Below are 461,373 nucleotides of genomic sequence, written 5' to 3'. Positions count from 1 at the left end.
ATAAACACCGCCAGCGTTTCAGCTTGTAATGAATTGAATACAGATTTAAGAAATGACAATTCACCGCAACCCGGCAGACACACGATGCGGATTACCCCGGATGCAGGGAAGCCTCCAGACAATGCTGAATCAAAATGAGTGAATCCCGTCGCAAGCAGACGGCTTTGTTTCATCTGAGCCTGACTGCCACGCCAGACTCCGGGGTGCATTTCAACCAGAGAAAGCGAATTTGCCATAATAATTTACCTGTATATCTATACAGTATTATAGGCAGAAATAAACAGTGATCAAGACACCTGCTTATCTTTCAACAGAGTGATTGTTTTCTAAAGCAATGTTATTCAGACGCGGAAGAAGAGGCGCGGGGAGCCAGTAACCCTGATGTCATAAGATCACAGGCTTTAATAAAACCATCGGCGGTATTTTTAACCCAACTGATACGCACATCATTAGGTTGTTCCTGCATAAAGCTTTTGATGTCTTCCATAGAAAGTTCGGTATCACGCAAAGCGATATTGAGCCCTTCTTCAATTGAATGTCCCTTCTCACAATTATCAAAAATAATCTTTGCAGATGAGGACACAATCAAGATTAAAACATCATACTTTTTACCACTGATAAGGCCTTTGCTACTAGCGGATTCAACCCGTTCGATAAAGATTTGCTGCAGAGATTTGGCCGTAGTACTCAAAGTGACAAAAGCACTATTGGCTTTACTGGCATTTTGCTTTGCCAGATGCTTATTTGAATTGACTAATTTCTGTAAGCTTTGCACTTTAAGCACAAAAAATATCAGGATTAAAACTAATACTGCAATAATGCTAAAAGCCAGCAAAGCAACAACTCCGGTCAGTTAAGGAAATTCAGTCTTTCTTCGGCGTGTAAATCGGGCTTGGGAACGCGGTTACTTTTTCAGAAAGTTGCGTGATTTTTGCCGTGCCCTGTTTTTTGACTGCATCAATGCGTAACACATTGTGCATAGGTACATACGTCCTTTCGACATCTGAAAACTCTGTTTTCAGTTTCTCATGGCTGGTATCAACCACAAGACTGGTATGAGTATCCCAGACAAAATCACCAATTTCTACAAAGCCGAACATACTGTCCTGACTTAATTCCCTCACATATAACTCATAGCGTTCACCGTTACTGACAAACTGGATGCGGTACAAAGGGTTGTTACTACTCATGAAATTGAAAACCTGAAATGCACATTCGGGAGCATGATTTTACGGTTTTCTGTTAAACCTGCAACGGGGTTAGCAGCGCTTCTGTGGCAATGACCATCTCTTCACGGTTTTCAGCAAGGATGCCGTTTACGGCAAAACCCTGAACATAACTGGTAAGCTGAAGGGCTGCAGACTCAATATTGATGTCTGGTTTTATTTCCCCTGACAATTTGGCTTTTTCCAGACAACCGATGAAATCGAGTTGCAGACGGTCCAGGTAGTGTCTTCCCATTTCTCTGATTGTGGGATCCTGTTTCCCCAATTCGCAGACACAGTTAATCAGCAGACAGCCTCTGCCGTAGACCAGGGGAATATATCGCAAAAAGAAAGTATTGATGGCGGTGATGCCGTGGTGATTTTCCAGTTCACTGACTACGGGCATCAGCTGAGTTTTCTGATAATGCTCTAAAACTTTGTACAGGAACTGTTGTTTAGAACCAAATTCCAGATAAAAACCGCGCCGGTTAAAAGAGGTGCGGGCGATAATTTCATCCATGATGGCGCCGTGGAAACTATATTCAAGGAATATGTCCACAGCTTGTCCGAGTATCTCGTCTATATCGTATTGTGCGCTTCTTGGCATAGCGGTCGCATTAGTGTGTACTTCTATTGAGCGTAGCGTAAACCATGGAAGTATCAAGGGATAGGGTTAATCGCCTTGCTTAAATCATCTTCCGGGTTAACATGCCCGTGGTTTATGCAATTTTGAAGATGATTATGATAAGAAAATTAATCCTGAGCGGGCTGTTCGCTGCGTCTGCTATTACGGGTGTGGCGGCGCAGGATGATGCCGTTAGCAGCCATTTCAATCCTGACACGAACAGAATCAAATCTCACCTGTTCTTCCTTGCTGATGATTTGCTGGAAGGCCGTGATACCGGTTCCCGCGGGCACGATATTGCTGCGTTATATATTGCCATCGAATTTGCCAAATATGGTCTCAAACCGGCTGGTACGGATGGCTTTATGCAACCAGTACCTTTCCGCAAGGCCAGTCTGGTGCAGGAATCTCCCGAATTTACTTATCAGACGGAAGGCGGGACGTTGTCTTTTGCTTACCCTAAAGATTATTTGACCGGTCCAGATTTAATGGCCACCGACTCTGCTCTGAGCGGTGAGATGGTCTTCGCCGGTTATGGCATCATTGCTGATGAACTGAATCACGATGACTACGCCGGTCTGGATGTGGAAGGCAAAATAGTAGTGGTACTCTCCGGTAAGCCAGCCTCTTTCCCCAGTGAAGAAGGGGCGCACTTCGCGTCGGGTTATCAGAAGCAGTCTTATGCTGCACAGCATGGTGCCATTGGTATGATAACGGTTTCTACGCCAGTGGCTGAAAAAGTACGCCCGTATCAGAATATGCTCAGCTACATTCATACTCCCCGTATGGCATGGGTGGATGAAAACGGCGTACCGGCGAACACGTTCGCACAGTTGAAAGGCAGTGCTTATCTTAGCGAACCGGCCGCACAGCAACTATTTGCTAATGCTCCTGTTTCTTTGAATGATATTTACGCGGAACTGGAAGAAGACAAATCGCCGGCAGGTTTTGTGATTCCGGGTACTATTTCTCTGAGTAAGAAGAGTCTGCATTCTCAAATTACCAGCCCGAATGTGGTGGGTATGATTGAAGGCAGCGATCCAACCCTTAAAAATGAATATGTGGTTTTTTCTGCTCACTCCGACCATATCGGCTTTGCCAAAACCGTTAAGAAAGACAACATCAATAACGGTGCCATGGACAATGCTTCAGGTACTGCCGTGATGCTCGAAACCGCAAGGCTGTTCAGTGAATTGCCCGATAAGCCATCCCGGTCAATTTTGTTTGTTTCCGTAACCGGCGAAGAAAAAGGGCTGCTGGGCGCTGATTATTTCGCCCGTAATCCAACGGTGCCGGTAACATCCATGGTGGCTGACGTAAATCTGGATATGCCAATCCTGACGTATCCCTTTGCTGATGTTATTGCATTTGGTGCCAGTCACAGCGACATGAAAGCGTCAGTAGAAGAGGCAGCAGGCAATGCCGGCATTACTCTGAGTCCGGACCCCTGGCCAGAGCAGGCATTGTTTACCCGCTCTGATCACTATGCTTTTGTAAAGCAGGGTGTGCCTTCGGTGTTTATGGTACCCGGTCTGACATCTAAAGATCCTGATATAGATGGCAGTAAAAAATTCGGTGAGTTTCTGGCAACCCATTATCACAAGCCCAGTGACGATATTAACCAGCCATTTAACTGGGAAGCTGCAAAAACTTTCACTCGTGTGAACGCTGAAATCGGACTGACACTGGCTACTCAGGCTAACCGTCCTGAGTGGAATGACGGAGACTTCTTCGGCAATACATTCAGTAAGCAGTAGTTTCAGAGTTTTTAAGCTTAACGAAAAAGAGCGCGGTATCGCGCTCTTTGTATTTCCGGTACAGACAAATCAGATAAAGACCTGTCTGAACATCTGCCATTGTTCGTTGAACTGCTCAGTAGGCTTGCGGGTGAAACCACTGCGAATGAACTGGTTTATCCGGCCGTCGACATAACAAATCATCATATTAGCTACTACACCTTCGTCTGCAGCCAGCGTTTTACCTTCCCGTAACTTGCGTTCACGCAAAATTTGCTTCAGTTGGGTTTCCAGCCTTTCGAATAACTTGGCAATCCGTGCACGCAACCGGTCCTGTTCACCCATCAGGGCATCGCCATTCAGGATGCGGGTTATGCCGGGATTCTTCTCTGCAAAGCCCAGTAACAAGTGCAAAATGAGCTGGCACCGTGCTGCTGAATCCTTTTCCTCGTTCAGAATTTTATTGATACGGGAGAATAACGTTTCTTCAATAAATTCGATGAGCCCTTCGAACATCCGGGCTTTGCTCGGGAAGTGACGATAAAGTGCCGCTTCTGATACACCCACCTTTTCAGCGAGTTTCGCGGTTGTGATGCGCTGGCCCTGGTGCGTTTCCAGCATGCCGGCCAGTGCTTGAAGTATCTGGGCCCGGCGGTTTGTTTTCTTTACAGCAGGCATAAGGCGAGTGTTTCCTCTGCTTCAGGATCAGTTCTCAATCCCGGTTCCATTTTAAAGTGGTCTGTGTTTTTGATTATCTTATGTCGGTTTATCGACCGGCAGACCATTAATTTGATTGTTTATCATTATATTGTTTTGCAACCAGCGCGATTAGCGATTTGGCTAACTCTGTTTTATTCGCCGGAGGCAACTTTAAGTCATCCTCTTTCCAGATGACATGCAGCGCATTTTCGTCACTGTTAAAGCCAAGCCCTTCCAGGGTGATGTCATTCGCAGCAATCATGTCGAGGTTTTTATTTTCTAATTTGCCCCGTGCATAAGCTTCCACATTCTGGCTTTCAGCAGCAAAACCTACCGTAAATGGTGGAGAGGGTAATGCTGCTACAGTCTTAAGAATATCAGGGTTTTTAACAAAAGTAAGTGTTAACTTATCATCAGATTTTTTAATCTTATTTTCTGCCTGATGATTAATACGATAATCGGCAACGGCTGCCGCTGCAATGAAGATTTGCGCTGAGTTGATCTCACTCATGACTGCTTCGAGCATATCATCAGCAGTTTGCACACTGATGCGTTTTACCCCGGGTGGTACTGTCAGGGAAACCGGGCCGGACACCAGCACAACCTCTGCGCCCTGCTCAGCCGCAGCCTGTGCTACGGCGTATCCCATTTTGCCACTGCTGTGATTTGATAAGTATCTGACCGGGTCAATGGGCTCTCTGGTTGGTCCCGCAGTAATGACAACTTTTTTACCTTCCAGCTTATTACCGGTCAGGGCACTGGCTAATGCAGATACGATAAGTTCCGGTTCTTCCATTCTGCCCGGTCCCACATCGCCACATGCCTGTTCGCCTGCTGCCGGCCCTATGAAACGGATGGCACGAAGTTGCAATTTTTGCAGGTTATCCTGCGTTGCCCGTGCCTGCCACATTTGCTGATTCATGGCAGGAGCAATGAAAACCTGAGCTGTGGTTGCGAGGTATAATGTTGAAAGCAGGTCATCCGCCAGGCCATGCGCCAGTTTAGCCATGCAGTGCGCCGTGGCCGGTGCAATCAATAAAACATCGGCCCATTTCGCCAGTTCGATATGACCCATTCCGGCTTCAGCCTGCTCGTCCAGCAACTCGCTGTGAACCTGATGGCCGGAAACCGCCTGTAACGATAATGAACTGACAAATTCTGTTGCACCACGTGTCAGTACCACTCTTACGTCAGCGCCCTGCGCTTTCAGTTTTCTTACCAGATCCGGTGTTTTATAGGCAGCAATACCGCCGGTAACACCCAGAAGAATTTTTTTATTGAATAAGTGCATAGTGCATTTTTCAGACAATAAGATTGCGGTAAGCCTACCAGATGTTTTCTGTTACCGGTAGACAGAGCGATCTGGCATTGCAGCCAGTAGTGAGCTTGTTTGTTAAAGCGTAGGCTGTTGTTCCGTATGATAAAGGAACAGATATGACCGGGTTAAAAACATGGCCGCTGGCTGAAAGACCGAGGGAAAAGTTGTTTGAAAAGGGCGTGGCAGCACTTTCTGATGCTGAAGTGCTGGCAGTGTTATTTGGCAGCGGTATGGGTGGTGCAGGGGCGTTGTGTATCGCGCGGAATCTACTGGACGAGTTCGGTTCTCTGCGGGAAGTAGTGTGTGCAAAAAAAGCCCGTTTATGTGATATCAAAGGGGTAGGCGATATGCGTTATGCACAAATTGCCGCAGTATCGGAAATATCCCGCAGAGTGCTGGAAACCCCGTTGAAATCGAGATCGGTTTTTAATCATGTCAGTGATGTTGAAGCCTTCCTGCTGGCATCCTTGCGTCATGAATACAAAGAGCACTTTGCAATTATGTGCCTTAACAGTCAGCACCATCTTATTGCCTTCAGAACACTTTTCACAGGCACATTGAATGCGGCAGCCGTTTATCCCCGTGAGATCGTGAAGCAGGTCATTGATGACAACGCCGCTGCGGTCATTCTGGTCCATAACCATCCTTCCGGCGTATCAGATCCCAGCGATGCCGATATTCGTCTCACCCGGGATGTAAAACATGCGCTCAATCTTATTGATGTCAGTGTGTTAGATCATTTTATCGTGGGAGATAATTCTGTGTTTTCTTTAGCACAGAAAGGATTGATGTAATTTTGAACCTTGCTATACTGAAGTCTACGATCCTGACAGATCGTCGGCGATCCATGCGACGAGCATGTGAAACGTATATTTTTTACGACCAAATTATGCCTGGAGAGTAGTCACTTAGTGACAAATGCTTTAGGATAGTGCGTCGGTGGATTTTTAATAAAGGACAATTATGAAACAGTCATTAATTTCATTGGTCATCGGTGCAACCATGGCTTTTGGTGCTGTTGCACAAGACAATTCTGGGGAAGGTTCCACTGGAGCTACTGGTAGCTTGACTGCCGGTTCTATCGCTACTGGTGTTATCGGCCTGGGCGTATTAGGCGCAATCGTGAGCAACAACCGTGGTTCAGCTGACCTGGACGATGGCGTTGTAGATCCAGATCCAACTTGTAACGATGGTGACGAGCTGGTTGACGGTGTATGTGTTGGCTCAACAACTACAGTAACTGACACTGTTACTGTATCTGGTACGCAAACTATTACAGTTACTACTCCTATCACAGTAACTTATACTTACGCACCTCAGTAAGTTCTGAATGTATTTTGAAAGCCGCCCCTTAACCGGAGCGGCTTTTTTATTTCTGGTGTACCCCGCCGTTTTTTCATCGCTTTACTAATAAGATGTTTAGGAATATGTTCCGCAGGATTCTTTCTTCTCTGTTCGCCCTAGCACTGGTCAGCGGTTGTTCCAGCACGAATAAAGCTTATTACGACACGCTCAAACTGGCCTTCACGCAATCTGACAACACCGTTTCCTCTGAAACTCTGAGACAAAGCAAAGCGGATTTAATGGCCGTTAAACATGGTGATCGTGTGCAGATCATCATGGCGCTGGCCTATATCGAAGGTGAAACACAAACCTGGGTATCCGCTGATCATGCCTTACTTTCTATGCAGAAGGGCGTGATTACCGAAACCCACGGGCTCGCAAACGATTTAATTTATCACTCAGATCTTTTGGCTAATCCACTGTTTGATCCAACTGGGGCAGCGTTGTCATGGGATTATCTGGTGGACGTTGAAAATTATGGCTACGGACTGGATGTACAAACTGTCTGGCAGCGCAGTGAGGCAAGCCAGTTAACGATTATGGATTATGAATTTTCTGTGTATCTGGTTGAACAAACAGTCAATTTTAACGGTGCCAGCCCTTTTTATGAAACGGGGACACAGTGGGTAAACCGTTACTGGTTTGATGATAAAAGTGGTGAAATGCTGAAATCTGAACAACTGTTATCGCCGGCCGGAGAGTTAATTACCATGACGTATCTGAGCCGTGCCCAGCGACTGATTGATGGTCAGGAGGTGAAGCCATGAAAGGATTGTTGGCGCTAATCATTATCTCATTATTCAGTGCATCCACGCTGGCATCGGTGAATGTAAAAGTAAACGGTCAGCAGTACCGTTATCTGAATCCGGTCAGGCTGTCTCTTATTTTGCAGACAACCGCAAAAAATGGTGACTGGTACTGGCCCGCCTGTGCTATTTACAGCGAGAACACTGCAGACGTTGAAGCCATGCGCAAAGACGTGTTGCAGTCCATTGATGCGGTAGCTGTAGATTTAAGTGTGAACGACGATAAAGCGATTGCACTGAACGCCCTTAAAAGACAGGTAGAAAACTGGACGCTGGCAAAACGCCTGCCTGTAAAGTTGAACCGGAACGCGGCCCGGCTTGACGTGAAGCAAAATCCTATGCTTCAGGAAGGGAATTACGCCATTTACCTTACCGGCAGACCGGATACCGTGTGGCTCAGTGGCATGGTGAAAACGCCGGGGTCATATGAATACCGCAATCAGAGTACGCCGGCAGATTACGCTGAAGGGGTGAACCTGAGAGGCTATGCCGACCCTGATTATGTGTATGTTATTTCCCCCCGCGGAGAAATCACTAAACAGAATATCGCGTACTGGGGGAAATCTTATTCTCAAGTCATGCCCGGCAGTCAAATTTACGTGCCGTTGTTTACCTGGTTGTTATCGCCTGACGTTGATGATTTAAATGAAAAAGTGGCCAGTCTTGCTGTTCACAGGGTGCTGCCATGATGAAATTTAAAGAAACGCACACACGTTGTGCGGTAGCTGTTGCTGCAGCCTGTTTTAGTAGTGCTGCGATGAGTAATGACAGCGTAACACTGCAGGTTCAGCCTTCACAGATGGTGCAGGGCGGAACCGGACTGATTCAGACACCGACTTCGCGAATGGGTGAGGAAGGTGACTTATTTATTAATTACACCGACAATCAGGAATACCGGTTCTGGTCGGTGAATTTACAGTTGTACGACTGGATGCAGGCCACTGCCCGCTATACCGACGTACGTACCCGGCTTTACAGCGATGTACCAAGTTTCAGTGGTGATCAAACGCTGAAAGACAAAGGTCTGGATGTAAAATTCAGATTATTGAAAGAAGGGTTTTATTTCCCTGAAGTGTCGCTGGGTTTCCGTGACTTTGGTGGCACCGGTTTTTTCGAAAGCGAATATGTCACAGCATCAAAAGCCTGGGGGCCGTTCGACTTTCACCTTGGCCTTGGCTGGGGTTATATGGGCACCGCTGACGATATTACTAATCCTTTCTGTAAGCTGAAAGACAGTTACTGCGACAGACCAGCCGGATTCTCCGGCCGGGGCGGTAAAGTTGACTATCAGCAATTCTTCAAAGGCCCTATGGCTGTATTTGGTGGTATTGAGTATCAGACTCCCTGGGAGCCTCTGCGCCTAAAGCTGGAATACGAAGGAAACAATTATACCAATGACCGCGCGGGTGCACTGGAGCAGGATACCCGCTTTAACATCGGTGCCGTGTACCGTTGGAAAGGATTCGACTTCTCTGCAAACTATCAGCGCGGAAATACATTCGGATTTGGTGTGACTTATCACTTCAATATGAATACCGCTAAACAGGTGAAAATAGATAAGCCGCCAAGAGATATCGTGCAGTCAAAACCTGCTGCAGGTGTGGATTCCGTTAATAAGCGCCGTTTATACCGTGACCTGGCATTTGATGGCGGCTTTATTCTTTCTGATGCTTCTATTGAAGAAGACAAAGCCATTTTCTACGGTAATCAGATTGCATACCGTGATAAAAATGAAGCGGCTGAGCGTATTGGGCGTATTGCTGCGTCTGAGTTGCCTGAATCGGTGAAGTCTTACCATATCGTCGAAAATGCCGGTCGTTTACCGCTGGTGGATACTGTCATTGATGCGGATGCATTTAAAGTGGCTGCTAAATACGAAGATATCGAAGCAGATATTAAGCAGACATACACACGACAGGCGCCGGAAGACAATGTACTCGATAAGTACGACCCGGAAAAAACCAGCGGATTGTTCCATTCTGTCGACTTCTTCTATACCCAGACATTCGGTAACCCGGAAGATTTTTATCTTTATCAGGGCGGCCTGATCCTGAGTGGCGGCTATGCGATAAACCAGAACTGGACCGCAATTTCCAGTATCCGCGCCACACTCTTCGATAATTTCGACAAGTTCAGCTTTACCGTTGACCAGGATACATCAACCCTTCCCCGTGTACGAACCTACGTGCGTGAATATGTGGAAAATGACTTGTGGGTTGATACCGCCTTCATGCAGTGGAATGACAGCCTTGGCAACGATTTCTTCGCCCAGGCTTACGGTGGTTACCTGGAGACCATGTACGGCGGTGCTGGTGGTGAAGTTCTCTGGCGTCCTGTAGACAGTTCTCTGGCGTTTGGTGTGGACGTAAATTACGTTAAGCAGCGTGATTATGATGATCAGTTCAGTTTCCTGGACTATACAGCCTTCACCGGCCACATCAGTGCTTACTGGGAACCTGAGTTTCTGGATGACACCATGCTGACGGTGAGCGCCGGACAGTTCCTTGCTAAAGACAAAGGGGTGAATATCGATTTCGCCAAGCGCTTCGACAGCGGTATTGTGGTGGGAGCGTATGCTGCATTTACCGATGTATCGTCAGAAGAGTACGGAGAAGGAAGCTTTACCAAAGGTTTCTATATTTCCGTGCCGCTGGATTTATTTACGCTGAAGCCGGCGAAAGGGCGTGGTACGTTCCCCTGGATCCCGATTTCACGTGATGGCGGACAAATGTTAAGACGGCCGGCGAGACTGATTGATTTCACGAATGCGCGATCGTCATTCCTGGATTGATCTGATCATTGAGTAAAAGATCTGCGATCAGATCGTTACAGGATCGATTTTAGGTGGTATTATGCGCCCCCGATTGTGCGTGACGGATGAATTTTCATGGTCTGCGCGCGGCTAAAAAATGAGTTAGCGTAAAAAATGTCGCGAAGAAAAGAAGGTTTTTAGCCTTTTTTATTGAAATCTGCGTCTGTTTGCTGTATAAAATGCGCCCTCTAATTTATCGTAATATCGTCAACTGACCCGGAATACTTATTAGGTGGGATCGATTGGCGCGACAGTTTTGTAGTTCTGGAGACAAATACAATGTCAAGAGTATGCCAAGTTACTGGTAAGCGTCCAGCGGTTGGTAATAACCGTTCGCACGCGCGCAATGCGACTCGTCGTCGCTTTTTGCCAAATCTTCAAACTCACCGTTTTTGGGTTGAGAGCGAAAACCGTTTTGTTAAACTGCGTCTGTCTGCTAAAGGCATGCGTATCATCGATAAAAAGGGTATCGATTCAGTTCTGACTGATCTTCGTGCCCGTGGTGAGAAAATCTAAGGAAGCCGACAATGCGTGATAAAATTAAATTAGTTTCTTCAGCAGGTACAGGTTTCTTCTACACCACTGACAAAAACAAGCGTAACATGCCTGGCAAAATGGAGATCAAAAAATACGATCCCGTTGTGCGTAAGCACGTTATGTTCAAAGAGGCAAAAATCAAGTAATAAAACTTGCTTTTGTCTCCACGAAAACCCGGCTTTTGCCGGGTTTTTTGCGTTTAGCCTCCAGTGCGTTAATCTTACCGGAAAAGGCGCAACACCGGAGTGAGCGCCCGTTCAGAAACCGTCTGCCGCAGGGATGCGGCAGCCGAGGCCCCATGGATGGGTTTACGCCGTGTTTCTGAACGGGCGCTGACAGCAGGTGTAGGAGCCTTTCCGGTTTCTTTAGTGAGTAACTTTATGGCTTTTCTTTCACAGCGCGGTATGAACAACGTAGTGATATTTTCTATGTTGCTGATGATTGCCTTGTTCAATCTGGATACATTTTTGCCATCGGCAAAAGCGCCCGCCGTGGTGCCGTTGATCCCGCAAGACGCTTATGTGTTAAAAATAGAGCAGGGGCAGAGCCAGCTGGTCAGAAACGGACAGGGGTGGCGGCAGGTGTCTCCGGACCCGGAGATTGTCACTACTCCCGCGCAGCAAATCAGCGCCTGGCGTTCAGCAACGTTGCAGCCTGTAGAAATGTCGGCGGAGCCGCAAACTGAGCCTCTGGTAGCAGTGGTGTGGCTGGCCGGCCAGTCTGACGGCCTGGTGTTTGCCTTTTATCCCCAACAAGATAAAACGCTGGTGAAAACAGAGAATGCCTGGTACCGCCTGAGTGATGCTACACTCACCGGTTTACTACCCTGGGATCAATAGGAAGTAATGTTCTATGCCTGAATTACCTGAAGTTGAGGTAAGCCGCCTCGGCATTTCGCCCTGGCTGATGAATCAGACAATCAGTAAAATCATTGTGCGTGACAAGCGGCTTCGCTGGCCTGTTCCGGATGATATTTTTAAAGCTGAGGGATGTGAGATCCGCAACATCCGCAGGCGGGCGAAATACTTATTGATAGATACCGGCAACGGAGAGATTGTGCTGCATCTGGGCATGTCCGGAAAATTACGTGTGATTGACGCCACGCATCCGCCGGTTAAGCACGACCATATCGACATTGTGCTCAAAAGCGGTAAATGCTTGCGTTTTAACGATCCCAGACGCTTCGGAGCCTGTTTATGGCAGCCGACAGGTGAGATGCATAAACTGCTTCTGAAACTGGGGCCTGAGCCGCTTACAGACGATTTTGATGCGCAACGGCTGGTGGAACTGGCCAAAGGGAAAAAGAGCCCGGTGAAAACCTTCATCATGGATAATGACGTGGTAGTGGGAGTCGGGAATATCTATGCCAATGAAGCGCTGTTTATGTCGGGTATCGACCCGCGCCGTGCAGCCGGACGGGTAAGCGCAAAACGTTATGTCCTGCTGACAGACGCCATTAAAGAAGTGCTGGCAAAAGCCATTGAACAGGGCGGTACTACACTGAAAGATTTTGCTCAGAGCGACGGCAATCCGGGCTATTTCGCCCAGCATTTAAGAGTCTATGGCCGTGCCGGAAAGGAGTGCGAAGTGTGTGGCAGTGAAATCAAAAGCGTGGTGATTGGACAGCGCAATACCTTTTACTGTCCTGACTGCCAGAAATAGCTTTCATTGAGAAATACGGCGTAAATCCATCCAGCGGGTTCTGACTGCCGCATCTCTGCGGCAGACGGTTCATCACATTCTGCAAACTATCACTTACCGTGAAAGCGCTGCTTCAGCGCTTCTTCCACGACAGGATGACAAAAGTCAGTCACTTTACCCTTATGCAAAGCAACTTCTTTGACCAGCGTGGATGAGATAAACGAGTTTTCTTCTGCCGGGGTCAGGAACACACTTTCCAGCTTCGGATTCAGGCGGCGGTTCATATTCGCCAGTTGAAATTCGTACTCGAAGTCCGACACCGCACGCAAACCACGGATAAGTATCGTAGCGTTAATCTCATCCGCGAACGCGGCGAGCAGTCCGGTAAAGCCACGAACTTCTACGTTAGGTAAGTCTTTGGTGACTTCACGAATCATCTCCACTCGTTCTTCCAGCGAGAAAAGTGGCTTTTTGCTGGGGTTTGACGCAATAGCCACAATGACATGTGAAAACATTTGGGAAGCACGCTCGATTAAATCTGCATGCCCGTTTGTTATCGGGTCAAAAGTGCCCGGGTAAATGGCTCGTGTGTGCATAGTGTGTCTTCTTTTCTGTAGAGATAACGAAATTACCTGTCTGCGGGCTGACTTTCAATCACACAGATTGCAAGCCCTCAAGAAAGGCATTCCAGTCGCTTTGCTGCCAGTGAAATCCGGCATGCTTATTTTTTTCTTTAACCAGTGAGCGTAAAAAACGCGCCACGTTTCGGGTTTTCCATTTATCGCCGGCGCGGAAGTCACAGCGATCAAAATCAATGATCCAGATTTCTTCCCGACTATCTACCATCACGTTTCTCACATTCAAATCGTGATGGTACACACCGGCACGGTGCATTCTGGCTACGGCAACACCTGTAGCAAACCATTTATCTTCCGGTAACGGTTGGCGGCATAGCACAGCATGCAGATCCTGACTTTCAGGAATCATTGCGGTAATTAAATCCCCCCAGTATACCAGACCACTACGCTGTACATGTGCTGCCACCGGGCGGGGTACGTTCAAACCCTGGTCCCGCATGGCTGACAGCAAACGAAGTTCTTTAAAGGGACGTGTTGCCTCAAGTCCGCCAAACACATACTGGTCGTCAAGCAATTTGCCCGGTAATCCGCCGCGACGATAATGGCGCAGCACAAGCGCATCTCCATCTACGTCCAGAAATAACGTGGTCCCCCGGCCTTTCGCCTGACCGGTAACAGCACCTTTTTCCTGCCACCATTGCGGGTCAAACCACTGCGGTGTAATTTGCGGATATTCATCTGCGCAGATCAGGATATGGTGACTGCCTGCTGACACTTGTTTTATCGCCATGCTACATCGTTAATGTGGTAAATTGGTCATTGTAATGAAAATTTCACAGTTTTCAGCTTTAGAGGTGGGTCCTTGAAGAAAAAGATTTGTTTGATGAGGTTGTCTGCTATTGGCGATGTCTGCCATGCGGCGGCGTTAGTCCATCGGATAAAACAACACTGGCCGGATGCAGAGTTAACCTGGGTCATCGGAAAAATTGAATATGAGCTGATGAAAATGTTGCCGGACGTCCGTTTTATCGTGTTCGATAAAAAGCAGGGCAAACAGGCCGTCAATGCCCTGGGCGAAGCCGTCAGCGGAGAATATTTCGATGCATTGCTGATGATGCAGGTGGCATTAAGAGCGAATCTGGCATCAAGGGTTATCAAAGCCCGTGAGAGGATCGGTTTCGACTGGGCCAGAAGCAAAGAGCTTCACTGGCTGTTTGCTAATAAAAGGGTCAAAGCGAGGCAGCATGCGCATGTTCTGGATGGCTTCATGGATTTCGGCGACGCACTTGGTCTGCCTCCTGCCGGAAAGCCTGAGTGGGATTTACCCCTGCCTGAAAGTGCTTTTGAATTTGCCGCAGAACTGGCAGAAGAATATGGCCGTTTTGCGGTAATCAGCCCTGCAGCAAGCAAAGCTGAACGAAACTGGTTACCTGAGCGCTATGCGGCGGTTGCTGACCACCTGCATGAAAAAGGCATTCCTGTGATACTGTGCGGTGGCCCCGGGCCGGTTGACCGGCAACTTGCCGATGCCATTTTACGTTGCACCAGTCATATCGCCCGTGATCTTGTAGGTAAAACATCATTGCACGATATGCTGGCTGTGCTTGAGCGGGCATCACTGGTGATCGCACCGGATACCGGCCCTGCGCATATGGCAACAATGGCCGGCACTCCGGTTATCGGTTTATACGCCCACTCTAATCCCCGCCGGACCGGTCCGTACAATGATTTACAGCACGTCGTGTCGGTTTACGATGAGTGTATTAAAGAGCAAACTGGTAAATCATGGGAATCACTGCCCTGGGGAACAAGAGCAAAAGGACCGGACTTGATGTCCCGTATCTCAACGGCCAGTGTTATTCAAATGGTTGACCAGTTGCTGTAGATTTATTGGTCATTTTGTATGAATGTGATTTTCCTCAAAAAAAATCACGCAAAATGGCCAGAACCCTCTACACTGTATATACGCAAAATTCTATCAGACACGTTTCTTTAAGGATGAGGTGTCATTTGCTCATTTTCTTCCGCCAGGACGTTGCGACCAGACAGGGTCTCCCGCTGCTACGGATGCTTGTAGCCTGCATTATTCTGTGTATCACTTTTTCAGCCCATGCTTCTGAAGCGGCAGTGATTCTGAATAAAAATGTTCAGCAACATCAACTTACCCGCAGTGAAGTGCGCGATATTTTTTCAGCCCGCAAACAGTACTGGCCCGATGGCACAAAAATTACGGTGTATGTGCTGGAATCAAATTCAGATGCTCACCGGGACTTTTGCCGGCAAGTGCTGAAAATGTTTCCCTATCAGCTGGAAAGGCTGTGGAATCAAATCATTTATTCCGGTCAGGGAGAGCGGCCTCAGACTCTCGCTACTCAAACTGAAGTGCTGGAAGCCGTAGCCAGCACGCCGGGCGCCGTCGGTTATGCGTATCAGGGAACCTGGTCGCAGGACGTCAGGGAGGTTATCGTACCATGAAGTCTTTTCCTGCCATTTTTGTATTTTTCTTCTCCGCACTGGTCGCCGGGGACTGCCTGGCTGAAGATGCGTTCAGCTGGCACGGGTTTCTCTCTCAGGGAATAAGCCAGTCAATCGACAGCGACTTTATCCATGAAGATGATGAAATCAGCTTTGACCTCACTGAGTTGGGAATAAACATGCGCTACGATATGAACGCCTCCCTTGCTGTGGTCGGGCAGGCTGTTTATCTGGATGGCGGCAATCGCTATGAGCGCGGTGCCAGAATTGACTATTTGTTTGTCGACTGGCGTTTGCCGGATATGGAAAACTGGACCGCAAATATCAACCTGGGCCGTTTTAAAAGTCCGCACTGGTTATATTCTGCCACCCGGGATGTGCCGCAAACCCGTTCTACTATCATTCTGCCGCAATCCATTTATTTCGATAATTTCCGTGATGTAGCGCTGGGCAGTGATGGAGTGTTACTGCAATTGTACCGCTCCTCTGACGAGGGAAATCTGAAGATAAACTGGAGTTACGGCAGTTCCCCCATGAGCAGCTATCAGACAAAAGCGTTGCTGGGCGAATTTGCACAGGGAGAATTGAAGCAGGACTATGCCCATCAGTTCAGTGTGTTCTGGCAGCCGCCGTCACTGGACTGGCAACTGGGCGCCAGCTGGCTGGATTCCGACTTTACCTACCACCCTTCAGCCACGGAAAACTTGTTCGGGGGCGGAAGGACTGTCAGGTTATATACGTTGTCTGCGGTTTACTATGCGGAAAACTGGGAGTTTAATGCAGAGCTGCAGCGTAATCACAGTCGTGATTTCGGCGGCTATTCACCAGCCTACTTTGATGAAAATAAAGGGGAAGGGGGATACGCGCAGATCCGTTACATGCTCAATTCTCAGTTTACCCTGACGCTGGGATACGACATGTATGTCTCCGACCGCAATGACCGTGATGGTGAAAAGCTTGAAGCGGCAACCGGTGGTGTCATTCCTGCTTATTTTGGTTATGAGAAGACCGCTACGGTAGGTGTTCAGTGGGATCCAAGGCCCAACTGGCGCATTCAGGCCGAACATCACTGGGTAAACGGAGCCGGCCGTCTGACAAGCATTCCCAGCCCTCAGAATACACCAGACACAGCCGAGTACTGGCGAATGTGGGCAGTACAGGTTATGTACTGGTTCTGATATGAAAGTTAAAGTATCGGTTACCACCAAATTACTGAGCATTGTTGTAGCAATGATGCTTACTGTAACAGTCGCTATCGCGGTAATGCTGATTGCGCAGTCGCAAAGCAATATCGAGCAGCAGCACAAAGACTTCCAGCTCAAAAATCAGCGTCAGATGGCATGGATGGACGAGTTGTTTACCGTACGGCTGTTGGTCTGGGTGGAAACTTTCTCCCGCTGGGGCCATACCGAAACCTTGTCAGAGCAGGAACTGCTAAATGCTTTGAAAGAGTCCGAGGATGCGCTGAATGTCAGCCTGCAAATCAGTGAAATGTGGTTGTTCAATGCAGACGGTAAGCTGATAACCGGCAACCGTGACAAAATGCCCGCGTTCATTCCGGAAATGGAGCAACATACCCGGGAACAAATTCGCCCGCAGAACCGGTTTGATTGTCGTGAGATGTGTTACCGCTACGTGACCGCGCCCATCATGACAGAAGATCAACAAATCGCGGTGCTGGTGCTCAGTTCCAGCTTCGGTGAACTTCTGGCAGCACTTTCCCAGTTCTCCAGCGCTTATAAAATTGCCATTGTGCGCTACGAAGGATACAGCGCTGACAATATTGATTTAAAAATTGTCAGTCAGTTGTCGAATCAGAATCAACAAATCGTCAATACTGTACTGGCAGCGACACCTTCTGATGCCACCACTGAAGGGATGGTTGAACGGGGCGTGCTGGTCAAACAGGATAAGAAACGCTTACTGGTAAGCTTGCTGCCTATGTCTGAACAGGATTACTACATTCTGTTTATCCGCGATATTACAGCGGTTGTTGAGTCGGTGAACGCCTACCAGAACATGGTCATTGGTACCGCCATCACACTTTTCTTTCTCTTTACTATTTTGCTGCTGTTACTGATACACCAATATAAAACCAAGTTGCTTCAGCTGGTGGAGCGGCTACCGTTACTGGCAGAACACAGGTATCAGGAGTTTTCCCACGGCAGTAGTTTTCGCCGTCAATGGAAAGACAAGCTGTTCCCGGATGAACTCGATTTGCTGGAAGAAACGGCGCACAACCTTGCTGAACGGCTGGAAGAACAGGATTCAAAGATTGCAGCTTCGAACGCCCAGCTTGAAAACATGGCCATGTTCGATGGCCTGACAGGCCTGCCAAACCGCACAATGATGACCTTTCAGATTGAAAAACACATTGTGAACGCCACCCGTGATCAGGGGCTGGCTGCGGTGTTATTTCTCGACCTGGATGATTTTAAAAAGGTCAATGACAGTCACGGCCATGATGTCGGCGACAAATTAATTCATGCCGCCGCTGAGCGTATAGCCAATGCTGTGGGAGAACACGACCTGGTCGGGCGCTTTGGCGGAGATGAGTTTGTTATTTTACTCAGTAAAGTCCGTGATAAAAGCGAAGTGGAAGCGGTGGCGAAATCAGTGATTAACGTGTTTTCGCGGCCTATTCAGGTAGATTCCCTGCCGTTTTACGTGTCTACCAGTATTGGTGTTGCCATCACTAATCAGCCCGAAACAACGGCAATGGAGCTGTTGCGGCATGCTGACATTGCCATGTATGAAGCCAAAGCACTGAAAGGTGCTTCTTTCAAACTTTACGATGCATCGATGAATATTAAGGTGATGCGCAAAGTTGAGCTCGAACGGGAAGCAAGGGTTGCGCTTAGAGAGAATCAGTTTAGCCTGGCATTGCAGCCTCAAATCAGTATTGATACTTTCCGGCTGGAGGGCTTTGAAGCACTTATCCGCTGGTATCATCCGGTAAAAGGATATATATCCCCGGGAGAATTCATTCCCATGCTGGAAAATACGCCGTTTATGCTGGAACTGGACTACTGGGTACTCACCCGTTCTTTGCGTATTCTCAATGAGCTGAATATAAGCGGTTACAGTGAACTGAAAATGGCAATTAATATCTCTGCTGCACAGTTTTCAGACATCACACTGCCCAATTTTCTGGCCCAGCAACTGGCGCTCTATGAACTGGCTCCGGATAAAGTGGAGCTGGAGCTGACAGAAACCGCGCTGGTGTCTGATATGGATTCCGCCATTGATGTGTGCAAAGCCTTGCAGGATATGGGGTGTCTGGTGGCCATCGATGATTTCGGCACCGGTTATTCGTCGTTGAGTTACCTGAAATCCCTGCCCGTGGATTACGTAAAGATCGATCAGTCGTTTATCAGCGGCATGCTGGATAATCCGGAAGATGCCAATATCGTGGAATCTACCATAGCCCTCGTCAGAAGTCTGGGAAGAACCGTGATAGCTGAAGGGGTGGAAACGCCGGAACAACTGGGCAAACTGGGAGAGTTTTACTGTCATCAGGCCCAGGGTTATTTAATCAGCCCGCCCATTCCTGAAGCGCAACTCTGGGAGCGACTTGAGAAAAATGTCAAAGACGGCTGCTGGCAAAATGTGGATAAACGCAACGCCGGCAGTTCTCAGCATCAGTTTGAGTTTTGAGCTCAGAAATAATCCGCATATGCCGGGCAAAGGTGTGCGAAAAAATTTACACTCCCCGTCTACAGGTTTGAACCCTTGATACAGCAAGGCTGTACCCATCAATATCCAACCATTAGAATACGCGTTTTCGACGACGGAGAGCAACATGTCACAGTCATTTATCACGCATTTACGTGAGCAGATAGAAGAAGTAAAACAAGAAGGTCTGTACAAAAATGAGCGGGTTATTACTTCACAGCAGCAAGCTGACATTGCCGTCGACGATGGCAGTGAAGTCATTAACTTTTGCGCGAACAATTATTTAGGTCTGGCTAATCATCCGGATCTGGTATCGGCAGCCAAAGAAGGCCTGGACAGTCATGGCTTTGGCATGGCGTCGGTGCGCTTTATCTGCGGTACGCAGGATATTCACAAACAACTGGAAGGGAAAATCAGCGATTTTCTGGGTACCGAAGACACCATTTTGTACCCGTCCTGTTTTGATGCCAATGGCGGCTTATTCGAAACCTTACTCGGGCCGGAAGATGCGATCATTTCTGATGCACTGAATCACGCCAGCATCATCGACGGTGTCCGCTTATCCAAAGCTAAACGTTACCGCTATGCGAATAACGATATGGACGCACTCGAAGCGCAATTGAAACAGGCCGTTGCTGATGGCGCACGGTTTAAAATTATCGCCACCGACGGTGTGTTTTCCATGGACGGTGTTATCGCGAACCTGAAAGGCGTGTGCGATCTTGCAGACAAATACGATGCGATGGTGATGGTTGATGACTGTCACGCTACCGGTTTTCTTGGCGAAAATGGTCGTGGCAGCCACGAATATTGTGACGTAATTGGCCGCGTTGACATCATTACCGGCACACTGGGTAAAGCCCTTGGCGGAGCATCGGGCGGTTACACCTCCGGCAAGAAAGAAATTGTTGAATGGTTACGTCAGCGCTCACGTCCTTACCTGTTTTCTAATTCCGTCGCGCCTCCCATCGTATCTGCCTCACTGAAAGTGTTCGATATGATGGCTGACGGTCATGCATTGCGCGAGCAACTGTGGAAGAACGCCGTGCATTTCCGTACACGCATGGAAGAAGCGGGCTTTACTCTGGCGGGTAAAGATCACGCCATCATTCCGGTTATGTTAGGTGATGCCCGTCTGGCCAGTGAAATGGCTGAAAAAATGCTGACGAAAGGTATTTATGTTGTGGGCTTCTCTTATCCCGTCGTACCGAAAGGTCAGGCCCGCATCCGCACACAAATGTCAGCCGGTCACACCATTGAGCATGTAGATAAAGCTGTCGATGCGTTTATCGAAGTGGGTAAAGAGTTAGGAGTTATCTGATGAAGTCACTGGTAAAAGCGCACCGCGAACCCGGGATCTGGATGCAGGATACGGCAGAGCCGGAAGTGGGTCACAATGATCTGCTGATTAAAATCCGTAAAACCGCTATCTGCGGCACCGACATGCATATTTATAACTGGGACGAGTGGTCTCAGAAAACGATTCCTGTACCCATGGTCGTTGGTCATGAATATGTGGGTGAAGTTGTGGGCATGGGTCAGGAAGTGGCCGGTTTCAAAATTGGTGACAGAGTGTCCGGTGAAGGCCATATCACCTGCGGGCATTGCCGTAACTGCCGTGCCGGGCGTCGTCATCTGTGCCGGAATACCGAAGGGGTTGGTGTTAACCGGGCCGGTGCTTTTGCAGAATATCTGGTGATTCCGGCGTTCAACGCATTCCGCATTCCTGACAATATCAGCGATGATATGGCGTCAATCTTCGACCCGTTCGGTAACGCTGTACATACCGCATTGTCCTTTGATCTGGTCGGTGAAGATGTGCTGATTACCGGTGCCGGTCCTATCGGTATTATGGCTGCGGCAGTCGCGAAGCATGTTGGTGCACGTCATGTGGTGATCACTGACTTAAATCCGTACCGTCTTGAACTGGCCGAAAAAATGGGGGCAACCCGTGCGGTCAACGTGGGTACCACCTCATTAAAAGATGTCATGAACGAACTGGGCATGACCGAAGGCTTCGATGTGGGCCTTGAGATGTCCGGTGTCCCTGCTGCTTTCCGTGACATGTTAGATAAGATGAATAATGGCGGAAAGGTTGCTATGCTGGGGATCCCGCCAACTGATGTGGCGGTAGACTGGAATCAGGTGATTTTCAAAGGCTTAACCATTAAAGGTATTTACGGCCGTGAAATGTTTGAAACCTGGTACAAAATGGCCAGTCTGTTACAAAGTGGTCTGGATATTTCTCCTGTTATTACCCATCAGTACAGTATCGACGATTTTCAGAAAGGGTTCGATACCATGGGGTCAGGGCAGTCCGGAAAAGTTATTCTTAACTGGTAGTTATCAACAATGTCAGAATTTCAGCATATCAGCGTACAGGATGCAGCAGCCAGACTCGGCGAGTTTGCGGTTGTCGATATTCGTGATCCGCAATCTTTTGCAACAGGGCACATGCCTGATGCTCTTCATCTCAGTAATGACAATTTCGCTGAATTTCTGACAAACACTGCCAAAGACAAACCCGTGCTGGTGGTGTGCTATCACGGCGTCAGCAGCCAGCAGGCGGCTAACGTAATCGCGCAGCAGGGCTACGATTCCGTCTACAGTATGGACGGCGGTTTTGAAGCGTGGAAGCTCTCTCAGGATGTGGTGACAGCATAAACGTGAGTACACCGTTAATTGCTATTACCAATGAAAGTTACGCTCATCTGCTGGCGAATTATCTGACCAGCCAGCAGTTACCTTCTCAGGTTGCAGATTCTGAAAAAGAGGGTGAGTACATTATTGTACTCGCTGACGGCGGAGACATTAGCCGTGCGACTGAAATTTGCGAAGAGTTCATCCGTCAGCCAGGCCATCCTAAATATCAGCAGGCTGCCTGGGAAAACGGTGAGCATGTGGCATTACATCCTTCGAAATCCGGTAATCTCAGCATCGGCAATTTGTTGTCGTGGGCGAAAACTGCGCCGTTCGCAGCCTCCGTTCTGTTCATCTGTACACTGGTTTATGCCCTATCCTGGCTCGGCTTCTTCGGTACTGTCAGTCAGTACCTGAAAATGCAGCCTGTGGGACAGTTGCTGCAAACCCATGAGTACTGGCGCCTGATTACGCCTGCATTCATACATTTCTCTGCCCTGCATTTTATCTTTAATCTGCTGTGGTGGAGCATGCTGGGCGCGCAGATTGAACGCACCTTTGGTTTCTCCATGTTGCTGCTGGTGTTTGTGGTCTCCGCGATAGCATCAAACCTCGCGCAGGCTGTGGTCAGTGGTCCTGCCTTCGGCGGTTTGTCCGGTGTGGTTTATGCCGTACTCGGATTCGTATGGTGGATTGGCTGGCTGAGACCGTCCTGGGGATTATCCATTCCCAAAGCCATTGTCGGTTTCATGCTGGTGTGGCTGGTGCTGGGCTATGCTGATGTGCTGTGGGTGAACATGGCCAACACGGCTCATACTGTCGGCCTCATCAGTGGTTGTTTGATGGCGGCGTTACTGGCACTGGGCTCAGGCCGCCGCAAACCGGCTCAGCTGTGATACAGATACTTGGTAAAGATGACGTCTTTTACAATGCTGGCGCCGGTCTCTTTACGCATGTGATCCTGCAGCGCCTTTAAAATTGCCAGCCGGATGTCTTCCCGTCCGGTGAGCGATTTCACTTTATCTTCCGGTTGCTGACCAAATATCTCGATGGCTGTCGCACGCAATAATGGCAGGTGATGCTCTGCAATATCGAGTACATCCACACTGTCTATCATCAATTCTACCGTGACCCGCACATAGCCAAGTTTTTTCGCGGAAGGACCAATGTAATTAGTAATGATGTCCGGCTCCAGGCTTAAATACCCGTAGTTCGGAGCATCCTGGGCATGGCTTGAAAAGCTCAGCAGGCTACAAAGTAATGACAACGCAGCGAATGCACGAAGAGATAACATTTTCATAGGCTATACAGAATTTCAGTCAGTTAACGCGTTACAAGTATGAGTGTAGTTTAGCAAACGCCGCAAAATAAACACCGCAATATAGGGTATCTTTGCACAGGACTTTGGGCTCAGAGCTATACCAATGCTAAGATAGGGCCGTTATCTTCAATGGTGTATTAGTCTTTGGAATTAGATTTAACCTTTCCCGCCAGTCTTGATGTTGCCTGGGAAGCTGCCAGTGCTGCTCAGGCTTTGCCGGTCTGTGCCCGTTCCTGGTTGCTGGACACCGGTTCACTGACCGACCGGATAGAATCTCTTACTGACAAATTTTCTCTGGCACTGGTGGGGGAAGGTAATGCGCCGCTCCATGATGCTGAATTATCTTGCCTCAGTGCTGTGGCGGCACCAGATGGTGACGGCAAATACATTGTTCGGGAAGTCCTCTTAATGAACGGCGGCACGCCCTGGGTATTCGCCCGCTCGGTAATTCCGCTGGCGCTGATGGAAACTGAATTTAATCAGCTTGGCAGTCAGCCTTTGGGTAAGCGTTTATTTAATGATGACCGCTTCGTGCGCGGTGCCTTTGAGCTATGTAAAGTGGATAATTCATCGTTCGCCGGCGATACCGGAATCACGCTTCTGGGCCGGCGTTCCTGCTTTCATTACCGGCAGCATGCCCTGCTGGTTGCTGAACTGTTCTTACCTGCATCACCTGTTTATCAAACGGAACGTTAAACATGTCACTTGAATTGTCTTTTAGTAACTGGCGGGCGTACATGCAACTGACCCGCATGGACAAACCTATCGGTATTTATTTACTGTTATGGCCGACTATCTGGGCGCTGGTTATCGCTGCCGGTGGCCTGCCGGATTTAGGGATCTCGCTGATATTCATCGCCGGCGTGGTACTGATGCGTTCTGCCGGCTGTATCATCAACGACTACGCAGATAGGAAAGTAGATGGCAGTGTAAAGCGCACCAATCAACGTCCGCTGGTGGCGGGCACAGTAAGTGAAAAAGAAGCCTTGCAGCTGTTTGCTTTGCTGGTCGGGATCTCGTTTTTACTGGTTTTACTGCTTAACTGGCAAACCATTGCATTGTCCGTGGTGGCCCTGTTACTTGCTGCCAGTTATCCGTTTATGAAGCGCTACACCCATATGCCACAAGCTGTGCTGGGCGCGGCATTCGGCTGGGGGATCCCCATGGTCTTTGCCGCCACACTGGGATATGTACCCATTGAGGGCTGGCTGCTGTTTATTGCTAATCTGGCATGGACCATCGCTTACGATACTTACTATGCCATGGTCGACCGTGACGATGATTTGATTGTCGGCATTAAATCGTCTGCCATTTTATTTGGTAAAAACGACCGTCTGATCATTGGCTTACTGCAACTGTTCACGTTGGGGGTTCTGGGAAGTATTGCGGTTTCACTGAATTACGGCTGGCCAGTGTACGTGGCGCTGGTAGCCTGTGCCGTTTTATTTGCTATTCAGTCTTACGAAACACGGGACCGCGGGCGGATGGCCTGTTTTAAAGCGTTTCTGGACAATCACTATGTCGGACTAGTGTTTGCTGTGGGGTTAATGGTGGACAGAATAGGCCTTAACGCATTGTAGCGTTAAGGCATGTGTTGCAACGCCGGAGCACTTAAGCGTCCGGCGTGTTGTCTTCTTCAAGCTTAGCCAGACGGGCTTCCAGGGCTTCCAGTTTTTCACGGGTACGGATCAGTACCTGGCTTTGAATATCAAATTCTTCCCGCGTAACAAGGTCCAGTTTGCTTAACTGGGCCTGCAATACCTGCTTCACCCGCGCCTCGGCTCCTTCGGCCATGTTACGTACCCCGGGCGGTACAGCGTCTGAAATTTGTTTGGCGATTTCTTCGAGTTTTTTCGGATCAAGCATACTATTTCCTTTATAATGCGCGTCATCGCGACTATGTGTTTCGTATTCTAATTAGATGCCACGCACATGCAATTAAAAAACCGTCATTCTCTCAAACCGTTAGCTCGCTCCTTTTCATTATGAAGTTAAATGATGCACAACAATCTGCTGTGACGTACGTCTCCGGGCCTTGTCTGGTACTGGCTGGTGCCGGAAGCGGAAAGACGCGCGTAATCACCAATAAAATAGCTCACCTGGTGAGGGAATGCGATTTGCCGGCGCGGCAAATTGCCGCTGTGACCTTTACCAATAAGGCTGCGCGGGAAATGAAAGAGCGGGTAGGGCAGACTCTTGGCAAGCAGGAGGCCAGAGGCCTGAAAGTGTGTACGTTCCACACCCTGGGCCTGACCATCATCAAGGCCCATGTTAAAGAACTTGGACTCAAACCCGGCTTTTCATTATTTGACGATAAAGATTCCACAGCGCTACTGAATGACTTAACCGAAGACACTATCGACGGCGACAAAGATCAACTTCAGTTGCTGCAAAGCTGTATTTCAAACTGGAAGAATGACCTGTTATTACCCGATGCGCTGGCGAAAAAAGCCACCAGTGCCGGTGAGCGGGAATTTGCAGAAGCTTACCGCCATTATCAAAATCACCTGCGGGCCTATAACGCGCTGGATTTTGATGATCTTATCCTGCTGCCTACCTTATTGCTTAAAACCAATGAGCAGGTCAGGTTAAAGTGGCAAAGTAAAATCCGCTACTTGCTGGTGGACGAATATCAGGATACCAACACCAGTCAGTATGAACTGGTTAAACTGCTGGTGGGAGAGCGGGCAAGGTTTACTGTGGTGGGTGACGACGATCAGTCAATTTATTCCTGGCGTGGTGCGCGTCCGCAGAATCTGCATTTGCTGCAAGAGGATTTCCCGAAACTGAATGTGATAAAGCTGCAACAGAATTACCGGTCTTCAGGCCGGATCCTGCATTGCGCCAACATTCTTATTCAGAATAACCCGCACCTGTTTGATAAAACCCTTTTCTCTGAGATGGGCTACGGCGAACCCTTGCGTGTTCTTTCGGCCAAGAACGAAGAACATGAAGCGGAAAGAGTCGTCGCCGAACTGATTGCGCATAAGTTTATGAACCGCACCCAGTACAAAGACTACGCGATTTTGTACCGTGGTAATCACCAGAGCCGTCTGTTCGAAAAGCTGCTGATGAGTAACCGTATTCCGTACCGTATTAACGGTGGCATGTCGTTCTTCGGCAGAACTGAAGTGAAAGACATCATGGCCTATCTGCGCTTGCTGGTGAATCAGGATGACGATAACGCCTTTTTGCGTGTTGTTAATACACCGAATCGGGGAATTGGCAGGGCAACCCTTGAGAAGCTGGGAAATTTCGCTAATCAGGTCGGTATTTCGCTGTTTGCTGCTACCACGCACTCAGGCCTTTCCGGCGTATTAGGTGAATCGGCTTACCAGCGTGTTGCTGGGTTTGGACGGTGGGTGGTGGAAACCTCAGACAACGTTGTGCGAGGCGACAGCAAAGCGGTATTAAGGGATATGATCCGCTCCATGCAGTACGAAGAGTTTCTGTATGAGCACAGCCCCAGTCCCAAAGCGGCTGAAATGGCCATGGCGAACGTCAGTACCCTGTTTGGCTGGGTGACTGATATGCTGGAAGGGTCTGATTTAGAGTCACCGATGACCATGCAGGAAGTGGTAAACCGCCTTATTTTGCGCGACATGATGGAGCGGGGCGAGGAAGACGGCGAAGCCGACCAGGTGCAGCTGATGACACTGCATGCCTCAAAAGGTCTGGAGTTTCCGGTGGTGTTCCTGGTGGGAATGGAAGAAGGCTTACTGCCTCACCAGAGCAGTATTGATGAAGATAACGTGGAAGAAGAACGGCGTCTGGCTTATGTCGGGATCACCCGTGCCCAGCGCGAACTTATCTTCAGTCTGGCGAAAGAGCGCAGACAGTTCGGTGAAGTTATCAACCCCGAACCCAGCCGCTTCCTCTACGAACTGCCTGTAGATGACGTTGTGTGGGAAGAAAAGAAAGTGAAACCCTCAGCGGAGCAGCGCAAAAAGACCAACGAAGCCGGACTCGCCAGCTTAAAAGCTATGTTAGGGAAGAATTAAAGCGCGTTGTTACGCGCGTTTCTGCCTTGCCACCGGTTCCGGGGTTGAAAGTATCTTGCCCTGGGCATAGTGACAATCAATTTCATTCAGGGCTTTAAGCTGAGCTCTGGCGTCGACGCCTTCGGCGATAACATCGAATTTCAGATGTTCTGAAATCAGCATAACCGACTGGATCAGCTTCAGGTTCCGTTGTGAGCGGGGAAGTGATTTCACGAATCTGTGGTCAATTTTGATGTAGTCGAAAGGGTAGGCAAACAGGTAGCTCAGTGATGCCAGACCACTACCAAAGTTATCCAGCACCAGGGTGATGCCGGCCCGTTTCAGTTTCTTAATCGCAGGCAGGATAAACTGGGAACGCCGGTTTAAATCGTTTTCATCAAACTCAAACACAAGCCGGTCAGGTGATACCTTATATTCTTCTACTAACTGCAGAATTTTTGTGACCAGTGATGCCTGCAGCAGGTGATTAATCGACACATTCACTGCAATCTTTTCGATGCCGGCAGGTTCTTCCTTTTCATCGTTCAGCAATTCACAGGCTTTACGGAGCTGGAATAAATCAAGGTCGAGTGTCAGGCCGCTTTGCTCTGCCACTTCCCGGAAATGCTTACGGTTAACTTTACCGTGTCTTGAATGCTCCCAGCGCACGTAGAGTTCATGATAAAACGCGCTGTCGTTCCGCAAATCCATTACCGGTTGCAGATAACAGTCGAACTCCTCCTGGCGCAGAGCAAGACGGAACTCGTTTTCCAGCTCAAGTTCCTCAATCAGGCGGTCGCGCATGGATTTATCGAACATCACAAAACGGCCGCGTCCCAGCGTTTTGGCCTGGTACATAGCTGCATCTGCATCCCGCAGCACTTCATCAGCGGCGCGGTAGTATGACTCAAGATGAGCTATTCCCACGCTTGCGCCGGAATACATCTCCTTGCCATCAAGAAGGAAAGGTTTAGAAATCGCATCAATGATACGGGTTGCTACATCTTCAGCGGCGGCAGCATCTTCAAAGTTATCCAGCAATACCACAAATTCATCACCGCCAAGGCGGGCAAGCAGATCGTGTCCGCGGATACACAAAGCGATACGGCGGCTGACTTCGATAAGGAATTCGTCGCCGGCATGATGGCCGAGGGTATCGTTAATGGTTTTGAAGCGATCTAAATCGATAAACAGTACTGCAAACAGGTTTTCAGGGTAGCGCTGCTTGTTGGCAACGGCCAGCTCAAGCCGGCTGGTGAACATCGTGCGGTTGGGTAAATCGGTGAGACTGTCATGATGCGCGTCATGGATCAGTTTAAGTTCTATTTCTTTTCGTTCTTCAATTTGCTGCTTCAGGAACGAATTGATTTTATCAAGTTCCCGGGTGCGTTCTCTGACCTTTTCCTCAAGCAGTGCATTGTATTGCTGAATCGCATCGGTATTTCGCTTTCTGCCGATCGCTGCTGCAATGTGATGGGAGACAAAGCGCAGCAGTTCGAGATCTTTAGCCGTATATTTAGCCAGCTTACCGTAGGTCTGAATGCCTATAACGCCGGAAATTTTTCCGTCTACCACTAACGGGGAACCAAGCCAGGAGTTCGCACTTTTCAGCATTCGCTGGGCAGCTGCCACATCCAGTTCGCCTGCCTGAGTCAGTTCCAGCACCCGTGGCGGGTTGATAAGCTCCGTCTGGCCTGTACGTAAAACGAATTCCGATAAGCCCAGTCCCAGCGGCCGGCGTTCAATAGTCTCTTCGGTGGTGTCGCTGAAGTAGGGGAAGTCGAGGTATTCTCCGGTTTCATCCAGCGTGGCAATGTAACAGTTAGGAGCAGTGATCAGGCGGGCCAGTATTTTGTGTATGCTGGCGTAGAAGGCATCCATGTCGCCTTCCAGGTTCGCCGACAACTCTGAAATTTCATATAACGCCTGTTGCAGGGTTTCTATTTTCTGGCGTTCAAGAATTTCTTCCTGTAACTCGTCATTGATTTTACGAAGTTGCCGCGTTCTGTCCCGGATGGTGCGCTCAGTGAGTTCGCGGCTTTTTACCCGGTCTACCGCATTCACAATGTGCTGGGAGACAAACAACAACACTTCCAGATCTTCATCTGTATAAAACATTGTGTCGTCGTAAGTTTGCACCACCATTGCGCCGATAACCTGCGAGCCACGCTTTAGCGGTACACCGAGAAACTGATGGGGAACAGCGCCAACAATGCTCACCCCGGTTTCACGGGTGAAGGCTTCCTGATTCTCTTTTTCGAGAAATACATGACGACCGGTACGCAGAATGTGGCCGGTGATCCCGTCCATCAACGATTCTGCCGGGATTTGTCTGATAGTCTGTTCGTCGAATTCATCGACAAAATAAACGAAGTTAACGAGGTTGGCGTCTTTTTCGTAGAAGGCAACGAAGAAATTATCCGCATTCATGAAGTCACCAATGATTTCATGGATAGCCGGATAGAGGCGGTTTAGATTGCTGACGGAACTTGCCAGTTCGGCAATATCGAAAAGCGCTTTCTGTACTCGCTCAGACCGTTTGTACTTGTCCGTAAGTTGTTGCAGCTGCGGTATGAGTTCGCGAAGCTCTTCCTCTGACAACTCGTACTGCGTTGACTCTGAAGACATCCTGATTAGCCGGTTATTATTCTGTTTAGTGACCGCTAATAAATTAACCGATTTGTATGAAAAACGCTACTTATTGACGTCAATCTGGAGGAAATTGTCAGGAACTGGCGGGGAAGTGTATGAATATTAATACCCTGCAGCCAAAATGCTTATTATGAATGCAGGGTAAAGTATTTGTTAATTAAATGCCTTCGATCATGAACTCGATGGCTGCTTTAATCTCGTCATCACTACAATTGGCACAGGTACCTTTGGGTGGCATAGCGTTAATGCCATTCAAAGCATTTTGCCATACGCCGTCCAGCCCACGCTCATCCAGGCGGGGTTGCCAGTCTGCAGCATTGTGCAAACGCGGCGCGCCTAAAACACCTGAACCATGGCAGGCTACACACGCGCCATTGTAAACATCCTCACCGGAACGGGCGGCAGATGCGCCGGCGCCTGCAGCCGCTGCACCTGCGATGTTCAGTTCACCGTAAGGCTTTGTTCTTTCTTTTATTGCTTCGTCTGTCATTTCCTGTGCATGGGCGGTGGTGAGCCCCAAAGCAACAGTCATCGCTATCAATGCTTTTACTTTCACATCTGTCTCCGGCAACGGTCTTATTAGCAGTAATTGCCTGATTATAGCGGTTAAAAAGTCCCCGACAACATTTTGGTCACAAATACCTGGAAAAAGTGGGTGAAATATTCTTTAACCTGATTTCGGTCATGAAAACGCCAGATTCATGAAGACGTTAGCCGAAGCTTTAGGGTTTTGAGTATGTCGTGCGTGTCCGGATGAAATAATTCCGATCCTTTAAGCGAAGATATCGTAATGCATACGGTGGTGCGAATGCGTTACCGCCGAGTTAGTTGAATACCGCTTGAATACTGTTTATTCTGCGTGTTTTAAGCGCGAAATGTTGTATAACCCGGTACGGAAGTTATGAATTATTGGATGAATGGCACGGATGCTGAAAGTGGGCACACTTTACGGGGCAGGTGTTCGTCACAAGGTGTGAACCGATGAACGAACAGCAGGCCATACCCAAAGCGCCCTCCGCGCATAAATTAAAGCCGCTTAACGATGCGGCAACCTCACCGTTTGGTTTCTTTTTGTTGTGTTTATACACGGCGCTGGTTTTTATTCGTCCTCACGAATGGCCGTTCTGGGAAGTTGAATTCCCGATCCTGCGTACCATTCTGATCTCCACATTCGTTGCTTATCTGCTTTTCCTGAGACCGAAAATATGGGATATCCAGTGTACTTTGCTGGTGTTATTGCTGTTTTCCATGGTGCTGTCTGAGTTCCGCGCCGGGCGGTTCTTAAGTGATCTCACGCCGGTAATTGACTGGGTAAACTCGAACGTTATTCCATTCATTCTGTATCTTGGCTTTCTGGTGTCATTGAAGCGGCAACGCATTATCCTGCTGATATCGCTGGTGGCGTGTCTTGTCATGGTTCATCAGGCATGGAGCCAGCTTGCCGACCCTCTCGGACAGGGCTGGGCGGAAAGCGCCATTTACCGGTACGACAGTGCTAACGAAATTCAGCAGGTTCGTTATATCGGTATCTTTAACGATCCCAACGACATGGGGATGTTCCTGGTCATGAACATTCCTTTTGCTGCTTACTTTCTGGTGACAGCAAAAGGCAAACTGGCCAAGCTGGCATCCTTAAGTGTGTTTGCGCTGTTACTGCTCGGGGTTTACTGGACCGGAAGCCGGGGCTCCATGATTGGTGCGTTTGCTGTTTTCTTCGCTTTCTTCTATATCCGCTTCGGCAAGGTAAAAGCTATGCTGGTGGCCGCAATGGGCGTGCCTGCAGGATTTATTGCTTTGATGTCTTTCCGGTCAATTGACGATAAAGACGCCAGTGCCATGGACCGTCTGACTGCCTGGTATGAAGGGATCCAGATGGTTAAATACCGGCCTCTGTTTGGGTTTGGTAAAAACCGCTTTCTGGAGTATCACCCCAAGGTTGCTCATAACTCATTTGTAACCATTATGTCCGAGCTTGGCATCATCGGGTATACGCTGTGGATGGCATTTTTCATCTTCATCTTTTACATGCTGTTCCGTATCCGCAGAATGCCAGATATTCCGGGTGAAGCCGGAGACAGCCTGCGCCAGGAGAAAACGCTGAGCTTGTACATGGCGGTGTCAATTATCGGCTTTGCCGTAACGGCATTCTTCATCAGCCGCAGCTACGCCATGTTCTTCTACATTTTTGCGGCAATCGTGTCGGCGTCTTTCTACCGCTTGCGTAATAAGTATCCGAAGTTGCCGCTGGCATTTCAGGGTAAAGATATTGCGCGGGGTATCGGATACAGTGTTGTCAGTTTGATTCTGTTGTACCTGCTGCTGAAAAGCTTGCTGTCGTACTTCTACTAAAGCATTCAGGGAGAGGTAAATTGAGTACTTTGAAAGCCAGTGTCATTGTTGCCGTATACAACGGTGAGAAAACGTTAGGCTTAACCATAGACAGCCTGCTGGCACAAACGTATCCCAACCTGGAAATACTGCTTATTGATGACGGCTCTACCGACGGCTCAAAAGCACTGATCGAAACCTATCTGCACGATCCGCGGGTGAAATATCACGCTAAGCAAAACGGTGGAGTTGCCTCAGCACGTAATTACGGTATTAGTGTGGCAGAAGGGGATGTGATTGGTTTTTGCGATCAGGATGACCAATGGAAGCCTGAAAAGCTGGAGTACCAGCTGCCGGCCTTTGATAATCCGGAAACAGGTCTGGTTTACAGCTGGGTAGAAGTGCGAAAGCACGGCGAAGTGTCGGTCAGTGAGCCGGAATTCGAAGGGCAGTGTTTTGAAGCGTTACTGAAACGGAATTTCATTTCCTGCTGTACCGCCATGGCCCGTAAATCGCTGTTTCTTGAAATTGGTGGTTTCGATGAAAGCCGCGAATTGCATGGTGTGGATGACCGCCACGTGTGGCTGCGTATGGCCCGTATTTCTAACCTTGCCGTGATAAAGCGTCCGCTCGCCATTTATTTTATTCACGGAGAAAACTATTCCCTGAATGAAAAGAAAATGCTGATCGCTGACCTGGTTTGTGTGCGTAAAATTGCAGCCATGGACGGTGTCAGTGCGCAGGAAAAAGCACTGTGTAAACAAGCCGAGTACGGCATTTATCTGCACTATGCCAATAATTTGTTATATCAGAATCACCCGCAGGATGCCGGTCACTGTTACCTGAATGCCTGGAAAGTACAACCCGGACAGGTGAAATACCTCATTTCCGGGCTGTTGTTATCTGTTACGCCGCCGCCCTTGCTGCGCACCCTGAAATCATTCCGTAAGAGAGTTGTATAAATGGAACAGAAAGCCGTCATTGTGATCGGAATGCACCGCAGCGGTACTTCCGCTGTCTCCGGTATGCTTGCCGAACTGGGTGTTTTCATGGGCAGTGCTTTGTTTGCGCCGCAAAAAGGGGTAAACGAGAAAGGGTTTTACGAGAACTCGTATCTGGTCAACATGAACGAAAAGCTTCTTGATGAAGCCTTATGGTCCTGGGACGATCCTCTTGCACAGAACATGTACGCAGCGCCACCGGAAAACGGTAGTCATTTGCTTGATGAAGCGGTAAAGGTGCTTGAAAGCGATTACGGCAAACAATCCTGCTGGGGAATGAAAGATCCCCGTACCACGTTGCTGCTGCCTTTCTGGCAACAGGTGTTCGATAAAATGGCGTTGTCACCGTTTTATCTGCTGATGGTGCGCTCTCCCTTTGAAGTATACGGCTCGCTGAAAAAGCGTGACGGCTTCTCTGCCGATAAATCATTAATGTTATGGCTTAACTATACCCTCACCGGCTACTTCTGCAGCCAGGGAAAGCCTCGCTATATCTTGAGCTATCACACGTTACTGGAGCGCCCTGAGGAGATGGCAAAGGCCGTATCTGATGCTGCCGGACTCAACATCGATGTGGATGCGCTGAAACTGGGTTTTGTTGACAAGAAAATGCGTAATCAGAAAAGCGTTAACATACCTGAAGGTGAACTGTCTGATATTGCTGCGCAGGTGTATAACGCGCTTACTGCACGGGAAACAGATCATGATAAACTGGTCGCACTCAGTGCGCGGTATCAGGCGTATCTGGACAATTTGTCCCCCGTGCTGGTGGAACATTTGTTATCGCTGAAGAAAGAAGAAGTGTACTTCCGCCGTCATTTTCTTGAAGCCTACGAATCACTGTGGTGGAAAGTCAGCTGGCCGCTTAAAAAGCTGGAACAGTTCGTTAAAAGCAAAAAGTAAGATTTTAAAAGGTAAAGTAGTAAATGTTCACAGTGGGCGTGTACCGGCCGCAGACGCTGCCGGAAAGCTTTAATGTCTGTATCGACAATATCGTGCAGTATTTGCCGGAGCTCGGTGCGTCTTACTTTTGTTCCGGTGATCCTGCGCAGTTATCCACTGCTGACGTTATCTGGGATCCCCGCGCAGGAGGTGGTCACGCACCGCCGAAATGGCTGACGCTGCTGGAAAAGCCGCTAATCATTACTCTGCACGGTGTGGGCCCGCTGGTATTTCCGGAGCATTACAGCGAAGGTTTGCGTCACCGCTTTGAAATCTATAAAAGTAACCGTCGTAAGAAAAAAGCGTGGAAAGCGGCGTCCGGCCGCTACAGCCGCATTGTTACCGTGTCAGAATTTTCTAAAAAGGTAATAAACGACACCCTGAATATTCCGTCCGGTAAAATCGACGTTATTCTCAACGGCGTGGATTTATCGGTATTTACGCCTCCTGAGAACCCCGCTGAAAATACTGCGCCTTACTTTCTCCATGTGTCCAACGACGAGTCTCGCAAGAACGTTGACCGTATTATTAAAGCGTACGAAAAAATCAAAGCAGACAACAAGTGGCCGCTTATTTTAAAGCTGGCCGGTGACCGTACCTGCGATGTACCCGGGGTTAAAATCATCAATAAGCGGCTGTCGGCAGAGGAGCTGGTTGCGCTGTATGCCGGTGCCGGCGCATTTGTCTTCCCGTCCGTTTACGAAGGCTTCGGGATCCCGATTATTGAAGCGATGGCCATGCGCTGCCCGGTGATCACTTCATCAGGTACCGCCTGTGAAGAGGTTGCCGCCAGTTACGCAACGCTGGTCGAGCCGGCGTCTGTTTCTGCTCTGTCGTCAGCGATGGAATCACTGATGCTGAATCCTGTTTCAGAGCAGGCGATTGAAGCTGCTGTTAAACATGCCGGCTCTTTCAGTTGGAAAGAGACTGCTGAACAATATTACCGCGTTTTTCTTCAATCCGCCGGTGAAGGGAAAGCGTCTAAATAATGAAAAGCATTGTTCTGCATTCACTGAAGTGGGTGGCTATCGGTAAAATCCTCGGACAGAGTGTGCGCTGGCTTACCACCATCTTCACCCTGCGTTTCCTGTTTCCGGAAGATTACGCCGTTATCGCTTTATCGTCGTTCTTTACATCACTGCTGTGGGCGTTCAGTAAAAACGGTATTGCTGCTGCGCTTATCCGGGAAAAAGACGTCGATGATGACATTCTCGGACAGTTTTATACACTGACCATCATCGCCCATACCTCACTGTTTCTGTTACTTCAGCTACTGGCGCCGGTTCTTGCCGGTGTGTACGACGATCCCAGGCTGGAAGATGTCATCCGCGTGTCATCACTCACTTTCCTGATTTCCCTGATAGGCTTCATGTCGGGCACCATGCTGAACAAGGAAATGCGCTTCAAAAAGTTGTCTATGGTTGATGCAGCGTCAGAGTCTCTCGGCGCGCTTTCTACTGTATTTATGGCATGGTACGGGCTGGGTTACTGGTCAATCGTATTTGGTGTTCTGGCGATGGAAACGGTGCGGCAAACCGGTTATCTCATCCGTGCCGGTAAATGGGTTCGGCCCGGCAAGCTTACTTCTAAAATCAAAGGGATCCTCGATTTCTCATGGAAAGCGGCCCTACAGGCTACCGTGGGTTACAGCATCTTTAATCTCGATATTGCCATTGCCGGTTTATATTTAAGCACTACCGATCTTGGCTTTTATCAGTTCGCCGCCGTGCTGGCGATGATGCCGGCGGTAAAAGTGCTGCCGCTGCTCAGGCAGGTCGCGCTGCCGGTTTATTCCAAGATTCAGGACCAGGCTTCGCAGATTGAATATTATTTCCTGAAAAGTCAGCGCATGAGTGCCTTGCTATTCGTTCCCGTCTTTTGGGGCGTCGCGGCCACAGCCAATACCATGGTACCGGCATTCTTCGGCGAGAAGTGGGTACCGGCAGCAATGATCATCACACTGTATTGTTTATCTATGCCAATGCGGAGCCTGGAACAGCTGTTCGGGCCGGTGCTGAAATCACTGAATAAAATGAATGTGATCATCGTCAACACGATCATCTTTGCCGCTATTCTGATCCCGGGCTTTTATATCGGTGCACAGTTTGGTAGCGGAGGCATGGCATTGTCGTGGCTGTTCTCATTCTTTATCAGCTTTATGATTGCATCTTACCGTTCATGCCGCTGCCTGAATATCCGCTTCAAGCGTTTTATCGGCGCGGTGTACAAGCCCCATCTGATTGGCTTGTGTATGCTTACTGCTACCTGGTGGCTGGGGCAGTACCTGATGCAATCCATGACTCCCTGGCTGGTATTTATTATTCAGGTCTTTACCGGTGGTGTGATTTATACCGGTCTGTCTTTACTGTGTGCCCGAAAAGAGAGCATGGAGCTCATTAACCTGGTCAGAAACAGGAACAGCAAATGAAAAATGTGGTCATTGCCGTTATAACCTGTCGCCGCCCGGAATGGCTGGGGCGGTTACTGGACGGATTGCTTGCGCTTAAGTGCGATGAAGACATCAACCCCCGCATTCTGGTGGTGGATAACGATGCCAGTGAGAGCAGTAAGGACGTCGTTATCTCCCGTCAGCAGGACGGGGCTATTCCGGTGTCTTACGACGTGGAAAAACAGCAGGGTATTGTATTTGCCCGCAACCGCTGCGTGGAACTGTTCCATCAGATGAATGGTGATTACCTGGTGTTCATTGATGACGATGAATGGCCGCAACAACCCGACTGGCTTAACCGGCTGGTCAGTGCGGCGGGTGAATTCAATGTGGATGTGGTGACCAGCCATGTTATTTCTGTGGGCGAGCCTGGCACACCGGAGTGGGCTGTCGATTTAATTTACGGCAAAAATCCCTACACACACGGACAGTTCATTGACGTGTTTTACACCAATAATTTGTTGTTGAGCCGGCGCATGACCGAAGCCCTGACGCCGTGTTTCGATGCCCGTTTTGCCATGACCGGTGCCAGTGACTATCACTTTGCCCTGCGGGCAAAACAGGCGGGATATAAGTGCGTTTATATCGATGCACCGGTGGTGGAAGAATTTCCCGCTTCACGGGCATCCGTTAAGTGGTTCTGCCGGCGGGGATTCCGTTCCGGGATCGGCTATACCCGTTCTCACGTGTTTGAAGAATCATACAAAACTGCCTTACTCCGCTGCGTGGCATTAAGTGGCGTCAGAGTGCTTCGCGGACTGGCGAAACTCATTACCGGTGTTGTTACCAATAATAAAACAACCCGGGTGGACGGGCTGTTCCGCCTGTGCTCTGCCGCAGGCACCATTGCCGGTTTATTCGGTATACAGCACGAAGAATATAAAGTGATCCACGGCAAGTAATTCGCTGTGCCGTGAACGCTGATTGCATCAATAAGGAAATACTGTGAGTACAAGTAAGCCGCACGTTGTTATTCCGTTAGCATCCAATGCCCGACATTTGCAGCAGGTTTACACCGGTATGGAAGCGCTGGCTGCAAAAGGACACATCAGGCTGGATTATCAGTTCGACTGTCAGCGTCATCACAAAAGCGGGTTGTCATTTACTGTGGATAACCGCTCAGTGTTTGTCGATACAGCCGACTCGCCGGCAATCAGCCAGCAGGATTACGATAAGTGCGATGTCTACTTCAAGCGCACCCTGAAGCCTGAAGATGCGGCGGCAATGAACAAGCTGGAGCCATTCGGGCTGTATTTTGAAATCTATCCGTCAGTCCGTTCCGTGCTCACAACCCGCCGGTACATGGCCTATTCTGACAGCGGCGCATCCAATAAACTGAAAACGTTTATTAAGTCTGTGGATACGGCCAACAAAATGAGCTTTATGCCCCGTGCTGCCCAGTTTGAGAATCCGTATCCGGCCGGCAATACCGTGATGTTTTATGTACGGTTGTGGGACCCGGATTTTGATAAAGAATTTGAAATCAGTGAAGCGGAGGCCGAAGACCGGCGGTTAATTAATTCCCTGCGTATCGCCTGTGTACGCCAGCTGAAAGAACGCTTTGGCGACAGAGCGCTGGTGGGGGTGATGGATGATGCGTATGCCCGCAAGGTTGCACCCGATCTGGTTATCGCTGCAAACGACACTTCTAAACAAAACTATCTGGAAAGAGTAAAGCAGGCGGGCGTGTGCATAGCCTCTACCGGCTTACATGAATCCTTGGGCGCAAAATTTGCGGAATATGTTGCTCTGGGCAAACCTATTGTCAGCGAAGTGTTTAACTACAGCCTGCCCGGCGATATTCAGGATAAACAGAATTACCTGCAATACACCACTGCAGAAGAATGTACTGAGCAGGTAGCCAGCTTGCTGGAATCTCCTGAAGCTATGCAGAAAATGCGTGATGCGAACCTGAACTACTACCGCAATATGCTCACGCCGCAAGCCATAGCACAGCGTATTATCGATACTGCACAGCGCCGCTGAGGCGCTGCTGTATTTCACCATTCGTGTGCGTCAGAACGATTTAATTTCTATGTAGCCACCTTCCTGTGGCCGTAATTCTTCGATTTTTTCCATCGTCGTGACAATAGGGGGCAGCTCCCGGTTGCCGGTAATGGTCACCGCAGAACGGTCGTCGCCGTCACCGGTTTCATCCCGCTTCAGCAGACGGGTATCTTCCGTCACGTTATTGTTCTCAAGGGTGATCACCGGGTGGCCTTCCACCCAGTTTGCATCCGGAATTTCATCTGTCAGCAGTACCGGCTCATTCTCATCTTCAATAAAGGCAATCGAATTATTGCGCAGCGTTACTGAGTGCAGCCCCTGAAAGGTTCTGACAATGGTGCGGCCAAAATCTTCATCTATCAAAAACAGGTTGTTTTCGTACAGCGTATCGCCTCTTGACCCGCTGTTACCGTCACCGCCTGTACGGCTGCCCAGACCCGGCGGGCGCATCAGCATTGTGTTGCCCTTTACCTTAAATTGCTGGCCGGCAAAATCGTATTTCTGATCGTATCCGATAAGCTCTACCAGATATTTCGCCTGAGGATCTTCACCGGATTCAATCCAGTTATTTTCAATGAGTGTGTTTTCAAAACGGGATTTCACACTGTTGCCACGGTTGTCGTGCAGAAAGCTGTCTTTCAACAGAAACTGGCTGCCCGGAAAGCTGTGCTGATCGCTGGCTACGTACACTGCATGTCCCCAGGAGCGGCCCGGCTTCTTACCGCCGCTTTCCGTGACTTCCACATTGATCATCGATAAATTGCCGGAATTACGGTCAGTGGACAGAACACCGGTACTGCAACGGCGAATAAGCACATTCTTCAGTACGGTATTCGTGGCTTCATTCCGGAAACACAGCCCGCCGTCCTGCAGGACCACGTTTTCTATAGTCCAGTTATGAGAATGGCGCACTGCCAGTGTCCAGTTGAAACGCTCTGTCCCGCCCGCAAAGACCGGTCTGTCTCCGGCTTTTTTGGTGTTACCGATAAGCCGGATAGGCAGCGCTTCTGTGCCGGAGATGTTTTTTATCTCAACCGGCTCATATTCGGCATCCGGATCCAGATAAATTGTATCGCCTGCGGCAAGTTGCGGGAGAATGTCCTTCAGCTGACGGTACTGACGGGAAGGGCCCACGTACCAGGTTTCAGGTTTTCTGGGCGTATTGGCGGTTTGTGTTACCCATACAATGCGGTAAATCCCACGGCGGCGCTCACTGTCCGATTCTTTGAATTCCAGACGGTTTGTCCACATTGTATTGTATCTGTCCGGTGCCTGCAGGCTGACCCGCAGCGTGTCGCCGTCTTTTACTTCAACAGGTTGATCTTTCACAGCCGGTGCACCGTTTACTGAAATCGCAATGCCTCTGGCTGTCAGTGTAAGCGGGTATTTGCCTACACCTTTCATGGTAAAGCATTCTTCCACCATTGCGCCGGGTGCCAGTTCCAGTCGGGCCGGCAAATCGGCAGGATGACGTACACGCCACTGATAATCAGACACATCTTTCACCAGACATTCACCGTCAGCCGCGTTTGCCTGTGTAATGCCTGAAAACAATATGGAAAAAAGAAGTGCTGGTACTGCGTGTTGCCATCGGCGCATAGAAATCCCTGTAAAATGGTGTTGCAAGTAAAGCTATACGGGACATTACCCAAATTAGCTTAAACTCACAAGTTACCGGCAGATGACAAAGGCCGTATTTACTGCCTTTTACGGCATACTGCATAGCGTCGTGAATGCTTGAAATACAAAGGCTTCGTTGCTATGTTGCCTGTTCAGGGAATGCCGATGCCTGAAACAGGTGAACAGCTCTAAGCAGTCATCAGCGCTAACACTTACCGATGTGGTATCAGCTAAACAATGAACGTGTATTTCTATTTACCGGAAGATCAGAAACCTGCTCAGTTACCCGCGCAGACCGACTTCACATGGAAAGATTATTCGCTGGGCAAATATTGCTGGGGTCTGCAAACCTATAACCGTTTGCAACTGGCCGGCGTACCCTGTGAACTTACCCACACACTGCCGGAAGAAGGCGTGATTATTGCGCACCGGGCATTCCTGCCGGACTCCATAATTCCAACCCGTAAGCAGGTGCTGGTGTGTATACAGGCCGACTGGAGCCGTCATCCATTTGCCCAGTTGCATATTTGTCAGAATATGGCGCAAACCAAAATGTCCGGTATACCGCGGCCGGAACGGTTCGCCACCGGTGAAACCTATTTCGTGCACCACTGGCCACAACCGGGTATGACGCCCAGAGATTCTGCCCGTGGCAATACCTTTGAGAACATTTACTACTTTGGCCTGGCTGAGAACCTGGCGCCGGAGCTGAAATCAGACGACTGGCATCAGTTCATGGAAGAAAACGGCCTTAAATGGCACCTGGAATCGTCACCGGCAAACTGGCGGGACTACAGTCAGGTAGACGGTGTGTTATTCGCAAGAGACTTCACCGGCAAGAAACACATCAACAAACCCGCCAGCAAATTGTTTAATGCCTGGATCACCGGTGCCATTCCAATTTGTACACCGGAATCTGCTTACGTCGATGAAATTGAAAACGATACCCAGGCCGTCGTAATAAACAACTACGACGATTTAAAAGCCAAACTCGTTGCTCTTAAAAACGACCCCGACCGCATCCGCATTATGCAGCAGCAAGGGGCGGTTAAAGCGAAGCAGTATTACCCCGAAGCCATTGTGCAGGAATGGGAAGCCATTCTGGAGAAGTTAAAACAATACAGGATGAGTCGCGGTCAGTACGCAGCATTCATCACCAAACGCAGCTTCAGCTGGGTGCTGTGTAAGTGCGTGCGCTGGTTAAGATAACAGCAATAAATACAACAGCCGGCTTCTTAAACAACGAATATGCCCTATAACGGATAAATCAGTTGAAGCCGGTGCAATGCATCAGTATCATTAGCGCCCGATTGAGCAGACAACCACTGTCATTCAATCCCCCTTCTACGCACCCGTAGCTCAGCTGGATAGAGCGTTGCCCTCCGGAGGCAAAGGTCATAGGTTCGAATCCTATCGGGTGCGCCATTTTTTTCTGCCTAAACCGTGATCAAAAGTTGATTGTACTGAACTGTCAGTATTGTTGAAATGAGCTTACTACATACAACTCAAAACCTCATTTCATTGCCCTATCAGCTAGAATTGTCAGAGCGTTCAAGTATTACAGACTATTCTGTATTTCTTTAATGGCATAATAATTAGCATCAATGGTAATGAGAAGTTAACCAAGGTTGCCTTCTCGCTGTTTTTCTAATGTTATTGGACCGTCGGTAATGTATTTCGCTCCGGCATTATCCAGATCGTTGAGAATAGAGTTGAGAGTAATACGTCGTTGATTTCTGTCTTTAAACTGATTTATTTCCAAAACTAATAGGCGAATTTTAGTGTCACCGAATACTTCCGAAATGCGCTTAAGGAAGTTATTTTTAAATTCAATGTCCCCACCAAAGAAAGATGTCAGATCGCCTTCGTGAGTATATGTGCTGAATGAATTTAGGTTTTCTTTACTTATAAAATGTTCATAATTCTGAATCCCTGTACCTTTCCTGCGCTCCCTTTTCGTTCCCCATAAGTGTATTCCCTCGATATTTTGACGTATAGCTTGTATTAAATGCAGGACGCGAGCTAATTCTGTGACTTTTTTTCGTGTTAGTTCGTGAGCTCTTAATAGTTGAGGAATATCTAAAGTGAATCGCAGACCTAGTTGTCCCGAATCCATATATTCACTTAGTAATTCCATATCATCAGCTGTTTTGATTAAAAAATGTCTATTTTTTAGTGGCCGGCATCCATTCCGGTTTTCAAGGAGCAGTTGTGTGTTGCTCCATCTTGATTCAATTAGCTCAGTAAATAGGCTAACTCGCTTGATGAATTGTTTCATATCACAATAGTGACTAAACGGTGGATGAATTTCGATAAAGTCCGGCGCAGGTGCCTCATTAACAAAGTCAAAAAGAAAGTGCGCAAATTCTCTTGCCCATTGTTCACTAAACCAAAGAAGTGGTACCTCATTTTCCTGCGCATTCGTTAATTCTGGGTAATTCTCTAGTGCAGGATGTAGAAATCGGCGTTTTGTGGCACTATATTCTGTATGCAAACAGTAACGACTGTAACGATTAAGATCAGCTTGGAGGCTTTGCTTGTCAAAGTGTGCTGAAACTTCGACAATATCTGGTTTAATATCTTTTGGGAATGGTAAACCATGGTATTGAACAGGAACTAGATACATCTATTACTTCACCTCGCGACTTATATGAAATTTCACAAGCTAATAGCGGTTTATCTTAAGGCTACGTTTAAGTAATGCCGGTTAACTATGAGAAAGTGAATTGTTAGCGTAACCATTAGCTAAAAAGGTGCCTGGTTTTATTGAGCACTACACAGTGAAGCTGTAGAGCGAAACATACCGTTAACCTCAATAAACCTATATACTTGATAGTAGCGAGTTTTGAGGCAAGAAGTTCCGGCAACCCGAAAATTTTTTATATTTTCAATGATTGCCGTCCCCAATTTAGTATTTACAACTCTCAGGTCTGTTCTCTTCTCTCGCACCGGCAATATTCATTTCAACTATTTGGTCTGAGCATCCAGCTGCATCGCATAGACGTACTCCATAATCTTTTGTTTCTATATCTACATTATGAAGATAAGTCTCGCCATATACCGATGTGGTTACGACTTGCAGGCTTTTATCTTCCCAACTAGTGCCTGAATCAACACTTACAAGTTCGTAATAGCCATTATTATTATCTGCGCCACCTAAAAATGTTGCCTTGTACAGTTGGCAAATTGGAATGCTTGTACCGAAGTTGTCAATGAACCAGCTTTGTTCACAAGTGTCTGTATCGCTAAGAGCAAAACTAATAGTGTTCATCTCTCCTTTCATCACAGCATCTACAAAAGCGATAGCTGCCATTACATCAGGTACACCAGTGCCACATCTGCTTCCGTCACAAGAAGAGCCTAAAACCTCACCTCTGGCTGTTGCTTTTAGCGCCTGCTTAATAAGCTCTGGACTTGCCCCAGTCATTGACTTAATTGCGGTCGCAAGACCTGCTACGAGAGGTGAAGAGAATGAAGTTCCGTCCCAGAAACAGGCAAATTGAGAGTCGCCTTCTTCACATGGTGCTGCAATCCAGTCTCCTGCAGTAACAAGGTCTAGACCATCACCATAGTTAGAGAACCACTCAAGTTCGCCGTCTTTATCTATGGATCCAACAGAAATTACACCCTCACAGTTGGCTGGGGCAGAGTGTGCCGCAGGCATCGTTTCGTTTCCTGATGACGCTACTATTACCCAGCCTGCTGATATTGCCCGCGAGATGGGCTCCTGTACATATTCCGGGCAACCGTCTTCCGCCAAAGCTCCAATGCTCAAATTGATAACGCCTGGGTTACCTGAATAAGGTTCGATTCCAGCAAACTGTTTACCCAGCAGGTATTCTATGTTGTTTACGGCGTCTGACATGAATCCTATTCCGCAGGTCATAACACGTCCCGCATACAGATTCACATTGTTAGTAATCCCCGCTCCAGCCATATTATTGTTCATTTGCGCAGCGACTGTTCCCGCTACACCAACCCCATGACCATTGCAAATTCCCTGTTCAAGCGAAAGAGGGTTGGGTCGGAAATCCGCATGAGGCTCCTGACGGTCACCATCTTTTTCCAGCGCAGTCGTTGAAAAACTTGCACCCCCAGTGAAAATCACATCTTTGTTGTCAAAGAATGAAGAGTCCATAACCCAGACGTCTACCTTTTCGCCATCGTTAAAATAGTTAGTCTCCTCCCAGGCTTCGATAACATTCATGCCCAGCTTACTTTCATTGCTGCTACCGAGGTAGAATTCCTGCCCACTAAAATCGTTATCATTGACGACTAGTGTCCCGTTCTGATGAATCTCCAAATCGGGCTCGACCAACCCAAAACGCCCGTCTTCAGTCAATGCTTTAGCTACTTCTCTGGCATCGTAACCCAAGCCATCAAGAGTGATAATCTCCATCCTTGTAGATCGATGTACAGATTTGGCCGTTACTACATCGTTAGCGCCTGACTTCTTTGTATTGGAGTCAGTTGTATAGTTGCCTATGCACCAACTGCTTTTACCATCAGGTGTGGGAACACAGCCTGACATTGAAGGAGTCGCTTTCTGTGTCGCGACTTCTGACTTCACAGTGTTCGCTTTAGGCGTGATCACCAAACGAACTTCTTCACCAGCATCTACTGAGAAAGTCACTGCTGAGATTAAGCTCACAAATACCGAAGTTAAAACTGATTTCATTTTCATGTTGATTTCCTTACTCTGGTGCCTGGCATGATGCGCTGCTCTGAGTCAGTTGCGCCATAAATTGATATTCATTGTTGAAAGTCCAAACCCACTCCGCTGAGTAAGCCCCCATCTGCGCATTACCTATAAACTGTGAGAGAAGTAATCCACTTTCTTTATCCAAATTAACTACCCCTAATGGGAGTTCAGGCACCGTGCCTGATGCCAGTGATACCAACTCTTCTAATACTGAATTCACAGGAATAACGAAATCACCTGAAAGCGCCAGAATGTCATCTGTCTTAGCTCTTACCTCAGTTTCGGTGATAGTACTGTCGAGATAACTGTTAACTACCTCACTGCGAGCATTGCTGAAGTTGATCAAATCTGCGCGAGTGGTCAGATTCAAATTCACCGGAAATACCGGGATATCTGCAGTAGGCACTCCTTTCATCTTCAGAATCTTCCTAAGACGCTTGAATAATTCGCGTTCCGGCTCAAGGTTTATAAAGGTCCCTGCTCCCCAGGCAGCAATTTCATAATTAGCCAACGCCTTTTCACCAGAACTGTTGACCAAGCCTGTGCCAATTGTGTAAGAGTCGGTTTGCCCTGCGCTGTCGGTAAAAGTAACAACGATTTCATCGCTACCGTTGTTTTCCAACTCTGGTACAGCAATATTAATCATCGCGCCGTTCGCACTAATGTCGCTGATTGAAACGGATAAGGCGGATGGCAATAATTCTTCAACGGTGGCGGATACGTCACCATTAGCACCTGTAAATGAGACAGAAAGATCAGTAGACGTATTTTCAGCAAGTGAAATCGCCGTATTCTGCGTTGTTACTTTAAAGGCCGTCGGCTGCGGGGTGCCTACATTGGTTCCGCCATCGTCTGGGGTTTGTGGGACATTCGAGTTACTGCTACCGCCTCCGCCACATGCGGTAAGTAGCATTGCTGACATCAACGTGAATGAAGCAATCCTGAAAATTTTGGAAGGGGCGTATGATAAATTGTGAGAGTCTTTCATATTATCTCCGGTTGAGCGAGACGACAGGCACAATGCCGTACGTCAATACCGGAGTTATTTTCCAGATACATCCGCAGCCAGATTGCGGATACAGAGTTTTCATGAACTTTTTTTAAAATATTGCGTTTTTTGTGTATCCGTAACCTGACTGCGGATGACTCAGGTATAAAAGGGTGTCTTTCAGCAAGGATGCTTTGAGTCACTCATGGTCTCAGCAGCAGTGCATAAAAACCTAAGCCATCACTAATACCGAAGTTTATATCATTTTTATCCGAAGCCAGGTTGCGGATACTCAGTTTTCAGAAACTTGAAAAAAATACTGAGTTTTTTGTCTATCCGCAATCAGGGTGCGGATAGCTCAGTAATATAGGCCGGGTTAAATACAGCCAACATACCCGGAGACGCACATGGCCTTAGCTACAGCAAATAAAACCCAGATCCTCAACGCATACTTCGAAACATTCAGTACAGATATAAAGCAAAAGATGCTTGATGGTACAAATCAAAATGAAAAGCTTGCACTTTGCCTTGCGCATTATAAAGGCTGGCTGGATCTGAGTGATGATTTAACTGATATCGTAGATTGCAAGACGATAGAAGACTCAAAGGCACTATTTGGGCTCATTATGATAAACCTGTACATGCCGGTTACAAATACCGTTCTTGACGAAATCAGAACGGTTGGAGCGTCAATGGCGAAAGGTTATCAGGATGTGACTTTTGATAACTTTGTTTCTGATGCCAGAAGACTCTTTAAAAGAGCCAACCATCAAAATGGTTTTGCATTTGATAAGTTTGCAATGTTATGTGGCCCCGAAATATTGTTTGGCGAAGACTCTCCGTCTGACTTCAATGTTGTGTGTCCGTTTTCCGGCGAGATCACCGAATATCCTTTGCACACTCAAAAAGTAAATTCAGAGCGGGCTGTAAAGAGATTGGGCAAGGTAGAAGTTGAAGATCTTTTTAGTAGCGGTGATAAAGAAGTCAGGGAGTTGCTTGACAATATCTGTTGGATAGAGAAGGCATACTGCTTAGAACAAAAAGTACAAAGAATACCGGCAACGGAAGCGATTGGTGAACAACTCTTTGTCGCTGCGGTAGCTGGGAGTGTTGGCTTTATAAAGTATATAGCTTCAGCCATCAGTACACATGCATTTCAGCTAGTTTTCCCCACATCCTGTACTGAATTGCGTAAGCGTCTCTTAGAGCAGGTAGAAAGAAGAACCATTGAAACTTACGAAGGTTCTGTCAGGGGCCCAAGCATCGATTGGTTTACTCACGCAGAGAGAGGGTGCAGAAGTAAATTAAAGCTTGAGCAGTCAGTCTGGGAGTTTTTACGCTGCTTCCTTGCGCGTAGCGAAGATGGGCAGATCATATTTCACGTAGATGAAAATACCACTTTTGATTTGGCTTGCTGGGAGGAGCCTGTTTTATTCGAAGATATCGAGCCAAAGCGATACATTGAAGAAATGCTGAAGCTGAACAAGCTCGAAGTGAGGAAGCCTCCATTTTCATATGTGAAAGCGGTCAAAAAGCGGCTACATGCTAAAGTTAAAGGTCAACATGGAGCAATAGAAAGTGTAGCCTCTTCGCTATCTAATCTTATTGTTAACGGCGGCGATTGCCACCTGGGTACGTCAGTATTTCTCGGCATGAGCGGTACCGGGAAAACGTATCTGGCAGAAGGTATTGCGGAAGCATTTGTAGAAGAGCTTTCTCTCGATTATCAGGTTCAGATACTTAATATGGAGCAGTACAATGACGAACGTGATGTGATGAAATTGTTTGGGGCTGGTTCTCAATATAGCGATTCAGCACTGGGTGAATTGACATTATCGGTGATGAAAAATCCAAGAACCCTTTTTGTTTTTGATGAAATTGAGAAAGCACATCCCAGTGTTATACAAGCGCTACTAACACTGCTCGACAAAGGGCAAGCCAATGACCGAACAGCTATGCGGGCCATAGACTTTTCGCTTTGTCATTTCGTTATCACAACGAATCTTGGCAGTAAGTTAATTGAGCGTTCGTCTGAAAATAACTTAGATGTCAGAGAGTTGCTTACCAATAAGAAAATAAATGGTGGACGCTCGCTGTCTCCTGAAATGGTGAACAGACTGCAGGCCGGTACTATCGCAGTTTTCAAACCTATTAGTGCTGCAACAATGCTCTCAATAGCCAAACAAACGTGCATGGTAACAAGTAAAATGGGGTCTGTGGCATGGCCTGAAAATGTTGAAGAACTGGCAGTTGCTACGCTAGGGGGAAGTGTGTCACCACGTTCACTGGCAACCCAGCTTTCGAAGCTTGAAGGGGACATTACTAATGAACTTGTAGACAAGGTTCCCGAAGGAGAGTTGCGGCTACTTAATAAAATCCGCTTTTCGAATGAAAGTTTCATGGATTCCCAGGATGTAAACGTACGAATTCTTTCGCCGCGAAAGCAACTCGAAAAGTTATCCGACAAAAATATGGACATTCACCGTCAGTTTAATGAGCGTGAATTAGCGGTTGCACTGAAAGGTAATTTTGATGTGCTTTTGGTCGACACTGAAATTTTTTCCGGAGAGATAAGAGAAAGTATCGCTCTGCTGAAAAAGCATACCTCAAAGGTAATTGTGACCTTGGGCAACATCAATCAACAATCTGACGTTGATGCTCTCATTTCTGAAGGCTCGGTTTTTACTCACATCGCATTATCCCGAAATGCATCTTTGGATGATTACAGACAATGTCTGCAAAATATCAAGAGAATTGGTGCGCTGGCCAAATACACAGAACTTTCAATCGCGCGGAACATGAAACCAACCTACTCCTTCGGCTATCAATTTCTTGAAGATGGCATTGAAGTGAACATGAAATCATTCCGTTGCAAGCAGATGGTAAGTACAGAAGATGCTGAGCTTCCATTTATCAATTTTGCCGGAAAGCCGAAAGGTTCATTGGATGACGTTATTGGTCAGGACAGTGAGAAAAGCAAATTGAGAGTGATAGTAAATGCGATGAATAGTGCAGACGTCAATGGAGATGATCGCATTTCTGTTCCAAAGGGATATCTGTTTACAGGCTTACCCGGCACGGGAAAAACTCATATGGCGCGTTGTCTGGCAGCAGAAAGTGATATGTTCTTCTTTAATGTTAACTCAGCAGATCTACTGGTTGGATGCGCAGTTTCAAATGTACAAAAATTGTTTGATGTAGCCAATCGATATGCACCATCGATGATTTTCCTTGATGAAATTGATTCGATAGCGAAAAGCAGACAATCCGTCGGTCACTCTTCAGCTATTGTAGTTAATGCTCTGCTGACTGCTATGGATGGTTTCAAACAGAATTCCGGCAAGGTATTCGTAATGGCTGCCACAAATAATCCACATGAACTGGATACCGCATTAACCAGAGCGGGACGCTTTGAAAGAGCGATTCATTTTAATCTACCCACGAAGACCTCAATTTCAGCCTGTGTTAATGACTGGTTTAAAATGAGAGGCTGTGAACTGTCAGAAGAACTTGATGCAGAGTTAACCTGTCTACTGCAGGGCGCCACAATTGGGAGAATTCGTGAAATTTTCAACAACTCCGTACTCTCTGCAAAGGCCGAAGGGATTGAATGGAAGCCCACAATGCTCATTGAGGCTGTGCGTTCGGCAAAGCTGGGAGTGGTAACCCAGACCGTAAAACAATCAAAACAGCAACTGAAATATACAGCTTATCATGAAGTTGGACATCTAATTGCACATAAACTGCTTCTGCCAGACATCCCTGTTGACTTTGTGTCGATTCAACCTCGTGGGGCGGCTTTAGGCATGGTTGTACCCGGTGGTTCAGATGCTGAACCGCTGCTTTCCCGCAGTCGGGTTAAGGCGTATTTGCAGGTGTTTCTTGCGGGAATTGCTGCTGAGCATATGTTGGGATTAGTGGGGGACGAACAAACTGTTGGCGGAGCTGACGACAGAAGAAAAGCGACGGCTTTGGCCAAAAAGGCGATTGTTCAATGGGGAATGTCAGATTCGTTTGGATTCGCTATGCTTTCTGAGCTAGGCCAAAACGAGGCGGTGATTAACCGTGAGGTAACGCAATGGTTGCAGGAGGCCTACGTAAATGTGCGAATTTTACTTGAAGAAAACTTGGAGTTGCTAAACAGTACCACCGAATGTCTGATTGAAGAAGGGCAATTCAATAAACTGGATATTGAGCAGATTTTTTCTGCTCAGTCTACGGCTAATGGTAATTCTATAGCTGCCTAGGTATAAAGAGCCTGGAAAGAGACACGGATGTCATTTGATTGAATTGTTAGAATACTTGTAGGGGACCAACAAGTTCTTTGTTTAATAAATCGTTTATAACAAAACTTGTTTTTTCCTAAAACTAATCACTGAGAACTTATCGCTTTCCACATCGATGTCACCTATACAAATCAACTCAGCTCCTATTTCGCCTTTTTTAGAGTAATCATGAATTTGGTTGCTGACAAATGCGTTTAGAGATTCAAGATAAAGCCTATTTGTGTATTTGAAAGTATATTCTACTGTGATTTTTGAACGGGATATATTAACGTTGCCGACCCTAAAACTATGAAGAATCATATGGCTAAATGGACAGTAATTTTCGTCAACAAGGGAGATGTCGGACAACTGCTCTATTGCAAGAGAGTACACATATTCTTCAATTTCAGCACGTGAACTCCGAAGAAGGATTTGGACTAACTCAACCCCGTCAGATTGAAAGTTAACAAAATCAATAGCGGCTCTTCTATTTTCTGCAATATTGGCTACAAAAAGTTTGAACACCTTGATTGCCGAAGATTTTTTAATGAATCGAATTGACTCATGCCGAGTCAGGATTTTATTTAAAGTTGATGATGATACTCCGATGTTATCTGCCAGAGCCTCATTTGTAAGCTTCAGCTGATGTTTTAGCTGTTTAATGAGAAATACAAAATCCTCAGCTAAAAACATTTCTATATAGACTTTCCTTTCGCATCTTCTGCAAAATTGTAATTTCAAATCAAAATATTCTGACTTGAAATTACCATCAACAGATATACTTCTCATGTTTTTCCCGTTTGAGTCTTTAATGAAAGACTCTGAAAGATGGCGGGATTTATAGTGAGTTGAGGAAATGAAGGTGGAGCCACAAAACATACATGAGTCGGTACACTTAAAGTCGCACCAATCGTCATAAGGTAGAGGGTATGGCTCTTCGTTCTTTAAACTTAATCTAAATTGATGATTCAGTGTTGATACATGCTTCTCCTGATGAGATTCGTCAGTACTTAAAGGGTAACTATCATAATCTATCAATCTCTTATCTACTTTAGCACCGATAAGCCAATCCTTACCAAATTGCGCTACCAGTCTCTGTAATGTTGAGCTATTAGGTAGGCCTTTAGTATGTCCTCGCAAAAATCTAACTAAAGTCCGTCTCGAAACGTGAGCCTTCGCTGCCGCCTGTGTAATTGTGAGATTCTGTTCTTTGATTGTTCTCAATAGCTCTTCTGAGGACTTCATGAATTTGGACACTTTGGTGGCTAATAAGCTGCATATTGTGTCCATTTCGTGTTTGAAAGTAAAGTAAAGCCATCGAATACGGAATAGGCAGCACACATATGCAAAAAACTTCAGCAAAAAAGAACTTCAACTCGGAACAACTGAATATTGCAGTCCGTGCAATTACCAGAGAGCACAATGTTGGTGAACATTTAGTCAAAGACAGACTAGTCGCAGTGACGATATTTGGAGTCGATAAATCTTCATGTTCTTCACGGCAAATCATCGACATTTGGGATGATCATTGTGCCAACGATTTTGAATATGACTGCGAAGAAATCGGATTAGTAGCGTAAGTCGAAACTGGGCTTTATTAGTTTTTGAAAGGGGACGAAGAGTATGAATCAGTCAGAGCGCAGAAGAAGCATTGAGAACCATCATCTTTCAACGAAGGTTCCGGTTACAATTCCTGAACTGTCGCGTGTTTTCAATGTTTCAGAAAACACTATCAAAGCAGATATGATAGCGCTTGAAATGCTGAACGTTGCATATTGCCTAAACCCAAATGGAAAGCCACAAAAATGGTGTGCTGTGAAGCCAACCAATAAGATGACGATGTCAATCGAGCTGGCCTATGCGCTTAAGCAGGTAGCTGTAACGGCTAAGATTGCCTTGCCAGCTGCACTTTTTGAGCAAATAAAGGAAGTATTTGATGAGGCAAATGATTCGTATCTAAGCAAGCACAAGTCTAACCACCAAAGTAAGGTAGTGCGATTTGAGAGAGGGACATCGCAAATAGATTTTGCAAAACATCTTCATTTGGGAAATATAAATGCAGAAGTACTGGAGTCAGTGAAGTCAGCAATATTCTCAGAAGAAAGTATTTCCATTGTCAGTGGTAACATTGAACAGACTTTGACTGGCTTAGTGGTCAGGGAATTTGACAATAAACTGATTCTCGAGGGTAAAAGAGAGGGTTTTGGAGTGGGAGTCGTGAGAATCTCCTTGCGAGAAATTACCGCTGCTAGAGTGGTTCCACCTTTTACCGATTTTCATGAAAGAAGAGCAGCTTAAGTTCTATTTCATTTCACCAAAACAGAACTGACAACACTGACATCCGCTCTAAAAGTCAGGTTTGTCAGTTAAATACTGAACGTCGATTATTGTTTAAACCCAAATGATAAGCCACAAAAATAATATACTGTGAAGCCAACAAATAAGATGACGATGTCAGTCGAATTTGCTTTTACCGAAAGCTAATAAGCACTTCAGACTTAGTGCTGAAAGCAAGAAACGCTGGCATATTTGTTAATTCTTATTTGAACAGCTGAGAAGAATTTAGCTCAAATCTAATCTGACGCTGGCACCACAAAAACTGGGTAACTGTCAGATCAGGTCTGAGCTAGTACAACTTAAATTTTATATCATGCGCTAAGTTTTTTGTTATTTTGAATGCCTGTCGATATTTCAATGCTGTGTGAGAATCTGTAGTTTTTTTGATAAATTGATAGTAATTGAGTTCATCATGGTCTTTAATGTAATTTGATATGCTTTGAAACTAGCTTGTCGCCTCCACATAACTTGAATAATTCTATGGCGGATATAGGGGAAGGGTAAAAATTTTTAAATTCCATAAAGAATTTTTTATCATCTTCGTCTTCACAATATTTGTCCGAATTTCTAAGATTTTTCGAAATGTTACTGATCATTTCTCTTGTTAAATACTTATTATATTGACTGTCTTGTCTGGTTTCTATTTTTTTCATGCTTACAATAGAGTCAATTAGCACCTTTTCTAACAGTTTCTTCCCCAACGGAGGCGTATCACATGGAACTACGTTATTTTCAGTAATCCGGAAGCATGTTCTTGTACGTTTCAATTCTCTTCCGCTATTATATACTTTATAAATTAATAGATATTTTGCATTAAGCATTCTTGCGGCAAAAACAAGCTGGAAAAGAGGTTCATTATCTACGGTAAAACAAGCAATATCTCTTCCTGAAATGCCATTAATTAGCAAAGGCACATGAATTTTTTGATTAGTTTTATAGTCAATGTATGCTGATTTAAAGCTGATTTTTTCATTCCATGAGAAATTCGAGTCTTCGTAACCCTTTTTATATAAATGATCAAGTAGTGCTTGTAATGATAGAGATGGTTCTCTTTTTTTTACTTCAATATCAATTAAATTTTTACATAAACCTAAAGCAACCCTTTTGTTAATGTACTGCTCTTGAATATCATCCCGCTTTATCCTAGATATTAATCCTTGATTTGTACTTATGTTTGATATATTTGCGATTTCATTTTGGGTTTTTCCTTCATTTATTAATTTGTTAACCATTTCGCTGTAAGGTATTAATATGACTCCCGCAACAATTTCTATGCATGCGTCACAAAAAACTATTGTTGCCAGGTTTTTATCTGGTTTTCCTCTAATTATAGGGGCGGGAAATTTATCTCTGTGAGTGTTGATGAAGACTTTGTAATACTTGGTGCGAACGCTATCGAAAATGTCTGAATAAAACTTCCCACATGTTGCACAATTTCCTGAATAACTTTCATGTACACAGTTATCCTTTATATACATTATTAATGTATTCCTTGATGGCATCGTCCAGTTATTAGCTAAATTCTTTCGAAAGGTGTGATAGGTCTTATAACTTATTTTTAGATCTATATCTCTATTTTTTAAAATGTTGTAAGTAGTAGAGCGACTGAGATTGAAAGCCTCAATTGCATCGTCAGTGCTCCTAATCTTGCTGTTACCACTTTTCAAGAATTCAATTTTATCATCCAACCACTCTCCAACTGTTACAAACATGCTATTTCCTATCCAGAATATTACATATCAAATAATGCATGATGCTGGACTCTGCGTAAAGGTTTATTGTCTGCATATCAACCCACGCAGGAAAAATGAAATGCAGACTTCAATCACATCAGATATCAGTGGCTTTGTATTACTCACGAAAAAGCTCTCAAGAAAACTGGGAATCTCTATTGAGAGTGTCGAAGGACCTTTGGGTACTGCTTTGATGAACTACGGCTTGTTCGAAAGACGCCACACCATTTCGTATTCGAAATTGCTGGAAATCTGGGAGCGAGATTGCGAAGCGGAGATTTATTGTTTTCCCGACGCTGCTTAAGTGAATGAAATCAAATTTTGAACACCGTATTGATGGAGAGTGGTATATGAGCAGATCAGCAGAACGCAACTTGAAGTTACTTAACCGTATGTCGACGACCATTGGGTCCACCAGACCGCAACTCGCCGCTATTTTCTCCGTTTCAGAAAATACGATAAAGGCGGATTTGGAGGTTCTAGAAATATTAGGACTGGTTCATTGCCCGTTACCGGATAGAAAGCCACAAGTTTGGTATGCCACTCGGAGAGCGGATGACCAGAATATGTCACTCGAACTTGCTTTCGTTCTGAACCAGGTCAGGGATGTAGTAAAATCAATCGTACCTGCTCAGCTTTACAATGATGTTGAAAGCATTTTCGATAAAGCTGCTCTTGAATTTGAAAAGAAAAGCAATCATCACAACAGGTTGCAGGCATACAACAAAAGCCTCTCTGGTGTTGATATATCTAAGCTGGCATTTAAGTCTGCTGGTCTAGAGGTTTTGGAGCCGATTAAAGCTGCAATGTATTCAAGGAACTCACTTAGTATTCAGTGTGAGAAGGGGATTATGGTACTAAGTGAACTGTCTTTTGCTGAGTTCGATCATAAGCTTTATTTAGAGGGCAAGCCTGCTGGTTTCCAAGCGAAGCGAGTTAAGGTCAAGCTAAGTGATATCTCCGAAGCTTTCGAAGTCCAGGAGCTGAATTGGGGTAATTCTTTGAGAGTCGCTGCCTAACTAACTCTTGATAGATAACTGACAGCACTGACTGAGAAAAGCTGAGTCCAGCCGGTGCATTTGTTAAGCATACCTTCGATACAGCACATAACCACGCTAATCCTGTTATATTTGGTCCTGCTATCTAATCAATCAAGCCATGCCGACTGAAAAACAATCAATCATGGCTGTGGAAACAAAAAAGGAATATTGTTTGTCTGATTTTTCATCAAAGATTTCTCATGTTAGATTTCATGCTTCGAGAGTTGTTGAGAACGGAGCGTCGTTTCCTGCTGAACTGGAAGGGGAAGTCAGGCGAAAGTGCTGCAATGTAATTACCTATCAATGTGAAAGCGACCGGGGCCGGATTATTAATTCAGCAGCTGTTCGTCGCCTTCAGCAAAAGACACAAGTGTTTCCGCTTGAAAGAAATGCAGCTGTCAGAAGCAGGTTGACCCATAGTCTTGAAGTGATGCAGGTAGGACGTTTCATCGCTCGAAAGCTGATTTCTGAACTTAAGAAAAATGACGACCATAAGGTTCATATCGAGGGCCTTGAAGATGCGCTCGAGAGTATTGTTGAAATGTCGTGTCTTATGCACGATGTGGGTAATCCTCCTTTCGGGCATTTCGGAGAACGAGCAATACAGGACTGGCTAAAAAGCCATTTAAGCAACTGTATTTACCAGTCCTTTGAATGTAGGGATCTGCATGAGTTGAGTAGCTGTGTAGCTGAAAAGCTGATGACAGACTTAACTAACTTTGAAGGTAACGCTCAGGGGATCCGGTTAATCACAAGGTTACAGAAATTAAACCTCACAAAAACACAGATAGCTTCAGTCCTGAAATATACGCGCTGTGGCATCGATAATAGGCCTGATGATTCTGCCCATCCGCTGTACTATCTCCTTAAAAAGGTTGGTTACTACTACAGTGAAAAGCCAATTGTCGATGAGGTTACGCGATTTCACGGACTTCAGGAAGGTCACCGGCATCCTGTGGCCTATATAATGGAGGCTGCAGATGATATTTCTTATTGCATTGCTGACCTTGAAGATGCGGTAGATAAAAATATTCTGACTATGGAAGGCTTAAAGTCTCTGCTGTTAACAGAATATGGGAAACTTTTTCCGGAGTGCCTCGAGACGTGTCAATGCCCGGGCAATGTGCGAACTCCAGCATGCCAGCGTATGCAAGGGCTTTTAAGCAGTAATGAGGGCTGGAGTACTCATGATGCAGAAGATGTCTCTCAGTTTTTTATAGCACTCAGAAGCAATTTTATAGTGACTCTGGTGAATTATGCTTCGAAGATAATTTTCGAGAATCTTAATGTAATCCTGGATGGAAGTTATTCTGGTCATGTTCTGGAGGACAACTCTTATCAGGCACGGATGGCTAAAGCTATGAAAAATGTTGCTGTCAATCACGTTTTCAGTCATCGTGAAGTAGAGGCGAATGAGCTTAAAGGATATACAGTTATTACAGGATTGCTGGACAAGTACAAACCTTTACTGGAGGCTTCATATGATACGTTTACAAGAGCACTTGCTGGTGAAAGAAATGTTCCTGTCTTACTCTCCCGGCTGTGTAAAAAACTACCTCCGAAGCACCTTAAAGCATACAGGGAAGCGCTTGACCCCGAGTCAGGCGTGGCAGAACTCTTTTCGGGCACGCGCGAGAAAGAGTACTATTTTCGTTGCAGACTTATTCAGGACCTGATCAGCGGAATGACCGATCAGTATGCCCTCGACGAATATCGCGAATTGATGGCTTTGGAGGCTGTTTAATCAGATTGATTTTTGTAGAAGTTTGAGAAATGATGGAACACTGCCTGAACGAGCAGCGTTATATTAAATTAGTTCAGGTTAGTGTAAATAACCGTCCATAAAGTGCTTTTCGAGAGAAACCTGTTTAATTCAATACCCGAAGTTGTCCCTTCTTAGGCAAAGGTCAGAGGTTCGAATCCTCTCGGGTGCGCCATTTGAATCAGGCTCTGTCGCCAATTTCTAATCGTATCGCTCTGTGAGTCACCATTCATTCCCCTGAAGCTTCTCTGTCAGCTAAACCATGCGGAAAAGAGTATTCAAAACCAGAAAATCAGCCCCCGGAGTCAGTAAATCCGGTATACTCCGGTTCGGTACTTAAAGGTGGAGTTTTGTAATGCGTGTATGTGGTGTAGAACTGGCGGGAAATGATGCAAACATTGCCCTGTTGAATCTTGAGAACGATATGTTCCGGCTTCCTGATTGCCGCACTCGTAAATTGAGCCTGCAAAAAGCTGCGACTGCCCATGAGCTTAAGTACTTTCAGAAATCCTTCGCTCAGTTGGTACAGGATTACAAAATCGAAATAATCGTTATCCGCCAGCGTCCGATGAAGGGTAAGTTTGCCGGTGGTGCCATTGGTTTCAAATTAGAAGCCGCGCTGGAATTGTTAAACGACGTGAAGGTGATCATTCTGCCGCCAACGGAGATCAAAGCAGCGTTAAAAGATAGCCAGATGTACGTAGAGTTCAGCGAGACTGGTTTAAAAGGTTTCCAGAAGTCAGCATTTGAAACTGCTCTGGCCTACATGAGTCAACACCTGTAATTTTCCCGCAAGGCCAGTTTGCTGAGTATCTCACCCTTGTCCCAAACCCGCCTTGCTGATATACCTGTTTCATTCAATTGCATCTTGCAAATAGCTGGCGAAGGAAACGCTGCTTGTCTGACAACATCACCTATTATTCGAAGCATGCTGAGCGTTTGACTGCGCAGTACAACAGTGTGTCTTTCGAACAGGTGCATGAGGACTGGCTGGAAGAAATTCCGCAACAGGGTTTTGCGCTGGATATTGGTGCCGGTTCCGGTCGTGATGCACGCTATCTGGCGTCCAGAGGGTTAAGTGTTGTTGCAGTTGAGCCAGCCGGCGGCATACGCGAGCGGGCACAACACTATGCCGTAAATCAACCTGTTCACTGGCTTGATGACAGTCTGCCGGAACTCAAAAAAGTGTTTAACCTGTCTGCCCGGTTCGATCTTATCTTACTCAGCGCGGTCTGGATGCACATTGTGCCTTCTGAGCGGGAGCGCTGCCTGCGCAAAGTCAGTGGTCTGCTAAAAGCCAATGGCAAAATTGTTATCTCTCTTCGCCATGGTGGCGCAGTTGATGACGGGCGCACGATGTATCCGGTTTCCGCAGATGAACTGTCAGCGCTGGCAAAGCGGTTTGGATTAAGCTTCAGGCTGCTGAACAAAAAAGCAAAACCTGATGAACTTGGACGTAGCGACGTAACATGGGAAACCGTGGTACTCACGCTACCGGACGACGGCTCCGGTGCCTTTCCGTTACTTCGAAATATCATCGTAAACGACGGCAAGTCGTCGACATACAAAGTCGCCTTACTCAGAACCCTGCTCAGAATAGCTGAGGGTCATCCAGGAGCGGTTATCGACCGTACCGACGGGTATGTTGTATTACCGGCGGGACTGGTGGCGTTGTACTGGATCCGTTTATTTAAGCCTCTCCTCGATCATTTTAATCTCCCGCAGAACAGCGACCCGGCTAAAAAGCCCGGATTCCTGAAAGAAGATGGCTGGGAAAAACTGACTTCCTTTTCCGGCAATGATTTGTATGTCGGGGCGAACTTTTCAGACCCTCTCAGTGCCCGCGCCGTTCATCGCACCATAAAGGATGTGGCCACCGTTATCAGAGATATGCCGGTCAGATACATCACGCTTCCCGGCACAAAAGACGGTGTGTTTCATGTCACTCTTAGCCATCCCCGTGTTAAGGACAACCTGTCACTCGACGGGGCTTATTTTGCATCTGTGGGTAAATTCTATGTGCCTGAACGCATCTGGGATTCCCTTTCACGGTTCAGCGTTTGGATAGAACCGTCGCTGGTGAATGAATGGGTAGCGCTGATGGAAAGCTACTTGAGCAGACAAAACCGCATGGTCTCTAAAGGGGATTTACTCCGCGCATTGAGCTGGGAAGACCCTGTCAGAACAACAGCCAGAGTCAGGGGCCGCGTGGACAGCTTGCTGACGCAGGAAGAAGTGAAATGCTGCTGGTCCAGCAAGGCTATCAGGATAAACAGCTACGCTGTTGACCACGCCATGCCATTTGCACGTTGGCCCAACAACGATCTTTGGAATCTTTTACCGGCACAATCAAAGATAAATGCTGAAAAATCCGATAAGTTACCGACGAGTTTGCGGATGATGAATAGCCGGCATGTCATTACCGGATGGTGGGAGCAGGCTTGGCAGGATCAGGCTGATGAGTTTTTTATTCAGGCTAACCTGTCTCTTCCTAATTTAAGTGCCGCAAACCGTAGTTTTTCAGACGTATTCGAAGCCATGGTGATGCAGCGGGACAGAATTAAAGATTTCCAGCAACTAAAAGAATGGTAGTACGGCGCGGCTTTAACCCCTATAGTGAGCTTACTGAAGCCGCCCGAACCATTCGCCAACGAGGGAACAATGAACGCATTTAAACACCTGTTACTACTGACTACTCTGATGTTTACTACACTTGCTCAGGCTGCTGACAGCGGTAACTTTGAAAAGCTGCCGCCGCTGAAGAATTTTCAGGTAAATACTGAAAATATGGTGAGTTCCGGACTGCCATCAAAGCCTCATTTTGATGTGTTCAAAGCACAGGGCGTTACCACCGTGATTGACCTGATCCCCGGTGACAGAAGTGAGGAACGGGAAATTGTTCTGGATACTGGCCTGGCGTACGAGAATGTGCAGGTGGTGTGGGATAACCCGACGCTGGAAAATTTTCAGGAGTACGTGGGTTATATGCAGCAGGCACAGAACCGGGAAGGAACAACGCTGACCCATTGTAAACTGAACTGGCGTGGTGCTGTGTTTACCTATTTGTACCGTGTCACCCAACTGGGCGAGCCTGAAGCTGAGGCGAAGGCAGACCTGGATGCCATCTGGCAACCTAACGAAACCTGGCAGGCTTTCATCGACACCGTTAAAGCGCATTATCAGGTAAGCTGAATGCCCTGCGCATTTCATCAAATGCGCCTTCCACTTCGCCCCTTTTTATTTAAGGCACTCTGAAACCGCCCCTAATCTGCCCGTAAGCCCGGTTTTCTTATCGGGGCCGCGCTGTAGTCTGAGTCTTTTACCTTACCGGACTACCTGAATGACACATCCCGCCCGTGCTTTTTTGCTCATGATTGTCACTGTCTTCTCTGCTGCTGCGCTGGCAAATAAGCCTGTTGATGAAGAAAACATGCCTCTTCAACTTGCTTCACAGTACTCAGATTCGATTGATATTCAAAATTACCTGGTAAGTGAAAAGCTGGATGGCGTCCGGGCCCGGTGGACGGGTACAGAACTGAAAACGCGAAACGGCAATAAAATACATGCGCCTGAGTGGTTTATTGCGAACTGGCCGGCACAGGCGCTGGACGGAGAGTTATGGACGAAGCGTAATGATTTTCAGCGTATTGCATCGGTGGTATTGCGGGATACGCCGGATGAACGGTGGCAGGAAGTCAGCATGATGGTGTTCGACTTGCCGGGGTCCGCAAAGCCCTTTGCTGAGCGGGTAAAATTAATCAATAAGCTGGTGGCCAGCACAAACAGGACTGCGCTAAAAGCTGTGCCTCAGGAGCAGATTGCTACTGCAGCAACTTTGGAGCAAAGGCTGGATGAGGTCGTTAATGCGGGCGGTGAAGGGCTTATGCTGCATCACAGGCAGGCTCTGTATAAGGATGGTCGCAGTGAGCTGCTGCTGAAACTGAAACGTCATGAAGATGATGAAGCCGAAGTGATTGGCTATGTGCCGGGGAAAGGCAAATATGCAGGACTGACCGGCTCGCTCATCGTGCAAAGCCGCGATGGCCTGATTTTCAAAGTAGGCAGTGGCCTGAGCGATGCAGACCGCGCCAGTCCGCCACCGGTGGGCAGTTGGATCACGTACAAATTCTACGGCAGAACACAAAAAGGTCTGCCCAGATTTGCCAGTTTTATGCGGGTGAGGCCGGACAAGGATATGCCCTGAACTCACAGAGCAATATATCAGGCGGCACCGGTGATTAATGCGAATGAAGTCTTAATACTCATAATAATACCTTTCAGAAAAACCATTCTTTTGCATGCTTTGACACTACCTCATAACCATCCGGGAGCGATTGACATTTGTCATAGTGCACCTTTCTGAGTGGTTATAAGGTGATTGCACCACGGTTATCTGAATCTGAATAAGAAATGTAGTGGCTGCAAGCCGGCCGGAACATTCGAATCATTTTAATTATAAGAGTGAAAAGGCAAACGCCACGAGTGAAGGAACTGAACAACATGAAACATCCTCAATTTAAGCTTCGTCCGCTGGCAACGTTGTTTGCTTTAATGCCACTGACGTACTCTGCGCTGGCGCAGGAAACCGCAGAAGCTGACGATCTGGCAATCGAAAATATTACTGTTACTGCGCAACGCAAAGCGCAAAGTATTCAGAGTACGCCGGTTTCAATGACGGCACTTACCGCCAGCGATGTTGAGCGCATGCAGATAGATAACGCGAAAGACCTTACTCAGGTAGCGCCAAACGTAAACATTCGCGGAGTAACAGGCGGCAGTGCAGGTATTGCTCCCTATATTCGCGGTGGTGGTGTGACCGATGGTGCGAATATTACAGCGGAAGCGGAAGTCGGTATTTATATTGACGATGTGTATCAACCCCGCTCTGCCGCTTCGTTTATTGAAATGCTGGACCTGGAAAGGGTGGAAGTGCTTCGCGGGCCGCAGGGAACGCTTTACGGCCGAAACAGTTCGGCGGGTGCACTAAAGTTTATTTCAAGAGCGCCGGACGAATTATTCCGCTTTAAAAATGAAGCCGGAATTGGCCGCTGGAATGAAAAATACGACAAACTGATGGTGAGTGGCTCGCTGAACGACAGTGGTACGTTACGTGGCGGATTCAGCGGCATGTACCGTGACCGTGATGGCGGCCGGCAATACGCAGAAACACTTCAGAAGGATGTGGGCGCTGAAGAATTCAAAGGTTTTCAGGGCGACTTATATTATGTCGGCGACGATTTTTCTGCACGTTTGAAGGGGTTTTATACCGATTTCGACGCAGATGGCATGTATGCCTCCGCCGTGGATATGGAAAGCATGGACAAGCCATACGATGAGTGGGAATACTCGTCGGGCAGTATTGATACCGTGTTGTCGCCAAATGCTTCATTCACCAGAGATAAGCAAGTTGGTACGAGTTTACATTTAGAAAAAGAGCTTAGCAGTCACCTGACTGTCAGTTCCGTTACTTCCTGGAACAACCTGAAGGATGACTGGGGCGTCGGCTTTTCCGGTGGTGTTGAATACCCCTGGTTCGGTGAAGGCTACATCGAACTGTTTGGTCGGGAATCGACCAGTGATCAGGATGCGTTTTCTCAGGAAATACAATTCCAGGGTGACGCTATGGATGGCTTTATCAGCTTCGTGAGCGGATTGTACTATTTCAACGAAAGCGGGACACAGCATGTCGAGTCTGTGATTTATCTGGCAGAGTCGTATACCGATTTTGATGTCAGTACCGACAGCTACGCTGCATTTGGTCAGGTGAATCTCAACGTCAGTGATGATGTAAGTGTTATTGTTGGCGGTCGTTATACAAAGGAAAACAAATCCCTCGACGCGTCACTTTCCGGTGAGGCGGTTGTCTCCGATGATGACTTCAGCAAGTTTACGCCAAAGCTGGGCGTGGAATATCAGGTGAATAAAGATCTTTTCCTGTTTGCCAGTTACACAGTAGGGTTTAAAGCCGGTGGCTACAACAGTCTGGCATCAACCGCTGAGGCCCTTGGAACAGCGTTTCAGATGCAGGAAGTAAGTGCATACGAACTCGGCGTGAAGTCAGACTTGATGGACAACAGACTTCGTCTTAACGTATCTGCTTTTTTCAATGATTATACCAACCTTCAGCAACAGTCAGTAACGGCAGACGGTGCTTTCATTACCGAAAACTACGATGCTGAACATACAGGTATTGAAGCTGATATGCGGGTCCGGCTGACTTCAAACCTGAGCCTGTGGGCAAATGGCGTTTATCAGGACAGCGAATACACTGATACTGCCGCTACGGGCGGAGAATCTACCGGTGCTCTGCTTGGCAATCAGATGACGAACGTCTTTAAATTCCAGTATGCCACGGGTCTGGATTACACGGCTGATATTGGTCCGGGCACGTTTGCAATTGGCGCGAACGTAAACCGTAAAGCAGATTTCTTCTCAACCTCTGACAATGCTGAAATCGGCCATATTCCTGCGCTGACACTAGTCGATGCTTATGCATCTTATGCAGTGGATCGCTGGAAATTAACGCTGGCCGGCAAAAACCTCACCGATGAAAAATACTGGTACACAGGCTTTGGATTCGATGTCGTTCAGCCCCGGTTCATGGCTGACCCCATGATGTGGCGTTTGTCTCTGTCTTACGAGATGTAATCCGGCACATCTGCAGGTGAACTACTCTGGCGCGGCCGGTTGCACTGTTGAAGGGCAAACCGGCCTTTCTTGTCTCCGGCCGCGCTTCACTCATAAATATTAATGATATTACGATCTGCCATTCATCTATTTAAATCAGAGCGTTATCTGATAATTTGACTTTTCGCAAAAATATATTGTTAATATTTTGTAAAAGAGCACGTTTATTGCTACTTGCATTGTATCGTGAATAGTCGTTTGCCAATTATCTTTCCTGAACTGTGCGGAAGATGGGGAGCCATGTATTATGTTGCAATTATGTCATCCAACTGAATCGCCCGTGCGTCAGAATGACTGCCCGTTATTCAAATCGTTGTCGGCAGATGAGATGCTGGTACTGTCGCAAAATGCCAGGCTCAGATTAATGGACAGGCAACAATACCTCTGTTTGCAGCATTCCCCTTCAGACCGCGTATTCAATATGGCTTCAGGTTGCGCCATGGTTGAGCGGATTTCCAATGATGGCCGCCGCCAAGTCCTCGCTTTCGTGTTTGCCGGTGATTTCATCGGATTATCGAATTCAGAACATTACGAATATGGGATCAAGTGTCTTACTCCCAGTACTGCTTACGAATTTAAGCGTAAGAAGCTGTATGAGCTTTCAGAAGAAATTCCCACGCTAAAGCAAAACCTGAAAAGCCTGCGTTCAATGATTCTGCAACTGACGTTTGATCAGGTGTATTTGCTCGGTCAGCTCAATGCTTACGAACGGGTGGGCTATGCGATTTCCCATTTCCTGAAGCGTATTCCGGGTGCTACGCCTGAGCACATTGAGCTGCCTATGACGCGGGCTGATATCGGCGACTATCTTGGCCTGACGGTCGAGACGGTCAGCAGAACGCTGAGCCGGCTTAAAAAAGACGGGCTGATCACCACGCCTTCACCAACATCTATCCGCATCATGGATCCTGAAAGCCTCACCAGCCTTGTGAATATCGAGTGAGTAAAAAAACTCCGGAAGAATAGCTATTCTTTAACTATTATCAATTTCTCATTAACCGGAACGCTATAGCATTAGTGTTTTGGTTATCTGTATTTACTGCAAATTATCCCGCAACGCTGCTTCCGGTTGCTATGCCAGTTTAAGTAACCAAATTCTCTGTTTTTCAATTCGCAACATTTGTAATATAGTTATATCTATATTTTGTTCGGTGTTCATTCTGTCTGAGGAGATAATATGGAGCTTTCCAATAAAACAGCCCGGGAAATCTACGAAGAAGTCAGGGCTAATCCTGCACGTAAACGTTTCGGATTCGGCAAGAAAGCCATTCTGGTGAACATTGATTTGCAGAAAGCGTATACACGCACAGACTTATTCAAAACTGCTTACGAAACCGATCCTAACCAGCTGGAATATGTGAATACTCTGGCGCAAAAGTTCCGCAAACTGGGCTGGCCGGTTGTCTGGACTAACGTTGCTTACATGGAATCCGGTGAAGATGCCGGTATCTGGGGCACCCGCACAGATACGCCGGACAGCTTACAAAATATCAAGTTCGGCAGTGAGCGCTCGGAGCTGGACGACCGTTTGATCACCGACCCTGAAAAAGATGTGTTTTACTGCAAGAAAATGCCATCTCCGTTTTTTGAAACACAGTTGCAGAGTCTATGTGTGTGGCATCAGGTCGATACCGTAATCCTTACCGGCGGTTCTACGTCAGGTTGTATCCGTGCCGGTGCGGTAGACAGTCTTTCACGCGGATACCGTACCATCGTGCCGGAAGAGTGTGTGGCGGATAAGCACGAGAGTTTCCACTTTGCCAACCTTACCGATTTGTCACTGAAGTACGCCGATGTGCTGGCGGTTCAGGAAGTCTTTGACTGGCTGGATAATCAGGCGGAAGGCTAAGCTGATGAAGAACGATCCCGGATATTACGACTACTGGCCTTATCATGACCGGCCGAAAATTACCTGGCCCGACGGCGCTAAAGTGGCGTTCTGGGTTGCGCCGAATATCGAGTTCTATGAATTAGATCCGCCCGCGAACCCGTATCGCAAAGCCTGGCCCGGTCCGTATCCGTCTATCGGCGGGTATGGGATCCGTGACTATGGCAACCGGGTAGGTCACATGCGGCAAATGAAGCTGCTGGACAAATACGGGATCCGCGGCTCAATTTCTCTGTCGACTGCGCTGTGTGAACACCATCCGGAAATTATTGAATTATGTGCAGAGCGTGAGTGGGAGTTTTTCAGTCACGGTATTTACAACACCCGCTATACCTATGGCATGAGTGAAGAGCAGGAGCGTGAGATGATCACGGACTCTATCGAAACCATTTACCGGCACACTCAGCAAAAGTGTGCAGGGTATCTGGCACCGGCGCTTTCCCACAGTGAGCAGACGATTGATCTATTTGCAGAGGCCGGTTCGGCGCTGTTTGGTGACGACGCCGGTTTCTACACCTGCGATCTGTTCCATGACGATCAGCCAACGCCCATTAAAACCCGCTCAGGTAAACGTTTTGCGTCCATTCCATATTCATTGGAGATGAACGACACCATCGCTTATGTGGTGAACAAAGTGGAGCCCCGCCAGTACGGCAAGATGCTGAAAGCCAATTTTGACCGTTTGTATCAGGAAGGCGCGGAAAGCGGCACCATCATGTGTATACCCACTCACAATTATCAGGTCAGTTGTCCCCACCGCCTGAAAGCGTTTGAAGAAGCACTGGAATACATCACCGGGCACAGCGATGTATGGGTGACGACCGGGCGCGAAATTGCGTCGCACTTTTTGAACAACCACTATGACACCGTTTCAAACGATATCGCTGCGAAGCGGGGAGGCTTGCGATGAGTCTTGATGCTGAACACCTCAATTACCCTCTGCGTCGCCACGGCATGGACCACGATTTTTATGACTGGTCGATGCTGGAGAACCGTCCCCGTATCTTCTGGCCGGACGGTAAAAAACTGGCGGTATGGGTGAATGTTAACGTGCAGTTCTTCCCGCTTAATGAACAGAAAAACCCGGTGCCGGTACCCGGCGGTATGAAAATGCCTTATCCGGATCTGCGTCACTACAGTTTGCGGGATTACGGAAACCGTGTCGGCATTTTCCGTTTATTCAAAGCGTTGGATTCGGCAGGTGTTAAACCGACGGTGGCAATTAATGGTGCCATGGTTGAGCGTGCACCATACCTGATGGATTTCATTGCCGGGCGTGGTGATGAAGTGATTGCTCATGGCTGGAAAATGGATGATTTGCATCATGGCGGGCTATCAGAGAGCGCCGAAAATGCATTGATATCAGAAACACTCAGCGTACTGCGCAACCGCTTTGAAGAGCCGGTTACCGGCTGGCTAAGCCCCGGCCGTTTGCAGTCTGCAAGTACACCGTCTTTGCTGGCGAAAAATGGTATCAGCTACATGTGCGACTGGGTGAACGATGATATGCCTTATGCATTTCGCACCAATGCCGGCGGGATCACTGCCATGCCTTTGTCCAGCGAACTGGATGACTTTTTCATCATGGGCAGCAATCTGCACAGCGAAGACAGTTACGAAACACAGTTAAAAGATGCCTGCGACTTACTGCTGAATGAAGCTGAAGAGCAGGGCGGCCGTTTACTGGCTATTAATCTGCATCCGTGGATGACCGGACAACCACACCGTATTGGTTGTCTTGAGAATGCGCTGCAATACATTGCAGATAAGCAGGGCGTATGGTTCGCAACGGCATCAGAGATCCAACAGGCATGGCAGTCTCAACAACCGTAATTGGGCACAACCGGTAAATTTAACGCGGGAAAAATATGGCGAAAACGCTTTTCGAAAAAATCTGGGACGATCATCTGGTCGCCTCTCTCCCGGATGGTACATTTCTGATTTATATCGACCGGGTGTTTCTGCATGAAAGAACCGGCTCCATCGCATTGCAAAGTCTGGCCGAAACCGGCAGACCGGTGCGCCATCCTCAGCAAGTGTTCTGCACCATGGATCACATTGTCGATACTTTCCCCGGCCGTGGTGATGACACGCTGATGCCATCGGGTAAGGATTTTATACAGGCCACCAGAAAAGAAGCCGCAGATGCGGGCATTACCTTGTTTGATATCGGCGATGACCGGCAAGGGATTGCTCACGTGATCAGCCCCGAAATGGGTATTGTTCAGCCGGGCATGACGCTGGTATGTCCGGACAGCCATACCTGTACGCAAGGTGCGATGGGGGCAGCAGCGTGGGGGATTGGGTCTTCGGAAGCTGAGCATGCCATGGCCACCCAGACTTTGCGTATCAGCAAACCCAAACTGATGCGGGTGAACTTTGACGGGGCAACCGGGGAAGGCGTGACTGCCAAAGACATGATCCTGCATCTGATTGGTCAGTATGGTGCCAATGGCGGCGCCGGTTATGCCATCGAATTTGCCGGCAGTGCCGTTGAAGCGCTGTCTGTAGAAGGTCGTTTAACCTTGTGTAACATGGCGGTAGAGTTTGCCGCCTTTACCGGGCTGGTGGCAGCCGACGATAAAACATTTACTTATCTGAAAGGCAGACCTTACGCCCCGGAAGGAGAAATGTGGGATGCGGCTCTGGCTTACTGGCAAACGCTGGTGACTGATGACAATGCGGTATTCGACAAAGAAATCACTATTCAGGCACCGGAGATTGAGCCTACGGTGACCTGGGGTACCAGTCCCCAGCATGCCTGCGGTATCTCTGAATTGATACCCGAAATGGACTGCTTTAGCAGTGACGATGCTAAAACCGCCGCTGCGCGGGCACTGGACTATCAGGGCTTATCCAGCGGAATGGCCGTTAAGGGCCTGAAAATTGATAATGCCTTTATCGGCTCCTGCACGAATGCGCGCATAGAAGATTTACGCAGTGCGGCAAGTATCCTGAAAGGAAGAAAAGTCGCGCAGGGCGTGAAGGCGATTTGTGTTCCCGGTTCGCAAAAAGTGAAAGCGGCCGCTGAATCTGAAGGGCTGGATAAAATTTTCATTGAAGCCGGATTCCAGTGGCGGGAAAGCGGCTGCTCTATGTGTTTCTTTGCCGGCGGAGAGCACTTTGGCGCCGGAGAACGGGTCATCTCAACCAGTAACCGGAACTTTGAATCCCGTCAGGGTCCGAAAACCCGTACTCATCTTGCCAGTCCTGCAACGGTTGCTGCCAGCGCCATTACAGGTGCTATTTGCGATCCGCGCCAGTTAAGAGATTTTAGCTAATGGAACCATTTGTTACCCACACGGGCGTTGCCGCTCCGCTACTTCAAATCAATATTGATACCGATGCCATTATTCCCAGCCGCGAAATGCGCAGGGTATCTAAAAAGGGTTTAGGTGAAGGCTTGTTTGCGGCCTGGCGATATCAGATGCCGGACTCCCGAGAGCCGAATCCGGACTTTGTATTGAATAAGCCGGAGTACGGGAATACTTCGGTAATACTGGCCGGCAATAACTTCGGTTGCGGCTCGTCCAGAGAGCATGCCGTGTGGGCGCTTGCTGAATATGGCATCAGGGCAATTATTGCCCCCGGGTTCGGCGCTATCTTTTATCAGAATTGTATCCGCAATGGCATTCTTCCGGTTGTACTGAAACAGGAATGTGTTCAGGCACTGGCTGATGAAGTGAGTACTCACCCTCAGGATTCGAAGGTTTCGGTGGATCTTGAGAAGCAGGCTGTGATCAGCAGTGCGGGAAGACTTTATCATTTTGACATTGAACCCGGTCACAAAGAAATGTTACTTAAAGGCCTGGACAGCATTGGTGTTACCTTGCAGCACGTTTCAGACATCGCCGCCTATGAGTCAAAAGATAAACAGCGCAGAGCATGGCTGTATACGGCAAGCTAAGCAGATTAAGCAATGGCAAAAAAGCCACTGGTTATCTCCACAACCCGCGGTGTGACGTTTAGTCAGCAGGCCGGACAAACCCTGCTGGATGCCAGCATCGCCTCGCAGTTTCCGGTTCCTCACAGTTGTCACTCAGCGAAGTGCAGGCAATGCATTGTGACAGTGGCTGAGGGCACTACACACAAATTCAGGGATGAGAATCTCACACCCGGCGAGCTGGCAAGTGGTTGTATACTTGCCTGCGCCCGCACGGCTACGTCTGATTTACTGATAGAGGCCGGAGAGCTTGTCCATAAGAACATCCCGCCGGTCGTGAATATTCCTGCTATGGTGTCTGTAATCAAACGGCTTTCTTCTGAGCTTATTCTCGTCACTTTACAGCTGCCCATGTCGGCCCGTTTTCATTATCTGGCAGGACAACATGTTGCTGTTACAAATAGTGACGGCATACGGCGGAATTACTCTATGTGTGATGCGTCTCCGCGAAACGGGCATATCCGTATTCTGATCCGTAAGCATGAAACCGGACTCATGAGCCGCTACTGGTTTGAATACGCCGCGCAAGGTGATCTGCTAACCCTTGAAGGTCCATCCGGTACATTCGGCGAAAACATCGCCCGCTATAACAGGCCGCTATTCATTGCAGAAAAAGAAGGGGGGGGCCCGCTTATTGCGCTTATAGCGTCAGTCCGTACTAATCATTTACCGCTGTTCTGGTTTGGTGTCGATAAAGCCGACGGTCGCAGTATCGCAGGGGAACTTGGTGTATTAGCTAAAACTAACGTGGAATGTATTTCGGATTGTAGCGAAGTAGCTTTGCAAGGACTCGAAAAGTCGCTGTTAAAAGAGGCTGGCGATTCTGTCGTTGATGCTGTGTATGTATGTGGCAGCGCAGGCTTTTTAAAGCAATTAAAGCCGCTGCTTAAGCGGGAGCCCTTAACAGGAATCCCTTTGTATAAAGAGGTCTTCATACCGTCAGGCCCCGGATAGCTGCAGGTATGGCCTGCTTCTATCAGACTGGCTTCATTTACATTCTGGTATGAGGTTATAAAAATATCATTTGCCTATTGGCATGAATTAAATTTAACAGAGAATCCGAGCATGGCGGCATTTCCTAATAAGCGACTCCATTCACGAATAGGTACGTTCCGGCAACTTGAAATTCTAATTGCGGTGGAACGTTTTGGAGGTATCGCTGCGGCAGCGAAAAACCTGCATTTAACGCAACCGAATATTTCTATGCAGATGAAAAAACTGTCTGAAGGCATCGGCATACCTATGTACGAAACTGTGGGAAAACGCCTGAAATTTACCTTTGCTGGAAAGATGGTACTTGAGTACGCCAAAGAGATTTTTGCCTGTACAGACAGACTGGAAGTGGCTTTAAACGAACTTGAGAATATCAAAAGCGGAGAATTGAGCATCGGCGTGGTTACTTCAGCGGAGTACTTTATCCCGCATTTGCTGGGCCCGTTTTGTCGCCGGTATCCGAACATCACTGTTGCCATTGAAATCGGTAATCGGGGGCGCATTCTCGACCGCCTTAATCGCAATCTTGATGATCTCTATATTTTTGGACAGCCGCCGGCACTGGAGAACATTGACAGTGTTCAACTCGGGGTCAATCATCTGGTTGTTATTGCGCCATCTTCCCATCCCCTGGCGTCCCGTCCTAGCTTGATCTGGGATGACATTGCAGCAGAGCAATTTATTTTGCGTGAAGAAGAAGCGGGCATCCGACAAATTATTGATACACAGCTAAATGAGCGTGGGCTGACTATAAACCGTCGTATGACAATCGCCAGCAACGAAGGTATCAAACACGCTGTATTGGCCCGAATGGGGCTGGCGATTGTGCCCGCGTTAAGCCTTGACGAGGGGCAAAGTAAGCAGCTGGTAAGGCTGCCTGTTCAGGGATTCCCATTGGTGGATCACTGGCACGTCGTGCACCGGACCGGAAAGGTGTTATCGCAGGTGGCAGAGCTCTGCAAGCAATACATTCTGAATGAAGGACTGGGCATGTACCGGGAGGCAACCCGCTATTGGGAAGCCAATAATCAGCCGAAACTGCCCACCCGATAACAGGGTTACTGTGGCATAAATGCGGCTTTGTAGTCCGTTAGAAAGTCTGCGGCAGAGCGGGGTGGCCGGCCGAGCAACTGTTCAATTGTACCGGTAATATGAGTGACACAGTTATGTGCCAGTGCATCCAGTTCTTCACATACTGCGTTAACCCGCCATTCATCATCAATAACGTTACTTAATATTGCTCTGTAAGTCTCAAGTGGCATATCTTTGTATGTTATCTGCCTTTCCGTTGTGCAGGACAATAAGGCCGCGATAGTATTAAACGACAGCAGCTCCGGCCCTGTAAGATCATAACTTTTATTTTCGTGACCGCTTTCAGTCAGTACCTTGGCGGCGACTTCAGCCACATCTCTGGCATCAGTGACAGCCACAACGCCATTACGAAGAGGAAACGATAGTGTATCTGCCGTGGTGACGCCTCTGGCACAGGTCAACAGCATCTGAGCAAAGAAAGTTGGTCTTATCATCACCCAGTTCAAACCTGATGACTTGATGTATTTTTCAGACTCAACATGCAGTGCAGGAATTGGCTTGTCAGATGCTTCCAGTGATTCCATCGAAGATTGTTTCACCAGCAACTTGACGCCGCACTCGACAGCCATGTCGGTGATTCGCTTTTCCAATGACAATTGTGTTTCGCTGTTACCTAAGAGTAAATAGACTTTTGAAACCCCTTTAAAGGCTTTGGCTAGTGCAGCCTGATCCACGATCTCACCTTCGACGATTTCTACCTGCTCTCCAAAGAGGTCCCGGGCTTTATCAGCCTGTCGAACCATTACTTTTACCGTGGCCTGCTTTTCCAGCAATGCCTGTACCACGGCCTTGCCGGTACGGCCAGTTGCGCCAAAGACCAGAATCATAATGTCACTCCTATCAATCGTAATCGCCGATGCAGATGCAGCCGGTTGGATTCTTAAATATCATAAAGAGATAACATTATACTAAATTGCGCCGTTTACCAACTTCTTCTCAATCTGACATTTGTCATATCGGGATAAAAAACCGGCCAATAGAATGAAATTATGGGCAAACACCACACATCGCCGGGGCGACAATGACATTAAAAATTGGGGTTACATTCTTATTTGTCATTCTGATGATCACGTCGGTCTGGTATGGGGTTGTTGCGGCAGAAGAGTGGCCCGGCGATGCCCAGCGAGAACTGGTAAAGTCTCGTCAAAAATCCTTTCCTGTGAACAGCTATGTTTATGATACAAAATGGTTTTCGCCTTTGGAAATTGTTGTCGGAAATAATAGCTGGCCGCTTCCTCGTGCATTAAAAGACAACGCGCAGCACCACGAAGCTATCGCGCTAGCCAAACAACACGACAGTTATGCATTGCTTGTCTGGCAGCATGGTGTTGTTACGCTGGAGTATTACGGCAGCGGTTTTTCGCGAAATACGCTGTTTGATACGGCGTCTATGCACAAATCTGTGGTGGCTTTGTTATTTGGTACCTTACTGGATGACGGCCTGCTGGACTCACTTGATGATCCGGCAGAAAAGTATCTCCCTGAATTGCAGGGCACAAAAGTTGGACGCGCACCAATACGCTCCATGCTTGAAATGACCAGCGGCATCAAAACGCCTTTGTTTGATAATCCGGTGGATAATCCATACACCTATGCTTATTTCGGCAACGACTTGCATACTGCCTTCGCCCGTTGGCCGGTGCCGTCAGCGCCGTATGAGGAATTTCAATACGCCAATGCTAACACTCAGTATCTGGGGTGGATTATTGAGGCTGTCACTGGTAAGCGCTATGCACAGTATCTGTCTGAGAAAATATGGCAACCGGCAGGTGCGTCCACAGCAAAAGTCTGGTTGGACAAACCTGATGGCAGCGCACGTATGGCATGTTGTTTACAGGCAACCGCTGAAGACTGGTTACGCACCGGCATCATTCTGGCGCAGGGTGGCCGCATCAATGGCAAGCAACTGGTTTCTGCAAAGTGGACCACGCAAATGATGGCGCCGGGCACTATATTTCCTAATTATGGCTGGCAGGTGTGGCGTGGTAGTCCGCACAATCCTGCCCGTATTTATGGCAAAGACATACCTGCGGTAATACCGGCCGCAGCGCCATTTGCCGCAGACGACACTATTTTTTTTGACGGTTCAGGAGGACAGAGAGTTTACGTCAGTCCTTCACAATCCATGGTTATCGTGCGTATTGGTCGTCCGTCAAAAACCTGGGATGACAGCGCGTTACCCAACATTCTGATGACAGCAAACAAAAACAATAATGGCTGATCCATTTTTCTTTTAACTTTTGAGGCAACAAAACAAATGAAAATAAACAGACGGGATTTGATGAAAGGTGCGCTGGCAGCGTCAGCCCTTTCAGTCGCAGGAAAAATACAGGCAAAAGAGGCTGAGAAAACACAAGTCGTCGTTATCGGCGGCGGGTTGTCGGGTCTGAATACCGCACTCCTGCTTAAGGATGCCGGTATTGATGCCATTGTCCTTGAAGGTTCGGACAGAGTGGGTGGCCGGGTATATACCGCTGATGATGTGGAAACACGACCAGAGTATGGTGCCAGCCAGATTGGCCGCTCTTATGCCAGGCTAATTGCGTTGTGTTCGCGTTTTAACCTCAAGCTGGTGCCTGAACATCGCCATCTGATGCCGATGTCGAATTACATTGAAAAAACGTGGATCAAATCAACAGAGTGGGAAAACTCGCCACTGAATAAAACCGTGGGTAAAGAGCGCAAGATCATTCCGCCCCTTTTAGGCTCTAAATTGCTGATTGAAGCCAATCCGCTGGAAAATCTGAACGACTGGCTTGATCCGAAAAATGCCGGCTACGACATTTCAATTGGTGAATTACTCAGACAACGCGGCGTATCGGAAGAAGCCATTAAGCTGGCTTCTGCAACCACAGACATGCAGAACGCATCCGCGCTGGGCATGCTTCAGGAGAAAAACCGCACATTGTTTGATGCATCCTTTGGCGGCCAGAAACTTGAAGTTATCGACCGGCCTTATGGTTTTGAGAACAAGAAAGGCGAGCACGACGGTCTGGCTCAAATTAACAACATTGAAGGCGGCGCATCACGTTTGCCTGAAGCGATGGCAAAAGCACTGGGCGACAATGTACGCATGAATAAAATTGTGCGTCAGGTCGACATGAATGAAAAAGGCGCGGAAGTAAGTTGTATGGACGGCAGCCGTTTTCAGTGTGACTACGTGGTTTCTGCTATTCCGTTCTCAACACTCCAGTACGTCAATATTTACCCTGAAGTGGCAGGCCGCCAGGAAGAGGGGATTTATACACTGAATTACGTCGACACCTGCCGTGCATTCGGCATCATTGAAGAGCCTTACTGGGAAGAAGATGGCATTGAACCTTCTTTCTTCAGTGACGAAACCGTGCAGATGTTCTGGGCACTGGAAAAACGCCCTGACGAAGATAAATCACGCTTCATGGTGGTGTTTACCGACAACGCAGCATCGCGGATGGATCAGATGTCGAAAGCGGATGCGCTGGCTCTTATCGAATCAGAAATAAACCGCATGCGCCCTTCTACCAAAGGAAAACTCAAGTTCCTCGATATTTATGGCTGGAAGAACGACCCGCTTATTCAGGGTTGCCGTCACATGTACACTCCAGGGCAGGTGAACCGCTTTGCGAAGGAAATGATTGAGCCGCATCACCGCATGCACTTCGCCGGCGAACATACCCGTCGTGTGGATTTTGGTATGGAGTCAGCCCTTGAATCCGGTGAACGCGTGGCGTTTGAAATTCTGTCCCGCGTATAAAGAGAGGTAGCAATGAAGAAGGTATTGATCAGCACTTTACTTTTGCTGTTGTCCGGCTTACTGCAAGCCAATGTGGCATTCGCTGATGAGGCGCAGGTAAAGAAGGGCAAACAACTGTTTATGCTTTGTCAGGCATGTCATGCCTACACAGAAAATGCGGGTATGCGAATTGGTCCTAATCTGGCCGGCATTGCCGGTAGTCAGGTGGGACATGATAAAACATATGCCTATTCTGCTGCATTGAGCGGCGCAGATTTCAAATGGACAGACGACAAGCTGGATGCGTGGCTGCAAAGCCCGGTATCTGTTGTGCCGGGTACACAAATGGCCTTTGCAGGGTTACAAAACCCTGAGCAGCGCGCAGCGTTAATCGCATTTCTGAAAACGCTATAGCGCACAACATCCGGCGGCGTCTGTGTCGCCTGATAGTTAAATGAAAGGTTATGCAAAATATAAAAATAATAGATTTTTTCCTGATTCAGGGAGCTGTTAAATTTTAAAAAGGCATAAAGCTAATACAATAAGATTTGGAGGAGAGCTATGCGTCCACACGTAGAGATGATTGATGAGAAAGATCTCATCTGGCACCCGGCCGAGCTGGTTGGTGCAACCGGTACTGCACGTCAGCGTAACCTGTCTTACGATGAAGAAGACGGTTCAGTATCTGCCAAAATTCTGTTTGATACAGACTGGTCACGTCCGGCTGGTGTTCACGTAGCCCAGACCGAGTGGTACGTGTTAAGCGGTGAAGTGAAAATTGGTGACGAAGTGCTTATTGAAGGTGGTTACTGGTGTACCCCTCCGGGCGTAGTTTGTCCTGAACTTCACGTAAAACCCGGCACAGAAATTCTGTATTTCCGTGAATACGGTACATGGGAATTTGAAGCGACTACTGAGCAGAAAGATTTTGTCCGTGAAGATCAGGAACTGGTTATTAAGCACAGTAACCTGATGGAATGGGTACCTGTTGAAATTGGCAGCCCTATGGATTTCGAAGCAGGTGGCACTCCGGTGCCGGGTCTGTTTATTAAACTGCTGTTTATCGATAAGAAAACACAGTTTTATACCCGTCTTATCAAAGCAAAACCGGGTTGGGTAGAGCATCCTCTTGCGCATCACCCATGCTTTGAAGAAGCCTACACGCTGGAAGGCACATTTGAGTTTAACTTCGGTGAGCAGTGGCCGGGTGTCTATTTCTTCCGTCCTGCGCTGGTGCGTCACGGCGACTTTGCGGCAGGTCCGAACGGCACTACCTGGTTGCTGCGTTGCGATGGCCGTCTGGTTGACTGGTATACTGATAATGCGAAGATGGAAATGCATGGCGACCCTGTGAACTGGGGCCCTGACTTCCCGGGAACGCAAGATCCTGTTCCGCTGCAACCTGTTCGCTCGCGCTCTGTAGGACCGATGAAAGACCCGTACTACACCTGAGCTTCTGCTGTTGTTAATCACGCAAAAAACCACGCTTTGACCGCGTGGTTTTTTATTGCCTGTTGTTTGGTGTAATGCTCCGCCTGTTACCGGAAGTCAGTGAAATTTATCAGTAAATTTTCGGGGTATCCGGCTATACGGTATGTCTATAACAGATTAATAAATTGATTTAGAAAAGCTATTTAAAAGCCCATAAGATGATTTTGGTCAATAAAACAACACATCTACGGGAGACGCCATGAGCGTACACAATCATGATGAACTGGAAGTCATCGGCCTTGTAAATCATTTTCCTGCTGCGGTAGGTAAGGCCCCTTCAGGCATCGACTTCGATGCAGATTATATCCGCTCGTCAGCACATCTTCAGGAAGCAGCAGGCTACGACAGAGTTTTGATCGCAAACGCGGCCACCATGCCGGAGAGCTTTGCAATCAGTGCTTACCTGGCTTCTTCAACAACCTCGCTGAATTTCTTAATGGCACACCGCCCGGGCGTCGTGCCGCCAACCGTGGCAGCCAGACATATCGCCACCATCGACCGTCTGAGCAAAGGACGTTGTGCTGTACACATCATCGCCGGCGCTGATGACAGGGAAGTGCAGGCTGACGGCTTATTCAACACCAAAGATGAACGCTATCTGATTGCCGCTGAATACGTGGAAGTGATGCGCAAAATGTGGTCTTCAGAAAAGCCTTTTGACTTTGACGGCGAATATTACACATTTCGTGGTGCGTTTGCCCGCGTCCGTCCCGGCAATGGCGCAGTACCGGTTTACTGGGCCGGCACATCCGATCTGGCCCTCGATTTATGTGGTAAATGTGCTGACGTGTATGCCTTCGGTGGTGACACCTTTGACCGTGCAGCCATGCTCACCGGAAAAGCCAGAGCAGCGGCTGCCAGATATAAACGTGAAATCAGTGTCCTGATGACCATCGTGGTGATTGCCAGTGACAGCGAAGATGCTGCCTGGGAACGGGCTGCTTCATTGTATGAAAAAGTGGTGGCGCAGCGTGAAAATGGCGACATCGGTATTGTCGGCGATCATGAGAAAGCCGGTGATGAAGCAGCTTCCGGGGCATTCCGCAGAATGCTGGACCAGGCAAAAAGTGGTGACCGTCTTGACCGGTGTCTCTGGACCGGTCTGAACAAGGCGTACATGGGGCGCGGAAATAACAGCGTGCTCGTGGGTACCCCTGAGCAGGTTGTCGACAGCCTGATGGAGTATCGCCGCCTGGGTGTAGACCGCTTTCTGCTGCGTGGTCCTGATCAGGATAACGATGCCGGCTTCATTGGTGAAAAGGTGATTCCGCTTCTCAAACAAACCATTGCAGAAACAATGCAATCCGTTGCTGCAAACGAAAACTAATTCGGTTTGAGACCCGACATTTATCAATTTCTGACACTGCCATACCTAATAAGATAACAAATGAGGTTTGCCTATGGTGGTTCAGACAGCTCTTAACCACACAGTCAAAGCAGTATCTTGACCACCGCCGGTCCGCTCCATTACCAGCACACAAAGATGTGTTTTAACCGGTGGATTATAAAACTACAACAACAAGGTTAAATCATGGAAAACAAGGCAAACGCGAAACTCAATAGCATCACAAAAGGGATCCTCAGTCTGGCCACATTAGCCGTTAGCGGTCAGGTCTGGTCGGAAGAGGCTGCTTCTCAGTCTTCAGGCGTGGAACGTATCGTCGTTACCGCTAAAAACCGTGCCGAGCCGCTACAGGAAGTGCCGCTGGCGATCAATGCATTCTCAGAAGAAGAATTACGCAATAACCAGATTAACGAAGTCCGCGATCTGCAGGACATTACCCCGAACCTCTATCTGGCCGGCGGCAACCGGAATGATCCCACCGCAGTGGGTATGCGGGGTCTGACGCCAAACACCTCTGATGAGCGTTATCAGGGCGTATCGTTCTTTCTTGACGGCATTCCGTTAAGTGGTCAGCTGGCATCTTTCGGCTTTATCGGCATTGACCGTATCGAAGTCATAAAGGGGCCGCAAGCAGCCAGCTTTGGCCGCGCAACATACAGCGGCGCCATAAATTTTGTTACCGCAACGCCTGATGCTAATGAAACCGAAGGTGAGTTCCGTGCGTCTGCCGGAACTGTTTCCGGCGGTGCTGACAACAGTTATTCTGTGGCAGGCTCAATTGAAACCCCTTTAATTGAAGACAAGCTGTGGCTGAATGTGGGGGCGACCAAATTCCAGAACGGTGGTGTGGCAGAGGCTACCGACGACGGTACATCTATTGGTCGTGAGCGATCGGAAATTGTCACCGCGCAGTTATATTATGCACCGTCAGATACATTATCTGTGAAGTTCAGAACCATGTATTCCCATGACGAAGATACCGGTCAGCTGGCGGTTATTCAGCACCCCAGAGACTGGGTTGAAAATGGTGCTGACCTTATCACTCTGCCCCGGGCAAGCGGTTCCTTTTATCCGTCAGTGGTGCCAGACCCTGATACCGGCACAATCGCCAGCTTCGGCGCGGCGGGAACGGCCAGAGACCGTTATTTTTCTTCTCTGATTGTCACCAAAGATATTGCTGATTACCGTCTGGTTTACAGCGGGGGTTATTACAAAAGCGAAGACGACAGGGATGCCGCATTCTCAACCCGTGCGTATCTGCCGGGGCAGGATCCGGTATTCGGCGATGTGGTGGGCACCGACGAAGTCAGCCTGACGTTCTATGCAGGTTTTACTTACCCGTCACGGGAAATATTTAAGAATACCAGCCATCAGTTACTGTTACTTTCACCCGATGCACAGGATTTACGCTGGCGCGCCGGTCTTTATTACTTTTGGGAAGAAGACGAAACCCAGTTTACGTCTCTGGCGAGTGACGTGAACCCTTCTGGTACTGCGCGGGTGGATGAAATGCAGAACTATGCTGCGTTTGGTGGTCTCGATTACGATATCACTGAGCAACTGATGTTCAGTGCTGAAGGCAGGGTTGCCACAGAAAAAGTCATCTACAACGCCTGCCCGCAATGCACCACGCCGATGCCTGAAGAGGGCAGCAACAGTTCCACTAACTTTTCTCCGCGGCTGACACTGACTTACAAGCTGTCAGAAGACAACATGATTTACGGTTTGTATTCATCAGGCATAAAAAGTGCGAGGTTGAGCCGAGTTGTGATTGATGGCGTACCGCAGGCCATTGCGGCAAAACCGGAAGAGCTGGATAACTTCGAGCTTGGTTCTAAAAACCAGTTTCTGGACGGCAAAATGATGCTGAATCTGGCGGCCTTCTATCAGGATGTGTCTGATCAGCAACTTACCAGTTCTAATAACCTGGAAGTGGGCGATCAGATAGTGCCGCTGACTTACGTTGATAACGTGGGTAACTCTGAAGTTTACGGTTTTGAAGCAGAGAGCAAGATTGCTGTCACAGACAACTTGTCTTTATCTGCCTCAGTGGGCTATGCGCACCATGAATTTGTAGACAGCGATCCCTTCGTTATGTCTGCTACATCTGCATGGGGCTTTGAAGGAGAGAGCGGCGACCCGGTTTCTCTGAACGGTAAAACTCAGACTAACGTGCCGCGCTGGAACGGCAGACTGGCAGGTGAATACTTTGTACCGGATGTTTACAACAACATGAGTTTGTCAGTCCGTGTTGACGGTAATTATCGCGGTGAGTTTTACGCGGATTTATCAAACCTTGTCACGGTTGAAAGTGCATGGACCTTCAACAGCCGCATCACTCTGGCGGACGATATTCTCGATATCTCACTTTATGGCCGGAATATTTTCAACCAGGACCGTGCTATCGGAACAGGACTGGCGGGCGGTTCTGCGCCTTGCGTGTTCAATGAAAACAACACTGCTTTGTACGGCAATAACCAGTTGTGCCTGAGTATTGCTGCGCCACGTCCTGCAGAATTCGGTGTCGAGGTAGGCTACAAGTTCTGAGAAATCACAGGAGGGCTTGTATAAATGTTGTTGCCGGCCCTCCTCAAATATAGGCAAGAACAGAATAATAAAGGGGAACAACATGGCAAATGCGCAAGCAGAAAGTCCGGGAGCTGACGGTTCAGCTGTAAAACCCGATCGCATCCAATATAAAACGTTCTATTCAACCGGTGGACGGTTAACTATCGCCGCCCTGATCATTACCGCTGCACTCTGTACCATGGACAGAATGGTGTTATCAATGGTGGTTGATCCGTTACGGGCTGACTTAGGCCTCACAGAAACCCAAATCGGCGTATTACAGGGCTTTTCTTTTTCTTTGCTTTTCGCTGTTTGCGGCATCCCTCTGGGATTAATGGCAGATCGCCTTGCAAGGAACAAACTACTGGCCTTTGCAGTGTTAACCTGGAGTGTTGGCACACTGGCCTGTGGCCTGGCAAACAGTTTCGAGTCTCTATTTGTGTTCAGAATGCTGGTGGGAGCGGGCGAAGCAGCACTCTGGCCTGTGGCCATATCTTTGATTGGTGATTTGGCCCCGAAAGCCTATCGCGGCATGCTCATAGGCGGGTTGATTGTCGGGCAATTGTTCGGAGGCAGCTTTTCACTCATTGTTGGCGGGCAGGTGCTGGAGTCGGTTACCGCCGGCAGTCTCACACATTTACCTGTAATTGGTTCCTTTGAGGGCTGGCGCTTTCTGTTTATCTTGTATGGCAGCTTCGGTACCCTGGCTATTTTACTGCTGCTTACCGGTAAGGAACCACCAAGGGAAATAGTGTCTGAAGCAGCGTCAAAGAACCCTTTCAGTGGTCTTCGTGTTTTTTATGATTTCTTCAGGGCCAACTGGAAATCGGTGGGTTCTCTTTACTTACTGACAATGGTGGTTGCTGTTGTGCAGTATTCCGGATTCGCCTGGAATGTGCCGCTTATGCTTCGCCGGTTCGATATCGGGCCACAGCAAGTGGGTCTGATCATGGGCATCATGTCTTTTGCAGCCGGTGCGGCGGGCTCGCTTGCCGGCGGATTTGCGGCAAAGAAAACCGGCAAAAGCCCGGTGAACCGGTGCAACGTGATTATCTTCACGTATTGTATTTGCATCAGTTACGGATTGATTGCGTTTAACCCTGCGCTTTATACCACTGTGTTTCTCATTGCTATTCCATCGGTGCTGCTTGCCATGGCGGGGGTAATGTCTCTGGTTATTCTGCAGGATATTGTTCCTTCTAATATGCGCGGGGTAGCGACATCAGTGAACCATCTTTTTGCCAGCCTGATTGGCGCATCCATTGGTCCGGTACTGGTGGCCATGCTGACCCAGCATGTGTTTAAAACTGACGATATGGTCGGTGTTTCTCTTGGGCTTGTAGTGGGTCCTGCTATGGCGCTCGCGGCTTTCTTTGCATTCACCATCAAAAAAGAAATCGTGAAAAAGTATGACGGCATGGAAGCGTCTGTGGCTGATATGGCGAAGCCGGGAAAAGGATAAAAAATGCATTATTTACTGAAATGGTTTTTAGCCGTTCTGGCAGTGTTGTTTATTTCTGCAGCGGCCATCATTGGCTCTATGCGTGCCGGATGGTGGAATCCCTCCCTTGAAGAGGTAAAGGCAAAGCATGCCGGTGCACCGTCAGAATTTATTAAAACAGGTGATGTTACCCTGCATGTTCGTGATGAAGGGGAAGGGCCGGCTGTCATTATGCTTCACAGTTCAATGACTAACCTGCGTATTTACGATGGCTGGGCGGAGGCGCTGAAAACCGGTTACCGTGTCATCCGGATAGACTGGCCACCTTACGGATTATCTGATGATCCTGAACCTTCAAAGGGCATGCCCGGTGTGGTTACGCTGCTGGAACAGTTTGTTCAGCAGCAAAACATTTCTGAGTTTACTCTGGTGGGCAGTTCCAGCGGTTCAACGATTTCAGTGTTATATGCTGCGAAACATCCTGAACAGGTAAAAGCACTGGCACTCTCTACATTGCCATTGTCTGCACCGCCCACCTCTGAGCCTCCTTTTCTGGTGGATATCTTTCAGTATATTCATCAGAACTGGACGCCGGGTTACTTACCGGAAGCCTATTTTTCGGCATTCCTCGGCTGGTTGTATGGTGAGCCTTCCAGGCTGACACCGGAAACCGTACGCTGGTATTACGAAACCAATAATATCCCGGGTAAGTTCGCGCTGGTGAAGGCCTATTATGAAGCGAATCTGGCTGCGGTGTGGTCGAAAGGTGCGAAAGAGGAAGCTTCACAGGTTACCGCGCCGATCTTATTGCAATGGGGCGACAGGGACGCCGTACTGCCGGAATATCTGGTGGAAAAAGCCGTGGCTGACTTTCAGAGTACACAAGTCGATGTGATCCACTACGACGATGTGGGTCATTACCCCATGTTGGAACTGCCCGGTAAAACCGGTGAAGATCTGAAAAAATGGCTCGACGGGGTATATCAGAGAAAAGGTCAGGACTGACTGATTTTCTTCAGTGCCGCAATAAAGGTTTTTTCACTACGGGAGAGCAGTGCCTCAGCGCGCCAGAACAGGCCGACGGGGCGCATGTAAGCGGTCTCGCCGAAATCAATTTTGATGAGCTCTCCCGCATTGATTTCATCGGCATATTCTCTGTGATTGCCCATTGAAACCAGGTCGCAGTTCAGCAGGCAGCCTTTCATCAGCAGAAAGGACGAGGTGCGCAGGCCGATTTGCGGGCGGGGAAGGTTGTGCATATTAAAAAGTTGTTCCCAGCGTTTATACATCACAGGGTTATCCGGCACTATCCACCGTGCTCTGGTTAAACCTTTCAGGGAAGGCTTGCCGTTTTTCAACAGCGGATGATTAGCCCTGAGCAGAATGCTGGCGCCTTCTACAGACAACTCTTCAAAGGTGAGTCCGTTCATATCCAGGTCCGGTGCTTTAGAACCCAGCGCCATTTGCAATCGTCCTTCCCGTACCCGTTCCAGCAGTTCATGAAAACTACCTTCTTTGACAATCACCTGAACATTCGGATCGCTGATTGCCAGCATTGAAATAGCCACGGGCAGGCGGTTTACCGTGAACATGCTTTCTGTCCCGAGGGTGAGTTTTTCTTCGCGCCTGTTACGCAAAGAATTGATGGTTGCCAGTGCCCGGTCCCGCTCAGTCATGATGATCCTTGCATGGGGCAGCAGTTCTTCTCCCTGGGCAGTCAAATATATTCCTCTGGAACTTCTTTCAAACAGCTTTATATCCAGCGCATCTTCGAGCATCTGGATACTGCGTGACAAAGACGGTTGCGATATAGCCAGCGCTTCAGATGCCTTATTAAAACTCCCTAAGTCGGCCACGGTGACAAATCTGCGTAACTGGCGGATATCCATATTCTTGCTCGCTGCATTTGATATAAGTGTATGACTTATCCTGCTATAGAATAACTCTATAATCAATGCGTATTTTCATATAGAAATATTATACCCCTGTCTCTAAGGTAGCTTAATCCGGAACAGATCAGGGAACCCGTTATGCCAGCTATTGAGCGGTACAACATCGCAATGTGTAATGCGCCTGTCAGGCCTGCTTTCAATGCAGATGGCACGCTCTGCAACAAGACACTGCAAGCTAATATCGCGCTGTGCTGCGCACGGATAAAGCATGCGGCAGAGTGCTACAACGCTAAGGTGGTTGTGTTTCCTGAATTCACCTTTACCGGCTATCAGCAAATGGACTATGAGGGCTGGCTGAAGGCATCAGTCACTATGCCCGGTCCCGAAACAGAGGCATTTGCTGAGGTGGCTGCTGCCACCGGCACTTATGTTGTTATCCAGGCTGCTGAAACCCACCCAGATATTCCCGACAGATACTTTTTATCGTCCGCATTACTTACACCTTCCGGTGAAGTTGGCATGGTGTACCGGAAAAATTACGCCATTTCCCTGCGCACCAGTCCGAATGATGTATTCACTCAATACACGCGGGTATTCGGGGAAAGCGGTTTCTTTCCTGTATACGCCTGTGAACTCGGAAACATCGGCATGCTGATAGGCGCTGAGCCTCACTGGCCGGAAGCTGTGCGCAGTCTTGCCTTAAACGGCGCTGAACTCATTGTTAATTCTGTGGCTTCCCTGACCGGTGTGGATTATATGCAGCGGGAGGGCGCTGCCAGTGTAAGAGGCGTAAGAGCATTCGAGAATCAACTGTATTTCGCCATGGCGAATGTGCAGGGGGAGTTAGCGGCAGCATCTGCCTGTTTTGATTACAACGGTAAGAGTATCGCTGTTAAAGCTGCCGGCGATGAAGACCTGGTCATCGCTGAAATAGACATTACCGCGTTGCGAGAGGCGCGAAAAAAACCAGCCACCAATTTTCTTGCGCAACTTCAACCCGCTATACACAGCCCGGTTCAGCAGTATCCACTGTGGCCTTCGGATGTGTTCGCACAGGCGCCTGCTGCAGACGCTTGTGCACTGCTGAAGGTTGAACAGGATGCCTGGCAGCGGTTTCTGTCAGCAGAAGATAAACACCCATTAGTGAGGGAGAACTGATCATGCCTTGTGAAATCGTAGGATTGCACTTTTACGCCGATTCTTCGGAGCTGCGTCCGGTGGACACAGTTTTTGATACACAATTTGCTGTTGATTACGCCATTGCCCACGAAGAGGCCGGATTTGACCGCGTGTTAATCGGTCAGACAGCTACCTGGCCGGACGGCTTTGCCATCGCCAGTCATATCGCTGCGGTCACCAGCAAACTGAAGTTCATGGTAGCACACCGTCCGGGATTCATCGCACCTACTATGGCTGCCCGCATGTTCGCCACGCTGGACCAGCTTTCCGGTGGCAGAGCGGGGGTACACATCATTACCGGCGCCAGCGACAAAGAACTGGAATGCGACGGCGATTTTACCAGTAAAGAAGAGCGCTACTATCGCAGCCGGGAATACATCGATGTATTACGAATGATATGGGGAAGTCACTCGCCGGCAGATTTCAAAGGTGACTGGTACCGCTTCAATCAGGCGTTTTCCAAAATCAAACCGGTACAAGCCGTTCTGCCTGTCTTCTGGGGCGGTGCCTCAGACCTTGCTGTAAAGCTGGGTGCGGAATGCGCAGATGTGTATGCCATTGGCCCGGGCACACTTGAACAAACCCGCGCCTTAATCGCAAAGTTTAAAACCAGAGCGGCTGAGTTTGGCCGTAACCCGGGGATCTCAATGTCAGTGCGGATCATTGTCGGCGACACCACAGAAGAAGCCTGGAAGAAGGCAGAAAATGTTCTGGAGCGGGTGACGCAAATTCAGCGGGACGGCACAAAGATTGGGCGGGATAAGGGAAAGGATGATCTCGCAGCCAGCCATTTAATGGCACTGGCCTCGCAGGGGGAATGTTTGGACACCTGTTTGTGGACCGGCGTTGCAAAGGCCACTGAAGGGCGCTTACAGGCAATGGCGCTGGTGGGGACGGCTGAAGAAGTCTCTGATGCTCTGCTTGAATATTACCGCGCCGGCGTAGACCGGTTTCTGATCAACGGCTTTGACACCATTCAGGACGTCAGACTGTTCGGACGGGATTTGATACCCATGATTAAACAAAAAGTCAGCGCCGAAGATGCGCGCTGAACTTGCCTTCATATTCACACCGCAAACAGAGAAAAACATGACCAGACCAATGAAAATTCTGGGGATCGGGGGCACGACCTCTGAAAACTCATCAACTGAAAAAGCACTCGCTGTTGCCCTGGCTTCAGCGAAAGAAAGGGGCGCTGATGTAGAGCTCATCGGCAGCAAGACATTGGCGGCACTGCCTCACTATGCTTATGGCGTAGTAGAGCAATCAACAGACGCTGCAGAATTTGTCGCGAAAATCAGGCAGGCAGATGGCTTAATCCTGGCGACACCCTGCTATCACGGCTCCGTGTCAGGGTTAATGAAAAATGCCCTCGACTATGTCGAGGAGACGGCAAAAGACAGCAGAGTGTATCTGGACGGTGTACCGGTCGGGCTGATCGTCAATGCCTACGGCTGGCAAGCCATCGGGCCGACATTAACCACCATGCGTTCGATAGTGCATGCCTTGCGCGGCTGGCCGACGCCTTTCGGTGCCGGTATTAAAGTCAGCAGCGGGCTGTTCGACGGCACGCAGGTCACCGATGCTGATATTGCCGCTCAACTGGCGCTGGTGGGCAGTCAGGTTGCTGATTTCACTGCACGAAACCAACTGGCAGCAGCCAGCTAATAAAATAACAATAATCAGAGGCACGGGAAAAATGATACTGGTATTTGGATCGACAGGCAGAACAGGAAGAGCATTGATTTCGCAGCTCCTTAAAAAAGGCGAAAAATTGAGGATCATGGTGCGTAACGCCAAAAAGGTCAGAGAGCTGCGGTTGCAGGGTGTGGATGTTGTTGAGGGAGAAATCGATAACTACCATATTCTCAGTCAGGCGTTTGAGCGGGTGGATAAAGTGTATATGTTGCTGGGCAACAGCGAACATCAGCTTTTTCTGGAAAAATTAATTATCAATATGGCGCTGGAGAAAGGCGTCAGTCTGGTGGTGAAGCAATCCTCGCTGGAAGCACTGCCGGATTCAGATAAACCTATCCCGAAACTGCATGTTGAAAGTGAGCAGTATTTAAAGCGTTCGAGGCTTAACTGGGTGATGCTCAGGCCAACCTTTTTCTCTCAGATGTTATTTCTCTGTGCAGAGGGCATCGTAAAAGCTGATAAGCTCGCATTTCCCATGTCAAACGGCGTTGTCGCAATGACAGATGCAAGAGATGTTGCGGAGGTAGCTGCTCATGTGCTGACCACATCGGGACACAGCGGGAAAAGTTACGATATTACAGGGCCGGAGCTGGTTTCTTTTGAAACTGTCGCCGCAATTCTCAGTAAAGAGCTCGGTAGAGAGATAACCTATACAAGCACACCATTGGAAGACTTCAGAGCCAGGCTGGATCAGGTTGTTGAAGACAAATGGCGGGTGAATGCGGTTTGTGAGGAAATTAATTTTCTGGCTAACGCGCAACACGGATATACCACGTCTGTTGTTTCAGATTTGCTTGGTCGTCCTGCAAGAGGCGCAAAAGATTTTATCAGTGACTTCAGACAGGCATTTACACCGGAGTAGCCGATATTTTTGGCGGGCAACGTGTTTAGATAAGGCAGGTGAGCTTACAACCCACCTGCGTTTTTATTTAAAACTCAGACAGCAAACGGCCAAAGCCGGAAATTTTATCTTCAATACCGTTGGCACGCAGAGCATGCCAGTATGTGGCAGTGTTAATAGCGATAACCGGCTTGTTCAGCTCCATCTCCAGACGTTCAGCTTGTCTGGCCATACACAGGTTCGTACCTACCTGCACGATGGCGTCAACGTCATCTCCGTTCAGCGCGTTAACGGTTTCGCGAACCGTTGAGGGCGTTACCCGGGCAATATCGTGCCAGCTAGGACATTGAAGAGGTTTATCCCGCACTGTTTCATAGCCGTGGTCGCTGAGGTAGTTTGCCACTTCGGCATTCGCCACCGGATAGTATGGTGACAGGAAGGCGATTTTTTTAATGTTGCCGTGAGCTTTCAAAGCTGCGGCAACAGCTTCAGAACCCAGAGAAATTTTCAGACCGGATTTAGACTGGATATTGTCTTTCCATTTCTGTGCGCCTTCAGCACCACCGTAAAAGGTAACCGCAGACATACCCATCACCAGGTAGTCAGGGCCCATGGTGAGCACACCTTCTACTGCTTCGTAGGTTTTACGGTCGATTTCCAGTGTTCCCTGCATAAAGGTTTCATTAGAAATGGCACTGGCATTTTTAATCACAATGCGGCTGTAGTGATTCGTTACGCCTGCCGGACGCATTTCTGAAAATTCAGGTTCTACAATTGTGTTGGTTGAAGGACCCAGTACGCCAAAGCGGGCGCGGTAACCTAATATATCTCTTTCCATGTCAGCTCCTATAATTGTACAACGCGGATGCCGCAATCGGCGCCGTTAAACAGACTCTCAAGGGCGGCGGGGGCAGACAGTAAGCCGTCGTAAACTACTTCCGTGGATTTCATCTGTCCGCTGTGATACCAGTCGATCAGTTCCTGTTCTGCACCCGGGAATGACTCGTGGTAATCCCACACGAAAAAGCCTTCCATGCGTGCGCGTTTGTAAATCACGTTGTAGTAGTAGCGCGGACCGGGTAACGGTGGATCGGTATATTCAGTGGCAATCTGTCCGCAGATAACCGCGCGGCCGCGCAGAGCAATATTCTTCATTGCCGCATCCAGCGTGTCACCGCCCACATTATCGAAATACACGTCGATACCGTCGGGGCACAAGGTTTCAAAACGCTCGTATAAATCTTCAGATTTATAATCAATGGTCTGGTCGACACCCACTACGTCTTTTAGCCACTGACATTTTTCCGGGCCTCCGGCAATGCCAATGACGTTACAGCCTTTAATTTTGGCGATTTGCGCCACAATCGAGCCTACACCGCCGGCAGCAGCAGAGACGACTACGGTATCACCGGCAACCGGCTTACCGATATCGAGGAAGCCGAAGTAAGCTGAAAAGCCGGAAGAGCCCAGAATGCCAAGGTGCAGATATAAAGGCGTTTGCGGATTCGTGACCTTTTGCAGTGTTTTCACCAGCAGGCCTTCAGTGTCGCCACTCTGAACAGAGTAGTCCTGCCAGCCGGTTGAGCAGGCAACGACTTCCCCTTCTTTAAAATCTTCATGTCTGGAAGCGATAACCGTACCTACACCACGGCCACGCATTACATCACCAATTTCAATTGGCTCGTGGAAACGGCTGGCTTCACCCATAAGATAAGCTCGCTGGGCAGGTGAAAAGCCAAGAGCATCGGTTTTTACCAGAAACTCACCGTCTTTCAGTGCGGGCACTTCAGACTCCGTCACCTCAAATAAATCCATACTGACGGCTTCGCCTTGCTTTATGTGTTTTTTCAGGCGTATTTGCCGGTTGATTGTCATCCCAGATTCCTCTCTTGTTCGTTTTATTCGGGTCTTATTTTTTTGTAAAAGCCGCAAACCCTGCCTGCATTTCCTCTAACACGGGGGCGATGCAGGAAGACGCCTGACAGGCCTGCCACCACTTGTGTAATTCAGCGTGAAACATCAGTGGAGACGGGCGGTTAAATTTGAGTGCCAGGGTTTCGATGTACCAGGCATTGGTCGCCATCGCGAAATCGCCGGTGTGCCAGGGCGTCGTACTTTCACCACGGCTGATACGCCAGCTCTGCCAGCGTGAAAGTAACAGCTCCAGTGGTTGCCACAGGATGGCGCTGTCTTCATTGGATAAGGGCTTGCCGGCTTGTTTGAAAAGTGCAAACAGCGCCGGTGCAATATGGGTATTGGCCATGCTGACTGTGGTCCGCACGCTGGCTTTATCAAACGGGGTTTTCGGTAAACAGGGTGTACCGTCAAATTCGTCTTCGATGTATTCCGCAATCGCCGCCGATTCTGAAATGGTGCGGCCGTCATCAAGCACCAGTACCGGAATTTTGGCTAAAGGATTAAGGCGGGAAAATGCATCGCCGGCAGGGCTGCTTTCCGGTTTGCGGATATCAATATCCAGACCCTTTGCCAGAATTTGCATGCGTAAGCGCGCTGCATAGGGCGAGTGTGGCAGACTAATTAAATACATAACTTACGCTCCGGAATATCACTTAATGTATTAAAGGTATGACAATAAACATTAATTGGGTTAGATTCAAATGCTGTTGTTACTTATTTGCATGTACGCACTGTATTACTTATCAATTAATCACGAATTGATAATTGTTAAGGCAGCCAGATTCCCCTGTCTCATAAACTTGCCGCATAGCATCATTGTTCTGGATTTAGGGGAAATTATGTACGAACTGAGTATATTGCGGTGGATTCACATCGTTGCCATGGTGTACTGGCTGGGTGGTGAATGGGGCGTCTTTCAGACGGCTTACAACATTGTTAACCGTAAGCTTTCGATGGAAGAAAGGCGTCGACATTTAGAAACCGCATACCGTATCGATATCCTTGCCCGCACTGGTATTATTTTGTTATTACCACTGGGCTTACACATGGGTCATATTTGGGGGGTGCAACCCTATGGCGGAACTACTCTGGTGGTAATGTGGATTGCGGTAGCAATCTGGCTGAGCCTATGCTGGGCGGCATTCTTCTTCCGTGAAACCGATAAGGGTATCCGGTTGACCAAAATGGATGAAAGTGTGCGCTTTGTGCTTATTCCAGTCATGATGATTTGTGCAATCGGTACCTTCCTGGGTTACGGCCCGTTTGCCACCGGTGAAGGGCAAATGTGGTATCCAACAAAAATATTTATTTTTGCCTGGCTGCTGGTGATTGGTCTGAAACTGCGTTTTATCATGCGTGAGTGGACTGTGATTTTCAGGCAACTGGCACAAAAAGAAGATGAGGTACTGGAAGCCCGTCTGGAGCAACAAATCAGAATGTCCCGTTATCTTGCGTATCTTTACTGGATTGGCATTCTTACCGTTGCCTTCCTCGGTGCAACGAAACCATTCTGAGTTAGTGGCAGTGCGTTTGTACTGCTTTTTTATTGCAAGATACTGCTGTAAACAGGAGAGTTCTATCCTATGAATACCGTTATTTCGCCCGCTGTGATTGATTCAGTTACGAATATTACCGGCCCTCAATATCTGCTGACTGACCCTGCGTCATGCGCGCTTTATGCTCAGGATGTGTATACCAAAGCAATACCCGCGGGTGCAGTTGTTCAGCCCGGCAATCTTGATGAACTGAGTCAGGTTATCAAGACCCTGGTTGAGAACGGCATTGTGGTTATTCCCCGGGGGGGCGGCATGTCTTATACCTCTGGCTATGTTCCCGTTGCAGAAGGTGCCGTCATTATCGATAGCAGTCGAATGGATAAGGTGCTTGAAATCAATGAGCAGGATATGTATGTGACGGTTGAAGCTGGATGTACGTGGAAGACGTTGCACGAAGCGCTTGAGGCCCGCAATCTCAGAACCCCATTTTGGGGAACTTTGTCAGGGATCCACGCTACGGCCGGTGGCGGTGCGTCACAAAATGGCATGTTCTGGGGCTCAGGTCAATTTGGTCCTATCGGTGACTCTATCATCAGTATGCAGGTTGTGATTGCTGATGGCACTATCATATCAACCGGCGCGGACGCGCAAAAAAATGGCTCTCCATTTTTCCGCCATTTCGGTCCGGACCTAACCGGTATTTTTATCGGTGACAATGGGGCGTTGGGAATGAAGGGGACGGTAACCTTGCGCCTTATGCCGTTGATAAAAGAAAAAGACTATGTGTCTATGGAATTTAGTTCTGGTAGCGACGCATTGGAAGCGATGAGTGAGATTTCCCGTCAGGGACTTGCCATGGAGTGTTTTGGTTTTGACCCATCCCTACAAGAACAACGCAAGAAGCGGGAAAGTCTGTTAACCGACGCAAAAGCGTTGGCGGGTTTTATGAAGTCGGCTGGTTCTTTTAAAAAGGCACTTGTTGGCGGTGCAAAAATTGCGCTGGCCGGAAGGAGCTATATGGACGATCTGGGCTTTACTATTCAGGTCATTATTGAAGAAAGTAGTGAGCAGTCTGCCAATTTGAAAGCCGATAAAGTCCGGCAGATTATAAAAAAGTTCAATGGTCGTGAAATTGAAAGCACAATTCCAAAAGTCTTGAGAGCAAACCCTTTTGGGCCGCTCAATAATTCTGTCGGACCTAGTGGCGAGCGTTGGGTGCCTGTTCATGGTTTATTTCCACATTCTAAGATTGTTGATGCCTGGAAAGCGTCTGAAGCAGTTTTTGAACGTCACCGCGAAAAATTGACTGAGTATAAGGTGATTACAGGCTATTTGTTTGCAACTATTGCGACCAACGCTTTTGTGCTTGAACCGGTATTTTTTTGGCAGGACGAATTAAAAGAGTTACATGAGAAAACTGTCGTACCATCGCATTTCGCTAAGTTGACAAAATATCCTGAGAATCTCGAAATTCGAGCTTATGTTGATAAGGTAAAAAGTGAGTTAGTAGATTTGTACAGTGATTTGGGTAGCTCACATTTTCAACTCGGAAAGTCCTATCACTATGCGACAGGTATGAAACCCGAGTCTTTTGGACTTATTCAGGCGATCAAGTCTTATCTGGATCCGAAAAACCTGCTCAACCCGGGCGCACTGGGCTTCACACCTGATAACCGTTGAAAAGAGCTGAACGCGTATGTTGAAATATAGTTTGCATGATGGCAACACACTGCCTCCTGTGGGACTGGGTGTGTGGCAGGCCAGCAATAAAGAAGTGGAAAGCGCCGTCGACTGCGCTTTCGGTCACGGTTACCGCCTGATCGATACTGCCAGTATTTATGAGAACGAGGCCGGAGTGGGTCATGCCCTCAAAAACAGCGGGTTGCCCAGGGAAGCTTTTTATATCACCACGAAATTGTGGAATACCGACCAGATGCGGGTACAGCAGGCGTTGGAAGAAAGTCTGACTAAGCTGCAACTGGACCATGTGGATTTATATTTAATCCACTGGCCGGCGCCGTCTCAAGGGCAGTTTATTGATGCCTGGAAAGGACTGCTGGCTGCGAAGGAGCAGGGGCTGGTGAAGTCGGTGGGGGTGAGTAATTTTCAGCCTGAACATATTCAACGATTGCAGCAGGAAACGGGTATTACGCCGGTTGTGAATCAGATCGAGTTACATCCTCTGCTATCCCAGCCGGAGCTGGTGGACTGGTGTCAGAAGGAAAACATTGCCGTGCAGGCATGGAGCCCGCTGGCGCAGGGGGGTGCGGATGTATTTAATTCAAAAACGGTCAGTACGCTTTCCCGTGGATACGGAAAAACTCCGGCTCAGATAGTGCTGCGTTGGCATTTACAGCGCAATGTGTGCGTGATCCCTAAATCGGTAACACCTGAGCGGATACGTGAAAATATTGATATTTACGACTTTTCATTAAGCAAGCAGGATATGAAAGCCATGGATGCGCTGAATGAAAATCGCCGTCTGGGGCCGCATCCCGACACGTTTGTGAATGTCTGATCTCTGCTGAACCAGCCACCTGACAGCTTGTCAGGTGGGCTGATAGCTTTCCTGCCACACCTCTTCAATCAACTTTCTGGCCCACCGCTGGGCAGGGTCATTATCACTGCGCCCGTGCCACATGAGCAGTCCTTCATGAGGTTCATTCCAGCTGAAAGGGGCGGCGGTCACATAAAAATCAGGATGGTTCACATAGGGTAAAGCAATGCTTCTCGCCAGCGTGCACACCAGGTCGCTTTGCGGCACAACATGGGCTACGGCAGACGGGTGGGGGGCGACCAGCCCGACACGGCGCTTTAAGCCTTTTCCTGTCAGTAAATCATCAATCCAGGTTTTCTCAACATGGCCGGTTGCCATGATGAGATGAGGCGTTGAGACATAACCTTCCAGGGTCAATGTTTTTCCGGCAAGAGGATGACGGGCAGACATTACACATACCAGGTCGTCTTCAAATAAGCATGTTTTACGAATACGGTTGGGTAAATCCAGTGAGGACAGTGACTGAATAACACAAAGCATATCCACATGCTTTTTATCCAGTGCATCCAGAAACAAATCAGGCAACACCGGATGAACACGAAGGTTCATCCCCGGAGCCTGAGAGCCCATCTTTTTGAAGAGCGGTGCCAGGAACAGTAACTGATCCATTTGTGACACACCGATGGTTACGGTGCTGCTGGCACTGGCAGGATCAAAGTCTTTCTCGTTCACCAGTACCGTCGAGAGCGACTCCAGACTGAATTGCAAAGACGGCGCGATTCTGTGGGCATAGTCTGATGGTACAACGCCTTTGGGGACTTTAATAAACAAGGGGTCTTCAACAATATCCCGCAGGCGGTTAAGCGCATGGCTGACCGCAGACTGGCTCAGATGAAGCGACTGTGCAGCCCGGGTAATACTGCCTGTACGATAAATAGCATCGAAAACAACTAACAGATTGAGATCGAACTTTCCGTTATGAATTGAGTTCATTATTTGCATGCTCATTATGAGTTAGACAAATTAACCATGCCATTAAATAATCAAAATGTATAGAGAACAGCCACGAGGACGCTGAAATGGAAAAAAACAATAACACCCGTCGACACTTTCTGAGCACAGCTGTAGCCGGTGCGGCGTCTGCAATGATGCTCCCTGCCATGAAAGTACAGGCAGATACACTTTCTGCGGTGACTGCCGGTGAAAAGTGGCCAAACCGCTTCTTCAATTTGTTCACCAACGAGGACGGGCTCGCTGACATGCGGGAAATTCCGCTGAACAGCGCGACAAAACGGGTCTCCCATTACCTTATCCGACATGATGCTGCGCGGGTCACCATAGGCGGCATGGAGCCCAATTTGCTAATGGACTGGCACGTTGCCAACCAGCCTAACCTGATCATTCCCATGTTTGGTACGCTGGTGGTTGTATTGCGGGATGGCCGGCGCTTCGAACTGGTGCAGGGCGACATTCTGTTTGCCGAAGATTGCACCGGCAGCGGTCATAAATCCGGAGCAGGCCCGGACGGGCAGTTCGGTATCTCCGTACAACTGGACAAATCTTTTTGCCCGGCTGCCGGTGACTCCTATCTTTCTTCTCTTCTGCGGGATCAGTAATTATGGAAGCTACACAGACGGCTCAGCCACAGGTTACCGCCGGAGAAACGCCTGCTAAACAAAGTTTGCCATGGCGCATAAAGCTGGGCTGGGGTCTGGGTTCTCTGCCGTTAACCGTGCTCAACATGGCAATCAGTGTATTGCTGCTGCGCTTTATGACCGACTCGCTGGGCGTAGCGGCTTCGGTCGCAGCCACGATCTTTGCCGTGGCGAAAGTCTGGGATGCGTTCAGTGATCCACTGATGGGAATTCTGTCCGACCGTATCCGGACGCCCTGGGGCCAGCGGCTTCCCTGGTTGCTGGGAGGCGGGCTGCTGAGCGCGCTGGTGATAATTTACCTGTTTGCGGCACCGTCATTAAGCATGACCGCCCTGATTATCTACCTGCTTGCCGGAAAGCTGCTCTATGCGACTACCTATACCATGTATATGGTGCCATATATGACCATGCCGGCAAGTCTTACCGCCAACTATAACGAGCGGACAGAACTGATGTCTTACCGGGTTATCTTTTCTTCGGTAGGCACAATGATCGGGCTGTCGCTTGCCCCGGCACTTCTGGCTTACTGGGGCGCAGATAAAGCCGGTCACATGAAAATATCGCTATTTTTGGGACTGGTTGCCGGAGTGACCGTTTTAGCCAGCGTGTGGTGCCTGCGTATCGCGCCGGAACGAAAAGTAGTTCGCCAAACCAATTATCCGCCATTCTTTGAACAACTTAAATCTGCGTTGGCGAATAAGCCTTTCATGTGGCTGATGAGTGCCAAACTAAGCTACTTCTTTGTACTCACCTTAACGCTTTCAACTTTTGCATTTTTCACCAAACACGTGTTGCAGGTGTCAGATGCAATGATTGGTTTTTACATGGGCATTCAGTCGGTTGCGCTGATTTGTTCGCAGCCCGTTTGGTTATTTGTAGCTAAGCGGTGGGGCAAGCAACATGGTTTCATGCTGGCCTGTCTGTTGTTCGGCCTGACCCATCTAAGCTGGCTGTTGGCAGGACCCGGTGAAGCGGCCTGGTCCATCGCTGTGAGAGCGGTTGTTATTGGGATAGCCGGTGGTGGTACTTTTTTGCTCAGCCAGTCCATGCTGCCGGATACGCTGGAATATGACGCGTTGAAAAATGGTACAGACAGGGCAGGCATGTTCACCGGGTTGTACATTCTGACGGAAAAATTATCCGGCGCACTGGGCGTGGCCTTTGTCGGGATGTTCCTGGGAATAATGGGCTATCTGGAGTCTACCGATGGCGTTGCGGTAGCACAGCCTGAATCTGCCAAAACGGCATTGTATTTCTGTATTGCAATCCTGCCCGCTCTCATTCAGTTACTGAGTATTTTCTTTATGTCCCGCTACCGCCTGACAGCAGATGACCTGGCGGCACTGCGTGACAAAACTACGATTATGGAAAAGGAGTAAGTCATGAATTCTGAACCTCTTAACGCGGTGACTGAAGAGGATAAAGCGGTCTATCAACGGGATGGCGTGGTGTGTCTTCGTCAGATGTTCGACAGCGAATGGATCCAATTATTGAAGTCACATATTGAAGATGTGCGAAAAGCGCCGGAAGATTTTGGCGTGACAGGGCCCTCTCACAGTGCAGGAATGATCTCTGTGTGTTACATGTGGCGCAAGCCCGGTCCGGTGCGGGATTTTATTATGCAGTCCCCGTTAGGTCAGATTGTTGGCGAAACCATCGGTGCTGATTTCATCCGAATCTACCACGATCATTTGTTCGTCAAGCCGCCTCAGTCTCCTAAAATCATGCCCTGGCACAACGATGAATCCGCATGGCCGGTTAAAGGTGAAATGGCGCCGAATATCTGGGTTGCACTTGACCCGGTCAGCAGTGAAAACGGTCGGGTAGAGTTCCTTGCCGGCTATCATAAACATTGTGTTGAAAACGATATTCACTATGGCTTTGCTCCGGATCAGGGGGCAGGTTTGTGCCCCAATTTTGAAGAAGAACGGAACAATCCTGATTTCCCTTTTGAGTTCGTGGGCTTTGACATGCAGCCGGGTGATGCGGTGATTTTTCATCCTATGACACCACACTTCTCGAAAGGTAACTTTTCAGAAACGTTGCCCAGAAGCGGGTTAGCTGTACGCGTATTTGGCAGTGATGTGACCTGGTGGAACACGCCCTATAAAGCGCCTATTCCGGATGTCACCGACTTACCGGAAGGGAAAGCACCGGAAGGCGAGTACTTTCCCGTTATCTGGGAAAAGCCCTCCGCGAAGGGCCATGCTGCCTGATGGCACGGATTATTACCGTTTACTGTGACGAGAACGGACTTTCGGCAGCGATGGAATCATCGTTGCCGCACGTCTTTCCCCCATCTCCGTTCTATCATGATGCAGCAGAGAGCTGGTGTGTGATCACCGGAACCCGGGGAGATTTTGGTGACTGGCATACCGTGACATCGCCGTTATTGTCGATTGTATTAACCGGTGAATGGGAAGTGGAAGTTGAGTCCGGCGCTACATTCCTGATGAAACCGGGCGATATGCTATTCGCTAACGACACAACGGGGAAAGGACATCGCTCCCGGGTTGTTTCTCAGGTGCCATGTACTGTTGCCGGCGTCGGCATCAATTCTCTGCCGGCCCCTCTTTGCTCACTTTTGCCCGGCTAACCGGTACACTTTCACGGATGAAGAGTCCCGCACAGCATCAAACCGCACCAGTGCAGCATGGGCGTGTTCTTTCATTAAGGCTTCGGCACGCGCTCCCTGACGGTTTAGCAACGCATCAACAATGGCATAGTGCTGCTGGTGTGCGTAAAGCAGGCGCCGGTATTCCCTGGCGCTGTCTTTCGGATCAAATACCATGGCGCTGACCGAGGCCATGGGTAAAAACTCGTTGGGCTGTAATGCCGCCGCAATGGCAGGATTGCAGCTGGCTTCAAGGATCACCGAGTGGAAGGTGTTGTTCATCTCTACATAACGCTGAACATCATCATCGGTGAGTTCGCCGTCAGCAAAAATCTCATCGCCCTCATGCAGGCATTCTGCTAACTGTGCCTGATGCGCTTCGCTAAGGCCTTTCTCTGCCGCCAGCCGCGCGGCCAGTCCTTCCAGCACGCCACGCACTTCCACAGAGCCGTTTATATCTTCCTGATTAAGATGACGAACCTGATAACCACGTCGCGGGAGTTTGGTAAGCAGTCCTTCCTGCGCTAACTGTCTGAATGCAATACGTACCGGGGTGCGTGATACACCCAGCGCTTCTGCGGTGGGGATTTCCGCCAGTCGCTCACCCGGAGCAAAATCACCGGAAAGGATTTTGTTTCTCAGAATACTGATAACAGCGTGTTTACCTGTAACCACAATGAACCTGTTGTTTATGCTGTACAAACTGTCACAAGCATACACGCCCCCGCGAAAAACATCATGTACTCCGTGAGACAACGCGCATTTCATTCTTTGGATCCATTCTTGTTTGTGAAACCGGATTATCGCTATTCTTTAGTCCGAATAATGATCTATTGGATCCAATACCGAAGTTAGTGTAGAGTTAATACCGTTACTTTACTTTAACATTGGATCCAATTTCAGGGTGTTCCTATGACGACGTTTATGAAAAATACCTGGTATGTGGCGGCAGCGGCTGACGAGGTCAATGCCACTGCGCCACTTGGCAGAACCGTATGCAATATCGACATTGCTTTTTATCGTGATGAAACAGGGGCAATTCAGGCCGTTGAAGATTTCTGTCCTCACCGGGGAGCTCCCTTGTCGCTGGGGTATGTGGAAGATGGCAAGCTGGTATGCGGTTATCACGGTTTGCAAATGGACAAAACCGGTAAAACCCACTCTATGCCCAATCAGAGAACGGAACGTTTTCCCTGCATTCGCGCTATTCCTGTTGAGGAAAAGTATGGCTATATCTGGATATGGCCCGGCGACAAAGAAAAAGCCTGTGTGTCTGACATTCCTCATCTCGAGTGGGCAGAAAGTCCTGAGTGGGCGTACGGCGGCGGACTGTATGAAATCGCCTGTGATTACCGGCTGATGATAGACAATCTTATGGATTTAACGCACGAAACCTATGTGCATGCCACCAGTATCGGACAAAAAGAAATTGATGAAACACCGGTAAAAACCACCATGGAAGGTAAGCAGGTGGTAACCAGCCGGTTTATGGAAAATATCATGCCTCCGCCATTCTGGCAGGCTGCAATGGAGATGAACGGGCTGGATAAGAATGCGCCTGTAGACCGCTGGCAAATATGCCGCTTCGACTTACCCAGTCACGTGATGATTGAAGTGGGCGTAGCTCTGGCCGGTAACGGCGGATATCACGCACCGGATGAGGTGAAAGCCAGCAGTATTGTGGTGGATTTCATCACGCCGGCGACCGACACTTCTATTCTGTACTTCTGGGGCATGGCCAGAAAATTCAAACCGCAGGATCCTGCGCTGACCGATAAAATTCGCGAGGGGCAGGGTAAAATTTTTGCCGAAGATCAGGAAATGCTGGAACGGCAGCAACGGAACCTCAGCCGCTATCCTGAACGTCATCTATTGAAACTGGATATCGATGCTGGCGGTGTGCAGGCAAGACGCATGATCACAAAAGCTATCAAGCTTGAATCGGAGTCTTCTGTTTCGGAGCAGGTGGCATGATTAAAGCGACAGTCGTCTCTAAAATATTACTCAATGATTCGGTATGTGAGTTAAAGCTGGTGGCTGAAAATGGCCTCCGGTTGCCTGAGTGGCAAGCCGGTGCACACATTGATGTGCAGTTGCCGGGTGATTTCACCCGTCAGTATTCCCTGTGCGGTCAGCCGCAAGATAATCATTACACCATCGCCGTTTTAAAAGACAAACAAAGTCGTGGCGGCTCTGTGAGCGTGCACGAAACTGTGCAGAAAGGCGATACGCTGATCATCAGTGAACCCCGCAATCACTTTGCTCTCGATAACAGCGAAGCGCCCTGCTACCTGTTTGCTGCGGGTATTGGTATTACGCCCATTGTGACCATGGCTGAAGCCTGTCAGAAAGCAGAGCGGCCGTTCCGTGTTTTCTATGCAGTTGCTGACGACAAACGAGCCGTGTATGCAGACCGGCTCGGGCCGGCATCCTGTGTACACGTTATCAGTAAAGCTGCATTCGCCGGTAAGCGGGTTGATCTGAACAGTTGTTTTTACGGTGTTCCTGATAAAGCACAGGTGTATGTGTGCGGGCCGGGCGCGTTCATACAAGATGTGCTTAATGCGGCAAAGAACGCCGGGTTATCGCCTTCACAGCTGCACCGCGAGTTTTTCACCGCAGCAGAAACAGATACCTCATCAGATAAAGCATTTGAGATTGAACTCAAATCCAGTGGTGACATTTTCACCGTGAATAAAGACAGCACAATCCTCTCGGTACTGGAAGAAAATGACGTGTTTGTGCCGGTTTCCTGTGAAGAAGGGGTGTGCGGCACCTGTGTCACCGGCTTGCTGGATGGCGAGGCCGATCACCGCGATGTTTTTCTCACCGACGAAGAAAAACAACAGATGAAACTGATCACCCCTTGCTGTTCGCGGGCCAGAAGCGGACGCTTAGTGCTGGATCTGTAAAAACCTACCCTCTCACCGGTCGGTGAATTTATTGGTCGACCAATTTAGCCGGCAATTATTTTGCCGGCGAGTCACGTTAAAATTTACGGATATATGCCTGCCACCGAAGTTTCTATAACTCCCTGATATAGCAACTTTTATCTCCATTCCCACATCAATTATTTGTAAAATTTATGTACTCTGTTAACACCGGTTACTATTTTTGGTAAAAATAATTGGTTGACAAATTGGTCTGATAAAAATACCTTTTCATTGTGATTGGTTGGTCATGGCTATCAACCATTTTGTTTGGCAATTCAAGTAGTGTCATCTGAATAATTGAACAAAGCTGAACTATGCCGGTGATGACAGGCGGGGAAGTTCAACTCAATCTCAGGACTGCTTGCAACAATGAATTCGGGAGATAGTAATGTCTAAACCAGTAATCGGTTTTATCGGCCTTGGTCTTATGGGCGGTAATATGGTGGAAAACCTGCAAAACAAAGGTTACCCCCTTGTTGTTATGGATTTAAATAAAGAAGCCGTAGCCAAGTGTGTAGAGCGGGGCGGAAAAACGGTACAGACGGGCAAGGAACTCGCAGAAGCGGTTGATATCGTTATGCTTTGCCTGACCACGTCAACGATTGTTGAGAAAGTGGTATATGCTGAAGATGGTTTGCTGGCAGGGATGAAAGAAGGTTCTGTGCTGATCGATTTCGGCACTTCGATTCCTGCTTCCACGAGAAAAATCGGCGCAGACCTGGCTGCAAAAGGCGCGTCTATGATCGACGCTCCGCTGGGTCGCACACCTGCACATGCAAAAGATGGCTTACTGAACATCATGGCTGCAGGTGACAAAGCCACCTTTGAAAAAGTAAAACCTGTACTTGATGATCAGGGCGAAAATGTTTTCTATCTCGGTGAACTGGGTGCCGGCCATACTACTAAGTTAATCAATAATTTTATGGGCATGACCACTGTGTGCACCATGTCTCAGGCCTTCGCTGTGGCCGAACGTGCGGGTGTAGACCGCCAGCAACTGTTCGACATCATGTCAGCGGGTCCTTCGAACTCTCCTTTCATGCAATTCTGCAAAAACTATGCAGTAGACAATGTCAGCGATCTCGGGTTTTCCATTGCGAATGCAAATAAAGATTTAGGCTATTTCCTCCAAATGGTCAGTGATCTCGGTACTGAATCTAAAATTGCAGAAGGCTCTTCGTCTTATCTGCAGGCTGCCTTTGATGCGGGCATGGGAGATGGCAATGTACCGGAAATTTACGACTACTTCCTGAAGCTGAATAAATAAGCATTTGCTGAAGCGAAAGCTTTAGCCAAATACCTGTCTCCTAAAAGCAATAATAATGAAACAGGAACCTCGTACTACCCTACGAACCCGCTGAAGCACTATGAGCTATGATTTACATGGTGTTTTCAGCAACTCTTTACGGGTGAAACAGACAAGGGACAAGAACAAAATGAAGAAGCTTTGCCTGATACTTTTTGGCTTCATTACATCCTTCACTATCACTGCCGGTGAATATCTCGTTGCCACTCCGGCAGAATATCAACGTGTTGCTGAAGAACTGGCGCCCGGTGATACCGTTATTCTTAAAAATGGTGTGTGGACAGACTTCGAAATTGTATTCTCGGCTAAAGGGACCAAAAATGCGCCGGTATCTTTAACAGCGGAAGAAAAAGGCAAAGTGATTCTCAGCGGGCAATCTGATTTGAAACTTGCCGGCGAATATTTGCATGTGTCCGGACTGGTATTTAAAAACGGCTTCGCGCCGGGAAGCGCAGTGATTGAGTTCCGCGATGGCAAGAAACTGGCCAGCTACTCCAGAGTATCGGAAGTGGTAATTGATAATTACAACAATCCTGACAGACAGGAATCGGATTACTGGGTTGCGCTATACGGAAAGCATAACCGGTTCGACCACAGCCATCTGGCCGGAAAACGCAACAAAGGCGTGACAGTCGCAGTGCGGCTGAACAGTGAAGCCAGTCAGGAAAATTATCATCAGATTGATCATAACTATTTTGGCTTCCGCCCTGTATTCGGTTCAAACGGTGGTGAAACACTGCGTATCGGAACCAGCCATTACTCGCTGACCGACTCGTTTACTAATGTGTCTTATAACTACTTCGACCAGACAAATGGTGAAGTAGAAATCATATCTGTGAAATCCGGTAAAAACAGTATAACTAACAACGTATTTAACGAAGCCAGAGGCACGCTGACATTACGGCACGGGAACGGCAATAAAGTTGAAGACAATGTGTTTACAGGTAACGGACAGGATCATACTGGTGGCATCAGGGTCATTAACAAGCATCAGATAATTAAAAACAACTATCTCGAAGGCTTGACGGGTTACCGTTTTGGTAGCGGCTTTACCGTGATGAACGGCGTGCCGGACTCTCCTGTGAACCGCTATCACCAGGTTGAAAATGCGCAGATTGCCGGTAATACCTTTATCAACGTGGATCATATTCAATTCGCGGCAGGCAGCGATGCAGAAAGAACAGCAACGCCGGTCAATTCCGCTTTCACGCAAAACCTGGTCCTGAATCAGAATGGAACCCAACCCTTTACTGTTTTTGATGACATTTCCGGCATCCGTTTTTCAGAAAATGTTGCTAATACGAATGTGCTGGCTGATATCCGGAGTGGATTCAGCAAACAGGAGGTTGCGCTGGAAAGAGCGGATAATGGCTTACTCTATCCGGCTGATGATTCTCTGAAGGCAGGTGTAAACCGCGATATTCAGGTTATTGCGAAAGAGGATACCGGAGTAGCCTGGTATCCGAAAACGCCGGCGACTACCGCATTTGATTCTGGTGAAACAGTGACGGTTGCGGCTGATGCTGATGCACTTATCAGTGCCATTAACAGGGCGGAAGACGGTGACGTTATTAATATTGAGGCCGGAAAGTTTGTCGTTCCCCGAATTGTCGAAATCAATAAGGTAATCACTTTGACAGGTGCGGGAGACGGCAAAACGGAAATTAGCTTTGAGCGTTCAACACTATTTGAAGTACATGACGGCGGAAGCCTGAAACTGGCTAATCTTTCCCTTACCGGTGCTGCAAGTCCGGATGCGGCTGGCAACAGTGTCGTACGCACGAAAAAGTGGGGCATGTTGCACAACTACCGCTTTGTCGCTGAAAACGTAGAAGTAAGTCAGCTAGACATTAACCACACTTTCCACTTTTTCCTCTCTGGCAAAGGTGCATTCGCAGACAACATCACAATTGCTGACAGCAATTTTAAAGACATTACAGGCGATATTCTGGTGTTGAACACAGAAATCGAAGACCTGGGGATCTACAACGCAGAATATGTTTCATTAACAAATAATACGTTCAGGAATGTTGCCGGTGCAGTTGTAACGTTATACCGGGGCGGTACTGACGAAAGCACCTTCGGGCCGCATTTTTCCATGTCGGGCAATACGCTGAGTAACGTGGGTAAAGGAAAGCGTAATAAAACGTCTGCATCTGTATATCTGCATGGTGTTCAGGTCACTACGATAAGTGATAACCAGTTTGACCATTCTGAGCCTGTAATCGTGGAGCACACCGTCGGTGAGCCGCAGACAGAGATAACCGGCAATGCGTTTAACGCCACCGGTAATCCGCAAGTTAAAGAGCTGAACGCTGAAGGCGGACCTTTCGCGTTGATTGAAAACAATACGCGTCAGGCACAGTAGTCAGGGGAAGGTAAGTAGATTATGAAACAAGTAATAAGAGTAGCCATTGCCGTTTTTACTTTTGCCTCATTGATTATTTTTAGCGGTAAAACGATGGCACAGCATCCGAATCTGGTGATCACCAAAGAGGATGTTGTGGCAATGCGTAAGGCCGTCAACGTACCGGGACGGTTTGCCACTGCTTATGAGTCTGAAAAACAACATGTGGATGCACTGATTTCGCAACAAACCGATGTACCGGTTCCTGTAGACGGTGCCGGTGGCTATACCCATGAAAAGCACAAGAAAAATTATCAGGATATGTACCGGACCGGTTTGATTTATCAAATTAGTCAGGATGAGCGTTACGGAGATTTTGTTCGCAAGATGCTGCTGGATTACGCGGAGTTGTACCCGACACTGGATGTGCACCCTGAGCGTAAAGTGAACTCCCAGAATCCCGGTAAGTTTTTCTGGCAAAGCTTAAATGAGGCAATGTGGCTGGTGTACACTATTCAGGCATATGATCTTGTTTATGATGCCATACCTGCGGATGAGCGTAAGTTAATTGAGGATAACCTGCTGAAGCCGGTAGCGCTTTTCATCTCAGAAGGTCAGCCATCTACTTTCAATAAAGTGCACAACCACGGCACGTGGGCAACTGCAGGTGTCGGGATGAGTGGTTATGTAATGAATCAGCCAGAGTGGGTTGAGAAAGCCCTTTATGATCTGGATAAATCGGGAGAAGGCGGCTTCCTGAAGCAACTGGATATCCTGTTCTCACCGGATGGTTACTACAACGAAGGCCCTTATTATCAGCGATTTGCCCTGTTGCCATTCGTCACGTTTGCCAGCGCTATAGAAAATAACGAGCCTGACAGACAGATTTTTGCCTACCGCGACCACGTATTGTTAAAAGCCATCAACGCGACGATTCAACTGAGCTATAACGGCAAATTCTTTCCGATAAATGACGCTATAAAAAGTAAAGGCATTGATACTATTGAACTGGTTCACGGGGTGGCAGCAGCGTATCAGATCACGGGTGATACCGGGCTTTTAGATATTGCTGAAAAGCAAGGCCAGATCCTGCTTACCGGGGCAGGACTCGACGTAGCCAACGCACTGGATGCTAATAAAGCAACGCCGTATGCGTTCAGCTCTGTGGCGTTCGGAGATGGTCACGATGGGAAAGAAGGGGCCCTGGTGATAATGCGGGAGCCTCAGGAAAATGGTGCTGCGGTACTGTTTAAACCGGCATCACAAGGCCTTGGTCATGGCCATTTTGACAAGTTGACCTGGCAATTCTATGACCACGGTGCTGAGATCGTGACCGACTACGGCGCAGCACGGTTTCTGAATGTTGAAGCCAAGTTTGGCGGACGCTATTTACCGGAAAACGAAACTTACGCAAAGCAGACTGTAGCGCACAATACCGTGGTGGTGGACGAAAGGAGTCATTTTAACGGCGACGTTGATGTGGCCAATGCAAATGCACCGGAGTTGTTGTTATTTGACAGCAACGAAGCCGGAACCGTATCTAAAGCCACGATTTCTGCTGCATACGATGATGTTTCTCTTTCCCGCACAGTCGCGCTTATTCCTTTGCCTGAACTCCGGCAAACTATCGCACTGGATATATTTGAAGTGGCGGGTAAGGATTCTCACCAATTTGACCTGCCTTTGCATTACAGCGGTCAACTGATCGAAACGAATTTCCCCGTTGTTGTGAACCCGACTCAGTTATCGGCGTTGGGAGAAGCCAGTGGCTACGAACATTTGTGGCTGAAGGGCAGTGGCAAAGTTACAGATGATTTGGCAAAGATCACCTGGCTGAATGACAACGGGGTTTTTTATACTCAAACCAGCATTGCTGGTGATGATGAAACGTTTTTATTTACTCAGACCGGGGCAAACGATCCGAACTTTAATCTGAGGAACGAAAACGCATTTATCCGCCGCGTTAAAAAGAGCCGGAATTACAAGTTCGTTTCCGTGCTTGAGCCACATGGTGAATACAACCCGTCAAAGGAATACACCCTGGGCGCCAATAGCCGTGTAACGGGTCTCGCCTATACGCAGGATAAAGATGTCACTCTGATCAATCTTGCCATTGCGGGTCATGATTACCTTATTGCAATCAATGAAGCGCAACCGGCTTCCTCACTTTCTTTTCAATACAAGCAACAAAACTTTACCCTGAGTGGCGGACTCGCGGTGTTTTTGCTTGACCATCAGGAGTAGAGAATATGAAAACTCAAAGCGAAAACTTTTTATCAGCCAGTGAAACAGAAATCGAAGACTTGGGCAATGGCCTCAAACGTCAGATGCTGGGGTATAACCTTGAACTGATGGCAGTGAAAATCTGGTTTGATAAAGGCGCAGAGGGGTATACACACAAGCACCGGCATTCACAGGTTTCCTACGTGGTGGAAGGTGAATTTCATTTCACTATCGATGGCGTAATGAAAGTGATGAAACCCGGAGACAGTTGCATGATTCCGCCTTATGCCGAGCATGGTGCTGTTTGTCCGACGGGAGGCATTCTTATTGACACGTTCAGTCCCGCCCGTGAAGATTTTATTAAGGACTGACTATGAAAATGTCCGGATTACGCTGGTGGGTTGTCAGTCTGATTGCCCTGGCGACCATCATTAACTACATCGACCGCCAGGCGCTCAGTGTGCTTTGGCCCGATATTGTAGAAGATCTTTTCCCCGAAAAAACAGCGCTGGAACGTAAACAGATATACGCCAATATATCTATTGTGTTTGTGTTTGCTTATGCGTTTGGTCAGGCCATCTTTGGCAAAATTTTCGACTGGATTGGTACACGTATCGGTTTCGTGCTGTCTATCGGTGTGTGGTCACTGGCAACGGTGGCTCATGCTTTTGCACAGGGCATGCTGAGTTTCAGTATTTTCCGGGCCATCTTAGGGATTGCCGAGGCGGGAAACTGGCCGGGCGCGGCCAAAGGGAACGCCGAATGGTTTCCCACTAAAGAACGTGCACTGGCACAAGGTATTTTTAACTCCGGCGCGGCAATAGGCGGCATCATCGCCATTCCGATGATTGCTTACATGACAGTCTATTTTAACTGGCAACTGATATTTATTGTTGTTGGCGGAGCAGGACTACTCTGGTTAATACCCTGGATGATTCTGGTGAAAGCGCCGCCCGGTAGGCACCCATGGATCACGGAGCAGGAAAGGGAGTATATCCTCACTGGCCAGCGTTCAACCACACAAGCAAGCGACGCAGAAGAGGAAGAATATGCGCCCTCAACCGGCGAGCTTCTGGCACGTAAAGAGAGCTGGGGTGTCATTATTGCCTCAGCGGCGATTGACCCTATCTGGTGGCTCTTCGTTTTCTGGATCCCTATTTACCTGAATGAAGTGTACGGCATGGATGTACAGGCCATCGGTATTTATGGCTGGGTTCCCTATGTTGGCGCGATGTTCGGTGCCTGGTTTGGCGGACTGTTAGCGCAAAACAGGTTGAAAGCCGGCTGGGATACCAACAAAACCCGCAAGCTGGTGATTACATTGGGATGCTTAATAATGCTGCCTGCCCTGATAGCCATGGCTGATCCGGGTGACCCTGTCGCCGCGGTGATGATAATGGCAGTAATCCTGTTTGGCTTTCAGACTGCCATCGGCAACGTACAAACATTACCCAGTGATCTTTACGGTAAGAAAACCGTGGGTTCGCTCTCAGGGTTTTCAGGTATGGCTGCTAAGTTGGGTGCCGTCGGACTCACGTCACTGGTGCCTTATCTGACTGCTGACGGTAACTACACGCCGGCATTTGTTATCGGCGCTTCCCTTGCCATCATAGCGATGCTGGCAATATGGGTACTGATCCCCCGTGTCGAACGTTTGACCATTAAGAAGTGAGGCCGGGGTAATGAACAGTATTTACTTTCTTGGCGAATGTATGGTGGAGTTGAAGTCACTCAATGAAAATACCATGCACCAGTCATTTGCCGGTGACGTTTATAACTCAGCGGTGTATTTGAAGCGATGCTTCAGGGATATTGAATCCGGTCTGATCTCGGCTGTGGGCAAGGATTCTCTCAGTAGCAGAATGATTGCAGGGTTCGAAAAGGAAGGCATTAATTCAAAGTATGTTTTCCGGCACGAAAGCCTTGCTCCCGGTATGTATTACATTGAGACAGACTCTGCCGGCGAGAGGCGTTTTACTTACTGGCGTAATCAATCTGCTGCCCGCAAGATTGTTTCTTTCCTTAATGACGATGTGCTGAATCAGCTCATTGATTGCGATTACTTTTTCTTCTCTGGCATCTCACTTGCGGTCATCGAACCTTATCAACGCAAGCTATTCTGGCAAAAGTTGGAAAAACTCAAGCGTTTTGGCGTCAAAATCGTCTTTGATCCCAACTACAGGGCAAGGCTTTGGGGAGCGGAGAGAGAAGCTGTAGATAATTTCAATACGGCGTTCAAACTCGCTGACATCGTGTTGCCGGGCGTCGAAGATCTGGAGATGTTGTACAGCATTGATAATCCCCATGACGCTGTTGCGTACTGCACTAGCATGGGGGCGACGGAAGTGGTGGTGAAAGACGGCGCTTCATCAGTACTCACTTATAGCAACGGAATTGTCGCTGAGCATGTCATCACTCCGGTAGGTAACGTCGTTGACACGACATCCGCCGGTGACGCTTTTAACGGGGTGTATCTTGGCGCCCGGCTATCCGGTTTCGATGTTGGCCCCGCTGTAGCTCAAGCAGCAAAAGCTGCCGGAATCGTTATTCAGTTCCCCGGTGCCATTGCTCCTGAATCAGGGTTTATGCGCTTATTCGAAAGCGGGTAAATCTGAACTTGTAACCCTAATCTGAGAACTGAAACATGAAGCAATTTTCTGAATTAATGTCGGGGCAGTCTTTGCTGCCGATAATACAGGCCAACACCCCCGGTGAAGGCGTGAATATAGCCAGGGCAATGGCTAACGCTGGTCTTCAACTGGTCGAAGTCGTGTTAAGAACAGATTCTTCCCTGGACGCATTGTCTGCGATAAAGCAGGAGGTACCTGAATTAACCGTGGGCGCCGGCACGGTTATCAACGCCCGTATTTTAGATGACGCCCTGAAAGCGGGCGCTGACTTTATTGTTACGCCGGCTTCCAGCCCCGGCCTTCTCGGTGCAGTGGGGCGAAGTGGTGTGCCTGTGCTGCCCGGAGTATCAAATACGGCTGATATTCTGCTGGCACTGGAATATGGCTTTCCCGAGCAAAAGCTCTTTCCGGCTTCACTGTCCGGCGGTGCTGCATTCTTATCTGCTGTCTCATCTGTATTCAGGGACGTGTCTTTCTGTCCTACAGGTGGCATTAATGCTGATAATAAAGAGGACTACCTGAAGCTGCCCAATGTGTTCGCTGTGGGCGGCACCTGGGTCGCCAAACCTGAATGGATTAAAAACGGTAACTGGGAGGCTGTCACGAACGCCTGTTCGCAAGCCCTGTCACAGTCTGTCTGAAATATCGATTTCTCCCCCTTTACACTAAATAAACCGGCTCAACATGAATTTGGTTAACCAATATTTGTGAGGAGCTGGTTTCATGGCGTGAATGTGCACTATAAACAAGGTTTATAATTGTCCTCCTACTGCTATCCATTACGATAAAATCAGTTCAGAATTAATGTTTAAATGATTGAATTTGTTGTATATATCTTCTTTTATTTCTGTTCTTTGATAAACATCTTTAAACTATGGTTGTGTTTTTACCAATTTGCTTTGTTTTGATATTTACCAAAATTGGTAATTATTATTACCAAAGAGGTTGACCTTTGGGTGTTTACCTGTAAATATCATGTAAAAGCTTTGTAACCTCCTCTGAGGTTACAAATTTAAAAACAGTTATATTGATTCGGGAAACACAGGAAGCAGCTATGGGACACAAATTATCTAAGATCTCACTGGCCATTTTGTCTGCCAGTGCCATCAACGCTATGTCTGTTGCACATGCGCAGCAAAACGATCCGGAGGCCACCGAAGATCTTGAAGTTATCGAGGTTTCCGGTATTCGTCAGTCTCTGACAAATGCCCTTGCAGAAAAACGCTCCTCAGACAATTTAATTGAGGTAATCCAGGCTGTAGATATTGGTAAGTTGCCGGATCAAAACCTGGCGGAGGTATTGGAAAACGTCACCGGGGTCCAGATTACCCGTGAAGCAGGTGTAGGTACGGGGGTTCAAATTCGGGGTACCAACGCCAACCGGACTGAAATTAACGGTGTGTCTACAGTCGGTTCAGGTGCGGGACGTAGCGGTATTAATTTTGAGGATGTATCGGCAGCCATTATCTCTGCCGTTGAGGTAACAAAATCACCGGAAGCTAAAACTATTGAAGGTTCTGTAGGCGGTACAATCAACCTGCGAACCATTCGTCCGCTGCAACTTAGTAAGCCTCTGGCATCTGTTCGGGTGCAGGGTGAAGACAGCAGCCTTTCTACTGACGGAATTATGCCAAGATTCTCCGGTGCATGGGGTGATAACTGGGACACTGACGCAGGCCGTTTTGGTATCGTTTTAAGCGGTAGTTACACTGAGCAGGATGTGACTGCTTTTCGTCCCCGTGCAGACCGCGATAATTCCGTTGCCGCAGACAGCGGTGTTGCCAGTGCCCAGTCTTTCGATTATCTGCCGGTGCAGTTTCTGAATCAGGATTATGATAACTATGAGTACGAGACAGTTAACCTTGCCGGTACCATAGAATGGGCTCCGAATGATCATACAAAGCTTTTCTTTGATGCGGTCATCAATGACCAGGAGCGTCGCCAGGAAAGTTCCAGGGTTCAGGCTTCTGGAGTGAGTGATTTAAGAAATACGGCGGTTCCGACTTCCTTCGAGACAGTTAACTTCGGCTCGTTGGATGGCCTTGACCTTGGCAGCATACAAGCTGCCCAGACTGGCGTAATACCGGTAGAAGAGGGCGGAGCCGATCCTAACCTGCGTTTTTCCAGTGATACAAATTCCCGTATTACTAAAAGTCAGATATTCCGGATTGGCGGTGAGTGGCAGGGAGAGACGTTATTCGTATCAGTAGAAGCATCTTCTTCCAATTCAGAATCAGATACGCCCAGTTTCAATACTACGCTTAACTTCATAAACCCGAACGCAGCTACAAATGACTCAAATGAGAACGGCACACCGTTTGAGTATGACCTGACCAATGGTCTGGCATTTGGTATTGCATCCGGTGAAGCTAATGCGCCTACGGCTGAACAGCTTCTTGATCCTGCCAATGTGGTACTGCGGGATGTTAATCTCGGACAGGACAGAACTGAAAACTCAGAAGATGCCTTCCGGGCAGATTTTAAGTACTACCTCGACAACATCGACTTTATTAATACCATTGATTTTGGTTATCGCTACAGTAAGGCGACGAGTCTGTCTGATGAAATCAGAAATAACGTCGGTTTACGCACCATGGATGTGAGCCCGTCAGGTGATCTGTTTGCTGATATATTAGTTCCGGGGCCAGACAACTTTAATGCTGCTGACGGCCGTGCGCTCTATATCGAAAATTTTCTGCTAGTGAACCCGGAACTGGTAGCGTCAAACCCTGACAGCGTCCTTGATACGCTTAATGCTGCCATTGTTGCTAATAATGCGATAACTGGTGCAGACAGAGCCCCTATTAGTGCGCCGACTTCTCAGGTTAATGCCTTCTTTGATATTGAAGAAATCACCCACGCCCTTTATGCCCAGATGAATTTTGAATACGGCATATTCCGCGGTAATTTTGGTGTGCGTTACCTTGAGACTGAAGTGAACTCGATAGGAAACTCGATCACAGAGGATGATGCGGGCAATGAGATCATCTCTCAGGTGAAAAACAGCGGAGATTACGATTTCATTCTGCCGCGACTTAACGTGGTCGCTAATGTAACAGAAGATGTGATTTTACGCTTTGGCGCGGGTAAGGACATCAGACGCCCTAATTATGACGACTTGTCCACATCGGTCACCTACAGCACCAGCCCTAATGCTGCAGTATCCATAGGTAATCCGGGACTGATCCCTGAAGAGGTGTTGTCTTTCGATATCAGTGCTGAATGGTACTTTGCTCCGGCAGCGGTAGCCAGTATTGGTTATTTTCATAAGAAGAGAACGGACTTACACGTAATTCAGCAGGTTGACCCTTATGAAGATCCTGTTACTGGTTTCCGTGATGTTACCGGTCCGGACTGTGAGCAAGGCGGTATATTTAACCCGATTGCTGACATTAACGTGTTTGGTCCGGAACCTGGTGTAGGTTTGTGTGTGCCGACTTCAACAACGATTAATGATTCGGGTGAAACTACGCAGAAAGGTATCGAGTTGGCGGTGCAATATGACCTGTCCGGTTTCGAAAAAGAGCTGGGTTGGGCTTCAGGCTTCGGTGTTGCGGCGAACTATACGTATCAGCAATTCTCCGGCGGGGATTCAGTTGACACGGCGACGAGCAGAGCAAACGCGGTATTCCGGTTAACAACCGGAATTGAAGACCTTGAAGTAACAGCGAACCAGCCTCTCGTTGATTTGTCTGAAAATGCTTACAACGTAACGGCTTATTACGAGAAATATGGTTTATCAGTTCGTGCCCGATACACATGGCGTGAAGCTTACCGTTCCACAGACTTTGGCAGTACGTCCAGCTTCCCCTGGGGGTTCCCGGTTGTTCAGGAAGACAGAGGACAGCTTAACGCGAGTATCAGCTATGACATCAATGAACAATGGAACGTGGGCGTGGAAGCTGTAAACCTGACCGAATCGGATGTTACGCAGTCCTGCGTGAATGAAGGTGCGCTTCTTTGCTATCAGGGCTTAACAGATCGACGCATTACATTTGGTACAAGTTACAGATATTAATTTGTCAGATAAGACGAAAAAAGCTCCTCTACGGAGCTTTTTTATGGGTAGAGCTTTTAATCCTGCACCGGCGCAACCGGTGGCAAAACAATTACTGAGTAAGGTGGGAGATTGAATACAGCCCGCGTGTTTCGTCTGTTCTGCGTTTAATCTCTTCGAGAGCCTTCGCTTCACTCGCCTCAAAAAGTGCATTGATTAGACGGTTGAAGTGATTATGCATGGCTTTACGGGCTGCGCCAGAATCTCTTTTAGCAATGGCATCATATATTGCGGTGTGCTCTACCAGGCGTTGTTCGACGCTTTGGGAGCAAACATCCTGATAAGCCGCCACGATTTGAGGTTCAGTGCGTCTGAGTTTCCACAAATTATTAATCGACATAACCAGTGCATTATTTCTCGTTGCCTGCGATATAATTTCATGAAAACGACGATCGGCTTCGTCGGCGGTTTCAGGTGACTTCATGTCTTCCAGAGTGCTTTGCAACGTTTCCAGTTCCTGAGGCCGGATCGTTGCTGCAGCCAGTGCAGCAGCTTCAGCTTCTACAAGGGCTCTTGCCTGAGTCAGTTCAAAAGCACTGATAGGCTTCTGAGGCGTACTATGGTCTGCACCACTCGTAACATACACTCCTGAGCCAGTTTTTACTTCCACTCTTTCTCTGACTTCCAGAGCGATAATTGCTTCCCGTACTGTAGGACGGCTAACATCATAAGCTTCGGCTAACTCGCGTTCTGCAGGCAGGCGACTACCGACTGGGTAAACACCTTTATCGATTAATGCCTCAAGCTTTTCAACAACACCCCAGAAACGTCTGCGCTTTTTCATGATCTGCTCCTGATAACAGAACGTCTATCTAAACTGCGGCGAAATTCTATTGTTCCGGACGCAGCGCCGTACTTATCTTTATACTATATTTCAGCAAAACTTTACATTATTGGTAAGTATTATTTTTTGAAATTGGTAAAGTCCCGAACTTAGGGGTTCATCGCACAAGTCATGAGCCACTTGCCAACCTTTACTCCTACGTTCGTCGAATATGGTATCGCAGCCTTTCCGTATACTCTGAGCATACAGAGTTTCTCATCGTAATATGTACAAACACATACACTTGACTGACGATTCTTTTCAGAAAATATAAATACTGTAAAAAGAAGCGTAAAAATATGAACCGGGCAATGGTAACCGTGTCCTTTTTGTTTGCGTTTGATGGTGTTTTCTCTTTTAAACTCTTTTAAACCCATCTTTGTACTCCGTCACAAAGCAGAACAAAGACATAAAGATTTAAGATATTTCATAAACAGGAGGTTTTCATCACTATGGCTATCACAGCAGTTTTGCCATTATGTATACAGGGAAGTTACGGTGTTGATGATCTGGGCCGCACGGAAATTTTATTTTCCACGTTCAGTGCGTTTAATGCCGCTGAGGTTTTCAGAGAGTTTCTGATTGTCTGTCCACCGGATGAAGTGGATATTATTCGCCGGCGCACCGCGAAATGGTCAGAATTTTCTATCCGCGTGATGTCCGAAGAAGCGCTTATTCCGGAATTTGAAAAGCACCGTCAGGTCCGCGGCTGGCGTAAGCAGCAAATCGTTAAGCTGGCAGCACCGAGAGTGATTACTACGCCTTATTATCTGACACTGGATGCCGATGCGATTTGCCTGCGTCCGTTAACTGAATCGCTTTTATTACCCGGCGGCAAAGCGCTTATCCAGTACGAGCAGCGGGCGCAGCATCCCAAATGGTGGAAGTCTTCCGCCCGCATCTTAAAAATGTCCGGCGATGTGGGGAATCCTGAGCTGGGCATGACAGTAACGCCGGCGCTGATGGCCAGTGACATCAGCGAAGCTACCGGCGAAGAAATTGCCGCTAACCTCCGTGGTAAGGGGTCTTGGGTGGATAAATTATGCGGTCTGCATAATCCTAAATCGCCAACGAACTGGACCCTCTACCGGCATCGCCGTGGCAGATGGACCGAATATTCTCTGTATTATCTGACGGCGCACAAGCGCAATATGTTGGAGCAATACCACGTGGATGCCTGCACAGCTGAAAATCCTCAGGCGCTGTTAATTCACGATTCACACCCTTTTGAAGCCTGGCAGGCAGAGCAAAGCTTCGCTCCGAACGGACACGGTTTATTTTGTGTCGTAAACAGCAGTATGCGGTTTGACAATAATCTTGTATGGGACAAAATAGCGCCTTTCATCCCGGGTCCTGAGAGGAAGCTTCATGCCAGCTAAACGGCAGTTATCCTGTTTTGTTATTGCCAAAAATGAAGGCGACAGAATTGAGCGTTGCCTGAAATCACTGCATGGCTGGGTCGATCAACTCATTGTGCTGGACTCAGGAAGTACGGATGATACCGTCGGTATCGCCAAAAAGTATGCAGACGAGGTCATCGAAACAGACTGGCCGGGTTACGGTGTACAACGAAACCGTGCCCTCACTTATTGTAAACATGACTGGGTACTGAACATCGATGCCGATGAAGAAGTCACGCCTGCTCTCAGAGATGAAATTGTGGCTGTGTTGTCTTCAGAGCACCTGTCTGCAAACTTCATAAAATGCCCCTGGCATACTGTCTTTTTGGGTTCTGTGCTGAAGCACGGACGTTACAGCACGCCGCAGGGTAAATTGTTCTTAAAGCATGGTGCGAAGTTCAAAGAAGCCAGCGTACATGAATCGCTGATCCTGGAAAAAGAGCAGGTACTGGTGCTTAAATCGCCTTTATTGCATTACAGCTGGCGTAACTATAAACACGCTATCGATAAGCATGTGCAGTACGCGGTATTGTCTGCAAAAGACAAATTTGCCCGTGGAAAAAAGGCGTCGTTGGGTTATGCCTGTCTGCGTTTCTTTACCGATTTTCTGCAACAGTATGTGCTACGCGGTGGCTTTCTGGATGGCAGAGCCGGATTGATGATGGCCATTATTCTTGCCCAGTACGGGTTTCATAAATACGCCGCACTGTGGGCCATGAACAGAGAAGGAAGTGCCGGTGAGTAACCCGTGTCCACTGAGTGTTTATCTGATTACGTTCAATGAAGCCGAGAGGCTGGACGAGGTACTTTCTGCTGTCAGCTTTGCTGCAGAAATTATTGTGGTGGACTCCGGCAGTACCGATGACACCATCATGATTGCAGAGCGTCACGGGGCCAGAGTGATCCACCGGAACTGGCCCGGCTTTGCTAAACAAAAGGCATTTGCGATGAGTCAGTGTACTCAGCCCTGGTTACTGAACCTTGATGGTGACGAGGTGCTGAGTGAAGAATCCGCTGCACACATTCAAAAGGTAGTTTCCGGCGAAAACCCGTCGCACGGTGCGTACCGTCTGCACTTCGAAGATATTTTCTGGGGCAGACCCATGTCATCTAAAGCGGCAAAGCGCCATATTGTGCGGTTGTTCAGAAAGGGTACTGCCCGTTACCCTGAAGATCGCATGGTGCATGAGAATGTGAACCTGGAAAAGGGGACCACCACCGGCGATATTAAAGGGCTGGTCATGCACTATGGCTATGGCAGTACCGAGCTGCTGATGAATAAACAGAACAGTTATTCATCGCTGAAAGCGCAGCAGAAATTTAACAGCAACAAAAAGCCGTCTTTACTGAAATTGTTGCTGGTTTTCCCGCTGACTTTTTTAAAAACTTACCTGTTCAAACGGCACTTTTTATCTGGCAAGCGGGGACTGACCCACGCGTACATTGAATCAATGTATGCGTTTTTAAAAGAAGCGAAGCTGTTCGAGCTGACTGAGCGGAATAAATAGCAGGGCCGCAACCGGCCCCGTTTTACTGCTTAAAGAAGGTCAGCAGCATATCTGCAATGGCGGCAGGTTGTTCAAAAGTGCTCAGGGCGCCTGCATCTTTAATCACCCGGGTTTGAGCATCCGCAATCCGTGATTTGGCTTCTTCCAGTTTATCTTCGTCAAAAAACAAATCGTTTTCAGCGCCGAATACCAGGGTGGGACAGGGGATTTGTGACATCCAGTCTTCAGCGCCCATCCAGTCCAGCACCGGCTCGTGAATATCGAACTTCCGGAGTCTTGCCAGTTGTCCGTGAATGAACGGCTTATAGCGTGTATCCAGCGAAGCTGTCGGTGCCAGTGCAGCGTATCGCAGCCAGGCATCGGATATGAACTTGCCGTCCGCATCAAAAGGAATATCCCGGGACAGTGGCTTTGCTCTAATCGCAGCAACGAACTGATCAATTTGCGTTTTTGATATCAGCATTTCGCAGGAAATCACCAGCTTCTTCACTCTCTCAGGCCAGTTAACCGCAAGACAGGTTGCCAGTGCTGCACCTGAATGGTTGCCGGCAACAAAGGCTTTATCAATGCCATGGGCGTCCATAAAAGCGATGGTGTCTTGCGCAAAATCCGGAATGTTCATGGCGGCAGATGGCTCGTAGGATTGACCATGTCCGGCCATATCCGGTGCATATACAGTAAAATGCTGTGCCAGAACGGGAATAATATTTTCCCACTCAATGCTGCTCATTGGTGCCTGATGCAACAGTAACAAGGGTTCGCCCTGTCCGGCTTTGATATAGTGAATTTGCCCTGCAGGCAAGTCCAGATAGTATTTTTTCATAACCATTCCGTGAGGAAACTTTACCCGGTCGTGTCCTGAATCCGGGTAAAGTGACAACGTTAAATCTCTACAATAACTTTCCCGGTGTTTTCACCGCGCATTAAGCGACAGAAAGCGTCCGGAGCACTGGCAAGACCCTGAGAAACATCTTCGAAGGTTTTCAGTTTGCCGTTCAGATAATGGGGCAGGCAATACTCCACAAATTCTGCTCTCCGGGGTTCGTAGTCATAGACTACAAGGCCGGTAACCTGTGCCCGGGATTTGATCCACATCGCAGGATGAGGGCCGCCGGCACGGCTGGTACTGTTAAGTTCAGACATAATGCCGCACAGCACCACTCTGGCACCGACAGCAAGTTGAGAAGAGACAGTGTTTAACAGTTCTCCGCCCACTAAATCAAAATAGACGTTAATACCGTCAGGGCAGGCTGCTTTAAGTTGCTCAGCAATGTCACCGGCTTTGCGATCCAGACAGATATCGTAGCCGATTTCTTTAACGGCCTTGTCGCATTTCTCTTTGCCGCCGGCAATACCCACAACCTTACAGCCGTAGAGTTTAGCCAGCTGGGCAGCTGTAGCACCTACGCCCCCCGTTGCAGCGGGAATGACAACCACATCGCCCGGGGCTGGTTTTGCAGTGCAGACAATGCCCGCCCAGGCGGTAAGCCCTGTGGTGCCCAGCGCGGAAAGATAGGCTGCATTGTTGTCTACGGGGGCATGAACGGCAGACAAGGTTTTCCCGTCCATCACGGCGTATTCCTGCCAGCCGCCGAAGCCTCTGACAATATCGCCGGCACTGAAAGCCGGATCTTCACTTTGAACCACTTCAGCTATGGTTTCGCCTTTCATTAAATCGCCCGGCGTAATCGCACCGGATAAGTGCCTGCCGGCAATCTGACTACGCATGTACGGGTCGAGAGAAAGGTAAAGGTTTTTTACCAGCACTTCGCCGGCTTTGGGGGGCGTTACTTCGACAGAACGGGTCGTAAAGTCTGATGGTACGGGCGTACCTTCCGGCGTTTTAGCCAGTACAATTTGCGTGTTTTTTAAGTCGCTCATAGCCTGTATTCATGTCTGTTAAGGGAAACGTTGACTGGCAGAGTAAGGGATGATGCGCGGTGAAACTATGATAAAAGTCATAGTTTCACCGGGTAGCGACATGCCGTTGAGGCCGGAAGGGAAGCAGAACTACTTTGCTGCTCCGGCAAGCATGTCGTGATTTTGTTTTGCAGGTGTTGCAATTTGCGTTACAAAAATTAAAGCTGTAATGATTAACACAACGAAAATCATGAATGCGACCTGGTAGTCACCGTACATGGAATAGAAAACACCGGTTAACCAGATGCCCAGACCACCACCAAGACAATCCAGCACGGCGATGGTGCCGAGGATTTTGCCTGCAGAAACCAGTCCGAAACAATTCACAGCGGATAATTGTATTGTGGTGTACACACCGCCCCAGCCAAGGCCAAACAGAACAATAGCAATCCAAATCAGGCTGCTGTTCATCATCGCAAGGCACGCCGAGCCGGTGAGCATAACAATAATGTTGCCGATGAAGACCAGTTTGTAATTCAGGTAGTCTGACAGCAGACCGAAAACGAATTTACCGATCACTGCGCAGAGGAAAAACAGACTGATAGCGTTAGTGGCGGAAGCCGGCGTAAAGTCGAGATCCCGCAAGTAAAGGAACAGATGCGCCTGCACCGCCAGCACCGTGTAGAACGTCGTCATAGCGACCACAGAAATGGCCCAGAATGCTTTTGTTTTCAGTGCCTCCACATAACCGAGACCCTGCGAGAGCGCTACATCCTGTGGTTTCGTGCTGGCTTCAGCTTCCGGCCCGTTTCTGACAAATAGCGCAACCATCGCAAACATAAAGGCAGGAAAAAACATGGCGTAAGTCATTGCCATGCGCCATCCCACCAGTTCACTCATATAGGTGCCGTACTGGGGAAAGATCATGCCGCCCAGACTGGTGCCTACAAGAGTGATACCAATGGCGACGCCCCGTTTTTTCTGAAACCAGCTGGAAACCAGAATGATGGCCGGGTTCAGGCCACAAAACACCAGTACAACGCCAAGCAGCGCATGGGCAAAATAGAGATTAGCCAGTGACTCAACACCGCTATATAAGAAATAAGCTACAGCAAGCATGACCCACCCGGCCAGCATGCAGCGTTTAACGCCCAGCTTATCGATGATTATACCGCCGAAGGGAGCCAGCAGTGCGCTGGTGCCGAAGGTAATCATGTCGCGGAATTTTAATTCGCCGCGACTCCAGCCAAATTCTGATATTAGTGATTCATCAAAGACAGACAGGCCGGAAATACTCATTCCGTTACTGATGATCAGCACCACGCTTGCCAGCACGGCGATCATCCATGGGTAGCTTCTATTCATAACTCATCCAACACGTAAAATTGTTTTCGTTGAAAACAAACCTTTTTTAAAAAGCCGGCAGACAGAAAACGGGAAAATTGTCTGGCATGAACTCTTAAAGGCTGATTATTTATAATAATTTTGAAAATGTAGCTGGTGATGTTCAGCTGTTTGCAATCGTTAGCCAGCAAGAAAAAAAGTGAAAATCACTCATTTGAAATCACCCCAGCCTGTCTGATTTTGCCCCGACTATCGACCGTTGAATATGACAAAACGCAATTTTTGGAAATTAAACCGGCTACCTGCTCAACAAACGGGATGAGGCTGCAGGGCCGGCTATTTCTTAACCAGACTAATCCCTTTCATGAATTACTGTCAATTAACTTTAAATATTGTTATAACAATAATTCATAAAGTTGTGTTTATAGCAAATCTTGTTATTAAATCAGGGTGAAAAAACAATGGATTTTCTGGTAATAAAATTCCTGCATGTCATGGGGCTGGTTTACTGGTTAGGGGGCGACCTCGGTACTTTCATCGCAAGCCGGTATGTACTGAAAACGGATCTGGGCCACGAAAGCAGAGTGGTGGCTGCAAAAATACTGAATGCTGCCGATCAGGGACCCAGACTGGCAATGCCACTGATGTTTGCGAGCGGATTGCATTTGAGTACTACGCTGGGGTTAACGCCGTTCTTGTCAGGATGGCTGGCGGTTATCTGGGCTACAGGCCTGGCCTGGCTGGCATGTGTTGCCGCATTGCACTGGTATTCAGGTACCGCAAAAGCGCTCATTATAAAATGTGACTGGGTGATACGGGTGACCGTTTGTGCCGGCGCAATATTGACCGGCTTTTTCAGTGTTTTTACCGCCGGACCGGTAGTTGTTTACTGGGCAGCCTGGAAGCTGGCTTTATTCGGTGTGGTTGTGCTTCTGGGTATTCTTATCCGCTTTAAGCTGAAGCCTTTCGGCCCCGCTTTTGCAAAACTGGCAAGTGGTCAGGGGGATGCAAATACAAATGCAATTATTCAGAACACTATCGGCGGTGCAGCCTGGCATGTAAAAGGTATCTGGATACTGCTGCTGGTGATATCAGCTTTTGGCCTCCACCTCATTTAATACCACCCGCGGCCATGGCTGGCGGAACACCCGCCAGCACATGAGCCCCGTTTTTACTACGTAGTCCAGTACAATCATGCCAAAAATCCACTCTACCGGTGCATCCAACAGCATGAGAATAAACGCGCCGCCGAAGCGGATGACAAAATTGCTTAACAGCACAGTAAACATGGGCCAGCGGGTATCCCCTGTGCCCTGACAGGCACCTGTCAAAACAAAGTCGATGGCCATGACCGGTTGGGCAACGGCAAAGAAATAAATAAACACACTGGTGTAATAGGTAACGTCGCTCTCACCAATTAACCACAAAGAAAGCGGCTCGCAGAATGTGCCCAGCAGCAGTCCCATAATTGTCATTACGGTCAGTGAAAAGCCAAGGGCAACGTGAAGAATGCGCTTTGCCATCGCCAGATCATTTTTCCCCACTGCCTGACCTATCATTACATTGGCACTCACAGAGAACCCGTAACCCACAACAAAGGAAACGGAAATAAGCATAATGCCTGCGCCATAGGCTGCATACGGTGCTGTGCCGTAACGGGCGACTACCCACAGGAACGACAACACCGCTACCTGCCTGAACAATTGCTCCATGATGGCGGGGTAACTGATACGCCACAACCGGCGTCCGCCGGAAAGAGACCACCTGGCAATAAAAAATTCCCGCCAGCGGGGATACAGCAAACCAAGCATTAAAATCAGGCCGAGCAGATTGCCAATCCCCGCAGCTTTAGCCACGGCTGCAGGACCACTGTCGGTATAGTATTGCCAGTTGCCTGCAAGTAAATACGTCAGTACCAGTGTTGTGCCGTTTAAAAAGATACCGGAAGCCAGCGGCAGCCAGGCAATGCTGAGTGCTCTTAATGCGCTGGCGATAATGAAATAAATGGCAATGAACCAGCAGTACAGGCTGAGTTCACGGATGTAACTGGCGCCTTCATAAAGTGCTTCAGGATCAGTCAGACCGAGACTGTACATAATAGGCTCTGCAAGCCACCAGAAACACACAGACAGCCCGATGGTAATTGCTACGCCAAGCACCAGTGTTACGCGGAGCCAGTGAGAAGCTTCACCATGCTCACCCCGCCCCTGACTCTGGGCGATGAGTGCCATGGCACCAATGTTCAGGCCAAACAGAATTGACTGAATAAGAAAGAACAGGCGCTGACCGGAAGTGACTGCGGCAATGGCTGAACTGCCCAGTGTTGCGACGACTTTTATTGTGAGGATCCCCACCACTGCCGTCATTGCCTGCACACCGCCGGCAGATCCTGCCAGCGATATCATTTGTCTGAAATCGACCTTTACAGCATTCCCTGCACGGGCGTGTTGGTTATCCATGAATTTATTAGAAAGCCGGTCAGGCTATCGCCAGTAATGAAATTGAATGTTATTATGACATATAGATATTACAATAATCTATGGATTGAAAGCATGACTATGCAGTTTGATGTAGAAATTAGTGAAGTAGGCCCCAGAGACGGATTGCAAAGTATTGCACCAATTATGGCCACAGAAGATAAAAAACGCTGGATTTCGGCTCTGGCAGCCGCCGGTATTCCTGAAATCGAAATCGGTTCATTTGTGCCGGCAAAAATACTGCCGCAACTGGCTGACACTGCAGAGTTGGTGGCCCACGCCAGAACTCTCGCTAATCTTAATGTTGCGGTACTTGTACCGAACTACCGTGGTGCCGAAAATGCTGTAAAAGCTGGCGCGCACAAGATCACGATTCCGTTGTCTGTGTCTGAAACGCATAGTCTCAGAAACGTGCGCCGTACCCATGTACAAATGCTCGAAGAAGTCAGACAAATCCGCGAACTGATTAATACCTTGCCCGAAGTTGAGCGTCCTGTGTTTGAGGGCGGCTTGTCTACCGCATTTGGTTGCACCCTTGAAGGTAAGGTGCCCCAAAGCAAGGTTTTTGGGCTGGCAGAGCAACTTATCGAAGCAGGTTGTGATGAAGTTGGTCTGTCTGATACAACAGGTTATGGCACGCCGTTGCAGGTGAAAAACCTGACGAAAGGTGTATGGGCTGCAGTAGGCAAAGATAAGCTTACCGGCATTCATCTTCATAATACCCGTGGTCAGGGCTTTGCAAATGTGATGATGGCGCTGGAGGTCGGCTTACGGACGATTGACTCGTCGATGGCAGGGATCGGCGGCTGCCCGTTTGCGCCCGGCGCTTCCGGCAACATTGTGACCGAAGATCTGGTTTTTTTGCTGGAAGGGATGGGGCTTAAAACCGGTGTGCAGTTCGGGAAGCTGTTGCAGGCGAGAAAAATTCTGCGCCAGAGCTTACCGGCAGAGGTTGAGTTATATGGCTTTACCCCGGATGCCGGTTTGCCTAAGGGCTTCGATATGGTCACCCCGCAGCAACTGGCCTGAATAAAAAACGCGGCAAAGGAAAAACCTATGCCGCGTTCTGCTTTGAGCTGCTCTGGAACAATTACGCTGAAAGCGATTTCAGGTAATCAATGACTTCCAATTCTTTAACTACATCGGCGTACTTCGCGTTCATATCGAACAGGTTTGCCTGATGCGGTGCTTCGTGACGGTCTCCGCAGGCTTCTTCTACAACAATGGGAATAAACCCGTGGGAGCAGGCGTCTACACAGCTGGCGCGAACACAACCACTGGTTGTGAGGCCGGTAAGCAATACCGAATCAATACCCGCTGATGTCAGCGTTGAGGCCAGTGATGTACCGAAAAACGCACTGGGATACTGCTTTGAGATAACCAGTTCGTTTTCTTTTGGTGCCAGGCCTTTTGCCCAGGCGCCCATGGGGGAGCCTTCTGTTAGGTAGCGCAGCGGCTTTGCCTTCTTAAAGAAGGTGCCGCCGTTAAAGCCTGAAGGATGATAAACCACATTGGTATAGATCACCGGAATACCGGCTTCACGGGCAGCTTCAAGCACACGGATTGCAGATGCCAGTGCATCTTCAACATCGGCGTACAGATCGCAGGACTTATCATAGTAAGCTTCAACGAAGTCTATCAGTACCAGCGCCGGTTTCTTACCGAAGCCGATGCGGTTGTTATATACGCTTGCATAGTTAGCGTCTAAATTTTCACTCATTTTTCAATCCTTACAGCGTGGCTTATTTCGCCCACTTCTTCTCAAATGCCCATACATCTTCAAAACCAATGAGTGAACAGAACTCTTTAAAGTTATTAATCGGCACGCCTGTTGGTTCAGGGCTGCCTTGCTCTTTCATGGCAATCAGGGCTTTTTCAACGGCGTTGGCTGCTGCAAGGGCGGGCAGAGAAGGGGCAATAGCGACACTGAAGCCAATGTCTTGCATTTTTTCTGCGCTGTACATCGGGGTAAAGCCACCGTTTGACATGTTAGCCATCATCGGCGCATCGACGGCCTCACAGGCTTTACGCATTTCTTCTTCGTTGGTAAGTGCTTCGAGGAAGATGATGTCAGCACCAGCGCGGCGGTAAGCGTTACAGCGTTTTATTGATGCTTCAAGTCCTTCCGCATGCAGAGCATCGGTACGGGCAATGATCATCATATCTTCGTCAGTACGGGCATCCACCGCCACTTTAATTTTTTCAACCATGTCATCTACCGGAATGACACGGCGACCCGGAGTATGGCCGCATTTTTTAGGAAACTCCTGGTCTTCCATCTGAATGGCTGCGACACCCGCTTCCTGATAGCCTTTCACCGTATGGTGAACATTCAGCAGTCCGCCAAAGCCGGTGTCGGCATCTGCCATAACAGCTGCGTTACTGGTTTTAACCAGTGTCGCCATGCGATCCAGCATCTGGGTGTAACTCACAATCCCTGCATCCGGCAAACCATAGCCTGATGCAGTCAGCCAGTAGCCACTGCCATAAACAACATCGAAGCCGACTTTATTAGCAACAACGGCAGTGATCATATCCTGAATACCGGGAGCAAAAACAAACTCTCCCTTACTGATTTTTTCTCGCAAAATTGATTTAGACATATTGAATTCCAGGTGAGTCAATGTGGGTTGGGTGGCCTACCAGGCCGCCTGATAAATGGCCAGTGCATCGGCTTCACTTAAATAACGCGGGTTATTTACCAGAAGACGTTGTTGTTGCATGGCTTCGTTTGCCAGTTTTGGCAGATCGGATTCGGGTATATTCAGCGCCGACAAGGTACGTGGAATAGCCACGTCAATCAGCAGGGCTTCTACCAGCTCAATGAAATGAGCGCAGTCGAGCTGGGCGTCGCCACAGGAGTTGTCGGTGGTAACACAGGTCATCAGTTGCGCATACTGTTCTATGGCCCAGTCATCGCTGGCATTGAAGCGCAGCACATGGGGTAACACCAGCGCATTACTGAGTCCGTGTGGAATGTGATAATTGCCTCCCAGCGGATAGGCGAGGGCGTGCACTGCAGCCACCGGCGCATTGGCAAAGGCTTGTCCCGCCAGCATCGCGCCAAGCAGCACTTTCGAACGGGCTTCCACATTATTGCCCTGACGCACAGCGGTAAGCAGGTTTGACGAAATGAGTCGTAAAGCTTCTTTCGCCAGCATATCCGAATACGGATTTTTCTTTTTCTTGCTGGTGAAGGCTTCGATGGCGTGCACCATGGCATCAATGCCCGTAGCGGCTGTAATAGACGGTGGTAAACCAAGTGTCAGTTCTGCATCCAGTAGCGCAATATCCGGTAACAGTTGATGAGAAACTACACCGGACTTTGTGGTTTCACCGGTGGTGATAATAGAGATAGGCGTCACTTCAGAGCCCGTCCCCGCCGTGGTAGGCACCAGAATCAATGGCAAGCGCTTTTGCTTTATTTGATCAATGCCGTACATTTCCTGCAGAGGCTGGTCGCCGGGCACCAGTGCTGCTATCAGCTTTGCCACATCCAGACTGCTGCCACCCCCTACCGCGATAATACCGTCAGTGCCGGCGTCTACCGCCGCCTGCTTTGCTGACAACACAATATGCTCAGGAGGATCGGCCTGAATATCACTGTACACAAAGGGGGCCAAGCCTTCAGCTTCCAGTTTGCTGATGACCGGCTCCAGGATGCCGGTTGCCAGCAAACCTTTGTCGGTAACCAGCATGGGACGTGTTATTGCGAGTGCGCGGCAATGTTCAGCCAGTGTGCCGGCTGCGCCGGGGGAACACACGATTTTCGGGACTGACATAAACTCAAAATTAATGCTTGTCATGGGGTATCCTGTTATTCCTGAAACTGCTAATTACATGCTCTGCATCGCGCGTTTGTAGCGCGTGAAAATCAAAAGGCTGATGGCCATAATCGCTGCAGGTACAACCGAATAAAGCAGTACCATGCCGTGAATGGCTTCCGGCGCCTGTTCAGTGGCTCCGCCGGTTGAAGATTGAAATCCTGTGTAGCTTAAAAATGCACCTGCCAGGACCGGACCGAGGGCGAACGCCAGCTTTTCTGTGGCGGAGAAAAAGCCTGAGAACAGACCTTCATCCACCGTTCCTTTGTTTTGACGTTGTTTGTCGATGACATCGGTAAGCAGTGAGAAGACAAGCAGGGCAAAGCCTGAATTGGTACAGCCGATAAGCACCGCGCGGCAAAGCACAAGGAAATGCTCTGTCGACATCTCACCCCAGCCGGGTAATGTCATCAGCACGTCGTCGCCGGGTTTAACCCAGAGCCAGGTAATGGTGATCAGCATCCAGCCAATGCAGGCTACCCAGAAGGCAGCTTCTTTGCCCCATTTGCCGGACAACTTCACCCACATTGGCTGACTCAGTATCGAACCTGTACACATCACGATGACAAAAGGAAACAGAAGCGAAATATCAGCAACCGCATATAAGAAAATGAAACCGACAACGGCGTAGCCACATGCCTGAGCAATGGTTTGTACAAGATAAGTGGCAGCCAGTACCATGAAGGGCTTATTTTCTTTCACGGATGCAAATCTGCTGAGTAATTTGCGCGGATCATCCTGTGAAATCTGTCCGAAATTACGGGGTACACCAAAGGCTGTTGCGAGCATGGCAACCACACAAATGCCACCGAACAGAATGGCCATTGTTCGCCATGCGGCGGCATCACCACCGAGTTTATAAACCAGCGGCTGAGCCAGCCCTATGCCCATAATTACGCCAATGATGACGAAAATCATACGCACAGACAGTACCTTGGTCCGTTCATGGGCATCAGATGAAAGCTCGGATGCCATGGCGAGGTAAGGCACTGAAAACGCACTGAATGCTGTGGATGCAATCAGGAACAATATGCCGATAAATACCGCTGCCATAGTTGGCGAGGAAAATTCACTGAAACTGAACAGCGCCATAAAACTCAGGCCGGTAAGCAGGCCACCGGCCGCCAGGAAAGGGCGACGGGAATGATGTGGCTTCAGTTTGTCTGACCACACGCCCATTGCCGGGTCGCAAATAATCACCCACAGTTTAGGGATGAGAACAACTATACCGGCAACCCAGGCAGAAACGCCCAGCATCGTGGTCATGAAAAGAGGTAACAGCGCTGCCGGGGCATCACGGAAAAGTTGGCCGCCAATCTGACCGCTCCCGTAGAGCAGTTTCGTGATAAGCGGTACTTTTGAAGTACTGATAACAGCCTGATCAGCTGTACTTTCGACGGCTTGTGTCATTATGTGTTCCTCGCGGCCACGTGTAAAAAGAGTGTCGCGGTCATACTGGCTCGCTTACACAGTCATAGTTAAACAGGCCCAGGGTTTCTTCATTGCGAAGATTACCCAGACCATACATCTCAGCTTCATTTCCTTGTAAGCGATCTGCGTTCTCGTTAGATTCCTGTTGAATGAAACTGGTGCGGTCAAAGCGTGAGGTCTCATACCTTTCAAGGGCTTCTTTCATCGAATCAGCGTCGTTAATGGCACGTGTTAGCATGATGGCATCCTCGATGCCGGTAGCTGCACCCTGCCCAAGAAATGGCGTCATGGCATGGGCCGCATCTCCGATAAGGGTGACGGAATCATTTTTTGACCAGCCGTCTGACAGCGATTTATGAGCGTTGATAGCCCATTTGAAAACCGTGCCGGGCTTGATTTCATTCAGCAGGGTTTGTACGTCAGGGCACCAGCCGTCAAAGTGTTGCTTTAGTTCGTCAAGATCAGCAGGAATCGACCAGCCATCTTCTTCCCAGCCACTTTGGCGAACGAAAAACACCAGGTTCAGAATGTCGCCTTTGCGAAGGGGATAGCGAACCACCATTTTACCAGGGCCGATATGCATGCCGGGCTGATCAATAAGTTTCTGAATAGCCGGTGACGCCGGCGCCAGTGCACGGTATGCGATGTGGCCGGTAAAGTGAGGAGGCTGCGGGTTGAACAGCTGGCGGGTTACCGACTTAAGGCCGTCAGCACCAATGACCAGATCGGCATCGTATTGTGTATCGTCGGCAAAATATAAGGTTGCACCACCGTCACGGCTGTCGATGGTTTTCAAGTGCTTACCAAGATGCAATTGAGCACCTTCTTTTTCGGCTGCAGCGACCAGGATTTTGTGCAGATCTGCACGGTGAATGTACACATAGGCTGCGTTGTACTGTTGCTTTGTACCCGAGCGGTCCACGGTCAGCAGGTTATTTCCGCCAGACCAGTGATCGATGGTCTGTGTAGACGGCTCCATACCAGTTTCAACAATAGTATCGCCAACACCGATGTAGTCCAGTCCGCGCATTGCATTCGGCGCCAGAGTGATACCTGCACCCACGTCTCCCAGTTGCGGTGCTGATTCAAACAACTGAACAGTATGACCTGCTCTGGCTAGAGCGATGACAGCCGTCAAACCGGCAATACCTGCACCAACCACAGCAATGTTTAACGTTTGCATAATTCTATTCCTTCGTTACCGTAGCGTATTCGCTTTGGGAGCGTATTAACTGTGCTTCTAGTCTCCATATTCACAGGCCGCCAGCCATGACAATTGTCAAAGACGCCGCGCGCCGCAAAGTAGTATGTTTGCTGGCATACACGCAGATGCTCCGGCACCCGCAAACGAGAAATACAAAATCAGCAAACAAGGTTTTTTATGACGATCACTACGCCTGCAGAAGCGCCTGCGCAAACTCTGAAATCGGACAATTTTGTCGATGAAATACGTCATGCGGCAGGGGCTGAGAATGTCATGGATGCATCCCGGGCGAGACATTTATATACCGACGTTTATCGTCAGAAAGCATCTCCGGTTGCAGTGGTTACCATCCGTGGTACAGAGCAGCTGCAGGCGGTCATGCGCGTGTGCTACAAAGAGCAAGTTGGGGTGTCCATACGCGGTGGTGGTGCTTCTTATACCGACGGTTATCTGATTGAAAATGGCCCGCAGATTTTGCTGGATATGAGCAAGATGGACCGGATCCTCGAAATCAATGAACAGGACGCTTACGTCACTGTAGAAGCAGGGGTGACCTGGGCAGTACTGAAAGACACACTGGCGGAAAAAGGCTGGCGGACCCCATTCTGGGGACCATTTTCAGGAATGCACGCTACCGTGGGTGGTTCAGTGTCACAAAATACAATTAGTCACGGTTCAGGCGCATACGGCATTTCTGCACAAAGTGTGCAGGCGGTTAAAGTGGTACTGGCTAACGGTGATTTACTGGATACAGGTTCTGCAGGTGCAGGCAGCACGCCATTTTGCCGTCATTTCGGCCCGGATCTGACCGGATTGTTTACCGGCGACTGTAGCGCCCTTGGTGTAAAAGCCACCGTTACACTCCCGCTGATAAGGCCACGTCCTGCGCACCAGACTGTTTCCTTTGCTTTTAACGATTTTGAAACCATGCATGAGTCCATGCGACGCATTTCGCTGGAAAGACTGGAAGACACGCATTTTTCCCTTGATGGCGCATTATCTCAGGGCCAAATTGCACGACAGGATAACGCGGGACAGGTCGTTAAAATGGCACTGTCGATCCTGAAAAGTTCGCCGTCGTTGTGGTCAGGTATAAAACAACTGGTCACGTCTGCGGTATCTGCCCGCAAGGTCATCAGTCAGTCACCTTACATGACGCACTACATTGTTGAAGGGGTGAATGATGCGGAAGCGAAAAGTCGTATCCACCGTATCCGTGAAATTAACCAGTCATTCGGTCAGGAAATTCCGGCCACAGTGCCTGCGGTAGTCAGAGGCATGCCCTTCGCACCGTTTTACAACACCCTGGGGCCTGCCGGTGAGCGCTGGGTCCCCCTTCACGGTATTCTTCCCCATTCTGCCGTTGCGACTTTTCACAAAGAGCTGGAAGCTTTTTATGCGGCCCGCAAAAATAAGATGGACGAACTGGGGATCTGGTACGGTGGTATGTTTGCTACCGTAGCGTCTTCGGGCTTTCTGTACGAAATAGCGCTGTACTGGCCAGATGAAATTACTGATTATCACAGACAGGTTGTGCCAGCGGACTACCTGAGTAAATTGCCTGTCTATCCGGCAAATCACATTGCCCGCAAATATGTGCATGAACTTAAAAGCGCGCTGACGGATTTATTTGTGAAACACGGCGCGATTAACTTCCAGTTGGGTAAGGCTTACCCTTATCGTGACCGGTTGCAACCGGTCACATTAAATATGGTCGACGCACTGAAGGCCCATGTGGATGATAAAGGTATTCTGGCACCGGCTAATCTGGGATTCGGTGATAAAGCATGACGGTCGCTGACAGGGGAGTGATTACCCGTCATTTTGTGCAGGTTGCAGATCGCACTGTGCATTACCGGCTTGCAGGCAAAGGTCAGCCTGTGGTGTTAATACATCAGTCGCCAAAGAGTTCTGCTGAACTTGAGCCGTTTATGCGTCAGCTTGCGCCCCACTTCAGTGTTTTCGCCCCCGACACGCCAGGCTACGGCTTGTCTGTACCTCTTGCAGACACGAAGGCAACCATCGATGATTTTGTTGATGCGCTCATTGCCTTATTTGATGCCTTGTCTCTGGATGCGCCGGTGGTATTTGGCAGCCATTCCGGGGCGATATTCGGAGTCAGGCTGGCCGCCCGCTATCCTGATCGCGTAAGCGGACTGGTGGCAAACGGTATTTTAATTAACGATCAGGCCACAAGAGACGAACTGGTCGCGCATTATTTTCCGCAATTTCCGCCTTCCCGGACGGGTGAACACCTTGCCGGGGTGTGGTCCAGAATTCGCGATCAGCATTGTTACTATCCCTGGTATAAACAGTCACCGGAGCATCGTATTCACTGGCCCGCCAGTGTGGAAGAAATGCATGAAAGTGCGCTGGAAATTCTTATGGCGGGCGAGCATTATCAAACCGGTTATCGTGCTGTTCTGGATTACGATATATCGCCGGACGTCAGCGCCTTATCTGTACCGGCAATGCTGATTGTGGCCAAACCGGACGCACTGGTGCATTACGTGCCCCATTACCCGCCGCTTCCGGCAAACGTTTCTGTGACGATAACTGAAGACTACCCGGCGATTCCGCAAGAGACCATTGCGTTCATTTACGAGCGTTGTGCGAATGTGAGCCTGCCGGCAGACCCTGTGGCAAAAAACTCTCATCCCGAACGTCAGTTTATCCGCGCCGGAAAGACCGGGCTGTATTGTGAATTCAGCGGAGACCCGCAAGCTACCCCCGTGCTGGTGGTGCATGATCTTTTTCAGAGTGTCCGGCAATGCAGAGAGTTAATCAGTGATTTATCTGAAAATCATTTCGTCATTGCCCCGGATCTACCCGGGCACGGTTACACGGCCGGCGAACCGCTGTCAGCTGCAGAAACGGCAAAGACACTGGTTACATTGATTGAGACTTTGAAAACACCGCATATCGAACTGGTGTTTGTTGGGCGCAGTGGCTATCTGGCCGGTGAATTTGCCCGCTGTAAGCCACAAGGAGTGCAGACCGACGTATTGTTTGTACCTGACCATGCCGGTATTGCACTGGGTAAGCTGCACTTCGATGATGATACGGATGTTGCTCTGGCGAAAGCGCCGGACCTCACGCCGGAATCCTCAGGCGCCCATTTTCAGACCGCCTGGTATTACTTGCGGGACAGCTATTTATTCTCCCCCTGGTATCGCAGGGAAGAAGTATGTATTAGTCAGGGACGTGGCGAGCTCACAGTCTCTGAACTGCAAATTGCGCTGCTGGATCTCATGGCTGGCTGGAAGAGTGGTAACCTGTTGCTGGATGCCGTGCGTTAATGCCGCGTAAGCCGCAGTTCAATCCAGTGGCGTAAATTCCATTTCAGGGCCGCTTTGCAATTGCCCGGAGGGCGGTCTTTCCACCAGATTAAGCAGAAAACCGTCAGGATCCCGCAAGCATATTTCACGCTGACAAAAGTGTCCCAGTTCGAATGTGACCGCTGTGCCAGTCCAGATGGCGCCGGCATCACGGAGCGCCGGCAAAACAATATCTAAATCGTCCACATAGAAAACCAGCGCACTTTCTCCGCACCGGGCAGGGCCACTTCGCACCGGTTCATCCGTGTTTGAGCGGGCTATTTCGAAAAGGCCCACCATGCCGAAATTCGGGCCTTCACTTTTAACAATGCTGACTTCGTAAGGCCGGTGTTCACTAAGCCCCAGTACTTCACTGGCTGAAGGGTGAGATAACACGCCTTCGAAATACAAGTTTGTTAAACCCAGCGCCTGATAAAACTGTTTTGAGCGCTTCCGGTCGCGAACAAATAAAGCGCTGCGGATTAGTGCCGAAACAGGCGGCGGGGTCATAGTAGTCATCGTTTTCGTCCACACCAGAGCATTTGACCTAGTTTAAGGTGATATGTGTAAAGTCTTTTTCTGGACAACCTGAGGTACAGAAAAACAGCCAGCACGCGATTTCATTGTATTTAGTTAGGTATATAACAATTTGTCCTGCAATGACATAAATCAAAAACAAGTGCCGGGTTTCACGTGGCTGGTGGGGCGCAGACGAGTAAAAAACAGTTCAGACCGGGCGATTGATATTTGTCATAGAGGGGCACAGACATTGGCTATAAGGTGAATCCCACGAGCAAAAGCACTACTCAGACCCGCGCTTTTGCACCGGATTTGGAGACAGCCATGCAAAGCGACATTTTAGATCCTTCCTGGTCAGGCATTGCACATGTATCAGACGCGACGAAGGCCTTTTTATCTCAGCCCCATAAACTGCTGATCAATGGCGAACATACAGAAGGCGTGAAGGGTAATACGTTGAACAGTTACGACCCTGCTACCGCTGAGAAGTTGGCTACGGTATGTACCGGCACGGAAGATGATATTGATAATGCAGTAAAGGCGGCAAGAGCGGCGTTTAACGGTCCCTGGTCGTTACTTTCTCATTTCGAGCGTGCAAAGTTACTGAAAAAGTTAGCCGTTGCAATTGCAGCGCATGCAGAAGTGTTTACCGAACTGGAAGTGCTCGACAACGGCATGCCCCGGTTTATTGCTGCACTGACTGTTGAAAATATCAGTGAGATGTTCGACTACTACGCCGGTTGTGCTCAACACATCGAAGGTACCACGACCCAGCCTCCCAGACATGTTGCAATGGAAGCCGAAGCGCTTACCTATACGCTGAAAGAGCCGGTAGGTGTTGCCGGACTCATTGTGCCGTGGAACGTACCCATTTCTACCGCCGTTTTAAAACTGGCGCCTGCCCTTGCAGCAGGGTGCACGGTTGTTGTGAAGCCATCGGAAGAAACGCCTCTGTCCATTTTATTGCTCGGGCAGTTACTCAAAGAAACCGGCTTCCCTGATGGTGTTGTGAATATTGTAAATGGTTATGGCCACGATGCCGGTGCTCGGTTGTCAGCTCATCCTGATGTGGACAAAGTATCATTTACCGGCTCTACCGCCACAGGCCGCAAGGTGATATCTGCCGCTATGGGTAACCTTAAAAAGGTGTCGCTGGAGCTGGGCGGAAAATCCCCGGTGGTGGTGATGCCCGACGCCGATGTGGAGCTTGTCGTCCCTGGCATTGCGCTGGCGACATTCTTCCTGCAGGGACAAAACTGCATGGCCGGCACCCGCATTTTTATCCATGAAAGTCTGCATGATGAGGTGGTAGAGAAGCTTATTGCATTTACCTCATCGCTCAAAATTGGTCATGGTCTGGAGCCGGAAACCTTCCTCGGCCCACTCATCTCTGCCGGCCACAAAGAAAAGGTGCTCGGCTATATCAGCAAAGGTCAGGAAGAAGGCGCGAAGCTGGTTTACGGCGGCCGCCCGCTGGCGGGTAACGGACATTTTGTTGAGCCCGCGATTTTCACCGGATGCCACAGAGACATGGCCATTGTCAGAGAAGAAATCTTTGGCCCGGTCATGGCTATTCAGTCATTCAGTACTACCAATCTTGACGAGATCGCCGCCATGGCAAACGACACCGAGTATGGCCTGTCGGGCAGTGTCTGGACTGAAAGTCTCAGTACTGCTCACGCTCTGGTCGCGCGTATTCGCGCAGGTCAGGTATCGGTGAACTGCCACGGCGCCATCGGAACCAATATTCCGTTCGGAGGTTACGGACAATCCGGCTGGGGCCGGGAATTTGGCCGTGAAGGACTTGACGCTTATCTGGAAACAAAAGCAGTAACAGCCCGACTGTCTGCGCGTCAGTGAACCCTGCAAATGCATTGCACGGAAAGTCCCGGTAGTGCAGAAGAAATAAGGTAAATAAACTATGAAAAAAACTCAGGTAATCGTAGCCGGTGCCGGACCGGTAGGTACAGTAGCAGCGTATCGGCTGGCAACCATGGGATTTGATGTATTGCTGTGTGAAGCGGGTCCGAATTGTGCCATCGACTTGCGGGCTTCCACCTTTCACCCGCCAACACTGGAGATGCTGGACGAAATTGGTATTGCTGAAACTCTCATCGAGAAAGGCCTGAAAGCGCCCAAATATCATTTCCGTGAGCGTGAAAGCGGCGAAACCGTTGAGTTTGATTTGTCTGAACTGGAAGGGGAAGAAAAATTCCCATATCGGCTGCAATGCGAACAGCATGTGCTGGCCAGCATGATTGCAGAAAAGCTGGATGCCCACCCGAAAGCCGAGGTGAAATTTAACCACCGGCTGGTTCACTTTGAACAGACAGAAGATGGCGTGGAAGTGGCGCTGGAAGGCCCGTTTGCCATTGAGAAAGTGCAGGCCAAATATCTGGTGGCGGCCGATGGTGGTAACTCTATTATTCGCAAATGGCTGGGCGTCGAGTTTGAAGGTTTCACCTACCCGGAGAAATTCCTCACGCTGTCTACCAAAACAGAGCTTAAAGACTACATCCCTGATCTTGAGTACGTGAACTACGTTTCAGATCCTAAAGAGTGGATGGTACTGCTGCGTGTGCCCAGTGTCTGGCGCATTCTGGTGCCCGCACCGGAAGATCAGCCAGACGAATACCTGTTGTCGGATGAAAAGAAAAATCAGGTGTTCCGCGACCTTATTGGCCGTGAAGACATTAAAACAGAACACCGCACCATTTACCGTGTGCATCAGCGGGTGGCGAAGCAGTTTAACTTTGGCCGCGTGTGCCTGGTGGGCGATGCCTGCCACATGAACAACCCTTTAGGCGGCTTCGGTATGAACAGCGGTATTCATGATGCATGGAATCTGTGCGACAAAATTGCTGCCAACCTCACCGAAGGTCACGATGACGAACGCTTTGAACTGTATGATCGCCAGCGCCGCCCGGTAACGCACAGCTTCATCCAGGCGCAGACCATGCAGAACAAAAAGTTGCTGGAACACAGCCCTGAAGAAAACCATGCCATGCGTTTACAGGAAATGAAAGATACCCGCGACGACGATATTAAACGTAAGGCTTTCCTGCGCCGCCAGGCCATGTACCAAAGCCTTGAGCTTGAAAAAAGCATTGTGTAGGAGGCAATAATGACTGACGTATTAGGTTACCGCGCAAAATTTGGTGTTTTAGGACCGTCGACCAACACCACCGTACAGCCGGAAATGGATGAAATGCGTCCTGCTGGTGTAACCAATCACTACAGCCGCATTATCGTTGATAATGCAAACGCACTGTCTGACGAGACCTTTCTTAAAGGGACGGCGCTGATTGATCAAGGCACCGTAGATGCGGTTCGCGGTGTGATGACCTGCGCACCGGATTATCTGGTTATGGGCATGTCTGCCATTACATTTTATGGCGGTGCCAAAGGTGCTGAACAATGGCAGAGCAACATTGAAGAAGTTGCCGGTGTGAAGTCGTCTATTGGTTCGGTTTCTGTTGTGGAAGCCTTTAAAGCCATTGGTGGCATTAAGAAAGTCGCTTTCCTGTCACCTTACTACCCTGTTGCAAACACAGAAGTACGTAACTTCCTCAGTGATTACGGCTTTGAAACCGTTGCCGACCATCCTTTCCGCGCGCCTACCTGGACAGCCATTGCTGAAATTACCCATAAGCAGGTTCGCGAGGTGGTGGAGCAGATGAACGACGATAACGTTGATGCCATTTTGCAGGTAGGAACCAACCTGTGTATGGCCCGTCTGGCAGGTCGCCTTGAACAGGAACTCAATAAGCCGGTTGTCGCAATCAATACGGCAACTTACTGGCATGCTCTGCGTGCAAACGGCATTACCGACAAAGTGTCCGGTTTTGGTCGTCTACTGGAGGAACTTTGATGCAATACGATTATGTACCGATTAGCCAGCGTGGGCAGTTAAAATGGCCTGAGGACAAGCGTGTTGCGCTGATCCTGACTTTTAACCTGGAAACCTGGGATCTGATTAAAGATACCGATGCACCTTACTATGCCGGCGGCCCGGCTGTATTACCGGATACACTGCCCGGTAACATTCCTGATTACCCGAATTTCACCTGGCGTGAATACGGTCAGCGCGTTGGGATCTGGCGCATGTACGACCTGTTTGATGAGCTTGGTGTGAAAGCCAGCTGTACCACCAATGCGGTCACATTTGAGCGTCGTAACCCCATGGTACAAGCCTGTCTTGACCGCGGTTGGGAGCTGATTACCCACAACTATGAACAAGGTGAGTTGCTGACTAACTTTGCTCATGACGAAGCCAAAGAACGGGAAGTGATTTCCCGCTCCATCGACATGTACGAAAAGCATGTTGGCCGCCGTCCGAAAGGCTGGTTGTCGTCGTCACTGCGCGGTACGTTGAATACGCCGAAGATTCTGGCGGAAGAGGGCTATAAGTTCTATTGCGATATCATGAACGATGACCAGCCCTACATGATAAAAACAGACAGTGGCCCTATTGTTTCTGTGCCTTACAGCAATGAAATTAATGACTTCACCATCATTACCCGCCGTGGACACACCACAGATGAATATCGCGACATTCTGATTGAAGAGCTGAATGAGCTCTATAAAGAAGGCGAGAAACAAGCGCGGATCATGAACGTAGGTTTGCATCCTCACGTCACCGGCCGTGCATACCGCATCCGCGCTATCCGCGAATTCATTGAATATGCCAAAACCCTGCCCGGCGTATGGTGGGCAACCCGGGAAGAAATTGCTGACTGGTACACAGAACAGCAGGCGTCACACATTCCCGGTCAACTTTAATCTGTATGAAAACAGAGGAGTCAACCATGTCACAAATCGTCGTGAATGACGGTGCCACGCCGGCACCGCAAACGGAAAATGTTAAAGCGTTGCTGTCTTGTGTGCAGGACAAACAGCTCTATATCAACGGGGCTTATCAGGCTCCTGCAAAATCAGGTTATCTGGAAACAACCGATCCGGCCACAGGCAAGTTACTGGCCCGCATTGCTAATGCTACGGAAGAAGACGTTGATGCCGCAGTGGATGCCGCCCGTGCAGCACTGAAAGGTGCGTGGGCAGCCTATACACCGCTTGAAAGAAGCGCCGTACTTAACCGTATTGCTGATCTAATTGAGGCGAATATGGATGAGTTGTGCGAGCTGGAAGTGCTGGACCAGGGTAAGCCATACTATGTTGCCCGCTGGGCCGAAATTCCGGCAACGGCTAATCAGTTCCGCTTTTTTGCCGGTCAGGCATTGTCACTTGATGGCAATACCGTCAATACCTCCATCAATTACCAGCCCGAGGGTAAACAGGTGCACGCCTGGACTGAACGTCAGCCGGTGGGTGTGGTTGCTGCGGTAACGCCATGGAATTCTCCTCTTATTCTCACGGCAATGAAACTTGCTCCGGCACTGGCCGCGGGGTGTACTATTGTACATAAGCCTGCTGAACTGACTTCGTTAAGTGCCTTGCGCCTTGCCGAACTGATTACAGAGGCTGGTGTACCTGCCGGTGTATTGAATGTGGTGACCGGTGACGGCGCAAATTGCGGTGCTGCACTCACCGGCCATAAAGGCGTTGATAAAATTGCCTTCACAGGTTCCACTGCCACTGGCCGTGCCATTGTGGATGCCAGCAAAAAGCACCTGACCAGGGTAACCCTTGAGTTAGGCGGGAAGTCTCCGGCGTTGGTATTGCCGGATGCTGACCTTGAGCTGGCTATCCCCGGCATTGCCAATGGCATCTTCTTCAATGGTGGTCAGGTATGTGTAGCCAATTCACGTACTTATATTCACCGCTCAATTTTCGACAAAGTGGTTGAAGGCATTGCGCAATACGGCGCAGGCATGCAGCTTGGGCATGGTCTTGATCAGGCAACCCAAATGGGGCCAGTTGTGTCTGTTGAGCAGGCGAAGAAGATAGAGCAGTTCATTGAACAGGCCAAAGCCAGTGGAGCAAAAGTGATCACCGGCGGCGTTCGCACCGGTGAAAATGGCACTTACATCACGCCAACGGTCATCACTAATACCACACCGGATATGCCCATTCATTGTGAAGAAGTATTTGGCCCTGTGCTGGTGGCAGAACCTTACGATGACATTGAGGAAGCACTGGCCTGGTGTAACGACAACGACTACGGTCTGGCTGCCAGTGTGTGGACACAGGATTTATCTGCTGCTCATCGTTTATCCCGTCAAATCGATGCTGGCACTGTATGGATAAACTGTCATTCGATGTTTGATGCTGCACTTCCCATCGGCGGTATGAAAATGTCTGGCTATGGCCGGGACAGCGGTAAACAGGCGCTGGATAATTATCTGGAGTGGAAGACCGTATGTGCGGTGTTGTGATTCAGGACTAAGTGCTGCATCTGAAAGCCCTGCAAGAATGCAGGGCTTTTTTGATTCAGAAGCGGTAACTTAATATTACCGCCTCTTATTATCTCAACGCTTTGGCGGAAATACAGGTTCAGCAGGTGCTTCAGGCGGTGTCCAGCCTTCAGGAACCGGTGCCGGTTTCTGCTCGGTAGCATAGGCTTCGAGGCTTGACTCATTCGGACCGTAGTCTTCGGTGGGCGCACTTAAGAACTTAGGATCGATAGCACGGGCCGCTTCACGGATATCTTCAGGTAATTCATCAATACCGCCCGGTAACGTGGTAAACGTTGAGAAGTAGCTGATGTGACCTTCAGCCTGACCCATCAGCATCCACGGAAGCCATGGTGTAATGCGTGACCAGGAGCCGACAGCAGGAATGTGGGTTTTGTTCGGGTCCTGCACGTCAGATTTCTTGAATACATAAATGAACTGTTCTGACACACGGTTAAATTTACCCGCAGACTCACGTACCCATTTTTCGGGTTGCAGGCGGTTCGGGTAAAACAGATTGATACCGGTGTTCAAAATAATGGTGTCATTCGGGCCTTCAGTCCAGTCCAGCAGGAAAGGAGGTTTAGCCTTGTTGCCCATGTCTGTGCCTTCGTAGGCATTGGGGATATTCACATAGGAACTGATGGTGAAGTTGTAAGGGTCGTTCGCAATAGGCACAACGCGTACATCTTCATCTGTGTAAGGATTGTGCCATGTTTTCAGTATTTCACCGGTTTTGATGTCTTTGTAGAACACCACCTCGCGGAGCATACGACGAATGCTGCCATCCTCCAGTTGCTTGGTGCGGGTTACGCTAAAGCCTTCCATGATAAACAGTTCACGGATCTGCTCGTTGGGGCGTACACCGAAGACTTTACCTTTTAACCAGCCAACCTTTTCTTTTGTTGGATCTAAATCGGCATCAAGGCGGGCGTATGTGTCGCGGTTCCATTCCGGATTTTTATAGTCCAGTGTGGTCAGAAATTCAGGTGTCTGATCTGATTTTGTACCGGTGGCAGCCACAGAAGCCTGCGCTGTAAACAAAGAGGCAACAAAAGTCGCAATTAATGCGGCTTTCTGCCCGGTTTTAGCGGGCTTAACCCACTTTTTATAAGTGATCATTCACACTTCCTCGTTGTAATTGCGTTGAATGCAATGATGATGGATCCGGATGTCATGTATCCCAATCTGCCTCTGATAATGAAAGGCTGCATTGAGAATTATCATGTTTTTGTGTTTTTGCTGAATATCAACCACGGGGGGGCCAGGCCAGAAGGGCAGGCAAAGCTACCTGCCCGGAGTGATTGATTAATAGAACGAATATTTAGCTCTTAGACCAAATGTCCGTGGTTGCTGTAACGACATCAGCATTGCCGACTGAACACCTGTGTACTGGTAGGTCGGGCTGAAAGTGTAATAGTCGAACGCAAAGGTATATTCATCGTTATCGAACAGGTTATCCGCATAGGCCTGCAGTTCGAGATCACCGATATAAACACCGGCGCGAAGATTCATTTTGTGAATCGCCTCTGTTTTTACGATATTCGCAGCGTTACTCCACATACCGGATTTGTAGATATAGTCACCACGCAGGAAGTACTCATATTCATTAGCAACTACACCGTTGTACTGTAAGCCGATGTTTCCTGAATACTTGGATACACCCGGTTGCTCTTTACCGCTGAAGTCGCTGATCCCAGTGAGATTGGTCAGGTTATTCGATTTGAAGCTGTTAATGTCTGAGCCGATATACGCCGCAGAAGCATTCACCCGCAGGTCGCTGGTAACCATCCAGTAGGATTCAAATTCGATACCGTACAGGTCTACGTGACCGGCATTCACAGAAACGGCGACGTTTTCTGCCTGTGCGTCAGAATCTTCCTGGAACACATAGCCGGCCTGATTTATCTGATCATTCCACTGTGCGTAATAAGCTGCCAGCGCGTAATTCATTGAGCCGTCGATGAGTGAGCCTTTTAACCCGACTTCATAGTTGTTTACCGTTTCAGGCTGAACGACAAAGCCCACGCCTTCAGCAGCAAGTTGCTCCTGAATGTACGCACTGTAGCCGGTAATATAGGAATTGAAAGAACCCGGGTTGACACCTTTTGAATAGCTGACATAGGCCATGGTATCGTCGCTGAGTTTATGATCAACGATGATCCGTGGCATGAAATTAGTGAATTTTTCGTTTGCCAGTTCGGTCCCGGTATTGTCCAGCGATGACAACTCATCAGTCTGGTAGCGGCCTTCCATGCTCAGTGTGGTATCGTCTGATAAATCGTAGGTCAGGCCGAAGAATACGCCCATGGTTTCCGCTTTGGTTTCAGACGGCGGATTGATACTGGCCGGCGTGTAGCCTGCCACAACACCCGCTGTTGCACTTTGTTTGCTGGCATCCAGATAACTTACGCCTACAGAGCCGTTAAGTTTGCCGTCACCTGCGTAGCTTAAACGGAATTCCTGGGATACATCTTCATTTTTCTTGTCGACCACGTAGGTGTAGAAATAGCTGTCAGAAGCAAAATGATCGATGTCGTTGACGCCTATCCATTCTTCATTGTTATAACCGGTCAGTGAAGATAACGTGATGGTGTCGGTGACATCCCAGTCCGCCACCAGATGAGCGTGGTAGAACTCACGACCCAGGCCATAGCCATCAAGCAGGCTGGTGGAAGACAGCCGGTTCTCAGGGTTACTTAACAGTGCTTGTAAGCTGTCACTGGCTGCCGTGTTATAAGCCAGAGGATCTGCTTTTTGAGGTACCGAACAGAAATAGGGATTGCCGTTCATGGTGCAGTTAGACTGGCCAGTTAAATTGTACTCATCAAGTGAATAGGCAGAAATAAGCGCAGAAGCCGAGGGACCATCTTCATCCCTGGAATAAAACCCGAAAGCTTTAAGAGTCAGGTCGTCTGTGGGAGTTGCGTAGAGATACAGATTTGCCATCGTAGTTTTCTGATCGCCAAGGGTACCGCCGTCACTGTAACTGTTATCCCAGGCACCTTCACGCTCGTAAGTTTCTGCAGTGGCGCGGAAGGATAATTTGTCTTCAACAATCACACCTTCAATTTCACCGCGCAGGCGTGAGTAGTCGTAATTTCCTACTGTCAGATCCACAGACCCGGCCCATTCTTCATTAGGCGTTTTGTTGACGATGTTAACAGCACCGGCAAAGGTATTACGGCCGAAATACGCAGCCTGAGGACCGCGCAGGATCTCTACCCGTTCAGGACTTCCGATAGAGGAAATAGCCGTGGTAGAAGAAACCGGTACGCCATCAATAAACATGGATGCAGTGGCTTCATTACCGTTGCTAGGGGTGAAGCCACGTAAGGTGAAGGTTTGTACTGAGCGGTCTGCTTTGCCCGAATAGTTATTGGAAATTACCAGGCCCGGGGTGAAATTCTGTAAATCGCCAACGGAAATGATGCCCTGCTTATCAATGTTTTCAGATGTCATTGCTGATACGGCAATAGGCACTTCCTGTAAACTTTCTGAACGCTTCCTGGCGGTCACTTCTATTTTTTCGATTAGCATACTGTCTTCACTGACAGCTTCCTGAGCGGAAACGGGAGAAAAAGCGGCGCTCAGTGCGATAGCAACCAGACTGAACTTAGCCAGTTGGCGTGGAGTACTTGGAGTCATTATGTTTTTCCTACTTACCTGTTCAAAACGTGTTGTGGCAAATCGCGATTCTTTGATCGCTTTTCTTTTGTTCATCTCACCATCAGGAGCAAGAATTAAATATGACTATTGTCAAAAAATGATATGCTTTTATGACATTTATGTGAGGGTGATTCAAGAGTTGTTCTTTAAATCAGAGGCTTATGAATTAAATTGATAAGGCGAGTGAAGGGAGTTTATAGATTGAACAAGAAAGAAAGCCATCCTTGCCGGGGCAGGGATGGCATTTGGTAAAGTTAAACCTGCGGTTTAATAAAATGACCACTTCGCCTGCAACCCGAAAGTCCGGGGTTCAGGCAGGCCCATGACTAGTCCGGAATTGTTTCCGAAATACGCAAAGTCGTACTGGAATGCGAATTAATCGTAACCCGTCGTGTAATCGGTATCTTCAAAGGCATTGTTAACAAATACCTGAATGTCGATATTGTCCACAGTAATACCTGCTCTGATATTTACTTTCTGAATTGCACCTGTTTTCAGGAAGTTGGCCTGATTGACCCACTGACCTGATTTAAAAACATAATCGGCACGCATGAAGTAATATAAGGCATCGCTGAACTCGCCGCCGGGCGTGACTGAATCCGGTACCACATAAAGTAAGGTGGTGAGTGTATTGAATTTGGATGCTTCAGAAGCTGAGGTGTAGTAACTGATCGGGTCAGCTTTATCCGGTACAGAACAGAAATACGGGTTGCCGTTTATCAGGCAATTCGATTGTCCCTGCACAACCACGTTGCCGGTAAAATCATTGATATCGTAGGCAGAAATAAACGCTGAAGCAGCAGGGCCATTGTTGTCTTCTGACATGAAGCCAAACAGCTTTATAGTCAGATCATCGGTGGGGCGGGCAAGAACATAAACGTTTGCCATGGTTGTTTGCTGATCGCCCATACGCCCGCCATCTTCTCCGGCGTTATCCCATGCACCTTTTTTATCGTAATGTTCGGCAGATACTCTGAATGACAGTTTGTCATCAATCAGGATGCCATCGACTTCGCCCCTCTAGCGCTGATTGTTGGCAGATGAGCGAATGTATTCGATTTTCAGGCAGGTGAAAGGCTTAGGCAGAATGAAAAACGCCCCTTGAACGGGGCGTTCGAAAAGTAGATTAGAAGTGGTAAGTACCGGTTATACCGAAAGTTCTTGGTTCGCCCATGGCAACTGTAGGTAAGCGGTTAAAGTCACCGAGGAACAGTGTACTGCCGGCAATAAGCGGGGTATCGTTATCAAACAGGTTTCTTACCCACAAAGACGCCTCCCATTGTTCTGAGTTCACGCCAATGCTGGCATTCACAACAGTACGTGCACCGACGTAGTCGAGGGCATCATGGTTAGAACCTTTCTTTTTCGACTCATAGCGGCCGTCGATACGCGCATAACCTTCCATTTCCGCAGTAACTTGCGTACGGTAAATCATCTGCGCATTGAAAGTATGCTTAGACATACGCGGCAATTGCTGACCATCCAGGGATACAGAATCAATGCCGTCGATCACGCCTACCAGTGAGGCAAGGTTACCGTCTTCAGCATCAGTAAATTTGGCGTCTGCCAGTGCATACCCGAATCCTGCTTCAAGGTGCTCATTGAGTACGCCGGCAACTTCCAGTTCAAAACCTCTGGAGCGTCCTTCACCCGCATTCTGCACGGTGAAAATGGTAGTGCCTTCAATCTGAGAAGAGGTTTGAATGCCTTCCATCTCCACATCAAAGATAGCTGTATTCACCCGTAAACGTTGATCTAGCCAGTCTGACTTCATACCAATCTCGTATGTCCAGTTGCTCTCTTCGTCATAGGATTCGAATTCTTCTGGCAGAGAAGCGTTAGGGGCATTAAAGCCTCCTGATTTTACGCCTTGTGCAACAGACCCATAGAACAGAATATCCGGTGTCATCTGATAATCCACTGAGGCCCGTGGTGTAACAAAGGTCCAGTCCTGTTCCTGGTCTCTTACTGTTACCGGATCAACCAGGCTTTTCGTTTCTTCTGTTAAGCGCAGTTCGCCGCGAACGGTCCATTCGTCGTTAATTGCATAGGTTAAAGAGCCGTAAACAGCTGCTGTTTTAGTGCGGTTAGTGCCGTCGCCTGTGAGTCCGCCGTAATTAGCCAGCTCATCAAACAGGTTTGAAGGAAAGCCGTCGGATAAATCGGTGAATGGTGCGAAGTATGAAACCGCGGTTTGACCCTCTTCAAGGCTGGAGTCGTCAATACCGAACCAGGAACGCACCTCGCGTTTAAGTTCGTAATAACTAGCGCCGACTAGCCATTGCAATTGACTTTTATCAGTATTGTGCAGGCGTAGTTCCTGGCTCCATTCGGCATGGCGCTGATTACCAAAAGCTACATAAGAGGGCAGTGTAACGAAACCGGAGAAATCCGGCAGCCAGTAGTTAGTACCTTCAAGCTGACGGTCCTGATCGGTAACGGCTGACATTTCCATATAGTTGTAACCGGTAATGGATGTCAGGCGGGTTGTCGCAAAATCGTAAGTCATATTCAAGCTAGTTCGGCTCAACATCCGATCCCCGCGCGGTGCTACAGTGGTAAATGTCCAGATTTCCGGGTCGTCACGGTCCAATGAGGGTACCTCACCACAGTAACGTTGGAATGTATAACCTTCAGGGAAGATGGCAGAAGTTGGCGACTGACAGTTACCATCTATAATGGCCTGTGCATTCACATCGATTTTATCTACCGAGTAATAGGTATTCAGATTGGCTTCGAAATTCTCGGTTCCATCGTACCGTAATGAACCGCTGTAGAAGTTAGACTTGTAGCCGCCAATGTCAGAGCCGTCGTTACTGTTTTCGTAACCCCCGTCCCAGTCATCATAGGTCATGTTAGCACGGTAGTATAACCCGTCGGCAATAGGACCTGTAACCATCAGAGAGGTCTTTACTTTGCCGTAATTGCCCACCGTAGCACTGACTTTAGATTCAAAAATATCACTGGCTTTGCGGGTGATAAAGTTTATAGCACCTGCATAGCTGTTGCGACCGTACAGTGCACCCTGAGGTCCCTTAACAACCTCAATACGTTCCAGATCTAATAAGCTCGAATCCAGACCGTCACGACCGGATACATAAACGCCGTCAATGAATATAGATGTATTGTTTTCGTCATCACTCCGGGAAACCTGTGCCAGACCACGAATGGTCGGCGTGGTGTATACTTTGCCAGGATATCCGTCCATCTGCAGCCCTGCAATCATATGGGTAATATCCCGCAGATCTTCCAGTCCTGCCTGTTCAATATCAGCACCAGTCAGTGCAGTTACTGCCAGCGGAATTTCCTGGATACTTTCTTCAACTTGCCGTGATGTAACGGTGATTTTTTCTATGGTCTCGTTCGCAGACGCGATGGAATGTAGTGAGCTGGTTGCCAGAGCAACCGCTACTGTCAGTTTATTGAGCCTCATTAAATTTTTCCCTGTATCACTTGCTTTTTATTGGTTTTCTTTCGGGTGACTCCAATTGGAATACACGCCTGTTTTAATTCCAACAATACGGCCTAATAAGCGGTGTGATTATTATTTTAACGCTAATGACATATTGTTATGGCTATTAAGCATAGAGATTATCTTTTGTGCAAGCGATTTTCTCAAATTAGTGTGTCCTGACCACTTATTTAAAATAAAGATACATACTTTTTTTTATATTTATTCAAATTTATCAGAAGGTTGGGTTTTTATTTTTGCCCGTTCAACCAGATCGTTACTCCTCAAAAACGTTATTTGCAAATTTGACATTTGCTAAAAAGGACACCGTTATCCCGTAATTTTAAGGGGCTCAGGGATTCTTTCACTGTCAGCCGTTGCATATTTTTTTGTTTTATTGTTATGTATAAATAGCTTTTATTTCACGGAGTCAACATGGCAACTTTTTCTATCCGGTGTGTACTTCCGGTTTTATTTTTATTCATAGCACCTGCTTTAAATGCGCAGGACAGCAATGCTTTCAGCGCTGCTGATGCGCCACCTGCTCCGGATTATGCTAAACCGGCATACTGGGCTGCACTTCCCGGTGCTCCAGGCGCTACGGCGGCTGTGCCTGAAGGGCTGTCTTTTGATCCGGAAATAAAAAATACTGATGTATTTTACATTCACCCGACGACCTTAAAAGATAAAAGCGTCTGGAATCAAACCTTGTCGGATGAGACAACAAATCACTGGACTGATGTAAGTGTGATGGCAAGGCAGGCGTCAGTATTTAACGACTGTTGCACAGTGATTGCACCCAGGTACCGGCAGGCAAGTTTCAAATCAGGGGGCGATCCTACGCTTTCCGGTGATGGCGGAAAAGCCTACCGGCTGGCGTACAGTGATGTGCTTGCTGCGTTTGACTATTACATGACTCACATGAACAAGGGGAAGCCCTTTATCATTGCGGGGCACAGCCAGGGCGCGCTAATGACATACTGGCTGCTGAAAGATCGCATCGACGGTAAGCCTGTACAACAAAAAATGGTTGCTGCATATATTATCGGGATTGATTTAATGCAGGGAGATTTCGGCCGCACGTACAAAACATTGTCACTGTGCAGTACCCCTGAGCAAACCGGCTGTGTGCTTGCCTGGAACGCCGGCACAAAAGACCTGGATATTGATAAAATGTCGCAGTTCGCGGGGTCGCGGTATGCGTATACCTACAACACTCAGGAAGGACGGGACGCTGTATGCGTAAACCCGTTAACGTTCGACACCAGCAAGCCTGAAGCGCCGGCGGGTGCGTCAAAAGGTGCGGTACCCGGAGCCCCCGGAGAAGGTAAGGTGAACGCACTGGTAAAAGGCGCAGTAGCGGCGCGATGCGAGCGTGGCTACCTGATAGTTGATTACGACCCTGCACTGGATTTATCACCATCCTTCGGGGGCAGTATGCACTATCACGAGTTCGGTCTCTTTTACGCCGATATCCGCGACAATATTGCAAAGCGGATCGCTGCCTACAGGCAATAATCTCTGACAGATTAAACGCAGCAGGTATCTTTCTGCTGCGTTTTAATTTTGTCAGTCAATCTCTGCAAACAGCCAGGGTTCACTGGCTTTCAGTGTGGCCTCGAAAGCTGCAATACGGGAAGACTCCCGAAGTGTCAGAGAAATTTCATCATCACCCGACAGCAGGTTCTGCCGGCGTGACGGGTCGATTTTAAATTCCCATATTGCGCCGGTTCCCGTGCGGATTTCACATTTCTCCAAATCAACCGTCATTGAGAAATTGCTGTCTTTACGTAGTGCAAACAGGCAATCCACAACAGACTGTGGGAGGGTGACAGGCAAAATGCCGTTCTTAAAACAGTTGTTGTAAAAGATGTCGGCGAATGAGGGGGCAATCACAACGCGGAAGCCGTAATCACGTAACGCCCACACAGCATGTTCACGGCTTGAGCCGCAACCAAAGTTGTCCTGCGCCAGCAAAATACTGCTGTCGCCACAGCCCGGTTTGTTAAGGATAAAGTCCGGATTCTTCCTGCGCGTTGATGTTTCGGTTTCTGCATCACCTTCATCGAGATAACGCAAATCATCAAACAGCCAGTCTCCGTAGCCAAATTTCTTTATCGACTTGAGATATTGTTTAGGCAAAATGGCATCGGTATCCACATTGGCTCTGTCGAACGGCAACACGGTGCCGGTATGAGTGGTAAACGCCTGCATATTAAAATTCCTCCCGTGTTACATCGACGAAGTGACCGGCAATCGCCGCCGCAGCTGCCATTGCAGGACTCACCAGGTGTGTGCGGCCGCCAATGCCCTGGCGACCTTCAAAGTTGCGGTTCGAGGTGGATGCACAGTGTTCTTTTGGCATTAAGCGATCGGCGTTCATGGCCAGACACATGGAGCACCCGGGCTCGCGCCATTCAAATCCTGCCGCAGTGATAATTTTATCCAGGCCTTCTGCTTCTGCCTGGGCTTTTACCAGTCCGGACCCCGGCACAACCAGTGCCTGCTTTATTGTGTCAGCCACTTTGCGGCCTTTTACTACCCGCGCTACTTCCCGGATGTCTTCAATGCGTGAATTGGTGCAGGAACCCACAAAAACACGGTCGAGTTTAATATCTGTCATGGGCTGACCGGCCTTCAGACCCATATAGTTGAGCGCTTTCTGGTAATCTTCAGACTTGTTCGGCGGAAAAGACGCAGGGTCCGGTACAGGGTTGTTCACGCCGGTCACCATTTCAGGTGAGGTGCCCCAACTGATTTGCGGTTGGATATCGGCTGCGTCGAAGTGACGCTCAATATCAAATACTGCACCTTCGTCACTGTGCAGAGCTTGCCAGACCGCGACTGCCTGATCCCATTGCTCACCTTTGGGCGCATAACGCTTATTTTTCACGTAGGCTTCTGTAGTGGCATCAAAGGCCACCAGACCAGCACGGGCACCGGCTTCAATGGCCATGTTACACAAGGTCATACGGCCTTCCATGGTCAGGTTCTGAACGGCTGTACCGGCAAATTCGATGGTACAACCGGTACCTGCTGCAGTACCGATTTGCCCGATCACATACAGCACCATGTCTTTGGCAGTCACACCCGGTGACAACGTGCCGTTAATCTTAATCAGGAAGTTCTTCGCTTTGCGCTGAATCAGACATTGGGTAGCCAGAACGTGTTCTACTTCCGAGGTGCCGATACCCACGCCAAGAGCAGCAAAAGCGCCATGAGTCGCAGTATGGGAGTCACCGCACACCACGGTCATACCGGGTAAAGTCAACCCCTGTTCAGGAGCGATAACGTGCACGATACCCTGACGTTTATCGTTGAGGGCAAATTCGGGAATGTTGAACCGTGAGCAATTGTCATCCAGGGTTTTAACCTGAATTCGTGATGTGGAATCTTCAATGCCGTCTATACCTTTTTCACGGTCTGTGGTCGGTACATTGTGGTCCGGTGTGGCGATAACCGAACTGGTACGCCATGGCTTTCTGTCTGCAACCACAAGGCCTTCGAAGGCTTGTGCAGACGATACTTCGTGTACGATATGACGGTCGATGTAAATTAATGCTGTGCCGTCGTCATTTTGTTTGACGCAGCGTCTTTCCCAAAGTTTATCGTAAAGGGTTTTGGGGGAACTCATGTGGTGTATCTCCTGAAACTGATGTTTGCCATCAGGCAACATCGCCGGCGTAAAGCCGGCGATGAGTTGTTGCATTTCTCCGCGTGTAACTGCGGAATAAAATGGCTTATTTCACGTTTTGGAACGTGGGCGTTACCGGCGCAGGAATATGGGTTTCCTCCAGGCAACGTGCTTTGATTTCTTCAATGGTGCCACCGTGGTTGAACATGCTTACCTCACCACGGGTTGCAGTAAGAGTTGCACGCAAATCAGTGGTTGCTGCTTCATTAACTGCACCATTTTCGATGATTACGCCGTAGGCTTTTGCACCTTCAACAGTTACCAGACCGCGATTGAAATCAGTGAGAACCATGGCAGGGTCGCGCAGATACGGGTCGCCCCAGCCGCCGCCACCCCAGGTGTTGAAGTACAGCAAGTCTCCGGCTTTCACTTTCAAATCTTCGCATTTAGACGGCAGCCATTCTTCAGTGCCGTCGGCACGAACCATACGCTTGGTAGAACGCATGCCAGGCTCGCCACCGTTAACACCCCAGGGGTGTACCAGCCAGCGATCATCGTGAATCGCGATCTGGCCGTCACACAGGAAGCGGTAAGCAACAGACAGACCGTGACCACCACGATGCAGACCAGCACCGCCTGAATCAGGAATGACTTCATAGGTCTCAATACGCATAGGGAAGTAAGACTCAATGAATTCATTCGGTACGTTAGTGAAGCCCGGCCACAGAGAGTGACCGTCCGGTCCGTCACCTACCGGACGACCCGGGATACCACCGAAGCCGATCTGGAATAGCTGGAACCATTCGCCTTTGTCGTCATAACCTGAGTAGAACAGGTGAGGGGAGTCAGAGAAACCCGCTGCATTCAGCAGTTCCTGCGGTGCGCCCATACCCAGCAATGCACCCAGAATATCGAAGATACGACCCAGGGCGTGGGTACGGCCAGACAATGCCGCCGGATATTTAGGTTTAAGCAGGGTGCCCTCAGGAATGCGTACGTCTACCAGGTCATAGAAACCGTCATTAAAAATGATTTGCGGATCTACCACGTTAATGGTGAATGAGCCGAAGAACATTTTGAACATTTCTTCGTTCAGGTAGAAGTTGATAGAGCTCTGTGCCTGGGGATCAGTGCCGTCGAAGTCGAAGATAACTTTCTCGCCTTCACGCCACATCTTACAGTTAATTTTGTAAGGACCCATGCCTTTACCGTCATCACAAATATAGTCGGCAAATTCGCGGGGCTCTTCAGGGATGAACATCTTGATGATTTCGCCCATGGCTTTTTTGTTCCGCTCCAGCATGATGTCCAGCGTGGAATCGAATACATCATCACCGAAGCGCACTGCCAGTTCGTTACAACGTTTAGCGGCGGTTTTACAGGCCGCGACCAGGGCGTTGAGGTCGAAACGGTTCCACTGCGGGGTTCGTACGTTGTGCAGAATAAGCTCCAGCACTTCTTCCTGCAGCACGCCTTTCTTGTACAGTTTCACCGGTGGTATACGCACACCTTCCTGGAAGATGGTGGATGCCTGAATCGGCATGGAGCCGGGTACCATACCGCCGTTATCTGACATGTGACCAAACATGGCAGACCAGGCAATATGACGACCGTCTTTGAATACCGGCACCAGTACCAGCCAGTCGTTCAGGTGCGAAATCGCTGCGTTACACATGTACGGGTCGTTGGTAAGAATAATGTCGCCTTCTTCCAGCGTGCCTGAATACGCATTGGTAAAACCGGTGATAAAAGAGCCCATCTGGCCGACAACCATTTTGCCGTGACGGTCTGCGATAAGCGGGAAGCAGTCACCCTGTTCACGGATCCCCGGAGACATCGCGGTACGGAACAGTACAGCGTCCATTTCTTCACGGGCGTTACGCAGGGCGTTTTCAATAATATCGACAGTCACACCGTCTACATCTACCCGTTTCAGCGGGGTGCTGTTGGTTTCAATAATTTGTGCAGTCATAGTGATACCCCTTAGTTATTTCACGGGATTAATGAGGAGGTTGCCAACGTGGTCGATGTTGGCCTGATAACCGGGCAGAACTACGGTGGTCGAATCCATTTCGCTGACAATGGCCGGGCCCGGTACTGCGATGGCAGGGTGCAGCTTGCTGCGGTCATAGATGGCACCGTCATGCCATGCGCCGTCGTAGAAGAAACGGGTATCCTGTACTTTACAGTCAGCCAGCGTCAGTGTGTCTTCACCCAGTTTGCGTTCAGCAATATCGCCGGATTTGGCTTTGACCACGGCACGGATCATCAGAATTTCATGGCCGTCGCCCAGCTTGAAGGTAAACAGTTTTTCGTGCTCCTGATCGAAGTAATCAGTCAACACGGCAAGGCCGTTGGCTTCAATGTCATCACGGGTAAAGTCGACAGAAATTTCAAATGCCTGACCGGTATAGCGCAAATCAGCCTGATAAGTGACTTCCAGAGACTCAGGAGAAAGACCATCTGCAATCAGTGATTCAGAGGCTTTACTGCGAAGTTCTTCCAGGTCTGCCATCAGAGCTTCTTTGGTGGTTTTCTGTGCCAGTGTCAGATAGGTACGGGCAGCTTCGTCCTGTACTTCTGTGGTGGCATCACCATATGCACACAATACGCCGGGACCCGGCGGCACGATTACCGGCCATGCATCGGTCAGAATGCCCAGTGCATTAGCATGCAGAGGACCCGCACCACCAAAGCCCACCAGCGCGAAATCACGGGGGTCGTAACCTTGTTCTACTGATACCAGACGCAGCGCACCGAACATGGCTTCGTTGGCAATCTTGATGATACCTTCAGCGGCTTCCATCAGGTCGATACCCATGGCGTCTGCCACTTTTTGTACCGCAGTAACAGCCGCTTCGCGATCAATGGCCATGGCACCACCCAGTTGCACATCAGATGGCAGGTAGCCTAATACCACGTTGGCGTCACATACTGTCGGTTCCGTACCGCCTTTCATGTATGCGGCAGGACCGGGAACAGCACCGGCAGATTCAGGGCCGACACGGAGTGCTTTGGTTAATTCCGGTACGAAAGCAATCGAGCCGCCACCTGCTCCTACTGTGCGAACGTCTACTGATGGTGCACGTACGCGAACATCACCCACAATGGTCTCGCGGCGTACTTTAGCTTTAGAGCCCTGGATCAGGGCAACGTCTGTTGACGTACCGCCCATATCGAAGGTCAGAATGTCGTCATAACCGGCGCGGCTACAGAAGTAGATAGCACCGGTTACGCCACCGGCAGGACCTGACATCAGCAGGTTTACCGGTGATTCTGCAGAAGCGCGGCCAGAAGCCAGACCGCCGTCAGAACGCAGAATGGAAAGCTGTACGTTTTCTCCCATACGGTCTTTCAGTGCAGCCTGCAGGTTATTCACATAACGGGCAACTTCCGGACGTACATAGGAGTTCACAACCGTGGTCTCTGTGCGCTCGTATTCCTGCATTTCAGGTACGACTTCGCTGGACAGAGAAATCGGCATATCACCGAAGACTTCCTGAGCAATCACTTTTGCACGTTTTTCGTGTTCATCATTGACGTACGCATTGATGAAACAGATGGTGAGTGCTTCTACTTCACCTTTGGCTTTGAGCGTCTCGAGATCGGCTTTAAGCGCTGCTTCATCGAGGTCTGATACCACTTTCCCTTTTGCGTCCATCCGCTCAGCTGCGCCGATGGTCAGTTCAAGAGGTGCCAGCAACGGGTTTTTCACGTAGCTGACCCAGCCGCCAAGACCGCCCGGGCAAAATGAGCGGGCAACCTGCAAGGTGTGCTCGTAACCTTTTGTGGTGACCAGACCGACTTTGGCGCCTTTACCGGTTAATACCGCATTGGTGGCAACCGTTGTACCGTGCATTACACGGTGGATTTGTGTTGGATCAACACCAGACTCTTCACAGATACGGGCAATACCATTGAGTACCCCTTCTGAGGAATCATGGGGGGTGGACGGTACTTTGGCTGTAAAGGTCTGACCGTTTTCTTCGTTAATCAGCAGCAGGTCAGTAAATGTTCCGCCGACGTCAACGCCAAGACGATAACTCATATTTCATTCCCCTCATTTCAGGCAAATTCAGCTCGGTTAATTTCGTTTTAAGCCTAAACATTGGAAAGGTTGCTGCCATGACAATTATCAATGCAGCTCACGGTGAGGATTTCTATAGTCCGGAACATCAGGTCAGTACCGTCTGCAAGGATTGCCTGCGGGATGACAAAGTTTCTGTTTCACAAATAAACGAGGTCAGACATGCTTAATTGTTTCCAACAGGGCAAGCACGACATGCTGCCAGAGGCAACACACGACGAAGCGTCGCGCCAGGAGTTCGCCAAAAGCTTGCGGGGCTATATCCAGCACGCCACGTTGCCGGGGCTTCAGCCGGTATATGAAAAGAAAGTGGTGCCTAAATTCAAACGGGAAAACGGCCGTGAGCCTGAAAACCGTCAGGATATTCGTCGCGCCATGGTGAAAAACAGTTATTTTCAGCTGTACGCATCGACTAACCGTATTGCCCAGGAGTTGCTCTGGGAATCCACGGTAATGAGTGTAGAGCGTCAATTGCCGCAACTGATTGAAAGGGCCAAAGCACTGTCAGCTAAATCTGAGACGAAACTGGTGATCCCGGAAGGCTTTGTGCCGCCCAAATACGTGAGCGCCATCGATATTCACTGTATGCCTGGTGGCTACTGTACCGAAGTGACCGCCGATGACGTTTCTGCCGGTGTGGTTTACGACCGTGGTGTGTATCTGTACACCATGGGATATACCGGTCCTGATAACGACGATATGGGACGCTCAGTCTGCAACTACCTGAAGCGTAACAACCCTGATTTCAAACCCCGCCGCATCCTCGATATGGGTTGCACGGTGGGACATTCCACATTGCCATACAAAGAAGCGTTTCCGGATGCAGAAATCTGGGGTATCGATGTAGGTGGTGGCTGTGTGCGTTATGCCCATGCCCGTGGCGTTGCAATGGGTAAAGAAGTTAACTTTGCGCAGATGAACGCCGAAGAAACCACTTTCGAAGATGGCTATTTTGATCTGGTTGTCAGCCACATTCTGCTGCACGAAACCAGCGGCAAAGCAATGCCAAAAATATTCAAAGAAAGCGAACGGGTACTGGCTCCCGGCGGCCTGATGATTCATGCCGACTTGCCTCCATTCGATCTCATGGACCCGTTCACCCAGTTCATTCTTGATAATGAAACCTGGTACAACAACGAACCGTTCTGGGGAGCGATGCGTGACCTTGATCAGATCCAGCTGGCTGAAGATGCAGGCTTCCCCCGTGATGCGGTGCGTTTTGATACTGCGCCAATGGCAATTATGGAAACCACGGAAGGGTCGAAAGGTTATAGCGATGAGTCAAAAGAAGCCGTCGCCGATCGCGATTTTACTGCCGGCGAATTTGCCCCGGGTGGTGGCTGGGAAGTGCTGATTGCACAGAAACCTTTAGTTAACCAGGAGGTAGCGTGATGTCTGAGTCACATAACAATCCGCAGATGCAACACAACGCTAAAGGTAAGCGTCCGTCGTTTTATGAAGATGCCGCGTCGGATCAATTAATGTCTATGGTGATGGTGCTGGCCAGCGAATTAAATGTCATGCGTGATCGCATGGACGCACAGGAACGCGTCGCGAAACAACACGGTATTGATTTGGCAGCAGGCATCGAAGCGCTGGAACTGGACGATGAGGCACTGGAAAGCCGTGAAGCATGGCGCCAGGGATTTTTCTCCCGCCTGTTCTACCTTACCCGGAAAGAAGCGGAAGAAGCGCAAATGGGTGAAACCAAAAAATCTTATAACGCGACCATTGATGATATAGCCAAAGCATAATGGAGTGAGATAACGATCCTCAACGGAAAGCCTCTGCCGGCGTGATGCCTTCAGGGGCTTTTTTATCGTATTTTTCGGGTGGATTGATAATTGTTAAGGCGGGCTTGTCATGTGCCCGTTAGGTTGGTTAAAACAGTCAGTTGCAAATTACTCTGCCTTTACCGGGATCTTTGAATATGAAGAATCGTTTGTTCGTTTTAATGCTGTCTATCCTGATGTGTTCTGCCTCAGCATCACTAAGTGCTGAAGAAGGCAAAAATGCGGAGACAACGAGAACATTGACGCTGGAAGACATGCGAAAAAAATACGCGGATGCTGATTCAAAGTTCATGGACGTAGATGGCATCAACGTGCACTACAAAGATCAGGGCACCGGTCCAGCAATCCTGTTAGTGCATGGTACGCTCGGCGACCTGCAAGACTGGGATACCTGGGCAGAGGTGCTGAGCAAACATTATCGTGTGATTCGCTTTGATTTACCTGGCTTCGGCATCACCGGAGATATCCCGAATGGTAACTATTCAGTCGACCGCAGCCATGTTCTGATTGACGGCCTGATGGATGCGCTGGGTATTGAGCAGTTCGGTATTGCCGGCATTTCTTACGGCGGTATGGTGTCGTTCCGTTACGCCGCAACCCGTGTAAACCGTATTACGTCCATGATCCTGGTGAATTCTGCGGGTATTCAGTTTGGCAAAGCGGTTAAGCGTGACACGGATACCAAAGACAAGCCCCGTAAAAACATGTTTATCGATCCGGTGGTTAACCGTGAAGATGTTGCTCAGTTCTATGATGACTACATCAATGACCACACCTATGTGACCAGTGCGTTTATTCAGCGCAAGCTGGACTATCTGAACATTGTTAACCGCGATACCAATTCAATTAAAGCGTACAAGCTGTACGAAAAAGGTAATCCTCAACGTGTGCTTTCTCATGTCACTGCACCGTCGCTGGTTATCTGGGGAACGGCGAACCAGGCGCTGGATACAGAAACGGCGCAGGCTTTTATTGATGCGCTGACCGCTTCCTGTTTTAAGAAGCTGGTCACCTTTGATGATGGCGGGCATTACATCAATGTGGAGCGGCCGGCTCCGACTGCGAAAGCCGCGCTGGCATTTTTACAAGGTCTGCCTGAAGTTGATGCGTGTAAATCGTCTTGTGAGTAACTGATCTGGTGTCACAGCCTTACGGCGTGCAGGAGGTATTTGATGTCTCAGTTGTTTTTGCCCAGAAGTATGGAGCCTGTATACGGATATAACCCGTTCAGTGACTGCCCGCTGTTTCGTGACTTATCTGTGAAGCAGCTTTTTGAGCTGCGTCGTTGCGGCACGCAGATTGAACTGGGGGCCGACGAGCCAATCTTCGACCAGTTCTCTCCCTGTACCAGTGTGTTTAATGTGATCAGCGGTGCGATTGTTGTCGAACGGTTTGCTGATGACGGCAGACGGCAAATCATCGGCTTTTTGTTTCCCGGAGACTATCTGGGCATTGTTAACTCCGCGCGCTATGAGGTGGCTGCCCGCAGCCTCACAAAGTCTACCCTTTACCGCTTCGGCAGAAAAAAGCTGGTGGATTTTTCTCTGCATAATCATCAGTTACGCAGAAACATTGAACACATCATGTCGAACGTATTTTACCGGCTGATGGAACAACTGTTTATTCTCGGTCAGAAAAAAGCGCACGAAAGGTTGTGCTTCCTTTTTGTTCACTTGCTTGAGCGTATGCCCGGTGCCACGCCGGAACACATCCAGCTTTATATGTCCCGTCAGGATATTGCAGACTATCTTGGTCTTACCATTGAAACGGTAAGCCGTTCTCTGGCTAAGTTGAAAACCGATGGTCTCATTCACTTTCCTTCCATCAATCATCTGCAGATTCTTAATGTTCCGGCAGTCAGGAAGCTGGCAGCAACCTGACCTCCGGCTAAATCATATTTTGTAACAATCACCTGCAGGACCAGAAGCCTGTTTTTGATAATAATCAATGCGGTGATACCGGTGGACTCATAGCCTAAAAGCCTATTAACAATAATCAAAAAAAGTGAACAGGTTGGTACTTATGTCAAATTCATTTGATCCGCGTTTCTCCCGCCGGGGCTTTCTTAAAGGTAGCGCTCTGGTAATGGGTTCGGCATTGTTCCCTGCCTTCGCCCGCGCGTCAGGCAAAACAGATGTCACAATCATCGGCGCAGGTCTGTCCGGTCTTTATGCAGCAAGCCTTCTTGAGCAGTCAGGTCTGACCGTACGCGTGCTGGAAGGACGAAACCGCATTGGCGGCAGACTGTATACACTGGATGATGTACCGGGGGCACCGGAGGCTGGCGGCCAGACAATTGGTCCCAACTATGGTCGTATGATTTTTAATGCATCGCGGGTGGGTGTACCACTGAACCAGGTCGATTTTGGTCTTGGTAATGAACCTGTCAGACAGGTCATGCAGGTAGCAGGGCAGCGTGTATTGCCAGCTGACTGGGCTACATGTGCCGGCAACCCGTTCCCTGATCAATTTAAAGCCATGACGCCGGACCAACTGTTGCCGGTGCTGCTCGGCAAACCACCTTTTTCACAAGGGAATGACTGGCTGAGCGATTCGAACTTTAATCTGGACATTCCTGTCAGTCAGTTACTCCGCGAGAAAGGGCTTTCTGCAAAAGCAATAGAAATGCTGGGGGCTGCTAATAACTACGGCAGAACCCTGGATGAGTCGTCCTTACTGTTCCTCTATCGCAATAATTATTTTGTTATGCAATCTATGCAAACGCCCGGTGGTGTGAAGATGGCGCAGGGCGGAAATCAGCGGGTGCCTGAAGCCATGGCAAAACACCTCAGCGGTGAAGTGCTGACAGGCAAAGTAGCAGCAAAAATTAAAGAGCGCGACAGCGGTATTACCGTGCGTTGTGATGACGGAAGTGAATACGAGTCACAATACGTGCTGTCGTCGGTACCTTTCTCCACCTTGCGTCATGTTGAGATTGATGCGCCTTTACATGTGATGCAACGGGAAGCCATCAACGAACTGGAATATGGCAAAGTGTATCAGGCACATTTCGAGGTGGTTTCTCCTTTCTGGAAAGGTAAAGGTTTTCTGCCGAATGTGTGGTCAGACTCTGTCATCGAGAGAGTCTTCGCCAGTGATCCTTCACAAAGCGGTAAGATCACTAATCTGACCGTGTGGATTAACGGCAAAGGCGTGGAAGCCGTTGAAAAACTCTCTGAAAAAGACGCCGCAGCACTGATCCAAAAATCACTCTACGAAGCCTTGCCGGAGGCAAAAGGTGCGGTGAAATTTGTTCGCCTGTTTAACTGGCAGGATTCACCCATGTCACGGGGATCTTTTGCTACCTGGAAACCCGGTCAGGTTGCCCGTTATGCAAACGTAATGGCTACACCTACATCAAGGCTGCATTTCTGCGGTGAACATACTGCACAATGGGCAAGTGGTATGGAAGGTGCGCTGGAATCCGGCGAGCGGGCAGCAAACGAGATTTTGACAAAAGTCTGAGCGTAATTTTTCATCTGAACGTGTCACCGGAAGCGCAGGTTTACGGTGACTTTTTTGTGTCCACAATCTTTGTAATGAACTGATTTAATGATGTTTATTAGTCAATTTCATAATCTTGCTGTTTTTTGATATTTGTTAATGAGTCCCCGTTTTGCTGGCGATAATCTGTTCAATAAGGTGCTTTGACCGTTTAAAAAAAGTACCGCCAAAAATAATGATTGGCCGTGTAAAAAGCCAAATAACAACAGGTACCAAGTGAGGTGGGAAACATGTATTCATGGAACAAAAAATACGCTTTAAGTGCAGCGGGGATGGTTTTTGCACTGTCGCCGGTGGCATCAGCCATTGCGCAAACAGAAGAAAAGAAAGCCGACGATAATAAATACGAGCAGGTTGTTGTTAAAGCGAGAAAACGGGATGAAACCATCATCGAAGTACCGCTGTCTGTTAAAGCGTTTACCAGTAAAGATTTGCAGGAGTCAGGATTAACCGAGCTGGAATCGCTGGCAAACTTTACACCCAACCTGGATTTCCAGAATGTGGGTAACTCTCAACCCGGCCGCTTTAACCCCGGCATCCGTTTCCGTGGTATGGACATTGCCATATCTACCCCGACAAACCAGACAGGTGGCTTCTTTGTTGACGGTGTTGCTGTGCTGGGGGGCGAAAGCTCAGTGTCATTCTCCGATATCGCTCAAGTTGAGGTGTTACGCGGCCCGCAGCCAGTCTACTTTGGACGCGGCACTTTCGGCGGTGCCATCAACTATACCACGGTAACGCCCGGCGACGAGTTCAGCGGCCAGATTTCCGCAGGCTTCAGCCCGACATTCGGCAGCAACGAATTTAATGCTTATGTTGAAGGTGCGTTGTCGGAGAATGTGTCTTCCCGCCTGACTGTGTTTAACCGCGAGCAGGGTGCGCCTTTTACTGCCACTGACGGCGGTGATCTGGGTGCTGAAAAGACTGCGGGTGTGTCGTTAATTCTGGCCATGACGCCCACAGAAAACTTATCGGTAAAAAGCCGTATCGCTTATTCTCAGGACGATGACGGTGCGCCAGCATCAACGTTCGTAAAGTATTCAGAAAATAATAATATTTCCGTCGGTGACACGTTCAGCGCACAAACAAACAACGGTATTGTTGAAGCTACGTGGGCGACGCCATGGTTATCCGGCTCGTTGCCGTACACCACAGTAAGCAGCAACACCCGTTTTTATGACGTAACTGTCGCCGGACAAACTCAGTATGGCGATGCACTGGAGGACGGTACCTATAGCATGAGCGAATTACTCGCAATGCGTCCGGAAGGAGGAGATACCCCTTCTCTGGACCATATCGGACTGCGTTCTGACATGCTGGTGTTCTCTACCGAAGCATCCTACTTTATAGATGAAAACTTCTCCTTTGATGGTCTGGCGGGTTACAGCCATAAATCCACCACGCAGATCAGAGATGCTGACCAGACAGATGCACAGGCGTGGATCGTACAAACCTATCTGGAACTGGAATCCTGGTCTGCGGAAGGTCGTCTGAACTACGACAACAACGATAATTTCCGTGCTATGGCCGGGGTTAACTACTCAGTGATCGATCAGATGGGTGATGTTGACGGTGGCTGGAACGTATTTAATGGCTACTATGGCGGTATGCTGTTCGGATTCGGTACCAGTTACCTCGACGCAACTAAAATTGAAACGCTGGGTATCTTCGGTTCAGCTGAATACGATTTTACCGACTGGGCCACGCTGGTAGTCGAAGCGCGCTATCAGGATGACACTACAGACAACCGCTCCGGTTTCACCGAAGGCACCTTATCGCCTTCTGCTGAATTGTCTTTCGACGGCTTCCTGCCACGTATCAGTCTGCTGCTTTCGCCAATGGATGACGCGAATGTGTTCCTGACCTACTCAGAAGCCATGTTGCCGGGTGCTTACAACAGTATGTTTGATTCTATGGATGCAAATGATGCCGCGGAGTTTTTAGCTGCAAATCCTAATATCGAAACAGAGACGGAAGAAGAAACGATTAAGTCATATGAACTGGGTTGGAAACAGTCTGTTCTGGATGGCGCTTTATGGTACTCACTGGTTGGTTTCCATCAGCAATGGGAAGGCATGAAGTCTACCGGCCTCTATACCTTTACCGGAACCAGCACAGGAACATCTTACTTTCTGACGCCTACTATGACCGGCTCAAGTACGCAGACAGGTATTGAGCTTGAAGGTCGCTGGTCAGCCAGTGACAACCTCAACATTCAGTTCGCTTACGGTTACACCAGCTCTGAGTACGACAGTTACAACAGTAACTCTTTCAGAAGTGCGCTGGGTCTGCCTTACGGCACATTCTACAAAGCAGACGGAAATACGCTGCCACGGTCTCCGGCGCACAGCGGTGCTGTAGGTATCACCTGGCAGGACGGACTGAATGCAGAGTGGGATTATGCCCTGCGTGCAGATACCACCTTCAGAAGCAAAACTTATACGGATGAGCTGAACCTTACCACCATTGAGGGCTATACCTTGCTGAATCTGCGGGCAAAACTGATTGGTACTGACAATGGCGTATCCGTAGAGCTTTACTGTAATAACTGTACTGACAAAGAGGGATGGGCAACAGGTCGTCGTCTTACCGACTTCAGCGCCATGCCAAACTTCTTTGCCACACAGGGTGCAGTGGTTGACCCTATTATGCCAAGAGAAGTGGGGATCCGCGCGGGTTACGAATTCTGATAATGACATGTCCGGATGTACCGTCAGGTGCATCCGGACAGCGTTGTTCCGTTCACAGGGTCGATTAATATGAAAAAAGCAGTGCAAGTTATCACTGCCATCGCCGGTAGCATGTTTTGCCTGACCTTACAGGCTAAGGCAGAGCTGCCTGCATTCTGGCAACTCAGTGAAGGTGTCTGGCATAGTCATAACATGTACATGGACGGAAAATTTGCTGTCAAAATTCCGGACTATGAAAGCGTTGTGACCATCGCTGTAAAGGATGATGAGGTGATCACCACCGAAGATAAGTTCTATCCTGCCGGCTATTTTAACGGTGCCGCTATCGGGCTGGACATCCCTGCGAAGAGCGGTGTGCACCTGGTTCAGACAACCCGTGCGTCCCTTGACAGCAAGGGTATTGCAGAAGAGCAGGCAGCCGCCGGGGCACCGGTAAGAACCATTACCACACCTCTGGACGGGAGTTCTGCGTTCTACACTGTGAGTGACAAAATAACCGGCGATACCTCTTACCGGATGCTCATCAGTTACCCGCAAAATAATGCCAGGATTGTTGTGAATATGGGTTTGCAACCCGTTGAACCCGGAAATGCGGCAGGCGCACTGCGCGGGCTGTCAGTGTTTAACGGCGTTAAATTACCGGGCAGTGAAAAGCAGGCGCTTTTAAAGCAATTAGAGACGGTATACAACGCAACCGTTACAGTTGTCCGCGAAGCAAACGGACAGTTTCGTGTATCGTATAACCTGTAAGCGCACAGCGATTCAGTGTGTTTATGACAACCGTTTTATGAAGGTTTCCCGTCAAATAACATTTGTTATTTGAGCCTCTTGCCGGTGGGGGTTTCCCACCGGCATTTTTATTTCTGCGCCCCGGAGGCGCGGGTAGCTCAGAGACGGATAACGATTTTTCCGAAGGCGCCGGTATTCATTTTGGCAAACGCCGCTTCAATATCAGTGATGTCGAACTGGCTGTCGATGAGAGGCAGTACCCCCTGTTCTGACATGAAATTCAGCACCGCTTCGTGGTCTGCTCTTGAACCTACCATGACCGCACTGACCTTCAGAGCGCCAAAGATGAGAGGTTGCACATCAATGGTTCCGCCAAAACCGTCCAGTGCACCGATAACAGCAAGATGACCGTCGATAGCAAGGCTGGCAACCGATTGTGCCATGGTGCCTGCACCACCCAGTTCTACCACGTGATTGACGCCGGCACCTTTAGTGATTTTTCTGACTTCTTCAGACCATTCCGGCGTGGATATGTAGTTAATGCCGTGGGCTGCCCCCAGCTGTTTCACCTGTGCCAGCTTTTCGTCTGAGGATGAAATGACAATGGGTACCGCGCCTTTTGCTGCTGCGATTTGTACGGCAAACGTTGCCACGCCGCCGGTGCCGATGATGAGCACGGTGTCACCTTCCTGAATGTTGCCAAGGGTTACCAGTGCCCGCCAGGCGGTAGTGGCAGCACAGGGCGTACAGGCAGCCTGCTCATCACTCCAGCGTGCAGGTGTGGCTACCACTCCCTCTTCACTCAGCAGTGCGTATTGAGCAAGTACGCCATTGGCACCAGCGCCCAGTGCGGAAAACATGGCGGTGAGGTTTAATCTGCCACCTGACCATTGCTGAAAGAAACTGGAGGTGACCCGGTCTCCCGCTTTCCATTGGGTGACGTCACTGCCGGTTTTCACAATAACACCTGCAGCATCAGAAAATGGTACGAATTCGTCGGCCTGTACGGGGTACGAGAGATCGCGAATGGAGGCGTCGCGGCGGTTCAGTGATACGGCGCTGATCTTAACCAGTACTTCGCCCGGACCCGGTGAAGGGAGGGGAGATTCCACAGCAGAAAGCGTGAAGCTGTCATCCTGCCTTTGGTATAAATATTTTGTGTAATTCATGGTGTGTCCGGTAGTGTGAGTTAATTCAAAAAGTGCACGGCAAAAATCGCCGGGTTGCTTTTCCGGCGCAGCGAGAAATGCAGCGCCGGTGATGCGGTTTTTTACCTGAGGGTGATCTTTTTTAATGGTCTCAAGCATGCCGTTCAGGGTTAACGGATCATCGCAGGCCTGAGCAATCATGACGGGGCAGGTAACCTTGCTGAATACCGCAGGAAAGTCCTGATTGTAAATGGCATCAAATGCCTGATTGCGGCCTTTCAGATGTGTAATGGCACCCAGCGTTTCGGTATGGACCAGATGTGCATCATAGGCCGGACACAGGGCTTTCATCAGTGTAAAGCTGTCTGAGATGTAGTGTCCGGCGTTGTCGATTTCAGGCGCATCACCAATGTCTGCACGCATTTTTTTGCGCTTTGCTGCATCCGGTTCGTACATGACGCCGGAGAGTAACAGCGAGGCGACTTTTTGCGGTGCAAGAACAGACATTTCTGTGGCGAAGTGGGTACCGGTATGATGTGCCGCCAGATGAAACCGGTCGATATTTAACATCGACAGAGCAGTCAGAAACCAGTTCGCGTAATCAGTTGTCTCCGGCGATGCCATATCAGGTACGAAAGAGTTCCCAAAACCCGGTGTATCAAAGGCAATCATATGCAAGTGCTCACCGGCAATCTGCATCACCTTTTCAAATGACGAAGAACAGGCCGGTGTGCGGTGCAAAAGTATCACCGGCAACCTGCCTTCAGGTACTTTAAGCGGTTTGGTCTCGCGATAATGGATCTGACCGGCGGGAATATTAATGTAGTGGTTTAGTATCTCTGGCAATGTCATTTCCTGCAGAAAAAACGTTGCTTTACAGTAGGTGTTCAGGGTGTTGCGGGCATTGATAATAGTCAAAATGTTGCGCCTGCCTTATGGGCAGGCGCCGGTAATTCAGAACTGGCCCGGGCTACTCTTCAATAACATAACACTGGTATTTCATTTCCAGATATTCTTCCAGGCCGGTGTGGGCACCTTCACGGCCAATCCCGCTGGCTTTAATCCCGCCAAATGGCGCATTGGCGGCTGAAATAACGCCGGTGTTAATGCCCACCATGCCAGACTCAATAGCATCTGCCACACGTTGTGCGCGGTGCAGGTTATCGGTATAGAAATACGCTGCCAGACCAAACGGTGTGTCATTGGCGTAACCCAGCACTTCGTCTTCTGTATCAAAGCTGATGATTGGAACCAGTGGTCCGAAGGTTTCTTCGCAGGCGCACTGGGCATCACGGGGAACTCCGGTGAGTACCGTAGGTGCGTACCAGTTGTTACCAAAGGGTAAGCGTTCTCCGCCGGTGAGTACTTTAGCACCGGCTGCAACGGCCTGCTTCACGTGTTCTTCCACTTTATCCACGCCTTTGCTGTCAATTAGCGGGCCTATTTCGGTACCTTTTTCCAGGCCGTTACCAATTTTAAGGGCTGCCACTTTTTCACTGAGTTGAGTCTGGAATGCATCTTTCACGCTATTGTGAACATATACCCGGTTCGGCGAAATACAGGTTTGGCCGGCATTGCGGAATTTAGCTTTTAGCAGGCCCTCAACGGCTTTCTCTATATTGGCATCTTCGAACACGATGAAAGGCGCATTACCGCCAAGTTCCAGTGAAAGCTTTTTCACATCGCCGGCGCATTGCGCCATCAGTTGTGCGCCGATTTCAGTTGAGCCGGTGAAAGTGAGCTTTCTGACCAGCGGATTCGTGCAGAAAGCATCGCCGATAACGCTGGCTTTGCCGGTTAATACCTGGAATACGCCATCAGGAACACCGGCTTGCACGGCCAGTTCCGCCAGTGCCAATGCAGTCAGCGGGGTCTGACTGGCAGGTTTCACCAGAATCGTACAGCCGGCTGCAAGCGCGGGTGCTACTTTGCGGGTGATCATTGCTGCCGGGAAGTTCCACGGGGTGACTGCTGCACACACGCCTACCGGATCCCGTGAAACACGGATATGGGTATTGGCCGCCGCAGCGGGCAGGATCTCACCCTGAATACGCATGGCTTCTTCGGCAAACCATTTAACATAGCTGGCGGCATAGGCAATTTCGCCTTTGGCTTCGGCCAGGGGCTTGCCCTGTTCTGTGGTCATGATGGTGGCAAGCTCATCAGTATGTTCAACGATGAGTTCATACCATTTACGCACGATATCTCCGCGGGTGGATGCAGGAACCTTTTTCCATGTCTTCCATGCTTCGCTGGCTGACGTGATTGCATCATTTACCTGATCAGCGTTTAACAAAGGTACGCGTCCGGCTTCTTCACCGGTTGCGGGATTATTTACTGAGAGGGATTCCTCAGTGGTTATCCATGCACCGTTGATCAGGCAAGCTTGCTTAAAAATGGCGATATCAGTCAGTTTCATATTCGTGTCCGTTTAATTAAGAATTACTACAGTCCGGCGGCAATCAGGTTCGGCAGTACACTGTTGTCCCATTCCGGCATACTTGGTTGCGCCTTTCTGTTTCAAGTATTACTTTCGGGAGAGTTGCATTAGCGGATGTTCACCCAGCGATTTATTCAACGCTGAATCTGCCTTGTTATTGCTGCTGTTATAAGCAGTCAGCATGTTAAGGCTGGTATCTACCGCAAGTTGCAGTTGTTCAAGTTGCATGGGGCCGGGTAAATCGGAACGGCAAATTGCTCCGCCGAAGTAGTGATCCACATCGTCCAGAACCAGCGCGTAGTGGTCGCCTGATGCCGGAGCGGCATGCCAGGCATCAAGGTGGGTTTCCCAGGACATATTCTCACTGAGAATATCCTTTGTGCCTGTTTGAATAAGTGCTGGTTTGCTCAGCGTGGCATAACCGGCTTTTTCAATGAACCCCGGAATAGCAGCAGGGGGCGAGAATGCCAGCACCACAGACACCCGCGGATCGTCAGGATTATCCGTGCCCTCAGGTAGCAGTCCGGTAGCGCCACCTTTTACCAGTGCGGTCAGCGCGCCGTAACTGTGGCCGGCGGCAATATAGCCCTCGCTGCCGAACTCGTCTGCCAGCATTTGCATGTCCTGTAATCTTGCGCTCCACGACGCCAGACCCTGAAACTCACTGGTGCGGGGATGCTCCACAGAATCCACATGCAGCGGTGCATAGACTTCATAACCTGCATCGACCCAGGGTTCGATTATTCTCACATATTGAAGCGGTGCGGAGGCAGCTCCATGGGAAAACAGAATGATACCTTTTGCCTTTGCCGCAGGTGTCCAGTGCCAGATTTGTACGTCACGTCCGTGAGTTTGCAGAGTCAGGGTTTCAGGCTTTGCCGCTGCGAAAGCATTGGATGTGATCAGCAACACAAGCAAATAAGCGAAGTGGATCAACTTGGCGGGTTGCACGGGTGACTTCATAGGGGACTCCGGAACAGGTTTGTCGACTGCCTCATATTACGTGGTTAACCCGCAGTGCCTATGACAATTATCAATTAACAGCAGGGGCTGGCAGTCCAGACACAATAAGCACAAAACTCTTGCGGGCTCTTTGACATTTGTTAATGCCCGGTGCGAAGGCTTTTGATTAGCTTATGAGTATGTCGCCTTAATCTGGCGACCCGTTCCGGAGACCAAAAATGCTAAATAAACTAAAACAGTGGTGGACGCTGGATGCCACAGAAGAAGCACAAAGTGATGACAATCCTCATCTGCCCTTAACGCCGTCACAAAGACGCAACGCTATGCCTTTGCTGGCGCTGGCTTTTGGCTGGGGATTTCTGGTTACCGGTTTGCTGACCGGCGGCGCACTGGGGAAAGGTCTGGCGTTTACCCCTGATTTGCTCACGGCTTCGTTTCTGGGTAACGGGATGAACTTTGTCATTGGTGCACTGGTAGGTTATATCGGCTACAAAACAGCGTGTAATTCGGGGCTGTTATACCGTTTTACCTACGGCAATATTGGCGCATACATTCCCGTGCTCTTCGTGGCACTGTTAACCATCGGCTGGCAGGGTATTACCGTAGGCGCCTTCGGTTTTGCCTGGGCGCAGTCATTCGACTCTGTCACCTTCTATATTGTTGCGATTGGCGCCGGCATTTTATTTACCGGTACAACGTATATGGGGGTTGCAGCGCTAGAAAAGGTCAGTATGCCGTCTGTACTGATGCTGGTGGCAGTGGGCATTTATGCGACGTGGTTGAATATTGATACTACCGGTGGCTGGCAGGCATTTTTTGCGCTTTCTGAACAGCAGGCCGCAAAGTCGCCCATGAGTATGTATGATGCTGTGAATCTGGTGGTGGGTTCCTGGATAGTTGGCGCTATCGTGATGGCAGATTACACCCGGTTTGCCCGAAAGGCATGGGTGGCGATTGCTATTCCGTTTGTAGTTTTAATTATTTCACAGTGGTTTCTGCAAATCATCGGCTCCATGGGCGGGATAGTTTCCGGTACTTACGAATTCACCACCTACATGCTCCAGCAGGGTCCCTGGATTGGCTTTTTCGGTCTGATTGCCATGAGTCTTGCGCTGTGGACCACAGGCGACACCAATCTGTATTTGCCGGCCGTGCAAACAGCCAGTGTATTTAAACGTCCTAAGCGGGTAACAACATTACTGTGCGGGCTGGCCGGAACCATACTCGGACTGGGTGTTTATCAGTACTTCCTCGAGTGGATTAATTTGCTGGCAGCGCTGGTTCCGCCCGTAATTGGCCCCGTTATCGTCGACTATTATCTGGTTAACCGGAAGCGTTTTAATCCTGAAAAATTAGCACATTTGCACAAATGGAATCCGCTGGCGATCATGGCCTATCTTATCGGTGCAGCCTGTGCGACAGCCATTACTTATCAGGTGGTATTGCCTTTGTCAGACGTGCTGTTTCCGTCGCTGTACGGATTACTCATGTCTATGATCAGCTATTTAGTGCTGAGTGTAGTGGCAAAAGTCCTTGCGGTGAAAAAACCTCAGCTTGCCTGATCCTGCAAATATACATACGCCTGCTAAATGATATAAAAGTATATTTAGCAGGCATCATCGTTTATGCTGATCTGGCTAAACATCTGTTTTTAAGTCAAATAACCATTCTGATTGTTGTTAAATCCGTTATTTAGCGCAGGATGCGCTGTGATTTAAGGTTGTCTTTGTGTCCTCTTAAGTTTGAATGACCTATCATTATGCTCTTGTAGAGATGTCATGATAGTATTCAGGCCGAAACTATCCGTTATAAACGTCAGGTTGCAGCCGGATATAGGTTATCCGTCAGCTCACATGTACAATCGCGGTCACAGATGACACGCGGTTAAGATAGAAAACAGTGCTGAAACACGTGGTATATGAACGGCACGGACAGGAGATTCACTTTGGATAAATCTTCCATTATTGAAATACTGAAGCAGTTTGAGGTACAGCAGGGGTTAGAGTGGGACGGTCCTACGCCTCTGTATCATAAGTTGTACAGCTTACTGAAAGAACAAATTGTAGACGGCACCATCAGTTATGGCGCGCAATTGCCAACGGAACACGAACTGGGTGAAGCCTTCGGTCTGTCGAGAATCACCGTAAAACGGGCCATGGACGAACTGGCCTCAGAAAAGCTGGTAGAGCGTCGTCGTGGCCGTGGCACAACGGTCACGTATAAATACAAACCCAAGCCGGTAAAAGCGCCGCTGACGGGCATGCTTGAGTCCATTGAAACCATGGGTCGCCACACGATTGCAAAAGTGATCCACATTGCTGACCGTGTACCGCCAGCTGATGTCCGTGATGATCTTGGCTTAACGGAAGGTGAAACGGCCTGTCGTCTGGTGCGGGTAAGACTCACCGAAGATGAAAAGCTTCCGTTTGCTTACTACGTCAGCTGGACACTGACAAACAGTGATACGTTCTCTGAAAAGGCGCTGCAAAAGCACACCCGTGTTGAACTGCTGAAAAAGCAGGGCACAGTATTGTCCCGTATCGATCAATTCATCAGTGCAGAAGCCGCTCCCGCTGATGTGGCGAAAGAATTAAATCTCAAAGAGTTCAGTCCGCTGCTTGTGGTATCAAGACGCTCGTACGATGCAAACGGAAAGCTGGTGGATATTATGCAGGGCAGTTATAACCCCGCCATATTCCAGTATCAGATGAGTATGGAAATTAACGACTAGCGTTAAAAAACAGGGGCATTATTCATGCCCCTGAACGGAGAACAACAGAATCTGTTGTTCGGGAGTGCTTGTTTCAGCAAGGCTGACTAAGCTTGGGAACGCTGTACAGTTAATTAATGACGACTTCCTGTTTCAATAATCTTTCTATTTCCTCTTTACTGAATCCGGCTTCACTTAACACTTCTACCGTGTCTTTGCCCTCAGCAGGCAAATCGTGGTGCAGTGCTGTGCGTTCGCCGTCGAATTCAACAGGCAGTGCAGGGAGTTTGGTCTTACCTTGTGTGGTCGTTACCTCAAGCAAGCCGCCACAGTTCAGGTGAGGATCTTCAAACAAATCTGATGGCTTATTAATGGGTGAGAAGGGAATGCCAGCCCGCTCCAGTCTTGCCATCAAAGTGGTTTTATCCAGTTCAGCGAACATGGCACTGATCACAGGCAAAATCTCATCGCGATATTTAACCCGGTCGTTGTTTTTGCTCAGCCTTTCATCGGCAGCAAAATCATGCAGTTCGAATTCTTCGCAGAACTTTTGCCATAAGGTGTCGCTGACGACGCCTATGAATACCCGTTCATCATTTTTGCAATGGAAAATGTCGTATACCGACCAGGCACTGCGTCGCACTGACATAGGAGGCGGCTCTTCTCCCAGCACGGTTTGTTGCGCCATGTGCTGGCCTACCATGAAGGCAGTGGTTTCAAACAATGAGCTGGTGATGTGCCGGCCTTTGCCAGTTTTTTCCCGTTCATGCAAAGCCGAAAGTACACCAATGACGCCGAACATGCCGCCGGTTATATCAATAACTGATGAACCGGCCCGCATTGGCCGGTCAGGCAGACCTGTCATGTAAGCCAGTCCGCCCATCATCTGGGTCACTTCGTCCAGCGCGGTGCGGTTTTCGTAAGGGCCTTTCAGAAAGCCTTTCAAAGAGCAGTAGATCAGTCCCGGATTAAGCACTTTCATGGCTTCGTAACCAAAGCCCAGCTTGTCCATTGCGCCGGGTCTGAAATTCTCAATGAGAATATCGGCCTTGCTGATCAGTGTTTGCGCGACGGCTTTGCCTTCATCAGATTTAAGGTCAATACACAGACTGCGCTTGTTTCTGTTGTACATCGGAAAATAGCCGGCGCCGGAGCCTTTCAGGCGACGGGTTTTATCTCCGCCTGGAGGCTCAATCTTGGTCACTTTTGCGCCAAGGTCTGCTAATACAAGGCCCGTTGTCGGCCCCATTACCATGTGCGTAAATTCAACGACGACTAAGTCTTTTAAAGGCATCGTTGTTCCGGCAGTTTCACTCACAGTCTTTTCCGTTTTCTGACAATAATTATAAATGCTATAACAATATGTCTTAATCAACAAGTAAAATTATTAATGTGTTATCAATATAACTTTTTATTTGGCGCAAATCAGCCGGTTAATGACCGTGGCACAGTACTGATGAAGTATAAAAATAAGGTTATTAAGTGATGGCAAGAGACTACGTGGAATTTATACAGACTCAGGAATTAGCCTGGGAATACGATGAATGCTTTGAAGGTACCGAGCGCAAGTTGCTGAGTATCGACACAGACAGCGGTGGCAGAACACAACTGCAAAAGTATCCTGCCGGCTATCAGAATCCGGCTCCGCATGCACTGGCCTGTAACGAAGAGTTTTATGTATTACATGGTTGCTTTTACCTTAATCACTTTGTTTATTCTCCGGGGTGTTATGGCTTCTTTCCTGCCGGATTCGAACGCAATAAGCTATACGTACCTGAAGATGCAGTGATTTTGCGTTTCTTCGATCACGCTCCGGTACCCCTGGCAGAGGATGCCGGCGGGGCAAAAGAACGGGCAGAGGGACGTGAAGCGATACCTTGTCTCGACACTTACCGGATGTCCTGGGACAGCAGCGTGCACGACATCAAACTGACCCACCTCGGGTTTGCCCGTAAGAATTTGCGTATTGACCCGGTCACAGGTCAGCGTACTTTTTTATTTATGACGTCTCCCCAGTCGCACCCGGTTAATTTTCACGGTGCGCAGGAGTCGCATCCCACGCCGGAAGAAGCCTATCAATTACATGGTGACCTTACCGGCCATGTGGGGACCATGTATCCGGGCGCTTACTTCTGGCGGCCGCCACATATCCCTCACGGTCCGTTTGGTACACGGGGCGGTAGTTTGTCTCTTATCCGGTTTGTAGGCGGTGAGCACGTGAATCAGTGGTCTGAAGTCCAGCACGGATTTAATTACAATCAGGCCTACCAGCCGGTCTTGCCTGACTGGATGACGCGGCAGTCGCGTTTTACTCCTCCGCCTAACTACTGAAGGAGGGGTTGCCGGGAGAACTGACAATTATCAAAGCGCTGAAGGACGCGTAGCAATAGCATGATGGGGAAGCCTCGCTTTCTTCCTTTTTCCTTGTGCACATCAGGGAGTGAACATCATGAGCACAACTATCCTTATCACTTTAATTGTTTACAAGTGCGTCCTGCTTGCTGTGGGTCTGTGGGCACAGCACCTGAATCAGGACCAGGAAGACTACTTTCTGGGTGGCCGTCAACTCGGCCCTGTTGTTGCGGCAATCAGCTACGGTTCCAGTTCTGCTTCTGCGTGGACGTTACTTGGCATGAGCGGTCTGGCTTATGCAATAGGACTGACCGCTGTATGGGTTGCTGCAGGTGCCGTCGCCGGTGCAGCCATTGCCTGGTTCTGGATTGCTCCGCGTCTGATGGAGGTCACCGCCAGAAAAGGTCATCTCACGGTCGTCGACTTTATGGCTGACGGTGCCTCAAAAAATGACGCCGGCCGCATAAAGGTCATTGCCACCCTGATCATTCTCTTCTGTTTTATCATTTATATGTCATCGCAATTTCAGGGGGCGGGTAATGTGTTTGAAAGTACGTTTGCCATGTCCTCTTCAGGCAGTATCTTACTGGGCGGCACAATCATACTGATTTACACCCTGCTAGGTGGCTTCTGGGCGGTAAGTCTGACAGATACTATTCAGGGAATTCTCATGTTGTTTGCCGCCATTCTGCTTCCGGTGATGTCGTGGATTGCCATAGGCGGCGCAGAGGGTTTTCAGGCAATCCTTGCTTCCCCGCCTTCTGAAGACTGGCTTTCATTTACAGGAGCCAACACGGGATGGATGGCACTGGGTACGATTGCAGGTAGCATTGCAGTGGGACTTGGTACGTTTGGTCAACCTCATTTACTCAACCGTTTTATGGCATTAAAAAGTAAAAAGTCTCTTCGTCAGGCTAGCGTATTGAGTGTGTTCTGGTTTGCGCTGGTATTTGGCGGTATGTGTATGCTGGGACTGGCAGGGCGAACACTTCTGCCAGAGCTGGATAACCCTGAAACCCTTTTCTTTGCGCTTACCTCTGATCTTCTGCCAGGTGTCACAGGTGCCATTGTGGTGGCAGCCGTGCTGTCAGCCATTATGTCGACGGTAGACAGCATGTTGTTGGTTGCGGCCGCTTGCGTTGTACATGATCTCGGTGCCGGAAGGTTTATTAAAAACAAACCGCTTCTTATGTCCAGAATTACCATGACTGTGCTGGCAACGGCCGCAGTTATGCTGGCCATCTCGCTGCCAAGCAGCATTTTTGACCGGGTTATTTTTGCATGGAATATGATTGGTGCTGCCTTTGGTCCGGTTATTATTATCTCTCTCATGGGCAGACAAATTGCGAAAAACGGTGTAGTGGGCGCAATGCTGGCAGGCTGCCTTTCTACTTTTGTGTTCAGCATGATGCCGCATACGCCCGGGGATCTATTACAACGTGCGGGCCCGTTTCTGTTAGCTACGGTTATATTGCTGATAATGAGCGGAAAATCGCGGATCGCGTTGTTGAAATAGAAAAAAATAAGTGCTTATAAATATGCCGGGTCTGTTGCTGACCCGGCAGTGTACAGTGTTATTTCATAGCCGCGAAGTAGGCAGAAATATTGGCGATGTCTTCATCTGACAATGGCTTCGCCATGGGGCCCATCATGGGATCTTTACGTGTTCCGTCACGAAAGGCTTTCAGTTGCTTCTCCAGATACGGGGCCTTTTGACCCGCCAGGTTCGGCCATAAAGGGCTCGGGCTGATCCCTTGAGCACCATGACAGCTGGCGCAAATGGTGGCTTTGGCTTTTCCTTTTTCAGCATCCGCAGCAATAGCAGATACACTCATCGTGCAAGACAGAACGGCTGCAAGCAGGGCATGCTTAGCTTGTTTCATAGGTTACTCCAGTCTTCGGGGTCATTCATTGTCAGTCTTTTATTTTTAACCACAGGTCAGGAAAACCTGAACGACAATAATTGAAAAATCAGTGGTGTCTTCTGTGTTAGATAGTATGAAGACCGTCCGTCAGACTCTATGACTATTATCAAAAAAGAGGCGGGCAGCAGAGCAGTGCTTTTACACTGCATCTGCTTAAAGGGAATGGAATATCAGGTTGAGGCCATTTCGCTCACCGCTTCCATATCCAGGATCTGCAAGTGGTTTAACGAAGGTACTGCAATCAGCTTATCCTGCTTCAGCTTTGCCAGTGAGCGGCTCACTGTTTCTGTTGTCAGGCCAAGGAAGTCAGCAATATCCTGACGGGTCATATACAATTCGATGCGGTCAGGTCTTGCGCCCGGCAGCCTTTCGAGCAGATGCATAAACAGAAAACACAGTCTTTCATGGGCTTTCTTCTGCCCCAGGATATATAACTGATCAATAGTACGGTTCAGAATTCGGGAGTTAATCTCGGTCAGATTCGTTTTCAGGTGCGGCATTTCTTCTGCCAGATCGTACAGCTTCTTGCGGTTAAAGCGATAGAATTCAGCTTTGGTCAGACTGCGGACTGCGTAGTCGTAGCACGGTGAGCTGGTTACACCAACAAAGTCGCCGGGGAAGAGAAATCCCAGAATTTGTCTGCGGCCATTATTGGAAACCCGTTCTATGGAAACTGTGCCGCTGATAACGTTGAATACATTCACCGAACGATCATGTTGCCTGAACAGGTACTCACCTGAACCACATTTTGTTTGTTCTGCACACATGTCTAGTTGTTCAAGTTCCTTTGGTGTCATATCATTGAACAACACGCTGCCACTGTATGCTGGCTGCGAGTGAACCGGCCGGATGTGTTTGGGAATAAATATCGTCGACATCTTGTAAACCTCATTCAGGTTGAGCTCGAAATTGTCAAACTCACCAACTTTACATAGACCGGTTACAGCATAATTTACGCCAGTCTGAATAACCGCACAAAAATCGCGTAATAATCGCGCCTGCACACCATGTTTGTTATTAATATGTTAAAACATAATGATATGTCAATGTTTTTAATTGGGGCGTTGTGCACTATTTTGGAGCAGAATAAATCCCCGGGTTCTGACATTGCCAAAACCTGAGATGATCTTTATGCTATAAAAATATAGCAATAGGTCAAGAGGTAGTAATGAGATTTCTTTCCCGCAGACTGGTCATGCCCAATGACCTTAACTATGCCAACGCGTTATTTGGCGGTCGTATTCTTGAATGGATTGATGAGGAAGCCGCTATTTACGCGGCTTGTCAGCTAGAGACAAACAGCTTGGTGACCAAGCATATTGGCGCAATCAGCTTTGACAGTCCGGCATTGCAAGGTGATGTTGTTGAGTTTGGCCTTAAAACAACTGCCGTAGGCCGCAGTTCAATTACCGTGAGCTGCCTTGTCAGGAACAAAGCGACCAAAACGTCAATTTGCCAGGCTGACGATATCGTTTTCGTACGAATAGACAAAGAAACCCGTCGTCCGGCTCCCCATGGTAAAACGCTGGAAATCCTCGAAGAGCAGACCCGCAGAGAACTTTCTACGTTAAATCCTGACTGGAAATAATTCTGTACCTTTAAATACAAAGGGTTAGTGATTGCGCGTAATTTTTTTATTTCAGCATTGATAAATGTCAAGGACAGGAAGTTATTTAGCTTCTTAGTATGAAAAAGCGACAATTTGTTCGCGCTTATTTATTCTCACCTGACAAATGCGGAGGCAAATGATGCTCGTGGCTATAAAAAAATCCAGATATTCAGGTTTGCATCAGTGGTTTCGCAATGTTGTTCGCGACCCGAATGTATATTGCTTTTTGATAGCGCTCAGTATTTTACTGGCGATAGAACTGATGCTTTTCAGAGTATAATCGGTAGCAACTGCAGAAATTAAAAGTAACTAAAATCCGGAACCCCGGACAATCAGGCAATAAAACCGGACAATTACGTTATCCGTTTCTGGCTGCCTTGTGCTAAAAATAACGTTATAAACAGCGTTTTTTTATCACCGGGGATCAGGAATATGCTTCACTCTGCAGCCATCGATATTATCAGCGATAAACTTGCTGACCGGATTGGCCGGCATACCGCCGGTCAGTCAAATGTGATCACGGACATTGCCGGACTCAGTTTTTATCGCAAAGATGCGCCGACGGAGTGCACAACCTGCTTTGTTGAACCAAGTATCGCGCTGGTAGTGCAGGGTGAAAAACGGATGGCGCTGGGTAATGATATCTTTCATTATAACCGCTACCGCTTTTTAATTACCTCACTGGACTTACCGGCGCAGGCGCAAATTCTAAAAGCAGAGCGTGCTGAACCGTATCTCGGTCTGGCGCTGCGGCTGGATTTCACCACAATGAGCGAACTGCTCATGCAAGCGTCTGCAGATACCAAAACCCTGGCCTCTTCTAACAGTGGTATGTCGGTTGGCAATACTACGCCGGAGTTGCTCGATGCCTGTGACAGGCTGGTTAGTCTGCTGGACGATAAGGCATCGCTTTCAGTGCTGGCTCCGCTGATTAAAAAAGAGATTTACTGGCGGGTTCTGAATTCGGAGCAGGGTGACAGGCTCCGTCATATTATTTCAGCAGGGAGCCAGGGTTTAAGGATAGCGAAAGCCATCGACTGGTTGAAAACTCATTTTACGCAATCTTACACCGTGGAAGAGCTGGCGGAACGTGCGCAAATGAGTAAATCCACCTTCCATCATCATTTCAGACTGCTCACCTCTATGAGCCCGCTGCAATATCAGAAAAGCCTTAAACTGATGGAAGCCAGACGCCTTATGATAGGCGAACAAATTGACGCTTCGGACGCTGCATACCGTGTGGGCTATGAAAGTCCTTCCCAGTTTTCCCGAGAATATTCGCGGTATTTTGGTAACTCTCCGAAGCGGGATGTGGAAGCGCAATGGCGAATGATCGAAGGTGAAAAAGACGCTCTGCAGGCGGGGTGACAGTGAATATCACCGCGCCTTTATTCCTGATATTTCAACCGGTCGATAACCAGTCGCATGGCGGAACTAATCTGCCGGTTGCTGGAAATACACAAATGGTAGCCGTCGAAAGGCGGGCACCAGTCCGCAAGTACACGGCGTAATGCACCGCTTTCTATTTCATTTTCTACTTCCTGTTCAGTAACAAAGGCAATGCCGTGGCCCTCACGCGCCGCATCAATACACATATCGCTCTCACTGAAAATGAACGGGCCCGACACCTTTTTTACGATCTCAATACCGTCCTTTTCAAACTCCCAGTCATAGGCCGGTGCCAGCGCATTAAACCGCAAAGACAGGCAGGCGTGATGATCCAGTTCGTCGGGATGTTCGGGGACACCATGTTTTCGGAAGTATTCCGGCGTAGCGACTGCTGCCAGTGATACAGCGGGGCCAATTTTTATTGCAATCATGTCCGGGCTGACAAATTCACGCAGCCTGACACCGGCATCAAAACGTTCTGCAGCAAGGTCGTTCAGACGGCTGTCGAGGTTCAGTTCAATATTCACTTCGGGGTAATCCCGGACAATACCCGATATCTTCGGCCACAAAAGAAAACGGGCGGCAGGTTTACTGGCTGAAATCCGCACCGTTCCTTTGGGCGCATCGCCAAGCATCCGCAGCTCTTCTATTCTGGCAGTGATCTGGCTGATACCGGGTTTCAGAGCAGTCAGTAACTTCTCACCGGCATCGGTTACCGACACTTTTCGAGAGGTTCTGTGTAACAGGCGGATCCCCACCGAAGCCTCGAGTCTTCTCACCGCGTGGCTTACTGCCGACTGTGATACGCCCAGTGTTACAGCAGCACGGGTAAAACTCTTTTCTTCTGCGACCACCATAAAAAGTGACAAATCGCCCAGCTCGTCTCTGATCATCACATTATCTCTTTCGCTAATCTGCCATCCAGTGTACGCAGTGCCAACATAAAAAACATCTTCTTTGATGAAATCAATTCATGGTTTAGATGACGGTGAGCCAATTGTTCCCTCTAAATAACACAAATATAATTAATATGTATTTTATCGAGCAGGTTGTAATGAATAGAAATCATCAAAGCGATAACAGTAACAAAGCCGGTTACTGGAGTGCAGTGTTCTCAATGACACTGTGTGTTGCCATGCTGATTGCCTCTGAGTTTATGCCGGTCAGCTTGTTGACCCCTATCGCGGACGGATTACATGCAACCAAAGGGCAAGCCGGTCAGGCAATTTCAGTCAGCGGTTTTTTTGCCGTTGTCGCCAGTCTGTTAACCAGTACTGTAGCAGGAACACTGAACCGGAAATGGGTATTGCTGGCGATGACAGGGTGTATGCTGCTTTCACTGATGTTAATTGCTCTGGCGCCTGACTTTCTTACTCTGATGGTGGCCAGAGCGTTACTGGGAATCTGTGTCGGCGGGTTCTGGTCGCTGGCGACCGCAGTCATTATGCGACTTGTTCCGGCAGACAGCGTATCTGAGGCTTTGGCAATCATGTACACCGGACAGGCCGTTGCCGCTGCTTTTGCTGCACCGTTAGGCAGTTTTCTTGGTGATATCATTGGCTGGCGAGGCGTATTTTGGGCAATGGTGCCACTAGTTGCTGTAAATCTTTTATGGCAGATGATTTCATTACCCTCAATGCCTGCCGGTCAGAAGCAACGCCTTTCGGAGCTGTTCGCTCTGTTCAGACGCCGATATTTTTTGTGGGCAACCGGCGCAATAGTTTGCGCATGGTGTGGTGCATTTTCAATGTTTACCTATCTGCGCCCTTACGTAGAGACTGTCATCAAAGCTGATGTAATGTTGCTCACTGAACTGTTGCTGGTTCTTGGAATAGCGGGTTTTGCAGGTACGTGGCTCGGGGGCCGGTATGCTCAAACAAGCACTGTCCGTTTTCTGCAGGGCGTGCCAATGGTTATGGCTCTGGTTACAACCGGGTTGCTTCTGCCTGAAGCACCGGTACTTTTCGTGGGGCTTTTGCTTGCACTATGGGGCGCTGCCAATACGGCCCTTTCGATAGGATGGATGACCTGGCTGACTCATAATGTGGATGATGCGCCAGAGGCAGCGGGTAGTATTATTGTTGCTGCTATTCAGGCCGCTATATTGTTGGGTGCTGCAGCGGGAGGGGTGTTGCTCGACAATTTTGGTATCAGGGTGACATTTGCAGGTAGTGTTCTTTTCTCTGTATTGTCATTAATTCTGGTCGGCAGCGGGAAAAGAATTAAAAAGCCTCAGGCGGAGTGATTACTCCGCCATCAGGTTATGCAGTTTGAACGACACAACAAAACCGCCTTCCGGTTTGCTTTCATTATAAATGTCGCTGGCCAGAGTTACTTTTACCAGGTTGTACACCACACTTAGTCCCAGGCCCGCGTTTCCGGCACCCCGTTTGGTGGTGTAGAAAGGCTCAAACACTTTTTTGAGCTCTTCTTCGGTGATCCCCACACCGTCATCGGCAAAAGTAAACTGATACCCGTCGCCGGCGGGGGCAATGGTGATGGTAATTTTGCAATGCTCATGACACGGGCCTGAGGCGTGGATCATCACATTGGATGTGAGTGCCGTCAGGATCTGAATAAGCACGGCCGGGTAGGTGGTAACGATGATTTTCGGTGGAAATCTTGGAATAAAAGTAATGGTTTTATTCTGAGAATGATGCTCATAGGAGGCGATAAATTCTGTGACCAGTTCTGATACGTTTACTTGCTCCAGCTGACTGGCTTCTTCAGACTTTTTAACCGCAACTTTCTTAAAGCTGGTCAGCAGCTTCGATGCGCGCTGCATGTTCTTCAGCATACTGGAAGTGATGTCCTGAGAAGTCTCCAGGAACTCTGCGAATTTATCGGTATCAAGCTCGCCGTTGTCAAAGTCCTGTTTGAGTTCGTCAAGCAGTTCCATCAACAGCGTGCAGTTTGCAATATTAACACCCAGGGGCGTGTTGATTTCGTGGGAAACACCGGCGACCAGTCCGCCCACTGCATCCATTTTTTCAGATTCAAACTGCTTTTCCTGATCTGTTTGAGAGGATGAATTTTCAAATGCTTTGTTCATGTACGTCAAATCAGTTTCAGTGCTCAGAACCAAAAAGCAGGGGAGCATAGGTCGCCTGCTGTACCTGATAAAAGCGTAGTGGCTAAAAAGCAGAACTGCAAAAAAAGTGACGGGTCAGTTGTGGAAGAAAGTGGTACATATTTGCACCACTCAGAGGGTAAACGGGTGGCGGATTTACAGGTAGTCTTCACCGGCTGCAGCCGTAAACGCCATTTCTACCAGCCAGTCCGGATCAGCCAGTTCCACTTTCACACAGGCGCGGCTGGGGGCTGTCCCTTCGTCAAACCATTCGTCCCATACGGCATTGAGGCGGTCAACATTGGCAAAGTCGGTAATGTAAATAGTGACAGTAAGAATACGGGACTTGTCGCTGCCCACCAGTGCCAGCATGGCTTCAGCCTGAGAAAACACGGCTTTTACCTGTGCTTCGATAGTGGTGGCGCTTTCGTCTTCCGGTACTTCAACGAAGTTCGCAATACCGTTAAAAACAGTGACTTCAGACCAGCGTCGGGTGGGATTAATTCGATGTATTTTCATGGCTATGAGGCTTTCATTGCAAAACGTCTAGTGTGACATTTTTGCTCTGGTAGATCGACCCGAAGGATTACTGTGCATTAATGAGTTTTACTAATAACGCTGTGTGAGACTTAGTGATTATCGTTTGTGGTGGTCATTGAAGCTGGTAGTACCGGCATATGAAAAGAGAATACTGTGTGAGAAGATTCAGAGCTCACGAATAGTTTTGCATCATGCGCTTTACTAATTTCTGAGGCTATAAACAAACCTAACCCCAGACCTTCACTTTCCCGTCCGGCTTCTTGCCGCCAAAAAGGTTGAAACAATCTGTCAATGGCTTCCACCGGGATTGTAGGGCCATAATTTGCCACCTCAATACAAAGCATTGATTTTTCAGCTTGAGCGCTAACAGTTACGGGGCGGCCATCTTCACCATGAATCAATGCATTAATCAGAAGGTTGGATAAGAGTTGCGAAAGTCGATCCGGATCGCAGTAGATCACATCATTAATGACAATGTCGCCGGTAATTTTCGCGGCGGGATAATTATTCGATAATTCGGCCACTACATGAGAAAGCTTGTCTCCCAATTCATCCGTCTTTCTTCGTTGCACGATAACGCCCTGGCTAGCCCGGGTATGAGCGAAATCCATTACATCGCTAATTAATCTTTCTATGCGAAATGTACTCGCTCTCATCATTTTAACTACTTTCGCAGTCTGTGGTTCGTTCGTAATATTTTCTATTACATCTAATCCAACGGAAATAGTAGAGAGCGGTGTTCGTAGATCATGACCAAGTATCGCTATGTTTTGTTCGCGCAATTGAACAGCTTCTTTTTGGTGCTGCCACTGGTATTTTGCTTCAGAAAATGCTGCAGCATACTCGATTTGTCTGGTGATTAGGGCTGAAAATGAACTTAGTAGGCTTAAAACTTTGTCATTGTTTAAAGCAAGAGCTTTTTTATCTAATCCACAAAGAGTGCCAAAAAATCTTCCCTGTTCATCATGAAGTGGAAAGGAAAAATAGCTTTGAAAGTTAAACATCTTTGGAACAGGATGATCTGCATATAACGGATCCTCGTCCGCATGCTCAATAACAATTTCTTTTTCCATTGCTCTTACACTGTTGCAAAGTGTATAGGTCACATCCAGTTTGCCGCCTACTGTAAGGCCAAAGTCCACTTCATCATGTATGGCGCAAACGGTCCAGCTATCTGGCGTTACGTGCGCGATACAGACAAAGCCAACCCCGGTACTTTCAGCCACAAGTTTTAAAATATGGGGTACGGAATCAATTGATTTAATAATGGAAACTGAAACATCCGGGGAGTGTGGCATTATTTTGTCTCGGGTACAGGTGCAGATCGACTAACGATATCGCAATAGTTTTGTTCATTTAAAATATTAAATGACATGTTTTTCCAGTGTAAGCAACTAGTCATTACCACCATTTTTGCTGCGGCAGCGAGTCCAGCGTGAAAGTTTCGCCAATGTGCGGTGTTGCTACATTCAGGTTCTTGCTTTCGGCGGCCCTGGTGAACCGGATCACCGGCTCGTTCCAGTCATGAAAAGCGAGGTCAAACTTACCCCAGTGAATTGGCATCACGTTTTCAGCCTTTACATCCAGCGATGCCTGCACGGACTCTTCCGGCAACATGTGGATTTCCGGCCAGTAGGGGCTGTAAGCACCGTCTTCCATAAATGCCATATCGAAAGGACCAAACTGCTTTCCTATTTCGGCAAAATCGGGGCTGTAGCCACCGTCACCACTGAAATATACCGACACTTCAGGTGCCTGAACAACCCACGAACCCCACAATGTGTCATTGCGTTGTCCGGGTTTGCGGCCGCTGAAATGTTTCGACGGCGTAAAAACAAACCGCGTGTCTTTCAGCATGGCATCCCCGAACCAGTCCAGCTCAGTAATTTTACTGTCGTCGATACCCCATTTCAGTAAATGAGCACGCACAGCAAGAGGTACATAGAAGTGACCCGTTTTACTATCAAGCTCTGCGATGGCTTTCGCATCCAGATGATCATAGTGGTCATGAGAAATCAGCACCGCATCGATATACGGAAGACCGTCGATAGTGAGCTCTTTATCCGCCGGATACGGTGTGCCAATCAGCCACACAGGTGAAGCGCGGTAAAATACAGGATCCGTCAGCACAGTCATTGAACCGGTATTGATAAGAATGGTGGAGTGTCCGAACCAGGTAAACGACGGTGTTTGCTGTGCAGCAAAATCCGGCAATTTCGCCGGCAACAAGCCGGAAGGGTGCTTACCCGCCGGCGGGAAGATAACCGAATTCAGCCACTTTCCCATGGGAGGCTTCGGGCTGTCGGGATCGTCGGAAACAGGGTGGCGGTTAACAAAAATGTCGTCTTTAAAGTTATCGGAAGCCAGCATCCGCGTCCGGGTCTGATCATCAGGCTTACCACCAAATAACGGCGACAACTTCACAAATAAAAAACCGCTGACAAACAGCAGCGACACAATGGCCAGCGACCAGACCAGTAGTTTCTTCATAACACCCAAAGCAGGTACTCCAGCGACTTTTTCACCGTCATTTAGTGCGTTCAAAAATTATCAGCTAAATCGCGGCAGGGACGCAATCTTTCTGCGTTCAAGTCAGTACTATGCCGGTTTTCCGGCTGGTAAAGCAAGGCTGGGGGGAAGAGAGTGTTGAACCCGGATGACTACTGGTTCGACGAATGCAGGTATCGTGAAATACGGCTTTGAATGACTAAGCAGACTTCCTTTTGACTCTTTTTATAATGTGTAGCAATATGTAGCAAATCATATTTTATTGGTGTAGGCATGGGCATTGTCAAAATCTCCGACCAACTTCATGAAGAAGTGCGTAAAAACAGTGTGGTGATGGAGCGTTCTATCAATTCACAGGCAGAGTTCTGGATGAAAATCGGGAGACTTGCAGAGCAGAATCCCACGCTTACGTATGAACAAATTCTGGAACAGGAAAAACGTCAGCAAAACGTATCAACAGTGAGACTGGTTCATGAGTAATGTATCGATAAAAAAAGCGCAGGAAATCGAACTGATGCGCGAATCCGGCCGGCTCCTGGCGAGCGTATTTCATGCACTGAACAAAGAAATTCAGGCCGGCATGACCACCATGGAAGTGAACGATTTCGTCGATGCATTCATCACTGATACTTTGCAGGCAAGACCGGCCAGCAAAGGGCAGTATGGCTATGAATATGTGCTTAATTCATCGGTAAACGAAGTGGTCTGTCACGGCGTGCCGTCGGTGGCAAAGAAGCTGCGGGAAGGTGATATCGTGAATGTGGACATCACGCTGGAGAAAAATGGCTTTATTGCCGACAGCAGCAAAATGTATTGCATCGGTAAAGTATCACCCATTGCGAAAAAGCTGGTAGATACGACTTACGAAGCCATGTGGAAAGGCATCGAAACCGTAAAACCAGGCGCGACGCTGGGGGATATTGGTCATGCCATTCAGTCACATGTGGAAAAGGAAGGCTTCAGTGTAGTGCGGGATTACTGCGGGCACGGTATTGGCCGTGAAATGCATGAAGAACCGCAAGTTGTGCATTATGGCCGTAAGGGCACAGGCATGCATTTAGTGCCGGGCATGACATTTACCATAGAGCCGATGATCAATCAGGGCACCTATAAGACGAAACAAAAGAAAGACGGCTGGACAGTGGTGACCCGCGACAAAAAGCTCTCAGCACAATGGGAGCACACCATTCTGGTGACTGAAACCGGGTTCGAAGTGCTTACGTTGCGGGATGAAGAACACTAAAAACCAAAAGGCAGCGAATGAACGCTGCCTATTTCATTAGCGCTTAAACATCAGGATCAGAACGTTTAACCTTCACGGCGCTTATATAGCGGGTTTTCGCTGTCGTCTGTATACTTATTTTAAAAGCATTCCGGGAGCACAACATCTCCTATCATACTTCCTTCATCCTACTACTTTGGTAAGGCCTATTTTTCCCTCTCGCATTATATTCGTGAATAACTGCCTAAAATGTCACTTCAATACCCGCTTTCAGTCAAATTTGAAAAAAATTAAATAAAATTGGTCAAGCCACTTGATTTGCTGTTAACTAAAAGTTAATTTTGATGGAAAGTGATTGCTTGTGCGTGATTTTAATTAACAATTGTAGCAAATTGATGAATTGATTTGCTGCAATGCTCCTTTAATTCGAGGGATTTGGCATGATTAATTTGAAAAAAAATGGATTTAAAATTTGTAGTTTGGCGGCTTCTGTAGGTTTGGTTCTCAGCGTATCTACGATGAGTGTTAATGCTCAGGAAGCAGAAGTCATAGACGAGGACATCGAAACTATTGAGGTGCGAGGTGCATACAGCCGAAACCTGCAGGATGCACTTCAAAACAAACGCAATTCCGACTCTATTGTTGATGGAATTTCTGCCAATTCAATGGGGACATTTCCCGACTTAAATTTAGGGGAATCACTACAGCGAATTACAGGCGTGCAGATTAATCGCAGTAATTCGAACCCCAATAACAGTCCAAGGGATGCAAGTATTAATCTCCGGGGGTTACCCGATGACTTTTCCAGAACTTTAATAAATGGACTTCCGTTTGCTGATCCCGTTGATGAGGGTGGTACATCATTTGGGGTATTCCAGTCTGACCTATTTTCCGGACTCGAAGTGATGAAATCACCCACAGCCAGCACTCCTGCAGGGGGGCTAAGCGGTGTAATTAACTTGAAGACTTCTAAGCCACTGGACTTGAAGGATGGTGCGACAACAATCGGTGTGAAAGGGACATATGAATCACTGACGGAATCGACTAACCCGTCAGGCTTCCTTTCTACAACCCAGCATATTAATGATGATCTTGGTGTTACTTTTGCCGTTGTAGCATCACAGGACAATTACCGTCGCGATACCACACTGGTAACACGATATTCCCAGCTCAATGATGCGAGTGGCAACCCGGTTACAATGGCTGACGGCGGAAACGTTTATTATCCAGGTCAAGCTCGTCAAATCGTATCTAGTTATGACGGTAACAATCTTGGCGTTTCAACGGCCCTTCAATATAAATTGTCCGACAAAGTAGAAACTCAGCTTTCAATTTTGTATTCGGGCAGAGATATGGATCGCCCTTTTGACATATGGGTTGTATCAGATCAGGGAAGCACGACAAATGTAGAGGCGCTAAGCGATCCTGTTTTCGCTGGTAATAACGCAAGCGGAGATCCTGAGTATGTGGTAACTGATGTCCGCCTGACAAATGTTGATACAACGCAGGGCCCACGCCCTGGTTCGATGAAAGACGAAGTTTTGAACATCAACTGGGCTTGGAACTGGATGCTGGACAATTGGAATATTGATGCAGCTATTGCGCACTCCAGGGGTAAAAATGAAACCCGGACTATTCAATATGATTACCGTTATGGCGGCGAAAACGGGCTTGTAGCAGATCTCTTTACAGGCGGCGCCGACTGGAAAGGGTTTTCTATGGATGTTACAGATGGAGCGGGGGTTGGTTTCGCAGATGTAGGGGATCTCGGTAATGTTCTGGGGGATTACGTTGCTTCACCTCCGCATGTACTGGAAGCACCTGCAGCTATTGGCGGATACAATCGAATCATCATTGCCGACACCGACAGTGATATAGAAACAGACATGAATGTACTTAGCGTTAATGCCAAACGTTACTTGGATTTCGGTGCGGTGAATGGACTGGAGATTGGCGCTTTATACACCGATGGAACAGAAGAAAGTATGCGTCAGCGACATACTGTTCTAGGCATCGATAACCTGTCGTCAGAATTTATCAATAACGATTTTGTCAATGACGTTCATTATCTTGGTGGCGCTTCTTTTATGGGAGGAGAACTCTCTACTCTGAATAACTGGACATCAATTGATCCGTCTGTCTTAGAAAGCCGCTTGCAACCTGTAACTGTGCCAGAAGGGTATGCGCTAGGCACCGCTGGCTGGGTTATAAATCCGTTCGATGGGGCTGTACTCAATGGCAACTATGAAGCGAAAACAAAATCCACGGATGTTTACGCTAAGTTATTATTCGATGGCGTAATTTCTGGTTTTGAATACCGGGGCAATTTTGGCGCTCGTTATGTTGATTACACCACCGATCTACAGTCCTTGCGGAATAACAATGGTGTCATTGAGCAAATTTCGACTACCAATGATTACGATGACCTTCTGCCCTCAGCTAATGTTGCGATAAACCTAAATGAAGACCTTATTCTTCGACTTGCCTATAGCAACACTATTGTGAGACCGCTGAATCGCGATAACTCGCCAGCTCAGACTGTCTCGGTATCAACAGACACGACTAATCCAAATCCAATTAGTGCTACTCTGGGTAACTCAAATCTGGAACCCTATAGCGCAAATTCCTACGACATGTCATTGGAATGGTACAACCGACCTGGCGGTGCGATTACCGTGGCGCTGTTCAAAAAAGAAATTGACGGCTTTATTACATCGGTGAATTTGTGCCCGGCAGATGGTGGTGGACTTCCGTTTAGTTCTCTTACGGGCACAGGCGTACTGGATAGTGAGGGTGTATTCGATTGTTACACGCCAGATGGCACAGGCATTATTGTTTCACAACAGCAAAATACGGCTGACACTATTGATGTCACTGGCGCCGAGTTATCAATACAGCAAAATTTAGATTTCCTGGACGGATTTTGGAGTGGTTTCGGAGGTCTTTTCAACTTTACTTTTATTGATGTCAGTGGGCAAATTAACGGAACGGATGCCGTATTAGCAGGCGTATCTGAAAGAAACTACAACGCTGTTGTGTTTTACGAGGCTGATAGTTATGCCATTCGTTTTGCATACAATTGGCGAGATGAGTATCAGATGGCTGCTGGCGGCACATTCTCGGGAGCTGCACGTTCTGTTGATGCCAGAGGACAGCTAGACGCCTCAGCATCCTATAACCTTACAGAAAATGCAGTACTCACTTTTGAAGCATTTAATTTAACGGAAGAGCCGCTGGTAGAATTCGAAGGGAATATGAATCGTCCCAGAAGAACTGATTTTGACGGCAGAACTGTTATCGTCGGGGCTCGATATGCGTTCTAAACAGCAAATTGATAATGGGCGACGCCACGTACTTAAAGCGGGATTAGCTATCGGTGGCGGCGCGCTGGTGTTACATCAAGTCGGCTGTGCGTCTAATTCTACTGCTAGTTCTATCGCTGAGCGTCCTTGTAAGCTGATGTTGGCACTAAGAGATGAAGCTCTCGGTATCGACTCTGAGACTTTACGCTTTAGTTGGCTTTTACCAGAATCACAAGCTATCCAGATAGCTAGCCAGGTGCAGATAGCTTCATCAGAAGAAGCGCTAGAGCTTGGTAACACGTTATGGGATAGCGGTAAAAGTATCTCGGCGCAATCATCCTCGGTCGAGTTTAGCCAAGATATTCTGTTGCAGCCTGATGCTGTCTATTTTTGGCGTGTACGTACATGGGATGAGAAAAATGTATCTCAGTGGTCGGCACCATATAAAATTATTACTGCTCCCCAAACTGGGCAGTGGCCAGCAAAACCAATTTGGCTGCCGGCGACACATAAGCAAAGTGACTGGGCATTCTTTCGTAAAACGTTCGCTATCTCCGATATTGGCATAGCGCATGCGTGGCTAAAGTTGTCTGGAGGCAGCACTAAGCCCTCCAGGCAATACGTTTACAAATGCTGGCTCAATGGCGAAATTGTCGGGGTTGGACCTGTCCGACCAATGTCATCGGAACATCGATTCCATACCTATGATGTCACGGGTTTAATTGTAGAAGGCGACAATACACTCGCTGCGCAGTGTTTCAGTATTGATGAGCAATTTTTCACCGCAGAGCTCATAGTTCAGTTCAAAAATGGTTCTCGCCTGCAAGTTTTATCTGATGAAAGCTGGATGGTGATGGGGGCTGAAAGATGGATGCCGGATGCTGGCACCTTTACTGATATGTATTACCACGGCCCTAATGAATTTATCGACGCGCGATACGAACCAAAGAATTGGAAAAGTGCGGGCAAGCAAAGTGGAGAGTGGAATTCAGCGGCTGTTACTGATATTGCATTGTCAGATATGCGTCCGGCTAAGGTAGATTCTGCTCAGCTTACAAAGCGGCTACCAGCTTCTATCGAGCAGGTGGGAAAGCACCACTGGATCCTTGATTTCGGTAAGGAGGTTGTTGGAGGAATAGCATTTTCAGGGCATGGAACTGCAGGACAAATTGTTGAAATTCGTTTAGGTGAAGAACTAAACCCTGACGGTACTGTCCGCTACAAGTTGCGGGCTTTCCCGATTTATCGGGATGTGTGGACTCTTCGGGATGGGCATCAGTCACTCTCTCATTGGGGATACCGGGCCTTTCGTTGGGCAGAAGTCATCAGTACTGCTCCTTTAGAGATTTCATCATCCCTCACCGCTGAAGTACTAGAGATGCCGTGGGACGATACGCAGTCGTCGTTCATTAGCAACCTGGCATCGCTGAATAAAGTCTGGGATCTCTGTCATTACTCAATAAAAGCCACCCGACAAGATTTATATCAGGATACACCAACCCGGGAACGCGGCCCTTATGAGGGTGATGCAATTATTAACCAGCTATCCGAATACTATACTCAGCGTTCATTCGGGTTGGCTAAATACTCTGTCTCTTACCTGATTCGTAATCCTACCTGGCCAACGGAATACCGTTTACTGACGTCTACGCTAGCGTGGCAAGACTATCTTCATTCTGGTGACGGGCATCAACTCGCCGAAGATTATCCGTTGATGTTAGAGAATCAGTTATTAGAGAACATCAATCCAGTTGGACTCGTGCAAAAGCCGCCTGGGGAATCCAGCGAGGTTAATGGCGACCTGGTGGATTGGCCAATGTCTAACCGTGACAGCTTTGATTTTAAAGAAGTGAATACTGTTGTTAATTGTTGGCAGTATGCGTCTCTTATCGCAATTGCGAACATTGCTGGCGTGCTAGGTAAAACAGAAGATCAACGTCGGTTTAATCAGATTGCAGAGAGAATGCGACAGGCAATTAATCAGTATCTATTCGATGACGCTGCCAGCCGATATCTTGACGGGCATTTATCGATACACGCTTCACAGCATGCCACTATCTTCGCGCTCGCGTTAGGTGTCGCTGAAAAATCAAAGCTTCCTGCCATCGGCGAAGCGCTAACTAAAGATATTAAAAAGCGCGGCGTTCAAGTGAGTGCCTATGCAGCGCAATTTCTTCTGGAGGGGCTGTATCTGACGGGGCAATATGAAACGGCTCTTAGCGTAATGACCAGCGATGCCACATTCAGTTGGCTAAATATGATCAATAAACACGATGCGACTATTGTCATGGAGGCCTGGGACCCGGAGATTAAACCGAACACGACCTTCTCACATGCGTGGGGCTCGGCACCGGCCAATATCATACCCAGATTCCTTGCCGGTATTCGAGTGTTGTCCGCGGGAGCTGCCAGGATATCGGTATCTCCAGCACCAGCTTCTGTTTCCTCGTTTGACATAACAGTGCCGACGATTAGAGGGATCGTTGAAATGAGTTACAACTCCGCCCGTATTACCTCGCCACTTACGTTTTCAGTTCCACCCAATGTCTTGGCAGAAGTTGATTTGAGTAAGTTGGGCTGGGGTAACACAGCGACGATATCTATAGCTGAATTGAACAGGGGTACTATTTTAACGAATCAGAAGGCTTCTGAAATTTTTGTGCTTAGCGGTGGGAAGTACGTAGTTTCGCCTCGCTAGCAACACAATGCTTATTAAAGGATGTAATCATGGAAAAAAGGCAATTTAAAATTATGATGCGCTGGATCGTTATGGGAATAGCTGTTTTCAGTAGCACAGAAATACTGGCAGATGTAATTCCTGATCTTTACCTGCACGACAAACAAAGTCTGAACGGGAAATGGAAATATCATGTCGATCCTTACGAACTGGGGTTTTATGACTATCGCTGGCAGCAGCGGGATCGAAAAGAGAGCCCTACTCGAGATGCGTTCTTCCTGGATTCAAAGCCGCAGAATAAATCTGACCTTATAGAGTATAGTTTCGACAAAGCAGAAGAAATTACCGTTCCCAGTGACTGGAACACACAAAGTGAGAAGCTCTATTACTATGAAGGTACGCTGTGGTATCGCAAAATTTTCACCGCAGAAACGAATAGTGACCGCACTTTCCTCCGCTTTGGAGCGGCCAATTATCGTGCTGATGTTTATCTGAACGGGAAAAAACTAGGCATGCATGAAGGCGGCTTTACACCTTTTGCTTTTGAAGCTACAGAGCATCTTCGCAACGGCGAGAACTCACTCATTGTGAGGGTTGATAATAAACGCTACAAAGAAGCAATTCCTACCCTGAACACAGATTGGTGGAATTACGGTGGTTTGACTCGTGATGTCGATCTCATTTCTGTGCCTGATACTTTTATTTCAGGCCACCAGATAAAGCTTACAGATCATAAGTCAGGAAGCATAAAGGGTGAGGTTCAGCTGTCAGGTAAGAAGTTAAAGCAGGCTATTACGGTTTCTATTCCTGAATTAAACAAGTCGGTTAAAGTGAAAACTGACAAGCAGGGTTTAGCTTCGTTTAGTATTTCGGCACCACAGCTTTCGTTGTGGTCTCCTGAATCACCTAAGCTTTATGAAGTTGAAATAAAGAGTGAAACCGACAGTATCACTGACAAAATGGGTTTTAGAACCATTGAGACAAAAGGTAAGCAGATTTTACTGAATGGTGAGCCGGTGTTTCTAAAAGGAATAAGCCTGCACGAGGAGCTCGCTAAGAATGGCGGGGGACGAGTAAGCTCTCACGAGGACAGAAAAACGCAGCTAGATTGGGCAAAATCTTTGGGAGTGAACTTCATTCGGTTAGCTCACTATCCTCATAGCGAAGATATGGTGCGTTTGGCTGAAGAGCGCGGCATCATGGTGTGGTCTGAAATTCCGGTTTACTGGACAATCGCGTGGACTAACAAAGAGACGTATGAAAATGCGGAGACTCAACTGTCTGACATGATTATTCGCGACCGCAATCGCGCTAATGTCATCATCTGGTCCATTGCTAACGAGACGCCGGTTAAAGCTGAGCGGACTAAATTTCTTACCGATTTGATTGATACTGCTCGTGAACTCGATGGTACTCGCCTGATTTCTGCAGCTATGGAGAACCATTGGGACAGTGAAGTTGAAAACCTGACAGTGGTTGAAGATCCGCTGGCGGAAGCAGTCGATATTGTTAGTTTCAATCAATATATTGGTTGGTATGGTGGTACACCTGAATTACTTACGAAAGTTTCGTGGCGTATTCCTTATGACAAACCCGTGTTTGTAAGCGAATTTGGTGCTGGCGCGAAATATGGTCTGCATGGAGAGAAAGACGAGCGATGGACAGAAGAATATCAAGCAGATCTTTACGATAAAACTGTCACCATGTTGGATAAAATTGACGGGTTAAGTGGTATGTCCCCCTGGATTTTGACCGATTTTCGCTCTCCTCGTCGATTGCTTCCCGAAATACAGGACGACTTTAATCGCAAAGGCCTCATGTCTGAAAAAGGCGAGAAAAAACAGGCCTTCGACGTACTTAAGCGATACTACGAGAAGAAGTAGGCGGACTGCTTTTATTATTTCATTGATATCAAAGCTGACTTCATCAATGAGATGAAGAACACTAAAAATAACAAAGGCAGCCGAAGCTGCCTTTTCATTAGCGCTTAAACATCAGGATTAGAACGTCAGTCCCGCGCGGCGCTTGTACAGCGGGTTTTCGCTGTCGTCTGCGTAACCGGGTTTCTGTGCTTCTACAGCTTCATCAGAAGACGGCAGTTCCAGTGGCAGGGTGCCGGTGGGTGATACCTTGCCGGTAAGCACATCAATCACGGCATCGTCAGCACTACCGAAGTTAGCCAGAATAGCGCCTGCGGTATTGTTCAATTCACCCATGACCATGGGGCGTTCCAGGAAGACGGATAAAATAGTTGGCACTTGCTGGCTAACGGCCAACATTTGCTGATACTTCTCATCATCTTCGCGGAATGACACGCGGCCTTCATTCTGGCGGCTGCCGAAGAAGTGGTTCGGATGCAGTTTTTCACTTGGCGTTGAGAAACGGAAAATCGCGAAGTCGGCCTGGGCCGGATCGGTCACAACTTCAAAGCCACGAGCGGTGAGTGCCTCTGCATTTAAGCCATCAACGAACACTTTCTTCATCGAGTCTGCCAGTGGAAGCAGCTTATCTGCATTTTTCAGTAGCACCTGAGATTTTGCCTGAACTTCCCGTGCCAGTGCCCGCCATTCCGGTTTACCCACATTCGATGCTGCAGTAGCTTCATCCACGTAGGGGTTGTCGAATAAACCAAGCTCAAACTTCAGCGTGAGAATACGCGTGGCCGACTCATCGATGCGCGCTTCTGTCAGTTTGCCTTCATGTACCGCGTTAACGATGATCTCAGGCTGGTCTTCACCGCCAAACTGGTCGATACCTGCAGTAATACCTTTCACGAAACGCTCAGGAATAGTCAGATCCTCCACCCCCCACGGCGTCGCAATTTCCCGCACGCCTTGTGGTTTCGTCGGTGCCTTACATTCTTCACTACAGTCCCGGGTTACCGCCCAGTCTGAAACCACAACGCCTTTAAAGCCGGCATCGCCGCGCAGCAGGTTTTGCAGTATTTGTTTATTGAAGCCCGGGCTTACAGCTTCTACCGGTTCACCGTCTACAGTGATGCCGTGTAAGATAGGGTACGCGGGCATAATGCCGGTGGTTTTTGCTTCGAAAGCACCGTCAAATGCACGGATATGATCTTCAAAGCTGGTATCGTCCAGCTGTGCATTGCGGCCGTAGTAGTTATGGCCATCAAAACCATCTACCGCTGCACCGTAACCCACCCAGTGTTTGGTAACGGTAGATACGCCTTCCGGCGTGATGCCATCAGAGCTGCCCTGGAAACCACGAATGTACGCGCCCACCTGCTTACTCACTTCACCAGCATCGCTACCGAAGGTGGCAATGATACGGGGCCAGCGGGGCTCGGTGGCTAAGTCAGCCTGCGGAGACAAGGCCATGGTAAAACCGGTTGCACGATATTCCTGACGGGTAATGTCACCAAACTGTTCGGTCACTTCAGGATCGTTCAGCGCACCAAAACCAAGAGGCTCAGGCCATTGGGTGAAACCATCGGTAGACTCAGCAGCACCTAACACGTACTGGAAGTGGTTACGCGGGTCGGTACTGATAATCGCTGGAATACCCAACCGGGTGGTTTCTGCCAGCGCCTGGACTTTGTTGTTCTCAACGGCCAGATCTGATGGAGACATGTTCAGGCGGCTGATGTAACTGCCGATGTGTTTGTCTTTGAATAATGATGTGGCGACATCGATGTCATAGCCATCCTGAGAAAAACCCGCAAAGCCGTTCTTACCCGGAAGGGTGCCATGCACCATTTCACCGGCTTTTTCTTCCAGCGTCATGCGGGCGACCAGGTCGGCCACACGTTCTTCAACGGGTAAACGCCAGTCCTCATACGGGGTAAGTTTGCCATCGGCATTCAAATCCCGGAAAGTCAGGCCGTCCTGTTCGATAACGGTTTTGCTGGTGGTTTTAACCGCCACCTGGCTTACAGGGGCGCTATCTTTCTTCGGTTGCTCAACCTGGCCGGGCGAGGGTTTCTCGCCACAACCAGTAAGCATAGCGGTAGTGATAAGGCAGGCACTACCCAATGTTGCTGTATGCTTTTTCATTAATCGTGTCCTTGACCGGATAATTATTCGTTCACGGCGCCTGTGATTTGGTAAGTACCAGAGCCTAATGAAAAGATGTTCATTTCATCGGCACGGGAAACGTTAGTTACGAACTTACTGGCATTCACACTCTCGCCATCAATCTTCAATGCTTGTTGCGCGCCGGGTAACGAAATTGTTGCTGTCGTGTTAGCAGGAATGGTTACCCGGTAGTTAAACTTACCATCTTTTACTTGCCAGTGGCTCGAAATTTTTCCATAAGGTGAATCATATTCTGCTTTTACCCAGTCAATTTCATTCTGCGGATCAAACTCCGGCTTCAACGCGAAGGTTTTAAAACCGGGGCTCAGTCGCTGAATACCGCCTGAGTGACTGATTAACCATTCACCGATAGCACCGAATGAATAGTGATTGAAGGAGTTCATGCTGTTATTGCCACCGAATCCGTCTTCAACCGTGTAACCGTTCAGGCGTTCCCAAATTGTTGTCGCACCCTGGTCGATAGGATACAACCACGACGGATACTGGTCGTTGAGCAATAAGCGGTATGCATCACCGGTATAGCCATTCTCAGACAGCGCTTTGCTGATCCAGGCCGTGCCGATAAAGCCGGTCATCAGGGAGTAAGCGGGGCGGGTTTTCCCTGCATCGTCAACGTTTTGTGACGATACCGAACGGGTCAGCTTCTCTGCCATCGCTGCAGCGTTGTCTTCGTTGAATGCGTTCATTGCCAGACCAACCGCAAAGGAGGTTTGGGTGTCTGCTACTGCCCATTCTGCCGGTTGAGCCACCGGATTAAACATACTTGGGCCGCCTACGAGACCAACGGTTTGCTGTTCATCATTAACGAACTTATCGTTAAAGAAGGCTTTACGTTCATCATACTGTTTGCGGTACTCGCGGGCCTGCGCATCATCGCCCAGTACCGCTGCTACCTGCGCCATAATATCCAGCGCATAAATGTGATAAGCAGTAGCCAGATAATCTGCACCTAACTGATTGTTCTGCGGGCCTAACCAGTCTCCTAAACCTGAGTCAGTGCTTAAGCCGGTTTCGCTGTCGATGGAGTCATGCAGGAATGTCATGTATTCATTCATAGACGCGTAGTGTTCAGCGAGTAAGCCTTTATCACCATACTGCCAGTAAGTTTCCCACGCGACGGTAATACCGGCTACGCCCCACAGCACACCACCGAAGCCGCCGCCAACAGGAGCAACGTCTGCATACCGGCCACTGTCAGCCTGAGTATCCCGCATGGCTTGCAAATGGCGACGCATAAACTGTGAGGCATCACTCACATACGTTGCGGTAGGGGCAAACACGTTGATGTCGCCGGACCAGCCCATACGCTCGTTTCGCTGGGGACAGTCAGTCGGTACAGACAGAAAGTTATCTACGTTAGACCATGTCAGGTTTGACCATAGCTGATTAACCTTGTCGTCTGAACATTCGTAACTGGCAGTCAGCGCCTGTACAGAACTCACAACAACGCCGTTAACCGCTTCAAGGGGCAGAGGTTTTTCAATGCCTGTTACTTCAATGTACTGGAAGCCATGAGAAGTGAAATGTGGCTCAAAGGTTTGCTCGCCGTCAGCCATGATATAGATATCCTGACTGAGTGCGGCACGATAATTTTCTGTCATGATCATGCCCACGTTCGGGCCTGATTCCGGTAAGTCCGGATAGAGCATTTCGGCAAAGCGTACGGTAACGGCTTCGCCTGATTTACCGTCTTGGAAATGCAGACGAGGTACGCCAACGATATTTTGTCCAAGGTCATAGACAAACACGCCGGGTCGCACCTCTTCCACACTTTTTGCCTGAACGGTGGTAAATTCACGGGCCGGTTCACCGATTTGCCCGATAAGCTTCATATTGTCGTACGACAGCGTTTGTGCAGGGCGCATCATATTTGGCTGCACATTCTGCGCTTTTGTTTCTTCAAGAGAAATTTCGGCTGCCGGTTCCCATTCGCCTTCAAACGACGGGGTCGCCCAGCCTGCCTGCGCTTCTGCGATTCGGGCATCGTACACTTCACCCATAGACAAACTGCCGTACACTACCGGTGACGTGTCGCTGAACTGCCAGCTGCCCGGTTGGGTAACCACAATACTCTCAGAACCGTCTTCATAGGTAATGACCAGTTGCGCGAGCAATGACTGACGATCGCCGAAGCCATTCCAGGTGTTGCCGAAGCCCAGCATACCGCTCCACCAACCTTCGCCCAGCCGTGCGCCCATGGCGTTTTCACCTTTTTGAATGGCACTGGTGACATCATAAGACTGATAAAGGTGGGTCAGGTTGTATTGGGTAAGGCCCGGGTTGTAATAATCGTTACTGACCTTTTCACCGTTTACGTAGTATTCGTAAATGCCCCGCGCGGTCACATACAAACGGGCTTTGCTGACGGCCTTTTCTGCCACATCAAACTCAGTACGCAGTTGCGGCATACCGTTACTTTGGGTATCAACAACAACCAGCTGGCTGTCATCAGAACCGGTGAAAGTAATCCCTGCCTTGGTATCGCTGACCTGCGTAGATTTTTCTGCGAATTCAGCGCCATGCTCAGCGCCATTAAACAGCACGCTGTGCGGCGTATGCATGTTGCTCACCGTCAGGTTGCTTACTGTGACGGTTGTACCAGCATCTGCCGCTACACCGATATCGTTAAGCATGCCATAGGTGACGTAGTCGTGGTTGTGACCCAGAGGATTCAGCTGTACCGTTGCCCCTTCCACCAGTGGCGGAAACATCATCTGGAATCCTGATTTTTCTTCAGAATCTGCACCCACCCAGAATGCAGGGCTGCCATCTAACTGAACGGTAACATTGCCGAATTCATTATTGATAAGCAGGTGGTGAGGTTTAAAACGGTTGTAAGCATTGATCAATGATTGCTTAATATCGAAAGATTTTACCGGCGTATCTGCGTTGTCATCCGGCGTGTAACCTGCACGGTAAAAGTTTAATTTTGCCGGTGCACCGTTTTCAACACCTTCCACGTCCAGCTCAATCTTAAAATAACTCTCGTCTTCACCGCTTTCTACCTGATAGATGTTCTTATACTTATCCATCATTCTCGGGTCATTAGCCGCATAAACAATACCGCCGGCTGTGCCACCTTCTGCAATGGTGATGTCTGCGCCGATACGGAAGAGAGGCAGATAATCGCCATACAGGGGGAGGGCGTTGTCATCGCCACCAATCCAGGTCGCACCATTCCAGGCATTCAGAGATGTATCGAGTAAGCCTGTTTCAAAAGTAGACGTGGCCTCACTCGTATCGCCTTCGCTGTCCCATACCGTCAGCTGCCAGGTGTACTGTGTACGGGGGCTTAAAGGTTTGCCTTTATAGGTAATATGCAGTGCTTCTGAGGAGTTTTGTTTGCCGGAGTCCCATACCTGCGCGCCGTTTTCATCTGTTACGCGGATCCGGTAAGCAGACTGGCTAAGGCCTTTAGCTCCGCCTTTAGCAGACATCTGCCAACTGAAACGGGGCGCGGTGACGTCAATGCCAATGGGCTGAGTGCGATATTCAGTTTTCAGTGCTGCAAGATCAAACTGATCAGTAACACTTCCGACGCTGCCAGTTCCTCCGCAAGCTGAAAGTAACGTGGCGGGTGCTGCAACAGCAAGAGTGAGTATTAGTTTGCGCATGCAAATCTCCGGTACGTACCTGGTGGCAATCTGTTCAGTGAAACCTGCGATTAGCGCGAGTCTTCTGAAACGTTATGATTGAAAGTGATTGGCATGTTGCCCTAAGCACATAGATGTTGTCAATGTGTTAACGGCGGGTCACCGGAAACGAAAGGTTTTGGAGGCGTGTGAGTGGTACCAACCGGACTGAATAACCCGCGCCGGTGTAGTGCTCTGTAGAGTGATTAGCGCATTTTAGATCCGCTGCAAAGCGTGTTTTATCAACTTTACATTCAGTTCTGCGTCAATCTGTCAGTCCAGAAAAAATTGGTTGTTTTTTATTCGCGAATTTTATCAATAGCTGGTATTAATCATATTTGTTTGTGATTGTTATTGACTGTATATGATTGTCGATGTACTTTGTTGCCTCAATGTTAATTAATATCGAGCAGTTTTAATAAAAATAACACGCTGCCAAAAATTAGATAAATCACTGACACAACCACGCAAGGAGTTGAAAATGGCTTCATTTTCAGGACTGACAACCACACCAGTTTTCCGCCGTTCTGTACTCGCGGCACTTATCACTGCTTCTTTTTCTCAATGTGCAGTTGCACAGGAAGCAGAGTCTGCACAATCTGAACCGGATCCAATGGTAGAAACCATTGAAGTTCGTGGTTCAGCAACCGGTACTCTTATCCGCGGTGCAACACCGGTAGGTACTAACGTTGTAGGGATTTCAGAAGAGGATGTCGCTGAAATTGGTGTGCCTGACAGTAACGAACTTCTTGCACAAATTCCGCAAATGACCAGCACCTTCAACAGCCGTCCTACTATGGCGACTGATATTGGTCAGGGCATGCCAATGCCGAAACTGCGGGATATCGGTACCGGTGGTGGTAGCACGACACTGGTACTGCTGAACGGTTTACGTTTACCGGGTTCCGGTATTATCCAAACCGTACCAAATGCTGCGGCCATTCCTCCATCAGTATTAAGCACGGTAGAAGTGGTAATGGATGGTGGTTCTTCCATTTACGGTTCTGATGCCATTGCCGGGGTGGTTAACTTTATCACCCAGCGTCCGAAAGATGGTGTGACCGTAAACCTCGAAGGTGGATTCGGTGACAGTTATACCGCAGGTTCCCTTAACCTGACTGCCGGCACTTCATGGGATTCCGGTGCGGCGATGTTGTCTTTCTATCATGCGGAAAACGGTGATGTGATGGGCTCTGAGCGTGATTTTATTACTGCTGACAGTACAAGCAACGGCGGCGGTGACTACCGTACCCGTCAGTGCAGCCCGGGCAATATCACGGCAAACGGGACCAGTTACCGCATGGACACGCTGACCGAAGGCAGTAACTTATGTGATCCTAACGATGGTATTTCTTATGTACCGGAGCAAAAGCAGGACACCATTTTCCTGGCTCTGGAGCAGGAATTTTCTGACAACGTTTTCCTTAATCTGAACACGTACTACAGTGACTGGGGCGTGGATATTACCGGCGATGCGACCAACGCGTTAACGGATCTGGGTGCTTCAGGCACAATTACATCAGATAACCCTTATTTTACTGCTATCGGTGATGAAACTTCGCAAACTGTCGACTTCAATTTTTCTGACGTAGTTGGCCCGGGCGCGAAAAACAGCAGCGACTTTAAAGCATTCTCTTTCATGCCGGAGCTGACCGTAGAATTACCGAACTACTGGCGTCTGAAAGCCGCATACAGTTACGGCTGGGCGGAAACCCACGGCGAAGAAACCGGCGTAAATGCGACTGCCGTTGCTACTGCGCTGGCCGGAACGGATGTATCTACAGCGCTGAACCCGTACGATGTAGCTTCAACAGATCCTGCGGTACTGAGCAGTATCCTTTCTTACTACGGTACACTGGGCGATGCCAAGCAAACTCACCATCAGATCCGTCTGACACTGGATGGTGCTATTTATTCTTTACCGGCCGGTGATGTGATGCTGGCTGTGGGTACCGAATACTTTAAGCAAAACTACGACGTGTCGTTCGGCGGTGGCGCAGCAGATGCCCTGCAAATGACAGAAACATCCGCATCACGTAACGTGAAGTCTGTTTTCAGTGAAGTGGTTGTGCCGGTGATGGATGACATCGATGCCGGTACTATCGACTTTACTGCATCCATCCGTTACGACAGTTACAACGATGTGGGCAGTACAACTAATCCGAAGATTGGTGTGGATTATTCTCCTACTGACAACTTACGTCTGCGTGCACAATGGGGTACCTCATTCCAGGCGCCAAGTCTGGCAGACTCCGGTGCAGCCGTTGATACCCGCGCTATTACTCTGGGTGTGAGCCCCTGGACGGCACCAGATAGCGAAGCCAGCGATTTCTATCGCGGTACTATTATTCTGGCCGGTGGTAGCGACGGGCTGCAGCCTGAAGAATCTGAGTCATACAGCGTAGGTTTCGACTGGACACCAGAGTTCTCTGAGGGTTTGAAAGTCAGCATGACCTATTTCGATGTGGACTATTCAAGTGCTATCAGCCTTGCGCCGTTCTATACGCCAAGCGTACTGTTCAGTACGGAAGGTTACTCGGATTACTACACAATCAATCCAACACTGGATGAGGCGCTGGCAGCGGCTGACGGCATGCGCATTGACGGTCAGTCAATCGAGAGTCTTTACGCTGACGGCAATTCAGCCTACGTCCTTTTCGATGCCCGCCGTAAAAATATGACGGCCACAAAACTGTCGGGTATCGATTTCGACATCGCTAAAGAATGGCAAACCAGCTTTGGTAGCGTGAATGCCAGCGTTGCCGGCTCTTATACACTGGACAGAACATTCCAGCCTGTACAGGGCGCGGCGTATCAGGATGAAAAAGGTACCGATGAGCGTGGTGACTACAACCTGCTAGCTCAGGTAGGTGCGACTTACGAAAACATGCTGGGTACTGTGCGTATTCTTCACACCGATGGCTGGGAAAACGCGGTTGCTTCAGCAGACTCTCTGACCACAGTAAATCTGTTCGGTAAGTACGATTTAGGCGAATATGAGTTTGTGGAAGAAGCATCTGTTACTGTAAACGTAGACAACCTGTTCGACGAAGATGCAGTTTACTATGATGATGCAAACGGCTTTATCAGTGGTTCAACACTGGGCCGTGTGATTTATCTGGGACTGAATCTGAAGATGTAATTCAGTGCATGAACTGAAAGCGGAGTCTGCAGACTCCGCTTTTTGTCGTTCAAAGTAAGGCTTAAAAATGGCCTGAGTACTGACGAAAGCAACATGACGGAACACAATAAATGCAGGAGAAAAATCATGCTTAAAGCCGTTCTGGATATAGGCAAAACCCACATTAAATTGCTGTTGGTAGATAACGGTAAAGAATGCGCCAGCTTCAGCTGTAAGAATGCGCCCATTGCCGGCATGTATCCTCAGGCAGATGTGGAAGGCATATGGAACTGGCTGGCAGAAACCTTACGCTCATGCACACTTACGCCTGATATCAACGCTTTTGTCGTCACCACTCACGGAGCGACGGCTGCGTTAGTGAATACGAACGCCCCTGAAGGGGAGCAACTGGCACTGCCGGTCCTTGATTATGAATTTCAGGGCGTAGAGAGTTGCTCTGATGCTTATGAAAGTGTGCATCCTGACTTTTCAGAAACCTTATCCCCCGCATTGCCTGCAGGTTTGAATCTGGGTAAACAATTGTTCTGGTTACAGCAGAAGTATAAAGAGGCGTTCGACTCAGCCTCAACCATTTTGCTTTACCCGCAGTACTGGGCCTGGCGTCTCGGCGGCTCACCGGCTGCAGAAGTAACATCTTTGGGGTGTCATACTGATATGTGGCAACCTCAGAAAAAAGACTACTCTTCGCTGATTGATAAGTGTGGCTGGCGGGAAAAAATGCCGGCACTTAAAAACGCATGGGATTGTCTTGGCACCGTGTCAGCGAAGGTTGCAAAGGAAACCGGATTATCTGAACAGTGCGAGATTTTTGCCGGTATCCACGACAGCAATGCCAGCCTGCTGCGCTATTTGTCACTGGCGAAAAGCGGCGAGAGTTTCAACGTGATTTCTACCGGAACCTGGACCATTCTGATGCAGGCAAACGGTTACACCGGCAAACTTGCCAGCTATAAAGATACCCTGGCCAACGTGGATATTTTCTCTAACCCCGTCAGTTGCGCACGTTTCATGGGCGGACGGGAATACGAAAGCATCTGTACTTCTCTGGGCGGCAACATTCGCATGAGTGCTGAAGCCGGGGATATTCAGCAGGCGCTGGATAAAGGCTGGATGGTGACGCCGGATTACAGTCAGGGGAATGGCCCCTTCGGTGGCCTTACTGCGAAACAATTATGTCCGGATGCGCCGCCTGCTCCTCAGGCTATTGCGACGCTGTACTGTGCGCTGATGATTGATCAACGGTTAACTGATCTGCATTCAACCGGCACAATATATATAGAAGGGGCTTTCCTGAAGAACCCCATGTTATGCAAGTTAGTCGCACAGCTGCGTCCGGACCAGACTGTCATGCTCTCCCGTGATAACACGGGAACAGTAATGGGCGCGGCAAGTTTAATTCACTTTGATAAGCAGGCTGCAGCTGAACTGGACTTAGTGCCCTGTGAACCTTCTGCGTTTGATAAATTGGAAGCGTACCGGGAAAAGTGGTACAAATCGATGGGATGAATCTATCATATTCAATCAAAAACTTGGTTTTTTGATTGATTGTGCTTGAACAGGTGACTATATTATCGCTTACACGAATAACAATTATACAGGCAACACCATGCTGGAGAAGCAACGTCACCAGCTCATTCTGGATATCCTTGATGAGAGCACCTTTGTGAGTGTGCGCGACTTGTGCGCGCAACTTAACTCGTCTGAAGCGACCATTCGTCGAGACTTAAACAAACTGGCTGATGCGAAGAAAATTAAAAAAATTCGCGGCGGCGCGCAGGTGTTAGACAGTAAGACCGTGTCTAATATCCGCCTTTCCGGTAATGCTTTTCTGGTGGACAGAGAGCGCAATACCAGTACCAAGCAACTCATTGCCAAAGCGGCCACTGACATGTGTGAAGACGGCGAATCTATTATCATCAATGGTGGTACCTCCACGTTCATGATGTCTGAGTTTCTCGCCGAAAGACGCATGAACATTCTGACGAACTCCTTCGTACTTGCACATGAGCTACTGGAAAACAGTCAGAATCAGGTAACCCTACCCGGCGGGGAAGTGTACCGCAAGCAAAGTATCATTCTCAGCTCATTTGAAAACGATACAACACAAAACTACCGTGGCAGTAAAATGTTCATGGGTTCACCCGGTGTCAGTGAATTCGGCGTCATGGAAACCGATCCGTTGTTAATTCTGGCGGAGCAAAAACTCCGTAAGCGGGCCGATAAACTTATCGTACTGGCTGACAGCAGTAAAATTGGTGTGAAAGGTAATCTGATTTTCTGCGGATTGTCTGAAGTCGATACGGTCATCACCGACAGCAATGCAGCACCGGAAGCACTGGATAAAATCCGCGAATTCGGTGTGAATGTGATTGTGGTCGAGGCCTGCGATTAGGATTTACCACTCGTACAAACTGAGCGCGGTATCCTTCCGCGTTCTTTTCAGCTTCTGTCTCTGAATCAGCCCTGCCTTCATTAACAACTGCTAAACATCCGCAAAGCGTCATTCCTGAATAGATTTATACAACCCTTAAAATACTTGTAACAATTCTGTTATATTGTGATTGGAAATGATTGACAAAGATTGTATTGGATGTATATTGAATCATTAATGAATTAATGAGTCTCACAAAAGACCAGTTTCAATTAATTAACTTCACAGGATGCCTATAAATGCCTTATCAGCCAGATGAATACAAACACGTTAAATATCTGTGGGAAGACGAGGTTGCAGATAAACTCGATCCCGTAGAAAACCTGGTATACCGCTCGAATAAGCTGGGCGAAGACCAGCGTATTACTAATACCGGCGGCGGTAATACTTCGGCTAAGTTAATGGAAAAAGATCCGTTGACCGGTGAAGAAACTGAAGTGCTGTGGGTAAAAGGTTCCGGTGGCGACCTGCGTACATCAAAGAAAGAAAACTTCTCTTCTTTATACCAGGACAAACTGAACGCACTTGACGGCGTGTATCAGGACTATTCAGATAAAGGCTATAAGTCTGCCGGTGAAGACCGCATGGTCGGCATGTTCAAGCACTGTAACTTCTGTCTGAATCCACGGGCCTCGTCGATTGATACGCCTCTGCATTCAATGATTGACGAAAAGCACGTTGATCACCTGCACCCGAATGCCGTTATCTCCGTTGCATCCTGTAAGGCGCAGAAAGAACTGACTGAAGTGATCTGGGGCGGCAAGCTGGCCTATGTGCCGTGGATGCGTCCCGGTTGGGAAGCGGCGAAACTGTGTGAAGACACTTACGCTGCGAGCCCTGACATCTGGGGTATTCTGTTAGGTCAGCACGGTCATACCAACTGGTCATCTGAAAGTAAAAGCTGTTACGAAACCTCTTTATGGGTTATCGAAACAGCGGCACGTTACATTGAAGAGCACGACAAAGGCGAAATGACCTTTGGCGGTCAGAAGTATCAGTCTCTGGACGATGCGGCCCGTACTGATCTGTTAAAAGACTTTTTACCGGTAGCCCGTGGCCTGCTTTCTAATAAAGTGAAGTTCATCGGTACTGTTCAAACTGACGATGCCACACTGCGGTTCGTAAACAGTGTCGATGCGCCCCGTCTGGCTGAGTTAGGTACATCGTGTCCTGACCATTTCCTGCGCACCAAGATTAAGCCACTGTTTGTCGATTTCGATCCGCAGAATGATGATTTCGATACCCTGATCACTAAGTTTAAAGCCGGTCTGGAAAAATATCGTGAAGATTACACGGCATATTACGAAGCCTGTAAGCGTGAAGATTCTCCGGCTATGCGTGACCCGAGCCCGACGGTTGTACTGATTCCGGGTGTAGGCATGATTGCCTGGGGTAAGAACAAGAGTGAATCCCGCGTTACTGCAGAATTCTATAACTGTGCTATTGAAGTAATGCGTGGTGCAGAAGCGATTTCTGAATATACCGCGCTGCCTGCTCAGGAAGCGTTTGATATTGAATACTGGGCGTTAGAAGAAGCAAAACTTCAGCGTATGCCGGCAGAAGCGCCACTGGCCCGCGACGTGGTTGTGGTGATTGGTGCCGGTGACGGTATCGGTAAAGCGACAGCGCACCGTGTTGCTAAAGAAGGTGCCCACGTAGTGTGTGCAGACCTTAATCTTGAGAATGCACAGCGCACCGCGAAAGAACTTACCGACAAGTATGGTCAGGGAATTGGTGTAGCCGGTACTGGAATTTCTGCCTGTGGCCCGGCTGTGGCACTTCAGGCTGACATCACTAAACGTGAAACCGTTGAAGCGCTGTTCACACAGGTACTGCTGGCGTATGGCGGTCTGGATAAAGTGATTGTGACTGCCGGTGTATTCATCGCAGAAGGCGCAGACATGGCGAAGAATGATCAAATCTTCGACCTGAGCTTCGGCGTGAATGTGAAAGGTGGTTACGTCGTTGGCTCAACGGCTCAGAAAATCTGGGAAGCGCAGGGCCTGAAAGGCGCACTGGTACTGACTACCAGCGTGAATGCAGCTGTATCGAAGAAAGGTTCTCTGGCGTACGACACCAGTAAAGCGGCGGCAAACCATCTGGTTCGCGAACTGGCGGTTACCTTGTCACCGCTGGTCAACGTGAATGCACTGGCACCGGCAACAGTTGTGCAGGGCAGTAACATGTTCCCGAGAGACCGCGTGATTTCATCACTGACCAAGTACGACATTGCTCATGATGAAAGTGAAAGCACGGAAGAATTACGTGACAAGCTGGCGCAATTCTATGCACAGCGCACGTTAACCAAACAACCTATCACACCGGATGATCAAGCCGAGGCGGCCTATCTTCTTGTATCCGGTCAACTGAGCAAAACAACCGGGCAAGTGATCAGTGTAGACGGCGGTCTGCATGAAGCTTTCCTGAGATAAGAGGTGACTTATGTTAAGAAGAATTGATGCATCCATTATCAGCGATGACAACGAAAAGCTGAAAGGGCACTTAGACGCAGATTACGCTGCACTTGCAGAAAAGCTGGCACGCCAGGATATCGATATTGAGAAAATCACTGAGCTGGCCGGTGAATTCCAGGTTGCCGTACCTTCATGGGGTACAGGTACCGGCGGCACCCGTTTTGCCCGTTTCCCGGGTGAAGGCGAGCCACGCAACATCTGGGAAAAGCTGGAAGACTGCGCAGTGATCAACGAAATGTCAGGTTGTACTGACAGCGTATCACCTCACTTCCCCTGGGATGTGGTTGACGATTTCTCTGAGCTGAAGCAAAAAGCCGATGAGTATGGTCTGAAGTGGGTATCGGTGAACTCAAACACGTTCCAGGATCAGCGTGGTCAGGAACATTCTTACAAGTATGGTAGTTTGAGTAACACTAAGAAAGAATCCCGTGAGCTGGCGATTCAGCACAACCTTGATGTAATTGGCTACGGTCAGCAACTCGGTGCTAAAAGCCTGACAGTATGGGTTGGCGACGGTTCAAACCATCCCGGTCAGCAACATTTCCAACGTGCATTCGAGCGTTACCTTGCCAGCATGGAAGAAATATATATAGGCTTGCCGGATGACTGGGAAATGCACATTGAACACAAAATGTTCGAGCCTGCATTTTACTCCACTATTATTCAGGACTGGGGTTCAAACCTGCTGGCCGCTATGCACTTAGGGCCTAAGTGTAAGTCTCTGGTTGATTTGGGTCACCATGCACCGAATACCAACATTGAAATGATTGTGTCGCGTTTAATTCAGTTCAAGAAGCTGGGCGGTTTCCACTTCAATGACAGTAAATATGGCGACGATGACCTGGACAGTGGTTCACTGCATCCGTATCAGCAGTTCCTGATCTTCAACGAACTGGTTGATGCTGAATATCGTCAGCAGGACGAGTTCGGTCCGGCGTACATGCTTGATCAGTCACACAACGTGACCGATCCTGCAGAAAGCCTGATCAATTCAGCCATTGAGGTACAGCGCTCTTACGTAAAAGCATTGCTGGTTAACCGCGAAGCCCTGTATGGTTTCCAGGAAGACAACGATGCACTGATGGCGTCACTTGAGCTGAAAAATGCGTTCAACCTGGATGTATCACCTATTCTGGCGATGGCGCGTTACCGTAAAGGTTCACCAATCAATCCTCTTGGTGTTTACCGAGGTGTTGGTTATCGTGAAACCATGGCAAAAGAGCGTCCACGCGACCCCAATGCCACCGGTTCTGGTATCGTCTGATTCAGACGGACTGTGAATCTGGCCTGAAGATACAGCTCGCGTTTGCGGGCTGTTTTGTATCTGAGGGCTGTGGATCTGTAGCATGAGAACGGAAAACAATAATGCGATTAAGCCAGTGTCATAATTTTCATGATTTTCGTAAGTTGGCGCAGAAGCGTTTGCCCGGGCCAATTTTTAACTATATCGATGGCGGTGCTGACGATGAAACCACGTTACGCCGTAACACGTCGGCTTTCCGTGAGTGTGATCTGATCCCCCGCGTACTCACCGGCGTGAAAGATATTGATTTGAGCGTTGAAGTGATGGGGCAAAAACTGCAGTTGCCGGTTTATTTGTCACCAACCGCACTGCAACGTTTGTTTCATCATCAGGGTGAACGGGCTGTGGCAGCGGTCGCAGAGCAATTCGGTACCATGTTTGGTGTGTCGTCCCTCGGCACAGTCAGCATGGAGGAAATTGCTAAGCAATACGACACGCCTCAGGTATATCAGTTCTATTTCCATAAAGATCGCGGTCTCAACAGGGCCATGATGGAACGGGCGAAAGAGTCCGGTATCGAAGTGATGATGCTTACTGTCGATTCCATTACCGGCGGTAACCGCGAGCGGGATTTACGTACCGGTTTCTCCATTCCTTTCCGGTTGAATCTGGCGGGTTTGTGGCAGTTTGCGACTAAGCCGGCGTGGGGCATTAACTATGTCACCCATGAAAAATTTTCGCTGCCGCAACTTGATGCCCACATTAATATGGGCGGTTCAACCAGCTCTATCGGTGACTACTTTACAAATATGCTCGACCCGTCGATGAACTGGAAAGACGTGGCAGAGATGGTGAAATTCTGGGACGGCCAGTTCTGTCTCAAAGGCATTATGAGTGCCGACGATGCTAAACGTGCCGTTGATATCGGCTGTACCGGCATTGTGATTTCAAACCACGGTGGCCGTCAGCTTGATGGTTCCCGAAGTTCTTTCGATCACCTGGCTGAAATTGTTGATGCCGTCGGTGACCAGATTGATGTTATGTTCGACAGTGGTATTCAGCGCGGTACGCATGTACTCAAGGCATTAGCGCTGGGTGCGAAAGCAGTCGGACTGGGGCGCTACTATCTTTATGCTCTGGCAGCGGCAGGTCAGAAGGGCGTAGAGCGTGCGATGCAGCAAATGGTGGCTGAAATCGAACGGGACATGCGCCTGATGGGCTGCAGCAAAATCAGCGAGCTGAACCGCGACCACGTGCGATTCAGATAAGCGTTTTGTACGCTTTGTAAAATGAAGCACGCATGCAGGCTAGCTTGCGTGCAATCTTTATGTTGTTCTCCCTCTCTTCTTTAAGCCCGACCCAATCCGTTAACAGTTCTACGGATCTCCTTTAAATACATCACTGTATGCGTATCCCTGCACCTCATGATTACTACTTTTGAATATTTGTGATTGGAAATGATTAAAAGTGTGTGATTTACATAAAATTATTGTGTATGCTGGCAATTGTATTGTTTAAATGATGTAAACCCGTTACTTAAAAATTACATGCGGGTGGTGTACCGGGAGTAAAGGCATGACACCAAATCCATTACTAGGGGTATTGTTTCACTGGCTGGGCGGTTTGTTCTCTGCCAGTTTCTATGTTCCGTACAAACGCATTCAAAAGTGGTCGTGGGAAATCTTCTGGCTGACCGGTGGTATTTTCAGCTGGTTCCTGTGCCCGTGGTTTTTCGCGATGGTCCAGACCGAAGATTTATTTGGTGTACTGGGCAGTACGCCGGCAAGCACATTGCAGCAATGTTTCCTTTGGGGTCTGGGCTGGGGCTTTGGCGGTTTAACCTTTGGTCTGGCTGTACGCTACATGGGGATCTCGTCCGGCATGGCTATTGTGTTGGGTCTTACCACAGTATTAGGGACGTTAGGCCCACCTATATTTGATGGCACTATCGGTGCCGTACTGGCGACCACCAGTGGCCAGTTTGCTGTAGGCGGTACGTTGATGACCCTCGTCGGAGTTATTGTTGTTGCCAGGGCGACAGCTGAAAAGAACCGGAGTCTCGGCACCACAGAAGAAGCCGAAACCATTGATATGAAAAAAGGCTTAGCCATCGCCGCGTTTTCCGGCGTCATGTCTGCCTGTTTTGCTTTCGGTATTGCGGCGGGTAAACCCATCCGTGAACTGACTCTTGAAGCCGGCACCGATCATCTCTGGCAGGGATTGCCTGTATTGTGTGTTGTATTGCTGGGTGGTTTAACGACTAACGCCGTCTGGTGTATTTATCTGATTGCGAAAAATGGTTCTGCCAAAGAGTTTTTTGGTCAGGTCGCCAAAGGCACTGAGCGTCTGCAGGGCAACACGATGGTGAAAAACTATCTGCTGGCTGCATTAGGCGGTGCATTCTGGTACTTCCAGTTCTTCTTTTACACCATGGGCGAAAGCAACATGGGTAAGTACGAGTTCTCCAGCTGGACCATTCATATGGCCAGTATCATCATTTTCTCCACGCTGTGGGGATTAGCGTTGATGGAATGGAAAGGCAGCAATAAAAAGAGTCGTATGCTGCTGCTGACCGGTATCTCTTTACTTGTTCTTGCCACGCTGGTGATCGGCGTAGGTAACTCTCTGCAATAACGTAACAGTCCCTGGCGCCGGCCTTGGTATGGTTTCCAGTAGGTTGGCGCGCTTAATCTCTCTCCGGTACGCTGAGCTGTATTGTCAGCCGGTTAAGTGACAAAACTTAATTACCTTCGTGGCGGCAATGGCAACTTCACCCGCAATGGCCGCAGAAATATACCTGGCATCATTGTTGGTAATCGATGAACAGAACCATATGGAGAAGGTCTACCTCAGAGAATTAGCGGCTTTGCTGCGGTTGGATGATGAAATGGTACGCCGTCTGAACGAGAGTGGCAGAACCTAAACGAATGAAATTTCATACCTGAAAGTTTTCAAATCCCATCCAAAGGTATCTTTTTCCAGAACCATAAAAACGATATTGTTGTGCTACATTTTTAATCAGTCGATGCAGATACCCATTCAGGACAGATTATGAAAAAGTTATGTAGTGCAGCAGTATTGGCGTTCGCCGCCGTGTCTTCACCCGTCAGCGCCATCAGCGAGGGTGAGTATTATTATCTTCCAAGTGATCTTTGTGAAACCGCCAGTTCCGAAAATGTGAGCCAGAACAAGCTGCTTACCGTTATCGGCAATAACTCTCAGTCGCAGGTGCAACTGAATCTGGAATTACTGGCAGACTATCCTGAAACAGGACTGAGTTATCTTGAACAGGCGCAAAACGCTGCACAAATTGCGATTGTAGAAAAAGCTTCAAAAAACTGGGTACACTTCACGCAGGACAATATGTACATCTTAGGGAAAGAAAAAATCCCTTTGTCTGAAGCCGCTAAAATTCCGGCTATCCTTGCTAACTCACCGGAAAAAGCCGAAGCGTATCTGAGTAAAATCGAGTCTCTGGCGAAACGCTACAACTTAAAAGACGATGACATTATTATCGTGCAGACCGGTGCCCGGGTGCTGGTGCAGGACGATACCAACGAAGTATTCCTGAAATCATTCTTTACAGCATTTGATGCCAGACGGGTAGAAAAACATCTGCTGACTATCGACCATCATGCTCCGATGATGCAGTCACTGGAAGTGGCCTTCCATGAAAAACGCAGTCATGGTGCATGCGGTGTGAAAACCCAGGATGTCGCTAAGCTTTAATACAGTCCAGTAATCGTTGCTCCCGGCAGTCATCTGTCTGCGGAGCAATGATTTCAATACGACTCTCAGTGCAGTCATCAAGAAACATTTCCGTCATTTCATCGCCTTCAATGTTGAGCCCCAAAACACCCTCATCTGTGATTACCACAGCTTTAATCCGGCTACTTTTAAACGTCACAGCCCAATCTCTGAATGCTTTACGCCTGAAGGTATAGCGGACGTCAAATTGCCAGCCCACAGACCGGTATCCTTCGCCGCTATTTTCAGATTTGAGGATCCCGTTTTCAGGAAGAAGGACGTCCGGAGCACCCTGAGTGTCCGGCAGCGGAAATTTAGTTTGGCCCGAAATGTGACCCCACCTTTGTGATATCTGTGTTTTTCCTTCGAGGATATTCACGGCTATTTCGCCAAAGTCAGTAAACAGCGTAGTGAACATATCTCCTTTTCGCTGTTTTATATATCCTCTGAGTGCATTCCTGTCGGCATCAGAGTAAAGCGCCTGCTTGTTAGCGAGAATAAGGTCCGCAATATCAATTTGCTGGTTAAACGTGTCATGTTCTGTATACCGCCTGTCACACAGTTTTCTGGCATCAACCAGCGTAATTGTTTTTTGCAGTGAAATGACATCGTGATAGTGAGGTTCGCTGAGAATATCAATCACCTCTTTCGGGTGTCCGAGCCCGGTAGGTTCAATAATCAACCTGTGAGGATTGGCTTTCGCCAGCAGCTGATTTAAAGCAATTTGCATTGGCAGCTTTGCTGAACAGCACATGCACCCGCCGGGCACTTCTTTAACATACACGCCTTTCTCTTCAGAATATTGTCCACGCATTAAACTGCCATCAATACCTACCTCGCCGAATTCGTTAACCAGTACCGCCCAGCGCTCATGTCCGGGCTTCTGTTTGAGTAAGTTCAGAATAGCGGACGTTTTCCCCACACCCAGAAAACCGGTAATGATGTTGGTGGGTACCGCCGCCGATATCCGGTTAATACGCATTATTTCCTGCCTGAGTAAAAGTGTTGCTCTTTGCCTTCGTTTATCTGCTTGATGTCAGCACAATATTCTGAAACTGGCCTGATCAATAAACGGGGTATACCAATGGGATCGCCACTTTCCAGGCAATAGCCGTAACTTTTGTTTTCAATTTGCTTTAATGATTTGGCTATCTTGCCCAGAAGCATGCGTTCTCTGTCCAGAATTCTCAGGGCCAGTCTGGATTCCTCTTCATACTGTGCGCGGTCTACATCATCACTGAATTCGGGAGGAGAGCTTAATGACTCTTTTACATCTTCAATGTGAAGCATGGTCTTGTCTTTAAGTTCGAGCAGTAACGATTTGAAAAAGGCGAGCTGCGCATCGTTCATATACTCATCTTCGGACGCGGACAGTATTTGCTCTTTTGTGAGTTCCCTCATTTTTCCTCCTGACCAGCTTGCCGGAACCAACCTAAAATCCGGGTGTGATGACTTCTTCCATACAACTGTATGAATTGTCGTGTGTGTTCAGATTTTTCATTGCTCAGTGCCCCGATACGGGCAGCTATAAATTGACTGTCGAGTTGCAGACCACATTCAACGGTAATGCAGTGCACCCATTCCTGATAGCTTTGTGGTATGAGTGGTGAGGTCACGGCGTATCATCCTTTTCCTGTTGTAATTGCACTTGTTACATTATAACATTCTATTAATTGTTATAATATAACATTTCTTTGGAGAGTGGATGTTTAAGCTAAGTTATGTCGCTGCGGCCATCGCGACAGTCATTCCCTTTGTCGTGAATGCGCAAGGGGTACAGGGTTCAGTTAAAAATGCGTCAGGGCAGACGCTGGCTAAGGCAACCATTGAGATTGAAGCATTAGGGCTTGAGGTTGTCGCTGATGCGAACGGAAGCTTTGTGTTTCCGGAAATCGAACCCGGTGAGTATGTCATCCATGCTTCTGCTCCCGGATATGCTCATTTGCACAAAACCATATCGGTAGGAGAGCAGTCACCAGCAAATATTCAACTGGCGCTGACAAGAAGTGCCATCGAAGTTATTGATGTGACTGCAACGCCCATGCATCTTTCATCCATGGAGTCGGCGGCGCCGGTCAGTGTTCTTTCCGGAGAGTCATTGCGACGTCAACAGGCAGCTACTTTGGGCGATACACTGGAGAACCTGCCGGGCGTACAGTCGAATTTTCATGGCAATGTAGCCAGTACACCCATCATCCGCGGATTAAGCGGGCCACGGGTTTTGATTGCTCAAAATGGTCTGGATGTCAGTGATGTATCCCGCGTGGGGCCTGATCATTCCGTTGCCTCTGAAGCGTCTACTTCTCAGCAGATAGAAGTGTTACGGGGGCCGGCAACATTATTTTATGGCAGCGGTGCAATCGGCGGTGTAGTGAATGTGGTAGACGGCCGGATCCCGACAGACAATGATACCCGGGGCGAATGGTTGCTCGAAACTGACTCGGTGAATAACCAGAAACTGGGCTCTTTTAATGTTACCACCGGCGTTGATAAATTTGCCGTTTATGCAGATGGCTACTGGCGGGAGTCTGACGACTACGACACGCCCGTTGCGCCGGACATGGATGAAGACGGCCAGGATGCTGAACATGTTGTTAAAAACAGTGCTGAAAAGTCTGACGGGCTGACCCTCGGCGGCAGCTATCTGATGGATAACGGCTACGTGGGTGTGGCGGTAGAACGGTTTAACCGTGAATACGGTATTCCCGGACATTCTCATGGTGGCGAAGAAGCCGAAGAAAATGTGTTTGCTGATCTTGAGCAAACAAAGGTACAGGTTCTTGGTGAGTACCGGCTAAAAGGAGAATGGATTGACCGCGTTCAGTTTCGCGCGGGCCATACCGATTACGAACATGCCGAAATTGAAAACGGCGCTGCCGGTACAATTTTTGAAAACACTACCGACGAAATCCGTTTCGATATTATGCACTCGCCATTTTCTGAATGGCAGGGTGGCTTAAGTCTTCACTATAAAAACAGTGAAGTGGCCGCGCAGGGGGAGGAAGCATTTACTCCTCCGTCTGAAGCGGAAATGATTGCTCTGGGCCTGATGGAAGAAAGGCACTTTGGCGACTTTCTGTTACAACTCGGTGCGCGGATTGAACGGGTTACTCTCGACGCTGCTCAGGTGCAGTTGCCTCAGCTTTCTGCTCATGCTCATGATGAAGAAGAAGCTGAAGACGAACATGACCATGATCACGAGAGTGAAACAACGGTTACCCGTGTGTTTAGTGTGGATCAGAAATTCACGCCAGTCTCACTTTCAGCGGGTTTAGTGTGGGATTTTACACCCGGCTATAACATTGGTATTTCGGTATCCCGCTCTCAGCGTGCACCTTCTGCATCAGAGTTATTGTCATTTGGTCCTCATATCGGTACCCGTACTTATGAGATCGGTGCGTTGTTTGAATTGACCGGTGATGAAGAAAGTGCGTTAGGTCTGGCTTCAAAAGCCATCGATTTAGAAACGGCAAACAACATCGATGTGACCTTCAGAAAAACTGATGGTGACATTGGCTTCATTTTTAATGCTTTCTATAACCAGATAGATAATTACTACTATCAAATCGATACGGGGCTGTTTGCCGAAAGTGGTCACAGTCATGATCATGGTGAAGAAGAGGCAGAGGAGGCTCACGATCATAGCAGTGAGTTGCCGGTTTACCTGTTTGAATCAGATGATGCGATTTTACATGGTTTTGAGGCGCAGGTTGCCTGGCAGGTGACTGACGAGTTCAAGGCGCAGGTATTTTCGGATTATGTACGCGCCCGCCTGAAAGATGGCGGTGATTTACCCCGAACGCCACCGTTGAGATTCGGAGCACAATTCAGCTATCAGTCGGAAGTGATTACCGCAAACCTCGATATTACCCGTTACGCTGAGCAAGACCGCATTGCAGACTATGAAACCGTTACTGACGGTTACACCCTTGTGGACGCCTTTGTGTCTTACGACATGCAAGTCTTGTCTCAGGACGTGTCTTTGTACCTGAAAGGCAGCAACCTTACCGATACGGAAGCAAGAGTCCACTCATCATTTCTTAAAGATCTTGCTCCCCGTCCAGGCCGCAGCTTTGGTGTTGGTCTGAGAGGTTACTTCTAATGTTAAACCTGAATTCATCAATGGAATCGAAAATGAATACAACGAAAAAGCTCAGCTTTCTTGCAAGCGTGATCAGTGCCTTATTTCTTACCGGTTGCGGTGACGCAGAAACCACCATCATTGAGCAGGATCCTATAGTGGATGAGTCCGATGACGATCACGACCACGATCATGATGACGGGTATACAATTGTTAGTGCCGGCCGGTTATCCGTTCTTGATGCAGAATCAAACACGCTGGCAATATTTGATCTCGACGACAACAGCCTTCTTGACACCTTTTCAACAACCTACAGCGACAGTGCGCTGGCTACGTCAGCTGGAGGCCGGTTTGCCGTTATCACCAGCCGCACCAATGACCTCGTTGAATTCGTGGATGGCGGTCTCTGGCGGGAAGATCATGTTGAGCACCTGCATGACTATGAAGAAGCACCGGCGATGACGACTTTTGCGCTGACAGGCAGTCGTCCTACCCATGTAGTGGGTCACGACGGCCAGCTTGCAGTGTTTTTTGACGGTGATGCTGACAGCAGTTCACCTGCATCCGTTCAGGTGGTAACAGATACCAACATTGCAGCCGAAGCAAGTTCCGTTAATACCCTGACTTACGACGTTAATATGCACGGTGTTGCTGAACCAACAGGTGACATGCTGATAAGTACGGTTCGACGGGATGACAGCGAAACCACTTCAGCGAACCCGGTGCTGCCAGACAGTGTTGGCGTTTATCACTTGCATGACGGTGTTTATGAGCAGGAGCAGCTGTTTGCCGGTGAATGTCCGGATCTGCATGGTGCAGCAATGAATGACAGTTTTGCTGTTTTCGGATGCAGTGATGGTGTACTTGTTCTTTCGGCGACTGACGAAGTGTATTCATCATCGAAAATTGCCAACATTGAGGCCGTGGGTGACATGCGCATCGGGTCTGTATACACCCACCATGACGCCGCGTCTTTTGTTGGTATTGCTTCCGGTCACGGTGGCGGTGCCGCCGTTATTACGGCCATTCATGCTGATGACGGTGAGATGGAAGAGATTGACTGGGAGCCGGAAACGGACGCCACCCCGGTTTCTTACGGCTTTTCCTATGATGGTGTGCATTTTCTTATCTTAGATAGTCAGGGTTATTTGTCGGTAATGGCAGCCCACGCCCATGATGACCATATGCACTGGGAGCTTGAGGCGCGGGTGGATATCAGTGACGCGGATATTTCCACCATGCCTGACGGCCTTAACTTCTCGATGACAGTTTCTCAGAGCGCGGGGACGGTTTATGTCGCTGACCCGATTGCTTCTCATATTGTGATTGTAGATATCGAATCTGCTGCTGTAACCGGAGAAATTGAACCTGGTTTCGTTCCTGCTTCTCTAAGCTGGCTCGGGATTGCCGCTGAGCACGAGTAACATGTTGTAACCCCCGGGCGTCGCATTACCGGTAAAACCAAATGGAATGCGACGTATTCCTTCAAACTAACTCTCAGGAGCAAAATTATGTTTTCTTTGTGTCATACACCAGGGCTTGCAGCCACATCCGCAGCCGCTCTTTTATGTTTAGCTCCTTTTTCTGCAGCCTATGCTCTGGCAGGTAAGCATGTTCACGGACACGGGCAGTTACTCGTTGCTCAGGATGAGAGTAACTGGCAGCTTCAATTTTCAATTCCTGCAGCGGATTTACTGGGTTTCGAGCATGCACCGGAAAGTGATGAACAGATGCAGCAGGTACATCAAATCGAAAAACAAATAAGTGAGTACAGCAACGTTTTCTCTGTAGACGGAAATTGCCAGCTGGTCAGTCAGGAGGTCGACTTTCCCGACCACGACTCTCCTGAACACGACGTCGGCCATGAAACTCATGGCCTGCAGCATGAAGATGAGCAACACCATGACGGGGAGCATCACGACGAGGATCATCACGACGAGGATCATCATGATGCGCACCATCACGAAGATGTTACGTTAGCCTATCAATTATCTTGTAGTGACGACATTTCTGAAATGACGATAACCCTTTTTCGTCTGGCGCCATCATTGTCAGCCCTGGAAGTTCAGTGGGTAAACGACAAAGGTCAGGGGATGGCTGACGCTACACCTCAGAGCGCAACAGTAAGCTGGTAAATATCACATGCAAAATACTCCTCTCTACAACGGAAATACTATGCCGCGGATTCAGGAAGTGGGCGATAAAATCGCTATCGCACTTTCATCTTTATGCGTTGTTCACTGCGTACTCACACCATTATTAATCATCGCCTTACCCACTTTCGGCGGGCTGGCAATCCTCGACCACGAAGTCTTCCATCAGGTCCTGCTGTTTTTTGTTATACCGGTAGGTCTTGTGGCGTTACTTGCCGGTTACCGGCACCACAAGAATGGCAAAGTACTTTCCTGCGGACTGGCAGGTTTGTTACTGCTTACCCTCGCCGGCACGGTTGCTCATGACACTGTCGGGGAGGCGGGGGAGACGGTGTTAACCATAATCGCCTCATTATTTATCGTCATCGCACATATTCAGAACTTCCGAAAGCGAAACCTCACCCGCTGTGAGCACTCCTGAAATACCAATTGTTAAACTCTCAGAACAGGCACCACCACCATGCACCACAATAAGTTACCCGTTACTGTACTGTCGGGTTTCCTGGGAGCAGGAAAAACGACTCTTTTAACTCATATTCTTAATAACCGCGATGGTTTGCGCGTGGCGGTGATTGTGAATGATATGAGTGAAATCAACATCGACGCCTCGCTGCTTAAAAGTGACGTATCACTGAATCACAGCGAAGAAAAGCTGGTTGAAATGAGCAATGGCTGTATTTGCTGCACGCTGCGTGAAGACTTGCTGATTGAGGTAAGAGAGCTCTCGCAAAGCGGCAAGTACGATTACCTCGTGATTGAGTCTACGGGCATTTCAGAGCCATTGCCGGTAGCTGAAACCTTTACATTTGCCGACGAAGACGGCGTGTCTTTGTCTGATGTCGCCACCCTGGACACCATGGTGACGGTGGTGGATGCGGTGAATTTTGTACGTGACTTCGATGAAGCGAAGTACTTGCAGGAAGCAGGAGAATCACTGGGCGATGATGATGAGCGAAGCGTATCAGATTTGCTCATCGATCAGGTGGAATTCGCTGATGTCATTTTGATCAGTAAGACCGACCTGGTTGAGCCGCAGGCAACAGAGAAGCTCACTGCTATCCTCAGAACGCTGAATACATCGGCAAAGATTTTGCCCATTGCAAATGGTCAGATTGATATTCGTGAGGTGTTGGGGACAGGTTTATTTGATTTCGCCAAAGCGCAACAAGCGCCGGGCTGGCTCAAAGAACTACGCGGAGAGCACGTACCTGAAACCGAAGAATATGGCATAAGCAGCTTTACCTATAAAGCGCGCCGGCCTTTCTACCCGGACAAGTTCTATCAATTTTTACATGGCAGTGAAAATTACGGGAAGTTATTGCGCTCGAAAGGATTTTTCTGGCTTGCCAGCCGCCCGGAGTTTGCCGGGCAGTGGAGTCAGGCAGGAGGCATTGCCCGTTATGGTTTCGGCGGCATGTTCTGGAAAGCCATTGATAAAAGCCAGTGGCCGGATGATGAAGATTACCTGAAAAGTATTGCTGAGCAATGGGAAGAGCCTTTCGGCGATATGAGACAGGAGCTGGTTTTTATCGGGCAGGATCTTGATGAGCAGGCGATTACCTGTGCACTGAATGACTGTTTGCTGGAAGATGAAATGATGGTGCAGGGAAAAGCCGTCTGGCAAATGCTCGATGATCCGTTTCCAAAATGGGAGGCAGCATCATGAGTGCAGCATTGCAATTTGACGACATCCGCCAGTGTGTTACCGGCGAGGTGCCGGAGGTACTGGCGGAAATATACCGGGATCACAATAACCTTGTAATTTGGGAGCGCAGCCTTAATACGCAATTGCTTCAGTTTTTAGAAGCGCGGCTGGCACAGGGTGAAAAGCTCAACGTAACCGAAGAAATCATAACCAGCAAGATACCAGAGCAGCTTGATGAAATTGACCAGCTGAACGCCTGGGGGAGTGCCTTATCAGACGATATCGCCCGGATGACAGAGATGTTTGCCTATCTCTTTGACATTGAACGGGTTGGCCTGCGGATCCGGACACTGGACAGTGCCATGTGTCCCCGGTTTCATATCGACCGTGTGCCCTGCCGTTTTATCACGACCTACGCTGGCAAAGGCACACAATGGTTAGCGAATCATGCGGTTAACCGCGCCATGCTGGGGCATGCCAGTAAAGGGTTGCCGGACGATCAGTCAGGGCTAATGAAATCTGCGCTGGATGTTCAAACCATGCAGGCAGGCGACATCGCGCTGTTGAAAGGTTCCGCATGGGAAGGCAATGAGCACGGAGCCATTGTGCACCGCTCGCCGTTGCTGGAAAGCGGTGAAAAACGCCTGATTATGACACTGGATTTTATGTGAGGCATTTCAGTAAGTCTGAAATTCGTGATCCCTTACGTCGTCGGGTTTACCAGCAAAAGGTTGAATACTTACAGCGTCCATCAGGTAAGCTGACGTACCCATAGGGTCTTCAAACATGGCCACCTGCAGAATTCCGCTAATGGTATACGCATCGCTGCTGCCGTCCATGGTAAAGCCCTCAGGTGAGCGGACATAAATCATTTGATTAGGTGCCGGGGGAGGGAAGTGAATACAGGCGCCGAAATAAGGGACAAGAAAAAAAGACAGGATTTCACGCCGGTCATTCACATCTAACGGTACGATGAAGCCATTGATTGTAACGGCTCTGTTGTGCAACGTTTTCACGGAAGTTGTAGATGTCAGCGTTGCCTGGTAGTCAGCATCGAAAGACGCCTTAATGGATGTGAAAACCTGTTCATTCATTGGCTTTGTTTTGTCGGGCTGGTACTGCTTTATGAGGGATGCTTCGTTTTCCGGCAGTAAGTCTTTCCAACCTGCATGCCATGGCTTTTCATTTTCAAACTGACTTCGCAAATCTTCATTGCTGTTTACAAAAATGGCATTTTTGCTGAGGCCGGATGACTCAGCCGGAAATGGTGAACCGTCGGTCAGGAGAAACCCGGCAACTACGCCTGCCAGTAAAGCCAGGCCAACGATTAATCCTGCTTTAGCGTGCATTTCAGGCCTGCCTACACCGACTGAATTTTAAGCGTCTTCTCAATTTCCACCGGTGTTGAGCCCCGTTTAGCCGTGAGGATCACGGTTATTGTATGCTCTCCTTTTTCCATGGCACGGAAAATCATCGTTGATTTTTTTGTTATCCCGGCAATGCGAATCGATTCTTCCGACAGTAATTTTATATGTTCGCTGCCTTTGATATTGACACTGACATCGTAGAAAGATGTTGGCACAAAGAAGGCTAATTCACTGTTGGTTTCTACCCCTGTTGAGGTACTTACCTTCCCGGGTACAGTCACACTGATATTGTCGAATCGCGTCTGTTGCATGTGTTGCTGCATCATAGGGTGGTAAGCAGCAAAACCTGCCATACCTTCTCCGTGAAAATCACAGGCTGATGCGCCGGAGGTGCAAACAATACTCATCACTCCTGCCGCGATCAGCAGCGCTTTATTCAAATAGTTCATAATTGTCCACTTTCAGTGTGTAAGCTGCAGTGCCTAATTCATGCTGACGGGTTTGAATATCCACTTCGCCCTCGAACCAGAAAGGTTGCTGTAAATCCTCTAACTCCAGTCCCTGCTCGTAGCTCACATAAATAATCTGATTAGGCGGTGGCGGTGGCATATGCAGACAGGCACCAAAGTAGGGAACGATGAAAAATTCGGTCACCAACTTTTCTTCATTTTGTTGAAGGGGGACCACGTAGCCCGGAATTTTAATTGAACGGCCGTCAAATTCAGGAATGACCTGCACAGAGCTTAACGCCTGCTTGAAACGCTCTACTTTCTCATCTTCAAACGAGTTCTGTGTGAATGCCTTTACAGAATCTTGTTGAGATCCGTCCTTAACATTGCTTAGATAGTCAGGTGGGTCCAGCAGCGCCGCCAAATCACTTGCCGGCATCAACGCAGTCCACTCTATTTCTTCATATTCGGCAGCAGATAGTGACGCGCTGAAGGGACACGCACTTATACACATTAAAATTGCGGTTTGTCTCAGGATTCGTTTCATTAAAAGCGTCGCTATTGGTTAGATAAAATATCCGATGTTATAACATCACCAGATTCTATAATAACGATAAGAGTTCAGTTTGAATAGTCAGCATACAAGCACTTCGTCGGCTTCTGTCGCGATACATCTCAAAGATGTGATTCATCAGTACCCGAAAAGTAAAACCCGCATGACACTGCCGGAATGGACAGTGGAAAAAGGTGACCGCATCTTTTTGCATGGCCCGTCGGGCTCGGGGAAAACCACGTTATTGAATATGCTGGCCGGTGTACTGAACGCAGACAGCGGTGATATTACCTTGCTGGGCGAGGATTTCTCTTCACTGTCATCCGGTAAGCGCGACGGGTTCCGTGCCCGGCACATCGGGGTGGTATTCCAGCAATTTAACCTGGTGCCTCATCTCAGTGTATTGAAGAACATCGAACTGGCCGCTTATTTCGGTGGCAACAATGGCAATATCAAAAGCAAAGCAGCGGGCTTAATTAACGCCCTTAAACTGTCTGAAGAAGTGTTAACCCAGTCAGCTAAAAGCTTAAGTGTGGGACAGCAGCAACGTGTGGCCATTGCCCGCGCGCTCATCAATGAACCTGAAATTCTGCTGGTGGATGAGCCGACTTCTGCGCTGGATACCGATGCCCGTGATGCATTTATGACTCTGCTGATTGATCTGTGTAAACAACATCACACTACGCTTATCTTCGTCAGTCATGACAAAAGCCTCGCGCAGTATCTGTCGTCATCAGTGTCTTTGCAGTCGTTATGCTCATTCAGTGAGGTGGCATAATGTTGTTATCTTTTGCAGTAAGCAGTTTACGAAGCCGCGCGAAGTCAGTGCTGCTTACTTTTCTTTCGTTGCTCATCAGTATCAGTGTATTACTCAGTGTTGAGCACATCCGTTTGCAGGCAGAGGCCAGCTTCAACCGCACGGTGTCCGGTGTGGACTTAATTGTCGGTGCGCCAAGCGGACAGATGAACCTCATGCTCTACAGTATTTTCCGCATGGGCAGCCCCACCAATAACGTGGAATACGACAGTTTTGAAATGCTCGAAAATAACGAACAGGTAAGCTGGGCAATTCCAGTCGCACTGGGAGACTCTCATCACGGTTACCGCGTGTTAGGTACCAATCAAACCTACTTCGATCAGTATAAGTACGGCAATAAGCAGCATTTGGCCTTTGCTGACGGCGAATCGTTCAAAGGCATATTCGACACAGTCATTGGTGCGGACGTGGCAAAGAAGCTGGGCTATAAGGTCGGCGATAAGATTGTTATTGCCCATGGTACCGGAGCCGTAAGCTTTACCAATCATGAGCAGTCGCCGTTTACTATTACCGGTATTCTCGCGCCTACCGGCACACCGGTTGATAAAACCGTACATGTGAGTTTAGCGGGTATCGAGGCCATGCATCTGGCGCCTTCCCAACTGAAAGACATCCTCGCAAACCCCGATGATTTTTCCAATCCACTGGTTCAGCCAGACAGCGTAACCGCCGTGTTGTTGGGACTAAAATCGAAATTTGCCACGTTCACTTTACAGCGGGCGCTGAACAATTATGAAGATGACAGACTCATGGCCATTCTGCCCGGCGTAGCCATGGCTGAGTTATGGAAAATGATGGGCACGGTAGAGAATATTCTGCGTGTGATCAGCGTACTGATCCTGGTGTCTTCATTATTCGGGCTGTCTACCATGCTGCTGGCTTCCATGCAGCAGCGGGAAAAAGAGATTGCAGTGCTCCGTATATTAGGTGCCGGAGCCGGCGTGGTGTTTTTACTTATTTTAACCGAAGCCATTGTCATTGCTGTCGGTGCCAGTGTGGTGTCACTGGGGTTAGTCACATCCATTTTTGCCGGCGCGAAAGGCTGGCTGGCCAGTGAGTACGGCCTGTTTTTATCTGCCAATGTGTTTAATACGCACAGCGCAATGGTTATTGGTGCTGTGGTAGTAGCGACGCTTATTACCTCGTTGTTGCCCGCAATTGACGCCTATCGCAGTGCTATTCATTCGAGGCTTTAGCTAAGCCTCGCGCGTCTAATATAGCGAGATGTGCGATAAGCTGCTTGTGGTTACAACTCGTTACGTTATAACATTTTCTTTTTAGTGTGATAACGGAACAGAGAAAATGGAACAAACAGCATATGCGTTACAGGCAGATAATCTGTGTGTCACGCTCGGCACGCAACAAATATTAAAAAATATCGCTTTTCATATTGAAAAGGGCGAAGTGCTGGCGCTGTTAGGCGGGAACGGTGCGGGAAAATCGACAACCTTGAAAACCTTTCTGGGTCTTATTTCACCCTCTTCCGGCTCTGCGAAAGTGCAGGGTAAAGAAGTGGCACAACATCCGGAGATCATCCGCGAGAAAGTGGCTTATTTGCCGGAATCAGTCATGCTCTATGAGCACCTGAGTGCTATTGAGAACATCAAGTACTTCATTTCTCTGGCAGGTCTGACACGCAGTACCGGCGATATAGAGTCAGCCCTGAAACGTGTGGCACTGCAAAGTACCGCGTGGCACAAGAAGATGAGCCATTATTCGAAGGGGATGCGTCAGAAGACAGCTATCGCCCTTGCGCTGCTGCGCGATACGCCCATTTTGTTTCTGGATGAGCCCACATCTGGCTTAGATCCCGTTGCTATCGATGAACTGAACCGCCTTATCAGCCAGCTTGCCAGTGAAGGTAAGTCCATCCTGATGGTTACTCACGATGTATATGGTGCCTGCCATGTGGCACACCGGATTGGCCTGTTACGTGACGGCGAAATCGTAGGAACGTTCACTGCTAACCCCGGCGAGAGTATTGATACTGAAGCGGTACACGCAGCTTTCGCGAAGGGACAGGTTGCAGCATGAGCAGGCAAATAATTACTATCGCAAAAGATGAATGGCGATACTGGTTCCGGACGAAACTGGCGATTACTGTATTAATTTTTACGGTTATTCTTACGCTGGCATCAGTGGTGATTACTGCAATGACGGTGGACGCAGATAACCATAGCCGCCATATTCTGCAGTCTGAGTCAGAGCACGCTTTTGAAGACCAGCCAGACCGCCATCCTCACCGGATGGTGCATTTCGGTCACTATTTGTTTCGTACGCCAACACCTCTTGGCCGCATTGACCCGGGCATCGATACATACACAGGTACTGCCATCTTTTTAGAAGGTCACCGTCAGAACGGCGCGACATTTTCGGGCCAGCAGCAAAGTACCGGACTTAACTGGCTGGGTAAACTATCGCCCGCAACCGTCTTACAAATACTTGCGCCTCTGTTACTTATTGTCATGGGCTACAGCGTGATTACCCGCGAAAAAGAGGCGGGTACGTTCACATTCCTCAAAGTGCAGGGTGTATCACCACTCACTTTGATTGCCGGTAAGACCCTGGCCTTGTTCATGGCCGCCGGGGTGGTACTGTTACCGCTGGCCCTTGGCGCGCTTTACGCTGCATTTCAGGGCGCGGGTATCGTTGCTGCACTTTCATTCTTAGCGGGTTACGCACTCTATCTGATGGTCTGGGTGGCGTTAGTTATGCTGGTTTCCGTGCTTGCCACAACCAACCGGAGCAGTTTTGGTGTTCTGATTTTCAGTTGGATCGCTATTTGTCTTGTTCTGCCAAGAGTTTCTGTAAGTGCAGCCACAATGGCCGTCTCGTCGCCCGGGAAGCTGGAGACTGATTTTGCTGTTCTCGAGGAATTACGTACATTAGGCGACGGTCACGACGACAGTGATCCTGCTTTTAAGAAGTTTAAAAGTGATTTGCTGGCTAAATACAATGTAGAAAATATTGAGGACTTGCCGGTTAACTTCAAAGGCGTTGTAGCACAAAAGTCAGAAGCAGACCTCACCGCAGTGATTAACCGGTTTGCGTCGCAAAGCATGAATGAGGAGCAGGCGCAGGCTAATGTTGCCCGCCAGTTTGGCTGGATTTCTCCTACCATTGCTATCCAGACCTTATCGATGAAACTTGCAGCAACCGATCTGGAAAACTATCACCGGTTCCTGAAAGAAGCAGAAGCCGTGCGTTACGATTTTGTGCAGTCATTGAACAAACTCCATGCCGAAGCTTTGTCTTATGCGGATGACGCGAATAAGTACCAGAGTGAAGCAAACCGTCAGAAAGCAAAAGTCGACTCTGCAAACTGGAAAATGCTGGAAGCCTATACGTTTGAGCCCGAATCCGTGACACAGAGACTGGCCTCTGGCAGTACGGCATTTTTTCAGTTAGGTGTGTTGATTGTTGTTTTATTTGGTGCCGTATTTTTTGCAGGGAGACGCGCATGAACTGGACGGATTTAAAGCGTGAATCAGGGCTTATCCTGACTAAAAAGAGTGTGGTTTTCTTGCTGTTTGTTGCGTTTGCTCTGTCGGCATTTTCGGTGTGGACAGGCACGCAGGAAGTAGAAAAACAGCGTGAGACAATATCACGGCTTATCGACGCCGACCGCATCGACCGCGCTGAAGTGCTGGAACAGAAAACCGGTTATGGCAGTGTGGCATACTATGCCTTTAGTCTGACTTACGATCCGCCTTCAAACCTCGCATTCGCCGGGTTGGGAAGCCGTGATTCTTATCCATGGAAGCACCGCATCCGCGCGCTTGCACTGGAAGGGCAAATTTACGAGTCTGATACCGGTAATCCCGAAATGGCTATGGCAGGGCGTATCGATTTCACGTTCGTCATTAGTATTCTTGCCCCGTTGATCACCATCTTGTTATTGCATGATATCCGCGCCGCCGAACGTGCGTCCGGCCGGTATGCATTGCTGGTGGTGTCAGCCCGCCGCAAGTTTGGTTTGTGGTTGCCAAGAACCGTTTCCATGGTGTCGTTCCTGTCTCTGGCGCTGCTGATCCCGTTCTGGATTGGCGCGGTGTGGAACGGGGCGCTGGCTATCCATATTGTTCTGGTGTCGCTGATCACCATATTGCACATCGCATTATGGGCAGCACTCTGTTACTGGTTTGGTAAGAAAGACTCCTCAGCACCTCATCTGGCGTCTGCACTTCTGGGCTTATGGTTGGTCAGCAGCTTCGTTTTGCCGGCGCTGGGAAGTGTGGCCATTGAGCGTATGTTTACAGGGCCACAGGGCGGTGAAATCTTGATGACCCAAAGGGAAGCGGTAAACGGTGCATGGGAGCTCCCGTTTGAAACTACAATGGATGCATTTACCGCCCGTCACCCCGAGTGGAAGCCGTATACAAAGATGGATTCATTGTGGGACTGGAAATGGTATTACGCATTTCAGCAGACCGGTGATCAGGCCGCAGAGCCTTTGTCTCTCGCATACCGCGAAGTGGCGAAACAGAAGTACGAGGCAGCATCCTGGTTGTCGGTATTGTCGCCAGCAAGCTGGGTTTCAAGAAGTGTTACCCGGCTAGCGGAAACCGATCCGGTAGCGGCATGGCATTACGAACAGCAAGTGCGCGATTACCATGAATCATTACGGAAATACTTTTATCCGTACTTATTTAAAGCGCCGGCCTTCGACAGAAGCGAGCTGAGTAAAATGCCTGTTTTTGCGCCTGAAAAGAGCAACTAACGATAACAATGGCCGCCCAAACCCACAGGCGGCCTTTTCTTTTTGTTTTCACTGACAACTGTTGAGCTTCGTTTGCAGGTGGCGCTGCTGATACCAAAGCAGTGGCGCGCACACGCAGAATAATCCCAGCGCATAAAGCATCTTTGTACCCAGTCCCACAGCGATGGTGGCGCAGAACAGGCAGCTTAGCATTACCAGTGGACGGTGCTTTGCTGATAAAAGGCGGACAGCCGCCAGCATACTTGCCAGATAAATCAGTACAAATACGCCGTTAACCCAACCAATCAGGTCTTCCAGATTATAGGCACCGTAGTGAGTGATTATCAAAGTGAGAGTCATGACGACAAGCACACATTGCAGTGCCCGCTGAGGCACGTTGTGCTGGTTGAGGCTTTGGAAGTAACCCGGTAAAACTTTATCGTTGCTTAAACTCCAGGTTAACCGGGCCAGACTGGCTGTGTATACGTTCACGGTTGCCAGACCCCCAGCCACACCGAGTGCACCGATAACCGCCGCACCGCCACCGGAGAAAATTTGATTAAATACGATGACCATGCTCAAAGCATCAGACACCGGCGTGTCGATGAGCAGCCAGGTACAGCCCAGGTAAATTAACCCCACCAGTAATGTGCCGGTCATAATTGCGGGGACTAAATCCCGCCCCGGGTTTTTAAAATCGTCGGCCAGATGGGAAATGGCTTCTATGCCCAGAAAACTCCAGAACGCGATACCCATGGCGGCCAGCATAGGATTCATATCAAAGGGCGTCGTCGTTGCCTCATGGAGCTGTTCGCCCGACGCCACAGGCTGACCTGCCAGCATGGCAATAACTACCAGAGTAATAACGAGCGTGAGCATGAGCTGTAGGGTCGAAGAAAACTGAATACCCCGATAATTAAGCGCAAACAGCAGCGCGATGATGCCCAGTTGAACGGGCAGCGCCCAGTCTGGTGAGAGACCAAACAGCGTTTCGATAAACCAGTACGTCATAATGATGGCCGCGGGCGCGCCAATAGGTACCACAAATAAGAAAAGCAAACCGATAGTTCTGCCTGCAGATTTGCCAAACGCTTTTTCAACAAAATAGGCCGGGCCGCCCGCATGAGGGTAGCGGGAGGAGAGTTTAGCAAACACCATGGCAACGGGCAGTATTGCCACTGTCAGCACAAGCCAGCTGATCATCGCCCAGTGGCCAGCGGTGTTGATGGTCATCTGTGGCAGAATAAATACGCTGGTACCCAGCAAAGTGGTGGTCAGCAGCCCTGCGCCCTGCCAGCGTCCAATTTTGTTATTTGCATCGTGCATGGTGATAAACAAACCCAATCGTACTGCGTTAATTTCAATTGCGTAATATACTGCGTTTTTGCGCTTCATAACGTGTTACTTTGCGTGCATTCAGCGCGTTGTTGCCGTCACTTTGACGGCAGGAAGACTTTTTACCTGCAAAATGACGGAATCACGATGGACAAATTCGATCAGGCTATTCTTGCTCAGCTCCGGCAAAATGCCCGGGCCAGTATTTCAGCTATTGCTGATGAAGTGGGCCTGTCACGTTCCGCTGTCACAGAACGAATTAAGAAGCTGGAATCGAACAATGTGATCCGCGGCTATCAGGTTATGTTGTCAGAATCGCAAAAAGAAGGCGTTGCAGCCTATCTGGAAATCCAACACAAGCGGGCACGGTGCGCGGATGTGGTGCCCTATTTTCGCGCCATTCCTGAGGTAGTGTCGTGCTACGGTGTTACCGGCGAGTGCGACCTGATTGTGCTGATAAAAGCAGAAACCATGCGCCGGCTACATGAAATCCGCGAACATATCGATACCATCGACGACATTATCAAAATCAAAACCCACGTGGTGCTGAATCAGTGGTTGGGGTAAAGAGTGAAAACAAAGAAGGCTGCATATCTTAGTGCAGCCTTATTCAGGACTAATTTTGGTAAAGCGTACTGATATTAAAAATCGTACGTGACCGTGAGGCGAATATCGCGCCCCGCTTCGTAGGGGCCAACCACTAGTTCGTATCCTGCAACGCCACTGTAATCACCGACACTGGAGTGATCGCGATACAATTTGTCGAACAGATTAGTAAGAGCAACATTGGCGATGAAGCTGTCAGATATCTGCCATTGGGCAAAAAGATCTAAAGTGGTATAGCCTGGTTTCTCTAATGCGTACAATGCATCAACCCAACCGTTATCTAAATCGGCATGCAGAGTGTCAATGGTTAAACTGTCTACTCTGGTCACCGTTGCCCCTATAGTCGCGTCGGCATTGATTAAATATTCGACGCCCGCTACCCAGGTATTGCCACGGCTATTACCTAAACCTAAAAACTCATAACCATTGATATCAATACTGCCGTAATCTGTTGAGTACAGCGAACTCCTCGGCGATAACTCTGCATCCATAGAAGAAAAGCCAACGAAGAAGTCAAAGTCAGACCAGCGGTAAGCTAAATCGAATTCAAAGCCTTTTGAATCGATGGTGCCGATATTGTTGTAGACAGAGGTGCTGTTGGCTCCGTCATAGATGACATCATTAATCGCAGAGTGATAAACGGCTGCACGGGCATGTAAGTTATTCGCCTGATATTCTACGGACGCCTCAATATTCTCTGCCGTTTCTGGTTTTAACCCGTCGTTGACGACCGGGTTCTCAGAGCGATCGTACAAATAGCTGTCGATGGTAAAGCCGTCACCGATTTGTTTGCCTCTTGCCGCTTCGGCATAGCTGAGCCCCAGTGTCCATGCCTTTGTGAGCGAATAGGCCAGTCCCGCATTGTAACTCATTTCTGTGTCGTTAAGTTTTGCTGCAGGTTCTGTTATCGGTGTTCCGTAATAATCGTCAAGCAAGATCTTTTGCTCATAGCGGTAGTTGTCATAACGCACGCCGTAGCTCAAAAGTAAGTCGCTGGTTATGTCGCTGTAGCCCTGAAAGTAAATGCCTGTGACACTTCCTGTTTCTCCGTGATCTTCTTCAGGTTGTGCAACGGCATAGCCACTGTCTACTTCATCATTGCGGTAATCAACACCATAAATAAACCGGTGGGCCTGAACATCACTGGTGTTGCGGATATCGAACCCATAGGTGTCAATTTCAGCCAGCCAGTCGAAGCGCCCGCCACGGAAAGAGGAACTGGTCGAGTAAGCAGTCGCTTCTATATTCACCAGTGTATTCACATTCACGCGGTAGTTTGCGACGTAGGTGTCACGTTTTGCTTCACTGGAATAAAGCGGGTCCTCTGGTTGAACTATCCAGTTAGGACGGGCAGAGAACAACCCTTCTTCGTCACGTTGTTCAACACTGAGGGAAAGATACTGGTTTGCCGAAATATTGCCGCTGGCTTTGATGAAAAGCATGCTTTGATCCGCTGATGACCCGCGGATCGCGTTGCCTTCGCCATCTTCCATATCGTTACGATCAATATCACTGTAATAACCAAGTACGCCCCAGGAATCACTTAGCTTGCCATAGACGGTGCCACTTAATCTGCGCCCGTCATTCGTAAAATAGTTGGCTTTCAGCCTGCCGCCAAACTGTTCACCTGTAGCGAGAAGATCATTCGCATCTTTCGTCTTAAAACGAATAGAACCACCAATAGCCCCCGGACCGCTCGTCGCTTCACCGGCTCCGGCCTGAATATCGATTTGTTGGAGTAAATCCGGGTCGAGCGTTACACGTCCAATATGGTGGAATAAAGTAGAAGTCTGTTGTGCGCCGTCCACTGTCACGTTCAGCAGCGCATCTTCCAGGCCGCGAATGTAGATTTTTTGCGCTACTCCCACCGAGCCGCCAACGCTTACTGAGGGCGAATAGCGGAAAATATCTTCCAAATCGTTTGCCTGATAATGCTCAATGTCTTCAGCCGTTATGCTCAGATTGGTAGCCGCTCCGACAACCGTTATTTTTTCAACGGATTGCTGTTCAGGGAGTGCTTGCGCATAGAGATGATATGTAGGGGCTGATGTCGCACAAATGAAGCCGGCAAGCGCGATTTTGTTCACGGTTGAGTCCTTTTCTTTTATGAATAAGAATTATTATCATTAACCTTAAGGGCAAGAGACAGGACTTTTACATTTGTTACATTTGCGGTAAATCCACAGTCATTATAAGACCTGAACCAGCGCCATTAGATGCTGATACTGCGGCCGATATGGCTTTTAATTGTCGCTCAGCAAGTGATAAACCTAGTCCGAAGCTGTTGCTCTCTGCAGGCCTTGATTTATCTACACGAAAAAACGGGCGAAAAATGGCATTCAGGAATTCGGTGGGCACGCCCGGTCCTTCGTCGATGATTGTAATGCGGTAACCATCCACTGCTTTTTCCAGGCTAAGATGTACGCTTTTTCCGGCCGGCGTGTAGCGCAGAGCATTTCGTAAAATGTTCTCTACGGCCTGACCCAGTGCACGATGGTTACTATTATAAATCGTTGCTTCTTCTGGCAGTGAGCCAATTATCTGGCGATCAGGGAATTCAAATCTGGCATCTTCGATGAGCACATCGAGCAAAGATACTAAGTCGATAGATTCATTACGTAATTCCGGCGCTTCGTTTTCTAGCCAGGACAACGTTAGCGTATCGTCGACCAGCTTGCGTATGTGCTGAGACTCTCTATGAACCCGTGTCAGTTTGGTTTGCATTTCTTGTGGAGAACGGGGGGTGTTGGTAAGCAGGTTTTCGATGGCAATGTCGAGCCGCGTCAACGGTGTACGCAGTTCATGTGATAAATCCGTAATTAGCTGCCGTTGGTGAATAATTAAGTCACCAATTCTGTCTGCCATCTTATCGAAAGTCGTGGATAAGTGCGCCAGCTCATCATCACGCTTACCTAAATGCTCTCTTACTCTGACATCAAATTTTCCGGCACTGAATGCGCGGGTGGCTTTCTCCAGCGTTTTCAGGGGAGACATAATATGTCTGTAAAGCACATAACTCAGCGTAATCAGTAAAATGAGAGGCAAAAATACCTGCAAGGAGACCCGCGTGATTGTCCAGTATGAGCCCGGCCTCATCCGCTCAGGCAGTTCAACCAAAAGACTGGTTTTTTCGTCCGAGAATGGAAGCTCCATAATGGGAAAGTAATTTAAATACAGGTGAATTTGCCATTCGGTACTCCGGCCCATATTGTAGCCAGTGTATTCATCTCTGCGGGACGTATTTCCTGCAAGGTGTGTAATTTCCGCCCGCGTGACAGCAGCCCAGATATTTTCCTTTCGCTGTAGTTCAGAAAGCCATTTTTCAAGTGCTTCATCATTCCCGGCCTCAAGGAGCTTTTCAGCGCTGTCACGCCACGCATTGAGCCGGGTGACATCACTTTCCTGCAACATGCTCATGTCACTTTCAATTTGCGTCACTGCGATATCAATAAGATAGAAAAGCGCGACCACTCCCGTGCCGACAATAAGAAATAACTTCCAGAACAATATCCGGTTCATCTCAGGCAATATCCTTTGCCGTGGACGGTTTGCAGGCGGCTACCATCCCATCCGGCCCCGCTTAGCTTTTTTCTGACTCTGCTCATGTGCATATCTAAACTCCGGTCGTACTGACAGAATGCGCGGTGCAAAATGGTTTGATAAAGAAATACCTTACTGAGCACCTGAGTATGATTTCGCATTAAGGTAGTCAAAAGGCCATATTCAGTGGGTGTAAGCTGCAATGCTTGCCCGTTTGCAAAAATTTCCTGTTGCCTGCTAACGGTTTTTAAATCATCGATTTGCAACTCACCATGTTGTAGCGAATTTCCTTTCATAGAGCGTCGCAGTATGGCATCTACCCGTAATAACAATTCTTCTGTATTAAATGGCTTTGACAGGTAGTCGTCAGCGCCGGCGCTCAGGCCACGAATACGTTCTTCTTCTGCATGTTTGGCGGATAAAACCATCACTGGCGTGTCATTACAGCTACGCAGAATGCTCAATACAGTGAGGCCATCCTGGCCTGGTAGCATGATATCGAGAAGGATCAGGTTGAATGTACGGGAGACTGCAAGATTGAGACCTTCATCCCCGCGAAAGCAGGGTGTCGTCAGATAGCCATGGTTGTTCAGAAATTCGCATAATTGATCATTCAGAGACTGGTCATCTTCAATAACGAGTATGCCGGGTCTGCCATCAGAATAGGAAATAGTTTCGGGGGGAGTAGACATACTTATCCAATTAACCTGAACAAAGCATCAATTTAAGTTAAATGATAATTATTATCAATATGTCAGCGGCGGGCGCGCAGCATCCAGCGCCAGGTACCCAGCACAAAAAGCGCCAGTGTCAGCATGCCGGTGAGTAACCACAAAATCCGGCCCGCCAGGGTGAAATAGGTGCCGTCATGTAACGGATGCAGCCAGTTCATGATGGTATTTGTCGCGCCTTGTAGCTGATAGTCAAACACCTCCAGTACCTTTCCGGACGCACCATCGATATATACATAACTGTGAGGAAAGCGGCGGGAAGGGTCGCCTGATACTTGCAAACGAATGCGGTAGTGGGCGCGGGAGCCTTCGGCATCCGGTGTCTCAATCCAGGCGCCTTTACTGTCAGGCAATACCTGCTTTGCGATAGCCAATGCCTGTGCCGGAGAGATAACGGGTGGTGCAGACGTGGCATTCTCAGAGGCAAAGTTGGCGTACTGCGACTGGCCAAAAACAGGTTCCAGCACAAAGCGGGATTCTTCAGGTAGTGCCAGCATGACGCCGGTCACACAGAGTAGTAGAAGCGGAATAGCACTGAATAAACCCAGGGTTTTGTGCCAGTCGTATAGCAGCCCGATTTTATTCGCCTTGCGCTTAAAACGCAGTTGCCTCGCCCATTGTCCCCGTTTGGGCCACCAGGCAATCAAGCCACTGATCAGCAAGTATGTGCACGCAAGGCCCAGGTATCCCACTATGATGCCGCCGGTTTCACCCAGCAATAAACGAAAGTGCAGATTGTAAATCCAGGTAACGAAATACTGCCCCCAGAAATCACGCCGTAGAACGGTGGTGCCATCGGCGGTTAGCCACACCATCATAGGTGCAAAGTCTTCTCCTGCTGTCTCTTTTGGATTGTAATAGCGGGCCGGAATAACTCCAGCGTCGTTTGTGACTTCAAAGCGCCACGAACGGGTTTTATCAGGATAGGCTGCACGCAGTGTTTTAAGTGCTGTGTCATAGTCTGGTGAGGCTGCTGCTTGTTGTGGCTGCCTGGCGGGTAAATTTAAGGCGCTGTCGAGTTCGTTATAAAAAACAAGTATCGCGCCTGAAAGCGCGATGACGGTAAATAGTATTCCTACAGACAAACCCAACCACAGGTGGATTCGTCTGTGAACCTTTCGCCAGTTGATGCCCATATCGTCAGAACTTCAGCATGACTGACGCTGCGACGGCGCGCCCTTCACCCGGACTATGCAGACTCTGGCTACCATCCCACCAAACATACTCATAATATTCATCAGTTACGTTCTTCAACTCCAGCATCACATCGGTGTTCTCTGACACGCGGTATCGGGCCAGCAGATTCAGCAGAGTGAAATCACCGAACGTTCCGGCGTTATTGGCAGAGTTCAGTTCGTAATCTGTCTGGCCACGCAATACCGCTGACAGCATGATTTCTTCATTCAGATAATAATCGGCACCGGCAGAGTAAACCCACTCGGGAACATGATCAATATCGTTGCCCGCCAGTTCGGGTTGATCCGGAGAGGGCGTCTCAATTTCGGCTTGCTGCCAGGCGAGTGTTGCCCACAGAGAAAAATCTTTCGATGGCGACCATGCACCCTGCAAGTCAATACCTTGCCGTTCAGTGGCCCCCAGGTTTTCAAAATCACCATTTGGATCGTTCAGTCGACGTTTCAGTTCGCCGCTGGCCGTTTGATTCCAAAGCGTAAGGCGGGCACTCAGAATAGCATCCGGTTTGTAAGCGAGACCCGCTTCCCAGCCGCGGTTTACTGAAGGTTCCAGATTGGTCTGGCGAGGCGGGATAAGATAAGCGCCTGAGCCCACACCAATTTGAAAGGTTTCACCCCAGTTAGCAAACAGGGTAATGGCATCTGTGGGTAACACTGCCACAGACAGTTTGGGCTGACTAATCGTACCGTAGTCATTTACTGGTGCCGTCACATTATTTAACCGGTCCTCAAAATCACCGGTGACTTTATCTACCCGCCATGCAGGGGTGATACGCAACCAGTCTGCCGGCGCTATTTCACTTTGAATGTACGCGCCCTTAACACGAAGTCTGAAATGCTGATCTCTGGTTTGGGTGTCGGCGATACGGTTGGTACGCAGGTAACGGGCGGAAATATTGTCTTGTCCCTCTATGCTGGCGCCCACTTCAAAGAACAGGTCGTACAGTCCGGAATTTTCCACATCATAGGTGGCGGTTGCTATCACACCATAGTGCTCTTCTTCGGTGTAACGGTTCTGCTGGCTGACTCCGGCCGAAAAAGTCACATAGCGGTCGTCTTCAAGCTTGTTCAACCAACTGGTCACTTTGTAGGTAACATTTTTCGCCGGTTCGCCGTGCAGTCCCAGGCTGTATTGCTGCATTTCCCGGGTACCCATATCTGACGCGTTATAGTCGTTAGTGGCGCGTGGGGCTGAATAGGCTATTTCGCGGGAGAGGTATCCGGCTTCCTGCGCATCGCTGTCGTAATAACGCGCGGTGGCATTTGCAGACAACGTGGAGGAAATGGCATAACCCCATTTGCCCACAAGACTGGTGCGGTCAAACTCGCCATGATCCCGGTATCCGTCACCCTCCCGGTAGCCAATGGCGTAATTCTGGCTGAAATCATCCGATTCGTTTCCAAGTGCTGCCTGTACATCATATTTGCCAAAGCTACCTACAGACAGTCTTGCGTCGGTGTAATCGCCACCGGTGCGGGTAATGAAGTTCACATTGCCTGCAATGTTGTGCAGACCGTAGCGTGAGTCAGTCGTGCCCCGCACCAGCTCCAGGGTGGAAATCTCGATGGGCAGGATCATATCGAGATAGGGCATGTTGCCACTGTTTGCGTTTGACGGAATATCATCGATTAATAGTTTGGCCGCATTCACTTCGCCCTCGCCGTTAAATCCACGAAATGAGAGCTTTCCGCTGGTGGTGCCCTGGTTAAATTCGGTCAGTACCACGCCGGGCATTCTGCCCGCCAGCTGCCAGGCATAATCAATATCTGGCTGACGAACCGCATCTCCGGATAAACGGTCTACAGAGGTAAGCATCCGGCTGGCGTCTGCAGATGCTTTCGCTGTCACCTCAATTCGTTCACCAACAGAAAAGCTTATGTCGCCTTTGCGGCTATTGTCTGCATTTGTCTCATCAGTTTCCTGTGCATTCAGCGATAACGCGATAAACAAAGTGGAAAGCGGAAAAAGCAAAACGGGAGAAACAGGAAGAAAGCGGGCGTTTTTGAAAGGCATAAAATCTCTGACCGAAAGTTTAAAAATCAGCGCGGATTATTCCTTCTCACAGGGTCTGCTACAATGCGACATAATGTCGCACCAGAGCCCGTTATCATGCTCAGAAATACCAACCTCAACTTGCTTCGTACGTTACATGTATTATTGCAGGAAGCCCATGTGAGCAAAGCAGCGCAACGTCTTCATATCACCCAGTCAGCGGTGAGCAGGCAGTTAGCACAGCTTCGGGATATCTGGCAGGACGAGTTGCTGGTGCGAAATGGCAACCAGCTGATCCTCACGCCCAAAGCCGAAATGCTCAAAGCGAAGCTCGACACGCTGATGGACGATTTCGATTTGCTGTTGGCTGAAACCGTATTCGACCCTGAAAATTGGTTTGGCGAGCTGGTGCTGTCGTCGAGTGATTATGTCGCCCAGTATGTCATGCCGGACGTATGCAAGCGGCTCAATACGCAGGCGCCAAATCTGGCGGTGAGTTTGCGACTATGGGAGCCCGAATACATTCACCGGCTCCACGAACTCAATATCGATATCGCCTCCACCATGTTGCCGCAAAAGCCGGATGGCATTTCTGGTATCCGCATTGGCGCGGACCATTCGGTGCTGGTGATGCACCAGTCACATCCACTGGCTTCAAAAAAGCATGTCACCGTGAATGAATTGATTGCTTATCCGCATATTAAAATTACTGGTGGGGCTGACAAAGATACCTTTGTTGATGACATGCTACGGCAGCATGATTTACAGCGTCGGGTTCATTTGCGGGTACCCTTCTTCAATGCGGCATTAAGCCATTTACAAGTATTCGACGGGCTGATGGTGATGCCAGAGCACATTGCTGAGAGCCTTGCTGACACTTGGCAAATTGTGCACAAGCCACTGCCTTTCGACGTTGACGAAAACCAGTACTGGCTTATCTGGCATCCAAAATATGATAACGACATCAGACATAAATGGGCGCGGGAGCAGGTAAAAGACGCTATTGCCCATTGCGAAAGCTCAATCCAACTTTGACCGCTTTTTGGTATTACTCTAAATCATAACTGTAATGATATCTTATGATTTCCAGTTATGCTTATGATGCTTCTACAATGCCGGAAATTGGAGGGGCATCATGACCATCGTTGTATTTTTCACTTTATTTTCTGTTTGTTTGTTGGGAGCCATGTCTCCTGGTCCGAGTCTGGCGGTTGTGACTAAACATGCGCTGTCCGGCGGGCGCTTTAACGGGCTTTGTACTGCATGGGCTCATGCGTCGGGCGTTTTCTTCTATGCGTTATTAACCAGTTCAGGGTTGGCCGTGTTACTGCAACATTCACCGGTGTTGTTTAAAGCACTCACCTGGCTGGGAGCCGGGTATCTGGCCTGGCTTGGTGTAAAATCGCTGATGTCGAAAGGCGGCATTCAGGCGCAAATGCAGTCTGGCAAAAAAGTCTCTGCGCTGGCAGCAGCGGGGGATGGCCTGGCAATATCATTGTTCAATCCTAAGATAGCACTCTTTTTCATTGCCCTGTTCAGTCAGTTTATCGGTGTGGCCGGCAACATGGCGGAAACAGCGGTTATCGTTGCAACCCCTGCATTAATTGACGGGCTTTGGTACACGCTGATTGCCGTGGTGATGTCGAGTCAGGTGGTAGTACAACGGATTCAGGCCAAAGCAGGCATTATTGATAAAGTCACTGGCGGGGTGTTGATCTTACTGGCATTAAAAGCGGTGTCACTTTAAGAAAGTTAAAAAATGAAATCAGCATTGCACTTTTTAATTGATACTATTTAAAGAATCAATTTCTAATCAGCCAGCATTTTAGTCATATTATCACAGTGACTATAAGCTTATCATTCCAGTTGAGTCTTGAAGGTCGTCAGACCTGCTTGTCACCCATAGCGGTTGCGAAAACGGACTTCCCTTATGTTCACTTTCGCAACCGTTTCCCCTGAGTTTCAGTTATTGTCTTCGGCCTGAAGCAAGTATTTCAGAGAGCCCCCGGATTCTACTCTGTTCATACCTGGATGGGACATACAGCCAGTTCCGCAGGTTAAGAAGTGAAAGCGCTGCAAGAGGGTACAATCTGAGGGCCGTTTCTTCTTTCTTAGATTTTTAAAATTCTTTTTATCTATGATGGTATTAATTTCATTGATACCTCTCATCATTAAATTCGCGTTTTAGATAGCGGGAAATCCTGTATTTTGTTTTTTTGTTAATCGAATGTGTCATTAGGAACACGGGTTTAACAAAGGCGATGTGAGTAATGTCCGGTGGCATGGTGAAACGCAGCAAAGATCGCGGTAACCCGGCTAATGGCATTTGCAGGTGAAGACAAACAGGAAACCAAAATGAAAAACACGCAAATTTTCAAAGTAACGGCGCTGGCAGCAGCGATCGCCAGTCCGGTGCTTTACGCCCAGGATGCTGTTGAAGCGGAAGAGTCTAAGGGGTTTGAAGTTATCCTTGTGGAAGCGCAGCGAACCACACAAAATCTGCAGGAAGTCCCGGTGAGTGTGCAGGTGCTCTATGGCTCTGATCTGGCAGAACAGAATATCAATGAACTGACACAACTCTCGGCTCTGGCGCCCACGCTGCAGGTGGGGCAGGATAACACCTACGCCATTCGTGGCATAGGTTCCCAGGTTTTTGCCGAGACTATCGACCCCAGTGTAGCGCTGGCAATTGACGGTGTAAGCCTGGGCCGAAATGCGCTGGCCGGCCAGCCCTTCAACGACATCGCCTCAGTGGAAGTACTGAACGGACCGCAAGGGTTACTGTTTGGTAAAAATGCGTCTGCAGGCCTTGTCAATATTGCGACAAAGCGCCCTGTAATTGATGAAACCTCTGGCAATATTTCGTTTGAATACAATTTAAGAGATACCACGCCAACAGATGCTACGGGTAAAATTGCCAAGGGCACTATTAATCTGCCGGTATCCGAAAATTCTGCTCTGCGTATTAACGCCTTGTATTCGATGCAAGACAGTATTATTGACAACGTTTATCCCAATACTGAACGCACGGATTTAGATCAGGAAAAGTCTGGGATTAAGGTGAAGTATCTGTATGAAGATGGTCCGCTGAGCCTCTATTTTATTGGTGATTACAATAAGAATGAAGGCACCGGAGAGCGCTATGCCAGAACGTTCCGTGCAGTTGATCCTGACAGTGAGATCGTTGCGCTGCTGGAGGCAGATAATATTGTAGCGGGACCGGAAAACATGACCAACAATTCCGATGGTGAAATGTTTCTGGACGTAGAAACCGGTGGTCTGCAGGGAGAGGTGGTTTACGCATTTGATAACGGTATGGAGCTTATCAACATTGCTGCATGGCGTTACTTCGACAGTGACGCTAACTTACATAACGACTTTTCATCATTGCCTGATATCGTAAATAACCCGAACACAAACGAGTATGAACAGTTCTCTAACGAGTTGCGTCTGGTGTTGCCAGCTACAGAAAATTATTCCGGTCAGGTAGGTTTATTCTATTTTGATTCAGAATCGAACATGACTAACAGTCTGGAAGTGCAGGGCCCGCCACCGTTTGTGGCCGTTGGTTTCCCATTCTGTGTGGAAGCTGAGATTTCTGGTCCGCCGCCGGGCTGTCCTTATAGCAACGATGTCTTTTTGGGAAATGACTCTGTTACTACATTGACGCAAACCAGTTATGCCGCATTCGGGCAATTCGATTTTTATCTTTCGGATAAGCTTACTGCTACCGCAGGTGCACGGGTTACGCAGGATGAGGTCTCATCTGATGTGCTGCAAATGCAGAAAGACTATTATGTAGGTATAGGTGGACCCCGTGGTCAATTCTACGAATCGGTAGATAACACTAATCTGAGCTGGAAGCTTGGCGCTCAGTATCAGTACGACGCGGACCTGATGATGTATGTTTCTGTAGGACAAGGCTACAAAGCGCCGGGCTTCAATACCGACAATCAGGATAACGAAGCGATTCCGTTCGCAGTAGAAGATGAAATTTCGACAACCATTGAGGCGGGCTTTAAGAGCAAAGTGCTTGATGACAAGGTGATCTTCAATGTGTCTGTGTTTAATACCGATTTTGATAATTACCAGGCGCAGTCGTTTAATCTCGATGCCCAGGCGTTTATCATACAGAATGCTGCTACTGTAACTTCGCGGGGCGCTGAAATTTCAGTAAGAGCACTGGCCAGTGATAACCTGACCTTTTACTGGGACGCAGCCCTGTTAGATTCAACCTTCGATGAATTTGCACAGGCATCCTGTACACCAGACTCAACGGAGTGTGGCCCGGATGATGCTTTCTTCGATGCATCCGGATATTCCACACCACTGGCGGCAGATTTCACTTCCACGCTGAAAGCGCAATACGAGCAGGAAATCACGGCTACGGTCTACGGATTCCTGAATGCCAGCGTATATTACCGGTCTGATATTAATTACGGTATTGCATCGCCTTCAACTGAACTGGATGCCATCACTACATTTAATATTAGCGCTGGCTTTGAAACCGATGAGGGCTTACGAGTGTGGGTATTCTGTAATAACTGTACTGATGAGAAATACCCCGTCTCTATGGCCTTTGATGCCGGTGAAAATAACCGTGGCTTAACTTCAATTCAGCAAACATGGGGGCTCAACTCAGTGCGCTCTCTTGGCCTGGCAGCCTCCTGGGCGTTTTAATCTCATCCTCAGCCAACTCGCCGGGAGTTGGCTTTTTCGATAAAAATCGCTTGTATATGTGTTAAGTGAATTTTAAATCAAAAAAAGCAGCTTTATAAAGCTGCTTTTTTTAATTCTTTTCGCAATTATGATGACGGCGATTCTGTAATTTCCGGTGATTCCGCATCTTCATTTTTTTCAATAATTTCCGGATTGCACATCGTTAAAATATCGCAAAGAAAATACATCATTTGGAATGTCTCCCGTCTGTAAGATGTACCGAATATACCGCTACACCAATAGCTTTACAAGAGTAAAACAAAAAGTTTACAGGAGTGTGTTCTTTACTAGTGCTGTAATGTCACCGTCGTGACTGAATCCGGCATGCTCTGCGGCTGGCGTAAACAAGGGGGGCTGTTTTCCAAACCCTTCTTCCAGCGCTGCATCCGGCTTCCAGCTGACCAGGTCTTCAGACGCGCCTGTCTGCGAGGCAATTTCCTTAACCAACTCGCGCATACTGGTTCTCACTGCAGGCAGCGTAACCACGCGGCTTACCGGCATTCGTGAGCTGTCCAGCACGGCAGCATTCAAAAGGTTGTTCACACACTGGTTCACTGACATCAGCCACATGGTTGCCTGTTCAGACACCGGGGAAATATAAGTCTGGCCCGCTTTGAGCAAATGAAATACATCACTCAGAAAAGCCGATTTAAGGCCGCTTTTGGCGAGAGGACGGGCGACAATGCCGGGTAGCCTCACTGTAACGGTATCGGCCAGCTTGCGGCGGGAAAAATCAGCTAGTGCCAATTCAATCATGGCTTTGTGAGTACCGTAGGTCATGGCCGGTACAATCGGGGCATTGTCGTCTACCACGTCAGGCATAGGAGCGCCGAGGACTGCTATCGTACTGGTATACACTATACGCGGACGGTGACCATTTTCGCACGCTTTTGAAAACAGGGTCAGTGTGCCATCCAGATTTACCGTTTTGGAGAGTGCAGGGTTCTGTTCTGCTGCACCGCCGGGAACGGCTGCAAGGTGGAAAAGAATATCACAGGGTGATGAGAACACTTCTGACAGCATGGTTTCATCAGAAAAAGGGGTTTCAAATGCCGCCACCCGGTCGTGATTTTTCAGGAAATCGGGCAATACCATATCAATGGCAATCAAATGCCAGTCCGGCTTTGCCAGAATAGCGTCACATAACTTTTGCCCTACGAAACCGCCTGCGCCGGTTACCACCACTCTATTCATTTGTATTTACCTTTTTCTCATTGTGGATACAAATAGTAAAACACCTTTCAAAGGTTAAATATTCGTTTTCCAGATACATTTTATTAATAATTCGGATTCGGATTTCATGCCTTAATTTCTTATAAATACACTCACTGATTTATAACTGTTGACTGCGTGAATTTGTTTATCAGGCAAATATGTCTGGAATTAACAAAGCAATTAACCTGGGAATTTTGGAGTGAAAATATGGTGACAGAAATGGCGCGACTGGTCGTTTCTCCTGAGAGCAAGAGTCGTTTTGAAAAAGCGGTCTCTCTGGCTATGGAGCACTTCAAACAAGCCGAAGGTTGCCACAGCTTTGCTCTGGATGCAGTGATTGAGAACGAAGGCGAATATGTTTTGCTGGTGCGCTGGGACTCTGTCGAAGCACATATGGAAACTTTCCGGCAGTCTGAAGGCTTTGCTGCCTGGCGGTCGCTGGTGTCTGAGTTCTTTATTGCCCCGCCGTCGGTGGTTCACACCAGAACAGTGATAGACGGCTTTTAATTACCCTATTTGTAACGGAGACCACCATGGCTATTTGGTTAAAGCGGGGCGCGGAAGCGCAGGTTAAAGCAGATGCTGACCGCAAAGTACGCGAGATTGTAGAAGCGACACTTGAAGACATTGAAAAGCGGGGCAATGCGGCTATCCGCGACTTATCCGTTAAGTTTGATAACTGGGACAGAGAAGACTACCGCCTGACAAAAGAAGAAATTCAGGCGTGTATGGACTCGCTGTCCCCGCAAGATCTGAAAGATATTGAATTCGCCCAGACGCAGGTGCGTAATTTCGCGCAAATTCAGCGCGACTCCATGAAAGATGTAGAAGTAGAAACTCTGCCCGGAGTGATTCTGGGACACAAGAATTTACCGGTAAACGCTGCCGGTTGTTATGTGCCGGGTGGTAAATATCCGCTGCTGGCTTCCGCTCACATGTCGGTTATCACAGCAAAAGTGGCCGGTGTTCCCCGTGTAATAACTTGCGCCCCACCTTTTAAAGGCAAACCTGCTCCTGCCATTATTGCGGCGCAGGCACTGGCCGGTGCGGATGAAATTTATGCGCTGGGTGGTATTCAGGCTATCGGCGCAATGGCATTGGGCACAGAAACCATCAGTGGTGTGGATATTCTGGTTGGCCCGGGGAATGCGTTCGTTGCTGAGGCGAAGCGTCAGTTATTTGGCCGCGTGGGTATCGATTTATTTGCCGGTCCTACAGAGACCCTGATCATTGCTGATGAGTCGGTAGACGGTGAAATGTGCGCTACTGACATTCTCGGTCAGGTAGAGCACGGACCGGACAGCCCGGGTGTACTGCTGACCAATTCAGAAAAACTGGCAAGAGAAACCATGGCAGAAATTGAGCGTTTGCTGGAAATTCTGCCTACTGCTGACCATGCCCGTAAAGCGTGGGAAACGTTCGGTGAAGTTATCGTGGCAGAAAGCTACGAAGAAATGGTGCAGATTGCTGACGAGATTGCCAGTGAGCACGTGCAGGTGATGACGGCTGATCCGGATTACTTCCTCAAGAACATGACTAACTACGGCGCGCTGTTCCTTGGTCCGCGTACCAATGTGGCGTATGGCGACAAAGCCATTGGCACCAACCACACGCTGCCAACGAAGAAAGCGGCCCGGTATACTGGCGGGTTGTGGGTCGGAAAATTCATTAAAACCTGTACTTACCAGAAAGTGGTTACTGATGATGCTTCTGCATTAATCGGAGAATATTGCTCCCGCTTGTGTGGTCTGGAAGGTTTTGCCGGTCATGGTGAACAGGCAAATCTGCGGGTGCGTCGTTACGGCAATATTGATGTGCCGTATGCCGGAACGGTTACACCCACCGCAAAAACGAAGGTTTAGGAGTCATTATGACAAACAGTACTTTACCGGCACTACCGGACTTTCGTCTGGACGGTAAACGGGCGCTGGTTACCGGCGCAGGGCGGGGCATTGGCCTGGCCATTGCTGCCGGTCTGGCGGAAGCAGGGGCATCGGTAACACTGGTTGCCCGTTCGGCTGGCGAAATTCAAACTGCGGCAGAGTCAATTTGTGCGCGGGGAGATAAGGCGCAGGCTGAGGTACTGGATGTCAGCGATCTCAACGCGGTACGAGAGTTCTTTAAACGGAGCGATCCGTTTCATGTACTGGTCAATAACGCCGGCACAAACCGGCCAAAACCGGTAACTGAAGTCACAGAAGACGATTACGATGCGGTACTCAATCTGAATGTGAAAAGCGCTTATTTTGTCGCACAGTCCTGTATTCAGCGCATGATTGAAGGTGGCATCAAAGGGTCACTAATTCATATCGGTTCACAGATGGGCCATGTGGGCGGCGTCAACCGCTCATTGTACTGTGCATCGAAATGGGCACTGGAAGGCATGAATAAAGCCATGGCCCTTGATCTTGCTCCGCACGGGATCCGCACTAACACAATTGCTCCCACGTTTATTGAAACACCGCTGACCAAACCTTTCTTTGAAGATAAAGCCTTTCTGGCTTCTGTGCTTGAGAAAATCAAAATCGGCAGGCTGGGGAAAGTACAGGATCTTATGGGCGCGGCATTGTTTCTGGCATCAGACGCATCCGCATTAATGACTGGCACCAGCCTGGTAGTTGATGGTGGCTGGACAGCGGAGTAAATATGACTGATAACGTATTACCGGAATTTATATTTCATCATGGCGGTGTAAGTGTACCTGATCTTGAGCAGGCAAAAGCATGGTATGCCAGTGTGCTGGACTTCGCCACCGAGCGGGAATTTTACATTGAGGCTGCAAAGGCGAAAGTGGCCATGGTACGACGGGGCGATTTGCGCTTCGAAATATTTGAAGTGGAAGGGGCGGCTTCGTTGCCTGAAGAAAGGCGACACCCACCACAAGATGTAAAGACCCACGGCAATAAGCATGTAGCATTCAAAGTACCTGATCTGGAACGCTTCCTCGACGTCGTGGAAGCACGGGGGGCGGATGTTGCTTTCGTGGTCAGGGAGAAGTTTGGTAAAGGCTGCTTTATTCGTGACTGTGCAGGAAACCTTATTGAATTTGTAGAAGAAAACAGAAGCTGACTGCCTGCGTTTCTGTTGTCCGTAACGGCAGTGTGATTGTTACACTGCCGTTTTTTTTCGCCTGGAATTCACTATTGCAATTACGAATATATGTCATCCGAAATGGCGATTTAATTTAATTCTCCCGTTTCCCTATTGTTGTTGAGTTGTTAAAGGGTTGTGAATGCCTCAAGCGGTTAACCGGCGCACTATCTCGTCGCCAGGAAAATAAAAATCGTAAGGCGTTTCACAAACGGATGAGAGAACCTGGAGTACAAACCTGTGAACAAAACGCGAATCCCTACCATGCTCGCCCTGGCTGTAGCTGCTGCCGTGACCCCGGCTTACGCCCAGTCAGACAATGAAAACGTTCAGTCCGGCCTGGAAGTCATTGAAATCACTTCCCAACACCGTACTGAGAATGTCCAGAAAGCAGCACTGGCGGTATCGGCCATTTCCACAAAGCAGTTGGAAAAGAGCGGTATCACGCAGCCTGATCAATTGTCATTTTTAGTGCCTGCACTGCAAATCAACAAAACCGGCGGTACAGGAAACAGTTTTTATGTACGGGGTGTGGGTACACAGGGAACGAACGCGTTTGCTGAAAACGCGGTGGCCTTCAACTACGACGGTGTTTACATTGGCCGTCCGGGCTCTGTGGTGGGAACTTTTTTCGACCTTGAGCGACTTGAGCTGCTGAAAGGACCTCAGGGAACGCTTTACGGCCGTAATGCTACCGGCGGTGCTATCAATGTTATTTCCCGCAAGCCTGAGTTGGGCTACACAGAGGGCTACATTAGCGGCAGTGTTGGAAATTATAATTCACGTCAGTTGGCGGGCGCGGTAAATGTTGCTGTCAGTGACAACTCAGCTTTGCGCATTTCCGGGCAGTGGGTCAGCCGCGACGGGTATTTATCAGACGGTTATGATGACGAAGACGGAAAAGCGTTGCGGGTGCACTACCTGTATGCCCCCAATGATAAATATGACGTATTGCTGAGCGGTGACTACTACAAGGCTGGCGGCACAGGTGCGGGTAGTGTGCTGATCTCTGACGGCGCGCCGGCAATTGATGAGCGGATTGGTGGTGCCGATCCGGTAAGTATAGCGGCATTTGAAGCAGCCCAACCCACCTCCTTTTTCCTCAGCCGCCCTGAGTTTGTCAGTACTTACATGGATTTTGAGACCTTCAATTTCTATGACGCTGACGAGGGCGTTGATTACGAAGGCTATCAGGACAGTACTTTCTGGGGGGTGTCCGCCACTATCAACGCTCACTTTGACAGTGGCACGCTGACGGTTATTCCTTCTTACCGCGTGGCTGAGCCTGACACAACCTTCTACTTGCCTGGCTTTCCGGTTATCAATCAGGACGAGAATAAGCAAAGTTCACTGGAAGTGCGCTTCGCCTCAAACGATACCGGCGCAATTAAGTACGTTGCCGGTGCATTCATTTACGCTGAAGATCAAAAATCTTTGTCCTGGGCGGCGCCTTTTTCCTTTGCTGCTTCATTATGGGGGCCGGCTGGTGAGTATGTTTACTCTGATCTAGGCACAGACAGTCAGGCGGTGTTCGGACAAATGACCTGGTCTGCCACTGATGACCTTCGCTTTACTTTAGGTGCCCGTTTCACAGAAGAAGAAAAAGAGATGCAGGTGCGTCAGTCCCCGCTGACGCTGGAAACGTATAACTTATACGACTTTAACAATACGCCCGACACTGTGCAGGCTGAAGACGAGCGCTCTTTCAGCAACTTCACCTACCGTGCGGGAATTGAATACGATGTGAATGCAGATTCCATGCTGTATGTAAACTACACAACCGGCTTTAAATCGGGCGGCTTCTTTGCTGACTCTGTCGATAACTCCTATGAACCGGAAGAAATCGGCGCGCTGGTGGCAGGTAGTAAAAATCGCTTTATGAATAATCAGCTACAGCTGAACATTGAAGCTTTTTACTGGGACTATAAAGATCAGCAGGTGACTTATCTGGGTTACTTACCGTCTGGCGCATTTGGTTCTCTCACCCGTAATGCCGGTGCTGCCACCATGCAGGGGGCAGAGGTAGATATTCAGTATGCTGTCAGCGATTACGGTTTGCTGAAAGCGAATATTCAGTATCTGGATGCCAGTTACGATGAGTTCATTTATGACGGAGCAGGAGCTGACACAACAGTAACCACGTGTGCAACTACTCCCGATGATGACGGTACTACTCTAGTGGTTGATTGTTCCGGTAAACCGGCACTCAATAGTCCTGAATGGACATTGAATCTGGGGTACGAGCACACATTCGAACTCAGTGACGGGCTTTATCTGGTGGGCTCAGTCTGGCATCACTACGAAACAGAACGCTATCTAGATATTGGTTACGAAGATTCACAAAAACAGGATGCTGTTGGTGTCACAGATCTATCATTTACACTAGACAACGGCGGGGCCTGGACAGTGACTGTGTACGGAAACAATATCACTGACGAAACGGTAATGACTGCCGCAATACATCGCCCGGCATCAACCGCTACTTATGCAGCACTGAAAGCACCACGTACTTACGGTGTCAGAGCTAAGTACAACTTCTGATATACAGATAAGAGAAACCCCCGCTGACAGTTAACTGGCAGCGGGGTTTTTTATTGGCGGGTTATACGGGCAATGTCTTGCCCGCTATTCGCCAGACGACACTTACCAGGCAATGGCCCCTGCATCAATGGAAAAATCTGCGCCGGTGACAAAGCTGGCTTCGTCACTGGCAAGATAGGTGGCGCACCAGGCAATGTCTTCCGGCTTGCCTAAGCGGCCCAGCATGTTTTTTGCCATGACATTACTGAGGAAATCTTCATCGTCAATCACCGGAGCTGTGGCGCCGGTTACAATGAGCCCGGGTGATATAGTATTTGCCCGAACACCATGAGGGCCACCTTCCATCGCCAGTTGGCGGGTCATTGCCAACACACCTCCTTTGCCTGCACAGTGCGCCAGTGCGGCAGAGCCTTTTAATGCCTGGTAAGCGTTGGCCGAAGCAAAATTAATCACAGAACCGGATCCGGATGCTTTCAGATGTGGCCAGAATGCCCGGGTGACCAGATATACCGAGTCTAACTCTGCTTTTAAGGTTAGTTGCCAGTCTGCATAGGTCATATCCTCTATCCATTTAAACACAGCAGTAGCCGCAGCATTGACGATGATATTTAGGGAGCCGGTTAGCGTCGTCACTCTTTCACGCAAATTGGTGATGTCATCTTCATCGGTGAGGTCAGCGGCACAGGCGAACTGCAAAGACAGGCCTTGTGACTGCGCTTCCTCTACAGTGCGCAAGGCCGCTTCTTCATTTATATCTGTGCCAATAACCGTTGCGCCCTGTCTGGCGAACATGAGAGCGCAACCTTTACCGATGCCATCGCCGATACCTGTGACCAGTGCGGTTTTCCCTGCCAGTCGGCGGTTTTGTTCAGAAACGCTGTTACTTTCGTTATGCATATACTTTCCCCTGTAATAGTTAAACTAAGTGTAAAAAATGTTGCGAAAATTTGAAAATTTGCGTTACTGATGTGCCGAATCCCCCGTACAGATAGTGTGTTGTCCAGCGCTAATTGCTTTGGTGTTGTGAATCATTTGTTATTGGAATGTGCGATATCTGCATAACCGATTTGTGCGCGTACAGCCTGTAAGTACACTTTGAGTCATAATATATAAATGTTCAGATGAAGGTTAGCGATGGGACGACTTAAAGATGTACGCCGTGTGGTAACGGGGCACGATGAGAATGGCAGATCGATTTTCAAAGACGATCAGGCTTTTGAAACAAAATTAATTCCCAGCGGTGATGCGGAGTTTGCTCTTGTCTGGACAGCGCCTGATTTGCCGGTGGAAAACAATGATGAAACCGACGGTCGTTACCGTGATGCCGGACTTACTTTGAACGGCGGTTCTGTGATCCGTGTGGTGGACATGCTACCGCAATCGGCGTCGCCTTTTCACCGCACCAACAGTCTGGACTACGGCATTGTGCTGCAGGGCCAGCTGGAACTGGAGCTGGACGATGGCAACAAAACTCTGCTTCATGCCGGTGACATCGTAGTGCAACGGGGCACTATCCATCTTTGGCGGAATCCGTCTGAGAACGAAGTATGCCGTATTGTTTTTGTACTCACAGAAGCAACGCCGGTAGAAATTAACGGTGAACCTTTGCCGGAAATGCACCCTTAAAAGGAATAAAAAATGGCTGATTTTGACGTAATCGCAATGGGCGCAGGCCATAACAGTCTGACAACATGCGGATATCTGGCAAAAGCCGGAAAGAAAGTACTGCTGCTGGAGCGCCATGACTACGCCGGTGGCGGTGCAGCCACACAGCAAATCCTTACGCCGGGTTACCACCACGATTTGCACTCCAGTGTGCATATTATGATTCAGGCGAACCCGCTTATCACCAATGATGAACTGGATTTGTTCAAAAAATATGGCATGGACTACAAATATTCAGACGTACCTCACGCCACCATTTTTGCCGATCAGTCTGCGCTGATGACCTACAAAGATTTGGATAAAACCTGCCAAGGTATGGCAAAAATTTCTCAGCGTGATGCTGACGCGTACCGTCGCTTTGTAGAATTGGGCCAAAGCATGCTGCCAATGATAATGCCCGGCATGTACAAGCCTCAGCCTCCTCTGGGCGCACTGATGGCAATGCTGGACAGCAGCGAAGAAGGTCGCGTGATGATGGACATGATGCAACGCAGCAGCATGGATATTATCAATACCTGGTTTACTCACGATAAAATCAAAATGCACATTGCCCGTGCGGTGTCTGAAAACCTGCAATTACCTGATGAGCTGGGCACTGGTATGGGGACTGTGATGTTTACAGCGCTCATGCACACCTACGGCGTAGCCCAACCCTGGGGTGGCTCAGGTAAATTGTCAGAATCTATGGTGAGAGCTATCGAAGCTACCGGGGGCGAAATTCGCTACAACAGCGAAATCAAGCGCATTCTGGTGTCAGGCGGTAAAGCCAAAGGCGTTGAGCTGGTCACTGGCGAGAAAATCATGGCCCGTGACGCTGTCATCGGCTCCATGCACCCCCATAAAATCCGTCAGTTTGTTGATGGCGTGTCTGAACCCGTACTCAAGCGTGCTGAAAATGCCAGTCTGGCAGCGTTCAGTTTGTTTGTTGCTCACTACGATCTTCGCGAACCCGTACAATTCCGTACTGCAGAAAAAGATGTGGAAAAAGCCATTATGCTTACCCTTTGTCAGCATGAATCCATGGCGGATATGCAGCGTGACTTTGATGCTGTAAAGCGGGGGGAGCTGACCGACATGATGTTTTCTGCGGGTAACGATGAGTCCAAAACGGATCCCTCTCGCGTACCGGAAGGCGCCGGCATGTGGCACAGCACCGGCTTTGCTCCGTTTAATCTTCTTGAAGGTGGCAGCAGCCGCTGGGATGAAATACGTGAAGCTTATGGTGAAGAGCGGCAGAAGCAACAAGGCAAGTTTGTGTCGAACCTTAACAGCGATAATATCATCGCCCACAAATTCTACACGCCACTGGATTTGGAAAGAAACTCGCCGAACTCCATGGTAGAAGGTGATGTTCACGGTGTGGCGCCTTATTTCTACCAAAGTGTAGGACACCGTCCTACGCCGGATCTTGGTCAGTTTAAGGTGCCGGGAATCGATTCACTGTATCTGGTTGGCCCGTCAATGCCGCCTGCCGGTGGTGTGGTGGGGGCCGGGCGCGCCGCTGCCATGGTGATGTTCGAAGATTTGGGTATGGACTTTGATAGCACGTTCCAGACCGGCGAAAGTAAATCCAAAAGTACCGTGAAAGCCAGAACACAGGCGCCGGATGACGGTGCGGTGCGACTGTTCAACGAAAACGATGCTGAACTGATGACGGTGGACAGCATTGATACAACAGATGATGAGCTGGTGGTGCGGGGTAAAACCTTCGGAACGATGCCATTAACTGCCCGCCTGGGGCCCGGAGATTTACGCAGAGCCGCTAAGATGGCGCTGTCTCCGGCGAAGTTCATGACAATCGTAAAAATGCTGTTCAGCAAAGACTAAACAATGACAATTCTACTACGGATAGGCTCCGGGAAAACACAACATGGTCACCAGAAAGGCTGGTACGATACAGGAAATTATTCTGATCCTTCCTGTTACACATCGCCGTGATGAGGGCCGGGTTGTTAGCGCCAATCATGCCGTTGCTTGTGCAGGCTTTCGGGCATATTGAGCATGCACATTACCCGTAGTACAACACTTAAAACCCCGCGACAGTCTTTCTGTAGCGGGGTTTTTAATTAACTTCATATGATAACAGTAAGGCTATACCGTTATTTCCGGCAGGTAACAGCTAACAATCTGAGATCAGTGTTCCCCCGTCCACCACAATATCCTGACCTGTTGTAAAACCTCCGGCTGCACTGGCCAGATAAAGCGCGGTAGCGGCGATTTCATCTGTTGTGCCAAGGCGGTTAAGGGGTGTTTGCTGCATACGTTTGGTCATAAACGCCGCGTCGGCCTGCAGATGTTTCGATAACGGCGTATCGATAAGACCCGGGCAAATACAATTGGCGGTTATGCCATATTTACCTTGTTGTACCGCGTAGTTGCGGGCAAGTTGAGACAGCCCGGCTTTCGTGACCGAATACAGCCCCAAGGCCGATGTACCCCGTTTGCCTGCAATGCTGCCCACATAAATTAGCCGTCCGCTACCCCGCTGCTGCATGCCTTTAACTGCGGCAGCAGACAGTAACTGGGCTGACAGCAGGTTAATTCTCATGGTACGCAACCAGTCGGCCTCAGCGCAGTCGTCCATGCTTCCCACATGACCTTCAATGCCGGCAGTGTGAATAATAATATCTACCGGCGCATTCTGAATATGCTGAATGAGTGCATTAGCACCGCCTTCAGCACTGAAATCCGCAGGAATATACACTGTGCCGGGCGGCGTGTCCGGGAAACTGTGCTCACGGTCGGCCAGAATAAGCGTTGCACCAGCCTCAAGAAAAAGGCGGGCAACGGCACTGCCAATCCCGCCAAGTGCACCTGTCACCACCACGCGTTTGTTCTCAACGCTGAACAGGGAAGCGACATTAGCAGTCATGGTTTTACCATGGTGTGGTCAATTTTGCCGAATACGCTCTGACCCAGGTGATCTTTCACGTCGAAGCTGAGGGATTCACCGTATTTTAGAAAATCGGTTTTCACTTCACCAAATTCCAGTATGTCCAGTGCCCGACGCTCTGCCAGACAGGCCGATCCTGTTTCTTTCCAGTCTTTACTGGATACCGTTCCCGAACCTAAAATCATACCGGCTTTGATGTTGCGGTTGTACGTGATGTGTTGAAGGATTTGCCCGAAAGAAAAGTCCATTTCGCCGCCATTAGGGTGACCAAACCATTCCCCGTTGCGGCTCACTTCCATGTTCAGATGTACACGTCCGTCTTTCCAGTCATCACCCAGTTCATCCGGGGTAACCGCCACCGGTGCAAACACCGTCGCCGGCTTTGCCAATATAAAGCCGAAGCCCATTTGTAATTCACGGAAAAGATGCTTACGCATGCTCATGTCATTTAAAATGGTGACCAGTTTTACCCTATCCAGCGCTTCAGAGGCGGACGCCCCCATAGGAATATCGCCGGTAATAACCGCAAATTCCCCTTCAAAATCGGCGTTATCTTCTTCAGAAGGGAAAGCATAATCTTCACAGGGGCCCATAAAGTCATCGCTCTGACGCTGAATAAGAATAGGGATGTTCGGATCTTTCTTCACATCCAGATCAAAGGCCTTTTCCATAATGTTGCCATGGTTTAGAAATGCCGAGGCATCAATGAACTGGTGGCAGCGGGGCAGGGGAGCCATAGCATCCTGAGGGTTAAACGTGAATGCGTCTGAAACCGCATTATCGTTGAGCTTGTCGTAAACGGCGGTGAGATCAGCGAGCACCGCGTCCCAGTTTTCCAGTGCCAGTTGCATGGTTTTAGCAATATGGGAAACGTCTGCTGCCCGGGTTAAATCACGGGATACCACTACAAGGGTTCCGTCGCGGGTGCCGTTTTTCAGTGTTGCCAGTTTCATCGCATTCTCCTTAAAAGTTAACACCGCCATCGCAGTTAATCGTTTGTCCGGTAACAAAGCCGCATTCTTCGGATGTCAGGAACAACAGTGCGCCGGTTAAATCCTGAGGCTCTTCGGTTTGTTTAATCAGTTGCAGGTTATTTTTCACGTTATCGAATAACTGCGGGGGCAGGTTTTTCGCTGATTCCGGCGTACGGGTAAGTCCGGGCGAAAGGGCATTGACTCTGACTCCTGAGGAACTGAATTCCGCTGCCAGTGCGCGGGTCAGACCGATCCCCGCCATTTTGGTTGTCACGTAAGCTGAAAACCCGGGCATAGCCGTGCCGGTGGTGCTGGAAGCGATTTGAACGATGCGTCCGTAACCCCTTTCTGCCATACCCATGCCGAAGGTTTTGCCCAGAATGAATGCCGCTTCAACATTTATGGCTTCAAATTTTCTGAACGTTGCTAAATCAAGTTCAGCCAGCGGTATTACCGGCATGAAAGCCGCGTTATTAACAAGAATGTCTACCTGACCGAATTTACTGAGTACGTTATCAGCAAACTGCGAAACCTGTTCTGCGTCTGACAAGTCAACAATTTCACTGTAAGCCCGCTGACCGGTGGCACGAATTTCTGCCACCACGGCGGAGGCATCCTGAATGTCCGCTATGGCGATATCGCATCCCCGTGATGCCAGAGCCAGAGCGAATTCCCGTCCTAACGCACCGGCGGCGCCCGTAATAACGGCAATTCTGTTTTGATGTCCCGGCATTTTCTTTCTCCACAAAAAATTGTGAATAAAGTGTAACAGACACACCTGAGGCGGAATATTTGATTCGGTAAAGCCGGACTATTTGTTTTGCCAATAATCCGGCAGTGATGTCAGGCAAAGGTCTTACGGGCAGTAGCTATTATCTGTTCTCTTAACCAGATTAGCGCCGGATCCTGGTCCCGGTATTTATGCCATTGCAATGCCCACGATATCTCAGGTAAAGGCTCCGGAAGCGGAACGGTTTTGATGGGGATGAGTGCCTGCCAGTGCTCAGCAAGATGTTGATAAACAGTTGCCACGCGTGCTGTGCCGGGTAAAAATTGAGGAATCGCATTAAAAGTCGATGTGATTATTTCTACTTTTGGCTCTTTTCCCCACTTATCTCTCATGAGTACTTGATCCTGACTGGTTACGCGACTCGTGCCAAATTTTACAGTGACGTGGCCAAGGTTCAAAAAATCGTCCAGTGTTATATTTTCATGAACTGCATCGTTCTGTTCACATGCAATACATACAAATTTTTCAGAAAATAATTCCTCGCATGGGTGATGATCAACCTTTATCGACATCGGCATTATCATGAAGTCTACTTCTGCCCGGTCTAATACTTCTGCAGGCTTATTGCTCGGAATAAAAAATTCAAACTGAATCCCCGGGGCAAGTGAATTAATCTGCTTAGCTACAGCGGTAAGCAATACCGTACTACTGTAGTCGCCAGCGATAAATTTGAATTTTCTGTTACAGGTGTACGGATCAAAGGTTACACCGCGATCGACGGTGGCTTGAATTTGTAAAAGGATATTGTGAACTGGCTCTGCGAGGCTCTCACCTAATGGCGTCGGTTGCATTTTTGCACCCACCCGTACCAGTAAATCGTCATCGAAAAACTCCCGCAACCGCGCCAGTGCACCACTGGTGGCAGGCTGACTTAAACAAATACGTTCAGCTGCCAGCGTAATACTTCGTTCGGTCAGCAAGGCATCCAGTGCCACCAGTAAATTGAGGTCGAGTCTGTTTAAACGCATAAGAAAACCTGCATGAAAGCCCTAAAGCACTAGTATCATTTTTTAACTATATGATTACAACAAAGAAAACATTATTTTACTTAAGGCTTTCGTATTACTGATAAGCAGGTGTTAAATGGGCGCCATTAATGCGCTCATGGTTAACGCCATAACCTGAATATGCTCTACTTTTGAACCGCCGGTTTGCTCAATTTCACCTAAGCGCTTTGAGTTAGTCACAATCATGCTGCATCGGGGCCAGCGGCGATTCTCGAAGCGGGTGAAGATCTCTTCTACCGTGCCACCTGATGCAATTTCATCGGCTATCACCACAGCATCTTCATGGCCCATACCTGCACCCGACGCGAGATGGGGTGTTGTGGCATGAACTGCATCTCCCATCAGCAATATCCGGCCTTTAAACCAGGAACGGGGCATGATCATCCCTTCCAGCGGGCGTGCCAGAATGCTGGATGATTCAGAGAGTTCCGCTTTCACTGCTTCAATCACCGGTGCAGTAAATGGCGCAATCAAGTTTTGCAGGTAAGGCAGCAGTTCTTCATCAGCGATGCGGGACTTTTGCGGCCGTTGTTCGGTGTAATTCAGGTACATGTGGGTGGATGACACCGGGGTAAAACCGAGTTTGCCATTGCTACCGTAAAATAATGCCGGACGTTCCAGGCCGTGGCGTTCCACCACCGCGCGCCACACCACCTGACCGGTATACTGAGGCACCGGTGCTCCGGCAAAATACTGTTCACGGGTTTTAGAAAATACACCATCTGCGGCCAGTACCATGTCAAACACATGTTCAGAGCCATCTGTCAGCATGGCTTTAATACCGTCTTCCTGCTCAGTCAGTGTTTCGTAGGTGCAGCCAAGGTGTACATGCACGCCGCTTTGCTGCACTTTTTCAGCCAGAATACCGGCAAGTACCGGGCGCATGATGCCACCGCCTCCGGTAATACTTGAACCGGGCACGGCAGGAGTAACTATTTGACGCAGGAAAGTACCGTCAGCAGTGAGCATGTCGACGTTCTGGCAAATAGCACCGTGGCGGCGGAATTCGTCAATCAGACCAATTTGCTCTATGGCACGCAGTGACGGACCGCTAACAGTGATACCGGCCCCGTCTGTCTTCCATTTTTTGTCCAGTTCAACAAGGTGTACTTCTATTCCTTGTTTACTGAGCAGAATGGCTGTGGACATACCGGTGAAGCCGCCGCCGACAATAAGCACTTTATTTACTGATGATGTCATGTTCATGTTCTTCTGTTTCTGAGTCGGGGTACCAGACGAGATTCCCGTGACTATTTATTTCTACCTGTACCGGCGTTAAGTGACTCCCTTTACAGGGGCCGGAAATACAAAAACCGGTATTGCGTTCGAACAGCGCGCCGTGTGAGCCGCATTTAATGAACTGGCCAGACCCGTCCAGAAAAGCATCTTTTTTCCAGGCCATGGAGGCATGTTCGTAGCCCTTGTGCGGACAACTGTTGCGAAAAGCAGCAATACTGCTATGGCCGGTTCTCACAATAAAAATAGACGCTGCCTGCTGTGCGCCGGTGCTGAAGCCTTTACTGGTATTCAGCGGAATATCGTCCAGCGCACACAGGGTGATGCCATCAGTGCGGATCGCCACCGGGCATCCATTTTTTCACCAGGGTGAAATTGAAAATTTGCGAGGTATCTGCGCTGGCCATGGCTTCCCGTGGCGTCCAGCTGTCATCATGCAAATCCATGTCTGCATCATATTCAACATGCACGCCCATGGGGCTGTTGAAGTACCAAAAATAGTTTGAGCCAAATATATGCCGGCCCGGACCCCAGAAAGTTTCGTAGCCTTTATCCTGAAAACGTTTGCCCGCCAGCAACAGCTCGTTCGGCCCGGCCAGGTGGAACGTGAAATGCTCACAACCCTGCATATGCGACGGGGTATCGATAAGAAACAGTGAGTGGTGATCAAGGGTTCCCTGCGGGCGCAGGAACGGCCCTAACCGGGTGAAACGATCGGCAACCCGGAAACCGAGCCTGTCGATGTAAAACGACTCTGCCTCTTTAATATTCGGAACGAAGTAGACGACGTGGGACAAGCTGGCAGGAATGATGTCGTAGCTATCATCTGCCCCCGGTTCATTAACCGGACGCTGTGGTGCAAAACCCGGAGAATTAATCTGCTCATTTTTGCCGGTAAACGCCTTACGACAAGTGATTTGAAATTTCAGCGCAAAACCGCTGTTGTCCACGGTAGTCAGGCTACCATCCTCACCGGTAATCACTTCGCGGTCAGTACTCAGTTCTGCTTTGATAGCATCCAGCGTGGTCTGGTTGTCTACGCCATACACGGTTTGTCTCAGCATCGATGCAGTGGGTAACGGTGCCGGTAGTGCTGCATGGTCCTTGTGTCTGATGATAACAGCCGTGCCGTCCTGTCCTTCGAAGCGGCCACCTTCATCAGATACACCGACAGGAACAAGGCCGTAATCGGTGAGGTACTGACAACAAGCCTGTACGTCGTCAACACCGAATACCAGTTCGTCTAAACCAACTATATTCATGGTAAATCCATTATTTCTTTAACTTAAAAGTAGTGTAGAGAGGTGGATGAGGAGTTGGAAATTGCTTGATTGGATGAAGGTTATTTACAACTCAGATACAGGAAATAAACAATTGGTGAGGCAGATAGAACGCGCACACCGGCGAGGATTCCAGTGTGCTTTTTGATGCTCAGTTTAAAAGAAGTTACTTCATTTTCTCAAATTCCGCTGCGCACCAGTCGGCAACATAATCCCGCATACCGGTGCCGTTGTCTGCGCCACAGTGTTCTATTTCAAAGTCTTTGGTTGTGAATATTCGCAGATGACGGTTAACTGAATATACTGCCTGCTCGTAGGATCGATAAGCGTTGCTTACTGGTATCTGGCGATCACCTTCACCATGCGTAATAAGAAACGGCATTTTCATTTTTTCGATCTGGCCATCCAAAGTGACTTTTGGCATATAGGCCATAAAGTCATCAAGGTTTTCCTTCCCCCATACCCACAGTACATGATCCCAGTAGTGTGGCACCGGATTCTCGCCTTCACGCTCCATACGCTCTTTTTGTCTCTGGCCCCAAACATGGTTAGCGCCCATTACTGCGCACAGTGCAAATCGAGGTTCGTTCGCAGCCGCGCGTGGCGCATAATAGCCACCCAGAGAAAGGCCAAAAATACCTATTCGATTCTCATCCACATCATCACGGGATGCCAGATAGTCGAATGCCGGTGTTGCCCATTTTTCTGTATCGTACACTGCAGTCAGGCCACGTTTACGCAGTGCTTCACCGGTACCTGGTTGATCGACAAACAAAGTGTACATGCCCCGGTCGAGGTTAGATTTACCATGACCGGCCATGTTCACCTGTTCTTTCATTGAGTCCAGGCCATTTACCGAAACCAGCGCCGGGCGCTTAATACCGCTGCCATCGTGAACGAAAATAGCGGGGTAAGACGTGCCTTCATAAGGAATATCCAAAAAATCCACATGTAAACCGCTGCACTCTACGTGCTTACGGTACAGCGCCAGGCCTTTGTCGTAGGCTTCCCACCGGGGTGCATAATCTCTGGATTGCATGCGTTCGGCAGACAGATAGTAACCGGATGCACGGGCGTACTTTGTTCCGGCAGACAAAAAATAGCCTTGTTCTTCATCTTTGCGGGCGTTCTCTTCGACCTGCTTCGCCACCGCAATCCAGCTGTCAAAAAGTAACTCTGTACCCGCATCTTCACCGTTGGCGGCGGCCTCAAAAATAGGGCGACAGGCGGCATCTACTTCGCCGTGATTCCCTCCGCATGCAAGGGCGAGATTAACCTGAAGATTCCAGACGTAATTTCCTTTGAACGGTTCAAACATGTCGTGCTCCTGTATCGACAGCGATTGGTACGTGTCGTGGCTAATTGGTCAGTAGTTATTTGCACTATGATTACTCATCGAAACTTACAAACACAATTAAGACCCTATCGATTATTCGGAATGACATTATCAGTATTGTAAATATTTGGTTTTTGTTGTTTGAGTTGTTATCGATTTGTTATTTATATGAACCTTATTCGTAAGGCGAATTTGTCGGCACACTGATACAGCAGTTAATCTTGCTCTGAATAGTTCGCCTGCGCACATCCTATTGAAGATATTGTCGCGCATTTTTTCGACTGGCTGGTAATTAATAACTTAAAGCTACAAAAGGCATATCCATGATTAACGCTCGCAGAGCCGGTACCCTTCAGGGCATCGTGCTAATATTACCCATCACCCTTAGTACCATGGGGTCTGTGCTTCTCGCTCCTATCGTGCCGCAGCTCATGCAGGCATTCGGTCATATCGAAAATGCAAACTATTGGGTACCTCTACTTCTTTCTTTACCAGCGTTGTGCATCGCACTTGGTGCTCCCCTGGCCGGTTATATCGCTGATAAAGTCGGACGCCGTCAATTGCTTATTGCGAGTATGTTTGTTTACGCGGTTTGTGGCGTATCTCCCTTATTTCTTGATAGTTACTGGATGGTTTTCGGCTCCAGGTTACTGGTTGGAGTCTGTGAAGCGTTTTTGATGACGTGTTCCACAACGTTAATCGGGGATTATTTCAAGGGCGATGACAGGAATAAATGGTTAGGAAGTCAGGCTGCCGTTGCCTCTCTCACTGCTATGTGTCTGTTTCCTCTCGCAGGATACCTTGGTGCCACCTATGGTTGGAAAGGACCTTTCGCATTGTACGCGCTTAGCTTGCCTTTAGCGGTAATGACAATTTTGTTTACATGGGAAACCGGCTCTCAGTCAGATGAGGAAGTGGAATCTGAAGCTCACGTTACTGAGCATACAAAGAGTTTTCCTTGGGGGCATATGGGCACCGTGTGCGGTTTTACTTTAATCGGCGGTATTCTTTTTTACCTGCTCCAATTTCAGATGGCTGCAGCACTGGGTGAGTTCGATATAGATAATTCGGCTATCACCGGGTGGTTACTGTCATTCGCCAGTATCGGCGTGCCTATGGGAGCAATTGCGTATCGTTACATACATCAGTGGCTGGGCCTTAAAAATCTTATCGCACTCGAATTTGGCATTCTGGCGCTGGGTTTCTTCTCGATGGCCATTGCACCTGACTATAAAGTGTTCGTCGCTGCCGGGTTCCTGAACCAGTTTGGTGCCGGCATGCTGCTTCCCACTATGCTTACCTGGGCCGTTAAACCGCTGGGTCACGCTGTTCGGGCCCGGGGAGCTGGTATTTGGCAATCTACGTTTGCCACTGGTCAATTCGTAACAACACTCGTCTTTGCCTGGGTGCTCGCGAATCTGGCAAATGGCAGTCACCTGGAAAGCTTTAAGGTATTCGCCGGAGTAGCGCTGGCTATGTTTGTTATCTCAATAGTCACGTTACCCAAAAAAAATAGTGGTATTAACTCTGCCATTAAAAATGGCGCGTGATCAGACTCGATAATATAAAGGAAGTAATAATGTTTAATAAAATTAAAGTAGTATTTTTTCTGGCAGTATTCTCAATGTTTCCTGTTTCAGCCAGTGCTATGGAAACGATTAATGACGAAGATTTACCTACGTTCGGTATAAGAAACAAAGCCAGTTATATGCATTACATAAAACTGTTCAATGAGAAAAACCCTCAGGCATTCGAAGCTTATTTTTCTGATGATGTTGTGTATATAAATGGAGGGCTGGTATTAGAAGGTATACCCGCGGTAAAAAAACACTATCACGGCCTTTGGTCATTGATGAAAGAAGACTTAACTGTGAATGAATTTGTTTTTGACGGCGATACCCTCGCTGTTGATCTGCATGCTCATTTTACCGTTATCCGTGATGATGCAAATTCACCGTTCGGTAAGATTAAAAAAGGTGATGCTTTTGACTACTACGGGTCCATTATTTATAAAATTAATCATCTCGGGAAAATTAAAAAGCTAACGGTATCTTATTTGGATTTTACATATACAACTGATGGGAAAACACGCTCACTGGGTTCTCCTCACTAGCAAATAAAATAAACCTTACTTTACCTCAGGGCGACCTCAATAACAGGTCGCCCTTTTCTCTTTCTATTTTCTCAGTCTCCTGTATTCGTTCCGCAAAATTTCTCTATTTGTTAATTCGAATTCTAAATTTCTTTTCAATTTAGCAAAATAAAAATGCGGTTATTAACAAATAATTAAATAAAAAAATACATATGTGCAGTGGTTTAATTTTAATCATTCTGCGTCAGTGATCTTCGAATAAATAAAGGAACGTCTGAGATGAAAAAACAGCAATATCGCTTCTTTCTGAGTGCTGTAGCTATTTCGGTTTTATCTGCAACTTGTGCAACCGCCACAGCGCAAGAATCTGCAGAACAAAAAGAAGACCTCGAAATAATTATGGTTACATCTTCGAAAACGAACAAACCTCTGCAAAAAGTCCCTGCTGCTATTTCTGTAGTGGATGGCGAGCGTCTGGCTCAGGCTGCCCGCGTGTCAGCAGATGACGTGCTTGCCAATGTAGCAGGGGTCGAAGTGCAGGGAGCAGCCAGAGGTAAAGTGTTTGCTATTCGCGGCCTGGGCTCCGATTTACCCCCGGGTGTTGGCGAAAGTTCGGTATCTACGAATTACGATGAGGTGTACTCCATTCGTGCGGAAGCTGGTCAGCTAGGGTTTTATGATTTAGAACGTGTCGAAGTCATGCGCGGCCCCCAGGGGACACTTTATGGAAGAAACGCTACAGCCGGGGTGATTAACTTTATATCACACTCTCCGATATTAGGGGAGTTTGGTGGTCATGTTGGAGTAAGCGCCGGCGACTACAATTTTCGCCGGGGGGAGGGGGCCGTCAATATACCGGTGTCTGAAGATTTTGCGGTGCGTGTGGCGGGTACTATCGTAAAACGAGATGGCTTTTTATCAAACGGGCATAACGATTTAGAAGGTGATGGTCAGCGAATCAAGGCGCTATATCAGCCCAGTGACGATTTCAGCTTACTGTTGGGTTACGACAGAATCCATCTGGATGGCATGGGAGCGGGTGCCACTGAAAGTGCCTACTGGGAGAGTGGTGACTACTACACCACTGATGATTCGGGAATTGGTGATGGGCAGGATTATACGTCGGATAAGTATTATGCCAAGTTGCAATGGAATGTGGGGCCCGGACAACTCACTATTCTGCCTTCTTATCAGACTGGAGATGGTACGAATGAGGCAATTTTTGCCGGGAGGGGGACTGCCGGTTACGATCCTAAAAATGTAGAACAAAATGCTCTGGAGGTGCGCTATGGCAGTCTTCCTGGCGAAGACATTGAATGGATTGTGGGTTTTTTCCATTACGATTATGAGCAGAGCCTGGTCGCCGAGGAATTATATGCAGACGGTACAACCAGTGGTGTTGAAGATTCAAGTTTTACCAGTGGTGATTCCGATGCGTTGTTTGGTCAGGTAACCTTCCCTGTCGCAGAAGACTGGAGGATAACTGCAGGTGCGCGCTATACCTGGGACGAGAGAGAATCAGAAGGAACTGCGCCAGCTCCAATTTATGGGTACGCAGGTACGAGGGACGATAACTTTTTCGACTGGAAGCTGGGACTTGAGCATGACCTTTCTGATAATGCACTGGTCTATGTACAGGCTGCAACCGGTTTCCGTCCCGGTGGCGTAAATCCGTTTGACGGTAATACCATCATTCCCGAGGAGCTTTTATCCTATGAGGCAGGTATCAAATCCAGATTATGGGATGGTGCATTACAGCTTAATGCCAGTTCGTTCTATTACGATTATTCCGATTTCCAAATCGTTGATTTCTTTATCACAGCCACGGGACCTAATCTAAGTTTCTACAATGCTGACGCGGTGAACTGGGGAGCTGAACTGGAAATGTTGGCAATTCCCTCTGACGCCCACCGAATCAACTTCTCTCTTGCTTACTTAAACTCTGAAATTGAGTCAGACCTTTGTCTTAATCCAAGCGGGTACACCGGCGCGGCAGACGCAGAATGTGACGGGTTAGGGGCCAATGCGATTAACTTTAAGGGGGAACGGCTACCACATTCACCGGATCTGACTATCAAAGCAGGTTACGAATACATTTATGAAGGTAACGGTGGCTGGCTGTTGATCCCCAGAATCGAAATGAGGTACGTCACTGAGCAATACGTTGCTCCAAGCAATCAGGATATTGCCTTGCAAGGTGATTACTTCACAGGAGATATAACCGTAACCTGGCATGATGCACAAGATAAACTAAGTGTTTCAGGCTATGTGAAAAACTTTACTGATGAAGCTGTCAAGACTGGTTTCTTCACAGGGTATGTGGTCGGCGGAGCACCAAGAACTACTGGTGTGTCACTAAACTATCGCTTTTAAATTTTTCAGGAACGAAGATGAATACTTTAACGGGTAGTAAGCTCAAGCAATCTGCCAGTAGCGTTTTCGCGCTGCTGGCAGGCGTCGTGATGATAGGAAGTGCCCTGGCGCAACAGTCGCCAAACGGGCCTCCTGGCCCTCCACCGGCCATGCCGCGTATTCAAGACACGCAGTATAAAAGCTATATAACAATCGCAGGTGAAGCGGTTCAAAGAAGCGAAACTGCAGAAGTAACTGTTAGCGGTGAAGTAGGCAAATCTGCAATCAATGGACTAACGCTAAAATCACATGAAGATGACTTCAATGCCATCATCATTGAGGAGCCGGGCGCATTAGTCAAAATCAGCGATACATCTGTCAACCTGAGTGGAGACGGCAGCAACGACTTTCTGGGCAAAGGGGCGGGCTTACTTGTTACCGGTGGCGTGGCTTATGTGTATGACAGTGAAATTATAACGTCGGGTGTGGTATCCAGTGCACTTGTGGCTGCGGAGCGTGCAACGCTTAAAGGGTTTAATAGTAAGTTCGTTTCTCATGGCGGACAGCTGCCTGAAGATTACGTGCCGGTCATTGGTCCCGGTATGAAAGAGCCTCCGGCCCCGCTGGGTATTACCGGTACCGCCAGAACATTGCTTACCATGAGTAATGCCCGGAGCTATTTCTACAACTGTGAATTCATTGCTGATGGGTGGGGTGCATTGTCTACGGATGCCGCTGGCGGAGAAGCTTACCTTGAAGTGAACGACAGTCAGGTCACTGTTAATAATAGCGGATATGGCGCCTATGCAGATTTTGGTGCAAAAGTGGTGGCAAACCGTACTGTATTTGATGTGGCAACGTACGCTGGCGTGATTGCGGGAGAGGCTGAAATGGCCTTTTTTAATAGCGAATCCAGCTCGGGTCGCAACGTAGTCATGATTCACTCAGTCATGGGCAATCCGCAGGAAAAAGGGCGGTTAGTTGTTGATGGCGGGAAACACAATGCAGAAGATGCTGCATTTTGGGTGAAAAGCGCGAACGCAGTCATCACCTTAAAAAACACCTCTATTGTGTCTGAATCTGGTGTGCTTTTGTTGGCCGAAGTCAATGAGGACAAATTCCGTACCCAGGTAAACGGAGCCCGCGTACCCGGAACAGCTCTGTCGATTGAAAACAGCAAGCTATCGGGTGATGTCGTCAATCAGGACAGCGAAAGAGGACTCGTAGTTTCATTGAATAAACGATCGGTACTAAATGGTGCGTTATCCAATGTGACATTGAGCATTGATGAAACGAGCGCCTGGCATGCAACAGGTAACAGCGTTATTGAGGTGGACAATGCAATGGGCCTCAAGCAAATACAAACCAACCCGGGAGTAACGGTAACTATTCGTTCATCTCATCTGAAGCCCGGGAAAATCAGTCAGCCCTCTGGCGGCAATCTCATAATCGAAACTATTTAATTTATCAGGAAATATGTATGACTCTACCTTCAGTTTTTAGAAAAACCTGTTTAGCGACCCTTATTGCTTTCGCGGGAGCGACACACGCTTTCGATGTTTCAGTAAATGAGCAGCACGTGAAGGCCGGCGAGCCGTGGAAGATTTTCCAGGATACTCGCGTTAACACACTCATTCTGGAAAAAGGCGCGGCCATTCAGCGACCCGGCAAATCCGTTACGATGTTGGTTGATGGCAAGGAAACCGCTATGTTGCCGGGTAAATATAATAATGTGGAACTGGTCATTACCGATAAGTTCTACCAAAGCCCGACTGGTAAAAATGACCGGGGAGTCGACAATTTTCGCACAGCTTTGCTAATTACCGGGAAAGGGATTGATGAAAAACGTTCAGTCATTCAAGCCATTCAGGGCGGCGAATATTCTGCGTCGGAGGCGAAAGACATCACATTGGTATCTGATAGCGGAAATTTCAATGGTGTGATGGTCGATGGCAACGTGAGTTATCGTGTTGACGGTGCAAACGTTGATTTCCGCTCTGATGCCGATGGCAGTGATAACAGCGATTTTTCCGGCTATGGTGCAGCATTTGCAGCTTATAACGGCGCCCGGTTGGCTATCTCAAACAGCAACATTGATGTGTCGGGTGTGGCACGTCTGGCTCTGTATGCATATGAAGATGCAGACTTATTGATCACAGACTCAACATTCAAAGTAGATGGTGGGGAACTTTATGAAGGGTATCCTAACTCGGCTGACTTCTCTGCGATGCTTGCTCCGCCCTGGGTGTTGGGTATCAAAGGTAGCGCACGTGGCACTAACATGATGGGAAACCGTACGACGTTTACCATGGTGCGTAGTGAAGCCGAAGCTGCAAACTGGGGGGTGTTGTCTACTGATATGGGCGCAGCTATGTTGATGACTATTGTAGATTCTTCATTGACATTAAATGGTGAAAAAGACCTCTTTAGTACCCGTTACGGCAGCGGTTATGGCAGTTATATTCTGGGATCTGAGCACTTCTATTACGGTGTAACCATTCACGCCGGTACCTACGGTGGAATTGTGCGGGAAGGTGAAGCTTATTACGGTGACTCGACGTTTGACGAACCATTAAATATCTATCCCCGTTTACAAATTCCAACAGGTGAAACATTCATTGATTTTTTCGGCAACGAACAACAGGTATTTGATATTCAGATTGATGATACGCCCGCGTTTTCAAAGATCACCGGGAAAGGTAAAAAGTCTTACATCTATTCAGACAATTTTGGCTGGATGTCTCATGGCGATGGCAAATTGGTGATAGCCGAAGGTACAGAAGTGAAGACCGGCAAAAGTACCTTCCTGCTTAAAGACGGTAATGTTGATATAACAGTAAAAGATCGGTCTGAACTCATTCCGGGGAACGGGGTATTACTTCAAATGATGGACAACGATGACATGCTGGTGGGTATCGATCCTGAGTCTCAGGTTGCACTTCACTTTAATACTACGTTCACCGAGAAAGCTGGCTATCCCGGTATCGACTATTCACTTGAGTCTGTGACTGATGAAAAACGCGCCAATGTGACGTTAAAAGCAGAAGGCATTAAGCTTGAAGGTGACCTTTACAACGCGACAGGTTATTTTGGAAACCAACCGGGCGATAAACTCACAGTTACTATGGGTAACAGGTCCATCATCATTGGTGCTATCAGTAGTACGAGCGCTATTCATATCGATGAACATGGGGACCAGAACACTCAATTCACTGATGCTGAGTACTATTATCTCGGACATGTTAAAAACAAGCCTTTTTTCAATGGTGTCAACGATATCGAAGTTGTGCTTGAAGACACGGGAGTTTGGCTGGTAACAGGGGAGAGTATTATCACCTCCCTGACTATTGCAGAAGGCGCGGAAATGAAAGCTAAAAACGGTAAGTTATCAATGACTGTTGACGGAAAAGTTACGCCAGTCAAGCCAGGTAAATACGAAGGTATCATCAAACTGACTGTATCCTCGTAATTTCGAAACCATTAACTCAATCAATTCTCATTCCTGGCGGACATGTTGTCCGCCATATCTCCTTCCGGCTTTTTCTCCCTAAAAATAAAATTGGCTATCGATATCATTTGTTAAGCGCCTTTACAAAATGCTTGCAATCAAACGCATGTTTAATATATAACCTACCTGTTACATTAAATTAACCTTTCAGTCGTTTAATGCAACAAAAAGGGCGATGAAGAGAGAAATAGCCCGATACGCGAAATGTGTGATGGGGTCTGAGAGCCAAAGCGTGAAACCATAATGACATCGATATCACGGGCGCTCAGTAAGGGACATGCATTTCATTTGTGTCACAAAAACTCAATTGGAAACCAAATAATGTTTAAAAAATCAAAACTGTCATGCGCGGTGGCAGGTACTCTAAGCGTTGTGGTTGCGTCTCAGGCCTTTGCTCAGCAAGCGCCTGAAGAAATGGAACAGATTGAAGTCCGTGGTGTTAGGGGATCACTGTCTCAATCTATGAACGTGAAGCGTCAGTCATCAGGTGTTGTTGATGCCATTTCGGCAGAAGACATGGGTAAATTCCCTGATACTAACCTGGCAGAATCACTTCAACGGATTACCGGTGTATCAATTAACCGTGTAAACGGTGAAGGTTCTGAAGTTACCGTGCGTGGTTTTGGTGGTAACTTCAACTTAATCACGTTAAACGGCCGTCAGATGCCGGCTGCAAACGTAGCATCAATTACCGGTAACTCAGATGACCAGGGGGCCTCCGGCTCTACCCGTTCATTCGACTTCTCTAACCTTGCCTCTGAAGGTGTAAGCGGTATTGAAGTATACAAAACCGGCCGTGCAGCAGTACCGTCAGGTGGTATCGGTGCAACAATTAACATTAACACCATTAAACCACTGTCTCAGGGTGAAAACCGCATGTCTTTCGGTGCTAAGGCAATGAAAGACGAAAGTGGTGATGGCGTAACGCCGGAACTGAGTGGTATGGGTAACTGGTCTAACGACGACAATACCCTGGGTGTAGCAGTATTTGGTTCTTATCAGGAACGTAATTCCGGTAGCCGCGTGATGAACGTGTCTCAGTATCAGCTGTTTAACTGGGATTCCACTTCACCGGGTACCTTTGGTCTGGTCGATGGTGCGAATGTGACCAATCCACCGGAAGAAGGTCAGCTGGTAGCGATGCCAACTAACGTAGGTTACGGTGTTAACGAAAACAACCGTGAGCGTTTAAACGGTATGGTTACGTTGCAATATGCACCGTCAGATACGTTAACCATTACTGCTGATGCGACGTACGCAAGCAACACCATGGAGGCCACGTCTATCACGGACGGTGTCTGGTTTGCCCGTCAGTTCACTGATATGGAGTTCGATGGTAACCCTGTTGTTGCCACACCTATCCGTTTCAGCGAAGACATCGACGGCGGTAAAGACTTTTTCTTCCAGAACCTGGCGCTGGCCGCGAAAGATGAATTGCACTCCTTCGGCTTAAATGCGAACTGGTGGGTGTCTGATGAACTAAACCTGCGCTTTGACGTTGCGTCATCAGAAGCAAAAAGTGGTGGTGACGGCCCTTCCGGTAAAAACGTTGTGCGAATGAACGTTGCCGGTGCAACTGCAGGCTGGCAGACAGTTGATATGTCTTCAGGGTTCCCGCAAGTGAGTATCGTGGTAGACGACTCCATTAAGGGTAACGATAACGGTATTTTCGATATGCCGGATGTAGGCCCTCAGGTTGCACGCGCCATTGAATCCAATCAGAAGCAAACTGTTGATCAGGTCCGTTTTGACGGTACCTGGGATCAGGGCGCAGACGTGAAAATCGACTTTGGTGTTGGCTATATTTCAACCGAGATGAACCAGAACCGTTTCGAATCCGAAGCGCAGCTTGGTGGCTGGGGTGTCGCTGATGTAGGTAATATTCCGGAAGGTCTGCTGGAAGTCACTTGTACTGCCTGTGCGTTTGAAGACACGAATATCACTGGCGTAGCTGGTGCTGACGCCATGGCTGTTCCGGCCGGCTCATCAACTATTCCGTTGGGTAGCGTGTCGTTCAAGGGTAATGCAGTAGAGCTGGTTAACAGCATCGCGCCTATGTACGGTTACACTCTGGATACGTTCAATGCGATTTCTTCAGCTGATAACACAGTGAAAGAAGACATTCTGTCTTTATACGGTATGGCGTCAATGGACGGCGAACTGGGTGGTTTTGAGACTAACCTGGTAGTCGGTGCACGCTATGAAAAAACAGACGTCGAGTCGATTTCTTTACAAACCGTCCCACTGCAAATCAACTGGGTATCAGACAACGACTTCCGTACTGTACTCGGTGACGAAACACAGGCACTGTCGCAGAAACACTCTTATGAAGCGTTCCTGCCGAATATTGACTTCTCGATCAACCTGACAGACGATTTAAAAGCCCGTGCTTCTTACAGCATGACGCTGGCCCGTCCGGCCTACAACCAGATGTACACTGCTACCACAGTGGGGGCGCCGGGTCGTCCTACCTATTTAGGTGGCCAGGGTTCCGGTAGCCGTGGAAACGCCGCGCTGGATCCGCTGGAATCAAATAACTTCGACCTGTCATTAGAGTATTACTACGGTGATGCGTCTATGGTGTCTGTGGGTTACTACCGTAAAGACGTAGACAACTTCGTGGGTACACAGCAGGTTTCTCAAGGTCTGTTCGGTCTGCTTGACCCTACATCAGGTGCTGCCGGTACGGTATCTGCTGAAGCGATTGCTGAACTGGAAGCCCGTGGTGTAGAGGTGACAGAGCGTAACTTCTTTACCATGACAGCTCTGTTAACTAACCCGGATAATTTCCCTGGTGGTGCTGATGAGTTCGAAGAAGGTCAGGCATTCGCTGATGCAGTATTTGCGTCAAATAACGTCGAGCCGCAAGCCGGTGACCCGGAAATGCAGTTTGAGGTGACTCAACCTGTGAACAACCAGAGTGCACGTATCTCAGGTTACGAGTTCGCATGGCAGCATTTCTTTGGCGACAGTGGCTTCGGTTACCAGGCTAACTTCACCATCGTAGACGGTGATATCGGTTACGATGTAGGTGCGAGCCCAGCTATCGAGCAGTTCGCTCTGGAAGGCTTAAGTGACAGTGCTAACCTCGTATTAATTTACGAGAAGAATGGCCTGTCTACCCGTATCGCTTACAACTGGCGTGATGCGTTCCTGGCAGAAGTTAACCGTTCTGTATCGTCACAGCGTAACCCGCTGTTCATTGATGAATACAAGCAGTTAGATTTGAACGTCAGTTACGACTTCACAGATGACTTCACCATGAGCCTCGATGTCATCAACTTGCTGGAAGAAGGTCAGCGTCAGTATGGCCGTACACAAAACAACACGTTCTTTGTTCAGGAACTGGACAGACGTTTTGTACTGAGTGCCCGTTATAGCTTCTGATTGAAGTTGTAACAACCGTTGAAACCGCACCTGATAGTTGAGCAGGTGCGGTTTTTTTATGGATTGAAAATGAGCCTGCTACTAACTTCGTATTGACATTCAGGCGCTTCACCTATGTGATTGTGCCTGACGTTGGCTGAAAACAGGGCTGTTCTCTCGCTTGTTGCGGATTCATGGTTACCTGGCAAAGAAATATTCGTGGAGTTTTAATATGCATTACAAAGGCGAGCTGTTTGAGGGAAAACATTTTGATGAAGATCTCGAAGCTGTAAAATTCGAAAATTGCCGGTTTATCGATTGCGACTTTACCCGCGCAAAATTGTCAGGCGCAGAATTATCAGGTTGTGCCTTTACCACTTCAGACGGCGAAAAAGGTTGCAACTTTTCTTTTGCTGACATTCGCGATACCAGCTTCCGTAATTGTCGTCTGGCACTGGCCAGTTTCCGTGGTGCCGACGGATTTGGTGCTGAATTCAGAGATTGTGATTTAAAAGGTGCTGATTTCAGGCAAGCTTCTTTTGCGAACTTTATCACTACGAAGTCTTTCTTTTGCTCTGTAGTGATAACCGGTTGTAATTTGAGTTATGCGGATTTCGAAGGACAGCTGCTTGAGAAGTGCGAATTATCAGAAAACATCTGGCGCGGCGCGAACCTCAGCGGCGTGAGTATGGACGACGCAGATCTCAGCCGTGGCGATTTTTCTTCAGACCACTGGGGCACGTTCAGCTTGAAAAACTGTGATCTCCGGCATGTGGACTTACATGGACTCGACATCCGCAGAATGGATTTAACTGGCGTGAAAATTTGTGATTGGCAGCAGGAATCCCTGCTCAGTCCTCTTGGTTTAATTGTAAGCTAGGTTTTTACGTTCCCTTTTACCGGCGTTTTACTGAGAATATAAGTACCTATAGGAAGGTTGCTTCTTAGCAGCTATTTCCCTGACTGAGTGATATCAATTATATAACTCGCCAGTTTCTTAAGTAACGTACGACGCGCCCCGTTTAGTTCCAACGAGGCGTTCAGCCGGAAGCAATGATTAAATTCATCATGCAGGCTGAACAGCTTTCCGGGGGCAATCGTAATGTGCAGGCGTAATGCTTCAAAATAGATATCCATCGCATTAACGTGAGGCTGGCATTCTATCCATAAAAAATAACCGCCGTCCTGCGAATGAATTTTAGCAACGTCCTGTAAAAGTGCTTCAAGGCAGGCCTGCATAGTTTTTTTTCTGGTTATCAGTTTCTTACGAAGTTGCTTCAAGTGCGACTCGTAGTTTTTGGAAGACAGGTAGTGAACCAGTGACAGCTGAACAGGCGCACTGGTAGCCAGTGTACTCATCAGCTGTTGTTTCTGAATGTCCAGCGACTTATGGCCGGCAGCCACCCAGCCTATGCGATAGCCTGCTACCAGTGACTTGGAAAAAGACGAACAAAGCAGGCTGTAGCCGTCTTCGACAAAATGTTTAATAGGCAACGGTGGTGTCTGTCCGGCATACAATTCAGCATAAACATCATCTTCGATTAGTGTTACCCCATAGGTTTTGAGTAACCTCGCAATCTGCTGCTTTTTGTCATCACTAAGTGAGTAGCCTACCGGATTCTGAAAGCTGCTCATCAGCCAGCACGCCTTCACCGGATGATTTTGAAAAGCCCGCTCGAGTGCGTCAATATCCAGCCCGTTCAGCGGCGAAACCGTTACTGTAATTGCCTTTAAGCCAAGCCGTTCCAGTGCTTGCATAGCGCCATAAAACACCGGAGATTCAATCACTACCCAGTCACCCGGCCTGGTACAGGATTGCAAACTCAGACTGAGTGCTTCAAGTGCGCCTGCCGTGATAACAATTTCATCAGGGGAAATATTCACACCCCGCGCCGCATAGCGTTTGGCAATTATTTGTCTGAGTTCAGGGTTACCCGGTGGCAGGTTATCCATCGCACTGGTCAGTGAAATTTGTTGTGCAGCTGCGACGATGGACTTATTCAGATGGTGCCTGGGATACAGAGCAGGATCGGGATAAGCAAACCCTAAGCTGAACATATGCGGGTCGCGGGATGCCTGAAGCACTTCATAAACAAAATCATTAATGCTCACCGCTTCCGCTGTTTGTACTTTGTTCTCATCAGCCGGGCGGGCTGCTGATGTAACTGTAAAGCCGGAGCGCTCATGGGAGCTGATCAAACCCTGACTTTCGAGCATCTGATAGGCATGGAGCACGGTCATCAGGCTGTAACCTGTTTGGCGGGCCTGCTTGCGCAGCGACGGAAGCTTTTCATGTTCCAGCCAGATCCCCCGCTCGATCTGCTCTTTTATTTGCCCGGCTAAAATTTTATATTTCGCCATTGCTTACTCCGGCCAAAGCTTCATCAGATTATAACAAGCGAATAAACGATCTGTTATAGAAAAATGTACGCTTTCTGTACCTGTTTATTGTTCCTCTGCGGGTTTACTTTTGATTCTGCCAATTAAGAGTTTCGTCCAGTCGTGGTCTGGCCCGAAATCCGCACAATGTCAAAGGGGACGTTATGAAACTGTATTTACTCTTGTTGTCTTTCTTTCTTGCTGCGCCGGCTCATGCAGGTGGAGGCACGGTATTGGGTATGATTTTCACAATTGTTTTTGTCGTCGTCATGCTGGTGCTGTACTGGATGGTCGTGGCGGAAGTGGGCGAAAAAGATAAGAGTTGAGGATAATCTGATCCTCAGAATTCCTCCGCCAGCGTCTTTTCAACTCATTACTAAACTATTCCGCTACGGGCCCGTGCTGGCGGCCGCCTGGCGAAATGATGTCTACCGGCACGCTCCGCGTTTTATGGTCAAAAACCATGTCTATTTGCTTCATTTTTAAGATTATTGATTGCCTGAATTACTGCCGGCTGCACTTTCCCTGTCTTGCGGTCGCAGGCAGAAAACGAGCCTTGTCTTGTGGCGATAGCGAACTTGCGGATATATTCAATATTTAACATATCAGTAAAAGTGATAGTTGCTAACTGGTCATTGTTGTAAATAACGATAGTATGCCGCCCAATAGTTCATCTTTTAATGAGGGAAACGATGAGTTGGGTTTATCTGGTGCTGGCAGGGTTAACCGAAATTGGTTGGCCTCTGGGCCTGAAATTATCTCAAAGCGGCCAGTACAAATGGGGTGGCATCGCCATGGCGATTACATTTATGGGTGTCAGCGGTTTCTTACTGTATCTGGCGCAAAGGGATATTCCACTGGGTACAGCCTATGCTGTATGGACCGGCATTGGCGCTGCCGGTACGTTTCTGGTGGGCGTTTTTGCCTTTGGCGACCCTACATCACTGCTGCGTTATATCGGCGTATTTTTGATCATATCCGGAGTGGTGCTGCTGAAAGTAGGATGAGAAATGTGAGGTGATTAATCACCTCACGACATCAACTACTTACCATGGCCGCTTCTTCTAAAATCAGTGTGCGCAGCCAGCGATGAATAGGGTCGCTGTCTACGGTTGGGTGCCACATCATCGCTTCCCGCAAGTCGGGAAAATCAAAGGGCATAGATAGAATATCAATAGGCATGATAGTGGCCATGAGTTCAGCAAAACGGCGGGGAATAATGGCCAGTCTGCCGGTGCTGACCACTGTGGTGCACAGTGAGGTAAAGTCGTTGGTGATCACTTCGACTTTACGTTCAATGTTGCGCTCTTTAACCAGCCAAGGCTCAATACTTAAAAGGCTGACACGGCCGAATCCCACCGAAGCGTGTCCCAGTGATGAGAAGATTTCCGGCGTCAGGCCACCCTGCGTGTCCGGATTGTCTTTGCAGGCAATACAAACCATTTCGTCAGTGGCGAAAAAGGCGTGAGGATAACCGTCCACGGTTTCACTTTCCGGCGCAATCACAATATCAATCCCGCTTTTCACCATGGTTTCCACCTCAACGGTGAAAGGTGAAAGAAATTCGAAAGTCATGCCAGGCGCCAGCTTCTGCACTTTCGCCAGCACACCGGCAAGGAATACCTGAATAATATAATCTGACGCAACAATGCGGAAATGTCGCTGGCTGGTGGCGGGCTCCAGTTTACGTTTATTGGTAATCGAACCGCGCACAATGTTCAGCATTTCTCTTACCGGTTCCTGCAGTTCCAGTGCATAAGGCGTGGGCTGCATTTTTCGGCCTATCTGCACCAGCAAATCATCATCAAAATAATGCCGCAACCGAGATAAAATACTGCTGGTGGCCGACTGTGACAGGTGCAGCTTGTCGGCTGTTCTTGTGATATTTTGTTCTTCCAGCAGTATGTCTAATGCTACCAATAAATTCAGATCCAGCTGTTCAAACCGCATAACGCCCTCGTTGCCTGTCTAGGTATCTATGAAATTGATGTAAACCATCTATACATTCAATTTTTTGTTTGCTCAGCGCCCATTTAACATTGTTTCTCCATTAATTTAAATATTTTTAACAATAAAAAATCGAATTTCTGTTCGGTTTGTGGAGCGGCGATGAAACTAGCCTCAATCGATAACGGTAGTCCGGATGGCCAACTGGTTGTTATCTCAAAAGATACTTCGCAAATGTGTCGTGTACACGGTTCTGCCGGCACCATGGCCGCGTGTCTGGCTGACTGGCAAAGTGTGCTTCCGGTACTTCAGGATATCAGCAACGCACTGAACAACGGCACCTGTGAACAGGCAGAGCCGGTTGCCGGTGCCCGTTTCTTAGCACCGTTACCCCGCACGTATCAGTGGCTGGATGGTTCATTGTTTATGAATCATGGCCATTTGATGCAGAAGGCGTTCAATCTCGACCCAATCGAAGACGCCGACAAATATCCGCTGATCTACCAGGGCGCCGGCGATGCTTTCACCGGATGTAATGACACCATTGCGCTGTATAACCCTGCCCATGGCGTAGATTTCGAAGGTGAGTTCGGCGTCCTGATCACGGATGTGCCTGTTGGAGCTACACCCGGTGAGGCCATGCAGGCCATCAAACTGGTGGTGCAACTAAATGACATCAGCTATCGCGGTCTGGCGCCCCGTGAAATGAAAACTGGCTTCGGTTTTGTGCAGGCAAAAGGCGAAACCGCTTTTGCGCCGTTCGCGGTAACGCCGGATGAGCTTGGCGACAGCTGGGCAGACGGCAGAATCCATTTAACCCTCAATATCACCCGCAACGGTGAATGGTTTGGCAACCCGTCGGGCAGTGAAATGCATTTTGGTTTCCATGAGCTGATTGCCCACGCCGCCACAGCCCGTCCTATCAAAGCCGGTACGGTGTTTGGCTCCGGTACGGTTTCCAATACAAACCCCGAAGTCGGACAGGCCTGTATTGCCGAGCTGCGCGCTAAAGAGCTGATAAGGCACGGCAAACCGCAAACCCCGTTTTTGAGTAACGGTGAAACGGTACACATGGTGTGCCGCGACAAGCAGGGCCAGCCGCTTTTCGGCGAAATCAATCAAACAGTAAAAGGAGGCTAACATGTTCAGCCCCAATGATTTTGACATCGTAGATTTGTCCGTCACGCTGGACAACAACCCCCACACCGATCCGCCGCCGCTGTTGCCAAAGATTGATTATATGGATCACCAGGAAGGCTGGCCTGAAATGGAGGCTATGTTCCCCGGCCTTACTCTCGACCAACTACCAGGCAACGAGTCCTGGGCAGCAGAACGCCTGCAAATCACCACCCACAGTGGTACGCACATGGACGCGCCATGGCACTACGCATCCACCACCGACGGCGGCAAGCCGGCTTTTGGTATTGATGAATTACCTCTCGACTGGTGTATGCGCCCGGGTGTGAAGCTGGACTTCCGCAACATGGAAGACGGCTATGTGGTGACCGCAGAAGACATCGAAGCTGAGCTGAAGCGCATTAACTATGAACTGCAACCACTGGATATCGTGGTGGTGAATACCCGCGCCGGTGCCATTTTCGGCGAGCCGGGTTACCTCGAAGCCGGTGTGGGCCTTGGCCGCGAAGCCACCATGTACCTCCTTGAAAAAGGTGTGCGGGTAGTGGGCACCGATGCCTGGAGCTGGGATGCACCCTTCAAGTATACCCGCGAACGCTTCGCTGAATCCGGCGATGCGTCAATTATCTGGGAAGGCCATAAAGCCGGCCGTGATATCGGCTACGGGCAAATGGAAAAGCTTTCAAACCTTGAGTCACTTCCAGCGTCCGGATTCTGGATTTCCTGTTTCCCTTACAAAATTAAAAAGGCATCGGCGGGCTTTGTTCGTGCCGTCGCGTTCGTGCCTAAAAAGACGAATTCTTAAGAGGAGTTATCATGTTTAAGTATTTCCCCACCAACTATGTGTGGAACCTGTCAGTCGACCTCGCCATCGAAATGGGCGCCCGTATCGGTGAAATCGAAGAGATGTGTGCTCCGCTGCAGGAAGCCGCGAAGAAAAAAGACAAAGAGGGTACCGAAGCGTTCCGCAATACCTGGGCAAACATGGCAGACAAGCTGTGTGTGCTGGCCGAAGAAGACGAGCAGGCTGGCCGCATGATTTCTGCCGGCGAAAAGTACATGCGCGCTTCCTCGTACCTCATCACCTGTGAGCGTTTGCAGGCCCACAATGCCCCTGGTCGTCTTGAGCTGTACAAGCGTGAACTGGAATTGTTCGAACGTGGCATGGCGCTGAAAGGGGCGAACTGTAAGCGCGTTGAAATTCCTTATGAAGGCAAACATCTGTCCGGACTTTACGTGAAAGCGAAAAATGTAGATGGCCCGGCACCGCTGTTAATTCAGGTAAACGGCCTGGATTCCACCAAAGAAATGAAGTACCTCGTTGGCTTGCCACAATGGCTGGCAGACCGGGGCGTGTCGTCACTGGTACTGGATCAGCCGGGTACGGGCGAAGCGTTACGCCTGCAAAACATTAACGCCCGTTTCGACAGCGAACACTGGGCATCACCGGTGGTTGACTGGCTGGAGCAGCATCCTGAAGTAGACAACAGCCGCATTGGTATGGAAGGGGTGTCGTTAGGGGGCTATTACTGCCCGCGCGCGGTGGCGAACGAGCCGCGCCTGGCACTGGGTGTGTGCTGGGGTGCAAACCACGACTGGCGTGACGTTCAGAAGCGTCGCCTGGAAAAAGAAGGCGACTTCCCGGTACCACACTATTGGAATCATGTGTGCTGGGTATGGGGCGCAAAAGACATCGACGAGTTCATGACCATTGCTGAAAACGTGTGTCTGGACGGGGAAGTAGAAAAAATCAAAGTGCCTTTCCTGGTCACCCACGGTTCGAAAGACTCACAAATCCCGCTTAAGTGGGCAGAGCGCACCTACGAGCAACTGGTAAACAGCCCTAAGCGTGAGCTGAAAGTGTTTACCGAACGTGAAGGCGGTGTACAGCACTCCAGCTTCGACAACAGCATCAACGCCGGTCACTACATTGCTGACTGGGTAGCGGAAACGTTCAACGCCCGCACATCGATTGAAGGATAAAATCATGAATATTATTGGACCGGATTTATTGATTTTTGGTGTTGATGATGTGGAAGCCTGTAAACAGTTTGCGCTGGATTACGGTTTAACGCAGGCATCTGAACACCGCTTCGTTGCCCTTGATGGCACGGGTATTGAGATTTACAGCAAAGACGACAGCAGTTTGCCTGCGCCGCTGGAAACGGGTTCAAGTATCCGCAAAACCATTTACGGCGTGGCAGATACCGCAACCGTGGATGCCATTTACGACGAACTGTCGAAAGACCGTGAAGTAAAACGTCTGGATGACGGCAGTATTGAAGCTGTGGATGACATGGGTTTTGTGCTGGGCTTCCAGGTCACTATGCGCAAGCCGCTGGATATGCCAGCAGAGAAAATTAATGCACCGGGTGCACCTGCACAGCGTCCGGCCAATGAAATTGGTGTATCGAAAGACTTTACGCCGGAGCCGCGCACTCTGTCTCACGTGGTGTATTTCGTGCCAGATTACAAAAAAGCCGAAGCGTTCTACGCAGAACGTCTGGGCTTTATCACCACCGACCGCTTTAGTCATGTGGGTCCTTTCATGCGTCCTGCAGGCACTACCGATCACCATACGCTGTTCTTCCTGAACACGCCGCCGCAAATGAAAGGTATTGAACACTTTACCTTCCACATGTCTGGCCCGACTGCGGTGGTGCAGGCCGGTAACCGCATGGTGGAAAAAGGTTACCAGAGCTTCTGGGGGCCGGGCCGTCACATCTTCGGTTCTAACTGGTTCTGGTACTTCAAGAGCCCGTTTGGCTGCAACATGGAATTCGATGCTGACATGGATCTCCATGACGACAACTGGGATGCCCGCGAAGCCTTGCCGGGTGCGGATAACTCGCAGGTGTTCCTGCTGCAGTACCGCGAAAAGTGGGCACCAATGGGCCCGCCGCCACCAAAAGGCTGATTGTGATGAACCAAGGTGTCCTGCTCTGCAAATTAGATGAACTACCCGACAATAGTTCCCGGGGTTTTTTGCCTGATACCCGGGGTCAGGACACCGTTTTTATTGTGCGCCGTGGCAGCAAGCTGTATGGCTACAGCGATATTTGTCCGCACTATGGCGATACCGCCTTACCCTGGAAGAAAGATGTTTATCTGGATGCCGGTGGTGACTACATCGTTTGTGCGGCGCATGGCGCGTTATTTACACCCGACACCGGAGAGTGTGTGAAAGGGCCGTGCAGAGGCGAGTTTTTAACCCCTCTGAACATCACGGTGACCGCTGAACAGGATGTCGTTTTACTCTGTGAATCACGAGGAAAAGAACAATGAGCGCATGCGTAAATAAAGTATTGATTATTGGTGGTGGCTTCTCAGGTATGTCTGCCGCTATCGAAATGAGTAAGCGTGGTATACAGGTTGATCTTGTAGAGATTGATAAAAACTGGCGCACCGACGGTGCCGGGATCAGCATTGGCGGCGCCACCATAAGAGCACTGCGTCAAATCGGAGTGCTGGATGAATTTAAAGCGCAGGGTGCTACCCACGCCGGTTTGGATGTTCATGCGCCCGACGGTACTCATCTGGCGCATATTCCTGCGCCGCCAGTGGCGGGCAACGAAGCACCCTGTGAAGGTGCCATTATGCGCCCGGTGCTGGCCAAAATTCTGGCAGCTAAAACCCGTGAATGCGATGTGAATGTGCGCTTAGGCATTACGTTTGAAAACATCAACGACAAAGGCGACAGCGTAGAAGTGACCTTTACCGACGGCACCAGCGGTGAATACGATCTGGTGGTTGGTTCAGACGGCCTGATGTCATCGGTAAGAACAACATTGTTCCCTGATGCACCCAAGCCATCTTACATCGGCCAGGGTGTATGGCGTGCAGTTTTGCCCCGTATTCCTGAAATTGAAAACATTCACATGTGGATGGGTAAGAATGTGAAAGTGGGTGTGAACCCCATGTCGAAAGACGAAATGTACATGTTCATTACCGAAAACCGGGCGGACAACGAGTTTATTGAACCGGCTACTTTCAAAGAGCGCTTTATTGCGTTGCTGGAGTCTTTCCCGGCCCCGGTTGTACAGCAAATGAAAGGCATGCTGCATGACAAGTCGATGATTCACTACCGTCCGCTGGAAAGCATGTTGATGCGTGCACCCTGGTATTCAAACCGCGTAGTGTTAATCGGTGATACCGTGCATGCGACCACGCCGCACCTGGCATCCGGTGCCTGTATCGGACTTGAAGATGCCATTGTATTGGCAGAAGAACTGGATGACAAAGCCACGTTGTCTCAGGCATTAAGCGCATTCCAGACCCGTCGGTGGGAGCGTTGTCGCCTTGTGGTTGAAAACTCCGGTCGCCTTGCTGAAATCGAAATTGAGGGCGGTGACAAAATGGAGCACGCCGGCATTATGCGTGATTCTGCCATTGCGATGGCGCAGCCGCTTTAAGCACTATTCAGCGATATAAAAAGGTGCGCTTTGTATCAGCGCACCTTGATCATTGCGGGTAAAAATTCGCTTAACAGAACTCGTAACTCACATTAGCGAATACCATTCTTGGTCTGACATAGGCGACTTCTGCATAGCCACTGCCTGAACCTAAAGACGAGTTACCAGACACGCGGTAAATCTCATCGGTGGCGTTGTTAATGCCCAATGCTACCTTCCAGTCCATATCCGGCGACTCGATAACTACCGAAATATCAACCAATGTTGAAGAAGCGGAATATTAAACAAATCCCGGGCCTTCATCGATTTCCTCACAGATACCTGTAACGCTATCTAACGATTTTCTCCATACATTGTATCCAAAAGACTAATTTTTGCACTGCGTTAATAAGTTGTATATTGAGTGTAAGTTTCGGGTTGGACCGGAACGCCCTATACACTAATTGAATAAAGAATAATAAAAACGTAACGCAGGAGATGGATATGAATCAGTCTTTTCGTCGTGCAAGAGAATACACATCGCAGGTCGTGCGCGATCCTATTCCTTATTGTTATATGGCCGGTATCGCCGCTTTACTCATGGTTGACCGTTTCGTGTCAATTGGTGGATACTGAGGACGTTCAGGCTGTTTTTGAAACAGCCTGAACGCCCTGGCGGAGTCATTTTTCGTCAGTAATATCTTCTTCTGAATATTGTTGTCTGCACAACGGGCCAGGACACTAAATAGCGCCTTTACGAGGCTATTGGTATGTCCGGACAGACGCTTGCTTTTGATTTATCTGTCAATGATTCACCTGAAACATCCCGCCTGTTCTTCAGTCACATTAGCGTTACGCTGATGGCGATATATTTGTATTACATCGGTACTTTTTTTCCGGCGGGAATCTATTTTTTCAATAGCTCATATTGATAAACTGGGCTTCTGGATAGAATGAGTAAAGATTATGTTAACGGTAATCTATGATCTTTCCATAAGAATTTGCTATGTACAGAATTTTACTTCTAAGCTTATTGCTTTTAACCGTCCTCATTTTTCAACCCGCAACTGCAGCAACAGATCACCCTAATATTATTGTCATCATGGCTGATGATGTAAGTAGCAAGGTCGGCGCTTTTGGTGACAGTATCGCGCAAACTCCCAACTTAGATAAATTAGCTGCCGGGGGCATCCGCTATACGAATTTCTTCACCGTTGCCGGTGTTTGTGCCCCCAGCCGGGCTGCTCATATTACAGGTATGTATCCAATATCTTTCGGCGCGCAACATATGCGCACGGAGGATAAAAATTACCGGGCTGTGCCCCCTCCTCATGTTAAAGCATATCCTGAGTTGCTCAGACGTGCCGGATATGCGACAGCGAATGTGGCAAAGCGTGACTATCAGTTTGGCGAACCTTTTAGTATCTGGGATGTGGACGTAAATGGCTTCATGGATGAGCCGGATTTAGCGGTTTGGAGAAAGCTGCCTTCCGGGAAGCCGTTTTTCGCAATGATCAATCTGCTCTCAACCCACGAAAGCAGGCTGGCTCCAAGGAAGGCACAGGAAACTATTGAAGGTCCTCACGCAGGATTCTTAAAAGCAATGGGGGGGTGGGTTAGCCAGAATGTACAGGAGGTGACGCAATCAAAAGATGTCACTGTGCCTCCTTATTTGCCTGATACGCCTAAAGTGCGTGACTCTGTAACGCAAATGTATGATCTGATCCATTACATGGATGCTCAGGTGGGTAGTATCATAAGCAATCTCGAAGAAGACAGTCTGCTGGAAAATACGATTATACTCTGGACCACTGACAACGGTGATGGTTTCCCGCGTGCCAAAAGAGCCGTACTGGACTCAGGTATTAAGTTACCTATGATATTAAGGTTTCCTGACGGCGTTAGCGCGAATACTGTCGACAGCCGGTTGGTATCAATGGTCGATATTGCACCTGCCGTATTGACCATGGCCGGAGTAGAGGTACCCGATTACATGCAGGGGAGAAACTTTCTGAGTAATCAGAGGGACTATATCTATGCAGCAAGAGACCGGATGGATCAGGTTGAAGACAAAGTCCGGGCTGTCAGGAATAAACGGTATAAGTTAATCCGTAACTACTTAGCTGATAAACCTTATTTCCGCCCGCTTGCTTTCCGTGACTGGTTTCCGGCTATGCAGGAATTAAATGAACGTCATCAGGCCGGGTTGCTGACACCTCTTCAGGAGTCCTATTTCTCGGCTCCGAGGGCTGAAATTGAACTGTACGACACATTGAACGACCCGCATGAAATCAATAACATCGCTGGTCAGCCAGATGTCCGGGAGATCCAAAGTGAGCTGGAGTCTGCACTGGATAATTGGATGGATGTTGTTGATGACGGGAAGTACGAATCGGAAGACATGTTAATTAATGCAATGTGGCCCGGCGGTAATCAACCACAAACTTCAGCTCCGGTTATTAAACTTGAAGAAGTTAGCGGAAATAAGAAAAAAGTGATTCTGAGCAGTCAGACCGAAGGTGCGTCGATCACTTATTCTACCGACCCTGAACAAAAACACTGGCACCTGTATACTGGTCACCTTGTTATTGATGATGAGAGTCACTTGTCAGCAAAAGCAATAAGATACGGTTTTGCAGAAAGTGCTATCAGTACACAGGTAAAAAATTAACTACGCCCGTCAAGCTGCAAAACATCCATATCCTGTTCGATGGCGTTGGATATATGGGCGTGCATGGCATTGCGGGCCCTGGACGGATCGCGGAGTTTCAGTGCATTGAGGATTTTACGGTGTTCATCTACATACGGGTGAACGCCTAAATCCCGTACCCGCTGGTGGAATGTGGAACTGAGCACTGACTGGTTTCGCAATCCCCACAGCCACTTCACGTAAGATTCCAGTGCACTGTTGTCGGTCGCTGCTGCGATGGTGCAATGGAAAAGTTCATCAGCTTGCTCTTTGGCTTTCTCACTGGATTTGGTGTCTTCCATAATGCGAAGGGCGTTTTCCAGTACCGCAAGCTGTTCTTTGCTTATTCTGGCGGCAGCAAGACTAACCGCTTCAGGCTCTACCAGAAGGCGGGCTTCCAGTACTTCGAAGGGACCGGGTACATCATCCAGCTTTCCGGCATCCAGTTCATTCAGCGGCAAAGCATAAATGCCAGACCCGGTGCGAATTTCCACCAGGCCGGCAATTTCAAGGGCAATCATCGCTTCACGAATAGTGGGGCGGCTCACTTCAAACCGTACCGCCAGATCACGCTCTGAGGGTAAACGCTCGCCCGGTTTGATATTTCCGCTGCGGATCTGACTTTCTATTTGTGTGGCGACTTCGATATAAAGTCTGCGTACTTTTACCGCTTCTACTTTCATGGCCTGATTCTGATTTTCTGTCTGCTTAACCGTAAAAGCATAGGGAGACAGGTAAATTAGTCAAGCCAATTTTTATCCATCAGTTAACGCGGATCTTGTGCATTTTCGATTGCAGTACCTCGTTGTTTTGTTTGAGCTTCTCTGCCAACTTATTCAGTTCCTGCGCCAATGTATGTTCATGAGCAGCGGCATCCTGTACGCCAAGGATATTTTCAGCTATCTGACGGGCAGTAACCGGCTGTTCTTCGGTGGCTGCCGACATAGTGTTAATTGTATTCAGAATCGTACTGATTTCAGACACCTGCTGACCCATGGTTTGTGCCTCGGCAGCCACGCTGTCCATGTCTTTGGTTAACGCCTGCATGGCGTCTTTAATTTCCCGGTTTGCGGCCAGAGAGCGTTCTGAAATACCTTTCAATGACAGGCTGGCTTCCAGTGTTTTCATTGTTGAGCGGGCTAACTCTTCGCTGGTGGTTGCCATTTCTTCTATCGCAGAAGAAATCGTCATGGCTTTGCCGTATCGTCACTGGCACCTGAGCGCTGTGCGAGGGTATAACTCACATCTTTACCAACCAGGAAAAAAGCAAAGACAAACAATAGTGCGGCACTGGTCAGCGTGAGCTGAACCAGAGAAAATCGATGTAACCAACTCAAGTTGCGTTCCTCGCATTTCGGTTGAGAAAGTAAAGCGGAGCAATACAACACGATTTGCTTTATAGATTTTTAAGCAAAGTATAGTAAGACTGCGAAAAACAGCGAGTTCCGGTGACGGATTAACAACATTTTTGACAGACAAAGAAAGGAATCGTCAGAAACACGCCTGATGCCCGCCATTGGGCAAAGCCGCAGTGCTCCTTCTAAAAAAGTAAAACGTCTTTGTCAGGGCATGCTACTGATAACAAATTGTCGACTTTAGTATTAGAGACTTCGTGGCAAATATCAATGTGATAAAGCAATTAAAATGATTTTAATTTCTAATTAGAAATAATTGTTATTTCGTGGCAAGTGTTGCAGTTTATCCTCAACTGTTCCTGTAACAATAATGAGCATTCCTCAGGAAAGTGGCAGTTATAGCTGCCACTGTACTTCGATACCAGCTACTCTGGGAGAAGAGAGCGGAGCATAGTAGGTTTCATCAAAACCCAACATGAAGTTTTGATAGGCTTGTCCTGCTGCGTACCTTCTGTCAGTTAAGTTTTCCACGAACAGACGGACTTGCCATTCACTCGTCTGGTACCCGAGAGCTGCGTCAAACAATGACGTGCCGGGCCTGAAAATCGCGTTGTCGGTGGTTAATGCCGTTCTTCCCAGAAAGCGCCATTGCGCGCGCAAATACCACCCGGTGTCCCATTCGTATTTCCCTGTGAGTGAAGTATCCCATTCCGGAATCATTTTGACTTTGTTTCCGGCGTAGCTGACTCTGTCAGAGTAATTATTGCTGTCATATTCTGAATGTGTATAGCCAGCACCAGCACGTAGCGAAAAGTGAGTATCTGGCTGCCACATAAGTTCAGCTTCTGCTCCCTGGCTTGTGATAGCAGCATTTGAACTGATAAGTACTGTAGACAGCACTGTGCCGTCCGGGGCGGTAAGTAAACTCACTTCCTGCCAGGATGAAGCATCGATAGAGAACAATGCGCCGGTGAAAAATAAGTTCAGTGAAGAAATGTTGTTTTTATAACCAATTTCATATGACCACAGTGTTTCATTTTCATAGGGCCCATACTGCGAGGCTATCTCATCCCCTTTGTCGGCTGCAACTAAGTTATACCCGCCGGGTAAGTAACCCCTCGAAGCAGAAATATAAATATTTTGGCTGCTATCCGGTTGCCAGGAAAGTGCTACCTGAGGTAGCCAAACATCGCTTTTCTTTTCAGCATCAAGTTCGGCATAGTTCAATACCAGAGAGCCTAGTGTCAGCGAACCGGCTTGTTGAGACACCTGAGCATCCGAATTTTCGAAACGTAATCCCGCATGCAAACTCAAGCTATTTGTGAGTGGATACCTGGTATATCCAAAGACTGCCATGTTTTTTAGTGAAGAAGACTGTGCGGGGGCTTCCTGATAATCAGAAATACTACCGCTACCAGCCAGGGTGAATAAATTTTGCGTTCTGTGTTGTTCATAGTACGCCGCACCGGAAAACCATGTTGCACCGTTTGTTAGTTCTTCGGATATCTGAAATTCAGCATTTAAAAAATCACGCTCTACTTTATTTCCGCCTGCAGCGAAAGGCGCTAAAGTGAGATCCAGGTCATTACCAAATCCCAGCTCATTGGCCTCGCGGTAAGCAATCGTGCCATTTAACGTATAGTTTCCGAAATCCCCCTTGTATGACGCGCCTGCACTCCACTCATCTTCGTCAGTGTTTTTGGGAGCATCATGTAATAAAGTGTATTCACCGGCCAGTTGGTTGTTGTTGTACAAAGCTGAAAAGGTTTGGTTGTAAGTTGTGGTATCTAAAGGCGCAAATTCCTGTTCGTAAAGGCCCGGAGACTGGTTGTCAGTGACCATAATATTGATGTTAATCTCGCCATTATCTGATGGCAGAAAAATGCGATTTCTGCTGTAGATGCGTAAGTTATCAATGTGTCCTTTTTCGTTGTTTGTAGCAGCTTCATTCTTAACATAACTGTCACCATTTTGTACCTCGACTTCCAACGAAGAGAAAAAGTCATTGAAAACTTCACCAGACACTGTCACTCCGCCCTTGTAAGCCTGGCCGTTTGAAAAATGCTCAACATCGCTGAAAAGAGAAATCTGCAAATCGCTGGATGGTGTCGCGGTATTGATAACAATTATTCCTGCGTCTGCATTCGCGCCATATAACGCTGATTGAGGTCCTTTCAGCACTTCGATTTGTTGAGCTTGTCGTATGTTTAAGTTGTCTGGCTCGCGATAGGGAATGCCATCAATATAAACTGCAGCGCGGTTAACAACAAAAGGGTTAGACTCTATGCCGCGGATAGAAATATAGCTGCCACCTATCTGACCGATTTGAGAGATTGAAACATTCGGTAGCAGTTCGTCGATATCCCTTAGTTGTGAGATGCCGCTCTGCAGAATAGTTTCTTTGTCTATGACCGAGACAGAAGCAGGTGTATCAAGCAGCGATTGTTGCTGCCTGGTTCCCTTTATAACTATATTCTCGTAGTTCTGATTCTCCTGTGCGATCGCGACAGATTTAAAGAGCGCAATGGGAATGACTCCAAACAAAATGAACTTAGACACATCATTATTCCTTGTAATTAACTGCGAATAATTATCAATCCTGTTTTGGTCCCGTATCAACGCAGAGTTCATCCGGGATCTGGCATAGTTGTTCCTGTTTTGGGCAAAAGCTGGATGGAAAATTCGCAGGGAGGGAAGCCGAAGTGTTTACTAAATCTGGTACTGAAATGGTTGTTGCTGTAGCCGACCAGGTAAGCCGTTTCCGAAACACTTCTGCCATCACGAAGAAACTGCAGTGCCTGTTCCATTCTTGTGCGGAATAGTGCTTCTTTGATTGTTATTCCAAAAGCGTCTTTAAAGTGACCACTTAGCGCCCTGGTGCTCATTCCCACGTGGGTAGCTATAGAGGCTATTGTGAGAGGCTTGGAATATTCTTTGTTGATGAGTGTTTTTGCACTGGCGAGCTTGGTCATCAAGTGTGATGGTTTGGGGACATTTTGATTGTTCAGCTCTTTGATAATAAGTGCAATGAGGTTAAGCGCTCTGGCTTGCATCGCGATGTCAAAGCTATTCTGATCGTTCCAGTATTGAGTGCTGCCACATAGTGAGTAAATCAGTTCATGAGCAGATGCAAAGGTATGAAAGCTCAGGTTGTCAGTACTAATTAGTGGCAGCAAACTATTGGTAATAACTTTGGAATCGTAAAGCGTTTTAAAATCAATATGGAGTCCACAGGATAACTGCTCTCCGGATTTAATGTGCGTTTGAAATGGAGCAACACTGTCTTTTGGAACGACTAATAGCGTTAAAACAGGCCCTTTACAATTTTCCTCAATATGGTTCGCGTAACGCGTCTTCAGAGTTGAGATGCCTGCGCCGAGATGGATACCGGGAGGAGGAGACGTAAAATAGTGCTTGTCTTCATCAAGAACATGCCTTGATACCCAAAATTGACCAAGAGATGTATCACAACTATCGAAGTAGCTGTTTGCATTGGCTACTTCGTTATTTATCGCTTCTAAAGCCGGGGTCCTTTTTTGCAATGATGAGTCAAAACGTTCCATTCAGATGCCTTTATGGTTTCAAAAATCCCTGAATTGCATATTAATACAAATGAGATTTATTTGCATTAAGGTGGGTCGTTATTTTATTCTCCTGACGAGCTTTGCAGATGAAGGAAGCACGCTATGAGTAGTTTAAAAGAATCACTGGCATTACAAGGGATCCCTCAAACCATGTTGTGGACATTACACAACCGTGCGACTGAAGCGTTGAGGGAAAACGGGATTATTAAAGACCCGGATGCAGTTTCAATCTATCAAAGTATAGACTTTGATTACAGCAAACACTTCGGACGTCCTGACGGATCTCACGCATTGCGTTCTTTTATTTTTGATGAAGCGCTGAAGCCCTGGTTGAAAAGGTATCCAAAAGGCACAGTCATTGAGTTAGCTTGCGGTCTGGAAACGCAATTTCAAAGGTGCGGGAATGAAAGCACAAACTGGATTTGTGTGGATTTGCCAGAAGCAATATCGGTGAGAAAACTGTTTTTGCCGGAAGAAGGGAACTGCCACTATATCTCATGCAGCGCACTGGATACTGACTGGTTCGATCTAACGCCGTGTGATCAGCCTGTGTTCATCAGCGCACAGGGCTTGTTAATGTACTTTTCCGAAAATGAGGTAAAGACATTGCTCAAGCGAATCAATCTGCACTATGAGAATGTCACTTTCATGTTTGACACAATTCCGCCCTATTTTTCCAGAAAAACTATGTCCGGTTATTGGCGTACAGCGCATTACAAGGCGCCGCCTATGCCTTGGGGAATATCTCGCTGTGACATCGTTTCGACTCTGAGTGACTGGGTTCCGTCAGCTAACCGGATTGATATTATTCCCTATGGATTTATTCACCATCCGCTGGCATTTACTTTAACTTTATTATCCAGGTTGCCGCTTCTGCGGGAAATGCTGCCTTATATCGTCAAACTGGAAAAAGGGACGGATCAAATGAGTAGAAAAAACGATTAGTCACATCTTTTTTTCTAATTGGTAATAATTATCATTTGCATTATTGGTTTTTGCGGTGTATTTTAAAACTGTCCCTATCATAATAATAATGATCACACTTCAGGCATTTGCCCCGGTACAGGGGCCTGTTTTCTTGCCGGATAACCTTAACATTCAGTGGGAGTCGAACGATGGAAGCAATTATCTTTTTGCTGTTGTCTGCGGGCACAGCTGCATCATGTGGTTTACTGGTTCGTTTTTTGGGCCGCTCTGAAACAGAGTAAGCCTCCGCAAACCAGTCAAACATCCAGGCGCTTTACGTGGTATACGGAGAAAGTCATGGCGCTCGTTTTATTATACGACGATGCAAGATCCCGGCGGATCTGCAGTGCATCGGCCGTTGAAATTTCCACCTTCAGGCAATTTCTCAAAACAGAAAAAGTGTTCTACAACAAATCACGGGTCGGTGCGCTTTTGCTTCATCACTATCAGTTTTTGATGGACCTTGCAGCAACACCTGTGCCCAAAGAGCTGTCAGCATGGCTGGAGTCAGATCGTAAGTTACCAGTTATGCATTGCTTGCGGGCAGATATTCAGGATTTATGCGCCTGTTGCCCCTGGGTGTCGGAATGTAATAAACAAGACTGTTCTGCCGCCGATTGTATCGGGAGGTTAATGGCGAGCCAGCTTATTACTGATGTGTACGAAGGTGAACAGCGGCGAATGGATAAGTTTATCGGCGCAGTCATCAGTAAAAGCCGGCGCTTCTTTTATCTGCTACAGAAAAACAGCAGGCAGCAACAAAATTTGCTGTTTGACCTTGTCGATTTGCTGAAACTGAAGGGTAAAGAGGAAGGGGCAGTGGCACACGCCTGCCGGACGACAATAATCAACTACCGCTCTGCATTAAAAACCGCTATCAGCTAGCTTTCCTTAAACGCTGACTGTTTCATGCAGAGTGCGTTTCACCTGTTCTTCGTAAAATTTTCACTCAACTTTGACCCAAATTTCCCTGAAAAGTATTTTGCGGGGTAGAAACACAGCTTCACTTAAGTATAATGCGCTCAATAAAAATAATAAGAATCATTATCATTAATAAAAAGGCCATACTTAAATAGGAATCTCGCATGTTTAAAACAAACCGGAAGTTTGTGTGCACAGCTGTGTCCGCTGCTATCACTTCTCTTTTCTCACTCTCAGCCATCGCACAGGAAGAGCCGGAAACGCTGGATGTCACCGTTGTAAAAGCCGCTGCAGAGGAACTGAAGCAGGCGCAGGGTGTATCCGTTATCACAGAAGAAGACTTCAAGCGCCGTCCGGTCACCAATGATATTTCAGAAATCGTACGTACCATGCCGGGTATTAACCTGACCGGTAACTCGTCTTCAGGTCAGTACGGCAACAAGCGTCAGATTGATATTCGCGGGATGGGGCCCGAGAATACATTGATCCTGATTGACGGTAAGCCGGTGTTGTCACGTAACTCAGTGAAAATGGGACGCTCGGGGGAGCGGAACACCCGTGGTGACAGTAACTGGGTGCCGCCGGAAGCTATTGAAAGTATCGAAGTTATTCGTGGTCCGGCTGCTGCCCGATATGGCTCAGGTGCATCGGGTGGTGTGATTAATATCATCACCAAATCCCCTGAAGTGGCGTCAACCACCGTGTCTTTGCAAACGGAAATTCCGCAAAATGAATATGAAGGCGGTAACTACCGTATCAACGTTGTTAGCAGCGCGCCTTTGTCTGACCGCTTCTCTCACCGCACCATTGTTAACTACAACAAACAGGAAGCGGATGATCCGCAACTGAACCTCGAAGTTACTGATACTTCGACAGGACGTGGTGGCTCGGCTAAAGCGGTTGGTGCAGGTCGTGAAGGTGTGGAGAATATGGATTTCCGTACACTGGTTCGTTTCCAGCAAAGTAAAGAACACCGCTGGGATTTCGAAGGTGCTTTCAGCCGCCAGGGTAATGAATATGCCGGTGATAACGCCTTCCAGGGGATCCGCTACGGCGTAGACGAAAACGACAACCCGATTATCCCTACGGAAGATGAACTTGGCGAAACCGATGCGCTGGCACTGATTGGGGAAGAAACCCTGGTGATGTACCGCCGCACGCTGGGTGTTACCCACACGGGTCAGTACGATTTCGGTGACTCGTTCAGCTATATTCAGTACGAAGGTACAACAAACAGTCGCTTAGGTGAAGGTTCTGCCGGTGGTGGTGAAGGTGCTATCAACAGCCTTGAGAAAACTACGATCAAGTTGTCTAACATTACCGCTAAAACGGAATGGAACGTGCCATTAGAGCTGGAAGGCTTTGCACAAACGGCAACATTCGGTGCAGAATTCCGCGGCGAAACGCTGGATGATGCAGTGAGTAATCAGCTTACTTTAAACGTGGCTGATGAGAGCGAAATTCCCGGGGCTACTGCCGATCCTGAAAGCCGTCCGTCTGAAACCGATGCCACACTGATTGGTGTGTATGTGGAAGATAACATTTTGCTTTCTGATTCCGTGACAGTTACACCGGGTATCCGTTTTGACAATCACAGCGAAGCCGGCACCAATTTATCGCCCAGCCTGAATGCATCCTGGCAGGCAACAAAGAATATTGTTGTACAGGGTGGTATCAGCCGTGCGTTTAAAGCCCCTAACCTCTATCAGCTGAACCCTAACTACGTGTATTACACCCGTGGTAATGGCTGTCCGCTGGACTTCTCAAGCCTGGGGGGCGGCTGTCACATTATCGGTAACCCTGATCTTGAACACGAAACCTCAGTGAACAAAGAAATTGGTATTAACTATACCAACGACGAAGGTGTTAACGCCGGTATCACTTACTTCCACAACGATTACAAGAATCGCATCGGTACCGGTAACGTGGCACCGGAATACATCCTGCCAAGTGAAGAGGGTGGTGAAGCCAATGTTCAGGTTTTCCAGTGGTACAACATTCCTGAAGCCGTAATACGTGGTCTGGAAGGTAACCTGCAGTTTAACCTGACTGACAGTATTCAGTGGTCGACAAACCTTACTGTTATGCTGGAAACGAAAGACAAAGAAACCGGCATACCGCTGTCAATCGTGCCGGACTACACGGTTAATGCCATGCTGACCTGGCAGGCAACAGAGCAGATCCAACTGGTACTGAGTGGTCAGCACTATGGTAAGACTGAAAGTCCGGAACAGAGCCAGACTTCAGGTCAGGCAATTACCGGTGAAGATCGCGATGCCTATACCATTGCTAACCTGAATGCGGTTTATCAGTTTAATGATAATCTGAGCTTCAACCTGTCAGTGAAGAACTTCATTAATACTGAAGTCCGCCGTGAAGGCACACAGGCTTCCAGTGCCGGTGCAAATACCTTTAACGAGCCCGGTCGCAGCTACCTGGTGTCGGCGAACTACACGTTCTGATAATCAGCTGTAAAAAAGCCGGCTGTTCATCAAAACAGCCGGCTTTTTGTTTTTTAATTGCCTCTCATCCTTTGGGCATATTCCTTCCTCAGGCGTGAAGGCCTTTGTCCAGGATCTTCAGCATTCTGTTCCAGGCAGCATCGGCCTGTTCCTCGTTGTACACCTTTGAATCCGGTGGCGTCCAGCCGTGCAGCGTGCCGGGATACACCGCAATGTCTGCCTGCAAATCCGCTTCTTTATAAGCTTCAACGAGTAAAGGTTCCATCTCCGGACTGCGTTGGGCGTCATTTTCTGCGATGGCGTGTAGTGCCTGTGCATTTGAGTCAGCAACGGTGAAATGGGGACTGTCGTCTTCTTTCGTGGCCAGGCCGCCGCCGTGGAAGGTAGCAATCGCGCCCACTTCTTCAGGGAAAGCAGCGGCTGCGTACATCGTAAAGGTGCCGCTCATGCAATAACCCAGCACGCCTTTTGGTGCGCTTGCATCCACCACAGACTGTTCGTTTAAAAAGTCGAAAAAGGCGCGATTGTCAGAGTTGGTATTATCCGGCGTGAGTTTAGCGCGCATGGGTCCTAAAATTTCGCGGGCTTCCGGAGCCGGAAAACTGATGCCATCGGGCAGGGCTGCACCTTTTACATCGCGGTAGAAGGGGTTTACCACCAGCACAGCATATCCGGCGGCAGCCAGACGCTGACCCATTAAATCGTATGACGCGCGGCGACCCATAATGTCCGGCCACATTACCACCGCAGGATGTTTGCCGCTTTTCGGGCTCGCCAACAAACAGTCGGCCACGCCATCAGGTGTGTTCACCATTACCTGCTGCGTTTGTACCTCGCCGGAGGCCATGGCAAATTGAGGAAAGGCGGAAGACAAAGCGCCTAATCCTACGAGTTTACTGAAGTCACGACGGTTTAACTGCCCGCCGTTTTTCTTAAAATCGTGAATGTCGGATTCTGTATGGTTGTCGCACATTGTTTTTATCCTTGTTCGGGGTAAGGGGTAACACATTGCTTAACGAGCATACTATGAATATGCCGGTTTGGGTTCATTCAACACGGTAAATAGTTGCGGTGCAAATGAGTTTTGTTATCATTTGGATAAGGAACGGTTATTACTTCAAGGTCGAAAGGTGCCCGATAATTCATTAGTCCCCTGGCACGTTAATCATCCCCCGCGGGATGTGTGTTTGCGGCCCGGCCTTAATTTTCATTTTGGTGATACCACTGATAAGGAAACCCGCCACTGGCACGGTGAAGTGCATGACCGTTTTCGTTTGATTTTAGTTCTCGACGGCTATCTTGAAATACGGTTCGGGCATAAAACGCTTATACTCGGGAGAGGCAGCGATGCAGAACCCGGCCCCAATATGGCACTGGTTTCTCTGGAAACTACAGAATCGTTTTCCCGTCATGCAATTGCCGGTAACTATTGCCGTCGTTTGAGTATTGGTGTTTCCGGGGAATGGTTAACGCACACGTTTTCCAGCGTGCAGGAAGAGCGTTTGTTGAATAAACGCTGGCGGCATCTGGATGTGGCAGCCTGGCAGGCGTCTGCTTCCAGTTTAATGATGGCAGAGGAAATGCTCGATATCTCTGAAAGGCCACCGGAGCTGGGCGGTATTGTGCGTGAAAGCAGGGCACTGTCACTGCTTCTCGAAGCATTTGGTCAGTGTCATAAAGTGAACGCAGAACATCAGGAGCGCTTTTCCTGCGTGCAAACGCCTGTACCTGAAAAGTGGATGCTATTTCGTGAATGGATCATCTCCCACGCAGCCAGTGCATTAACCATCGACTATTTAGCCGGTCACATGAGCACCACCCCCAGTACGTTACAACGCAAATTCAAAGTCTTTTTTAACGAAACGGTATTTGATTGCATCCACAGCGCCAGACTTGAACTTGGCATGAAGAAGCTGCTTACCGGTTCTCAGCCGATCACCAGTATCGCAATGGATGTGGGTTACGGGTGCAGCGCCAGTTTTTGTACTGCATTCAAGAAGCAATTTGGTATGACGCCTTCTCAGGCCAGAACCCGGCATGCTGCTTCCCTTGTCATGCAACCGTAAATGCGGTTTCAACAAAACAAAATGCCGTTTTAAGTAAAGCGACACGGTCTGCATTAAAGATAATGAGAATCGTTATCAAAACGGTCGATCATGAACGTTGAGTTGTTCACCGTACTGTCGTATATCCGCATAACAATAATTACAACATGTCGTCATCTTTCAGGCGGGCACAGGCTAATGCCTTGCATTTGGCACCCTTGCTTTTGAGACATTGTGCTGCGCAGTTTTTACGACGAATTTCTCTTCATGGTCCCTGATGACTCTAATCACACATTCAAATCAAGGACTAAGTTGTTATGAAGCGCGAACCCGTATTCAAAGTATCACTGCTTGCCATGGCATTAAGTATCGCCAGTGCTGTCTCTGCACAGGAAAATCAGGCTCCGGACAGGGATGCAAAGGACATTGAGAAAATTGTCGTTATTGGTGAAAAAGCCAACCGCAGCCTGAAAGATGCCACCTCTTCTGTGTCAGTTATTTCTGAAGATGCATTAAACGATACGCAGTACAAATCGGTATCGGATGCATTGTCTGAAATTGCCAACGTGGTTATTCCCACTGGTGGCCTGCCGGATATTCGCGGTGTGTCCGGTAACGGTGCAGCCGGTGGCTTCAATTCTATCGCCGGCGGTGCAAAAGGCCGTGTGATGACGTTAATTGACGGTGTAGCGCAACCCTTCGTTGCCGATTTAGGCGGCGACAGCGGTATGTGGGATCTGCAGCAAATTGAAGTCTATCGCGGTCCCCAATCTACCAGTAACGGCCGGAACAGTATAGGTGGTTCTGTGTTCATCAAAACCAAAGATCCTTCACAAGACTGGGAAGGCGCTGCCCGCGTCGGCTACCGAAACCAGGATCAATACATTGATACATCCGGTGTTATTTCGGGCCCGCTGGTTGAAGATACCCTTGCGTTCCGCCTGAGTGTGCAGCATCTCGATGCCGATACCATTACTGATGACACCGGCTACGAAACCAATCCGCCGGACTATGATCTGGATAAAATCAAAACCACCCGTATTCGCGGTAAGTTACTGTGGACGCCCTCAGATGACTTAAGCTTCATGCTCACTCACACTTACAATGATGAGGCGGGAGATACTGGCCGGATTTTTTATGCGCTGGAAAATTTAGATGACCGTGAGCGCATCTACTTCCGTGATATCGAGACTGAAGCGTCTACTACGACGCTTTATACTGACTACACCATCAATGACAACTGGTCTTTCGACATGCTGGTGTCCTACATGGATTACCAGTGGGGCTTCGACAGTTACGAGGCTACCCCCGAGGCTGAACAGCAGCTCGGGTTTGATGAATCCAATATTACTGTTGATGCGAAGATGAACTACGTGTCTGGCAGAAAGGGTATCAGTGGCTTTGTTGGTGTGTACTATTTTGACAGAGATCAGGGCATACTCAGCACCGGTTCTGCTGCCTACACCGGTGATGATGCAAGTGACTCTGTGGCTGTTTACGGTGAAGCTACCTTCCCGTTGAACGACAAGTTTACGCTGATCACCGGCGTCCGTTTAGAGCGTGAAACCCAGGACAGACACTTTGTTTACGGTGCAATCGACGCCATTCTCGATCAGGACACAAATATATTCCTGCCCAAAGTCGCACTGCAGTATGCCTGGACTGATGCCACCACCGTTTCTGCCAGTGCCCGTAAAGGCTATAACGCAGCCGGCGGCGCACTGAATTTCACGGCGCAGGAATACTATTATTTCGACGATGAAAAAGTGAATACCTTCGAGCTGGGCAGCCGCACTCAGTTTGCTGACGGGAAAGGGTATTTCAGCGCTAATGTATTCTACAACGACTACGACGGGTATCAGGCTGTAAGCTCGTCGCGGGTGATTGAGAACCTTCCTCAGGTTGTTACTTACGGTGCAGAATTTGAGCTTCATACTTTACTTACTGAAGATCTGGAACTGAATGCCGGGATTGGTTTGTTGCAGTCGGACATTAAAGACCCCGGTGAAAGTTATGCCACGGTGAAAGGCAACGAGTTAAATAACGCCCCTGAATTTAATGCGACCTTAGGCGCCACATACTGGTTTAATGATAAGTGGAGTACAGGTGCCACCGCCCGCTATATCGGTGAGTACTATGGTGATTTCACCAATACAGCAGAGCGCGTTGCCGGCGATTACACGCTGGTAAGAGTTAACGCTAATTACACCGCAGATAACTGGCTCATTACTGCTTACATTGACAACCTTTTCGATGAGACAGCGCTGGTCAGTCAGGAACCGGTAAGTGCCCGTTATCCTGCCGGCTTTGCTTCTATTGCTGATCCCTGCAATGTGGGTGTATCGGTCACTTATCGTTTCTAAACCTCTGATGCGTGAGCCTTTCGGGCTCATGCATTTTTTTATGTGTTGTAAACCGTACTTTCTCCGGAAATGATCATGATAAAAATGCAGCACTGGCGGCGACGCTTTGTGTACATAACCTGCTTATGGTTAAGCGTTGTTTACGCCTGCTCCGTTTATGCCGGCGCGGAGCAAGCTGATGCCTGGCCAAAGACGCTGGTAAACAGTGATGGAAGCCGGGTTGTTATTCCCGCCAGGCCTGAAAGGATTTTGTCTACCACAGTAACCGTTACCGGTACATTGTTGGCGATTGATGCGCCGGTTGTCGCCAGTGCATCGGCGACAACCAATGCCTATTTTGCGCAGTGGCAGGAGGTGGCGAAAGTAAAAGAGGTCACCAATGTATGGCCAGCAGGGCGTATCAATCTGGAGGCTGCTTATGCCGTCCGGCCCGACCTCATCATTGTCTCTGCAGGAGGCGCCGATTCGGCCATGGCCCATGTGGAGATGCTTCGTGCCATCGCACCGGTGCTCATTGTGGATTATGCCGTGACTGACTGGCAGGGTCTGGCAACAACATTAGGCCGGGCTCTGGGGCTTGAGCAATCCGCGCAGCAACGTATTACATCATTTAATCAGTATGTTGAAAACGTTCGTCAGCATATTCATCTGCCAGAGGGAAAGGTGAATATTGTCAGTTACAACGGGCCCGGCATTATCAATCCTGTTGGTACGGCAACCGGTACCCACGGTAAGTTATTACGGGCGCTTGGATTCGATGTTGTTACACCACCTGGCATCATGAAGGGTAGCCCCGAAGATGCGGGCGATTTTATTCGCAGCGAGTATGAGCAACTTATCAGATTGAACGCAGCCTCTGTTTTTTTACTGCGTCGCCGCGTTGATGATGTAAACGGACTGCTCAATGACCCGGTATTACAAAACTTACCGGCAGTGAAAAACAAACAAGTGTGGGGTATGGGAGAAAACTCATTCCGCATGGACTTTTACAGCGCCACCGAGACGGTGGATATCATTGCAAACTTGTTTTCTTCCCCATGAAGGTGTATTCGCGACACTTTGATTTACCATGTTTGATTATTGTGCTTGCAGTGCTGCTTTTTGCCAGTGTCGCCATTGGCCCGGAGGTGCTTCCACTGCATGAGACAATATCGGCATTTACTCAGTTCGATGCATCAAACACGGCGCATTTGCTGGTACGGGAATTACGTGTTCCCCGCACACTCGTCACTTTCTTTTGTGGCAGTGCACTGGCTATTGCCGGACTCATCATGCAAAGCATGACACGAAACCCCATTGCTGAACCGGGTCTTTTAGGTGTTAATGCCGGCGCGAGTCTGGCTGTTATTGTCACCATTGCATTTTTCGGGGCTGAAACGGCATTCGTCAAAATGCTTGCCGGTGCGGCAGGGGCTGCGCTTTGCTCTTTGCTGGTGGTAAAGCTGGGTACCGGACCATATCGTTTCTCGCAGGATAAATTAGTGCTGGCCGGCGTGGCATTTTCGGCAGTGTGCCTGGCGGCAGGGCAGTTAGTGATTGCGTCTGCCGATCTCTCCGTGTTTGAGCAATACCGGCACTGGATGGTAGGGGCAACGGCAGGCAAAGGGTTTGATGTACTCTGGCCGTTAATGGGGTGCTGGCTGGTGGCACTTGTGCTGGCTTTGTATATTGCTCCCGGCATTGATGTGCTTATGCTGGGTAACCATCTGGCGACGGCATTAGGCGTAAATGAAAAGTGGCTCAGCCGTGGCTGCTTGACGGTCATCACGTTACTGGCCGGCGCGTCTACAGCGGCGGCGGGCCCGATACTCTTTACCGGCTTAGTTGTGCCTTTTTTGTGCCGTTGTATTGCACCTGTTACCCACCGGCGGCAGCTACTGCTATGCGCGGTTATCGGCGGGGAAGTGTTGTTGCTCGCCGATGTGTCGGGCCGTGTTGTGGCTGCACCGGGTGAGGTCAGTACCGGCATCATGATGGCTATTCTTGGCGGTCCGGTATTTATTGCACTTGCCAGAAATGTGCGGGGGGCAACCTCATGACGGCCCCGTTTTTACTGCGCGCCGGATCATTTTCTTTCTTCGTTTACCAGCGTGTTCTGCTGGTGCAGTGTCTGCTGTTCTTCTTACTCGCTGCTCTTTGTCTTCATGGCCTGATGTCTGGCAGCAATCTGCTCACATGGCAGGATGTAACGGGGTGGATGGCTGGCAATGGTCTCGCGCCGTTGCCCGCTAAAATTCTTATCGATATCAGGTTACCCGTTGTCCTTACCGCCCTGGGTGTAGGTGGTTGCTTAGGAGCTGCCGGTGCGGTCTTTCAGTCTGTTTCAAGAAACTCCTTAGGCTCTCCTGATATTTTAGGCTTTACGTCCGGAGCTGCGACAGGGGCTGTTTATCACCTGGTGTTTATCAGTCAGTCACCCGCCGGTGTAGCGGGCTTTGCTTTTCTGGGGGGCTGCTTTACTGCGCTGGTGATTTATCTGTTCGCCATTAAAGGACAGGTGCTGCAAACGGGAAGGCTTGTTTTAGTGGGCATTGGCACAGGTGCAACGCTTACCGCGTTTACCGGATTATTGCTGGTAAAAGGGGATATTGATAACGCGATGCTGGCCAATTTGTGGCTGCTGGGCAGTCTGGATGGCAGGCAATGGGGGCATGTATTCACCGTTATGGCCGGGCTTTTCACTGGCTTGCCGGTGTTGATGTTGCTGGCGAAATCTTTGCGTTTAACGGAAATGGGCGATGCGGTGGCATTTGGCTTAGGAGTTAATGTGCAACTAAGCCGTCATGCCGGTCTGGCTATTTCTGTGCTGATGATTTCTCTGGCTACCGCTGCCGCCGGCCCGATGGCGTTTATTGCCTTAGGTGCGCCCCATATTGCCAGGGCGCTTACCGGTCTTTCCTTACCGCTATTCACCAGCTCACTCTGCGGGGCGGTTTTACTGCTGACTGCGAACAGAGTAAGCGCCGTATTGCCTTTAGCCAGCCAGTTACCGGCAGGCAGAGTCACCGCGATACTCGGCGGCGTATATCTCATTGTGCTATTGCTCAGACAACATAAAAAAGGGGCGTTTTGATGTCGACTCTTCCTGAACCACATACATTTTCCGCGGCAGCGCTTGCTGCAAAATCGCTGAGCTTCAGCTATGTGAAAAGCACCATTATTCATGATGTGTCGGTGCAGTTTCCTGCCGGCAAAATCAGCGTGATTATAGGGCCAAACGGATGCGGTAAATCAACGCTCTTACACTTACTTGCGGGCCTGTACCGGCCTTCTTCAGGTGAGGTTTCGTTGCAGGGGCAGCCGCTGTCATCATTCACCCCGAAAAGCCGTGCAAAACAACTGAGTTTATTACCACAAACCAATGTTTCCCCTGAGGGCATGACGGTAAAAGGGCTGATTTCACGGGGACGGTATGCCTGGCAAACACTCTTCAGCCAGTGGCATGAAGATGATGAAAAAGCGGTTAATGATGCACTTTTGCAAACCGGATTGAGTGACCTGGCAGACCGGGAAATCGCTACTTTGTCCGGCGGTCAGCGTCAACGCGCCTGGATCGGACTGGTACTGGCCCAACAAACGCCGCTGATTTTGCTTGATGAACCCACAACATTTTTAGATATCGGTCATCAAATCGACGTGCTGAATGTGTGCGAAAAGCGCAACCGGGAAGATGGCACAACCATCGTAATGGTGCTGCATGACATCAATCTTGCGGCACGGTATGCCCATCACATTGTTGCGATGAAGGACGGAGAGATAGTGGCAAGCGGCGCACCTGCATCAGTATGTACGTCAGGCAACATGCAGCTATTGTTCGGCATAGATGCGCTTGTGATGGAAGATCCCGTTCATTATTCCCCTTTAATTTTACCCCGCTAAAAGGATGCCCGCATGACCCGTCACAACAGGACTTTACTCACCGGTATGTCACTGGCCGTTACTTGGATGTCAGGCAATGCCTGGCGCAGGCCAGACAGTGAAGTGGAAAGGCTGTATGACCCGCTTTATTACACAGGGCTGGCGCAACTCGCCGAATCTGCCTGCATGGACTTTGTTTTCAGGCCGGACTCTTTGTTTATTGACCCGTCAGCGCTGGCCAGCTCGGTGGGCTTTAGCGGACTGGATCCGACTCTTCTGCTCACCGCAGTAGCCATGGGCACATCAAAAATTGGTTTGCTGACCACGGCATCGACAACATTTCATTCTCCCTATGTTATCGCCCGGCAACTCCAGTCGTTACATCATATCAGCGGCGGGCGGGCAGGGTGGAACGTGGTTACCGCACTCGACGGACACGAGAACTTTGGTCTGCCGGCCATGCCCGGTACAGAAAGCCGATATGAAAGAGCGGATGAATTTGTATCAGCGGTGCAGCAGTTATGGCACAGCTTTCCGCCCCGGGCGCTGCTCCATGATAAAGAAGTCGGGCGCTATGCCGAACCGTCGCAAATTAAGGCAATCAATTTTGAGGGTAAACAGTTGGCATGCAAAGGTCCTCTGACGTTAAGCGGTCACAGTGCCGGAGACGTGCCCTTATTTCAGGCCGGGGCATCGGAAACCGGGAAAAACTTCGCCGCTAAAATCGCCAGAGGAGTATTTGCTGCAACGCCGGATATGAACAGTGCGAAAGCGTTACGGGCAGATCTACGGCAGCGGGCTGAGGAGGCCGGAAGACAGGCTGATGACATCCGGATTTTGCCGGGGTTATCGCTGTTTCTAGCCGGTTCATACGAAGAAGCGCTGAAGCTGTTTCGCGAAACCAGGGACAACACGCTCACCCACCGCCACCATCAACTGGTGGCCTCTTCGTTGGGTTTAGAGGTCGGCGAACTCCTCAGCATGACAGTTCTGGATGAGTCCGTATTGCAACCCGTGAGACAGGTAAGAAGCAAAACTCACAGTGAGTTAATCCGCAACGTGGTAAAAAACGGGCCGGTTACGCTCGAAGCTCTTATGGCAAGACCGGAGGTAGCAGGCTCAGGCCACTGGATCATTATCGGTACAGCGCAGCAGGCTGCAGATGAAATTGAAACATGGTTCAACAGCGGAGCCATTGATGGCTTTATCGCATTGCCCGGCGGGAGCCGGAATTGCTTCGAAAGAGTGTGCAGCGAGCTCATGCCGGCGCTACAGAAAAAGGGGCTGGTAAAAAAACAATACCATGGCAGCACGTTTGAGAGTCATTTGGCGTGAAGTTTGGCCTGGTGCTATGGGCAGCGTAGCACCGGGCCCTATCTTAGCTGAAATGGTTGTTTGTCTTCTCAATCAGCGCCTGAACCGGTTCACCGTTAAACAGTGAACTGACATACTGCAAATAAGGGTCCGCGAAAGCGGGCTCTTTTGCCAGATTTCCAAAGATACCGCTTAATCCGATAAATGCTCTGGCCTGACTTTCAGAGCCTCCGGCAACGCTTTGAAGGATTTCTGCGTGATCATCAATCACCTCTAAAGCTGTTCCCTGCTGTGTTGCACGGTAGTAGCTGTAATAGCACCAGGCTGCAATAACCAGTGCCGCGCATTCTGTTTGTCCTTTTTGCTCTACGTTTTCCTTAATCGTGGGTACCAGAAAGGTAGATATTTTAGATGCGCTCTGGGAACAAATCCGCGTAAGGCTATCTTTAATAAAAGGATTTGCAAAGCGGGCGATCAGAGTGTTCTTATATTCATCCAGATTAATTCCTGCTACCGGCGAAAGCACCGGTGTGGCTTCCGTGTCCATGAAGCGACGGACAAAAGAGGAAAACGCAGGGTGAGCGACAGTTTCATCAATCGTAGAAAAGCCATGTAGTGATCCAAGGATACCCAATACCGTGTGGCCGGCGTTCAGTAGCCTGATTTTCATGGTTTCATAAGGCGTTACATCTTCCACAAACTGAGCGCCTGTTTTCTCCCAGCCGGGACGGCCGTCAGAGAAGTGCTCTTCAATCACCCACTGATGAAACGGTTCGCAGGTTACAGGCCACTCATCAATCAGACCCAGCGCTGCTACCTGAGCAATATCATCTTCTGTGGTGACAGGCGTAATGCGGTCAACCATGGCATTGGGAAAAGCGACATTCTCTGACACCCAGTCTGCCATTTCTTCATCGTAAGACCTGATATAGCTGGTCAGCATTTTTCGTGTTACATCACCATTGTGCTGAATATTGTCACAGGACTGCACAGTAAACGGAGCAAGTCCGGATGCCCGGCGCTGTTTCAGAGCGCTGGCAAGATAGCCGAATACCATCCTGGGTGAATCAGGATTGGCCAGATCATGTTGTACATCAGCATGGGAAAAATCGAATTCGCCGGTAGAGGGGATAAAGTTGTATCCACCTTCGGTAATCGTAAGTGAGACTATTTTCGTGTCCGGACTGGCCATTTTATCAATAACGGCCTGCGGGTTTTCATTTGCCATCAGAAAACCGGTCAAACACCCGATGACCTGTAAAGATGCGCAACCTTCCGGATCTTTCACTAATAAGGAATATAAATAGTCCTGCTTCTTAAGCACATCACGGATTTTACTGTCACCTTCTCTCAGGCCGATACCACAGATCCCCCAGTTCGTATTGCCACTTTTGCCCATGAATTGATCGGTATAAAAAGCCTGATGAGCGCGATGGAAACCACCGACCCCTACATGAACAATGCCCGTGCGTAATGCAGCCCTGTCATAGGCAGGACGAAGAATGTGGGGCGGCAATGAAGAGAGAGCCGCATTGTTAAGATTTACAGGTTGAACAGACATAGTTATTCCACAGATGAAGAAAGAGAAGTGCGCTGCCGGCGTTTCATTGCCCAGTAAGCAGAAGCGAAGTAGGCCAGAGTGCAGGCAAATCCGGCATTGAAAAACAGAGTACGGTTGGTAACGTATTGCTCCATTCCGGCTGAGAAAAACATGGTATAGCCGGCAAGCAGTACCGTGATTAGCAGGCTTCCCCGGGCAAGCACAGTGAGGACATTCGTGAAGAGCGAATTATCGTCTTGCTGTACAGGCAGTTGTTCGGCTTGTTTTGCCTGAAAGGTTTCGACCTGCTCATCGTAGGTGCGTAAGTCTGCTTCTTCCTGCGGGTATTTTTCTGCTGCACCATGACGTTTCGCCATTGCCGTGTAGAGCAAGATGGTAAAAATCCAGGTCGGCAAAAACAGATAATAGAAAGAGATAACATCTAGCGCGTTAAGTCCGAAACCGAATACCAGACCTGCTGCCCAGGCGGTAACAGCGGGTTTACTGTGGGTTATTTTTCTGTAGTGTGCCCAGTAGCGTGTCAAACCCAGGCGGGGAAAGACAAAATGCTCGGCAAACACAATGCCGCCGACCGGCACCACTAACAAACCTGCGTAAGTTAACAGCGGAAGTAATTTGGTGAAAACAAACGGGAAACAGGCAATGACGACAGTGACTATTCCTACCATAAAAGTGGTTTTATTCCGGGAGTGATTGCTAAAAATCGCCTGGGCAGCCAGGCCTGCTCTGTAAAGGTTGGCATTCGCTGTTGTCCATCCGGCTACGATAACAATCACCAGACCTGACAAGCCCAATGCATGAAATGCGACGTCTCCCGGGTCCAGCTCTGTGATTGATTTTTGTACCAGTACCGCTGTACCAGCGCCCATGATACCGGCTGAAATCCAGGCGATATAATGACCGAATAACATGCCCGCCGAGGTGCACAGACCGTAGCTCCGCTTTTTTGCATAGCGCAACAGTGCCATATCGATTAAGCCGAAATGCGTTATCGTATTGGCTGCCCATGAAAACCCGATAACTTCCATCAGGCCTATGCCGGGATTGCCGTTGGCATCGAGTCCTGTCCATACTGAAATGCTGCCGATGTGCATGAATTCAGCCCAGTCTGATACCCGCGTATCACCGGTAACGGCATTGGCCAGTTCCGGCATGAGGACGAGCGGTCCGCTGATAAACATGACAAAAAGCCAGGGGGCACAGATCCCTGAAAAATTGGATACTGCGTTGAATCCATACATGGCGACCAGCACTACGATGATTCCCACAGCCAGAACAACAAGAACGAACCACGGGTTAGTGGGATACCAGTTAAGTTGGGCCGGTATATTCAGAGCAAAACGTACTGCTGTTGCAGAAACCGTAATCATAGCTGCTGAAATGACAGTAAAAATAATCACGTTTGCCCAGTTATAGAGTCTGGTCATAGAGTCGCCGGCGATCTTTTGCAGGTATGTATACAAGCTGAGCCGGGTTTCCACTGCTATCGGCGTGGTGATGAATGTCCAGCTGAGTACAGCCAGAATATTGCCTATCAACAGACCGATAAGGATATCTGTCATTGAGGCACCCAGAGCAACAAAGGTTGCGCCGAATACGAATTCAGAGGCTGCAACATGTTCACCGGCATACAAGCCGAGAAAATGTCGCCAGCCTTTCAGACTATGTTTTGCAACCGGAAGCTGTTCTTCTTCCAGTTGATGTAGATTTACTTCGTTACTGCTTCTGGTCATAGACAAAGTCGCCGCATTATATATTTTTGGCAAATGCCAACTGTGTGGGCATATTCCCAGATTGTACTGATTAAGTCAACATGTCGTTAACAAAGGGGGCTGTCTTACATACGATTTTTTTGCTATTCCGTAACCTGCAGGTTACAACGTAGTGCGCGCAGCGTGTGTGCAGATGAAACATACTACCGGTTAGAAAGCTGTTACGAAGGAGGTGCTGTGGCAAGTATTTCAATGGTGATCTTTGATTGTGACGGAGTGCTCATCGACAGCGAAGTCCTGAGCATGCAAGTGTGGCAGCAATTGCTTGCAAAGCAGAATATCTCACTGGAGACAGCGTTTTTTCAGCAGCACTTTCTGGGGCGCAGCTTCGGCCATGTAAAAGATATGCTGGCGGAGCAGTTCCAGTTAACCGTGACAGAACAAATCAAGGCTGATTTTGATGAGAAGCTGAAAATTGCGTTCACTGAGCGTCTGCAACCGGTGAGCGGTGTGGAAACAGTGTTGTCAAATTTATCAGTACCTTATGCACTGGCGACCAGCAGCAGCCGGACGCGGACGGCTGTGGCGTTGGCAGCGACAGGGCTTAACCGGTACTTCAGCGAACCTCAGATTTTTACTGCCGGAGACGTTGCACGGGGCAAGCCTGCACCGGACTTATTTTTACATGTAGCGGCCAGTGCCGGTCAGGCTCCCGCGCATTGTCTGGTCATTGAGGATTCTGCTCCGGGATTACAAGCTGCGGTTTCGGCCGGCATGCACTGGCGGCATTTCACCGGCGGCAGTCACTTGCAACAAACCGATGGTAAACCATCTGAGACGCTGGCAAACTGGCACGATTTTAAAGCTCAGTTCCCGGAACTGATTAAAGATTAGAGGCGCCCATGTCATCTACTTTATCTGCAGCTCAACAAAAATACGAAGATGCTGCCAGAGCTGGCTGGCTCTATTATGTCGCCGGAAAAACACAGGATGAAATAGCCAGACAGTTACATACATCCAGACAATCCGCTCAGCGGCTTGTCGCGCTTGCTGTGTCAGAGGGATTGATCAAGGTACGTCTCCAGCACCCTGTGAAGCGGTGTATGGAACTGGCAAGTCAGTTGAAAGAGGTTTTCGGGTTACACCAGTGCGAAGTTGTGCCCAGTGATGCGGATAATCCGCACTCAACAGCAGGTCTGGCTCAGGCAGGCGCAGCCGAACTGGAACGGTATCTTAAAGGTCAGCACCCGAGAACTGTCGCTCTTGGTACCGGAAGAATTCTGCGGGCCTGCGCCGACGAGTTAACAGTACTGCAATGCCCTCAGCACAACATTGTTTCGCTGGTGGGCAATATTGCACATGATGGATCTGCCAGCCGTTATGATGTCGCCGTGCACGTCGCAGAACGGGCAGGAGCCAGACACTTTCCCATGCCATTGCCGGTTATTGCGCCCTCTGAGGAGGACAAGCAGCAATGGCATAATTTGCCCCATGTCAGTAATGTCAGAGCGCTGGCATTAAAAGCTGACGTTGCTTTCGTCGGGATAGGTCATTTGGGGACCGTGTCACCGCTACATATCGACGGGTTTATAGCAAAGGACACGCTTGATAATCTGGAAACTGCCGGTGCGGCAGGTGAAATGATAAGCTGGATATTTGATGGTCAGGGGCAATTAATCGACAGTCCTATTAACCGGTGTGTCACCAGTATGTCGCTGCAGGATCTCGCCGGAACCACCATTATTGGCATTGCGGCCGGAGAAGAAAAAATCGCAGCCATAAACGGCGCGTTAAAATCAGGGCTGCTAAACGGTCTCATCACAAACGAATATACCGCTACCCGATTATTAGAAAACAGTTCTCAGCAGAGCCAGTCAGCAGAATAAATAAAACGCCCGGCATGTGCCGGGCGTATCTGTCCTGTTATCAGAACGAGTAGTTAAATCTCACTTGTGTGAAACGCGGTTGACCATACTGGATTTGCGCGTTGCTTGAGATGTAGTTGTAGTACTCTTCGTCAAACAGATTGTTTACGTTAAGCTGAACGTCGACCCGGTCGCTGAAGCTGTATTTTGCCATCAGGTTTGTAATGGCAACGGCTTCCTGGGTAACACCGCTTTGCGACACTTCGTCCATCCAGTTCACACCACCACCAATGGTGAGGCCCGGCATGCTGTCGATAAAGTTGTAGGTAGTGAACAGTTTGAACTGCTTACGGGGATAGCTTGGGTTAACGTCGTTACCTTCCGCATCTTCGGCTTCAAACTGTGACCAGCCCACATTGATGTTCCAGCCATCCACGGGCTGACCCACCACTTCCACTTCAAAACCGGTACTTTCAGTACCCTGTGCTTCCCGCTGGGCAATGGTGGCCGGCGAGTCAGGAACATAATAAGGCGTACCGTCTTCAGCGATGTCGTCCTGAGCCAGGTTATCCTGATCAATTTTAAATACCGAGATAGCCGTGTTTAAACGCTCGTCAAGGAAACGGCTCTTCAGACCCATTTCATAGGTAACGCCCTGCAGGGAATCCAGGTATTCACCGTAACGGTTTACCGCATTCTGAGGCTGGAAAATATCGGTGTAGCTTGCGTAAACGCGGTGCTGCTCTGTTACGTCATACAACAGGCCGGCGTAAGGAATAAATACACCTGTTTCACCAAAATCTGTAGGTGTGCCGTAGCTGTTACCGGAACGTTCCCAACTGGCAATCCGTCCACCGGCAATCACTTTTAACTGCTCTGTCAGGTTAAGACGGGTGGCAGCGTAAAAGCCTTTCTGTTCGGTATCCATGTCCTGAGCAACGGTGTCCGGCGCGTCAGTCCATACCGGCTCGCTCCACGCATTGCCCCAGGTGTAGAAATCAGAGATGGCAAGAGGGTCGCTGCTCACAACAGAGTAGGTTTCAGCGATGGCAGACTGGTCACTGTACAAACCGCCAATAACGAATTCATGCATGGTATCAAACAGCTTGTAGTCACCCTTTAACTGAATATCCAGGCTGTCCAGTGAGCTTTCGCCCTCCGCACGGTAAGGCCATGCAATAAGGCCTGCCCCGGTTTCTTTATCCAGTGAGCCGTACACGTACAGCAATCTGACATCCGGCTTCTTGTAATCCATGCGGTTATAGTTAACACGCAGTTCCCAGCCGTTGTTAAAGGTGTGCTCTACGTTGGCAAAGATGTTGGTGTTTTTCGTTTCCCAGCGGGTCCAGTCAGCAGACGTGGTGGTTGATACGTCCCAGTCTGTCGGCGTGCCGTCACTGTATAAACCTACCAGACCACCCCAGAAGTTACCTTTTGGTACGTTATTCTGGTAGCTCATGCCTACGCGCACCAGCGTTCTGTCGGTGATATCACCTTCAACAACGCCGTAGAGCACGGTAGATTCATTGGTGAAGATGTCCAGGTACGATTCACTGTCTTCATACTTGGCCACTACACGGCCACGAATAGTGCCTTCGTCATTCAGTCCGGTTGATACGTCTGCCATGACTTCAAAATTGTTCCATGTGCCCAGTGCAAAGCTCACGTCACCCGCTAAATCAGTGCTGTCTGCATGTTTGCGCACCAGGTTTATAGAACCGGAAGGATCGCCCACACCGGTTAGCAGGCCGGTAGAACCGCGTACAAATTCAACCCGCTCAAAAATCGCCACATCTGCGACAGTTTCACCGGAATCCGCCGCCAGACTCCAGGGTAACGGTACGCCGTCAATCTGGTAAGTGGTGATATCGAAACCACGGGACTGCAGGGTGTTCCGCACATTATCCAACATGCGGAAAGACACACCTGTTGTGTTTTGTACTACGTCAATGACGGTATCCAGCGCCTGGTCACGAATACGCTCTTTAGTGATAACGCTCACTGATTGCGGCGTTTCCTGCAGCGTCAGGCCCAGACCTGTGGCCGTATCGATTCGTTCTGTTACGGTATATTTACCGGTCACTTCAACGTGTTCCAGGGTGTCATCGGAAGGAGCAGCTTCCTGCGCCATCGCCAGAGCGGGAGTGAGTGACAGCATTACAGCCGTTGCCACGGGGGCTAAGCGGTTTTCAGGTGTTTTCATAATGTCTCCAAAGTGTTGTAGTTATTTCCGGGCTTTGCGCCTCTGATTATTTTATATGTAAAGGGCTACCAGTAATGCGCCAACGGTCATTTCGTAGCACCAGTAAACGATGCCCTCAGCAATCTGTCTCTGAAGCGTGAAAACATAATCTTAATACTTGGTTTTAGAAGAGTGACTACCGTGGATCGCCAGAGGCAGCAAGTATGAAAGCGCCTAATTCTATCTTAAGTTAAATCCAAATGATAATTGTTTTTATTTTCGTGATGTGTCCTGATCACTGTGAACCGGACGCCGGATAATCCTCTACATCCTCGATGACCCTGCGTTCAAGTCTGGCTTCGCCCTCGGGATCAGCATGAATAATTACGTCGGCGTCGGTAAATGCATCTTCTATCTGCAATTCAACTTCATCGGTGATGTCGTGGGCTTCGCGGAAAGACAGCCCGGCATCAAGCTGAATGTCGAGCTGTATAAAGCTCTTATCACCGGCGCGGCGGGTTCGCAAAGCGTGGTAGCTCAGAACATTGGGATTGGCTTCAAGAATTTGTTTTATGGTTTCTTTATCTTCGGCAGGCAACTCTTCGTCCATGAGTTGGGGAATGGCTATTTTTGTTACCTGCCAGGCGGAATGTGTGAGAACTAATCCCATTGTCAAACCGGCCACGGCATCCAGTCTTGGAATATCGTAGTAACTACCTGTGAATACTGCCAGCAGCGCACCGGTAATAGCAAAGATGTCGCCAATGTAATGAGCCCGGTCAGACTGAATGATTAATGAACGGGTTCGCTTTAATGCCAGCGTCTGGAATGATACCAGCAGAATGGTTGCAATCAGCGAAAACAGAAGTACGCCAACCGCAATGTCAGGTCGGGTAACCGGTTCCGGATCCACAAGATGATGCACCGACTCCCACAATACCAGCGATGCCGAAGCACTTATCAGGGCGACCTGGCCAAGAGCGAATAACGCTTCTGCTTTATGGTGTCCGAATTTGTGATTGGTATCAGGTTGAAGGGCGGCATATGAGGCCACACCTGCGGCTGCAACACTGACCAGTAAATCGATACCACTGTCGGCAAGTGAGCCGAGAATGGCAGCAGAACCAGTGATAAACCAGCCGCCGATTTTTAGCAGGCAGAGCAGGGAAGCCACGCACACCGCCGCACCTGTTGCTACTTTCACCCATCTGCTGCGTTCATTGCGGCATTCACTTGTGTTTGCATTCATGGGATTTTCTTCTGCGACAGAGTATGTTTGACTGTTATAACACATAACGTCTATGGCTTTACTTGCCAATTGATAATAAGTATCATTTTCAAAAAATGAACATTTAAGGATTAATCATGACTTTCTCAGGATCAACCCGTTGTAAAATTGCCTTAGTGCTGGCACTTTCTACCGGCAGTTTTTCTTCTCAGGTATCAGCAAATGGTGCTATCGGTGATCACGTAAATAACCTTCACGCGCACCTGGGCGAATACTCAGAAGAAGTGCAGTGGCTGGAAGATAAATTTGGTGCCGTCGTTGATGCCTACGAAAAGCAGGGCAAAGGAAAAGTCGATACTGACGTTATGATTGAGTACTGGGAAGAAGTAGATTTCCATTCAGCCATTGAGACACAGTATGTGCCTGTTTACGCCACAATCTGGCAAGGCATTTACGGTGTAAAAACAGCCATCGATAGCGGGGCCGCTACGACAGCCGTCCGTGCTGAAGAGGCAAAACTGGTACATGCCCTCTGGCAGGGCCTGGGGGCGGTAAAACTGGCCTCTCAATATCAGAAAAAAGGGCTTATCGAGCAGGTTCAGACCACCGAAGCTGAACCGACAACGCCAACAGAAGTCATTGATGACATCAAAGTACGTCTTGACCGCGTAGTAGCAAAGTATGCAGAACAGTTGTCTGAAGTGGCAACCACACTGGTGTTTGATACCTACCTGCAACGTTTTGAAGGTATTGAAGGTGCGCTAATTGAATTGGATGCGCCACTGGTTGAAGATCTTGAGAAAGATTTTAACGTATCTTTACCGCAAGCTATCGAGCAAGACAAAGGCGTGGATGCAGTGCGTGAAGTTGTCAACGCCATGCAGGTTAAGTTAGATAAAGCCTATGCGTTGCTGGCAGAAGCAGAAAAAAATCGTAAGAGCGTGTTTTAAGGAATCACTATGCAACGCAGAACATTCGTCCGGGGCCTGGGACTGGCTGGTTTAGCTGGCGGTCTCGGGCTGTTACCCGGCATGTCCTTCGCTAATCCGGCAACCGCGGTATCTGTTGATTCACTGCCAAAATTGAAAGGCGACCTCACGCTTTATCTTGGCAGAGGCGAGGGCGGACTTTACGAAAATGTCCTTGAAGCGATCAAGAAAAAGAACCCGGAACTGAATTTACAAATTCGTCGCGGTGCGACGGCCGAGCTGGCCAATATGCTGGTCGCCGAAGCTAAAGCCGGCGTGAAACGGGCGGATTTGTTCTGGGCAGTAGATACCGGTTCTATTGGTATGATTACTGATCAGGGGCTGGCAAAGCCCCTGCCAGACGACATGGTCAATCAGCTGAAACCGGGTTTTCAGTACCCTATGTGGTCGCCGGTAACCGGACGTATCCGCACTTTACCTTTTAATACTGAGCGGGTGAGTGCAGACCAGATCCCTGACAGTGTGATGGCCCTTGCCGACACAGATTTGAAACTGGGCTGGGCACCTGCATACGCCTCTTTTCAGTCATTTGTCACCGCAATGCGCATTCTCGAAGGTGAGAAAGCAACGGCCAACTGGCTGAAAGGTGTGAATAGCCGGGCGAAGAAATATGCCGGTGAACTCGGTGTGGTGATGGGGGTTGAGCGTGGTGAGGTGGACCTGGGCTTTGCCAATCACTACTACACGTTAAGGCTTAAGTCCGGCAAGCCGGATGCCACCGTAGATATTGCCTACACAAAAGGTGATGCGGGGTGCCTGGTGAATGCCTCCGGCATTATTTCGCTCACTGAAGGTGATTTACCGGTAAACTTTATCCGTTACCTGCTGACCAGAGAAGTGCAATCTTATCTGGCGTCTGAAGCCTATGAAATTCCACTGGTCGGCGGCGTAGCGCCGCCTGATGGTCTCACGCCTCTGAGCAGTATTTCTCCTCCTGATTTGGATCTTCGTAAGTTAGCTGATATAAGACCGACATTAGACTTAATGAGGAATGTTGGCGTTCTGTGAAAAACCTGCCTAAATCGTACCCCTTTGCAATCATCATTGCGGTGATTGCAATTTTACCCGTCGGGGTTTTATTTTCCCTTGCCTCTGATGATGCTGCGTTTTTTGATACCAGAAATATCACTGTATTAATGAATACGCTGGCATTGATGGGGCTCACGGTGGCAGGGGCTGTGATGGTCGGGGTGCCCCTGGCGTTACTCACAGCATATGTCAGTTTGCCTTTAAAGCGGTTGTGGCTAATTTTATTTGCAGCACCGCTGGCTATGCCAAGTTACCTCGGCGCATTTACCCTCTATTTTTCTTTCGGCCGGGGCGGCGAAATCGAGAGCTTTACCGGTTTGACCATGCCATCCCTGGAAGGACTGTGGGGGGCAGGGCTGGTCATGACGTTGTACACTTATCCGTTTGTGATGATGACCACCCGTTCCGCGCTGCTCAGCCTTGATGCCAGCCAGATAAACGCTGCCCGTACATTAGGATTATCATTAACTGCCAGTATCTGGCGCATCGTTTTGCCACGGGTCGTAAACAGTATTGCCGCCGGGGCATTGCTGGCGGCGCTGTATGCGCTATCGGATTTCGGGACGCCGGCAATCATGGGGCTGGATACATTTACCCGGGTAATATTCGTGGAATACAACGCCTTTGGTCTCAGTCAGGCAGCCATGCTATCGCTGCAGTTAATGCTGATAGTCGTGCTTATTCTCTTCATCGAATCTCAAATCCGTGGTGCTAAAGAACGACCGGGCAAACACATTCAAATACATGTTCATCCGGCGAAAAGTCTTGGTTTTGTGAGTCTGTTCTCACCGGTTATTCTGTTGTCTCTGGTTCTGCCTCTTGGTATTTTTGTGCTGTGGCTGGCCCGGGAGGGAGCTGAAGGCTTTGATATTACCTATGCATGGAATTCCGCCTACGCCTCCATGATGGCCGCGGTTGTCGCAGTCATTCTGGCGATTCCCGTTGCCCATGCCGCTATTGCCGGCCGGGTAGGGCGATTCTTTGAGCGAATAACGTATTTTGGATTCGGTGTCCCCGGCATTGTAATGGGCACAGCGCTGGTTTATCTCGGATTACAAATTCCGGTACTGTATCAGACGCTGGGCTTGCTGGTGATTGCCTATGTATTGCGCTTTTTGCCGCTGGCTGTGAGTACAGTTCGCAGTACTACTGAGAATCAGGATGGTGGCCTGGTAAACGCTGCGCGGGTACTGGGGGCTTCGCCCAGAGAAGCGTTTTTCCGTATTACCTTACCTCTGACTGCGCGGGGCATGATTGCAGGTGCCGCATTGGTTTTCCTTGAAGTGATGCGTGAATTACCGGCAACATTGATGCTCGGGCCTACAGGTTTTGAAACGTTAGCAACGTACCTGTGGCGTGTTTATGAAGCTGGCTATTTCGGACGTGCAGCCGTACCTGGTTTATGTCTGGTGTTTATTTCCGGGCTCGGGTTAATCCTGATGCTTACCGGCGAGCGAAAAGCAGAATTTTCAGTTAATGAGAGTCAACATTCCTGATGCTAGAAGTTAATGGTTTATCAGTCGATTATGGATCTAATCGAGTAGTGCGAAATTTAGATCTTAAGCTTAACGAAAGCGAGATCTTAATGTTAGTCGGGCCCACCGGTTGTGGAAAAACGACAGTTTTACAAGCACTCGCGGGTTTGATTCCCGTAACTGAAGGGAAAATTGCTCAGGGTGGATGGGTTTCCACGCCAGAAAAATCGGTACCACCGGAAAAACGCAACGTGGGGATGGTGTTCCAGGACTTTGCACTCTTTCCCCATCTCACCGTAGAGCAAAATGTTCAGTTCAGATTGAAAGACAATATGTTGGCTGATCACTGGTTGGAATTACTGGGACTGAGTGACTTCCGGCACGCTAAGCCAGCACGGTTATCCGGTGGACAAAAGCAGCGGGTAGCATTGGCCAGAACGCTGGCACATGAGCCTGCTTATGTATTACTCGACGAACCGCTCTCCAATTTGGATGCCGCATTAAAAGACAGCTTACGATGGGATATTCGTGATGCCCTCAAAAAGGCGGGTGTATCGGCAATTTGGGTAACCCACGATCAGGATGAAGCCCTGTCGGTCGGTGACAGAGTGGGGATCTTAAATAAAGGTGTACTTGAACAACTGGATACACCTGAGCAGTGTTTTGAAAAGCCGGCCAGTAAATTTGTTGCACGTTTTCTTGGTGAAGCCAGTTTTCTCAAAGGGCGTATTTCCGGCAATGAAGTAGAAACCGCTATCGGCAGCGCACCGGTTTATTCTGCTGACAATCAGCAAGAATTAGTGGAGTTGCTGGTAAGGCCCGACGATGTGATTATTACCGAAAAGCCGGAGCAGGCAAACGCGACGGTGTTACGCAGCCGCTTTGAAGGTGGCAGCAGATTATTGTTCGCTGCGCTGGATTCGGGGGAAACTGTGAGTGCCAGAGTGTCTCATGAATTGAAAGTAATGCCGGAGCAGCGGGTATTACTCACCTTGCAATCCGCCCACCCGTTATCAGCATTTAATTTATAAGTCTCGCCGGCCGGGCAAAAAATATATCGGAAGCACATTACCGGTTAATACGGTTAATGTGCTTCAATCCCCAAGAAAACAGATATTAAGCAGATAGCTCTTTTCTGACAATATCAGCGCCCGCTGCCAGGGCCTCAAGCTTACCCCTCGCAATGTCCCGGGAAAGAGGAGCCATGCCGCAGTTGGTACAAGGATAAAGCTTGTCCGCATCAACGTATTTCAGTGCTTCCCGGATAGTCGCTGCCACTTCTTCTGCCGTTTCAATTTCCGGGGTAGCCACATCAATGGCGCCAACCATGACTTTCTTACCCTTAAGTAACTCAAGGACTTCAAATGGCACACGCCCGTTGTGGCACTCCAGTGAAATAATGTCGATGCTTGATTGCTGAATGGCAGGGAACGTTTTTTCATAATGACGCCACTCTGCACCGAGAGTTTTTTTCCAGTCTGTATTGGCTTTAATGCCGTAGCCATAACAAATGTGAACGGCAGTCTCGCATTTTAAACCTTCACAGGCTTTTTCCAGCGCTTCGATTCCCCACTCATTAACTTCATCGAGGAACACGTTAAAGGCAGGCTCATCAAACTGAATAATATTCACGCCTGCGGCTTCAAGCTCTTTAGCTTCTTCATTCAACGCTTTTGCGAATTCGAAAGCTAACGTTTTACGATCTTTATAATAATCATCATAGAGCGTATCAACCATGGTCATCGGACCGGGAAGTGCCCACTTGATGGGGCGATCGGTTTGCGCCCGCAGGAACTTAGCATCGTCAATGAACACAGGTTTCTGGCGGCTTACCGGGCCGACGATCCCGGGCACGCTGGCATCGTAGCGGTTACGAATTCTGACTGTCTTTTTATTTTCAAAGTCAACGCCGCTTAAGTTTTCAATAAAGGTTGTGACAAAGTGCTGACGGGTCTGTTCACCGTCACTGACAATATCGATACCTGATTTTTCCTGTTCTTGCAGCGTCACCCTAAGGGCATCGTTTTTACCTGCAGCGAGGGCTTCTCCCTCAAGTTTCCATGGAGACCAGAGCTGTTCAGGTTGCGCCAGCCACGATGGTTTTGGCAGACTTCCGGCGGTGGAGGTCGGGAATAATTTTGTCATTGTAATACTACCTGTACCTTAAAATCAGATTGCTGACGCAGTAACGCCGGTGGCCCATTGCTGAAGCGTATTTTGATGTTTCTGAATGAAGTTTTCTTCGCACCATTTACCCTGCTCGATGGCAAGGCGGGCACGTTCTTCTTTGTCGTACACCACCTGAGTAACGGAATAATCGTGATTTCTTAAACTTGGCTTGTACACTTCACCGGCGACAGAATTCGTGTTGTAGATTTCCGGACGATAAATCTTCTGGAAGGTTTCCATGGTGCTCAGCGTGCTGATGAGCTCCAGTAAGCTGTAGTCGTTCAACAGATCGCCGAAGAAAAAGAACGCATAGGGCGCTGAGCTGTTAACAGGCATAAAATAACGAACTTTCATGCCCATGGTTCTGAAATACTGCTCCGTTAACGATGTTTCATCAGGTTTATATTCCGTGCCTAACACCGGGTGCTGATTACTGGTACGGTGATAGGTTTTGTTGTCTGAAACACTCAGGCAGATCACTGGCGGTTTACTGAAGTTCTCTTTGTAAGCGCCGGAACTGATGAAGTCCTGAAACATTTTTCCGTGTAGTTCACCATAGTTATCCGGTACAGAGAAATGGTCTTTTCCCTCATTGTGCTTGCGTAACACCACACTGAAATCGTAGTCGCGCACATAAGACGAGAAATTGTTACCCACAATGCCTTCAATACGTTTATTCGTATAATGATCGACAACGCTGGTTTTCAATACTTCAATCGTCGGGAAGGTCTCACCATTGCCTTCAACATCAACGTCGACATGCACGATATCGAGTTCAACGGAATAACGGTCTTTTTTAGGGTTATCCCAGTGTGCCAGACTATTGAAGTTGTTATTTATCATGTTAATTGCTTTGCGCAGGTTTTCCTGGCGGGCTTCACCACGGGCCAGGTTTGCAAAGTTCGTGGTAAGACGTGTTTCGTCCGCAGGAGAGTAGTGCTCATCAAAGCGAACGGTCTTAATGGAATAAGTGAAATCGCTACTCATAATAGTCTGGTGCCCCATGCTCAAAACAAAAACTAACATTTAATGTGTTGAGCTGATTGTAGGGCGAGTAAACTATGATGAATATTGATATTAATTAATGGTTGTATGAGCCGTTTTCATGGTTTGGGGGCGTGACCCGAATTGCCGCTGTTTTTCAATAGTCATGGCTATCATTCCGTCACTATTTTGCCAGACGCGGAAGGCGAATCAACGGAAGCGTCTTTTATATACCAGATGCTATTTTTCTCTCCCCGTAAAGCCCGCGCACGGGTCTTCAAAGCACCTTTAAAAAATACATAAGCGAAGATACAGGCTGTCGCTTCAATCCACAGGTTACTGGCTGTGAGCCGCCACGATACTGCGGGTAAAACGAGACTGATAAGCGTAGTGACAGGAATACAAGCACAACATAAACTCAACAAGAGTTGCAAATGAATGGCGCTGCGTGCAGCACCTTTCAGGAAGCTGTAGGCCAACGCCAGCAGGAACACAGTGAAATAAACCCAAAGGTATGACTGATTTACCGGCTGTCCGAATATGTACATCCATTTTGAAGAAAGTAATGTTGCTGCCACGCCCAGCATTGACCCCACGCACACACCAACAGTGAGGTTTGCCATGACCGCGTTAGATGTGGATTGCACTGCCTGCTTCTTTCGTCTCTTTTCCAGCCACAGTAAATTTCCTGTGTAGAACAATGCTGCACCCATCAGGCCTAAAAAGAAGTATACCCAGCGGCCAAACGTACCTGCAAAGTTACCAAAATGCAGCGCAAATAAGCTTTTTACCAGCGGCCAGTATCCGCCATTTTCATCACTGCTGAGTGTGGAGTAGGTAACTTGTTGTGTGAAAGGGTGCATTAAGATCACGTCAGAATCGGCAGTACGCTGGAGCACACCTTCCCCTGCAACATCAATGCGTACAGATGCTCTTTCTGTATCCAGATTTGAAAAGCTGAGTTGTTTGACCCGGTACCCTGTTGTGGTTTCATTCACCTTCTGTATGAAACTGGACATCGGCGGTAAGGCAGAAAGCGGGTAGACGTCAGAAGACTGACCGCCGCGCTGAAACATGGGCTCATCGCCATAAATGTAGTCCAGTCCGTCGTAGATGATGTCATGAAAAGCAAACACTACCACAGTCCAGGCAATGATCAGGTGGAAGGGCAGGCTGGTGATGCCGAGCAGATTATGGGTGTCGAGCCAGAAACGGCTGGCTCCTTTCTTCTGGCGAAGCGAGAAGAAGCTTTTCACCAGTGTTGGCAGCAGAAAGATAACCCCCGATACCAGCGCAACAAAGTAGAGTGCAGAGGCAATGCCCATTATCACCACGCCAAGATCTTCGTGTCCGACTTTACCGGGAATGCCTGCGGTTCTGTGCAGTTGATCAATCAGATCTCCGAGCACATTTTGTTCGCTGACGCTGGAGTACACTTCACCATGTTCGTTTAACGAGGCACTGAGAATCACACTGTTCAGAGAGATACCCCTTCCACCACCCTGTTCATACCAGAAAAGCGGAGATTGATTTTCTTCAAGGCTGACAGTAAAACCTTTGACAACATTTTTATGCGCCGCTGCGGCCTGTTGAATCAACGTATCATATTCATTCAGTTCTACCTGAGGTAAATGCGTATCAGCGGGTATAGCCCATTCTGTAATGGGGGCTTTGAACATGGTCAGTGCACCGGCGAAAAAGGCAATAAAGAGTACAAGGCCCGATGTTATACCTGTCCAGGTATGTACAGATTGATAGATACGGATAATGTCGCTGCGGATTTTCATACTGCGCTCCTGAGTAAGGCAAAAAGACCCCAGCAAGCCAGGTTTGCTGCTCCGAGCCAAAGAAAGGCACTGCGGCCAGATTTAAACAGAAAACCAAATGCCACGATTATCAACCAGATGAAGGGGACCATCCACATGGTAAACTGGTCCTTATTAACGGCACCGATCCCGCCCGGGCCATACCAGGCGAATAGTCCCATAATTGCGAAGGATAAAGTCAGGCCAAGTAAGCAGCAGGCAATACTCTTACTCCACCAGTCGGTACGGATTTTTTGTTCTTGCTTAAGCCTGCTCATATCACGTTACCTTTCCCGCTTTAAATAACGTCATAACAGGCACAATGACGGACAGCACCGCTAGCAGAAGAGCCCAGGTAAATATGGCTGCGGCGACAGTCATGATTTGTAACCAGATCACCAGGGAAGCGCCGAGGAAAATATAGCCGGCGTACCTGAAAGCGGGACCTCCCTGCGAAGACGCAAACCGCTGGTTTTTATTGAAAAAGTACAGTAAGGCCATTCCCGCCAGCGCAGTGAGAAAGGCAACTAAGGAGAAAAGCATGAATGTCGGTCCCTGAAATCTTATGCAAAATAAACTAAAGTCTAATTTGTAATGATAATGATTTTCACTCATCTAGTACAGATTGAATTTATGCTAATGAGAATGATTTTTATTTGAGTTTTATCTCAGCTGATCCTATGATTCTATTCAGGGGTAATCCATATCAATGGGTTAAATTGTGGGCAGGCTTTTGAGAAGCAAAATGAATGAATCTGTTTCTACAATGCAAACGATGCGTATTGCACTGAAATCACACGGTTGGCTTGTGAACAAGCGTCTGTTTCTGCCTGTTATTCTGCTTTCTTTTTTATGGTGGCCTTTCAGCCGTGAAACGACTCAGCAGGTTCTTGCTGACGCGTTCTTTCAGGTGGGGGCTTTTGTTTACGCATCTCTGGCGTTGTATTACCTGTGTACATTACGGGTGCCCGCAGAGACCATCAGCCGGTTCATTGCCCGCCATCCGTTTTATGAAGTCTTCATTGCCGCTTTTCTGGGGGCTTTACCCGGCTGCGGTGGCGCAATCATTGTTGTTACTCAATACACAAGAGGGGTAGCAAGCTTCGGTTCCGTTGTGGCAGTGCTCACCAGTACAATGGGTGATGCGGCATTCTTACTGTTGGCCCGGCAGCCGGCAGATGGTCTCACAGTGATGGCCGTCGGCATGGTGGTGGGGTCACTTACCGGAATCATTGTTAACCGTTTTCACAACTACCGGCCTAAACTTATTGAAGATGAGTTCAGCAGTCCTCAGGACGACAGTCACACTTCTGCGTCCATGAGAGTAAGCAAAGCACTGACCGGGCTGGCAACACGTTTCTGGCTGGTGATCAGTATTCCTGCTCTGCTTATCGCCATGGCTTTGGCGCTGCAAATTAGTCCTGCGGACTATTTACCTGTTTCTGAGCAACAACTCATCCTGTCAGGCGCTGTTCTCGCAATTGTGAGTGTTACGCTCTGGGCTACGGGAAGTGTGGGCACGGGATATTCCTCATTAACCAGTGAAGATCCGGGGTCACAGCCCCCTGACTGGAAACGAAAGGCTGCACTGGACACGCAATTCGTGCTGGTATGGGTGATCATGGCGTTCATGCTTTTTGAGATCAGTATGCTGGTCTTCGGTGTAGATTTAGTCGATGTATTTCAGTCTATGGGGGCAAGTGCCGTAGCACTGGCTATCCTCATCGGCTTCTTACCCGGTTGTGGTCCGCAAATACTTGTTACCACGCTGTACCTCAATGGCGCACTGCCGTTTTCTGCGCAACTGGGTAACGCAATCAGTAACGACGGAGACGCGCTGTTTCCGGCTATTGCGCTTTCTCCCCGCGCTGCGCTGCTGGCAACGCTCTATTCCGGCATACCGGCTTTCCTGGTGGGTTTCGGATATTACTTCCTGTTTGAGCTCTGATCCCAGGCGCTCAGCAGAGATATAAAATTTACCATCAAATAGTAACAATTATCATTTGCATTATTATCCATTCGCATCTAAGGTAGACTTAAGAAAACGGGAAATCACCTAATCTTGTTCACCGTAGAGGATGTCATTATGGATATTACCTTCCTGTGTCCAAAACATACTGAATGGGTGTACAGCCACCCGGAACAGGCTGTGCACTTTCTGGCAAGAGATGAATATCAGGGCTCAATGTTATATGCCGATGGCCAGTACAGAGAGGCTATTGCCTATCTTGGGTGTGCGTTTGATATTGCAGCCATTTTGCTGGAAGTGGACGGGGGAGATAATGACGCCATGCGACTGAAGCTGGAGTCGCTCGGTGACTTGCTTAGCGATGCATATTTCAAGCTCGGATTGGTTCATTATAAGAGCGCCATTGAAATACGGGCTGCCGGACTGCTTTCAACCATGCCTTATTACAATGTGGCGGTGCTGCATGCCTGATGGCGAGGTTATGAATAAAGAATGTCATGCTCATTACGTTATCTGGGAGCGTGTCATTAAAGACGGAAACAGAGACTTTGACGCGGATGTTTTCGAAGGTGCGCGGCTTAAGTATTTACGCGCAGTCGAATTAGCCGTTGCCATGGTCGAAAGCGAACCCTGCATCCGGCCTGCCATCGGTGCATTGCTGGTGAGCTATCACAATCTGGCCGATCTTTACGAGCGGCACGGCTATCTGCTCTTCGCTCTGAATGCGCTGACCAGCGTGTTTCAGCATGTTGAACATCTTCAAAGGGCGAATCCTGCAGAAACAGCGCCCATCTGGGGCAAGCGCATTGCCTCAGAACAACTCTACCTGTTTAAAAAGCGACACGGCGAAGCGGAAGAATTTCAGAGACCTGCTTTCATCGCCATAAAACCTGACGACATCAGTACCCACCAAAGGTCTCTACATTAATTAACAAGGAGCATCCGCATGTTAAGACACCTGTCTTTTAAGCTTCAACTGGCGTTATCGCTGGTTCTGTTCAGCCCTTTTTTATGGGCACACCCCGGCCATGATCACGCCCACTGGACGAGTACAGTTCTTCATGTTCTGTTTTATGCTTCCATTGCCGCAGCGGCCGCAGCATGTGCCTTTGCGATTTACAAAGTCGTCAAGCGCCAGTCGTTAACGCAGGGAGATTAATCATGTTCCATAAGTTGCTTGAAAAAGTGGATGCTCTGGTCAATTTTGAGCGCGCCAGTGCCCACTGTGATATTCCCTGCAAAATTTATGATCCCGTCAGCGCACAGCTGGCTGCGCTGAGTGTTATCCGCTTTGCTGATCTGATTGAAGAGTTAAACGGTGAAAATCCGGCTCAGCTTGTTCGACTTGTACGTGAAAAAGAAATACATGCGGAAAAGGTAAAACAGGAAATCAGAGTGATCTGGGGTGACTATTTTAAAGCACCACAAATTGAAAAATTTCCTGATGTTCATGAACTGGCACACAAAATCATGATGGCCGGTTCTGCCTGTAAGCAACATACCAGTCGCGACAAAGGTGTGGAGCTGCTTAATCTGGTCAATCAGTTTGCGGAATACTTCTGGGCTTCCAAAGATATTGCAACCTACACAGCTACGTGCCCGTATCCGCCTGCAGAGCAAGTGGTCTATCCTAAACTTGCCTGATGCTGAAACTTCTCGTCGTTGATGGCCGCAGCATGGAGCCGGCACTGAGTGCCGGTACGTTCGTGCTGGTGCGCCATCTTTTCTGGCGACTCCCCCGCATTAACGACATTGTCGCTTTTCGTTGTCAGTCCCGCGGCCTGCTTATCAAAAGGGTTATTTCTGTGGAACCTGAACTCGGGCTCTATCTCGGTGGCGACAATATTGCTGAATCAATCACTTCTGAACAAATAGGCTGGGTAAAACCGGCAGATATCATTGGCAAAGTTCTGTGGCGCAGCCGCTGAGTATTGCTGTACGAAAGGATTAAATAAGGACAGGTTTAACAGAAATCCCTTTTATGTATTCTGGTATTTCGTAAATATCGGATTATTCCCCATTCACTTTTATTCTGTTATGCCTGTAATAAGCCATTTTTGCGTTTGACGGTATTATAATAAGTGGCAAGTTGCCGGTTCGTGCGGTAAATATAATTAACGAGTAGATTTCCGCTCACCGGATGGAGTTACTTGACAACTGGCACCGGGCACAGTGTGGTAAGCCGCTCAATAAAATCAAACCGCTGGAGTAACGTTATGCTTCATGTAGTAAGTGCGAAATATCTGGAAGATTTTAAATTGTGGGTATGTTTTAACGACGGAACTGCAGGAGAAGTGGATCTTCGGGGAAAGCTTAGTGGTCCGGTTTTCGATCCCCTAAAGCAAGAAGCCTATTTCGCAAAAGTATTTGTCGATCAGGAATTGGAAACCGTTGCCTGGCCCAACGGAGCAGATTTGGCTCCCGAGTTTCTTAAAGACAACCTTGCTCAGGTTCCATCCTGACCACAGCTTTAATAGACAGCGCCCGTAACGGGCGCTGTGCATTTTATTCTCCGGTATTTTCTGTCAGCTTCATCGGATCCATAAGCTTCATCAGTTCCTCGCGGGGAATGTCTGTCATTTCCTCAGCGACATCTACCACAGGACGCTGCTCTTTGTATGCCTTCTTGGCAATTTCTGCGGCGTTGGCGTAACCGATGACCGGGTTCAGAGCGGTCACCAGAATCGGATTGCGGTGCAGGGCTTTTTCCAGCGTTTCCTGATTTACTGTGAAACCGGCGATGGCTTTGTCAGCCAGAATGGTGGCGCTGTTTGCGATGAGTGTCAGGCTGTTCAGCAGGTTGGACGCAATCACAGGCAGCATCACATTCAGTTCGAAATTACCTGATTGGCCACCAATGGTGATTGCCGCATCGTGGCCAATGACCTGTGCTGCCGCCATTGCAACAGCTTCCGGAATAACCGGGTTAACTTTGCCCGGCATGATAGATGAGCCCGGTTGCAGAGCAGGCAACGCGATTTCACCCAGTCCGGCCAGCGGGCCTGAGTTCATCCAGCGCAGATCGTTGGCTATTTTCATCATTGTCACGGCGGTGGCCTTCAACTGGCCTGAAAGTGAAACGGCGGTGTCCTGGGAGCCAATCAGCGCGAAGAAGTTGTCGCCGGGTTGAAAGTCAATATCCGTAAGAGCAGACAATTCACGGTTAAATGCAAAGGAAAAATCGGGATGAGCATTCACACCGGTACCTACCGCAGTTCCGCCCAGCGCAAGGGTTTGCAGGGCAGGCTGCAGATGCTGAATCGCATTAATCTGTGCGTCAATCTGCGCTTTCCAGCCACCCAGGCTCTGATCCATGCGAACCGGCATGGCATCCATCAGGTGAGTTCTGCCGGTTTTACAATAACCCTTCAGGGTTTGCGCTTTTTCACCGATGGTTTCTGACAGATGCGTCAGCGCCGGAAGCAATACGCGGTGTACCTGAATTGCTGCGCTGACGTGGATAGAGGTAGGGATCACATCGTTGCTGCTCTGACCATAATTCACGTGGTCGTTGGGGTGCACATTAACACTGCCGGCCTTATTCGCCAGAGTGGCAATCACTTCGTTGGCATTCATGTTAGAGCTGGTGCCGGAACCGGTCTGAAACACATCCACCGGGAAATGCTGCATCATCTGATCATCGTTCAGCAAAGTATCACAGGCTTTAACGATGTTGTGGCTGGTGGATGCGTTTATACAGTCTAAAGATAAGTTTGCTTTGGCGGCGGCTTTTTTAATGGTCACCAGCGCTTCAATAAAAGGGCGGGGCATTGGCTGGCCGCTCACCGGAAAATTATTTACTGCCCGTTGAGTCTGCGCGCCGTAAAGTGCTTTTGCAGGTACCTCAAGTTCACCCATACTGTCTTTTTCGATACGATATTCTGACATGTTGTGTCCTTCACAAAAAATATTGAGCCAGGATGTTCAATTCCCGCCGGAACTGACGGATTAACTGGTCTTCGTCGTCGCAGGTCACCATACGTTGTGCTGCTAACAACGGCCGGTATATCTGGTTAAGGCAGTGGTGCCGCCAGTGCGTCACCACAAAACAGTCGCATACGGTGTCGAGTAACAACCTGGCTGCGTGGATGTACAAACTCACTTTCTCATACGTGGAAAGTAATAAAGAAGATGCATGTTCAATGCGGCGCAAGTAGGTATCGACAAGCAGGGGGCTGTCCGGCTCGTCGCCTTTGCGGATATGACTCTCCAGTTCCAGTAAACCTTTTTGCATAACAAAACCGTACACATAACCAAACAAATTCATTAAACCATAAATGATAATTGTTTTCATTATCATTTTGTTGTGATGCCAGATCTATACAAAAAAGTTAATGTCTGGTAAAACGTAATTGATTAATACAATGGGAAATAAATGATGAAAAAAACGATTGTTGCGATCTCAGTTTTGTTTAGTGGCTTCGCTTTTGGCGAAGAATGTGCGACCACTATCGACAGCACTGATATGATGCAATTCAATAAATCTGAAATGACAGTACCAGCTTCTTGCGACAGCTACACAGTAACGCTGAAGCACACGGGTACATTGCCTAAAGAAGTCATGGGTCACAACTGGGTTTTATCTAAAACTGCAGATGCCCAGGCAGTTGCCGGAGACGGTGTTGCTGCTGGTCTGGCAAACAACTACGTTAAAGCAGGTGACGAGCGTGTTATCGCAATGACCGATGTAATCGGTGGTGGCGAAGAAACAGCCGTTACTTTTGATGTTAAGGCTCTGGCAGCAGGCGAAGACTACACGTTCTTCTGCTCGTTCCCCGGCCACATCGGCGTAATGAAAGGCACGCTTACTGTTAAGTAATCGTCCTGATTGTTGAGAGGAAGGCCACGGTGGCAGCACCGTGGCCTTTTTCATTACCGTTGTTTTTTTAAGCGTGATCGCCGACACTACATCTATTGCTTTTTATTGCCTGAATATAAAAAAGTATAAGTGCACTTAATGCATAGGAGTGAGTCATGCGTATCGATCCCCGCACATTGCGTCTTTTCCTGGCGGTTTGCCGGGAGGGCACCATCAGTGGTGCTGCCCGGGCGGAGCACCTTTCCCAACCATCCGTTTCCGTAGCGATTAATCAGCTGGAACGTGTTCTTGCAACCAAGCTTTTTGAACGTAACCGGCAGGGAATTCTGCTCACCCCGGCAGGGGAAGCCTTGAAGATAAAAGCGCAGGCGGTAGACAGCCTGCTGATCTCTGCGCAGGAAGAAATCAAACTGCTGGCGGAAGATATCGGCGGTCCCCTGAATATTGGCGGAACACCAGGCGCGCTGGCGTCTGTGATGGGGAAGGTGATTAACAGTTTCAGCGAGCAATATCCGAAATTTAATCTGCGAATTATTGAGTGTCACGACGCTAAAGCCCAGCGTCTGCTGAAAAGTTACGAACTGGATGTGGCCATTCTGACGTCAGGTATGACGGACTCGCCGGAAGATTTCTGTGAACTGCCGGTGATGACTGATCCGTTTTCGATTATCGTCGGGCAGGCGAATAAAGATCTTCCCGATATGATGAATCTGAAGCAACTGGCAGCAGCGCGCTGGGTATTACCAGACAAGGTTGGCGGGTTTCGCAGGCAAATTGATGCCTTGTTTATCAACAGTAATGCAGCACTGCCGGGCAATGCTATTTCCTGTGACTCGCTGCTTACTACAAAATCCATTGTGCGCTCGTCAGATTACATCACCATATTGCCTAATGAAGTGGTGAAATCTGAGCTGGAAAACGGCTCTTTACGGGCCATTAAAATTGAAGGAATTGCCTTCCAGCGCAAGGTGGGCCTGTTATGGCTGGCAGAACGAAAGTTACCGGCAATAGCACAGGCATTCATCGACCATACCGTGCAGTGCCTGGATGTATAGTTTTTACCTATATTTAACAAAAAAATAAATATTTGAACAAATAACTGAGAGTGCCAACATAAGCGTATATCCAGAAGAATAGGTGACGCTTATGCGTACAATAATTAATAACGCCAATATCTTCGACGGCAGCGGTAGTGACCTGGTTTCCGGCTCTGTTGCCATTGAAGACAAACGTATTGTTCAAATCAGTGACGCAGCCATTCCTGCTCAGGAAGACGATATTGTTATCGACGCAAAGGGCAAAACGCTCATGCCTGGTATGGTTGAAGCCCATGCTCACCTTACCTGGCCAACGTCGGTGGAAAAATTTGTACCGGGCATGTTCCTTCCCCCTGAGGAACTGGCGCTGACAGCAGCCCGTAATGCCCGTATTCTTCTCGACCATGGCTTTACCAGTGCTTATTCTGCAGGCGCTTTGAGCAAAACCCTGGAAATTTCATTAAATGAACACCTGGTGACCGGTGGATTGCCCGGTCCACGTTTAATTCCTTCCTCTGTAGAGCGCGAGCCGCCCAACGATTCTGAACTCGATCCCGGTCATGTTGAACTGCATTCCCGTGGTCCGGAAGGTGTCAAAGAGTTCGTCAAAGACTGTGCGGATATTGGTGCGAAAGCCATCAAGTTTCTTATTAGCGGCGAAAGCGCACTGAAACCCGGTGCATCGTTGGAGTTGCTGTATACCGAAGAAGAATTAATGGCAGCCGGTGAGCAGGCCAAAGAAAGCAATGTGTGGCTTACCGGTCATGCTCATGCCTGCGATGCGGTGAAATTCGGGATTAAAGCCGGCTTCCGCATTCTGTATCACTGTACCTACGCCGATGATGAAGCCATTGATATGCTGGTGGCGAAGAAAGACGAAATGTTCGTTGCACCTACTATCGGTATTATTCAGGCCACGCTGGATGCAAACCCGCCGCCGCATATGGACATGACCCATATGAAGGAAGATGCTGCCATTGTGCTGTCTAAGCTTAAAGCATTGGTACCTGAGCTGAAAGCGAAAGGTGTAAGAATGCTGCCCGGCGGCGATTACGGATTCCCTTTCAACCCAAACGGCCGCAATGCCCGCGACCTGGAATTATGGGTTGAGCACTTCGGTTATACCCCTGCCGAAACCCTGCACGCAGCCACACAATTAGGTGGTCAGCTGATGGGGATGGGTGACGAGCTTGGTCTGGTAAAAGAAGGTTACCTGGCTGACTTACTGCTGATTGACGGCGACCCCACCAAAGACGTCACCATTATGCAGAACAAGCAAAATATCGCGATGATTATGCAAGAAGGCCGTTTGTACAAAACGCCAGCCCGCGACAGCTAGCCCGCCATAAGGAAATTTACAATGTATGATGTAGCAATTATTGGCTGCGGGCCGGTAGGGGCTCTTGCGGCCAATTTTCTGGGAAAACGGGGGCTTAATGTCGTCGTTCTGGAGAAAGAAGCGAACCCGTATCCGTTACCCCGCGCCGTTCACCTCGACCATGAGATGGTGCGTTTATTCCAGTCTGTCGGCTTACACGACACCATTCTAAAAGATATGCGCGACACCGACGGTCATCTGCATATCGGCGCTGATCACGGTGTCATCCGGTATATGGGCACAGTGGGCAAGCCCCGTCCTTACGGCTGGTCGAATGATTACTTCTTTTATCAGCCTGAGCTGGAAGATCACTTGCGAAATGCGCTGTCCCGTTTCAGCAACGTATCGCTGCGTCTGGGCACGGAATGTATTTCGATCAGTCAGCAGACTGATACCGCCGGTAAACGCAGCGTAACGCTGGAAACCCGCACCGGCGATAAAGCGGAAACTGTTCAGGCCCGCTGGGTCATTGCCTGTGACGGTGCCCGCAGCGTGGTCAGGAAATCGCTGGGTATAAAGCTGGACGATTTGCAGTTTGAAGAGCCCTGGCTGGTGGTGGATGCTGAAGTGGAAGGGGAGATCCAGTTCCCGCCGCTGACCGGTTTACCTGACGATGCCAATATTCAGCAGTTGTCTGTGATGATGTGTGATCCCGAACGTCCGGCGACTGTTGTGCCCGGCAGGGGTAACCACCGCCGCTGGGAATTAATGTTGCTGCCCAGTGAAGATGATCAGGAAATGATGCAGCCGGAAAAAGTCGCAGAGTTACTTGCGCCTTATCTTAACGGCGTTCCGCATAACATTGTGCGGGCTGCGACCTACCGTTTCCACGGCCTCGTGGCGGAACAATGGAAATGCGGCAATGTCTTTTTAGCCGGTGATGCAGCCCATCAGACTCCGCCGTTTTTTGGGCAAGGCATGTGCCATGGTTTCCGTGATGTCGCCAACCTGGCGTGGAAACTGGACCTGGTATCTAAAGGCCTGGCAAATGAATCCCTGCTTAAAACATATCAGCCTGAGCGTGACCCTCATGTGCGGGCTGTTATCTCTGCCGCAGTCGGTGCAGGTCGTTATATCTGCATGCTGGACCGGGAAAAGGCCGCGCAGCGAGATATCGACATACGGGAAAAGGTGAAAAAAGGTGAGTTGCCTACAACGGCCGCCGATCTTATCCCGCCAGTTACAGACGGCATTATTGCAGCAGAGACTTCGCAGGCCGGCCGCCGCTTCATTCAGCCCCGTTTGAATATTAACGGCTCGGAACAGTTATTTGATGATTTAACCCATGGCGACTGGCGACTACTGGTTTCGGGACTGGAAGTGGCGGGCAAAGCGTTAACTCAGGTTAAGAGTATCCTGCCGGACCTGAACATCGAAGTGGTCGATTTAAGCCAGTGGCGCGACCCGCAACTGACCGCCTGGTTTGAAGAAGCCGGTGTGGGAGCGGTACTGCTGCGCCCTGACTACTACGTTTACGGTACAGCCAGTGAATGCTGTGCCTCTCTTTTACAGCAGCTGAAACACCAGCTTGATGGTGCCTGCGCTGCCACTCCACAACAGGAATCCATAGCATGACATTAACATTAGCCCTCGCTGATAAGATCATTGATGGCACCCTGCGTTATGCCAGAGAAAATAACGTGAACCCGCTGGCAGTTGTTGTACTTGATGCCGGTGCGCATCCGGTCGCCTTCAAGCGGGAAGATAAGGCCAGTTTATACCGTTTCGATATCGCTATGGCGAAAGCAAAAGGTGCTCTTGGCATGGGCTTCAATACCCGTGGCATTGCAGAGAGAGCGAAGAATAATCCGGTATTTTTTGCCAGTGTCACCGCTATCAGCGGGGTTGAACTGGCGTTATCTCCGGGGGGGAATCTGATTAAAGACAGTCAGGGCAATATCCTTGGTGCTGTGGGGATAAGCGGTGACACCGGTGAAGTCGATGAGCATTGCGCCCTTGCCGGCATAGAGGCCGTTGCCGGAGAACTGGAGAATAAAGCATGAAACTACGCAGTATAGAAATGGTGCTGCCGGAAGCAGATAAAGCCGCAGATTTCCTGGTGAATGTGTGGGGCACCAAACTTGCAGCCGTGCAAAACAACACACATTACATTCGCGGCTCCGGCACATTCCCCTATCTGGTTGCGCTGGAAGAAGGCGACAGCAAGTATGTACGCAGCGTCACATTTGTGTGTGAAAGCGATGAACTGACTTCCCTGAAAGAACGTGTCGCTCAGTCCGGTTTCCCTTGCCGGCCTGAAGCGTGCACTGACCTGGGTGGTGGTGAAGGCATTGTTGTGGAATTGCCTGAAGGTGAATTATTACGTTTTCTTGTGAATGCAGAAGAAGTTGATGCGCTGGACGATGACGATTTGCCGGTAAAACTGACGCATGTGGTTTTCAATGCCACTGATGCAGAACGCACAGCTGATATTGTGGAAGAGGTGCTTAACTTCCGCGTGTCAGACCGCACAAAAGGCATGGTATTCGTGCGCTGTAACGACTCCCACCACAGCACGGCTTTTGCACGCGCAGGATTCAGCTCTCTGAATCACATTGCATTTGAGATGCAGGATATGGACGCGGTGATGCGCGGTGTCGGCCGGTTGCGCGACGATAAACGTACGCCTGCCTGGGGCCCGGGCCGTCACGGACCGGGTGACAACGTGTTTGCCTATTACATCGCACCTTTCGGTGCGGTTGTAGAGTTTTCTACCGCCGTTGAGAAAGTGCCGGAAGATTACAAAGTGGGTGCGCCGGAAGACTGGACCTGGCCGGAAAACCGCATCGATCAATGGGGCATGTCTGACAAAGATTTCGCCGGGCTGAAAGTGGCTGAAGAAACATTCCGCTTTCACCGTACATGGCAACCCTCGCCGCTGAATTAACCGACTCAGGAATTTATTTTATGAAATACGTAAGCTTTACTACCGCCAGTGGCCAACAGGGCTTTGGCCGTCTTGACGGTGATGTGATCACCGATTTATCTGCACAGGCGGCTGATTTAAAAACGGCCATTACGGAAGGCACCCTGTCATCGCTGAACAGCGAAACGACGCTCAGCCTGGCTGATGTCACATTAGGTCCGGTTGTGCCGAATCCTGATAAAGTGTTCTGTGTGGGTCATAACTACGAGACTCACAGACAGGAAACAGGCCGCGCTGCCACTGATCATCCGTCAATTTTCGTGCGCTTTGCAGATTCCCTGTCTGGTCACAATCAGCCCATCGTGATGCCAAAGGTGTCAACGCAGCTGGATTTCGAAGGTGAACTGGCTGTGATCATCGGCAAAGGTGGCCGTTATATTTCTGAGCAGGATGCCATGTCTCATGTTGCCGGCTATGCCTGTTTCAATGATGCGTCTGTACGTGACTGGCAGTGGCACACCCGCCAGTTTACACCGGGCAAAAATTTCCCCACTACCGGTCCCTTCGGTCCTTATATGGTAACGCCGGACGAAGCCGGTGACCTTTCTGAGGTCCAGGTTACTACGCGCCTGAACGACGACATCGTGCAACAACAGCCCATCGGCGATATGATCTTCCCAATCGCAACGGTGATTGCATATATCTCCAGTTTCACGCCGCTTAAACCCGGTGACGTGATTGCCAGCGGCACACCGGGCGGTGTTGGCGCGAAACGCAATCCGCCACTGTGGATGAAGCCGGGCGACACGGTGTCGGTGGAAATTGGTCCTATGGGCAAGCTGGTGAATACCATCACCGCTGAATAGTTGTTAAGCATCAGGCAGGAAAATAAACCATGGAAAACACCGCGGTAAGTGAACAAATCCGCCGTCTGGGTCGTGAACTCGGCCCGCCCGTGATGGAAGGTCTGTTGGCCATTCTGGGTGACGAGCAACGTCAGCTGGTGGCAAAGCAGCCCGCCAGTGCCGTTGATGTGGCATATGGCGACCATGAGCGCCATGTGCTGGATATTTATGGCGCAGGCAGCCAAAACGGTGTGTCAAAGCCGGTGTTTGTTTTTGTTCACGGTGGCGGTTTTCTGAAAGGCGATAAGGGCGATAGCGAGCGCTGGTATAACGCCTGCGTGGGTCGTATGGCAGCAGAACAGGGCTGGCTGGGTATCGTCATCAACTATCGCCTTGCCCCTGATTTTACCTGGCCTGCCGGTGGTGAAGATGTTACCCGCGTGGTTAGCTGGCTTAAGTCCAATGTGGCTCAGTATGGCGGTGATGCTGATAACATTATCCTGTGCGGTACCTCCGCCGGCGCGTGTCATGTGGCGACGTATCTGCAACTGAATCCGGGTAAATCAGACATCACCGGTGCGGTGCTATTATCCGGTTTGTACGGCATTACTCCGCTGGATGATCGTGACACGCTGTACTATGGTGATGCAGCCGGATATGACTCCCGCAAGCCTTTGCCTGCACTCATTTCAACGACTGTGCCCTTATTCATTGCCTGTACAGAGCTCGACCCCGAACGCTTCCAGAAGGAATGTATCGGATTATTACAGGAGCGGTTGCAGGCAAATCATATTCTCGACAGAAGCATGCTCCTGTCCGGACATAATCATTATTCAGTGGCCGGCCATCTGGGTACGTCTGATACCCGTTTACGGGATGAAATCAGTTCGTTTGTCTCCTCAGTGACAGGTTACTGATATCTTAAAAACGAAAACGGGACGCTTATCAGGCGTCCCGTTTTTATTTGCGCTATACGTTAAGCTAAAGCGCCTTTTCCTTCAGCAGTGCCCGTTTAATTACCGGACTTGCCAGCATTTGCTGATAGTGCTGAATAACGTATTCAAACTCTGAAAAATCAAAGCCTGCACGTTTCAGCCGGTTTACCGTCCAGAACAGATAAGCGTCTGCAGCACTCCAGTCGTCACCATACCAGTAAGGCGTGGCTTTCAAACGCTTCTCTGCGGTTTGATACGCTGATTTTAACTGCGATGCTGCTACATCTTTCACTGCATCAACGTCAGTGGTTACGCCCAGTAAGTCCGGCTTGCAATAACGGGTGATCAGCGGGTGAACGAAGCTGGCAAACCAGGCCAGATCGCTCACTGCTTCCACGTTGTTGATGTCAGCGGGCAGTATCCCTGCATCCGGATAGTGTGCGTGCAGAAACAGCAATATGGCCGGGGTTTCTGTAATCACGCCCGTGTCAGAGAGCAGAGCCGGTACTTTTCCCTTAGGATTTAAAGCTAAATACTCCGCCGTTTTATGGTTGCCTTTAGCAAGATGTACCGCGCGCAGGGCATAATTTGCCTGCGCTTTTTCCAGCATAACAATGGATATTTGAGAGCAGGCGCCTGGCGAGGCGCATAGAGTCAGCATGCCGGACTACACACGGTTCTGCTTGAGAATTTTGGAATAAGCCAGCGCGCTGGGCTTTGGCTTCCGCTCAAAGGTTTTTCTGTCCACAGTGTGCAGGCCGAACTTCGGTTCGTAGCCAGAAACCCACTCGAAGTTATCCAGCAGCGTCCAGTGAATGTAACCTTTTACCGGCACGCCCTTATCAATCACACTCTGCAGATGTTTAAGTGAGTTAGAGATAAAGCGTTCACGCTGACTGTCATCTTCTGTGCCGATCCCATGTTCAGTAACAATGATTGGCTTGCCCGTTTCCGCGTATGTGTAGGCAACACAGTTGGCCAGAGAAGTTGCGTCTATCCAACTGCCTGAATAGTTCTTCTCAGCATCGTCGGGGGTAGGGACATGACCGTTCTTGTCCCACACTACTCTCTCGTAGTTTTGTACGCCGATGAAGTCAGTCTCTTCAACTTTCAGCCAGTCGCCGTAATTATATTTACGCATCTCGTTACGCACAGAATCCGGTCCTGTAGACTGATCATCCAGCATCGCGAGGGTAAAACCCACGTCGAGGTTACTTCGTTCTGCTTTAATGGCCTGACGCGCGGCTTTGTGTCCTTCAATAAGAATAGGGTTCATTACATCTAAATCTTGTAAGCGCGCAGCATTCAGGCCGGTAAAATGCTCTGATTGCGTGGCTTTGCTTGCCGCTGCCAGCATTTTTTCCTGCATATCCCACACGAAAGGCGGTACGCCGAGCACTTTTAGCAGGCGAAGTAAGTTAGGTTCGTTAAAAGTAACCGCGTAGCCAATACCATCAGCCAGCTGTGTGGCAACTTTACTGCAATAGTTGGCGAACAGGGCTGGCGCTTCCGGGTTGGTCCAGCCGCCACGGGCTGCAAACCATACCGGGCTGGCAAAGTGATTAAAGCTCACCAGAGGTACCATGTTGCGCTTGTGGCAGCCGTCGATAATGCGTTTGTAATGGTCAATCATTGCCTGGCTGAACAGGCCTGGCTCCGGCTCAATGCGTGCCCACTCAATGGAAAAACGGTAAGCGCCGAATCCCAGATTGCTGCACAAATCCAAATCGGTTTCCCACAACTCAAAACTGTTACAGGCATCACCGGACTGCTCCTTAAAAAGCGTGGGTTTTACGTTCTCCAGTAACCAGATATCTGAATTAACGTTGTTACCTTCAACCTGATGACCTGCACTTGCTGCACCCCAAAGAAAATCGTCGGGAAACTGACCGCCAGCCGGTAAAGATAAAGAGGCGGCTTTGGCAAAAAGCGGGGCGCTCATTGTGGCAGAGGCCATGGCAAGGAATTGTCTGCGGTTGATCATGTTACGTCCTGATGTCAAAAATTAATTTCTCAACTGTAAAAATAACGTGAATCAATCTTCAGGAATAATAATCATTTTTGACGGTTGTATAGTCTGAGTTAATGGTTAAACCTGACACAACCCGCAAGCAGGGCGAACGGTTCGGGGATTTTTTATATATAGTTTTTATCAATACATGGCATCAAATAAATAATTTGTTCGTATTGAAGAAATTACGTAAGTTACATTTTGTTAAAAACTTGAAAAGGATAATAACAAAATGAGTGATATGACCCTGAACCGCTACAAAAGCGTTGAAACCGTGGTAGGAGCGGTCATCAACGGCTTATTCAGTTTGTTTTTTGTTTTCCTGATCTTCGGCGGGCTGGACGTGGTGCCTATGCAGGGCGACAACGGTCTGTTTATTGACAGCATTCCTCAGGGGCTGGCAATCGGCTTTATGGGCGCTTTCTTTCCCTCGTTTCTTACCCGCAAGCGCATCCGCAACGGCCAGTTGCACATCAACGGACAATCCGGCCACACATCCTGGTTACCGTCCCATCCGGTGCTTCGGGCACTGGTGTTTGCTGTTTTTGGTGCGGCACTGTCATTAAGCTTCTTTGCGTTACTCACTTTTGCAGTAAATATCGACACCCTTTCGTTCAGTACAGCCGCTGTAGTAAAAACAATTTGGGGGATTTGTCTGGGTGGTGTTGTCGCTGCCATTACCATCCGTCTCGCGCTTAACGATTACGCACATTAAGTTCAAAAACGTCTTTGCACCCATGTGTCAGTGGTGTTGCCCCGGTGAAGGCCGGGGCTTTTTAAGTTCAAAAACATTTACCACTTCAGCGACACATCGCCCAACAGGCCAGAAGGTCGAAGCGGTGCATCCGGCACGTAGGCGGGCAGGGTGGTGAAGGTGTACTTTTGCTTCACATCCGGCTGGGCGTCACCGATTAAGCGGTTCACCCACAGGTTCGTGATATTCAGCGTTACCGTATTCTCACCGGCTGTCAGGTAGTCCGATACATCTACTTCAAAGGGCGGCTTCCACAGCGTATTCACCACCTGTCCGTTCACTACCACTTCCACCACATCGCGCACATCTTCAATATGCAGCTGTACAGGTTTGCCCCGCATAGCCTTATCGATGTTGAAAGATTGGGTGTAGCTGGCGGTACCGGAGAAGTAACGGATACCGGTGTCGTCAGACTCAGCCCAGTTCCCGGCAGACAAAGTAGCTTTGGCTGGCGCGCCCCGGTCTTTCTGGAAGGTCATCTGCCATTGGTCTTTCAGCGTTTTTGTATTACTGAATGATGAGGCCACTTTATCCACGTTCGCCGGCGAATCACCGAACACCACATATCCAGACTCGTAAGGCGCCAGCGTCTTTTCAATCACGGTGAGCCCGTCTTTTACTGTGCTGTTTAAAGCCGTAATCGCGCCGGTAACGGCGTTGTAGTGATACGGTTTTCTGTCAGACACGTTGAAGGACAGTGTTACCGGCTCGTCACGGTTTTTGCGGTTGGTATAGTAGTAGATGTCTTCATTGTCAGTTTCACGGTGAACAAAGAATACCGTGGTATCTTCGTGCTTGCCTGTGTAACGGAAATCCGGTGTGACACCGGCTTCTTTAATACCGCTCTCTACGTCGTCGGCATTAATCACACGGCCTTTACCGGTTTTGCCGCTCCACAGTTTATTAGCAAGATCGGTAAATCGGGTGGCATCATCTGCCAGCGACGGGCTGGCCAGTGGTTTTTTGCCGATAACGGTGGCACCATTCGCTACCAGTTCAGCAATGCGTTCAAGAACCGGCAGCGTCATGTATTGCGAGGTGCCGCCAAGATACAACACGGCATAGCGCTGGCCGGAATCTGTGCACAGCTCTGCCCCGCAGTTCTGCAGTAAATCCGTTATGACATCATTGTTCACATAGTCATAAGCATTCTCCAGTGGCACATCTTTAGATGGCTTATCCAGATACAGGGATGTTGGAGGAGCATCTTCACCATAAAAATAGGCCACATCTGCTTTGAAATGACCTTGCTGTAACATGTAGGCATTGCGGCTGATATAAGTTACCCAGGGTTTAGCATAATCAGCCCAGGTCTCCAGGCGGTTAAAGTACTGACCAAACACAAATAAACTCAGACCCGGGCCTTCATCTTTGGGTTGGTGAACCGATGTGTGAATAATGGGGCGGTTTACACCCAGCGCAAATTCCATGTCGATCATGGGCTGCAAATCCCGGGGTGAGAACGCCCAGGGAGAAGAGGCCGATGTCAGTGACTCAGCGGCGACCAGGTTTTGCCCGTACACGTGCGCTACAGAGGCGGCTTCCCGGATGTCCGCCCAGTATTGTGGTTGAGGGCCAACCTGCTTATCAGTATCAAAAGACCACATAGCCGCCATCGGAACGTCCGCGTTCCGGCGAATACGCATGCCGTCACCCAGTGTCGGACGGCCGTTCTCAAGTGCTTCAGAATAATGGATAAGGCCAGCTTCTTTTACCCGCTTGCTGATCACCGCATAGTGATTATCTGCCAGCATTTCGCCTAAGGTTAAGCGGTAGTCGTAGAGAAATTTATCGGTTTGTTCAGCGCTGCCAATAACCACACCAACCAGTGCCGGTAACCAGGGGGTTAAGTCGTAACCGCGGCGTTGTTTGAATTCTTCAAACATTTTTGGTGTCCAGTTCGATGCACCGACTTCAATACTGTCATTCAGCAGCGCTTTTACGCCTTCTCCCAATGCATATTGACCGCTGGCATCTTTGTACATGTCGAGGTAGTGATCAATATAGGCACTCACCGCGCTGGCATCGTATTTGTCGACTTCAAGGCCGGTGGCGGCTTCTGTGGCAGGGTGATTTTCTTTACCTGTCAGGCTGTAACCAATGCGGATAATTTTCCACAAGCCTTTTTCCGGGTGCCAGTTAAGTGAACCGTCTGCATTCAGCTTACTAGTAATATCGATAACAGCGTCCGCAGGCACGCCTTCACCAGCGTGTTGATTAGACAGCGTGTGATAGTCCGGGGCAATACCAAAGCCGGCTTTGTCTTCAAAACGATGCACTCTGGCTTGCGGATAAAAGGCTACTTCCAGCAAATCTACCGGCTCTGATTTTGCTTCTCCGGTAGGTAAATTAAAGCCCGGAGGTGGTGCAGCGCCGGGCGCAGATGACGATGGTAGGGAAAATTTGCCGTTCGGGTTACGCGACATCACGATACGCATGAATCGCGCTTTAACTTCCGGAAAACTGATCGTGGTTTGCGCGGTTGTTCCTACAGGAATGGTTGCCACAGGGGCAAACGTTACGCCGTCTTCACTGGCTTGCAGCGTGGGTAAAAAGGGCGCCGGAATAAACATACCCGGTGGTGGCATGGCAAACGACAGGCTTTGAACGCTTTTTAGCTCACCAAAATCAAAGGTGATTTCAACGTCTTTGTCCGGATGAGACTGTGTTTTGGTCGCGCTGCTGTATGAACCGTCAGACAATATACCGAGGTCGAGTTCGTCGTCATTGTTGGTTGTTACGGAAACAGGCTGAATGCGCTGTTCATGAACAGGGAAGGCGATAACGGCAATATCTTTGTAGTAAACCGGTGTCTCTTTTTCGGCATGTGTAGGATCAGCAAAAATTTCCTCTGCGCCATAGAAATCCTGGAACGCACCCGTATTTTGAGGCGGTTGCGGCACCCGAACGGCTTTTTTCTGTCTGGCGTCAATGGTAATTTCGCTCCACGCCAACTTTTTCATACCGTCTGCAGGCTTTACCCAGGGACCACCGGTTTCACTCCAGCCCGGCGAGGCGGCAATGCCGAATTCAAAATTGTGCTTATTCGCTTCGCCCAGCGCGTATTCAAAAGTGTCTTTCCAGGCCGGTGTCATATATTCCAGTGCAGTATCGACAATTTTAGGTGTCATGAGCTGGGCATCGAAGTTCTGCACACCGCCAATACCAACCCTATCCATCCAGGCGAGATCTTTTTCAATTCCTTCACGGGTAACGTTACCGTTCATCCAGTGCCACCACACTAAAGGTTTAGCGGATTGGGGCGGGGTGATGAAGTCGTCTTCGAGTGTGGTTCCAGTACTGTTAAATGAAAGCAGAGAAAGGCCCAGCGCCACTTTGGATAATGTGAACAGAAACGGGTTTACGGGTTTGGTCATAAACTTGCCCCTTAAAAATGATAACGAGGGCTGGCACTTTCGTGGCAGCCCTCCGCGTAGGAAGATAAATTAAAAACGGGTTCTGAAGCCAACAGATAAGAAGCGGCCCATGCTCTTATAAGCCACACCCTCATCGATGTTACGGAACGGAGGATCTTCGTCCGTTACGTTATCTATGTTGAACGTCACCTGCGTATCCATACTGAAGTCGTAGCTGGCGAACAGCGACAAGGTGGTGTAGGAATCGATATGTTCCTCTGCTACATCAGCACTGCCACGGTAGTAAACCGTACCGGAGAAGTACCAGTCGTCACGACGCAAGCCCAGTGTAGCCACACTGTTGAACGCTGAAATGGCTTCGTTGAAATCACCCAGTGCCAGCGTGTCGTTAAAGCCTGCGCCTTTTACGTTCTCTTTGTCACGGTTCATGATGTAGGTACCGCTTAATGAGAAGTCCAGTTCGCCTAAATCGATATCGCCGAACCATTGTACCGAGTAGTCCAAGCCATCAACTTCGTACGCGCCCATGTTCGATTTACGCTGGTCGCTCACCACATAAGGTAAGCCGTAAATATCTACCATGGCTTGCAGACTCTCGTAACCCTGGGTAGGGAAGTCGCCGAATTTTGCGATGATTTCTTCCACCGATGACGGGTTCACAATGTAGTAGTCTTCGTTCACTTCTGCATCGTAATAAGCCGGGCCGAAGTAGAAACCAGCGTTTTGATCCAGACGGTCCTCGTATGCAATGCTCCAGTAAGTCAGTGACACCTTCGTGGAGTCGGTGACGTACCAGTCAGTCCCTAACGACATGGTTTCTGCGGTTTCAGGCTTTATACCTTCTGACGCACCGCTTAAAGTAAATGACGGCTTAAAGAAATCAGGGAAGAACGGGCTGTCTGATGAACGCAGCGGGCTGATTGGCAGGAACAATTCATATTGCAGCGGTGCCGCTAAATCAGCCAGTGCCGGGGCGTGGAAAGACGTGCCCCAGGTACCGCGAACGGTAACGTCTTCGGTAGGGTTCCAGGTCACTGCGATTTTCGGGTTTGAGCTTGAGCCAACATCGTTGTACTTGTCGTAACGGCCTGAGATAGACACGTCCAGATGCTGGATACCCGGCATCATGTTGTCATCACCAACAAGCGGGATGTAGATTTCACCAAATACCGACTTAACGTTACGGTCGATGTCGCGTACTGAAGAAGTAGAAGGGTTACCTACTTCGCCAGCCGTTACCGACTGATAGAAGGATTCTTCACGGTATTCTGAGCCAACCGCTGCCCGCATCATACCGCCGGCAATTTCAAACATGTCGCCGTTGGCGATGACTTTGAATTCCGTTAAATCCTGATCGGTGCTGGTGTCGTCAAGCCAGTTATTAATCCCTGCCAGCACAGAGGCACTGGTTTGCGACACATCATAAGGGTTTAGCGCTGTCTCAGTGGTACTGGCAGAAAGTGCAGCAAGTTGCGCATTCGCGTTGATGGAGTAGTCGTGATAGTACGACGTACTTTTACCGTAGTTCACGGTACCCTTAACTTTCCAGGTATCGGTAAGCTGATAGGTGAGGGTTGGCGTAACCTGCCATTGCTCATACATGGACGGGTTTGCGCCGGCGCTACCCCATACATCCGCGTAAGAGAATGAAACGGTGTTAGAGGTCTCATCACCCACAGCGATAAAATACGGGTTGTCAGCAGTGATCGTTGCGGAAGCACGAATATCTGAAGGATCGTAATCGGTGGCTTCACGGCGTGAATAGTACGCCAGCACATCCAGGCTTAAGCGGCTGGACAGTTCCTGAGTCAGGTTGGCGAACAGTGAATAACGCTCTTCTTCCGGATAATAAGACTGGTCGTCGTAGGTAGAACAGTAGTTCGGTGATGATGCATCCACGCCAGGCAAACCATATAAGGTGTCGTCTAACAGAATGTTACCGGGCGTACAGGACGTAGAACGGTAATCTGCACCGCCAACATTCGTGAGATCTTCTTTAATGAAGTCCTGATCTTTACCGTACATCGGTGAACGGTCACCGTAAGAAAATGCAGTAACCAGTGTGCCTTTATCCCAGCTTGTGCCGAAGCCGCCGGAAATATCAATGCGGTCGTAGTCCCCCGCACCCATACCATACTGCACGCTAACTTCGCCGCCTTCCATGTCTTTCTTCGGAATGAAGTTAATGACACCGGCAACGGCATCAGAACCGTAGATAGACGAACCACCGTCGGGAATCACTTCTACGCGCTCAAGCAAACTTGCGGGGATCATCGACGAATCAACCCAGTTCATCGGGCCAACCGGAACAAGGCGATTCCCCCCCAACATGACCAGAGTAGCCATTCCGCTCAAGCCGCCAATACCGCGAATTTGCGGTGGCTCAAAAGGAATTGAGGCTGTGAGGGTATTTTCCGGCACGGCGTTGAAGTCTGCCATTTGTGGAATGCGGCGAAGCAAATCGGTAGCAGAGGTCACACCCTGCTCAATGATTTTTTCCTGATTCAAACCGATGACGTTGGAACCGACGGGATTAACCCCTTCGATCAACGTACCGGTAACGGAAATGACTTCTACGTCTTCCTCGTCTTCTGTTTGTGTGTCCTGAGCAATGGCAGTGGCGCTCATTGAAACGCTTAATCCTGCAATAACAGCAAGAGAAAGTTTGTGTAGTGGCATGGGTGTTTTCATCGTTATAACTCTCAGTATTAACCGACAGGTGTGTAATTTGTTACCAAGATTTAACAATGCGTATACAAAAGTAAAATACTATATTTTTAATAATGTATTAGTTCAGACTATGCATGCCCTGTGAGGTCAGGCTGAATAAGGTTTTCCTGGGGGGCAATTCTCTACGTGATATCGAAAATATAAATATCAGATATGATTATTATGGATTGAAAATGATTGCTTGATAGTTCGGGATGACTTGCAGGATGTAAAAAACCTTGGGTTTTGTAAATAGCTGTTGTACTTTTTAATCATAATTTTCCTTCGTGAAGTACTCTTTCGCCGTGAAACCAGATGAGATCCCCTTCTATGATTTGTATGGTGAGTCGTTCTTAAAGCTCAGTGCTGACTTCGTTCATCTGGAAGATATCCGCGCCCGCAGTGCGGGACTGGGATGGGAGATTTCGCCTCACCGCCACGGCAAATTATTCCAGCTTATTTGTGTGTTTGATGATGAATGGACAGTGCAACGGGATGATGAAAAGCTGACGCTTCAGGGAGACTGGGTAGTGACACTACCACCCGGCGTAGTGCACGGATTTACCTTCGCGCCGGACACCAACGGCTACGTGCTCTCTGTTAATGCCGATGTGGTAAATGCATTGCGCAGTGACAGCGCTATCGCGGACTTTACCGGTGCAGTATGGTCTTCACAAGCTATTGAATTTCAGGACAAGCATCAGTCTGAACGGTTCGTTGCTTATCTGCATATGCTGGCCGGTGAAATGCGCAGTAATGATCCCGGCGCCACAGTGAGCATCCATATGTTGCTTAAACTTTTGTTTGTGCTGGTTGCCAGGCAACAAAATACAGCCCGTAATCTTGCCGGTACATCGGGCCGGGACTCCAGGGTATTGCTGGGTTTCCGCGAGCTCATCGACAAACATTATCAGCAACATTTGAATGTGAATGATTATGCGTCTAAATTGTACATTTCTGTCTCTACCCTTAGCCGCATATGTCAGCAGCATCTCAATACCACCCCGAAAAAGCTGATCCACCAAAGACTGGTAAATGAAGCGAAGCGGCGACTGATTTACACCCGGCAATCGCTGGATGAAATTGCTGATACTTTAGGGTTCAAAGATACCGGTTATTTCTGTCGTTTCTTTAAACAGGCGGAAGGTACTACGGCGGGGGAATTCAGACGCCGGAGTGAGCTGTAAAAGTTCTGCTGCACTGGTATCTGTTTATGACAATTTATTTATGGCTGTAAAATCTGTTTTGAATGCTGATGAAAGGGGCGAAAGCCTTTTAATTCTTATTTAAAAAACTGAATTGTAAATAGTGCTTTTTTACTTGTATTTTTCGTATCGTTATAGAAAAAACTAATGTCTGTCGTCGCATTTCTTAACAGCATCTGTTAATTCGCGGTAGCATACTGTTAGCCCTGAAACGGCTTGTAGTTATTACGCCGCAACTGAATCGTTTCTGACAGCGAAATCCGGTGCCTGAATTATTTTGCGCTCCTTTCACTGTCAGCAGGAGAATGAATTAATGAGTGGTTTTACTGTTGATGCCGACTGGCTGCACTGGTGCGAGTCACCGTCGAAGCCGAAGTTTGTCGTACCGGAAGGTGCTGTTGACGCCCATTGCCATGTGTTTGGTCCCGGTAATGAATTCCCCTTCGCGCCGGAGCGCAAGTACACGCCATGCGACGCGTCTAAAGATCAGTTGTGGGCATTACGTGATTATCTGGGTTTCAGCCGCAACGTTATTGTTCAGGCTACCTGCCACGGCGCTGACAACCGTGCACTGGTTGACGCACTAAACCATTCTGATGGTCTTGCCCGCGGCGTTGCTACCGTAAAAGCGGATATTACTGATGAAGAGCTTCAGGTTCTGCATGCCGCTGGTGTACGGGGCGTTCGCTTTAACTTTGTGAAGCGGTTAGTAGACGCGCTGCCCTTCGACTCGTTGGGCACTATCGCTGAGAAAATTAAGCCTCTTGGCTGGCATATCGTGATTTATTTTGAATCTCAGGAACTGCCTGAGCTGTATGATTTCTTCACCAGCCTGCCTACCACTGTTGTGGTTGATCACATGGGCCGGCCTGACGTAACAAAACCGGTAGACGGACCTGAGTTTGCTCTGTTTCTGAAACTGCTGGAAGAGAATAAGAATTTCTGGTCAAAAGTAAGTTGTCCTGAGCGCTTGTCCATTGTAGGGCCGGAAGGCGGCTACGAAGACGTAGTGCCGTTCGCCCGTGAAGTGGTTACCCGTTTTGAAGACCGCGTACTGTGGGGAACAGACTGGCCGCATCCGAACATGAAAACACATATGCCGGATGACGGGCACCTGGTGGATATGATCCCTAAAATCGCCCCCACAGAAGCGTTACAGCGTAAATTATTAATTGATAACCCCATGCGCCTTTACTGGGCGGATTAATCATCGCCGCCGGTGCCTTCAGGAATGATGCTGGTCCGGCTGGCTGAACAGAAATGAGTTGGGAGAATAAAATGAAAGTAATCGTAGTGGGTCCCGGTGCGTTCGGGATCAAACACCTTGATGGCCTGAAAAATATCGATGACGCTGAAGTTGTTGGTCTGGTTGGCCGAAATTTAGAAAAGACACAAGCCGTGGCAAACGAATACGGTATTCCGAATGTGTATACGTCTCTGGACGATGCACTGGAATCCGATGCTGATGCCGTTATCCTCTGTACCCCTACACAACAGCATGCTGCGCAATCAATTCAATGTATGAAAGCCGGCAAACACGTACAGGTCGAAATTCCGCTGGCAGACAGCTGGGAAGATTCAGAAGCGGTTGTGAAAACCCAACAGGAAACCGGCAAAGTGTGCATGGTGGGTCATACCCGCCGCTTTAATCCTTCGCATCAGTATGTACATAATAAAATCACAGCCGGTGAACTGAATATTCAGCAGATGGATGTACAAACGTATTTCTTCCGTCGTAAAAATATTAATGCCAAAGGCGAGCCCCGTTCCTGGACCGATCACCTGCTGTGGCACCATGCTGCCCACACTGTGGATTTATTCGAATATCAGGCGGGTTCTCCTATCGTTAAAGCGAATGCGATTCAGGGACCAATCCATCCCGAGCTGGGCATCGCACTGGATATGTCAATTCAGCTGCAGGCTGAAAACGGTGCAATTTGTACACTGTCACTGTCGTTCAACAACGATGGCCCGCTGGGTACATTCTTCCGTTATATCTGCGATAACGGCACTTACATTGCCCGTTACGATGACCTGGTGGATGGCCGCGAAAATGCCATTGATGTCTCCAAAGTCGATGTGTCGATGAATGGTATCGAGCTTCAGGATCGCGAGTTCCTGTCTGCCATCAAAGAAGGCCGCGATCCGAACAGTAGTGTTCACAAAGTCATTAACTGTTATAAAGTGCTTCACGATCTGGAGCAGCAACTTAACAGCTGATGCTGCTAGTCTTCCGTATCGTGTGTCGACAACGTCAGGCAACTACAGCCTGCGTATCCGGCATGATGCGGAAGCGGTATAAAAGTTAACGGGAGAGAGAGAATGAAACAAAGAAAGCTGGCTGGTCGTCTGGTATCCGAAATCGGCCTTGGATGCATGAACCTCAACCACGCTTACGGCGCTTCAGTCTCTCAGCTGGAGGCCAGCAAGTTGCTGGCTTCTGCTTTTGAACAGGGTGTTACCCACTTCGATACTGCCGCGCTTTACGGTTTTGGCAGTAACGAAAAGCTGGTGGGTGAAGCCATTAAAGGTTTTCGTAAAGACATCTTTCTGGCCAGCAAATGCGGCATGACAGGCGTTGACGGCAAACGTGTCATCGACGGTCGTCCGGATACCCTGGTTAAAACCCTGGATACCGCTCTGCAAAGTCTGCAGACCGACCACATCGACCTGTACTACCTGCACAGAATCGACAAAGATGTGCCAGTGGAAGAAAGTGTGGGTACGCTAGGTGATATGGTGAAAGCCGGTAAAATCGGTGCCATCGGTTTGTCTGAGGTGTCAGCAGACTCTCTGCAGAAAGCCCATAAAGAATTCCCCGTTGCTGCGCTGCAAACAGAATATTCTCTGTGGACACGCAACGCAGAAATTGCCGTGCTGGAAACCTGTCAGAAACTGGGTATTGATTTTGTGGCTTTCAGCCCGCTGGCCCGTGGTTATCTTGCTGGTGGTATCGACAACCCGGAAGCTCTGGCAAATGGTGATATCCGTAAAGGTATGCCACGTTTTCAGGGTGACAACTGGACAGCGAATCAAAAGCTGTACGCTGAGTTTGCAGCCCTTGCTGAAGCAAACGGTGTCACGCCGGCTCAACTGGCTATTGCCTGGGTTCTGGCACAAGGCGAGCATATTCACGCTTTGCCCGGTACGAAGTCAGAAGCGCACTTAACGGAAGATTTAAAGGCCAGCGCAGTGTCTCTGGATAAGCAGGTATTTGCACAGGCTGATGACATCATCAACCGTCAAACCGTGCAGGGTGCCCGCTATGGCGCAGGTGCACAGGCTGATATTGATACAGAAGATTTCTGAGTATTTCCGGTTAATATATCTCTGAACGTTTCCCAACCTGATAGTAGTTGAAGTCTACCGGGCCACCCGGGGCTTAAGTGCATTGTTGTGCTGCTCATGTAGTATTTATTCCCGGCCTGCACCGCGGAAACGTCAGGTAAATCCATGTTAACTACAGGATTGTGAGCAGCCAGTGTAACGGACGAAAATACACACATCAGATAAGAAAAAAATATCTGTAACAATTACCCGTACTCACCCGTTTTTCCCTTAATATCAATTTGCCAGGTAAGCCTCATAGTCCGGAGAAAAAGAGCAATTGCGAGAGTAATACTAATAAACGTAACTGCAATATAACTAAAAAGTAATGTTTGTTTCTTTATGTTAGCAAAAACGCAATCGGGTTTAAGATTTTTCATAACTCCTCAGGATTGAAGCCGCTTTTACTATCACATGTAATGCAAATTAAACTTCAACCCGGGCTATTTCATGAAAAGCAAAACATTCATCTGTTCTATTATTGCCGGTCTTGTATTGGCGGGATGTAATTCACAGTCAGTCACATCCGGTACTGCAATAAATCCTGACCACACTTCAGGTAAAGTAACTTTTAACTGGTTTGAGTACTCAACTCCGGGGGGCCCCGGAGAAGCGCCGGAGGGGAAATTTTTGAATCCGGTATTACCAGGTTTTTATCCTGACCCTTCTGTCACCAAAAGGGGGGATGATTATTATCTGACAACATCTTCTTTCAGTTACACACCCGGCTTACCGGTATTACATAGTAAGAACCTTACAGACTGGACCCTAATCGGCTATGCCCTCGATCGCAAGTCACAAATGGAGTTTGCAGGTTCGTCGGTCTCAAGGGGAATATTTGCACCCACCATTCGCTACCATAACGGTTTATTTTATATCATCACTACGTCAGTCGATAATGGAGGAAACTTTATTATTACAGCTGAAAACCCGGAAGGGCCATGGTCTGAACCAATTTGGTTGCCTGAAGTCGGGGGAATTGATCCGGATATCTTCTTCGATGAAGACGGGCGGGTTTACATCACCCATAATGACGCGCCTCCCGGAGAACCTCTTTATCAGGGGCATCGTGCAATCTGGATGTGGGAATATGACCCTCAGTCTCAAAAAGTATTAGCTGAAAGCCGGCAGTTACTTGTGAATGGTGGTGTAGATATATCTAAGAAGCCCATATGGATTGAAGCTCCGCATATTTATAAAATCGGTGACTGGTACTATTTGTCATGTGCTGAAGGCGGTACAGGTCCGCAACACTCGCAGGTCGTATTTCGCTCCCGTTCATTGGATGCCCCCTTTGTACCCTATGAAAATAACCCGATTCTGACACAGAGGGATTTAACCTATCCCCGTGCCAACCCTGTGGATACTGCCGGGCACGCAGACTTTATCCAGACCGGAGAGGGCGAATGGTGGGCGGTGTTTCTTGGCACGCGGCCGTACGATTTCGACTTATACAACACGGGCCGGGATACCTTTTTGTTGCCTGTGGAGTGGCAAAACGAATGGCCTCTTATCCTGCCACCTGAAACGCCTGTACCGGTTACGGTAAATCGTCCGGCTGGTACCCGGGCTGCACAGGGGACCGATTTTTATTCATGGAAAGACAGCTTCGATGACAAGAAGCTTAGTTTTCGTTGGCAAGGTTTGCGCGAGTTCGACCGCGACTGGTTGAGTACCGGAAATGGTGAGCTGAATATCACACCATTGCCGGGCTTACTCTCAAGTAAGGAAAAAGTAAGCTATATAGGAACCCATCAGGCTGCGGCAGATTTTGCTGCGACCACTGAAGTGACGATACCCGCTGATTCAACGGCTACCGCAGGTCTCGCTGCTTTTCAGAGTGCGGACTACCACTATTTCTTCGGCTTGCATGGGAAAAATGGTAAATATTCTGCCTTCATTGAGCAAGTAGCCGACGGCAAAGTGAATGTTATTTCAGAGCGACAGCTTACTACCTCTGCGGGTGAGCCGGTAACCCTGAAAGTTGAGGGCAAGGGAAGCAAGATCGCTTTTTCTTACAAAGACAACGGAAAGTGGATCTCTGCAGGCGATACTCTTGATGCAACTCTGTTAAGCACACAAAAGGCCGGGGGGTTCGTAGGCACCACTATTGGCTTGCATGCACGTCAGTAGTAAAAGGCACCGCAGACAGCGAATTTTGTAATAAGCAAACCGGATGTTGAAATCCGGTTTGCATCGCCTGGCTGTGAAATCTCATTTACCGGCGAAAGTTTGAGACTGTGTCTCTTCAGCAAACCGCGCCAGTTGCTTCGTCAGCCGGTCAACTATCTCTGGATGAGAGTCAGCCACATTAAAGCGCTCTGACGGGTCATCTTCAAGGTTATACAGTTCAGGCTTAACACGGGTAGCACCGGCACTGGCCATCTCACCGCTGAATTCATCAAAAGGAGACAGACGCAGTTTCCATTTTTTATCTCTGACGGCTTCTGCCACATCACCACGGAAATAATAGAAGTAATTGTCTTTGCTATGCGGAGTATTACCTTTCAGAAAATCTGACAGATCCGCGCCGTCCAGTGTGAGATCTTCAGGCAAAGTTGCGCCGCTTAATGTGGCGAATGTCGGGAATAAATCCAGCGCTGAAATCAATTCGGAATTGACCGAGCCGTTAATTTTACTGTCAGGCCAGTGAATGATGGCAGGGACACGGGAACCGCCTTCATAGGTGGTGCCTTTTGAACCTTTTAACGTGCCGGCACTGCCCACATGCCAGCGTTCCACACCGCCCTGAACCATTCTGTCCGGCAGGTTTTGCCACGGGCCGTTATCACTGAAAAATACAATAATGGTGTTGTCCGCTACGCCTTTTTCTTCAAGTGCGTTCAGTACTTCACCCACGCTCCAGTCAATCGTTGATACGGCATCGCCATATAATCCCCCTGCGGATTTTCCCTTTTGAAAATCCGGTGCTGCTACCGGTAAATGGGGCATGGACCAGGCCATATATAAAAAGAAAGGTTTGTCGTCAGAAAATGCGCCGATATTGGCAACAGCTTCTTCGGTGTATGATGTGGTGAGTACAGACTGGTCTTTGATCACGCCCACAGGCTTGTCGTTACGGAACATTTGCAGCGGAGACATACTTTCTCTGCCCATCAATTCTGCTGTCACCCAGGGATCAGTCATGTCATTGCTGTAAAGCAAGCCGAAATACTGATCGAAGCCATGGTCCACCGGCAAAAATCCGGCTTTATCGCCCAGGTGCCATTTTCCTACCATAGCAGTTTGATACCCCTGAGATTTAAGCATTTCAGCCATCGTAAATTCAGACTGGGGCAGGCCGCGATCTGAATCAGGCATCAATACCTGCTGCATACCGGAGCGGATGGCATATCTTCCTGTCATAAGTGCCGCACGGGAGGGTGTACATACTGCCTGACCAGCGTAGAACGAGGTGAGTTTGATCCCTTCTGTGGCCATTGCATCTAAATTGGGAGTCACAATATTGGGATGCCCGTAGGTGCTTAGATCTCCGTAGCCCATATCGTCAGCCATCATCACGATGATATTGGGTTGCTCCGGTTGCGGGGCTGACATAGCGCTGTTGAGCCCTGCCAGCGAAAATGCGGTGATAAGTGAAACGCGGGCAGAAGCTGCCAGCAATGTAGATACATAGCTCACTGGTAAATTCCTTAAACTAGGGGAGAAAAAAAGGCCCGGCCATAATATCGGGGTGTTGAGGGATTGGCCGGGCACTCACTGGAAATCAGAAAGTGGCGCGGAATCCCGCAAACAGCCGGCGACCATTGTCTACAACCTGATAGGGCAGGCCGTCGGTAAACTTAATTTCTACCGCTTCATCAAGCAGGTTCACGCCTTCCACGACAACGGTGAAATTCTCCGATACGTTATAATTCACCGACGCATCTAACGTGCCGTATGCTTGAGTAACCGCGCCTCTGCCACCGAACGCTACAAGCTGAGACAGAAATTTGTCGCGCCAGGTATAGGAGATACGCGCGCCGAAGGTATCATCCTCGTAAAATCCGCCCACGTTGAAGTTGTGCTTTGAGCCGGCGGTAATGGCTTCCGGGTCGCTGTTATCAATAAAAGTATAGTTGGCGTTAACACCGGTATTGGACAGCAAGCCCGGCAGTGAAACGAAACTATGCTGACCGGCCAGCTCTGCACCACGAATTTTGGCACCTTCGCCATTGGACGGACTGCGGTCGATAAACTGGGCTGTAAAGACTTCCCCGGTCAATGCATTGGTTACAGGCAGGTTTATTACCGTAGAGCCGGAGCGGATAAGAGACACCAGATCTTTGTAAAACAGCGTTGCAGATACCATATCTGTGTCACCGTAGTAGTACTCCAGAGCCACATCAATGTTATTCGATTTAAACGGATCCAGTGTCGGGTTACCGCCTGTAATACTGTTGGCTTCCACGTTCGCTACCGTTACCGGCGAAATGTCTGTAAAGCGCGGACGGGCAATGGTTCTGCTGGCACCAAATCTCGCGATTAATTCATCTGTGAGGTTATAGCGAAGGTTAAGACTCGGCAGCCATTCACTGTAGCTGTTGGATTCCTCGATTAACCCCAACGGTGCCACTGTGGTTAACCCGCCGTTAGGATTGAAGGTAATCTGATTTAAGTCAGCGCCGGCACCACGGGACAATTGCTCTGTGCGGGTGTAACGAACGCCAAAGTTACCCGACAGATTGCCATCGCCACTTTCAAACTCTATTTCGGCATAGGCATTGGTCGCTTCTTCGGATACATCCTCCGACAGGGTGGGATCAATACCGTAATTACCGGCAGCAATAAGCTCTTCCCGGGAAAAGCTGTTCAGCATTCTGCGGGTATCAATGGCCAGCCGCTCCTGAATAAGGCCCGGATAGTTTTCAAGATACGCGCCGTTCAGTGGTGATACCGGTTGCAGCAGGAAAGCGGCAGAAGAGGTGCCGGTGATCCCCAGTTGTTCGAACAGCTCCACCGGAGGCTGGTCGCCAAAGAGTGACTCAATTTGGGCCACATTCATTGTCAGTCTGGCACTTTGACCCACTTTATTGCGGTCAGCGTAATGAAAGCCGGTTTTGAATTTCGTGATATTGCCGAAATCCAGGTAGCGCTCAGCGTCGAGTTTTATATCCAGTAAATCTTCCGATGATGCCTGGTTGTAGGCACCGTTAACACCAACGAGGCGATAGTTCTGCTGGTCCAGCACACGGTCTTCAGAACCGTTCATGTAAGTGGTTGAGGTAACCGCATCACCCTGTTCAGATTGCAGCGTTAAATCCACCAGCGTACTGTTCACAATATTCAGGTTGTCTGCCAGCTGTGAAGAACGGGAGCGGTTTACCTGACCGTTAACCGTCCAGTTATCAGTAAGATATTTACCCAGCAACGTCATCGACCAGGTATCACCTTCCCGCTGTTCTATCCGGTTTCCGGCACGGGTATCCACATTATCGGCGCGGAACGTCGTTGCTACTGCACGTCCGTCAATATCCCGGATTTCAGACTCGTCAGGATAGTACGGCCCCAATGAGTTGTAGGGGAAGGCGAGGAATTCTGCCCGTGCGCTGTCGACTTCATATTTTGTGTAAAAGCCGTCAGCCGTCAGCTCAAGGTTATCCGATGCCGCCCACTGGGCTGACAAAATTGCACTGGTGCGGGTGCGCTTTTCGTCGTACATGGTGTGAAAGGTAATGTAGGGAATGGCTACACTGCCATCATCCAGTACGCCATTACCGTTGAAGTCCTGTCCGCTACATAAGTCCCGTGAGGCCACGGAGCCGTCGCAGATCTCCGGATTGGCAATCCCGTCTTCAGTAAACGCGCCAAACTGTTGAGAACCGCTGGTGAAACCTTCAGCTTCAGAAAAGCTGGTATAACCGAAATTTAGAAAATCCTGGGTGCCGGAATTCCGCTCCATGTAAGACACACCCAGTGTCAGACCAAAATCACCGTCGCCATAAACATCGCTGTAGAAAGCAGTAACACGGGGACCAATATCTTCGGCGTTAGACTCCTTGCTGCCCTGCACTGACAGCGCAAGCTGGCGCTCAGTAAAGTCGAAGGGGCGGGGAGTGCGGATCACCACCGAGCCGGCCAGGCCACCCTCCTCAAGAGACGCGGTGGGCGTTTTGTGTACTTCCAGGGTTCTGACAAATTCACTGGGTAAAGAAGTAAAGTCAAAGCTGCGGCTGGTATCTGAACCGGTATCCGTTAACGCATTTGGTAACGCCACATTGTTCATGCGTACAAGCACGAAGTCGGAAGGCAGGCCCCGTATATTTATCGAGGAGCCTTCACCGCGGGAGCGGTTAATTTGTACACCTGTAATACGTTGAAGGGATTCTGCAACGTTAATGTCAGGGAACTTACCTACATCTTCAGCAGAAATCGCATCAACAACGGTGGAGGATTCTTTTTTAATTCCCATGGCCTCAGTGAGGCTCTGGCGGATCCCGGTAACCGCGATGACTTCCATATCATCAGTTGGCGTGTCCTGAGCAAAACCGGGGTTGCAAAAGGTGGAGGCAATGGCGATTGCTAATGTGCTTTTCAGGCATCTGTTTTTTGTGTGTGTCATCGTGCTCTCAGTAATCAAAAGTCGTTGTCCGGAAAGAAACTACAAACAGACAGGATCTGTTTACTCTTCTTTGTTAACTGGAGGTTAACTTGAGGTTAATGTTGCACGCGTGTTGTGATAACTACAATTGATATTAAATTATCAACCTATAACTTATGGGAAATTACGGCTGATTATATCGGGTTCTCAGCGCTTCCAGCAGATAATTCACCGGTTCGAAATCTGTCAGGCTGGTGCGGCACACCATGCCGGACGAGAAAGTTTGATTCAGTGAAATTGCCTCTACAGGAATTAAATCGTACTGTGCAAAGGTTTCTGACACCGCATCCACAGACATAATAATGTGGTCTGTTTGCTGGCCGATACGGGCAAGGCCAAGTAAAGATTCAATCCCGTAGGTGAAGCCGGAAAAAGGAATGCCTTTGCGTTGCAGATTCTCTTTCATGGAAATGTTTATTGCACCTTCCCAGATCCCGAATGCAGACCAGGGATAATCGCAAAGGGACGCTGCGCGTTCGTTCGCGGGCAGCGCATGGATAGGATGTGAGCGGCGGGCGAACAGCATGCTTTCGAGATCTAACAGCGGAATAGCACTGAGTCCGTGAGCCAGCTCACCGGCGGGGATAAAGCCGAAATACATGTCAGAATCACCATTGAGTACTTTGGGAATGGCAACGTCTGCTGATTCAAGCTTAATGCCGATGTTCAAGCCAGGAAACTGGTGATACAGCGAAGGCAGTACATCCGGCAAAATCTCAGACAGCCACACGGGGCCGGCGCTGCCTGTGAGAGGTTTGTAATAGTTCTGCTTAATTTTCTCAATTTCACGGGTGGTTATCTCCGCTTCCTTAAGGATGATATTGGCTTTGGTCCTGAGAATATCTGCGAAGGGAGTGGGGTTTAAACGGCCACCGGTTCTGTCGAATAACTTCACATCCAGCAGCATTTCAAACTGACTCAAACTCTTCGACAGCGCAGGCTGGGACACATTCAGTACCTCCGATGCCGCCCGCAACGAGCCTTTGTCATAAATTGCTACAAACTGGGCAAGATGCCGGGACAACAAGAAGCGCATAGTACACCTGCATTAATATGAGTACGCTTATGTTGCCTCTGGTTGCAGGTAAAAGCCAGCGCGTCTGTTAAGGGCTGAGCATAAAAAACCGGAGGCCTGATGCCTCCGGTTAATTAACTAAAGCAAAACATGCCTGAAGTGATTATTCAGGATGGTTGTCCAGCACCATCACGCCCGCGCCGGTATTGGAAATCGGGGCATGGTAGTGCTTGTGCACCACTTCCACGTCGTGGCGTAATGCGCCGCGCATTACCATCCACATGATGGTTTCAATACCTTCAGAGCCTGAGCGGCGCATGATTTCAGTGTTCGAGAGGTCTGCAAACCACTCAGGATCAGTGGCGATTTTATCCATACACTCTAAATCAAATTCCACATCAATGATGCCTGCGCGCTCACCCTGTAGCTGGTGAGACATACCGCCGGTACCCAGAATCACCACGCTGAGATCGTCCGGGAAGCTGGCGATAGCTTTGCCTAAAGCCTGGCCCAGTTTGTAGCAACGGCGGGCAGTCGGTACAGGATGCTGAACGGTATTTACCGCCAGAGGAATGGCCTGAACCGGCCAGATTTCATGGTCGCCGTAAAGCGCGCGGATAGGGTTTACAAAGCCGTGATCGACTTTCATTTCCTGACAGGTACAAATGTCGAATTCCTGCTCTACCAGTGATTCCGCCAGATGCCATGAGAAAGGTGCGTTACCCGTGAAAGGTGCGACAGGCTTCAGGCCCCAGCCCTCGTCGGCATTGAAGTACTGATCAGCACAGCCCAGCGCGAACGTGGGTACTTTGTCGAGGAAGAAATTCAGGCCGTGATCGTTGTAAACCACAATCACGATGTCGGGCTTCTTCTCTTCCAGCCACGCCTTGGCCGGACCGTAGCCGTCAAAGAAGCGTTTCCAGTAAGGCTCCTGCGTTAAATTATTGGATATTGCAGCGCCCACTGCCGGAATATGTGAGCTGGTGATACCGCCTAAAAGCTTAGCCATTCCAGTAGTCTCCTTTTGCCTTAATCAGTTCATCGAGCTTTTCGGCCCGTTTTTGTAAATTCGCGATAAATTCTTCAGTCGTAATGCCCTGAAACGCCGCGCCGGCATCCTGTACTGATGTGCCACGGGGAATCGCCATTTTGGCCATGAAGTAAATGTTTGCACCCATACGCAGCATGCCGAGAAAATCCTGATTCACTACGGCATCTTTATATTTGTCTTTCACACCCATTTTGTCGCAGTAAGCGGCCGGGTCCTGATCAAACTCAAGGCGGTTGGCTTCTTCATTAAAAGAAAACAGTAACTTGTTTAACGCATAGGCCGGGTTGGCTGCGCGTCCGTCGAACACATAAGTGCCCGGAATATCGTCATAATCTTTGGGTTGCCAGCTCATTGTGAAACCTCTGTTAACATTGTTTATTGTATTTTATATAGATTGAATGCATAGTTAATGCATAAAAAAGGTGCTTAATTGTCAATTTTGTAGAAAGTGAAAATTATGTTGAATTCTTTGGACGCGGTGGATTTCTATGGTGATGACGAACAGGTGGAACACAGACACATTCTGTACTGTGAGCCGCTGACCACACGCAGTGAACGCCACGACTGGATGATTCAGCCTCACCGTCACAGGGATTTGCACCAGATTTTTTTCGTCGTCAAAGGGGGCGGGCAAGTTCAGCTGGATGAGCAGCAATTAGCTGTATCCGCGCCGGTATTATTGTCTATTCCTGAAGGCCACATGCACGGTTTTCAGTGGGAACCCGGGTCTGAAGGATTTGTACTGTCAATTGTGTCTGCGGCGATTTCTGAAATCTCACCGGGAGCCTATCAGGCTGCGTTTCAGGAAGGCGCTATTTTGCAGGATATTCCGGCGCAAACCTGCGAAGATTTGCAGCTTATTTGCAAACAACTGAAGCGGGAGGCCGACGGCCACGGGCAATTTGAAGAACAAATGACCATCGCACTTTTAAGGCAGATGGTTGTGCATATTGCCAGGTGTACATCGCAACATGAAGATGTGCCCGGTCAGTATTCCAAGGCGGAAAGAAAGTTTCTGCAGTTTAAAGCGCTGATCGCCCAGTTCGGCACAACGCATCACCAGGTGGGATGGTATGCAGGAAAAATCGGCGTATCAGCGGCGCACTTAAATCAGCTTTGCCAGCAACATGCGTCCGTGAATGCATTGTCGATGATCCACCGGCATTTGCTGGTGGAAGCCAAGCGGCATCTGATGTTCGCCGATTTCAGCATTACCTCAATCGCCTACCGCATTGGCTTTAAAGATCCGGCGCACTTTACCAAATTTTTTACCAAAAAGGCCGGGTTGTCACCGCTGAAATTCAGACAGGAAACCCGTGATAAAGCGTCGCCGGAAACAGCGTAAGCCGTATTATACTACCGTGATGTCCACTTCAATGTTGCCACGGGTAGCATTGGAGTACGGGCACACCTGGTGTGCTTTGTCTGCGATGGATTGCGCAGTAGCTTTATCGAGCTCTCCCAGGTCAACAATCAGCTTCACAGCAATAGCAAAGCCGCCCTCAACCGGGCCAATGCCTACTTCGCCTTTTACTGAAATGTCTTTGCCCAGTTTCACTTTCTCTGCTGCGGCTACATGCTTCAGTGCGCCGATGTAGCAGGCAGCATAACCGGCTGCGAACATTTGCTCAGGGTTCGTCCCTTCACCACCCGCGCCGCCAAGCTCCTTCGGGGTAGTCAGTGTGACAGACAGGTTGCCGTCATCAGAGGTTGCTTTACCTTCGCGGCCGCCGGTTACCGTGGCTTTACCTGTATAAATCACGTTATCTAATTTGTGCATAAAGATCTCCTCAGTGTTGTCGTAATACAATCAAATACTTTGTATGCAAAATAAATTAGCAGAGATCAGGTTTGCAGATCAAGTGTTTTGCATGCAAAATATTTGTATCTTATTCCGGAGGCCGCTATGTCTGAAGCGCTGAAGTTAGAAAACCAGCTTTGTCACCGCTTTTATACTTTGTCGAATGCATTTACCCGTGCGTACCGGCCGCTCTTAGCTGCGCTGGATATCACCTATCCTCAATACGTGGTGATGATGGCTTTGTGGGAACAGGACGATGTGACGATTGCCGGCCTGCTGAACAAAACTCTGATAGACGGCGGTGCCATGTCGTTAATTCTGAAAAAGCTGGAACAGAAGGGCTTGCTCACGATGAAGCAGGATGAAAGAGATAAGCGGGTAAAGAAAGTCTTGCTGACAGAAGCGGGCTGGACGGCGAAGACCACAGCAGAAGCCGTACCTGCACAGATGTTATGTAAATTTCAGGGTATGACCGCTGACGAAGCCCGCCAGCTGGTCACACTCATTGATAAGTTACAGGGCTGTTTTCAGTCCTAAACTTTAAAGCGGTTCACGTTACCGTCGATATTGCGGGATACATCACTGACCCGCTGACTGGCGGCACCGGCCTGTTCAACGGTTGCGATAACCTGCTGACTCAGCGTGTTCAGCGCTGATACGGTTTCATTCAGGTTCATCACTACCTGGCTTTGCTCTTCCGTGGCAGTAGCAATCTGATAGATACGATCGTTGGCACCGGTGACCGACGACGATACTTTATTCAGTTTTTCATTCAGCGACGCTGAAATCTCTACCACTTCCGCCATCTGTGACGAGCCGGACTCAATAGCCGATACAGCCTCAGACACCCCTTTGTTAAGATTCAGCAGCATCTCATTAATGTCTGTGGTGGCCTGTTGGGAACGGTTAGCCAGCGAGCGGACTTCATCAGCAACCACGGCGAAACCGCGACCCTGTTCACCGGCTCGGGCCGCTTCAATTGCCGCGTTCAGTGCCAGCAGGTTGGTTTGTTCAGAAATGCCGCTGATCACATCCAGCAGGGAAGAAATTTGTTGTGTTTCTTTTTCCAGCTTCTGAATCACAGAGCTGGCATGAGTGATCGCCTGCGAGGTTTTGGATACCGTTGCTGCGGAGGTAGAAACGGCTGCCTGGCTATCTGTTGCATCTTCATTGGCAGTGCGGGTATCGCTCAGCGCATCCTGAGTATTGTCGGCAACTTCCTTCAGCGCATAGCTGAGTTCGTTAATTGCGGTAGCAATCTGATCAAGGTTGTCACGTTGCTCGTGGGAAATATGTCTTACATCGTCTGACGATGAGCGCATAGAGGTTTCCGCGTCTTTCAGCGACACAGCGTCAGCTTTAATCAGCTTGATAAGCCGTTGAAGGTTGTCCATCAACGCATTAAATGCCAGTGCTACACCGGTGATTTCATCGCGGCCATGTGTACTTAACCGCTGAGTCAGATCACCTTCGCCTTTACTGATTGAATCAAGCACATCGCGCAACATATTAATGCGGCGGGTAATAAGTCGCGGACCGATAATAATACTCACCGCACAGGCAACAACGGCCAGCACCACGGCAATGATCAGATACACGGTTTGCTGGTTGCTGGCTGCAAGACTGTCACGGGTGATTTTGTCCGACTGATTTTTCACTGCTTCGCCAATCCGGTCATAGTTGCCCCGCAAGGCTTCAAACAGTGGCATCCCTTGCTGATGATAAATAGCGGCTGCTTCCCCCACGTTGTTCTGGCGGATTAGTGCCATGACCTGTTGATTCAACTGAACCCAGCTATCAAAATCCTGACGGAACTGCTTTGCCTGATTAACCACGTCAGGATAATCCTTCGTGAGTGAAAGCACTTTGGCCATACGGTCGTTAGCCTGCTGAGCATTCTCTTCGTAATCTTCTATCAGGCTTGCTGTGCCACTGATCCCCAGTTCTTCAGCGAGCATCAAGTCCAGCAGCGCAGAGTGCGCCTGATACAAATCGCGGTCTGCGTTCAGTGCCGTACTGATTGATTCTGTGAATGTGGCCGACAGGGTTTCAGTGTTGTGCGCCAGTGAGCGGCTGTTAGATATGCTTATGAAACTGACTACCAGAATAAGCAGAGCAACAAAGCTGAGTGGCACTGCCAGCTTTTGACGAACGGTCATATTTTCGAAGTTGAGCATAACGCCTTCTTTATGTGGTGATTGGCAATGTACAGTTGACAAAGTGTTTTTTCTGATCTCAATTATAAGGTATAGCACCAAACTGTATTAGCATTTCACATTATACTTTATGGTAATCATAAAAATTGTAGTCATACTTTGTATGATTTCAAATACCTAATCTCTCCAAAAGGTGTAGGGCATCTCAGTTTCTCACCATCTATACTTCTCGCATCATAGTTCAGGTTCTAACATCTGACCCGGTTTAGATTGCAAAAGGATTAATACTTTGGCCATACGTAAATTTATTCGTCCGGCGCTTATCGCAGCGTTGGGTACTTTACTTGCTCCTCAGGCTCTTGCTCAGGATGTTGAATTTGATTTCAGCGGTTCCTGGAGAATGCGCTATGAAACGTTGAAAAACCCGATTTTTCCGGCCACAGAAGCCCAGCGTACTCAATCCAACGACCGTATTTCTTCACGGGTATTATTAAAAGGTGAGGCCAATTACGGTAACTGGAATGCCACCGTGGAAATTCAGGATTCACGGGCATTTTTAGACGATAACGATCCGACGCTGAAATCGTCTCAGGTTAACACCCTTGAACCGCTGCAGTACTTTATCCGCTACAAAGATTTCAACGAGTATGTAAAAGCCATCACCGTTGGCCGTATGGCCGTCGACCATGGCAGTCGCCGTTTGATGGCGAAAGGTGTGTATCGTAATGCCATCAATGCCTTCGACGGTGTGATGGTTGATACCGTCGTCAAAGACTGGGATATCCGCGGATTCTATTTTCTGCCCGTAAGCCGCTTTCCTACTCAATCCCAACTGGTAGAAGATAATAAGCGTGCATTTGATAAGAGCTTCAGTGAGCGTAAGTACTTTGGTCTGTATGCCGTGTCTCCGGATGAGAAATGGAAGATTCAGAATGTCTGGTTCAAAGAAAGTGACTCTGAAGAATTGGCGACGAAGAACCGCGACCTATACACCTTGTCTGTGGATTACTCAGAAAGCTTTGCCGGTGACTGGAAAAGCAACATTGAAGTGATCGGTCAAACGGGTACGGCAAGAGCGTCTTCATCAGCCAGCGACATTACCGATCTGGATGTGAATGCATGGATGGTGCACGCCCATTTAGGTCAGCAAGTCACAAAGAGCACCTTTTTACGGGCGGAAATTGACTTTGCTACCGGCGACAATGACAGCGCGGACGATGAGATTAACGCCTTTGATGGCCTCTATGGCGTGCGACGTTTTGACTTCGGCCCAACGGATGTGTATCAGGGCTTTCAGCGCAGCAACATTATTGCGCCGGGGTTACGCAGCGTAACCAAAATCGGTGGTGTGCATAACATCATGGTGGGTTATAAAGCCCTGTGGTATCACAAAGTAGAGCAGGGCGAAGAGGACTTCATGGGTAACCAGTTAGAAGTCAGATGGCGTTATCAGGTCATGCCGGAACTGCGTCTTGAGTTTGGCGGTGCCTACCTGATGAAAGGTGATGCCCTTGAGCAGGGTGATTACCCTGATGACTCACAGTTTGCCTACACCGCATTTCTGTATAAGTTCTGAAGCTCCGAAACATAAGTTAACTGTGCATGTTTAACAACATGCACAGTTGCGTTTCGTTTTCTCCATCTGACCGATGCCGGGATTGAACGTATTGGTCGGATCCAGTGAGCGGTAGAAGGCTTTCAGGGTATCTTCTGCATCATATAGATGGCCCACGTTGTGTTCTGCCGGGTATTTGGCTCCGCGGTTATCGAGCAGGGCCAGCATCTCTGCTTTTACCTGCTTTGCCTCAGTACCTTTTTTAAGAATGTAGTCCTGATGGAATACATGACAGAAAAAGTGTCCGTAATAGAGTTTCTTCTCAATTTTTGCGTCAAGCTCTGGCGGTAAGGTTTCTACCCAGTCCATGTCGTTGCGGCGCAGCGCAATATCCAGCGCGAGGATGTCGCCCACCTCTTTTTCGTGCAGTAACTGATAGCGCAGTGCAGCGCCTGCTGCGGCAAACCGGTGCAGGAATGCGGCAGACGCTTCGTCTTGTGAACAGACCATAAAGTTACCGCCATGTTCAGCGGCAAAAAATGATGTCAGAAAAGCTTCTGCTTCTTCAATGCCCTCGTCACTCATCTTCAGAATGAGGTGATGCTCATACTGGTTCCGGTACTGCATCAGACTGTCTGGCAGATGATTGGGAAACAGCCTGGCGGCAGATTGCATAATGCGGTCTGAAAGAAACGAAGGCAGCCAGGACCGCTTGTTCAGCAGCGCATCAATGCGGCCCTTTGCTGCAAACATTTTAGGCAGCCTGCCGGTACCCACGTGCTTAACAGCCAGAAAGGTGTCTTTTCCGTAGTCTTTAGCGACATCGAAAATATCACGGTGCATGTACTCTGCGACTTCCGGTAAGTGGGTAAACTCTGCCAGCATGTGCCGGCGCAACTTCGCCAGAAGCGCCGGGTCATTCACGCCAATATAAAAGGTTTGCTCTCTTTCGGGTTTGGCAAAGGTATCGAGCCTTACTGCAAATACCGCGAGCTTACCGGCGCAACCACTTGCTTCAAAAAGTTTGCCCGGGTCCGCGTTGTAGCGGGCGGGGGTTGAGGCATCCACATCCCGAATGATGTCTGTGTAATCGTGCGCGCTGGCAAACTTACTGTTATCCGGACTGTTTTTATCGAATGTGCCGTTTTCCAGGTTTGTCAGGATCTCTTCAGGCTCTGACCCCAATTCAATGCCGAGGTGATTAACCAATTGCAGTCCGCCATGCTCATTAACCTGTGCATACAAGGCATATTGGGTGTAGGCAGGGCCGCGTTTAATCAGCGCGCCGCCGGAGTTGTTTGCTACACCGCCCACAATGGATGCGCCCAGACAGGATGAACCGATAACGGAATGGGGACTGCGTGAAAGAGGTTTTAACTGATCTTCAAGCTTGTGCAGCGTGGCGCCCGGGAAACTGATGACTTGTTTGCCATCTTCAAGCATGATGAGATCATCCATGGCCAGAGTATTTATCACCACGATTTCCCTGTCGTAATCATCGCCGGACGGGGTAGAGCCTTCCGTCAGTCCGGTTTTTGCAGCCTGCATAATAATGATGCAGTTATTGTTTACACACACTTCCAGCACGCGCCAGAGTGCAACCAGAGTTTGCGGAAATACCACGGCCAGTGCTTTACCTTGCCCTGAACGCCAGCCGGAACGATAGTGTTCGGTAGCGGCAGGGTCTGTAGCGATATGTTCGGGGCTCAGCACAGCTTGCAGTTGCACAACAACCGGGTGCGACATGAAATAACTCCTTTTTGAAAAGCAGGCCTGGAAACCTGGTTGAATATATCGCATTTTTACCATGATGGCTTATCGTAACCGGCGCGCTGGTCGGGTAAACTGCGCGCCTTACCTCTTAACAGTGATTTTGGTTTTGCATAATTCAGTTTTGGCACTGCGTATTCAGGAACTGGCTAAATCAACGCGGCCTTTTGTCACGCGGGGTAGTCGCGTAAAACGCTGCGAAGGTTGTCTGCTGCCGGCGGTGCACTGTATTTGCGATGCTGTACCGGAACCTGTGGCTGAAAGCGCCTTTTTGTTTCTGATGTATAAAGGCGAATGCTACAAACCGTCGAATACAGGCCGTTTAATCGCTGATGTGGCTAAGTACAATTATGCCTTTACCTGGTCGCGGACAGAACCTCAGCCAGCGTTGCTGGCGCTGTTAAATGACGAACGCTACATGCCGGTCATTATCTTTCCTCATGAGAATGCAGCACCCGAAAGGCGGTTGTATGACGTGCCTGTGCAGGAAGGTAAAACCCCTTTGTTTATCATGCTCGACGGCACGTGGCGTGAAGCCGGCCGCATGTTCCGTAAAAGTGCGTACTTGCAGTCTTTTCCTGTACTGGGCATTCAGCCTGAAGCGCTGTCAGATTATGCCCTCCGCGAAGCCTCTCACGATTTTCAGCTATGCACGGCAGAAGTAGGCATTGAAGTCCTGAAATTGGCGGGTGAACCACTGGCTGCGGCCAGCCTGAATACGTATTTCAGTCATTTCCGGAAAAATTACATCATGGGTAAACCCCATATGAGTAACCGTACGTAGCAAACAAGGATTCGCCACACCGCATTTTTGTGGCAGACTGAAGTTAATGTCGCTGCATGGAAGAAGTTAATGACGCTATATCGCCCGTTGTTCAAGCATATTCGTAATCATTCTGCGCTTTTCAGCGAAATGTCGCAGTATCGTGATCAGGCCGTTCAGGCCCTTGGATTAACCCATTACGCGTTTCACAAAACGCCTAAATTTGTCACAGAAGATGGTCGCAGGCTTACTATTGAGCCGGAACGCAGCATCGTATTGCCCAACGTACATCATCTCAAAGGGGTGAAAACCAAACTGGCAGAGCAGGTGGCCGGGCTCAGCATGGTGACTCACAGTGAAATCGGCTACCGCTATCCTACCGCTGCACTGGCAGGCCTGGATGCGCCTTTTATTAAGCGGATGCGCTCTGAGTATTTTCACCGGGTGGATGAGGATCGCAGTATTTGCCGGCCGGTTAACTTGTCTTATGGCATTAAAAGCCGGGGTAAAGGGGATAACCGCCAGGAATATGAAGTCTGGATGCCCGATGAAGCACCGGAACAAAGTCCGTTACCTTTATTAATTGACCGCTACGGCGAAGACTTACCCGATGATGTGCGGGACTTTGTTGAACAACCATCCCGCGTACATGGCTGGATGGGGGTAAAACGGGCGGCCTTTGAAGCCCTCTACCAGAACAAGGCGGTGTGCGGTGATTTAGTGATTTGCGTGGCACTCAGTGTCGATGCTTACAATATCGGCGCCCGGCCTGATTTATCTTATTCACCGGAAGCGGAAAGCTCCATCGCGGTCAGCAATGCTGAACTGGAATGGGAAATTGAGGGATACTACGCGCCACGGGACTGGAAATTCGATCACGACACAGTGTGGAATGCCATCAACCATACCCTTGAGGCAGTAAACGCGCCGCTGAACGATTTGTACGGTCAGGATGCTATTCCGGTAAATGAAAGTAAGACAGAGCGGATTTTATCCACCTTACAATCCTTAGGTGTAACCACAGAAGAAATTGAGAGCATCAATTTACAGCCCTGGGAGTTCATGCTGACAGAAAGTGAGTCTCGGGTAAAAAATCACGATCCCAGCAGAACGGTAAATCTGCTCGGACGCCTGAACCGTTTGTTCTATCAACCCGACAGACAGCTGCCGTCACTGAACTGGATGCATGATTTAATCAGCTGAAGTCAGCATCCGTTCTACGAACCACTGCTTAAATGCGTCACGGTTGGCCCATTCTAAGGCGACGTTAACCTGCGGGCCACTGTCTGCCGGTACAGTAAATCCGTCTGGGGTGACAGATAAATGCATGGGCTCAGCGGGTAGCCAGCTGTGGTCGGGAAGGGCAAGGTACACAGCAACGGCGTCGTACATTACCGAACTGCGGGTTGCCAGATAATCAGCATTTTCCCAGGTAACGAGGCCCGCCCAGATGGGGTAGTTCTCAAAAATGACCTCAAGCTGTTTATCGGTGCTGTTTTTCAGTTGCTGATATTGTTCACCGTCGAAAATCATATCGCCGCAGGTATCAAGAGGCGTAATGGTGAAACTGTGTAAGGGCGCGTGAAGCACTTTCCGGAAGGCCGGCACATTGTTTTGTACGTTGTACTCGGCAGAAGGCTCATCACCGTATCCTTCATAAATACTGCCATGCATGCCCACAACACGCATTTTTGCAGCCAGTTCCGGCGCACGTTCCAGCACGGCAGCAATATTATGCATGGGGCCGGCAACAATAATGGTAACGGGATCTGAAGACTGCTTAAGCAATTGAATAATTGCACCGGCTCCGTCTTCGATAATGTCACCCTGGTAATCAGACAGTGCGAAGTCAGCTACCCAGGGCTTGTGAAATTCTGCTTTGCCTTCAAAGCGCTCACCCATTCCAACAGGAATATCTGTTCTTCCTGCTTTTGTCAGAAATTTCGCCGCCACCTGCGCCCGGTACCGGGTATCTTCCGATGCCGTGGTTACCAGTTTCAACTCTAATTCCGGACTTTTTAAAATAAGCGACAGCGCTACCATGTCATCGATATCGCTGCCAATGTCGGTGTCAAAAATTACCGGAACAGGCTCTGCGGCGCGGGTCGTATTACTCAGCGCTGCGGTCATTATGAAAAGTACGGTCAACAAGCGTTTTAACACATAAAACATCAAAAGAATCCTTATCTGAAGAGGGGCGAAGCAAAGGCACTCGGATGATATTACAATACGGGCCATATCACCCAAGAAATTAATCCGCTGCAAACCACCGGATAATCACGATAGGCGAATGATCTTTTCTGCTCTACAATTAATAATCAGATTAAGGACATAGCAAATATTCCGGAGTAACAGTGCTTAGCGAACTTTCCCTTGGCGGCATGCTTTTCAGCCCGATGGTGGTGATGATTCCGCTAGCCTTTCTGTTGTCGTTATTAACCCGTTACGGGTTATATGCCACCGGTTTATATCAAAAATTGTGGAAACCACCCTGGTTCGAGGTCGCTCTGTTTATTTGCTACCTCGCGGCGACGGTGAAGATGTTGGCGGATTGAACATGGGAAAAGTACTGAGCATCATTGTGACACTTCTGGTTATCGCCGTCGCTGTCTTCTCCGGACGCTGGGTGTGGGATCATTATCTTTATTCGCCCTGGACACGGGACGGCCGCGTTCAGGCTGATATCATCACTGTTGCACCTGATGTGTCCGGATGGGTAACAGCCATGCCGGTGAAAGATAATCAGAAAGTACAAAAGGGTGATGTGATATTCCGCGTTGATGTTAAACGCTATCAGGCTGCGGTAGACGAGTTAAACGCACAGGTGCACAGTAAACAACTTGCGCTGGATCTCGCGCAGCATGAGTTTACCCGCCGCGAAAAACTCAGAGAGCGAAACAGTATCAGTGCCGAGGAGCTGGAAAGTAGCCGCATCAGTTCAGATATGGCCAAAGCTGCACTGGATGTAGCAAAGGCACAGCTTGCCAGTGCGGAAATCGATCTTGAACGGGCAACCGTGACTGCGCCGGTGAGCGGGCGGGTAGTGAACCTGACCCTCCGGGAAGGAAACTACGTGAATCAGGGCACGCCGGTGCTTTCTGTGGTTGCTGATAATACCCTGTACGTTACCGGTTATTTTGAAGAAACAAAGCTTCCTCTCATTCATAAAGGTCAGAAAGCCACTATTCACCTGATGAGCGGCGGCAAAGCGTTGTCGGGCACAGTATCCAGCATTGGCCACGCTATTGCCGACACCAATACCTCCACAAACAGCCAGTTGCTTCCTGAAGTGCAGCAAACCTTTAACTGGGTGAGACTGGCCCAGCGTGTACCGGTAGACATTAAACTGGATAAGGTGCCGGAAAATACCCGCCTCGTTGCCGGTATGTCAGCGTCGGTCCGGTTAGCCACAGACGGGGAGTAATCTCGTTGCCTGCCTTCCTGGCTGTCTACCTAAGGCCCTCCCGCGCCTCGTTAATATTTGCCCTGAAAGGGGTTATCTCCATGGCGATGGCAATGTACGTGGCCATGTGGATGGACCTGGAGCGGCCTTACTGGGCGCTGGTCTCTGCGGTTTTTCTACAGGTACGTCCGGAAGCCGGCATGGTGCTGGAAAAAACCGTTTGTCAGATCCTGGGGACTCTCATTGGCGGTGCCTTTGCCATGGTGGTACTGCATTATTTTCATGCCTATTCAGGGATTTCCCTGTTTTGCCTGGCGCTGTGGACCTGGCTGAATTCCGGTCTGTCATCACTGGTGCGGCGGGTGAACTTTATTTACTTCTTTGCCATGGCCTGCGTCACACCCTGTATTATTATTCTGCTGACCATGGCTACGCCTTCTGCTGTGAGCAGCCAGAGCATTTTTGATATCGCGCAGTCCCGGATCAGTGAGCTTATCGTTGGGTCGGTGTGCGCCATGCTGGTTTCGCTGATTTTATGGCCCCAGCGGGTAGAGAAGGTGCTGGTTGATCATGCCAAAAACACCATTAACCAGACGATGGCTTATCTGTCGGTAGAATTAGATCCTGACGGTTCACACGATGAGCGGCACAAGCACATCGACGATACCCTACAGTCTTTAACGGCGCTGAGTGATGACTCCAGCGCTGTCGTTTTTGAAGGTCCGGACGGGCCGGGAAAATCCCGTGCGGCCACCGTTATCTGTAATAAAACCTTGTCGTTAATTGCTGTAGTACAAATATTCGGCCGGCTGCAACGGAATAATCCTGAACTGCTGTCAGAGAATATGATGTCGCTGCTCACTCAACTGAGAAACGATGTAGGCCTCATCGGCAGCCTGAAAAGTTTCGACGAATGTTATGAGCTGGCACAGAAGCAAAGGCGCAAATGGAGCAAGCTTTTCCAGTCTGACCAGTTGACCACATTAGAATTCCGTTTGTGCCGTACCGCGCAGGAAATGGTAGCAGATTTAGTGGTCATACTCCGTGCTTACCGGGCACTGGAGCGGGGAGAAAAATCCACCCTTAAAGCCTCAGGCATTAAACCTCACCGCGACTGGCTGGTAGCAGTGACCACAGGCTTTCGCACCTGCCTGGTTTTCAGCACCGGCGCATTTTTATGGGTAGGCACCGGTTCACCGGCAGCCATCATGCTGATGATCTTGCCGGTGATATTTTCTATCATGTTCGCCAGACTCGCGCCCGTGGTGGTTACCAGGGCCATTCGCGGTGTGCTCATCGGAGCCTGCTTTGCTATACCTGTTGCCATTTTCTATGCCCTGAACCTGATAGCCGCCAGTAGCGGTGACTTCGCCATTCTGGTGCTTATTTTATCCGGCCCGCTGTTTTTAGGTTTAATGCTGCTGTCGCACCGCGCGTTTCTGCCCTACGGCATCGGCTTTTGCATTCCGTTTGTGATCCTGGTGCAACCGGCTAACGACATGAGCCGTTCACTTTCGGTGGATTACACCACCAGCAGTGCACTGGCGATCCTCAGCGGCGTGATGATTTTATACTGGATATTTAAGTTATTTGCCGGGCCCGGCGCGAACTGGATCCAGTCACGTTTGCTTTCAGTGACCTATCAGGACTTGCTTAAAATTGGCAGTTCCGGTCATGATGAAGACTGGTTCAATGCACGGATGTGTGACCGGCTTTTGCGGCTCACCAGTTACGAGCAGAATGTCACCTCAGGTTACCGGACACTAACCGATCTGGGCTTGACAGGCCTGAACCTCGGACATGCTTCAATGCGGATCCGGCGTTTAATGAGTGGCTTGAGTGAGCGCTCACTAACTGGCCTTGAGCAGGAATGGCAGCAAGCGCTGGCGGCCTCTTTTCTGGCTGCTTCAAAAGGGGATGATACAGACCGTCTTGCACCGGTCAATAAGCGGATTATCGACACTCTCAAAGCTGAAGGTGCGCCGGAAGAAAATCTGGCTCTCATAGACGGTATCTTCACCCGCCTGCATTATTCTTTCCGCCGCACGGCAACCATGATCAAAGAAGCCAGCGCCTAATTCACATATCACCACCAGGTGCCAGATTAAGTTTCATATATAAATATTTTGGTAAGGCCAAATAGGGTTTTTAATTGTCTTTTACTCGCTTATGCAGTAGTCTATAAATAATTGGCATGACCAAATTTGAGGTTGCAGATGATTGAAACATGGCGCTGGTTCGGACCCGGCGACAGCATTACGCTAGAAAAAATCCGCCAGGCAGGCGCGACCGGTATCGTGACATCGCTGCATGATGTGCCCACCGGTGAAGCCTGGCCACTCGAAACCATAAAATCCCGTAAAGCGATGATCGAAGATGCCGGCATGCAGTGGGATGTTATTGAAAGTATTCCTGTGCACAACGACATAAAAAGTCGTACCGGTAATTATCGTGAGCTTATCGAAAACTATAAAACGTCGGTGCGCAATGCCGGCGCTGCCGGTGTCACGACCGTGTGCTACAACTTTATGCCGGTGGTGGACTGGACCCGCACGAATCTGACTTATCAACTTCCTGATAAAAGTTATGCATTGCGCTTCGAATATTCAGACTTCGCTGCTTACGATGTGTTTGTGATGCAGCGTCAGGGAGCAGAGAATGATTATTCTTCTGATCTGCTGAACAAGGCGAAAGCCCGGTTTGATGCCATGTCTGATGCTGAACGGGAATTGCTGGAGAAAAATATCATTGCCGGATTACCCGGTGGTGAAGGCTCTTATAACCGCGAAGGGATCAGAGATACCATCCAGCAGTTTATTGATCTCGGCGAGGACGGTTTACGGAACAGCCTGTTTGAATTCCTTGAAGCCGTCATTCCGGTAGCAGAAGAAGCCGGTGTGAAAATGTGTATTCATCCTGACGATCCGCCGTTTTCTCTTTTTGGCTTGCCCAGAGTGGTGTCTACCCAACAGGATGCAAGGAAGATCCTCGAAGCGGTGCCAAGCCCTGCAAACGGACTCACCATGTGTGCCGGCTCCTACGGTGCCAGAGGCGACAACGACCTTATCGCCATGGTTAACGAGTTTGCAGAGCGGATTTACTTTGTGCATTTACGCAATGTGAAACGGGAAGATGACGGTTCATTTTATGAAGCCGCCCATCTCGACGGCGACAATGATATGGTGGGGCTGGTACAGGCGCTGCTGAAGTGCGAGTCCAGCCTGGGATGCCAAATTCCCATGCGCCCAGACCACGGCCACACATTAAGTGATGAGCAGGGCAAAGCGGATTTGAAACCCGGCTATTCTTATCTTGGCCGTCTGAAAGGTCTGGCAGAACTGCGCGGGCTTATTTGCGCCGTGTCCTACATGAATGCAAAGCACTAGTCGATTGCCCAGTACGGCGTATCGCCGTATATCGACAGCATGTAATCAATAAAATGGCGCACGCTTACCGGCGTGTGCTGTGATTTCGGATAGACAAAGTGAATATCCTGTGGTGACTTCCGGATAGCCGGTTTAAACGCATCCAGTACAGGGATCAGTTTTCCTTCCCGCACACTCTCTCCGACCAGCCAGTCCGGGAATAAAACCAGTCCCATTCCTTCCCGCGCAGCCGTCAGCAGCGCTTCCGCATTATTAGACGTCATCAGCGGTACAAATTGTTGTTTTGTCCAGCCCGAATCAGGCTCGTGGAAAAACCACGGGTTAGTCCCGCTGAAACCTTTATACACCAGACACCGGTGCTGTTTTAAATCAGCAGGGGATGTCAGCGGTGTATTGTTCTTAAGATAAGCCGGTGATGCCGCCAGAAAGTAACGCTGTTCGCAGATTTTTCTTCTCCGCAGGGAAGAGTCCGGCAGGGCACCTATGCGGATAATCACATCGGCGTCACCTGCATGAGGATCGATAAATGCGTCTGTTAAAGTAAGCTCAACCTGTACATCCGGGAACAGTTCGGAAAATTCCGCCAGAAACGGGGCAACATGATGTTGTCCGAATTGAACCGGTGCGTTAATTCTCAGTATGCCACCGGGTTCGCCATCGAAGTCCTGTAAATGCTGCTGCATCTCCATCAAAGATTTTTCAATTTCTGACGTATAGCGAAAGAATACCTTTCCCTGTTCGGTGGGAGCCAGCGAACGGGTGTTGCGATAAAACAGCGGCTGCCCCGTGGCATCTTCAAGTTGCTGAATGGCCCTTGATACCAGAGACGGTGAAACCCCTTCCTGCCTGGCGACGGCTGACAAACTGCGGGCTTCATAAACCGCGATGAATAGCTTAAGAGTTCGGAGTGTGACTTGATTCAATAAATTCATTTATGCGTAATATGCAAAAATTTTCTCTGAATTATCGTGTTTTTCGCAAATTTAGCAATGGTTAAAATACACTTTTTCAGGAGAAAGGTGCGGAGCCTTCCAGCTCCGCATCAATAAGTTACCAGTGCTTTATACGGCAACCTTTCAGCGCATAGAACAGAATGAACGCGTAGCAGGGAATGGTCATCCAGTAAGCATTCAGAACACCGTATGCATCAGCAATCGCGCCGAAAACCATTGGCAATACTGCGCCACCGGCAATACCCATGATCAACAGGGCTGAACCACGGGCAGTGAATTTACCCAGACCTTCCAGTGCCAGTGGCCACACCGCTGGCCAGACAATGGCATTGGCCAGGCCAAGAAGAGCAATACAGGCGAGTGGATCGGGCAGCGTGGTGACACCGGTCCAGCCCCAGATAACGGCAGAAATACTGTCACTGGCAGGGTCAGTAAACGGAATGGCAACCGCGAGTAACATGCCCAGTACAGCTGACAGGGTTAGTAACTGATGTTGGGTTAATACCCGCGGGATCAGTACCAGTCCCAGGGTGTAACCTATCACCATAAAGAACATGGTATAGGACGTCAGCCCCAATGCGCCTTCCACGCCAAGCTCAGAACCGGCAAGCCCGATAGTGTCACCGGCAATGACCTCTACGCCCACATAGAAAAACAACGCCGCCACACCCAGCACCAGTTGGGGAAACTGCAAAATAGAGCCGTTCCTCATGCCGCTGGCATCAAGGCTTTCATCTTCTTTGTCTAAATCCAGCTCAGGCAATCCGGAAAAACGCAGCGCGACTGCCAGTAACAACAGAGCGACGGCCATGCCGATATAAGGTGTTACCAGGCTGTCAGCCAGAGACTGAATTTGTGCAGCCCGTTCTGCTTCCGGTAAAGCGGCAATACTCTGCGCCGTTACGCCGGAGAATTCCCCCAGTACCAATGCGGTAAATACCACCGGTGCCAGCCAGCCTGCGCCTTTATTCAGCAGGCCCATAATTGAGATACGGGCTGCAGCGGTTTCAGAAGGCCCGATTTTTACCAGATACGGGTTAGATGCTGTTTGAAGAATAGTCAGTCCTGAACCAACAATAAATTGTGCGGTGATAAACAGGGCAAAGGTTTGGGTTTCTGCAGCCGGCACAAACAAAAAGCAACCGGCGGCTATCATTACCAGACCCAGCGACATGGCATTGCGGTAACCGGTTTTATTCAATACAAACGACATGGGCAGAGCCATGACGACGTACGCAATATAAAAGCTGAATGCAATCAGCAGCGCTTCCATGCCCGATAACTGACAGACAATTTGCAGAAAAGGGATCAGTGCACCGTTCAGCCAGGTAATGAAACCAAACACAAAGAACAAGGTGCCGATTATGGCCATGGGCAGCAAAACTGCGCTGCCGGAAGAAGAGGTTTTACCTGTTGTCATTATTATTTCCTTCAGATTAAAAGGGACGGGCCCTGCAAGCCTTACGACATGCAAACCCCGTTACGCCAGACGCGCTGAACCTGCAAGGCGTCGTTTACCGTTATCCAGTTGGCCTGCGAGCCGTTTCGTAATGTGCCAATACTTGATGAAAGCCCAAGAAAGTTTGCCGGTGTTGAAGTGGCCATTTTCAGGGTGCTTTCCAGCGCAATGTTCAAATCAAAACGGGTATGCTGAATGGCTTCTTCCATGGTCAGCACCGAACCGGCCAGTGTACCGTCTGCCAATTTCAGCGTTGGTCCCTGACGCAGTACCTTAATGCCCTGATACATAAAGTGGTCAGCATCGCTGGCCGCCGGGGCCATGGCATCGGTTACCAGCATCAGCTTGTCGTCACCTTTCAGGCGGATAGCCAGAGTGGCACTTACCGGGTGCACATGCTGATGATCAACAATCAGTCCGCAATACACATCATCACGGTATAACGCGCTGCCTACCACGCCGGGTTCCCGGCTGGTAAGGGCAGACATGGCATTGTAAAGGTGTGTTGCGCCGGTTGCGCCGGCATCAAAGGCTTTAAAACAGGTGTCTGCATCTGCGTTGGTGTGACCGGCTGATACAATCACTCCGGCGTCCACCAGACGGGTGATGTCTTCAGGAGATACGGTTTCCGGCGCAACGGTAAGCAATACCCGGCCTAAGTCTTTGCGGGTAAAAAGGGCAAATTCGTCGTCACTCAGGGGGCGGATATGTGCAGCGCTGTGCATGCCCTTTTTCGCCGCAGACAGGTGCGGGCCTTCAAAGTGCACGCCCGGAATGGCGGCAGGGTCGGCCTTATGCGCTTGTGCAATAGCATCCGCACCGGCAGACATCACGGCAATATCGTCGGTGATCAGCGTTGGCATTATACTGCCTGTACCGGTAGTCAGGTATGCGCGTGACATCTGCAACAATGAATCTGCCACCGGCGCTTCATTAAACTGCACACCGCCGCCGCCATTAACCTGAACATCTACCATGGCCGGCATGATCAGGCCATCCAGCACATCGTGCTGCCCCGGCTCAGCATCAGGTGTTACCGACGCAATGCGCCCGTTTTCCACCGTGAATACCACGTTGCTTTGCAGGCGGTAGCCATCAAAAAATTGTGAAGCAAAATAACCCATGAATTAAACCGTTTCCGTGACTTTCTTCAAGCCTACCGGATTATCCGGGTCCATGTTAAGGGTTCTCGCTGCAATTTCGATATCCAGATAAAAACGCTGCATGATCAGCAGTGGTGCAACCAGCGGATGCACCTCGTCATCTACTTTCAACAGCGGAAATACCGGCGCGCCACGGCGCTTCACTTCTTCAATTTGTCCGCTGTGGAAACTGGCTGAAGCATCCGGTACGTGTACATCAATAATGGCTACGCCACGGTTCAGCAGGGCTACCGGTCCGTGCAGGAACTCTGCGCTACTGAACGCTTCGGCCTGAACGCCAAGTACTTCTTTCATTTTAAGGGCAATTTCACGGGACACCGCATAACCAAATGCACGGCCAAGTACCACGCAGCGCTCCATAGGCTTAAGTACCTCAGCAGTGAGTACCGGTACCTGTGCAATGGTGTCGTCAAGCCGGTCAGGCAAGGCACTCAGTGCTTCGCGAAGTGCCTGGTTGTCTGAGCACGCAGCAACAATGGTCAGCAAAGCATATAAAGTGGCGAGATAGCTTTTCGTGGCTGCCACTGCCACTTCCGGGCCGGCTTTAAGGGGCACAAAGAAATCAGCCAGATCTGCCAGCGGTGAGCTTTCATCGTTAACCAGCGCAACAACCAGTGCGCCTTTTTCCTTGGCCATTTTTGCCTGAGCCAGAATGTCAGGGCTGCGGCCAGACTGGGAAATCACGAACACTAACGCTTTTTGTAAACGCAGTGACTTGCCAAATACACTGTTCACCGACGGTGCTGCGGCGGCTACCGGCAAACCAAGCTCTGTTTCAATGAGGTATTTGCCGAAAACGCCGGCGTGGTCAGATGTGCCACGGCCAATCATGTACACAAATTCCGGGTCTTTTTGCTTAATTGCTGCCGCCAGCGCAGTGATTTGCGCTGCGTTGTCACGTAATTGTGTGCGGAAAACGTCAGGGGTCTGCGACGCTTCAGCAGCCATTTTTGTTGCGTGTGCCATTCAGGCCTCCTTAAATGCCTGCCGTGCCAGCGAAACCGCACCGTATTCAGGGGAACACAATGGGGGGCTCAGCAGCCGTTGAATAGTATCAGGGATCTGGCTGCTCCAGTACGATGCCAGTCCGCCAATCATGGTGATACGCCGTGCATCCAGCGCCTGTAATCTTGTCAGCATTTTGGTGAGGTACACAGTACCTTCGTTAATAATGGCCTGCGCACCGGCGTTATTCTGCTTCGCAAAGTCCAGTACCAGCGGTGCAAGTGCCGCGTAATCGCCGGAGCGGTAGTGCAGGGCCTTCGCGACAATATCTTCCGGTGTTATTACGTTAAGTTGCTGACACACCGCTTCCGTGAAATCACAAACCGGTTGTAACGCATCCATCGCTTCCAGCGTGTGGCTGATTGCCCGCCAGCCCAGCCAGGCGCCGCCAGCCTTATCGCCCAGGGGGAATCCATGACCGCCAATACAGGTATGCACATCATTCACGCTGGCAAAGGCAGAACTGCCCGTGCCGGTAATTAAAATGGCACCTTCGCTGCCACCGTGTGCGCCGGTACAGGCAATGTGTAAATCGGTAGTAATCATGGTACTGGCGAAGGGAAGCTGCCACTTTTCTGCAATTTCCCGGTAGGCCGGAATATTCACCCCGGCCAGTCCCAGGCAGGCATGCACCTGTGACAGTGTATCCGCCGGCAATCCGGCTTCCTTTAATGCTTGCATGGCAGCGGCATTCACCGAGTTATATGCGGTCTCTGCAGATTGTGCAGGATTAGACGGGCCGGAAAGCCCTTCGCCAAGCAGTTCGCCGTTCAGGGATTCAAGGCGGGCTTTGCATTTAGTGCCGCCGCCATCGATACCAAGAAAATACTGTTGCTGAATCACTCACGGGTTCCTTGCTGTTGGATAGATAAAATAGAGAATTAAAACGGTGTAAGATCAGATTTTGATAAAAATCTGTTTGCGGTAGAGCCAGTAGACGGGAATAAAACAAATACCCACAAACATCACTACCCAGGTAGTGGCACTGGCAAATTCGCTGAAGCCTGCCTGCAAAGACCACTCAACCCATGCCCCGTGAACGGACGTACCGGCTATTTCCCAGTCCAGGCACTTCTCAATAATAACGTGCAGCACATAGGCGGTAATCGCATTGGCACCAAAGATGACCGGAATGGCCGTGCCGGCGCGGTGGCCTTTGATGTCGGTATACCACACCATTACAGCCAGAATCATAGCGCCGATGCCGCCGGTGGCCAGCACGAAGGAACTGGACCAGATTTGCTTGATGAACGGAAAGCCAAGGCTCCAGATACAACCGGCACAAAAGGTAAGAAAGCCGAATAAGAAAAGATGCATCACGGCGTCTCTTAACTCACCTTTGGCGGCGATAATAATGCGGCCCATGAGCATGCCCATGATGCCGGTAACCACAGAAGGGAAGGTGCTGAGTAAACCTTCAGGATCCCATTCACCACGCCACAACATGCCGGGCATGAATCTGTCGAACCAGTTAATAATGTTCTCGCCCCGTTCCAGGTGACCGGCGGGTAAACCCGGGGCCGGCACAAACAGCACAAACAGCCAGTACAGCACCAGCAGGGCAATGCCGGTTTTAATTATTGTACGTACAGAGCAGTAAACCGCCAGATAGCAGCACACCAGATACACCACTGCGATACGTTGCAACACGCCAAGAATACGAACCTGCTCGAAGTGGGTGTAGAACAGGTTCACCACTAATCCCAGGGCGAACATGATGCAGGTGCGTTTCCACACTTTTTGCAGCACAGGTTTCAGATTGGGGGAATCAGCATGAATATTCTTAAAACCTAAGGCAATTGCCACACCCACAATGAGGATGAAAAAGGGAAATATCAGGTCGGCGAAGTGAATGCCATCCCAGTATGCATGGGACAACTCACCATAGGTATTCGGACTGTTTGCCACAATCATGGCCATGATGGTCAGGCCGCGGAACACGTCCAGCGACAATAAACGGTTTTTCTTTTCGGTGTTATCAGCCGTGTTTGTCATGATCAACTGCTTCTTTAGTAATCAGGGTTTTTACGTTAACCTTGCTTTGTCAACGTTGTCAAATGTTATTTTGCTGAAATAAAATACGATAAGACAGAAGAATGGCAGGACAGGAATGTTGCGGGCCGTCTCCATAGCCTTTATGCTCCTGAAAGACAGGAATTTTTTTGATCATGGCAGTCACTATGAAGAAGCCGACAATTAAGGATGTGGCCAAGTTAGCGGGGGTTTCCTTTAAAACCGTTTCCCGTGTGGTCAACAACGAAGCCAGCGTCAGCGATGAAGTACGCACCAAAGTGCAGGAATGTATTCAGAAACTGAATTATCAGCCTAATCACACCGCTCGTACTATGCGTAAAGCGCCTTTCTCACTGGCGTTCGTGTACGACAACCCGAACAGTCACTATGTGATTGAAATGCAGAACGGCATCATTTCAGAGTGCCGCAAGCGCGGGTTCGAACTGGTTATTCATCCCACCGACTCCCGTTCCGAAGAAGTGGGTAAAGAACTGGCGGCCATGATTGGCTCAAATCAGATAGGCGGGGTGATTCTTACGCCGCCGTTATCTGAAAACCGTGAACTGGTTACTTTTCTGCTGAACCGTGATGCCAAGGTTGTACGCATCCTGTCCGGTTCAGAAGCGCCGGATACACTTGCCCCGGTGGTCCATGTGGACGATGTGGAAGCCAGCCGGAAAATGACAGACTACCTGCTTGATCTCGGACACAAGCGTATTGCGTTTCTGGGCTATCATGCCTCTCATGAATCCAGCCTCGGTCGCCTGCGTGGTTTTCGTGAAGCCCATGAAGGTCGGGGTCTTGCAGTGGATAAGAACCTTATCGTAGATGGCGAATTTACCTTCGATTCGGGTATGGCGATGACAAAACAGGTTCTCAGCAATGACAATAAACCCACCGCTATTTTTGCATGTAACGACGAAATCGCAGCAGGCGCGGTGTTCATGGTGCGCCTGAATCAACTGCGGGTGCCGGAAGATGTTTCCGTGGCCGGATTCGAGAACAGTCCGTTTTCAATTCAAACCTGGCCACACCTCACTACCATCAATCAGCCAAATTTTGATATCGCTGCTTCTGCTGCTGAAATGGTGATCAAGATGATGCAGGCGAAAGATGTTCACACCGTGGAATCCAAAGGCTTCAGCCTCGAACTGGTGGTCAGGGATTCCGCTGCGCCGCTGAATTAATTTCTTGTTGTTCCTCAACAACCGTGTCATAAATTTTTCATTTTGATGTTTGACAACGTTGACACGCGGTGATAGCGTCAAAAACAGGATGATGAAAAAATCACCGTAAAACAAAAATAAAAGAAAACATATTCAGCGACGTTGCCTGAAGCTGAAACGATAAAAGTGTTGAACTGATGGGAAACGCAAATGAACTATGCACTTCCGAAGAAAACCCTCATTGCCAGTGCGCTGCTCTGTGCTCTGAACCCTGTTGCTTTCGCGCAGGAAACTGCTACGCCAGATGAAGACCTGATTGAACGCATCGACGTGACTTATCGCTCCAGCCTTGTGCAGGCAGCGGCTATCAAGCGTGATGAAACCAAAGTTGCCGATATCATCACCTCAGAAGATATCGGAAAATTCCCCACCGAGAACATTGCTGAAGCTATTCAGCGCATTCCCGGTGTACAGATTTCCAACATTAACGGTCGTGGCTCCACGATCAGTGTTCGTGGTTTAGGTGCGCAATATGCGCGGACGACCGTTAATGGTCAGACAATGGCAAACGCCGATTTCACCGGCGGTTTCCGTTACGACATTATTCAGTCTGAACTGGCCTCTGCCATCTCTGTGATTAAATCTCCCAGCGCTGACATGGACACCGGTGGTTTATCCGGCACAATCAATATCGATACTACCAAGCCGCTGTCTTACGGTGAGCGTAAAATTGTGGCATCGGTAAAAGGTCAGTATTCAGAATTTTCACCTACTGACGATGTTACGCCGAAAGGAAACATTACCTATATCGATCAATTTGCTGACGATACCGTGGGTATTTTCCTGAACGCCGGTTATCAGGAACTGGATGACCGAGTCGATAACTTCTGGATGGGCCGCTGGTTCCAGGACGACGAAGGCAATGATTATCCCCGCCGTCCCCGATACCGTCGTATCGACCGTGAAACCAAGCGTTATCTGATGAACGGTGCCGTGCAGTGGCGTCCGACTGACAGCTTTGAAACCACGTTTACTGCCATTTATGCCGATGACGACACCTATCAGGATTTGAACCAGCAGGTATTCCTGTTCGACCGTGATGACATCACCCTGCTTGGCGAGCCGGTTGGCGGCGTATACACCAATGTGAGAATTGATGATTTCACGCTGGAAAATAACCGTCAAATCGAGGAAAAAGGCGCAACCAGTAAAGCCTTTACCTTGCAGTCTAAATACGAAACGGAAAACTGGATAATCTCAGGCGTGGCGCACTATACCGCCGGTGATGCCACAGAAAGCGAAGAAGCCGCTATTCTGGCAACCACCGTGTCTGCCACTATGGACATTTCCGACAGCAGCAATGTTATTTTCGATGTGGATGAAGATCTCACCGACCCGGCGCTGTATCCCTACGACATGCCCCGTAACGAATATCCGAACGGTGCAACGCGGATTGTGGATACCTCCGAAAAGGCCCTGCAATTTGATGCTGAACGCATTCTCGACGGCGACATTTTCACGTCTTTCGCATTCGGCGTGAAATACCGTCAGGAAGAGTTCAACCGCGAAGTATACCGTACAGACCGTTTCGCCATTGGTGATGCAGACCCTGCAGACTTACCGCTGATGTCTGAATATAACTTCATGGTGACGGACTTCCTCGATAATCAGATGTCTATTCAGCATGCCTGGATCGCACCGGATATTCAGGCTTACCGCGATGCGCTGGTAGCAGAGGGCGTGACCATTCCTACCTTCTTTGCGGCCCAGTCGTCTTACGGTATCGAGCGTGACATCTTGTCGTTCTATTCCGAGCTTGAGTTCGATACCATGTTAGGTGATTTCCCGTTCCGCGGTAATTTCGGCGGACGTTACGAAACCACAGACCGGACTATCAATACTTACCTTACCGGTGAGCAGAATCCGGATAACGAAGAAATCCGCATGGTGGTGGGTGAATACGATATCGATTATGACTACACCAACTTCCTGCCCAGCATGAACCTGGTGTTAGAGCTCACCGATGAAGTACAGGCCCGTTTTGCGGCAGCAAAAGTGCTGGTGCGTCCTATTCTGACGTCCAATACACAAATTGCTGCTTCAGAAACCTCAGCGTCTAACTCCTTCGGTACCACTACCTACACCATCGATCTGGGTCAGCCGGAAATGAAGGCAATGACCGCAGATCAGGCAGATTTAGGTCTGGAATGGTACTACGGTGAAGGTGACAGCCTGGCGTTAACCTTGTTCTGGAAAGAAATTAAGAACGGCTCTGTGACCGAGTTTGTTTGTCCGGACAGTTATGACGGTGTGGCACTGAGCGGCACGGCAGCAGACTGTACCGACAATGAAGGTAATATTTATGAGATTACCAGCACCTACAACGATGACTCCGGTACTACCATCAAAGGTTATGAGCTTGGCTGGAACCAGGGACTGGACGAATGGCTTCCCATCAAAGGTTTCGGTTTCTCAGCAAACTATACCTTTATTGATGCGGAAGACGGTGAAGACTTTGTACTGACCAATTCTTCTGAAGAAACCTGGAACTTCATCGGCTACTGGGAAAATGAAGTGTTCAGCGCGCGGGTCGCACTGAACCACCGCAGCCCGTATATTCAGGACAGCAACGATGCGTTCTTCGCCCGTGAAGGCCGCGTGGTAGATGGCCGCGATCAGATAGACGTGGTACTGAGCTACAACGTGACTGAAGAACTGAACCTGCGTTTCGGCGCGCTGAATATTAACGGTAACGATGAAGAAGCCTACTACACCGATGAGAAGCCGGTCTGGCAGACCACCAGTGTACTGGGTACAAGCTACTACCTGAGTGCAATGTACTCATTTTAAAAACGCGGTGTGCGCTGCCTGTTAACGCAGCGCACGTTTTTTTACAGGATAAAATCAATGCGTAAACCTATGTCTATGCCGGTCAGTGCGCTGTGTCTGGCAGTGGCGTTTGCCTTAAGCGGCTGCGGAACACCGGCAGAGCAACCCCGCGCCAGTGAAAGTGAAACCGTAGCCGTGCAAACCCCTGTGCAGGCCGTTCTCAGCCGGGTCACCGGTGGTCAGGCAGGGCACATTTCCACCCGCAAAGTTACAGACAACGAACCTGAATGGTACGAAGTGAATGTGACAGACGGACAGGCGGAAATCAGTGGCAACAGCGATGCTGCCATGGCATACGGTGCATATCAGTATCTGCGGGAGCAGGGCGCGTTATCGGTAAGCTGGGAAGGCAACCGCGTGGCCATGCCTGAACACTTTGCTGACTACGACGGGGCGAAAATCGCTACACCGTTTGATCAGCGCGCGTATCTGAATGTGTGTGCCTACGGCTATACCACTCCATGGTGGGACTGGGCGCGCTGGGAGCAGGAAATAGACTGGATGGCCCTGCACGGTGTGAATAACCCCGTGGCAATGGAAGGTCAGGAGTTTGTGTGGCAAGCCCTGTGGAAAGAGTTCGGTGTAACAGACAGCGAACTGGATACGTACTTTTCAGGACCTGCGTTTACGCCCTGGCAGCGCATGGGTAACATTGAAGGTCATGAAGGCCCGTTACCGCAAAACTGGATTGATAAGAAACACAAATTGCAGAAACAAATTCTGGCACGTATGGACGAGCTCGGCATGAAGCCTGTTGTTCCAGCGTTCAGCGGGTATGTACCCAAGGCGTTCACCGAACGTTTCCCCGATGCAAAAATTTACGAAATGCCGAAATGGACAGGGTTCGAACACGAAACCTACTGGCTGGACCCGGCAGATCCGTTATTCGATAAAGTGGCAAAACGCTTTATCGAAATCTACACCGCCACCTACGGCGAACATGAATATTATTTATCTGATGCGTTTAATGAAATGCTGCCGCCGGTATCAGAAGACAACCGTTACGCAGACCTGGCTTCTTACGGAAAGCGCATTTATCAGTCTATTCAACAGGCTGCGCCGGATGCTACCTGGGTGATGCAGGGCTGGATGTTCGGTGCCGATGAAGAGTTCTGGGATCTGGAATCCATAGAAGCCTTTTTGAAAGACGTACCGGACAGCAAAGCCATGATCCACGATATCGGCAACGACCGTTATCATGTGTGGCAGCGCACAGAAGGTTTTAAAGGTAAGCCGTGGATCTTCGGATTCATTCATAACTACGGCGGATCAGACCCTGTTTACGCTGATTTTGCAGATTACACAGAACAGCTGGATGTGGTAACGCATTCAGAAAATAAAGGCGCGTTAACCGGCTTTGGTGTATTCCCTGAAGGCATTCACAATAACTCTGTGGCCTATGAGTTCCTGTTCGATTTGCCATGGCAGGCAAAACCGGATATGCAAAGCTGGATAGCCTCCTATGCCAATGCACGGTACGGCAAATCGTCACCGGCGCTGCTGAACGCCTGGGATAAGCTTATCGATGGTGTGTACTCGGTACGCTACTGGACCACGCGCTGGTGGGAAGGGTCAGCAGGTGCTTACTTACTGTTCAAGCGCCCTACAACAGATATCACAGAATTCGAAGGTAGCCCGGGCGATCTCGCCAGCCTCGACGCAGCCATTATGGAACTGCTGTCTCTGGCTGACGAATACGCAGATTCCCCGCTGTTTATCTACGATCTGGTGGACGTGACAAAGCAGTCAGTATCACTACACGTGGATTTAATGTTGCAGGAAGCCGTGGCGGCTTATCAGGCGAAAGACATTGAAAAAGGCGATGCGCTGACGGCACAAATCACCAAACTGGTTACGCAACTTGATGCGCTGATGGGATGGCATCAGGAATCTCTGCATACCTGGTTGTCAGATGCAGCCGCTTACGGTGACAACAAAGCAGAATCTGGCTTTTATGTGAAGAACGCCCGCCAGCAAATTACCGTGTGGGGCGGCCCGAAACTGAAAGACTATGCGTCTAAAGCCTGGCAGGGCATGTACAAAGATTTCTATCTGCCGCGCTGGTCGCAATACTTGTCAGCCCTGCGTGCTTCAGTGGTGTCTGACTCATCGTTTGATGATGCGGCACAACAGCAGGCACTGATTGAATGGGAGAATGCGTGGACCGAGCAAACCACCATTCCCACGCCGGTCAAACCGGACAACCCTGTGTTGCTCGTTAACGGGTTAATGATGGAAGTTTCCCGTTAACAGCCTGCCCGCCTGTGGTTGGGCAGGCGGGCTTTTTCTTTTTGTATGCTTATCTTATTGCTGCGCCATCAGTGCCGTATAAAACTGCACGGCTTTTACCAGGTTCGCTGCCGATATCTTTTCATTGGTACCGTGAATACTGCCAAGATCTTCTGAACGTAACACCATAGGCGCAAAGCGGTAACTGTCGGTTATTTCGCTGTAAAAGCGGCTGTCTGTAGCGGCAATGGTCAGGCCCGGCGTAATAATCGCATCCGGATAAACAGCCCGCGTGGTCTGTACCATCTGTAAAAAGCCTTCGTTACTACTTGATGCTACCGGTGAAGGCTCGGTGAACTCTCCTGCTTCCACTGTTACCCGGTCATCGTTAATGGCTTCGCGCACCCATTCAGTCACAGATTCCACCGAATCCCGCGGGTGCAGCCTGAAATTAATCGTGGCCGTTGCGGTGGCCGGTAATACGTTAGATTTCACGCTGCCTGACAGCATGGTGGGAGCAGTGGTGGTGCGCAGCATGGCATTACCGCTGGTGCTGCTGCCTACAACAGCATTCAACAGGGGCTTAAACAACCACATATTGGCAAATAACAGCCGTTTGCTGAAATCCATATGACGGGCAATGTCGCTGTACATCTTTTCGCTGATGCCTTCCAGCCCGCCGGGTAACGGGGCATCGTGCAGCTTCATCAGTGCAGCGGCCAGAATGGTTACCGCAGTATCCTGTGGTGGCATGGAGCTGTGTCCGCCTTCACCTTCTGCGGTGAGTGTCAGCGTTAAATACCCTTTTTCAGACAGGTTGATACTGGCAATGCCTTTATCGATACCCGGCACAATACCGTCCAGCACGTAAGAACCTTCATCCAGCGACCAAGCCGGCGTGATCTTTTTACTTTTAAACCACTGGGTGACTGCAATCGCGCCGTCCGTGCTGCCAATTTCTTCGTCGTGGGTAAGGGCAATATAAATATCCCGCTGCGTGGTGATGTTTTCTTCCAGCAAGTGTGTGGCAGCAGCCATCAGTGTGATGACAGAATTTTTGTCATCCAGTGCGCCACGGCCCCACACTTCACCGTTTTTAATGACGCCTCCAAACGGCGGGTGCGTCCAGTCGCGCTCTGTACCCGGGTTAACAGGCACCACATCGTAATGGGCTGAAAACAGCACCGGCTTTAACCCAGCATCCTGACCTTTCAGGCGGAACAGTAAGGTGTGAGTGTTCAGGCGCACCAGTTCTGCTTTTTCGAATACCAGCGGATAGGTGGCGGCCAGCCATTCCTGAAACGCGATGAAGCTGGCGTAGTTGTCGGGGTTGCCGTTTTCATAAGACACGGTTTTAAAGGTCAGTGCCTCAGCCAGCTGCTTAGCCAGTAATTCATCGTCGGGCTGAATCAACGAGATGTCTGCAGACGGGGCAGACTCCTGTGGCGTAAAACGCATGGCGTTAAAAATCAGTACACCAATAAGCAGAACAATCACGACACCCAGAGACAGGAAAAAACGCTTCATACTCTTATCCTTAAATGAGCAGGCAGTTTAACTGACAGAATCAATGTATACCTTCACCGCGCGGCGCATAGAAGGGAAAGCTATGTTGTCGGGGTTAATATCACACGGTTTCAGCCATTTTACACCGGCAATTTCGCTGGTCTGAAGCGAAAATTCCGGGCGCTTTTTCAGCGTGGCAACAAAAAAGCCATCGCAGGTGTGATAACGCACACCGGCATAATCATAGGTGTTGGGTGCAGACAGCAAATATTGCCAGTCAGCAACATGAATACCCAGTTCCTCGCGGGTTTCCCGCACGAGTGCCTGTTCCAGCGATTCATGAAAATCCACAAATCCGCCCGGCAGACCCAATTTACCTTTACCCGGGGCTTTCGCCCGCAGGGTAAACAGCAGGTGGCCGTCACACACCAGAATACCCGCTACCGCCGTGGCAGCATTCAGGAAGTAAGTAAAGCTACAGTCTTCACAAAAATAGCGGTTTTCAGATAACGAAAAAGCATCGCTTTTGCAGTTCGGGCAAAAGCGCAACGGGTCTGTATTCATGCAGAAAATACATCAGTTTGATGACAGAAATTAGCGGTTAGCATGCCAGAAAATGTGCAGGCGGGGCAACTTTCTAAAACACCACACTGATTAACGCGGCCAGCAGGAATGCAATGCTGCCGAGCAGGGTTTCCATTACTGTCCAGGTTTTCAGGGTGGTCTTTTCATCCATATCCAGCAGGCGGGATACCAGCCAGAAGCCGGAATCATTGAAGTGCGACAGCACCGTTGCGCCGCCGGCAATGGCAATCACAATACAGCAGATGTCTACTGCCGAAAGGCCGGTGGTGGCCGATACGATGGGCGCCATCAGAGCCGCTGTGGTGGTGAGTGCGACTGTGGCAGAACCTTGTGCTACCCGTAAACAGGTAGAAATCACAAACGCCGCCACAATCACCGGTAATCCTGTGTCCTGTAATAATCCTGCCAGCGCTTCGCCAATCCCGCTGCTGCGCAGTACACCACCGAACATACCACCGGCACCGGTAACCAGAATCACACCACAGATGGGCGCCAGCGATTCCCCGCAAAGCGCTTCGGTTTTCTCACGACCAAGATCCCGGGTAAACAGAAACAAACACAGAATAAGCGTGATCAATAGCGCCACCGGGGTTTTGCCCAGCATACGCAGAATATCAACCCATAAAGCATCGCCGCTTATCTCGCCGGATACCTGCAAGGCGTTCAAACCGGTATCCATAAATATCAGCAGCACCGGCGTTAGCAGTACAGCCAGCACAGTACCGAATGCCGGTGGGGTGGTTAATGTGGAAGAATCAGTGTTCTTATACAGCGGCGGCAGGGGAAGTACGGTTTGTTTGCCCGCATACAGGGCAAAGCAATACGCGCCCAGATACCAGGTGGGAATGGCAATCAGCAATCCGACCAGCAACAGAAGACCAATGTCAGCGCCCAGTAAATCAGCCGCTGCCACCGGGCCCGGATGAGGTGGCACAAAGGCATGCATTACCGCAAACGCACCGGCTGCGGGAAACGCGTATTTGATTGTCGAGCCACCGAACTTAGCCGCCACACTCATCAGTATGGGGAACATCACAATTAACCCCGCATCAAAAAAGATAGGAAAGCCGAACAGCAATGACGCAATACCCAGTGCAAAAGGGGCTTTTTGCTCACCGAAGCGGTTAATAAGACCATCGGCCAGCACGCTGGCACCACCGGTGACTTCCAGTAATTTGCCAATCATGCAGCCCAGCCCTACCAGCAACGCTACAGAAGCCAGCGTGCCACCAAAACCTTTCATCATCACCAGCACAATGTCGTCAGCCGGAATACCGGCTACCGCAGCCGACAATACGCTGACAAGGATCAATGCCACAAATGCATGCACCCGCATTTTTATAATAAGCAGCACCAGCAGCACCACCGCGCCAAGGCCGGTGAGCAACAGGTGAGTAGGGTCGGTTCCAACATCCATAGCACGTTCTCTTATTCACAGCGTTTTACAGGTTCAGAAGCGTTTGCTGAAAGCCGGCAGAAAAAAATTACGCTTCAAAGCCATTCACAATCAGTAACGTTACCGGTAACATGGTACATGTTACGTTAAAAAGGTAAACAATTATTTAACGCCAAAACCGTGGAGCAGGCTGCAACATTATGAGTAAAAGCGAGAGCAAACAACCGCCGGCAGGCTTCTCTGTGGTGGTCATGGGCGTCAGTGGTTCAGGTAAAACCACCGTGGCTGAAATGCTGGCGGCAGACATGCAGGCCACCTTCATCGACGGCGACGATTTACACCCCAGAGCCAACGTAAAAAAAATGGGCGAGGGCTCCCCGCTTAACGATGAAGACCGTGCGCCCTGGCTCGAACGCATCAATGATGCGGTGTATAACCTGGAGCAGCGCAGCCGCAAGGGCGTGATTGTGTGCTCGGCACTGAAAAAACGCTACCGCGACGCAATTCGCAAAGATAATAAAAACCTCGTGTTCGTGTTTCTCGACGGCCCCAAGCATGTGATTTTAGAACGCATGGCTGCCAGAAAAGGGCATTTTATGAAACCGGATATGCTCGACAGTCAGTTCGATGCGCTGGAACGGCCGGACATCAGCGAACAGGATGTATTAACAGTCACCATCGACAGCACGCCGCAGGAAATTGTCAGCCGGGTAACAGAGCGTTTAAAAGCGCGAAACTGTATTTAATCGGATGGTTTGTTAGTGCTTACTCACTTAGGCTGTGCCGGATTTTAGCTTACAATGTTTCCCCTGCCGTCAGGCTGTGAGGCAAGGTGATCAGCTTCTCTGCTACCGCCTCTCCCTGCAACGACGCCAGCAACAGGCGGGCAGCCTGTTCACCCATCTCTTCCCGGGGAGTAAGCACACTGGTTAATACCGGCGTGGTTGCGCCGCCGATATCCAGCCCGTTGTATCCCACCACTGCCATGTCTGCAGGGATCTGTTTTCCCGTTTGACGGCAATGCAGCATTGCGCCGATGGCAATATCATCGTTCGTACAGAACACGCCGTTCGTTTGCGGATGTAACGACAAGGCCTGCGCCATCAATTGTGCACCACGGGTGAAACTGGAATGTTCCGCTGTGGAAACCGTTACCGGCTGTAAGCCCGCTTCTTTCATGGCCCGTTCGTAACCCTGTTGCCTCAGCAGCGTACGGCTGTCTAACCTGGCGGCAAGATAAACCGTATTCTGTTTGCCCGAATCCAGCATCCGCTTGACCACCTCATAAGCGGCCTGTTCATGGTTCATACCCACTGCCATATCCAGCGGCCCGGCAGGCACTTCCATGGTTTCCACCACCGGAATACCAGCCTTTTTCAGCATCTGCCTGGTGCGCGGTGTGTGTTGGGTTTCAGTGAGCACCAGGCCGTCAATCTGATACGACAGCATCATATCAATCTTGTCTTCTTCGGTTTGCGGGTTATAACCCGTGTGAGCAATCAGGGTGTCGTAGCCGTTGGCAGCGGTGACGTTCTCAACCCCCTGCACCAAATCAGCAAATACCTGATTCGACAACGAAGGAATAATAATGCCAATGGTCTTACTGGAGGATTTCGACAAAATGGCCGGCACACGGTTTTTAATGTACCCCAGCGACGTTAAAGCTTCTGCAATTTTGGCCTGCGTAGCCGGTGCCACAGAATCAGGGGCCCGCAGATAGCGGCTTACCGTCATTTTAGTTACACCAACAATGTCGGCAATATCCTGAAGTGTAGGGCGTTTGGCAGGCATAACGTCTCTTTTTTACGATTAGTCTGCCGGTGATGTTACACGTAACATGAGGAGGAGGGAATTATACTACGGTAGGAAGTATATTTGTGTTTAGCAATCAGCTAAATAAAGATTCCGATATAATCTTTCTGGCTCAAGTTAACCAATTACAAATTCTGAGGCCATTCACTCTTTCAAACTCTCGCAGATTATTTGTGACAAGAGTTAGTCCTATGCTACGAGCATGTCCTGCAATCATTGTGTCGTAGGGGCCAATCATTTTCCCATCTTCTTCAAGGGTAGATTTAACTTCTCCGAACTGCTGCGCAGCATGCTGGTCAAAATCGAGCACCTCTAACCGTGCAGCAAAACCTTCTATAACGGTAAGAGCTTTTGTTGGATCCACGGATTTTTCTGCGCCAGCGACAAGCTCTCCCCAAGTGACAGATGAAATGCAAAGTTGGCCTATATGAATATTGAACAAGCGTTTTAACTGAGGCGGTTTTCTTTTGATTGTGTAGATGCAGATGTCCGTATCGAGCATAAATTTAAGCACTAAAATTCCTCGCGTTCCTGTGTTTCAGGTTGCAACCTGTCATCCATAAAATCATCAAGAGGGGGGGCATCAAACCAGTCATCCCATGCAGTATCTGCAGGCACAATTATTCGCTTGTTGCCTTCAGCAATTACTTCTACATATTTAACATTGTCTGGCATAGCAACCGCCTTCGGTAAGCGAACAGCTTGAGATTGATTGTTTTTAAATATAGTCGCTTTAACCATAATAATAACCTGTATATAGGGACGGTATATGCCAGAGTGTAGCGGCGGTTAAAAACTAGTCAAGAAGTGGTTCTTCTGTCGATTTGTATCCAAATGTGACAGCTGCTTTTAAAGTCACCGGTGATCCCCATATTATACCGGTATGTGTTGCGAATAACGGGTATCAATGAAGAGCTTTCTGAAGAATGTGTTGTCACCGCTGGAACCCTTGCTTGATGGCATGACTTCGGCAGGCGACTGGTTCACACGTGAAAATCACCGTTTTACCATTACCGGGTTAAGCCGCAGTGGTAAATCCATGCTGTTCACCAGTTTAATGACAATCCTGAAGTATCGCAGTGAACATCAGTATCAGTGTTTGCCGCTGCTTAAGCATTTACCCGCAGAGCTGGTAGACAGCATGTGGCTGGAACCGGTAGACGACTTTCCGTTATTCCCCATCGACGATCACATTGCCTCACTGGAAAAGGGGGAATGGCCTGCGCCCACCGAGAACGTGTATGCGTTTAAAATGGTGGTGCGGTTAAAGCAAACCGGTCAGTTCAAAAAGTATCTGTTTCCTCATACCCATGTGGTGTTTGAGTTTATCGATTATCCCGGCGAGTGGATCACCGATTTACCCATGGCCGGTAAAACCTTCGCCCAGTGGTCTGATTCCGCGCTGGCCCAGCAAATGACCGATCCCCAGCGTTTCTACGCCAAAGACTGGCATCACACTCTGGAACAGTTCGATTTCGATACCGACCCTACACCGGAAGCTATGCTTAAGCTCACAAGCAGCTATCGCGATTATTTAAAGCAGGCGAAACAGGCCGGTATTGCCATGCTGCAACCGGGTAGTTTTTTGCTGGATGGCAGCGGGTTTAACTGGCGGGAAACCGGCTTTACGCCGCTGCCTGCAAAGATAAGCAGTGATATTACCCATCCCTGGACCAAAGCATTCAATGCCCGGTTCAGTGAATTTCAGCAAGCCTGGCTGAAGCCACTTCGCGCCGGTACCTTCCGTGAAGCAGATAAGCAAATCATTCTGGTGGACTTATTCGAAGGGCTGAATCACAGCAAACAGCATCTGGCACAGTTAAAAGAAACGTTAAGCCACCTGGCAGATGTGTTTGTGTACGGTGAGCAGGACTGGTTCTCAAAGCACGTGTTACGCAAACAGGAAATCGGCAAAGTGGCATTTGTGGCCACCAAAGCCGATCTCGTCCCCGACGCTGAAAAGCCGCAATTACTGGCGTTACTGAAAGACGTATGCGGCGGCGCCACCGCCAAGCTCGAACGGGAAGAGGTGCCTTACGAACATTTTCTGGTGTCAGCCATTCAGGCTACCGACGAGGGCAGCAAACCCGGTGCGCTGCGTTACACCAACAAACATAAACAGTATGTGGAAGTACAGTTCGAACCTTTGCCGGTGCGTATTAAAGATATGTCGGCAGACGAGCATTATCCTGCGTTGTATCCGCCGGTGCCCGCAGACTATCTGCCCCGCATGTTAAACGGCAGGGGACTGGATAAACTGTTTCAGTTTTTACTGACAACCCGTTAGTTAAAGGTTTAAACATGAGTGAAACCGATTATAAAGCGCCGGAATACCGGTCACGTACCATCGAAACGCCGCTGCAGCAGCAGGCTCCCAGCCAGCAGATGCCGGCAAAAATAGATACCAGCGAATGGGATATCGACGGTCAGCAGGGCATTTCCCTGAAAGTCATTACACTGGTGCTGGGTGCGCTTACCGTTACCGGCTTTATGGTGTTCGATGCCATCGACTCTCTGGTAACACAGTTCAGCGAGTATCCGCTGATATCTACCGGCCTTGGCGTACTACTCGGCGGCTTTGTGGCTGCGCTTATTGCGCTCATTTTGAAAGAATGGCGTGGTTTTCGTGCGGTAGAAGCTTGTATTGAAACGCCACTGAATCTGCCTGCACTGGCAAAGCTGGATGACCGCGCCGTTGCTGAAAAACGCATCCGGGAGCACGCCCAACGTTTCGGCAAAGACAGCTACGCCGCCAGATGTTACAAGCAGTACCAGAGTGCATTGCATGCAGATATGACCGCAGCGGATGCAGTTGGCCTGTATGAAAGCATGGTTGCGGTGCCGGTGACTAAAAAAGCCGAAGAAGTATTACGTAAAGAAGCTGTGGTGAGCGGAAGCCTGGCGTTTATCAGTCCGAACCACCTTATTCAGACACTGGCCATTGCGTGGATAAGCTTTCGTACCATCCGGCGTATCGCAAGAGTATTCGGATTACGCCCAGGCACGGCCGGCAGCTGGCGATTATTTAAAGTGCTGGCACAGAACCTGGCTGCACAAAGCCTGTTTGATATGGCTACCGATGAACTGGCCAATCAAATCAGCGGCTCACTGGCTGCCAAGGTAGTAGAAAACTCGGCAGAGGCTGTGGCCGCCGGTGCACTTAATGTGCGGCTTGGCAGAACACTCATTAAGTTATTGCGCTAAGCACACACAGTGAAACGTTAATTCACCACCAGTCCCTCAGGCCTGACAAGCTCATCGCTCAGGCCTTTTCCCGCGCCCGGAACGATTGAGACCTGTGCGCGGGGTTTTTATTCCCTCTATAAAATATTGCTGCCGTCTTCCGGATCACGGGCCTGCTCTGCCTGACGACGTATGTCGTCATTCTCACTGCTTACGTCTTCACTGTGATCAATGGCCGCCGGTACAACAACCTTTTCCGGTTTAGCCGCAGACTGCGCAGGGGATGGCGACCTACCGGACGATGAAGACGGGATGGAAGGCAAAGATGTTTCTGACTCCCTGTTCTCAGTGTGCTTCTGGACTGACTGCTCTTGCGCGGACTGATCCTGCCCGGATATCTGGCGAACCGGCACACCATCAGGAAAAACAATTTCACGGGCATCGTCCGGCATAGAAATTCCTGCCTGGGTGAAGCTCTCAACCAGAATACGCATCAGCGAAGAGGCCATTTTCACCACGCTGGTGGTTTCCACATTAATCCAGAAATACACTTTCAGGTTTACCGTGGCAGAACCCAGCGTATCAATCAGCACTTGCGGCTCTGGTTCAGTAAGCACGTTCGGGTGTTCAGTTAACAAAGCCATGGCAAGGTCGCGCACCTCACCAATGTTATTGTCGTAGCCAATGCCAATTACAAACTGCCCGCGCATATTCGGGTTAGCCGTCAGGTTCTTAATAATGCCCTTGTACACAATAGAATTCGGTAACTGTATATGATTGCCGTCAAAATCAACCAGGGTAGTCGCACGGGATGTTACTTTCTGCACCACACCGGTGTAAGACTCTATCTGCACCACATCGCCAATACGAAAGGGACGCTGTACAGTAAGCAGCAAACTGGAAATAAAATTCTCAGCGATATCTTTAAATGCAAAGCCAAGAATAAGGCCAATTAAACCCGTACCGCTGACAATGGCAACGGCGAATTCAGTAAGTCCGGCCATTTTAAGGAAGATATACAAGCCAAACAGCATGATAAGGGCGCTGATAGTGCGGCGGGTAACCGAGCGGATCAATGAACTGGCAGACACATAACGAAAAGGTTTAATGATTAAACCGGAAAGGGGACCAGCCAGAAATATCAGTGCAATGAAAATAGCCAGGCCGGTAAGTACATCCGGCAGATGTGTTCCCATGGTGTTAAGGAGGGAATTGAGGTTTTCTGTTTGAGGTGAGCTATCTTCCATCGGTGCGCGTCCATGAACAATGATGTTATGAATACGCACTCTTCATGAAAGATAGTTCAGAAGCAAGGCTCAAAGCGTAGAAAGTGCTAAAGTGCCTTTTTTGTCGGCGCCACAACATTCGCAAATATCAAACCTGCAATAAGCGACATGAATATCAGAAACACTTCCTGACCTACATGCTCAGCGGCCACAAAATCCTGACCGGAAATAAACGAGTTCAATCCGATATAGGTCTTGGAACCCGGCACCAGTACGATTAAACCATGCATACCCACAATGGTGTGGGGCTGGTGTGCAATGCGTGTAAACAAATTAGCAAACACACCTAAAGCAAATGCACCCACGAAGGTGTTCAAACCAGGCCCCATAAACTCCGCGCTCCAAACAGAAGCCCCATAGGCAATAAATGCGGCAGCGATCGCCCAGGGAATATGTTTAGCACGGGTACGAAATATTGCTACAAGAGAACAACTTAATAGAAACACCGCTAACCACGTTGCCCACTCAGGCAATGATTGTGCAGGTTGATAGACATTTTCTCCGAAAAAGGTAAAGCCGATAGACACACCGAGAAAGGCACCAAAATACAATTTGAACAACTGCATCAATGCATCCATAACCCTTGCTGTTCCGGAAACCATATTTCGTGATGCTAATTCAGAAAGCCCCATGGTGAGGGCTAAACCGGGGACGAAGATAATCACAGAAGAAAGAACGATAAGAGGGATGTTTATACCGGGGTCGATATAACGGCCGATTGCACAAGCAGCTATACCGGCGATAAAGCTGGTCATAGGTTCCAGCATTAAATTAACACGCTTAGAACGAAGCGCCCACAGAGACCAGAAATAAGAAAGTAAACCAAGTAGTCCTGACCAGCCAATTTCAGCCCAACTGGCACCCATCAGCATGGCAAATGCACCAGTACCTATTGCAAACGAAAAACCCGTGATAAATTTTCCATAAGGAGAAGGTAATGCATCTATCTCAGATAGTAGCTTATCGGCTTCAGTCAGTGTAACCTTACCCAAAAGGAGTTCACTGGCCAACCCATCCACATGGGAAAGGGAATTTAGATCTAGTTCACCAGGTTGTAACCTGGATGCGTGAGTATATTCGTCTTCGTGACCATCAGACCAAATAACAAAGGTTATCGAAGTCGGTGTGGCAATTATTGATGCCCGGACACCAAGATACGTAGCGACTTCTAAAAGATACGCTTCCAGACGGAAGGATGGCGTACCATACTTGTGTAGCATCTTTCCCAAGCGTACGATAAATCGACGTTTTTGAATGAATTCTGCTGTGTGCAATATATAGTCCAAAAAATATATAGTAACTTTATCAATGACCTGCAGATTGACTAGAACACTTATATAAACAAATTTCGCAAAGCGAAATGGAAATAAAATGAAATATTATCGAAAAAAAAAGATTGCGCTATTAATTCTAACGATGTCAACAATTCCTGTCTCATTAAAGGCGCAGACAGAGCAGTCTGCGGGACTATCTGCTTCCATAAAAACCGCAGCGGGCTATGACGATAATATACTTAAAACAGCAAAACAATATGAAAGGGAAGATAATTATCTAATCGCAACGCCAGAGTTGAATGTACTTGCAGATATGGGTAAGCACGAGTTTATCCTACATTACGAAGGTGAGTATAGTAAGTATGACAAATATAAAGATGTTGATTATAACGATAGTAAAATAAAATTTGGTGCTAAATTAGATCACTCTTACAGATTAAATTCTAATTTTGAAGCGGGATATAATTATCTTCATGAACGACCAGGAGAGAGCGATAGGATATTAAATTCATTCAACCAATTTAGTATTTACGATCTAAAATACGCAGAGGCTAAGTTAGTTTACGGAACAGACGAAAGTCAAGGTAAGATTGCTGGAACATACAACACCAGCAAAATAGATTATAAAAATAATAATCAAGATTTTCGTGATAGAGATGAAGACAGAATAGAACTGAGGTTTTACTACAAAGTTGCAGCTAAAACTCGTGTTGTATTTGAAACTATATTTACAGATTCTGTTTATAAAAATATCGAGGGACAAATTAACCGAAATAATACCAATGAAATTTATAGAATCGGTGTTACATGGGATGCCACCAATACAATTAACGGTGAAATGAAAATTGGCTACCAGAATAGAGACTTCGACGACACACAAGCAGTTGACTCAGATGGTATTAGCTATGAAGCAGATCTTAAATGGAACCCTGCCTCTTATAGTACGTTAAAATTGACTGCAAAACGGCTTACTTTAGATTCATCATTAGAAGGTGTTGGAAGTTTTTTACGCAGTTCTTACGCAATTGAGTATAAGCACAGTGTTACATCATTCACAGATTTACAAGCAAGAATTGGTTATACTGATGATGAAATTCTATCTACTAATGGTAGAAATGATACTGGATACTCTATTCTTTTGTCTGCAAATCATGAATTAAATAGACGACTTGAAATTGGTGCTAACGTAAGGGTTTCAGAAAGAAATTCTTCCATTGATTTGGCCGATTATAGCGGAAAGTTGTTAGAAATTAATGCTAAATTAAAGTTTGACTAATTTAACTTTAACAGGAAAAGAAATGTATAAAATTTTATTCGTAATAATATTATTTTTAACTACGAATTATTCTTTTGCTCAAGAAAATTCAGAATATAAATTGGCTGCTGACGACAAGATTTCAGTTTTTGTATTTAACGAGCCAGACTTAACAGTTGAAGAAGTACGTATATCAACATCAGGGACGATTTCTATGCCTCTATTAGGGCAGATAAATGTTCAAGGTAAAACCGTCTCAGAAGTAGAAGTAATTATTCATGATTTATATAAAGGTGATTTTTTAAAGAAACCAGACATCTCTGTTACAGTCATGGAGTACAGACAATTCTATGTTGATGGAGAGGTAGCCAAGCCAGGTGGCTACAGCTATAGAGACGGAATGAATGTACAGCGTGCTATAGCATTAGCGGGAGGATTTACAGAACGTGCAGCTAGGGACAAAATTACGATAATCAGAGAAAATACGGCTAATAAAACTAACCCTGTTAAAATGAAAGATAGGGTTATGCCTGGAGATGTAATCACCGTAGATGAGAGTTTCTTTTAGTAGGGATATATGATGTCGGAAGTTAATAACGCTAATCAAACGAAAAAATACAATTTAGTTACTAAGGGAAATGAATACTTAGATTTTTTCTACTATATAAGAACAATCCGAAAACAAAAACTACTTATAGTTCTGGTTACATTCGCATTTCTTACATTAGGTTTTCTTTACTCAATTTATGCTCAGCCTATATATAATGCAAGTGCAAAAATAAAAGCCGATCCGGTTCAGCCTAATGCGTCAGCGTCAGATCAATACATGATGAACTCGTTGATTTATCTTTTTTACGAAACGCAATATGAAATCATTCAATCAAGAAAAGTTTCAGAAAGAGTAGTCGACAAACTTGGTCTCGTAGAAAAGTACAAAAGCGATCTAAAAGAGAGCAGCAACGAGCAAGTTAGTTTTTTTGAAGATTTAAGTAATAAATTTTTCGGTAAAGAGCATGGGAAAGAAGATCTGGAATATAGTGACAAAGAAATTAGAGATTTGTTAGCTGATTCTATTCGATATAAGTTGAAGGTTGATGGCGGAACACAGAGCCAAATTATAAACATTTCATTTGAATCCGAAAATCCTGAATATGCTGCAAAAATTGTTAATGAAGTTTCTGATGCTTATGTCGCATTCGGGTTGCAGACAAGACTTGATAGCATTGAAGACACCTCTTCATGGCTCGGCGAGCAATTAACAAAGCTCAAGAAACGATTACAAACCTCTGAACTAGAGTTGAAGAATTTTAGTGAAAGAACCGGGATGGTTGATACAGCGCAGCAAGAACGTATTGCTAGTGCTCAATTGACAAGCCTGAATAATGAATTAATAAGAGCTCAAACGCGGTTGTCAGAGGCAGAGGAGTTATATTTACAATTTCAGAATATTTCTGAAGCTTCATATGCCTCACTTGGCCCTGTTCTTCAGAGCAACAGCGTTAGAGAGTTAGCTAAAGAAGTAAGCAACTTGTCAATTAAAGTCAATGAGCTTAACGAAAGGTATGGTCCAAAACACCCTAAGATGATCTCAGCGATTACGGAGTTAGATGCCAGCGAGAGGAACCTTAAGAAGGAAGTTGATAAGATAGTCAAAAATATTGAAAAAGAATATCGACTTGCTCAGACACAAGTTGATAACATAGCTGAAATCATCAAGAAAACTAAAGATGAGGTTCAGTCCTACCAAGGCGATAGCTTTGAACTTACACGATTAGAAAGAGAAGTTTCAAATAACAGACTTGTCTATGAGTCTTTTCTATCTAAGCTGATGGAAACAGATATTTCTGGCAACTACGATGGTACTAATGTGAGTGTAATCGATCCTGCCATTGTACCTAAAGCACCGGTAAAACCTCGAAAGCTTCTAATCATTGTAGCATCTATACTAGCAGGCCTATTCGCTGGCATAAGCTTAGCGGTATTAAGAGAAACCCTGTCGAATACATTTACTACACCAGAGCACTTAGAACAATCATTAAATATTCCATCATTAGGAATAGTTCCAATGATTAAGAAGTCTAAATCGGTAACTGCTCCAGAGCTACAATACTTTACAGACAACAGAAGTACCTTCTCTGAATCCATTAATAGTATAAGATCAAGTGTCCTCTTCTCTAACATAGATTCAAAACCGAAGACCATAGTTGTTACTTCATCCACTGGAAGTGAGGGTAAGAGTACGCTGTCAATAAATTTAGCTGCTGCATTTAGCCAAATAGGTAAAACTTTACTACTTGAACTTGATTTGAGGAAACCAACTATTTCAAAGAAGCTAGAGCTTAGCAACAAGGTTGGATTGGTTGACTTCATGCAGGGTAATACTGACAAGCTTAATGTGCAAAAATACAAAGATAGTGATCAACTTTCTATACTTCTTTGTGGAGCTATTCCGTCAAATCCAACAGAAATTGTTTCATCAGAAAAATTTTCCAAAGTCTTAGAAAAGCTTAAGGATAACTTTGAATATATAGTAATTGACTCTCCACCGGTCATGCCTGTTACTGATTCAACGATTTTATCCAGTAAAGTAGATGCAACGGTATTAGCAGTTAGGGCTGATCAAACAAAGGATAAAATGGCTATAGAGACAGTAAATCGTTTATTTCGAGCAGATGCAAATATTGTGGGTACAGTATTGACTCAGGCTTCAGAAGCTAAGATGAGTTACTATGGAGATCATTACTATCGTGATGAATACTATGGCATATCAAGTTAAATAACAAGACGTAGCCTCCTACATAAATTAGGGGGCTATACGATGTTTATATTGAACTAGATGAGAAGCTAGATAGATATTTAAGTATAGAACACCTATGATTAAGTACAGAAATGAAGGGAGTTTCATAAAAAAATATCTAAAATTAATTAGAAATCAAATGACTGATATTGAAATATCTTCATTTTTTTCGTTACTTGATTTTCTCATAGAAAATCAAGAATTACCAAAAGATATAAAGAAAGTCCTGCCAATTTTTCCACACGTCAAGGAAAAACAAAAATATTTACAATCATTAGGGATGGAAATTGAAAATACTCGTAATTTGGCAAAAATTACAAATGCGATTTTTGTAGAACTTATAAAAACATTAAGAAGTGAAGTTGAGGCAATTGATTTAGATTTAATAGTGCTGAAAGGTGCTGCGTCTAATAATTATTTATATTCGGAGACACACCGCCTTGCTGGAGATCTTGATCTATTGATCAGGAAAAATGACAAAGAAAAATTTATCAATATAGCCGCTAAGTTGGGTTACGTTGAAGCTGAAAAACGTAAATCAAAGAATCCTTATGAAATAACACTAATTCCGAAAAAAAAGTATCTACCTAATATAGATCTTCATTTCTTTTTGGCGCAAGAAAGACTTTATGAAATTGATTACGATGATCTTTGGAATCAGAGCGAACCTCATCCCTTTTACGATTCGAAATCAATACGAGTTCTATCTGCTGAATATTGTTTTATACACAATGCAATCCACAGCTTGAAAGACATTAAGCTAAACTCTTATTTACTCATTGATAGCTTCTATCTACTGCAGAAAAAAGAAATATGCAAAGAAAAATTAATTAAATTAGCTCATAGTATAAATGTCGAACATATAGTCATGTATCAATATATGATGCTAGGTGAGCCTAAAAAATCCTCAAGCAATAATCTGTCAAAATGGCGAAAGCTAGTCTTTAAAATTTTCGACATATTGGATGATACAAGAATCGCTGAAAAAGGATTTACCTATAGGGTATTCCAATGTATCTATATCATGTTACTAACGAATAATTTACCTAAAAGCTTTAAGTTTATTGTTAAGTCTTCATTATGAAAATGTATTCCCTGTATTTTACCGTTATTTCTCTGTGTATCTTGTATTTTAATTTATGTAAAAGTCAGGAAGTTAAAATAATTGATTTTGAAAATATCCCTGTAGGTCATACATATGATAGAAATGATACACTTAGTATTTTGGAAAAGAGTCGCAAGAGAATTGAACTGCAATCTGAAGTAGGTGATGTCAATATTCAATATCAAGGAGGGAATTCTAAGCAAAGAAAAGCAGTAATAGTTGAAGATCCCGTTAATCCTGAAAACAATGTAATTCTATTTGAAATTGCGGATGCCAATTGCTGTGGGGCTAAACGCGGTCGTGTACAACTTAATGCTTATGAATTAGCAAATCTGAACGAGTTAGAGCTTAGCGTTAGAGTATTTTTGCCACATTCAATGAAACATATCGAGAGTTTTCCTGGAAGCATGAATTTTCTAACTATCTCAGAATGGTGGAATGACGTGGGTTGGGGAACTGGAAACCCGTTTAGAATAAGCTTGAATCTTGTTAAAAAAACTGGTGATGTTGGTTCACCACTTATTTTTGAAATCAGATCTCAGGTAAAAGATGAAACCAAAGTTGTACAGTGGCAGGGCAGCGTATGGAGCGCAAAAAACGAAGATTTCGTTGTTCCATATGGCGAGTGGTTCAAACTTACATACCATTTTAAAAACGGAAATTCGAAAAATGGTTTATTCAAACTTGATGTTGACTATAAAGGAAAGAAGGTTAATGTTTTCGATATTAAAGATTGGACCCATAGCCCTGTAGACGAAAGCCCATCAGGTTTAAAAGCAATAAACCCGATGAAGCTTTATGCGAACTATCAATTAATTGAACACATGAGATCAAAAGGAACATCTTTAAAAATATATTGGGATGACCTTGAGTTTAGACATATAAATTAGCCTTCAACTTTTCTAAAACAACTAACATCTTTTGTCCAGTTCTCTATGTATCTTGAATTTTTTCCATATGAATTATCAATAACAATGTTTGGCTTGTTTAATAGACAAGAAAATATGTGTCCATGTAGACGCGATGTTTTCACCGAATCATAAGATTGAAAAACTAATGACAGTCTTTTCATTATTCTGGCAGCGATAGTGCACCATATTTTATATTCCATATCACTAAAGAACATAGTGCTTTTCTGGATATTAACTAGAATACGAATTGCATATTTCTCACGCTTAGTTAATATGTCTACCCAATCATACCCTTGGCTGTTGCGGTCACTTGCTTCTTTGTCTTTCCTCATAAAACTAAACTCTGAATTATTAGTAGATTGTTTAGTCTCAAAATAGCCTAACAAATGATGTGCGATATCCGGAAACATTACACTCTCAACACCCATTGATTTAAAAAGTGAATTAGTTTGAACATCTCTTGCGAAGAAGACTGAATTTTTTGCCTTAGATATAACTTCCTTATCTGCCAATACATTTTCTTCATTCTGATAAAAAGCTGTTTGCGGGAATAGAATAATCGAAGCTTCTGGAAAATTACTAATTACATCTAGTCTTAATTTTTGATGATGATGATAAAGGTCACCAAAATTACCTCCACCATGTAACAGAATAGTTGTGTTTGGCTTCTCGTCTAAAATACGTTGAATTGTATCGATAGAGTAATTGTGACAGCTAGCTGAATAATGAATTGTATAACCATTATCCTTTAAAAACTCAACTGTACCTAAAAATATAAGTAAATCACCACCATTTGTGTGTATAGGATAGTCAAGATAGATAACATCCTTTGTCTTGAAATAGCTATTGATATCATTTAGTTTGCTTTTAAGTGCATCCATCTGACTGTCAAACAAGCTTAAACTCCTTAAATGTTGGATTCTAATTTCTCAATAGAGAAAAAACTGATCTGTTATTTGATACTGTATAAACAAACTTAATTAAAGATACTATTGCCATTATATATAGAAAATCTTCTAATAGTAAACTTTCTTTAGATGTAAGAACTATCGTCAAAATAGTAAGAATAATGCCAATTAGTTGTCTTTTATTTATTAAATCGTACTTCGAATCTAATACCCACTCTTGACTTATTTGCCAAGCAATACCATTTAATACGGAAATTAAAATAATAATACTGAGATATTCAGAGGCTTGTGCATACTCGTGACCGAATAAAATTGAGATAATAAAACCTCCCAAAAATTCTGATGCGAAATAACCAGATACACCAACCAAGATACTTACAAGAAAGAGATTTCTTCTTTGTGTCAAATTATTTCCGTTTGCAACAATATTCATTTCATAGTTTGACAACTGTGTGTATAGTTTGCTGGAAACGCTTTCTAGCGATATACAAATCGCTATTAAACCAATCTCTCTAGCTGAAAAGAATAGAGTTATAAATACCTTGTCTAAGTAAATTGTAAGTACGGAAAGAACCTTAAATCGAAAATATCTTGCTAACTCAAAAGTAAATTCCTTTGTTATTTGAATCTTTTTTTTGAAATTGAAGATGTTTTTGTTAAGTACAAAAAGTACAAATGTCGATAATACATAAGCAAGACTTAGACAAATTACAGCATTGTAGACACTAATTTTATTAAAAAACACTATAGATAATAAAATTATTGCAACTATAGAAAGCGGTGTCACTGTCGAAGAAATAAAAAATCTATTGTTTGATGTGTTAAATCTCGTAATCTCCAAAAGTAATACATTAAGACCTTGTGTAACTGAAAGGAAAATAAGTAGATACACATCATTGATAGTATTCGACAACATTGCATAAGTAACTGCTATCATCACTACTAAAAATAGGGTTGATATCACTCCGAGAAATGTAGATTTTAGACTGAAATATGAACTATTTTTTAAGTTAAACTTATATACTGGTATCGAAAAGGAGGAAAATAATATTGTGGAAATAATTAGCGCAGGCAACTGATATGAATATAGTTCGCCACGGTCCTCTACACCAAGCAATCTAGATACTATTATAGAGTATCCGATACCAGATAGGAGTGAAATTGCAAAAGACAGTACAAACTTAATTGCTTTCATCGTTGAATTCTTTAGCGATGTAGTTATTCAATTCAGTTTCAGAGGCATGCTGAAAGTAAAAGAAATCATCGTTAAAATTTATAGGCCGATTTCTACCATAACCAAATTTCATAGTTTCATAATTTGAAAGATTCTTGAATAACCAGCAAATTACTCTTCTCTTTAATTTTCCAAACAGACTAAATTGTTGCTTAAATAAGAAATGAGGCAACATCATAAAGAGAGAACTTGTAGCAAGGGCAAATTTTACTTCGGGTGCTATTTCCGCATCTGTGTAGCTTATTTTGTTAAGATTGGATAAAAATCCATCAATAGCTTTTTTTCTTACTATAAAAAATGATTGTTGTAATGGTTGGCTATAGTTATCAGTAGCACCAAATAGAAAATCACTATTACCCATTGTCTCTATTGACTTTTCAATGATACCAGTTCCTGATAGCAGAACATCTTGCTCCACGTACACATAAAACTCAGCATCAGAAAAAGAAGCATATTGCATTGACATAATTACAGATGCAGTCCAACCACAAAACTTAGAATTTTTTAGATTAGTGGCGTGACCTAAGTTAATAGGTAACTCGATAATTCTTAAGGGTAATGTGCTATCCTCAAAATTAGGCTTTATTGGGCTGGCGCTGTCAATCACAACAATACTTTCTGGGTTGCAATTTTGGATTATAGCTTTTTGCCATAGTTCGTTGAAACTTGCACTTCGAATGTAATCTTCTCCATTGAGAAATTTTAAATCACGTTCTTCATTCTCTGTACACCACCAACCGGTGCCTATAATGTATCTGGACATCTATTTTTTTCCGAAGTAGATTTTAAAAATTTGTGTGCTATAAAGAAAAAACCGAAAAATGGTGCTATCAAAGATGACTGAACCGCATGGCCAGCAATTATCATCACGACAAATGCTAAAATCGCATTAAATTTTAGTGTGGAAATGCAAGTGTTTTCTAGTGCTGTGTTTGCTTTATTCTGTCTTATTTTTATAATTGTGAAAATGCTTCTAGAGAATAGAATAAAAATTACTAGTCCTAAAATACCAAAGGCTTCTATTAAATCAAAGAAGTTGTTTTCAGCTTCACCTATCCAGCCATAACCTGTAACAAGAAGATAAGGTTCATTCGCTAACTTATCTAAATATTCAGAAATATATTCCAGTCTTTTATGGCCGCCGAATACAAATGATTCTATACCATAACTATTAATCAAGAAATACCATCGATTAATAGCTAATTGAAAGTGAGGAAGCCAAATTGGGATTGTACTTATTATTGCTACCGATATAAAGCTAGTTGTTATTAGAAATATAAATTTTCCATGATTGTATAATAGGCTTAGCGTAATTAGCGATATTCCTAAAAGTGCAACTTTACTTAAAATAAAAAATGAAGCAATCGTGGATGTCGTAATAATTATAAGCAACTTAATCGGTTTCGATTTGTTCAGGAAGAGCATAGACCCATATGACAACATGAAGGTGATACCCACTTCATTTCCGGCATACAGTAGACCTGTTCCTCCGATTGCAGTTTCGTCAGCTGAATTGTAGTTAGAGAAACCTATTCCAAACGAGCCTAAAAAGATGTTTAATAGCAACATTATATAATTTATTGTTATGATTTTTGATACTAAATCTTTTTGGTTATTTTTAACTAGAAAGTAAAGAAAGTACGCTATTCCGAAGTTGTTAAAAATTTTAAAAAGTATCGATATGCTTCTTCCATCTTCATCCGTTCCTACTAATTGATGTAGAAAAATCAATGAGAATAGAGATGCTGAAATAATCACTAAATATAAAAATTGCCTTTGAAACGTGAAGGATAAAAATAAAAATAGTAATAGACTTACAAAAAGTTTTCCAGCTGCTATTAGTGCATTGAGTGCATTGATTCCTTTCAATATCATCAAACCATTGATCGTTTCAATTGCGATTATTGAAAAGCAATATACCAATAATAGTGTATAAACTAATTTGATTATCTTACTGTTTTCATCAATTTTTTGTAGTGATGCATTCATTGTTTTTAATCAGTTTAGCTGGGATACCTACAGCTGTGCTGTTATCAGGCATGTCGATCATGACGACAGCGTTAGCGCCGATCTTACAGTTGTTACCAATCTTTACTGGACCAATTATCTTTGCTCCGGTACCTATGTATACGTTGTTTCCAAGTTTGGGGCCTCCTGGATTCTGTTCGTGTCTCCCGCCTAAGACCACACTTGTTCCAATTATACAATTTTCACCTATCTCTGAATTTTTGTGAATCACCACAGCCATTCCTCTGTGACTACAAAAGGTTCCTTTACCAATTTTTGCTCTTAGTGGAATGGTGCAGTTGAAAAGAGCATATATTAGTCCTTCCATTATTCTTGGTAAAAACGGTATTTTTTTTCTCTTAAACCAATTTCCAATTCTGTGAAACTGTATCGCGTTGTAAAATCCGCCTTGCATCTACTTTATACCCCATGAATCTGTTATTTCTGAAAACCCCATATCATTTAGGCTCTTAATGTCATCCCTATAATAATCTTGTAATCGACTTCTAAATTTATCATCGATCATTGTTTTGCCATCAGTTGAACTATTTAGCGACTTGTATGCTTTTAATAGAGTTCTCTTTATTTTGGGGTATCTGAAAAAAATAGGTTCCATAATAGAGTTTGTTTTTAGAGCGATAGCTTGAATTTTCGCATGCTTGTATGAGGTGGTAACATTATTTTTGTGAAATACATAGTTATCATCAAAATTGTTATCCATTTCCATTTTAGCGAAGATTTTATTTATCACATCCCTTGGATTCATAACAATTTTTTCAAATGAAAATACGGAATAATTGTCCTTACAGTGTATTTCAAAGTTACTAAGGTGTTTGCCGTATTTACCGGTATCAAGAACCTTTACACTCCAATCATTTAGTTTTTCGGGTATATTTCCTGTAGCATCATATTCTAAACAATGTTCAAAATATTCTTCAATTTCCATTTCTTTAGGGATGTAGAGTCTTGATTTCCTGAAATCGAAACTACTTATAAATCTATCTATTGGATTTCTTAGACAGAAAACTAGATGATACGATGTGATTGTTTTTGCTATATTAATTGCGGCTATTTCACTATCTGATAGATAGCCTGGTGATGCTTCTAAGAATGGTTTTTCAGAGCTATTTAGAGCGAACTCTTCAATATAATTCGTTTCAGATAAATTTTGTGTATTTCGGAAATAGTCGGTTTCTTTCTTTCTCGATTGATTAAAGCTCTGAGTATCTATCAAGTATTGGTATAACGAAGTTGTTCCTGATTTTTCACTTCCAGCAATTATCAGATATTTTTTATTCATTCGTTATTTCCTTAAAAAATTTGTTAAGATCAGTAGATACATTCTCTGAGCGATACTTTTCTATCCTTTTTCTTAAATTATCTTTTATAAGATTCTCTTCTTCATCAGAGATTAGTAAAGAATTCTCAACTAAATTTATGTAGTCACTAGTATCGTTGCACATTAGTCGCGTTTCGTTCCCTATTATTTCCCCGATTGCACCTTGATTTACCACAAGTGGTATCGCGCCACAGGCGATAGATTCCACTAATACTAAGCCTAAAGACTCACCTTCTCTGTGGGAAGGAAACAAAAAGAAATCCGCACTTTGAAACGCTTTTGATAGTTCATTTTGATTCAGTGCATTGAACATTTTACACTTATTGGCTTCAATCAATGGAGCCAATAGCGTTTCTACTCTCTCTTTCTCAGGGCCATTTCCTATGAAAATGAAATTTACATTCTCATTTTTTTTTGCAATTTCAATTGCAGATTGAGCTGCTATCTTTGCTCCTTTCCCCGGAACCATTCTACTAGCGAATATATAAGTTTTTACTTTTCTAGGGCCAATATTTTTCTCGAAAAAAACTTTGCCGTCATACCCGCCGGAAGGTGAAATGAATATCTTGTTGTCATCAATATTAAACTTTTCTTTTACTTTTTCTTTAAAATATTCGGAAGGTACTATAATTTTTGTTGCTATTGAATTTGAATATTTGCAAATCAATTCCTTGATATTTGATTTTAGCCAATTTTCGTTTTTTTCGGGGAACGCATCGCTTCCATGGTAATTAATAACTATTTTGAACTTAGAGGAAATTAATTGTGCGAGCAATATCGGTGGCATACTGTGTGATACATAATGTACATAAATAATACCTCTATGGCTGAGCGCTTTCTGAAATGTCTTTGCATAGAATTTAATATAGCCTAGGGGTCCATTACCATAATGTGGTAGTACGGATAATGTCTTATAGAAGTACTTTTCGTCTAGTTGCTCAAAAACTCTTTTTACAAAAGTTCCAAAGTAAGGTTTGCTTTCTGTTGGGTATAAATTTGCGACAAGAAGCAAATTTTTCACTGTTTGCATGATTAAATTTTCTCTAATAAATCGATAAGATTTTCCACGAATTGATTTCTATTTTTAGAGTCGTTGGCTGAGCATTTTTCCAAGTCATCTCTATTCAATAGTTCCTCATATTCTTCAAAACTTCTTGCGATGTATATGCCTGTAACATTAGAAAATTTATTTGCTGTTGCTGCTTGATGATTGTTTCTATGTTCCCCTAATGTAAATTCTCTTGGGATCATTATTAAAGGTAAATTATTCTCATGTGCTGTAATAATAGTACCTATACCAGCGTGGCCGACTAATTTCGTACATCCCTTAATAGCATTATCGTATTCACTTGGTTTCAGTTTGCTTGAAATTGAGACATTTTTTTTACTGTATTCTAATCCGATCGCCTGAATCTTCACTGTTGCAGTAATGTTTTTTTCAGCCCATTGAAGAGTCCAATTTACTAATCTTTTGAACGGTAATTGGGTGCCGGTTGTTACAAATATATTGTTCATTAAAGTACGGAGCCCTTGAAATTAACATTATTGTTGTTTGCTACGTCTTCCCATTGGCTTAGAACTTCGTTTGATATCTTCTTTGAAATCCTACCTGCCAAAGATAATTCCTCACCGTTTGCTATACTATCGATCCAAATAGTTTTTGCACCAAATAATCTTCCTATTGCTATTGCAATCAGACCTGGTCCCGCTCCAGTTGAGATTATTATTTTTGGTTTAATGGTGTATATGACTTTCAATATTTGAAAAGCAGTTATAAGTATTGAAAACTTACTTGTTTTGTTTGAGTCACGAACAATACTGAAGCTCTCAATATTTTCTTGCTCAGGCAGACCGTTAATGGTAGTAATGAAATGAGTTTTGAAATTTGAGAAAGCTGGCCTGATGAGCATTAGTTGCTTCCAGTGTCCGCCGCCCGACGCTACTGCTAAAAGTTTTTTGTTACTCATTTTATCCTCAGATATATCTTTCTGCTATTCTTTAATATTTCTAAATACTTTTACAAATATTAACTTTTTAACACTAATAGTTTATTTTGATAATAGGTTGATGTTTAGCAGAGTCGGTGTACCAAATCGATTTGTGTCTATATGGTATGAATTACCAATCCAAATTGGCTCTGTTGTCGAATTGTGTCCATGAATTGAATAATCAACACCGTGGTTTACTTTATTCAACTTTTTATTAAATCTTTCCCTATCCCACATTAGCGGAAATGCACAGGATTCAGTATTTTGTGGCATATGCTCCCAACTCCAGGTCGGGGGGAGGGTATGTGAAATGCCGATCTTCTTTCCCTGATAATCAACAGTTATTGCGAGCTGTTGTTGCAGGAACCATTTGCACATACTTACCAGCGTTTGAAAGTCCGCTGTCTGATGCCACTTGCCACCATTTTGCACCCAAAGGCGCATGGCGTAACTGTCCCTACCCATTAATGCTTCCAGCATCATGTGTTCATGATTGCCTAGCACCACATGGGCGTTAATTTCCTGCATATATTCGACGAGTCTGGCGCTGTCGTTTCCGCGATCAATAATATCGCCTAAGCTTATTAGTACATCGTCTTGTGGGTTGAAATCAACTTTATCTAATTCTGATTTCAGCTTTGTGAAATTGCCATCAAGATCGCCGACCACGAACACACGTTTATCATCCTCGATAGTAATGTGTTTATGCAGGCGTACTTTGCTAATGACGTTGGTTTTGACTTGCATTGAACTGACTACGCTAACTTCCTTATTAGGCATAGTGTATGTTTTTCGAGTCGTGGTTTCAAAGAATAACTTTGATGGTCGGGTATGTGCGGAAAGAATTGAGTATAGGCGTAACGGGCGTTACGCCTGTGATATTTATTTTTAGCTATAAAAACAAAGATAAGCCGTAGTCACTTCCACTTTCACATCAAAAGACTGATTCGCTGCGACGTTAAACTCTGTGCCTGTTTTATAAGACTGAAATTCGTCTGAACCGGGCAGTTTTACAATCAGCTCACCTTCAACCACTTTCATCAGTTCATCTTTAGAGGTGCTGAAAACATATTCGCCTGGCAGCATAACACCTGAGGTACACGGGCCGTTTGCTGAATCGAAAGCGATAGATTTTACGTTGTCGTCGAAGTAACTGTTTACACTTAATGACATAGAGAGGTTTTCCATTATTAAATTTGTGCCAGTCTGCCTAATGTTTGTTGTTCCTTCCAGACAAAACTTGCCCGCTGTTATGTTTTTATAAAGTGACTAATAAGCTTTTCGAATAACGGGGCGCGTTCTATGAAGACCATACCAAAGCTCGCTGTAAGGAGGAGCATGCGGTATTTGAGTTCAATAGCGTTTTTCTGCAGATACAAATATACCGCTATACCCGTGAATGCGCCGATCTCGTTTCTTAAAATATCTTCCCACTGAAAGGCACGGTGAACAGTGCTTTGTACATTCTCGATAACGAAGCTGAGTACAAGCACAACCAGTAAAAAAACAGGAATACGTTTCAGGTGAGAACCTTTCAGGTAGGGATAAAACACCAGAGCGAATGCACAAAAGAATACGATGTGACATGAATTCAATAAGGTTGCACCCAGCTTTGTTTTAAAAAGCTGGGGAACAGGAATGAAGAATAAGCCTGCTAACAGGATGAACCCGACAATGAGATAGGGAAGGTATTTAACAGGGTAACGGGATTTTCTATCCGGATGTCTCAATCCTTGAGCCTCGTAGATTGTTTCGTTTGAGGAAACTATACGCCAGATAAGTGCTTTATTTCAGCTAAGTTTGTAAGGTTTCGTTACTTTGCCTTCGTTTCAGGCTCCCACCCATTCAAAATATTAAACCGCTTATAAATATCCATTTTTTCCACGCCTAGCTGGGGGCGCTGTTCGTTAATGGCGTAACCCGGACCGCTGCTGCCGTATTCCGCAAAGCGTGCATCGTTGATGGGGTCGAATTCTTTTCTGCCGCCTTCTTTGGTCGAACCGCCCATGGAAGCCCAGCCGGTTGTGGTGATGTGGGCGTCCATCCAGGTGTTGATAAACACGGCTTTACCGATGGCAAAGGGATTGGCATAGCGGCCATCGTCGAAGGTGGTGGTGGGATGCCAGGGTCTGCCCAGTGGCACGGAGTTGTCCGGTACGCCTTCTTCACGCAGCAGTTTGCAGTTTACGAAGGTCAGGCCGAAGGTATCTGAAATCAGCGTGCTGGGGGCTGTGATGTAGCCGGTGATGTCCATGTCTTTCCCTCTGGGGCGGGAATAGATACTGACAGTATCGAAATAGGCATTGCCGTCACCGAATATGAAATCCACATTGCCACGGATTTCGCCGCCTTTGAAGTAGCTGCGGCCGCCACGGACGTACAGGGTGTCCTGATAGCCGAGCAGGGCAACATTCTCGATAAAGGTTTTGTCGGTGTATTCTGAAATTTTAAGGGCGACGGCCTGCATACCGGATACTCTGGCCGGGTCGCTGCTTTCTCTGGCATCTTCGGTTAAAAAATCGAAGCCGTTCTCGATGGTGAGGTTAGCAATGTGTACGCCGGGACGGGTAATTTCCACAGTGGCACTGCGTGAGGTGCCCCAGTGTTCTTCACTGCCACGGGTAACGGCTTTGCCGGCGTAGCGGTCGAAGACAATTTTGGTCTGATCCATACCGGCACCGATAAGGGTGATGCCGGGTTTATCTATCACCACGCGCTCGTAATATTCTCCCGGCGCGACGGCGATGGTCCAGCCGCCCTCCTGCGGGGCGGCGTTAATGGCTTCCTGTATGGATGAATAATGTGTTTCGTCGATGGCGGTACTGGCCACAATGGCATCAGCAGTGACAGATTCAGGTAAAAAGCGTTCCGGCTTCTCGCTGCTGCATCCTGCTAACAGTACGACCAACAACAAACAACATATTCTAGACATCAGGGAGTTCCACGGTTTTTCCGTTCACACGGATATTTTGCTGAGAGATATTATCTATATTCTCAATTATGGATTTTTTATCAACCTTCGTGAATATCAGATTTTTCAGCGCCACGCCGGTAATGGGCGTGTGATCGTACCCGCGCAGCACAAAAGCCCGTTCGGCATGTTGCACATACAGGTTCTCGATGGTGATATCTTCCAGCTTGGGTGTAAACTCACCCACATCGCCTTCTTCATAGAAGAAGTTAATGACCACGGCATCTTTTACCTGACCCACACGGAACTGACGGTAGTTCAGGTTCTGCAGGTGTCCGCCGCGGATGGAGTTGGTTTTAATGCGCACGGCACGGTCGAGATCCGGGCTGCTCATTTCACAGTTCTGTGCATAAAGGTTACGCACGCCCCCGGAAATTTCACTGCCAATTACCACACCGCCATGACCGGCTTTCATGGTGCAGTCGTTAATAAGGATATTTTCACAGGGCTGTGCCACGCGGCGGCCATCGGCATTCCGGCCTGATTTAATGGCAATACAGTCATCGCCTGTATCGAACGTACAGTTCTCGATAAGTACATCGGTACAGCTTTCCGGATCGCAGCCGTCAGAATTGGGGCCATAGCTGTGACAGTAAATATCCCGCACGGTCACATTGGTACACAGTACCGGGTTAACCAGCCAGAACGGAGAGTTACGGATAGTTACGCCGGAGATCAGTACGTTCTTACAGCGGTATGGCTGGATGAAAGGCGGGCGCAGATAGTTTTCTTCAAACACGCGTTCTGCCACCGGCACACCGTCTTCGGCCATCTGACGCAGCACATCGCGGGTGTATTTCTGGTTTGCCACGGGATGATCGCCCCATTTGGCTTCTTTCCATTTACCTTTCCACGGCCACCAGTTGTCCGGGCTGCCACCGCCTTCCAGTGTCCCTTCGCCGGTGATCGCCACGTTAGTTTCTTCAAAGGCGTAAATCAGCGGGGAATAGCCCATCAGTTCAGTGCCTTCCCAGCGGGTGAACACATAAGGCTTGTAAAGCTCAGGTTCGGGAATGAAATGCAGTACCGCGCCTTTGGCAAGATAAAAATTGATATTGGATTTTAAATGTACGGGACCGGTATAAAACTCACCGGCAGGCACTTCAACGGTACCGCCGCCCTTTGCGGCCACATCGCTGATGGCATCGCGGATAGCCTGTGTGGCATCTGCATGACTGCTGTTTTCACCGGCTGGCTTTGCGCCGTATTCAGTAATGCTGACATGCAACGGCGGAAATTCAGGTGCACGGATACGCTGACGGATGCGGCGGGCATCGTCGTTCCAGTCGAAATCGCCGGTGGCCACAGGTTGTGTGAAGGTTTGCGTAACACTGCTGCAGCCTGATAACCCCAGAAAACCTGCGGTGGCGGCGCTGCTGCCGGCTAATTTAAGTAAGTTGCGTCGGGATGCTTGAAAACCCATTATTGATTAACTCCGGATGCTATCTGGCTTAAGAAGGTGTGGATCCGCTCTGCGGTTTCTGTGAGATACGGTTCAAACAGCCAGAATGTGTGGATATTGTTGTCGTACTGATAATACTTGCTGGCAATGCCGTGGCTGCTTAGTTTGCTGAGGACTTCGTCTTTGCCGGCGGTAAAGCGCATCTGGCCGCTGCTGATGATAAGCATGGGCGGCGAGTCTGCATCGATATGTTTGGCGGTGGATGCCTCTGCCCAGCGTACCGGCAGCGTTTCATACGCGCCGCCGAACCACATGCCGGCAGCGGATTTGTCCTTGCGTTTATTTTCACTTGCAAGGGCCAAGGGGTGGGTGAAATCCAGCACGCCGTCAAGGTCGACGACAGCGTTTACGCGCACGGCGTCTGCTGAATGTTCACCCTTAAACAGGGTGGTGTTGGCGGTATTACCAATGAGTCCGGCCATATGACCGCCGGAAGAGCCGCCGCCCAGGGCAATTCTGGTCGGGTTGAATCCCCAGGCAGCAGCATGCTCTTTTGCAAACGCCAGTGCGTCGTTGATGTCTTCAAGCCCGGCAGGGTATTGCGCTTCCATGGATAACCGGTACTCAGGAGAGATCACCACATAACCTTGCTGAGCCAGTAAATTCGCCAGCGGGTAGAAATGGCTTTTATTGCCTGAACGCCAGCCGCCACCGTGAATGAACATAATCGCCTGATCATTGGCTTTGTCTGCGGCGGGCAAAAATACATCCAGATGCAGTTCACGGCCGTCTGCCACTTTATAACGGCGGTCGAATAACACCTGCTGACCTTCAGTGAAGGAGAGTACCGGCTCTTTCAGCTCCGGATGTTCATCACGATAGGCATAGAAGCGCTGGGAAATGCTGTAGCTGTCGTCCACCGGATAATCTTTGGCGCTCACCGGCATGCTGCCGGTGGCACAAATCGCGCACAGGGCTGCGGCTGTGAGACGGCGAAGCCGTGCGCTGACATCAGATTGTGGCATGAAAGCCTGTAACATGATTAAGGTCTCCGTCGCGGCAGAAATCTGAAGTAGTTCACCTTCAGCGATGCCGGGGCGCTTTGTTTTGCATCAGACAGTTCATCAGACATTGCGGCGTCTGCATCCGCAGACACACTGAACAGGCCGGTTTTCGCGCCGACCCAGCGGCCCCGTCTGGCTTTAAACTGTTCGCCCACCACCGTAAAGCGGGTTGCGTTGCCGCTCTGCGCGGTGCTTCCGGCGGCTTCCGCGTTAACGCGGTAACTGAATATGGCGGTGGCATCACCGGCCATCACATAGCGCAGTTCGATGGTTCTAACGGTGGCATTGTCATCTGCTGTTCCATTTTCACTGAACAGTGCATTTACCGGGCCATAGTCGTGTACCGACTCATCGCAACCGGTGCGGGCGTTTTTACACTGCGCGTAAACCAGATGGGTTTCGCCATCTACGGGTTTTAATCCAATCCAGGCATAATCTTCACCGAACAGCAGCAATCCGCCTTCGGCCTGTGCACTGTCTTCCTGCAGAATGATTTCAGCGCGCACGTCGTAGGTCAGCGCCGGCAGCTTTTGCAGTAATAGTGACGGTGTAGACCAGAGATTATCGCCGGTGGTGGTGATTTTGGGCTGTGCCGGTAAGGTGAGCACGCCGGACTGTTTGTCGATGCTGTACCAGTCACGTTCCCAATTGGCATTCCACTGCCACTGAATGCCTAGTTCGTCATTGAATTCATCCGTCGCGGGCTGAGGTTTCACTTCGCCCGGGATATCAGTCAGTGGTTTTTTCCAGCGGTACACCGGTTCGCCGGTACCGTCACCGTCTTTGTCTTCACCGATAACAGGCCAGTCGTTTTCCCAGTGCATGGGTTGTAAATGCACAATGCGGCCGTATGCTTTGCGGGACTGAAAGTGAATAAACCAGTCTTCGTTTTTATTGGTGTGGATCCATGAACCCTGATGGGGACCGTTAATGAGCGTGTCGCCCTGGTCCATCACGGTTCGGGGTGTATAAGGGCCGGCGATGTTGTCAGAACGGAACACCGACTGCCAGCCGGTCTCCACGCCGCCGGCCGGGGCGAAAATGTAATAGTAGCCGTTACGTTTATAAAACTTGGGGCCTTCCAGTGTGCGGTAACCGTCAATGGCATTGCCATCGACCACATGGGTATACGTGTCGCTTACCTGTGAGGCATCACCGGACATTTCCCGTAAGCTGAGCACATTGTTAAAGCCGGCGCGGCTTTTTGCCCAGCCGTGGAGTAACCAGGCTTTGCCATCATCATCCCACAGCGGGGTAGGGTCGATAAGGCCTTTGCCGGCGAGAATTAATTCCGGTTCGCTCCATTTTCCGGCGGGATCGGCGGCTGTGGTCACGTAAATACCAAAATCGGGGTCAGGGTAAAAAATCCAGAACTTACCGTCGTGATAACGGATATTTGGTGCCCATACGCCGTTACCGTGCTGGGGTGTGGCGAACACATCCAATGGTACCTGCTGTGGCAGGGCGTAGTTGATAAGTTCCCAGTTAACCAGATCGGTAGAGTGCAGCACCGGCAGGCCGGGGGCGGCGTTAAAGCTTGATGCTGTCATGTAGTAGTGGCCGTTAACGGCCACTACGTCAGGGTCGGAATAATCGATATGCAGGATGGGGTTACGGTATTCACCGTTCTGCAAATCTGAAATCCACAGCCGCGGATCGTTTGCGTTATCTTCAGCGCTGCTTGCGGCTACCGCCGGCGATTTTGCTGCGGAAGACTGCGCATCTGCACAGCCCCCCAGTGCGGCAGTTGCTGCCATAACGGCCAGCGCAGGTGCGCAGGGCAGAGATTTCAGAGTATGCAGAATGCCCATGATTATTTTTCCAGTTCCAGTGCTGCCAGAATGAACGGGCCCACGCCTTTGGCGTCGTTAGCACGCACCGGTTCGCTGAGGTAGTAATCGAAAGAACCGTCGCGGTACGGGTTGCCGCCAAGACCGGCTACGGCACAGATGTTGTTCAGGCTGATAACATTGTTCGCGGGGTCAACAGAAATCATCTGATCTTCCATACCGGCAAAGCCTTTTTTCGCATACGCCATGTAGCTTTCAGGCAATACGTTCATGTTCACAGCTTTGGCAATGGCATAAGTCAGCATGGCTGTACCGGAACCTTCCAGGTAGTTACCTTTCTTATCGCCAAGATCCGTTACCTGATACCACGCACCGGTTTCATCCTGATATTTCACGGCCTGGTCTACAAAGTTCTGCAGGCGGGATACCAGCCACTCACGTTTTTCATCCTGCGACGGCACAATTTCCAGTACATCCACAATGGCCATGGCATACCAGCCTAACGCACGTGACCAGTGATTAGCAGAAAGACCGGTGCCTTTGTCTGACCATTTCTGATCCCGCGACTCATCCCAGCCGTGACGGGGCAGACCGGTATTGTCGCTGTACAGGTGTTTTTCAATCAGCTCAAACTGCATGTATACATCATTAAGTTCTTCAGGGTCGCCGTAACGCATGATGTATTCGGCGTAGAAAGGTGCGCCCATGTACAGGCCGTCCAGCCACATTTGTGACGGATAACGCTTCTTGTGCCAGAAACCGCCTTCGCTGGTGCGGGGATGGTCGTTCAACTGGTCGCGCAGGGTGTCGGCAGCCAGTTTATATTTTTCATCACCGGTTTCGTCGTACAGGAAGAACAGTACTTTGCCCGGATTGATCATGTCGATATTAAACTTGCTGCGGACGTAGGTATTGATGGTGCCGTCTTCATTCACAAAACGGTCGTAGTAGTTTTTGATGTAGGTGAAATACTTCTGATCACCGGTTTTTTCATACAGTTTGGAGAACGCCAGCAGGTTCAGACCATGCACATAGTCCCATTGAGGATCTTCATCCCAGTCGATCATCCACGCTTCAGGAAAGCGTACCATTTCCGATTCGGCCATACGTACAGACCAGGGTTGGGTGTTGTCTAAGTAACTTGATGAATCCGCTGCCATAACACTGGCCGGGGCGGTGCAGGCCGCCGCGATAAGCAGTACGGAACTAAAGAGCTTACGCATGGAGATCTCCAAAATTAACAATTTAAATACTTAACGTGCTACCGGTAGCATAATGAGGGGTGAGATGTATGTTGTCAAGTTGTTATAGGTAGTGCGTAAGGGTTAACATTCATCCCCTGTGATCTATATAAACAGGGCGCCACGTGGCTTCCATCTCCATACGTATCAATTGGTCTAGCCAATTATCCAGCGGCGCATCAGGCGGTTTCTTAGTCTTTAGTATTAGTTAAACTGTTGTTTACAAAAAATACACAAAAAGTGTTGCCACCGGTAGCAATTGGATCTAGGATGTAAAACAAATGTAAGGCAGGCCTCTGTATCTACCACAGCCTTACATGGAAAAATAATAGCCACGACGGGTAAAATCCTGTGAACGTGGCAGAGAGGATCCGGGCTGCACGGAACATGACATGTAAGTGTAGCGAAATAAAAACGTAGAAAGACCCGTGAGGAATACTCATGAAATTTGCCAAAGGTTTTAAAAAAGCGCCACTCAGCTTAGCCGTTACCACCGCAATTGTAACTTCCGTATCTGCCTGGGGACAAACAGCTCCCGCCACACCGGCAGATGACGACATTGAAGTTATTTCGGTTCGTGCCACCAGTTACGCAGACAGCCTGGCGAAAGCCCTGTCTCTGAAGCAGTCATCAGCCGGTGCCGTAGACACCATTCTTGCAGAAGACATTGCTGACTTCCCTGATCAGAACCTGGCAGAAGCGCTGCAGCGTTTGCCGGGCGTAGCGATTACCCGTGAAGCCGGTGAAGGCCGGGAAATCACCGTACGCGGCCTGAACTCGACGTTCACCCGTGTGCAGTTAAACGGTATGCAGGCCCAGTCGCTGGCTGCCGGTACCGGTGGGGTAAGAACCAGCCGTGGTTTCGACTTTAACGTATTTGCCTCTGAACTGTTTAACCAGTTAAGTGTGCATAAAACTACCTCGGCAAAATTAGATGAGGGTTCCTTAGGGGCCACGGTATCTCTGCGTACCGGTCGTCCTTTTGATTTTAATGAAGATGTTGTGGCGGTAAATGCACAGGGTTCGTACAACGATCAGTCTTCAGAACTGACTCCCCGCTTATCCGGTCTGGCATCATGGACCAACGAAGATGACTCCTTCGGTGTGCTGTTCTCGGCTTCCTTGTCGCAACGTATCGTCAATAACGCCGGTTCAGACACGGGCCGCTGGGAAGATGACACCTTCGGTGCGTGTTCAGCCTGTGATTCAGAAGCCGATGTAGCTGCCGTCAGCAGTGCATGGCACCCGCGCTTCCCGCGCTTTGCGGATAAAACGCACGATCAGGACCGCGTTGGTTTAACAGCGGCTGTACAGTTTGTACCTTCTGACGACACACTGATTTCAATTGATGCCCTGTATGCAAACATCGATTCACGCCGTGACGAGCCGTTCATGGAAGCGATTTCTCTTGCGCGTACCGGTGCCACCGGTGTCCAGCAATCAGACGTGACCGCGTATCAGATTGACGGCAACAACACTATGTACGCCGCGACCATTGCCGATGTTGATGTGCGTTCTGAATTCTTTGTGGCTGAGTGGGAATCTGAATTTACCCAGTTCAGTGTGAACATCGACCATCACTTTACTGATGAACTGAGCATGAGCTTCCTGGCCGGTACGTCTCAGTCGACGCTGGACAACCGCGAATCTACGGTTATTTATGAGCACTTCAGCGATAACGATGAACGTAAGATGCTGGAGTACGCAGAAGCCAGCTCAGCAGTAAGCTATGATTTCTCAGATATGCTGTCTCCGTCTATCGGCTACAGCTTCGATACGGCGAATCCGGCGAACTGGGAAGTCTCTGAATTCCGTGACCGTATTTATGATGCCGAAGCGTCTACAGACACCGCCCGTCTGGATTTGAACTACCTGCTGAATGACGAAGTCACGCTGAGTGGCGGTGTCACCTGGCGTGAATACGGCTATGAAATTGCCGGTGTGCGTGCAGATGCGTCTTTTGCTTCCCGTGATGAAGCAGACGGTACAGTTGACGGCAACGCCTGCGGGATCAGTAACGTAGTCACAGACGCCGACGGTGAAGTGGTCTCTTTCGGCGGCCAGAGCTTCTTTATGGCTGACGGCGACAAGATCAACAACTTTGTAGACAGCGGTTGCTGGCCTTACAACGTGCGTCCGGGTGATACCCGTGCCGTAACAGAAGACAGCACAGGTATTTACGCTCAGGCCGATTTCAATACGGAAGTGGGTGACAAGGTGCTGCGCGGTAACGCCGGTGTGCGTCATGTGAAAACGAACCTGGAATCTACCGGTATCATCAACGGTACTGAGGAAGTGACGGTTGAGCACGATTACACAGACACATTACCGTCTGTGAACCTGGCGCTGGAAATGACCGATGAGTTAATTCTGCGTGCAAGCTGGGCGAAAGTAATGTCCCGTCCGAATCTGGGTACGTTAAGCCCGGGCGGCAGCGTGTCGATTTTCGGTGACTACCGCGTGTCTTACGGTAACCCTTACATTGAGCCGTTCCGTGCTGATGCCACCGACTTTGCTGTTGAATGGTACTTCGACGAAGGCGCATTGTTATCACTGGCGTATTTCGTCAAAGATATCGAGTCGTTCCCGACTTCAGAAACTCAGTTCCTTAGCTGGGCAGAAACCGGCTTACCTGAGTCATTACTGGGGGCAGAGCGCGACAACCTGATTGATGAAACCTTTGAGGTTCGCCGTACTGTTAACGGTACCGGTGGTGACCTGAGCGGTTTTGAAATTCAGTATCAGCAGCCGCTGACCTTCCTGCCTGGTCCTGAGTGGATGCAGAAGTTCGGTGTACTGGCTAACCTGACACTGGTGGATTCTGAAGTAACTTACGGCGCAGACCGCACCGGCCCGCTGACCGGTCAGTCTGATGAATCAGCTAACTTCACGCTGTACTGGGAAGATGATGTATTCAGTGCACGTCTGTCGGCGGCTTACCGTGGTGAGTTCTACACAAACCTCAGCAGCACAGACGAGCGCAAATGGCGCATCATGGATTCGACTACATACGTTGATTTCTCAACCAGCTATAAGATTTCTGAGAACTTAAAAGTTTCCCTTGAAGGTATTAACCTGACCGATGAAACCATTGATGAGTACATCGATGCGGATGCCATGCGCATCATCAACAGTCAGTCTACCGGGCGACAATTCTTTCTGGGCGTGAGCTACAGAATGTAACACAGTGGTAGTGTGTCCCTTGGGCCATCAGTAATGATGGCCTTTTTTCGTTTAACATAAGGATTTTTCATGAAAAAGCTGATTCTTTCTCTCTTCTTCGCAGCAACGGCTTTCAGCGCTGCGGCGCAGGATCCCACCCGCACGACGTTGCACCTCATCGGCGATTCTACCATGTCCATCAAGCCCAATCTGGCTTACCCGGAGCGCGGCTGGGGCATGTTATTGCCGGCGTTTATTTCACCTGAGCTGGAAATTCTGAATCATGCAGCGAATGGCCGCAGCACCAAACGCTTTATTGATGAAGGGCGCTGGGGAAAGGCGTTATCTGAAATGAAAGAAGGGGATTACGTGCTGATCCAGTTTGGCCACAACGATCAGAAGAAAAGTGACCCTGCCCGTTATGCCTCTGCAGAGAAAGACTATCCGGCGTATCTGCACCGTTACATCAAAGATATCCGCGATAAAAAGGCCACACCGCTGATTGCCAGCTCTATTTGCCGCCGTCATTTTGATGAACAGGGCAACCTGAAGCACACGCTGGATGACTATGTGAATGCGGCCCGCAAAGTAGCAAAGGAAGAAAGTGTAGCGTTCTTCGATATGAACAAACACACCTGTGATTTCTTCGAACAGGAAGGGGATGCCGCCACGGTGAGATACTTTCTGCGCATTCCGCCTGGCCTGTACACCCGTTACCCTGATGGCAACGAAGACAACACTCACCTGAATACGCTTGGTGCCGCGCTGGTAGCTCAGTTCTTTATTAAGGATTTAAAAGCGCAGCAACACCCGCTGGCAAAATACGTGTACCGGGAAACGCTGTAAACGTGCGCTGATCATGAATGGCAGGGCGAATGGATACCGTGCTGCCGGTTTCATTGATATCGAATTCCAGCATGCTTTCAAATCTGAAATCCTCAGGCAGGCGCACAAACTGACTGCTGCCGATCTTGTACAATAAATCTTTATCCATGGTCTGTTACTTTGACAACGTTATATTAGAAAAGTAGTAGAGCCCGGAGGGAAGTCAAGCGGGGAGCTGATTAAATAACCCTGACCCGATAAATTCTCACCGTCACAAAACCTTCATCAAAAAAACTGTCTGCTTTTTTCGTCTGTTGACTCATTACATGTGTTACCCGCGCGCACCGGTACGTTCACCTTTTACTTTGCACATTTAGGAACACACATGAAAAACCGATTTATGAAAACCACACTTGCGTTAAGTGTACTGTCGGGTTTAACGGGCATGACGCCAGCCATGGCGCAGCAGGCCCCCGCCGCAGACGATTCTCTTGAAGTGATTGAAGTGACCTCATTTCGTCGCTCTTTGATTCAGGCAAAAGACTTAAAGAAAGATGCAATTATCTCCCGCGATACCATTTTAGCCGAGGATATTGCTGATTTTCCTGACCTTAACCTTGCTGATTCGCTACAGCGGGTACCGGGGGTGACTATTACCCGTGAAGGCGGCGAAGGCCGTCAAATCTCTCTTCGCGGTCTGGGACCTGATTTTACCCGGGTACAGGTAAACGGTATGGAAGCCATGGGTACGTCAGCGTCACCCATGGATGCCCGTGGTGGCGTAAGCCGGACCCGGGGCTTTGATTTCAACGTTTTTGCTTCCGAATTGTTTAACCGTATTGATATCAGCAAAACCTACTCAGCGGATCAGGAAGAAGGCGGTATTGGGGGCACGGTAGGTTTGTTTACCGCCAAGCCTTTTGACTACGATGGCTTTAAAAGCGCTTTGTCTGTGCGGGGCGGCTACAACAGTAACAGCGAAGAAACCGACCCGCGCATGGCAGGTTTGATTTCTAATACGTGGGACAAATTTGGTGCTCTGGTATCGGTGGCTTACAGTCAGCGACATACCGCTGAATACGGTACCAACACCACCCGCTGGCGTCGCGAAGGTGGCAAAACAGCGGCCGACCCGGCGAACACAGATCTGCAAGCCGATTTGGATTCAGGCGAGTTGTGGTTTCCCCGCGGACACCGTTTTTCCCGTTGGAACAACACGCAGGACCGGCTGGGCATAACCGCGGCTTTTCAGTACAAACCCTCCGACTCGCTTTCCTTCACGCTTGATATTATGCACGCAGAACTGGAAAACAATACTGATGAACATCACTCGGCCGTGAAGGACAATAGCGTAGTTTCTGACCTCATCTGGGAAGAAAACAATGGCCAGAAAGAAGTGGTGTATGCCATGTACGAGGATGCAACCTGGCGTAATGAAAACTCACGACGCTACAACGAATCGGTGTTTGACCAGTATACATTAACCATGGACTGGACGATTACCCCGGCGTTGTATGCCACTGCGGTGATAGGCACAAGTTCTTCTGATTTTGACCAGCCCGAAGTGATTAAGTCGAATATCCATGCGAAACGTATTGTCGATATAGCAACCGATTTCAGACAAGACCGCTTTTACGGCATTAGCTCGTCGCCTGATTTCGATACGACGCAAATCGACGGCTATGAGATGAAAGACATCTACCTGCAGGAAGACTACATCACCAACGATTTTGATACCGCAAAAGTAGACTTTACTTACCTCCTTGGTGATACCGGCGAATTGCAGTTTGGTGTGAATTACAAGAAATTCGAAAACTCTGCCTGGCAGTTAACCCAGAGTAATGCGCAAAACATCGCGCCACAAAATACAGGTGTCACGGCCTTAAATGATGCACTTGTTAATGTATACAACGAGCATCCTGACACTAACTGGTTGCAAGGCGATCTGGACGCGTTACTTAATTTCTATGGCCTGACAGGCTACCAGATTGATGACAGCGGGTTAACGCAAAACGATAAATCTCCCGTCACCGAAGAAACGCTGGCCATGTACGTGCAATACGGTTGGGAAACGGAACTGGCGGGTAAGCCCCTGTTAGTCAGCGCGGGCCTTCGTTATTTCGAAACCGATATTACCGCAGCCGGTATTTCTTCCGGGGTCGCTATCGAAACCACCCGTTCTTATTCTGACGTGCTGCCAACCTTAAACGTTGTGTATGAACTGCAGGACAACATTCTCTGGCGCGCCGCGGCAAGTAAGAACATTACCCGGCCGTCTTTAGGCTCACTTAGTTACAACGCGTCAGTGTCACAAACCTCAGGCGAGGCAATCACCAGCGTAACCATGGGAAATCCCATGCTGGAGCCGTTCGAATCTTTGAACCTGGATACGGCACTTGAATGGTATTTTGATGAGGTGGGTTATGCCGCCGCAGCTATCTTCTATAAAGACATCGACAACTTTATTGTCGATACTACCAGTGAGGTGGTGTATTCCTCATTAGGGTTACCTGCCGCATTACTACCGGCAGACAAAACCGTTGACAGCCTCTTTTACTTGCAACGCCCGGAAAATATGGATGCATCGAAAATAAAAGGTGTGGAGTTGACCTTCTCCCGGGACCTGGATTTTCTGCCTGCACCGTTTGATCACTTAGGTGTTATCGCAAACTATACTTATGCAGATGGTGATGCGCTGTACCGCAATATCTACGGTGAAACGGGTAACGACCAGGAAAAAGCATTTACCGGCTTATCGAAAAATAGCTACAACTTCACGATATACTACGAGCAGGAAGGGTGGGGCGCGCGCGTGTCAGCTGCCTATCGTAGTGCGTACCTCACGGGCGCATCATCGAGCGGTGATCAGGATGAGTCAGGCTATCATGGTACGACATTCATCGACTTCTCTTCATTCTATCAGCTGACCGACACGATTAAGCTGAGCTTTGAAGGCATAAACCTGACCGACGAACGTCAGGAGTTATACAGCGACTCTCATGATCGTGCTTACAACAGCACGACCAGCGGCCGCACTTATATGCTTGGCGCTACTATGCAGTTTTAAACCAGGCCGCATACCGGGCTGGACCCGGTATGCGTTTTTATAAAGGAGATTTACATGGTACTAAAGCCTGTTCCGGTTGCAGCATTGGCTGGTGGATTACTCGTATTGTCAGCCTGCGTGTCAGTTGCGCCGTGCGATACGTCCGGCAATGACTTTTTACCTGATGACGGAAAGACCTGGCTAGCCGGCGATCACCATATTCATGGCAAGTTTAGCGCACAATGGAATTGGAATGATGATCCCCCGTCCCCCATTTTCTTTGGTGATGCCCATTACTTTACTGCGTTAAACGCCAGGATGGCGGCATTTCATCAGCTGGACTGGATGGTGACCACCGATCACGGCGGCCCTAATCACAGTGTTATTAACCGCAATCTGGCTTATCCGGAACTCGTTGCCTCACGAGCAGCAGTGCCGGACATCATGCAGTTTTACGGGATGGAATTTGACACTCCCGGCGCGCGGCACAGCACGTTGATTATCCCGAAAAGTGAGCAGGAAGCAGATCAACTGTTTACGCTGGAAAGCCGGTATAACCGCAGAGAAATTTACCCGGACGAATCTCCCAGAGATACACAGGCGTTCATGTTAGAAGCGTTAACTGCTATGCAGAATATGTCGCCACGGCCGGTCCTGACAGTGAATCATCCTGCCCGGAAAGCTACCGGATTGAATGAATATCAAAAAATTACTCCGCAGAGAATGCGCGAGTGGCAGGACACGGCACCGGATGTGGTAACCGGCATGACGGCTATTCCCGGCCATCAGGCCGCCACCATAAACCCTGACGGCTCGAATGATCCGGACGCGCCTCGTGCAGAATATTTCGGCTACCCCACACATGGTGGCACCGACCAAATGTCGGCTATCGTTGGCGGTGTTTGGGATAAGCTGTTGGCAGAGGGCCGCCGGTGGACGGTAACAGCGGTGTCTGATAGTCATGCGCATTACACCGAAGGCCGCACTGATTTCTGGCCAGGCGAATACGCCAAAACCTATGTACGGGCCACACGTGACTACGACAGCGTGTTGGCGGGCATACGTGAAGGCAATGTATTTATTACCACAGGTGACTTAATTGACGAACTCTATGTGAATATCCGCCAGGGGAAGCAGCGGGCAGATATGGGAGAGATGCTGAATCTGCACGGCGGGGAACCTGTTACCGTTACCGTTGCGTTTCACGACCCGCAAAGCGCTAACTTTAATCACCAGTTTCCTGCCGTCGCGCGCCTCGATGTTATATTTGGTGAGGTGGTGGGCACGTACCCTGAAACAGACAGCGCACCAACCCGCGTGATCCGGCGTTTTTACCCGCAAGACTGGGAACAGCAGGGCGCGTATAAGGTTGTGCAATTTCAGATGCCTGCCCCCAAAGGCAGTGCCTATGTGCGTGTGCGTGGCACAAATGTAAAAGATGAACTGGAACCGGAAGTTGATCCGGCGGGAGAAAACCCCTGGGATGATTTGTGGTTTTACAGTAATCCGGTTTATATAAAGCATACTGATAATGGCCTGGCGTTCCGCTGCAATGAATCTGTCACCGGCGCATGCGATGATAAGTGATCAACAAATTCATTTAGTCGTACCGTCGCTGCATATGTCAGATAAAGCCTCCAGTCCTTCGTTGCAAGCACTGATCAATTCCAAAGTACTTAAGCAATACTTGCACAGGCATTCCGTAAACAGCGAAGAAGCGGCGGACGTTTATCAGGAGTCCATTGCCCGCGTGTTAGAGCAGTCCCGTGCATCGGTCATTGATAATCCTCTTGCTTATGCATTCCGTGTTGCCCGTAATCTGCTGGCGAAGCGCCGGACACACGAAACGTGTGACATTGAAGAGCAGCACTGTTACCGGCAGAACCCCGAACTCTATCTTGAAACGCAGCAGCGGATAGAGCTTATTGCTGAGGTGATTAACGCTATGCCGGAACAACGCAGGCGGGTTTTCGAGATGCGGCGTATTGAAGGTCAAAGCCGGCAAGACATTGCAGCGCGTCTGAATATCTCCGCTGAAGCTGTGACAAAGCATATTTCACGGGCAATGGCAGACATCCAACTGCAACTGGATAAGGCGGGTAAGTAATGGCAAATCAACAGGAACAAGTCTACCTGGAAGCCGGGGAATGGATTGACCGCCTTGCCGACGGTGAATTGGATGCATTAAACCGGCACCGGTTCGTGCGCTGGTTAGAAAAAAGTGAGTTACACCGCGCGACGCTTGAAAAAATGATCGCTACATGGGAAGACCCGACCCTGCAAGCCGCCTTTCTTTCCGCGAAAAAAGCGTCACACCCATCACGCAAACGTACTCTAGTAACATGGGGGAGTGCCGTTGCAGCGTCATTGCTGGCTATTGCGATTATCTGGCCGGATTATCGGGGAGAGACGGTAGCGCCTTCACCACAATTGCTTACCGCCGCGCATGAAGCATTAAGCGATGGCAGTGAGGTGCAATTGCAGCCCACCAGTGAATTAGTCGTGTTATTTTCGGATGATACACGTTATCTAAACCTGAAAAAGGGCCAGGGGTATTTTGATGTAGCCAAAGACCGCAGCCGGCCTTTTGTTGTGAAAGTCGGTTTATCTTCGGTAACAGCTGTGGGTACAGCGTTTAACATTGACCGGCAGGAACAACGGGTGGATGTAGTCGTACACGAAGGTATTGTTGAAGTGCGCGGTAATGCAGACAGTGCTCCGCTTTTACTCAAGGCTGGCGAGCAACTGACTATCGAAAACGGGGTGGCGGGGCCTGTGGAGAAGGTTGATCTGGCACAGCGGGTAGACTGGCGCACCGGATGGATTGAAGTCGAAGATGAGTCTCTGAATTATTTGTTTGAACGGCTAAACCGGTATGCGGAAAAACCCATATTGCCGGTGAACAGTGCTGTAGGAAATCGACGTGTTGCAGGGCGATTTAAATTGGAAGAAACGGCACAGACGTTAGCTATGTTGGGTTCATTGTATAACCTGAATATTGCTGACACACGCACGGGTTATGAAATAAGCCGGCAAGCTGATTAATTCGCTATGAAGAACCGGAGTGTTAAAACGTTTGAAGCCATGGTGTCATGGGTTTCAAGGTGTTTTGTTTCCGGTTGTTTTATCTTCAGTTTTTCGCCGGGCTGTGTGGTTGCCGGTGAATCCCTGCCCGCCGTGAACAGCCCTCTGGTCCCGTTGGCTCAGATTGTTACTGAGTTCAGCCGTGACGCCGGGGAAACTGTCGCATTTGATCCTGCGTTACTGAAAGGGTTAACAGCTACGCCGCCGTCGCGACATACTATCAGTACGCAAGAGCTCTCTGCCTTGCTTCGACCATTTTCCCTTTGTCTGGAGCCAGTGCAAAATGGCCGGATTATCCGCCAGTGCGACTCTCCGCCCAGCGACAATACCGGCAGCTCCGTCGCTACGACCACAGAAAATAACGCCGTAACCCGCACCCATCCTACTGTAGAAATTGAAGTCACCGGATTTCGCCAGTCGTTGATCCGTGCCAGAGAGATTAAGCGTCTTGCAATGGTGACGCAGGAAACGATTTTGTCTGAAGATATCGCGGACTTTCCTGATTTGAACCTTGCTGATGCTTTGCAGCGTATTCCCGGAATCACTATTACCCGTGAGGGTGGAGAGGGGCGGCAAATATCCTTAAGAGGATTGGGACCTGACTTTACCCGTGTAAAGGTGAATGGCATGGAAGCGATGGCCATGACGTCTTCTGCCATGGATGCCCGGGGAAGCGTAAGCCGGACCCGTGCCTTTGATTTTACACTTTTTGCATCAGAGCTTTTCAACCGTATCGATGTGAGTAAGTCTTACTCGGTTGAGCAGGACGAAGGCGGTATCGGCGGCACGGTGATGTTGCATACGCCGAAACCATTCGATTTTGCAGACAGCATCAATACTGTTGCTTATAAGCAAAGCTACAACGGAAACAGCAAGGAATCTGACCCCGGCATTCTTGGCTTATTCAGCCGCCGGAATGACACATTTGGTGGACTTATTTCCGTTGCTTACAGCCAGCGGCATACCACTGAATTTGGCACCAATACAACGCGATGGCGGCAGGAGAAAAAAAGCTATAGCGGAGAGACGGACAGTGAATTACAGCAAGCACTGGAGCAGGGGGAATTCTGGTTCCCCAGAGGACACCGTTATTCGCTCTGGAATAATAATCAACGCAGAATGGGTGTGACGACATCCTTGCAATACGCGCCGGACGATAACTGGCAACTGACGTTGAATGGCATGGCCAGCCGGTTACACAATTCCCTCGATGAACATCATATTGCGGTGAAGGACAACGACGACGTGAGTGTTGTGGTATGGGAGCAGAACCGGACTGACAAGGAAGTATTATTCGCCAAATACACCGACGCAACATGGCGGATAGAAACCCGCGAAGATGAAAACACATCGACATTCTATCAGCTAAGCCTGGACAGTGAATGGCAGGTATCACCAGCACTTCGTGTCGATTTTCTTGTGGGTACCAGTGCCAGTGATTACTCGCAACCTAAAGTAAACAAAGTCAATATTCGCAAAACGGGTGTTGATATTGTTACAGATTTTCGCGAAGACCGCTTTTACGGCGAGAGCTATTCTACCAACATGGATACGGCATCGCTAAGCGGTTTAACGGTAAAAGATCTCTATTTTCAGGAAAATGCCATGCGCTCGTCATTTCATAACGCCAAAACATCGTTGCGTTATTTGCTGGAAAGTGGCGATGCGCTGTCGGCGGGTATTCAGGTTAAATCATTTAAAAATACCGGCGTTGACCGCGCCCGTAGCGTATACCCTGCACAAGGTGATGAGCAGATATCTGCCGCACAGTTGTCGCTGTTTAATAAGCACCCGGATAAAGCGTGGGTACAGGGAGATTTGGCGGCTATTCAATCTTACTATGGTTTGGCAGATATCAAGCTGACGGACGACGACATTGTTGAAAGTACTGACTTTGATGTGAAAGAAGATACCTACGCGTTATATGGCATGTACGACAGCACCGGAAGCTGGCTTGGAAAACCGTTCTACACGCAAAGCGGAGTCCGGTATTTTTCAACCCGTTTTTCTACCTCAGGCCTGCAAAAAGGTGAGCCCGCGACCGTTTCGAAAACTTACGACGATATACTTTTCAGTATGAACGCCGTTCTGGAATTAAGCGACGGCTGGCTTTGGCGCGCCAGTGTGGATGAAAACATCACGCGTCCTTCCATCCACGATGTAGCGATTACTGCCGAAGTCTCTCAGGCATCCAGAAATGAGGGTGATATTGGCCGGATTTTTATTGGCAATCCTTATTTGAAGCCACTGAAGTCAGTGAATGCTGAAACGGGCATTGAGTGGTATTTTGATGAAGGGGGCATACTGGCGATTTCCGGCTTTTTCAAAAAAATAGACAACTTCGTGGTTGAGGAAGTTAAAGCTATGCCATACCGGGCGCTCGGTCTGCCGGCGAGTTTGTTGCAGGAAGGAGACAGCGAAGATGATATCTTTTATGTCAGTACGCCTCAAAATACCGATACCACTACGTTTAAGGGTTTCGAATTAGCATATTCCCGCGATTTGACCTTTCTGCCATCTCCCCTTGATAGTCTGGGCGTTAACGCAAACTTTACCTACGCTGAAGGCAAAACACTGTACAGGAACGTGCAGGGAACTGGCGGGAATCAGGTTAAAACCTTTGCCGGTTTATCAAGGCGTAGCTACAACTTCACCCTTTATTACGATCAGCAACACTGGTCTGCCCGTGTGTCGGCAGCTTACCGCAGCCCCTATATTTTATCCGTTCAGCCCGGAAACACCGATCAGGATGAATCCGGCTACCATGCGACTACTTACATTGATGCCTCAGCCAGTATTCAGTTGTCCGGGTCATTGAAAATGACCATTGAAGGGTTAAATCTGACTAACGTAAGAGAAGAACTGTATAGTGATTCGAACGACCGGGCCTACAATACCACAACGAGTGGACGGACATTTCTGGTAGGGATTACTGCGGAGCTATAGCTTCTTGTGCTGAAAACTAACGCCCTCCAATCAGGAGAGCGCTGCTATATGCTTATGAAACGCGTCTTTTTCCACAATCGCGCCGGGGTAGCTGATGACTGTGGCGGCGACTTTTGCGCCGAAGCTGGCGGAGTCGGTCACATCTTTACCAGACAGACGTGCTGACAGGTAGCCGCCATTAAACGCATCACCGGCTGCGGTGGTATCGACAACGCTCTCTACACGCTCTACCGGTACGATGCAATGGCTGTCCTGTTCGTAGATGTGCACGCCAACAGCGCCGTTCTTCACGATGATCTCTTTAACGCCGAGGTCAGCAACATGCTGGTGGATAGCATCCACGTCAGTGTGGCCATATAACGCCAGATGATCATCACCGCCCGGAAAAGCGATATCTGAATGAGAATAGGCTTTATCTGTCCATAACTGAGCATGTTCAGGGCTTGGCCAGAGGCGGGGGCGATAATTAGGGTCAAAGACCACCTTGCCGCCTTTCGCACGAAAACCATCAATTAAATCGAACAGCTTCAGGCGCTGTACTTCATCCAGAATGGCTAGCGAAATGCCGCTGAAATAAAACACATCCGCGTTGCTTAAATCCCCGCGCATGAGGTTCAGTGTTTGGGTAGCCGCTGAGTTTGCCCGCCAGTAGGCGAAAGTACGTTCGCCGTGCTTATCCGTGCGCACCATGTACAGGCCGAGATTACGGTCTTCGCTGCGGTATACCTGGTCGGTATTGATTTCCTCGTCGCCCATTTTAAACAACAGCTCATCACTTAAGAAGTCCGCGCCGATAGCGGTTAAGTAGCTTACTGAAATATCACGGGCGCAGCGCTTCAGGTACACAGCGGTGTTGTAGGTGTCGCCGGCGTAACCCTTAGAAAGTGTGTCGGCACCACGGTTAACCAGCTCAACCATGCACTCGCCGAAAATGACAATACGGCTCATGGTCGTAACCCTTCAAATGCCTCCAGTGCCTGCTTGCAGGTGTCTGTGATGCCTTGCCAGTTTTCTGCTTTTACCATCTCAGACGGGATCATCCACGACCCGCCTACGGCAAATACATTTTTCAGGCTCAGATAGTCGTTCAGATTACTGCCGGAAATACCGCCGGTGGGGCAGAACGAGATATTCTGAAAGATGCCGCCCAGTGCTTTTAACATTGGCGCGCCACCGCTTAAGTGGGCCGGAAAGAATTTGAGTTCAGTAAGGCCGTATTCGCTGGCCATCAGAATGTCTGCAGGATTACTGGTGCCTGGAATAAACGGCACGCCTGAACTCATTAGTCCGTCTAGTAAACGGGGGCTGACGGTGGGCGTCACCAGAAACTGGCTGCCGGCATCTACCGCTTCTTTTGCGTGCTCAGGACTGAGCACAGTACCCATGCCTACAACCATATCCGGAAATGCTTCACGGATAGCAGTCACAGAAGCCGCCGCTGCGTCTGTACGGCGCACCACTTCCAGGTTTTTAAGTCCGCTGGCTTCCACTGCTTTTGCAATATTCAGGGCTTGTTCTACCGAATCTGCCTGCAAAATTGGCAAAATCGGAGCGCCTTTCACAATGTGTTTAATGCCTTTCATTATAGCTCTCCCAGGCATGCAGCCATTGTTTCAGGTGTAATGTTGCTGAGTTTTTCAACCTGACCGTGCACAGTGTCACGGAATGCCTGGTTGTCAGACAATTCAGCAAAAACATCACGTTCATTCAGTACTGCATCCGTCAGTGCTTTCGTATCGCCGCTGTGTTTTTCAGCCAGCGACAATAAACGCTCAGCCATCGGGTCGGTAATGGTTTCACCCGCCGCCTGACGCTTAGCGATAAACAGAATCCACGCAGCAACAGGCACGCTCAGCAGGTTAAAGCTAGCTTTGGCTTTAATGCGGTCACGTACGGTATTCAGAATGCGGAAAGGCAGCTTTTGTGAGCCGTCCCAGGCAATCTGCGCCAGTAAATGACGGATATGTTTGTTGTGATAGCGGTTCAGAATGTCACCGGCGTAGGCTGATAAATCCATTTTGTCACCTGCATCAATAGTCGGCAGGATTTCTTCTTTCACCAGGCGGCGGATGAAAGCTTCCATATCGGGCTTGCTGATGGCTTCAAATACCGTGTCGATACCACATAATGTACCGGTGTAGGCCAGCGTGGAGTGGGTGCCGTTAAGCACACGCAGTTTGGCTTTTTCAAACAGATGCACATCGTCGGTGAAGGTCACGCCGACTTTGTCCCAGGCAGGGCGGGGACCGCTGAATTTATCTTCCACAACCCACTGGGTGAAGGCTTCACGCTGAATCGGCCATTCGTCGGTCACACCCAGTGCCACAGCCGTCTGGCTCACCAGCGCCTCGTCGGTAGCCGGCGTAATGCTGTCTACCATGGTGTTAGGGAAACAAATATTCTTGCTGATCCACGCTGCCAGTTCGCTGTCGAGTAATTGTGCGAATACCACAACGGCCGCGCCCAGTTTGCTGCCGTTATCAGACAGGTTGTCGCAACTGACGATGGTGATTTCGCTGGCACCGCTATCCTTGCGTACTTTAAGGGCAGCAACCAGTAATCCGATAGCCGATACCGGCTCTTCCGGAAAATCTTTATCGTGCAGGATGTCCGGGTGGGCGGCATCAAGTTTGCCCTGATTGTCCAGGCAATAGCCTTTCTCAGTAATGGTCAGCGTAACGATGTGTGTGGTGGGCGCGGTCAGCGACGCCATAATGGCATCACGGTCTTCACCTAACACGTACACGTTATTCATTGCGCCGATGATCTGAGTGTACGGCTGGTTATCCAATACAACCAGTGAATACAGATTATCCTGGCCGGACAGCTTTTCTTTCAAGCTTTTACTGCGCATAGACACGCCGTCAATACGCCAGTTTCCGCCGTGGGCCATTGCCAGATCGGTATACACCGCCTGGTGGGCGCGGTGAAATGCGCCCGGGCCAATATGCACAATGCCGCTGGTGGTGGCATTCACATCGTATTGAGGCTGTTTTACCTCTGACGGCAAGTCCGCCAGCGTAGAGAAATTCAGACGTGCCATGCGGTTACCCCAGTTTGTAAGCGTTTTTCGCCAGATTATAAGACAGCTGCTGCGCCAGTTCGGCGGCTTCCCAGTCGGCAACGCGGTGTTCAACCACCAGTTGCGCCAGGAAACGGCAGTCGATACGACGGGCCACATCGTGACGGGCCGGAATAGACAGGAACGCGCGGGTATCGTCATTAAAACCAACGGTGTTATAGAAACCGGCAGTTTCAGTAACGTTGTGACGGAAACGCAGCATGCCTTCCGGGCTGTCGTGGAACCACCACGCCGGACCCAGTTTCAGGCACGGATAGTGACCGGCCAGCGGTGCAAGTTCGCGGGCATACACGGTTTCATCCAGGGTAAACAGGATGATATTCAGATTCGCTTCGTTACCGTACTTGTTCAGCAATGGCTTCAGTGCGTTAACGTAGTCAGTCTGCATAGGAATATCGTGGCCTTTATCGCGGCCGAATTTCTTAAACAGGCTTTCGTTATGGTTACGGAATGATCCCGGGTGGATTTGCATCACCATGCCATCTTCCACACTCATGCCGGCCAGTTCGGTAAGCATCTGTGCACGGAACAGTTCCTGCTCGGCGGCTGAGGAATCCCCTGACAGCACTTTCGCAAACAGGCTTTCGCATTCAGCGGCAGATAAGTCTGCGGTGGCGGCAGTCGGGTGGCCGTGGTCTGTAGCGGTAGCACCGTGTTCACGGAATACCTGACGGCGCTGACGCAATGCGGCCAGATAGCCCTGCCAGCTGGTGGTGTCTTCACCGGTGATATCACCCAGTTTAGCGATGTTATCTACGAAATCTTCGCGGGAAGCATCTACCACGTCGTCAGGACGGAAGGTGGTAATAACGCGCTTGTCCCAGCCGGTGCCTTTAATCGCGCCGTGATGAGTCAGCGGATCCAGTGCGCCTTCAGTGGTGGCAATTAACTCAATGTTAAAGCGGTCCATCAGTGCACGGGGCTTGTATTCAGGTTTCGCCAGCTCTTTGGTGATGAACTCGTAGTAGTCCATGGCGTTGTCTGAGCACAGCATGTCGGTAAGGCCGAACACGTTTTTAAATACAGTGTCGAGCCACATGCGCGACGGTGTACCCGGAAACAGGTAGTAGTGGTCAGCGAACAGCTGCCAGATTTTACGCGGGTCTGCTTCAGACTCACCGCCATCCCAGCGGCGGATGCCTAACTGCTCAAGGGTGATACCCTGAGAATACAACATACGAAACACGTAGTGATCAGGCAGAATAAACAGTTCGGTAGCATTCCCGAAGTTTTCGTCGTAGGCAAACCAGCGCGGATCAGTATGTCCATGAGGGCTGATAATAGGCAGGTCCCTGACAGACTGATACAACTCACGGGCGATGCCGCGGGTCTTTTCATCAACCGGAAAAAGCCTGTCTTCATGAAGTAAAATCGGTTTCATAACATTCTCTTTTTTAAAGGGTTACGCCTCGTTTCCAAATAGCAATTTCATGACTGCCATTCTTCTCATTACAGGTCAGTTGTCCTGACGCTGTAGTGAGACAAAGTTGGTACAACTGTGCTGCGCAGTCGTCAATACTGACACCTTGCAGCACTTGTCCCGCATTGAAGTCAATCCAGTGTGGTTTTTGTTCTGCTATTCTGGAATTTGACGATATTTTTATTGTGGGTACAGGGAACCCGAGCGGTGTACCGCGCCCGGTGGTGAATAAAACAATATGAGCGCCACTGGCGGCCAGGGCCGTTGAGCTGACAGCGTCGTTACCCGGCGCCTGCAGCAGTGACAAACCTTTCTGGTGAACAGGTTCACCGTATTTCAGTACGCCGCCGACAGCCGCCTGACCGCCTTTCTGCACCGCACCGAGGGATTTTTCTTCCAGTGTCGTTAAACCGCCGGCTTTGTTACCCGGGGACGGGTTTTCGTATACAGGCTGGTTATGGTCGAGGAAGTATTGTTTGAATTCGTTGACCAGTGAAACAATGTCGTTGAACACGGGCTCAGACACGGCGCGGTCCATCAGCAACTGTTCTGCACCGAACATCTCTGGGGTTTCTGTTTGCAGTACAGTACCGCCGATGCCGGTTAAAATGTCGGTCATGCGGCCAACCAGCGGGTTAGCGGTAATACCGCTGAACGCATCACTACCGCCGCATTTAACGCCCAGAACCAGTTCTGAGGCGGGGATCAGTTCCCGTTTGTCGGCACCCACCGGTTTCAGCATTTCGTAAACCAGACGGATACCTTCTTCAATTTCGTCACCTACCTGCTGTGAATTGTAATAACGCAGGCGGTCTTCAGGTTTATCTACCAGCTCCAGCATGGCTGAAAGCTGGTTGTTCTCGCAGCCAAGACCAACGATTAAAACAGCACCGGCATTAGGGTGAGAAGCCAGTGCTGCCAGAATTGCGCGGGTATCTGTTAAATCGTCGCCCAGCTGCGAGCAACCAAAGGGGTGAGTAAAAGCGCGGAATCCGTCACACTCGTTGGCAAAACGGCGCTCACACTCTGAAGCAATGCGCTCTGCAGTGCGGTTTACGCAGCCAACGGTATTGATAATCCATATTTCGTTGCGGATCCCAACCTTGCCATTTTCTCTGCGATAGCCCATGAACGTGCCATCTGTGGCATTGCTCCCGGTAGCACTTTTCTTCAGGTCTTTCCACGTGTATGCTTCCTGACCGCTGAGATTGGTTTTCAGGTTGTGGCTGTGAATATGGGCACCGGCGGCAACATCTTCTGTTAAATGACCAATGGGAAAGCCATATTTAACAATGTTTTCACCGGCCTTCATGGCCTTCAGGGCAACCTTATGTCCCGCGGGGATAGCATCAGCCAGGGTAAGCCCAAGATCATTGTTTTGGATACCCGCCTCTAAGTCCATTGTTGCTACGGCAACATTGTCCTGCGGATGAACCTGAATCAATTGGGTTTGGTCTTGCATACTTACACTCCTGCTGGCGAAAGGCACCGTTAATTCTGTTAAGACAATGGGAACAGTTTCTTAACATGAATGCCACCGGTGGCATTGTAGGTCAGAATAAACAGCGGATCAATCTTCATCAGTGAAATTCTTTTACTTTTCTGCTTTGCGGGTGGACTCACGAATGATCAGGTGAGGTTTCACCAGATAACTTTCCATGTCGTCCGTCGGTTTGTTTTCGATCATCGCAATAATTTTCTTCGCAGCCAGTGATGCCATGGCCGTTACCGGGCGCTTCACTGTGGTCAGTGACGGGATAACTCTGGCTGCCAGCAAGTTATCATCGAATCCGGCAATAGAAAGTTCTTCCGGCACGCGAATACCCATTTCATGAGCGACTTTCAGTACGCCGGCGGCCATTTCGTCGTTGTTGGCAAAAATGACTGCAGGGCGGGATGACTGAATAAGCAGACTGCGGGCACATTCGATACCGCTTTCATAACTGTTTTTACCTTCGATAACGCGGTTATCGGGTAAATCGATGCCCAGCTCGCGCAGGGTATCGAGGAAACCTTCAAGACGTTCAATGGAAGAGTAGTAAGCCTGCGGACCACTGATGATGGCAATGTCGCGGTGTCCCAGAGACACCAGATAGCGGGCGAGATCGCTGATGGCAGCACGGTCGTCAGACACCACAATGTTCGCGTGGTCGTCTAAATCCACTGACGCCATACGTACATAATTGATAGCCTGATCGCGCAGGGCGGCAGCCAGTTCTTTGGCTTCAGACACCGGCGGCAGGATCACCACGCCGTCGATATTCGAGCGTTTGACGAACTTTATACAGTTGTCGATGAAATCCGGTGAGTTGTAGTGGCAGGGATGAACAACCAGTTCATAGCCTTTTTCTGAACAGACGTTCAGAACGCCCCGTTGCACCTGGTCGATATACAGGGCATCCGGGTTATCGTAAATCATACCGAGCAGAAATGAGCGGGAGGCAGCGAGGCCACGGGCCTGCTTATCCGGAGAAAAGCCTAACTCATCAATGACTTTCTGGATTTTTTCCCGGGTGGCCGCACCCACGTTGGTGGCGCCGTTGATCACGCGGGAAACCGTACGTTTAGACACCCCTGAAAGGCGGGCTACATCATTGATAGTCGGACGTTTATCCATGTTTTTCACTTATTATTATTAGCGTTAACGCTGCTCGTTTTATTTAATCATTGTTGCTCTTTGCACCTCTGACACCTGCTGTTCCCCCTGTAGGGTATCCTGCGGAACGGTCAGGTCGGGTAAGTTTAGCCTTTTACACTGCGGATTCACAATCTTAATACGTACAAGCCCTACCAGTGGCAGGGCTTGTTAATGCGCATATCAGAACCCCAGTGCTGCGGGCAGTGCTTCTGAGAACCACGCCACATAGGTGACTAACATCAGCACCACAAACATCGCGGCATAAAGTGGCAACAATGGCCGGATTATATTTTCCAGTTTGGTTTTTGCGATGGCACAGGTGATAAACAGTACTGCACCTACCGGCGGTGAACACAAACCAATAGACAAATTAAGCACAATCATAATGCCGAACTGCAACGGGGACATACCCAGCTGCATGGCAACCGGCAGAAAGATTGGCGTAAAAATAAGAACGGCCGGTGTCATATCCAAAAATGCACCCACCACAATCAACAACAGGTTGATAAGCAGTAAGATGACAATAGGGTTGTCACTGAGTTCCAGTAATGCGGCGCTGAGCGTTTGCGGAATATTCTCAAACGACAGTAACCATGACATCGCCGTAGATGCTGCAATCAGCAACATAACAATAGCGGTGGTCTCTGCAGACTTAAGCAGAATGCCGGGCAGTTCTCTGGTTTTTACCTCGCCGTAAACACCCACAGACAGAATGAGTGAATACACCACAGCAATGGCGCCGGCTTCTGTTGCGGTAAATACGCCGCCGACGATACCGCCGATCACCAGCACGATAAGAAACAGACTTGGAATAGCGGCCAGTAGTTTTTCGGCGACCACTTTCATGGGTAAGCGGTCTGACAGCGGGTAGCCTTTTATTTTTGCCCAGATGTAGCACACCACCATGAGTGCCAGACCCACCATGATGCCCGGAATGTAGCCCGCCATGAACAGTGCTGCAATAGATACACCGCCACTGGCAATAGCATAAACAATCAGGATATTACTTGGCGGGATAAGCATGCCGGTCGTTGCAGCCGCCGCTGTAACCGCCGCTGAAAAATTAGGGTCATAGCCTTTTTTCTTCATTTCCGGCAGCATGAAACTGCCGATAGCTGAACAGGCTGCAACCGCAGAGCCTGAGATGGCACCAAACAGCATGCAGGACACCACGTTCACCAGTGCGAGACCCCCCGGCAGCGCACCGATAAGTGCCATGGCACATTCAATCAGCCGTTTAGCAATACCACCGCGCCCCATGATCAGACCTGACATTACGAAAAAAGGTATTGCAAGCAGCGCGAAGCTGTCCAGTCCGCCGGCCATACGCTGTGCGATGGTGGTGACCGCAGGTTCAAACTCGATACTCATGAGCATGGCAACCAGCGTCGCCAGGCCTATACTCATCGAAACCGGTACATTAATAAGTAAAAAGAAAAAGAAGCCAACGATGAGGATTATTGCAGTCATTTCCATTACAGCGGCTCCTGTGACTCGTCTATCCAGAGGTTATAAATATTGATGAAGCTGTAGAACACCATGATGACACCGGAAACCGGCAGAACGGTGTAAATCCAGCCCATTTTTACGCCAAGTGCTGCGGAAATCTGATTGAGATCCAGTGTCAGGCTGACCAGTGCGTTACCGCCGACAATAAGTACCAGCACACAAAAGGTAACAACCAGCAGTTCAACGAGGGTCATAATGAGTCTGCGCACAGTTTCTGACTGACGGTTTACGATGAGATTAAAGCCCAGATGGACTTTCTGTCGGTATGCGTAAGCAGAACCTAAAATGCCAATCCAGATAAGCAGGAAGCGGGATAGCTCTTCAGTTACCGAAGCGGGATCTTTCAGCAGGTAGCGGGAAATAACCTGCCACACCACCACCAGAAGGATAGCGGCCATGGCAGCAATCAGCGACGCTGCAAGACTCTTATCAATTAACTTTACTAACTGTCGCATGATTACATCGCCTTAATTTTATCTAGCAGATTACCCACTTCAGAGCCGGCATAGCTGTCGTGGAAAGGTTTTACTGCATCCACAAAGGGTTGCTTGTCGGGATAAATCACTTCCACACCATCAGCAATCACTTTTTCCAGAGACTCTTCTGTAGACGCCTGCCACAATTTACGCTGATACACCACGGAGTCGGCCATGGCCTGATTGAGCCAGCCCTGCTGCTGAGGTGTAAGATTGTTCCAGGTACGCAGCGACATCAGCATGACGTCAGGTACAGAGGTGTGCTCATCCAGCGAATAGTAACGGGCGATTTCGTAGTGGCGGGACAGGTAATAGCTGGGCGGATTGTTTTCCGCACCGTCAACAACACCCTGCTGCAAAGCTGTGTACAGTTCGCCCCAGGAGACCGGTGTGGCTGCTCCGCCCAGCGCACGTACGGTTTTCACCGCTGTAGGGCTGTTCAGTACACGGATCTTTAATCCTTTTAGATCTTCCGGCGTGCGGATAGGGCGGTCAGTAGTATAGAAGCTGCGGCTGCCGGCGTCGTAGTAACCCAGGCCCTTCAGCTTGAACGCTTCCACACCAGAGAGCAAATCTTTGCCCACGTTACTGTTAAGCACGTTCCAGTAGTGCTCATTGTCACGGAACACATAGGGAATACTAAAAATCTGCATTTCCGGCGCAAAGCCTTCCAGCGGACTGGCAGACACTTTGGTCATGTCCAGCGAACCGATTTGCAGCAGCTCAATCATTTCCCGTTCGGTGCCTAACTGGCTGCCGGGATAAATCGCTACCTGCATGGTGCCGCCGGAATATTCGTCCAGGCGTTCACCTAAAAATACCATGGCTTTGTGCACAGAATGCTGGGGATCCAGAGAATGCCCCAATCTGAGTACCACCACGTCACTGTCCTGCTTACTGCCACAGCCGGCAATCAGGCTTGTGATGAATACAAGCAGCAGTACCGGTACAACTTTACGGCGCAACATACTTACCTCAATACTTATCTGAGCTGGTCTGGCGGGAACTTGTCCATATCGTCATAGTCGAGGTTTTCCCCGGCCATGCCCCAGATGAACGCATAGTTCGCAGTACCCACACCGCAGTGAATTGACCAGGGCGGTGACAGCACTGCCTGCTCATTGGAAACAAAAATATGACGGGTTTCCTGTGGCTCACCCATAAAGTGGCAGACTGCCTGTCCGTCGGCTAAGTCGAAGTAGAAGTACACTTCGTTACGACGGTCGTGCTGGTGGGCCGGCATGGTATTCCACACACTGCCTGGTGCCAGACGGGTTAACCCCATTTGTAACTGACAGGTATCAACCACGGTGTTGATAAGCAACTGATTAATATCACGTTCGTTACTGGTTTCCTGACTGCCAAGATGCAGCACATTGGCATCGCCTTTACCCACTTTTTTGCATGGGTAAACATGGTGCGCCGGTGCTGAATTCAGGTAAAACTTCGCCGGATTAGCCGCATCGTCTGAAGCAAACACAACGGATTCGTTATCTTTACCGATATACAGAGCTTCTTCTTTTTCCAGTGTGTAGGTGGTGTCGCCTACAGTGACTGTCCCGGTGCCGCCGATGTTAATAACACCCACTTCACGACGGGCGGTGAAGTAACTCATTTTCAGCTGGTCATCCAGCGTTTCCAGTTTCAGTGGCGCAGAAGTTGGTACTGCGCTGCCCACCATGAAACGCTCATAGTGGCTGTAGACCCAGTAGATTTTGCCGTGCTGCATGAGTTTGTCAGCCAGAAAGGTTTCACGCAGTTCATTGGTGTCGTAAGACTTAACTTCCCGTTGTCCTACGGCGTAACGGATTTCGTGTTCAGTAGTCATGGTGCCTGTCTCTTGTAGGGTTTGTGAGGATCAGCGGGCAAGGAAGCCGCCGTCGACGGCTAACACATGGCCGTTCACGTAATTGCTTGCATCACTGGCCAGAAACACCAGTGCGCCTTTTAAGTCTTCCGTCTCGCCCCAGCGTCCGGCCGGGATCCTTGAAATAATTTCCTTGCTGCGGCCTGCATCGTCCTGCAGAGCCTGCGTGTTGTCGGTACGGATATAGCCGGGTGCAATAGCGTTCACCTGAACGTTGTGCTTGCCCCATTCATTAGCCAGAGCTTTAGTTAAGCCGGCAATGGCATGCTTGCTGGCAGTGTAGGCAGGCACTGTGATGCCGCCGCTGTAACTGAGCATAGATGCGGTATTAATGATTTTGCCGTAACCCTGTTCAATCATGTTGCGGCCAATTTGCTGGCTAAGCAGAAACGCTGAGTCTGTATTTACGCGCAACACGTTCTGCCATTCCTCCAGCGGGAAATCCACGGCCGGGCTGCGGAAAATTGTACCGCCGTTATTCACCAGAATATCGATACCTCCCCAAACAGCCTGTGCGTCATCAGCCAGCTTCTGAACCGCTGCCATGTCTGACAGATCGGCATGCAGGGCGGTAACTTCCACGTTGCTGACGGCGCGGATTTTGGCGAGGGTTTCTTCACATCCGCCTTCACGGGAACTGGCGCAAATAACACTGGCGCCGGATTCGGCCAGAGCGACGGCCATGGCTTGTCCGATACCGCGGCTGGCACCGGTGACCAGCGCACGTTTTCCCGTCAAACTGAAGTTAGGCATGACATTTCCTTTTTGCGTAAAAACGATGAATTTTGCGGGTGTTGTAAATGAACCGGAAACGCATTTTCCGGATAAGCGATGAAACACCACACACAGTTTACAATGTTAACAACATTTAAAATAATTGCCACCGGTGGCAATTGTCAATATATTAGTGCAAAGTATTTCCCCGAATAACGACCTCTAAACGACGAAATCACGGAGCGCAATATGAAGAAATCAACCCTGCCACTGAGTATCATTCTGGCGTTATCCGCTGCCGCATGCAGCCCTGATAAAAACCCGTCTTCTAGTCAGGAAAGTCAGGAAAAACAATCATCTGCAGAATCTGTTGTGAGTAGGGTCAGCGTGAGTAATCCGGCCAGCGGCGCAGCGCTTCCGCAACTTCTGCGTTTTCCGGCAAGCGCTTTTGATGACGACAATGCAGTGACAAAAAAAGTGACAAACTTTCCTTCTGAGTGGACAAAAGATCAGCAGGGAAATGATGTTCTTAACGTTTTAGTCACATTGGATGCCGGTGAAAAAGCCACAATTGCTCTGTCAGATTCAGCCCCGGATGCACCGGATGTTGCTTACACTGAATTGTCGGTTCGTCAGGGCGGTGAATGGGATGGTAAAGAGTACAAAGCAGACGGTTTCAGCTTTGAGAATGTGGATTCTTTTACTGCGCCTCCGCAACTGACTGATCATTCATACTATTTACGTTATGAAGGACCGGGCTGGGAAAATGACCTGGTGGGGTACCGCTTATATCTGGACTGGCGTAACGGCACGGATATCTTCGTGAAAACCGGTAATGAACCCGTGCTGCATCAGGTAGGTCAGGATGGTTACGACAGCTATCATGACCTGTCTGACTGGGGCGGCGACGTGCTGAAAGTGGGTAAAGCGCTGGGTCTTGGCTCTTTTGGCCGTATGGAAGGCGACACGGTAATGCATATGCAGAACGTGGACGAGATGTCCTGGGCACTGGGCCATGACGACAAGCTGTCTGCCGGGTTCACTGTTAATTACAATGGCTGGGATGTGAATGGTAAGAAGCTCGATGCCAGTGCAGATTACGAAATTCACGCCGGTGACCCGTCAACCACGGTAACCGTGTCGTTAAGTGAGACAGCAGATGACCTGGTAACTGGCATTGTTAAGCATGACAACACTCAGTACATCGAACTGGAAATGAACGGCTGGGGCGTCATTGCCACTTACGGTAAGCAAAGCTTGCTGGGCGAAGATGACGAGCTGGGCATGGCACTGTTCTACAAAGTGGACGATATTTCCCGCAAATTTGAAGCGGAATATGACTATTTGATTCAGTTCAAACCGGCAACAACCATGGAATATCAGTTCATGGCAGTATGGCCTTCTCACCCTGACAGCCCGGATGACGAAAGCGGTTTTACAGAACTGCTCAAAACCAAACTCAAAGCACTGGCAAGCCCTGTAACAGCGGGGTAGGTTGATCCGGGAAGCAAGCCGGACGCATGAGCTGGAAAACCTTGATGCGTTTCAAACACGCTGTGAACCCATCCATGGGAGCTCCACAGCAGCATCCCTGCGGCTGAGGGTTTGAAACGCATTCAAAGCTTCCCTTTTGCCCGGGCTGCTTAACGGCCGAATGCATTCAGCCAGTCTGTCCATACGGGGTCGAGTCCGCGTACGGTGAGGCTGTTTGCGACTTCGTTGGCTGAGCGGGTGTCTTCGGTTGAGAATTGCTCCAGTGCTGTTGTGGGAGCGCTGTATCCACCAGGTTGAGTTTGCGATGCGGCAGACAATTGATTAATGGCCAATGGTACGACGTTGTCGCGAAATGTCGGGGATTCCCTTGTGGAAAGGCTTAATTCCACTTCCGGAAAACACAGCCGGTAAGCGCAAATCAGTTGTATGAGCTGCTTATCTGATACCTGGCTTTTCTGTGAAATCTGGTCACCGGCGCAGGGCTTGATGCGGGGGAATGCAACGGAGTAGCGGCTTTTCCAGTAACGCTGTTGTAACAGGCTGAGATGTAATGCGGTAAATGCGCTGTCCGTCCGCCATTCGGATAGCCCGAGCAACGCACCCAGACCGATTTTGTTCATACCAGCTTCGCCAAGCCTGTCCGGTGTTGCTAACCGCCAGTCGAAATCCTGCTTTCTGCCCCGCAGGTGATACTCTGCATAGTGAGCGCGATGATAGGTTTCCTGATAAACCAGCACACTGTCAGTTCCGGCTGCTGCAAGGGCACGGTACTCATCTGTGGAAAGCGGTTGCACCTCCATGGCAACATGACTGAAGTGAGCCTTTACTAACTTAACTGCCTGCAGGAAGTAATCCATGCCTGCTTTTGTTTCGTGCTCGCCGGTCACCAGCAAAACAGAATCAAAACCCATTTTCTTGATGGCATAAACTTCCTCTGATATTTCAGCCATGGTCAGTTTCGTGCGCTTAATTTTATTGCTCATGGTGAAGCCGCAATAGGTGCATTCGTTGGCGCACAGGTTTGACAGATACAAGGGCACAAACAAAGACACGGTATGGCCGAAACGCTGGCGGGTGAGGGTCTGTGCTTTAACAGCCATATCCGGCAGAAATGCTTCTGCAGCAGGGGATATCAGCGCAAGAAAATCCTGCCAATGCCGGGCGGGGCCTTGCAGTGCTAACATCACATCTGCCGCGCTTTTGCTGTAAAGTGCCAACCTGACATCGTCCCAGTCTGTGCGGGACAGCTCTTCTGCCACCGTCATGACAAACCTGCCAGAAACTGTGTGAACGGGCTGGTGGCAGAAGCCCGGGAGTTGACCGGTGCGGTACCGGCCAGCCAGGCCTCGCGGCCGGCTTCCACGGCTTTTGCAAACGCACTGGCCATGGCAACCGGTTGGGCAGAGGCAGAAATGGCGGTATTTACCAGTACTGCATCAGCACCCATTTCCATGGCTTCGCAGGCATGAGAGGGAGCGCCGATCCCGGCATCAACCACCACCGGGATTCCGGCCTGTTCAATGATGATATGCAGGAACTCGCGGGTTTGCAGGCCTTTATTGGAACCGATAGGTGCGCCAAGTGGCATCACTGCTGCGCATCCGGCTTCTTCTAAGCGCTTGCACAAAATAGGATCCGCATGACAATAAGGCAGCACGTTAAAGCCTTCTTTACACAACACTTCAGCGGCTTTGAGTGTTTCCACCGGGTCTGGCAGCAAAAAACGCTGATCGGGATGAATTTCCAGTTTCAGCCAGCTGGTACCTAACAGCTCTCTGGCCAGACGGGCCGCATAAACCGCTTCTTCCGCTGTCGCCGCACCGGAAGTGTTCGGCAGTAATGTAACCGGCAGCGAACGTAGAACGCTGAGGGTAGGGTCGGGCACGTCGCCTTTTGAAAGCCGTTTAAGTGCCAGCGTAACAAGCCGGGTCTGGCTGGCGACCAGGGCATCTTTCATGATGTCAGGGTGACTGAATTTCCCTGTACCGGTGAATAATCTGGATGTAAAAGTAGTGCCGGCAATTGTCAGCATCATTAACCTCCCGCTACCAGAGTAAAGAGTTCTACGGCATCGTCAGGTTGCAGCTTATGATGTTGCCACTGGCTGGCCGGAATGATTGTCTGGTTTACCGCTACAGCCACTGACGGGGTTTGCTGCAGATAGTCACTGATCGCATCGGCGAGCAGGCTGCCTTCTGGCAGAGTAAGCTTGTCACCGTTACACAATATGTTCATGGTTTTCCCCCGATATGATTTGAGCATGCCGGACACGCCGGATTTTTATTGATTCTGAAATGCCGCAGGGTGAGGGCGCGGCCGTCGTAGACGTGAAGTTGTCCGAAATCCACAGGCTGAATGCCGCACAGGTAACTGAGTGCAAGGCTGGCCTGGAACTGACCGGCAATGGCAACTACAGGACTGAATATTCCCTGCTCCATGCACGTTTGTGGGTGCTCACTAATCTGTTCCATGCATTCATAACAGGCCGAACCGGATACCGGATTCTGCGCCAGCGCCGTGGCGGAAAAGCCTGCGGCACTGGCGGAAATGAGCGGCAGCTTATGTTCAAGGGACAGTCTATTGACAAATTTTCTGCTGGACACGCTGTCTGTGCAATCCAGCAGTAACGAACAGTACGGCAGGTGAGTGGCAAGTCTGACGGGATCGGCAGGGTCGTCGATACATCTTATCTGACACCTGCCATGCATGGCTGTCAGTCGCGACCGTGCAGCATAGACTTTCTTTTGTCCCGCATCGGCTTCGGTAAACAGCCACTGGCGGGGTAAATTACTGATTTCCACGATGTCATGGTCGATCAGCACAATTTCGCCCACACCGGCAGACACCAGTGCCATGGCTACCTGACAACCCAGTCCTCCGCAGCCGAACAGCATGACTTTTGATTGCATGAGTTGCAGCTGGGCTTCCTCATCAAAATTATCCAGCAGTAAATGACGGCTGTAGCGGGAATACAGTTCAGTGGTCAGCACGGCGGCACCTCCCGCGCAATGCGTTGACGGCGTCTTCCGGGTTATCGCTTTCTGTAATAGCCGTTACGACGGCAATGGCATCTGTGCCTGTGGCAGCCACGGTGTCGATATTACTCAACTTAATACCGCCGATGGCCACAGTAGGAATGCCGTGATATTTGCAAAGTGACACGTAGTCAGCCAACCGCGCCGGCCCTTGTGGTGCAGAGGGCATATCTTTCGTTCTGGTAGGAAAAATATGACCCAGCGCTATGTAAGAAGGCCGGATTTGAATGGCGCGGCACAGCTCTGCATATCCGTGAGTCGAAATGCCCAGCCGCAACCCGGCACGGGCAATGGCACTCAAATCGGCAGTGGCGAGATCTTCCTGCCCGAGATGCACACCATATGCCCCGTGTTCAATAGCCAGTTGCCAGTGGTCGTTGATGAAAAGCTGGGTGTTGTAACCGGCAGCCATAGTTACTGCTTCGCGGATGGTTTCACTCAGCGCTGTACCGGCGGATTTTATCCGCAACTGGATAATCTTAAGATTTAAAGGGAGAAGGCGCTGCAGCCATTCAAGGCTGTCGACCACCGGGTAAAGCCCGGGCGCAGAATCCAGCAAGTCAGGGAAAGAATAGTTATTCTTTGCCGGTATCAAGCCTTCAAAAACTGCCGGGAAGTAGGGAAGCAGTGAGGCGGGAAGCGACGGGGCCTGTTGTTCAACGAGCATCCCACGTTCAGACGGTGGGCGATGAAGGACAGCCGTTTCAGGTAAAACAAGCTCTGCCTGTTGCCAGGCTGCGGCAACCACAGCTGCGGCCAGCGAAACCGCATCTTCGGTAATGTATTGCTCAGCCAATGCACCGGCGATAGCCGATGCAAGCAGGCAACCGGAACCCCTTAAATCAAAAGGCTGCCGTGCTTTGTGCACAAAACGCCGGACGTTTTCTTTGCTGTACAGCACATCACAGATTTCCGCCGCGTTCCCGGAGTCGGGCCGGAGCGATGAGTCTGGTCTGTGACCGCCTTTTACCAGTACCTGATCGCAGCCGGAAGCGATAAGCTGATGGGCTGCTGCCAGCTCATCTTTGGCTTGCCGTAACGTAAAGCCTGTCAGCCAGGCCAGTTCACCATAGTTCGGCGTGATAAGCGTGACGTAGGGCAATAGTCCGGCGATAGCATCAAACGATAATTCACCGAGCTTACTCTTTGATGATGTCTGTAATACAGGGTCCCAAATCACCGGCACTTGGGGATATTCAGACAGCTTTTTAATAAGCAATCGGATCTGTTCATCATTCGCCAGCGCGCCCACTTTTATTACCGCAGGGATCTGCGGCTGAAAAGCGACTTGCAGCTGTGCCGATAATGACGCCGGCGATACCGGAGAAACGTGCAGCACACTGTCATGAGTTTGCGCGCTGACCAGCGAGACCACACTAAGCTGGTGGACAGCAAAACATTGCAGCGCACGCTGGTCCTGCTGTAAACCGGCGGCGCCGGAACTGTCGGTGCCGCCAATGGTTAAAACACGGGGTAACATTATTCGCCCTCAGCAACGGCAGCATCAACGTAGAGAGCGCGGCCGGAGGCAGAAAACTTCTTCGCCATATCGGCCATGCCCTGTTGCTTCGCTTCTTCCGCCTGTGCATGGTCACGGACTTCCTGAGAAATCTTCATGGAGCAGAATTTCGGACCGCACATGGAGCAGAAGTGCGCCACCTTGCTTGAAGCTTGCGGCAGGGTTTCGTCGTGATAGGCGCGGGCGGTAAACGGATCCAGTGCCAGATTAAACTGGTCTTCCCAGCGAAACTCAAAGCGGGCTTTCGACATGGCATTGTCGCGTATTTGTGCGCCGGGGTGACCTTTTGCCAGGTCTGCTGCGTGGGCGGCAATTTTGTAAGTAATCAGGCCCTGCTTCACATCTTCTTTATCCGGCAGGCCAAGATGCTCTTTGGGGGTGACGTAGCAAAGCATGGCACAGCCATACCAGCCAATGAGTGCCGCGCCGATCCCGGATGTGAAATGGTCATACCCCGGGGCGATATCCGTTGTCAGCGGACCGAGGGTGTAAAACGGTGCGCCATGACAATGAGATAACTGCTCATCCATGTTTTCCTTAATCAGATGCATGGGCACGTGGCCAGGACCTTCTATCATCACCTGAACGTCATATTCCCACGCGATAGCTGTGAGTTCGCCTAAGGTGCGCAGTTCGGCAAATTGTGCTTCATCGTTGGCGTCGGCAACAGAACCCGGGCGCAGACCGTCACCCAGTGACAGGCTTACGTCATATTGAGCGCAGATTTCACAGATTTCGCGGAAATGTTCATACAGAAAACTTTCCTGATGATGATACAAACACCATTTCGCCATAATGGCTCCACCACGGGACACGATACCCGTAACGCGCTTAGCGGTTAACGGTACAAAGGGTAAGCGCACGCCGGCATGGATAGTAAAATAATCCACCCCTTGCTCCGCCTGTTCAATCAGGGTGTCACGAAAAACCGGCCAGTCGAGATCTTCAGCGACGCCATTGACCTTTTCCAGCGCCTGATAAATGGGCACTGTGCCAATGGGGACCGGGCTGTTACGCAGTAACCATTCACGGGTTTCGTGAATATTGCGGCCGGTGGATAAATCCATGATGGTGTCAGCGCCCCAGCGTGTGGCCCAGACCAGCTTTTCCACTTCCTCTTCAATGGACGAGGTCACCGCGGAATTACCGATGTTGGCATTCACTTTGACCAGGAAGTTTCGTCCGATAATCATCGGCTCAGCTTCAGGGTGGTTGATGTTGGCCGGAATAATCGCCCGGCCTTCTACGACTTCACGGCGCACGAACTCGCCGGTGATTTCCGGTGGTATGTTTGCGCCGAAGGCTTCTCCTTTGTGCTGCTGGTTCAACAGTTCATTTTTGATCGCAGCGCGACCCATATTTTCGCGGATAGCGATGTATTCCATTTCCGGCGTCACCATGCCCAGGCGGGCATAGTGCAGTTGCGTTACTACCTTGCCGGAAACAGCTTTACGGATGGTATTTTTCGCCTTAAAACGAATGGATTCTGAGGTGATGTCTGCATCCCGCGCCTGCGTATAGGATGATTCAGATGCGGCAATGGCTTGCGTATCGCTTCGTGCGTTAATCCACTCAGCGCGGCAATGCGGAATGCCTCTGGTCACATCGACTTCACAGGCCGGGTCGCCAAATACACCGGAGGCGTCGTATACGGGAATATCCGGATTGATTTCTTCTTCCTGTTCGCTGATGCGGGTAGGAGACTGGGCAATCATCCGCATGGGCACACGAATGGACGGGACAGATCCTTCCTCGTACTGGCGGAAAGAATTAGGAAAAGCTTCACCTTTCAGTGATTGTATAAATGTTTGTGCCTGCTGGCGTTTCTCGCGTCGTGTTGACATAGCATTTGTTCCTTTACGGGTGATAAATGCTTGTCAGGAGTGAGTATACAAGGGCAACACCGGCAAACAGACGGTCGTCTGTTGTGATGGTGGAACGGTGTTGCTGCTTGTTCCCTTCGCAGGTATTAGCCTGATCAGGTTCTACGGATCCCGCAATGCGGTCTCAGCTTGCTTTCATGTGAAAGACGAAGCACTCCGACAAGTTCTGTTTTTACTATAATCATGGATTAGAAAAGAAAACAAGCTTTGTCTTAACGACAGAGTTGGGGCTTTCAACGTTGCAACGCAGAAAGCATCTGGTTCATATCTCCACTTTCTTGTACTCTTCCAACAGATTTTCAGGTCCGGAGCACCGGATTTTGCTGTTCGGTAAAGAACAGGCAAACAGCACTTACTACAGAGACATCCTATGACGTTGTGGGAACTTACTACCAAACAGCAGGCGTTAATCAGCTCGGTTAATTCAGACCTGGCTGAGAATGTGAAAGAGCGGCTTTCTGAAATGGGCATTCAAGTTGGCAGAGATATTCAGTGTGTCAGAAAAGGCCCGCTGGGTGGGCCAATCGTGATGCAACTGGGTGGCAGTGTGTTTGCTATCGAAGAAAATCTCGCCGCACAAATCGAAGTTGAAGTGCGTAACTAACGCTCACTTTTCCGCTGTCGCCAGTAACAGGATACCTCTTTTTCATGCAACGCATTTTAATGGTCGGAAAGCCCAATTCCGGTAAGAGTCTTTTATTCAATCAATTAACCGGTCTGCGACAAAAAGTCGCTAATTATCCCGGTGTTACCGTGGAAGTTAAACGGGGTCAATGTCAGGATTTTGAAGTGGTGGACTTGCCCGGCACTTATACGCTTCGTGGCCTGAGCCGTGATGAAGAAATCGCAATTAAAGAAATCACCACATCTGTAGAACGTGACGATACTTCTCTGGTGGTTTGTGTACTTGATGCCACCCGTTTAGAGCGCAGTTTAGTGCTGGGTCTGCAGGTGCAGAAACTGGCAAAGGCCAACAATAAAGCTGTACTCTTTGCCCTCAACTTCATCGACGAAGTCAGCAGGATCGGCGAAGATATCGATACAGAGGCGCTGAGTAAAGATTTGGGCAGTCCGGTAATGGCACTGTCGGCAAGAACCCTGGACGGGTTACACGAATTTAAGCAGACCATGCTGTCTGTTGCCAGAGCGCCGTCAGGTCATGTCCCGACGACATCCCTGGCAGAAGGGGAGTCCGCGGTAAACCAGAGTCAGGCACTGGCTTCAAAGTACGGCCTGCAACTGGATGTTGTGCTGAAAAATCAGAACAGCTTCGACCGCTTCCTGTTAAACAGCTGGACCGGCTCTCTGGTATTCCTCGGCGTCATGTTCGTACTTTTCCAGAGTATTTTTACCCTCGCAGCCCCCCTGATGGACGGCGTGGAAACGCTGATCGGCAGCGTTGCTGAAGGTGTCAGTGCCATTACGCCAGAAGGTATTGTTACCGACTTTTTTAACGACGCCATATTCGGCGGCTTAGGCTCTTTCCTGGTGTTCGTACCGCAAATTATGGTACTGACCTTCATTATCGGCTTGCTGGAAGACAGCGGTTATCTTGCCCGCGCGGCGCTGATGTGTCACCGCCCGTTGAGCGCAGTGGGTTTATCAGGCAGAAGTTTTATTCCTTATCTTTCGGGTCATGCCTGCGCCATTCCTGCCATCATGGCGGCCCGTACTATCGAGTCGCCGCACAAGCGTCTTATCACCATGCTGACCATCCCGCTGATGTCCTGTTCAGCCCGTTTGCCGGTTTATGCCTTGCTGGTTGCGGTACTGGTGCCGGAAGACGGTACTTTCCTGGGCATTTTTGGTCTGCAGGGGGCTGCCTTCTTCGGCCTGTATTTCTTCGGTATTATTACGGCCCTGATTGTCAGCCAGTTTCTGTCGCGCTTCTTACCGGGAGATCTGGAAGAGTCAGACATGCCGTTCATTCTTGAATTACCCACGTACCGCTTACCCCACTGGAAGCCGCTGACTTTCCGCGTTATCGACAGCGGGTTGCAGTTTGTCCGCCGTGCAGCACCGATTATATTCGTGGTGTCGGTGGGGATCTGGATTTTGGGTTATTTCCCAATGGGTTCTACTCTTGAAAACAGCTGGCTCGGGCAAATCGGCCATGTTATCCAGCCTGTATTCGAGCCGATGGGTCTGGACTGGCGTTACGGCGTGGCAATACTGATGTCGTTTCTCGCCCGTGAAGTATTCGTCGGTGCGCTGGGTACATTGTTCGGTATGGATGACGCTGAAGACAATGTGAATGGTCTGGCCGAACGTATTCAGGCTGACGGACTGACAACCGGCGCCGGCCTTGGCCTGGTGCTGTTCTACGTTGTGGCGCTGCAATGTGTGGCAACCGTTGCCATGCTGAAAGGTGAAACCGGCAGTAATAAGCTCGCATGGGGCCTGTACGTCGGATACGGTATCCTGGCCTATGTTATCGCCGTACTGGTGAATATGTTGTACTGATAACGGGTAAACAGCACGTTATTAAGTGTGCTAACCAAAGAGCGGGGAACTTGATGAGGTGCTGTTTACACCAACCGTTAACGGTCATACACCGTAACTTTGTTTATATCTGTTTTTTCGATTCTTGCTTTGCCTGAACTTTCTAAAAAATTCAGCAGAGACATCGGGTCATTGGTTTCAAATACACCGGTTACAGACATACCTGATAAGTCCGCAGAGGCGATGGTGACCTGCAAAGCATTATAGCGATTAAATTCGCGAACTACGTTATCTAAACGGTCGTTCCGGAAAATCATTTCTCTGGATTTCCACGACGTCTCTCTGGCTACATCTACCGATGCTTCTGTATGAATATTGCCATTGTCCTGAAGCACAGCTTTTTGTCCCACAGTCACCAGCAGAGGCCTGTCTTTCGTTAAGTCCGGTGCAGTAAAGTCAGTCAGTTTTATACCGGTGGAGCGAAACGGAATCAGCTGTTCTTTTTTCGCTTCTCTTGCCAGTGCGACTTCTCCGGTAAGCACCGTCAATGCAACACTTCCGGGTTCACTGCGGACGTTAAATTCGGTGCCCAGCGCCTGAAACATTGTGTCGTTAACCCAGACCCTGAAGGGCTTTTGAGGATTATGTGCAACTTTGAAAATTGCTTCTCCCTGATGCAGGACGATGTTTCTGTATTTCTGCGTATAGTTAATATCTACAGCAGTCAGCGTGTTCAGGTAGATAATCGAGCCATCTTCCAGCGTGATGCTTCTTTGCTCGCCCAGTGATGTTTTGTATTGTACAGGCTGATTTTGCGCGACAGGCGTTTCGCCAGCGCTTTCAACCGGCAGCATCTGATAAGCGAAAATAGCACCAGCCAGCAGACAGGCAGCAACCGGAAGCCAGCGGGTTTTCCGGGGGCGTCCGGACGTTTCGTGATCCGAATTATTACTGGTTAGGTTCTGATGTTGAGTGATAGGAGTCACCTTACTGCCCGCTGCTGATTCTACCTGAGCGAGTAATTTGTCGACGGATAACTTTTTACCCTGATCAACATCTGACATCAGATCCAGCAACACGCATGCGTGGATAAATTCCTCCACGTGAGCAGGTCCCATCAGCAACCAGTGCGTCAGTTCACGGCGATCTTTTTCGCTCAGTTCTCCATCGTCCAGCAATACCGCCCAGTAGCTAGCTTGTTCAATGATCAGAGAATTAGATTGTTTAACCATATTCATGATGCATCACTCGCAATTTGCGCTTTGCGACATTCTGTCATAGCACGGGTTAAGTATTTTCTGACGGTGTGAATAGAAATTCCCAGTTTTTCTGCAATTTCCGCATGATTAAGGCCATCGCGCTTCCTCAGCAGTAATACTGACTGATAAACAGGTGGAAGTGTAACTAGTATTTTCTCCAGTTCTTGTATAGCTTTCTGCCGCTCAAGTTGCAGGTGAGGGTCTTCATTGCCGGGAAAATTTTCCAGACCATCAGTAAGAGGTGTTTCATTTTGAGCAATCCGCTCATTCTTTGAACGCATTTCATGCACAAGATTTGCGGCAATACGAAACAAGTAGGCTTTGGGTTGTTCTATGAGATCTTTTCTTTCTACATTCATCAGCCGCAGGTAAGTCTCCTGCGAAAAATCCTGAGCCTGCTGATTGTTATTCGAACGACGCATGAAGAAGGCAAACAGTTCCTTATAAGAACTGTCGTAGAGCCCTTTTACAAAGCTGCTGCATTTACTCTTTTTATTCGTCGCAGTGTGGTTGCCCATAGAGAAAGATGTCTTGTGCCGGAATTAAGAGGGGAAGATGAATTAATACTTATCAAAATCAGATTAAAACTTCGCGGAAGTTTCAAGATAAAAAAAATAAGTACCTAAATCCAGCACTTTCACACTCTTTATTTATTAGTGGGTTTTCTGCCCGCATAAATAAAGGCTTCGCAACGAAGCCAATGATAATTATATGTAGTACGGATATAGGAAATACAAGCATGAGAACTCGTGTCCCCAAATTTAAGAAGAAGCCAGTCGTCTTGTCAGTGATGCTGTCACTGGCCGGCAGCTTTGGCGTTGCTGCAGAGAATATTGAAAATCAGGAGCAGTTACAGGTTACGGTGGGGCAGGTTCCGCTGGACCGGGCTTTGCAGAGCATCGCAAAACAATATGGAAAGCAGATTGTTTTCTTCTCCAATGTTGCAGACGGCCTGACAACTGAAGCATTTTCCGGAACGTATAGCGAAGAAGCTGCTTTTAATAAGCTCCTGGAAGGGACTGCGCTTAGTTATCGCTATATCAATAAGAAAACCATCGCTATTGAAAAGAAAAATGTGGATGAAACCGTTGAGGGAAAAAAGCCCGCAGCGTCTACTGACGCCTCTGCGCAGCCAGCCGAAGCGAATAGCGGGGCCGTTAGCAAAACAAGTAAGGGAAAGGTTGAGAACATTACCGTTACCGCACAACGCCGTACTCAAAATTTACAGGAAGTACCGGTTTCCGTTTCTGTCATGAAGCGTGACCTGATTGAAAGTGCGTCGACCGCCGGTGACGATATCCGTTTCATGTCAGCCCGCATTCCAAGTCTGAAAATTGAATCTTCGTTTGGCCGTTCTTTCCCCCGCTTTTATATTCGCGGTCTGGGCAATCAGGATTATGATGTAAATGCCTCTCAGCCGGTATCATTGATCACTGATGATGTGGTTCAGGAGAACCCGCTTTTAAAAGGTTTCCCCGTCTTTGATGTGGAGAGTGTTGAAGTGTTACGGGGTCCTCAGGGTACGTTGTTTGGACGTAACACACCTGCAGGACTGGTAAAGTTCACTTCGAACCGTCCTACGCAGGATTTCGAAGGTTATATCAGCGCGTCTTATTCGTCTCTGGACACATTGTCTACCCATGGTGCTATTAGCGGTGGCCTGACAGACACTGTGTCTGTGCGTGTGTCTTTACTTAACCAGACGCGTTCAGACTATATTGATACCCGTGCGCCGGGTTTTGAACAAAACGATATTCTGGGCGGTTATGACGATCGAGCTGCCAAAGTGCAGGTGCTCTACGAGCCAAACGGTCAGTTCTCGGCGTTATTTAACTACCACACCCGTGATTTGGATGGTACGCCCACGGTGTTCAGAGCCAGTGCAATAAAGCCCGGAACCAACGACTTCGTTGATGGTTTCGACCGCAATGTGGTTTATCACGATGCCGCGCAACGTGCTACGCAAACGGTGAAAACCGAGGGCGGAAGTATGAAATTGGAATATTTCACGACTGATTACACGTTTACCTCTGTAACGGGCTATGAAACTGTGGAAATGTACTCACAGGCCGATGTCGATGGTGGTTACCGGGTAAGTAGTTTTGCTGATCCTTCCGGCTACACCGGCGAATTGGGCACTGTTCCTTCTTTCTCAGTTGAAAGTGCCGACGGTATTCCTGACCACAGCCAGTTCACTCAGGAGTTGAGAATGGCTTCAAACGAGTTGGGTGCGTTTGATTATCAGGCTGGTGTGTTCTTCTTCACAGAAGATCTGGATATCGACACCTTCCACTACAACGAAGACGGCAGCTTAAAGCGGTATCTGACCCAGAACCAGAAAACTGATGCATGGGCTGTGTTCGCCTCCGGTGATTACGAAGTCAATGACAAAACCAGTGTGACTGCGGGTATCCGGTATTCTAAAGATAAGAAAGACTATTTCTCTCAGCGAATCATCTCGACCGCCAGCGACGGTGAGTTTTTTGACCCTATGTATGCTGACACGAAAGATTCTGCTATCAGCTGGGACTTGAGCGCAATGTATCAGTATTCGGATGACACTAATCTGTATGCCAGGCTGGCAAAGGGGTTCAGAGCACCAAGTATTCAGGGCCGTGTTGTCAGTGGCAGCGACCCTAAACTCAGTGTTGCAGACTCAGAAGTTATTCACTCGGTAGAAGTGGGTGCTAAATCAGACCTGCTGGACAATGCAGCACGGGTAAACTTCAATCTGTTTTACTTCCAGATGAACGATCAACAGTTAACGGCTCAATCATCTTTTGATGAAGGGGCTGCCAAAGAGTTAGTTAATGTTGATAAGACAGTAGGCTACGGGTTTGAATTTGAGGGCGAATACGCTATCACTTCTGACCTGCTTACAACGTTAGGGGTCAGCTACAACAACACTGAAATTAAGGATGAGAACGTAGCTATCTCAACCTGTAGTTTCTGTACAGTGTTGAACCCGGTGGATGAAAATGGGCTGATTAGCGTTGACGGTCTTTCTCTTCCGCGGGCACCTGAGTGGATTGGTAATTTCACTATGCGCTACAGCACCGAACTTGGCGATGGTGAGTTATACCTCTACACCGACTGGTCCTATGCCAGTGAAGTGCGGTTCTCACTTATTGATGCACTGGAAATGAGACAGGACCCTTACCTTGAAGGCGGCGTGCGGGTTGGCTACCTGTTCATGGTCGACAATTATGATGTGGAAGTTGCAGGTTACGGCCGTAACATCACAGATGAAACAGCGTTAATTGGTGGCGTGACGATAAATAACCTTGCCGGTGTGGTGAATCAGGGCAGAACCTGGGGAGCCGACGTTAAGGTGAAATTCTAATCTGTTGATCACTCTCTGATGGTTGTACTGCCGGGTCAGCCCCCGTAGCAGTACAACCTTTTTCATCTCCCCGTAAGGTGTTTTCTTATGAAATTTACCCGCGTTATTACACTTGTCTCACTTATCGGCGCTTCATTGTCTGCATCAGCGGCGCAATCAGTCGATATTCTTATTACCCGTGGGCATATCCTCTCTATGGACAGTGCTTTGACAGAGTATGAATCCGGTTTTGTGGCTGTTAAAAACGGGCGTATCGTGGCTGTCGGTCCACAAGAAAAAGCATCAGATTACCGTGCCGGCACTGTCCTGGATGTGGACGGTGATCTGGTTTTGCCAGGGTTTATCAACACACATACTCATGCCTCAATGTCCTTATTGCGTTCACTGGGTGATGACGTGCCTGACCGGCTGCATAAGTATATGTTTCCTCTTGAGAAGCAATTTGTTTCCCGTGAAATGGTAAGGTTAGGTGCTGAGCTCGGTAATGTTGAAATGCTTAAAGGTGGCGTGACCACTTATGCGGATATGTACTATTTTGAAGATGAAGTCGCAAAGGCTGTGGACGAAATTGGTATGCGCGCTGTTTTAGGCCAAACCGTGATCCAATACCCTCAGGCCGATGCTAAAACCGCAGAAGAAGGAATTGATTATGTGGTTAATTTCATTAAAAGCTATGCGGATCATCCGCGAATTACTCCCGCTTTTGCGCCTCACGCTCCATACACGAATACCACCGGCACTTTGCAGAAAATTTCAGCACTTTCTGAAGAATTCGGTGTGCCTGTACTGACGCATCTTGCTGAGTCTGAAAGGGAGGAGGAGGTGATTGCTGAGCGCAGTGGCGGATTATCTCCGGTGGCCTATTTAGAAAGTATCGGTGTGCTTAACAATAATCTGATAGGGGCCCACGTCATCAGAGTGAGCAATCAGGATATTGCCCTTCTTAAAAAGCATCATGTTGGTGTAGCGCATAATATGAGTGCAAACATCAAATCAGCAAAAGGCGTGGCGCCGGTGACAGAAATGCTGAAACAGGGCGTTGATGTTGGTCTGGGCACTGACGGCCCGATGTCAGGCAACACACTGAGCTTAATTGATGAGTTTAATCAGGTAGCAAAACTTCACAAGTTATGGACGAATGACCGGACTAATATGCCAGCCGTCGAAGTGATAAAAATGGCAACCTCAGGCAGTGCGAAAGTGCTGAATATGGAAAATGAGATTGGCTCTCTGGAGAAAAGCAAACGGGCAGATATCATCGTGATTGATACCAAATCGCCCAATATGACGCCTGTTTATAATCCTTACTCTGTGCTTGTGTATTCAGCTTACGCGACAAATGTAAGACACAGCATTGTGGAAGGTAAATTGCTGATGAAAGACAGGAATGTTCTTACTGTAGACGAGAGCGATATCGTTAAAAGAGCAACTGAATTTAGCAACAAAATAAAGCAGGCTTTAAAGGCACAGAATAAGCCTGTTTTATAGATTGCAGGCTTCTGTTTACTTCTCTTATGATGCCCCGCCGGAATCGCAAGACTGCGCGGGGCTTTTATTTTCCGCTACGAATTATTTACACCAGCGCGTTCTGACTGACTTCCATACTACGTTTGTACATGGCAAGGGCGCCGGTGGCATCCTGCTTGCGCTCGCGGATTTCTGCCAGTGCAATGAGATCCTGCTGGTTTTCATGTAGTTTGATGGCTTTTAGCAGCACTTTCTCTGCAAGAATATCGTCGCCGGCGTTCAGCGCTAACTGACCCAGGCAGGAAAACAGAACAGGGTTTGTGTCGTCGTGTTTTATCCACTGTTCCAGTGCGCGGATTGCATTTGCCGGATTAGGAATACTGATTTGTGCCATGTAGGGAAGCAAAATTGGATCCGGGCCTTTCTTCTGCCATTCAACCAGACAGGTTTCTGCTTCTTTGTGCATGCCCTGTTCCAGCAATTGCTGAGCGTAAGCAGCACGGTACGCGTTATCTGCACGGGCTTTGCGGGGCATGTTTTCCCAGTGTTGCTTCAGTGCATTGGCACCTTGCTTGCTGGCAATTTCAGCAAACTTTCCTTTCGCTATTTTCTGCGCCCACAGTACGTAATCGTCTTTTAATGGTTTGCGCCATTGCGGCAATACTTCTTCCAGTGACTGCCACTGACCCAGTTCACCCATAGCACGGGCCTTAAGCCGGATAACCTGCGGATTCTTCTGCGCTTTTTCATCCAGTCCGTTCAGCTTGTCCAGTGCATCCTGCTGGTGTCCCTGTTCGAGATCGAGCCTTGCGAGCGCAACATGGGCGGCTACTTTAGCGTTGTTAAACTCTGCAGCGCGGTCCAGTAAATATCGTACCCGTTCCGGTTCGTTCAGCGCCTTGGCCACCTGTGCAGCAGCCAGAAAATTCACGCCGTCGAAATCGCCGTCAGTGGTATCCTGCAGTGCTTTTTTCGCCGCGATGAAATCGCCTTCAACCATTAACTGAAGACCATTGTAAAAGCGTCGCTGGCGCTTACGGCGGGAAAGTCCGCCAAACCATTGTCTTGAGCCTTTAAATAACCCGAGAGTGCGGGAAAGTAACCGCCAGATGATCCACAAAGCCAGCAGACTGAAAAAAACGGTAATACACAGGCTGACAACTGACATTTCAATGTGTAACTGACCCATGGAAATCAGCACATAGCCTTTGTCGCCAATAACCTGCGGCGCAATTAACATTGCGGCAAGTACCGCTATAACCAGCAGAATTGCATACACTAACCGTTTCATTGTGCTGCCTCTCCTTTGCCGTAAGCGGCATTAACGCGGGATTCCAGCAAGCGTTGAAGCGGGGCCATAGCACTGAGTTCTTCCGGCAGGTTTTCCTGAACGTTGGCTTCACCAAGAGCATCCAGGGTAGACAGTGCGCCATTAATTTCCGGTGCATCAGTATCAAATTTATCATTCAGCAGGGCTTTAGCGTTTGCAACCGACTGTTGATACAGATTGTCTTCACCGCTCATAGCAGCAGACTGTGCCTGCATGATTTGCAGTTTAAGCTGCTCTTTGTACAGCCACATTTCTTCAGCAGTCATCATGGGTGCAACAGGCGCATCAGTGCGTCGTACTGAAATAAAATCGTCAACAATAGAATGCCAGACTTTCGCCAGATTACTTTTCCAGTCGTCTACCGATTCAGACAGCGCTTCCTTGCCTGTATTTTCATCCGGACGGGTGAAGGTTTTTAACGGCAGCGCGTCTACCTGAGACAGGAAACCTGACAGGGTTAATGCAAGTTTAACGGTGTCCGTGCGGTTAACCTGACGCAGTGTCTGAATGTCCTGTGCAATCAGCCCGCGCACCGGGATCACTGACGGATCGGAAAGCTCTTTTAAACGCTGGTCGGCATTTTCAAGCAGCAGCACTGCGGTATCTGTATCCTGTTCAAGCCACACTTTACGGCCGGCCATGCGCACCAGATAATCCGCTTCAGCCAGCAACCAGTCTGACGGGCGGCGGCCTTCCATTTCACCTAATTGTGATAGCAGTTGTTCGGTTTGCAGTTGCAGGGACTCTGTTTTTTCCGTCAGGCTGTTCACCGTGCCGGCAAGTGCCTGCTTACTTTTTTCCAGTTCGATAAGCTGACGCTGGAGTTGCGCATTTTCATCGTTCAGGTTGCCCAGTATTGCCTTTTGCGCCGACTGCTCGTCTGCCAGTGCGCTCTGACCACTGTCTTTTTGCCACAGAAACCAGTAGCCCGCCGCTGCGGTACCGGCTGCAATCAACAAGGTGAGGATAATGACAATCCATAAGCCGGCGTGGGACGGATGTTTGGTAGTGGTTTCAGCGCCGGCCTTGTCTTTGCCGGATGCCGTTGACGACGGCGTGATGTCTTTTTCTTCAGGCAACACCAGTGTGGAATCCGTATTGTGTTTATCGTTGTCAGCCATGGTTTACTCCCAATTTTCCTTTATCCACGCACATAGCGTGTTGTCACTGGCGTCACTGCAAACGGCAACCTGCGTTGCACCTGAGGCGCTGATTTGTGCTGCTACTCTGTCGCTGACGGTCAGCCAGCGTTGCTTTCGCAACATGTTAGTATCATAAACGCGAAACAGCTGCTCTGCCATTTCGCCGCTGGTTGCCACTATGCCTGTAATCTGTGGCCACTGCCAATCATCTGTTTGTATAGGTTTTTCCAGCAACAGGCGCTGGTAGACCGCAAATTCTTCTACGTGGTTTTGCTGCAATAAGAGCGTGTCCCGCAAAGTGGTTCGACCACCTTGCCCTTTAATAATAACGATTTGTCGCCGGTTTGCACTATTGAGTTGTGATAACGCCAATAAACCTTCTGAATTTTGCTGCTCCGGTACTGCTACAGACAGGCCATACTCCTCAAGCACCCTGGCGGTTGATGTGCCTACCGCAAACCAGCGGGAGGGCAATGCTGACAGCGGTAACGCAGATAACAACTGCGCGGCAAAAGCACTGGTAACGATGATGTAATCTGCAGGCTGCGTTGCAAGATGATGTGCAAGACGGCTACGTTCTTCTTCGCATGAAGTGATGGTCAGCGGGGCGACACCAGAACATGAAATACCCGCCAGGCGAAAGGCTGCGACACTTTTCGCCAGCTTCTGCTCAGGGCGGGTAATCAATATCATAGGTTAAAATGATTAGTCGTGCAGGGCGCTTAAGATCTCGCCGGCACCCTGTGACAGTAACGATTCTGCCACTTCCACACCCAGAGCTTCTGCCCGTTCGCGATGTCCGGTTGCAGATGCATACAGTAAGGTTGCGCCGTCGACGCTGCCGACCATACCGGTCAGTGTGATGGTGTCGTTGGCCAGTGTGGCAAAACTGCCGATGGGTACCTGACAGCCGCCTTCCAGACGGGTATTCATGGCACGCTCGGCGTAAACCCGGTCTGCGGTATCTGCGTGGTTGAGCGCACCGAGCAGGGCAATCAGTTCGATGTCGTCGTTGCGGCATTCTATGCCGACAGCGCCCTGGCCTACCGCCGGTAAAGACAGCTCGGGAGACAATTCATGGTTGATGCGGTCCTGCATCCCCAGGCGGATAAGTCCGGCGGCGGCGAGAATGATGGCATCGTATTCGCCGTTATCCAGCTTCGCGAGGCGGGTATTCACGTTGCCCCGTAAGTCTTTAATCTTTATGTCAGGACGATATTTACGTAACTGGCACTGACGGCGCAGGCTGGACGTGCCCACGACCGCACCCTGAGGCAAATCATCAATGCTGGTAGCGGTATTCGACACAAAAGCATCGAAGGGATTCTCCCTGGGACAAATAGCGTGTAAACCAAAGCCTTCGGGAAATTCTACCGGCACATCTTTCATGCTGTGTACTGCAATGTCTGCACGGCCTTCCAGCATGGCCACTTCCAGCTCTTTGATAAACAGGCCTTTACCGCCAATTTTGGCCAGCGGCGTATCGAGAATCTTATCGCCCTGGGTGCTCATGGGCACCAGTTCTACGTGC

General features: G+C 48.7%; 393 protein-coding genes, 1 tRNA gene and 1 riboswitch (2 of these 395 only partly in view). Of the genes, 227 read left to right on the top strand and 167 right to left on the bottom strand.

All coding sequences use genetic code 11. From position 1 onward, the window contains the following. The 4 genes from ACXAGR_RS09260 to ACXAGR_RS09245 form a co-directional block, all read right to left on the bottom strand. On the bottom strand, nt 1-236 hold the beginning of the coding sequence (locus ACXAGR_RS09260) for a hypothetical protein (RefSeq protein ID WP_474849477.1). It extends 451 nt beyond the left edge of the window; only the first 236 of its 687 coding nucleotides appear in the window; it begins with the start codon at nt 234-236; its stop codon lies off the left edge, out of view. 101 nt (nt 237-337) lie between these two features. Further along, nucleotides 338-835 (bottom strand): hypothetical protein, encoded by a 498-nt coding sequence (locus tag ACXAGR_RS09255; RefSeq protein WP_349582261.1) that lies wholly within the window; start codon nt 833-835, stop codon nt 338-340. Between the two features lie 28 nt (nt 836-863). Beyond that, the gene (locus tag ACXAGR_RS09250) at nt 864-1,190 is read right to left on the bottom strand and encodes a DUF1820 family protein (protein ID WP_474844139.1); all 327 of its coding nucleotides are present in this window, start codon (nt 1,188-1,190) and stop codon (nt 864-866) included. Between the two features lie 52 nt (nt 1,191-1,242). Next, the gene (locus tag ACXAGR_RS09245) at nt 1,243-1,812 is read right to left on the bottom strand and encodes a TetR/AcrR family transcriptional regulator (protein ID WP_119499457.1); all 570 of its coding nucleotides are present in this window, start codon (nt 1,810-1,812) and stop codon (nt 1,243-1,245) included. 134 nt (nt 1,813-1,946) lie between these two features. On the opposite strand from ACXAGR_RS09245, the gene ACXAGR_RS09240 reads away from it, so the two are divergent. Next, nucleotides 1,947-3,587 (top strand): M28 family metallopeptidase, encoded by a 1,641-nt coding sequence (locus ACXAGR_RS09240; RefSeq protein WP_474849475.1) that lies wholly within the window; start codon nt 1,947-1,949, stop codon nt 3,585-3,587. A 69-nt stretch (nt 3,588-3,656) separates the two neighbouring features. Here ACXAGR_RS09240 and slmA read toward each other — a convergent pair whose 3' ends face one another. Continuing rightward, nucleotides 3,657-4,244, bottom strand: coding sequence for a nucleoid occlusion factor SlmA (slmA, locus tag ACXAGR_RS09235; RefSeq protein WP_119499458.1), 588 nt, complete (start codon nt 4,242-4,244; stop codon nt 3,657-3,659). Nucleotides 4,245-4,350: 106 nt separating this feature from the next. Then, the gene (gene coaBC / locus ACXAGR_RS09230) at nt 4,351-5,556 is read right to left on the bottom strand and encodes a bifunctional phosphopantothenoylcysteine decarboxylase/phosphopantothenate--cysteine ligase CoaBC (protein WP_474849473.1); all 1,206 of its coding nucleotides are present in this window, start codon (nt 5,554-5,556) and stop codon (nt 4,351-4,353) included. Nucleotides 5,557-5,699: 143 nt separating this feature from the next. On the opposite strand from coaBC, the gene radC reads away from it, so the two are divergent. The 9 genes from radC (at nt 5,700) to mutM (ending at nt 12,744) form a co-directional block, all read left to right on the top strand. Beyond that, entirely contained in the window at nt 5,700-6,377 is a 678-nt protein-coding gene (gene radC / locus ACXAGR_RS09225) for a RadC family protein (protein ID WP_119499460.1), read from the top strand. 169 nt (nt 6,378-6,546) lie between these two features. Beyond that, nucleotides 6,547-6,906 carry a hypothetical protein gene (locus ACXAGR_RS09220; RefSeq protein ID WP_474844136.1) on the top strand — a complete coding sequence of 120 codons (360 nt, stop codon included), beginning with the start codon at nt 6,547-6,549 and terminating at the stop codon, nt 6,904-6,906. A 104-nt stretch (nt 6,907-7,010) separates the two neighbouring features. Next, the gene (locus tag ACXAGR_RS09215; protein WP_474844135.1) at nt 7,011-7,694 is read left to right on the top strand and encodes a YjbF family lipoprotein; all 684 of its coding nucleotides are present in this window, start codon (nt 7,011-7,013) and stop codon (nt 7,692-7,694) included. Beyond that, nucleotides 7,691-8,422 carry a capsule biosynthesis GfcC family protein gene (locus tag ACXAGR_RS09210; RefSeq protein ID WP_474844134.1) on the top strand — a complete coding sequence of 244 codons (732 nt, stop codon included), beginning with the start codon at nt 7,691-7,693 and terminating at the stop codon, nt 8,420-8,422. The genes ACXAGR_RS09215 and ACXAGR_RS09210 overlap by 4 nt, the downstream gene beginning before the upstream one ends. Next, on the top strand, nt 8,419-10,524 hold the full coding sequence (locus tag ACXAGR_RS09205; protein WP_474849471.1) for a YjbH domain-containing protein: 2,106 nt from the start codon (nt 8,419-8,421) through the stop codon (nt 10,522-10,524). The genes ACXAGR_RS09210 and ACXAGR_RS09205 overlap by 4 nt, the downstream gene beginning before the upstream one ends. Before the next feature lie 300 nt (nt 10,525-10,824). After that, nucleotides 10,825-11,061: a 50S ribosomal protein L28 gene (gene rpmB, locus ACXAGR_RS09200; protein WP_119499464.1), complete on the top strand. Its 237-nt coding sequence runs from the start codon at nt 10,825-10,827 to the stop codon at nt 11,059-11,061. A gap of 11 nt (nt 11,062-11,072) precedes the next feature. Beyond that, nucleotides 11,073-11,228 carry a 50S ribosomal protein L33 gene (gene rpmG / locus ACXAGR_RS09195; protein ID WP_012516577.1) on the top strand — a complete coding sequence of 52 codons (156 nt, stop codon included), beginning with the start codon at nt 11,073-11,075 and terminating at the stop codon, nt 11,226-11,228. A 99-nt stretch (nt 11,229-11,327) separates the two neighbouring features. Continuing rightward, nucleotides 11,328-11,921: a hypothetical protein gene (locus tag ACXAGR_RS09190; protein ID WP_474849469.1), complete on the top strand. Its 594-nt coding sequence runs from the start codon at nt 11,328-11,330 to the stop codon at nt 11,919-11,921. Between the two features lie 13 nt (nt 11,922-11,934). Beyond that, nucleotides 11,935-12,744: a bifunctional DNA-formamidopyrimidine glycosylase/DNA-(apurinic or apyrimidinic site) lyase gene (gene mutM / locus ACXAGR_RS09185; protein WP_474849467.1), complete on the top strand. Its 810-nt coding sequence runs from the start codon at nt 11,935-11,937 to the stop codon at nt 12,742-12,744. Nucleotides 12,745-12,833: 89 nt separating this feature from the next. Here the strand turns inward: mutM and coaD are convergent, their stop codons facing one another. After that, nucleotides 12,834-13,319: a pantetheine-phosphate adenylyltransferase gene (gene coaD, locus ACXAGR_RS09180; RefSeq protein ID WP_474844130.1), complete on the bottom strand. Its 486-nt coding sequence runs from the start codon at nt 13,317-13,319 to the stop codon at nt 12,834-12,836. A gap of 58 nt (nt 13,320-13,377) precedes the next feature. Then, entirely contained in the window at nt 13,378-14,091 is a 714-nt protein-coding gene (locus ACXAGR_RS09175) for a 3-deoxy-D-manno-octulosonic acid kinase (protein ID WP_474849465.1), read from the bottom strand. A 93-nt stretch (nt 14,092-14,184) separates the two neighbouring features. Here ACXAGR_RS09175 and ACXAGR_RS09170 point away from each other — a divergent pair, with 93 nt between their 5' ends. From ACXAGR_RS09170 to glpG, 8 genes are all read left to right on the top strand, one after another. Continuing rightward, nucleotides 14,185-15,186 (top strand): glycosyltransferase family 9 protein, encoded by a 1,002-nt coding sequence (locus ACXAGR_RS09170; protein WP_474849499.1) that lies wholly within the window; start codon nt 14,185-14,187, stop codon nt 15,184-15,186. 182 nt (nt 15,187-15,368) lie between these two features. Continuing rightward, nucleotides 15,369-15,776 carry a hypothetical protein gene (locus ACXAGR_RS09165; protein ID WP_474844128.1) on the top strand — a complete coding sequence of 136 codons (408 nt, stop codon included), beginning with the start codon at nt 15,369-15,371 and terminating at the stop codon, nt 15,774-15,776. Next, nucleotides 15,773-16,954 (top strand): hypothetical protein, encoded by a 1,182-nt coding sequence (locus tag ACXAGR_RS09160; RefSeq protein WP_474849463.1) that lies wholly within the window; start codon nt 15,773-15,775, stop codon nt 16,952-16,954. The genes ACXAGR_RS09165 and ACXAGR_RS09160 overlap by 4 nt, the downstream gene beginning before the upstream one ends. 1 nt (nt 16,955) lies before the next feature. Then, entirely contained in the window at nt 16,956-19,433 is a 2,478-nt protein-coding gene (locus ACXAGR_RS09155) for a putative bifunctional diguanylate cyclase/phosphodiesterase (RefSeq protein ID WP_474844126.1), read from the top strand. Between the two features lie 145 nt (nt 19,434-19,578). Continuing rightward, the gene (locus ACXAGR_RS09150) at nt 19,579-20,772 is read left to right on the top strand and encodes a glycine C-acetyltransferase (protein WP_474844125.1); all 1,194 of its coding nucleotides are present in this window, start codon (nt 19,579-19,581) and stop codon (nt 20,770-20,772) included. Continuing rightward, complete coding sequence (tdh, locus tag ACXAGR_RS09145) at nt 20,772-21,794, top strand: L-threonine 3-dehydrogenase (RefSeq protein WP_119499472.1); 1,023 nt, start codon at nt 20,772-20,774, stop codon at nt 21,792-21,794. Before ACXAGR_RS09150 ends, tdh begins: the two co-directional genes overlap by 1 nt. Before the next feature lie 9 nt (nt 21,795-21,803). Next, entirely contained in the window at nt 21,804-22,115 is a 312-nt protein-coding gene (glpE, locus tag ACXAGR_RS09140) for a thiosulfate sulfurtransferase GlpE (protein WP_119499473.1), read from the top strand. 2 nt (nt 22,116-22,117) lie between these two features. Then, on the top strand, nt 22,118-22,987 hold the full coding sequence (gene glpG / locus ACXAGR_RS09135; protein WP_474849461.1) for a rhomboid family intramembrane serine protease GlpG: 870 nt from the start codon (nt 22,118-22,120) through the stop codon (nt 22,985-22,987). Here glpG and ACXAGR_RS09130 read toward each other — a convergent pair. Next, the gene (locus tag ACXAGR_RS09130; RefSeq protein ID WP_442858435.1) at nt 22,978-23,391 is read right to left on the bottom strand and encodes a flagellar basal body-associated protein FliL; all 414 of its coding nucleotides are present in this window, start codon (nt 23,389-23,391) and stop codon (nt 22,978-22,980) included. The two genes, glpG and ACXAGR_RS09130, sit on opposite strands and share 10 nt — an antisense overlap. Before the next feature lie 165 nt (nt 23,392-23,556). Here ACXAGR_RS09130 and ACXAGR_RS09125 point away from each other — a divergent pair, with 165 nt between their 5' ends. Next, nucleotides 23,557-24,108, top strand: a complete 552-nt coding sequence (locus ACXAGR_RS09125) for a chorismate--pyruvate lyase family protein (RefSeq protein ID WP_474849459.1) — start codon at nt 23,557-23,559, stop codon at nt 24,106-24,108. 2 nt (nt 24,109-24,110) lie between these two features. Beyond that, entirely contained in the window at nt 24,111-24,992 is an 882-nt protein-coding gene (gene ubiA, locus ACXAGR_RS09120; RefSeq protein ID WP_474849457.1) for a 4-hydroxybenzoate octaprenyltransferase, read from the top strand. A gap of 31 nt (nt 24,993-25,023) precedes the next feature. Here the strand turns inward: ubiA and ubiK are convergent, their stop codons facing one another. Next, nucleotides 25,024-25,278, bottom strand: coding sequence for a ubiquinone biosynthesis accessory factor UbiK (gene ubiK / locus ACXAGR_RS09115; protein ID WP_119499477.1), 255 nt, complete (start codon nt 25,276-25,278; stop codon nt 25,024-25,026). Between the two features lie 119 nt (nt 25,279-25,397). Between ubiK and rep the strand changes: the two genes are divergently transcribed. Then, nucleotides 25,398-27,413 carry a DNA helicase Rep gene (gene rep / locus ACXAGR_RS09110; protein WP_119499478.1) on the top strand — a complete coding sequence of 672 codons (2,016 nt, stop codon included), beginning with the start codon at nt 25,398-25,400 and terminating at the stop codon, nt 27,411-27,413. A gap of 9 nt (nt 27,414-27,422) precedes the next feature. Here the strand turns inward: rep and ACXAGR_RS09105 are convergent, their stop codons facing one another. Both ACXAGR_RS09105 and ACXAGR_RS09100 read right to left on the bottom strand, forming a co-directional pair. Beyond that, entirely contained in the window at nt 27,423-30,020 is a 2,598-nt protein-coding gene (locus tag ACXAGR_RS09105; protein ID WP_474849455.1) for a sensor domain-containing phosphodiesterase, read from the bottom strand. 181 nt (nt 30,021-30,201) lie between these two features. Further along, complete coding sequence (locus tag ACXAGR_RS09100; protein WP_474844119.1) at nt 30,202-30,600, bottom strand: c-type cytochrome; 399 nt, start codon at nt 30,598-30,600, stop codon at nt 30,202-30,204. 425 nt (nt 30,601-31,025) lie between these two features. Here ACXAGR_RS09100 and ACXAGR_RS09095 point away from each other — a divergent pair, with 425 nt between their 5' ends. The 7 genes from ACXAGR_RS09095 to ACXAGR_RS09065 are packed head-to-tail and all read left to right on the top strand — an operon-like array spanning nt 31,026 to nt 38,750. Continuing rightward, nucleotides 31,026-32,393: an O-antigen ligase family protein gene (locus tag ACXAGR_RS09095; RefSeq protein WP_474844118.1), complete on the top strand. Its 1,368-nt coding sequence runs from the start codon at nt 31,026-31,028 to the stop codon at nt 32,391-32,393. A 20-nt stretch (nt 32,394-32,413) separates the two neighbouring features. Continuing rightward, nucleotides 32,414-33,334, top strand: a complete 921-nt coding sequence (locus ACXAGR_RS09090) for a glycosyltransferase family 2 protein (protein ID WP_474844117.1) — start codon at nt 32,414-32,416, stop codon at nt 33,332-33,334. Next, a complete protein-coding gene (locus tag ACXAGR_RS09085) occupies nt 33,335-34,276 on the top strand; it encodes a sulfotransferase family protein (protein ID WP_474844116.1) in 942 nt (313 codons plus the stop codon). Nucleotides 34,277-34,299: 23 nt separating this feature from the next. Further along, the gene (locus ACXAGR_RS09080; RefSeq protein WP_474849453.1) at nt 34,300-35,304 is read left to right on the top strand and encodes a glycosyltransferase family 4 protein; all 1,005 of its coding nucleotides are present in this window, start codon (nt 34,300-34,302) and stop codon (nt 35,302-35,304) included. Continuing rightward, a complete protein-coding gene (locus tag ACXAGR_RS09075) occupies nt 35,304-36,743 on the top strand; it encodes a lipopolysaccharide biosynthesis protein (protein WP_474849451.1) in 1,440 nt (479 codons plus the stop codon). The genes ACXAGR_RS09080 and ACXAGR_RS09075 overlap by 1 nt, the downstream gene beginning before the upstream one ends. Beyond that, the gene (locus ACXAGR_RS09070) at nt 36,740-37,666 is read left to right on the top strand and encodes a glycosyltransferase family 2 protein (protein WP_474849449.1); all 927 of its coding nucleotides are present in this window, start codon (nt 36,740-36,742) and stop codon (nt 37,664-37,666) included. Before ACXAGR_RS09075 ends, ACXAGR_RS09070 begins: the two co-directional genes overlap by 4 nt. Nucleotides 37,667-37,709: 43 nt before the next feature. Beyond that, entirely contained in the window at nt 37,710-38,750 is a 1,041-nt protein-coding gene (locus ACXAGR_RS09065; protein WP_474849447.1) for a glycosyltransferase, read from the top strand. 30 nt (nt 38,751-38,780) lie between these two features. On the opposite strand, the gene ACXAGR_RS09060 is transcribed toward ACXAGR_RS09065, so the two are convergent. After that, nucleotides 38,781-40,370: a hypothetical protein gene (locus tag ACXAGR_RS09060; RefSeq protein ID WP_474849445.1), complete on the bottom strand. Its 1,590-nt coding sequence runs from the start codon at nt 40,368-40,370 to the stop codon at nt 38,781-38,783. 258 nt (nt 40,371-40,628) lie between these two features. On the opposite strand from ACXAGR_RS09060, the gene ACXAGR_RS09055 reads away from it, so the two are divergent. Both ACXAGR_RS09055 and ACXAGR_RS09050 read left to right on the top strand, forming a co-directional pair. Beyond that, on the top strand, nt 40,629-41,600 hold the full coding sequence (locus tag ACXAGR_RS09055; RefSeq protein WP_474849443.1) for a glycosyltransferase: 972 nt from the start codon (nt 40,629-40,631) through the stop codon (nt 41,598-41,600). 139 nt (nt 41,601-41,739) lie between these two features. Beyond that, nucleotides 41,740-41,816, top strand: a tRNA-Arg gene (locus ACXAGR_RS09050). Between the two features lie 193 nt (nt 41,817-42,009). Here the strand turns inward: ACXAGR_RS09050 and ACXAGR_RS09045 are convergent. The 3 genes from ACXAGR_RS09045 to ACXAGR_RS09035 form a co-directional block, all read right to left on the bottom strand. After that, nucleotides 42,010-43,017, bottom strand: coding sequence for a hypothetical protein (locus ACXAGR_RS09045; protein WP_474849441.1), 1,008 nt, complete (start codon nt 43,015-43,017; stop codon nt 42,010-42,012). A 282-nt stretch (nt 43,018-43,299) separates the two neighbouring features. After that, the gene (locus ACXAGR_RS09040) at nt 43,300-45,075 is read right to left on the bottom strand and encodes a S8 family peptidase (RefSeq protein ID WP_474849439.1); all 1,776 of its coding nucleotides are present in this window, start codon (nt 45,073-45,075) and stop codon (nt 43,300-43,302) included. 10 nt (nt 45,076-45,085) lie between these two features. Beyond that, on the bottom strand, nt 45,086-46,081 hold the full coding sequence (locus ACXAGR_RS09035; RefSeq protein ID WP_474849437.1) for a hypothetical protein: 996 nt from the start codon (nt 46,079-46,081) through the stop codon (nt 45,086-45,088). Between the two features lie 407 nt (nt 46,082-46,488). On the opposite strand from ACXAGR_RS09035, the gene ACXAGR_RS09030 reads away from it, so the two are divergent. Beyond that, nucleotides 46,489-50,328 carry an AAA family ATPase gene (locus ACXAGR_RS09030; RefSeq protein WP_474849435.1) on the top strand — a complete coding sequence of 1,280 codons (3,840 nt, stop codon included), beginning with the start codon at nt 46,489-46,491 and terminating at the stop codon, nt 50,326-50,328. Between the two features lie 93 nt (nt 50,329-50,421). Here ACXAGR_RS09030 and ACXAGR_RS09025 read toward each other — a convergent pair whose 3' ends face one another. Then, nucleotides 50,422-51,591 carry a helix-turn-helix domain-containing protein gene (locus tag ACXAGR_RS09025; protein ID WP_474849433.1) on the bottom strand — a complete coding sequence of 390 codons (1,170 nt, stop codon included), beginning with the start codon at nt 51,589-51,591 and terminating at the stop codon, nt 50,422-50,424. Between the two features lie 98 nt (nt 51,592-51,689). Between ACXAGR_RS09025 and ACXAGR_RS09020 the strand changes: the two genes are divergently transcribed. Then, nucleotides 51,690-51,926 carry a hypothetical protein gene (locus tag ACXAGR_RS09020; protein ID WP_474849431.1) on the top strand — a complete coding sequence of 79 codons (237 nt, stop codon included), beginning with the start codon at nt 51,690-51,692 and terminating at the stop codon, nt 51,924-51,926. 43 nt (nt 51,927-51,969) lie between these two features. Then, on the top strand, nt 51,970-52,644 hold the full coding sequence (locus ACXAGR_RS09015; RefSeq protein WP_474849429.1) for a hypothetical protein: 675 nt from the start codon (nt 51,970-51,972) through the stop codon (nt 52,642-52,644). A 458-nt stretch (nt 52,645-53,102) separates the two neighbouring features. Here the strand turns inward: ACXAGR_RS09015 and ACXAGR_RS09010 are convergent, their stop codons facing one another. Continuing rightward, nucleotides 53,103-54,395, bottom strand: coding sequence for a hypothetical protein (locus ACXAGR_RS09010; RefSeq protein WP_474849427.1), 1,293 nt, complete (start codon nt 54,393-54,395; stop codon nt 53,103-53,105). Between the two features lie 100 nt (nt 54,396-54,495). On the opposite strand from ACXAGR_RS09010, the gene ACXAGR_RS09005 reads away from it, so the two are divergent. The 16 genes from ACXAGR_RS09005 (at nt 54,496) to ACXAGR_RS08930 (ending at nt 71,782) form a co-directional block, all read left to right on the top strand. Beyond that, on the top strand, nt 54,496-54,720 hold the full coding sequence (locus ACXAGR_RS09005; protein WP_474849425.1) for a hypothetical protein: 225 nt from the start codon (nt 54,496-54,498) through the stop codon (nt 54,718-54,720). A gap of 46 nt (nt 54,721-54,766) precedes the next feature. After that, nucleotides 54,767-55,435 carry a WYL domain-containing transcriptional factor gene (locus tag ACXAGR_RS09000; protein ID WP_474849423.1) on the top strand — a complete coding sequence of 223 codons (669 nt, stop codon included), beginning with the start codon at nt 54,767-54,769 and terminating at the stop codon, nt 55,433-55,435. Nucleotides 55,436-55,628: 193 nt separating this feature from the next. Beyond that, the gene (gene dgt, locus ACXAGR_RS08995) at nt 55,629-57,200 is read left to right on the top strand and encodes a dGTPase (protein WP_474849421.1); all 1,572 of its coding nucleotides are present in this window, start codon (nt 55,629-55,631) and stop codon (nt 57,198-57,200) included. A gap of 373 nt (nt 57,201-57,573) precedes the next feature. Beyond that, nucleotides 57,574-58,002 (top strand): DUF3010 family protein, encoded by a 429-nt coding sequence (locus tag ACXAGR_RS08990; RefSeq protein WP_474849419.1) that lies wholly within the window; start codon nt 57,574-57,576, stop codon nt 58,000-58,002. A gap of 113 nt (nt 58,003-58,115) precedes the next feature. Continuing rightward, nucleotides 58,116-59,810 carry a class I SAM-dependent methyltransferase gene (locus tag ACXAGR_RS08985; protein ID WP_474849417.1) on the top strand — a complete coding sequence of 565 codons (1,695 nt, stop codon included), beginning with the start codon at nt 58,116-58,118 and terminating at the stop codon, nt 59,808-59,810. Between the two features lie 69 nt (nt 59,811-59,879). Then, nucleotides 59,880-60,410, top strand: coding sequence for a protein tyrosine phosphatase family protein (locus tag ACXAGR_RS08980; RefSeq protein ID WP_474849415.1), 531 nt, complete (start codon nt 59,880-59,882; stop codon nt 60,408-60,410). Between the two features lie 148 nt (nt 60,411-60,558). After that, nucleotides 60,559-61,422 (top strand): DNA ligase, encoded by an 864-nt coding sequence (locus ACXAGR_RS08975; protein WP_474849413.1) that lies wholly within the window; start codon nt 60,559-60,561, stop codon nt 61,420-61,422. A 296-nt stretch (nt 61,423-61,718) separates the two neighbouring features. After that, nucleotides 61,719-63,866 carry a TonB-dependent receptor gene (locus ACXAGR_RS08970; RefSeq protein WP_474849411.1) on the top strand — a complete coding sequence of 716 codons (2,148 nt, stop codon included), beginning with the start codon at nt 61,719-61,721 and terminating at the stop codon, nt 63,864-63,866. Between the two features lie 286 nt (nt 63,867-64,152). Continuing rightward, nucleotides 64,153-64,848, top strand: coding sequence for a Crp/Fnr family transcriptional regulator (locus tag ACXAGR_RS08965; protein WP_474844103.1), 696 nt, complete (start codon nt 64,153-64,155; stop codon nt 64,846-64,848). Between the two features lie 234 nt (nt 64,849-65,082). After that, nucleotides 65,083-65,754 carry an isochorismatase family protein gene (locus tag ACXAGR_RS08960; protein ID WP_349582390.1) on the top strand — a complete coding sequence of 224 codons (672 nt, stop codon included), beginning with the start codon at nt 65,083-65,085 and terminating at the stop codon, nt 65,752-65,754. A gap of 4 nt (nt 65,755-65,758) precedes the next feature. Next, entirely contained in the window at nt 65,759-66,703 is a 945-nt protein-coding gene (locus ACXAGR_RS08955; protein ID WP_474849409.1) for a polysaccharide deacetylase family protein, read from the top strand. Then, nucleotides 66,700-67,626: a polysaccharide deacetylase family protein gene (locus tag ACXAGR_RS08950; RefSeq protein ID WP_474849407.1), complete on the top strand. Its 927-nt coding sequence runs from the start codon at nt 66,700-66,702 to the stop codon at nt 67,624-67,626. Before ACXAGR_RS08955 ends, ACXAGR_RS08950 begins: the two co-directional genes overlap by 4 nt. Before the next feature lie 35 nt (nt 67,627-67,661). After that, entirely contained in the window at nt 67,662-69,074 is a 1,413-nt protein-coding gene (gene leuC / locus ACXAGR_RS08945; protein WP_474824054.1) for a 3-isopropylmalate dehydratase large subunit, read from the top strand. Then, nucleotides 69,074-69,700, top strand: coding sequence for a 3-isopropylmalate dehydratase small subunit (gene leuD / locus ACXAGR_RS08940; protein WP_474824053.1), 627 nt, complete (start codon nt 69,074-69,076; stop codon nt 69,698-69,700). Before leuC (ACXAGR_RS08945) ends, leuD (ACXAGR_RS08940) begins: the two co-directional genes overlap by 1 nt. Nucleotides 69,701-69,712: 12 nt before the next feature. Continuing rightward, on the top strand, nt 69,713-70,690 hold the full coding sequence (locus tag ACXAGR_RS08935; RefSeq protein WP_474849404.1) for an FAD-binding oxidoreductase: 978 nt from the start codon (nt 69,713-69,715) through the stop codon (nt 70,688-70,690). A gap of 111 nt (nt 70,691-70,801) precedes the next feature. Further along, nucleotides 70,802-71,782, top strand: coding sequence for a LysR family transcriptional regulator (locus tag ACXAGR_RS08930; RefSeq protein ID WP_474844096.1), 981 nt, complete (start codon nt 70,802-70,804; stop codon nt 71,780-71,782). Between the two features lie 5 nt (nt 71,783-71,787). Here ACXAGR_RS08930 and ACXAGR_RS08925 read toward each other — a convergent pair whose 3' ends face one another. After that, complete coding sequence (locus tag ACXAGR_RS08925; protein WP_474844095.1) at nt 71,788-72,648, bottom strand: NmrA family NAD(P)-binding protein; 861 nt, start codon at nt 72,646-72,648, stop codon at nt 71,788-71,790. Nucleotides 72,649-72,842: 194 nt separating this feature from the next. Here ACXAGR_RS08925 and ACXAGR_RS08920 point away from each other — a divergent pair, with 194 nt between their 5' ends. The 8 genes from ACXAGR_RS08920 to ACXAGR_RS08885 all read left to right on the top strand — a co-directional run bounded on the left by ACXAGR_RS08920 (nt 72,843) and on the right by ACXAGR_RS08885 (nt 83,383). After that, entirely contained in the window at nt 72,843-74,042 is a 1,200-nt protein-coding gene (locus tag ACXAGR_RS08920; protein ID WP_474844094.1) for a serine hydrolase domain-containing protein, read from the top strand. Between the two features lie 36 nt (nt 74,043-74,078). After that, nucleotides 74,079-75,554 (top strand): flavin monoamine oxidase family protein, encoded by a 1,476-nt coding sequence (locus ACXAGR_RS08915; protein ID WP_474844093.1) that lies wholly within the window; start codon nt 74,079-74,081, stop codon nt 75,552-75,554. 12 nt (nt 75,555-75,566) lie between these two features. Then, nucleotides 75,567-75,947, top strand: coding sequence for a c-type cytochrome (locus tag ACXAGR_RS08910; RefSeq protein ID WP_474849402.1), 381 nt, complete (start codon nt 75,567-75,569; stop codon nt 75,945-75,947). Between the two features lie 147 nt (nt 75,948-76,094). Continuing rightward, nucleotides 76,095-76,985, top strand: a complete 891-nt coding sequence (locus tag ACXAGR_RS08905; protein ID WP_474844091.1) for a DUF4437 domain-containing protein — start codon at nt 76,095-76,097, stop codon at nt 76,983-76,985. 238 nt (nt 76,986-77,223) lie between these two features. Then, a complete protein-coding gene (locus tag ACXAGR_RS08900; RefSeq protein WP_474844090.1) occupies nt 77,224-78,351 on the top strand; it encodes an LLM class flavin-dependent oxidoreductase in 1,128 nt (375 codons plus the stop codon). Nucleotides 78,352-78,555: 204 nt separating this feature from the next. After that, nucleotides 78,556-80,916: a TonB-dependent receptor gene (locus tag ACXAGR_RS08895; RefSeq protein WP_474849400.1), complete on the top strand. Its 2,361-nt coding sequence runs from the start codon at nt 78,556-78,558 to the stop codon at nt 80,914-80,916. An 82-nt stretch (nt 80,917-80,998) separates the two neighbouring features. Next, nucleotides 80,999-82,399, top strand: a complete 1,401-nt coding sequence (locus ACXAGR_RS08890) for an MFS transporter (RefSeq protein WP_474844088.1) — start codon at nt 80,999-81,001, stop codon at nt 82,397-82,399. Nucleotides 82,400-82,402: 3 nt separating this feature from the next. After that, complete coding sequence (locus ACXAGR_RS08885) at nt 82,403-83,383, top strand: alpha/beta fold hydrolase (RefSeq protein WP_474844087.1); 981 nt, start codon at nt 82,403-82,405, stop codon at nt 83,381-83,383. Here the strand turns inward: ACXAGR_RS08885 and ACXAGR_RS08880 are convergent. Then, nucleotides 83,374-84,267 carry a LysR family transcriptional regulator gene (locus ACXAGR_RS08880; protein WP_474849397.1) on the bottom strand — a complete coding sequence of 298 codons (894 nt, stop codon included), beginning with the start codon at nt 84,265-84,267 and terminating at the stop codon, nt 83,374-83,376. The two genes, ACXAGR_RS08885 and ACXAGR_RS08880, sit on opposite strands and share 10 nt — an antisense overlap. Before the next feature lie 141 nt (nt 84,268-84,408). Here ACXAGR_RS08880 and ACXAGR_RS08875 point away from each other — a divergent pair, with 141 nt between their 5' ends. The 4 genes from ACXAGR_RS08875 to ACXAGR_RS08860 are packed head-to-tail and all read left to right on the top strand — an operon-like array spanning nt 84,409 to nt 88,009. Beyond that, entirely contained in the window at nt 84,409-85,428 is a 1,020-nt protein-coding gene (locus ACXAGR_RS08875) for a carbon-nitrogen hydrolase family protein (protein ID WP_474849395.1), read from the top strand. A gap of 2 nt (nt 85,429-85,430) precedes the next feature. Then, nucleotides 85,431-86,501 (top strand): LLM class flavin-dependent oxidoreductase, encoded by a 1,071-nt coding sequence (locus tag ACXAGR_RS08870; protein ID WP_474849393.1) that lies wholly within the window; start codon nt 85,431-85,433, stop codon nt 86,499-86,501. A gap of 37 nt (nt 86,502-86,538) precedes the next feature. Then, nucleotides 86,539-87,117 carry an NADPH-dependent FMN reductase gene (locus ACXAGR_RS08865; protein WP_474849391.1) on the top strand — a complete coding sequence of 193 codons (579 nt, stop codon included), beginning with the start codon at nt 86,539-86,541 and terminating at the stop codon, nt 87,115-87,117. Continuing rightward, nucleotides 87,032-88,009 carry an NmrA family NAD(P)-binding protein gene (locus ACXAGR_RS08860; protein WP_474849389.1) on the top strand — a complete coding sequence of 326 codons (978 nt, stop codon included), beginning with the start codon at nt 87,032-87,034 and terminating at the stop codon, nt 88,007-88,009. The genes ACXAGR_RS08865 and ACXAGR_RS08860 overlap by 86 nt, the downstream gene beginning before the upstream one ends. Before the next feature lie 67 nt (nt 88,010-88,076). Here ACXAGR_RS08860 and ACXAGR_RS08855 read toward each other — a convergent pair whose 3' ends face one another. Genes ACXAGR_RS08855 through ACXAGR_RS08845 form a run of 3 tightly spaced genes read right to left on the bottom strand, consistent with a single transcriptional unit; the run spans nt 88,077 to nt 90,536 of the window. Further along, complete coding sequence (locus ACXAGR_RS08855; protein ID WP_474844081.1) at nt 88,077-88,826, bottom strand: maleate cis-trans isomerase family protein; 750 nt, start codon at nt 88,824-88,826, stop codon at nt 88,077-88,079. A gap of 8 nt (nt 88,827-88,834) precedes the next feature. Beyond that, nucleotides 88,835-89,863, bottom strand: a complete 1,029-nt coding sequence (locus ACXAGR_RS08850; RefSeq protein ID WP_303573209.1) for an NADP-dependent oxidoreductase — start codon at nt 89,861-89,863, stop codon at nt 88,835-88,837. Between the two features lie 34 nt (nt 89,864-89,897). Further along, the gene (locus tag ACXAGR_RS08845; protein ID WP_474844080.1) at nt 89,898-90,536 is read right to left on the bottom strand and encodes a glutathione S-transferase family protein; all 639 of its coding nucleotides are present in this window, start codon (nt 90,534-90,536) and stop codon (nt 89,898-89,900) included. A 208-nt stretch (nt 90,537-90,744) separates the two neighbouring features. Between ACXAGR_RS08845 and ACXAGR_RS08840 the strand changes: the two genes are divergently transcribed. The 3 genes from ACXAGR_RS08840 to ACXAGR_RS08830 all read left to right on the top strand — a co-directional run bounded on the left by ACXAGR_RS08840 (nt 90,745) and on the right by ACXAGR_RS08830 (nt 93,919). After that, nucleotides 90,745-91,419: a hypothetical protein gene (locus ACXAGR_RS08840; protein WP_474844079.1), complete on the top strand. Its 675-nt coding sequence runs from the start codon at nt 90,745-90,747 to the stop codon at nt 91,417-91,419. 69 nt (nt 91,420-91,488) lie between these two features. Further along, entirely contained in the window at nt 91,489-93,081 is a 1,593-nt protein-coding gene (locus ACXAGR_RS08835; protein ID WP_474849387.1) for an FAD-binding oxidoreductase, read from the top strand. Nucleotides 93,082-93,097: 16 nt separating this feature from the next. Next, nucleotides 93,098-93,919 (top strand): aldo/keto reductase, encoded by an 822-nt coding sequence (locus ACXAGR_RS08830; protein ID WP_474849385.1) that lies wholly within the window; start codon nt 93,098-93,100, stop codon nt 93,917-93,919. A gap of 30 nt (nt 93,920-93,949) precedes the next feature. On the opposite strand, the gene ACXAGR_RS08825 is transcribed toward ACXAGR_RS08830, so the two are convergent. Continuing rightward, nucleotides 93,950-94,891, bottom strand: coding sequence for a LysR family transcriptional regulator (locus tag ACXAGR_RS08825; RefSeq protein WP_474844076.1), 942 nt, complete (start codon nt 94,889-94,891; stop codon nt 93,950-93,952). An 86-nt stretch (nt 94,892-94,977) separates the two neighbouring features. On the opposite strand from ACXAGR_RS08825, the gene ACXAGR_RS08820 reads away from it, so the two are divergent. From ACXAGR_RS08820 to ACXAGR_RS08805, 4 genes are read left to right on the top strand one after another with little or no spacing between them, the layout of a single operon-like run. Then, on the top strand, nt 94,978-95,514 hold the full coding sequence (locus ACXAGR_RS08820) for a cupin domain-containing protein (RefSeq protein WP_474844075.1): 537 nt from the start codon (nt 94,978-94,980) through the stop codon (nt 95,512-95,514). A gap of 2 nt (nt 95,515-95,516) precedes the next feature. Continuing rightward, the gene (locus ACXAGR_RS08815; protein ID WP_474844074.1) at nt 95,517-96,932 is read left to right on the top strand and encodes an MFS transporter; all 1,416 of its coding nucleotides are present in this window, start codon (nt 95,517-95,519) and stop codon (nt 96,930-96,932) included. 3 nt (nt 96,933-96,935) lie between these two features. Then, nucleotides 96,936-97,769, top strand: a complete 834-nt coding sequence (locus ACXAGR_RS08810) for a phytanoyl-CoA dioxygenase family protein (RefSeq protein WP_474849383.1) — start codon at nt 96,936-96,938, stop codon at nt 97,767-97,769. Beyond that, entirely contained in the window at nt 97,769-98,149 is a 381-nt protein-coding gene (locus ACXAGR_RS08805) for a cupin domain-containing protein (protein WP_474844072.1), read from the top strand. Before ACXAGR_RS08810 ends, ACXAGR_RS08805 begins: the two co-directional genes overlap by 1 nt. Here the strand turns inward: ACXAGR_RS08805 and ACXAGR_RS08800 are convergent. Continuing rightward, on the bottom strand, nt 98,132-98,842 hold the full coding sequence (locus ACXAGR_RS08800) for a GntR family transcriptional regulator (RefSeq protein WP_474844071.1): 711 nt from the start codon (nt 98,840-98,842) through the stop codon (nt 98,132-98,134). The genes ACXAGR_RS08805 and ACXAGR_RS08800 overlap by 18 nt on opposite strands. Nucleotides 98,843-99,079: 237 nt before the next feature. Here ACXAGR_RS08800 and ACXAGR_RS08795 point away from each other — a divergent pair, with 237 nt between their 5' ends. The 10 genes from ACXAGR_RS08795 (at nt 99,080) to ACXAGR_RS08750 (ending at nt 113,624) form a co-directional block, all read left to right on the top strand. Beyond that, complete coding sequence (locus tag ACXAGR_RS08795) at nt 99,080-100,141, top strand: aromatic ring-hydroxylating dioxygenase subunit alpha (protein WP_474849381.1); 1,062 nt, start codon at nt 99,080-99,082, stop codon at nt 100,139-100,141. Further along, complete coding sequence (locus ACXAGR_RS08790; protein WP_474844069.1) at nt 100,138-101,079, top strand: PDR/VanB family oxidoreductase; 942 nt, start codon at nt 100,138-100,140, stop codon at nt 101,077-101,079. The genes ACXAGR_RS08795 and ACXAGR_RS08790 overlap by 4 nt, the downstream gene beginning before the upstream one ends. Before the next feature lie 409 nt (nt 101,080-101,488). After that, nucleotides 101,489-102,367, top strand: coding sequence for an NAD(P)-dependent oxidoreductase (locus tag ACXAGR_RS08785; RefSeq protein WP_474849379.1), 879 nt, complete (start codon nt 101,489-101,491; stop codon nt 102,365-102,367). A gap of 169 nt (nt 102,368-102,536) precedes the next feature. Continuing rightward, nucleotides 102,537-104,774: a chondroitinase-B domain-containing protein gene (locus ACXAGR_RS08780; protein ID WP_474849497.1), complete on the top strand. Its 2,238-nt coding sequence runs from the start codon at nt 102,537-102,539 to the stop codon at nt 104,772-104,774. A 21-nt stretch (nt 104,775-104,795) separates the two neighbouring features. Then, nucleotides 104,796-106,997, top strand: coding sequence for a heparinase II/III domain-containing protein (locus tag ACXAGR_RS08775; RefSeq protein WP_474849377.1), 2,202 nt, complete (start codon nt 104,796-104,798; stop codon nt 106,995-106,997). A 5-nt stretch (nt 106,998-107,002) separates the two neighbouring features. Then, nucleotides 107,003-107,347 carry a cupin domain-containing protein gene (locus ACXAGR_RS08770; RefSeq protein ID WP_474849375.1) on the top strand — a complete coding sequence of 115 codons (345 nt, stop codon included), beginning with the start codon at nt 107,003-107,005 and terminating at the stop codon, nt 107,345-107,347. A 2-nt stretch (nt 107,348-107,349) separates the two neighbouring features. Continuing rightward, entirely contained in the window at nt 107,350-108,648 is a 1,299-nt protein-coding gene (locus tag ACXAGR_RS08765; RefSeq protein ID WP_474849373.1) for an MFS transporter, read from the top strand. Nucleotides 108,649-108,658: 10 nt separating this feature from the next. Further along, on the top strand, nt 108,659-109,585 hold the full coding sequence (locus ACXAGR_RS08760; protein WP_474849371.1) for a sugar kinase: 927 nt from the start codon (nt 108,659-108,661) through the stop codon (nt 109,583-109,585). A gap of 35 nt (nt 109,586-109,620) precedes the next feature. Continuing rightward, nucleotides 109,621-110,247, top strand: a complete 627-nt coding sequence (gene eda / locus ACXAGR_RS08755) for a bifunctional 4-hydroxy-2-oxoglutarate aldolase/2-dehydro-3-deoxy-phosphogluconate aldolase (protein WP_474849369.1) — start codon at nt 109,621-109,623, stop codon at nt 110,245-110,247. A 413-nt stretch (nt 110,248-110,660) separates the two neighbouring features. Further along, nucleotides 110,661-113,624 (top strand): TonB-dependent receptor, encoded by a 2,964-nt coding sequence (locus ACXAGR_RS08750; RefSeq protein ID WP_474849367.1) that lies wholly within the window; start codon nt 110,661-110,663, stop codon nt 113,622-113,624. Nucleotides 113,625-113,715: 91 nt separating this feature from the next. Here the strand turns inward: ACXAGR_RS08750 and ACXAGR_RS08745 are convergent, their stop codons facing one another. Next, a complete protein-coding gene (locus tag ACXAGR_RS08745; protein WP_349582496.1) occupies nt 113,716-114,447 on the bottom strand; it encodes a FadR/GntR family transcriptional regulator in 732 nt (243 codons plus the stop codon). Between the two features lie 491 nt (nt 114,448-114,938). On the opposite strand from ACXAGR_RS08745, the gene ACXAGR_RS08740 reads away from it, so the two are divergent. The 3 genes from ACXAGR_RS08740 to ACXAGR_RS08730 are packed head-to-tail and all read left to right on the top strand — an operon-like array spanning nt 114,939 to nt 117,394. Next, nucleotides 114,939-115,865, top strand: a complete 927-nt coding sequence (locus tag ACXAGR_RS08740) for a DUF6492 family protein (protein WP_474849365.1) — start codon at nt 114,939-114,941, stop codon at nt 115,863-115,865. Beyond that, nucleotides 115,855-116,631, top strand: coding sequence for a glycosyltransferase family 2 protein (locus tag ACXAGR_RS08735; protein ID WP_474849363.1), 777 nt, complete (start codon nt 115,855-115,857; stop codon nt 116,629-116,631). Before ACXAGR_RS08740 ends, ACXAGR_RS08735 begins: the two co-directional genes overlap by 11 nt. Further along, nucleotides 116,624-117,394: a glycosyltransferase family 2 protein gene (locus ACXAGR_RS08730; RefSeq protein ID WP_474849361.1), complete on the top strand. Its 771-nt coding sequence runs from the start codon at nt 116,624-116,626 to the stop codon at nt 117,392-117,394. The genes ACXAGR_RS08735 and ACXAGR_RS08730 overlap by 8 nt, the downstream gene beginning before the upstream one ends. A gap of 22 nt (nt 117,395-117,416) precedes the next feature. Here ACXAGR_RS08730 and ACXAGR_RS08725 read toward each other — a convergent pair whose 3' ends face one another. The 3 genes from ACXAGR_RS08725 to ACXAGR_RS08715 form a co-directional block, all read right to left on the bottom strand. After that, a complete protein-coding gene (locus ACXAGR_RS08725) occupies nt 117,417-118,217 on the bottom strand; it encodes an alpha/beta fold hydrolase (RefSeq protein ID WP_474849359.1) in 801 nt (266 codons plus the stop codon). A 59-nt stretch (nt 118,218-118,276) separates the two neighbouring features. Beyond that, nucleotides 118,277-119,275 (bottom strand): NADP-dependent oxidoreductase, encoded by a 999-nt coding sequence (locus ACXAGR_RS08720; RefSeq protein WP_474849357.1) that lies wholly within the window; start codon nt 119,273-119,275, stop codon nt 118,277-118,279. A gap of 129 nt (nt 119,276-119,404) precedes the next feature. Beyond that, nucleotides 119,405-120,619: an MFS transporter gene (locus ACXAGR_RS08715; protein WP_474844063.1), complete on the bottom strand. Its 1,215-nt coding sequence runs from the start codon at nt 120,617-120,619 to the stop codon at nt 119,405-119,407. 440 nt (nt 120,620-121,059) lie between these two features. Here ACXAGR_RS08715 and ACXAGR_RS08710 point away from each other — a divergent pair, with 440 nt between their 5' ends. Beyond that, complete coding sequence (locus tag ACXAGR_RS08710; RefSeq protein ID WP_474844062.1) at nt 121,060-121,716, top strand: hypothetical protein; 657 nt, start codon at nt 121,060-121,062, stop codon at nt 121,714-121,716. Here the strand turns inward: ACXAGR_RS08710 and ACXAGR_RS08705 are convergent. Beyond that, nucleotides 121,690-123,057 carry an MATE family efflux transporter gene (locus tag ACXAGR_RS08705; RefSeq protein WP_474844061.1) on the bottom strand — a complete coding sequence of 456 codons (1,368 nt, stop codon included), beginning with the start codon at nt 123,055-123,057 and terminating at the stop codon, nt 121,690-121,692. The genes ACXAGR_RS08710 and ACXAGR_RS08705 overlap by 27 nt on opposite strands. Nucleotides 123,058-123,150: 93 nt before the next feature. Between ACXAGR_RS08705 and ACXAGR_RS08700 the strand changes: the two genes are divergently transcribed. After that, on the top strand, nt 123,151-124,104 hold the full coding sequence (locus ACXAGR_RS08700) for a hydroxymethylglutaryl-CoA lyase (protein ID WP_474844060.1): 954 nt from the start codon (nt 123,151-123,153) through the stop codon (nt 124,102-124,104). A gap of 61 nt (nt 124,105-124,165) precedes the next feature. Here ACXAGR_RS08700 and ACXAGR_RS08695 read toward each other — a convergent pair whose 3' ends face one another. From ACXAGR_RS08695 to ACXAGR_RS08675, 5 genes are read right to left on the bottom strand one after another with little or no spacing between them, the layout of a single operon-like run. Next, a complete protein-coding gene (locus tag ACXAGR_RS08695; RefSeq protein ID WP_474844059.1) occupies nt 124,166-124,795 on the bottom strand; it encodes an isochorismatase family protein in 630 nt (209 codons plus the stop codon). Nucleotides 124,796-124,817: 22 nt separating this feature from the next. Then, complete coding sequence (locus tag ACXAGR_RS08690) at nt 124,818-125,678, bottom strand: isocitrate lyase/PEP mutase family protein (protein WP_303573235.1); 861 nt, start codon at nt 125,676-125,678, stop codon at nt 124,818-124,820. Between the two features lie 36 nt (nt 125,679-125,714). Then, nucleotides 125,715-126,881 (bottom strand): iron-containing alcohol dehydrogenase, encoded by a 1,167-nt coding sequence (locus ACXAGR_RS08685; RefSeq protein WP_474844058.1) that lies wholly within the window; start codon nt 126,879-126,881, stop codon nt 125,715-125,717. 30 nt (nt 126,882-126,911) lie between these two features. Next, nucleotides 126,912-128,309, bottom strand: coding sequence for an MFS transporter (locus ACXAGR_RS08680; RefSeq protein WP_474844057.1), 1,398 nt, complete (start codon nt 128,307-128,309; stop codon nt 126,912-126,914). A gap of 40 nt (nt 128,310-128,349) precedes the next feature. Then, nucleotides 128,350-129,513: an FAD-dependent monooxygenase gene (locus ACXAGR_RS08675; RefSeq protein ID WP_474849355.1), complete on the bottom strand. Its 1,164-nt coding sequence runs from the start codon at nt 129,511-129,513 to the stop codon at nt 128,350-128,352. 198 nt (nt 129,514-129,711) lie between these two features. Between ACXAGR_RS08675 and ACXAGR_RS08670 the strand changes: the two genes are divergently transcribed. After that, complete coding sequence (locus ACXAGR_RS08670) at nt 129,712-131,325, top strand: FAD-binding oxidoreductase (protein WP_474844055.1); 1,614 nt, start codon at nt 129,712-129,714, stop codon at nt 131,323-131,325. Beyond that, nucleotides 131,322-132,833 (top strand): alpha/beta fold hydrolase, encoded by a 1,512-nt coding sequence (locus ACXAGR_RS08665; protein WP_474849353.1) that lies wholly within the window; start codon nt 131,322-131,324, stop codon nt 132,831-132,833. Before ACXAGR_RS08670 ends, ACXAGR_RS08665 begins: the two co-directional genes overlap by 4 nt. Before the next feature lie 18 nt (nt 132,834-132,851). Here the strand turns inward: ACXAGR_RS08665 and ACXAGR_RS08660 are convergent, their stop codons facing one another. Next, nucleotides 132,852-133,370, bottom strand: a complete 519-nt coding sequence (locus ACXAGR_RS08660; RefSeq protein ID WP_474844053.1) for a VOC family protein — start codon at nt 133,368-133,370, stop codon at nt 132,852-132,854. A 324-nt stretch (nt 133,371-133,694) separates the two neighbouring features. Between ACXAGR_RS08660 and ACXAGR_RS08655 the strand changes: the two genes are divergently transcribed. The 5 genes from ACXAGR_RS08655 (at nt 133,695) to ACXAGR_RS08635 (ending at nt 139,705) form a co-directional block, all read left to right on the top strand. Continuing rightward, nucleotides 133,695-135,230 carry an aldehyde dehydrogenase family protein gene (locus ACXAGR_RS08655; protein ID WP_474849351.1) on the top strand — a complete coding sequence of 512 codons (1,536 nt, stop codon included), beginning with the start codon at nt 133,695-133,697 and terminating at the stop codon, nt 135,228-135,230. Nucleotides 135,231-135,291: 61 nt separating this feature from the next. After that, nucleotides 135,292-136,485 carry an FAD-dependent oxidoreductase gene (locus ACXAGR_RS08650; RefSeq protein ID WP_474849349.1) on the top strand — a complete coding sequence of 398 codons (1,194 nt, stop codon included), beginning with the start codon at nt 135,292-135,294 and terminating at the stop codon, nt 136,483-136,485. Nucleotides 136,486-136,494: 9 nt separating this feature from the next. After that, nucleotides 136,495-137,241: a maleate cis-trans isomerase family protein gene (locus ACXAGR_RS08645; RefSeq protein ID WP_474823990.1), complete on the top strand. Its 747-nt coding sequence runs from the start codon at nt 136,495-136,497 to the stop codon at nt 137,239-137,241. Then, nucleotides 137,241-138,152 (top strand): polysaccharide deacetylase family protein, encoded by a 912-nt coding sequence (locus tag ACXAGR_RS08640; protein ID WP_474823988.1) that lies wholly within the window; start codon nt 137,241-137,243, stop codon nt 138,150-138,152. The genes ACXAGR_RS08645 and ACXAGR_RS08640 overlap by 1 nt, the downstream gene beginning before the upstream one ends. A gap of 26 nt (nt 138,153-138,178) precedes the next feature. Then, nucleotides 138,179-139,705 (top strand): aldehyde dehydrogenase family protein, encoded by a 1,527-nt coding sequence (locus tag ACXAGR_RS08635; RefSeq protein WP_474844051.1) that lies wholly within the window; start codon nt 138,179-138,181, stop codon nt 139,703-139,705. 93 nt (nt 139,706-139,798) lie between these two features. Here ACXAGR_RS08635 and ACXAGR_RS08630 read toward each other — a convergent pair whose 3' ends face one another. From ACXAGR_RS08630 to ACXAGR_RS08615, 4 genes are all read right to left on the bottom strand, one after another. Further along, entirely contained in the window at nt 139,799-140,845 is a 1,047-nt protein-coding gene (locus tag ACXAGR_RS08630; protein WP_303573250.1) for a DUF1838 family protein, read from the bottom strand. Nucleotides 140,846-141,031: 186 nt separating this feature from the next. Then, complete coding sequence (locus tag ACXAGR_RS08625; protein ID WP_474849347.1) at nt 141,032-143,371, bottom strand: TonB-dependent receptor; 2,340 nt, start codon at nt 143,369-143,371, stop codon at nt 141,032-141,034. A 396-nt stretch (nt 143,372-143,767) separates the two neighbouring features. Beyond that, nucleotides 143,768-144,301 carry a hypothetical protein gene (locus ACXAGR_RS08620; protein WP_474849345.1) on the bottom strand — a complete coding sequence of 178 codons (534 nt, stop codon included), beginning with the start codon at nt 144,299-144,301 and terminating at the stop codon, nt 143,768-143,770. A 217-nt stretch (nt 144,302-144,518) separates the two neighbouring features. Beyond that, nucleotides 144,519-146,825, bottom strand: coding sequence for a TonB-dependent receptor (locus ACXAGR_RS08615; protein ID WP_474844048.1), 2,307 nt, complete (start codon nt 146,823-146,825; stop codon nt 144,519-144,521). Between the two features lie 453 nt (nt 146,826-147,278). Here ACXAGR_RS08615 and ACXAGR_RS08610 point away from each other — a divergent pair, with 453 nt between their 5' ends. Beyond that, nucleotides 147,279-148,361: a DUF3089 domain-containing protein gene (locus tag ACXAGR_RS08610; protein WP_474849343.1), complete on the top strand. Its 1,083-nt coding sequence runs from the start codon at nt 147,279-147,281 to the stop codon at nt 148,359-148,361. A gap of 51 nt (nt 148,362-148,412) precedes the next feature. Here ACXAGR_RS08610 and leuD (ACXAGR_RS08605) read toward each other — a convergent pair whose 3' ends face one another. From leuD (ACXAGR_RS08605) to ACXAGR_RS08590, 4 genes are all read right to left on the bottom strand, one after another. Continuing rightward, nucleotides 148,413-149,057, bottom strand: a complete 645-nt coding sequence (gene leuD, locus ACXAGR_RS08605; RefSeq protein WP_474849341.1) for a 3-isopropylmalate dehydratase small subunit — start codon at nt 149,055-149,057, stop codon at nt 148,413-148,415. 1 nt (nt 149,058) lies between these two features. Next, the gene (gene leuC, locus ACXAGR_RS08600; protein WP_474849495.1) at nt 149,059-150,477 is read right to left on the bottom strand and encodes a 3-isopropylmalate dehydratase large subunit; all 1,419 of its coding nucleotides are present in this window, start codon (nt 150,475-150,477) and stop codon (nt 149,059-149,061) included. Between the two features lie 106 nt (nt 150,478-150,583). Beyond that, nucleotides 150,584-152,449, bottom strand: a complete 1,866-nt coding sequence (locus ACXAGR_RS08595) for a hydantoinase B/oxoprolinase family protein (RefSeq protein ID WP_474844044.1) — start codon at nt 152,447-152,449, stop codon at nt 150,584-150,586. 15 nt (nt 152,450-152,464) lie between these two features. After that, nucleotides 152,465-154,525 (bottom strand): hydantoinase/oxoprolinase family protein, encoded by a 2,061-nt coding sequence (locus tag ACXAGR_RS08590; protein ID WP_474844043.1) that lies wholly within the window; start codon nt 154,523-154,525, stop codon nt 152,465-152,467. 201 nt (nt 154,526-154,726) lie between these two features. On the opposite strand from ACXAGR_RS08590, the gene ACXAGR_RS08585 reads away from it, so the two are divergent. The 7 genes from ACXAGR_RS08585 (at nt 154,727) to ACXAGR_RS08555 (ending at nt 163,301) form a co-directional block, all read left to right on the top strand. Continuing rightward, nucleotides 154,727-155,956, top strand: coding sequence for a class I SAM-dependent methyltransferase (locus tag ACXAGR_RS08585; RefSeq protein WP_474844042.1), 1,230 nt, complete (start codon nt 154,727-154,729; stop codon nt 155,954-155,956). Then, a complete protein-coding gene (locus ACXAGR_RS08580) occupies nt 155,956-156,318 on the top strand; it encodes a hypothetical protein (protein WP_474844041.1) in 363 nt (120 codons plus the stop codon). The genes ACXAGR_RS08585 and ACXAGR_RS08580 overlap by 1 nt, the downstream gene beginning before the upstream one ends. Nucleotides 156,319-156,494: 176 nt before the next feature. Then, nucleotides 156,495-157,487 (top strand): alpha/beta fold hydrolase, encoded by a 993-nt coding sequence (locus ACXAGR_RS08575; protein ID WP_474849339.1) that lies wholly within the window; start codon nt 156,495-156,497, stop codon nt 157,485-157,487. Nucleotides 157,488-157,529: 42 nt separating this feature from the next. Further along, the gene (locus tag ACXAGR_RS08570) at nt 157,530-158,237 is read left to right on the top strand and encodes a Crp/Fnr family transcriptional regulator (protein WP_474844039.1); all 708 of its coding nucleotides are present in this window, start codon (nt 157,530-157,532) and stop codon (nt 158,235-158,237) included. Between the two features lie 142 nt (nt 158,238-158,379). Continuing rightward, on the top strand, nt 158,380-159,822 hold the full coding sequence (locus ACXAGR_RS08565; protein ID WP_474844038.1) for a flavin monoamine oxidase family protein: 1,443 nt from the start codon (nt 158,380-158,382) through the stop codon (nt 159,820-159,822). Between the two features lie 269 nt (nt 159,823-160,091). Then, entirely contained in the window at nt 160,092-162,551 is a 2,460-nt protein-coding gene (locus ACXAGR_RS08560; RefSeq protein WP_474849337.1) for a TonB-dependent receptor, read from the top strand. A 69-nt stretch (nt 162,552-162,620) separates the two neighbouring features. Continuing rightward, complete coding sequence (locus tag ACXAGR_RS08555) at nt 162,621-163,301, top strand: hypothetical protein (RefSeq protein WP_474849335.1); 681 nt, start codon at nt 162,621-162,623, stop codon at nt 163,299-163,301. 137 nt (nt 163,302-163,438) lie between these two features. On the opposite strand, the gene ACXAGR_RS08550 is transcribed toward ACXAGR_RS08555, so the two are convergent. The 3 genes from ACXAGR_RS08550 to ACXAGR_RS08540 all read right to left on the bottom strand — a co-directional run bounded on the left by ACXAGR_RS08550 (nt 163,439) and on the right by ACXAGR_RS08540 (nt 167,831). Beyond that, nucleotides 163,439-165,346 (bottom strand): alpha/beta fold hydrolase, encoded by a 1,908-nt coding sequence (locus ACXAGR_RS08550; RefSeq protein WP_474849333.1) that lies wholly within the window; start codon nt 165,344-165,346, stop codon nt 163,439-163,441. 52 nt (nt 165,347-165,398) lie between these two features. Continuing rightward, nucleotides 165,399-166,847: an NAD-dependent succinate-semialdehyde dehydrogenase gene (locus ACXAGR_RS08545; protein ID WP_474844033.1), complete on the bottom strand. Its 1,449-nt coding sequence runs from the start codon at nt 166,845-166,847 to the stop codon at nt 165,399-165,401. Between the two features lie 108 nt (nt 166,848-166,955). Continuing rightward, nucleotides 166,956-167,831, bottom strand: coding sequence for an alpha/beta hydrolase family protein (locus ACXAGR_RS08540; protein ID WP_474849331.1), 876 nt, complete (start codon nt 167,829-167,831; stop codon nt 166,956-166,958). 218 nt (nt 167,832-168,049) lie between these two features. On the opposite strand from ACXAGR_RS08540, the gene ACXAGR_RS08535 reads away from it, so the two are divergent. Together ACXAGR_RS08535 and ACXAGR_RS08530 are read left to right on the top strand one after the other, a co-directional pair. Next, nucleotides 168,050-169,393, top strand: coding sequence for a cytosine permease (locus ACXAGR_RS08535; protein WP_474849329.1), 1,344 nt, complete (start codon nt 168,050-168,052; stop codon nt 169,391-169,393). A gap of 383 nt (nt 169,394-169,776) precedes the next feature. Then, the gene (locus tag ACXAGR_RS08530; protein ID WP_474844030.1) at nt 169,777-170,562 is read left to right on the top strand and encodes a GntR family transcriptional regulator; all 786 of its coding nucleotides are present in this window, start codon (nt 169,777-169,779) and stop codon (nt 170,560-170,562) included. Nucleotides 170,563-170,671: 109 nt separating this feature from the next. On the opposite strand, the gene ACXAGR_RS08525 is transcribed toward ACXAGR_RS08530, so the two are convergent. Beyond that, nucleotides 170,672-171,859: a CaiB/BaiF CoA transferase family protein gene (locus ACXAGR_RS08525; RefSeq protein WP_474849327.1), complete on the bottom strand. Its 1,188-nt coding sequence runs from the start codon at nt 171,857-171,859 to the stop codon at nt 170,672-170,674. A 167-nt stretch (nt 171,860-172,026) separates the two neighbouring features. Between ACXAGR_RS08525 and ACXAGR_RS08520 the strand changes: the two genes are divergently transcribed. Both ACXAGR_RS08520 and ACXAGR_RS08515 read left to right on the top strand, forming a co-directional pair. Then, nucleotides 172,027-172,872, top strand: coding sequence for a cupin domain-containing protein (locus tag ACXAGR_RS08520; protein WP_474849325.1), 846 nt, complete (start codon nt 172,027-172,029; stop codon nt 172,870-172,872). 118 nt (nt 172,873-172,990) lie between these two features. Continuing rightward, nucleotides 172,991-174,409 carry a sodium/proline symporter gene (locus ACXAGR_RS08515; protein ID WP_474849323.1) on the top strand — a complete coding sequence of 473 codons (1,419 nt, stop codon included), beginning with the start codon at nt 172,991-172,993 and terminating at the stop codon, nt 174,407-174,409. 58 nt (nt 174,410-174,467) lie between these two features. On the opposite strand, the gene ACXAGR_RS08510 is transcribed toward ACXAGR_RS08515, so the two are convergent. Both ACXAGR_RS08510 and ACXAGR_RS08505 read right to left on the bottom strand, forming a co-directional pair. Further along, nucleotides 174,468-174,776, bottom strand: coding sequence for a c-type cytochrome (locus ACXAGR_RS08510; protein ID WP_474844026.1), 309 nt, complete (start codon nt 174,774-174,776; stop codon nt 174,468-174,470). A 212-nt stretch (nt 174,777-174,988) separates the two neighbouring features. After that, nucleotides 174,989-175,696 carry a Crp/Fnr family transcriptional regulator gene (locus tag ACXAGR_RS08505; protein WP_474849321.1) on the bottom strand — a complete coding sequence of 236 codons (708 nt, stop codon included), beginning with the start codon at nt 175,694-175,696 and terminating at the stop codon, nt 174,989-174,991. Nucleotides 175,697-175,986: 290 nt separating this feature from the next. Here ACXAGR_RS08505 and ACXAGR_RS08500 point away from each other — a divergent pair, with 290 nt between their 5' ends. Both ACXAGR_RS08500 and ACXAGR_RS08495 read left to right on the top strand, forming a co-directional pair. Continuing rightward, nucleotides 175,987-176,406: an acyl-CoA thioesterase gene (locus ACXAGR_RS08500; protein ID WP_474844025.1), complete on the top strand. Its 420-nt coding sequence runs from the start codon at nt 175,987-175,989 to the stop codon at nt 176,404-176,406. Between the two features lie 453 nt (nt 176,407-176,859). After that, nucleotides 176,860-177,795, top strand: a complete 936-nt coding sequence (locus ACXAGR_RS08495) for an AraC family transcriptional regulator (protein WP_474849319.1) — start codon at nt 176,860-176,862, stop codon at nt 177,793-177,795. A 20-nt stretch (nt 177,796-177,815) separates the two neighbouring features. Here the strand turns inward: ACXAGR_RS08495 and ACXAGR_RS08490 are convergent, their stop codons facing one another. After that, on the bottom strand, nt 177,816-178,709 hold the full coding sequence (locus tag ACXAGR_RS08490) for a LysR family transcriptional regulator (RefSeq protein WP_474849493.1): 894 nt from the start codon (nt 178,707-178,709) through the stop codon (nt 177,816-177,818). 161 nt (nt 178,710-178,870) lie between these two features. Between ACXAGR_RS08490 and ACXAGR_RS08485 the strand changes: the two genes are divergently transcribed. After that, nucleotides 178,871-180,061: an MFS transporter gene (locus tag ACXAGR_RS08485; RefSeq protein WP_474849317.1), complete on the top strand. Its 1,191-nt coding sequence runs from the start codon at nt 178,871-178,873 to the stop codon at nt 180,059-180,061. On the opposite strand, the gene ACXAGR_RS08480 is transcribed toward ACXAGR_RS08485, so the two are convergent. The 4 genes from ACXAGR_RS08480 to ACXAGR_RS08465 form a co-directional block, all read right to left on the bottom strand. After that, nucleotides 180,062-180,868 carry a sensor histidine kinase gene (locus ACXAGR_RS08480; protein WP_474844021.1) on the bottom strand — a complete coding sequence of 269 codons (807 nt, stop codon included), beginning with the start codon at nt 180,866-180,868 and terminating at the stop codon, nt 180,062-180,064. 174 nt (nt 180,869-181,042) lie between these two features. Beyond that, complete coding sequence (locus ACXAGR_RS08475) at nt 181,043-181,405, bottom strand: RidA family protein (protein ID WP_303573281.1); 363 nt, start codon at nt 181,403-181,405, stop codon at nt 181,043-181,045. A gap of 110 nt (nt 181,406-181,515) precedes the next feature. After that, nucleotides 181,516-182,724 carry a sensor histidine kinase gene (locus tag ACXAGR_RS08470; RefSeq protein ID WP_474844020.1) on the bottom strand — a complete coding sequence of 403 codons (1,209 nt, stop codon included), beginning with the start codon at nt 182,722-182,724 and terminating at the stop codon, nt 181,516-181,518. 103 nt (nt 182,725-182,827) lie between these two features. Continuing rightward, nucleotides 182,828-183,970, bottom strand: coding sequence for an MBL fold metallo-hydrolase (locus ACXAGR_RS08465; protein ID WP_474844019.1), 1,143 nt, complete (start codon nt 183,968-183,970; stop codon nt 182,828-182,830). A 237-nt stretch (nt 183,971-184,207) separates the two neighbouring features. Between ACXAGR_RS08465 and ACXAGR_RS08460 the strand changes: the two genes are divergently transcribed. The 5 genes from ACXAGR_RS08460 (at nt 184,208) to ACXAGR_RS08440 (ending at nt 193,018) form a co-directional block, all read left to right on the top strand. Continuing rightward, the gene (locus ACXAGR_RS08460; RefSeq protein ID WP_303573285.1) at nt 184,208-184,414 is read left to right on the top strand and encodes a ParD-like family protein; all 207 of its coding nucleotides are present in this window, start codon (nt 184,208-184,210) and stop codon (nt 184,412-184,414) included. Then, complete coding sequence (gene map / locus ACXAGR_RS08455) at nt 184,407-185,177, top strand: type I methionyl aminopeptidase (RefSeq protein ID WP_474844018.1); 771 nt, start codon at nt 184,407-184,409, stop codon at nt 185,175-185,177. The genes ACXAGR_RS08460 and map overlap by 8 nt, the downstream gene beginning before the upstream one ends. Before the next feature lie 419 nt (nt 185,178-185,596). Beyond that, complete coding sequence (locus tag ACXAGR_RS08450) at nt 185,597-188,479, top strand: TonB-dependent receptor (protein WP_474849315.1); 2,883 nt, start codon at nt 185,597-185,599, stop codon at nt 188,477-188,479. Then, nucleotides 188,469-191,156: a family 78 glycoside hydrolase catalytic domain gene (locus ACXAGR_RS08445; protein WP_474849313.1), complete on the top strand. Its 2,688-nt coding sequence runs from the start codon at nt 188,469-188,471 to the stop codon at nt 191,154-191,156. The genes ACXAGR_RS08450 and ACXAGR_RS08445 overlap by 11 nt, the downstream gene beginning before the upstream one ends. A 29-nt stretch (nt 191,157-191,185) precedes the next feature. Continuing rightward, nucleotides 191,186-193,018 carry a glycoside hydrolase family 2 protein gene (locus ACXAGR_RS08440; protein ID WP_474849311.1) on the top strand — a complete coding sequence of 611 codons (1,833 nt, stop codon included), beginning with the start codon at nt 191,186-191,188 and terminating at the stop codon, nt 193,016-193,018. 117 nt (nt 193,019-193,135) lie between these two features. On the opposite strand, the gene ACXAGR_RS08435 is transcribed toward ACXAGR_RS08440, so the two are convergent. After that, nucleotides 193,136-195,148: a glycoside hydrolase family 3 protein gene (locus tag ACXAGR_RS08435; protein WP_474844014.1), complete on the bottom strand. Its 2,013-nt coding sequence runs from the start codon at nt 195,146-195,148 to the stop codon at nt 193,136-193,138. Between the two features lie 23 nt (nt 195,149-195,171). Then, nucleotides 195,172-198,804, bottom strand: coding sequence for a family 78 glycoside hydrolase catalytic domain (locus ACXAGR_RS08430; RefSeq protein ID WP_474849309.1), 3,633 nt, complete (start codon nt 198,802-198,804; stop codon nt 195,172-195,174). Between the two features lie 499 nt (nt 198,805-199,303). Here ACXAGR_RS08430 and ACXAGR_RS08425 point away from each other — a divergent pair, with 499 nt between their 5' ends. From ACXAGR_RS08425 to ACXAGR_RS08385, 9 genes are all read left to right on the top strand, one after another. Next, nucleotides 199,304-201,964: a TonB-dependent receptor plug domain-containing protein gene (locus ACXAGR_RS08425; RefSeq protein WP_474844012.1), complete on the top strand. Its 2,661-nt coding sequence runs from the start codon at nt 199,304-199,306 to the stop codon at nt 201,962-201,964. A 126-nt stretch (nt 201,965-202,090) separates the two neighbouring features. Further along, nucleotides 202,091-203,470 carry an FGGY-family carbohydrate kinase gene (locus ACXAGR_RS08420; protein ID WP_474844011.1) on the top strand — a complete coding sequence of 460 codons (1,380 nt, stop codon included), beginning with the start codon at nt 202,091-202,093 and terminating at the stop codon, nt 203,468-203,470. A gap of 100 nt (nt 203,471-203,570) precedes the next feature. Then, entirely contained in the window at nt 203,571-204,356 is a 786-nt protein-coding gene (locus ACXAGR_RS08415; protein ID WP_119499527.1) for a DeoR/GlpR family DNA-binding transcription regulator, read from the top strand. A gap of 278 nt (nt 204,357-204,634) precedes the next feature. Beyond that, nucleotides 204,635-206,827 (top strand): bifunctional rhamnulose-1-phosphate aldolase/short-chain dehydrogenase, encoded by a 2,193-nt coding sequence (locus ACXAGR_RS08410; protein WP_474844010.1) that lies wholly within the window; start codon nt 204,635-204,637, stop codon nt 206,825-206,827. Between the two features lie 10 nt (nt 206,828-206,837). Continuing rightward, nucleotides 206,838-208,133 carry a sugar isomerase gene (locus tag ACXAGR_RS08405; RefSeq protein ID WP_474849307.1) on the top strand — a complete coding sequence of 432 codons (1,296 nt, stop codon included), beginning with the start codon at nt 206,838-206,840 and terminating at the stop codon, nt 208,131-208,133. Between the two features lie 101 nt (nt 208,134-208,234). After that, nucleotides 208,235-209,380 (top strand): alpha-hydroxy acid oxidase, encoded by a 1,146-nt coding sequence (locus tag ACXAGR_RS08400; RefSeq protein WP_119499530.1) that lies wholly within the window; start codon nt 208,235-208,237, stop codon nt 209,378-209,380. Nucleotides 209,381-209,687: 307 nt separating this feature from the next. Then, nucleotides 209,688-210,746: an L-rhamnose/proton symporter RhaT gene (rhaT, locus tag ACXAGR_RS08395; protein ID WP_119499531.1), complete on the top strand. Its 1,059-nt coding sequence runs from the start codon at nt 209,688-209,690 to the stop codon at nt 210,744-210,746. Nucleotides 210,747-210,873: 127 nt separating this feature from the next. Continuing rightward, nucleotides 210,874-211,035, top strand: coding sequence for a DUF533 domain-containing protein (locus ACXAGR_RS08390; RefSeq protein WP_474844008.1), 162 nt, complete (start codon nt 210,874-210,876; stop codon nt 211,033-211,035). A 128-nt stretch (nt 211,036-211,163) separates the two neighbouring features. Then, nucleotides 211,164-211,841 (top strand): hypothetical protein, encoded by a 678-nt coding sequence (locus ACXAGR_RS08385; RefSeq protein ID WP_474844007.1) that lies wholly within the window; start codon nt 211,164-211,166, stop codon nt 211,839-211,841. On the opposite strand, the gene ACXAGR_RS08380 is transcribed toward ACXAGR_RS08385, so the two are convergent. From ACXAGR_RS08380 to ACXAGR_RS08370, 3 genes are read right to left on the bottom strand one after another with little or no spacing between them, the layout of a single operon-like run. After that, nucleotides 211,831-212,841, bottom strand: coding sequence for a CobW family GTP-binding protein (locus ACXAGR_RS08380; protein ID WP_474849305.1), 1,011 nt, complete (start codon nt 212,839-212,841; stop codon nt 211,831-211,833). The genes ACXAGR_RS08385 and ACXAGR_RS08380 overlap by 11 nt on opposite strands. Next, complete coding sequence (locus tag ACXAGR_RS08375) at nt 212,841-213,260, bottom strand: TraR/DksA C4-type zinc finger protein (protein WP_474844005.1); 420 nt, start codon at nt 213,258-213,260, stop codon at nt 212,841-212,843. Before ACXAGR_RS08375 ends, ACXAGR_RS08380 begins: the two co-directional genes overlap by 1 nt. Then, nucleotides 213,257-213,475: a hypothetical protein gene (locus ACXAGR_RS08370; RefSeq protein ID WP_474844004.1), complete on the bottom strand. Its 219-nt coding sequence runs from the start codon at nt 213,473-213,475 to the stop codon at nt 213,257-213,259. The genes ACXAGR_RS08375 and ACXAGR_RS08370 overlap by 4 nt, the downstream gene beginning before the upstream one ends. Nucleotides 213,476-213,564: 89 nt before the next feature. Between ACXAGR_RS08370 and ACXAGR_RS08365 the strand changes: the two genes are divergently transcribed. The 6 genes from ACXAGR_RS08365 (at nt 213,565) to ACXAGR_RS08340 (ending at nt 220,409) form a co-directional block, all read left to right on the top strand. Continuing rightward, nucleotides 213,565-215,961 carry a TonB-dependent receptor gene (locus ACXAGR_RS08365; RefSeq protein ID WP_474844003.1) on the top strand — a complete coding sequence of 799 codons (2,397 nt, stop codon included), beginning with the start codon at nt 213,565-213,567 and terminating at the stop codon, nt 215,959-215,961. Between the two features lie 32 nt (nt 215,962-215,993). Next, the gene (locus ACXAGR_RS08360) at nt 215,994-217,364 is read left to right on the top strand and encodes a 5-methyltetrahydrofolate--homocysteine methyltransferase (protein WP_474849303.1); all 1,371 of its coding nucleotides are present in this window, start codon (nt 215,994-215,996) and stop codon (nt 217,362-217,364) included. A gap of 87 nt (nt 217,365-217,451) precedes the next feature. Then, nucleotides 217,452-218,075, top strand: a complete 624-nt coding sequence (locus ACXAGR_RS08355) for a ZrgA family zinc uptake protein (RefSeq protein WP_474844001.1) — start codon at nt 217,452-217,454, stop codon at nt 218,073-218,075. Nucleotides 218,076-218,082: 7 nt separating this feature from the next. Next, nucleotides 218,083-218,514: a MerC domain-containing protein gene (locus ACXAGR_RS08350; protein ID WP_474849301.1), complete on the top strand. Its 432-nt coding sequence runs from the start codon at nt 218,083-218,085 to the stop codon at nt 218,512-218,514. A gap of 39 nt (nt 218,515-218,553) precedes the next feature. Beyond that, nucleotides 218,554-219,759, top strand: coding sequence for a zinc metallochaperone GTPase ZigA (gene zigA / locus ACXAGR_RS08345; protein WP_474843999.1), 1,206 nt, complete (start codon nt 218,554-218,556; stop codon nt 219,757-219,759). Beyond that, the gene (locus ACXAGR_RS08340; protein ID WP_474849299.1) at nt 219,756-220,409 is read left to right on the top strand and encodes a DUF1826 domain-containing protein; all 654 of its coding nucleotides are present in this window, start codon (nt 219,756-219,758) and stop codon (nt 220,407-220,409) included. The genes zigA and ACXAGR_RS08340 overlap by 4 nt, the downstream gene beginning before the upstream one ends. 6 nt (nt 220,410-220,415) lie before the next feature. Here ACXAGR_RS08340 and ACXAGR_RS08335 read toward each other — a convergent pair whose 3' ends face one another. The 3 genes from ACXAGR_RS08335 to ACXAGR_RS08325 are packed head-to-tail and all read right to left on the bottom strand — an operon-like array spanning nt 220,416 to nt 222,068. After that, on the bottom strand, nt 220,416-221,087 hold the full coding sequence (locus ACXAGR_RS08335) for a DUF3299 domain-containing protein (RefSeq protein WP_474849297.1): 672 nt from the start codon (nt 221,085-221,087) through the stop codon (nt 220,416-220,418). Between the two features lie 11 nt (nt 221,088-221,098). Continuing rightward, complete coding sequence (locus ACXAGR_RS08330) at nt 221,099-221,554, bottom strand: hypothetical protein (protein ID WP_474849295.1); 456 nt, start codon at nt 221,552-221,554, stop codon at nt 221,099-221,101. Beyond that, complete coding sequence (locus tag ACXAGR_RS08325) at nt 221,538-222,068, bottom strand: DUF3299 domain-containing protein (RefSeq protein WP_474843995.1); 531 nt, start codon at nt 222,066-222,068, stop codon at nt 221,538-221,540. Before ACXAGR_RS08325 ends, ACXAGR_RS08330 begins: the two co-directional genes overlap by 17 nt. A gap of 112 nt (nt 222,069-222,180) precedes the next feature. Here ACXAGR_RS08325 and ACXAGR_RS08320 point away from each other — a divergent pair, with 112 nt between their 5' ends. From ACXAGR_RS08320 to ACXAGR_RS08300, 5 genes are all read left to right on the top strand, one after another. Next, complete coding sequence (locus ACXAGR_RS08320; protein ID WP_474843994.1) at nt 222,181-222,885, top strand: ABC transporter ATP-binding protein; 705 nt, start codon at nt 222,181-222,183, stop codon at nt 222,883-222,885. Continuing rightward, entirely contained in the window at nt 222,885-224,120 is a 1,236-nt protein-coding gene (locus ACXAGR_RS08315; RefSeq protein ID WP_474849293.1) for an ABC transporter permease, read from the top strand. Before ACXAGR_RS08320 ends, ACXAGR_RS08315 begins: the two co-directional genes overlap by 1 nt. A gap of 106 nt (nt 224,121-224,226) precedes the next feature. Beyond that, a complete protein-coding gene (locus tag ACXAGR_RS08310) occupies nt 224,227-224,958 on the top strand; it encodes an ABC transporter ATP-binding protein (RefSeq protein WP_474849291.1) in 732 nt (243 codons plus the stop codon). Beyond that, on the top strand, nt 224,955-226,388 hold the full coding sequence (locus ACXAGR_RS08305; protein ID WP_474849289.1) for an ABC transporter permease: 1,434 nt from the start codon (nt 224,955-224,957) through the stop codon (nt 226,386-226,388). Before ACXAGR_RS08310 ends, ACXAGR_RS08305 begins: the two co-directional genes overlap by 4 nt. Next, nucleotides 226,385-227,644 (top strand): DUF3526 domain-containing protein, encoded by a 1,260-nt coding sequence (locus ACXAGR_RS08300; protein WP_474843990.1) that lies wholly within the window; start codon nt 226,385-226,387, stop codon nt 227,642-227,644. Before ACXAGR_RS08305 ends, ACXAGR_RS08300 begins: the two co-directional genes overlap by 4 nt. A 48-nt stretch (nt 227,645-227,692) precedes the next feature. On the opposite strand, the gene yjeH is transcribed toward ACXAGR_RS08300, so the two are convergent. Then, nucleotides 227,693-228,949, bottom strand: a complete 1,257-nt coding sequence (gene yjeH / locus ACXAGR_RS08295) for an L-methionine/branched-chain amino acid transporter (RefSeq protein WP_474849491.1) — start codon at nt 228,947-228,949, stop codon at nt 227,693-227,695. Nucleotides 228,950-229,105: 156 nt separating this feature from the next. Here yjeH and ACXAGR_RS08290 point away from each other — a divergent pair, with 156 nt between their 5' ends. Continuing rightward, the gene (locus ACXAGR_RS08290; RefSeq protein ID WP_474843989.1) at nt 229,106-229,525 is read left to right on the top strand and encodes an Lrp/AsnC family transcriptional regulator; all 420 of its coding nucleotides are present in this window, start codon (nt 229,106-229,108) and stop codon (nt 229,523-229,525) included. Nucleotides 229,526-229,599: 74 nt separating this feature from the next. On the opposite strand, the gene ACXAGR_RS08285 is transcribed toward ACXAGR_RS08290, so the two are convergent. From ACXAGR_RS08285 to ACXAGR_RS08265, 5 genes are all read right to left on the bottom strand, one after another. Then, complete coding sequence (locus tag ACXAGR_RS08285) at nt 229,600-231,651, bottom strand: TonB-dependent receptor (protein WP_474849287.1); 2,052 nt, start codon at nt 231,649-231,651, stop codon at nt 229,600-229,602. 76 nt (nt 231,652-231,727) lie between these two features. Beyond that, nucleotides 231,728-233,083, bottom strand: a complete 1,356-nt coding sequence (locus ACXAGR_RS08280; RefSeq protein ID WP_474849285.1) for a histidine kinase sensor domain-containing protein — start codon at nt 233,081-233,083, stop codon at nt 231,728-231,730. After that, nucleotides 233,080-233,796, bottom strand: coding sequence for a response regulator transcription factor (locus ACXAGR_RS08275; protein WP_474849283.1), 717 nt, complete (start codon nt 233,794-233,796; stop codon nt 233,080-233,082). The genes ACXAGR_RS08280 and ACXAGR_RS08275 overlap by 4 nt, the downstream gene beginning before the upstream one ends. A 62-nt stretch (nt 233,797-233,858) precedes the next feature. Further along, entirely contained in the window at nt 233,859-234,971 is a 1,113-nt protein-coding gene (locus ACXAGR_RS08270; RefSeq protein WP_474849281.1) for a PepSY-associated TM helix domain-containing protein, read from the bottom strand. A 4-nt stretch (nt 234,972-234,975) separates the two neighbouring features. Next, entirely contained in the window at nt 234,976-237,042 is a 2,067-nt protein-coding gene (locus ACXAGR_RS08265; protein WP_474849279.1) for a TonB-dependent receptor, read from the bottom strand. Nucleotides 237,043-237,105: 63 nt separating this feature from the next. Here ACXAGR_RS08265 and ACXAGR_RS08260 point away from each other — a divergent pair, with 63 nt between their 5' ends. From ACXAGR_RS08260 to ACXAGR_RS08250, 3 genes are all read left to right on the top strand, one after another. Further along, entirely contained in the window at nt 237,106-238,056 is a 951-nt protein-coding gene (locus ACXAGR_RS08260) for a LysR family transcriptional regulator (RefSeq protein WP_474843981.1), read from the top strand. A 100-nt stretch (nt 238,057-238,156) separates the two neighbouring features. Further along, on the top strand, nt 238,157-238,768 hold the full coding sequence (locus tag ACXAGR_RS08255; protein ID WP_474843980.1) for a LysE family translocator: 612 nt from the start codon (nt 238,157-238,159) through the stop codon (nt 238,766-238,768). A gap of 608 nt (nt 238,769-239,376) precedes the next feature. Continuing rightward, nucleotides 239,377-241,701 carry a TonB-dependent receptor gene (locus ACXAGR_RS08250; protein ID WP_474843979.1) on the top strand — a complete coding sequence of 775 codons (2,325 nt, stop codon included), beginning with the start codon at nt 239,377-239,379 and terminating at the stop codon, nt 241,699-241,701. 306 nt (nt 241,702-242,007) lie between these two features. Here the strand turns inward: ACXAGR_RS08250 and ACXAGR_RS08245 are convergent, their stop codons facing one another. Beyond that, nucleotides 242,008-242,934, bottom strand: a complete 927-nt coding sequence (locus ACXAGR_RS08245) for an NAD-dependent epimerase/dehydratase family protein (protein ID WP_474849277.1) — start codon at nt 242,932-242,934, stop codon at nt 242,008-242,010. A 240-nt stretch (nt 242,935-243,174) separates the two neighbouring features. Here ACXAGR_RS08245 and ACXAGR_RS08240 point away from each other — a divergent pair, with 240 nt between their 5' ends. The 5 genes from ACXAGR_RS08240 (at nt 243,175) to ACXAGR_RS08220 (ending at nt 248,586) form a co-directional block, all read left to right on the top strand. After that, nucleotides 243,175-243,462, top strand: coding sequence for an antibiotic biosynthesis monooxygenase family protein (locus ACXAGR_RS08240; protein ID WP_474849275.1), 288 nt, complete (start codon nt 243,175-243,177; stop codon nt 243,460-243,462). 26 nt (nt 243,463-243,488) lie between these two features. Then, on the top strand, nt 243,489-244,817 hold the full coding sequence (gene hisD / locus ACXAGR_RS08235) for a histidinol dehydrogenase (protein ID WP_474849273.1): 1,329 nt from the start codon (nt 243,489-243,491) through the stop codon (nt 244,815-244,817). A gap of 8 nt (nt 244,818-244,825) precedes the next feature. Then, nucleotides 244,826-245,599, top strand: a complete 774-nt coding sequence (locus tag ACXAGR_RS08230) for an SDR family NAD(P)-dependent oxidoreductase (protein ID WP_474849271.1) — start codon at nt 244,826-244,828, stop codon at nt 245,597-245,599. A 2-nt stretch (nt 245,600-245,601) separates the two neighbouring features. Continuing rightward, nucleotides 245,602-246,024: a VOC family protein gene (locus tag ACXAGR_RS08225; RefSeq protein WP_474849269.1), complete on the top strand. Its 423-nt coding sequence runs from the start codon at nt 245,602-245,604 to the stop codon at nt 246,022-246,024. A gap of 261 nt (nt 246,025-246,285) precedes the next feature. Further along, nucleotides 246,286-248,586: a TonB-dependent receptor gene (locus ACXAGR_RS08220; protein WP_474849267.1), complete on the top strand. Its 2,301-nt coding sequence runs from the start codon at nt 246,286-246,288 to the stop codon at nt 248,584-248,586. A 102-nt stretch (nt 248,587-248,688) separates the two neighbouring features. On the opposite strand, the gene ACXAGR_RS08215 is transcribed toward ACXAGR_RS08220, so the two are convergent. After that, nucleotides 248,689-249,483, bottom strand: coding sequence for an SDR family NAD(P)-dependent oxidoreductase (locus tag ACXAGR_RS08215; protein WP_474849265.1), 795 nt, complete (start codon nt 249,481-249,483; stop codon nt 248,689-248,691). A 237-nt stretch (nt 249,484-249,720) separates the two neighbouring features. Between ACXAGR_RS08215 and ACXAGR_RS08210 the strand changes: the two genes are divergently transcribed. Both ACXAGR_RS08210 and ACXAGR_RS08205 read left to right on the top strand, forming a co-directional pair. Then, the gene (locus ACXAGR_RS08210; protein ID WP_474849263.1) at nt 249,721-250,212 is read left to right on the top strand and encodes a cupin domain-containing protein; all 492 of its coding nucleotides are present in this window, start codon (nt 249,721-249,723) and stop codon (nt 250,210-250,212) included. Between the two features lie 12 nt (nt 250,213-250,224). Further along, nucleotides 250,225-252,078 carry a phytoene desaturase family protein gene (locus ACXAGR_RS08205; RefSeq protein ID WP_474849261.1) on the top strand — a complete coding sequence of 618 codons (1,854 nt, stop codon included), beginning with the start codon at nt 250,225-250,227 and terminating at the stop codon, nt 252,076-252,078. A gap of 292 nt (nt 252,079-252,370) precedes the next feature. Here ACXAGR_RS08205 and ACXAGR_RS08200 read toward each other — a convergent pair whose 3' ends face one another. The 8 genes from ACXAGR_RS08200 to ACXAGR_RS08165 all read right to left on the bottom strand — a co-directional run bounded on the left by ACXAGR_RS08200 (nt 252,371) and on the right by ACXAGR_RS08165 (nt 259,749). After that, nucleotides 252,371-253,123, bottom strand: coding sequence for an SDR family NAD(P)-dependent oxidoreductase (locus ACXAGR_RS08200; protein ID WP_474849259.1), 753 nt, complete (start codon nt 253,121-253,123; stop codon nt 252,371-252,373). Further along, nucleotides 253,120-254,097 carry a fumarylacetoacetate hydrolase family protein gene (locus ACXAGR_RS08195; RefSeq protein WP_474849257.1) on the bottom strand — a complete coding sequence of 326 codons (978 nt, stop codon included), beginning with the start codon at nt 254,095-254,097 and terminating at the stop codon, nt 253,120-253,122. Before ACXAGR_RS08195 ends, ACXAGR_RS08200 begins: the two co-directional genes overlap by 4 nt. Before the next feature lie 10 nt (nt 254,098-254,107). After that, complete coding sequence (locus ACXAGR_RS08190) at nt 254,108-254,851, bottom strand: SDR family NAD(P)-dependent oxidoreductase (protein WP_474849255.1); 744 nt, start codon at nt 254,849-254,851, stop codon at nt 254,108-254,110. A gap of 110 nt (nt 254,852-254,961) precedes the next feature. Continuing rightward, nucleotides 254,962-255,876, bottom strand: a complete 915-nt coding sequence (locus ACXAGR_RS08185) for a LysR family transcriptional regulator (RefSeq protein ID WP_474849253.1) — start codon at nt 255,874-255,876, stop codon at nt 254,962-254,964. A gap of 111 nt (nt 255,877-255,987) precedes the next feature. Then, on the bottom strand, nt 255,988-257,115 hold the full coding sequence (locus ACXAGR_RS08180) for an FAD-dependent oxidoreductase (protein ID WP_474849251.1): 1,128 nt from the start codon (nt 257,113-257,115) through the stop codon (nt 255,988-255,990). Next, on the bottom strand, nt 257,096-257,497 hold the full coding sequence (locus ACXAGR_RS08175; RefSeq protein ID WP_474849249.1) for a Rieske (2Fe-2S) protein: 402 nt from the start codon (nt 257,495-257,497) through the stop codon (nt 257,096-257,098). Before ACXAGR_RS08175 ends, ACXAGR_RS08180 begins: the two co-directional genes overlap by 20 nt. Further along, the gene (locus tag ACXAGR_RS08170; RefSeq protein WP_474849247.1) at nt 257,481-258,413 is read right to left on the bottom strand and encodes a VOC family protein; all 933 of its coding nucleotides are present in this window, start codon (nt 258,411-258,413) and stop codon (nt 257,481-257,483) included. Before ACXAGR_RS08170 ends, ACXAGR_RS08175 begins: the two co-directional genes overlap by 17 nt. Before the next feature lie 184 nt (nt 258,414-258,597). Further along, complete coding sequence (locus ACXAGR_RS08165; RefSeq protein ID WP_474843963.1) at nt 258,598-259,749, bottom strand: alpha/beta hydrolase family protein; 1,152 nt, start codon at nt 259,747-259,749, stop codon at nt 258,598-258,600. Nucleotides 259,750-260,090: 341 nt separating this feature from the next. On the opposite strand from ACXAGR_RS08165, the gene ACXAGR_RS08160 reads away from it, so the two are divergent. The 7 genes from ACXAGR_RS08160 (at nt 260,091) to ACXAGR_RS08130 (ending at nt 271,965) form a co-directional block, all read left to right on the top strand. Next, nucleotides 260,091-261,317, top strand: coding sequence for an MFS transporter (locus ACXAGR_RS08160; protein ID WP_474849245.1), 1,227 nt, complete (start codon nt 260,091-260,093; stop codon nt 261,315-261,317). Nucleotides 261,318-261,346: 29 nt separating this feature from the next. Beyond that, on the top strand, nt 261,347-261,880 hold the full coding sequence (locus ACXAGR_RS08155) for a nuclear transport factor 2 family protein (protein WP_474849243.1): 534 nt from the start codon (nt 261,347-261,349) through the stop codon (nt 261,878-261,880). 378 nt (nt 261,881-262,258) lie between these two features. Further along, on the top strand, nt 262,259-264,232 hold the full coding sequence (locus tag ACXAGR_RS08150; protein WP_474849241.1) for a TonB-dependent receptor: 1,974 nt from the start codon (nt 262,259-262,261) through the stop codon (nt 264,230-264,232). 17 nt (nt 264,233-264,249) lie between these two features. Next, entirely contained in the window at nt 264,250-265,674 is a 1,425-nt protein-coding gene (locus ACXAGR_RS08145) for a hypothetical protein (RefSeq protein WP_474849239.1), read from the top strand. A 17-nt stretch (nt 265,675-265,691) separates the two neighbouring features. Continuing rightward, nucleotides 265,692-267,680 carry a hypothetical protein gene (locus ACXAGR_RS08140; RefSeq protein ID WP_474849237.1) on the top strand — a complete coding sequence of 663 codons (1,989 nt, stop codon included), beginning with the start codon at nt 265,692-265,694 and terminating at the stop codon, nt 267,678-267,680. Nucleotides 267,681-268,040: 360 nt separating this feature from the next. Further along, the gene (locus ACXAGR_RS08135; RefSeq protein WP_474843957.1) at nt 268,041-271,106 is read left to right on the top strand and encodes a TonB-dependent receptor; all 3,066 of its coding nucleotides are present in this window, start codon (nt 268,041-268,043) and stop codon (nt 271,104-271,106) included. A 211-nt stretch (nt 271,107-271,317) separates the two neighbouring features. After that, nucleotides 271,318-271,965, top strand: a complete 648-nt coding sequence (locus ACXAGR_RS08130) for a Qnr family pentapeptide repeat protein (protein WP_474849235.1) — start codon at nt 271,318-271,320, stop codon at nt 271,963-271,965. 71 nt (nt 271,966-272,036) lie between these two features. On the opposite strand, the gene ACXAGR_RS08125 is transcribed toward ACXAGR_RS08130, so the two are convergent. Beyond that, nucleotides 272,037-273,446, bottom strand: a complete 1,410-nt coding sequence (locus tag ACXAGR_RS08125) for an aminotransferase-like domain-containing protein (RefSeq protein WP_474849233.1) — start codon at nt 273,444-273,446, stop codon at nt 272,037-272,039. 182 nt (nt 273,447-273,628) lie between these two features. On the opposite strand from ACXAGR_RS08125, the gene ACXAGR_RS08120 reads away from it, so the two are divergent. Both ACXAGR_RS08120 and ACXAGR_RS08115 read left to right on the top strand, forming a co-directional pair. After that, nucleotides 273,629-273,790: a hypothetical protein gene (locus tag ACXAGR_RS08120; RefSeq protein ID WP_474843954.1), complete on the top strand. Its 162-nt coding sequence runs from the start codon at nt 273,629-273,631 to the stop codon at nt 273,788-273,790. Nucleotides 273,791-274,156: 366 nt separating this feature from the next. Continuing rightward, nucleotides 274,157-274,471, top strand: coding sequence for a DMT family transporter (locus ACXAGR_RS08115; protein ID WP_474843953.1), 315 nt, complete (start codon nt 274,157-274,159; stop codon nt 274,469-274,471). 31 nt (nt 274,472-274,502) lie between these two features. Here the strand turns inward: ACXAGR_RS08115 and ACXAGR_RS08110 are convergent, their stop codons facing one another. Next, nucleotides 274,503-275,414 (bottom strand): LysR substrate-binding domain-containing protein, encoded by a 912-nt coding sequence (locus ACXAGR_RS08110; RefSeq protein WP_474843952.1) that lies wholly within the window; start codon nt 275,412-275,414, stop codon nt 274,503-274,505. A gap of 159 nt (nt 275,415-275,573) precedes the next feature. On the opposite strand from ACXAGR_RS08110, the gene ACXAGR_RS08105 reads away from it, so the two are divergent. From ACXAGR_RS08105 to ACXAGR_RS08080, 6 genes are read left to right on the top strand one after another with little or no spacing between them, the layout of a single operon-like run. Further along, nucleotides 275,574-276,551, top strand: coding sequence for a fumarylacetoacetate hydrolase family protein (locus ACXAGR_RS08105; RefSeq protein WP_474849231.1), 978 nt, complete (start codon nt 275,574-275,576; stop codon nt 276,549-276,551). 1 nt (nt 276,552) lies between these two features. Continuing rightward, the gene (locus tag ACXAGR_RS08100) at nt 276,553-277,353 is read left to right on the top strand and encodes a cyclase family protein (protein WP_070125966.1); all 801 of its coding nucleotides are present in this window, start codon (nt 276,553-276,555) and stop codon (nt 277,351-277,353) included. An 11-nt stretch (nt 277,354-277,364) separates the two neighbouring features. Then, complete coding sequence (locus tag ACXAGR_RS08095) at nt 277,365-278,531, top strand: alpha/beta hydrolase family protein (RefSeq protein WP_303573374.1); 1,167 nt, start codon at nt 277,365-277,367, stop codon at nt 278,529-278,531. A 4-nt stretch (nt 278,532-278,535) separates the two neighbouring features. Then, nucleotides 278,536-279,465 carry a VOC family protein gene (locus ACXAGR_RS08090; protein ID WP_474849229.1) on the top strand — a complete coding sequence of 310 codons (930 nt, stop codon included), beginning with the start codon at nt 278,536-278,538 and terminating at the stop codon, nt 279,463-279,465. A 5-nt stretch (nt 279,466-279,470) separates the two neighbouring features. Beyond that, on the top strand, nt 279,471-279,833 hold the full coding sequence (locus ACXAGR_RS08085) for a Rieske (2Fe-2S) protein (protein WP_474849227.1): 363 nt from the start codon (nt 279,471-279,473) through the stop codon (nt 279,831-279,833). After that, nucleotides 279,830-280,960 carry an FAD-dependent oxidoreductase gene (locus ACXAGR_RS08080; protein WP_474849224.1) on the top strand — a complete coding sequence of 377 codons (1,131 nt, stop codon included), beginning with the start codon at nt 279,830-279,832 and terminating at the stop codon, nt 280,958-280,960. The genes ACXAGR_RS08085 and ACXAGR_RS08080 overlap by 4 nt, the downstream gene beginning before the upstream one ends. 70 nt (nt 280,961-281,030) lie before the next feature. On the opposite strand, the gene ACXAGR_RS08075 is transcribed toward ACXAGR_RS08080, so the two are convergent. Continuing rightward, nucleotides 281,031-281,222 carry a hypothetical protein gene (locus ACXAGR_RS08075; protein WP_474849223.1) on the bottom strand — a complete coding sequence of 64 codons (192 nt, stop codon included), beginning with the start codon at nt 281,220-281,222 and terminating at the stop codon, nt 281,031-281,033. A gap of 221 nt (nt 281,223-281,443) precedes the next feature. On the opposite strand from ACXAGR_RS08075, the gene ACXAGR_RS08070 reads away from it, so the two are divergent. Further along, complete coding sequence (locus tag ACXAGR_RS08070) at nt 281,444-281,575, top strand: hypothetical protein (protein ID WP_269748657.1); 132 nt, start codon at nt 281,444-281,446, stop codon at nt 281,573-281,575. Nucleotides 281,576-281,945: 370 nt separating this feature from the next. Next, nucleotides 281,946-283,610, top strand: a complete 1,665-nt coding sequence (locus ACXAGR_RS08065; protein ID WP_474849221.1) for a sulfatase family protein — start codon at nt 281,946-281,948, stop codon at nt 283,608-283,610. On the opposite strand, the gene ACXAGR_RS08060 is transcribed toward ACXAGR_RS08065, so the two are convergent. From ACXAGR_RS08060 to ACXAGR_RS08040, 5 genes are all read right to left on the bottom strand, one after another. Beyond that, entirely contained in the window at nt 283,607-284,311 is a 705-nt protein-coding gene (locus ACXAGR_RS08060; RefSeq protein WP_474849219.1) for a FadR/GntR family transcriptional regulator, read from the bottom strand. The two genes, ACXAGR_RS08065 and ACXAGR_RS08060, sit on opposite strands and share 4 nt — an antisense overlap. 79 nt (nt 284,312-284,390) lie before the next feature. Next, nucleotides 284,391-284,819 carry a hypothetical protein gene (locus ACXAGR_RS08055; RefSeq protein WP_474849217.1) on the bottom strand — a complete coding sequence of 143 codons (429 nt, stop codon included), beginning with the start codon at nt 284,817-284,819 and terminating at the stop codon, nt 284,391-284,393. Beyond that, entirely contained in the window at nt 284,816-284,965 is a 150-nt protein-coding gene (locus ACXAGR_RS08050; protein WP_474849215.1) for a hypothetical protein, read from the bottom strand. The genes ACXAGR_RS08055 and ACXAGR_RS08050 overlap by 4 nt, the downstream gene beginning before the upstream one ends. Nucleotides 284,966-285,379: 414 nt before the next feature. Further along, complete coding sequence (locus tag ACXAGR_RS08045; RefSeq protein ID WP_474849213.1) at nt 285,380-287,542, bottom strand: TonB-dependent receptor; 2,163 nt, start codon at nt 287,540-287,542, stop codon at nt 285,380-285,382. 68 nt (nt 287,543-287,610) lie between these two features. Beyond that, nucleotides 287,611-288,546: an AraC family transcriptional regulator gene (locus ACXAGR_RS08040; RefSeq protein ID WP_474849211.1), complete on the bottom strand. Its 936-nt coding sequence runs from the start codon at nt 288,544-288,546 to the stop codon at nt 287,611-287,613. Nucleotides 288,547-288,669: 123 nt separating this feature from the next. Here ACXAGR_RS08040 and ACXAGR_RS08035 point away from each other — a divergent pair, with 123 nt between their 5' ends. From ACXAGR_RS08035 to ACXAGR_RS08025, 3 genes are all read left to right on the top strand, one after another. After that, nucleotides 288,670-289,512, top strand: a complete 843-nt coding sequence (locus tag ACXAGR_RS08035) for a class I SAM-dependent methyltransferase (RefSeq protein WP_474849209.1) — start codon at nt 288,670-288,672, stop codon at nt 289,510-289,512. Nucleotides 289,513-289,830: 318 nt separating this feature from the next. Continuing rightward, a complete protein-coding gene (locus ACXAGR_RS08030) occupies nt 289,831-290,418 on the top strand; it encodes a hypothetical protein (RefSeq protein ID WP_474849207.1) in 588 nt (195 codons plus the stop codon). A 200-nt stretch (nt 290,419-290,618) separates the two neighbouring features. Continuing rightward, nucleotides 290,619-292,916 (top strand): FepA family TonB-dependent siderophore receptor, encoded by a 2,298-nt coding sequence (locus ACXAGR_RS08025; protein ID WP_474849205.1) that lies wholly within the window; start codon nt 290,619-290,621, stop codon nt 292,914-292,916. 88 nt (nt 292,917-293,004) lie between these two features. On the opposite strand, the gene ACXAGR_RS08020 is transcribed toward ACXAGR_RS08025, so the two are convergent. Then, on the bottom strand, nt 293,005-293,889 hold the full coding sequence (locus tag ACXAGR_RS08020; protein WP_474849203.1) for a dienelactone hydrolase family protein: 885 nt from the start codon (nt 293,887-293,889) through the stop codon (nt 293,005-293,007). 157 nt (nt 293,890-294,046) lie between these two features. Here ACXAGR_RS08020 and ACXAGR_RS08015 point away from each other — a divergent pair, with 157 nt between their 5' ends. From ACXAGR_RS08015 to ACXAGR_RS07985, 7 genes are all read left to right on the top strand, one after another. Then, nucleotides 294,047-294,982, top strand: coding sequence for a helix-turn-helix transcriptional regulator (locus ACXAGR_RS08015; protein WP_474843941.1), 936 nt, complete (start codon nt 294,047-294,049; stop codon nt 294,980-294,982). 296 nt (nt 294,983-295,278) lie between these two features. Beyond that, the gene (locus ACXAGR_RS08010; RefSeq protein ID WP_474849201.1) at nt 295,279-297,324 is read left to right on the top strand and encodes a TonB-dependent receptor; all 2,046 of its coding nucleotides are present in this window, start codon (nt 295,279-295,281) and stop codon (nt 297,322-297,324) included. A gap of 75 nt (nt 297,325-297,399) precedes the next feature. Further along, the gene (gene fepB / locus ACXAGR_RS08005; RefSeq protein WP_474843939.1) at nt 297,400-298,365 is read left to right on the top strand and encodes a Fe2+-enterobactin ABC transporter substrate-binding protein; all 966 of its coding nucleotides are present in this window, start codon (nt 297,400-297,402) and stop codon (nt 298,363-298,365) included. 41 nt (nt 298,366-298,406) lie between these two features. Continuing rightward, nucleotides 298,407-299,363 (top strand): FecCD family ABC transporter permease, encoded by a 957-nt coding sequence (locus ACXAGR_RS08000; RefSeq protein WP_474843938.1) that lies wholly within the window; start codon nt 298,407-298,409, stop codon nt 299,361-299,363. Further along, nucleotides 299,360-300,397: a FecCD family ABC transporter permease gene (locus tag ACXAGR_RS07995; RefSeq protein WP_474849199.1), complete on the top strand. Its 1,038-nt coding sequence runs from the start codon at nt 299,360-299,362 to the stop codon at nt 300,395-300,397. Before ACXAGR_RS08000 ends, ACXAGR_RS07995 begins: the two co-directional genes overlap by 4 nt. Next, nucleotides 300,397-301,203 carry an ABC transporter ATP-binding protein gene (locus ACXAGR_RS07990; RefSeq protein WP_474843936.1) on the top strand — a complete coding sequence of 269 codons (807 nt, stop codon included), beginning with the start codon at nt 300,397-300,399 and terminating at the stop codon, nt 301,201-301,203. Before ACXAGR_RS07995 ends, ACXAGR_RS07990 begins: the two co-directional genes overlap by 1 nt. Nucleotides 301,204-301,215: 12 nt before the next feature. Then, nucleotides 301,216-302,517, top strand: coding sequence for an NtaA/DmoA family FMN-dependent monooxygenase (locus ACXAGR_RS07985; RefSeq protein ID WP_474843935.1), 1,302 nt, complete (start codon nt 301,216-301,218; stop codon nt 302,515-302,517). 43 nt (nt 302,518-302,560) lie between these two features. Here the strand turns inward: ACXAGR_RS07985 and ACXAGR_RS07980 are convergent, their stop codons facing one another. Then, nucleotides 302,561-304,057: a mannitol dehydrogenase family protein gene (locus tag ACXAGR_RS07980; RefSeq protein WP_474849197.1), complete on the bottom strand. Its 1,497-nt coding sequence runs from the start codon at nt 304,055-304,057 to the stop codon at nt 302,561-302,563. Between the two features lie 2 nt (nt 304,058-304,059). After that, nucleotides 304,060-305,790, bottom strand: a complete 1,731-nt coding sequence (locus ACXAGR_RS07975) for a purine-cytosine permease family protein (RefSeq protein WP_474843933.1) — start codon at nt 305,788-305,790, stop codon at nt 304,060-304,062. A gap of 216 nt (nt 305,791-306,006) precedes the next feature. On the opposite strand from ACXAGR_RS07975, the gene ACXAGR_RS07970 reads away from it, so the two are divergent. Both ACXAGR_RS07970 and ACXAGR_RS07965 read left to right on the top strand, forming a co-directional pair. Then, a complete protein-coding gene (locus ACXAGR_RS07970) occupies nt 306,007-306,663 on the top strand; it encodes an HAD family hydrolase (protein WP_474843932.1) in 657 nt (218 codons plus the stop codon). 8 nt (nt 306,664-306,671) lie between these two features. After that, on the top strand, nt 306,672-307,655 hold the full coding sequence (locus ACXAGR_RS07965) for a sugar-binding transcriptional regulator (RefSeq protein ID WP_474849195.1): 984 nt from the start codon (nt 306,672-306,674) through the stop codon (nt 307,653-307,655). Between the two features lie 40 nt (nt 307,656-307,695). Here ACXAGR_RS07965 and ACXAGR_RS07960 read toward each other — a convergent pair whose 3' ends face one another. Together ACXAGR_RS07960 and ACXAGR_RS07955 are read right to left on the bottom strand one after the other, a co-directional pair. Next, on the bottom strand, nt 307,696-309,837 hold the full coding sequence (locus tag ACXAGR_RS07960; RefSeq protein ID WP_474849193.1) for a TonB-dependent siderophore receptor: 2,142 nt from the start codon (nt 309,835-309,837) through the stop codon (nt 307,696-307,698). 274 nt (nt 309,838-310,111) lie between these two features. Then, nucleotides 310,112-311,065: a cation diffusion facilitator family transporter gene (locus tag ACXAGR_RS07955; protein WP_474849191.1), complete on the bottom strand. Its 954-nt coding sequence runs from the start codon at nt 311,063-311,065 to the stop codon at nt 310,112-310,114. A gap of 116 nt (nt 311,066-311,181) precedes the next feature. Between ACXAGR_RS07955 and ACXAGR_RS07950 the strand changes: the two genes are divergently transcribed. From ACXAGR_RS07950 to ACXAGR_RS07935, 4 genes are read left to right on the top strand one after another with little or no spacing between them, the layout of a single operon-like run. Then, nucleotides 311,182-311,994: a hypothetical protein gene (locus tag ACXAGR_RS07950; protein ID WP_474843928.1), complete on the top strand. Its 813-nt coding sequence runs from the start codon at nt 311,182-311,184 to the stop codon at nt 311,992-311,994. 9 nt (nt 311,995-312,003) lie between these two features. Beyond that, complete coding sequence (locus ACXAGR_RS07945; protein ID WP_474849189.1) at nt 312,004-313,041, top strand: extracellular solute-binding protein; 1,038 nt, start codon at nt 312,004-312,006, stop codon at nt 313,039-313,041. Further along, nucleotides 313,038-314,558, top strand: coding sequence for an ABC transporter permease (locus ACXAGR_RS07940; RefSeq protein ID WP_474843926.1), 1,521 nt, complete (start codon nt 313,038-313,040; stop codon nt 314,556-314,558). The genes ACXAGR_RS07945 and ACXAGR_RS07940 overlap by 4 nt, the downstream gene beginning before the upstream one ends. Beyond that, nucleotides 314,558-315,568 carry an ABC transporter ATP-binding protein gene (locus ACXAGR_RS07935; RefSeq protein ID WP_474849187.1) on the top strand — a complete coding sequence of 337 codons (1,011 nt, stop codon included), beginning with the start codon at nt 314,558-314,560 and terminating at the stop codon, nt 315,566-315,568. The genes ACXAGR_RS07940 and ACXAGR_RS07935 overlap by 1 nt, the downstream gene beginning before the upstream one ends. An 85-nt stretch (nt 315,569-315,653) precedes the next feature. Here the strand turns inward: ACXAGR_RS07935 and ACXAGR_RS07930 are convergent, their stop codons facing one another. The 5 genes from ACXAGR_RS07930 to ACXAGR_RS07910 form a co-directional block, all read right to left on the bottom strand. Continuing rightward, nucleotides 315,654-316,682 (bottom strand): methionine synthase, encoded by a 1,029-nt coding sequence (locus ACXAGR_RS07930; protein ID WP_474849185.1) that lies wholly within the window; start codon nt 316,680-316,682, stop codon nt 315,654-315,656. Nucleotides 316,683-316,706: 24 nt separating this feature from the next. Beyond that, complete coding sequence (locus ACXAGR_RS07925) at nt 316,707-317,693, bottom strand: DUF1852 domain-containing protein (protein WP_474849183.1); 987 nt, start codon at nt 317,691-317,693, stop codon at nt 316,707-316,709. 170 nt (nt 317,694-317,863) lie between these two features. Next, nucleotides 317,864-319,477, bottom strand: coding sequence for a PepSY-associated TM helix domain-containing protein (locus tag ACXAGR_RS07920; RefSeq protein ID WP_474849181.1), 1,614 nt, complete (start codon nt 319,475-319,477; stop codon nt 317,864-317,866). Beyond that, nucleotides 319,474-319,773, bottom strand: coding sequence for a hypothetical protein (locus ACXAGR_RS07915; protein ID WP_119499643.1), 300 nt, complete (start codon nt 319,771-319,773; stop codon nt 319,474-319,476). The genes ACXAGR_RS07920 and ACXAGR_RS07915 overlap by 4 nt, the downstream gene beginning before the upstream one ends. 1 nt (nt 319,774) lies before the next feature. After that, nucleotides 319,775-320,038, bottom strand: a complete 264-nt coding sequence (locus tag ACXAGR_RS07910; protein WP_474849179.1) for a hypothetical protein — start codon at nt 320,036-320,038, stop codon at nt 319,775-319,777. 202 nt (nt 320,039-320,240) lie between these two features. Between ACXAGR_RS07910 and ACXAGR_RS07905 the strand changes: the two genes are divergently transcribed. From ACXAGR_RS07905 to ACXAGR_RS07875, 7 genes are all read left to right on the top strand, one after another. After that, nucleotides 320,241-321,443, top strand: a complete 1,203-nt coding sequence (locus tag ACXAGR_RS07905; RefSeq protein ID WP_474843913.1) for a putative manganese transporter — start codon at nt 320,241-320,243, stop codon at nt 321,441-321,443. Nucleotides 321,444-321,581: 138 nt separating this feature from the next. Then, the gene (locus ACXAGR_RS07900; protein WP_119499646.1) at nt 321,582-321,935 is read left to right on the top strand and encodes a hypothetical protein; all 354 of its coding nucleotides are present in this window, start codon (nt 321,582-321,584) and stop codon (nt 321,933-321,935) included. A 10-nt stretch (nt 321,936-321,945) separates the two neighbouring features. Continuing rightward, the gene (locus tag ACXAGR_RS07895; RefSeq protein WP_474849177.1) at nt 321,946-322,392 is read left to right on the top strand and encodes a hypothetical protein; all 447 of its coding nucleotides are present in this window, start codon (nt 321,946-321,948) and stop codon (nt 322,390-322,392) included. Nucleotides 322,393-322,410: 18 nt separating this feature from the next. After that, the gene (locus ACXAGR_RS07890) at nt 322,411-322,623 is read left to right on the top strand and encodes a hypothetical protein (RefSeq protein WP_474843909.1); all 213 of its coding nucleotides are present in this window, start codon (nt 322,411-322,413) and stop codon (nt 322,621-322,623) included. A 2-nt stretch (nt 322,624-322,625) separates the two neighbouring features. After that, a complete protein-coding gene (gene sodN / locus ACXAGR_RS07885; protein WP_474843907.1) occupies nt 322,626-323,108 on the top strand; it encodes a superoxide dismutase, Ni in 483 nt (160 codons plus the stop codon). Continuing rightward, nucleotides 323,108-323,392 (top strand): S26 family signal peptidase, encoded by a 285-nt coding sequence (locus tag ACXAGR_RS07880; protein ID WP_474843905.1) that lies wholly within the window; start codon nt 323,108-323,110, stop codon nt 323,390-323,392. The genes sodN and ACXAGR_RS07880 overlap by 1 nt, the downstream gene beginning before the upstream one ends. 288 nt (nt 323,393-323,680) lie before the next feature. Further along, the gene (locus ACXAGR_RS07875; RefSeq protein WP_474843903.1) at nt 323,681-323,926 is read left to right on the top strand and encodes a DUF2442 domain-containing protein; all 246 of its coding nucleotides are present in this window, start codon (nt 323,681-323,683) and stop codon (nt 323,924-323,926) included. 43 nt (nt 323,927-323,969) lie between these two features. On the opposite strand, the gene ACXAGR_RS07870 is transcribed toward ACXAGR_RS07875, so the two are convergent. Both ACXAGR_RS07870 and ACXAGR_RS07865 read right to left on the bottom strand, forming a co-directional pair. Next, nucleotides 323,970-325,352, bottom strand: coding sequence for a class II fumarate hydratase (locus ACXAGR_RS07870; protein WP_474849175.1), 1,383 nt, complete (start codon nt 325,350-325,352; stop codon nt 323,970-323,972). Nucleotides 325,353-325,362: 10 nt separating this feature from the next. Further along, nucleotides 325,363-325,698 (bottom strand): hypothetical protein, encoded by a 336-nt coding sequence (locus ACXAGR_RS07865; protein WP_303573418.1) that lies wholly within the window; start codon nt 325,696-325,698, stop codon nt 325,363-325,365. A 141-nt stretch (nt 325,699-325,839) separates the two neighbouring features. Between ACXAGR_RS07865 and azu the strand changes: the two genes are divergently transcribed. The 8 genes from azu to ACXAGR_RS07825 all read left to right on the top strand — a co-directional run bounded on the left by azu (nt 325,840) and on the right by ACXAGR_RS07825 (nt 333,326). Next, nucleotides 325,840-326,283 carry an azurin gene (gene azu, locus ACXAGR_RS07860; protein WP_119499654.1) on the top strand — a complete coding sequence of 148 codons (444 nt, stop codon included), beginning with the start codon at nt 325,840-325,842 and terminating at the stop codon, nt 326,281-326,283. 155 nt (nt 326,284-326,438) lie between these two features. Further along, nucleotides 326,439-327,338, top strand: coding sequence for a LysR family transcriptional regulator (locus ACXAGR_RS07855; protein ID WP_474843899.1), 900 nt, complete (start codon nt 326,439-326,441; stop codon nt 327,336-327,338). Nucleotides 327,339-327,429: 91 nt separating this feature from the next. Then, nucleotides 327,430-328,659: an amidohydrolase family protein gene (locus ACXAGR_RS07850; RefSeq protein ID WP_474849173.1), complete on the top strand. Its 1,230-nt coding sequence runs from the start codon at nt 327,430-327,432 to the stop codon at nt 328,657-328,659. 21 nt (nt 328,660-328,680) lie between these two features. Beyond that, nucleotides 328,681-330,273, top strand: a complete 1,593-nt coding sequence (gene mhpA, locus ACXAGR_RS07845; protein WP_474849171.1) for a bifunctional 3-(3-hydroxy-phenyl)propionate/3-hydroxycinnamic acid hydroxylase MhpA — start codon at nt 328,681-328,683, stop codon at nt 330,271-330,273. Next, complete coding sequence (locus tag ACXAGR_RS07840; protein WP_474849169.1) at nt 330,270-330,701, top strand: GlcG/HbpS family heme-binding protein; 432 nt, start codon at nt 330,270-330,272, stop codon at nt 330,699-330,701. The genes mhpA and ACXAGR_RS07840 overlap by 4 nt, the downstream gene beginning before the upstream one ends. Further along, a complete protein-coding gene (locus ACXAGR_RS07835; RefSeq protein WP_474849167.1) occupies nt 330,698-331,585 on the top strand; it encodes a VOC family protein in 888 nt (295 codons plus the stop codon). The genes ACXAGR_RS07840 and ACXAGR_RS07835 overlap by 4 nt, the downstream gene beginning before the upstream one ends. Nucleotides 331,586-331,605: 20 nt before the next feature. Beyond that, nucleotides 331,606-332,430 (top strand): fumarylacetoacetate hydrolase family protein, encoded by an 825-nt coding sequence (locus ACXAGR_RS07830; RefSeq protein ID WP_474843888.1) that lies wholly within the window; start codon nt 331,606-331,608, stop codon nt 332,428-332,430. A gap of 29 nt (nt 332,431-332,459) precedes the next feature. Then, entirely contained in the window at nt 332,460-333,326 is an 867-nt protein-coding gene (locus ACXAGR_RS07825) for an alpha/beta hydrolase (protein WP_474843886.1), read from the top strand. Between the two features lie 64 nt (nt 333,327-333,390). Here ACXAGR_RS07825 and ACXAGR_RS07820 read toward each other — a convergent pair whose 3' ends face one another. After that, nucleotides 333,391-334,005 carry a glutathione S-transferase family protein gene (locus ACXAGR_RS07820; RefSeq protein ID WP_474849165.1) on the bottom strand — a complete coding sequence of 205 codons (615 nt, stop codon included), beginning with the start codon at nt 334,003-334,005 and terminating at the stop codon, nt 333,391-333,393. Nucleotides 334,006-334,011: 6 nt separating this feature from the next. Further along, nucleotides 334,012-335,328 carry a glycoside hydrolase family 1 protein gene (locus ACXAGR_RS07815; RefSeq protein ID WP_474849163.1) on the bottom strand — a complete coding sequence of 439 codons (1,317 nt, stop codon included), beginning with the start codon at nt 335,326-335,328 and terminating at the stop codon, nt 334,012-334,014. 259 nt (nt 335,329-335,587) lie between these two features. Between ACXAGR_RS07815 and ACXAGR_RS07810 the strand changes: the two genes are divergently transcribed. After that, nucleotides 335,588-336,070 (top strand): hypothetical protein, encoded by a 483-nt coding sequence (locus ACXAGR_RS07810; RefSeq protein WP_474849161.1) that lies wholly within the window; start codon nt 335,588-335,590, stop codon nt 336,068-336,070. Between the two features lie 77 nt (nt 336,071-336,147). On the opposite strand, the gene ACXAGR_RS07805 is transcribed toward ACXAGR_RS07810, so the two are convergent. Then, nucleotides 336,148-339,486, bottom strand: a complete 3,339-nt coding sequence (locus tag ACXAGR_RS07805) for a glycosyl hydrolase (RefSeq protein WP_474849159.1) — start codon at nt 339,484-339,486, stop codon at nt 336,148-336,150. A gap of 69 nt (nt 339,487-339,555) precedes the next feature. Continuing rightward, on the bottom strand, nt 339,556-342,165 hold the full coding sequence (locus ACXAGR_RS07800) for a TonB-dependent receptor plug domain-containing protein (protein WP_474849157.1): 2,610 nt from the start codon (nt 342,163-342,165) through the stop codon (nt 339,556-339,558). 335 nt (nt 342,166-342,500) lie between these two features. On the opposite strand from ACXAGR_RS07800, the gene ACXAGR_RS07795 reads away from it, so the two are divergent. The 5 genes from ACXAGR_RS07795 to ACXAGR_RS07775 all read left to right on the top strand — a co-directional run bounded on the left by ACXAGR_RS07795 (nt 342,501) and on the right by ACXAGR_RS07775 (nt 348,860). After that, the gene (locus ACXAGR_RS07795; RefSeq protein ID WP_474843874.1) at nt 342,501-343,382 is read left to right on the top strand and encodes a helix-turn-helix domain-containing protein; all 882 of its coding nucleotides are present in this window, start codon (nt 342,501-342,503) and stop codon (nt 343,380-343,382) included. 331 nt (nt 343,383-343,713) lie between these two features. Next, the gene (locus tag ACXAGR_RS07790; protein ID WP_474843872.1) at nt 343,714-344,607 is read left to right on the top strand and encodes an amidohydrolase family protein; all 894 of its coding nucleotides are present in this window, start codon (nt 343,714-343,716) and stop codon (nt 344,605-344,607) included. A gap of 71 nt (nt 344,608-344,678) precedes the next feature. Beyond that, nucleotides 344,679-345,620, top strand: a complete 942-nt coding sequence (locus ACXAGR_RS07785) for a Gfo/Idh/MocA family oxidoreductase (protein WP_474843870.1) — start codon at nt 344,679-344,681, stop codon at nt 345,618-345,620. Between the two features lie 102 nt (nt 345,621-345,722). After that, nucleotides 345,723-346,709 (top strand): aldo/keto reductase, encoded by a 987-nt coding sequence (locus ACXAGR_RS07780; protein ID WP_474849155.1) that lies wholly within the window; start codon nt 345,723-345,725, stop codon nt 346,707-346,709. Nucleotides 346,710-347,177: 468 nt separating this feature from the next. Further along, a complete protein-coding gene (locus ACXAGR_RS07775) occupies nt 347,178-348,860 on the top strand; it encodes a glycoside hydrolase family 43 protein (protein WP_474849153.1) in 1,683 nt (560 codons plus the stop codon). An 81-nt stretch (nt 348,861-348,941) separates the two neighbouring features. Here ACXAGR_RS07775 and ACXAGR_RS07770 read toward each other — a convergent pair whose 3' ends face one another. The 5 genes from ACXAGR_RS07770 to ACXAGR_RS07750 all read right to left on the bottom strand — a co-directional run bounded on the left by ACXAGR_RS07770 (nt 348,942) and on the right by ACXAGR_RS07750 (nt 355,746). Further along, nucleotides 348,942-350,369, bottom strand: a complete 1,428-nt coding sequence (locus tag ACXAGR_RS07770) for a sulfatase family protein (RefSeq protein ID WP_474849151.1) — start codon at nt 350,367-350,369, stop codon at nt 348,942-348,944. An 85-nt stretch (nt 350,370-350,454) separates the two neighbouring features. Next, nucleotides 350,455-353,289 (bottom strand): TonB-dependent receptor, encoded by a 2,835-nt coding sequence (locus ACXAGR_RS07765; protein ID WP_474849149.1) that lies wholly within the window; start codon nt 353,287-353,289, stop codon nt 350,455-350,457. A gap of 163 nt (nt 353,290-353,452) precedes the next feature. Continuing rightward, a complete protein-coding gene (locus ACXAGR_RS07760) occupies nt 353,453-354,364 on the bottom strand; it encodes a LysR family transcriptional regulator (RefSeq protein ID WP_474849147.1) in 912 nt (303 codons plus the stop codon). Between the two features lie 142 nt (nt 354,365-354,506). Beyond that, nucleotides 354,507-355,352 carry a class III extradiol dioxygenase family protein gene (locus ACXAGR_RS07755; protein WP_119499678.1) on the bottom strand — a complete coding sequence of 282 codons (846 nt, stop codon included), beginning with the start codon at nt 355,350-355,352 and terminating at the stop codon, nt 354,507-354,509. Continuing rightward, complete coding sequence (locus ACXAGR_RS07750; RefSeq protein WP_119499679.1) at nt 355,345-355,746, bottom strand: protocatechuate 3,4-dioxygenase; 402 nt, start codon at nt 355,744-355,746, stop codon at nt 355,345-355,347. Before ACXAGR_RS07750 ends, ACXAGR_RS07755 begins: the two co-directional genes overlap by 8 nt. Before the next feature lie 105 nt (nt 355,747-355,851). On the opposite strand from ACXAGR_RS07750, the gene ACXAGR_RS07745 reads away from it, so the two are divergent. Continuing rightward, the gene (locus ACXAGR_RS07745; protein WP_474849145.1) at nt 355,852-356,739 is read left to right on the top strand and encodes a helix-turn-helix domain-containing protein; all 888 of its coding nucleotides are present in this window, start codon (nt 355,852-355,854) and stop codon (nt 356,737-356,739) included. A 6-nt stretch (nt 356,740-356,745) separates the two neighbouring features. Here the strand turns inward: ACXAGR_RS07745 and ACXAGR_RS07740 are convergent, their stop codons facing one another. Continuing rightward, on the bottom strand, nt 356,746-357,174 hold the full coding sequence (locus tag ACXAGR_RS07740; protein ID WP_474849143.1) for an organic hydroperoxide resistance protein: 429 nt from the start codon (nt 357,172-357,174) through the stop codon (nt 356,746-356,748). 126 nt (nt 357,175-357,300) lie between these two features. On the opposite strand from ACXAGR_RS07740, the gene ACXAGR_RS07735 reads away from it, so the two are divergent. Next, a complete protein-coding gene (locus tag ACXAGR_RS07735; protein WP_474849141.1) occupies nt 357,301-357,732 on the top strand; it encodes a MarR family winged helix-turn-helix transcriptional regulator in 432 nt (143 codons plus the stop codon). On the opposite strand, the gene ACXAGR_RS07730 is transcribed toward ACXAGR_RS07735, so the two are convergent. Then, entirely contained in the window at nt 357,729-359,372 is a 1,644-nt protein-coding gene (locus ACXAGR_RS07730) for a methyl-accepting chemotaxis protein (RefSeq protein ID WP_474843857.1), read from the bottom strand. The genes ACXAGR_RS07735 and ACXAGR_RS07730 overlap by 4 nt on opposite strands. Before the next feature lie 268 nt (nt 359,373-359,640). Here ACXAGR_RS07730 and ACXAGR_RS07725 point away from each other — a divergent pair, with 268 nt between their 5' ends. Beyond that, nucleotides 359,641-360,927: an alginate export family protein gene (locus tag ACXAGR_RS07725; RefSeq protein ID WP_474849139.1), complete on the top strand. Its 1,287-nt coding sequence runs from the start codon at nt 359,641-359,643 to the stop codon at nt 360,925-360,927. A gap of 30 nt (nt 360,928-360,957) precedes the next feature. Here ACXAGR_RS07725 and dld read toward each other — a convergent pair whose 3' ends face one another. Then, entirely contained in the window at nt 360,958-362,652 is a 1,695-nt protein-coding gene (gene dld / locus ACXAGR_RS07720) for a D-lactate dehydrogenase (protein WP_474849137.1), read from the bottom strand. 148 nt (nt 362,653-362,800) lie between these two features. Here dld and ACXAGR_RS07715 point away from each other — a divergent pair, with 148 nt between their 5' ends. Continuing rightward, entirely contained in the window at nt 362,801-363,460 is a 660-nt protein-coding gene (locus ACXAGR_RS07715) for a tRNA-uridine aminocarboxypropyltransferase (protein ID WP_474849489.1), read from the top strand. Between the two features lie 69 nt (nt 363,461-363,529). Beyond that, nucleotides 363,530-364,642, top strand: coding sequence for a hypothetical protein (locus ACXAGR_RS07710; RefSeq protein ID WP_303573449.1), 1,113 nt, complete (start codon nt 363,530-363,532; stop codon nt 364,640-364,642). On the opposite strand, the gene ACXAGR_RS07705 is transcribed toward ACXAGR_RS07710, so the two are convergent. After that, a complete protein-coding gene (locus ACXAGR_RS07705; RefSeq protein WP_474843850.1) occupies nt 364,631-365,611 on the bottom strand; it encodes a nucleoside hydrolase in 981 nt (326 codons plus the stop codon). The genes ACXAGR_RS07710 and ACXAGR_RS07705 overlap by 12 nt on opposite strands. 182 nt (nt 365,612-365,793) lie before the next feature. On the opposite strand from ACXAGR_RS07705, the gene ACXAGR_RS07700 reads away from it, so the two are divergent. The 4 genes from ACXAGR_RS07700 to uxuA all read left to right on the top strand — a co-directional run bounded on the left by ACXAGR_RS07700 (nt 365,794) and on the right by uxuA (nt 370,228). Further along, complete coding sequence (locus ACXAGR_RS07700) at nt 365,794-365,994, top strand: DUF1656 domain-containing protein (RefSeq protein WP_474849135.1); 201 nt, start codon at nt 365,794-365,796, stop codon at nt 365,992-365,994. A 2-nt stretch (nt 365,995-365,996) separates the two neighbouring features. Further along, nucleotides 365,997-366,863: an efflux RND transporter periplasmic adaptor subunit gene (locus ACXAGR_RS07695; RefSeq protein WP_474849134.1), complete on the top strand. Its 867-nt coding sequence runs from the start codon at nt 365,997-365,999 to the stop codon at nt 366,861-366,863. Nucleotides 366,864-366,868: 5 nt separating this feature from the next. After that, entirely contained in the window at nt 366,869-368,920 is a 2,052-nt protein-coding gene (locus ACXAGR_RS07690; protein WP_474849132.1) for an FUSC family protein, read from the top strand. 138 nt (nt 368,921-369,058) lie between these two features. Next, entirely contained in the window at nt 369,059-370,228 is a 1,170-nt protein-coding gene (uxuA, locus tag ACXAGR_RS07685; protein ID WP_474849130.1) for a mannonate dehydratase, read from the top strand. Here the strand turns inward: uxuA and ACXAGR_RS07680 are convergent. The 6 genes from ACXAGR_RS07680 to ACXAGR_RS07655 form a co-directional block, all read right to left on the bottom strand. Beyond that, nucleotides 370,225-371,160: a LysR family transcriptional regulator gene (locus tag ACXAGR_RS07680; protein WP_474849128.1), complete on the bottom strand. Its 936-nt coding sequence runs from the start codon at nt 371,158-371,160 to the stop codon at nt 370,225-370,227. The two genes, uxuA and ACXAGR_RS07680, sit on opposite strands and share 4 nt — an antisense overlap. Before the next feature lie 118 nt (nt 371,161-371,278). Further along, nucleotides 371,279-372,601, bottom strand: coding sequence for a sugar MFS transporter (locus ACXAGR_RS07675; protein ID WP_474849126.1), 1,323 nt, complete (start codon nt 372,599-372,601; stop codon nt 371,279-371,281). Nucleotides 372,602-372,642: 41 nt separating this feature from the next. Further along, nucleotides 372,643-373,764 carry an N-acetylglucosamine-6-phosphate deacetylase gene (gene nagA / locus ACXAGR_RS07670; protein WP_474849124.1) on the bottom strand — a complete coding sequence of 374 codons (1,122 nt, stop codon included), beginning with the start codon at nt 373,762-373,764 and terminating at the stop codon, nt 372,643-372,645. Nucleotides 373,765-373,767: 3 nt separating this feature from the next. Next, complete coding sequence (gene nagB-II, locus ACXAGR_RS07665) at nt 373,768-374,769, bottom strand: glucosamine-6-phosphate deaminase NagB-II (protein ID WP_474849122.1); 1,002 nt, start codon at nt 374,767-374,769, stop codon at nt 373,768-373,770. Further along, on the bottom strand, nt 374,770-375,651 hold the full coding sequence (locus ACXAGR_RS07660; protein ID WP_474849120.1) for a glucosamine kinase nucleotide-binding domain-containing protein: 882 nt from the start codon (nt 375,649-375,651) through the stop codon (nt 374,770-374,772). Between the two features lie 54 nt (nt 375,652-375,705). Next, nucleotides 375,706-376,803, bottom strand: a complete 1,098-nt coding sequence (locus ACXAGR_RS07655) for an acyltransferase family protein (RefSeq protein ID WP_474843832.1) — start codon at nt 376,801-376,803, stop codon at nt 375,706-375,708. A gap of 173 nt (nt 376,804-376,976) precedes the next feature. Between ACXAGR_RS07655 and ACXAGR_RS07650 the strand changes: the two genes are divergently transcribed. From ACXAGR_RS07650 to ACXAGR_RS07640, 3 genes are all read left to right on the top strand, one after another. Continuing rightward, entirely contained in the window at nt 376,977-378,008 is a 1,032-nt protein-coding gene (locus tag ACXAGR_RS07650; RefSeq protein ID WP_474849118.1) for a LacI family DNA-binding transcriptional regulator, read from the top strand. 189 nt (nt 378,009-378,197) lie between these two features. Further along, nucleotides 378,198-380,837 (top strand): TonB-dependent receptor, encoded by a 2,640-nt coding sequence (locus tag ACXAGR_RS07645; protein ID WP_474849116.1) that lies wholly within the window; start codon nt 378,198-378,200, stop codon nt 380,835-380,837. A gap of 57 nt (nt 380,838-380,894) precedes the next feature. Next, on the top strand, nt 380,895-383,126 hold the full coding sequence (locus ACXAGR_RS07640; protein WP_474849114.1) for an alpha-N-acetylglucosaminidase: 2,232 nt from the start codon (nt 380,895-380,897) through the stop codon (nt 383,124-383,126). 54 nt (nt 383,127-383,180) lie between these two features. Here ACXAGR_RS07640 and ACXAGR_RS07635 read toward each other — a convergent pair whose 3' ends face one another. The 3 genes from ACXAGR_RS07635 to ACXAGR_RS07625 all read right to left on the bottom strand — a co-directional run bounded on the left by ACXAGR_RS07635 (nt 383,181) and on the right by ACXAGR_RS07625 (nt 386,613). Further along, nucleotides 383,181-384,632: a M20 family peptidase gene (locus ACXAGR_RS07635; RefSeq protein WP_474849112.1), complete on the bottom strand. Its 1,452-nt coding sequence runs from the start codon at nt 384,630-384,632 to the stop codon at nt 383,181-383,183. 27 nt (nt 384,633-384,659) lie between these two features. Beyond that, complete coding sequence (locus ACXAGR_RS07630) at nt 384,660-385,175, bottom strand: NUDIX hydrolase (RefSeq protein WP_474849110.1); 516 nt, start codon at nt 385,173-385,175, stop codon at nt 384,660-384,662. A 73-nt stretch (nt 385,176-385,248) separates the two neighbouring features. Then, nucleotides 385,249-386,613, bottom strand: a complete 1,365-nt coding sequence (locus ACXAGR_RS07625; protein WP_474849108.1) for a GntP family permease — start codon at nt 386,611-386,613, stop codon at nt 385,249-385,251. Between the two features lie 179 nt (nt 386,614-386,792). Here ACXAGR_RS07625 and ACXAGR_RS07620 point away from each other — a divergent pair, with 179 nt between their 5' ends. Next, nucleotides 386,793-387,338: a gluconokinase gene (locus tag ACXAGR_RS07620; RefSeq protein WP_119499703.1), complete on the top strand. Its 546-nt coding sequence runs from the start codon at nt 386,793-386,795 to the stop codon at nt 387,336-387,338. Nucleotides 387,339-387,387: 49 nt separating this feature from the next. On the opposite strand, the gene ACXAGR_RS07615 is transcribed toward ACXAGR_RS07620, so the two are convergent. From ACXAGR_RS07615 to vapB, 3 genes are all read right to left on the bottom strand, one after another. Continuing rightward, nucleotides 387,388-388,383 carry a substrate-binding domain-containing protein gene (locus ACXAGR_RS07615; RefSeq protein WP_474849106.1) on the bottom strand — a complete coding sequence of 332 codons (996 nt, stop codon included), beginning with the start codon at nt 388,381-388,383 and terminating at the stop codon, nt 387,388-387,390. 133 nt (nt 388,384-388,516) lie between these two features. Next, on the bottom strand, nt 388,517-388,918 hold the full coding sequence (gene vapC, locus ACXAGR_RS07610) for a type II toxin-antitoxin system tRNA(fMet)-specific endonuclease VapC (protein ID WP_474849104.1): 402 nt from the start codon (nt 388,916-388,918) through the stop codon (nt 388,517-388,519). Beyond that, entirely contained in the window at nt 388,918-389,145 is a 228-nt protein-coding gene (gene vapB, locus ACXAGR_RS07605) for a type II toxin-antitoxin system VapB family antitoxin (RefSeq protein WP_474849102.1), read from the bottom strand. The genes vapC and vapB overlap by 1 nt, the downstream gene beginning before the upstream one ends. 166 nt (nt 389,146-389,311) lie before the next feature. On the opposite strand from vapB, the gene ACXAGR_RS07600 reads away from it, so the two are divergent. Next, nucleotides 389,312-390,691 carry a YcjX family protein gene (locus ACXAGR_RS07600; protein WP_474849100.1) on the top strand — a complete coding sequence of 460 codons (1,380 nt, stop codon included), beginning with the start codon at nt 389,312-389,314 and terminating at the stop codon, nt 390,689-390,691. Nucleotides 390,692-390,705: 14 nt separating this feature from the next. Beyond that, on the top strand, nt 390,706-391,608 hold the full coding sequence (locus tag ACXAGR_RS07595) for a DUF697 domain-containing protein (protein ID WP_474849098.1): 903 nt from the start codon (nt 390,706-390,708) through the stop codon (nt 391,606-391,608). A gap of 116 nt (nt 391,609-391,724) precedes the next feature. Here ACXAGR_RS07595 and ACXAGR_RS07590 read toward each other — a convergent pair whose 3' ends face one another. Then, entirely contained in the window at nt 391,725-392,834 is a 1,110-nt protein-coding gene (locus ACXAGR_RS07590) for a mechanosensitive ion channel family protein (RefSeq protein ID WP_474849096.1), read from the bottom strand. A gap of 86 nt (nt 392,835-392,920) precedes the next feature. Further along, nucleotides 392,921-394,147: a threonine/serine exporter family protein gene (locus tag ACXAGR_RS07585; protein ID WP_474849094.1), complete on the bottom strand. Its 1,227-nt coding sequence runs from the start codon at nt 394,145-394,147 to the stop codon at nt 392,921-392,923. 97 nt (nt 394,148-394,244) lie between these two features. Between ACXAGR_RS07585 and ACXAGR_RS07580 the strand changes: the two genes are divergently transcribed. From ACXAGR_RS07580 to ACXAGR_RS07560, 5 genes are all read left to right on the top strand, one after another. Beyond that, nucleotides 394,245-395,423 (top strand): outer membrane beta-barrel protein, encoded by a 1,179-nt coding sequence (locus ACXAGR_RS07580; protein ID WP_474849092.1) that lies wholly within the window; start codon nt 394,245-394,247, stop codon nt 395,421-395,423. A 22-nt stretch (nt 395,424-395,445) separates the two neighbouring features. Continuing rightward, a complete protein-coding gene (locus ACXAGR_RS07575; protein ID WP_474849090.1) occupies nt 395,446-395,970 on the top strand; it encodes a polysaccharide biosynthesis/export family protein in 525 nt (174 codons plus the stop codon). A gap of 9 nt (nt 395,971-395,979) precedes the next feature. Beyond that, entirely contained in the window at nt 395,980-398,178 is a 2,199-nt protein-coding gene (locus ACXAGR_RS07570; RefSeq protein ID WP_474849088.1) for a GumC family protein, read from the top strand. Between the two features lie 97 nt (nt 398,179-398,275). After that, nucleotides 398,276-399,283, top strand: coding sequence for a nucleotidyltransferase family protein (locus ACXAGR_RS07565; RefSeq protein ID WP_474849086.1), 1,008 nt, complete (start codon nt 398,276-398,278; stop codon nt 399,281-399,283). After that, nucleotides 399,280-400,194 (top strand): hypothetical protein, encoded by a 915-nt coding sequence (locus ACXAGR_RS07560; RefSeq protein ID WP_474849084.1) that lies wholly within the window; start codon nt 399,280-399,282, stop codon nt 400,192-400,194. The genes ACXAGR_RS07565 and ACXAGR_RS07560 overlap by 4 nt, the downstream gene beginning before the upstream one ends. Here ACXAGR_RS07560 and ACXAGR_RS07555 read toward each other — a convergent pair. From ACXAGR_RS07555 to ACXAGR_RS07475, 17 genes are all read right to left on the bottom strand, one after another. After that, on the bottom strand, nt 400,191-401,111 hold the full coding sequence (locus ACXAGR_RS07555) for a polysaccharide pyruvyl transferase family protein (RefSeq protein WP_474849082.1): 921 nt from the start codon (nt 401,109-401,111) through the stop codon (nt 400,191-400,193). The two genes, ACXAGR_RS07560 and ACXAGR_RS07555, sit on opposite strands and share 4 nt — an antisense overlap. Nucleotides 401,112-401,136: 25 nt before the next feature. Next, nucleotides 401,137-402,318 (bottom strand): MATE family efflux transporter, encoded by a 1,182-nt coding sequence (locus ACXAGR_RS07550; RefSeq protein ID WP_474849080.1) that lies wholly within the window; start codon nt 402,316-402,318, stop codon nt 401,137-401,139. Continuing rightward, the gene (locus ACXAGR_RS07545; protein ID WP_474849078.1) at nt 402,305-403,120 is read right to left on the bottom strand and encodes a hypothetical protein; all 816 of its coding nucleotides are present in this window, start codon (nt 403,118-403,120) and stop codon (nt 402,305-402,307) included. Before ACXAGR_RS07545 ends, ACXAGR_RS07550 begins: the two co-directional genes overlap by 14 nt. Further along, complete coding sequence (locus ACXAGR_RS07540; RefSeq protein WP_474849076.1) at nt 403,102-404,346, bottom strand: hypothetical protein; 1,245 nt, start codon at nt 404,344-404,346, stop codon at nt 403,102-403,104. The genes ACXAGR_RS07545 and ACXAGR_RS07540 overlap by 19 nt, the downstream gene beginning before the upstream one ends. Continuing rightward, nucleotides 404,321-404,779 (bottom strand): serine O-acetyltransferase, encoded by a 459-nt coding sequence (locus ACXAGR_RS07535; RefSeq protein ID WP_474849075.1) that lies wholly within the window; start codon nt 404,777-404,779, stop codon nt 404,321-404,323. The genes ACXAGR_RS07540 and ACXAGR_RS07535 overlap by 26 nt, the downstream gene beginning before the upstream one ends. Continuing rightward, complete coding sequence (locus ACXAGR_RS07530; RefSeq protein ID WP_474849073.1) at nt 404,780-405,664, bottom strand: sulfotransferase domain-containing protein; 885 nt, start codon at nt 405,662-405,664, stop codon at nt 404,780-404,782. After that, a complete protein-coding gene (locus tag ACXAGR_RS07525) occupies nt 405,657-406,733 on the bottom strand; it encodes a glycosyltransferase family 4 protein (RefSeq protein ID WP_474849071.1) in 1,077 nt (358 codons plus the stop codon). Before ACXAGR_RS07525 ends, ACXAGR_RS07530 begins: the two co-directional genes overlap by 8 nt. A 2-nt stretch (nt 406,734-406,735) precedes the next feature. After that, a complete protein-coding gene (locus ACXAGR_RS07520) occupies nt 406,736-407,218 on the bottom strand; it encodes a glycosyltransferase (RefSeq protein ID WP_474849069.1) in 483 nt (160 codons plus the stop codon). After that, nucleotides 407,218-407,670: a hypothetical protein gene (locus tag ACXAGR_RS07515; RefSeq protein WP_474849067.1), complete on the bottom strand. Its 453-nt coding sequence runs from the start codon at nt 407,668-407,670 to the stop codon at nt 407,218-407,220. The genes ACXAGR_RS07520 and ACXAGR_RS07515 overlap by 1 nt, the downstream gene beginning before the upstream one ends. A gap of 81 nt (nt 407,671-407,751) precedes the next feature. After that, entirely contained in the window at nt 407,752-408,438 is a 687-nt protein-coding gene (locus ACXAGR_RS07510; RefSeq protein ID WP_474849065.1) for a metallophosphoesterase, read from the bottom strand. 141 nt (nt 408,439-408,579) lie between these two features. Continuing rightward, nucleotides 408,580-408,864 carry a pyrimidine/purine nucleoside phosphorylase gene (gene ppnP / locus ACXAGR_RS07505; RefSeq protein WP_119499723.1) on the bottom strand — a complete coding sequence of 95 codons (285 nt, stop codon included), beginning with the start codon at nt 408,862-408,864 and terminating at the stop codon, nt 408,580-408,582. 77 nt (nt 408,865-408,941) lie between these two features. After that, a complete protein-coding gene (locus ACXAGR_RS07500; RefSeq protein ID WP_474849063.1) occupies nt 408,942-409,421 on the bottom strand; it encodes a VanZ family protein in 480 nt (159 codons plus the stop codon). An 83-nt stretch (nt 409,422-409,504) separates the two neighbouring features. Further along, complete coding sequence (locus ACXAGR_RS07495; protein WP_474849061.1) at nt 409,505-410,623, bottom strand: pectinesterase family protein; 1,119 nt, start codon at nt 410,621-410,623, stop codon at nt 409,505-409,507. Continuing rightward, complete coding sequence (locus tag ACXAGR_RS07490; protein ID WP_474849059.1) at nt 410,616-412,085, bottom strand: glycoside hydrolase family 28 protein; 1,470 nt, start codon at nt 412,083-412,085, stop codon at nt 410,616-410,618. The genes ACXAGR_RS07495 and ACXAGR_RS07490 overlap by 8 nt, the downstream gene beginning before the upstream one ends. After that, nucleotides 412,085-413,104: an alpha/beta hydrolase fold domain-containing protein gene (locus ACXAGR_RS07485; protein ID WP_474849057.1), complete on the bottom strand. Its 1,020-nt coding sequence runs from the start codon at nt 413,102-413,104 to the stop codon at nt 412,085-412,087. Before ACXAGR_RS07485 ends, ACXAGR_RS07490 begins: the two co-directional genes overlap by 1 nt. A gap of 2 nt (nt 413,105-413,106) precedes the next feature. Beyond that, nucleotides 413,107-414,939 (bottom strand): glycoside hydrolase family 43 protein, encoded by a 1,833-nt coding sequence (locus ACXAGR_RS07480; RefSeq protein ID WP_474849055.1) that lies wholly within the window; start codon nt 414,937-414,939, stop codon nt 413,107-413,109. A gap of 2 nt (nt 414,940-414,941) precedes the next feature. Further along, a complete protein-coding gene (locus tag ACXAGR_RS07475; RefSeq protein WP_474843763.1) occupies nt 414,942-416,141 on the bottom strand; it encodes a glycoside hydrolase family 88/105 protein in 1,200 nt (399 codons plus the stop codon). A 459-nt stretch (nt 416,142-416,600) separates the two neighbouring features. Here ACXAGR_RS07475 and ACXAGR_RS07470 point away from each other — a divergent pair, with 459 nt between their 5' ends. Together ACXAGR_RS07470 and ACXAGR_RS07465 are read left to right on the top strand one after the other, a co-directional pair. After that, on the top strand, nt 416,601-419,342 hold the full coding sequence (locus ACXAGR_RS07470; RefSeq protein ID WP_119499728.1) for a TonB-dependent receptor: 2,742 nt from the start codon (nt 416,601-416,603) through the stop codon (nt 419,340-419,342). A gap of 69 nt (nt 419,343-419,411) precedes the next feature. Continuing rightward, nucleotides 419,412-420,167 carry a rhamnogalacturonan acetylesterase gene (locus ACXAGR_RS07465; RefSeq protein ID WP_474849053.1) on the top strand — a complete coding sequence of 252 codons (756 nt, stop codon included), beginning with the start codon at nt 419,412-419,414 and terminating at the stop codon, nt 420,165-420,167. Here ACXAGR_RS07465 and ACXAGR_RS07460 read toward each other — a convergent pair. Next, a complete protein-coding gene (locus ACXAGR_RS07460; protein ID WP_474849051.1) occupies nt 420,106-420,315 on the bottom strand; it encodes an AbrB/MazE/SpoVT family DNA-binding domain-containing protein in 210 nt (69 codons plus the stop codon). The two genes, ACXAGR_RS07465 and ACXAGR_RS07460, sit on opposite strands and share 62 nt — an antisense overlap. 216 nt (nt 420,316-420,531) lie before the next feature. Between ACXAGR_RS07460 and ACXAGR_RS07455 the strand changes: the two genes are divergently transcribed. The 5 genes from ACXAGR_RS07455 to ACXAGR_RS07435 are packed head-to-tail and all read left to right on the top strand — an operon-like array spanning nt 420,532 to nt 429,222. After that, a complete protein-coding gene (locus tag ACXAGR_RS07455) occupies nt 420,532-423,213 on the top strand; it encodes a TonB-dependent receptor (protein ID WP_474849049.1) in 2,682 nt (893 codons plus the stop codon). 54 nt (nt 423,214-423,267) lie between these two features. After that, nucleotides 423,268-424,779 carry a CehA/McbA family metallohydrolase domain-containing protein gene (locus ACXAGR_RS07450; protein ID WP_474849047.1) on the top strand — a complete coding sequence of 504 codons (1,512 nt, stop codon included), beginning with the start codon at nt 423,268-423,270 and terminating at the stop codon, nt 424,777-424,779. After that, nucleotides 424,769-425,299 carry an RNA polymerase sigma factor gene (locus tag ACXAGR_RS07445; RefSeq protein WP_474849046.1) on the top strand — a complete coding sequence of 177 codons (531 nt, stop codon included), beginning with the start codon at nt 424,769-424,771 and terminating at the stop codon, nt 425,297-425,299. Before ACXAGR_RS07450 ends, ACXAGR_RS07445 begins: the two co-directional genes overlap by 11 nt. Beyond that, nucleotides 425,299-426,237 carry a FecR family protein gene (locus tag ACXAGR_RS07440; RefSeq protein ID WP_474849044.1) on the top strand — a complete coding sequence of 313 codons (939 nt, stop codon included), beginning with the start codon at nt 425,299-425,301 and terminating at the stop codon, nt 426,235-426,237. The genes ACXAGR_RS07445 and ACXAGR_RS07440 overlap by 1 nt, the downstream gene beginning before the upstream one ends. A 6-nt stretch (nt 426,238-426,243) precedes the next feature. Continuing rightward, nucleotides 426,244-429,222, top strand: coding sequence for a TonB-dependent receptor (locus ACXAGR_RS07435; protein ID WP_474849042.1), 2,979 nt, complete (start codon nt 426,244-426,246; stop codon nt 429,220-429,222). A 30-nt stretch (nt 429,223-429,252) separates the two neighbouring features. Here ACXAGR_RS07435 and ACXAGR_RS07430 read toward each other — a convergent pair whose 3' ends face one another. The 11 genes from ACXAGR_RS07430 to ACXAGR_RS07380 all read right to left on the bottom strand — a co-directional run bounded on the left by ACXAGR_RS07430 (nt 429,253) and on the right by ACXAGR_RS07380 (nt 440,967). Beyond that, a complete protein-coding gene (locus ACXAGR_RS07430) occupies nt 429,253-430,170 on the bottom strand; it encodes a sugar kinase (protein WP_474843747.1) in 918 nt (305 codons plus the stop codon). Next, nucleotides 430,167-430,805 (bottom strand): bifunctional 4-hydroxy-2-oxoglutarate aldolase/2-dehydro-3-deoxy-phosphogluconate aldolase, encoded by a 639-nt coding sequence (eda, locus tag ACXAGR_RS07425; protein WP_474849040.1) that lies wholly within the window; start codon nt 430,803-430,805, stop codon nt 430,167-430,169. The genes ACXAGR_RS07430 and eda (ACXAGR_RS07425) overlap by 4 nt, the downstream gene beginning before the upstream one ends. Beyond that, nucleotides 430,805-432,265: a mannitol dehydrogenase family protein gene (locus ACXAGR_RS07420; protein WP_474849038.1), complete on the bottom strand. Its 1,461-nt coding sequence runs from the start codon at nt 432,263-432,265 to the stop codon at nt 430,805-430,807. Before ACXAGR_RS07420 ends, eda (ACXAGR_RS07425) begins: the two co-directional genes overlap by 1 nt. 4 nt (nt 432,266-432,269) lie before the next feature. After that, nucleotides 432,270-433,685 (bottom strand): glucuronate isomerase, encoded by a 1,416-nt coding sequence (uxaC, locus tag ACXAGR_RS07415; RefSeq protein ID WP_119499738.1) that lies wholly within the window; start codon nt 433,683-433,685, stop codon nt 432,270-432,272. A gap of 13 nt (nt 433,686-433,698) precedes the next feature. Further along, complete coding sequence (locus ACXAGR_RS07410) at nt 433,699-435,186, bottom strand: UxaA family hydrolase (protein WP_474843739.1); 1,488 nt, start codon at nt 435,184-435,186, stop codon at nt 433,699-433,701. Nucleotides 435,187-435,318: 132 nt separating this feature from the next. Continuing rightward, nucleotides 435,319-436,341, bottom strand: coding sequence for a LacI family DNA-binding transcriptional regulator (locus ACXAGR_RS07405; protein ID WP_474843737.1), 1,023 nt, complete (start codon nt 436,339-436,341; stop codon nt 435,319-435,321). A 201-nt stretch (nt 436,342-436,542) separates the two neighbouring features. Then, on the bottom strand, nt 436,543-437,838 hold the full coding sequence (locus ACXAGR_RS07400) for a TRAP transporter large permease (RefSeq protein ID WP_474849036.1): 1,296 nt from the start codon (nt 437,836-437,838) through the stop codon (nt 436,543-436,545). Beyond that, the gene (locus ACXAGR_RS07395) at nt 437,838-438,326 is read right to left on the bottom strand and encodes a TRAP transporter small permease (RefSeq protein WP_474849034.1); all 489 of its coding nucleotides are present in this window, start codon (nt 438,324-438,326) and stop codon (nt 437,838-437,840) included. Before ACXAGR_RS07395 ends, ACXAGR_RS07400 begins: the two co-directional genes overlap by 1 nt. A 2-nt stretch (nt 438,327-438,328) precedes the next feature. Then, nucleotides 438,329-439,315 (bottom strand): TRAP transporter substrate-binding protein, encoded by a 987-nt coding sequence (locus tag ACXAGR_RS07390; RefSeq protein ID WP_474849032.1) that lies wholly within the window; start codon nt 439,313-439,315, stop codon nt 438,329-438,331. Nucleotides 439,316-439,329: 14 nt separating this feature from the next. Further along, complete coding sequence (kduI, locus tag ACXAGR_RS07385) at nt 439,330-440,175, bottom strand: 5-dehydro-4-deoxy-D-glucuronate isomerase (RefSeq protein ID WP_474849030.1); 846 nt, start codon at nt 440,173-440,175, stop codon at nt 439,330-439,332. A gap of 30 nt (nt 440,176-440,205) precedes the next feature. Next, the gene (locus tag ACXAGR_RS07380) at nt 440,206-440,967 is read right to left on the bottom strand and encodes an SDR family oxidoreductase (RefSeq protein ID WP_303573512.1); all 762 of its coding nucleotides are present in this window, start codon (nt 440,965-440,967) and stop codon (nt 440,206-440,208) included. A 210-nt stretch (nt 440,968-441,177) separates the two neighbouring features. On the opposite strand from ACXAGR_RS07380, the gene ACXAGR_RS07375 reads away from it, so the two are divergent. Next, a complete protein-coding gene (locus ACXAGR_RS07375) occupies nt 441,178-442,422 on the top strand; it encodes a DUF4861 family protein (RefSeq protein WP_474849028.1) in 1,245 nt (414 codons plus the stop codon). A 149-nt stretch (nt 442,423-442,571) separates the two neighbouring features. Here ACXAGR_RS07375 and thiH read toward each other — a convergent pair whose 3' ends face one another. Genes thiH through thiC form a run of 6 tightly spaced genes read right to left on the bottom strand, consistent with a single transcriptional unit; the run spans nt 442,572 to nt 448,820 of the window. After that, nucleotides 442,572-443,687, bottom strand: coding sequence for a 2-iminoacetate synthase ThiH (gene thiH / locus ACXAGR_RS07370; RefSeq protein WP_474849026.1), 1,116 nt, complete (start codon nt 443,685-443,687; stop codon nt 442,572-442,574). Next, nucleotides 443,684-444,454 carry a thiazole synthase gene (locus ACXAGR_RS07365; RefSeq protein ID WP_474849487.1) on the bottom strand — a complete coding sequence of 257 codons (771 nt, stop codon included), beginning with the start codon at nt 444,452-444,454 and terminating at the stop codon, nt 443,684-443,686. The genes thiH and ACXAGR_RS07365 overlap by 4 nt, the downstream gene beginning before the upstream one ends. A gap of 2 nt (nt 444,455-444,456) precedes the next feature. Continuing rightward, nucleotides 444,457-444,657 (bottom strand): sulfur carrier protein ThiS, encoded by a 201-nt coding sequence (gene thiS, locus ACXAGR_RS07360; RefSeq protein ID WP_474843724.1) that lies wholly within the window; start codon nt 444,655-444,657, stop codon nt 444,457-444,459. Beyond that, nucleotides 444,654-445,412 carry a HesA/MoeB/ThiF family protein gene (locus ACXAGR_RS07355; protein ID WP_474849024.1) on the bottom strand — a complete coding sequence of 253 codons (759 nt, stop codon included), beginning with the start codon at nt 445,410-445,412 and terminating at the stop codon, nt 444,654-444,656. The genes thiS and ACXAGR_RS07355 overlap by 4 nt, the downstream gene beginning before the upstream one ends. Further along, on the bottom strand, nt 445,399-446,937 hold the full coding sequence (thiE, locus tag ACXAGR_RS07350) for a thiamine phosphate synthase (RefSeq protein WP_474849022.1): 1,539 nt from the start codon (nt 446,935-446,937) through the stop codon (nt 445,399-445,401). Before thiE ends, ACXAGR_RS07355 begins: the two co-directional genes overlap by 14 nt. Further along, nucleotides 446,937-448,820, bottom strand: coding sequence for a phosphomethylpyrimidine synthase ThiC (thiC, locus tag ACXAGR_RS07345; RefSeq protein ID WP_474849020.1), 1,884 nt, complete (start codon nt 448,818-448,820; stop codon nt 446,937-446,939). Before thiC ends, thiE begins: the two co-directional genes overlap by 1 nt. Before the next feature lie 94 nt (nt 448,821-448,914). Further along, a riboswitch (TPP riboswitch) is annotated at nt 448,915-449,028 on the bottom strand. A 201-nt stretch (nt 449,029-449,229) separates the two neighbouring features. On the opposite strand from thiC, the gene ACXAGR_RS07340 reads away from it, so the two are divergent. Together ACXAGR_RS07340 and feoB are read left to right on the top strand one after the other, a co-directional pair. Continuing rightward, complete coding sequence (locus ACXAGR_RS07340) at nt 449,230-449,463, top strand: FeoA family protein (RefSeq protein ID WP_474843716.1); 234 nt, start codon at nt 449,230-449,232, stop codon at nt 449,461-449,463. 44 nt (nt 449,464-449,507) lie between these two features. After that, complete coding sequence (gene feoB / locus ACXAGR_RS07335) at nt 449,508-451,322, top strand: ferrous iron transporter B (RefSeq protein ID WP_474849018.1); 1,815 nt, start codon at nt 449,508-449,510, stop codon at nt 451,320-451,322. A 77-nt stretch (nt 451,323-451,399) separates the two neighbouring features. Here feoB and ACXAGR_RS07330 read toward each other — a convergent pair whose 3' ends face one another. Both ACXAGR_RS07330 and ACXAGR_RS07325 read right to left on the bottom strand, forming a co-directional pair. Continuing rightward, entirely contained in the window at nt 451,400-452,539 is a 1,140-nt protein-coding gene (locus tag ACXAGR_RS07330; protein ID WP_474843712.1) for a FecR family protein, read from the bottom strand. Further along, entirely contained in the window at nt 452,536-453,078 is a 543-nt protein-coding gene (locus ACXAGR_RS07325) for an RNA polymerase sigma factor (protein WP_119499754.1), read from the bottom strand. Before ACXAGR_RS07325 ends, ACXAGR_RS07330 begins: the two co-directional genes overlap by 4 nt. Nucleotides 453,079-453,299: 221 nt before the next feature. Here ACXAGR_RS07325 and ACXAGR_RS07320 point away from each other — a divergent pair, with 221 nt between their 5' ends. Then, a complete protein-coding gene (locus tag ACXAGR_RS07320; protein ID WP_474849016.1) occupies nt 453,300-455,903 on the top strand; it encodes a TonB-dependent receptor in 2,604 nt (867 codons plus the stop codon). 87 nt (nt 455,904-455,990) lie between these two features. After that, complete coding sequence (locus ACXAGR_RS07315; protein WP_474849014.1) at nt 455,991-457,391, top strand: amidohydrolase; 1,401 nt, start codon at nt 455,991-455,993, stop codon at nt 457,389-457,391. 85 nt (nt 457,392-457,476) lie between these two features. On the opposite strand, the gene ACXAGR_RS07310 is transcribed toward ACXAGR_RS07315, so the two are convergent. The 4 genes in view from ACXAGR_RS07310 to hemC are tightly spaced (at most 12 nt apart) and all read right to left on the bottom strand, a layout consistent with a single transcriptional unit that may run on beyond the window. Beyond that, on the bottom strand, nt 457,477-458,661 hold the full coding sequence (locus tag ACXAGR_RS07310) for a heme biosynthesis HemY N-terminal domain-containing protein (protein ID WP_474843705.1): 1,185 nt from the start codon (nt 458,659-458,661) through the stop codon (nt 457,477-457,479). After that, complete coding sequence (locus ACXAGR_RS07305) at nt 458,658-459,821, bottom strand: uroporphyrinogen-III C-methyltransferase (protein ID WP_474849012.1); 1,164 nt, start codon at nt 459,819-459,821, stop codon at nt 458,658-458,660. The genes ACXAGR_RS07310 and ACXAGR_RS07305 overlap by 4 nt, the downstream gene beginning before the upstream one ends. Before the next feature lie 3 nt (nt 459,822-459,824). Beyond that, entirely contained in the window at nt 459,825-460,535 is a 711-nt protein-coding gene (locus tag ACXAGR_RS07300; protein ID WP_474849010.1) for a uroporphyrinogen-III synthase, read from the bottom strand. Nucleotides 460,536-460,547: 12 nt separating this feature from the next. Continuing rightward, on the bottom strand, nt 460,548-461,373 hold the 3' portion of the coding sequence (hemC, locus tag ACXAGR_RS07295; RefSeq protein ID WP_474849008.1) for a hydroxymethylbilane synthase. Its footprint extends 116 nt past the window's final position; the window shows 826 of its 942 coding nt (coding positions 117-942); its start codon lies beyond the right edge, outside the window; it ends in the stop codon at nt 460,548-460,550.

Source organism: Alteromonas sp. ABH4_457 (genome assembly GCF_056160625.1).
The sequence above is the reverse complement of the archived record's forward strand: the minus strand, read 5'-3'. Positions and strand labels throughout refer to the sequence as shown.

Coding starts and splice junctions, on each gene's coding strand:
- ACXAGR_RS09250 (WP_474844139.1), bottom strand. CDS start 1,190: ATGAGTAGTAACAACCCTTTGTACCGCATCCAGTTTGTCAGTAACGGT.
- ACXAGR_RS09245 (WP_119499457.1), bottom strand. CDS start 1,812: ATGCCAAGAAGCGCACAATACGATATAGACGAGATACTCGGACAAGCT.
- ACXAGR_RS09240 (WP_474849475.1), top strand. CDS start 1,947: ATGATAAGAAAATTAATCCTGAGCGGGCTGTTCGCTGCGTCTGCTATT.
- slmA (WP_119499458.1), bottom strand. CDS start 4,244: ATGCCTGCTGTAAAGAAAACAAACCGCCGGGCCCAGATACTTCAAGCA.
- coaBC (WP_474849473.1), bottom strand. CDS start 5,556: ATGCACTTATTCAATAAAAAAATTCTTCTGGGTGTTACCGGCGGTATT.
- radC (WP_119499460.1), top strand. CDS start 5,700: ATGACCGGGTTAAAAACATGGCCGCTGGCTGAAAGACCGAGGGAAAAG.
- ACXAGR_RS09220 (WP_474844136.1), top strand. CDS start 6,547: ATGAAACAGTCATTAATTTCATTGGTCATCGGTGCAACCATGGCTTTT.
- ACXAGR_RS09215 (WP_474844135.1), top strand. CDS start 7,011: ATGTTCCGCAGGATTCTTTCTTCTCTGTTCGCCCTAGCACTGGTCAGC.
- ACXAGR_RS09210 (WP_474844134.1), top strand. CDS start 7,691: ATGAAAGGATTGTTGGCGCTAATCATTATCTCATTATTCAGTGCATCC.
- ACXAGR_RS09205 (WP_474849471.1), top strand. CDS start 8,419: ATGATGAAATTTAAAGAAACGCACACACGTTGTGCGGTAGCTGTTGCT.
- rpmB (WP_119499464.1), top strand. CDS start 10,825: ATGTCAAGAGTATGCCAAGTTACTGGTAAGCGTCCAGCGGTTGGTAAT.
- rpmG (WP_012516577.1), top strand. CDS start 11,073: ATGCGTGATAAAATTAAATTAGTTTCTTCAGCAGGTACAGGTTTCTTC.
- mutM (WP_474849467.1), top strand. CDS start 11,935: ATGCCTGAATTACCTGAAGTTGAGGTAAGCCGCCTCGGCATTTCGCCC.
- coaD (WP_474844130.1), bottom strand. CDS start 13,319: ATGCACACACGAGCCATTTACCCGGGCACTTTTGACCCGATAACAAAC.
- ACXAGR_RS09175 (WP_474849465.1), bottom strand. CDS start 14,091: ATGGCGATAAAACAAGTGTCAGCAGGCAGTCACCATATCCTGATCTGC.
- ACXAGR_RS09170 (WP_474849499.1), top strand. CDS start 14,185: ATGAGGTTGTCTGCTATTGGCGATGTCTGCCATGCGGCGGCGTTAGTC.
- ACXAGR_RS09165 (WP_474844128.1), top strand. CDS start 15,369: ATGCTTGTAGCCTGCATTATTCTGTGTATCACTTTTTCAGCCCATGCT.
- ACXAGR_RS09160 (WP_474849463.1), top strand. CDS start 15,773: ATGAAGTCTTTTCCTGCCATTTTTGTATTTTTCTTCTCCGCACTGGTC.
- ACXAGR_RS09155 (WP_474844126.1), top strand. CDS start 16,956: ATGAAAGTTAAAGTATCGGTTACCACCAAATTACTGAGCATTGTTGTA.
- ACXAGR_RS09150 (WP_474844125.1), top strand. CDS start 19,579: ATGTCACAGTCATTTATCACGCATTTACGTGAGCAGATAGAAGAAGTA.
- tdh (WP_119499472.1), top strand. CDS start 20,772: ATGAAGTCACTGGTAAAAGCGCACCGCGAACCCGGGATCTGGATGCAG.
- glpE (WP_119499473.1), top strand. CDS start 21,804: ATGTCAGAATTTCAGCATATCAGCGTACAGGATGCAGCAGCCAGACTC.
- ACXAGR_RS09130 (WP_442858435.1), bottom strand. CDS start 23,391: ATGAAAATGTTATCTCTTCGTGCATTCGCTGCGTTGTCATTACTTTGT.
- ubiA (WP_474849457.1), top strand. CDS start 24,111: ATGTCACTTGAATTGTCTTTTAGTAACTGGCGGGCGTACATGCAACTG.
- ubiK (WP_119499477.1), bottom strand. CDS start 25,278: ATGCTTGATCCGAAAAAACTCGAAGAAATCGCCAAACAAATTTCAGAC.
- rep (WP_119499478.1), top strand. CDS start 25,398: ATGAAGTTAAATGATGCACAACAATCTGCTGTGACGTACGTCTCCGGG.
- ACXAGR_RS09105 (WP_474849455.1), bottom strand. CDS start 30,020: ATGTCTTCAGAGTCAACGCAGTACGAGTTGTCAGAGGAAGAGCTTCGC.
- ACXAGR_RS09095 (WP_474844118.1), top strand. CDS start 31,026: ATGAACGAACAGCAGGCCATACCCAAAGCGCCCTCCGCGCATAAATTA.
- ACXAGR_RS09085 (WP_474844116.1), top strand. CDS start 33,335: ATGGAACAGAAAGCCGTCATTGTGATCGGAATGCACCGCAGCGGTACT.
- ACXAGR_RS09080 (WP_474849453.1), top strand. CDS start 34,300: ATGTTCACAGTGGGCGTGTACCGGCCGCAGACGCTGCCGGAAAGCTTT.
- ACXAGR_RS09075 (WP_474849451.1), top strand. CDS start 35,304: ATGAAAAGCATTGTTCTGCATTCACTGAAGTGGGTGGCTATCGGTAAA.
- ACXAGR_RS09070 (WP_474849449.1), top strand. CDS start 36,740: ATGAAAAATGTGGTCATTGCCGTTATAACCTGTCGCCGCCCGGAATGG.
- ACXAGR_RS09060 (WP_474849445.1), bottom strand. CDS start 40,370: ATGCGCCGATGGCAACACGCAGTACCAGCACTTCTTTTTTCCATATTG.
- ACXAGR_RS09055 (WP_474849443.1), top strand. CDS start 40,629: ATGAACGTGTATTTCTATTTACCGGAAGATCAGAAACCTGCTCAGTTA.
- ACXAGR_RS09045 (WP_474849441.1), bottom strand. CDS start 43,017: ATGTATCTAGTTCCTGTTCAATACCATGGTTTACCATTCCCAAAAGAT.
- ACXAGR_RS09040 (WP_474849439.1), bottom strand. CDS start 45,075: ATGAAAATGAAATCAGTTTTAACTTCGGTATTTGTGAGCTTAATCTCA.
- ACXAGR_RS09035 (WP_474849437.1), bottom strand. CDS start 46,081: ATGAAAGACTCTCACAATTTATCATACGCCCCTTCCAAAATTTTCAGG.
- ACXAGR_RS09030 (WP_474849435.1), top strand. CDS start 46,489: ATGGCCTTAGCTACAGCAAATAAAACCCAGATCCTCAACGCATACTTC.
- ACXAGR_RS09025 (WP_474849433.1), bottom strand. CDS start 51,591: ATGAAGTCCTCAGAAGAGCTATTGAGAACAATCAAAGAACAGAATCTC.
- ACXAGR_RS09020 (WP_474849431.1), top strand. CDS start 51,690: ATGCAAAAAACTTCAGCAAAAAAGAACTTCAACTCGGAACAACTGAAT.
- ACXAGR_RS09015 (WP_474849429.1), top strand. CDS start 51,970: ATGAATCAGTCAGAGCGCAGAAGAAGCATTGAGAACCATCATCTTTCA.
- ACXAGR_RS09010 (WP_474849427.1), bottom strand. CDS start 54,395: ATGTTTGTAACAGTTGGAGAGTGGTTGGATGATAAAATTGAATTCTTG.
- ACXAGR_RS09005 (WP_474849425.1), top strand. CDS start 54,496: ATGCAGACTTCAATCACATCAGATATCAGTGGCTTTGTATTACTCACG.
- ACXAGR_RS09000 (WP_474849423.1), top strand. CDS start 54,767: ATGAGCAGATCAGCAGAACGCAACTTGAAGTTACTTAACCGTATGTCG.
- ACXAGR_RS08990 (WP_474849419.1), top strand. CDS start 57,574: ATGCGTGTATGTGGTGTAGAACTGGCGGGAAATGATGCAAACATTGCC.
- ACXAGR_RS08980 (WP_474849415.1), top strand. CDS start 59,880: ATGAACGCATTTAAACACCTGTTACTACTGACTACTCTGATGTTTACT.
- ACXAGR_RS08975 (WP_474849413.1), top strand. CDS start 60,559: ATGACACATCCCGCCCGTGCTTTTTTGCTCATGATTGTCACTGTCTTC.
- ACXAGR_RS08970 (WP_474849411.1), top strand. CDS start 61,719: ATGAAACATCCTCAATTTAAGCTTCGTCCGCTGGCAACGTTGTTTGCT.
- ACXAGR_RS08965 (WP_474844103.1), top strand. CDS start 64,153: ATGTTGCAATTATGTCATCCAACTGAATCGCCCGTGCGTCAGAATGAC.
- ACXAGR_RS08960 (WP_349582390.1), top strand. CDS start 65,083: ATGGAGCTTTCCAATAAAACAGCCCGGGAAATCTACGAAGAAGTCAGG.
- ACXAGR_RS08955 (WP_474849409.1), top strand. CDS start 65,759: ATGAAGAACGATCCCGGATATTACGACTACTGGCCTTATCATGACCGG.
- ACXAGR_RS08950 (WP_474849407.1), top strand. CDS start 66,700: ATGAGTCTTGATGCTGAACACCTCAATTACCCTCTGCGTCGCCACGGC.
- leuC (WP_474824054.1), top strand. CDS start 67,662: ATGGCGAAAACGCTTTTCGAAAAAATCTGGGACGATCATCTGGTCGCC.
- leuD (WP_474824053.1), top strand. CDS start 69,074: ATGGAACCATTTGTTACCCACACGGGCGTTGCCGCTCCGCTACTTCAA.
- ACXAGR_RS08935 (WP_474849404.1), top strand. CDS start 69,713: ATGGCAAAAAAGCCACTGGTTATCTCCACAACCCGCGGTGTGACGTTT.
- ACXAGR_RS08930 (WP_474844096.1), top strand. CDS start 70,802: ATGGCGGCATTTCCTAATAAGCGACTCCATTCACGAATAGGTACGTTC.
- ACXAGR_RS08925 (WP_474844095.1), bottom strand. CDS start 72,648: ATGATTCTGGTCTTTGGCGCAACTGGCCGTACCGGCAAGGCCGTGGTA.
- ACXAGR_RS08920 (WP_474844094.1), top strand. CDS start 72,843: ATGACATTAAAAATTGGGGTTACATTCTTATTTGTCATTCTGATGATC.
- ACXAGR_RS08915 (WP_474844093.1), top strand. CDS start 74,079: ATGAAAATAAACAGACGGGATTTGATGAAAGGTGCGCTGGCAGCGTCA.
- ACXAGR_RS08910 (WP_474849402.1), top strand. CDS start 75,567: ATGAAGAAGGTATTGATCAGCACTTTACTTTTGCTGTTGTCCGGCTTA.
- ACXAGR_RS08905 (WP_474844091.1), top strand. CDS start 76,095: ATGCGTCCACACGTAGAGATGATTGATGAGAAAGATCTCATCTGGCAC.
- ACXAGR_RS08900 (WP_474844090.1), top strand. CDS start 77,224: ATGAGCGTACACAATCATGATGAACTGGAAGTCATCGGCCTTGTAAAT.
- ACXAGR_RS08895 (WP_474849400.1), top strand. CDS start 78,556: ATGGAAAACAAGGCAAACGCGAAACTCAATAGCATCACAAAAGGGATC.
- ACXAGR_RS08890 (WP_474844088.1), top strand. CDS start 80,999: ATGGCAAATGCGCAAGCAGAAAGTCCGGGAGCTGACGGTTCAGCTGTA.
- ACXAGR_RS08885 (WP_474844087.1), top strand. CDS start 82,403: ATGCATTATTTACTGAAATGGTTTTTAGCCGTTCTGGCAGTGTTGTTT.
- ACXAGR_RS08880 (WP_474849397.1), bottom strand. CDS start 84,267: ATGGATATCCGCCAGTTACGCAGATTTGTCACCGTGGCCGACTTAGGG.
- ACXAGR_RS08875 (WP_474849395.1), top strand. CDS start 84,409: ATGCCAGCTATTGAGCGGTACAACATCGCAATGTGTAATGCGCCTGTC.
- ACXAGR_RS08870 (WP_474849393.1), top strand. CDS start 85,431: ATGCCTTGTGAAATCGTAGGATTGCACTTTTACGCCGATTCTTCGGAG.
- ACXAGR_RS08865 (WP_474849391.1), top strand. CDS start 86,539: ATGACCAGACCAATGAAAATTCTGGGGATCGGGGGCACGACCTCTGAA.
- ACXAGR_RS08860 (WP_474849389.1), top strand. CDS start 87,032: ATGCTGATATTGCCGCTCAACTGGCGCTGGTGGGCAGTCAGGTTGCTG.
- ACXAGR_RS08855 (WP_474844081.1), bottom strand. CDS start 88,826: ATGGAAAGAGATATATTAGGTTACCGCGCCCGCTTTGGCGTACTGGGT.
- ACXAGR_RS08850 (WP_303573209.1), bottom strand. CDS start 89,863: ATGACAATCAACCGGCAAATACGCCTGAAAAAACACATAAAGCAAGGC.
- ACXAGR_RS08845 (WP_474844080.1), bottom strand. CDS start 90,536: ATGTATTTAATTAGTCTGCCACACTCGCCCTATGCAGCGCGCTTACGC.
- ACXAGR_RS08840 (WP_474844079.1), top strand. CDS start 90,745: ATGTACGAACTGAGTATATTGCGGTGGATTCACATCGTTGCCATGGTG.
- ACXAGR_RS08835 (WP_474849387.1), top strand. CDS start 91,489: ATGAATACCGTTATTTCGCCCGCTGTGATTGATTCAGTTACGAATATT.
- ACXAGR_RS08830 (WP_474849385.1), top strand. CDS start 93,098: ATGTTGAAATATAGTTTGCATGATGGCAACACACTGCCTCCTGTGGGA.
- ACXAGR_RS08825 (WP_474844076.1), bottom strand. CDS start 94,891: ATGAACTCAATTCATAACGGAAAGTTCGATCTCAATCTGTTAGTTGTT.
- ACXAGR_RS08820 (WP_474844075.1), top strand. CDS start 94,978: ATGGAAAAAAACAATAACACCCGTCGACACTTTCTGAGCACAGCTGTA.
- ACXAGR_RS08815 (WP_474844074.1), top strand. CDS start 95,517: ATGGAAGCTACACAGACGGCTCAGCCACAGGTTACCGCCGGAGAAACG.
- ACXAGR_RS08810 (WP_474849383.1), top strand. CDS start 96,936: ATGAATTCTGAACCTCTTAACGCGGTGACTGAAGAGGATAAAGCGGTC.
- ACXAGR_RS08805 (WP_474844072.1), top strand. CDS start 97,769: ATGGCACGGATTATTACCGTTTACTGTGACGAGAACGGACTTTCGGCA.
- ACXAGR_RS08795 (WP_474849381.1), top strand. CDS start 99,080: ATGACGACGTTTATGAAAAATACCTGGTATGTGGCGGCAGCGGCTGAC.
- ACXAGR_RS08790 (WP_474844069.1), top strand. CDS start 100,138: ATGATTAAAGCGACAGTCGTCTCTAAAATATTACTCAATGATTCGGTA.
- ACXAGR_RS08785 (WP_474849379.1), top strand. CDS start 101,489: ATGTCTAAACCAGTAATCGGTTTTATCGGCCTTGGTCTTATGGGCGGT.
- ACXAGR_RS08780 (WP_474849497.1), top strand. CDS start 102,537: ATGAAGAAGCTTTGCCTGATACTTTTTGGCTTCATTACATCCTTCACT.
- ACXAGR_RS08775 (WP_474849377.1), top strand. CDS start 104,796: ATGAAACAAGTAATAAGAGTAGCCATTGCCGTTTTTACTTTTGCCTCA.
- ACXAGR_RS08770 (WP_474849375.1), top strand. CDS start 107,003: ATGAAAACTCAAAGCGAAAACTTTTTATCAGCCAGTGAAACAGAAATC.
- ACXAGR_RS08765 (WP_474849373.1), top strand. CDS start 107,350: ATGAAAATGTCCGGATTACGCTGGTGGGTTGTCAGTCTGATTGCCCTG.
- ACXAGR_RS08760 (WP_474849371.1), top strand. CDS start 108,659: ATGAACAGTATTTACTTTCTTGGCGAATGTATGGTGGAGTTGAAGTCA.
- eda (WP_474849369.1), top strand. CDS start 109,621: ATGAAGCAATTTTCTGAATTAATGTCGGGGCAGTCTTTGCTGCCGATA.
- ACXAGR_RS08750 (WP_474849367.1), top strand. CDS start 110,661: ATGGGACACAAATTATCTAAGATCTCACTGGCCATTTTGTCTGCCAGT.
- ACXAGR_RS08745 (WP_349582496.1), bottom strand. CDS start 114,447: ATGAAAAAGCGCAGACGTTTCTGGGGTGTTGTTGAAAAGCTTGAGGCA.
- ACXAGR_RS08740 (WP_474849365.1), top strand. CDS start 114,939: ATGGCTATCACAGCAGTTTTGCCATTATGTATACAGGGAAGTTACGGT.
- ACXAGR_RS08735 (WP_474849363.1), top strand. CDS start 115,855: ATGCCAGCTAAACGGCAGTTATCCTGTTTTGTTATTGCCAAAAATGAA.
- ACXAGR_RS08725 (WP_474849359.1), bottom strand. CDS start 118,217: ATGAAAAAATACTATCTGGACTTGCCTGCAGGGCAAATTCACTATATC.
- ACXAGR_RS08720 (WP_474849357.1), bottom strand. CDS start 119,275: ATGAGCGACTTAAAAAACACGCAAATTGTACTGGCTAAAACGCCGGAA.
- ACXAGR_RS08715 (WP_474844063.1), bottom strand. CDS start 120,619: ATGAATAGAAGCTACCCATGGATGATCGCCGTGCTGGCAAGCGTGGTG.
- ACXAGR_RS08710 (WP_474844062.1), top strand. CDS start 121,060: ATGGATTTTCTGGTAATAAAATTCCTGCATGTCATGGGGCTGGTTTAC.
- ACXAGR_RS08705 (WP_474844061.1), bottom strand. CDS start 123,057: ATGGATAACCAACACGCCCGTGCAGGGAATGCTGTAAAGGTCGATTTC.
- ACXAGR_RS08700 (WP_474844060.1), top strand. CDS start 123,151: ATGACTATGCAGTTTGATGTAGAAATTAGTGAAGTAGGCCCCAGAGAC.
- ACXAGR_RS08695 (WP_474844059.1), bottom strand. CDS start 124,795: ATGAGTGAAAATTTAGACGCTAACTATGCAAGCGTATATAACAACCGC.
- ACXAGR_RS08690 (WP_303573235.1), bottom strand. CDS start 125,678: ATGTCTAAATCAATTTTGCGAGAAAAAATCAGTAAGGGAGAGTTTGTT.
- ACXAGR_RS08685 (WP_474844058.1), bottom strand. CDS start 126,881: ATGACAAGCATTAATTTTGAGTTTATGTCAGTCCCGAAAATCGTGTGT.
- ACXAGR_RS08680 (WP_474844057.1), bottom strand. CDS start 128,309: ATGACACAAGCCGTCGAAAGTACAGCTGATCAGGCTGTTATCAGTACT.
- ACXAGR_RS08675 (WP_474849355.1), bottom strand. CDS start 129,513: ATGCAAACGTTAAACATTGCTGTGGTTGGTGCAGGTATTGCCGGTTTG.
- ACXAGR_RS08670 (WP_474844055.1), top strand. CDS start 129,712: ATGACGATCACTACGCCTGCAGAAGCGCCTGCGCAAACTCTGAAATCG.
- ACXAGR_RS08665 (WP_474849353.1), top strand. CDS start 131,322: ATGACGGTCGCTGACAGGGGAGTGATTACCCGTCATTTTGTGCAGGTT.
- ACXAGR_RS08660 (WP_474844053.1), bottom strand. CDS start 133,370: ATGACTACTATGACCCCGCCGCCTGTTTCGGCACTAATCCGCAGCGCT.
- ACXAGR_RS08655 (WP_474849351.1), top strand. CDS start 133,695: ATGCAAAGCGACATTTTAGATCCTTCCTGGTCAGGCATTGCACATGTA.
- ACXAGR_RS08650 (WP_474849349.1), top strand. CDS start 135,292: ATGAAAAAAACTCAGGTAATCGTAGCCGGTGCCGGACCGGTAGGTACA.
- ACXAGR_RS08645 (WP_474823990.1), top strand. CDS start 136,495: ATGACTGACGTATTAGGTTACCGCGCAAAATTTGGTGTTTTAGGACCG.
- ACXAGR_RS08640 (WP_474823988.1), top strand. CDS start 137,241: ATGCAATACGATTATGTACCGATTAGCCAGCGTGGGCAGTTAAAATGG.
- ACXAGR_RS08635 (WP_474844051.1), top strand. CDS start 138,179: ATGTCACAAATCGTCGTGAATGACGGTGCCACGCCGGCACCGCAAACG.
- ACXAGR_RS08630 (WP_303573250.1), bottom strand. CDS start 140,845: ATGATCACTTATAAAAAGTGGGTTAAGCCCGCTAAAACCGGGCAGAAA.
- ACXAGR_RS08625 (WP_474849347.1), bottom strand. CDS start 143,371: ATGACTCCAAGTACTCCACGCCAACTGGCTAAGTTCAGTCTGGTTGCT.
- ACXAGR_RS08620 (WP_474849345.1), bottom strand. CDS start 144,301: ATGGGCGATCAGCAAACAACCATGGCAAACGTTTATGTTCTTGCCCGC.
- ACXAGR_RS08615 (WP_474844048.1), bottom strand. CDS start 146,825: ATGAGGCTCAATAAACTGACAGTAGCGGTTGCTCTGGCAACCAGCTCA.
- ACXAGR_RS08610 (WP_474849343.1), top strand. CDS start 147,279: ATGGCAACTTTTTCTATCCGGTGTGTACTTCCGGTTTTATTTTTATTC.
- leuD (WP_474849341.1), bottom strand. CDS start 149,057: ATGCAGGCGTTTACCACTCATACCGGCACCGTGTTGCCGTTCGACAGA.
- leuC (WP_474849495.1), bottom strand. CDS start 150,477: ATGAGTTCCCCCAAAACCCTTTACGATAAACTTTGGGAAAGACGCTGC.
- ACXAGR_RS08595 (WP_474844044.1), bottom strand. CDS start 152,449: ATGACTGCACAAATTATTGAAACCAACAGCACCCCGCTGAAACGGGTA.
- ACXAGR_RS08590 (WP_474844043.1), bottom strand. CDS start 154,525: ATGAGTTATCGTCTTGGCGTTGACGTCGGCGGAACATTTACTGACCTG.
- ACXAGR_RS08585 (WP_474844042.1), top strand. CDS start 154,727: ATGCTTAATTGTTTCCAACAGGGCAAGCACGACATGCTGCCAGAGGCA.
- ACXAGR_RS08580 (WP_474844041.1), top strand. CDS start 155,956: ATGTCTGAGTCACATAACAATCCGCAGATGCAACACAACGCTAAAGGT.
- ACXAGR_RS08575 (WP_474849339.1), top strand. CDS start 156,495: ATGAAGAATCGTTTGTTCGTTTTAATGCTGTCTATCCTGATGTGTTCT.
- ACXAGR_RS08570 (WP_474844039.1), top strand. CDS start 157,530: ATGTCTCAGTTGTTTTTGCCCAGAAGTATGGAGCCTGTATACGGATAT.
- ACXAGR_RS08565 (WP_474844038.1), top strand. CDS start 158,380: ATGTCAAATTCATTTGATCCGCGTTTCTCCCGCCGGGGCTTTCTTAAA.
- ACXAGR_RS08560 (WP_474849337.1), top strand. CDS start 160,092: ATGTATTCATGGAACAAAAAATACGCTTTAAGTGCAGCGGGGATGGTT.
- ACXAGR_RS08555 (WP_474849335.1), top strand. CDS start 162,621: ATGAAAAAAGCAGTGCAAGTTATCACTGCCATCGCCGGTAGCATGTTT.
- ACXAGR_RS08545 (WP_474844033.1), bottom strand. CDS start 166,847: ATGAAACTGACTGATATCGCCATTTTTAAGCAAGCTTGCCTGATCAAC.
- ACXAGR_RS08540 (WP_474849331.1), bottom strand. CDS start 167,831: ATGAAGTCACCCGTGCAACCCGCCAAGTTGATCCACTTCGCTTATTTG.
- ACXAGR_RS08535 (WP_474849329.1), top strand. CDS start 168,050: ATGCTAAATAAACTAAAACAGTGGTGGACGCTGGATGCCACAGAAGAA.
- ACXAGR_RS08520 (WP_474849325.1), top strand. CDS start 172,027: ATGGCAAGAGACTACGTGGAATTTATACAGACTCAGGAATTAGCCTGG.
- ACXAGR_RS08515 (WP_474849323.1), top strand. CDS start 172,991: ATGAGCACAACTATCCTTATCACTTTAATTGTTTACAAGTGCGTCCTG.
- ACXAGR_RS08510 (WP_474844026.1), bottom strand. CDS start 174,776: ATGAAACAAGCTAAGCATGCCCTGCTTGCAGCCGTTCTGTCTTGCACG.
- ACXAGR_RS08505 (WP_474849321.1), bottom strand. CDS start 175,696: ATGTCGACGATATTTATTCCCAAACACATCCGGCCGGTTCACTCGCAG.
- ACXAGR_RS08500 (WP_474844025.1), top strand. CDS start 175,987: ATGAGATTTCTTTCCCGCAGACTGGTCATGCCCAATGACCTTAACTAT.
- ACXAGR_RS08495 (WP_474849319.1), top strand. CDS start 176,860: ATGCTTCACTCTGCAGCCATCGATATTATCAGCGATAAACTTGCTGAC.
- ACXAGR_RS08490 (WP_474849493.1), bottom strand. CDS start 178,709: ATGATCAGAGACGAGCTGGGCGATTTGTCACTTTTTATGGTGGTCGCA.
- ACXAGR_RS08485 (WP_474849317.1), top strand. CDS start 178,871: ATGAATAGAAATCATCAAAGCGATAACAGTAACAAAGCCGGTTACTGG.
- ACXAGR_RS08480 (WP_474844021.1), bottom strand. CDS start 180,868: ATGAACAAAGCATTTGAAAATTCATCCTCTCAAACAGATCAGGAAAAG.
- ACXAGR_RS08475 (WP_303573281.1), bottom strand. CDS start 181,405: ATGAAAATACATCGAATTAATCCCACCCGACGCTGGTCTGAAGTCACT.
- ACXAGR_RS08470 (WP_474844020.1), bottom strand. CDS start 182,724: ATGCCACACTCCCCGGATGTTTCAGTTTCCATTATTAAATCAATTGAT.
- ACXAGR_RS08460 (WP_303573285.1), top strand. CDS start 184,208: ATGGGCATTGTCAAAATCTCCGACCAACTTCATGAAGAAGTGCGTAAA.
- map (WP_474844018.1), top strand. CDS start 184,407: ATGAGTAATGTATCGATAAAAAAAGCGCAGGAAATCGAACTGATGCGC.
- ACXAGR_RS08450 (WP_474849315.1), top strand. CDS start 185,597: ATGATTAATTTGAAAAAAAATGGATTTAAAATTTGTAGTTTGGCGGCT.
- ACXAGR_RS08445 (WP_474849313.1), top strand. CDS start 188,469: ATGCGTTCTAAACAGCAAATTGATAATGGGCGACGCCACGTACTTAAA.
- ACXAGR_RS08440 (WP_474849311.1), top strand. CDS start 191,186: ATGGAAAAAAGGCAATTTAAAATTATGATGCGCTGGATCGTTATGGGA.
- ACXAGR_RS08435 (WP_474844014.1), bottom strand. CDS start 195,148: ATGAAAAAGCATACAGCAACATTGGGTAGTGCCTGCCTTATCACTACC.
- ACXAGR_RS08430 (WP_474849309.1), bottom strand. CDS start 198,804: ATGCGCAAACTAATACTCACTCTTGCTGTTGCAGCACCCGCCACGTTA.
- ACXAGR_RS08425 (WP_474844012.1), top strand. CDS start 199,304: ATGGCTTCATTTTCAGGACTGACAACCACACCAGTTTTCCGCCGTTCT.
- ACXAGR_RS08420 (WP_474844011.1), top strand. CDS start 202,091: ATGCTTAAAGCCGTTCTGGATATAGGCAAAACCCACATTAAATTGCTG.
- ACXAGR_RS08415 (WP_119499527.1), top strand. CDS start 203,571: ATGCTGGAGAAGCAACGTCACCAGCTCATTCTGGATATCCTTGATGAG.
- ACXAGR_RS08410 (WP_474844010.1), top strand. CDS start 204,635: ATGCCTTATCAGCCAGATGAATACAAACACGTTAAATATCTGTGGGAA.
- ACXAGR_RS08405 (WP_474849307.1), top strand. CDS start 206,838: ATGTTAAGAAGAATTGATGCATCCATTATCAGCGATGACAACGAAAAG.
- ACXAGR_RS08400 (WP_119499530.1), top strand. CDS start 208,235: ATGCGATTAAGCCAGTGTCATAATTTTCATGATTTTCGTAAGTTGGCG.
- rhaT (WP_119499531.1), top strand. CDS start 209,688: ATGACACCAAATCCATTACTAGGGGTATTGTTTCACTGGCTGGGCGGT.
- ACXAGR_RS08390 (WP_474844008.1), top strand. CDS start 210,874: ATGGCAACTTCACCCGCAATGGCCGCAGAAATATACCTGGCATCATTG.
- ACXAGR_RS08385 (WP_474844007.1), top strand. CDS start 211,164: ATGAAAAAGTTATGTAGTGCAGCAGTATTGGCGTTCGCCGCCGTGTCT.
- ACXAGR_RS08380 (WP_474849305.1), bottom strand. CDS start 212,841: ATGCGTATTAACCGGATATCGGCGGCGGTACCCACCAACATCATTACC.
- ACXAGR_RS08375 (WP_474844005.1), bottom strand. CDS start 213,260: ATGAGGGAACTCACAAAAGAGCAAATACTGTCCGCGTCCGAAGATGAG.
- ACXAGR_RS08365 (WP_474844003.1), top strand. CDS start 213,565: ATGTTTAAGCTAAGTTATGTCGCTGCGGCCATCGCGACAGTCATTCCC.
- ACXAGR_RS08360 (WP_474849303.1), top strand. CDS start 215,994: ATGAATACAACGAAAAAGCTCAGCTTTCTTGCAAGCGTGATCAGTGCC.
- ACXAGR_RS08355 (WP_474844001.1), top strand. CDS start 217,452: ATGTTTTCTTTGTGTCATACACCAGGGCTTGCAGCCACATCCGCAGCC.
- ACXAGR_RS08350 (WP_474849301.1), top strand. CDS start 218,083: ATGCAAAATACTCCTCTCTACAACGGAAATACTATGCCGCGGATTCAG.
- zigA (WP_474843999.1), top strand. CDS start 218,554: ATGCACCACAATAAGTTACCCGTTACTGTACTGTCGGGTTTCCTGGGA.
- ACXAGR_RS08340 (WP_474849299.1), top strand. CDS start 219,756: ATGAGTGCAGCATTGCAATTTGACGACATCCGCCAGTGTGTTACCGGC.
- ACXAGR_RS08335 (WP_474849297.1), bottom strand. CDS start 221,087: ATGCACGCTAAAGCAGGATTAATCGTTGGCCTGGCTTTACTGGCAGGC.
- ACXAGR_RS08330 (WP_474849295.1), bottom strand. CDS start 221,554: ATGAACTATTTGAATAAAGCGCTGCTGATCGCGGCAGGAGTGATGAGT.
- ACXAGR_RS08325 (WP_474843995.1), bottom strand. CDS start 222,068: ATGTGTATAAGTGCGTGTCCCTTCAGCGCGTCACTATCTGCTGCCGAA.
- ACXAGR_RS08315 (WP_474849293.1), top strand. CDS start 222,885: ATGTTGTTATCTTTTGCAGTAAGCAGTTTACGAAGCCGCGCGAAGTCA.
- ACXAGR_RS08310 (WP_474849291.1), top strand. CDS start 224,227: ATGGAACAAACAGCATATGCGTTACAGGCAGATAATCTGTGTGTCACG.
- ACXAGR_RS08305 (WP_474849289.1), top strand. CDS start 224,955: ATGAGCAGGCAAATAATTACTATCGCAAAAGATGAATGGCGATACTGG.
- ACXAGR_RS08300 (WP_474843990.1), top strand. CDS start 226,385: ATGAACTGGACGGATTTAAAGCGTGAATCAGGGCTTATCCTGACTAAA.
- yjeH (WP_474849491.1), bottom strand. CDS start 228,949: ATGCACGATGCAAATAACAAAATTGGACGCTGGCAGGGCGCAGGGCTG.
- ACXAGR_RS08290 (WP_474843989.1), top strand. CDS start 229,106: ATGGACAAATTCGATCAGGCTATTCTTGCTCAGCTCCGGCAAAATGCC.
- ACXAGR_RS08280 (WP_474849285.1), bottom strand. CDS start 233,083: ATGAACCGGATATTGTTCTGGAAGTTATTTCTTATTGTCGGCACGGGA.
- ACXAGR_RS08275 (WP_474849283.1), bottom strand. CDS start 233,796: ATGTCTACTCCCCCCGAAACTATTTCCTATTCTGATGGCAGACCCGGC.
- ACXAGR_RS08270 (WP_474849281.1), bottom strand. CDS start 234,971: ATGGGCATCAACTGGCGAAAGGTTCACAGACGAATCCACCTGTGGTTG.
- ACXAGR_RS08265 (WP_474849279.1), bottom strand. CDS start 237,042: ATGCCTTTCAAAAACGCCCGCTTTCTTCCTGTTTCTCCCGTTTTGCTT.
- ACXAGR_RS08260 (WP_474843981.1), top strand. CDS start 237,106: ATGCGACATAATGTCGCACCAGAGCCCGTTATCATGCTCAGAAATACC.
- ACXAGR_RS08255 (WP_474843980.1), top strand. CDS start 238,157: ATGACCATCGTTGTATTTTTCACTTTATTTTCTGTTTGTTTGTTGGGA.
- ACXAGR_RS08250 (WP_474843979.1), top strand. CDS start 239,377: ATGAAAAACACGCAAATTTTCAAAGTAACGGCGCTGGCAGCAGCGATC.
- ACXAGR_RS08245 (WP_474849277.1), bottom strand. CDS start 242,934: ATGAATAGAGTGGTGGTAACCGGCGCAGGCGGTTTCGTAGGGCAAAAG.
- ACXAGR_RS08240 (WP_474849275.1), top strand. CDS start 243,175: ATGGCGCGACTGGTCGTTTCTCCTGAGAGCAAGAGTCGTTTTGAAAAA.
- hisD (WP_474849273.1), top strand. CDS start 243,489: ATGGCTATTTGGTTAAAGCGGGGCGCGGAAGCGCAGGTTAAAGCAGAT.
- ACXAGR_RS08230 (WP_474849271.1), top strand. CDS start 244,826: ATGACAAACAGTACTTTACCGGCACTACCGGACTTTCGTCTGGACGGT.
- ACXAGR_RS08225 (WP_474849269.1), top strand. CDS start 245,602: ATGACTGATAACGTATTACCGGAATTTATATTTCATCATGGCGGTGTA.
- ACXAGR_RS08215 (WP_474849265.1), bottom strand. CDS start 249,483: ATGCATAACGAAAGTAACAGCGTTTCTGAACAAAACCGCCGACTGGCA.
- ACXAGR_RS08210 (WP_474849263.1), top strand. CDS start 249,721: ATGGGACGACTTAAAGATGTACGCCGTGTGGTAACGGGGCACGATGAG.
- ACXAGR_RS08205 (WP_474849261.1), top strand. CDS start 250,225: ATGGCTGATTTTGACGTAATCGCAATGGGCGCAGGCCATAACAGTCTG.
- ACXAGR_RS08200 (WP_474849259.1), bottom strand. CDS start 253,123: ATGACTGCTAATGTCGCTTCCCTGTTCAGCGTTGAGAACAAACGCGTG.
- ACXAGR_RS08195 (WP_474849257.1), bottom strand. CDS start 254,097: ATGAAACTGGCAACACTGAAAAACGGCACCCGCGACGGAACCCTTGTA.
- ACXAGR_RS08190 (WP_474849255.1), bottom strand. CDS start 254,851: ATGCCGGGACATCAAAACAGAATTGCCGTTATTACGGGCGCCGCCGGT.
- ACXAGR_RS08185 (WP_474849253.1), bottom strand. CDS start 255,876: ATGCGTTTAAACAGACTCGACCTCAATTTACTGGTGGCACTGGATGCC.
- ACXAGR_RS08180 (WP_474849251.1), bottom strand. CDS start 257,115: ATGACATCATCAGTAAATAAAGTGCTTATTGTCGGCGGCGGCTTCACC.
- ACXAGR_RS08170 (WP_474849247.1), bottom strand. CDS start 258,413: ATGAATATAGTTGGTTTAGACGAACTGGTATTCGGTGTTGACGACGTA.
- ACXAGR_RS08165 (WP_474843963.1), bottom strand. CDS start 259,749: ATGTTTGAACCGTTCAAAGGAAATTACGTCTGGAATCTTCAGGTTAAT.
- ACXAGR_RS08160 (WP_474849245.1), top strand. CDS start 260,091: ATGATTAACGCTCGCAGAGCCGGTACCCTTCAGGGCATCGTGCTAATA.
- ACXAGR_RS08155 (WP_474849243.1), top strand. CDS start 261,347: ATGTTTAATAAAATTAAAGTAGTATTTTTTCTGGCAGTATTCTCAATG.
- ACXAGR_RS08150 (WP_474849241.1), top strand. CDS start 262,259: ATGGTTACATCTTCGAAAACGAACAAACCTCTGCAAAAAGTCCCTGCT.
- ACXAGR_RS08145 (WP_474849239.1), top strand. CDS start 264,250: ATGAATACTTTAACGGGTAGTAAGCTCAAGCAATCTGCCAGTAGCGTT.
- ACXAGR_RS08140 (WP_474849237.1), top strand. CDS start 265,692: ATGACTCTACCTTCAGTTTTTAGAAAAACCTGTTTAGCGACCCTTATT.
- ACXAGR_RS08135 (WP_474843957.1), top strand. CDS start 268,041: ATGTTTAAAAAATCAAAACTGTCATGCGCGGTGGCAGGTACTCTAAGC.
- ACXAGR_RS08130 (WP_474849235.1), top strand. CDS start 271,318: ATGCATTACAAAGGCGAGCTGTTTGAGGGAAAACATTTTGATGAAGAT.
- ACXAGR_RS08125 (WP_474849233.1), bottom strand. CDS start 273,446: ATGGCGAAATATAAAATTTTAGCCGGGCAAATAAAAGAGCAGATCGAG.
- ACXAGR_RS08120 (WP_474843954.1), top strand. CDS start 273,629: ATGAAACTGTATTTACTCTTGTTGTCTTTCTTTCTTGCTGCGCCGGCT.
- ACXAGR_RS08115 (WP_474843953.1), top strand. CDS start 274,157: ATGAGTTGGGTTTATCTGGTGCTGGCAGGGTTAACCGAAATTGGTTGG.
- ACXAGR_RS08110 (WP_474843952.1), bottom strand. CDS start 275,414: ATGCGGTTTGAACAGCTGGATCTGAATTTATTGGTAGCATTAGACATA.
- ACXAGR_RS08105 (WP_474849231.1), top strand. CDS start 275,574: ATGAAACTAGCCTCAATCGATAACGGTAGTCCGGATGGCCAACTGGTT.
- ACXAGR_RS08100 (WP_070125966.1), top strand. CDS start 276,553: ATGTTCAGCCCCAATGATTTTGACATCGTAGATTTGTCCGTCACGCTG.
- ACXAGR_RS08095 (WP_303573374.1), top strand. CDS start 277,365: ATGTTTAAGTATTTCCCCACCAACTATGTGTGGAACCTGTCAGTCGAC.
- ACXAGR_RS08090 (WP_474849229.1), top strand. CDS start 278,536: ATGAATATTATTGGACCGGATTTATTGATTTTTGGTGTTGATGATGTG.
- ACXAGR_RS08085 (WP_474849227.1), top strand. CDS start 279,471: ATGAACCAAGGTGTCCTGCTCTGCAAATTAGATGAACTACCCGACAAT.
- ACXAGR_RS08080 (WP_474849224.1), top strand. CDS start 279,830: ATGAGCGCATGCGTAAATAAAGTATTGATTATTGGTGGTGGCTTCTCA.
- ACXAGR_RS08070 (WP_269748657.1), top strand. CDS start 281,444: ATGAATCAGTCTTTTCGTCGTGCAAGAGAATACACATCGCAGGTCGTG.
- ACXAGR_RS08065 (WP_474849221.1), top strand. CDS start 281,946: ATGTACAGAATTTTACTTCTAAGCTTATTGCTTTTAACCGTCCTCATT.
- ACXAGR_RS08060 (WP_474849219.1), bottom strand. CDS start 284,311: ATGAAAGTAGAAGCGGTAAAAGTACGCAGACTTTATATCGAAGTCGCC.
- ACXAGR_RS08055 (WP_474849217.1), bottom strand. CDS start 284,819: ATGACGATTTCTTCTGCGATAGAAGAAATGGCAACCACCAGCGAAGAG.
- ACXAGR_RS08040 (WP_474849211.1), bottom strand. CDS start 288,546: ATGGAACGTTTTGACTCATCATTGCAAAAAAGGACCCCGGCTTTAGAA.
- ACXAGR_RS08035 (WP_474849209.1), top strand. CDS start 288,670: ATGAGTAGTTTAAAAGAATCACTGGCATTACAAGGGATCCCTCAAACC.
- ACXAGR_RS08030 (WP_474849207.1), top strand. CDS start 289,831: ATGGCGCTCGTTTTATTATACGACGATGCAAGATCCCGGCGGATCTGC.
- ACXAGR_RS08025 (WP_474849205.1), top strand. CDS start 290,619: ATGTTTAAAACAAACCGGAAGTTTGTGTGCACAGCTGTGTCCGCTGCT.
- ACXAGR_RS08020 (WP_474849203.1), bottom strand. CDS start 293,889: ATGTGCGACAACCATACAGAATCCGACATTCACGATTTTAAGAAAAAC.
- ACXAGR_RS08010 (WP_474849201.1), top strand. CDS start 295,279: ATGAAGCGCGAACCCGTATTCAAAGTATCACTGCTTGCCATGGCATTA.
- fepB (WP_474843939.1), top strand. CDS start 297,400: ATGATAAAAATGCAGCACTGGCGGCGACGCTTTGTGTACATAACCTGC.
- ACXAGR_RS07995 (WP_474849199.1), top strand. CDS start 299,360: ATGACGGCCCCGTTTTTACTGCGCGCCGGATCATTTTCTTTCTTCGTT.
- ACXAGR_RS07990 (WP_474843936.1), top strand. CDS start 300,397: ATGTCGACTCTTCCTGAACCACATACATTTTCCGCGGCAGCGCTTGCT.
- ACXAGR_RS07985 (WP_474843935.1), top strand. CDS start 301,216: ATGACCCGTCACAACAGGACTTTACTCACCGGTATGTCACTGGCCGTT.
- ACXAGR_RS07980 (WP_474849197.1), bottom strand. CDS start 304,057: ATGTCTGTTCAACCTGTAAATCTTAACAATGCGGCTCTCTCTTCATTG.
- ACXAGR_RS07975 (WP_474843933.1), bottom strand. CDS start 305,790: ATGACCAGAAGCAGTAACGAAGTAAATCTACATCAACTGGAAGAAGAA.
- ACXAGR_RS07965 (WP_474849195.1), top strand. CDS start 306,672: ATGTCATCTACTTTATCTGCAGCTCAACAAAAATACGAAGATGCTGCC.
- ACXAGR_RS07960 (WP_474849193.1), bottom strand. CDS start 309,837: ATGAAAACACCTGAAAACCGCTTAGCCCCCGTGGCAACGGCTGTAATG.
- ACXAGR_RS07955 (WP_474849191.1), bottom strand. CDS start 311,065: ATGAATGCAAACACAAGTGAATGCCGCAATGAACGCAGCAGATGGGTG.
- ACXAGR_RS07950 (WP_474843928.1), top strand. CDS start 311,182: ATGACTTTCTCAGGATCAACCCGTTGTAAAATTGCCTTAGTGCTGGCA.
- ACXAGR_RS07945 (WP_474849189.1), top strand. CDS start 312,004: ATGCAACGCAGAACATTCGTCCGGGGCCTGGGACTGGCTGGTTTAGCT.
- ACXAGR_RS07935 (WP_474849187.1), top strand. CDS start 314,558: ATGCTAGAAGTTAATGGTTTATCAGTCGATTATGGATCTAATCGAGTA.
- ACXAGR_RS07930 (WP_474849185.1), bottom strand. CDS start 316,682: ATGACAAAATTATTCCCGACCTCCACCGCCGGAAGTCTGCCAAAACCA.
- ACXAGR_RS07925 (WP_474849183.1), bottom strand. CDS start 317,693: ATGAGTAGCGATTTCACTTATTCCATTAAGACCGTTCGCTTTGATGAG.
- ACXAGR_RS07920 (WP_474849181.1), bottom strand. CDS start 319,477: ATGAAAATCCGCAGCGACATTATCCGTATCTATCAATCTGTACATACC.
- ACXAGR_RS07915 (WP_119499643.1), bottom strand. CDS start 319,773: ATGAGCAGGCTTAAGCAAGAACAAAAAATCCGTACCGACTGGTGGAGT.
- ACXAGR_RS07910 (WP_474849179.1), bottom strand. CDS start 320,038: ATGCTTTTCTCCTTAGTTGCCTTTCTCACTGCGCTGGCGGGAATGGCC.
- ACXAGR_RS07905 (WP_474843913.1), top strand. CDS start 320,241: ATGAATGAATCTGTTTCTACAATGCAAACGATGCGTATTGCACTGAAA.
- ACXAGR_RS07900 (WP_119499646.1), top strand. CDS start 321,582: ATGGATATTACCTTCCTGTGTCCAAAACATACTGAATGGGTGTACAGC.
- ACXAGR_RS07895 (WP_474849177.1), top strand. CDS start 321,946: ATGAATAAAGAATGTCATGCTCATTACGTTATCTGGGAGCGTGTCATT.
- ACXAGR_RS07890 (WP_474843909.1), top strand. CDS start 322,411: ATGTTAAGACACCTGTCTTTTAAGCTTCAACTGGCGTTATCGCTGGTT.
- sodN (WP_474843907.1), top strand. CDS start 322,626: ATGTTCCATAAGTTGCTTGAAAAAGTGGATGCTCTGGTCAATTTTGAG.
- ACXAGR_RS07880 (WP_474843905.1), top strand. CDS start 323,108: ATGCTGAAACTTCTCGTCGTTGATGGCCGCAGCATGGAGCCGGCACTG.
- ACXAGR_RS07875 (WP_474843903.1), top strand. CDS start 323,681: ATGCTTCATGTAGTAAGTGCGAAATATCTGGAAGATTTTAAATTGTGG.
- ACXAGR_RS07870 (WP_474849175.1), bottom strand. CDS start 325,352: ATGTCAGAATATCGTATCGAAAAAGACAGTATGGGTGAACTTGAGGTA.
- ACXAGR_RS07865 (WP_303573418.1), bottom strand. CDS start 325,698: ATGCAAAAAGGTTTACTGGAACTGGAGAGTCATATCCGCAAAGGCGAC.
- azu (WP_119499654.1), top strand. CDS start 325,840: ATGATGAAAAAAACGATTGTTGCGATCTCAGTTTTGTTTAGTGGCTTC.
- ACXAGR_RS07855 (WP_474843899.1), top strand. CDS start 326,439: ATGCGTATCGATCCCCGCACATTGCGTCTTTTCCTGGCGGTTTGCCGG.
- ACXAGR_RS07850 (WP_474849173.1), top strand. CDS start 327,430: ATGCGTACAATAATTAATAACGCCAATATCTTCGACGGCAGCGGTAGT.
- mhpA (WP_474849171.1), top strand. CDS start 328,681: ATGTATGATGTAGCAATTATTGGCTGCGGGCCGGTAGGGGCTCTTGCG.
- ACXAGR_RS07840 (WP_474849169.1), top strand. CDS start 330,270: ATGACATTAACATTAGCCCTCGCTGATAAGATCATTGATGGCACCCTG.
- ACXAGR_RS07835 (WP_474849167.1), top strand. CDS start 330,698: ATGAAACTACGCAGTATAGAAATGGTGCTGCCGGAAGCAGATAAAGCC.
- ACXAGR_RS07830 (WP_474843888.1), top strand. CDS start 331,606: ATGAAATACGTAAGCTTTACTACCGCCAGTGGCCAACAGGGCTTTGGC.
- ACXAGR_RS07825 (WP_474843886.1), top strand. CDS start 332,460: ATGGAAAACACCGCGGTAAGTGAACAAATCCGCCGTCTGGGTCGTGAA.
- ACXAGR_RS07820 (WP_474849165.1), bottom strand. CDS start 334,005: ATGCTGACTCTATGCGCCTCGCCAGGCGCCTGCTCTCAAATATCCATT.
- ACXAGR_RS07815 (WP_474849163.1), bottom strand. CDS start 335,328: ATGATCAACCGCAGACAATTCCTTGCCATGGCCTCTGCCACAATGAGC.
- ACXAGR_RS07810 (WP_474849161.1), top strand. CDS start 335,588: ATGAGTGATATGACCCTGAACCGCTACAAAAGCGTTGAAACCGTGGTA.
- ACXAGR_RS07805 (WP_474849159.1), bottom strand. CDS start 339,486: ATGACCAAACCCGTAAACCCGTTTCTGTTCACATTATCCAAAGTGGCG.
- ACXAGR_RS07800 (WP_474849157.1), bottom strand. CDS start 342,165: ATGCCACTACACAAACTTTCTCTTGCTGTTATTGCAGGATTAAGCGTT.
- ACXAGR_RS07790 (WP_474843872.1), top strand. CDS start 343,714: ATGAGTGGTTTTACTGTTGATGCCGACTGGCTGCACTGGTGCGAGTCA.
- ACXAGR_RS07785 (WP_474843870.1), top strand. CDS start 344,679: ATGAAAGTAATCGTAGTGGGTCCCGGTGCGTTCGGGATCAAACACCTT.
- ACXAGR_RS07780 (WP_474849155.1), top strand. CDS start 345,723: ATGAAACAAAGAAAGCTGGCTGGTCGTCTGGTATCCGAAATCGGCCTT.
- ACXAGR_RS07775 (WP_474849153.1), top strand. CDS start 347,178: ATGAAAAGCAAAACATTCATCTGTTCTATTATTGCCGGTCTTGTATTG.
- ACXAGR_RS07765 (WP_474849149.1), bottom strand. CDS start 353,289: ATGACACACACAAAAAACAGATGCCTGAAAAGCACATTAGCAATCGCC.
- ACXAGR_RS07760 (WP_474849147.1), bottom strand. CDS start 354,364: ATGCGCTTCTTGTTGTCCCGGCATCTTGCCCAGTTTGTAGCAATTTAT.
- ACXAGR_RS07755 (WP_119499678.1), bottom strand. CDS start 355,352: ATGGCTAAGCTTTTAGGCGGTATCACCAGCTCACATATTCCGGCAGTG.
- ACXAGR_RS07750 (WP_119499679.1), bottom strand. CDS start 355,746: ATGAGCTGGCAACCCAAAGATTATGACGATATTCCGGGCACTTATGTG.
- ACXAGR_RS07745 (WP_474849145.1), top strand. CDS start 355,852: ATGTTGAATTCTTTGGACGCGGTGGATTTCTATGGTGATGACGAACAG.
- ACXAGR_RS07740 (WP_474849143.1), bottom strand. CDS start 357,174: ATGCACAAATTAGATAACGTGATTTATACAGGTAAAGCCACGGTAACC.
- ACXAGR_RS07735 (WP_474849141.1), top strand. CDS start 357,301: ATGTCTGAAGCGCTGAAGTTAGAAAACCAGCTTTGTCACCGCTTTTAT.
- ACXAGR_RS07730 (WP_474843857.1), bottom strand. CDS start 359,372: ATGCTCAACTTCGAAAATATGACCGTTCGTCAAAAGCTGGCAGTGCCA.
- dld (WP_474849137.1), bottom strand. CDS start 362,652: ATGTCGCACCCGGTTGTTGTGCAACTGCAAGCTGTGCTGAGCCCCGAA.
- ACXAGR_RS07710 (WP_303573449.1), top strand. CDS start 363,530: ATGACGCTATATCGCCCGTTGTTCAAGCATATTCGTAATCATTCTGCG.
- ACXAGR_RS07705 (WP_474843850.1), bottom strand. CDS start 365,611: ATGTTTTATGTGTTAAAACGCTTGTTGACCGTACTTTTCATAATGACC.
- ACXAGR_RS07695 (WP_474849134.1), top strand. CDS start 365,997: ATGGGAAAAGTACTGAGCATCATTGTGACACTTCTGGTTATCGCCGTC.
- uxuA (WP_474849130.1), top strand. CDS start 369,059: ATGATTGAAACATGGCGCTGGTTCGGACCCGGCGACAGCATTACGCTA.
- ACXAGR_RS07680 (WP_474849128.1), bottom strand. CDS start 371,160: ATGAATTTATTGAATCAAGTCACACTCCGAACTCTTAAGCTATTCATC.
- ACXAGR_RS07675 (WP_474849126.1), bottom strand. CDS start 372,601: ATGACAACAGGTAAAACCTCTTCTTCCGGCAGCGCAGTTTTGCTGCCC.
- nagA (WP_474849124.1), bottom strand. CDS start 373,764: ATGGGTTATTTTGCTTCACAATTTTTTGATGGCTACCGCCTGCAAAGC.
- nagB-II (WP_474849122.1), bottom strand. CDS start 374,769: ATGGCACACGCAACAAAAATGGCTGCTGAAGCGTCGCAGACCCCTGAC.
- ACXAGR_RS07655 (WP_474843832.1), bottom strand. CDS start 376,803: ATGACAAACACGGCTGATAACACCGAAAAGAAAAACCGTTTATTGTCG.
- ACXAGR_RS07650 (WP_474849118.1), top strand. CDS start 376,977: ATGGCAGTCACTATGAAGAAGCCGACAATTAAGGATGTGGCCAAGTTA.
- ACXAGR_RS07645 (WP_474849116.1), top strand. CDS start 378,198: ATGAACTATGCACTTCCGAAGAAAACCCTCATTGCCAGTGCGCTGCTC.
- ACXAGR_RS07640 (WP_474849114.1), top strand. CDS start 380,895: ATGCGTAAACCTATGTCTATGCCGGTCAGTGCGCTGTGTCTGGCAGTG.
- ACXAGR_RS07635 (WP_474849112.1), bottom strand. CDS start 384,632: ATGAAGCGTTTTTTCCTGTCTCTGGGTGTCGTGATTGTTCTGCTTATT.
- ACXAGR_RS07630 (WP_474849110.1), bottom strand. CDS start 385,175: ATGAATACAGACCCGTTGCGCTTTTGCCCGAACTGCAAAAGCGATGCT.
- ACXAGR_RS07625 (WP_474849108.1), bottom strand. CDS start 386,613: ATGGATGTTGGAACCGACCCTACTCACCTGTTGCTCACCGGCCTTGGC.
- ACXAGR_RS07620 (WP_119499703.1), top strand. CDS start 386,793: ATGAGTAAAAGCGAGAGCAAACAACCGCCGGCAGGCTTCTCTGTGGTG.
- ACXAGR_RS07615 (WP_474849106.1), bottom strand. CDS start 388,383: ATGCCTGCCAAACGCCCTACACTTCAGGATATTGCCGACATTGTTGGT.
- vapB (WP_474849102.1), bottom strand. CDS start 389,145: ATGGTTAAAGCGACTATATTTAAAAACAATCAATCTCAAGCTGTTCGC.
- ACXAGR_RS07600 (WP_474849100.1), top strand. CDS start 389,312: ATGAAGAGCTTTCTGAAGAATGTGTTGTCACCGCTGGAACCCTTGCTT.
- ACXAGR_RS07595 (WP_474849098.1), top strand. CDS start 390,706: ATGAGTGAAACCGATTATAAAGCGCCGGAATACCGGTCACGTACCATC.
- ACXAGR_RS07590 (WP_474849096.1), bottom strand. CDS start 392,834: ATGGAAGATAGCTCACCTCAAACAGAAAACCTCAATTCCCTCCTTAAC.
- ACXAGR_RS07580 (WP_474849092.1), top strand. CDS start 394,245: ATGAAATATTATCGAAAAAAAAAGATTGCGCTATTAATTCTAACGATG.
- ACXAGR_RS07575 (WP_474849090.1), top strand. CDS start 395,446: ATGTATAAAATTTTATTCGTAATAATATTATTTTTAACTACGAATTAT.
- ACXAGR_RS07570 (WP_474849088.1), top strand. CDS start 395,980: ATGATGTCGGAAGTTAATAACGCTAATCAAACGAAAAAATACAATTTA.
- ACXAGR_RS07565 (WP_474849086.1), top strand. CDS start 398,276: ATGATTAAGTACAGAAATGAAGGGAGTTTCATAAAAAAATATCTAAAA.
- ACXAGR_RS07560 (WP_474849084.1), top strand. CDS start 399,280: ATGAAAATGTATTCCCTGTATTTTACCGTTATTTCTCTGTGTATCTTG.
- ACXAGR_RS07550 (WP_474849080.1), bottom strand. CDS start 402,318: ATGAAAGCAATTAAGTTTGTACTGTCTTTTGCAATTTCACTCCTATCT.
- ACXAGR_RS07545 (WP_474849078.1), bottom strand. CDS start 403,120: ATGTCCAGATACATTATAGGCACCGGTTGGTGGTGTACAGAGAATGAA.
- ACXAGR_RS07540 (WP_474849076.1), bottom strand. CDS start 404,346: ATGAATGCATCACTACAAAAAATTGATGAAAACAGTAAGATAATCAAA.
- ACXAGR_RS07535 (WP_474849075.1), bottom strand. CDS start 404,779: ATGCAAGGCGGATTTTACAACGCGATACAGTTTCACAGAATTGGAAAT.
- ACXAGR_RS07530 (WP_474849073.1), bottom strand. CDS start 405,664: ATGAATAAAAAATATCTGATAATTGCTGGAAGTGAAAAATCAGGAACA.
- ACXAGR_RS07525 (WP_474849071.1), bottom strand. CDS start 406,733: ATGCAAACAGTGAAAAATTTGCTTCTTGTCGCAAATTTATACCCAACA.
- ACXAGR_RS07520 (WP_474849069.1), bottom strand. CDS start 407,218: ATGAACAATATATTTGTAACAACCGGCACCCAATTACCGTTCAAAAGA.
- ACXAGR_RS07515 (WP_474849067.1), bottom strand. CDS start 407,670: ATGAGTAACAAAAAACTTTTAGCAGTAGCGTCGGGCGGCGGACACTGG.
- ACXAGR_RS07510 (WP_474849065.1), bottom strand. CDS start 408,438: ATGCAAGTCAAAACCAACGTCATTAGCAAAGTACGCCTGCATAAACAC.
- ppnP (WP_119499723.1), bottom strand. CDS start 408,864: ATGTCATTAAGTGTAAACAGTTACTTCGACGACAACGTAAAATCTATC.
- ACXAGR_RS07495 (WP_474849061.1), bottom strand. CDS start 410,623: ATGTCTAGAATATGTTGTTTGTTGTTGGTCGTACTGTTAGCAGGATGC.
- ACXAGR_RS07490 (WP_474849059.1), bottom strand. CDS start 412,085: ATGGGTTTTCAAGCATCCCGACGCAACTTACTTAAATTAGCCGGCAGC.
- ACXAGR_RS07485 (WP_474849057.1), bottom strand. CDS start 413,104: ATGTTACAGGCTTTCATGCCACAATCTGATGTCAGCGCACGGCTTCGC.
- ACXAGR_RS07480 (WP_474849055.1), bottom strand. CDS start 414,939: ATGGGCATTCTGCATACTCTGAAATCTCTGCCCTGCGCACCTGCGCTG.
- ACXAGR_RS07475 (WP_474843763.1), bottom strand. CDS start 416,141: ATGCGTAAGCTCTTTAGTTCCGTACTGCTTATCGCGGCGGCCTGCACC.
- ACXAGR_RS07470 (WP_119499728.1), top strand. CDS start 416,601: ATGAAATTTGCCAAAGGTTTTAAAAAAGCGCCACTCAGCTTAGCCGTT.
- ACXAGR_RS07465 (WP_474849053.1), top strand. CDS start 419,412: ATGAAAAAGCTGATTCTTTCTCTCTTCTTCGCAGCAACGGCTTTCAGC.
- ACXAGR_RS07460 (WP_474849051.1), bottom strand. CDS start 420,315: ATGGATAAAGATTTATTGTACAAGATCGGCAGCAGTCAGTTTGTGCGC.
- ACXAGR_RS07455 (WP_474849049.1), top strand. CDS start 420,532: ATGAAAAACCGATTTATGAAAACCACACTTGCGTTAAGTGTACTGTCG.
- ACXAGR_RS07450 (WP_474849047.1), top strand. CDS start 423,268: ATGGTACTAAAGCCTGTTCCGGTTGCAGCATTGGCTGGTGGATTACTC.
- ACXAGR_RS07445 (WP_474849046.1), top strand. CDS start 424,769: ATGATAAGTGATCAACAAATTCATTTAGTCGTACCGTCGCTGCATATG.
- ACXAGR_RS07440 (WP_474849044.1), top strand. CDS start 425,299: ATGGCAAATCAACAGGAACAAGTCTACCTGGAAGCCGGGGAATGGATT.
- ACXAGR_RS07435 (WP_474849042.1), top strand. CDS start 426,244: ATGAAGAACCGGAGTGTTAAAACGTTTGAAGCCATGGTGTCATGGGTT.
- ACXAGR_RS07430 (WP_474843747.1), bottom strand. CDS start 430,170: ATGAGCCGTATTGTCATTTTCGGCGAGTGCATGGTTGAGCTGGTTAAC.
- eda (WP_474849040.1), bottom strand. CDS start 430,805: ATGAAAGGCATTAAACACATTGTGAAAGGCGCTCCGATTTTGCCAATT.
- ACXAGR_RS07420 (WP_474849038.1), bottom strand. CDS start 432,265: ATGGCACGTCTGAATTTCTCTACGCTGGCGGACTTGCCGTCAGAGGTA.
- uxaC (WP_119499738.1), bottom strand. CDS start 433,685: ATGAAACCGATTTTACTTCATGAAGACAGGCTTTTTCCGGTTGATGAA.
- ACXAGR_RS07410 (WP_474843739.1), bottom strand. CDS start 435,186: ATGCAAGACCAAACCCAATTGATTCAGGTTCATCCGCAGGACAATGTT.
- ACXAGR_RS07405 (WP_474843737.1), bottom strand. CDS start 436,341: ATGGATAAACGTCCGACTATCAATGATGTAGCCCGCCTTTCAGGGGTG.
- ACXAGR_RS07400 (WP_474849036.1), bottom strand. CDS start 437,838: ATGGAAATGACTGCAATAATCCTCATCGTTGGCTTCTTTTTCTTTTTA.
- ACXAGR_RS07395 (WP_474849034.1), bottom strand. CDS start 438,326: ATGCGACAGTTAGTAAAGTTAATTGATAAGAGTCTTGCAGCGTCGCTG.
- ACXAGR_RS07390 (WP_474849032.1), bottom strand. CDS start 439,315: ATGTTGCGCCGTAAAGTTGTACCGGTACTGCTGCTTGTATTCATCACA.
- kduI (WP_474849030.1), bottom strand. CDS start 440,175: ATGACTACTGAACACGAAATCCGTTACGCCGTAGGACAACGGGAAGTT.
- ACXAGR_RS07380 (WP_303573512.1), bottom strand. CDS start 440,967: ATGCCTAACTTCAGTTTGACGGGAAAACGTGCGCTGGTCACCGGTGCC.
- ACXAGR_RS07375 (WP_474849028.1), top strand. CDS start 441,178: ATGAAGAAATCAACCCTGCCACTGAGTATCATTCTGGCGTTATCCGCT.
- thiH (WP_474849026.1), bottom strand. CDS start 443,687: ATGACGGTGGCAGAAGAGCTGTCCCGCACAGACTGGGACGATGTCAGG.
- ACXAGR_RS07365 (WP_474849487.1), bottom strand. CDS start 444,454: ATGCTGACAATTGCCGGCACTACTTTTACATCCAGATTATTCACCGGT.
- thiS (WP_474843724.1), bottom strand. CDS start 444,657: ATGAACATATTGTGTAACGGTGACAAGCTTACTCTGCCAGAAGGCAGC.
- thiE (WP_474849022.1), bottom strand. CDS start 446,937: ATGTTACCCCGTGTTTTAACCATTGGCGGCACCGACAGTTCCGGCGCC.
- thiC (WP_474849020.1), bottom strand. CDS start 448,820: ATGTCAACACGACGCGAGAAACGCCAGCAGGCACAAACATTTATACAA.
- ACXAGR_RS07340 (WP_474843716.1), top strand. CDS start 449,230: ATGACGTTGTGGGAACTTACTACCAAACAGCAGGCGTTAATCAGCTCG.
- feoB (WP_474849018.1), top strand. CDS start 449,508: ATGCAACGCATTTTAATGGTCGGAAAGCCCAATTCCGGTAAGAGTCTT.
- ACXAGR_RS07330 (WP_474843712.1), bottom strand. CDS start 452,539: ATGAATATGGTTAAACAATCTAATTCTCTGATCATTGAACAAGCTAGC.
- ACXAGR_RS07325 (WP_119499754.1), bottom strand. CDS start 453,078: ATGGGCAACCACACTGCGACGAATAAAAAGAGTAAATGCAGCAGCTTT.
- ACXAGR_RS07320 (WP_474849016.1), top strand. CDS start 453,300: ATGAGAACTCGTGTCCCCAAATTTAAGAAGAAGCCAGTCGTCTTGTCA.
- ACXAGR_RS07315 (WP_474849014.1), top strand. CDS start 455,991: ATGAAATTTACCCGCGTTATTACACTTGTCTCACTTATCGGCGCTTCA.
- ACXAGR_RS07310 (WP_474843705.1), bottom strand. CDS start 458,661: ATGAAACGGTTAGTGTATGCAATTCTGCTGGTTATAGCGGTACTTGCC.
- ACXAGR_RS07305 (WP_474849012.1), bottom strand. CDS start 459,821: ATGGCTGACAACGATAAACACAATACGGATTCCACACTGGTGTTGCCT.
- ACXAGR_RS07300 (WP_474849010.1), bottom strand. CDS start 460,535: ATGATATTGATTACCCGCCCTGAGCAGAAGCTGGCGAAAAGTGTCGCA.